The following is a 461373-nucleotide window of genomic DNA, read 5'->3' as shown; positions in this document are numbered from 1 at the left end:
AAAACCGAAGCTGGTACTGGTAGAAAGCCCAAGCAACCCGCTACTACGCGTGGTGGATATTGCGAAAATCTGTCAATTGGCGCGTGAAGCTGGTGCAGTCAGCGTGGTAGACAACACTTTTTTAAGCCCGGCACTGCAAAATCCACTGGCATTGGGCGCCGATCTGGTGTTGCATTCATGCACGAAATATTTAAACGGTCACTCAGACGTGGTGGCTGGTGTGGTGATAGCGAAAGATCCGGAAACGGTCACTGAACTGGCGTGGTGGGCGAATAATATTGGCGTGACCGGCGGCGCGTTTGATAGTTATCTGCTGTTGCGCGGCCTGCGTACTCTGTCACCGCGTATGGAGGTGGCGCAACGTAATGCTCAGGCGATTGTTGATTATCTGCAAACGCAGCCGCTGGTGAAAAAATTGTATCACCCATCATTGCCGAATAATCAAGGGCATGAGATTGCCGCGCGTCAGCAAAAAGGCTTTGGCGCGATGCTGAGTTTTGAACTGGATGGCGATGAGCAGACGCTGCGTCGCTTCCTTGGCGGGCTGTCATTGTTTACGCTGGCAGAATCGTTAGGAGGCGTTGAAAGTCTGATCTCCCACGCCGCAACCATGACACACGCGGGAATGGCGCCAGAAGCGCGCGCGGCGGCAGGGATTTCGGAAACGCTGCTGCGTATCTCCACCGGTATTGAAGATGGCGAAGATTTAATTGCCGACCTGGAAAATGGCTTCCGGGCTGCAAACAAGGGGTAAACATGAGTGTGATTGCGCAGGCAGGGGCGAAGGGTCGTCAACTGCACAAATTTGGTGGTAGTAGTCTGGCTGATGTGAAATGTTATCTGCGTGTCGCAGGCATTATGGCGGAATACTCGCAGCCTGATGACATGATGGTTGTTTCAGCCGCAGGCAGTACCACTAACCAGTTGATTAGCTGGCTGAAGTTAAGCCAGACCGATCGTCTTTCTGCGCATCAGGTTCAGCAGGCGTTACGTCGCTATCAGAGCGAGCTGATTAGCGGTTTGTTACCACCAGAAGTGGCCGACGGTCTGATCGGTGCGTTTATTCACGACCTGGAGCGTCTGGCCGGATTACTCGACAGCGGCGTGAACGATGCCGTTTATGCTGAAGTCGTCGGACACGGTGAGGTATGGTCGGCGCGTTTGATGTCCGCTGTCCTTAACCAACAAGGTCTGGAATCGACCTGGCTGGATGCGCGCGATTTTTTACGTGCGGAGCGTAGCGCTCAGCCGCAAGTGGATGAAGGTCTCTCTTACCCATTGTTGCAGCAACTTCTGGCGCAACATCCGGGTAAACGCCTGGTCGTTACCGGCTTTATTAGCCGTAACAACGCCGGTGAAACGGTACTGCTGGGGCGTAATGGTTCTGACTACTCGGCGACGCAGGTTGGCGCGCTGGCCGGGGTTTCCCGCGTAACCATCTGGAGTGATGTCGCCGGGGTTTACAGCGCGGATCCGCGTAAAGTAAAAGATGCCTGCCTGCTACCGCTGCTGCGTCTGGATGAAGCCAGCGAACTGGCGCGTCTGGCGGCTCCGGTTCTCCATGCCCGTACCTTACAGCCGGTTTCCGGCAGTGATATTGATCTCCAGCTGCGTTGTAGCTATACGCCTGAGCAAGGTTCAACGCGTATTGAACGCGTGCTGGCTTCCGGGACCGGGGCGCGTATCGTGACCAGTCATGACGATGTCTGCCTGATTGAGTTTCAGGTTCCCACCGGTCAGGACTTTAAGCTGGCCCATAAAGAGGTCGATCAGATTTTAAAACGCACCCAGGTGCGTCCGCTGGCGGTCGGTGTGCATCCCGATCGCCAACTGCTGCAATTTTGCTATACCTCCGAAGTCGCTGACGGCGCGTTGAGAATTCTTGATGAGGCCGGATTGCCGGGCGAGCTGCGTCTGCGCCAGGGGTTGGCGCTGGTGGCGATGGTCGGGGCGGGCGTCACCCGTAACCCGCTGCACTGCCACCGCTTCTGGCAGCAACTGAAAGGTCAGCCGGTCGAATTTACCTGGCAGTCGGAGGAGGGCATCAGCCTGGTTGCCGTACTGCGTACCGGACCGACGGAGAGCCTGATTCAGGGTCTGCATCAGTCAATTTTCCGCGCGGAAAAACGAATCGGCCTGGTGTTGTTCGGGAAGGGAAATATTGGATCACGTTGGCTGGAGCTATTCGCCCGTGAGCAAAGTACGCTCTCGGCGCGTACCGGATTAGAGTTCGTGCTGGCGGGCGTGGTCGATAGCCGCCGTAGTCTGCTGAATTATGAAGGGCTGGATGCCAGCCGCGCGTTGGCCTTCTTTGATGATGAGGCAGTGGAGCAGGATGAAGAGTCATTGTTCCTGTGGATGCGCGCCCACCCGTATGATGATTTAGTGGTGCTGGACGTAACCGCCAGCGAGCAGTTGGCGGATCAATATCTGGATTTCGCCAGTCACGGTTTCCATGTTATCAGCGCTAACAAACTGGCGGGTGCGAGCAGCAGTAATAAGTATCGCCAAATTCATGATGCGTTTGAAAAAACTGGTCGTCACTGGCTGTATAACGCCACCGTGGGCGCTGGTTTGCCGATCAACCATACCGTGCGCGATCTGATTGATAGCGGAGATACCATTCTGTCGATCAGCGGGATCTTCTCTGGCACGTTGTCGTGGTTGTTCCTGCAATTTGATGGCACGGTGCCGTTCACCGACCTGGTGGATCAGGCGTGGCAGCAGGGGCTGACCGAACCAGACCCGCGGGTGGATCTTTCCGGCAAGGATGTGATGCGCAAGCTGGTGATTCTGGCGCGTGAAGCGGGTTACGACATCGAGCCGGATCAGGTTCGCGTGGAGTCGCTGGTGCCTGCGCATTGTGAAGAAGGCTCTATTGACCATTTCTTTGAAAATGGCGATGAACTGAACGAGCAGATGGTGCAGCGTCTGGAAGCGGCGCGTGAAATGGGGCTGGTGCTGCGCTATGTGGCGCGTTTTGACGCTAACGGTAAAGCACGTGTGGGTGTTGAAGCGGTACGTTCTGAGCACCCGCTGGCGGCATTGTTGCCGTGCGATAATGTGTTCGCCATTGAAAGCCGCTGGTATCGCGATAACCCGCTGGTGATCCGCGGACCTGGCGCAGGCCGCGATGTGACCGCCGGAGCCATTCAGTCGGATATCAACCGCCTGGCGCAGTTGCTGTAGTTTGCGTTGCCGGATGGCGCTTACGCTTATCCGGCCTGGCTATGACACGAACCATAGGCCCGGGAAGCGGCAGCGCCACCGGGCAAATCGCTCTGGGTGATCAGGATGTTGTATTTCTCCGTCAGCGTCCTTATCGTCTGAAACACCGCATGGGCTGAGTAACGGGCGCTATACCGAAATTCCGGCTGTTGCTGTAGCCAGGCGATAAAATGATGACTTGCCCTCAGGGTTATCGAGGCCCCTTTTTCAACCTGACCCTCCGTTAACAGACACACCATTTTACGCCTGTTGCCCTGTTGCCAAATCTGCCACTGGTTTTGCCACCATCCCTGATAACTTTTACCCAGTAATTGCCAGGGCCTGGTGTGTTGATCGTCGCCCATTTCTTCATCCACAAACCAAAGCGAGGCGTGATTTTCGCGAAACTGTTCCGCCCATGCGGTAATCACAGCGCCGCGCAGAAAGCATTCGTGGGCGATGATGTGCATTTTAATCGTAGGCCAGAGATGGCTCAGGACGCGGAAATGCCCATGCGCGGTAATGACCGGGCGTAAAATCTCACCGCTGGCGTTACGTTTGAGCATCGCGCTGCCGTACTGAATTTCGTCAAACTGGCTGCGGCGTAAAAACTGCGTTTCTCGCTGATTTACACGCTGGATCTCATCGTCATGATTCACTGTGGCCTCGACCATCCCGCGCCAGCGGTAAACTAATGACTCGCCAACAGAATGAGGAGTGAAGTTGCTGGAAATATGCAAAATATTGCCGCGAATAGCATCAAAACTGAGTAATACATACAGTTTCTGATCTGCACTTGCGCCCTGAAAAGGGACGATCAGTGGCACCGTCACTATTTGTTCTGGCGGATCAATAGTCGTCAATGGCGGTTGTCTGGGGGTCCAGACTTTTCTACAGCTCCGGCACTGTAGGCGCTGGGTTCCCTGTGGGTTATGTCCATAACGGATCGGTTCCCGCTGATAGCAATTTGGGCAAAAAAGACCGCTGTTAATTGCAAAATGTGTAAAACAGGCGGCCAACCACTCGCGGAAATGTTCAGCGTTAAACAGCGGGGGATAACTTCCGCATGCCCGGCAGTGCAGGGCGGCGTAGCCCAGTCGGTAATCGGGCCAGCTGTAATCAACGGAGTTTGCCAGCCCCAGATTTTTGCAGCCAAAAGACTTGCAGCAGTTGATGGTGAACAGAGAAGTCATCGCATTACCAACGATTTTTAATGGTCGTTGATTTTGCCCTGCAACTATTACCGATGGGTGTGAGTCTTCTCACATAAAAAAACCTTTCAGAACGTAACGTAGCGATTCTTTATATGACTGAAAGGGATTGATTATGAAGTTAAAAATGCTTGCTGTCGGTGTTCTGGTATCGCTGCCGTTATGGGCGTCAGCGAAAGACGTCACGATTATCTATACCAACGATCTCCATGCCCACGTCGAACCTTATAAAGTCCCGTGGATTGCTAATGGCACACGCGATATTGGCGGTTGGGCCAATATCACGACGATGGTGAAGCAGGAAAAAGCGAAAAATAGCGCGACCTGGTTCTTTGACGCGGGTGATTACTTCACCGGGCCGTACATCAGCAGCCTGACAAAGGGCAAGGCGATTATCGATATCATGAATACGATGAATTTCGACGCCGTCACTATGGGTAATCATGAGTTCGATCACGGCTGGGATAATACGTTGTTGCAACTGAGCCAGGCGAAATTCCCCATTGTGCAGGGCAATATCTTTTACCAGAACAGCAGCAAAATGTTCTGGGATAAGCCCTGGACCATTATTGAAAAAGATGGCGTAAAGATTGGCGTCATAGGTCTGCACGGTGTGTTTGCTTTTGATGATACGGTTTCGGCTGCGACGCGCGTTGGCATTGAGGCGCGGGATGAGGTGAAGTGGCTGCAACGTTATATCGATGAATTAAAAGGTAAGGTCGATCTGACGGTGGCGTTGATCCACGAAGGTACGCCGGCGCGTCAGTCCAGCCAGGGAAGTACAGATGTGCGTCGTGCGCTGGATAAAGATATCCAGACTGCAGGTCAGGTGCATGGCCAGGATATCCTGATCACCGGCCATGCGCATGTGGGCACGCCAGAGCCGATTAAAGTCGGTAATACCTTAATTCTCTCCACCGACAGCGGCGGTATTGATGTCGGTAAACTGGTGTTGGATTACCAGCAAAAACCGCATCAATTTACCGTGAAGAATTTCGAGCTGAAGACGATCTACGCCGATGAGTGGAAACCCGATCCGCAGACGAAACAGGTGATTGATGGCTGGAATAAGAAGCTTGATGAAGTGGTACAACAGACGGTTTCCAACTCTCCGGTTGAGCTGACGCGTGCTTACGGGGAATCCTCCTCGTTGGGGAATCTGGCGGCGGATGCATTACTGGCTGCGGCGGGTAAAGATACCCAGTTAGCGCTTACCAACTCAGGCGGCATTCGTAATGAAATCCCGGCAGGTGCGATTACGATAGGCGCAGTTATTAGTACCTTCCCGTTCCCGAACGAGCTGTCTACGATGGATCTTACCGGTAAGCAACTGCGTAGTTTGATGGAGCATGGCGCGGGTTTAAGTAACGGCGTACTACAGGTATCCAAAGGGTTTGAGATGAAGTACGACAGCAGCAAACCGGTTGGCCAGCGGGTCACCGTATTGACGCTAAACGGCAAGCCAATTGAGGACGCTGTGATTTATCACATTGCCACCAATAGTTTTCTGGCAGACGGCGGTGATGGTTTTACGGCATTCACCGAAGGCACAGCGCGTAATACATCCGGCGGTAACTATGTCTCTAATGCCGTCGTTGATTATTTCAAAGCGGGAAATACGCTGACGGATGAGCAACTGAAAGGCATGCGTGTGGAAGATGTGAAAAAGTAACGCGTTCAGGCCAGCAGACAAGCCGCTGGCCTGTTGTTTTAGCCTCTGTGGGAGGCAAACACCTCTTTCGCGGCGAACAGACCATTCAACGCGGCCGGAAAGCCAGCGTATACGGCCATCTGCATAATCACTTCGACGATCTCATTCTGTGTTAAGCCAACGTGTAATGCCGCGCCAATATGCACCTTCAATTGCGGGGCGGCATTACCCAGCGCCGTTAACGCCGCGACGGTAGCAATCTCTCTACTGCGTAAATCCAATCCCGGTCTTGAATAGATGTCGCCAAAAGGAAATTCAAGCAGGTAGCGGGCGAAGTCTGGCGCAATATCTTGCAGACTTTCGACGACCGCATCGCCCCCTTTACCATCCACTTTTTGCAGCATCTTCTGACCGGTAATAAAGCGTTCTGAATGCATAATCTCTTCCTCATTTGTCTGGTATATAGCCTGAGGATAGAGCGTGCAGAATGATTGGGATAATACCGTTTCCGTGATACCTTTTTGGTATGACAACATCGCCTTTGCACTCTCTGGATATTCGCCTGCTGCGTTACTTTTCCGTAGTAGCGGAAGAGAACAATATGAGCCGGGCGGCGCAACGTTTATTTATGTCGCAGCCGCCGCTGAGTCGCCACATTCGCCAGCTTGAAGAACGTCTGGGGATGACGCTTTTTGTCCGTCATACCCGTGGGCTGACGCTGACGGAAGACGGTCTGCGCGTACTTGAAATAGTGCGCCCAGTGCTGACGATGTACGAAGAAACCTGCGCGACGTTGAGCCAGTTAGCGCAAGCTGGGGAGCACTCTCTGCGCCTGGGGCTAAGTACGGCGTTTGAACAAGGTGTTTTTGCTCCGCTTGAATCGCAGCTACACGAGCGTACGGAGAGGCTACATATTGTTCGTCATGGTTCGCCTGAGCTGGTGCGTCAGGTTCGTCGGGGAAAACTGGATGCAGCGCTGGTGGCGTTACCGCTTGAGACTCCCGGGCTTACCGTCATGCCACTCGGCTGGCAAGAACCGATGATTGCCGCATTACCCGCGATCTGGCCAGAGGCGAGCCTGCCGTCACTCTCATTAACGACGCTGAACCACCGACCACTGTTCTGGTTTAAACGCGAACGGAATCCTGCCTTTTTTGATTACACCCGACATATTTTTCGCCGCGCCGGTTACTCTCCAGCCTGTATTGAAGAGCCGCTGGAACATGACGTGCTGCTGGCGCGGATCGCGCATGGCGACGGTCTGAGTTTACTCCCGGCCTCCTTTTCCGCTATCCAGCGTCAGGGCGTGATATTTCTGCCGCTTACCGATTCCGAATTGCGTATCCACGTGGGACTGGTAATGCTGCCTGAGAGCGAAGCAACGTTGCAGTGGTTGCAGACGGTTGTGAACCAATCCCTCGGTCTTTCAGGTTGATGTGAATTATTTTCACGTTGACTGAGTATTCCTCACCTTTAACGATGATTTTTGTGTTGACGCCAGCGTGCTTTTCCGTCATTTTTACATCTAGACGTCTAAACGTATAGCAGTTCACAACACAACATATAACGACAAAAGATTGATGAGGTAAGGTATGAGCTTTTTTCACGCCAACCAGCGGGAAGCGCTGAATCAGAGTCTGGCCGAAGTACAGGGGCAGATTAACGTTTCTTTCGAATTTTTCCCGCCGCGCACCAGTGAAATGGAGCAAACCCTGTGGAACTCTATCGATCGCCTGAGCAGCCTGAAGCCGAAGTTTGTTTCAGTCACTTACGGTGCAAACTCTGGTGAGCGCGACCGCACGCATAGCATTATTAAAGGGATCAAGGATCGCACCGGGCTTGAAGCGGCGCCGCACCTGACCTGTATTGATGCGACCCGCGATGAGCTGCGCACTATTGCTCAGGACTACTGGAATAACGGTATTCGTCATATTGTTGCCCTGCGCGGTGACCTGCCGCCGGGAAGCGGTAAACCGGATATGTATGCCTCTGACCTGGTGACTCTGCTGAAAGACGTTGCGGACTTTGATATCTCCGTTGCGGCTTACCCGGAAGTGCACCCGGAAGCGAAGAGCGCTCAAGCCGATCTGCTGAACCTGAAGCGTAAGGTTGATGCCGGTGCGAACCGCGCGATCACCCAATTTTTCTTCGATGTAGAAAGCTACCTGCGTTTTCGCGATCGCTGCGTGTCTGCGGGTATCGATGTGGAAATTATTCCGGGCATCCTGCCGGTATCTAACTTTAAACAGGCGAAAAAATTTGCCGACATGACCAACGTTCGCATTCCGGCGTGGATGTCGACCATGTTTGCTGGCCTGGATGATGATGCGGAAACCCGCAAGCTGGTGGGCGCAAACATCGCCATGGATATGGTGAAAATTCTCAGTCGCGAAGGGGTGAAAGATTTCCATTTCTATACTCTCAATCGCGCCGAAATGAGCTACGCAATTTGTCACACGCTGGGAGTAAGACCGGCATAATCAGTACGTCAGCCCTCTGCGGAGGGTTTTTTATTGATCATTTTGATCTACATCTCTGTAACTAAAAATATAAAAGGATCTGGCTATCGAATCTGTGGGTTATTTCGACTATATCTAATCTCTGGTGGTGTATATCGTAGTCATAACACTGTAAAGGGAGCATATAGATGAGCATGTCCGACGATAGCCAGAACGCATCAACTGCCGGTAAGTGTCCTTTCCATCAGGGCGGGCCGGATCACAGCGCGGGAGCAGGAAGAAATAACCGCGACTGGTGGCCTAATCAACTCCGCGTTGATCTTTTGAACCAACATTCCAATCGTTCGAACCCGCTGGGTGAGGACTTCGACTACCGCAAAGAATTTAGCAAACTTGACTACTCTGCCCTGAAAGGGGATCTCAGAGCCCTTCTGTCCGAATCTCAACCGTGGTGGCCTGCTGACTGGGGCTCTTATGCCGGTTTGTTTATCCGTATGGCATGGCACGGCGCAGGGACCTATCGTTCCATCGATGGACGCGGTGGCGCGGGTCGCGGGCAGCAGCGTTTTGCACCACTGAATTCCTGGCCGGACAACGTCAGCCTGGATAAAGCGCGTCGTCTGCTGTGGCCAATCAAGCAGAAATATGGTCAGAAAATCTCCTGGGCCGACCTGTTTATTCTCGCCGGTAACGTGGCGCTGGAAAACTCAGGCTTCCGTACCTTCGGTTTTGGCGCGGGTCGTGAAGACGTCTGGGAACCGGATCTCGACGTAAACTGGGGTGATGAGAAAGCCTGGCTGACTCACCGTCACCCGGAAGCGCTGGCGAAAACCCCGCTGGGCGCAACCGAGATGGGTCTTATCTATGTTAACCCGGAAGGGCCGGATCACAGCGGCGAACCGCTTTCTGCGGCCGCGGCGATTCGCGCGACCTTCGGTAACATGGGAATGAACGACGAAGAAACCGTGGCGCTGATTGGCGGCGGTCATACGTTAGGTAAAACTCACGGTGCAGCAGCCGCTTCCCACGTTGGGGCCGATCCTGAATCTGCGCCGATCGAAGCGCAAGGCTTAGGCTGGGCCAGCAGCTACGGTAGCGGCGCGGGTGCAGACGCGATTACTTCCGGCCTGGAAGTGGTCTGGACGCAAACGCCGACCCAGTGGAGCAACTATTTCTTCGAGAACCTGTTCAAATATGAGTGGGTGCAGACTCGCAGCCCGGCGGGCGCTATCCAGTTCGAAGCGGTGGATGCGCCAGAGATTATCCCCGATCCGTTTGATCCTGAGAAAAAACGCAAGCCGACGATGCTGGTCACTGACCTGACGCTGCGTTTCGATCCTGAGTTCGAAAAGATCTCTCGTCGTTTCCTTAACGATCCGCAGGCGTTCAACGAAGCCTTTGCCCGTGCGTGGTTTAAACTGACGCACCGCGATATGGGGCCGAAAGCGCGTTACATCGGACCGGAAGTGCCAAAAGAAGATCTGATTTGGCAAGATCCGCTGCCGCATGCGTTCTTCAACCCAAGCGAAGAAGATATCCTTAACCTGAAGGCGACCATTGCGGCTTCCGGCCTGTCCGTAGGCGAGCTGGTTTCGGTGGCATGGGCTTCTGCATCAACCTTCCGCGGTGGGGATAAACGTGGCGGCGCGAATGGCGCTCGTCTGGCGCTCGACCCGCAGCGTGGTTGGGATGTGAATGCTACCGCAGCACGCGTACTGCCCGTGTTAGAGGGTATCTATAAATCAGCCCATACCGCGTCGTTGGCCGATATTATCGTGCTGGCTGGCGTCGTAGGCGTGGAGCAGGCCGCAAGCGCTGCGGGTGTCAGCATCAATGTTCCTTTTGCGCCGGGCCGCGTGGATGCGCGTCAGGATCAAACGGATATTGAGATGTTTGAACTGCTCAAGCCAATTGCGGACGGCTTCCGTAACTATCGTTCTCGCCCTGACGTATCAACCACTGAGTCTTTGTTGATTGATAAAGCGCAGCAGCTGACGCTGACCGCACCGGAAATGACTGTGCTGGTGGGCGGTATGCGCGTACTGGGCACCAACTTCGATGGTAGTCAGCACGGCGTCTTTACCGATCGTCCTGGCGTACTCAGCACTGACTTCTTCGTCAATTTGCTGGATATGCGTTACGAATGGAAAGCGGTTGATGAGTCACAAGAGCTGTTTGAAGGCCGTGACCGTCTGAGTGGCGAAGTAAAATACACCGCAACTCGCGCCGATCTGGTGTTTGGTTCTAACTCTGTACTGCGTGCAGTGGCTGAAGTTTATGCCTGCAGCGATGCGCACGAGAAATTCGTGAAGGACTTTGTGGCGGCATGGGTGAAAGTGATGAACCTGGATCGTTTCGATCTGCTGTAAACAAAAACGCCGGATGGCGCTTGCGCGTATCCGGCATGGTATGAATAAAAAATCCCCGCGATTGCGGGGTTTTTTATTGGCAGGTTATTCCCACTCTTGCAGATAACGCTGCCCATACTGGTCAGCGACCAGCAGCGCGGCATACACCTGGTCCGGGGTTGCGCCGCCAGGCATGTTGTGGATGGTTTCGCCTTCAGCACAGGCAGCTTCTGCCACAATGCGCATTTTCGCCGGAATATCCTGTTTGATGTCCAGTTGCGCCAGAGTAATCGGTAGTCCAACGGAATGACACAGCGCCGCCACGGTTTCGATCTCATCGACCGGCGCGTTTTCCAGCACCAATTGCGTCAGCGTACCAAACGCCACTTTCTCGCCGTGGTAGTAATGATGCGCATCCGGGATCGCCGTCAGGCCGTTATGAATGGCGTGAGCCGCTGCCAGACCACCGCTTTCAAAACCGACGCCGCTCAGATAGGTATTGGCCTCAATAACGCGTTCCAGCGCAGGCGTAACCACGTGCTGCTCGGCTGCCAGCATCGCTTTTTCACCTTCTTCTATCAACGTATTAAAGCACAGCTCAGCCAGAGCCAGCGCCGCCTGGGTGCACTGACCGCCCGCCATGGTGGTTGCGCCGCTGCGTGAACAGGCGCGTGCTTCGAACCAGGTCGCCAGCGCATCGCCAATGCCTGCGGCTAACAGACGCGCTGGTGCGCCCGCGACTATTTTAGTATCCACAATGACCCTGTCCGGGTTGTTCGGCAGTAGCAGATAGCGATCGAATTCACCCGCATCGGTGTAAATGACGGACAGCGCGCTGCACGGTGCATCGGTAGAGGCGATGGTTGGCGCAATGGCGACAGGTACGCCCATAAAGTGCGCCAGCGCTTTGGCGGTATCCAGCGTTTTCCCGCCGCCAATACCGAGTACTGCGCCACACTGCGCTTTTTCCGCCACGCCGCGCAAACGGTCGATTTCGTTTTGCGAACATTCGCCGCCAAAAGGCGCGATCTCCAGTGCCAGTCCGGCATCCTGGAAGCTTTTTTCCAGTGCGGACTGTGCGAAGCCTAAGACAAACTTGTCCCCAACAACCAGCCAGCGTGCTGCCAGTGGTTTGAGGTAGCTGCCAAGACGGGTAATAACATCGGCACCCTGGATGTACTTACCAGGTGATTGAATAATGCGATCCATACTTTATTTCCCTCACAGGTTGATGTGACCAAATGCGTTGTTCCAGTCCTGCTCAAACTTCTCTATTGCTGACTCTACCGCAGGGGTATTGAGCATTTGTTGCGCTACATCTAAGGGCAGGGTGATTGCTTCACATCCTGCCAGTAAGCAATCGAGCGCCTGACGCGGGGTTTTAAAGCTGGCCGCCAGTACCATGCTGTTTGGCGCATGTAGCTCCAGTAGCGTTTGCAGTTCCTGTACCGTGCGGATCCCGTCGCCGCCCTGAGCGTCAATGCGGTTAACGTATGGCGCGATATATTTTGCGCCAGCCAGCGCGGCCAGTAGACCTTGCGAAGCACTGTACACGGCGGTTCCCAGGGTGGTGATACCCTCTTTTTTCAGTAACCTGATGGCGGCCAGACCTTCAGCAGTGACGGGGATTTTCACTACGATACCCGGTACGGCATTGCTCAGACGTTTGGCTTCTTCCACCATCCCCTGCGCGTCGCGGCTCATGGTTTGGGCAAAAAGAATGCCCTCTTCGCCAATGGCGTTTTGCAGGCGCGGCAGCACATCCCAGATGGATTCTTTGCTTGCCGCCACAATGCTTGGGTTAGTGGTGACCCCCGCGATAGGGAAGATACGGGCCAGACGTTCGACTTCCGCGACGTTGGCGGTATCAAGGTAAAGTTCCATACAAAACATCCTCTTAATTTTGCGTGAGCAGCCCGTTGCCGGAATGCGTTGTTGTGCACAGGATAAGAGTGTTTCGCCGCATCGCGCTATCTGACAAATCTGTCAAAAGCTGGATAAATGTAATGTATCGACAAAAGTGAGACTTACTTCACATGTCAGTTGCAGGCGGGTTTTATTAAGGTGATGTGGGTTATGAGTTCATTTCTTATATTACAAAAATCCAGTTAATGTTATTTTTGTCTTCTTTATTGCTGATGGATCGCTTTCTCCGTCAACTGGCTGTGATATTGCCGACGATATTCTGAGGGGGAACGTTCGGTATTCTTGCGAAACAGGCGGCAGAAGTAGTTGCTGTCAACAAACCCACAGGTGTGCGCCACGTCTTTGATCTTCAGCTCGTAACCCTTCAGTAGCGTCTTCGCGTGTTCAAGTCGCGTGTGGTTCAGGTATTCGTTAAAACCGATTGCGCCCGTTTTTTGAAACAGGTGGGAGAGGTAATTGGGCGAGATGTAGAACGCTTGCGCCACCGATTCCCGGGTCAGGGGTGAAGCGTAGCGTTCGTCAATATAGTCGCGAATGGCTTCGAACAGCGCCTGACTGCGCGACGCGGTCTGTATTTGGCTGCCGAGCAGATCGCGACAGTGGCTCAGCAAGCTCGCGACGATTAGCCTGGCCGTTTGCTGCTCCTGCGGCTGCATCTGTATTTCATTAAGCGTTTGCAGCAGGAAAGAGCCAATACGCGGTCCACGCCGTGCGACATGCTGCCTGGCGAGGTTTTGATATTGCTTGCCGTCCCACTGAACGACGTTGAAACCCAACTGCTGCTTGCTGAACAGAATGCTGAGCGTGGTGACCGGTGTGAGCCATTGCGGAAAGTTCCAGCCGCCAGCCGGAACGAACAGGACATCGCCAGGTAGTAACGTCGCGGCTGCGCCGGCAATACCCTGATCGGTGAGATCCCCTTCCAGCACAATCTCCAGCCGGGGAAAATCAACCTGATATGCCAGTTCCGGCATTGAGCTACAGGTGCTGGCAAAGTAAATCTGGCGCAGCGGTGTGGGGCCGTTAATCAGGCGGGCGAGAAGGTGGCTGATGTCGTGATACATGTTAATCCCTTGCAGGCAGCAGACAGGGAGAACAGTAACCGTCATCATAAAAAAAGGCCACTCTTAAAGAGTGGCCTGTGTAGGATTATTGATTACCGATTTGATCGCCGTAAGGCAAGGTATCGTAATCAATCAGGGCATTCTTCTTGTATGGATTGCCAATCCAGCGAGTCGTCTCTTTAAACTGTGGGCTGGTAATGGAACGCGTTGGATCGAAGCCATCGTAAGTGAAGCCCGCTAAATCAGACCAGGTATGGATTAGCTCTGAGCTGCTGTATTTACGATTCACATCCTGTGAGAAGTCCCGAGGGTGCGCGGCCTGCCATTTTTCCGAGGTCCACAATAAGAACGGCACCGTATACATATGGCGTGTCGGATTGTCTTCATTACGGCCCTGCGTTTTATGCGGCGGCGTGTCGTACACCTCTTCACCGTGATCGGAGAAGTACAACAGGAAACCGTTCGGATCGGTCGCTTTGTAGTCTTTGATCAGGCTGGCAATGATGTGGTCATTGTAGACATTCGCGCTGTCGTAATCGTTGTAGGCTTCCAGCTCATCATTACCCAGGCCAGGAGGAACATTGTCGATATTGTTGTCGAACTTGCCCTGACCATCCGGATAACGGAATTTATACTTAATATGGGTACCCAGCAGGTGAACGATGATGAATTTTTTCGGCGCCGGGTCGGCCAGGACTTCTTTAAATGGCGCCAGCACATTGCTGTCATACTCGCGTGCGCTTTGCGTACGCTGCTGGTTCATATAGAACTGCTTATCTGTCTGCTTAGAGAATACCGTCAGCATGGTGTTGCGGGCAGTCATTGTCTGCTGATTGGTGATCCAGAAGGTTTTATAACCCGCCTGTTTCATCATGTTCATCAGGGATGGCTGGGTCAGATACAGATCCGGGTTCTTCTCGTTGGCAAAGGTCAGCGCCTGCTGCAGGATTTCAATGGTATACGGACGTGAGGTCACGACATTATTGAAAACGGTGAAGTTAGGATCGGTTTTATGCAGCGCATCCAGTTCCGGTGTGGTTTCACGCGGGTAACCATACAGGCTCATACGACCACGCTGCGTTGACTCACCAATCACCAGCACTAATGTGCGTGGCGCGTCACCGGAATGGTCTTTAAAGTTGGCCAGCGGAGGCAGGGCATTGTTTTCATTCAGCAGGCTATTGAGCGAGGTCAACTGCTGGCGATACTGATAATACCCGGAGATAAATTGCCACGGCGCGGCGGGCTCCATACGCGAAGCGAGACCATCCAACGTTTTTTCAAACGGTTTATGTTTGATGAACGTGTTAACCGCCATTGGGTGCAGAATCAAGCCATATAACAGCGCAAACGACACCAGATAGCGCCAGGGCGATGGAATATGAACAGGGCGCAGACGCGTCCACAGCAGAATCGCCATTGCCGTATACGCCAGCGCGATTAACACAATCTTCAGACTGAAATATTGGCTCAGATATTCGCTGGCTTCGTTCGCATTGGTTTCGAACATTACGTACAGAACGCTTTGCGAGAACTCTTGCCCGTAGATGACGTAATAGCTCAGAGCGGCCAACGAGGCAGCCCATAGCATGACACCAATAACGGCAGCAATAATACGGATACGGTTTGGAAATAAAAATACCGGAATCAACCACAGCGAACTGAATAGCAAGGAGTCGCGTAAACCGGTAGATCCGCTGTAGCCGCTAAAGTAGATGACGGCCTGCAGTAATGAGGAAAAAAACCAAAAATAGAGGAGCGCCCAACCCAGGGCTTTCCAGCTAAATGCAGGTTTAGACTGGGGTTGTAAGGATTGCATAGTGTGAGCCTGTCTTTAATCGTGTCGCCAAGAGTAGCGGGTAAATATTAAGAGGAACTGAAGCGTCGCGATGTTAAAAAACGCGTTTTGTTGATGATCCATTCATTAAATGAATAAATTCAGGCGGGAATATATTGAAAATGAAGCCGTTATAACAGCGATTTTTGATGTCGCCTTCGCGCAATAGCACGAAGGCGACGGGAGGGGACGTTAGCCTGTATTGCGCATACCGGCAGCAACACCTGCGATGGTTACCATCAGCGCTTGTTCAACGCGTGGATCTGGCGCATTGCCTTGCTCTTCCGCCAGGCGCGAGCGGTGTAACAGCTCTGCCTGTAAAACGTTCAGCGGATCGGTATAAACATTCCTTAACTGGATGGACTCGGCAATCCACGGCAGGTCGGCCATCAAATGTGAGTCATTGGCAATCGCCAGCACGACGTCGATATCTGCTGCCAGGCGCTGACGCAGTTCTTCGCCGAGCGGCCACAACTCTTTTTTGACCAGACGTTGATCGTAGTATTCAGCCAGCCACAGGTCTGCTTTAGCGAAAACCATTTCCAGCATGCCAAGGCGTGTGGAGAAGAATGGCCAGTCGCGGCACATTGCTTCGAGTTCGCTTTGCTTACCGTCTTCCACCACTTTTTGCAGCGCGGTGCCTGCCCCCAGCCATGCCGGGAGCATCAGGCGGTTCTGCGTCCAGGCAAAGATCCATGGAATGGCGCGCAGAGACTCTACCCCACCAGTCGGGCGGCGTTTTGCCGGACGTGAGCCGAGCGGCAATTTACCCAGTTCCTGCTCTGGGGTTGCGGAGCGGAAGTAAGGGACGAAGTCTTTGTTTTCACGTACATATCCACGGTAGAGCTCACACGAGATATCAGAAAGCTCATCCATGATATGGCGCCAGTTATCCTTCGGCTCTGGCGGCGGTAACAGGTTGGCCTCGAGGATGGCTGCGGTATATAGCGACAGGCTGCTGATGGTCACTTCCGGCAGGCCATACTTAAAGCGGATCATCTCACCTTGTTCCGTCACGCGCAGGCCACCTTTCAGGCTGCCAGGCGGTTGAGAAAGCAGTGCGGCATGCGCAGGCGCGCCGCCGCGACCAATGGAACCACCGCGGCCATGGAACAGCGTCAGCTCGATTCCGGCTTTTTCACACGTTTTGATCAACGCGTCCTGAGCCTGATATTGCGCCCAGGAGGCCGCCATTACCCCCGCGTCTTTTGCAGAGTCAGAGTAGCCAATCATGACCATCTGTTTGCCCTGAATAAAGCCGCGGTACCAGTCAATATTCAAGAGCTGGGACATGACGTCATCAGCATTGTTGAGGTCGTCCAGTGTTTCAAACAGCGGCGCCACCGGCATAGCAAAACCGATCCCGGCTTCTTTCAGCAGCAGATGTACGGCCAATACATCGGACGGCGTTTTCGCCATCGAGATAACATAGGCGGCAATGGAGCCATACGGAGCTTCGGCAATGACGCGGCAGGTGTCGAGCACTTCGCGGGTGTCATTGCTTGGTTCCCAGTTACGTGGCAGAAGCGGACGCTTGGAGTTCAGTTCGCGGATCAAGAAAGCCTGTTTATCCGCTTCTGACCAATTTTCGTAGTCGCCAATGCCCAGATACCGGGTCAGTTCGCCCAGCGCTTCAGTGTGGCGGGTGCTTTCCTGACGAATATCAATACGTACCAGCGGCACGCCGAAACATTTCACGCGGCGCAAGGTGTCGAGCAGTTCGCCATTGGCGATGATGCCCATGCCACAGGCTTGCAGAGACTGGTAACACGCGTACAGCGGATCCCAGAGCTGTTCGTTTTGGGTGAGAAGGCCGGCAGGTTTCGGTAATTTCTCGCCTTTCAGGCGGGCTTCCAGCCAGGCTTGAGTTGCCATCAGACGTGAACGCAGGGTTTTCATCAGATAACGGTATGGTTCTGCTGCGCCTTCTTCGCCGACCAGCGCCAGCAGTTCCGGCGTGGCATCCACCATCGACAGTTCAGAGATCAGAAACTGAATGTCTTTCAGGAACAGGTCGGTGGCTTTCCAACGGCTGAGTAATAGCACGTGACGGGTGATATCCGCCGTCACGTTCGGGTTGCCGTCACGGTCGCCGCCCATCCAGGAGGTAAAGCGAACCGGAACAAAATCAACGGGCAGCTTATAACCCAGATTCTCTTCTAACTGTTCGTTCAGCTCGCGCAGATAGTTCGGCACGCCTTCCCACAGGCTGTTTTCGACCACGGCGAAGCCCCATTTGGCTTCATCAACCGGGCTTGGGCGTATCTTGCGGATCTCATCCGTATGCCAGGACTGGGCAATCAACTGGCGCAGACGGCGCATCAGTTGATGGCGTTCATAATCGACGAGATCTTTGTTATCAAGCTGTTTGAGACAGGTGTTTACTTCACCCATTTTATGGATCAACGTACGACGGGTGATTTCTGTCGGGTGTGCGGTCAGAACCAGCTCCAGGGAGAGTGACTCCACGGCTTTTTTGATGGTGGCTTCATCGAGATTGGGCTGGTCTTTCAATTTACGCAGAGTGCGAGCAATCACTTCCGGGTTGCTGGCTGCTTCGCCTTTGGGCGAAATGCTGTGGTATTGCTCGGCGGTGTTGGCCAGGTTCAGGAACTGGCTAAACGCACGGGCAACCGGCAGCAGTTCGTCGTTAGACAGGTTTTGCAGCGTCGTAAGTAGCTCCTGGCGATTGACTTCATTGCCAGCGCGGGATGATTTGGACAGCTTACGGATTGTTTCTACGCGATCAAGAATGTGCTCTCCCAGCGCATCCTTAATGGTCTCTCCCAGCACTTTGCCGAGCATACTGACATTACTACGCAACGCGGAATATTGTTCGTTCATATTTACCCAGACACCCCATCTCTTTTGTAAATGTCCTGTATCTTTCGCGCCGCCGTCAACACTGCTGCAACGTGAAATTTTTCGGACTTAATTTTTTTGCCGTCTTTTATAAAGCCACGTAAAACTCGTGACGTCAATTGCTGCGAAATCGGTTCAGCAAACGAAAAAATGGCGGGAATTTACGTTATTTAATTCACATCGAATCAAATAAGCTGTGCTTATGAAAATGTTAATAAATGACCTTGCTCACCGCTGAAGGATGAGCAAGGTTATAAACGATTAATGCCAGCAGAAATGATGCACAACCTGGGTGATCAATTCGCGAGTTGGCTTAATGAAGCGTGTTTCCAGGTATTCATCTGGCTGATGTGCCTGATTAATGGAGCCTGGGCCCAACACCAGCGTCGGGCAAAGCGTCTGGATAAACGGCGCTTCAGTGCAGTAGTTCACCACTTCCGTTTGCGCTCCCAGCAGTTTTTCAACGACTTCGACCAACTGATGGTCTGGCGGACACTCATAGCCAGGAATAGGCGGATGCAGTTCCGACACCGTCAGGCGACCCGGCCAACGCTCGCTGACAGGGGCCAGCGCATCGTTAAGTAAGCCATTAAGATCGTTGAGCGTCATGCCGGGCAGCGGGCGAATATCCATATGCAGCTCGCAGCAGGCGCAGATTCGGTTGGCGGCGTCACCACCGTGGATATGACCCAAATTTAACGTCGGGTACGGAACGGTAAAAGCGTCATGGTGATAGCGTTCTTTCAGGTCATCGCGCAGAGTCATGATATGGCCGATAGCATCATGCATGAGTTCAATCGCATTGACGCCACGCGCTGGATCGCTTGAGTGACCCGACTGCCCCAAAATACGAATTGCATTAGAGATATGCCCTTTGTGCGCACGCACCGGCTGCAGGGAGGTGGGTTCGCCAATGATCGCGCAGTCCGGGCGCAGAGCGGTGGTTTCAGAAAAGTAGCGCGCCCCCGCCATGCTGGTCTCTTCGTCGGCAGTGGCCAAAATGTAGAGGGGCTTTTTCAGCTTCGCTACGTCGACGTCGCGCAGCGCGTCGAGGATAAACGCGAAGAAGCCTTTCATATCTGCCGTACCCAGGCCGTAGAGCTTATTGTCATGCTCTGTCAGGGTGAACGGATCGCGCGTCCAGCGTCCGTCGTCAAACGGCACGGTATCGGTATGACCCGCTAACAATAGACCGCCAGCCCCTTGTCCAATGCTCGCCAGCATATTGAATTTATTACGCGTATCGGGGACCGGCTGAACCTCTACATTGAAGCCTAAATCTTTGAACCAGCCCGCCAGCAGAGTGATTAAACCTGCATTGCTTTGATCCAGTGCTTCTTCGGTGGCGCTAATCGATGGCGTGGCAATCAGAGCGCGGTAAATCTCGATAAATGGCGGTAAATTGTTTTTCATTGTTGACACACCTCGGGTCATGATAGTATCAATATTCATGCAGTATTTATGAATAAAAATACATTAACGTTGAGCGTAATAAAACCCACCAAGTGTAAGGTGAGGTGATAAAGGCTTATACCTGGCAACAGAATCTAAGAAGGTGAGCTGCCCCGATGTTGAATACGCTGATTGTGGGCGCCAGCGGCTATGCCGGCGCAGAGCTTGTGACCTATGTAAATCGCCATCCTGATATGAACATAACCGCTTTGACCGTCTCAGCGCAAAGCAATGATGCAGGAAAACTCATCTCCGATTTGCATCCGCAGTTGAAAGGCATTGTCGATTTACCGTTGCAGCCAATGTCGGATATCAGCGAGTTTAGCGCAGGGGTGGACATTGTGTTCCTCGCCACAGCGCATGAGGTCAGTCATGACCTGGCCCCGCAGTTTCTGCAGGCCGGATGTGTGGTGTTTGATCTTTCAGGCGCGTTTCGTGTTAACGATAGCGCGTTCTATGAAAAATATTATGGCTTTACCCATCAGCACCCCGAACTGCTGAAGCAGGCGGTGTACGGTCTGGCGGAGTGGAGCGCAGAGCAACTGAAAGAAGCGAATCTGGTTGCCGTACCGGGTTGTTATCCGACGGCGGCGCAGTTGTCGCTGAAACCACTGATTGACGGCGGATTGCTGGATCTCAGCCAGTGGCCGGTGATTAATGCGACCAGCGGCGTCAGCGGGGCAGGCCGTAAAGCGGCTATCTCGAACAGCTTTTGCGAAGTGAGCCTGCAGCCCTATGGCGTGTTTACCCATCGTCATCAGCCGGAAATCGCAACTCACCTCGGCGCGGAAGTGATCTTTACTCCACATCTGGGGAACTTCCCGCGCGGAATTCTGGAAACGATCACCTGCCGTCTGAAAGCGGGCGTAACCCATGCGCAGGTGGCCCAGACACTGCAACAAGCCTATGGCGATAAACCACTGGTACGTCTGTACGACAAAGGCGTTCCGGCTCTGAAGAATGTGGTGGGCTTACCGTTTTGTGACATCGGGTTTGCCGTGCAGGGAGAGCATCTGATCGTGGTGGCGACCGAAGATAACTTATTAAAAGGCGCGGCGGCACAGGCGATGCAGTGCGCAAATATCCGTTTCGGCTTTGCTGAAACGCAGTCTCTTATTTAAGGGTGCAACAATGAATCCATTAATTATCAAGCTGGGCGGCGTTTTACTGGATAGCGAAGAGGCGCTGGAGCGACTGTTTACCGCACTGGTGAATTATCGTGAGTCGCATCAGCGTCCGCTGATTATTGTGCACGGCGGCGGCTGCGTGGTTGATGAGCTAATGAAGCAGTTGAATCTGCCGGTCAAAAAGAAAAACGGCCTGCGCGTCACTCCTGCCGATCAGATAGACATTATCACTGGCGCCCTGGCGGGTACGGCGAATAAAACCTTACTGGCCTGGGCGAAAAAACATCAAATCGCCTCTGTGGGCCTGTATCTTGGCGATGGCGACAGCGTAAAAGTGACGCCGCTCGATAAAGAGCTGGGTCATGTTGGACTCGCGCAACCGGGTTCGCCTAAGCTAATTAACACGCTGCTGGCAAGCGGTTTTCTGCCGGTAGTCAGCTCCATTGGCGTCACTGAAGATGGACTGCTGATGAACGTTAACGCCGATCAGGCGGCAACAGCGCTGGCGGCAACGTTGGGTGCGGATCTGATCCTGCTCTCAGACGTGAGCGGTATTCTGGATGGTAAAGGTCAGCGTATTGCCGAAATGACCGCCGCGAAAGCGGAGCAGTTGATCGACCAGGGAATTATTACCGATGGCATGATCGTGAAGGTCAATGCGGCGCTGGATGCCGCGCGCACGCTGGGCCGCCCGGTGGATATCGCCTCCTGGCGTCATGCAGAGCAACTCCCGGCGTTGTTTAACGGCACGCCGATCGGTACCCGTATTCTGGCTTAAGTATTTGTATGCCCGATGGCGGCTACGCCTTATCGGGCCTACGTGAACAGAACCTGCAGGCCGGATAAGCGTAGCGCCATCCGGCATTGAAATTAAAAGAATTTAAGGAAGCATGTTATGGCACTTTGGGGTGGGCGTTTTACACAGGCAGCAGATCAGCGGTTCAAACAGTTCAACGACTCGTTGCGTTTTGACTACCGCCTGGCAGAACAGGATATTGTCGGCTCTGTGGCCTGGTCCAAAGCGTTGGTAACGGTCGGCGTACTGACTGCCGATGAACAGCTACAACTGGAAGAGGCGCTGAACACGCTGCTGGAAGAGGTTCGTGCCAACCCGCAACAGATCCTGCAAAGCGATGCCGAAGATATTCACAGTTGGGTGGAAGGTAAGCTGATTGATAAAGTCGGCCAGCTTGGTAAAAAACTGCATACCGGGCGTAGCCGTAATGATCAGGTCGCGACCGACCTTAAACTGTGGTGTAAAGACACGGTTATTGAATTACTCTCTGCCAACCGTCAGTTGCAAAGTGCGCTGGTGGTGACGGCGGAGAATAACCAGGACGCCGTTATGCCGGGTTACACCCACCTGCAACGTGCGCAGCCGGTGACGTTTGCTCACTGGTGCCTGGCCTATGTCGAAATGCTGGCGCGTGATGAGAGCCGTTTGCAGGATGCGCTTAAGCGTCTGGACGTCAGTCCTCTGGGCTGCGGCGCGCTGGCGGGTACGGCATATGAAATCGATCGCGAACAACTGGCCGGCTGGCTGGGCTTTGCTTCGGCAACGCGCAACAGTCTGGACAGCGTTTCCGATCGTGACCACGTGCTGGAGTTACTCTCCGACGCTTCTATCGGCATGGTGCACCTGTCGCGTTTTGCTGAAGACCTGATTTTCTTTAATACCGGTGAAGCAGGCTTTGTCGAGCTGTCCGATCGAGTGACCTCTGGTTCATCCCTGATGCCGCAGAAGAAAAACCCGGATGCGCTGGAATTAATCCGTGGTAAATGCGGTCGCGTGCAGGGTGCGTTGACCGGGATGATGATGACCTTAAAAGGTCTACCGCTGGCGTATAACAAAGATATGCAGGAAGACAAAGAAGGGCTGTTCGATGCGCTCGACACCTGGCTGGATTGTCTGCATATGGCCGCGCTGGTGCTGGATGGCATTCAGGTGAAACGTCCGCGTTGTCAGGAAGCGGCGCAGCAGGGTTATGCCAACGCTACTGAGCTGGCGGATTATCTGGTAGCGAAAGGCGTGCCGTTCCGCGAAGCGCACCACATTGTGGGTGAAACGGTGGTTGAGGCGATTCGCCAGGGCAAACCGCTGGAAGCGTTGTCGCTGACCGACTTACAGAAGTTCAGTCCGGTTATTGGCGATGACGTTTATCCGATCCTTTCTCTACAATCGTGTCTGGACAAACGTGCGGCGAAAGGCGGCGTGTCGCCACAGCAGGTCGCACAGGCGATTGATTACGCGAAGGCGCGTCTGGCGTAACTTTTGTCTTTGTAGGCCTGATAAGCATAGCGCCATCAGGCAAACAGTGATCAGAGCCTGGCATCTTGCCGGGCTTTTTTATGCAAAAAAAATGCGGACGCAAGGTCCGCAAAAGTTCACGTTGGCTTTAGTTATTTCGAGTATGAGAGAAACTCTCTAAACGGACAGTAGCTTCAAGGGTTAAAGGGGTACCGTTCCGTTTCTGTGGTGCATTATTAAACAGAAAGCTTGATAGGGATAATCGTTCGTTGCTATGCTACCTATCGCTACGAACTATCGTGGCGATGGAGGATGAATAATGAATATTCGTGATCTTGAATACCTGGTGGCGCTTGCCGAACATCGTCACTTCCGACGGGCGGCAGACTCCTGCCACGTGAGCCAGCCAACGCTGAGCGGGCAGATCCGTAAGCTGGAAGATGAGCTGGGCGTCATGTTGCTGGAGCGTACGAGTCGCAAGGTGCTGTTCACTCAGGCAGGTCTGCTGCTGGTGGATCAGGCGCGCACCGTGCTGCGCGAGGTCAAAGTGCTCAAGGAGATGGCAAGCCAACAAGGCGAGACGATGTCTGGCCCGCTGCATATTGGTTTGATCCCAACGGTGGGGCCATACCTGCTGCCGCATATTATTCCTATGTTGCACCAGACCTTCCCAAAACTGGAAATGTATCTGCATGAGGCGCAGACGCATCAGCTGTTGGCGCAACTGGATAGCGGTAAGCTCGACTGCGTGATTCTGGCGTTGGTGAAAGAGAGTGAGGCATTCATCGAAGTACCGTTATTTGATGAGCCTATGATGCTGGCGATCTATGAAGATCATCCATGGGCAAACCGTGACTGTGTACCGATGTCCGATCTGGCGGGTGAAAAACTGCTGATGCTGGAAGACGGCCACTGCCTGCGCGATCAGGCCATGGGCTTCTGCTTTGAAGCAGGTGCTGATGAAGATACCCATTTCCGGGCAACCAGTCTGGAAACGCTGCGCAATATGGTGGCGGCAGGTAGCGGTATTACGTTACTGCCTGCGCTGGCTGTTCCGTCGGAGCGCAAGCGTGATGGTGTTGTCTATCTGCCATGCATTAAGCCAGAACCGCGCCGCACGATTGGCCTGGTGTATCGTCCAGGTTCGCCGCTGCGCAGCCGTTATGAACAGCTGGCAGAGGCCATCCGTGGATCAATGGATGGCCATTTCGACAGTGCGTTAAAACAGGCGGTTTAAGCCATTTAGCGCCGCTACCCGATAGGCTTCCGCCATGGTTGGGTAGTTAAAGGTGGTGTTAACGAAGTACTCGATGGTGTTACCACCACCTTTTTGCTCCATTATCGCCTGACCGATGTGAATAATTTCGGCCGCGCGTTCCCCAAAGCAGTGGATCCCCAGAATCTCTTTGGTTTCGCGATGGAACAGAATCTTCAACGTGCCGACACTCATGCCCACGATTTGCGCACGTGCCAGATGTTTAAACTGGGCGCGGCCAACTTCGTATGGGACTTTCATCGCCGTAAGCTGCTGCTCGGTTTTACCAACGGAGCTGATTTCAGGAATGGTATAAATCCCGGTTGGGATATCTTCGATCAGATGCGCGGTGGCTTCGCCTTTCACCAGTGCCTGGGCGGCAATACGTCCCTGATCGTAGGCCGCCGATGCCAGACTCGGATAGCCGATCACATCCCCTACGGCATACACGTGCGGCAGTGCCGTCTGGTACATGCTATTTACTTTGAGCTGCCCACGGCTGTCGGTTTTCAGACCAATATTTTCCAGCGCCAGCGAATCGGTATTACCGGTGCGGCCATTGGCGTACAGCAGACAGTCAGCCTTCAGTTTTTTACCGGATTTCAGGTGCATGATGACGCCGTCATCGCAACCTTCAATCTTCTCGTACTCTTCGTTGTGGCGAATAACCACACCGCTGTTCCAGAAGTGGTAAGAGAGCGAGTCGGACATCTCTTGATCAAGGAACGCCAGCAGACGATCGCGGGTGTTGATTAAATCAACTTTGACGTCCATTCCACGAAAGATCGACGCATATTCACAGCCAATAACCCCTGCGCCATAAATCAGAACGTGGCGAGGTTCGTGGTGCAGACTCAGGATGGAGTCGCTGTCATAAATCCGGGGATGCGAAAAGTCGACGTCAACAGGGCGATAAGGGCGTGAACCGCAGGCGATCACGAACTTATCCGCGGTCAGCGTTTCCACCGTGCCGTCGTGGCATTCCAGGGCAATAGTGTGTTCGTCAACAAAACGGGCATTTCCCTGCAAAATCTCGCAGTGATTACGCTCGTAAAAACCTTGCCGCATGCGTGTTTGCTGATTAATCACGTTATCAGCATGGTTGAGAATATCGGCGAAGGAAGAACGGAGAAGTCGGGAATGGTCGCTGTAAAGTGGGTTCTGATTGAATTCAATAATACGGCTGACGGCGTGGCGGAGTGCTTTCGACGGGATGGTGCCCCAGTGGGTACAGCCTCCGCCGACGTTATGATAGCGCTCAATCACCGCGACGCGCGCTCCCTGTTTAACCAGACCCATTGCAGCGCCTTCGCCGCCGGGACCGGAACCTATTACTATTGCATCGTAATCGTAGGAATGTGACATGGTCAGGCTTACCTGTTCTTATACATAAAAGCAACAGAATAGTAACATCGTTGTCGGGATAACCCAATTATCGTTGTGCTTTTTTGCGAAGTCGAAGCACAAACTGCGCGTAAACAATCATTAACAAAGCCATGCCAACCGCCTAATCTCTGGTATAGTGCCAGCAAGGTATGTGGAAGGATTCAGACATCGTGATGGGCGTTAGAGCGCAACAAAAAGAGAAAACCCGGCGTTCGCTGGTAGAGGCTGCATTTAGTCAACTCAGTGCTGAGCGTAGTTTTGCCAGTCTCAGTTTACGAGAAGTTGCTCGTGAAGCGGGCATTGCGCCAACCTCGTTTTATCGCCATTTCCGCGATGTGGATGAGCTCGGGCTGACGATGGTGGACGAAAGTGGTCTGATGCTGCGTCAGTTGATGCGTCAGGCGCGTCAGCGTATCGCCAAAGGCGGGAGTGTGATCCGTACCTCGGTCTCAACATTTATGGAATTCATCGGCAACAATCCCAACGCCTTCCGTTTATTATTGCGCGAGCGTTCGGGAACCTCCGCAGCGTTTCGTGCAGCGGTCGCACGTGAAATTCAGCACTTCATTGCGGAACTTGCGGACTATCTGGAACTCGAAAACCATATGCCCCGTGCGTTTACTGAAGCGCAGGCCGAAGCCATGGTAACGATTGTGTTCAGCGCCGGGGCAGAAGCACTGGATGTTGGCGCTGAACAGCGTCGACAGCTGGAAGAGCGGCTGGTATTGCAACTACGCATGATTGCGAAAGGCGCATTTTATTGGTACCGCCGTGAACAAGAGAAGATGACGCACCACTCCGAGTAACGAGAAGGACGAGCAATGAAACAGTCAGGTCAAGATAAAGGTACGCTGCTGCTGGCGCTGGTTGCTGGCTTATCGATCAATGGCACATTTGCGGCGCTGTTTAGCTCCATTGTGCCATTCTCAGTATTCCCGATTATTTCGCTGGTGCTGACGGTTTATTGTCTGCATCAACGCTATCAGAACCGCACCATGCCTGTGGGGCTACCAGGCCTGGCCGCCGCCTGTTTTATTCTCGGTGTTCTGTTGTACAGCACCGTGGTACGCGCTGAATATCCGGATATTGGTTCTAACTTCTTCCCGGCGGTACTGTCGGTGATTCTGGTGTTCTGGATCGGCGTTAAAGTGCGTAACCGTAAGCAGGAAATTGCGGAATAATATTTGTAGGCCGGGCAAGCCCGGCCAGGACATCACTTACTTCGCGGTCAGTAACACGCCACACTCCATATGGTGCGTATACGGGAACTGATCGAACAGAGCCAGACGTGAAACATTGTGCGTCTGGCTTAACGTTTCCAGATTCTTACACAGCGTTTCCGGGTTGCAGGAGATGTACAGAATCCGCGGATACGCCTGTACCATTTTCTCCGTTTCGCTGTCCAGACCGCTACGCGGCGGGTCAACGAAAATGGTTTCACACTGGTAGCTCTTCAGATCGATCCCCTGCAAACGGTTGAACTCGCGAACCCCATTCATCGCCTGAGTAAACTCTTCTGCGGCCATGCGGATAATTTGTACGTTATCAATATGGTTAGCCGCAATGTTGTACTGGGCAGCCGCCACGGATGGTTTGGCGATTTCAGTCGCCAGCACGCGGTTGAAATTTTGCGCCAGCGCTAATGAGAAGTTGCCATTACCGCAGTACAGCTCAAGCAGGTCGCCCTGGGAATCTTTGGTGACATCAATCGCCCATTCCAGCATCTGAATATTCATCGCGGCATTGGGCTGGGTGAAGCTGTTCTCAACCTGGCGATAGATGATCTCTTTCCCTGCGACCGGCAAGCGTTCGTCAATATAGTCCTGATCCAGCTCGATTTTGGTTTTGGTGGCCCGGCCAATCAGATGCACGTTCAGGTTTTGCGCACGCAGCGCGTCCCGTAGCGCTTCGGCTTCCTGACGCCATTCGTCATCCAGCTTTTTATGGTACAGCATCGAGACGACCGCTTGATCGCTCAGGGTGGTGAGGTAATCAATCTGGAACAGTTTGTGGCGCAGGACACGGTTGTTGCGTACCCCTTCAATCATTGCCTTCATCAGCGTGTTGATAAGCTCGCTGGCCGCCGGGAAGCTGTCGACGCGAATACGGCTTTTCGTCTGTTGATCGAACATGATGTGGTACAGGTCATCACCGTCATGCCACAGCCGGAATTCGGCACGCATACGGTAGTGACTGACCGGTGAGCGAAACACTTCCGGAGCCTGTGCATAAAACGGTGTCATTAAGCTCTGCAGACGCACCACTTTTTCAGCTAACTGCGCGTCGTACTGTTCTGTCGGAAGATGTTCGGGGGTCATGATGCGTCCTGAAAAATAAAAGTACGCGGGGATTGTAGGGATTGCTCAACAGATGTCCAGTCATTGATGATTTCCGATATTGTGATACACAGTCTGGACAGTGGGTTGTAACAAACTGTAGCATCCGTTTTCCGGTCCTGTGAGTTAAAAGGGAATCCAGTGTGAATCTGGAGCTGACGCGCAGCGGTAAGGAAGGTAGGAGATGAGCGCACCTGGTGCAGACACTGCGGCTTGCCGTGGGAAGTCATCGTCTCTTTAAGTCGCCTCCAAGCCCGAAGACCTGCCGGCTAACGTCGCATCTGGTTTTCATCATCGCGTACTATCGGTGGGACCTGCGGCATCCTTCTTATATTGTGGATGCTTTACAATGATTAAAAAATCGTTGCTGTGGACGGCGCTTTCCGTCACGGCATTTTCTGGTTGGGCACAGGATGCTAGCCCAGATACTCTCGTCGTCACTGCCAACCGTTTTCAGCAGCCTCGTAGTGCAGTACTTGCTCCTATCACCGTTGTTACGCGTCAGGATATCGATCGCTGGCAATCCACCTCCGTGAATGATGTGCTTCGTCGCTTGCCAGGCGTGGATATCGCCCAATACGGTGGTATGGGACAAAATTCGTCTATTTCTATTCGCGGCACCAACGCCAGCCATGTTCTGGTGCTGATTGACGGTGTGCGTCTGAACCTGGCAGGGGTTAGCGGCGCAGCCGATCTTAGCCAGTTCCCGGTATCGTTGGTACAACGTATTGAGTACATTCGTGGGCCGCGTTCGGCTATTTATGGTTCTGATGCGATCGGCGGCGTGGTGAATATCATTACGACGCGCGAAAAGCCGGGGACGGAACTGACCGCTGGCGTGGGAAGCAATGGCTACCAGAATTACGATGTCTCAACCCAACAACAGTTAGGTGAAAATACGCGTGTCACGTTGATGGGCGATTATGCCTATACCAAAGGCTTTGATGTCGTGGCTTACGGTAGTACTGGCTCTCAGGCTCAACCCGACAAAGACGGCTTCTTAAGTAAGACGCTATATGGCGCGCTGGAACACAACTTCTCTGACACCTGGAGCGGGTTTGTTCGCGGCTACGGTTATGATAACCGCACGAATTACGATTCGTACTATTCTCCGAACTCACCACTGGTCGATACCCGAAAACTCTATAGCCAAAGCTGGGATGCCGGACTGCGCTTCAATGGTGAAATTATCCAGTCACAGCTGGTTTCCAGCTATAGCCACAGTAAAGACTACAACTATGATCCGGATTATGGCCGCTATGACTCCTCGGCCACGCTGGATGAGATGAAGCAATATAATGTTCAGTGGTCGAACAGTATGGTGGTTGGCCACGGTAATGTGGGCGCGGGCGTCGACTGGCAAAAGCAAACTACGGAGCCTGGCACCGCGTATGTCACGGACGGTTACGACCAGCGTAACACTGGCCTCTATCTCACCGGGTTGCAGCAACTGGGTGACTTTACCTTTGAAGGTGCGGCGCGCAGTGATGATAACTCCGAGTTTGGTCGCCATGGTACATGGCAAACCAGTGCCGGGTGGGAGTTTATTGAAGGTTATCGCTTTATTGCCTCCTACGGTACTTCCTACAAAGCACCAAATCTCGGGCAGTTGCATGGCTATTACGGCAATTCGAATCTGGATCCTGAAGAGAGTAAGCAGTGGGAAGGGGCGTTTGAAGGGCTGACGGCGGATGTGAACTGGCGTTTGTCAGGATATCGCAACGATATCGATAACATGATCGATTACGACCCACATACCGAGAAATACTTTAACGAAGGCAAAGTACGTATTAAAGGTGTCGAAGCGACAGCAAACTTTGATACCGGGCCGCTGGCGCACACCCTGAGCTACGATTACGTTGATGCACGAAATGCGATTACCGATAAACCACTGGCGCGTCGTTCTAAACAGCAGGTGAAGTACCAGCTTGACTGGCAGGTTTACGATTTTGACTGGGGCCTGACCTATCATTATCTGGGAACGCGTTATGACACGGACTTCGTCACCAATCAGCCGGTAAAAATGGGGGGAGTGAGCCTGTGGGATCTGACAGTGGCATATCCAATCACCTCACAGCTGACTGTTCGTGGTAAAATCGCCAACCTGTTCGATAAAGATTACGAGACAGTTTATGGCTACGCAACTGCAGGGCGGGAATACACCTTGTCTGGCAGCTACACCTTCTGATCCACGTCCCACCGTGCTGGTGTTTGATTCCGGCGTCGGTGGGTTGTCGGTCTACAATGAGATCCGCAGTCTCCTGCCGGATCTCCACTATATATACGCTTTTGATAATGTCGCCTTCCCTTATGGTGAGAAGAGCGAGGAATTTATCGTCGAGCGTGTTGTTGAGATTGTGACTGCGGTCCAGCAGCGCTATCCACTCTCTCTTGCGGTCATCGCGTGTAATACCGCAAGCACTGTGTCGCTTCCTGCATTACGTGCGAAATTTGCCTTCCCGGTTGTAGGCGTCGTTCCTGCTATTAAACCGGCGGCGCGACTCACGGCGAATGGCGTTGTGGGACTGTTGGCTACACGTGCAACGGTGAAGCGGTCGTATACCCATGAGTTGATTGCGCGGTTTGCTAACGAATGTCAGATTGCGATGTTGGGGTCTGCCGAGCTGGTAGAACTGGCGGAAGCGAAGCTGCACGGCGAAACGGTCTCTCTGGAAGAGTTGCGCCGCATTCTACGTCCGTGGCTGCGGATGTCGGAACCACCCGACACGGTGGTGCTGGGCTGCACCCATTTCCCTCTATTACAGGAAGAACTTTTACAGGTCCTGCCCGAGGGGACGCGACTGGTGGATTCAGGGGCCGCGATTGCGCGTCGCACGGCCTGGTTATTAGAACATGAAGCGCCCGACGCGAAATCAACCGATGAGAATGTCGCATTCTGTATGGCGATGACGACAGAAGCCGAACAATTATTGCCCGTGCTGCAACGTTATGGCTTCAAAACGCTCGAAAAACTGGCGGTTTAATCGGTTTTGATGAAAAAATGCGCACTCGGAAGATTATTTTGAATTTCCCCTTGTCAGCCTGAAATAAGTCCCTATAATGCGCCTCCACTGACACGGAACAACGGATTACACGCCGCCGGGTCAGCGGGGTTCCAGTGAGAATCCCGGAGAGAAAAGCAAAAATAAATGCTTGACTCTGAATGAGGAAAACGTAATATACGGGACCTCGCGACAGAGCGCTAAGGCGCGTCGCAACTGCTCTTTAACAATTTATCAGACAATCTGTGTGGGCACTCGAGGATACGGATTCTTAACGTCGCAAGACGAAAAATGAATACCAAGTCTCTGAGTGAACACGTAATTCATTACGAAGTTTAATTCACGAGCATCAAACTTAAATTGAAGAGTTTGATCATGGCTCAGATTGAACGCTGGCGGCAGGCCTAACACATGCAAGTCGAACGGTAGCACAGAGAGCTTGCTCTCGGGTGACGAGTGGCGGACGGGTGAGTAATGTCTGGGAAACTGCCCGATGGAGGGGGATAACTACTGGAAACGGTAGCTAATACCGCATAATGTCGCAAGACCAAAGAGGGGGACCTTCGGGCCTCTTGCCATCGGATGTGCCCAGATGGGATTAGCTAGTAGGTGGGGTAACGGCTCACCTAGGCGACGATCCCTAGCTGGTCTGAGAGGATGACCAGCCACACTGGAACTGAGACACGGTCCAGACTCCTACGGGAGGCAGCAGTGGGGAATATTGCACAATGGGCGCAAGCCTGATGCAGCCATGCCGCGTGTATGAAGAAGGCCTTCGGGTTGTAAAGTACTTTCAGCGAGGAGGAAGGCGTTGTGGTTAATAACCACAGCGATTGACGTTACTCGCAGAAGAAGCACCGGCTAACTCCGTGCCAGCAGCCGCGGTAATACGGAGGGTGCAAGCGTTAATCGGAATTACTGGGCGTAAAGCGCACGCAGGCGGTCTGTCAAGTCGGATGTGAAATCCCCGGGCTCAACCTGGGAACTGCATCCGAAACTGGCAGGCTAGAGTCTTGTAGAGGGGGGTAGAATTCCAGGTGTAGCGGTGAAATGCGTAGAGATCTGGAGGAATACCGGTGGCGAAGGCGGCCCCCTGGACAAAGACTGACGCTCAGGTGCGAAAGCGTGGGGAGCAAACAGGATTAGATACCCTGGTAGTCCACGCCGTAAACGATGTCGACTTGGAGGTTGTGCCCTTGAGGCGTGGCTTCCGGAGCTAACGCGTTAAGTCGACCGCCTGGGGAGTACGGCCGCAAGGTTAAAACTCAAATGAATTGACGGGGGCCCGCACAAGCGGTGGAGCATGTGGTTTAATTCGATGCAACGCGAAGAACCTTACCTACTCTTGACATCCAGAGAACTTAGCAGAGATGCTTTGGTGCCTTCGGGAACTCTGAGACAGGTGCTGCATGGCTGTCGTCAGCTCGTGTTGTGAAATGTTGGGTTAAGTCCCGCAACGAGCGCAACCCTTATCCTTTGTTGCCAGCGGTCCGGCCGGGAACTCAAAGGAGACTGCCAGTGATAAACTGGAGGAAGGTGGGGATGACGTCAAGTCATCATGGCCCTTACGAGTAGGGCTACACACGTGCTACAATGGCATATACAAAGAGAAGCGACCTCGCGAGAGCAAGCGGACCTCATAAAGTATGTCGTAGTCCGGATTGGAGTCTGCAACTCGACTCCATGAAGTCGGAATCGCTAGTAATCGTGGATCAGAATGCCACGGTGAATACGTTCCCGGGCCTTGTACACACCGCCCGTCACACCATGGGAGTGGGTTGCAAAAGAAGTAGGTAGCTTAACCTTCGGGAGGGCGCTTACCACTTTGTGATTCATGACTGGGGTGAAGTCGTAACAAGGTAACCGTAGGGGAACCTGCGGTTGGATCACCTCCTTACCTTAAAGAACCGACCTTTGCAGTGCTCACACAGATTGTCTGATGAAAATTAGCAGTAAGAAAATCTCTGCAGGCTTGTAGCTCAGGTGGTTAGAGCGCACCCCTGATAAGGGTGAGGTCGGTGGTTCAAGTCCACTCAGGCCTACCAAATTCTTTCTGATACCGCGTTGTGAAACGACTCACATACTGAAGTATGCTTCGCCGTTCCACGCCTTGTCTCAGCAAGAATTAAGGTGAATGAGATAACTACGATGGGGCTATAGCTCAGCTGGGAGAGCGCCTGCTTTGCACGCAGGAGGTCTGCGGTTCGATCCCGCATAGCTCCACCATCTTTACTGCAACAACCCAAGAAAACTTCAGAGTGTACCTGAAAAGGTTCACTGCGAAGTTTTGCTCTTTAAAAATCTGGATCAAGCTGAAAATTGAAACGACACACTGTGTCTGTTCGCCGTAATAAGAACAGATAAATGGTGTGTTCGAGTCTCTCAAATTTTCGCAATCAGAAGTGAAACATCTTCGGGTTGTGAGGTTAAGCGACTAAGCGTACACGGTGGATGCCCTGGCAGTCAGAGGCGATGAAGGACGTGCTAATCTGCGATAAGCGCCGGTAAGGTGATATGAACCGTTATAACCGGCGATTTCCGAATGGGGAAACCCAGTGTGATTCGTCACACTATCGTTAACTGAATACATAGGTTAACGAAGCGAACCGGGGGAACTGAAACATCTAAGTACCCCGAGGAAAAGAAATCAACCGAGATTCCCCCAGTAGCGGCGAGCGAACGGGGAGCAGCCCAGAGTCTGAATCAGCATGTGTGTTAGTGGAACGGTCTGGAAAGTCCGACGGTACAGGGTGATAGTCCCGTACACAAAAATGCACAGGTTGTGAACTCGAAGAGTAGGGCGGGACACGTGGTATCCTGTCTGAATATGGGGGGACCATCCTCCAAGGCTAAATACTCCTGACTGACCGATAGTGAACCAGTACCGTGAGGGAAAGGCGAAAAGAACCCCGGCGAGGGGAGTGAAAAAGAACCTGAAACCGTGTACGTACAAGCAGTGGGAGCACCTTCGGGTGTGACTGCGTACCTTTTGTATAATGGGTCAGCGACTTATATTCTGTAGCAAGGTTAACCGTATAGGGGAGCCGAAGGGAAACCGAGTCTTAACTGGGCGTTAAGTTGCAGGGTATAGACCCGAAACCCGGTGATCTAGCCATGGGCAGGTTGAAGGTTGGGTAACACTAACTGGAGGACCGAACCGACTAATGTTGAAAAATTAGCGGATGACTTGTGGCTGGGGGTGAAAGGCCAATCAAACCGGGAGATAGCTGGTTCTCCCCGAAAGCTATTTAGGTAGCGCCTCGTGAATTCATCTTCGGGGGTAGAGCACTGTTTCGGCTAGGGGGTCATCCCGACTTACCAACCCGATGCAAACTGCGAATACCGAAGAATGTTATCACGGGAGACACACGGCGGGTGCTAACGTCCGTCGTGAAGAGGGAAACAACCCAGACCGCCAGCTAAGGTCCCAAAGTCATGGTTAAGTGGGAAACGATGTGGGAAGGCACAGACAGCCAGGATGTTGGCTTAGAAGCAGCCATCATTTAAAGAAAGCGTAATAGCTCACTGGTCGAGTCGGCCTGCGCGGAAGATGTAACGGGGCTAAACCATGCACCGAAGCTGCGGCAGCGACACTATGTGTTGTTGGGTAGGGGAGCGTTCTGTAAGCCGTTGAAGGTGGCCTGTGAGGGTTGCTGGAGGTATCAGAAGTGCGAATGCTGACATAAGTAACGATAATGCGGGTGAAAAACCCGCACGCCGGAAGACCAAGGGTTCCTGTCCAACGTTAATCGGGGCAGGGTGAGTCGACCCCTAAGGCGAGGCCGAAAGGCGTAGTCGATGGGAAACAGGTTAATATTCCTGTACTTGGTGTTACTGCGAAGGGGGGACGGAGAAGGCTATGTCGGCCGGGCGACGGTTGTCCCGGTTTAAGCATGTAGGCGGAGGTTCCAGGTAAATCCGGTACCTTTTAACGCTGAGGTGTGATGACGAGGCACTACGGTGCTGAAGTGACAAATGCCCTGCTTCCAGGAAAAGCCTCTAAGCATCAGGTAACATCAAATCGTACCCCAAACCGACACAGGTGGTCAGGTAGAGAATACCAAGGCGCTTGAGAGAACTCGGGTGAAGGAACTAGGCAAAATGGTGCCGTAACTTCGGGAGAAGGCACGCTGATAGGTAGGTGAAGTGATTTACTCATGGAGCTGAAATCAGTCGAAGATACCAGCTGGCTGCAACTGTTTATTAAAAACACAGCACTGTGCAAACACGAAAGTGGACGTATACGGTGTGACGCCTGCCCGGTGCCGGAAGGTTAATTGATGGGGTTATCCGTAAGGAGAAGCTCTTGATCGAAGCCCCGGTAAACGGCGGCCGTAACTATAACGGTCCTAAGGTAGCGAAATTCCTTGTCGGGTAAGTTCCGACCTGCACGAATGGCGTAATGATGGCCAGGCTGTCTCCACCCGAGACTCAGTGAAATTGAACTCGCTGTGAAGATGCAGTGTACCCGCGGCAAGACGGAAAGACCCCGTGAACCTTTACTATAGCTTGACACTGAACACTGGTCCTTGATGTGTAGGATAGGTGGGAGGCTTTGAAGTGTGGACGCCAGTCTGCATGGAGCCGTCCTTGAAATACCACCCTTTAATGGCTGGTGTTCTAACGTGGGCCCGTAATCCGGGTTGCGGACAGTGTCTGGTGGGTAGTTTGACTGGGGCGGTCTCCTCCCAAAGAGTAACGGAGGAGCACGAAGGTTAGCTAATCCTGGTCGGACATCAGGAGGTTAGTGCAAAGGCATAAGCTAGCTTGACTGCGAGAGTGACGGCTCGAGCAGGTGCGAAAGCAGGTCTTAGTGATCCGGTGGTTCTGAATGGAAGGGCCATCGCTCAACGGATAAAAGGTACTCCGGGGATAACAGGCTGATACCGCCCAAGAGTTCATATCGACGGCGGTGTTTGGCACCTCGATGTCGGCTCATCACATCCTGGGGCTGAAGTAGGTCCCAAGGGTATGGCTGTTCGCCATTTAAAGTGGTACGCGAGCTGGGTTTAGAACGTCGTGAGACAGTTCGGTCCCTATCTGCCGTGGGCGCTGGAGAATTGAGGGGGGCTGCTCCTAGTACGAGAGGACCGGAGTGGACGCATCACTGGTGTTCGGGTTGTCATGCCAATGGCACTGCCCGGTAGCTAAATGCGGAAGAGATAAGTGCTGAAAGCATCTAAGCACGAAACTTGCCCCGAGATGAGTTCTCCCTGAGACTTAGAGTCTCCTGAAGGAACGTTGAAGACGACGACGTTGATAGGTCGGGTGTGTAAGCGTAGCGATACGTTGAGCTAACCGATACTAATGAACCGTGAGGCTTAACCTTACAACGCCGAAGATGTTTTGGCGAAGAGACAGATTTTCAGCCTGATACAGATAAGATTAACCGGCGACAAGCGGGTTAATAAACAGAATTTGCCTGGCGGCTGTAGCGCGGTGGTCCCACCTGACCCCATGCCGAACTCAGAAGTGAAACGCCGTAGCGCCGATGGTAGTGTGGGGTCTCCCCATGCGAGAGTAGGGAACTGCCAGGCATCAAACAAGTGAAGAAGCCCATCCTGCCGGATGGGCTTTTTTGCGTCTGTGCAGAGTGAAACCTGCCGGATGCGGCATCCCGCCTTATCCGGCCTGCCAAGGCGCATCAGGCAACCCCCTTGCCTCCATAAGACAAGCCATCCTGCGGCATATGCGGTAAACTAAGCGCGATTTTGCATCAGGAAAGCGTCTATGAATCACTCCCTTAAAGCCTGGAACACCTTCGGTATCGATCAACAAGCTAATGAGCTTGTCTGCGCCGAAAATGAGCAACAACTGCTGAATGCCTGGCAATCAGCGAATGCATCACATCATCCAGTACTGATCCTGGGCGAGGGGAGTAACGTCCTGTTTCTCGATACCTTCCATGGAACGGTGATCGTCAATCGAATCAAGGGCATTGAGATCACAGAACAACCTGAGGCGTGGCACCTGCACGTCGGTGCCGGTGAGAACTGGCATCATCTGGTACAGCACACGCTGCAAGAAGGTATGCCTGGACTGGAAAATCTGGCACTCATTCCCGGATGTGTCGGTTCATCGCCCATTCAGAATATTGGTGCTTATGGTGTGGAGCTGCAGCGTGTCTGCGAATATGTAGACTGCGTTGAACTGTCAACCGGCAAACATCTGCGCGTCAGCGCCGCGGAATGCCGTTTTGGTTACCGTGACAGCATCTTCAAGCATGAATATCAGGATCGTTTCGCAATTGTTGCCGTTGGTTTGCGCTTGCCTAAACAGTGGCAGCCCGTTCTCACTTACGGTGACCTGACGCGTCTGGATCCTACAACCGTGACGCCTCAGCAGGTTTTTGATTCTGTCTGTCATATGCGCACAACAAAGCTGCCTGACCCGAAAGTTAACGGTAATGCGGGTAGCTTCTTTAAAAACCCGGTTGTTACAGCGCACGTTGCGCAGGAACTGTTGGCCAAATTCCCGACTGCGCCTCATTACCCGCAGGTAGATGGTGCAGTAAAACTGGCTGCCGGCTGGCTTATCGATCAATGCCAGCTAAAAGGCATGCGTATTGGTGGGGCAGCGGTACATCAGCAGCAAGCACTGGTACTGATTAATGCAGACCGTGCGACCAGTCAGGATGTGGTACAACTAGCGCATCATGTACGCCAAAAAGTCGGTGAGAAATTCAATGTCTGGCTCGAACCCGAGGTCAGATTTATTGGCCCACAGGGTGAAGTGAATGCTGTGGAGATCATCGCATGAAAGATAATACCGTCCCCCTGACGCTTATTTCCTTGTTAGCCGATGGCGAATTTCATTCCGGTGAGCAGCTTGGTGAACAGCTGGGAATGAGCCGTGCGGCAATCAATAAGCATGTTCAGACGCTACGCGACTGGGGCGTTGATGTCTTTACTGTTCCCGGTAAAGGATACAGCTTACCTGAGCCTATCCAGTTATTAGACTCATCACTGATTCATTCTCAGTTGGATGGAGGGAATATCACGGTTCTGCCGGTTATCGACTCAACCAACCAGTACCTGATGGACCGTATTGGTCAACTGGAGTCAGGGGATGCCTGCGTCGCTGAGTATCAGCAGGCCGGCCGTGGTCGTCGCGGACGTAAGTGGTTCTCACCGTTTGGCGCCAATCTGTATCTCTCAATGTTCTGGCGACTGGAGCAAGGACCGGCAGCCGCAATTGGTCTGAGTCTGGTGATTGGTATTGTCATGGCGGAGGTTTTACGCGATCTGGGGGCGGATAAAGTTCGCGTGAAATGGCCGAACGATCTCTATCTGCTCGATCGTAAACTGGCCGGAATTCTGGTTGAACTCACCGGTAAGACGGGCGATGCCGCGCAAATTGTTATCGGTGCGGGTATTAATATGTCCATGCGCCGGGTAGAAGAGAATGTCGTTAATCAGGGCTGGATTAATCTCCAGGAAGCGGGAATTAACATTGACCGCAATACCCTTGCTGCCCGACTAATCCGCGAGCTGCGCGCTGCGTTGGTATTGTTTGAGCATGAGGGCTTAGCGCCGTATTTGTCCCGCTGGAAGACGCTGGACAACTTTATCGACCGCCCGGTAAAACTCATTATTGGCGATAAAGAAATATTTGGGATATCTCGTGGAATAGATGCACAAGGTGCATTATTGCTCGAACAAAATGGCGTGATAAAACCCTGGATGGGCGGAGAAATATCGCTCAGAAGCGCTGAATAATAACAAGGGGAGCTGCGGCTCCCCTTATTAATTTATTTGCGTAGTCTGACCTCTTCAACAGCATGATTAGCGCTTTTGGTCATGATTAAGCTGGCACGCTCACGCGTTGGTAAAATATTTTGTTTTAAATTCAGCCAGTTAATCTCTTTCCATAACGAAGTGGCCGTGTTGATTGCCTCGTCTTCCGACAATTTCGCATAATTATGGAAATAAGAGTCTGGGTTGGTAAATGCCCCTTCGCGGAATTTCAGGAAGCGGTTGATATACCACGTCTGGAGTAATTCCTCTGGCGCATCAACATAAATAGAAAAGTCGACAAAATCAGAAACAAATACATGATGCGGATCGTGAGGATAATCCATCCCGCTCTGTAATACATTAAGCCCTTCAAGTATTAATATGTCGGGTTGGGCAACAGTTTTGTCGCCATCAGGGATCACATCATAGATAAGATGGGAGTATACCGGTGCCGTGACGTTGGGTACGCCTGACTTCAAATCGGAAACGAATTTAACCAGGCGGTGCATATCATAGGACTGAGGGAAGCCTTTCTTCTTCATGAGTCCACGATCTTTCAACACCTGATTGGGATGAAGAAAACCGTCGGTCGTAATCAATTCAACCTTACGATGCTCAGGCCAGCGACTCAACAGTGCCTGCAAAACACGTGCTGTGGTGCTTTTGCCAACGGCGACGCTGCCAGCAATGCTGATAATATAAGGAATACGCTCGCCGTTAGTGCCTAAAAATTGCTCCAGCACCGCCTGACGTCGCAGGTTCGAACTGATGTAAAAATTTAGCAAACGCGATAGAGGCAAATAAATTTCGGCAACTTCTTCCAGCGACAAGTCTTCGTTAATGCCTTTCAGACGAGCAATCTCTTCCTCGGTCAGGGTCATTGGCACGGAATCACGAAGCGCAGCCCACTGGTTGCGATCAAACTGTAGGTAAGGCGACGTTAACGCTTGCTCTTTTATACTCATACGCATGGTCTGGCTGTCATTGCTATATCAGGTCTGCGGTAAAAAAACGAAATCATCCCCGGCACGCAATGGCACGCACATTTCAGTTAATTTGGACAATGGGCAGGAGGGTAACACCAGATGAGGGGGAATAATAAGAAAAAATCATCCCCTGAAAAGCAATGTGACGGCTATTCCAGATGTATAAAGAGGTACTTTCTCTCTATGGATAAGTGCATGGCGGCGAAAAACTTGCCTTTGGAAGGGCGCGCGCCGTTGGAAATTTGTCCAATCATACGAAGAAATAGATTATTTATCGGACGTATAGTGCAAAATGTGAGCGATAGAACATTTTATGCAATTTTTTAGTTGCATGAGTGCGCAGGTCTCCATAAAATGCGCGCTACTTGATGCCGACTTAGCTCAGTAGGTAGAGCAACTGACTTGTAATCAGTAGGTCACCAGTTCGATTCCGGTAGTCGGCACCATCAAGTCCGGTGGGGTTCCCGAGCGGCCAAAGGGAGCAGACTGTAAATCTGCCGTCACAGACTTCGAAGGTTCGAATCCTTCCCCCACCACCACTTTCTGGCAGCGTTATCGCCGCCTGAGTTGGTTAAAAAATTAATCAGCTCGAACATAAAAGAGAGAAATCTCTTTTTTGTTACAGAAAGAACTGGGTAGCCGAGTTTCAGGATGCGGGCATCGTATAATGGCTATTACCTCAGCCTTCCAAGCTGATGATGCGGGTTCGATTCCCGCTGCCCGCTCCAGACGTGCTGATATGGCTCAGTTGGTAGAGCGCACCCTTGGTAAGGGTGAGGTCCCCAGTTCGACTCTGGGTATCAGCACCACTTCACTTCTCCTTCCCGTTTCTCTCTGTTTACTTTTAAAAGCATTCAACAGCTCAGGTATATTGCCTGGTTGATGTGGTGATATCACCGATTTATCCGTGTCTTAGAGGGACAATCGATGTCTAAAGAAAAATTTGAACGTACTAAACCGCACGTTAACGTCGGTACTATCGGCCACGTTGACCATGGTAAAACAACGCTGACCGCTGCAATCACTACCGTACTGGCTAAAACCTACGGCGGTGCTGCTCGTGCATTCGACCAGATCGATAACGCGCCGGAAGAAAAAGCTCGTGGTATCACCATCAACACTTCTCACGTTGAATATGACACCCCGACTCGCCACTACGCACACGTAGACTGCCCGGGCCACGCCGACTATGTTAAAAACATGATCACCGGTGCTGCGCAGATGGACGGCGCGATCCTGGTTGTTGCTGCGACTGACGGCCCGATGCCGCAGACTCGTGAGCACATCCTGCTGGGTCGTCAGGTAGGCGTTCCGTACATCATCGTGTTCCTGAACAAATGCGACATGGTTGATGACGAAGAGCTGCTGGAACTGGTAGAAATGGAAGTTCGTGAACTTCTGTCTCAGTACGATTTCCCGGGCGACGACACGCCGATCGTTCGTGGTTCTGCTCTGAAAGCGCTGGAAGGCGAAGCAGAGTGGGAAGCGAAAATCATCGAACTGGCTGGCTTCCTGGACTCTTACATCCCGGAACCAGAGCGTGCGATTGACAAGCCGTTCCTGCTGCCTATCGAAGACGTATTCTCCATCTCCGGTCGTGGTACCGTTGTTACCGGTCGTGTAGAGCGCGGTATCATCAAAGTTGGCGAAGAAGTTGAAATCGTTGGTATCAAAGACACCGCTAAGTCTACCTGTACTGGCGTTGAAATGTTCCGCAAACTGCTGGACGAAGGCCGTGCTGGTGAGAACGTTGGTGTTCTGCTGCGTGGTATCAAACGTGAAGAAATCGAACGTGGTCAGGTACTGGCTAAGCCGGGCTCTATCAAGCCACACACCAAGTTCGAATCTGAAGTGTACATCCTGTCCAAAGACGAAGGCGGCCGTCATACTCCGTTCTTCAAAGGCTACCGTCCGCAGTTCTACTTCCGTACTACTGACGTGACTGGCACCATCGAACTGCCGGAAGGCGTAGAGATGGTAATGCCGGGCGACAACATCAAAATGGTTGTTACCCTGATCCACCCGATCGCGATGGACGACGGTCTGCGTTTCGCAATCCGTGAAGGCGGCCGTACTGTTGGTGCGGGCGTTGTTGCCAAAGTAATGAGCTAATTGCCGAATAACATTTGACGCAATGCGCAATAAAAGGGCATCATTTGATGCCCTTTTTGCACGCTTTCACACCAGAACCTGGCTCATCAGTGATTTTTTTTGTCATAATCATTGCTGAGACAGGCTCTGAAGAGGGCGTTTAGTCCGAAACGCACCAGAGCATTTCGGTTTGGATCGCCTCGCTTACGCGGGGTGAAAATGTTTGTAGAATACTTCTGACAGGTTGGTTTATGAGTGCGAATACCGAAGCTCAAGGAAGCGGGCGCGGCCTGGAAGCGATGAAGTGGGTTGTTGTCGCTGTATTGCTGCTTGTAGCTATCGTTGGCAATTACCTTTATCGTGACATGATGCTGCCGCTGCGTGCGCTGGCCGTAGTGATTCTGATTGCCGCAGCGGGTGGTGTCGCGCTGTTGACAACAAAAGGTAAAGCGACCGTTGCTTTTGCCCGTGAAGCGAGAACCGAAGTCCGTAAGGTCATTTGGCCAACTCGCCAGGAAACATTGCACACCACATTAATTGTGGCTGCGGTTACCGCAGTAATGTCACTGATCCTGTGGGGACTGGATGGTATTCTGGTTCGCCTGGTATCCTTTATCACTGGCCTGAGGTTCTAAGATGTCTGAAGCCCCTAAAAAGCGCTGGTACGTCGTTCAGGCGTTTTCCGGTTTTGAAGGCCGCGTTGCCACGTCGCTGCGCGAATATATCAAGTTACAAAATATGGAAGAGCTGTTTGGCGAAGTCATGGTGCCGACAGAAGAAGTGGTCGAGATCCGTGGTGGCCAGCGTCGCAAGAGCGAACGTAAATTCTTCCCGGGCTATGTACTGGTCCAGATGGTCATGAATGATGCGAGCTGGCACCTGGTGCGCAGCGTTCCGCGTGTGATGGGCTTTATCGGCGGTACTTCTGACCGTCCGGCGCCAATCAGCGACAAAGAAGTTGATGCGATCATGAACCGTCTGCAGCAGGTTGGTGATAAGCCGCGTCCGAAAACGATGTTTGAGCCGGGCGAAATGGTTCGCGTTAGCGATGGTCCGTTTGCTGACTTTAACGGCGTAGTTGAAGAAGTGGACTACGAGAAGTCTCGTCTGAAAGTTTCTGTATCTATCTTCGGTCGTGCGACTCCGGTTGAACTGGACTTCGCCCAGGTTGAGAAAGCCTAACACGTCGATCAAAAAAGCGGCGATTTAATCGTTGCACAAGGCGCGAGATTGGAATACAATTTCGCGCCTTTTGTTTTTATGGACTCTGTCCGTAAAACGAATTTAAAAACACGGGGAGCCTCTTTGAGGCGCTATAACCCAACTAGAGGAATTTAGAATGGCTAAGAAAGTCCAAGCCTATGTCAAGCTGCAGGTTGCAGCTGGTATGGCTAACCCGAGTCCGCCGGTAGGTCCAGCACTGGGTCAACAAGGCGTGAACATCATGGAATTCTGCAAAGCGTTCAACGCAAAAACTGATTCCATTGAAAAAGGTCTGCCGATCCCGGTTGTTATCACCGTTTACGCTGACCGTTCTTTCACTTTCGTTACCAAAACGCCTCCGGCAGCAGTACTGCTGAAGAAAGCGGCTGGTATCAAGTCTGGTTCCGGCAAGCCGAACAAAGACAAAGTGGGTAAAATTTCCCGCGCTCAGCTGCAGGAAATCGCGCAGACCAAAGCTGCCGACATGACTGGTTCCGACATTGAAGCGATGACTCGCTCCATTGAAGGTACTGCACGTTCCATGGGCCTGGTAGTGGAGGACTAAGAAATGGCTAAACTGACCAAGCGTATGCGCGTGATCCGTGACAAAGTTGATGCAACTAAACAGTACGACATCAACGAAGCTATTGCTCTGCTGAAAGAGCTGGCCACTGCTAAATTCGTAGAAAGCGTGGACGTTGCCGTTAACCTCGGCATCGACGCTCGTAAATCTGACCAGAACGTACGTGGTGCAACTGTACTGCCGCACGGTACTGGCCGTTCTGTTCGCGTAGCCGTATTTACCCAGGGTGCAAACGCTGAAGCTGCTAAAGCTGCAGGCGCTGAACTGGTAGGTATGGAAGATCTGGCTGACCAGATCAAGAAAGGCGAAATGAACTTTGACGTTGTTATTGCTTCTCCGGATGCAATGCGCGTTGTTGGCCAGTTGGGTCAGGTTCTGGGTCCGCGCGGCCTGATGCCAAACCCGAAAGTTGGTACCGTAACTCCGAACGTTGCTGAAGCGGTTAAGAACGCTAAAGCTGGCCAGGTTCGTTACCGTAACGACAAAAACGGCATCATCCACACCACCATCGGTAAAGTGGATTTTGACGCTGACAAACTGAAAGAAAACCTGGAAGCTCTGCTGGTTGCGCTGAAAAAAGCAAAACCGACTCAGGCAAAAGGCGTGTACATCAAGAAAGTTAGCATCTCCACCACCATGGGTGCTGGTGTTGCCGTTGATCAGGCTGGTCTGAGCGCGTCTGCGAACGTCTAAGATTAGCTTTACGTGGGCGGCGAATTTGTCTACAATCTTCGCCCACGATTCTATTAGCTTCGGCCGATAGACAACAGATTTGTTCGTTGGAGCCTGGCCTATCCAGGCCTCCGTCGAAGACCGCAGGTGTTTCGCAAGAAACTTAATGCCCTGCGTAGACGGTGACAGAACGCTAAGATTATTTCTGATACTCTGGCTTGTTTCTGCTCACCGTATTTAGACGCTCTCTCCGTTGGGGGGAGTGAAGTGAGTTCCGGAACATGAGTTCCGGCAAACATCCAGGAGCAAAGCTAATGGCTTTAAATCTTCAAGACAAACAAGCGATTGTTGCTGAAGTCAGCGAAGTAGCCAAAGGCGCGCTGTCTGCAGTAGTTGCGGATTCCCGTGGCGTAACTGTAGATAAAATGACTGAACTGCGTAAAGCAGGTCGTGAAGCTGGCGTATACATGCGTGTTGTTCGTAACACCCTGCTGCGCCGCGTCGTTGAAGGTACTCAGTTCGAGTGCCTGAAAGACACGTTTGTTGGTCCGACCCTGATTGCATACTCTATGGAACACCCGGGCGCCGCTGCTCGTCTGTTCAAAGAGTTCGCGAAAGCGAATGCAAAATTTGAGGTCAAAGCCGCAGCCTTTGAAGGTGAGTTGATTACCGCATCGAATATCGATCGCCTGGCAACTCTGCCGACCTACGAAGAAGCAATTGCACGCCTGATGGCAACCATGAAAGAAGCTTCGGCTGGCAAACTGGTTCGTACTCTGGCTGCTGTACGCGATGCGAAAGAAGCTGCTTAATTGCAGTTACCTTTCTCAAGCATCTGCTTACGTATAAACTTATTCTGATTTTCAGGAACAATTTAAATGTCTATCACTAAAGATCAAATCATTGAAGCAGTATCCGCTATGTCCGTAATGGACGTTGTAGAGCTGATTTCTGCAATGGAAGAAAAATTCGGTGTTTCCGCTGCTGCTGCTGTAGCTGTAGCTGCTGGCCCGGCTGAAGCTGCTGAAGAAAAAACTGAATTCGACGTAATTCTGAAAGCTGCTGGCGCTAACAAAGTTGCTGTTATCAAAGCAGTACGTGGCGCAACTGGCCTGGGTCTGAAAGAAGCTAAAGACCTGGTAGAATCTGCACCGGCTGCGCTGAAAGAAGGCGTGAGCAAAGACGACGCAGAAGCACTGAAAAAATCTCTGGAAGAAGCTGGCGCTGAAGTTGAAGTTAAATAAGCCAACTTTTCTGGTTGCAGCCTAAGAAATTAGGCTGATGGCTGGTGACTTTTTAGTCACCAGCCTTTTTGCGCTGTAAGGCGCCAGTAGCGTTTCACACTGTTTGACTACTGCTGTGCCTTTCAATGCTTGTTTCTATCGACGTCTTAATATACTGCGACAGAGCGTCAGTTCTGTGTAAATCGCAATGAAATGGTTTAAGCGTGATAGCAACAGGCATTGCGGAAAGTATTCGATTTTCCGGTCAACAAAATAGTGTTGCACAAACTGTCCGCTCAATGGACAGATGGGTCGACTTGTCAGCGAGCTGAGGAACCCTAATGGTTTACTCCTATACCGAGAAAAAACGTATTCGTAAGGATTTTGGTAAACGTCCGCAAGTGTTGGACATACCTTATCTCCTTTCTATCCAGCTTGACTCGTTTCAGAAGTTCATCGAGCAAGATCCTGAAGGGCAGTATGGTCTGGAAGCAGCTTTCCGTTCCGTTTTCCCGATTCAGAGCTACAGCGGTAATTCCGAGCTGCAATACGTCAGCTACCGTCTTGGCGAACCGGTGTTTGACGTTCAGGAATGTCAGATCCGTGGCGTGACCTATTCCGCACCGCTGCGCGTAAAACTGCGTCTGGTGATCTACGAGCGCGAAGCGCCGGAAGGCACCGTAAAAGACATTAAAGAACAAGAAGTCTACATGGGCGAAATTCCGCTCATGACCGACAACGGTACCTTTGTTATCAACGGTACTGAGCGTGTTATCGTTTCTCAGCTGCACCGTAGTCCTGGCGTCTTCTTTGACTCCGACAAAGGTAAAACCCACTCTTCGGGTAAAGTGCTGTATAACGCGCGTATCATTCCTTACCGTGGTTCCTGGCTGGACTTCGAATTCGATCCGAAGGACAACCTGTTCGTACGTATTGACCGTCGCCGTAAACTGCCTGCGACCATCATTCTGCGTGCGCTGAACTACACCACTGAGCAGATCCTTGACCTGTTCTTTGAAAAAGTAGTTTTCGAAATTCGCGACAACAAGCTGCAGATGGAACTGGTGCCGGAACGCCTGCGTGGTGAAACCGCCTCCTTTGACATCGAAGCTAACGGCAAAGTCTACGTCGAAAAAGGCCGTCGCATCACTGCGCGCCATATTCGCCAGCTGGAAAAAGACGATATCAAGCATATCGAAGTTCCGGTTGAATACATTGCTGGTAAGGTTGCGGCTAAAGACTACGTTGACGAATCTACTGGCGAGCTGATCTGCGCAGCTAACATGGAGCTGAGCCTGGATCTGCTGGCTAAGCTGAGCCAGTCTGGTCACAAGCGTATCGAAACGCTGTTCACTAACGATCTGGACCACGGTCCGTACATTTCTGAAACTGTACGCGTCGACCCAACCAACGATCGTCTGAGCGCGCTGGTAGAAATCTACCGCATGATGCGCCCTGGTGAGCCGCCGACTCGTGAAGCTGCGGAAAGCCTGTTCGAGAACCTGTTCTTCTCCGAAGACCGCTATGATCTGTCTGCGGTTGGTCGTATGAAGTTCAACCGTTCTCTGCTGCGCGACGAAATCGAAGGTTCCGGTATCCTGAGCAAAGACGACATCATTGAAGTGATGAAGAAGCTCATCGATATCCGTAACGGTAAAGGCGAAGTCGATGATATCGACCACCTTGGCAACCGTCGTATCCGTTCCGTAGGCGAAATGGCGGAAAACCAATTCCGCGTTGGCTTGGTGCGTGTTGAGCGTGCGGTCAAAGAGCGTCTGTCTCTGGGCGATCTGGATACCCTGATGCCTCAGGATATGATCAACGCCAAGCCGATTTCTGCAGCAGTGAAAGAGTTCTTTGGTTCCAGCCAGCTGTCTCAGTTTATGGACCAGAACAACCCGCTGTCTGAGATTACGCACAAACGTCGTATCTCCGCACTCGGCCCAGGCGGTTTGACCCGTGAACGCGCAGGCTTCGAAGTTCGAGACGTACACCCGACTCACTACGGTCGCGTATGTCCAATCGAAACGCCTGAAGGTCCGAACATCGGTCTGATCAACTCCCTGTCCGTGTATGCACAGACTAACGAATACGGCTTCCTTGAGACGCCGTACCGTAAAGTGACCGACGGTGTTGTAACCGATGAAATTCACTACCTGTCTGCTATCGAAGAAGGTAACTACGTTATCGCTCAGGCGAACTCCAACCTGGATGACGAAGGCCACTTTGTAGAAGATCTGGTTACCTGCCGTAGCAAAGGCGAATCCAGCTTGTTCAGCCGTGACCAGGTTGACTACATGGACGTATCCACCCAGCAGGTGGTATCCGTCGGTGCGTCCCTGATCCCGTTCCTGGAACACGATGACGCCAACCGTGCATTGATGGGTGCGAACATGCAACGTCAGGCGGTTCCGACTCTGCGTGCTGATAAGCCGCTGGTTGGTACCGGTATGGAACGTGCTGTTGCCGTTGACTCCGGTGTTACTGCAGTTGCTAAACGTGGCGGTACTGTTCAGTACGTGGATGCTTCCCGTATCGTTATCAAAGTTAACGAAGACGAGATGTACCCGGGCGAAGCAGGTATCGACATTTATAACCTGACTAAATACACCCGTTCTAACCAGAACACCTGTATCAACCAGATGCCTTGCGTATCTCTGGGAGAGCCGGTTGAACGTGGTGATGTGCTGGCAGACGGTCCGTCCACCGACCTTGGTGAACTGGCGCTGGGTCAGAACATGCGCGTGGCATTCATGCCATGGAATGGTTACAACTTCGAAGACTCCATTCTCGTATCCGAGCGTGTTGTCCAGGAAGACCGTTTCACCACCATCCACATTCAGGAACTGGCATGTGTGTCCCGTGACACCAAGCTGGGGCCGGAAGAGATCACCGCTGACATCCCGAACGTGGGTGAAGCTGCGCTCTCTAAACTGGATGAATCCGGTATCGTTTATATCGGTGCGGAAGTGACCGGTGGCGATATTCTGGTTGGTAAGGTAACGCCGAAAGGTGAAACCCAACTGACGCCGGAAGAGAAACTGCTGCGTGCGATCTTCGGTGAGAAAGCGTCTGACGTTAAAGACTCTTCTCTGCGCGTGCCAAACGGTGTTTCCGGTACGATTATCGACGTTCAGGTCTTTACTCGCGATGGCGTAGAAAAAGACAAACGTGCGCTGGAAATCGAAGAGATGCAGTTGAAGCAGGCTAAGAAAGACCTGTCTGAAGAACTGCAGATCCTCGAAGCTGGTCTGTTCAGCCGTATCTACGCTGTGCTGGTTTCCGGTGGTGTTGAAGCTGAGAAGCTCGACAAACTGCCGCGTGACCGCTGGTTAGAACTCGGTCTGACCGACGAAGAGAAACAGAATCAGCTGGAACAACTGGCTGAGCAGTACGACGAACTGAAACACGAATTCGAGAAAAAACTCGAAGCGAAACGCCGTAAAATCACTCAGGGCGATGATCTGGCACCGGGCGTGCTGAAGATTGTTAAGGTTTATCTGGCGGTTAAACGTCGGATCCAGCCTGGTGATAAGATGGCAGGTCGTCACGGTAACAAGGGTGTAATCTCTAAGATCAACCCGATCGAAGATATGCCACACGATGCTAACGGTACGCCGGTAGATATCGTACTGAACCCGCTGGGCGTACCATCGCGTATGAACATCGGTCAGATCCTTGAAACCCACCTGGGTATGGCTGCGAAAGGTATCGGCGATAAGATCAATGCCATGCTGAAACAGCAACAGGAAGTCGCCAAACTGCGCGAGTTCATCCAGCGTGCTTACGATCTGGGCTCAGATGTTCGTCAGAAAGTTGACCTGAATACCTTCAGCGATGAAGAAGTTCTGCGTCTGGCTGAAAACCTGAAAAAAGGTATGCCGATCGCAACGCCGGTCTTCGACGGTGCGAAAGAGTCTGAAATCAAGGAACTGTTACAGCTGGGTGGCCTGCCGACTTCCGGTCAGATTACCCTGTTCGACGGTCGTACCGGTGAGCAGTTCGAGCGCCAGGTTACCGTTGGCTACATGTACATGCTGAAACTGAACCACCTGGTTGATGACAAGATGCACGCGCGTTCTACCGGTTCTTACAGCCTGGTTACTCAGCAGCCGCTGGGTGGTAAGGCTCAGTTCGGTGGTCAGCGCTTCGGGGAGATGGAAGTGTGGGCGCTGGAAGCATATGGCGCGGCATACACCCTGCAGGAAATGCTCACCGTTAAGTCTGATGACGTGAACGGTCGTACTAAGATGTATAAAAACATCGTGGACGGCAACCATCAGATGGAACCAGGCATGCCGGAATCCTTCAACGTACTGTTGAAAGAGATTCGTTCGCTGGGTATCAACATCGAGCTGGAAGACGAGTAACTCTCGATCAAACAGGTCACTGGTGCTGGCGTAACAGCCAGCGCCAGATTGTGCTAACTCCGACGGGAGCAAATCCGTGAAAGATTTATTAAAGTTTCTGAAAGCGCAGACTAAAACCGAAGAGTTTGATGCGATCAAAATTGCTCTGGCCTCGCCAGACATGATCCGTTCATGGTCTTTCGGTGAAGTTAAGAAGCCGGAAACCATCAACTACTGTACGTTCAAACCTGAGCGTGACGGCCTTTTCTGCGCCCGTATCTTTGGGCCGGTAAAAGACTACGAGTGCCTGTGCGGTAAGTACAAGCGCCTGAAACATCGTGGTGTGATCTGTGAGAAGTGCGGCGTAGAAGTGACCCAGACCAAAGTACGCCGTGAGCGTATGGGCCACATCGAGCTGGCGTCTCCGACCGCGCATATCTGGTTCCTGAAATCGCTGCCGTCCCGTATCGGTCTGCTGCTCGATATGCCGCTGCGCGATATCGAACGCGTACTGTACTTCGAATCTTATGTCGTTATCGAAGGCGGTATGACCAACCTGGAACGTCAACAGATCCTGACTGAAGAGCAGTATCTGGACGCGCTGGAAGAGTTCGGTGACGAATTCGACGCGAAGATGGGTGCGGAAGCTATCCAGGCCCTGCTGAAGAGCATGGATCTGGAGCAAGAGTGTGAAACTCTGCGCGAAGAGCTGAACGAAACCAACTCCGAAACCAAGCGTAAAAAGCTGACCAAGCGTATCAAACTGCTGGAAGCCTTCGTACAGTCTGGCAACAAGCCAGAGTGGATGATCCTGACCGTTCTGCCGGTTCTGCCGCCAGATCTGCGTCCGCTGGTTCCGCTTGATGGCGGTCGTTTCGCAACGTCAGATCTGAACGATCTGTATCGTCGCGTGATCAACCGTAACAACCGTCTGAAGCGTCTGTTGGATCTGGCTGCGCCGGACATTATCGTACGCAACGAAAAACGTATGCTGCAGGAAGCGGTTGACGCCCTGCTGGATAACGGTCGTCGCGGTCGTGCGATCACCGGTTCTAACAAGCGTCCTCTGAAATCTTTGGCCGATATGATCAAAGGTAAACAGGGTCGTTTCCGTCAGAACCTGCTCGGTAAGCGTGTTGACTACTCCGGTCGTTCTGTAATCACCGTAGGTCCATACCTGCGTCTGCATCAGTGCGGTCTGCCGAAGAAAATGGCACTGGAACTGTTCAAACCGTTCATCTACGGCAAGCTGGAACTGCGTGGCCTCGCCACCACCATCAAAGCCGCTAAGAAAATGGTTGAGCGTGAAGAAGCTGTCGTTTGGGATATCCTGGACGAAGTTATCCGCGAACACCCGGTACTGTTGAACCGTGCACCAACCCTGCACCGTCTGGGTATCCAGGCATTTGAGCCGGTACTGATCGAAGGTAAAGCTATCCAGCTGCACCCGCTGGTTTGTGCGGCATATAACGCCGACTTCGATGGTGACCAGATGGCTGTTCACGTACCGCTGACGCTGGAAGCCCAGCTCGAAGCGCGTGCGCTGATGATGTCTACCAACAACATCCTGTCTCCGGCGAACGGCGAACCTATCATCGTTCCGTCTCAGGACGTTGTATTGGGTCTGTACTACATGACCCGTGACTGTGTTAACGCCAAAGGCGAAGGCATGGTGCTGACTGGCCCGAAAGAAGCTGAGCGTATCTATCGCGCTGGCCTGGCCTCTCTGCATGCGCGCGTTAAAGTGCGTATCACTGAATATGAAAAAGATGAAAACGGCGAATTCGTTGCGCACACCAGCCTGAAAGACACGACCATTGGTCGCGCCATTCTGTGGATGATCGTACCGAAAGGTCTGCCTTTCTCCATCGTCAACCAGGCGCTGGGTAAGAAAGCCATCTCCAAAATGCTGAACACCTGTTACCGCATTCTGGGCCTGAAGCCGACCGTTATCTTCGCTGACCAGACAATGTACACCGGCTTTGCTTATGCAGCGCGTTCAGGTGCATCTGTTGGTATTGATGACATGGTCATCCCGGAGAAGAAACACGAGATCATCTCTGAAGCGGAAGCTGAAGTTGCTGAGATCCAGGAGCAGTTCCAGTCTGGTCTGGTAACCGCAGGCGAACGCTATAACAAAGTTATCGATATCTGGGCTGCGGCGAACGATCGTGTATCCAAAGCGATGATGGATAACCTGCAGACTGAAACCGTTATTAACCGTGACGGCGTAGAAGAGCAGCAGGTTTCCTTCAACAGCATTTACATGATGGCCGACTCCGGTGCGCGTGGTTCAGCAGCACAGATTCGTCAGCTGGCTGGTATGCGTGGTCTGATGGCGAAGCCAGATGGCTCCATCATCGAAACGCCAATCACCGCGAACTTCCGTGAAGGCCTGAACGTACTCCAGTACTTCATCTCTACTCACGGTGCGCGTAAAGGTCTGGCGGATACCGCACTGAAAACAGCGAACTCAGGTTATCTGACGCGTCGTCTGGTTGACGTTGCGCAGGACCTGGTTGTTACTGAGGACGATTGCGGCACGCTGGAAGGCATCACCATGACCCCGGTTATCGAGGGTGGTGACGTTAAAGAGCCGCTGCGCGATCGCGTTCTGGGTCGTGTGACTGCTGAAGACGTTCTGAAGCCGGGTACGGCGGATATTCTGGTTCCACGTAACACGCTGCTGCACGAACAGTGGTGTGACCTGCTGGAAGAGAACTCCGTTGACTCCGTGAAAGTCCGTTCCGTTGTATCCTGTGACACCGACTTTGGTGTATGTGCGCACTGCTATGGTCGTGACCTGGCGCGTGGCCACATCATCAACAAAGGTGAAGCAATCGGCGTTATCGCGGCACAGTCCATCGGTGAACCGGGTACACAGCTGACGATGCGTACGTTCCACATCGGTGGTGCGGCATCTCGTGCGGCTGCTGAATCCAGCATCCAGGTGAAAAACAAAGGTAGCATCCGTCTGAGCAATGCGAAGTCGGTTGTTAACTCCAGCGGTAAACTGGTTATCACCTCACGTAACACCGAACTGAAACTGATCGACGAATTCGGTCGTACCAAAGAAAGCTATAAAGTGCCTTACGGCTCCGTTATGGCGAAAGGTGATGGCGAACAGGTTGCTGGCGGCGAAACCGTAGCGAACTGGGATCCGCACACCATGCCGGTTATCACCGAAGTGAGTGGTTTCGTCCGCTTCACTGACATGATCGACGGCCAGACCATTACTCGTCAGACCGACGAGCTGACCGGTCTGTCTTCTCTGGTCGTTCTGGATTCTGCAGAGCGTACGTCGGGTGGTAAAGACCTGCGTCCGGCACTGAAAATTGTTGATGCTCAGGGCAACGACGTTCTGATCCCAGGCACCGATATGCCTGCTCAGTACTTCCTGCCAGGTAAAGCGATTGTTCAGCTGGAAGATGGCGTACAGATCAGCTCTGGTGACACCCTGGCCCGTGTTCCGCAGGAATCCGGCGGTACCAAGGACATCACCGGTGGTCTGCCGCGCGTTGCGGACCTGTTCGAAGCACGTCGTCCGAAAGAGCCGGCAATCCTGGCTGAAATCAGCGGTATCATTTCCTTCGGTAAAGAAACCAAAGGGAAACGTCGCCTGGTTATCACCCCGGTAGACGGTAGCGAACCTTACGAAGAGATGATTCCGAAATGGCGTCAGCTCAACGTGTTCGAAGGTGAACGTGTAGAACGTGGTGATGTGGTTTCCGACGGTCCGGAAGCGCCGCACGACATCCTGCGTCTGCGTGGCGTGCATGCTGTAACTCGTTACATCGTTAACGAAGTTCAGGACGTATACCGCCTGCAGGGTGTTAAGATTAACGATAAACACATCGAAGTTATCGTTCGTCAGATGCTGCGTAAAGCCACCATCGAAAGCGCTGGTAGCTCCGACTTCCTGGAAGGCGAGCAGGTTGAATACTCCCGCGTCAAGATCGCTAACCGCGAGCTGGAAGCGAACGGCAAAGTGGGCGCAACCTTCTCCCGCGATCTGCTGGGTATCACCAAAGCGTCTCTGGCAACTGAGTCGTTCATCTCCGCGGCATCGTTCCAGGAGACCACTCGCGTGCTGACCGAAGCAGCCGTTGCGGGCAAACGCGACGAACTGCGCGGTCTGAAAGAGAACGTCATCGTGGGTCGTCTGATCCCGGCCGGTACCGGTTACGCGTACCACCAGGATCGTATGCGCCGTCGCGCAGCGGGTGAACTGCCAGCTGCTCCGCAGGTGACTGCTGAAGATGCGTCTGCCAGCCTGGCAGAACTGCTGAACGCAGGCCTGGGCGGTTCTGACAACGATTAATCGTTGCTGACCATAATAAAAAACCCGCTTCGGCGGGTTTTTTTATGTCTATGTTAGGCCTGATGGCGCTGCTCTTATACGGCCTGTGAGGTTACGAAGCCGCCATCCGGCAGTGTTATTAATTTACCGGCGGCAACCGCCGATAAAGCTCAATCATGTCGCCCGCTAAATCCTGAATCACCATCGCGTTCATCAGGTGATCCTGCGAATGGACTGTGATGAGATTAACCGGTAGCTTGCCGGTACCTTCGTCAATGCCGATTAGCTGGGTCTGGATTTTATGTGCCTGTTTGACGTACTCGCGTGATTCCACCATTGCTTGTTCCGCACCAGTAAAGTCACCTTTACGCGCCAGTTGTAGCGCTGTCAGGGCCTGACTGCGGGCGGCTCCGGCGTTGACCAATAATTCCATGATGATCGTTTCTAACTCTTCCATGTCATCACTCCAGTAGTTTCAGCGCTTTTTCCAGTACGGCATCACCTTTCATCATGCCGTAATCCATCATATCGATAACGGCGACTTTTTTGCCTAGCGGGTCGGCGAGCGCCTGCAGCTTGGCCTGCTCATATTTAACCTGTGGACCAAGCAACACGATATCTGCAGTGGCGATATTCTCTTCAAACTCAGCCACCGGGACAGCTTTGATCGTGACGTCGACACCTTTTTTCTGGGCGGCATCTTTCATCCTTTGTACCAGCATGCTGGTGGACATTCCGGCGGCACAGCATAAAACGATGTTTTTCATAAGCAGTCTCGCTCAACATGTGTGGGTTGATAATTATCGCGAGCCAGCTGTAGCAACAACTGCTTTGCAACGATTGTGTGCAAGGCATCACAAAGAAAACCACTTTTTCTGAAACCGGTTACAAAAAGAAGCAAAACTCAACGATCTGCACCGAGGTTGGCGGCACTTTGGCTCGCTTATCACATGCGGGAATATATAATTACTGGCAATAAAAACATGTTATAAAAAACAGTATTGACAGCGTTTTTTAAACCCGTATGTTAATGCTTAACAGCAGGGGAAATAGTCGTTTGCTGTTAACGTAGTAAGTGTTAGTAAAGCTTTATTGGGGGTTGCGATAAAGGCCACGAAGTATTTTTTGTTTGGGGTAGTCGATGCTGAAAACGCTATTTTTTCACTTCGACAATGCTTTCAGGCCACGTAGTTGATTTATTTAATCGCAAAAAGTTAGTAAAACGCGACGATGTAACGCCATGATTTAATAGTAAGTGTTTGTGATTTCTGTTTTTATGGTTATCGCAAGGGAAATAAGGCAACGCATCAAAGAGTATATGTCGCGAGGGGAAGTGTACTTGTTTAGGTCACCAGCCTTGAGTTTTATTATCAAGCCGGTGGAATGTGTTTAACGGTAAATAGAGGAAAGTTTTAGTTAGTATCAAAATCCAATATTATCTGTGGTAAACCTGTACATTTTAAAGTAGTACCATCAGCAGTACTAAATCGTTAAGTTTATTAATGTTAACTCTGAAATTTGTAGTAACTTAAAGCCCTGACTGCACTAGTCGGGGCTTTTGTTTAATGCGATCGCTCCGGGCTTACTGCATCTGCGTAGTGCGCCCCAGATAGCTGTCCCAGTCTTTCCACACGGGCTGTAATCCCCGCGCCATGAGTGCTTCAGCAACGGCTTCCGGGCGACGATTGTCGTGCGGGGCGAACTGTTCCAGCTCTGGATGGTTATCGGCATAACCGCCAGGCTGGGTTTTTGAGAAGGCGCTGACATTGTTGATCGCCAGCGGGATCACATGGTCACGAAACCAGGGTGATTCGCGGGTGGAGAGCGACAGCTCAATTTCTGGCGTCAGTAAACGAAACGCGCAAATGGTCTGGAGCAACTGTCGCTCGTCCATGATCGATGCGGGTTCAACGCCCCCGGTGCATGGGCGCAGACGAGGAAAGGAGATGGAGTAGCGGCTCTGCCAGTAATGCTGCTGCATCCACAGCAGATGTTCGGCGACCATATAACAATCCACCCGCCAGCTGTCAGACAAACCAATCAGCGCGCCAAGACCGATTTTATCGATTCCAGCGCGGCCAAGCCTGTCCGGTGTTTCCAGCCGCCAGAAGAAATCCTGCTTTTTCCCCTTTAAATGATGATGGGCATAAGTCGCTTCATGATAGCTCTCCTGATACACCATCACCCCGTCCAGCCCCAGCCTCTTCAGCTCGGCATACTCCTCGGTTGCCAGCGGCTGCACTTCCATCTGTAACGAGGCGAACTGACGGCGAATGTCAGGTAAATGGCGGCGAAAGTAGTCCATGCCCACTTTGCTCTGGTGTTCACCGGTGACCAGCAGCAGGTGTTCAAAACCCAACTCGCGGATGGCGGCGCACTCGCGGGTGATTTCTGCCTCGTCCAGCGTCTTACGTTTGATGCGGTTGCTCATAGAAAAACCGCAGTAGGTGCAGTCATTGGCGCAGAGGTTTGAGAGATAAAGCGGCACGTAAAAACTGACGGTGTTGCCGAAGCGCTGGCGAGTCAGCCTTTGCGCCCGTTGCGCCAGCGGTTCAAGGTAATCGGCGGCGGCGGGGGAGAGCAGTGCCATCAGGTCGTCACGACTTAGCTGTGGAGCGTTAAGCGCGCGTTCCACGTCAGCGGCGGTTTTACCGTTGATGCGCAGGCGAATGTCGTCCCACTCCAGTTGCCGCCAGCGGTCGGTGAAGGTTTTCATGCTAACGCCTCCAGAAAGCCGGTGAGCGGGCTGGTGGCGCTGGCCTGCGAACTTTTGCTTCCTGGCACAGCCTGCCGCGCCAGTAATCCGGCTTCCACCGCCAGACGAAAGGCGGTTGCCATCATCACTGGATCGTCCGCCACGGCAATCGCCGTGTTGACCAGCACCGCATCAGCGCCCATTTCCAGCGCCTGCGCCGCGTGGCTGGGCACGCCGATCCCGGCGTCGACCACCACCGGCACGGTGGCCTGCTGGATAATGATCTCCAGCATGGCTTTGGTTTCCAGCCCCTGGTTAGAGCCGATAGGCGCGCCGAGCGGCATCACCGCTGCGCAGCCGACCTCTTCCAGCCGCTTGCACAAAACCGGATCCGCGCCGCAGTAGGGCAGCACGACAAAACCCTGCTTTACCAGCGCCTCGGCGGCTTTTAGCGTTTCGATTGGATCCGGCAGCAGCCAACGGGCGTCCGGGTGGATTTCTAATTTCAGCCAGTGGGTGCCCAGCGCTTCACGCGCCAGTTGGGCGGCGAAGATCGCCTCTTCGGCGGTTTTCGCCCCGGAGGTATTAGGCAGCAGCGTGACGCCCGCTTCAATTAGCGGCGCCAGAATCGCATCGTTGTGCTGGCGCAGGTCCACGCGCTTCATCGCCAGCGTCACCAACTGGCTGCCGGAAGCGCGAATTGCCTCGACCATCAGTTGCGATGAGGCAAACTTCCCGGTACCGGTGAACAGATGTGAATTAAACGTTTTGTCGGCAATACGTAACATCTCAACCCCCTGCAATAACCTGAAAAAGCAGGATCTGGTCGCCTTCCTGCACGATTTGCTGTTCCCACTGCTCGCGCGGCAGGATCTGCTGATTGAGCGCCAACGCTGCGCCCGGTTTGAGCTGGTTGAGCTGGATAAGCAGCCCGCTGACGGTTTGCCCTGCGGCGCACTGCATCGGCTCATCATTGAATTGAATTTGCATGCTGCCCTCCGCATACCGGACAGCCGCTGGCGCGACGCAGCGCGAGGCTGCGCCACTGGCTGGTTTTGCCGTCAAACAGACGTAGCTCCCCGCCCGGCGTCTCAATACCGCTAAGTAATTTAATCGCCTCCAGCGCCTGCAAGGTACCCATCACGCCAACCACCGGGCCGAGCACGCCAGCGGTGCGGCAGTTGCGTTCCGGTTCCACATCATCCGGCCACAGGCAGCGGTAACACCCTTGTTCCCACGGCGGCGTGAGCACCATCAACTGACCGCCAAAGCCGACAGCGCTGGCGGTGATGAGTGGGATATTGAGCGCTACGCAGGCGGCGTTGATTTCCTGGCGCGTGGCCATGTTATCGGTACAGTCGAGCACTACATCGGCTCGCGCGACCGTATGCCGGAGCGCATCGCCTTTAAGTCGCTGCTGGAGTGATACCAGTTCGATATCCGGGTTGATCCGCGTCAGGCGCTGCCGGGCAACCTGAGATTTTGAACGCGCGATATCATCGGTGGTAAACAGGATCTGGCGCTGCAAATTGCTCAGATGAATGTCGTCATCGTCTACCAGCGTCAGTTTGCCAATGCCTGCTCCCGCCAGATACAGCGCGGCAGGCGAACCTAACCCGCCTAAACCCACGATCAGTACATGACTTGCGAGCAGCTTTTGCTGGCCATCAATGGCGATATCGCCGAGCAGGATTTGTCGGCTGTAGCGCATAAAATCGCGGTCATTCATCGCCAACTCCCGCAATTTCCAGTAACTGCGCGGTAGCGGCGCGCCAGTCGGAGGCCTGAGTAATGGCGCTAACCACAGCCACGCTGCCGACGCCGGTCGCCAGCACCGACGGGGCGCGTTCAAGGCTGATGCCGCCGATCGCGACGGTCGGGTAATCCGCCAGGCGCGCAATATGACTGGCCAACTGCGCCAGCCCCTGCGGGGCGGAAGGCATCTGCTTGGTTTGCGTCGGGAAGACGTGGCCGAGTGCGATATAAGAAGGCTTAGCGGCGAGTGCGACGTTAATCTCCATATCATCGTGAGTGGATACACCCAGGCGTAAGCCCGCCGCCTGAATGGCATTCAGGTCGGTGGTTTCGAGGTCTTCCTGGCCCAGATGCACGCCGTAGGCGTTGTGCTTAATCGCCAGCCGCCAGTAGTCGTTAATAAACAGGCGGGCGTCATAACGACGCCCCAGTGCGATGGCGGCGATAACGTCGGCTTCCACCTCTTCATCGCGTTTATCTTTGATACGCAACTGAATGGTGCGCACGCCCGCCTCCAGCAGACGTTCAATCCATTCAACGCTGTCTACCACCGGGTAAAGCCCGAGGCGGAACGGTACGGTTGGGAAATCAGGCTGATACATCAGGCTTCCTCCCGTTTGAGATAAATTTCGCCGCCTTTGGCGCGGAAGTTTTCCGACATATCCGCCATCCCCACTTCAATGGTTTGCGCGGCGGCGTAATCACGCACTTCCTGGCTGATTTTCATCGAGCAGAATTTCGGCCCGCACATGGAACAGAAGTGGGCGACCTTGCCGGATTCTTGTGGCAGGGTTTCATCGTGATAAGCGCGGGCGGTGAACGGGTCGAGCGCGAGGTTAAACTGATCTTCCCAGCGGAATTCAAAGCGCGCTTTCGACATGGCGTTATCGCGGATCTGCGCGCCCGGATGTCCTTTGGCTAAATCCGCGGCGTGGGCGGCGATTTTGTAGGTGATCAGCCCCTGCTTCACATCTTCTTTGTTCGGCAGGCCGAGGTGCTCTTTCGGCGTCACGTAACACAGCATCGCACAGCCGAACCAGCCGATCATTGCGGCGCCTATGCCGGAGGTGAAGTGGTCATAGCCCGGCGCGATATCGGTCGTCAACGGCCCTAAGGTGTAGAACGGTGCTTCGTGGCAGCTCTCCAGCTCTTCGGTCATGTTGCGCTGAATCATATGCATCGGCACGTGGCCCGGGCCTTCAATCATCACCTGCACGTCGTATTCCCAGGCGATTTTGGTCAGCTCACCCAGCGTATGCAGCTCGGAGAACTGCGCTTCGTCGTTGGCGTCCTGGATGGAGCCGGGACGCAGGCCGTCGCCCAGCGACAGGGAAACGTCGTAGGCGGCGCAGATTTCGCAAATCTCGCGGAAATGTTCGAACAGGAAGTTCTCTTTGTGATGGGAGAGACACCATTTCGCCATGATTGAACCGCCGCGCGAGACAATACCGGTCAGGCGTTTGGCGGTCATTGGCACGTAGCGCAGCAGTACGCCCGCATGGATGGTGAAGTAGTCGACGCCTTGTTCGGCCTGCTCCAGCAGCGTGTCGCGGAACGCTTCCCAGGTGAGATCTTCGGCGATCCCGTTGACCTTCTCCAGCGCCTGATAGATCGGCACGGTGCCGATCGGTACCGGGCTGTTACGCAGGATCCACTCGCGGGTTTCATGAATATAGCGGCCGGTGGAGAGGTCCATTACCGTGTCCGCGCCCCAGCGGGTCGACCAGACCAGTTTTTCCACCTCTTCTTCGATGGAGGAGGTGACCGCCGAGTTACCGATGTTGGCATTCACTTTGACCAGGAAGTTGCGGCCAATGATCATCGGCTCCGATTCCGGGTGGTTGATGTTGGCGGGGATAATCGCACGGCCGGCAGCCACTTCATCACGCACGAATTCCGGGGTGATGTTTTCCGGCAGGCGTGCGCCGAAGCTCATCCCCGGATGCTGGTGGCGCAGCACTTCACTGCGAATGCGCTCGCGGCCCATATTTTCACGGATGGCGATAAACTCCATTTCGGGAGTGACGATCCCCTGGCGGGCGTAATGCAACTGGGTGACGCGCTTGCCTGCTTTGGCGCGTTTCGGCGTCAGCAGGCCGGTAAAACGCAGATCGTCCAGACCATCGTCGGCCAGACGTTCTTTGGTGTAAGCCGAGCTACGGTCGTCTAATTCTTCGCTATCATTGCGTGCGTCAATCCACGGCTGGCGCAGTTTCGCCAGACCCTGCTGGACGTTAATCGCCACCTCAGGATCGCCATACGGGCCGGAGGTGTCGTACACCGGTACGGCTTCGTTCGCCTCAAACTGCGGGTTATCTTTACTGCCGCCAATCAGCGTTGGGCTGAGCTGAATTTCGCGCATCGGGATGCGGATATCCGGCTGCGAACCGGTGATATAGATGCGTCTGGACTCAGGAAAGGCGGTACCTTCCAGAGTATCGATAAAGTGTTGGGCCTGGGCGCGCTGTTCGCGGCGTGATGGTTTAGTAGTGGCAGACATAGCTCATTCCAAAAAAGTAAGGACGTGGCTTGTCAGACGACGGATGAAGCAAGAGAGACGATCGCCCAAGGCGATACGGCTGTAGATTGACTCTTGTTCCCTTCGCAGGTTTTAACCTGATCAGGTTCCGCGGATCCCGAATTAACGGTCTCAGCCTTTTCCACGTCATCCTTCGCGCTGCCTCTTTGTTGGCTTCGTCCGCTCACTCCAGTCACTTACTTAGGTAAGCTCCTGGAGATTCACTGACTTGCCGCCTTGACGCATCACGAATGCTTTTGTGGAAAATAAGCACTCCGACAAGAAGTAACCTCTATCTTAGAGGTAATGAATGTAAACTACGCGTTAATGCGGAAAATCTCAAGCCGGGCGTTTGAATTCGCTAAGCGTTTTAAAGGCCAGCATGATGAGCTGATCTTCCAGCCGGAAACGAGCCTCCAGCGCTTCGCCAATATCGGAAAGCGCCTGCTGGAGCTGGTGAACGTTATCCTCATCGATGGCGTTTTCCAGCGTTGAGTCATAGTAATCCATTATCAGTTGGGTATTGGCATCCAGCTGCGGCCAGATTTTGCTGGCGTTTAAAAGCGGACTCTCACCTTCCATTTTATGGATAATGCGTTCATAAATACTGAAGTGACCGGCAGACAGATAGTCGACCAGACGCTGGCAAAAATTATCGAGCGCTTTCTCATTGAGGCGCATAAACGACTCTTTGCCCGGTTTCAGGCCAACCAGATCGTAGTAAGCCACGAGCAGGTGCTTACGAATATTCAGCCAACGGTCGACCAGTTTATGATGCCCATGGACACGCTCTTTCAGGTGTTCTAACTGGTTTAACATACGTTGACCCTCGTATCGATAAGTTTAAAATCTGCTCATGTCAATCTTGTAAAAATAATGTTAATAACATGCCTGTGAAGCAAAGGTAGCGCAAGAGATATGGATCGAATAATTGAAAAATGGGATCGCGGCTGGTGGATTGTGAGCCACGAACAAAAATTATGGTTGCCTGCTGGGGAATTACCCTATGGCGAGGCGATAAATTTCGATCTTGCGGGCCAGCGCGCACTTCAGATAGGTGAGTGGGAAGGCGATCCGGTCTGGCTGGTGCAGCAGCCGCGTCGCCACGACATGGGTTCGGTGCGCCAGGTTATCGACCAGGATGTAGGCCTGTTTCAGTTGGCGGGGCGCGGCGTACAGCTGGCCGAGTTCTACCGCTCGCATAAATTCTGCGGCTACTGCGGGCACACGATGCACCCGAGCAAAACCGAATGGGCGATGCTGTGTAGCCATTGCCGCGAACGCTATTATCCGCAAATCGCTCCCTGCATTATCGTCGCCATTCGCCGCGATGATTCGATCCTCCTTGCCCAGCATGTTCGCCATCGTAACGGTGTGCATACCGTGCTGGCCGGTTTTGTCGAAGTAGGCGAAACCCTGGAGCAGGCCGTGGCGCGCGAAGTCATGGAGGAAAGCGGGATCAAGGTGAAAAATCTGCGCTACGTGACCTCGCAGCCGTGGCCGTTCCCGCAATCGCTGATGACGGCGTTTATGGCAGAGTACGACAGCGGCGACATCGTCATTGACCCGAAAGAGCTACTCAATGCCAACTGGTATCGCTACGACGATTTACCACTCTTACCCCCGCCTGGCACCGTCGCGCGTCGTTTGATCGAAGATACGGTGGCAATGTGTCGGGCCGAGTACGAGTAAAGAACGAGTGGTGATACACTGTGGGACTGACGCAATAAGGAACTGCAAAAAATGACCGAACTGAAGAACGATCGTTATCTGCGTGCGCTGCTGCGCCAGCCCGTTGATGTCACCCCGGTATGGATGATGCGCCAGGCGGGCCGCTATCTACCGGAATATAAAGCCACGCGCGCCGAGGCGGGCGATTTTATGGCGCTGTGCAAAAACGCCGAGCTGGCCTGTGAGGTGACGCTGCAGCCGCTGCGTCGCTACAAGCTCGATGCGGCGATCCTCTTCTCGGATATTTTGACTATTCCGGATGCAATGGGGCTTGGGCTGTACTTTGAGGCCGGGGAAGGCCCGCGCTTCACCTCACCGATTACCAGCAAGGCCGACGTTGAAAAACTGCCGATTCCGGACCCGGAAGGCGAGCTGGGCTACGTGATGAACGCGGTGCGCACCATCCGCCGTGAGCTGAAGGGCGAGGTGCCGCTGATAGGTTTCTCCGGCAGCCCGTGGACGCTGGCGACCTACATGGTGGAAGGCGGCAGCAGTAAAGCCTTCACCGTGATTAAAAAGATGATGTATGCCGACCCTAAAGCGCTGCATCTGCTGCTCGATAAGCTGGCGCAGAGCGTCACGCTGTACCTGAACGCGCAGATTAAAGCGGGCGCGCAATCGGTAATGATTTTTGACACCTGGGGTGGCGTGCTGACCGGGCGCGACTATCAGCAGTTCTCGTTGTACTACATGCATAAAATCGTTGATGGTCTGCTGCGCGAAAACGAAGGCCGTCGCGTACCGGTGACGCTGTTTACCAAAGGCGGCGGTCAGTGGCTGGAAGCGATGGCGGAAACCGGCTGTGATGCGTTAGGTCTCGACTGGACGACAGATATCGCCGATGCGCGTCGTCGCGTTGGCCATAAAGTGGCGCTGCAGGGCAATATGGATCCATCCATGCTGTATGCGCCGCCGGCACGGATCGAAGACGAGGTAGCGACTATACTTGCAGGTTTCGGCCACGGTGAAGGCCACGTCTTCAACCTCGGTCACGGCATCCATCAGGATGTACCGCCGGAACATGCAGGGGTGTTTGTGGAGGCGGTGCATCGGCTGTCCGAACAATATCACCGCTAAGGAGTCATTATGGATCTCGCGTCGCTACGCGCTCAGCAGCTTGAACTGGCCTCTTCAGTGATCCGCGAGGATCGCCTCGACAAGGATCCGCCGGATCTGATCGGGGGAGCGGACGTCGGGTTTGAGCAGGGTGGCGAAGTGACGCGGGCCGCGATGGTTCTGCTGAAGTATCCCTCTCTGGAACTGGTTGAATACACGGTGGCGCGGGTCGCCACCACCATGCCGTATATTCCCGGCTTTCTCTCCTTTCGTGAAACCCCCGCGCTGATGGCCGCCTGGCAACAGCTGTCGCAAAAACCGGATCTGCTGTTCGTCGACGGGCATGGTATTTCCCACCCACGTCGCCTGGGGGTCGCCAGCCATTTTGGTCTGCTGGTAGATGTCCCGACCATTGGCGTGGCGAAAAAACGTCTGTGTGGCAAGTTTGAGCCGCTCTCTGCCGAACCCGGTGCGCTCGCGCCGCTGCTGGATAAAGGCGAACAGCTGGCATGGGTCTGGCGCAGCAAAGCGCGCTGTAATCCGTTGTTTATCTCTACGGGTCACCGCGTGGGCATGGACAACGCGCTGGCGTGGGTGCAGCGCTGTATGAACGGTTATCGTTTGCCGGAACCGACCCGCTGGGCGGATGCGGTGGCATCAGAACGTCCGTCTTTTACGCGGCTTGCAGCAAAAACGCCCCATATCGGGTAAACTGCGGCTAATTTCCGTATTTGAGAACTCATCATGTTACAAAACCCGATTCACCTGCGTCTGGAGAAGCTGGAAAGCTGGCAGCACGTCACGTTTATGGCCTGCCTCTGTGAGCGCATGTACCCAAACTACGCCATGTTCTGCAAGCAAACTGAATTTGGCGATGGGCAGATTTACCGCCGAATTTTAGATTTAATTTGGGAAGCGCTGACGGTAAAAGACGCGAAAATCAATTTCGACAGCCAGCTGGAAAAGTTTGAAGAGGCCATTCCTTCTGCGGATGATTACGATCTGTACGGCGTTTACCCGGCGATTGATGCCTGCGTGGCATTAAGCGAACTGATGCATTCTCGTCTTAGCGGTGAAACGCTGGAGCATGCGATTGAGGTCAGCAAGGCATCGATTACGACGGTTGCGATGCTGGAAATGACCCAGGCTGGTCGCGAAATGACCGATGAAGAGCTGAAAGATAACCCTGCCGTTGAGCAAGAATGGGATATTCAGTGGGAAATTTTCCGACTTTTAGCCGACTGTGAAGAACGCGATATTGAGCTGATAAAAGGGCTTCGTGCAGACCTGCGCGAGGCTGGTGAGAGCAATATTGGTATAAATTTTCAGCAATGACACCATAAAACGTGATTTAACGCCTGATTTGTCGTGCCTGAAGGCTTCCCATCCGCCCCCGGTCTGGTCTACATTTGGGGGGCGAAAAAAAGTGGCTATCGGTGCGTGTATGCAGGAGAGTGCTTTTCTGGCATTTCCGTCGCACTCGATGCTTAGCAAGCGATAAACACATTGTAAGGATAACTTATGAACAAGACTCAACTGATTGATGTAATTGCAGACAAAGCAGAACTGTCTAAAACACAGGCTAAAGCTGCTCTGGAATCCACTCTGGCTGCTATTACTGAGTCTCTGAAAGAAGGCGATGCTGTACAACTGGTTGGTTTCGGTACCTTCAAAGTGAACCACCGTGCTGAGCGCACTGGCCGCAACCCGCAGACCGGTAAAGAAATCAAAATCGCCGCAGCTAACGTACCGGCATTTGTTTCTGGTAAAGCACTGAAAGACGCGGTTAAGTAATTCGCGTGGCAGTGAACAGTTTTATCGAAGGGGCGGTTTCGCCCCTTTTGTCCATCTGGCGTCATTCGCTTTGGCTTTCAGGTGTTCTGTTACTGTCAGCCTGTGGTAGCCATTCTGAGCTTCCTCCCTTCACGGCCAGCGGCTATGTTGGCGATCAGGGGGCGGTACGCATCTGGCGTAAAGATTCCAGCGACGATGTTCACTTGCTCTCGGTATTTAGTCCGTGGCGTAAAGGCGATACCACCACCAGTGAATACCGCTGGCAGGGTGATTCGCTCTCTCTGATAGAACTCAACGTATACAGTAAACCGTCGGAACATGTTCGGATACGCTTCGATGACCGGGGCGAACTGAGTTTCATGCAGCGTGAAGTCGACGGGCAAAAACAACAGCTTTCCAGCGATCAAATCGCGCTTTACCGCTATCGCGCCGATCAAATCCGCCAGACCAGCGATGCGCTGCGTCAGGGACGGGTGATATTGCGTCAGGGACGCTGGCATGCGAATAACACGGTGACGACCTGTGAAGGTGAAACGCTAAAGCCCGATCTGGAATCGTGGGCGATAAACCATATTGAGCGCCGCCAGCGCCATTCATCCGTAGAGGTGAGCGTGGCATGGCTGGAAGCGCCCGAAGGATCGCAACTACTGCTGGTCGCCAATGAAGATTTTTGTCACTGGCAGCCGAAAGAGAAAACATTTTAACGCCGGATGGCGACGCAAATGCGTCTTATCCATCCGTAGTCCGATTAGCGTAGCGCGATCAGGCATTAAGTCCTTTACCAGTGTCCCATTCCCATATGACCGCCACCGCGATAGTTACCGCCGCATCCGCCGTAGCCCATTCCGGCACCATGTGGCACGCCTGCTTGCGCCAGCGCGACATCACGCTTAACGCGCTGCTCATCCAGAGACTGATTCAGAGCCTCCATTTCTTTTGCCACGGCATTAATTTTTGCCGTGTCTGGCGAACTGGCTGTTAACAAGGCGTTGTACTCATAACGTTTGGAGACCAACTGTTGGCGTAACGCGCTGGTCTGGGAGTAGTAATCATCATAAATTTTCTGTGCGGTAGCCTGCTGCTCGGTGGTCATTGGTATGCCGCCCCGTTGCTGCATACCATCCCCATATCCCCAATGATGTTGCGCCAGCGCCGGGGTGGAGCCCAGAGCGATAAGAGAGAGTGCAATCAGCGCCAGTTTGTTGTTCCGTTTCATTGTTCGTTCTCCTGTTGGTTAGCTTATATTCCCTTTTGCATCTTCCGTGCCAAAGCGGCAATCCAGGCCTTGCGGAGGTTGTTCTCGCCGTCTCGGTAGGAAAGCGAGTAAAAATGACTCGCCAGAATTCGCCTGCGGGTCATTTTTACCCGCTACTTTGTGTCTGAGGGCAGGGTTCTCAGGGAGAAAAAATGGCATGATTTCTGCTGTATACCGGCAACGAAGAAAGGAAACGGTGGGTAAAGGGAGAACGTATGCGTCTTTATAAGGACACGGTGGCAAAGTGGTTGAGCAGACTCTTGCTGGCGGCAATCCTGATGTTAGTCGGCTGGTTTTCGATTATGACCATACGGGACTATGGTCGGGAAAGTGATGCCGCCCGACAAACGCTCCTGGAAAAAGGCAGTGTGTTGATTCGCGCCCTGGAGTCCGGCACGCGGGTGGGTATGGGGATGCGCATGCATCATGCCCAGCAGCAGACGCTGCTGGAGGAAATGGCCGTACAGCCAGGTGTGTTATGGTTTGCCGTCGTCGATGAGCATGGCGTCATTATTACCCACAGCAATTCGGCGATGGTGGGTAAATCACTTTATTCGCCCGATGTCCTGCAGCAGCTACACCCCGGGGAACAAGAACGCTGGCGGAAAATTGAGATACCAATGGGGGAGGGGGAAACAACGCCGGCTCTGGAAATTTATCGCCAGTTCCAGCCGATGTATGGGCCCGGACGCCATGGCATGGCGCGTTGCGCCAGCAATGACGGGCAGCTTATCACCCCAACGCAGACCATTTTTATCGCTTTCGATGCCAGCGACCTGGCCGCGACTCAGGCCAGAGAGTGGCGAAATACGCTGATTGTTTTGTCTGCGCTGGCGGCTGTGTTGCTGGCAACCGTGCTGACGTACTTCTGGTATCAGCGCTATCAGCGCTCGTATAAAGAACTACAGGATGCGATGAAGCGCAAAGAAAAACTGATGGCGCTCGGGCATCTGGCGGCTGGCGTTGCACATGAGATTCGTAACCCACTTTCATCCATCAAAGGTTTAGCAAAATATTTTGCCGAACGAACACCGGCAGGCGGTGAGTCTCACGAGCTGGCGCAGGTGATGGCGAAAGAGGCGGACCGTTTAAATCGGGTGGTGAGCGAACTGCTGGAACTGGTGAAACCTGCACATCTGACGCTACAACACGTGGATCTCAACCAGGTCATCACTCATTCACTCCACCTGGTGAGTCAGGATGCGGCAAGCCGGGACATCCAGCTACGATTTGCGGCCAATGCCACGCTGCCTGCCATTGAGGCCGATCCCGATCGGCTCACCCAGGTTCTGCTGAATCTTTATCTGAACGCCATTCATGCAATAGGCCGTCAGGGCACGATTACGGTTGAAGCGAGTGAAAGCAGCGGCGATCGCGTTAAAATCTTGGTGACCGATAGCGGGAAGGGGATTGCGCCGGAACAGCTGGAGGCCATTTTTACGCCTTACTACACGACCAAAGCTGATGGTACTGGTCTGGGACTGGCGGTAGTGCAGAACATTATCGAACAGCACGGCGGCACTATCCAGGTGGCAAGTATTGAGGGCAAAGGTACGGTCTTTACTCTCTGGCTCCCGACGAAAGCGAAACGACAGGATTAACAAGGATGACGCGCGGAAAAATCGATATTCTGGTAGTGGATGACGATATCAGCCACTGCACTATTTTACAGGCGCTGCTGCGTGGCTGGGGTTATGACGTCGCACTGGCTTATAGCGGGCGAGCGGCGCTGGAACAGGTGCGTGAACGCGTATTTGATCTGGTGCTGTGTGATGTTCGCATGGCGGAGATGGACGGTATCGCAACGTTAAAAGAGATTAAAGCCCTGAATCCAGCCATTCCGGTACTGATTATGACGGCTTTCTCCAGCGTGGAGACCGCCGTAGAGGCGCTGAAAACCGGGGCGCTGGACTACTTAATCAAACCGCTGGATTTTGACCGTTTGCAGGAAACACTGGAAAAAGCGCTGGCGCATACGCGGGATACGAGCGCTGAAGTGTTGTCAGCGTCGGCTGCGCAGTTTGGCATGATTGGCAGCAGTCCGGCGATGCAGCAGTTGCTCAATGAAATTGCGATGGTAGCGCCCTCGGACGCCACGGTGCTTATCCACGGAGATTCCGGGACAGGGAAAGAGCTGGTTGCCCGCGCGCTACACGCCAGCAGCGCGCGCAGTGATAAGCCGCTGGTGACGCTGAACTGCGCGGCGCTGAATGAGTCGCTGCTGGAGTCCGAACTTTTTGGCCACGAGAAAGGGGCGTTTACCGGGGCGGATAAACGGCGGGAAGGGCGCTTTGTGGAAGCGGACGGCGGCACGTTATTTCTTGATGAAATTGGCGATATCTCACCGCTGATGCAGGTGCGTCTGCTGCGGGCTATCCAGGAGCGAGAGGTACAACGGGTTGGCAGTAACCAGACAATTGATGTTGATGTCCGGCTGATCGCCGCCACGCACCGTAATCTGGCCGAGGAGGTCAGTGCCGGACGTTTTCGCCAGGATCTCTACTACCGTCTGAACGTGGTCACCATAGAAATGCCCGCATTATGTCAACGTCGGGAAGATATTCCGCTGCTGGCCGAACATTTTCTCCAGCGTTTTGCCGCGCGTAACCGTAAAGCGGTGAAAGGCTTTACTCCGCAGGCGATGGATCTGCTTATCCATTACGACTGGCCGGGCAATATCCGTGAACTGGAAAACGCGGTGGAGCGGGCGGTGGTGCTGCTGACGGGCGAGTATATTTCCGAGCGCGAGCTGCCGCTGGCTATTGCCGCGACGCCAATAAAAACGGAATACAGTGGCGAGATCCAGCCGCTGGTGGAAGTGGAGAAAGAGGTCATTCTGGCGGCGCTGGAAAAAACGGGCGGCAACAAAACGGAAGCCGCCCGTCAGTTAGGCATTACGCGTAAAACGCTGCTGGCGAAAATTTCGCGTTAGCGCTGTTCGCGTTCGATGGCGCGCCAGCCGATGTCGTTACGGCTGAAGCTACCGTTCCAGCGGATGTCGGCCATCAGGGCGTAAGCGCGTTTCTGCGCTTCGGCGACGGTGTGGCCCAGCGCGGTGGCGCACAGTACACGGCCGCCGCTGGTCAACACGCGGTCGTCATCGGCGAGTTTGGTGCCCGCGTGGAAAACCTTACCGTCAGCCACTTCTTCCAGCGGCAGACCGTGGATCTCGTCGCCGGTGCTGTAGCTGCCCGGATAACCGCCCGCGGCGATCACCACGCCTAATGAAGCGCGTTCGTCCCACTCGGAGGTTTTCTCATCCAGCTTGCCGTCGCAGGCGGCCAGGCACAGATCCACCAGATCCGACTTCATGCGCAGCATGATCGGCTGGGTTTCCGGATCGCCAAAGCGACAGTTGAACTCGATTACCTTCGGGTTGCCCTGCTTGTCGATCATCAGGCCCGCATACAGGAAGCCGGTGTAGGTATTCCCTTCCGCCGCCATGCCTTTCACGGTTGGCCAGATGATGCGTTCCATGGTGCGCTGGTGCACTTCATCAGTGACTACCGGCGCCGGGGAGTAAGCCCCCATCCCGCCGGTGTTCGGGCCGGTATCGCCGTTGCCCACGCGTTTGTGGTCCTGGCTGGTGGCCATCGGCAGCACGTGTTCGCCGTCGACCATCACGATAAAGCTCGCTTCTTCACCGTCGAGGAACTCTTCAATCACGATGCGGTGGCCTGCATCGCCAAAGGCGTTACCCGCCAGCATGTCCTGCACGGCGGCTTCCGCTTCTTCGAGCGTCATCGCGACGATAACGCCTTTACCGGCGGCCAGACCGTCGGCTTTGATGACGATCGGAGCGCCTTTCTCGCGCAGGTAAGCCAGCGCAGGCTCAACCTCGGTAAAGTTCTGGTACTCCGCCGTCGGGATGTGATGACGGGCGAGGAAATCTTTGGTGAAGGCTTTGGAGCCTTCCAACTGTGCGGCGCCTTCGGTTGGGCCGAAGATCTTCAGACCTGCGGCGCGAAACGCATCGACCACGCCAATCACCAGCGGCGCTTCCGGGCCAACGATGGTCAGGTCAATCTTCTCGTTCTGGGCAAAGCTCAGCAGCGCCGGGATATCGGTTACGCCGATAGCCACGTTTTGCAGCGCGGGTTCCAGCGCGGTGCCCGCGTTGCCCGGTGCGACAAAAACGGTATCAACCAGCGGCGACTGCGCCGCTTTCCACGCCAGCGCGTGCTCGCGCCCGCCGTTGCCAATCACTAATACTTTCATCGTCTGCTCCGTGGATTAATGGCGGAAGTGGCGCATGTCGGTAAAGATCATCGCGATACCGTGTTCATCGGCAGCGGCAATGACTTCATCATCACGGATAGAACCGCCAGGCTGGATCACACAGCTCACGCCCACGGCGGCAGCGGCATCAATACCGTCACGGAACGGGAAGAAGGCGTCGGAGGCCATCGCGGAGCCTTTCACTTCCAGACCTTCGTCAGCCGCTTTAATCCCGGCGATTTTCGCGGAGTAGACACGGCTCATCTGGCCTGCGCCTATGCCGATGGTCATGTTCTCTTTGGCATACACAATAGCGTTGGACTTCACAAACTTGGCTACCTTCCAGCAGAACAGCGCGTCACGCAGCTCTTGCTCGGTCGGCTGGCGTTTAGACACCACGCGCAGTTCGCCTTCGCCTACCATACCCAGGTCGCGGTCCTGAACCAGCAGGCCGCCGTTAACGCGTTTGAAGTCCAGACCCGGCACACGCTGTGCCCACTGGCCGCAGATCAGGACGCGAACGTTCTGTTTAGCGGCAGTGATCTTCAGCGCTTCTTCGGTCGCGGACGGGGCGATGATCACTTCCACGAACTGGCGGGAGATAATCGCCTGCGCGGTTTCGGCATCCAGCTCGCGGTTGAAGGCGATGATGCCGCCGAACGCGGAGGTTGGGTCGGTTTTGTACGCACGGTCGTAAGCGTCGAGAATAGTGGAGCTCACCGCCACGCCGCACGGGTTGGCATGCTTGACGATCACGCAGGCTGGCTCGTTGAACTCTTTCACGCATTCCAGTGCCGCATCGGTATCGGCGATGTTGTTGTAGGAGAGCGCTTTGCCCTGCACCTGCTGTGCGGTGGCAACGGACGCTTCTTTCACATTCTCTTCTATATAGAAGGCTGCCTGCTGGTGGCTGTTCTCGCCGTAGCGCATATCCTGCTTCTTAATGAAGTTCAGGTTCAGCGTACGCGGGAAGCGACCGGCGGCTTCTTTGCTTTCACCGTGGTAGGCCGGAACCATGCTGCCGAAGTAGTTGGCAATCATGCTGTCGTAGGCGGCGGTGTGTTCGAAAGCTTTAATCGCGAGATCGAAACGGGTGTCGAGAGTCAGAGAGCCTTCATTAGCATCCATCTCTTTAATAATGGCGTCGTAGTCACTGCTCTTCACCACGATGGCGACGTCTTTATGGTTCTTGGCAGCAGAGCGCACCATGGTCGGGCCGCCGATATCAATGTTCTCTACCGCATCTTCCAGCGAGCAGCCTTCACGGGCTACGGTTTCGGCGAAGGGGTACAGGTTAACGACCACCATATCGATAGGGGCGATGTGATGCTGTTCCATGATCGCATCGTCCTGGCCGCGACGGCCGAGGATGCCGCCGTGGACTTTTGGATGCAGGGTCTTCACGCGTCCATCCATCATTTCCGGGAAACCGGTGTAATCGGAAACTTCGGTCACTGCCAGGCCTTTTTCTGCTAACAGGCGGGCGGTCCCCCCCGTAGACAGCAGCTCCACACCGCGTGCGGAAAGTGCCTGAGCGAATTCGATGATACCGGCCTTGTCAGAAACACTGAGCAGAGCGCGGCGGACTGGACGACGTTGTTGCATGGTAAATCCCCTGGATTTGACTATTACAGAGAGCGTTAGGTGAATTCTTGGCTAAAAACTCAGCTAACGCCCCTCACGGGGCATCCTTGTTGTGCGGTGGCATTGTAACGAAAACGTTTGCGCAACGCTCGCGAATTTTTCTCTTTCCTTTAATTCGATTATTTCAGCTTTATAGATGAGGGGTAAATCGAAGTGATGATCGCAAGAGAACCTTATTTTTGTGGATAACTCTGTGTGTAAATGGGTATAAGACGGGGTTCTGCTGTGGAATGCAGCAGTCAGTCATTTTTCTGTCATTTAAGGGTTGCGGGCTGAAGGAAACTCCCTATAATGCGCCTCCATCGACACGGCGGATGTGAATCACTTCACACAAACAGCCCGGTCGGTTGAAGAGAAAAACCTGAAAATGAGGGTTGACTCTGAAAGAGGAAAGCGTAATATACGCCACCTCGCGACAGAGCGCTAAGGCGCGTCGCAACTGCTCTTTAACAATTTATCAGACAATCTGTGTGGGCACTCGAGGATACGGATTCTTAACGTCGCAAGACGAAAAATGAATACCAAGTCTCTGAGTGAACACGTAATTCATTACGAAGTTTAATTCACGAGCATCAAACTTAAATTGAAGAGTTTGATCATGGCTCAGATTGAACGCTGGCGGCAGGCCTAACACATGCAAGTCGAACGGTAGCACAGAGAGCTTGCTCTCGGGTGACGAGTGGCGGACGGGTGAGTAATGTCTGGGAAACTGCCCGATGGAGGGGGATAACTACTGGAAACGGTAGCTAATACCGCATAATGTCGCAAGACCAAAGAGGGGGACCTTCGGGCCTCTTGCCATCGGATGTGCCCAGATGGGATTAGCTAGTAGGTGGGGTAACGGCTCACCTAGGCGACGATCCCTAGCTGGTCTGAGAGGATGACCAGCCACACTGGAACTGAGACACGGTCCAGACTCCTACGGGAGGCAGCAGTGGGGAATATTGCACAATGGGCGCAAGCCTGATGCAGCCATGCCGCGTGTATGAAGAAGGCCTTCGGGTTGTAAAGTACTTTCAGCGAGGAGGAAGGCGTTGTGGTTAATAACCACAGCGATTGACGTTACTCGCAGAAGAAGCACCGGCTAACTCCGTGCCAGCAGCCGCGGTAATACGGAGGGTGCAAGCGTTAATCGGAATTACTGGGCGTAAAGCGCACGCAGGCGGTCTGTCAAGTCGGATGTGAAATCCCCGGGCTCAACCTGGGAACTGCATCCGAAACTGGCAGGCTAGAGTCTTGTAGAGGGGGGTAGAATTCCAGGTGTAGCGGTGAAATGCGTAGAGATCTGGAGGAATACCGGTGGCGAAGGCGGCCCCCTGGACAAAGACTGACGCTCAGGTGCGAAAGCGTGGGGAGCAAACAGGATTAGATACCCTGGTAGTCCACGCCGTAAACGATGTCGACTTGGAGGTTGTGCCCTTGAGGCGTGGCTTCCGGAGCTAACGCGTTAAGTCGACCGCCTGGGGAGTACGGCCGCAAGGTTAAAACTCAAATGAATTGACGGGGGCCCGCACAAGCGGTGGAGCATGTGGTTTAATTCGATGCAACGCGAAGAACCTTACCTACTCTTGACATCCAGAGAACTTAGCAGAGATGCTTTGGTGCCTTCGGGAACTCTGAGACAGGTGCTGCATGGCTGTCGTCAGCTCGTGTTGTGAAATGTTGGGTTAAGTCCCGCAACGAGCGCAACCCTTATCCTTTGTTGCCAGCGGTCCGGCCGGGAACTCAAAGGAGACTGCCAGTGATAAACTGGAGGAAGGTGGGGATGACGTCAAGTCATCATGGCCCTTACGAGTAGGGCTACACACGTGCTACAATGGCATATACAAAGAGAAGCGACCTCGCGAGAGCAAGCGGACCTCATAAAGTATGTCGTAGTCCGGATTGGAGTCTGCAACTCGACTCCATGAAGTCGGAATCGCTAGTAATCGTGGATCAGAATGCCACGGTGAATACGTTCCCGGGCCTTGTACACACCGCCCGTCACACCATGGGAGTGGGTTGCAAAAGAAGTAGGTAGCTTAACCTTCGGGAGGGCGCTTACCACTTTGTGATTCATGACTGGGGTGAAGTCGTAACAAGGTAACCGTAGGGGAACCTGCGGTTGGATCACCTCCTTACCTTAAAGAAACGTTCTTTGCAGTGCTCACACAGATTGTCTGATGAATGATGAACTTCTGAATGTACTTTCGAGTGCATTAAGAAGTTTTGCTCTTTAAAAATCTGGATCAAGCTGAAAATTGAAACGACACACTGTGTCTGTTCGCCGTAATAAGAACAGATAAAAGGTGTGTTCGAGTCTCTCAAATTTTTGCAATCAGAAGTGAAACATCTTCGGGTTGTGAGGTTAAGCGACTAAGCGTACACGGTGGATGCCCTGGCAGTCAGAGGCGATGAAGGACGTGCTAATCTGCGATAAGCGCCGGTAAGGTGATATGAACCGTTATAACCGGCGATTTCCGAATGGGGAAACCCAGTGTGATTCGTCACACTATCGTTAACTGAATACATAGGTTAACGAAGCGAACCGGGGGAACTGAAACATCTAAGTACCCCGAGGAAAAGAAATCAACCGAGATTCCCCCAGTAGCGGCGAGCGAACGGGGAGCAGCCCAGAGTCTGAATCAGCATGTGTGTTAGTGGAACGGTCTGGAAAGTCCGACGGTACAGGGTGATAGTCCCGTACACAAAAATGCACAGGTTGTGAACTCGAAGAGTAGGGCGGGACACGTGGTATCCTGTCTGAATATGGGGGGACCATCCTCCAAGGCTAAATACTCCTGACTGACCGATAGTGAACCAGTACCGTGAGGGAAAGGCGAAAAGAACCCCGGCGAGGGGAGTGAAAAAGAACCTGAAACCGTGTACGTACAAGCAGTGGGAGCACCTTCGGGTGTGACTGCGTACCTTTTGTATAATGGGTCAGCGACTTATATTCTGTAGCAAGGTTAACCGTATAGGGGAGCCGAAGGGAAACCGAGTCTTAACTGGGCGTTAAGTTGCAGGGTATAGACCCGAAACCCGGTGATCTAGCCATGGGCAGGTTGAAGGTTGGGTAACACTAACTGGAGGACCGAACCGACTAATGTTGAAAAATTAGCGGATGACTTGTGGCTGGGGGTGAAAGGCCAATCAAACCGGGAGATAGCTGGTTCTCCCCGAAAGCTATTTAGGTAGCGCCTCGTGAATTCATCTTCGGGGGTAGAGCACTGTTTCGGCTAGGGGGTCATCCCGACTTACCAACCCGATGCAAACTGCGAATACCGAAGAATGTTATCACGGGAGACACACGGCGGGTGCTAACGTCCGTCGTGAAGAGGGAAACAACCCAGACCGCCAGCTAAGGTCCCAAAGTCATGGTTAAGTGGGAAACGATGTGGGAAGGCACAGACAGCCAGGATGTTGGCTTAGAAGCAGCCATCATTTAAAGAAAGCGTAATAGCTCACTGGTCGAGTCGGCCTGCGCGGAAGATGTAACGGGGCTAAACCATGCACCGAAGCTGCGGCAGCGACACTATGTGTTGTTGGGTAGGGGAGCGTTCTGTAAGCCGTTGAAGGTGGCCTGTGAGGGTTGCTGGAGGTATCAGAAGTGCGAATGCTGACATAAGTAACGATAATGCGGGTGAAAAACCCGCACGCCGGAAGACCAAGGGTTCCTGTCCAACGTTAATCGGGGCAGGGTGAGTCGACCCCTAAGGCGAGGCCGAAAGGCGTAGTCGATGGGAAACAGGTTAATATTCCTGTACTTGGTGTTACTGCGAAGGGGGGACGGAGAAGGCTATGTCGGCCGGGCGACGGTTGTCCCGGTTTAAGCATGTAGGCGGAGGTTCCAGGTAAATCCGGTACCTTTTAACGCTGAGGTGTGATGACGAGGCACTACGGTGCTGAAGTGACAAATGCCCTGCTTCCAGGAAAAGCCTCTAAGCATCAGGTAACATCAAATCGTACCCCAAACCGACACAGGTGGTCAGGTAGAGAATACCAAGGCGCTTGAGAGAACTCGGGTGAAGGAACTAGGCAAAATGGTGCCGTAACTTCGGGAGAAGGCACGCTGATAGGTAGGTGAAGTGATTTACTCATGGAGCTGAAATCAGTCGAAGATACCAGCTGGCTGCAACTGTTTATTAAAAACACAGCACTGTGCAAACACGAAAGTGGACGTATACGGTGTGACGCCTGCCCGGTGCCGGAAGGTTAATTGATGGGGTTATCCGTAAGGAGAAGCTCTTGATCGAAGCCCCGGTAAACGGCGGCCGTAACTATAACGGTCCTAAGGTAGCGAAATTCCTTGTCGGGTAAGTTCCGACCTGCACGAATGGCGTAATGATGGCCAGGCTGTCTCCACCCGAGACTCAGTGAAATTGAACTCGCTGTGAAGATGCAGTGTACCCGCGGCAAGACGGAAAGACCCCGTGAACCTTTACTATAGCTTGACACTGAACACTGGTCCTTGATGTGTAGGATAGGTGGGAGGCTTTGAAGTGTGGACGCCAGTCTGCATGGAGCCGTCCTTGAAATACCACCCTTTAATGGCTGGTGTTCTAACGTGGGCCCGTAATCCGGGTTGCGGACAGTGTCTGGTGGGTAGTTTGACTGGGGCGGTCTCCTCCCAAAGAGTAACGGAGGAGCACGAAGGTTAGCTAATCCTGGTCGGACATCAGGAGGTTAGTGCAAAGGCATAAGCTAGCTTGACTGCGAGAGTGACGGCTCGAGCAGGTGCGAAAGCAGGTCTTAGTGATCCGGTGGTTCTGAATGGAAGGGCCATCGCTCAACGGATAAAAGGTACTCCGGGGATAACAGGCTGATACCGCCCAAGAGTTCATATCGACGGCGGTGTTTGGCACCTCGATGTCGGCTCATCACATCCTGGGGCTGAAGTAGGTCCCAAGGGTATGGCTGTTCGCCATTTAAAGTGGTACGCGAGCTGGGTTTAGAACGTCGTGAGACAGTTCGGTCCCTATCTGCCGTGGGCGCTGGAGAATTGAGGGGGGCTGCTCCTAGTACGAGAGGACCGGAGTGGACGCATCACTGGTGTTCGGGTTGTCATGCCAATGGCACTGCCCGGTAGCTAAATGCGGAAGAGATAAGTGCTGAAAGCATCTAAGCACGAAACTTGCCCCGAGATGAGTTCTCCCTGAGACTTTGAGTCTCCTGAAGGAACGTTGAAGACGACGACGTTGATAGGTCGGGTGTGTAAGCGTAGCGATACGTTGAGCTAACCGATACTAATGAACCGTGAGGCTTAACCTTACAACGCCGAAGATGTTTTGGCGAAGAGACAGATTTTCAGCCTGATACAGATAACATCAGAACGCACAAAGCGGTCTGATAACAGAATTTGCCTGGCGGCTGTAGCGCGGTGGTCCCACCTGACCCCATGCCGAACTCAGAAGTGAAACGCCGTAGCGCCGATGGTAGTGTGGGGTCTCCCCATGCGAGAGTAGGGAACTGCCAGGCATTAATTAAAGTGAAGAAGCCCATCCTGCCGGATGGGCTTTTTTGCGTCTGTGGTGAACACAGCCGTTGTGACCTGGATGTAGGCCTGATAAGCGCAGCGCATCAGGCAATCCCGCACCACGTAAAAACTTGCCCTGCTACCCGCGTACGAGATTGAGCAACGGGTAGGGGCGCCCAAGATCGTCCACCTCTGTACGTCCCGTCACGCTAAATCCCATCTTCTTATAGAATCCAACCGCTTGTTCATTCTGTTCGTTAACGTTAGTTGTTAGCGTGGAACTCATTGATAAAGCATGTTCAATCAGCAGCTTACCAACGCCACTACCACGCACATCCGGATCGACAAACAGGGCATCTATATGCTGATCGGTCAGGAGCATAAAGGCGACTGGCTCATCCTGATTTGTCACTGCAACCCATAGAGGGGCTTCTGGTAAAAAAGAACGTACCAACTGTTCCAGTTCAACCCGATAATCCGCAGAGAGGAAATGGTGCGTGGCATCCACTGAGCGACACCAAATAGAAACTAACTTGTCTCCTTCGTCCTGACGCGAACGACGGATGGTAAAGGTCATAGCATTCTCCTTTTTTCTTTACTGCACTATTCTACAGCAAGGAACCGTGAAACTTTCTCAACTTGAGGATGCAGACTCGACATTCTGCTGATTCCTGGGTATCTTCAGCTATCTGGATGTCTAAACGTTTAAACGTATGTAGTGAGGTTATCAGGTTATGCCAATTCGCGTGCAGGACGAACTACCCGCCGTCAATTTCTTGCGTGAGGAAAACGTCTTTGTCATGACGACATCCCGCGCTTCCGGTCAGGAAATCCGTCCACTGAAGGTACTTATCCTCAACCTGATGCCGAAGAAGATTGAAACGGAAAACCAGTTCCTGCGTTTATTGTCTAACTCACCGCTACAGGTAGATATTCAGCTATTGCGCATCGATGCCCGCGAGTCACGCAACACCCCAACGGAGCATCTGAATAACTTTTACTGTAATTTCGAGGATATCTGCGATCAGAACTTTGATGGACTGATCGTTACAGGGGCGCCGCTGGGTCTGGTTGAGTTTAATGACGTGGCTTACTGGCCGCAGATAAAACAGGTTCTTGAGTGGGCTAAAGATCACGTTACCTCGACGCTGTTTGTCTGCTGGGCGGTACAGGCCGCATTGAATATCCTTTATGGCATTCCCAAGCAAACCCGCACGGATAAACTCTCCGGCGTCTATGAGCATCATATTCTGCATCCTCATGCGTTGCTGACGCGCGGATTTGATGATGCATTTTTGGCCCCTCATTCGCGCTATGCCGACTTCCCTGCCGCACTTATCCGCGACTATACCGATCTCGAGATTTTTGCCGAAACGGAAGAGGGCGATGCCTATCTGTTCGCCAGTAAAGATAAACGCATTGCCTTTGTGACGGGTCATCCCGAGTATGACGCGCACACGCTCGGTAGCGAATATTTTCGTGACGTTGAAGCGGGCTTATCCCCGGAAGTACCCTATAACTACTTCCCGAAAGATGACCCGCAAAACAAACCGCGGGCAACCTGGCGTAGCCATGGCAATCTGTTGTTTACCAACTGGCTCAACTATTACGTCTACCAGATCACGCCATATGATCTGCGTCACATGAATCCAACGCTGGATTAATCTTCTGTAGCAGACGATCCTTAAGCGTTTCAGCATGTTGAATCAGGCACCTTCGGGTGCCTTTTTTATTTCCGAAACGCACCTCACTGTGTAATTAAATTTTATTTATATTGTTATCAATAGGTTAATGGATAATTAATTTAAAAATGGAAATTGTTTTTGATTTTGAAATTTAAATGAGTAGTCTTAGTTGTGCTGAACGAAAACCGCACAACGATCCTTCGTTCGCATTGGGGATGTGTTTGGATCACTGACGAGGAACTACGCAATGAATCAACAGGCAACGACAACCGATGAACTGGTCTTCACCAGGCCGCGTGGCGAACAGGAGCAGCAAATCCTGACCGGAGAAGCGGTGGAGTTTCTGACTGAACTGGTGACAAGATTTACGCCTAAGCGGAATAAGCTTCTGGCTGCGCGGATCCAGCAGCAGCAGGATATTGATAACGGTAAGTTGCCTGATTTTATTTCGGAAACAGCTTCCATTCGTGAGGGCGACTGGAAAATTCGCGGTATTCCTGATGATTTACTGGATCGCCGCGTAGAGATTACCGGACCGGTTGAGCGCAAGATGGTCATCAACGCGCTGAACGCGAACGTCAAAGTCTTTATGGCTGACTTTGAAGATTCGCTGGCCCCTGAGTGGAGCAAAGTTATCGACGGGCAGATCAACCTGCGCGATGCGGTCAATGGCACCATTAGTTACACCAACGAAGCGGGTAAAATTTATCAACTTAAACCCAATCCAGCTTTATTGGTGTGTCGTGTGCGTGGTCTGCATCTGCCGGAAAAACACGTCACCTGGCGTGGCGAATCCATCCCTGGCAGCCTGTTCGATTTTGCACTCTACTTCTTCCACAACTACAAAGCGTTGCTGGCAAAAGGCAGTGGCCCGTATTTCTATCTGCCAAAAACGCAGGCCTGGCAAGAAGCTGCCTGGTGGAGTGAAGTGTTCAGCTATGCAGAGGACCGCTTTAATCTGCCGCGCGGCACCATCAAAGCGACCTTGCTGATTGAAACGTTGCCCGCTGTTTTCCAGATGGACGAAATTCTGCACGCGTTGCGTGATCACATTGTGGGCCTGAACTGTGGCCGCTGGGATTACATTTTCAGCTATATCAAAACCCTGAAGAATCATCCGGACCGCGTGCTACCAGACCGTCAGGTGGTGACGATGGATAAGCCATTCCTTAGCGCCTACTCGCGTCTGTTGATTAAAACCTGTCATAAACGCGGCGCGTTCGCGATGGGCGGCATGGCTGCGTTCATTCCCAGTAAAGATGCCGAGCGTAACAACCAGGTTCTGACCAAGGTAAAAGCGGATAAAGCGCTGGAAGCGAATAACGGTCATGACGGTACATGGATTGCCCATCCGGGCCTGGCAGATACTGCAATGACGGTATTCAACGACGTGCTCGGAGAAAACAAAAATCAGCTGTTTGTAACGCGTGAAGAAGATGCGCCAATTACCGCCGAACAGCTGCTGGCGCCTTGTGAAGGTGAGCGTACCGAAGAGGGTATGCGCGCCAATATCCGTGTCGCGGTGCAGTATATCGAGGCGTGGATCTCCGGTAACGGCTGCGTGCCGATTTACGGTCTGATGGAAGATGCGGCCACCGCTGAAATCTCCCGCACCTCTATCTGGCAGTGGATCCACCACCAGAAAACGCTCAGCAATGGCAAGCCGGTGACCAAACCGCTGTTCCGCCAGATGCTGGCCGAAGAGATGCTGGTGATTCAGGACGAACTGGGCGAGCACCGCTACAGCAGCGGGCGTTTTGACGACGCCGCGCGCCTGATGGAGCAAATCACTACCTCTGATGAACTGATCGATTTCTTGACCCTGCCAGGTTACCGCCTGCTGGCTTAACTCACCACATAACAATATGGAGCATCTGCACATGAAAACCCGTAATCAACAAATCGAAGAATTACAGAAAGAGTGGACTCAACCGCGCTGGGAAGGCATCACCCGTCCATATAGCGCGGAGGATGTGGTGAAATTACGTGGCTCGGTCAACCCGGAATGCACGCTGGCGCAGCTTGGTGCGGCGAAAATGTGGCGTCTGCTGCACGGTGAGTCGAAGAAAGGGTATATCAACAGCCTCGGCGCGCTGACCGGCGGCCAGGCGCTGCAACAGGCGAAAGCCGGTATTGAAGCGGTTTACCTTTCTGGCTGGCAGGTGGCGGCAGATGCCAACCTGGCCTCCAGCATGTATCCGGATCAATCGCTGTATCCGGCAAACTCCGTCCCGGCAGTGGTGGATCGGATCAACAACACTTTCCGTCGTGCGGATCAGATCCAATGGTCAAGCGGTATTGAGCCGAACGATCCGCGCTACGTGGATTACTTCCTGCCGATCGTTGCCGATGCGGAAGCGGGCTTTGGCGGGGTTCTGAACGCGTTTGAACTGATGAAATCGATGATTGAGGCTGGTGCAGCAGCCGTTCACTTCGAAGATCAGCTCGCATCAGTGAAAAAATGCGGTCACATGGGCGGTAAGGTGCTGGTGCCGACTCAGGAAGCTATTCAGAAACTGGTGGCGGCCCGTCTGGCTGCCGACGTGATGGGCGTGCCGACGCTGGTGATTGCGCGTACCGATGCTGACGCAGCTGATTTGATTACCTCTGACTGCGACGCCTACGACAGCGAGTTCATTACTGGCGAACGTACCTGCGAAGGCTTCTTCCGTACACATGCTGGTATTGAGCAGGCGATCAGCCGCGGTCTGGCCTACGCGCCGTATGCGGATCTGGTGTGGTGTGAAACTTCCACACCAGACCTCGAACTGGCGAAGCGCTTTGCCGATGCCATTCATGCGAAATTCCCAGGTAAACTGCTGGCCTACAACTGTTCGCCGTCGTTTAACTGGCAGAAAAACCTGGATGATAAAACCATTGCCAGCTTCCAGCAGCAGTTGTCGGACATGGGCTATAAATACCAGTTCATTACCCTGGCAGGTATTCACAGCATGTGGTTCAACATGTTCGACCTCGCGCACTCCTATGCGCAGGGTGAAGGCATGCGCCACTATGTTGAGAAGGTGCAGCAGCCAGAATTTGCGGCGGCAAAAGACGGTTACACCTTCGTGTCCCACCAGCAGGAAGTGGGTACCGGCTACTTCGATAAAGTTACCACCATCATTCAGGGCGGCGCCTCTTCCGTTACCGCGTTAACGGGTTCCACCGAAGAATCGCAGTTCTGATCAATGCCCGGTGGCGCTGCGCTTGCCGGGCCTACGAAGGGATGTAGGCCGGAAAAGCGTATGCGCCATCCGGCATGACGTTGTGCCGGATGGGAGAAATCGATGACGCGTGGCCTGGAATTACTGATTGCTCAGACAATTTTACAAGGTTTCGACGCCCAGTACGGGCGTTTTCTGGAAGTCACCTCCGGCGCGCAGCAGCGTTTTGAACATGCCGACTGGCATGCGGTTCAGCAGGCGATGAAAAGCCGTATTCACCTTTACGATCATCATGTAGGTCTGGTGGTGGAACAGCTGCGCTGCATTACTGACGGCAAAAGTACCGACGCGGATTTTTTGCTCCGCGTGAAAGATCATTACACCCGGCTCTTGCCGGATTATCCGCGCTTCGAGATTGCGGAGAGCTTCTTTAACTCCGTTTACTGCCGGTTATTTGACCACCGCTCGCTGACTCCCGAGCGGCTGTTTATTTTTAGCTCTCAGCCAGAGCGCCGTTTTCGCACGATCCCCCGCCCGCTGGCGAAAGACTTTTTTCCCGATACCGGCTGGGAGTGGCTACTCACCCGCGTTCTCAGCGATCTGCCTCTGCGTCTACCGTGGCAGAACAAACATCGTGATATCCACTACATCATCGAACACCTGACCGAAACTCTGGGTGCGGATGTGTTGCCGCGCTGTCATTTACAGGTGGCGAACGAACTGTTTTATCGCAATAAGGCCGCCTGGCTGGTCGGTAAGCTGATTACCCCTTCCGGGACGCTGCCGTTTTTATTGCCAATCCACCGGACTGACGAAGGCGAACTGTTTGTCGATACCTGTCTGACCACGACGGCGGAAGCGAGCATTGTGTTTGGCTTTGCCCGCTCCTACTTTATGGTTTACGCTCCGCTGCCCGCGGCGTTAGTGGAGTGGCTGCGCGAGATCCTGCCCGGTAAAACCACCGCTGAATTGTATATGGCGATTGGTTGTCAGAAACACGCGAAGACCGAAAGCTACCGCGAGTATCTGCTTTATCTCGCTGATTGCGATGAGCAATTTATCGAAGCGCCGGGGATCCGCGGCATGGTGATGCTGGTGTTTACCCTACCGGGCTTCGACCGGGTGTTTAAAATCATCAAAGACAAATTTGCGCCGCAAAAGGAGATGTCCGCCGCGCACGTCCGCGCCTGCTACCAGTTGGTGAAAGAGCACGATCGCGTCGGGCGCATGGCCGATACCCAGGAGTTTGAAAACTTTGTGCTGGATAAACGGAAAATCGACCCGGCGCTGATGGCGCTGCTACTGCAGGAAGCGCCGGAAAAAATTACCGATCTCGGCGATCAGATTGTTATTCGCCATCTGTATATCGAACGGCGCATGGTACCGCTGAATATCTGGCTGGAGCAGGTAGAAGGCCAGCAACTGCGCGACGCGATAGAAGAGTACGGCAACGCCATTCGTCAGTTGGCCGCCGCCAATATTTTCCCGGGAGATATGCTGTTTAAGAACTTCGGCGTGACCCGCCACGGGCGCGTGGTGTTCTACGACTACGATGAAATTTGCTATATGACGGAGGTGAATTTCCGCCATATCCCACCGCCGCGCTACCCAGAAGATGAGATGAGCGCTGAACCGTGGTACAGCGTGTCGCCGGGGGATGTCTTCCCGGAAGAGTTTCGTCACTGGCTATGTGCCGACCCGCGCATCGGGCCGTTGTTTGAGGAGATGCACGCCGACCTGTTCAGCGCCGACTACTGGCGAGGGCTGCAAACGCGGATCCGGGAAGGTCACGTGGAAGATGTTTACGCTTACCGTCGTCGGCAGCGGTTTAGCGTTCGTTATGAAACCGACCGTAGGCCGGATAAGGCCCTTGCGCCGCCATCCGGCAATGTACGCCGCGCCTGATGGCGCTGCGCTTATCAGGCCAACAAATCAGTCCCAACCCTTGCTTATCTAAACCCGCCGTACGCCAGCGTGACTTCTTTCGCTGCTTTGATCGCCATTGCGCCAAACTCGGTCACGCGGTCATCGGTAATGCGTGAAATTGGCCCGGAAATGGAGATGGCGGCGAACGGCTCACGGTGTTCATCATAAATGCACGACGCCACGCAGCGCAGGCCCAGCGCGTGTTCTTCATCATCAAAGGAATAGCCGCGCTTACGCGTCTGCGCCAAATCCTCTTTCAGATGGACCGGCGACACCAGCGTGGCATGGGTATACGCATGCAGCCCTTTGCGGTGTAGCAGGCCGGTAACCTGTTCTTCACTCAATTGAGATAAAAATGCCTTGCCCGCGCCGGAGGCGTGCATCGGCAGCTTGCCGCCGATAGGCGCAGACATGCGCATCAACTGGGTGCACTGCACCTGGTCGATAATAATGGCCTGATGGTCGCTTTGATCCAGTACGGCGAGATTTACCGTCTCACCCGAGTCTTCCATTAGTTTGCGCAGAATCGGATGCACAATCGCCAGCAGATTGCGGCTTTGCAAAAAGCTGCTGCCGACGATAAACGCATGCGCGCCCACGGCCCAGTGGCCTAATTCGCCCACCTGGCGGACAAAACCTTGCTGCTGCATGGTAGTCAACAGACGGTGGGTTGTTGAGTTCGGCAGACCGGCTTGCTGCGCCAGCTCGGTTAGCGCCACGCTGCCGTTGGATTCCGCAATCCACTCCAGTAGCTTCAGACCCCGGGTCAAAGACTGAACCTGCCCGGTTGCAGGCGTAGTGGCAGCGGCGGGTTTTCTACCGCGTTTCGCGGGGACAGGGGCAACCATGGCGGACTCCTTTTCTGTATCGTGGAAATCATTTTCGTTTTATTCGATTATAATGCAAGAATTCCTGTACTGATCGGATGAGTGAAGCTGAACATGTCTCATGTTGGCCGTTGTTCTCTTTTCCGCCTCTCAGGTTTGTGCCAGTATGGCCTGTTGAGTTTTTTTCGGTCTGGTTGAGCGTTGTCGGGAGCGAGTGTGAGCAGCAAAGTAGAACAATTACGTCAGCAGTTAAATGAACGTATTCTGGTGCTGGACGGCGGGATGGGCACCATGATCCAGGGATATCGTCTGAGCGAAGAGGATTTCCGCGGCGAGCGCTTCGCCGACTGGCCTTGCGACCTGAAGGGCAACAACGACCTGCTGGTTCTCAGCAAGCCGGAAGTGATTGCCGCGATCCATAACGCCTACTTTGAGGCGGGCGCGGATATCATCGAAACCAACACCTTTAACTCCACGACTATCGCCATGGCGGATTACCAGATGGAATCCCTGTCGGCGGAAATCAACTTTGCGGCGGCGAAGCTGGCGCGCGCGGCGGCAGACGAATGGACGGCGCGCACGCCGAACAAACCGCGCTATGTCGCGGGCGTGCTCGGTCCAACCAACCGTACGGCCTCTATCTCGCCCGACGTCAACGACCCGGCATACCGCAACATTACCTTTGACCAGCTGGTGGCCGCCTATCGCGAATCCACCAAAGCGCTGGTGGAAGGCGGCAGCGACCTGATTCTGATTGAAACCGTCTTCGATACCCTCAATGCTAAAGCCGCTATTTTCGCGGTAAAAACCGAGTTCGAAGCGCTGGGCGTCGAGCTGCCGATTATGCTTTCCGGCACCATTACCGATGCATCCGGACGTACGCTTTCCGGCCAGACCACCGAAGCGTTCTATAACTCATTGCGTCACGCCGATGCGCTGACCTTCGGTCTGAACTGCGCCTTAGGCCCGGACGAGCTGCGCCAGTACGTGCAGGAGCTGTCACGCATTGCCGAATGCTACGTCACCGCGCACCCGAACGCCGGGCTGCCGAACGCCTTCGGCGAGTACGACCTCGACGCCGACACCATGGCGACACAGATTCGCGAATGGGCCGAGGCCGGTTTCCTCAATGTGGTTGGCGGTTGTTGCGGCACCACGCCGGAACATATCGCCGCGATGAGCCGGGCGGTAGAAGGTTTACCGCCGCGCAAGTTGCCAGAAATCCCGGTGGCCTGCCGGCTGTCCGGCCTTGAACCGCTGAACATTGGCGACGATAGCCTGTTTGTTAACGTCGGCGAACGTACCAACGTCACCGGTTCAGCGAAATTTAAGCGTCTGATCAAAGAAGAAAAATACAGCGAAGCGCTGGACGTCGCCCGCCAGCAAGTGGAAAGCGGCGCGCAGATTATCGACATCAACATGGATGAGGGGATGCTCGACGCCGAAGCGGCGATGGTGCGCTTCCTCAACCTGATTGCCGGCGAGCCGGACATCGCCCGCGTGCCGATTATGATCGACTCCTCGAAATGGGAAGTCATCGAAAAAGGACTGAAGTGCATTCAGGGTAAAGGCATCGTTAACTCCATCTCGATGAAAGAGGGGGTGGAGACCTTTATCCATCACGCGAAGCTGCTGCGTCGCTACGGTGCTGCGGTGGTGGTGATGGCCTTTGACGAACAGGGCCAGGCGGATACCCGCGAACGTAAAATTGAGATTTGCCGCCGGGCGTACAAAATTCTCACCGAAGAAGTGGGCTTCCCGCCGGAAGACATCATCTTCGACCCAAACATTTTCGCCGTCGCAACCGGGATTGAAGAGCACAACAACTACGCGCAGGACTTTATCGGTGCCTGTGAAGATATTAAACGCGAGCTGCCGCACGCGCTGATTTCCGGCGGCGTCTCTAACGTTTCCTTCTCGTTCCGCGGCAACGACCCGGTACGTGAGGCTATTCACGCGGTATTCCTCTACTATGCGATTCGCAATGGGATGGACATGGGCATCGTCAACGCCGGACAGCTGGCTATCTATGACGACCTCCCGACCGAACTGCGCGACGCGGTTGAAGATGTGATCCTCAACCGTCGTGAAGATGGTACCGAGCGTTTGCTGGAACTGGCCGAGAAGTATCGCGGCAGTAAAACCGACGACACCGCGAATGCCCAGATGGCGGAGTGGCGTAGTTGGGACGTGAAAAAGCGCCTTGAATACTCGCTGGTGAAAGGCATTACCGAATTTATCGAGCTCGACACAGAAGAAGCGCGCCAGCAGGCCGAACGCCCGATTGAGGTGATCGAAGGGCCGCTGATGGACGGCATGAACGTGGTCGGCGACCTGTTCGGCGAGGGCAAAATGTTCCTGCCGCAGGTGGTGAAATCAGCCCGCGTGATGAAGCAGGCGGTGGCTTACCTCGAACCGTATATTGAAGCCAGTAAAGAGAAAGGCTCCAGCAACGGCAAGATGGTCATCGCCACCGTGAAGGGGGATGTGCACGACATTGGCAAGAACATCGTTGGCGTGGTGCTGCAATGTAACAACTACGAAATCGTCGATCTTGGCGTGATGGTGCCCGCGGAGAAAATCCTCAGAACGGCGCGTGAAGTGAATGCCGATCTGATTGGCCTTTCCGGGCTTATCACCCCGTCGCTGGACGAAATGGTCAACGTGGCGAAAGAGATGGAGCGTCAGGGCTTCACCATCCCACTGCTGATTGGCGGCGCGACCACCTCAAAAGCGCACACCGCGGTGAAAATTGAGCAGAACTACAGCGGCCCGACGGTTTACGTGCAGAACGCCTCGCGTACCGTGGGGGTTGTTGCCGCGCTGCTCTCCGACACCCAGCGCGATGACTTTGTTGCCCGTACGCGTAAAGAGTATGAAACCGTGCGCATCCAGCATGCGCGTAAGAAACCTCGCACGCCGCCGGTAACGTTACAGGCTGCACGTGATAACGATCTGGCCTTCGACTGGGAAAGTTACACGCCGCCGGTCGCGCATCGGTTAGGCGTGCAGGAAGTCGAGGCCAGCATCGAAACGCTGCGCAATTACATCGACTGGACGCCGTTCTTTATGACCTGGTCGCTGGCCGGGAAGTATCCGCGCATCCTCGAAGATGAAGTGGTGGGCGAAGAGGCGAAGCGCCTGTTCAAAGACGCCAACGACATGCTGGATAAACTCAGCGCTGAGAAGACCCTGAACCCGCGCGGCGTGGTGGGGTTGTTCCCGGCTAACCGCGTGGGTGACGACATCGAGATTTACCGTGACGAGACGCGTACGCACGTTATCAGCGTGAGTCATCACCTGCGCCAGCAGACGGAAAAAGTCGGCTTCGCCAACTACTGCCTGTCTGACTTTGTCGCGCCGAAACTGAGCGGCAAAGCGGATTACATCGGTGCTTTCGCGGTGACCGGTGGTCTGGAGGAGGATGCGCTGGCGGACGCCTTCGAAGCGCAGCATGACGACTACAACAAGATTATGGTGAAAGCCATCGCTGACCGTCTGGCGGAAGCATTCGCGGAATATCTGCATGAGCGCGTGCGTAAAGTCTACTGGGGCTATGCGGCGAATGAGAACCTCAGTAACGAAGAGCTAATCCGCGAAAACTACCAGGGCATTCGCCCGGCGCCGGGCTACCCGGCGTGCCCGGAACATACCGAAAAGGCCACCATCTGGGAGCTGCTGGACGTCGAAGCACATACCGGGATGAAGCTCACCGAATCCTTCGCCATGTGGCCAGGGGCCTCGGTTTCCGGCTGGTATTTCAGTCATCCTGACAGTAAGTATTACGCCGTGGCGCAAATTCAGCGCGATCAGGTTGAAGATTATGCCTTCCGTAAAGGCATGAGCGTGGCAGAAGTTGAACGTTGGTTAGCGCCTAATCTGGGCTACGACGCCGATTGATTCACAAAACTGTCATCTTTCTTTACAACAAACAGGGCACTCAATGAGTGCCCTGTCTCTTTCTTACGTTTAAACCCTTATACTGAAAGAACGTTCATCGGCACTGCTTGCCGGATGGCTCATTTTTGTAGGCCTGATAAGCGTAGCGCCGTCAGGCGGTATGTCATTGCGATGAACCTCAGGAACATATAACGATAAGGAGAACCTGATTCCGTGCTAACTCTGTTACACCTGCTTTCTGCTGTCTCTATGCTGGTTTGGGGCACACATATTGTGCGTACCGGCGTGATGCGCGTCTTTGGCGCCCGTTTGCGTACCGTACTCAGCCGTAGCGTTGAAAAGAAGCCGCTCGCCTTTTGTGCAGGTATCGGCGTGACCGCGCTGGTGCAAAGCAGCAACGCCACCACCATGCTGGTGACCTCATTTGTCGCACAGGATCTCGTGGCGCTTACCCCGGCGCTGGTCATTGTACTCGGCGCCGACGTGGGGACCGCGCTGATGGCGCGTATCCTGACCTTCGATCTCTCATGGCTATCCCCACTGCTGATTTTCATCGGCGTGATCTTTTTTCTCGGACGTAAGCAGTCCCGCGTGGGGCAACTGGGGCGGGTTGGCATCGGGCTGGGGTTGATTTTACTGGCGCTGGAGCTGATTGTGCAGGCGGTCACGCCGATAACCCAGGCTAACGGCGTACAGGTTATTTTCGCCTCGCTGACCGGCGATATTATGCTGGATGCGCTGATTGGCGCCATGTTCGCGGTTATCAGTTACTCCAGCCTGGCGGCGGTTTTGCTGACGGCAACCCTGACCGCTGCCAGCATTATCTCGTTTCCTGTCGCGTTGTGCCTGGTGATTGGCGCCAACCTTGGCTCTGGCCTGCTGGCGATGCTCAACAATAGCGCGGCTAACGCTGCTGCCCGTCGCGTGGCGCTTGGCAGCTTGTTGTTTAAGCTGGTGGGGAGTCTGATTATCCTGCCGTTTGTTCATCCGTTGGCGAATCTGATGGATGAGCTGCCGCTGCCGAAATCTGAGCTGGTCATTTATTTCCATGTTTTCTACAACCTGGTACGTTGCATAGCGATGGTGCCGTTCGCCGAACCGATGGCGCGTTTTTGCAAACGTATTATCCGTGATGAGCCGGAACTGGACGCCCACCTGAAGCCTAAGCATCTGGACATCAGCGCACTGGATACCCCAACCCTGGCCCTGGCCAATGCCGCCCGTGAAGCCCTGCGTATTGGCGATGCGATGGAGCAGATGATGGACGGGCTAAAGAAGGTGATGCACGGTGAACCGCGTGAAGAGAAAGAGTTGCGCAGGATGGCAGACGATATCAACGTGCTGTACACGGCGATTAAGCTCTATCTGGCGAGGATGCCAAAGGATGAACTGGCAGAAGAAGAGTCGCGCCGTTGGGCTGAGATTATCGAAATGTCGCTCAACCTTGAACAGGCGTCGGATATTGTTGAGCGTATGGGCAGCGAGATTGCCGACAAGTCGCTGGCAGCGCGTCGGGCATTCTCTGTAGAAGGGCTGAAAGAACTTGATGCACTGTACGATCAACTGCTCAGTAATCTGCAACTGGCAATGTCGGTATTCTTCTCTGGCGACGTGACCAGCGCCCGTCGTCTGCGCCGCAGCAAGCACCGTTTCCGCATCCTTAACCGTCGTTATTCGCATGCGCACGTGGATCGTCTGCATCAGCAGAACGTGCAGAGCATTGAGACCAGTTCCCTGCACCTGGCGTTGCTGGGCGATATGCAGCGTCTGAACTCACTGTTTTGCTCTGTGGCTTACAGTGTGCTGGAACAGCCGGATGAAGACGACGAGCGTGAGTACTAACGAGGACAGATGAAAGGTTGTCCGGTGGCGCTGATGCTTACCGGGCCTACGGATAACCGTCAATGTTGTCGTCTACCTTGATGCCGGATAAGGCGAAGCTACCATCCGGCATCAGACAACAAACCAACTAAAAGCAGTGACCCGCCTCAACGGCAACCGCTTCTTCACCCGCTTTAAAGATATAGGTGGTGTTCGGACCGCCAAGCACGGATTGACCGTTGCTCACCTTGATCCAGTTCCCTTCTGGCAGACCAATCACCGTCAGTTCCGGCGCCACAACCAACAGCTCGCGAATACGCTGTTCACGCGTTTCGCCTTTATGGCCTTCCGGTAGCGCGTTGGTGAAGTGCGGGTTAATCTGCAGCGGGAAAAGACCCAGCGCATCAAAGCCTTTTGGATCGACAATCGGCATGTCGTTGGTGGTGCGGATGGTCTGGCAGGCAAGGTTGGAACCTGCGCTCCAGCCGATGTACAGCGCGCCGCGTTTGACGACATCGACAATCGGCGCCAGCAGTCCACGCTCGCGGCTCTCTTTCAGCAACTGGAAGGTGTTACCCCCGCCGACAATCACCAGTTCGGCGTTTTCAATGGCTGCAATCGGATCGGCAACGGTATGAATGCCAGTAACGTTAACGCCCATTGGCGCAAAGATGGCTGCCGTTTTCGCCGTGTACTCATCCCAGGTTTGCGTCACGCCGGCAAATGGAATAAACACCGCCGTGCGGCGACCATTCAGTTGCTCTGCGATCAGCGGCAGCGCATGTTCCATCCAGCCTTTGCCCGGCAGCGTCGAGTTACTCAATAAAAGCAGTTCCATCATTTCTCCATGTAATCAGAAAATTACAAACCGCGGTCATGCTACCACTATCGATCTAACGCCTTCCTGATATGGCTCACGATGTTGGAAGAGGAGACAGATGCTGAGACTATTTTTTAAGCGTCAATTCAATACCGAGCGCCTTCATCACTGCAAGCGTAGTTTTCAGCGTTGGGTTACCTTTCTCACTAAAAGAGCGATAAAGTTGTTCGCGGGATAATCCCGTTTCTGCCGCGATGTTCGCCATTCCCTTAGCGCGAGCCACCACGCCCAATGCTTTTGCAATGTACGCTGCATCGCCTGTTTCGAGGGCATCGGCCATAAAAATGGCAATTTCTTCATCATCGACCAGCGCAGTTGCGGGATCGTACTGCGTAAGTTTATTCATGGTGGAAGATCTCTTGATAATCCAGTGAACGGGCGAGCATTCTCCAACAGGTTTGACATCACCAGCTAAACCATGAGCCAAACGAAAAAGGCGTGTAGCAATGAGCGTTTTAGCTCTCCTGTCCCGTAAGTTTTTCTCCCAACGCTGGAAAACCATTGTCTGAAGAATTTCCATGAGTACGTTCCATGTATTTTATAAACTACATTCTGAATTGACAAGTTGAGACTAGAGAATAAAAAATGGGGAGTAAGGGGAAATGTTGGATGGAGGAAACAGGAAAGCGCCTCGCAATAATACGTAGTTTTTCAGGACGCTGCGGTTGATACGAGAAACGATAACAGGGGATAGGGGCGGCTTTGTGCCAGGAGCGGAAGTTGAAGATCAGGACCAAGAAAGAAGTTAGGCGGAATTTTTTTGGAGAAAATCCGCTCAGTATGAGTTCTGAAGAAAAAAACAGTGCATACTTTGAGCAATACATTCTTAGGATACCGATCTTCATCTGCATGGATTTTTTGACGTGATTGATTTCATAAGTTTTAACGACCGCTATAAACAACTCAGAACTTTATTACCACTTGCTAAAAATGTAGCTGAATATTTGATAGCAGGACTAAACATTCGCATCTTTGAACCCGCAAGCGCAGTTGAGGATGTTCTTATCGTTTACCACGGTGGTGGAGTCAACTCAGATGCTGGTTACGATATCCTTGCTCATCAGATAAGTCATCGTGGAGCTATTTGTACATGCCTCATAGATATCCGTGGACACGGGCGCTCATTGGGTAACAAAGGTAGCGTTTCTAATCCTGAGCAGGTCTGGCAGGATATCGACACTGTTCTTGAACATGTTCGCGTAAAGTTCCCCTGGGCCAGAGTTCACTTGCTTGGCCATTCAAGCGGAGGGGGGATGTTGATCAATTATTTTACTCGATTCACCCCCTCTCAACAAAGTGACAGCCTGATTTTACTTGCGCCTGAGTTTGGGCCTTTTGCGCCAGCTAAAATTTGCAGAAGAACAATGGTTCCATTCGCGTCTGTGAGCAAGTGGCCTTTCGTACTAAATGCGCTCAGTGTGGGATTACTATGCGGTAACCGTTATGCAGTTACTCTTAATTTTCCCAATGAGGTTATGCTATTAAGACCTGAATTTGTTCAGCGATACAGCGTGAATATGGCGAATGCTTTGACGCCGCGTCAACCTGCAAGGCAAATTGCAGCATTGCCATTACCTGTAACTGTTCTGATAGCTGAAAAGGATGAGCTATTTGATGCAAGACAAATGTCAGAGTTTGTAGAAGGATGTGGTAATCCGAATTTACATAGTAGAATTATTGAGCACAGTAAGCATTTAGACTGCATCTTTGATATTAGTGAAGAAATTCTTCAACATTTGAATAGATGTACATCAAATTAAAGCATATCTTAAGAATTTAGTTCTGCTCAATACGTACTGATTATTATTGAAAACTATTCCCGTGTCCGCTTCTCGCTCTCAGCAGACCTTCAGCGTCAGGAACGTGACTGCAGTGTGCCAGAAGCGGACGTTGTTTTTGATAGCTATTAAGCTATGAATCACTGTTAACCTGTAAATGATAAAATGTTTTGGATTGCATCTTACTATTTCCTATATCTGATTGGTAATCATATAAATTAAAGAATAATTTTTGCCAGGGCAAAACCGATTGGGACTGCAACTAATATAGAGATACAGCCCGGTAAAAAGAATGGATGATTAATTATCTTAGAACCATTCCACCGTTTACTTAAAAATGAGCCAGTATCATCAGTTGCAATTGCAAATGCCGTTGTTGGGTAAATGTTAGTGAGATAAAGTGCACTAACAGCGACGAAACTGGCCAAAATGGCATCAACGCTAATACCAATAGAGGCGGCAATAGGCATCAATAAAGCACATGTTGCGCCCTGACTGAATAACATTGCGCTGGTACAGAAAAAAACTACCGCCAGTAGTCCCGGATACATACGTAACATATCACTGGCTTGTATTTTTATCTCATCGATATGTGCGCCAATAAGCGTACTGCTTAACCACACAATACCTAACACCACAACCAGTGATTCAGCACCAGATTTAAATATAGGTGTGTTCTTCAGTTCTTTCATATCAAGTTTACAGATAAAAACAATTAACGTAGAAACAACAAACATGGTGATGATTATTAGATCACGAGAATTAATTGCATGCCCAACAACCGATTTAAACAGCAACATACAAACTACAAATATAACACCCACCAAAAAAATGACTACCGAGGATTTAGCCCTTGCGGGAACTTCGTTGTTGACATGTTTATTTATAACAATTTTATTTTCTTGCATAACTTTTTTGCAAATGGGGTCATCAGCCAAATTTTCACCTTGTCTGCTGGCGATAAAAGCTGCAACCAGCATAGCAAAAAAAGCTGTGGGAAAAACAATCAACATAGCATCACCAAAACTGACTCCCATTACCTCTACAGTACCATACATAATTGCTGTAGCTGCAGAGATTGGTGAGGCTGTAATTCCTAACTGCGAAGCAACAACAGCAGAACTTAATGGTTGGCTGGGTCTAATACCGTTATCTTTTGCAACTTCCTGAATCACATTCATGACTGACATAGCGGTATATCCCGTACCGGAAAGTACCGTCAGGAAAAAGGTCACTGTTGGCGCAAGAATATTAAGGTAACCTGGATTGTTACGTAATAATTTCTCTGTCAGAGTTACTAAATAATCCATTCCGCCAGCCTGTTGCATTGCAGAGAGCGCTACAATGGTGGACAGAATAATGAGCATGACGTCGACAGGCGGAGTCCCCACAGGAACATCAAAAATAAAAACTGAAATTGCTAATCCAACCCCACCAGCAAACCCTACTCCAATTCCCCCCCAACGGGCGGCAACCATGATAGTCCCCAGCAATAAAACGATATGAAACATTACCATATAATTATCCTGTTTTTATTTTTATTTCACGCAAAGTGGATGCCAAGGTAATGAATTTTTACATTCATTACCTCAAGTCAAAAATAATTATTTATTAAATCGGGTTCCTACAAAATATTCATTTCTTTTTGATACCGCTTAATCACTGCTGTACTTTTTTGTGGGTCAGTCATATTCATTGGATCAAGCAAGTAATCTGCCTGTTCTGGTGTTAACAGATTTTCTGCTAACACGACCTGCTTTACACTGGTCTGCTGCTGAAATGCAGCTTTGGCGATTCTAGATCCTACCTGATAGCCAAATAATGTGGAGATGATAGTCGCAAGCGCTGTACTTTCCTCTGCATAACGGGCGCTTACTTTTTCGTTGATCGCAATATCCTTCAGGCATTTATCAATAAATAACGGTATCCCTTTACTTAATAATGAGCAGGATTCAAAGAGAACTTTCAACAACACAGGTTCCCACACGTTCAGATCAAGCTCACCGCCCTCCACAGCCATCGTCACAGTTACGTCATTACCAATCACCTGATACGCAATTTGATTTATCAATTCAGGTATTACAGGATTAATTTTTCCCGGCATAATTGAAGAGCCCGGTTGGACAGCAGGGACAATAATTTCATTAAACCCCGCTCTTGGTCCTGAACCTTGTATACGAAAATCGGTAGCCATTTTGGAGAGAAACGCAGCTATTTTTTTTAGCTGTGCGGAAAATTCAATATAAAAATCACCGTGCTGAAGACCGTCAAAGAAATCCGATTCTGGCGTGTATTTATCCCCAGTAATGATTTCCAGCCACTGATAAACTGCCGGGATATATCCTTCGTGAGTGGACAGGCCTGTACCTATAGCTGTCGCGCCCAATGGTAAAAACAATGCTTCTTCGCTTACTTCAGCCATTTTTGCTCTAAGTTTGCTGACCTGCGTGCGATAAGCGCCAAACTGCTGGCCAAACGTCATCGGCACTGCATCTTGTAAGCAGGTTCTCCCCAACTTCACCTTGTCAGAAAACAGAAAACTTTTTTCTGACAACACCGCTTCAAGTTCTTCTAATTGAATTAACAATTGATTTATATTCATACGGCTGGTCATTTTCATCGCCGCAGGGATGACGTCATTCGTTGACTGCCCCATGTTAACATGGGTATTTGGGTGAATCTCATCGTATCCGCGTTTGCCAGTGATTAGCTCACTGGCCCGGTTTGCGACTACTTCATTCATATTCATATTGGTTGAAGTGCCGCCTCCCCCCTGAAAAATATCAATAGGAAAATGGGCATCAAAATCGCCGGCCATTACCTCTTTCAACGCAGTAACGATGGCTGACGCTTTCTGTTCATCCAGCGCACCAATTTGTCTGTTAGCCTCTGCTGCCGCTTGCTTGATTGCGGCGATAGACCATAAAAAGTGTGGAATTTCTCCTGCTGTTTTTCCTGACACGGAGAAATTCAGCACCGCACGTTGTGTTTGAATACCATAGTAGGCCTCATCTGGCACCATTAGAGTTCCTAATAGATCTTTTTCTTCACGCATATCTGTTTCTCTTGTGTATTAAGGTTGCCTATACATTAATTTAGCGATGTAACAGATAGTTTGAAGTAGCTCAAAGAAAAAATACCATTTAAAAGTTAAATAGATACTATTAAAAAATTTAATACTAAAGGGTGAAAATGAAGGATATTAACTTTGATTTTAAGCAATTGCAGGCATTTTTAGCCGTGATAGACACTGGCTCATTTACAGCCGCAGCGAGGAAACTGAATGTGACTCAGTCATCAATTTCGCAGCAGGTTGCAAACCTGGAGCTCGGATTAAATACTGCTCTAGTCAACCGTTCACAGCGACCAATCCAGATGACGATAGCCGGACAAGCACTCTACCCGTTAGGAAAAAAAATTATTGATAACGGTGTCCACCTGCAAGAACGTATCAATGCAATAAGCGACGGACATATTTCAAATCTGAAAATTGGGTTTGTGGATTCAATTAGTAAAACCGTTGGCCTGGATATCCTGAAATTCCTGCAACCACAGGTGAAGCATATTTTTCAGGTGACTGGCACAGCATCCGGATTACTCCAGGCACTTAATAATGGGAATATTAATATTGCTGTAACCATGCTGTATACTGAAATGCCACCCAATATTAGAATGTATCCTTTGATTGAGGAAGAGTTTCTATGTATTTGCCCCAAATCATGGCCGGAAACAGAGCTGGAAGAATTATGTAAACAGCGGAACTACATTGCTTATACCCAAAATACGCCAACGGGAATCCAGACACTTAACTGGCTGAAATGGCAAAACTTTTCTCCTACCATTCAGTTTGAAATGGACAATGCTGATGAAATATTGAAACTAATATCCTGTGGTTACGGGTGGACGTTAACGACGCCGTTGTTCATTACTACTATTCCTGCTTTTTCTAACTTGCTGAAGATTATCCGGATCAAAAAGCGTAAAGAGCGTCGTAAAATTGTTCTGCTGTGCAAGAATGATGAGTTCTCAGTTTTTTATAAAAATCTGGCGTTTGAGATTCGTTCGATATTGGAAACGAAACTGGAGCAGGAGTTTTACAACCAACTGGATTTGGATGATAATTTGCCATCATAGATATGCACACGAACATAACTGTTCTCAAATCCAATATCTGCTCCTCGCTTACAGCGGACCTTCATCTCAGTTAGCTCGTCCGCTTCGTGCCAGGAGCGGACGTTTGAGCTCAATAAGCAAGGACGTTATATTTTGTCCTGATTGACGCGGGATGAAAGCTCCTGATGGCTCTCTTTTCGCTCGCTGTAACGATCTGCAAGATAACCGGTTTGTCCCTTAAGCAGCAGCGTGATTTTAAACAGCTCCTCGGCTACATCGACGATACGGTCATACCAGGACGAAGGTTTCATTCGTCCGTTTTCGTCGAACTCTTGCCATGCCTTGGCTACAGAGGACTGGTTGGGGATAGTGAACATCCGCATCCAGCGACCCAGAATACGCATCTGGTTCACGGCATTGAAGGACTGTGAACCGCCGCAGACCTGCATTACCGCAAGTGTTTTGCCTTGCGAAGGACGAACCGCGCCTTCACTTAAGGGTATCCAGTCAATCTGCGCTTTCATCACCGCGCTCATAGCACCGTGCCGTTCCGGAGAACTCCACACCATCCCGTCACACCATCTGACCAGACCGCGCAGCTCGGTGACTTTGGGATGCGTGTCCGGCGCATCATCCGGCAGGGGTAAACCGGAGGGGTTAAAGAGTTTCACCTCCGCGCCCATCGCCGTCAGCAGGCGACCCACTTCCTCCGCGGCAAAGCGGCTGTAGGAGCGCTCTCTTACTGAACCATACAGGATCAGAATTCTTGGTGGCTCCTGCATGTGCAAGCGTTCAGCGATGGCTTGATCAAAGCATTCAGTATTCAGGGCAGGAAATTGTTCCATTTTTCTCCTCCAGAGAGAGCAGATGATTTCAAAGTTAATATATATGATTTATCATATATGTATTCTAAAGTGAACGGAGAGGAAAATGCTACAACCTGTTCAGCTTTTCAAAATCCTGTCGGATGAAACACGGCTCGCCATTGTCATGCTTCTGCGGGAGTCCGGAGAACTGTGCGTGTGCGATATCTGTGCAGCTACCGCCGAATCACAGCCTAAAATATCACGCCATATGGCTATCCTTCGCGAGTCTGGGCTAGTTCTGGATCGTCGGGAAGGCAAATGGATTCACTATCGTCTGTCACCTCATATTCCTGCGTGGGCCGCTGAGACAATCACGACGTCCTGGCAGTGCCTTCGGGAAGATGTGCGGGAATGGTTGGCAAAGTCGGCCTGCACCTCTTGCTGAGGAAGGAAAACATATTCACATAATCATATATAACGGGGTTTGAAATGTTTTTGGCAGGGAGTATATTTTTACTGACGCTGGTACTGGTGATCTGGCAACCCAGAGGTCTGAGTATTGGCTGGAGCGCGAGTATCGGAGCTGCGCTGGCGCTGGGTACCGGAGTCATCCATATCGCTGATATTCCCGTTGTCTGGAATATCGTCTGGAACGCGACAGCGGCATTTATTGCGGTCATCATCATCAGCCTGCTGCTCGATGAGTCCGGCTTCTTTGAATGGGCCGCACTGCACGTCTCCCGCTGGGGTAACGGACGTGGCCGCCTTTTGTTTACCTGGATAGTCTTGCTTGGGGCCGCTGTTGCTGCGTTGTTTGCCAATGACGGCGCCGCACTGATCCTGACGCCGATTGTAATTGCGATGCTGCTCGCACTGGGATTCAGCCAGGGCACGACATTGGCCTTTGTCATGGCAGCAGGATTTATTGCAGATACGGCCAGCCTGCCGCTGATAGTTTCCAATCTGGTGAACATCGTCTCGGCGGACTTTTTCGGTCTGGGCTTTACGCAGTATGCCTCCGTTATGATCCCCGTAGATGTGGCCGCGATTGCGGCCACGCTGGTCATGCTGCATCTCTTCTTCCGCAAGGACATTCCGGAGACGTATGACGTTTCGCTGCTGAAGACGCCTGCCAGTGTGATAAAGGATCCGGCAACGTTCAGGGCGGGCTGGATTGTCCTGTTATTGCTGCTTGTCGGTTTCTTTGTGCTGGAGCCTCTGGGGATCCCGGTCAGTGCGATAGCGGCTACTGGCGCAGCAGTACTGTTTATAGTGGCGAAAAGAGGTCATGCCATCAACACCGGAAAAGTCCTGCGCGGTGCGCCATGGCAGATTGTTATTTTTTCGCTGGGCATGTACCTGGTGGTCTATGGCCTGCGCAATGCAGGACTCACGGAGTATCTGTCTGACGTGCTGAACCTGCTGGCAGAAAAGGGGTTATGGGCAGCAACGTTCGGCACCGGTTTCCTGACCGCGTTCCTGTCATCGGTGATGAACAATATGCCGACGGTGCTGATTGGCGCACTGTCGATTGACGGGAGTACGGCGACTGGCGTCGTCAAAGAGGCTATGATTTATGCCAATGTGATTGGCTGCGATTTAGGCCCGAAAATCACCCCGATTGGCAGTCTGGCAACCTTGCTTTGGCTGCATGTGCTTGCCCAGAAAAATATAACGATTACATGGGGATATTACTTCCGCACTGGCATTATCATGACTCTGCCCGTGCTGTTTGTCACTCTGGCCGCGCTGGCGTTGCGGTTCTCCATCACTTTGTAATGAGATACAGATATGAGCAACATTACCATCTATCACAACCCTGCCTGCGGCACTTCTCGTAACACGCTGGAGATGATCCGTAACAGCGGCAACGAACCGACGATAATTTATTATCTCGATACGCCACCGACCCGTGATGAGCTGATTAAACTTATTTCAGATATGGGAATTACGGTGCGTGCATTACTGCGTAAGAATGTTGAGCCTTATGAACACCTGGGTCTTGATGAAGAGAAATTTAGTGATGAGCAGTTGATTGATTTCATGCTTCAACATCCGATCCTGATTAATCGGCCGGTAGTCGTTACGCCGCTTGGCACTCGTCTTTGCCGCCCTTCAGAAATAGTGTTGGATATTCTACCGGAAGGCCAGAAACGAGCGTTTATCAAAGAGGATGGCGAGAAGGTCATTGACGAAACGGGGAAGCGGGTTAAGTAATCTGCCCACTTCAAAATATTGGACGCCTGTTAACGTTATGCGGGCGTCCGACTCACCCAGTATGTCCGCTCTGTGCCATAAGCGGACGTCAGACAAAAGTCACATCTTCCGCCCGCAAAAGCTCGAGTTATTTCTCATTGCTGTAACTGGAGAGGCGGCGCTCAAGGTTAGTCCGAACCTGCGGCCACTCATCATCAATTATGCTATACCGTATGGAAGTACGTTTTCGGCCATCAGGCATAATTCGTTCATTTCTGATGATGCTTTCCTGGACTGCGCCAATACGGAGAATGGCAGCCTGGGAGCGCTCATTCAATACATCAGTCGTAAACTGAACGCGAACACACTTCAGTTGCTCAAAGGCGTATCGCAGTAGTAACAGTTTACTCTCGGTATTTGCAGCTGTTTTTTGCCAGCTTTGTGAATACCAGGTATGACCAATTTCGAGCTTTCGGTTTTCTCTATCAATCTTCCAGAAACGTGTTGACCCAATGACGCGTTGGTCTGATGAGAGCGTTACAGCAAACGGCATGACTGTGCCTTCAGTTTGCCCCTTCAGGGCTTTCTGAATGTACGAATCAGCTGTGTCAGCAGACGGAACTACCGTAAATGGCAGGGACCAGAGTTCCCCATCCGCAGCCGCATCAATCAATAGCTGAGCATCTGTCTTAAGCAGAGGACGGAGCGTGACAAGAGATCCTTGCAATGTAGGCGTCATATTTGTGACCTTACAGTTATTTTGTGTCGATGGATAGGACTGCATAATCCTGTACCGAATGACTTACTATGCTCCGTTTACATTTAATAATCGACTAATCAAGAGGTGATTATCTGCTTACTGCTCATGATGGCAGCTTGTCCGCTCCGTGCCTGGAGTGGACTTTCCTCTTTTGTAAAACAAAGATATTGAAACGAAACCGTTTCATGATAAATCTATAAATATAATAAGACGAAAAGGAAGAACAAATGAAAATCAGACTTGCAGTACCTGAAGAGGCAGAGGAATGCTGGAATATAAGGAATCTTTCTATTCGGGAAGGATGTAAGCCAAGTTATTGTGCCAGGGTGCTTGAGGCCTGGACGCCTGAAGCTATGCCTGAACATTACAGAGTGGTTATTACGGAAAATCCTTTCTTTGTTGTCGAGCTGCCTGATGCAGGATTGGTAGCAACGGGATATCTGGATCTTACCCAAGGTAGCGTAGAAGCTATTTTTACGTTGCCGGATTATTTTGGTAAAGGTTTTGCTAGCCTGATTATTGAAACGATTAAAGCTGAAGCGATTAAAAGAGGGTTGAAACAGTTAACCTTGACCTCAACGCCAAACGCGCAAACTTTCTACGAAAAGCATGGTTTTATGTTTATCAAGGAAACTACATCCCCATCAAGACTTGCCCAAACAGATCTGCGTTGCATGGATATGTCCATCGCTTTATCAGCCTGAGTTTTCTTTTGCTCTGGCAGGAAAGCTCACCAACGGAAATCTAATCGCTACGAGGTCAGTACAGCAGCTTCGAAGCCTTGGGCTGACTATAACTCATATGTTCAATGTCCGTTCCCCGCTCTAAACAGACTTTCAGAAAACGATACATAATGCCGACCACTAGACTTCAATCCCTTTCTGCTTCAGCTCTTTTCTGATAATACGCTTAATCCATGCTGCCAACGATTCATCGCCATCCTGCCGCTGTGCTTCTTCCATCGCTTTGCGAAGTTCCGGATCCAGACGGAATTGAAACGGAGGATTGCCTCTTCTTTCGTTCATGTGTGTTGACACATTAATTACACAAGAGTGGTGTGAGTATGTGTGATGACACATTACTCTCACACACCCAAAATGACAACGCCCCGAAAGTGCGGGAACACGATCAGGGCGTCTAACCACAACATTATACGAGGTAATGCTATGGCTGATGCTAATAGTACCACTAACGCCTGTTTTGCGTCTTCTTCTCCCATTCCGCAAGCCGATCTGCTTTATTTTCCACTCGCCGAGGCGTTCCGCCATCTTGATTGTAGCCGTCTTACTAGCGAAGAAAATCTGGCGCTATCGTTTGGCTGCGAAGAGGCGCTGGCAGGGCTGTACCAGACGCTGAATTTTATGGGCGAAAGCCTGCTGACCATGGCGGGTGAAGGCCAGGAACATTTTGCGTATGAGAGCGTATGCCAGTTAGGACACAGTCTGGTCAACATCAGCCAGTTGATTCCCGCACTGGCGCAGCTGGAAGCAAAAGCTGACCAGCAACTGTTTGTCAGCGACTCCCTAAACTAATCTGGAAAGCGCCTCGCAGACTTCTTCTTCGGGGCGTGACAGACCTGAAAAAGCGGCATAGTTTCAATCGCACATTTACACACTGTTCTTTTTTATCGCCCGCAAGGTAGGGTATATTTCGCTTTTAATACACAAAATCATTCAAGTTGTATCAAGGCGGCAAGGGAACGAATCCCTGGGAACATAGATTGCTATGTGACCTGGGGGTGTGAGGGCAGCCAACGCAGAGACAGCTTGAAGGATGAAGTGTATACAGGAGAAATTATGCTGCCCGACTCATCCATCCGACTAAATAAATACATCAGTGAAAGCGGAATCTGCTCGCGTCGCGAGGCGGATCGCTTTATCGAACAAGGGAATGTCTTCCTGAATGGCAAACGCGCCACCATTGGCGATCAGGTAAAGCCTGGCGACGTCGTAAAAGTGAATGGTCGGTTGATTGAGCCGCGTGAAGCGGAAGATCTGGTCTTTATCGCGCTGAATAAGCCGGTTGGGATTGTCAGTACCACCGAAGACAGCGAACGCGACAACATTGTTGATTTCGTGAATCACAGCAAGCGTGTATTCCCAATCGGTCGTCTGGACAAAGATTCCCAGGGACTTATCTTTCTGACCAACCACGGCGATCTGGTGAATAAAATCCTGCGTGCCGGTAACGATCACGAAAAAGAGTATCTGGTGACAGTAGATAAGCCGGTCACTGATGACTTTATCCGTGGAATGGGGGCCGGTGTGCCAATCCTCGGCACCGTCACCAAAAAATGTAAGGTGAAGAAAGAAGCGCCGTTTGTGTTTCGCATCACGCTGATTCAGGGGCTGAACCGCCAGATCCGCCGCATGTGCGAGCACTTTGGCTATGAAGTTACCAAACTTGAGCGTACGCGTATCATGAACGTTGGTTTATCCGGCCTGCCGCTTGGCGAATGGCGCGACCTGACGGATGACGAACTGATCGAACTCTTTAAGCTGATCGAGAACTCGTCCTCGGAAGCCAAACCGAAGGCGAAAGCGAAGCCAAAAACCGCAGGCATTAAGCGCCCGGTAGTGAAAATCGAAAAATCTGCGGAGAAAGAGAAAGCGCGCCCGGCAGCAAACGGCAAACGCTTTACCTCGCCGGGGCGTAAGAAGAAAGGGCGTTAACGTCTGCCGCGCGTTGGCGTATTCGCTGACCAGGAAAACGATGCTTCCGCATCCGGTTTATAAGCCTGCTTTTTCTTTAACTGGCGGGCTTTTTTTGCTTCCGCTTCGCGCAAGGCCATCAGTTTATCGATGTACTCTTTCTTGATGCTGTTGGTCTCTGCGTTGGTCAGCAGCCGACCATGCGCTATGCGCGCGCGGTCGAGCAGCGTTTTCAGTTCACGCTGCTCGCGCTCGGTCATCTCTTTTTGGGTAATGCGGGGGAGTGCCATAGGGGTGCCCTCTGTTAGCCGATGTCCTCAGTGTACGGCAAAGTGCAGAGGCTGGGTAGGCCGGATAAGGCGTTAGCCGCCATCCGGCGACGTGTACGCACTATGCTTGATAGCGCTACACTTATCAGGCCTACAGCCGACAATTAGCGGTGTGCTTTCTCTTTAATCGGCTTACCGGACCAGTAGCCTGCCAGCAGCGAACCGGAAAGGTTGTGCCAAACGGAGAACAGCGCGCCGGGCAGGGCGGCAAGCGGGCCGAAATAGATTTTGCCCAGCGCAGCGGCCAGCCCTGAATTCTGCATGCCGACTTCGATAGCTAAAGTACGGCAGGTCGACTCGTCGAAACCAAACAGTTTTCCGCCCCAGTAGCCGCCGAGCAGGCCAATGGTGTTATGCAGGATAACGGCGATAATCACCACAAAGCCAACGGACGCAATGTGCGAAGCGGAGCCTGCCACGACGGCGCTGATGATCGCCAGGATGCACACCATAGAAAACGCGGGCAGAAACGGCTCGACGGCTTTTACGACACGTGGGAACAGATGGTGAATGACCAGTCCCAGGGCAATCGGAATGACCACGATCTGCAGAATACTCAGCAGCATACCCATCACATCCACCTGAATATGCGCATCGACATACAGCCGTGTCAGCAGCGGTGTGGCGACGACGCCGACCAACGTTGAAACGGATGAAATAGTCACGGAGAGCGCTACATCACCTTTTGCCAGATAGATCATGACGTTAGACGCTGTTCCACTGGCGACGCTACCGACCAGCACCATGCCTGCGGACAGTTCCGGCGGCATATTAAAAGCCAGCGCCAAAATCCAGGCGGCGAGCGGCATCACCAGATAATGCAGGAAAATACCCGCGGCGACCGGCGCAGGACGTGAGAGTACACGTTTAAAGTCATCCACCTTCAAATGGACGCCCATGCCGAACATAATCAGCATCAGTAACGACGGCACAAATGGCCCGACAGGTGTAAAGGTGGAGGGCGTGTAATACGCAATAACAGAGAGCAGCAGCGCCCATAATGGGAACAGCCGCGTCAGAGTAGCGAGCATGTTATATTCCTTGCGATTGAAATGTGTTGTGTTGTTATAAAAAAGCCGGGTTCGAGCCCGGCTATAGTTATTGTTTATCGCGTGATGAAATATTATTCAAACAAATTATGGTGCAGCTTCTGTACCACCTGTTCGGCTTCGGTACCTGGCACCAGGAAGCACAGGTTATGGCTGGACGCGCCGTAGCAAATCATGCGGATGTTGAACGGCTCCAGTACGCCGAACACCTCTTTACCCACGCCGCAGGCTTTGGACAGGTCGTTGCCAATCAGCGCTACCAGCGCCAGGTCTTCTTCCACTTCAACCCGACACAGGGCAGACAGTTCCATCAGCAGAGACTGTGTTAACAGCGTATCGCCGGTAGACGTTGAACCGGTGGTATCCAGCGTCAGCGCCACGCTGACTTCCGATGTGGTAATTAAATCTACCGAGATGTTGTGGCGCGCCAGGATGCCGAACACTTCCGCTAAAAAGCCGCGAGAGTGCAGCATATTCAGGCTATGCAGCGTTAGCAGCGTTTGCTTGCGGCGTAGGGCCAGGGCGCGGAACAACGGTGGATTTTGGGTTTTATTGCATACCAGCGTACCGCCTGCTTTTGGATCCTTACTGGAGCCAACAAACACCGGGATATCGCTACGTACGGCAGGTAACAGGGTTGCCGGGTGCAGCACTTTCGCGCCGAAGGTCGCCATTTCCGCGGCTTCTTCGAAGGCGATTTCATCAATACGTTTAGCGGCTGGAACGACGCGCGGATCGGTGGTGTAAATGCCGGGAACATCGGTCCAGATATCGACGCGCGTTGCGTGCAGCGCTTCAGCCAGCAGGGCGGCCGTATAATCACTGCCGCCGCGTCCCAGCGTGGTAGTGCGGCCTTTGCTTTCGCTGCCGATAAAGCCTTGAGTAATCACCAGACCTTCACTCAGACGTGGTGCTAACTGGAGCGTTGCCAGTTCGGCCAGCGCCGCGACGTCGGGTTCTGCACGACCGAAACGATCGTTAGTGCGCATCACTTTACGTACGTCAAACCACTGCGCTTGCACGTTGCGCTCACGCAGGATCTCAACAAACAGGAGGGTAGACATCAGCTCACCGTGGCTGACCAGTTCGTCGGTCAGCGCGGTTGAGGTCGCCAGTGACGCCGCCTCTGCCAGCGTGGTGATGTTTTCCAGCAGGCGTTCGATCTCTTCACGTATCACGTTTGGATAACGCAGGCGTTCCAGAATATTGAACTGAATTTGGCGAATGGCGTCGAGTTTTTCGAAGCGCTCGGTTGGCTCCAGCCCTTCCGCCAGAGCAACCAGCAGGTTCGTAATACCTGCCGATGCGGAGAGCACCACTAACCGGACGTTCGCATCAGAAAGCACCACATCAGCGCTGCGATTCATGGCATCAAAGTCCGCCACGCTGGTACCGCCAAACTTGGAGACAACTACATCAGTCATAACTACCTCGTGTCAGGGAGTGAATAGAGCGACCATGGCACATAAGGCAGAACGGAAACCGGTGCAGGCGCAAATGCAAATACCGTATTTATAAATAAAATGTGTAGCTTGCACTGTCAACGCTGGGATTATGCGGATTTTTCATGCTGCAACTGCGTTGAGTAACGGTACTAATAACAACGCTGATAACGGCTATACTTTGTAGCCTCGTTTGGCGGATGCCCTGGCAATGGCATTAAAACAATCACACTTTTCTGTGACTGGCGTTACAATCGATCTCAGTCACAATTCTCAAAATCAGAAGAGTATTGCTAATGAAAAACATCAATCCAACGCAGACCTCAGCCTGGCAGGCACTACAAAAACACTTTGAAGAGATGAAAGACGTTACTATCGCCGATCTGTTCGCGAAAGATAGCGATCGTTTCACCAAATTTTCCGCGACGTTTGACGATCTGATGCTGGTGGATTTCTCCAAAAACCGCATCACTGAAGAGACGCTGGCCAAACTGCAGGATCTGGCGAAAGAGACCGATTTGGCAGGCGCCATCAAGTCCATGTTCTCCGGTGAGAAAATCAACCGTACCGAAGACCGTGCCGTGCTGCACGTGGCGCTGCGTAACCGTAGCAATACCCCAATCATCGTTGACGGCAAAGATGTGATGCCGGAAGTGAACGCGGTGCTGGAGAAGATGAAATCCTTCTCTGAAGCGATCATCTCCGGAAGCTGGAAAGGCTATACCGGCAAAGCCATTACTGATGTAGTGAACATCGGTATCGGCGGTTCCGACCTTGGTCCGTTCATGGTGACCGAAGCGCTGCGTCCGTACAAAAACCATCTGAACATGCACTTTGTGTCTAACGTCGATGGGACGCACATCGCTGAAGTACTGAAGAAAGTGAACCCGGAAACCACGCTGTTCCTGGTCGCATCTAAAACCTTCACCACCCAGGAAACCATGACTAACGCCCACAGCGCGCGTGACTGGTTCCTGGCGACCGCGGGCGACAACAAGCACGTTGCCAAACACTTCGCGGCGCTCTCCACCAACGGTAAAGCGGTTGGCGAATTCGGTATTGATACCGCTAATATGTTCGAATTCTGGGATTGGGTTGGCGGTCGTTACTCCCTGTGGTCAGCGATTGGTCTGTCGATCATCCTGTCCGTCGGTTTCGACAACTTCGTAGAGCTGCTGTCCGGCGCGCACGCGATGGACAAACATTTCTCCACTACCCCGGCGGAGAAAAACCTGCCGGTGCTGCTGGCGCTGATCGGTATCTGGTACAACAATTTCTTCGGTGCTGAAACCGAAGCGATCCTGCCGTATGACCAGTATATGCACCGTTTCGCGGCCTACTTCCAGCAGGGCAATATGGAATCCAACGGTAAATACGTGGACCGTAACGGCAATGCGGTGGATTACCAGACCGGCCCAATCATTTGGGGTGAGCCGGGGACTAACGGCCAGCATGCGTTCTACCAGCTGATCCACCAGGGTACAAAAATGGTGCCGTGCGATTTCATCGCCCCGGCTATCACCCACAACCCGCTGTCGGATCACCATCCGAAACTGTTGTCTAACTTCTTTGCTCAGACTGAAGCGCTGGCGTTCGGTAAATCTCGTGAAGTGGTTGAGCAGGAATACCGCGACCAGGGTAAAGATCCGGCAACGCTGGAACACGTGGTGCCGTTCAAAGTGTTCGAAGGCAACCGCCCGACCAACTCCATTCTGCTGCGTGAAATCACGCCGTTCAGCCTGGGGGCGCTAATTGCGCTGTATGAGCACAAAATCTTTACTCAGGGCGCAATCCTGAACATCTTCACTTTCGACCAGTGGGGCGTGGAGCTGGGCAAACAGCTGGCAAATCGCATCCTGCCGGAGCTGAATGATGATAAAGAGATTACCAGCCATGATTGCTCGACTAACGGTTTGATTAACCGTTATAAGTCCTGGCGCGCCTGATGACGCTGCGCTTATCCGGCCTACAGGCACACATTTGTAGGCCGGATAAGGCGTTTAGCCGCCATCCGGCATTAATGAAATAAAAAAGCCGATATTAATATCGGCTTTTTTTATAAGATTGCTCCAGGATATCTACGCTTTTGCTTCACTCCCTAATTGAGCATAATCCTAAAATAATTAACTTAATGGAATTTCATTTCTGTTATTTTCAGAATTTACGGATATTGTATTTCTGGTGTGTATATTTTAACTGATTGATTTTGCTGTTTAATGTTGTTAACTAATAATAGCATTCTACTTTCATTTCTCATTATCCTAAATTCCCGCTAGTCGTAATTTGCACACTTTGGCTTGTGTATACTCGATCTCGCCCGAAATTCTTTTGGGTAAATCTCCATTCATTAAATGAAGGGAATTTGTGATGAAAAAAGTTCTGTATGGCCTTTGGGCTATATCTGCGCTTGCGGCGACCTCTGTCTATGCTGCCCCCGTTCAGGTGGGTGAAGCTGCAGGGTCGGCTGCCGCGTCGGTTTCGGCAGGAAGTTCCTCTGCCACCAGCGTGAGCACCGTAAGTTCTGCGGTGGGGGTGGCCCTTGCGGCGACCGGTGGTGGTGATGGTTCTAATACCGGAACGACAACCACGACAACCACCAGTACCCAGTAATACCGGTACGTTTAATTCTAACCACACTTCGGTGTGGTTATTTTGAATTGCCAAAAGCCTGCGGGATTTGTAGGCCGGGTAAGCGTTGCGCACCCGGCAATAATGCGGAGAAGTGTCGTGAAGCGACCAGCGCTCATATTGGTTTGCCTGTTACTACAGGCGTGCTCGGCCACCACCGAAGGGCTGGGCCATTCGCTGTGGGATAGTGTGTTTGGTACTCCCGGCGTTCAGATGACGGATGATGAAATCCAAAACATGCCCTACGCCAGCCAGTATATGCAGCTCAATGGTGGTCCACAGCTGTTTGTCGTACTCGCGTTTGCAGAAAACGGACAACAGAAATGGGTGACTCAGGATCAGGCCATTCTCGTCACGCAGCATGGGCGCATTGTGAAAACGCAACTCGGCGGTGACAACCTGATTGAGGTGAATAATCTGGCAGCGGACCCGCTCATCAAACCCAATCAGATAGCCGATGGCGCAACATGGACCCGCACGATGGGCTGGACTGAACATCAGCAGGTGCGCTATGCCACCGCCCGCTCTGTTTTCACATGGGATGGCACTGACAGTATTCAGGTCGGCAGCGATGAAACGCCAGTGCGCATCCTTGATGAAGAGATAACGACCGATCAAACGCGCTGGCATAACCGCTACTGGATCGATAGCGAAGGGCAAATCCGTCAGTCGGAACAGTATCTGGGAGCTAACTTCTTCCCGGTGAAAACCACGCTGATTAAGGCGGCAAAATCATGATGAAACGAGCCGTAATGGCGCTGGTTTTTAGCCTGAGCGCACCCTCTGTTTTTGCTGCGGGCAATGTCAAAGTCATGATTGCAGGCAGCGCTGAACCCAAAATATTGACCGGTGCAGAGCATCTGATCGATCTGGTTGGACAGCCGCGGCTGAGTAATAGCTGGTGGCCCGGAGCGGTCATCAGCGAAGAGCGGGCAACGGCGGCGGCAGAACGCCAGCAGCAGACACTACTGGCTCGTCTGGCAGCGCTGAGTGCTGAAGAAAGCGGTGACGATGCGGCGGCTATCAACGCATTACGCCAGCAAATTCAGGCGCTGAAGGTGACCGGCAGACAGAACATTAACCTTGACCCGGATGTGGTGCGCGTCAGCGAGCGAGGCAACCCGCCGTTGCAGGGCAACTACACGCTATGGGTTGGATCGCAGCCAACGGATATCACATTGTTTGGTTTGCTAAGCCGTCCGGGTAAACAACCGTTTGTGCCCGGGCGTGATGTCGCCAGCTATCTCGATGGGCAAAGTCGGCTCAGCGGTGCGGATCGCAGCTACGCGTGGGTCACCTATCCCGATGGACGCTCGCAAAAAGTCCCTGTCGCTTACTGGAACAAACGTCACGTTGAGCCGATGCCCGGCAGCATCATTTTTGTCGGACTCTCTGATGCCTTCTGGAGCAGTACCCCGGATGAAATCAATGCCGATATTCTTCACACCCTGACCCAGCGGATACCTGAATAATGAGAAAAACTTATCTGCTCAGCTTACTGGCGCTGGGCGTAAGCGTTGCCTGTCACGGTGAAACATGGCCTGCGCCCATTGGTCCATCCCAGTCCGATTTTGGCGGCGTGGGCCTGCTGCAAACCCCGACTGCACGTATGGCGCGTGAAGGGGAAATGAGCCTCAACTACCGGGACAACGATCAGTACCGCTACTACTCTGCGTCGGTGCAACTGTTCCCCTGGCTGGAAACCACGCTGCGCTATACCGATGTGCGTACCAAAAAATACAGCAGCGTGGAGTCATTTTCTGGCGATCAGACATACAAGGATAAAGCGTTTGATCTCAAACTGCGGCTGTGGGAAGAGAGCTACTGGATGCCGCAGGTGGCCGTTGGCGCGCGGGATATCGGCGGGACGGGTCTGTTTGATGCGGAGTATATTGTAGCGAACAAAGCCTGGGGCCCGTTTGATTTCTCGCTCGGTCTGGGCTGGGGGTATCTTGGCACCAGCGGCAACGTCAGCAATCCGTTTTGCTCATACAGCGATAAATTCTGTCATCGCGATAACAGCTACAAGCAGGCTGGTTCTATTGACGGCAGTCAGATGTTTCATGGTCCGGCATCGTTATTTGGCGGCGTGGAATATCAGACACCCTGGCAGCCGCTGCGCCTGAAACTGGAGTATGAAGGCAATAATTACCAGCAGGATTTTGCGGGCAAGCTGGATCAAAAGAGCAAGTTTAACGTCGGCGCTATCTATCGCGTCACCGATTGGGCCGACGTTAACCTCAGCTATGAGCGCGGGAACACCTTTATGTTTGGGTTTACGCTGCGGACTAACTTCAACGACTTGCGACCAAACTATAACGATAACGCCCGTCCGAAGTATCAACCACAGCCGCAGGATGCGATTCTGCAACATTCGGTAGTGGCGAATCAGTTAACGCTGCTGAAATATAACGCCGGGCTGGCGGATCCCAAAATCCAGGTGCAGGGCGATACGCTGTATGTGACCGGCGAACAGGTGAAATACCGTGATTCGCGAGAAGGGATCGAACGCGCCAATCGGATCGTGATGAACGATCTTCCCGACGGGATCCGCACGATCCGGATTACCGAAAATCGCCTTAACTTGCCGCAGGTGACGACCGAAACGGATGTTTCCAGCCTTAAGCGACACCTGGAAGGTGAGCCGCTGGGTCATGAAACACAACTGGCGCAAAAACGCGTTGAGCCCGTGGTGCCGAAAACGACCGAGCAGGGTTGGTATATTGATAAGTCTCGCTTTGATTTTCATATCGATCCGGTGCTCAATCAGTCGGTGGGCGGCCCGGAAAACTTCTATATGTACCAGTTGGGCGTAATGGGAACTGCGGATTGGTGGGTGACCGATCATCTGCTGACCACCGGGAGTTTGTTCGCCAACCTCGCCAATAACTATGACAAATTTAACTACACCAACCCGCCGCAGGATTCGCATTTACCACGCGTGCGTACTCATGTGCGCGAGTATGTGCAAAACGATGTCTACGTGAATAACCTGCAGGCCAACTACTTCCAGTCACTCGGAAACGGGTTCTACGGACAGGTTTACGCTGGTTACCTGGAGACCATGTACGGCGGGGCGGGAGCCGAGGTGTTGTATCGTCCGTTAGACAGCAACTGGGCGTTTGGCATTGACGCCAACTATGTGAAACAGCGTGACTGGCGTAGCGCGCAGGATATGATGAAATTCACCGACTACAGCGTGAAGACCGGGCATTTGACGGCTTACTGGAATCCTTCATTCGCCCAGGATGTACTGGTGAAAGCCAGCGTAGGCCAGTATCTGGCGGGAGATAAGGGTGGCACGCTGGAAATTGCCAAACGCTTCGACAGCGGTGTGGTGGTGGGCGGCTATGCGACCATCACCGACGCCTCGCCGGATGAATATGGCGAGGGTGATTTTACCAAAGGGGTGTACGTTTCTGTGCCGCTGGATCTCTTCTCTTCAGGCCCAACCCGCAGTCGTGCGGCGATTGGCTGGACACCGTTGACGCGTGACGGTGGGCAGCAGCTTGGACGTAAGTTTGGTCTGTATGATATGACCAGCGACAGAAGCGAGAACTTCCGTTAATGTTTGATCAACCGCTGCGCTTATCCGGCCTACATTGCCGGTCGGATAAGGCATTTATGCCGCCATCCGGCAACTTACAAACGGCGCAATAATTTTGCCGGGTTGCCCGCGTACACGCCTTTCTCGGTAATCGATTTTGTCACCACGCTTCCCGCGCCGATGACTGCGCCATCGCAGATTGTGACTGCCAGAATGGTCGCCCCACTGCCGATAGAGACATCATTACCAATCGTAATTCTTCCCCAACTGGTGCGGTCGGCATTGGGTTTTCCTTGCCGAAACATATCGTTAGCGAACATCACGCCATGACCGATAAAACAGCGGGAACCGATGGTGACATATTCGCAGATGAAGGTGTGCGACTGAATTTTGCTATCTGCGCCAATCTGCGTGTTGCCCTGGATTTCAACAAATGGTCCGACAAAAACGTTGTCTTCCAGTATGCAGTCGTACAGGTTCGCCGGTTCATAAACCACCACATTCTCACCGCACGTGACGTTGCGGACAGCGGATTGACGAATATTCATCATTTATATCCTCTTAAATCTGCTTTTCCATAACGTACAAAATACTGGTCTGGGAGGCGGTAGTGAAAGCAGTTTCCTTCACAAGCGTCATCCCTTGCCGTTCATAGAACTGCCGTGCCTTAGGATTATCAGCCAGTACCTCAAGCCAGAGCCATTTTTCATCCTGCTCTTTGGCCTGGCGAATAACTTCGGCAAAAAGCTGCTCACCGTACTGTTTGCCCGTTGCATCTGGCATCAGGTAGATCTTATGTAGCAATGCCCCTGAACGCCCTTCTGGATCAATAGAGTGGCGGAGACTGTATTTGGCAAAGCCAACCGGCGCGTCGGCAAAGGCGATAAGCCAGAAGGTTCCGGGTTCGGCCAAACTGCTGGATATCGCTGGTAAGGAATATTCCTGCTCAAGATAAGCGTCGAGCTCGCTTGGGTTTTTCCACAAAGGCGCAAAGTGATGTCGATAGCTGATATAGCCCATTGCGCTTAGCAAGCTGGCATCGTCGACGGTTGCCATTTCAATCTTAAGCATTTCTATTCCGTTCAAGATGTTAGTGTCAGAAGCATTGTTGCACTATTATTGAGCTGCACAAAACATAAACAAAAAATGTAGATCTCTGTCACATTTCTGCGTTATACAGGAACCTTGTTACTGAACAGGAGGGGCCGTTATGACGTCGTTATCTCGTCCGCGCGTGGAGTTTATCTCCACCATCTTGCAGACCGTGTTGAATCTGGGGCTGTTGAGTCTGGGCCTGATCCTGGTTGTATTCCTTGGGAAAGAAACGCTACACCTGGCGGATGTACTGTTCGCGCCTGAACAGACCAGCAAGTATGAGCTGGTGGAAGGGCTGGTGGTTTACTTTCTCTATTTTGAATTTATCGCGCTGATTGTGAAGTACTTTCAGTCAGGGTTTCACTTTCCGCTGCGCTACTTTGTTTATATCGGGATCACCGCAATTGTGCGGTTGATCATTGTCGATCATAAAGCGCCGATGGATGTATTGATCTATTCTGCGGCGATCCTGCTGTTGGTGATTACGCTGTGGCTGTGTAACTCTAAACGGCTGAAGCGAGAGTAAAAGACAACACGCCGCAATCCGGCTGCGGCGTGTTGTATGTCAGGGTTACTGCGCAGAGGCTGGCTGGGTTTTCTCTGCTGCGGGTTCCCACAGTTCTTCAAGTTCTTCCAGCGTTTTGCCTTTGGTTTCCGGCACGAACTTCCACATAAACAGCGCCGCCAGAATCCCCATACAACCGTAAATCCAGTAGGAGAAACCGTTGTGGAAATGGGAAACCAGCCACGAATTTTTGTCCATCATCGGGAAGGTCCAGGAGACGAAGTAGTTAGCCAGCCACTGAGCGGCGACGGCAATGGCGAGCGCTTTGCCACGAATCGCATTCGGGAAGATTTCTGCCAACAGCACCCAACAAACCGGTCCCCAGGACATGGCGAATGCGGCGACGTAAAACAGCATCGACAGCAGCGCTATCAGCCCGGAAGCCTGGGTGTAAAACGCGGTGCCAAGGCTGAACATCCCAAGAGCCATACCCAATGCGCCAATTATTTGCAGCGGTTTGCGACCAAATTTGTCCACCGTCATGATTGCCAGTACGGTGAAGCTCAGGTTGATTACGCCGACAATAATAGTCTGCAAGAGCGCCACGTCGGTGCTGGCCCCTAACGTTTTAAACACTTCCGGCGCGTAGTACAGCACGACGTTAATACCGACAAACTGCTGGAAGATGGAGAGCATCACGCCGATGACGATAACGCCCACACCAAACATCAACAGGCGTCCGCCGGTCTTACGGCCATGCTCCAGTGACTGATTGATCTCCTGCATGGCCTGGGTGGCGAGGCTGTTGCCCATAATTTTGCGCAGAATGCCCTCCGCCTGCTCGTGTCTGCCACGCGCCATCAGCCAGCGCGGGCTTTCCGGTACGGTGTACAGCAGCAGTAAAAACAGCAGGGCGGGAATACTTTCGGAAGCAAACATATATCGCCAGCCATCGGTATTCAGCCAGTTAGCGTCACCGGAACGGGCAATGAAATAGTTAACGCAATACACCAGCAGTTGACCAAAAATAATGGCGAACTGGTTAAAGGAAACCAGTTTCCCACGAATATGTGCTGGAGCCAGTTCTGCAATATACATCGGTGAGAGCATTGAGGCTAAACCAACGCCAATACCACCAATGATGCGATAAATAACAAATTCGGGGACGTATCCGGCCAAATAAACAGGCACGGCATTATCTGGGTTAATCGTGGTAAATCCTAATTCTGGCCACGCAGAACCAATACCGGAAATAAAGAACAGCAGGGCGGCGATTTTCAGCGAGTCCCGGCGACCGAAGCGGTTACTGCAATAACCGCCCAGCGCACCGCCGATGATGCAGCCAATCAACGCGCTGGCAACGCAAAAGCCTAACAGCGAGTTGGCGGCGGATTCACTTAAATGTTGCGGGGCGACAAACACGGTATTTAAGGATTCTACCGTTCCGGATATGACGGCGGTGTCATAGCCGAATAATAGCCCTCCTAATGTTGCTACTAATGTAATCGAAAAAATATAACTGGAATTATATTGGGTGTTCATTCAGACCTGCCTTAGAGGATACAGCTCTTTTGATCAGTGTCGTGATGGTGGATTTAACAGGCAGGGAAGACAATTATCATTTTTTACATCGCAATTATGTTTTGTCTTTTCTGTGATCTTAATTCTGTTTAATTTGTCTGTTTTCAAGTGGTAAATATAATTGCAGTGATGGGGGCCACGAAAGGAAATAATCGTAACAGGAATGCAAAATAACATAAAAAAGGGCGCTCCGTAGAGCGCCGAATAACAGTCACAGGTTGGGATAACATAAGTTGAGGGTTGCAGTGGCATTGCCCGTTGCCGGGCAGGTACTTCGATAAAACTTAACCTTTCACACCACCCGCCGTCAGGCCGTTGACCAGCCAGCGCTGTGCCAGCAGGAACACCAGAGTGATCGGAATAGCGGAAAGTACAGCTGCGGCGGCAAAGTCGCCCCACAAGTAGTTCTGTGGATTGAGGTACTGCTGCATACCAACCGCAAGGGTGTAGCTGTTCACATCACGCAGCAGCAGTGACGCGACCGGTACTTCAGTAATAGCGGCAATGAATGACAGAATAAACACGACCGCCAGAATTGGTACGGAAAGCGGCAGCAGTACCAGGCGGAATGCCTGCCACGGCGTGGCGCCATCCAGCGCGGCCGCTTCTTCCAGCGAACCGTCGATGGTTTCAAAATAGCCCTTAATTGTCCACACATGCAGCGCGATACCGCCGAGATAGGCGAAGATCACGCCGCCGTGAGTGTTCAGGCCGATAAATGGAATGTACTGGCCCAGGCGGTCAAACAAAGCATACAACGCGACCAGAGACAGCACCGCCGGGAACATCTGGAAGATTAGCATCCCTTTCAGCAGGGTCGCTTTACCCGGGAAGCGCATACGGGCAAAGGCGTAAGCACAAGTGGTGGAAAGCGTCACAATACCAATCGCGGTAATGGTGGCGACTTTCACCGAGTTCCACAACCACAGCAGTACCGGGAACGGCGGCGGAGTGACGCGGCCATCCGCATGTTCTACGCTAAAGCCCAGCGCCAGTTTCCAGTGTTCCCAGGAAATATTATCCGGGATCAGGCTGCCGGTAGCGAAGTTACCTTCACGCAGCGAAATGGCGATGACCATCAGCAGCGGGAACATGATCGCCGCGATAAAAATCAGCAGCCCTAAGTGCGTTGCGAATAAACGTAACTTTTGTGATTTCGGTTGGACCATAGCCATTGTCGTTATCTCCCTTAATCAAACTTCATACGTGTGGCTTTCAGGTTCACAATCGCCAGCGCGCCAACCAGCAGGAAGATCAGGGTGGCAATCGCCGCCGCCAGACCGAAGTCCTGACCACCGCCGCCTTCAAAGGCGATACGGTAGGTGTAGCTAACGAGCAGGTCGGTGTAACCGGCAGGCGTAGTGGTGCCAAGACGGTCCGGACCGCCGTTGGTCAACAGTTGAATCAGCACGAAGTTATTAAAGTTAAAGGCGAAGCTGGCGATCATCAGCGGCGTCAGCGGCTTAATCAGCAGCGGTAATGTAATTTTAAAGAAGTTCTGGAACGGACCCGCGCCGTCCATTGCCGAGGCTTCATACAGATCGTCAGGAATCGCTTTCAGCAGCCCCATGCACAGGATCATCATGTACGGATAACCCAGCCAGGTGTTAACGATGATAATCATCGAACGTGCGGTGGTTGGATCGCTAAACCAGGCCGGCTTGATACCAAACAGCGCGCTGAGCATCATGTTTATTTCACCAAAACTCTGGTTGAACAGCCCTTTGAAAATCAGAATCGAGATAAACGACGGTACGGCGTAGGGCAGAATCAGCAGGACGCGGTAAATCGCTTTGCCCTTCAGAGATTCCCACTGCACCAGACAGGCCAGCACCATACCTACAGCCACGGTCAGAATCACCGTCAGGACTGAGAACACTACCGTCCAGACAAAGATGGCGAAGAACGGTTTCTGGATGCCCTCGTCGGTAAATACGCGGGTGAAATTGTCCCAGCCGATGGTGACGGTATAGCCCGGGCTGAGTTTTTCAGTACCCCAGCTACCGTCTGCGTTAATGGCCTGATAATAACCAATATCGTTATTAGCGCGGTACTTCACGCCGCTTTGGTTGTTGGTGAGCGTCCCATCATCGGCCAGGGAGTAGAGCGGCTGCGTACCGGAGAACTGACGCAGTGAACTCATGATGACTTTGCTTTCGTCCGGCAGAATGGCTGTTAGCTGAGTCAGCGCCTGACGATTCTGGGTGATGATGCGCAGCGTCGCACGTTCGCCCGCTGGTAGCGCCTCGGTTTCTTTTAACTGCAGCTTCTGTTCGCCGCCAAATTTAAAGGCGTCGGAAACATAATTTTTTCCCGTTTCACCGTCGGTGAGGGCCAGTTGCCACTCATCACCCGCCGGATACAGGCCAAAGTTGTAAGTTTTACCTGCCTGATAAGAACGATCCATCAGGACTTGTTGAGCACGTTCAAAGGTCAGTTGGTTGGTGCTGCTGTAGTTGGTAAAAGCAATGGCGATGGTACAAATGAGCGGAAACAGGACAAACAGCCCCATACCGGCCACGCCAGGATAAACATAGCGCCAGGCATAGGCTTTACGGTTAGCGAAAATATACAGGCCAACAGAGCTTAAAATTAGCGTCATGATGGCAAACAGATACTCCCCCTGAGCGTACATCAAAACAACAAGGTAACCGACCAGCAGACCAAGCAGACCCATTACTGACCATTTCAGCATGTCGCTTTGCCACCAGTGTTTCTTTTTAATGACATCCATGGGGTTCAATCCTCAACAACAATGAAAACCTGTTGGTCAGCGTGCCTGATGGCGCTGCGCTTATCAGGCCTACATACGTTGTAGGCCGGATAAGGCATGTATGCCGCCATCCGGCACGTTCACAACTGTATTACTTGGTGATACGACCCTGCGCGTCTTTCAGCGCGGCATCGACGGTCTGACGACCGCTGGCGGCGTTGATCACTGCGGTACGCACGGCATACCAGAATGCGGACATCTGCGGGATGTTCGGCATGATTTCGCCTTTCTGGGCGTTATCCATGGTGGCCGCGATACGCGGATCTTTCGCTAACTGTTCCTGGAAGGATTTCAGCGCAACCGCGCCCAGTGGTTTGTCCTTGTTCACTTCATCCAGACCCTGGTCGGTCAACAGGTAGTTTTCGAGGAACTCTTTCGCCAGTTCTTTGTTCGGGCTGGCGGCGTTGATACCCGCGCTCAGTACGCCAACGAACGGTTTAGACGGCTTGCCTTTGAAGGTTGGCAGCAGCGTAACGCCGTAGTTCACCTTGCTCTTATCGATGTTGGACCACGCCCACGGACCGTTGATGGTCATCGCGGTATCGCCTTTGTTAAAGGCCGCTTCGGCGATGGAGTAGTCGGTATCCGCATTCATGTGTTTGTTTTTGATCAGGTCGACCAGGAAGGTCAGGCCCGCTTTCGCGCCAGCGCTATCCACGCCCACGTCTTTCACGTCGTACTTGCCGTTTTCAAACTTGAACGCGTAACCGCCGTCGGCGGCAATCAGCGGCCAGGTGAAGTACGGTTCTTGCAGGTTGAACATCAGCGCGGATTTACCTTTCGCTTTCAGCTCCTTATCCAGCGCCGGAATTTCTTCCCAGGTTTTCGGTGGGTTCGGAACGAGGTCTTTGTTGTAAATCAGCGACAGCGCTTCCACGGCGATCGGGTACGCAATCAGTTTGCCGTTATAGCGTACGGCATCCCAGGTGAACGGATAGAGCTTGTCCTGGAACGCTTTGTCTGGCGTGATTTCAGCCAGCAGGCCAGATTGTGCGTAGCCGCCAAAACGGTCATGCGCCCAGAAGATGATGTCCGGGCCGTCGCCCGTCGCGGCAACCTGCGGGAACTTCTCTTCCAGCTTGTCCGGGTGCTCAATGGTAACTTTGATACCCGTGTCTTTCTCGAATTTTTTACCCACTTCAGCGAGGCCGTTATAGCCTTTGTCGCCGTTAATCCAGATGACCAACTTACCTTCTTCAATCTTGGCGAGAGCCGAGGCGGAAAACATCATCGTCGTTAATGCAGACAATGCGAGGATGCGTGCGCCAGTTTTGATATTCATAGTTCCCATCCTGTTTGGTGATTTTGCAGAGGTGGCTTAACGGGTACTAGTTTCTTTATACGGCAACCTCTTTCCATCCTCCTTACTCCTACGCCCCACCCGTTCTTTATGTGATCTGTGTTACATAAATGTGAGTATTGCGCACTGGCGCACATAAAACCCCACCCATTTTTGCAAGCTGCATCACGAAATTCCTCTGAGGCTGGTGGTCCGGGTCTCAGACGCTGCGCTCTCATCCTCCCGCCTCCTCCCCCATAAAAAAGCTGGGGGGTGGAGGATTCACGCCCGTGAGGGATAACGCATAGTCAGTCCATCATGAATGTTGCTGTCGATGACAGGTTGTAACGAAGGGAGAAGGGCATGGCGAGCGTACAGCTGCGAAATGTAACGAAAGCCTGGGGTGACGTGGTGGTATCGAAGGATATCAATCTCGACATTCACGAAGGGGAATTCGTGGTGTTTGTCGGACCGTCAGGCTGTGGTAAGTCGACCTTGCTGCGTATGATCGCCGGACTTGAAACCATCACCAGCGGCGACCTGTTTATCGGGGAGACCCGGATGAACGATATTCCGCCCGCCGAACGCGGTGTGGGCATGGTCTTCCAGTCCTATGCGTTATACCCCCATTTATCCGTCGCGGAAAACATGTCGTTCGGCCTCAAACTGGCCGGTGCGAAAAAAGAGGTAATGAACCAGCGCGTTAATCAGGTAGCTGAAGTTCTGCAACTGGCGCACCTGCTGGACCGTAAACCGAAAGCGCTTTCCGGTGGCCAACGTCAGCGTGTGGCGATTGGCCGTACGTTGGTTGCCGAGCCGCGAGTATTCCTGCTGGACGAACCGTTGTCGAACCTTGACGCCGCGCTGCGCGTCCAGATGCGTATTGAAATCTCCCGCCTGCATAAACGTCTTGGCCGCACGATGATTTACGTCACCCACGATCAGGTCGAAGCGATGACCCTGGCAGACAAAATTGTGGTGTTGGATGCCGGTCGTGTGGCGCAGGTCGGTAAACCCCTGGAGCTGTACCACTATCCTGCCGACCGCTTTGTCGCGGGCTTTATCGGTTCGCCAAAGATGAACTTCCTGCCGGTGAAAGTTACCGCAACGGCAATTGATCAGGTGCAGGTTGAATTACCAAACCGCCAGCAAGTCTGGTTACCCGTCGACAGTGCCCGCGTTCAGGTGGGCGCCAATATGTCTTTAGGTATCCGCCCGGAACATCTGCTGCCCAGCGAAATCGCCGATGTCACCCTCGAAGGTGAAGTCCAGGTGGTCGAACAACTTGGTCACGAAACACAAATTCATATCCAGATCCCCGCCATCCGTCAAAACCTGGTTTACCGCCAGAACGACGTGGTGTTGGTAGAAGAGGGTGCCACATTCGCTATCGGCCTGCCGCCAGAGCGTTGCCATTTGTTCCGTGAGGATGGCACTGCATGTCGTCGGTTGCACCAGGAGCCGGGCGTTTAAGGTCCCCATAAAAAAACGAAACGCAAAACCATTCGCAGTTTCAGAAGGTGGCAGCGTTTAAAGAAAAGCAATGATCTCAGGAGATAGAACGATGATTACTCTGCGCAAACTTCCTCTGGCGGTTGCTGTGGCAGCAGGCATTATGTCTGTTCAGGCAATGGCTGTGGATTTCCATGGTTATGCTCGTTCCGGTATCGGCTGGACGGGTAGCGGCGGCGAACAACAATGTTTCCAGGCAACAGGTGCACAAAGTAAATACCGTCTCGGTAACGAATGTGAAACCTATGCGGAAATCAAATTAGGCCAGGAAGTGTGGAAAGAAGGCGATAAGAGCTTCTACTTCGACACCAACGTCGCCTACTCCGTAGCACAGCAGAATGACTGGGAAGGGACTGACCCGGCCTTCCGTGAAGCCAACGTGCAGGGTAAAAACCTGATTGAATGGCTGCCAGGCTCTACTATCTGGGCCGGTAAGCGCTTCTACCAACGTCATGACGTGCACATGATCGACTTCTACTACTGGGATATTTCAGGTCCTGGCGCCGGTATTGAAAACATTGATCTGGGCTTCGGTAAACTGTCTCTGGCCGCGAGCCGTTCTCAGGAAGCGGGTGGTTCATACGCGTTCAGCAGCCAGAATATCTATGATCGTACCAAAGACACCGCCAACGACGTATTTGACGTTCGTTTAGCGCAGTTGGCAACGAACACTGACGGTATGTTGGAACTGGGTGTTGACTACGGTCGTGCGAATACGACAGATGATTACAGCCTGGCAGACGGCGCATCAAAAGATGGCTGGATGTTCACCGCTGAACATACTCAGAGCATGCTGAAGGGCTACAACAAGTTTGTTGTTCAGTACGCGACAGACTCCATGACCACGCAGGGTAAAGGTTTGAACCAGGGTTCTTACGGTTCTTCTTCCTTCACCATTACTAATCCAGATGGTAGTAAAACCAATTACGCCAATAACGTGATTAATAACAACGGTAGCCTGGTGCGTATTCTCGACCACGGCGCCATCTCCCTGGGCGACAAATGGGATCTGATGTACGTCGGTATGTACCAGAACCTTGATATGGATAACGATCTGGGTACCGAATGGTACACCGTCGGTATCCGCCCGATGTACAAATGGACGCCAATCATGAGCACCCTGATGGAAGTCGGCTACGACAACGTCAAATCTCAGCAGACTGGCGATCGCAACAGCCAGTACAAAATCACCCTCGCGCAACAGTGGCAGGCTGGCGACAGCATCTGGTCCCGCCCGGCAATTCGTGTCTTCGCAACCTATGCCAAGTGGGATGAGGAGTGGGGCTACGTCAAAAATGGTAACGACGTAACCAAATATGCAGCTGCAACGAACTCTGGTATCAGCACCACCAGCCGTGGCGACAGCGATGAGTGGTCCTTCGGTGCTCAGATGGAAATCTGGTGGTAATTCAGCACTAACCTGACGTAAAGACCGAAAGAGGGGCGTAAGCCCCTCTTGATTACGGTTTAGCGCGCTATTGCCTGGCCACCGCTGAACCCATGCTATCTGAGGTGATAACAATGAAAATGAAGAAAAGTCTCGTTGCCCTTTGTTTATCTGCAGGGTTATTTGCCAGCGCGCCTGGCATCAGCCTGGCCGATGTGAATATTGTTCCGCAGAACACCACCGCGGCGCCTGCTATTCCCACTGCTGCGTTGCAACAGCTAACCTGGACGCCTGTTGATCAATCCAAAACTCAGTCCACGCAGCTTGCGAGCGCGGGCCAGCGTTTGGATGTTGCTGGTATTACCGGTCCGGTCGCGGCCTGGAGCGTACCGGCCAATATTGGCGAGTTAACTCTGACGCTAACCAGTGAAGTAAACAAACAAACCAGCGTATTTGCGCCAAACGTCTTAATTCTTGATCAGAACATGACGCCATCTGCGTTCTTCCCCAGCAGCTATTTCACCTACCAGGAGCCCGGCGTGATGAGTGCCGATCGCCTGGAAGGCGTAATGCGTCTGACGCCAGCGCTGGGCCAGCAAAAGCTCTATGTTCTGGTCTTTACGACGGATAAAGACCTCCAACAGACCACGACCCTGCTTGATCCGGCAAAAGCCTATGCCAAGGGCGTCGGTAACGCCGTTCCCGATATTCCGGACCCGATCGCGCGTCATACCACCGATGGTCTGTTGAAATTGAAAGTCAAAACCAGCTCGTCCTCCAGTGTGTTGGTGGGGCCGCTGTTCGGTTCTTCCGGTCCTGGCCCTGTCACTGTCGGCAATACCGCAGCGCCTGCAGTGACTTATGCGGCTCCGGCAGCAGCGGTTGCCGCTCCTGCGCCGCAGCCGGTGAAGAAAAGTGAGCCGATGCTGAACGACACCGAAACCTATTTTAATCAGGCGATTAAGGATGCCGTGGCGAAAGGCGATGTCGATAAAGCGCTGAAGCTGCTTGATGAAGCTGAACGTCTGGGATCCAAATCAGCCCGATCCACCTTTATCAGCAGTGTAAAAGGCAAGGGGTAAACATCTCCCCACATTGTTGATTTTGCAACAACTGGTGCGTCTCCTGGCGCACCTTTTTTTATCCTTCAGTGCGAATTGTTACGCTTATGTTGCTCTGCCGATCACTTAATTGTGTTTGCTCACCCCGTAATGCCTTTTCTGCGATACAATGCCTTTAGGTTATAAATCGGAGAGTAAGGCATGCCACACCCTGCGTTAACGCAACTGCGTGCGCTGCGTTATTTTGATGCGATCCCGGCGCTGGACCCGCAACTGCTCGACTGGTTGTTACTGGAAGATTCCATGACCAAACGTTTTGAGCAGCAGGGCAAAGAAGTCACCGTCACGTTGATTCGCGAAGCGTTCGTTGGGCAAAATGAGGTGGCTGAAGAACTGACGCTGCTGCCTAAAGAGTCCCGCTATTGGTTACGCGAAATCCTGTTATGCGCGGATGGTGAACCCTGGCTTGCCGGGCGTACCGTGGTGCCTGAATCCACCCTGTGTGGCCCTGAACTGGCCTTACAAAACCTGGGGAAAACACCGCTCGGACGCTACCTGTTTACGTCATCGACATTGACCCGAGATTTTATTGAGATTGGCCGCGATGCAGCGCTGTGGGGGCGTCGTTCCCGCCTGCGGCTGAGCGGTAAGCCGTTGATGCTTACCGAGCTTTTTCTGCCTGCATCGCCGTTGTACTGAGAGGAAGATAAAGATGGAGTGGAGTCTGACGCAGAATAAGCTGCTGGCGTTTCACCGCTTGATGCGTACGGATAAGCCAATCGGCGCCTTACTGCTGCTCTGGCCTACGCTGTGGGCATTATGGGTAGCAACCCCTGGTATGCCGCAACTGTGGATCCTGGCGGTTTTTGTCGCCGGCGTATGGTTAATGCGCGCTGCCGGATGCGTGGTGAATGACTATGCCGATAGGAAGTTTGACGGCCACGTTAAGCGTACCGCGAATCGACCACTGCCGAGCGGGGCTGTCACCGAGAAAGAAGCCCGAACGCTGTTTGTCGTACTGGTATTGCTGGCCTTCCTGCTGGTATTGACGCTCAATACGATGACCATTTTGTTGTCCGTTGCGGCACTAGCGCTGGCGTGGGTTTACCCGTTTATGAAGCGCTATACGCATTTGCCGCAGGTGGTGCTGGGGGCGGCGTTTGGCTGGTCGATCCCGATGGCGTTCGCCGCCGTGAGCGAGTCCGTACCGCTGAGCTGCTGGCTGATGTTCCTCGCCAATATCCTCTGGGCGGTGGCCTATGATACGCAGTATGCAATGGTTGACCGCGATGATGACCTGAAGATCGGTATTAAATCGACCGCGATTCTGTTCGGCCAGAACGACAAGCTGATTATTGGTATTCTGCAGGTGGGCGTGCTGGTGCTGATGGCGCTGGTGGGCTGGTTAAACGGGTTGGGACTGGGCTATTACTGGTCTCTGTTAGTGGCTGGGGCGCTGTTTGTGTATCAGCAGAAACTGATCGTCAACCGTGAACGTGACGCCTGCTTTAAAGCGTTTATGAACAATAACTATGTTGGTCTGGTGCTGTTCTTAGGCCTGGCAATGAGCTACTGGCATTTTTGAGTTTGGCTTAGCCTGCAAAATAAAAACCGGTCATTTCGACCGGTTTTTTTATGCTTACTCGCCTTGTGTGGCGCTCTCGATGGTCAGACGCACATCCGACGTGACCAGTTCGGCCAGCATCTGATAGATCTTCATCGTCTCTTCCGGTTCGGCATCTCCGGTATCGCTGATATATCCTTCGTCACGCAGCGTCAGCACCAGAGAGCTGAACACGGCCTTGTCGAAGAATTCCGGTGCGTTAATGCCATGCAGGACGGAAAGACGCTGTGCCACGGTGCGGCTCTCTTTCTCCAGCGTACCACGGTTGATAGATGGGTTAGCGCTCAGCAGCCAGAAGGTAATAGCGTAGCGCTGCAACGTCTCACGAGCACCCGCCGCCAGCAGTTGTAGCGTACGGGAGCGGGCCGGATTGATATGCAGTTCGTCATCGTCCAGGGTGATGAGTCCCTGGCGCTGCATTTCGCTGGCCAGTTCGTCGATCACGCCAGCGAGTTCGTCACGCTCCCAGCGCAGGAACAGCTCCGCTTTCAGCATTGGGTATAGCGCTTCAATATGCTGCAGCAGCGCGGCGCGTGAAATATGACGATGCTGGGTTACAATGGCCGCCATTAACGAAGGCAGAACCAGCATATGCGCAATGTTGTTGCGGTAGTACGTCATCAATACCGCCTGCTCGCGCGGCAGAATGATGATGTCGCCAATGGTGTCTTTCTCGACCTCAAACTTGTTCATCTGCAAGGCATGGTCAATCAGTTCACTGGCGCTCTGCGCAGGAACCGTCGCATCCGGGGCATACGGTACGTTGCGCAGCAGACTCAGATAGCAATCGAGTTGTTCAGTCAACTGCTCACGGGTCAGAGAGCGCTGGCGGGAAGCCAGTAACGCGGTACAGCACAGGTTCATGGCGTTGGCCGCGCCTGCGTTGTTAATGCGTACCATCAGATCGGCGGCAATGTTATTTACCGTCGGCGTCAGCCAGGCTGGACGGATAGACTCGATAGGATCGATAGATTCACGCCACTCCGGCACATGCTGGTTGAGGTAAGTCATCAACGGCATCGGCTCGCCAAAGTTAACGTAACCCTGACCCAGATTACGCAGCTTGCTTAAGCCACGCAGCATTTGCGGCAGGCTCTCTTTCTCTTTCGTCGCGCCCCGCAGTTCTTTCGCATACGTGCCCACTTCCATGACGTGCTCGTAGCCGATGTAGATCGGTACGAGGGTAATCGGACGCGTACCGCCGCGCAGCATCGCCTGAATGGTCATCGACAGCGTGCCGGTTTTCGGGTCAAGCAAACGACCAGTACGTGAACGACCGCCTTCGACAAAGTACTCAACCGAGTAGCCGCGGCTGAACAACTCGCCCAGGTATTCGCGGAAAACGGTGGAATAAAGCTTGTTGCCCTTGAAGGTACGACGAATAAAGAACGCGCCCAGGCGGCGGAAGATGGGACCTGCTGGCCAGAAATTCAGGTTGATGCCTGCCGCGATGTGCGGCGGAACCAGACCCTGATGATACAGCACGTACGACAGCAGCATATAGTCCATATGGCTGCGGTGGCACGGAACATAGACGATTTCGTGGCCATCGTGCGCCAACTGGCGTACACGCTCTGCATTATGAACGTTAATCCCCTGATACAGACGGTTCCAGGTAAAGCCCAGAATACGGTCTGTCAGACGGATCATCTCGTAGGAGAAGTTGGCGGCAATCTCTTCCATCAGCGCTATCGCATTTTGCTGCGCTTTTTCGTGGGAGATTTTTTTACTGCGCGCTTCATCTTCTACCGCGCGCGCGATAGCTTTTGAGGCCAACAGCTTGTTGAACAGATCCTGTCGGGCAGGGAGGCGCGGACCGACTGCGGCCAGGCGCTGGCGTGCAAAGTGCATACGCGCTACGCGCGCCAGCTTCTGGGCGATAATTTTATCTGTACCGTGTTCATCCGCCATGCGACGCAGAGAAACCGACGGGGAGAAGCGGACAAAGCTGTCGCGACCCAGCCAGGACACAGCAAAGAATTTTTGTACGCCGTTCAGCATACGTAGCGGCGGGTTGACCTCGCCTTTTTCGCGTCCAGGCGCACGGCCAAACATCACCGAAACCGGCACCATCTGCACATCCAGGTCTGGATTGCTGCGATGCAAGTCGAGATAGTTATGGAATAGCTTAATAGACTCTTCTTTTGGCGTGTAATAGGTGAAGACACGTGGGCCGCCGTGAATAAACACGTAGCGCGGCAGTAGAGTTCCGTCTATCTCCAGCGGTTCCAGGGGATCCGGGAGATCGTGCGCCAGACATTGGGCGCGCAGCGTCAGCAAGTCTGCTTTGGAGTTGTACGGTAGGACGTACATAATGGGGCGAGAAGTATCGAGCCCCAATTCCGGTGCGGGTTCCGCCGGAATAGACTTGCTTTTTACCAGTACGCTTAATGGTAAATTCAGTAATTTGTAGTAAATTCGTGGCCAGCCGGACATAAACGATGTAAAGCCTCTGGTTAATAATGCAAATGCGCTGCAAGGATATCAGAAAGTTTAGTGAATTTCTGGTGTATCCGGTCATACTTCGCGCTGCTTTGCCACACCCTGAAACAAACGGGGTAACGTTACAATGACATTGACGCTAATAATGTAAAAAGGTTCTTTTTGATGGCCAATAATACCACTGGATTCACCCGAATTATCAAAGCTGCAGGCTATTCCTGGAAAGGTTTTCGCGCCGCATGGATTAATGAGGCGGCATTTCGTCAGGAAAGCGTTGCCGTTCTGCTAGGCGTTGCCATCGCCTGCTGGCTGGACGTCGACGCCATTACGCGCGTGTTGCTGATTGGTTCCGTGATGCTGGTGATGATCGTTGAAATCCTCAATAGTGCGATTGAGGCGGTGGTTGATCGTATCGGTTCCGAGTACCACGAACTGTCTGGTCGTGCGAAAGACATGGGGTCGGCGGCGGTATTGCTGTCGATTTTTGTCGCCTTGATCACCTGGGGCATCCTGTTGTGGTCGCATTTGCGATAAAGATTCCGCAACTTCATCATTCTCCTGTTTTTTGTGCAGTTTGCGGTTCCAAAATCACCTTTAGCTGTATATACTCACAGCATAACTGTATATACACCCAGGGGGCGGAATGAAAGCGTTAACGGCCAGGCAGCAAGAGGTGTTTGATCTTATTAGAGATCACATCAGCCAGACAGGTATGCCACCGACGCGTGCGGAGATCGCGCAGCGTTTGGGGTTCCGTTCCCCAAACGCTGCTGAAGAACATCTGAAAGCGCTGGCGCGTAAAGGCGTGCTGGAAATTGTATCCGGCGCATCGCGTGGTATTCGTCTGTTGCAGGAAGAAGAAGAAGGTTTACCGCTTGTCGGTCGCGTTGCGGCAGGTGAGCCACTTCTGGCGCAGCAACACATCGAAGGCCATTATCAGGTCGATCCTTCACTGTTCAAACCGAACGCCGATTTTCTGCTGCGCGTCAGCGGTATGTCGATGAAAGACATCGGGATTATGGACGGTGATTTGCTGGCCGTGCATAAAACACAGGATGTGCGTAACGGTCAGGTTGTTGTTGCGCGCATTGACGATGAAGTGACGGTGAAGCGCCTGAAAAAACAGGGCAACAAGGTTGAACTCCTGCCAGAAAACAGCGAATTCAAACCCATTGTGGTCGACCTGCGCGAGCAAAGCTTCACTATTGAAGGGCTGGCGGTAGGCGTCATTCGTAACGGGGAATGGCTGTAATACTCTGTTGAGTCCCTGTAGGCCGGATAAGACGTTTGCGTCGCCATCCGGCAACTCGCCCGGTGGCACTGCGCTTACCGGGCCAGGGCAACATCTTCCAGTACCTCTAACTTCTTTTCAGGCTCCATTTCATGCCTTTCTTTACCTCCTCCGACAAAGCACTCTGGCGTCTTGCCTTACCGATGATCTTCTCCAATATCACCGTTCCCTTGCTGGGATTGGTCGATACCGCGGTCATTGGTCATCTGGATAGTCCAGTCTATCTTGGCGGCGTTGCCGTTGGCGCCACCGCGACCAGTTTTCTCTTTATGCTGCTGCTTTTTTTACGTATGAGCACCACAGGTCTTACCGCTCAGGCATTTGGCGCGAAAAATCCGCAGGCACTGGCGCGTGCGCTGGTGCAGCCGCTAATGCTGGCGCTGGGGGCGGGGCTGCTTATCGCAATGTTTCGTACGCCGATTATCGATCTGGCTCTGCATATTGTCGGCGGCAGTGAAGCCGTACTGGAGCAGGCCCGACGTTTCCTGGAAATCCGTTGGTTAAGCGCCCCTGCCTCGCTGGCGAATCTGGTGCTGCTCGGCTGGCTGCTTGGCGTTCAGTATGCGCGGGCGCCGGTTATCCTGCTGATTGTCGGTAATGTTCTCAATATTGTGCTCGATTTATGGCTGGTGATGGGCCTGCATATGAACGTGCAGGGCGCGGCGCTGGCGACGGTCACCGCCGAATATGCCACCTTGCTGATCGGTCTGTTAATGGTACGCAAAGTCCTGCATATGCGCGGTATTTCGCTGGCAATGTTGAAACAGGCCTGGCGTGGCAATTTCCGCCGCTTACTGGCGCTTAACCGCGACATCATGCTGCGCTCGCTGTTGCTACAGCTCTGTTTCGGTGCCATTACGGTGCTGGGCGCGCGCCTGGGGAGCGATATCATTGCGGTAAATGCCGTTCTGATGACCCTGCTGACCTTTACCGCCTACGCGCTGGACGGGTTTGCCTACGCCGTTGAAGCGCATTCTGGTCAGGCCTATGGCGCACGGGATGGCAGCCAGTTACTGGATGTCTGGCGCGCAGCCTGCCGACAGTCCGGTCTTGTGGCGATTCTGTTTTCGCTGGTTTATGCCCTGTTTGGCGAGCACATTATAGCGTTGCTGACCTCGCTCCCGCAGATTCAACTGCTGGCCGATCGTTATCTTATCTGGCAGGTGATTTTGCCGCTGGTTGGCGTCTGGTGTTATTTGCTGGACGGTATGTTTATCGGCGCAACACGGGCTGCAGAAATGCGCAACAGCATGGCCGTTGCCGCCGCGGGATTCGCATTAACGTTACTGGCTTTACCGCTGCTGGGTAACCACGGTTTGTGGCTGGCACTCACTGTGTTTCTCGCCCTGCGCGGGCTTTCACTGGCCTTTATCTGGCGACGTCACTGGCGCAACGGGACGTGGTTCGTTGAAGCCTGACGGTTAAAAATTCTGAATAGTGAATCGAATGCCGAATCAGTGACTACACTTATTCTCACGTCCAGCAGAAAAGATAGCGGAGTTGGACGAGATACTCTGGCTATTCACAACCTAACGATGAGGATTTGATGATGAATAAAGACGAAGTCGGCGGCAACTGGAAACAGTTCAAAGGTAAAGTGAAAGAGCAATGGGGCAAACTGACCGACGATGATATGACGGTCATTGAAGGCAAACGTGACCAACTGGTCGGTAAAGTCCAGGAGCGTTACGGTTATGCAAAAGATCAGGCGGAGAAAGAAGTCACTGACTGGGAAACCCGCAACGATTACCGCTGGTAATTAGTCCCCTCCTGAGAGTACAAGGATGTACGCTCTCTGGCTTAGCGACCGACTTTCTTTTTCACCAGAATTGAGTGGTCATGCTGACATTCGCCTGGATGGCGACAGGCTTCAACCTCCACGCATGCCGGGCACAGCCCGTGAGCTTCAATCACGTTATGCCGCAGAGCAAAACCCATTTTTGCCGCCAGCATATGCATGATGTCTTCCACACCTTCCGCACACTCTTCTTTTACCACGCCACAGCGATCGCAAATAAACATCGCAGAACTGTGGGTCGGTTGATCGAACAGGTGACACAGCACGTAGCTGTTGGTCGATTCCACTTTATGTACAAAACCTTGTTCCAGCAGAAAATCGAGCGCACGATAAACGGTCGGTGGCTTGGCCTGCGGCTCGGTTTCCCGTAGCAGGTCGAGCAGGTCATAAGCGCTAATAGCGCCTTCCTGCAGGCTCATCAGGCGCAGCACTTCGAGGCGCTGTGGCGTTAGCCGCACGTTGCGTTGCGCACAGAGTTTTTCAGCTTGAGCCAATAACTCCTGCGTGGTGGTTTTGTCCATTTGGCGCCTCGATTTGTGTGAAAGGTTAATCCCTTACTTTATCATGTTCTGCTTAAAACGCCGAGATCCGCCGCTGTGTGCTATACCTGACGCATCGTATTCTGGAGAATCCACATGAAAAGACCCGACTGTATTCGCCACTGGCGAGAGGTGGAGGGGGCTGATGACTCCACCTACCCCGACAGCAATGAACTTTTTGCTATTGGCGCGCCGCTTGCCCGTAAACTGGGGTTAGGAAGACTAGGTATTCATCATGAACGCCTGCCGCCGGGGCGTCGCACATCTTATCCTCATGCCGAAAGCGATGAAGAAGAGTTTATCTATGTGCTGGAAGGTTATCCGGAAGCCTGGATTAACGGCTATTTATGGAAGCTCGAACCTGGCGACAGCGTCGGTTTTCCGGCAGGAACCGGGGTGTGCCACACCTTTATCAATAACACCAGTGAAGAGGTGCGCTTGCTGGTCGTGGGTGAGGCAAACAAAAAATATAATCGCATTTATTACCCGCTTAACCCGGTCTATGCCGCCACGCGCGAGGATCGCTGGGTTGACCATCCGCCGCAGTTTTTTGGCCCACATGACGGCAAGCCGGGGCGCAAATAACGCTCTGTGAGAATATGCTGTGCGAGCCACGATGATGGGGCGCACTATCGCATCGGTCTATGCTATAGTAGCGCCCCTTTTTTAACCGGATGCTTGAATATTCGCCATGCTGCCTGAATCTCAGTCTACCGCTTTTCCCGCTCATCGTTTTTCTATCGCGCCGATGCTCGACTGGACGGACAGACATTGCCGCTACTTTTTGCGCTTACTGTCCCGCCAGACGCTGCTGTATACGGAGATGGTGACTACCGGAGCGATCATTCATGGTAAAGGCGATTATCTGGCGTATAGCGAAGAAGAACATCCGGTCGCGTTGCAACTGGGCGGGAGCGATCCGGCTGCGCTGGCGCAGTGTGCGAAGCTCGCTGAACAGCGGGGCTATGACGAAATTAACCTCAACGTGGGTTGTCCTTCCGACCGCGTACAGAATGGCATGTTTGGCGCCTGTCTGATGGGGAATGCGCAACTGGTCGCCGATTGCGTCAAGGCGATGCGCGATGTGGTGTCGATTCCGGTGACGGTGAAGACCCGAATCGGCATTGATGATCAGGACAGCTACGAATTCCTGTGCGATTTCATCAACACGGTATCTGGCAACGGCGAATGCGAGATGTTCATCATTCACGCCCGCAAGGCCTGGCTGTCCGGGTTAAGCCCGAAAGAAAACCGCGAGATCCCACCGCTGGATTATGACCGTGTTTATCAGTTAAAGCGTGATTTCCCGCATCTGACGATGTCGATCAACGGCGGTATTAAATCGCTGGAAGAAGCGAAAAAGCATCTGCAACATATGGATGGCGTGATGGTGGGGCGTGAAGCCTATCAAAATCCCGGAATTCTGGCGTCGGTCGACCGCGAAATTTTTGCTGCCGCTACTCATGATGCCGATCCGGTCGCCGTGGTGCGTGCCATGTACCCATATATTGAGCGTGAACTGAGTCAGGGCACTTATCTGGGGCATGTGACGCGCCATATGCTGGGACTGTTTCAGGGAATCCCCGGCGCACGTCAGTGGCGTCGTTACCTGAGTGAGAACGCGCATAAAGCCGGAGCCGATATTAACGTCCTGGAACATGCTTTGAAGCTGGTGGCCGATAAGCGTTAGTTTCTCACTAAAAGTTAGTTAATTTCACCACACCCTGCGCGTTGTCACAGGGTATTTTGTTTTATAAATCAGTAGATTAACTTTGGCATGTTTCTTGTAAAGGAATGAAGAGTATTTTATTTCGGGAGAGAGTCATGCTGGAACTACTTTTTGTGATTGGATTTTTTATCATGCTGATGGTCACCGGCGTCTCGTTGCTGGGGGTGCTGGCCGCGCTGGTGGTAGCCACCGTCGTCATGTTTTTGGGCGGGCTATTTGCCTTGATGATTAAACTGTTGCCCTGGCTGTTACTGGCCGTTGCCGTGGTGTGGGTGATCAAGGCGATAAAAGCGCCAAAAGTCCCACAGTATCAGCGCAATAACCGCCGATTTTACTAAGGTATTGAGTGGTCCGTCACAACCTGAAACATTGCCTTTAGAACCAAATAGGAATTGATTATCAAATCTGTCACTATTGCCTGGTTAACGAATTCATCGAGCTGTACCCTACATACAGCCGAACTAAAAAAAAGAAAGGGCTTCCTGCGGGAAGCCCTAATTCTTTACGGGATTAGCAGACTCGATCCCTGCGTGGCGCGACTTTCCAGCACTTCATGAGCACGCTGCGCGTCGTGCAGCGCAAATGTCTGACCAGGTGCGACATCCACTTTGATCACCCCGCTGGCAATCAGCGAGAACAGCTCATTGCTGGCTTCGGTTAATTCATGGTGGTTGGTGATGTAACCCTGGAGCGAAGGGCGGGTAACGTACAGCGAACCTTTCTGATTCAGAATCCCTAAATTTACACCTGTCACGGGTCCGGACGCGTTGCCAAAACTGACCATCAGTCCGCGGCGCTGCAGACAATCGAGAGACGCCTCCCAGGTATCTTTCCCCACCGAGTCGTACACCACCCGCACTTTTTTACCGCCGGTGATCTCTTTTACCCGCTCAACAATGCTTTCTTCACGATAGTTAATTACCTGCCACGCGCCGGCCTGCTGCGCAATTTGCGCTTTTTGCGCATTGCCGACGGTGCCAATCAGTTTCGCTCCCAACGCTTTCGCCCACTGACAAGCGATCAGGCCGACGCCACCTGCGGCTGCGTGGAATAAAAATGGTTCGTCAGGCTGGATTTCATAGGTTTTGCGCAACAGGTAAAAAACGGTCAGCCCCTTCAGAAACGAGGCGGCTGCCTGTTCAAACGAGATAGCGTTAGGCAGAATAGCGGCTTTATCAGCCGGCACGTTATGCACTGAGCTGTAAGCGCCAAGCGCAGACTGAGCATACACCACGCGATCGCCAGCTTTGATGTGCGTCACTTTGCTGCCAACTTTGCTGACCACGCCTGCGGCTTCGGTACCCAGACCGCTGGGCAGAGAAGGCGGCGGATAAAGACCACTGCGGATGTAGGTGTCGATGTAGTTGATCCCTATCGCTTTATTCTCGACCTGGATTTCGTTTTCCGCCGGGTCAACCGGCGTAAACTCCACAGCCTTGAGTACATCAGGCCCACCATGCTTGTGAAATTCAATACGTGTTGCCATGCTTCCTCCAAAAGAAATGTGGTAATCTTTCGACCCAATCATTATCTCGGTAACTCCATTCACTATGGCAGGAAATAAACCCTTCAACAAACAACAGACTGATGCTCGTGAGCGCGATCCCCAGGTCGCCGGGCTGAAAGTACCGCCGCACTCGATTGAAGCGGAACAGTCGGTGTTGGGCGGTTTAATGCTGGATAACGAACGCTGGGATGACGTGGCCGAACGCGTGGTCGCGGAGGATTTTTATACCCGCCCGCACCGGCATATCTTTACGGAAATGCATCGCCTGCAGGAGATGGGAAAACCCATCGATCTGATTACCCTGGCAGAGTCGCTGGAGGTTCAGGGCCAACTGGACAGCGTCGGCGGTTTTGCGTACCTGGCTGAGTTATCGAAAAATACGCCAAGTGCGGCCAACATCAGCGCTTATGCGGATATCGTCCGCGAACGTGCCGTTGTCCGTGACATGATTTCGGTCGCGAACGAAATTGCGGAAGCCGGATTCGATCCGCAAGGACGTTCCAGTGAAGACCTGCTGGATCTTGCGGAGTCTCGCGTCTTTAAAATCGCTGAAAGCCGCGCCAACAAAGACGAAGGCCCGAAAAACATTACCGATGTGCTCGACGCTACCGTCGCGCGTATCGAGCAGCTATTCCAGCAGCCGCACGACGGCGTCACCGGGGTGAACACCGGTTATGACGACCTCAACAAAAAAACCGCTGGTTTGCAGCCGTCAGACCTCATCATCGTCGCCGCGCGTCCGTCGATGGGTAAAACGACATTTGCAATGAACCTCGTCGAAAATGCGGCGATGTTGCAGGATAAGCCGGTTCTTATCTTTAGTCTTGAAATGCCCTCAGAGCAGATCATGATGCGTTCCCTGGCCTCGCTTTCACGCGTAGACCAAACAAAAATTCGTACTGGTCAACTGGATGACGAAGACTGGGCGCGAATTTCCGGAACAATGGGTATTTTGCTGGAGAAACGAAACATCTATATTGATGACTCCTCCGGCCTGACGCCAACGGAAGTGCGTTCGCGTGCCCGTCGTATCGCCCGTGAACACGGCGGTATCGGACTTATCATGATCGACTACCTGCAGCTGATGCGCGTGCCGTCGCTTTCCGACAACCGTACGCTGGAAATTGCTGAAATTTCCCGCTCGCTGAAAGCGTTAGCGAAAGAACTGCATGTGCCGGTGGTGGCGCTGTCGCAGCTTAACCGCTCTCTGGAACAACGCGCCGACAAGCGTCCGGTCAACTCAGATCTGCGTGAATCCGGCTCCATCGAGCAGGATGCCGACTTAATCATGTTTATCTATCGTGATGAGGTTTATCACGAAAACAGCGACTTAAAAGGCATCGCCGAAATTATTATTGGTAAGCAGCGTAACGGTCCGATCGGAACGGTTCGCCTGACTTTTAACGGACAGTGGTCGCGATTCGACAACTATGCGGGCCCACAATACGACGACGAATAAATCTCCGTCATCCTTCATGCTGCAGATGCGTTGACTTCGCCCGTTCACCCCGGTCACTTAGTTTACTAAGCTTCCGGGGATTCTCAGGCTTGTCGCCTTTCTGCAACACGAATGATTTAGGAGATTCTTTTATTAAGGAATACACATGCAAGCGGCAACTGTAGTTATTAACCGCCGCGCTCTGCGACACAACCTGCAACGTCTGCGTGAACTGGCTCCTGCCAGTAAACTGGTTGCGGTCGTGAAAGCGAACGCTTACGGCCATGGTCTGTTAGAGACCGCGCGAACGCTCCCCGATGCGGACGCTTTTGGTGTCGCTCGTCTTGAAGAAGCCCTGCGGCTGCGCGCGGGTGGCATCACGCAGCCTATCCTGCTACTGGAGGGATTTTTCGATGCCACCGATCTGCCGACTATCTCCGCGCAGCGTCTGCATACCGCCGTACACAACCTGGAGCAACTCGAGGCCCTGGAGGCCGCAAAACTGGCTGAATCGGTCACCGTCTGGATGAAGCTCGACACGGGCATGCACCGCCTGGGCGTGCGTCCTGAGCAGGCCGAGGCGTTTTATCAGCGCCTGACGCAATGTGAAAATGTGCGCCAGCCGGTCAATATCGTCAGCCACTTTGCGCGCGCGGACGAGCCTGAGTGTGGCGCGACTGAAAAGCAGCTCGATATCTTTAATAGCTTCTGTGAAGGCAAACCGGGGCAGCGTTCGATTGCCGCATCCGGTGGTATTCTGCTATGGCCGCAATCTCACTTCGACTGGGCGCGTCCGGGGCTGATTCTGTACGGTGTCTCACCGCTGGAAAACCACTCTATCGGTGCCGATTTTGGCTGCCAGCCGGTGATGTCGCTAACCTCCAGCCTGATTGCGGTGCGTGATCACAAAGCGGGCGAACCGGTCGGCTATGGCGGTACCTGGCAGAGCGAGCGCGACACGCGTTTAGGCGTGGTGGCGATGGGTTATGGTGATGGTTACCCGCGTGCGGCGCCGTCTGGAACACCGGTGCTGGTCAATGGCCGTGAAGTGCCGATCGTTGGTCGCGTCGCGATGGATATGATCTGCGTCGATTTAGGCCCTGAGGCACAGGATAAGGCCGGTGATTCAGTGATTCTTTGGGGTGAAGGTTTGCCCGTGGAACGCATTGCTGAAATGACGAAAGTAAGTGCTTACGAACTTATCACGCGCCTGACCTCAAGGGTGGCGATGAAGTATATCGACTAAGTTCATGATATGCCGGACAGGCGGAACGCCGCCATCCGGCAATATGCTCGCCAACTGCAACATCCTCTCGATCTTCTTCCGCTTCCGGTTTATTGTGTTCTTATCCTCTGCCTGTAAACCTGGAGAACCACCTCGTGTTTCAAAAAGTTGACGCCTACGCTGGCGACCCGATTTTATCGCTCATGGAGCGATTCAAAGAAGATTCACGTAGCGACAAAGTGAACCTCAGCATTGGTCTGTACTACAACGAAGACGGCATTATTCCTCAGCTTAAAGCGGTGGCGGAGGCGGAAGCCCGACTTAATGCCCAACCGCATGGCGCTTCGCTGTATCTACCGATGGAAGGTCTGAACACGTATCGTAATACCATTGCGCCGCTGCTGTTTGGCGCGGATCATCCGGTTCTCCTGCAACAGCGTGTCGCAACCATTCAGACGCTGGGTGGTTCCGGGGCGCTAAAAATTGGCGCAGACTTCCTGAAACGCTATTTCCCTGACTCTGGCGTATGGGTCAGCGATCCAACATGGGAAAACCATATCGCGATTTTTGAAGGGGCTGGATTCGAAGTGAGTACTTACCCCTGGTATGACAATGAAACCAACGGGGTACGTTTCAATGACCTGCTGGCCACGCTGAATACCTTACCAGCGCGCAGCATCGTGCTGCTGCATCCGTGCTGCCATAACCCGACCGGTGCAGATTTAACCCCTGCGCAATGGGATGCCGTTATTGAGATTCTGAAATCGCGCGATCTGATCCCGTTCCTCGACATTGCCTATCAGGGCTTTGGCGGCGGAATGCAAGACGATGCTTACGCGATCCGCTCTATAGCCAGCGCCGGATTACCCGCTCTGGTCAGTAACTCATTTTCTAAAATTTTCTCTTTATACGGCGAGCGCGTCGGTGGGCTGTCTGTGGTATGTGAAGACGCCGATGCGGCAAGCCGCGTTCTGGGGCAATTAAAAGCGACCGTACGTCGTAACTACTCCAGCCCGCCGAACTTTGGTGCGCAGGTGGTCGCTACGGTACTGGGTGATGACGCGCTGAAAGCCAGCTGGCTGGCGGAAGTCGAAGAGATGCGTACCCGCATTCTGGCAATGCGCCAGGAGCTGGTTAACGTGCTGAGCGCTGAAATTCCTGGCCGTAACTTTGACTATCTGCTGCAACAGCGCGGCATGTTCAGCTATACCGGGCTTAGCGCCGCTCAGGTCGATCGCCTGCGTGATGAGTTTGGTGTGTACCTGATTGCCAGTGGTCGTATGTGCGTGGCCGGATTGAATCACGCTAACGTGCAGCGCGTGGCGAAGGCCTTTGCTGCCGTTATGTAACAATCTGGTTTGCCGGATGGCGGCGTCAACGCTTTATCCGGCCTACAAGAGCATTGGTTTTTTTCGTTTGTAGGCCGGATAAGCGTAGCGCCATCAGGCACGCTTTTCTGTGTGATCGTGCTCTTTTTCTGTAACAAAACCAGAGAAAATCCTTCCTTTCCCTCCCCTCAGGGGGTAAGGTCAGATAGTTTTTTGACCAGTTGTTAATAAAAAAATGATAACTAACTGACTGCTTAGGGAAAAATATGCGCAAGTTTACGTTGGCACTGAGTGCCGTTTGTTTATTGTTCACGTTAAATCAGCCTGCTCAGGCATTAGTTTCTTCTCCCTCGCAGCTCAATCCAGGCACCAACGTTGCAAAACTCGCCGAGCAGGCCCCCATTCACTGGGTTTCCGTGGCGCAAATTGAAAACAGTCTGACTGGACGCCCGCCGATGGCCGTCGGGTTTGATATTGATGACACCGTCCTTTTTTCCAGTCCGGGCTTCTGGCGCGGTAAGAAAACGTACTCTCCGGACAGTGAAGATTACCTGAAGAATCCGGCTTTCTGGGAGAAAATGAACAACGGCTGGGACGAGTTCAGTATTCCAAAAGAAGTGGCGCGCCAGTTAATTGATATGCATGTGCGTCGTGGCGATAGCATTTTCTTCGTTACCGGACGTAGCCCGACGAAGACTGAAACGGTATCGAAAACGCTGGCTGATAACTTTCACATCCCGGCCGCCAATATGAATCCGGTCATTTTTGCCGGCGACAAGCCGGGCCAGAACACCAAAACGCAGTGGTTACAGGATAAAAACGTGCGCATGTTCTACGGCGATTCTGACAATGACATCACCGCTGCTCGCGACGTGGGTATTCGCGGTATTCGTATTTTACGTGCTTCCAACTCCACCTATAAACCGCTACCCCAGGCTGGCGCGTTTGGTGAAGAGGTGATCGTAAATTCTGAGTATTAAAGGCGCAGGCTGCTGTTTGGTGGTTTTTTAAACAAATTTGCGTTACCGGCTTTTACCTTTTGCGGACTTGCTGCACACTGAATAAAAGATGTTCTCATTAGGCGAGTGCTGGTAAGGGGAATAAAGATGACGAATTCGGAGTTGCTGCAATACTGCATGGCTAAAACGGGCGCGGAGCAGAGCGTGCACAGTGACTGGAAAGCCACACAAATCAAAGTCGAAGATGTACTCTTTGCCATGGTAAAAGAGGTAGAAGAACGCCCGGCGGTCTCTCTGAAAACCAGCCCTGAACTGGCGGAATTACTGCGTCAGCAGCATAGCGATGTACGACCAAGCAGGCATCTGAATAAAGCGCACTGGAGCACGGTGTATCTGGACGGCTCGCTGCCGGATTCGCAGATTTATTATCTGGTTGATGCCTCTTATCAGCTGGCGGTAAACACGCTGCCGGAAGATAAACGTCGGATATTGGCGCAGCCCTGATCTGTTTCGCCGGATGCGGCGCAAGCGCCTTATCCGGCCTACAAGAAATTATGCATATTCTGTAGGCCAGATAAGTGTTGCGCAATTACAACAGCGGTTTGAGGAAGCGGGCCGTGTGTGAAGCTTCACACTCAGCGACCGTTTCTGGTGTGCCGGAGACCAGAATTTCCCCGCCGCCGCTACCGCCTTCCGGACCGAGATCGACAATCCAGTCAGCGGTTTTGATTACGTCCAGATTGTGCTCAATCACCACGATGGTGTTGCCCTGATCGCGCAACTGATGCAGCACGTCCAGTAACTGCTGAATATCCGCAAAATGCAGACCGGTGGTCGGTTCATCAAGGATATACAACGTCTGCCCGGTGCCGCGTTTTGACAGTTCGCGCGCCAGCTTCACGCGCTGCGCTTCGCCGCCGGAGAGCGTAGTGGCCGACTGGCCGAGACGGATATACGTCAGGCCCACGTCCATCAGCGTTTGTAGCTTACGCGCCAGCGCCGGGACGGCATCGAAGAACTCGCGTGCTTCTTCAATGGTCATATCCAGCACTTCGTGGATGGTCTTGCCCTTGTACTTAATCTCCAGCGTTTCGCGGTTATAGCGCTTGCCTTTACACTGGTCGCACGGCACGTAGATATCCGGCAGGAAGTGCATTTCAACTTTGATCACGCCGTCGCCCTGACAGGCTTCACAGCGTCCGCCGCGAACGTTAAAGCTGAAACGACCCGGCGTGTAACCGCGCGCGCGGGACTCTGGTACGCCAGCAAACAGTTCGCGCACCGGCGTAAACACACCGGTGTAGGTTGCCGGGTTGGATCGCGGAGTACGACCAATCGGGCTTTGGTCAATGTCGATCACTTTGTCGAAATGTTCCAGGCCCTGAACATCGCGGTACGGCGCAGGTTCAGCCAGCGTGGCGCCGTTCAGCGCTGTCTGCGCAATCGGGAACAGCGTGTCGTTGATCAGCGTCGATTTACCCGAACCAGAAACCCCTGTAATGCAGGTGAACAGGCCAACCGGCAGCGTCAGGGTGACATCTTTCAGGTTGTTGCCGCGCGCGCCGGTAAGCTTCAGCACTTTTTCCGGATCGGCCGCCACGCGCTGTTTCGGTACTTCAATTTTACGCTTACCGCTCATGTACTGGCCGGTCAGCGACTCAGGCACCGCCATGATGTCGTCGAGCGTCCCTTCGGCAACCACCTGGCCGCCGTGAACGCCAGCGCCCGGGCCGATATCGATAACGTGGTCAGCGGCGCGAATCGCATCTTCATCGTGCTCGACCACAATCACGGTATTACCCAGATTACGCAGATGGATGAGCGTGCCCAACAGACGTTCGTTATCGCGCTGATGCAGACCAATAGACGGTTCATCCAGGACGTACATCACGCCGACCAGACCCGCGCCGATCTGGCTTGCCAGACGAATACGCTGGGCTTCGCCGCCGGAGAGCGTTTCCGCTGAACGCGACAGCGTCAGGTAGTTGAGGCCGACGTTGACCAGGAATTTCAGACGATCGCCAATCTCTTTAAGAATTTTCTCTGCAATCTTCGCTCGCTGACCGGCAAGCTTCAGGTTGTTGAAGAAATCCATCGCATGACCGATGCTCATGTCGGAAATTGCGGGCAGCGGCGTATTTTCAACAAATACGTGGCGGGCTTCCCGGCGCAAACGCGTCCCTTCACAGCTGGCGCACGGGCGGTTGCTGATGAATTTGGCTAATTCCTCGCGTACCGCGCTGGATTCCGTCTCTTTATAACGGCGCTCCATATTGTGCAATACGCCTTCGAACGGATGGCGACGTACGGACGTATCGCCGCGATCGTTCATGTATTTAAATTCGATATTCTCTTTACCGGAACCGTACAGCACCACTTTATGCACGGCGGGGTTCAGGCTGGCCCATGGGGCTTCGACGTCGAATTTATAGTGTTCCGCCAGTGACTTAAGCATCTGGAAGTAGTAGAAGTTGCGGCGATCCCAGCCGCGGATAGCGCCACCGGCCAGCGACAGTTCCGGGTTTTGAATCACCCGGTCAGGATCGAAATACTGTTGTACGCCGAGGCCGTCACAGGTCGGGCATGCGCCCGCCGGGTTGTTGAATGAAAACAGACGCGGTTCCAGTTCGCGCATGCTGTAGCCGCAGATCGGGCAGGCGAAGTTGGCAGAGAACAGCAGCTCTTCCGCTTTCGGGTCGTCCATATCGGCAACCACTGCCGTACCGCCGGACAGTTCCAGCGCGGTTTCAAACGATTCCGCCAGGCGCTGGGTGAGATCGTCACGTACTTTAAAGCGGTCAATTACCACTTCAATGGTGTGTTTCTTTTGCAGCTCAAGCTTGGGCGGATCGGACAGGTCGCACACTTCCCCGTCGATACGGGCGCGGATATAGCCCTGGCCTGCCAGGTTTTCCAGCGTTTTGGTGTGTTCGCCTTTACGCTCTTTAATTATCGGCGCCAGCAGCATCAGACGCTTGCCTTCCGGCTGCGACAGGACGTTGTCCACCATCTGACTCACGGTCTGCGCCGCCAGGGGAACGTCGTGATCCGGGCAGCGCGGTTCGCCAACGCGGGCAAACAGCAGGCGCAGATAGTCGTGAATTTCGGTAATCGTACCTACCGTGGATCGCGGGTTATGGGATGTCGATTTTTGCTCGATTGAGATGGCGGGAGACAGCCCCTCAATGTGGTCGACATCCGGCTTTTCCATCAGTGACAGAAACTGACGCGCGTACGCGGAAAGGGATTCAACGTAACGACGCTGTCCTTCGGCATACAAGGTGTCGAAAGCGAGCGAAGATTTGCCTGAGCCCGAAAGCCCGGTGACGACAATCAGCTTGTCGCGCGGGATGACGAGGTTGATGTTTTTGAGATTATGGGTGCGGGCGCCCCGAACTTCGATCTTATCCATTCATCTTTCCCGGATTAAACGCTTTTTTGCCTGGCTGCATGGTGCTACCGGCGATCACAAACGGTTAATTATGACACAACCTGACCTGAATGGATATACAGTATTGGAATGCAAAACGCAGGTGTCTGTGCAACAATGTCTATCCGGGGTTGTTTACTGGAATCGATCTCGCAACGTAGTAAAAGCGCTATTGGAAATGCTACAATCCCGCGCTTACACTTATTCAGTAACGTTTTTCAGGAGACACGATCATGGCCAGCAGAGGCGTAAACAAGGTGATTCTCGTCGGTAATCTGGGCCAGGACCCGGAAGTACGCTATATGCCGAATGGTGGCGCAGTTGCCAACATTACGCTGGCTACTTCCGAATCCTGGCGTGATAAAGCGACCGGCGAAATGAAAGAGCAGACTGAATGGCACCGTGTCGTGCTGTTCGGCAAACTGGCAGAAGTAGCCAGCGAATATCTGCGTAAAGGTTCTCAGGTCTATATCGAAGGCCAGCTACGTACCCGCAAATGGACCGATCAGTCCGGCGTAGAAAAGTACACCACTGAAGTTGTGGTTAACGTTGGCGGCACCATGCAAATGCTGGGTGGCCGTCAGGGTGGTGGTGCTCCGGCAGGCGGCGGTCAGCAGCAGGGCGGTTGGGGTCAGCCTCAGCAGCCGCAGGGCGGCAATCAGTTCAGCGGCGGCGCGCAGTCTCGCCCGCAGCAGTCAGCTCCGGCAGCGCCGTCTAACGAGCCGCCGATGGATTTCGACGACGATATTCCGTTCTAATTTTTCTGCTTTATACGAAAAATAATGGCTACCTCAAAACAGGGGTAGCCATATGTAATTTTTTATCAGTTCAACACCATCGGCCAGTCTGGCGGTGTGTGGCTCATCACTTCAACCATCACGTTTTCAATGTTCTTCCAGATTGCGGACATATCCACCAGGGTTATGCCGAGCAGCCCGGTTGCAAACCAGCAGGCGAAAACCAGTCCCAAACCACTACTAATGACGGCCAGGCCAATATAATCTGATTTACGAAAACGGATATTGAGCGTGCTGGCTAAAAACATCAGCACCGCGCTGAGTAGCTGCCATCGCAGAAGAACCACGCCAGTTGTTATCGTTGCCATGAAAAAACGTCCTCAGAAAGTCTTGATGCCCATGACAGCGCGGGGGTGTTCACCGAGGGTGTAGTACTCTGGCTCTCGACGGGCAATAACACGAATGAAACATTGTTTCTGTTACATGAATTGTGTGAACTATATCACATTTGCTCGTTTGTTCACCAGTGTTAGAGGTTATTTTTGCAGGATAATAACCATGTTATTTGCATGGTTATTTTTAATAAAAAACGATAACAAATAATCTAATAAAAAGATGTATATGGATTACCTGTTATGTTTATCCTAAATTATTCGTTAAGAAATTTAATGAATTTCTTAAACACGACCAGGATAATGCTCATAAAAAATTACTACTTATTGATAATAATGTTATGAAATAAGCATAACTTTGAGTTTGCCTTACGGAAAAATAATATCAGCATCATCTATTATCAGACTTTTACATAGAGAAGTCTGTTGCTAATAATGATAGATTCATGCAACTTAATCAGTCAGTGTTTATAGCATCCCGCCTAATGGGTTCTGGCATATACGAAACAGGGAAATAGGGCTGACATGAATCACAGTGCGCGACGCAAGATGCTGAAGTTCTTCGGAACATTCATGGTGGTATTGCTCCCCGTGGTGCTGGCGTTATGGTTTGCTCACATCCGGGCGATGTCCGAAACCCGTAATCAACTCAGCTCTTTTGCTCAACTGGTGTTAAATAAAACGGAATTGGTGATCCTCCAGGCTGATTTAGCGCGTGATATGGCCCAGTTGTATCAGGGTAAGATGTGTACCCCTGCCCATCAGAAAAGTATGCTGAATATTATTCGTGGTCGTTTATATATCAGTGAGCTAATTTATGCGCAGGGCGATCATTTTTTGTGCTCTACGTCAATGATGCCGCGAGTCCCATATATTATGGCGACAGCCGACTATAAACGCGCGCCAGACGTCTTCATCTATTACTACCGCGATACCCCCTTTTTCGCCGGCTATAAAATGACGTACATGCAACGAGGAAACTACGTTGTCGTCATCAATCCATTATCTTACAGCGAAGTCATGTCTGATGATCCGGATCTGTCCTGGGGAGTGTATGACACGGTAACGGACACCTTTTTCTCTGCCAGCGAAGGGGCGAATATTGCGCAGTTCTCGCCGCTGATAAGCGGTGAATCCTCAACATTCCAGCAGGGCGAGCGATTCTATACCATCGTACATTCAGAAAAACGCCCCATCGCGATTATTGTTTCGACCTCCGACGCTCGTGTTAATCAGATTTTCTATCATGAGGCGGCGTTAACGATCCCCTTTGGGATTATCTGCAGCATCCTGATACTGCTCATGTGGTGGCGTACGCGTCAGGAATACCTCTCTCCACGCCGCTTATTAAAACGTGCGATCAAGAAACGTCAGCTTTGTCTGTACTATCAGCCGATCATTGACATCAAAAATGGACAATGTGTCGGGGCCGAGGCTTTGCTACGCTGGCCAGGCTGTAACGGCGAGGTGATGAGCCCGACGGAGTTTATTCCGCTGGCGGAAAAAGAGGGGATGATTGAGCAGATCACGGATTATGTTGTTGAGGAGGTCTTCAAAGATTTAGGGGCTTTTCTTTCGGCGAATCCTCAGTTGTATATCTCGATTAACCTCTCGGCCTCTGACTTTCATTCATCCCGACTGATTGCTCTGATTGCCGAAAAAAACCATGAGTACTCCGTGGCGGCCCAGCAAATTAAAGTTGAGGTGACGGAGCGCGGCTTTATCGATGTACATAAAATGACACCCATCATCCAGGCGTTTCGGCAGGCCGGTTTTGAAGTGGCGTTTGACGATTTTGGCACGGGATATTCCAACCTCCATAATTTGTCAGCGTTGAATATCGATATCCTGAAGATCGACAAATCGTTTATTAGCACGCTGGCCACTAACAGCACCAGTCACTTGATTGCCGAACATATCATCGAGATGGCGCAAAGCCTAAACCTGAAGACGATTGCGGAAGGGGTGGAAACGGCGGAGCAAATCGGGTGGTTGCTTGAACACGGCGTACAGTATTGCCAGGGCTGGTATTTTGCGAAGGCGCTGCCGCCGCAGGAGTTCATGCGTTGGATAAAACGCTCGCCCGCCATACTGACGCAGAGCGGGCAATAATTTTACAGGCGGTGGCGGTAATCGCTGGGAGTACGATCAAACTCTCGGCGAAATACGCGCGAGAAGGTTTGCTGCGATACATAGCCAAGATCCATCGCAATATCGAATATAGGCCGTTCGGTCGTCCGTAGTTCAACGGCGGCCAGCAGAAGCCGACGTTGGCGGATGTAGTCACCCAGCGTCTGACGCATCACCGTGCGGAACATTCTCTGCAAATACCACTTTGAGTAACCTGATTTTTTCGCAACCGCCTCAATGTTCAGCGGTTGATCGATATGTTCATCAATCCATTCAATAAGGGTCTGAATAATCTGCTGATGGGACATAGAGTTGCCTCTTTCTCAGTGTTCGATTCGTCGTTTTGTCTGTGGGCGAGTATAATTCCTCAAGTTAACTTGAGGTAAAGCGATTTATGGAAAAGAAATTACCCCGGATAAAAGCGTTACTCACGCCAGGTGAAGTTGCAAAGCGTAGCGGTGTGGCGGTATCGACCCTGCATTTCTATGAAAGCAAAGGATTAATCAGCAGTATGCGCAACAGCGGTAATCAGCGTCGATACAAACGCGATGTGTTGCGTTATGTCGCGATTATCAAGATTGCCCAACGTATCGGCATTCCACTGGCCACGATCGGCGACGCGTTAGGTGTATTACCTGAAGGGCATTCGCTCAGTGCCAAAGAGTGGAAGCAGCTCTCTTCGCAATGGCGCGAGGAGTTAGACCGACGCATTCATACTCTGGTGGCGTTACGCGATGAGCTGGATGGGTGTATTGGCTGCGGCTGTTTATCCCGCAGTGATTGCCCGTTGCGTAACCCTGGCGATCAGCTTGGCGAGCAGGGGACCGGGGCGCGCCTGCTGGAAGATGATTGATTGGTTTAAAGTATGTGGCGGATATAACGGTGTAAAACTAAAGCGCCACAGAGGGCGCTTTAGTTTGGTTCCGGTCTTTGTCTTTCACTCTATCCCGTTGGTTCACGGGAGGGTTTCCCCCGACATCAACACCCCTCAGTCGAGCACGTTTGGGGAGGTTCCGGTCTGTGTTGATAATGTAAGTGTAAGCCACCCCTCTCTATTTGCCAGTGAATTGATTGCTTTTTAGCCAAAAATTTTTCCGCATCTTCATGCATTTTTTTGTGCGAGCAGGCGTGAAAAATAAATGCAAATCTTGTAATAACTCAGCGAAATTTGTTGCCAGATTGCGCATTGACGATAACGTTTGCGCATCGTCTGGCTATTTCTTGCGCATTATAAGAAGAAATGAGTAAAAAGCGGCAAAGTTCAGTTGAAAACCAACGTATGATCGCTGGATAATCGTTTGCTTTTTTTTATCACCCGTTTTTTATGCGCGGAGCTAAACGTTTGCTTTTTTGCGACACCCCTATTGACGCAAAGCTGGCACATGGAGAAATCGTTTAGCAGGCAGTGGATTGTCCACCACGCATAATGACGAAAAAATAAACTCTCAGGGGATGTTTTCTATGTCTACGCCTTCAGCGCGTACCGGCGGTTCACTCGACGCCTGGTTTAAAATTTCGCATCGCGGCAGTACCGTTCGTCAAGAAGTTGTTGCCGGATTAACGACGTTCCTGGCCATGGTCTACTCCGTTATCGTGGTTCCGGGGATGCTGGGTAAAGCCGGATTCCCGCCTGCCGCTGTGTTTGTGGCAACCTGTCTGGTTGCGGGCGTCGGTTCTATTGTGATGGGCCTGTGGGCGAACCTGCCGTTGGCGATTGGCTGCGCCATTTCGCTGACCGCGTTTACCGCATTCAGCCTGGTGCTGGGACAACATATTAGCGTGCCCGTGGCGCTGGGCGCGGTGTTCCTGATGGGGGTTCTGTTTACCATCATTTCTGCGACCGGTATCCGTAGCTGGATCCTGCGCAATCTGCCGCAGGGCGTTGCGCACGGTACGGGGATTGGTATCGGCCTGTTCCTGTTATTGATTGCGGCCAATGGCGTTGGTCTGGTGATTAAGAACCCGCTGGACGGCCTGCCGGTTGCGCTGGGTGACTTCGATACCTTCCCGGTGATTATGTCGCTGGTTGGTCTGGCGGTGATTATTGGTCTCGAAAAACTGAAAGTACCGGGCGGCATCCTGCTGACCATTATCGGTATCTCCATCGTCGGCCTGATTTTCGATCCTGCTGTGCATTTCTCCGGTATTTTTGCCATGCCGTCTCTGAGCGATGAAAACGGCAACTCGCTGATCGGCAGCCTGGATATTATGGGCGCACTGAACCCGATCGTACTGCCGAGCGTGCTGGCGCTGGTTATGACCGCGGTCTTCGATGCGACCGGAACCATCCGCGCGGTAGCCGGACAGGCGAATCTGCTGGATAAAGACGGACAGATTATCGATGGCGGCAAAGCGCTGACCACCGACTCCCTGAGCAGCGTGTTTTCTGGTCTGGTAGGGGCTGCACCGGCGGCGGTTTACATTGAATCCGCAGCGGGTACGGCGGCAGGCGGCAAGACCGGCCTGACGGCGATCACCGTTGGCGTATTGTTCCTGCTGATCCTGTTCCTTTCTCCGCTCTCTTATCTTGTTCCTGTTTACGCAACGGCGCCTGCGTTAATGTATGTGGGGCTGCTGATGCTGAGCAACGTGGCGAAAATCGACTTTGCTGACTTTGTCGACGCGATGGCGGGTCTGGTCACTGCTGTATTTATCGTCCTGACCTGTAATATCGTTACCGGCATTATGATTGGTTTTGCTACCCTGGTCATTGGTCGCATTGTCTCTGGCGAATGGCGCAAACTGAACATCGGTACGGTGGTGATTGCTATCGCGCTGGTGGCCTTTTACGCGGGCGGTTGGGCTATTTGATTTTACGTCGATGACGCTCCTGAAAACGGGTGGCCCAGGCCGCCCGTTTTTATTTTCAGAACACACTCGTTGTCTTTTGCGATACTCTCAAGTAGATAGAATTAAGGCACGACGCCTTTATCACCAATCATAAGAAACATCGCAAACAGGGAACGCATGGAAATCTTTTTCACCATACTCATCATGACCCTTGTGGTCTCGCTGTCGGGGGTATTTACTCGCGTATTGCCCTTCCAACTCCCATTACCCCTTATGCAGATCGCCATCGGCGCCTTGCTGGCGTGGCCGACGTTTGGTTTGCATGTGGAATTCGATCCTGAGCTGTTTCTGGTGCTATTTATCCCGCCGCTGCTGTTTGCCGATGGCTGGAAGACGCCGACGCGTGAGTTTCTGGAGCACGGGCGAGAGATTTTCGGCCTTGCGCTGGCGCTGGTTCTGGTCACGGTGGTCGGGATTGGCTTTATGATTTACTGGCTGGTGCCGGGGATCCCTCTCATCCCCGCTTTTGCGCTGGCTGCCGTGCTGTCGCCAACCGATGCCGTCGCCCTTTCCGGTATTGTGGGTGAGGGGCGCATCCCGAAGAAAATCATGGGTATCCTGCAGGGCGAAGCGTTGATGAACGACGCGTCCGGCCTGGTCTCGCTGAAATTTGCCGTTGCCGTGGCGATGGGCACGATGGTGTTTACCGTCGGCGGCGCGACGCTTGAGTTCTTCAAAGTGGCGGTTGGCGGCATCCTGGCCGGTTTTGTCGTCAGTTGGTTATACGGACGCTCCCTGCGTTTTCTTAGCCGTTGGGGCGGTGATGAGCCGGCAACGCAAATCGTCCTGCTGTTCCTGCTGCCGTTTGCGTCTTATCTGATTGCGGAACACATCGGTGTTTCAGGCATCCTCGCGGCGGTTGCTGCCGGGATGACGATTACCCGCTCTGGCGTGATGCGCCGCGCGCCGTTGGCGATGCGTTTACGTGCTAACAGCACCTGGGCGATGCTGGAGTTTGTGTTTAACGGCATGGTCTTCTTGTTGTTAGGGCTGCAGTTGCCGGGCATTCTGGAGTCATCTTTGGCGGCGGCGGAAGTCGATCCGAACGTTGAAATCTGGATGCTGTTTACCGATATCGTGCTGATTTATGCCGCGCTGATGCTGGTACGTTTTGGCTGGCTGTGGACCATGAAGAAGTTCAGCCTGCGCTTCCTGAAGAAAAAGCCGATGGAGTTTGGCTCCTGGACGACGCGTGAAATCCTGATTGCCTCCTTTGCGGGAGTTCGCGGGGCCATTACCCTCGCCGGTGTGCTCTCCATTCCTCTGTTGTTACCGGACGGGAGCGGCTTCCCGGCGCGTTATGAGCTGATCTTCCTCGCCGCGGGCGTGATTCTGTTCTCGCTGTTTGTCGGCGTGGTGATGCTGCCGATTCTGCTACAGCATCTGGAAGTTGCAGACCACTCGCAACAGCAAAAAGAGGAGCGCATTGCTCGTGCTGCCACGGCGGAAGTCGCGATTGTCGCGATCCAGAAAATGGAGGAGCGTCTGGCTGCGGATAGCGAAGAGAACATTGATAATCAGCTACTGACCGAGGTGAGCTCCCGTGTCATTGGTAACCTGCGTCGTCGCGCCGATGGGCGAAACGATGTAGAAAGCTCAATGCAGGAAGAGAACCTGGAGCGACGTTTCCGCCTGGCGGCGCTGCGTTCAGAACGCGCCGAGCTTTATCATCTGCGCGCCACGCGTGAAATCAGCAATGAAACGCTGCAAAAGCTATTGCACGATCTGGATTTGCTGGAAGCGCTGTTGATTGAGAACCAATAAAAGGTAGCACGTTGTAGGCCGGATAAGGCGTTAAGCCGCATCCGGCATTTTACGACTCCTGCGTTAACCAAAACCCTTCGCAGCATTTCAGCCACGCCTGGGCGCTGTGCGACAGATACACACCTTCGCGCCAAATCATGCCCAACTGCCAGCGTAAGTCGCTTTCCAGAGGGATCCAGCGCAGCGTTTGCTTATCCAACCGCTGGCAAATCGGCTCCGGTAAAATGGCGATCCCGACGCCGGCTTGCACCATTGCCGCCAGAAAATCCCACTGCCCGCTGCGCACAGCGATACGCGGTTTTACGTTGTGCTGGTTAAACAACTCAAGCAGTTGACGGCTCAACGCGAAATCTTCGTTGTAGATAAGCAGCGGATGCTCCGCCAGCGCTTCGGGGGAAATGGAGTCGCACGTTGTCCATTGACCGGAGCGGGGGACCAGCACGCAGAGCGGATGACTGAAAAGTGGTAAGGTCGCCAGACCGCTCTCTTCTTCAACCGGCAACGCGGTCATCGCAACATCCAGATCGCCGTTCATCACCGCCTGCTGGACGGTTAAACCGCCAAATTCAGACACTTTCAGTTCCACGCCGGGATAACGCTGGCGAAAAAGGCTGATGGGGCCAGCCATCAACATACCCACCATGGGCGGGATACCGAGGCGCAGTATTCCCTTGTTGAGGTGATTAATGTCGCTGAGTTCTGCTTCGAGCTGGCGGAACTCGGCGAGGATCGCCAGGCCGCGTTCGAACACGACCTGGCCGGTATCGGTCAACAACAGCCGCCGTCCGTCGCGGATGAGCAACGTGCAATTAAGCTCGTCTTCAAGGTTCTTCAACATTTTGCTGATGGTGGGCTGGGTGACAAAGAGTTTCTCCGCTGCGCGGGTAAAGCTCTGCTGACGCACCACCTCAACAAAATATCGCAGCGTTCTGATATCCATGATTATTCCTTAAGACTATGCCTGCAATGATTTTAATTCATTTCAGTCCTGGACGGGGGCTCTCTATACTGGCGCTCTCTATTTTTTAAGGACATACCCTCATGGCTGTGGCGATAAGCCGCGTGACGCCTGCTGTTATTCATCGACTCCAGATCCCTGTTCAGGTTCTGTTGTACGCAGGTCTCTTTGTTTTTGCTCAATATCTTGTCTCCTGGCTGCATCTGCCGCTTCCTGCCAACCTGGTTGGGATGGTGCTGATGCTGGCGTTGATAGTCTGCCGGGTTATCCCGCTGAACTGGATCCGCGCAGGCGCTCGCTGGTTACTGGCTGAAATGCTGTTGTTTTTTGTCCCGGCGGTGGTCGCCGTCGTTAACTATACGCAACTGCTACTGGTTGATGGATGGCGTATTTTTGCCGTTATTGCGATAAGTACGATGATGGTGCTCGGCGCAACGGCATGGGTCGTGGATAAAGTGTATCGCTATGAAATGAGCAGGTTAAACCGTGAGTAATTTCCAGTTAAGCGTGCTGTGTCTGGTGATTACGCTGGGCATCTATTTTGCCAACAAGCGCCTGTATCGCCGCTTTCGTAAATTACCGCTGATGCCGTTAGTGCTTACTCCGGCGCTGTTGGTGCTGATGTTGGTCTTTGGACATATCTCCTGGCAAAACTATATTGGTGAATCGCACTGGCTGCTATGGCTGCTAGGTCCCGCAACCATTGCCTTCGCCGTTCCGGTTTATGACAACCTCGCCGTGATTAAACGTCACTGGATGTCGCTGACGGCGGGTGTGGTGACGGCGACACTGGTGGCGGTCACCAGTTCCGTCTGGTTGGCGCGCCTGTTTATGCTGCCTGATGAAATTCAGCGCAGTCTGGCGGTGCGGTCCGTTACTACGCCATTTGCGCTGGCGGCGGCAGAGCCATTGGGCGGTCAGCCGGATCTGGTGGCATTGTTCGTGGTCGTGACGGGCGTATTCGGGATGGCGGTCGGCGATGTGCTGTTTTTGCGGCTCTCTATTCGCGAAGGGATGGCGAAAGGCGCAGGTTTTGGCGCAGCATCGCACGGCGCAGGCACGGCTCGCTCATATGAGCTCGGCCAACAGGAGGGCGTAGTGGCTAGCCTGGTGATGATGCTTTCCGGCGTGGTGATGGTGCTGGTATCGCCGCTGGTCGCAAGGCTGATGTTCTGAGAAAGGCAGTAATCCTCCGGCCCGGAAGCCGGAGGAGAGGGAAGATTAGTGCGCGCGACCTTGTTCTACGCCGTACCCGGTCTGGGAACGGATGAACTGAGCACGGAACTGCGCGCGTTCGCGGTTACCTTCTTCTGAGTTATCGGTGGCAGAGAAGAACCAGATCCCGAGGAACGCTACGCTGATGGAGAACAGCGCCGGATACTCATACGGGAATATGGCTTTTTCGTGACCCAGGATTTGTACCCAAATTGTTGGGCCAAGCACCATCAGCACGACGGCCGTCAGCAGACCTAACCAGCCGCCCATCATTGCGCCACGCGTGGTCAGTTTTGACCAGTACATGGAGAGCAGAATGATGGGGAAGTTACAACTGGCTGCGATAGCAAATGCCAGTCCCACCATGAAGGCGATGTTCTGGTTTTCGAACAGCACGCCGAGCACGATGGCAACCACACCCAGCACCAGTACGGTAATTTTCGACACCTTCAGCTCTTCGCGCTCGGTTGCGCCTTTGCGGAATACGTTGGCGTACAGGTCGTGAGAAACTGCCGATGCCCCCGCCAGCGTCAAACCAGCAACCACTGCCAGAATGGTGGCAAACGCCACTGCCGAGATGAAGCCGAGGAACAGGTTCCCGCCCACTGCATTCGCCAGATGTACCGCCGCCATGTTGTTACCGCCGATAAGCGCGCCAGCAGCGTCTTTATACACAGGGTTCGCGCCAACGAGCATGATCGCGCCAAAGCCGATGATAAAGGTCAGGATGTAGAAATAACCCATAAAACCGGTGGCATAGAACACGCTCTTACGCGCTTCGCGGGCATCGCTGACCGTGAAGAAACGCATCAGGATGTGCGGCAAGCCCGCCGTACCAAACATCAGGCCGAGACCTAACGACAGCGCGGAGATCGGATCTTTCACCAGCCCGCCCGGGCTCATAATGGCTGAACCTTTCGGGTGTACCGCCATCGCTTCGGTGAACAGATTGTTGAAGCTAAAGCCGACGTGCTTCATCACCATAAAGGCCATAAAGCTGGCGCCGAACAGCAACAGAACGGCTTTAATGATCTGTACCCAGGTGGTTGCCAGCATGCCGCCAAACAGGACGTACATCATCATCAATACGCCAACCAGCACGACGGCAATGTGGTAGTTCAGGCCAAACAGCAGCTCAATCAGTTTACCCGCGCCGACCATCTGCGCGATCAGATACAGCGCGACCACCACCAGGGAACCACACGCCGAGAGAATACGAATCGGACCTTGCTTCAGGCGATAAGAGGCCACGTCGGCAAAGGTGTAGCGACCAAGGTTACGCAGGCGCTCAGCAATCAGGAACAGGATAATCGGCCAGCCGACCAGGAAGCCGAGCGAGTAAATCAGTCCGTCATAACCGGAGGTAAAGACCAGCGCGGAAATCCCGAGGAACGATGCAGCAGACATATAGTCGCCCGCAATCGCCAGCCCGTTCTGGAAGCCGGTGATGTTACCGCCAGCGGTGTAGTAGTCATTACGCGAACGCACGCGTTTAGACGCCCAGTAGGTAATACCAAGCGTAAAGATGACGAAAATCAGGAACATGATAATCGCCTGCCAGTTGGTTGGCTGGCGTTGGACTGCTCCGCTTATAGCATCCGCCGCGTTTGCGGCGAAGGGCAGCGTGGCGGCAAGCGCCGTCAGGACTCTCTTCATGATGCTTTAACCTCATGCAGAACCGCATTGTTCAGGCGATCGAATTCACCGTTTGCCCGCCAGATATAGATCCCGGTCAGGATGAAGGAGATAAGGATCACGCCGACCCCAATCGGAATACCCCGGGTGACGCTGGTTCCCGCGTGCAGCGGAGTACCCAGCCAACCAGGCGCAAAGGCAATCAGTAAAATAAAGCTGATGTAAACTGCCAGCATGATGATGGACAGAATGGTGGCAAACCGTTGCCGTTTTTCAACTAACTCCCTGAAACGCGCACTGTCTTCTATCCGCTGATAAATATTGTCATTCATCACAGAGCTCTCCAGAGGTCCCCCTGCGTCTTTCGCGCTACAGGTTCGTTGGCCGCACTCGCCCACCCCAGTCACATAGTGAACTATGCTCCTGAGGATGTGCTCGCTTGCCGCCTTCCTGTAACACGAAATCCTTTGGGGGAGGGTTTTTATATTTCCCTCCCGCTCAGGGGAGGGGTAGGGATAGGATTTGTAGGCCCGATAAGCAGCGCGCCATCGGGCATTTCACGGTTATGGTTATGATGGCATCGCGATGGCCTGCTTCTCTTCGAGCAGTTTCTCAACGACGCCTGGATCGGCGAGGGTTGAGGTATCGCCCAGATTGCTGGTATCGCCCGCCGCGATTTTGCGCAGAATGCGGCGCATAATTTTGCCGGAGCGGGTTTTCGGCAGTGAATCGGTCCAGTGCAGCACATCTGGCGTTGCCAGCGGGCCAATTTCTTTACGCACCCAGTTGCGAACTTCGGCATACAACTCAGGCGACGGTTCTTCGCCGTGATTCAGCGTGACGTAGGCGTAGATCGCCTGGCCTTTAATATTATGCGGAATACCGACCACCGCGGCTTCGGCAATCTTCGGATGCGACACCAGCGCCGATTCGATTTCTGCCGTGCCCAGACGGTGACCAGAGACGTTTAGCACATCGTCCACACGTCCGGTGATCCAGTAATAACCATCTTCATCACGGCGTGCGCCGTCGCCGCTGAAGTACATATTTTTGAAGGTAGAGAAGTAGGTCTGTTCAAAACGTTCATGATCGCCAAACAGCGTTCTCGCCTGGCCTGGCCACGAGTCAATAATCACCAGGTTGCCTTCGGTTGCGCCTTCCAGCGGATTACCTTCGTTATCGACAATCGCAGGCTGCACGCCAAAGAACGGACGGGTTGCGGAACCGGCTTTCAGCTCGGTGGCGCCCGGCAGCGGGGTGATCATGAATCCACCGGTTTCGGTCTGCCACCAGGTATCGACGACCGGACATTTTTCGTTGCCGATCTTCTTCCAGTACCACTCCCACGCTTCCGGGTTGATTGGCTCGCCAACGGAACCCAGGATGCGCAGCGACGAACGGTCAGTACCTTCAATCGCTTTATCGCCTTCTGCCATCAGAGCGCGGATGGCGGTCGGCGCGGTATACAGAATATTGACCTGGTGCTTATCCACGACCTGCGCCATACGCGCCGGGGTAGGCCAGTTGGGCACGCCTTCGAACATCAGCGTGGTTGCGCCGCAGGCCAGCGGACCGTACAGCAGGTAGCTGTGCCCGGTTACCCAACCTACGTCAGCGGTACACCAATAGATATCGCCCTGATGATAGTCAAACACGTACTTAAAGGTGGTTGCGGCGTAGACCAGATATCCGCCGGTGGTGTGCAGCACGCCCTTCGGCTTGCCGGTTGACCCGGAGGTGTACAGGATAAACAGCGGATCTTCAGCATTCATCTCTTCCGGCTGATGTTCCGGGCTGGCTTTCTCGATAAGATCGGACCACCACAGGTCACGACCTTCCTGCCATTCTGTTTTTCCACCGGTACGTTTGAGAACGATAACGTGTTCGACGCTTTTCACGTTCGGGTTTTTCAACGCATCATCGACGTTCTTTTTCAATGGGATAGCGCGTCCGGCGCGCACGCCTTCATCGGCGGTGATCACCAGGCGAGAATTAGAGTCGATGATACGTCCGGCGACGGCTTCCGGGGAGAAACCACCGAAGATGACCGAATGCACCGCGCCAATACGGGCGCAGGCCAGCATGGCGACCGCCGCTTCCGGCACCATCGGCATATATATGGCCACCACATCACCTTTTTTAATGCCTAAATCCAGTAACGTATTGGCAAAACGACAGACATCGCGATGCAGCTCGCGGTAGGTAATATGTTTGCTTTGGCTGGCGTCGTCGCCTTCCCAGATGATGGCGGTACGATCGCCATTTGCCTGCAGGTGACGGTCAAGGCAGTTCGCCGCCAGGTTTAGCGTGCCATCCTCATACCATTTAATAGAGACGTTGCCTGGCGCAAACGAGGTGTTCTTCACCTGGCTGTACGGCTTGATCCAATCAAGAATCTTTCCCTGCTCGCCCCAAAATGTGTCGGGTTCGTTAACAGATTGCTGGTACTTCGCTTCGTACTGCTCCGGATTTATCAGGCAACGATCCGCAATGTTTGCGGGAATAGCGTGTTTATGTATTTGGCTCATGGCTTTTGTTCTCCTTGTAGGATGTTAATAATATGTCGCATAAACGTTAAATGTAGGGGCTTTGCGAGTTTTGTTTAGTATTTGGGCGGCAGATCACGCAATAAACGAATTGTGCAAATTAGCGACAAACTGAATTTTGAAGAGAACTAGCAAAAATTGATTAATTCTCGCGATAACATGGGGTTATCTGAGAATTGTTGAAAAGGTGATCTGTCTCAGAATTAAACAAAAGAGTGAGTGGTTTGAGGGGGTAACTAACTCTAAAGTGGTATTTTACATACACTTACAATTGATTAAAGACAACATTTTCAGTGTGGTTTCTTGTTACAAATTGGGGGGAGCAATGTCATGACAGTATTCGTGTGGTTGCTGTTATGGAAAACAATAAAAGAACCGCCATTGCAGATAATGGCGTCATCTGGATGAGACCCCTATGGCAAGGACAAAATCACGCGTACGCCGTTTCTTCAGCCTGTTATTACCTTTATTATTTATCTCTGCTGTTCACGCTGAACAAACTCCTGTACCCGCAAAGACCGTCACCGTTGAAGCGAAGAATGAAACCTTCGCCCCTCAGCATCCCGATCAATACCTCTCCTGGAAAGCCACGTCTGAGCAATCAGCCCGTGAAGATGCGCTGGCAGAAGATCCGCGTCTGGTGATCCTGTGGGCGGGATATCCATTCTCGCGCGATTACAACAAACCGCGCGGGCACGCGTATGCGGTGACCGATGTACGTGAAACCTTACGTACCGGCGCACCTAAAACAGCAGAAGACGGCCCGCTGCCGATGGCTTGCTGGAGCTGTAAAAGCCCGGATGTGGCGCGTCTGATCCAGAAAGACGGTGAAGATGGTTACTTCCACGGTAAATGGGCGCGCGGCGGTCCGGAAATTGTTAACAACCTCGGTTGTGCAGATTGCCATAACACCGCGTCGCCGGACTTCGCCAAAGGCAAGCCTGAGCTGACGCTGTCGCGTCCTTACGCTGAGCGCGCGATGGAAGCCATCGGCAAACCGTTTGAGAAAGCTGGTCGCTTTGATCAGCAATCCATGGTCTGCGGCCAGTGCCACGTGGAGTACTACTTCGACGGTAAGAACAAAGCCGTTAAGTTCCCGTGGGATGAGGGCATGAAAGTCGAGAACATGGAGAAATACTACGACACCATCGCCTTCTCTGACTGGACTAACTCTCTGTCCAAAACCCCGATGCTGAAAGCGCAGCACCCGGAATATGAAACCTGGAGCGCGGGCATTCACGGTAAGAACAACGTGACCTGTATCGACTGCCACATGCCGAAAGTGCAAAACGCGGAAGGTAAGATCTATACCGATCACAAGATTGGTAATCCGTTCGATAACTTCGCCCAGACCTGTGCCAACTGCCATACCCAGGACAAAGCGTCCCTGCAAAAAGTGGTCGCCGAGCGTAAACAGGCCATTCATGACCTGAAAATCAAGGTTGAAGATCAACTGGTACATGCGCACTTCGAAGCGAAAGCCGCATGGGATGCGGGTGCGACCGAAGCGGAAATGAAGCCGATTCTGGAAGATATCCGTCACGCACAATGGCGCTGGGACCTGTCTATCGCCTCACACGGTATTCACATGCATGCGCCGGAAGAAGGTCTGCGGATGCTGGGTAGCGCAATGGATAAAGCCGCCGACGCACGTACCAAACTGGTTCGTCTGCTGGCGACCAAAGGCATCACGCATGAAATCCCGTTACCGGATATCTCTACCAAAGAGAAAGCCCAGGCGGCGATTGGTCTGAACATGCAGCAAATCAATGCTGAGAAGCAGGACTTCATCAAAACGGTGATTCCGCAGTGGGAAGAGCAGGCGCGTAAAAACGGTCTGTTAAGCCAATAACCCCATTTCGCCCCGTAAGGGGCGGATAACTCAACGGAGTGAATATGAGCGTATTACGTTCGTTATTAACTGCTGGGGTGCTGGCGTCAGGCCTGTTCTGGAGCCTGAGTGGAATCACTGCCACGCCAACGCCGCAGGAGTCGGATCAACGCTGGACGGTTACTCAGCAGCGTAATCCGGATGCTGCCTGTCTGGATTGTCACAAGCCGGATACCGAAGGCATGCATGGTAAACATGCGCAAGTCATTAACCCGAACAACAAACTGCCGGTCACCTGCACCAACTGTCACGGCCAGCCGTCACCGAACCACCGCGAAGGGGTGAAGGATGTGATGCGCTTTAATGAGCCAATGTACAACGTGGAGCAGCAGAACAGCGTCTGTATGTCCTGTCACCTGCCTGAGCAGCTGCAAAAAGCGTTCTGGCCGCACGATGTCCACGTCACAAAAGTGGCGTGCGCCAGCTGTCACTCACTGCATCCGAAGCAAGACACGATGCAGACGCTAAGCGATAAAGGACGGATCAAGATTTGCGTCGATTGCCACAGCGATCAGCGTAACAATCCGAACTTTAATCCGGCGTCGGTTCCGTTGCTTAAGGAGCATCCATGAGTTGCTCTCGTCGCCAGTTTATCACCGGCGTCGGCGCGCTGGTGGCAGTGAGCGGGACGGCGGGACGCGTTGTGGCGAAGACGCTGAATATCAACGGCGTGCGTTACGGAATGGTACACGATGAGTCATTATGCATCGGCTGCACGGCCTGCATGGATGCTTGTCGGGAAGTCAACAACGTACCGGAAGGCGTATCGCGTCTGACGATTATTCGCAGCGAGCCGCAGGGGACGTTTCCTGATGTGAAATATCGCTTTTTCCGCCACTCGTGCCAGCATTGCGACCATGCCCCCTGCGTTGACGTCTGCCCGACGGGGGCATCGTATCGCGATGCCGCCAACGGCATTGTGGATGTGAACCCTGATCTTTGCGTTGGCTGTCAGTACTGTATCGCCGCGTGTCCTTATCGCGTGCGCTTTATCCATCCGGTGAGCAAAACGGCGGATAAATGCGATTTTTGCCGGAAAACCAACCTGAAAGCGGGCAAACAGCCCGCCTGCGTTGAGTCATGCCCGACGAAGGCGCTGACGTTTGGTAATCTGGACGATCCCAACAGCGATATCTCCCGTTTGTTGCAGCAGAAAACCACCTATCGTTACAAGCTGGCGCTGGGCACAAAACCGAAGGTCTACCGCGTTCCCTTTAAATATGGGGAGGTGAGCCAATGACACCCGCTTCTGCATTTCATTTTGAATCACTGGTGTGGGACTGGCCCATCGCCATCTATCTGTTTCTGATTGGCATCTCCGCCGGACTGGTTACGTTGGCGATTCTGCTGCGTCGCTTCCATCCTGAGGCGGGCGGTTCGGACAGCACGCTGCTGCGCACCACGCTGGTGTTAGGGCCGGGGGCGATTATCTTCGGTCTGCTGATTCTGGTATTCCACCTGACGCGGCCATGGACCTTCTGGAAACTGATGTTCCACTACAGCTTCACCTCGGTGATGTCGATGGGGGTCATGCTGTTCCAGTTGTACATGGTGGTACTGGTGCTGTGGCTGGCAAAAATCTTTGAAAAAGAGGTGATTGCCCTGCAACAACGCTGGCTGCCGCGGTTAGGGATCGTGCAGAAAGCGTTGACGCTGATAACGCCGTTCCACCGTGCACTGGAGACGTTAATGCTGGTGCTGGCGGTTCTGCTTGGGGCGTACACCGGGTTTTTGCTCTCGGCGCTGAAGTCCTACCCGTTCCTGAATAACCCGATCCTGCCGGTCCTGTTCCTGTTCTCCGGGATCTCCTCCGGCGCGGCGGTGGCGCTGATCGCCATGGCGTTACGCCATCGTAGCAACCCGCACAGCACTGAAGCGCACTTTGTGCATCGCATGGAGGTCCCGGTGGTATGGCTGGAGATCTTCCTGCTGGCGGCGTTCTTCGTCGGCCTGGCGCTGGGCGATGACGGCAAAATGCGCGCGCTGGCGGCGGCGCTGGGCGGCGGATTCTGGACCTGGTGGTTCTGGCTTGGCGTGGCTGGGCTTGGGCTGATACTGCCGATGCTGCTAAAACCCTGGGCCAACCGCAGTTCGACGTTTCATGGCGTATTGGCAGTCTGCGGCGCCAGCCTGACCGGCGTACTGCTGCTGCGCTTTTTCATTCTCTATGCGGGTCAGCTAACCGTTGCGTAAGGTGATATCTGGACGTTCTCCTTCCTGAAGCCGGTTTTCTGGCACTGTTATTAAGCCTCGGGGTCAATGTGTTGACCCCGCTTGCCGTGCTGATGGGGATTCGCCAGCGCTGGCAGGGCGTGATGCGCCTGGCAAGCGTGGGCGTGTGGGCGCAGTTTGCGCTACTGCTGCTGGCTTTTGCCATTCTGGTATTCTGCTTTCTGACCAGCGACTTTTCGGTGGTCTATGTTGCCCAGCACAGCTACAGCCTGCTGCCGTGGGGATTAAAACTGGCGGCGGTGTGGGGCGGCCATGAAGGCTCGCTGCTGCTGTGGGTGCTGTTTCTTTCCGGCTGGAGCGCGCTGTTCGCTTTGTGCTATCGGCGTGATTCTGATCCACTGTTTCCGCTGACGCTTAGCGTCCTGTCGCTGGTGACGGCCCTGTTACTGCTGTTTGTGGTGGTCTGGTCCGATCCCTTCGTACGTATTTTCCCGCCTGCTATAGAAGGACGGGACCTTAACCCGATGCTGCAACATCTTGGGTTAATCCTCCACCCGCCGCTGCTGTACCTGGGTTACGGTGGTTTGATGGTAGCCGCGGGCGTGGCGCTGGCCTCACTGCTGCGCGGTGACTTTAACGCGCAGAGCGCCTGGGTGTGCTGGCGCTGGGCGTTGCCCGGCTGGTGCGCGCTGACGCTGGGGATAATCCTCGGTTCCTGGTGGGCCTACTGCGAGCTGGGCTGGGGGGGGTGGTGGTTCTGGGACCCGGTCGAAAATGCCTCCTTATTACCTTGGCTCTCTGCCAGCGCGTTGCTGCATAGCCTGTTTGTCACGCGTCAGCGTGGGATCTTCCGCCACTGGTCGCTGCTGCTGGCGATCGTCACGCTGATCTTATCGCTGCTGGGGACGCTGATTGTGCGTTCCGGCATTCTTGTTTCGGTACATGCCTTTGCGTTGGATAACGTGCGCGCCGCGCCGCTGTTTGCGCTGTTTAGCGTATTGAGTCTGGCGTCGCTGGGGTTGTACGCCTGGCGAGGCCAGCAAGTTCGCCAAAGTGCGCGTTTTGGCGGCTGGTCGCGCGAGATGCTGATTCTGGTCGCGCTATTACTTTTTTGCGCGGTGCTACTGATTGTGCTGATTGGCACGCTCTATCCGATGATTTACGGGTTGTTCGGCTGGGGAAGGCTCTCCGTTGGCGCGCCGTACTTTAACCGTGCCACGCTGCCGTTTGGGCTGCTGATGCTGCTGGTTATCGTGCTGGCAACGATCAGAAGCCGCAAAGTCTCTTTGCGTTGTCAGCTTCCCGCACTGCTGGCGCATACCGGGGTATTGGTGCTTGCGGCTGGGATCGTCTTTTCCAGCGGTAGTCGTCAGGAGATAAGCCTGAATCTGAGCCCTGGGCAGCAGGTCGCGCTTGCGGGCTACATTTTCCGTTTTGAGCGTCTCGACCTGGAAGCCAAAGGCAACTACACCAGTGAAAAAGCGCTGATCACGTTGTGGCAAAATGAGCAGCGTATCGGTAGCCTGCAGCCCGAAAGGCGCTTCTATGCCGCGCGTCGTCAACAGATGATGGAGCCGGGTATCCGCTGGAATCTGATGCATGACTGGTACGCGGTGATGGGCGAAAAAACCGGACCGGACCGTTACGCCATGCGCTTATACGTGCAGTCTGGCGTGCGCTGGATCTGGGGAGGGGGATTGTTGATGGTGTTTGGCGCGCTGCTGAGCGCATGGCGAGGGAGGAAGCATGATGCGTAAATTAATCACAGCGTTGCCGGATGGCGGCGTAAACGCCTTATCCGGCCTACAGGGGGCGCAAACCGTAGGCCGGATAAGCGTAGCGCCATCCGGCAGAACGTTTTTACTCTTAACGATCCTCCAGTTTTTCATTACTTTCACTACCCATGCCCAGGTGGTGGACACATGGACGTTTGCCAACCCGCAGCAGCAGGAGAAAGCGCTGTCTATTGCCAGTCAGTTGCGCTGTCCGCAGTGTCAGAACCAGAACTTGCTGGAATCCAATGCGCCCGTGGCGGTCAGTATGCGCCATCAGGTTTACAGCATGGTTGCCGAAGGTAAAAGCGAAGCGGAAATCACCGCCTGGATGACCGAGCGTTACGGTGATTTCGTGCGCTACAACCCGCCGTTGAATAAGCAAACGCTGCTGTTGTGGGCGCTGCCGTGCCTGCTGTTATTGCTGGTGGGCGTGGTGGTCTGGCAGGTGAGGAAGCGTCAGCGTGCGCAGGAGGATGAACAATGAGCCAGGCCGAACATTCCACTGCGCCGTTACGTCCCATGCCCGTGAAGCGGCTGGCTGCTGCGGCGGTGCTGATGGTGGTGGCCTGCATCGGCGGTTACCTGTTAACGCCAAAATGGCAGGCGGCACGTCAGGAGCAGGCGCGTCTGGCAGACCCCTTACATGCTTTTTCTGATGAAAATATTCAGGAAAAACAGCTATTTTCTCTGCAATCGCAAATTCGTGCGAATCCGCAGGACGCAGTGAAATGGGCGCAACTGGGTGAGTACTATCTGTGGCAAAACGCGTATCATAATGCGCTGCTGGCCTACGAGCAGGCGCTGCGTATACGCGGTGAAAACGCCGAAATCTATTCCGCGCTGGCGACGGTGCTGTACTATCAGGCCGGGCAACATATGACGCCGCCCACCCGCGAGATGATTGATAAGGCTCTGGCGCTGGACCCGACAGAGGTCACTGCGCTGATGCTGTTAGCTTCCGATGCGTTTATGCAGGCAGACTACGCTCAGGCTATCTCAGTGTGGCAAAAGGTTATGGATTTAAACTCGCCGAGGGTGAATCGGGTACAGCTCATTGACTCTATTAATATGGCGAAGTTGTTGCAGAATCGGCAAAAATAAATTTGTTTTATTTGCGATTTGTATCATTTTGCCTGTTTAAAAAACAGGCAAACGAACAAGCGAGCAAAAAAAACTCATGCCCTGACTTCTTCATTTTTGAACATATTAAAATTCTTTTATAACAAAAAGTTATTCATCATTATCCCGATAAAATTGCATTTTTATGCAAATAATCAGCAAAAGGCCCTGTTCTCAGAGGGTTGCGCTGAATGCCATGCAGATGATAATGATAATAAGCGTTAAAAAACTCCATAAACGAACGCAACACAAATCATACCCTTTCAGTATGTACTATTCCCACACGCTGCATGTGGAATAGCGCTCCATCGAGGAAGTCCGTTGTTATGAAAAATTTGAAAGTCAGCCTGGCATGGCAGATTCTAATCGCTATGGTGCTGGGCATTCTGCTAGGGAGTTACCTGCATTACCATAGTGACAGTCGTGAATGGCTGATTGTAAACCTGCTGTCTCCGGCGGGCGATATCTTTATCCACCTGATCAAAATGATCGTCGTGCCGATTGTCATCTCTACGTTGATTGTCGGCATAGCCGGGGTGGGCGATGCCAAACAGCTGGGCCGTATTGGCGCCAAAACGATTATCTATTTCGAAGTGATCACCACCGTGGCGATTATCCTTGGTATCACGCTGGCGAATGTGTTCCAGCCCGGTACCGGGGTTGATATGTCGCAGCTGGCAACCGTCGATATTTCGAAATATCAGAGCACCACCGCAGAAGTACAGAGCCACGCGCATGGCCTGATGGGCACGATTTTGTCACTGGTGCCGACCAACATCGTCGCGTCGATGGCAAAAGGCGACATGCTGCCGATTATCTTCTTCTCGGTACTGTTCGGTTTAGGTCTGTCTTCTCTGCCGGCAACTCACCGCGAGCCGCTGGTTACCGTGTTCCGCTCGATCTCCGAAACCATGTTTAAAGTGACGCACATGGTGATGCGTTACGCGCCAGTCGGGGTTTTTGCGTTGATCGCCGTTACCGTTGCGAACTTCGGTTTTGCCTCCCTGTGGCCGCTGGCGAAGCTGGTGCTGTTGGTGCATTTCGCCATCCTGTTCTTCGCGCTGGTGGTGCTGGGGATCGTCGCGCGCATCTGCGGTTTGAGCATCTGGATCCTGATCCGCATTCTGAAAGACGAGCTGATTCTGGCCTACTCGACCGCCAGTTCTGAGAGCGTGCTGCCGCGTATTATTGAGAAGATGGAAGCCTACGGCGCGCCGGCGTCAATCACCAGCTTTGTGGTGCCGACCGGTTACTCATTCAACCTTGATGGCTCAACGCTGTACCAGAGTATCGCCGCTATCTTTATTGCGCAGCTGTACGGTATCGATCTGTCGCTGTGGCAGGAAATCGTGCTGGTGCTGACGCTGATGGTGACCTCAAAAGGGATTGCGGGCGTGCCGGGCGTATCGTTTGTGGTGTTGCTGGCAACGCTTGGCAGCGTGGGGATCCCGCTGGAAGGTCTGGCGTTTATTGCCGGTGTTGACCGTATCCTCGATATGGCGCGTACTGCGCTGAACGTGGTGGGTAATGCGCTGGCCGTGCTGGTTATCGCCAAGTGGGAACACAAATTTGACCGCAAGAAAGCGCTGGCCTATGAGCGCGACGTGCTGGGCAAATTTGATAAGACTGCTAATCAGTAATTAATGACAGATTGCCGGATGGCGCTTGCGCCGCCATCCGGCAATGCAAACCATTAGCCGTTGGCTAACTTATCAAACTCTTCGCAGCCGGTATCGAATCCTTCCATACAGCTCAGATTCAACCAGTGCAGCGCTTTCTGTTTATTCTTCTCGATAAAACCCTGCTCGCCGTTTAAGAACATCATCCCGGCCCAGTATTCGGAATACCCGGTGCGGGAAATAGCTGAACTACGCTTGAAATACCACGTCGCTTTCTCATCGTCAGCAGGAATACCGACGCCGTTGGCGTAAATCAGTCCGAGCAGCATTTGCGCGTCGACGGCGGAGTCATTTTCCAGATCCTCGGAGGCGTTTTGCAGCAAGGTAATGGCTTTGGGGTAATCGGTGCGGCCTGCCTGGGTGTTCACCAGAATACGCGCCAGCGTAATTTCCCCGGCCTTACTGCCCGCCTGCGTCGCTTTTTCCGCCAGCGTTTTGGCCTGAGGGTAATCCAGACTGACCGGGTTGGTTATCTTAATTTGCGCCAGCAAAGCATATGCATCCGCATCACCGTTGTCGGCGGCTTTTTGCGCCCAGTATTCGGCTTTGCTTAAATCGCCTGAACTGAACCAGGTATCGGCGAGGAAATACTGCGCGCGTCGGTCACCTGCCTCTGCTGCCTGTAGATACTGGCTTCCGGGTTCAGTATCACTGGCATGGGCAAAGAATGTCACGAAGAACATCAATGCAAGAAGTTGTTTCATTTTGAGTTTTATTTAGGGTACGGAGTAGACAGTATAAAGAGATCGCGTGCATAAAAAAACGGCCTCCGAATGGAGGCCGTAGGCTCAGGCTTAACCCATCGCGCTTTCGCGCAGGCTGGCTTTCAGCTTGGTGTACTCATCAATAACATACTGCTCGGCAGCGCGCTGATCGGCAATGCGTTCAACGTTAACGGCACAGTATTTGTACTCTGGCGTTTTGGTAATCGGGCTTAAGTTCTCGGTTACCAGTTCATTACATGCCCCAATCCACCACTGGTAGGTCATGTAAATCGCGCCTTTGTTTGGACGATCGCTGACTGCCGCGCGGGTAATAACCCGGCCTTTACGTGAGTTAACCCACACCAGATCTTCATCCTGAATACCCAGACGCTCTGCGTCAGCGGTGTTGATCTGGGCATAGCCCGGCTCATCCGCCAGCGCGGCCAGCGCCGCACAGTTACCGGTCATCGAACGGCAAGAGTAGTGGCCGACTTCACGCACCGTCGACAGTACCATCGGGTACTCCGGGGTGAGTTTGTCGATTGGCGCTACCCAGTCGCAGGTGAAGAACTGCGCCAGGCCGTTCGGGGTGTCAAACTTCTCTTTGAAGAGGTAAGACGTACCCTGGTCGGCATCTGAGGTGTCGCGGCAAGGCCACTGGATATAACCCAGTTCGCCCATTTTCTCGTAAGTGGCGCCGTAGAAATCCGGGCACAGATGACGCAACTCATCCCAGATTTCCTGGGTGTTGTTGTAGTGCATCGGGTAGCCCATACGGGTGGCGATTTCACTGATAATCTGCCAGTCCGTTTTCAGATCCCACTTCGGCTCAACGGCTTTAAAGAAGCGCTGGAAGCCACGGTCCGCCGCAGAAAAGACGCCTTCATGCTCGCCCCATGACGTAGACGGTAAAATAACGTCTGCGGCAGCGGCGGTTTTGGTCATGAAGATATCCTGCACGATGACCAGTTCCAGATCCTCAAAGCCTTTGCGCACTGCGGAGAGCTCAGCATCGGTCTGTAATGGATCTTCACCCATAATGTACGCCGCGCGCACTTCGCCATGCGCTGCACGGTGCGGCAGTTCGCTGATGCGATAGCCGGTATGCGCAGGCAGGCTTTCCACACCCCAGGCTTTAGCGAATTTCTCGCGGTTTTCCGGGAATTTCACGTACTGATAGCCCGGATAGGTATCCGGCAGCGCGCCCATGTCGCATGCGCCCTGAACGTTGTTCTGGCCACGAACCGGGTTAACGCCCACGCTTGGCTTACCGAGGTTACCGGTCAGCATCGCGAGGCTGGTCAGTGAACGCACGGTTTCAACACCCTGATAGAACTGGGTTACACCCATGCCCCACAGAATTGCCGCGCTTTTCGCCGTGGCGTACATACGTGCAGCCTGACGAATATCGTGCGCGCTAACGCCCGTGATATCTTCGACAGACTCCGGCGTATAGCCTTCGACAATCTTGCTGTACTCTTCGAATCCTTCCGTACGGGAGGCGACGAACGCCTGGTCGTACAGTTTTTCTTCGATGATGACATGCCCCATGGCGTTGAGCAGCGCGATGTTCGAGCCGTTTTTCAACGCGATGTGCATGTCGGCAATACGCGCGGTTTCAATTTTGCGCGGATCGCAGACGATAATTTTCGCCCCGTTACGTTTAGCGTTAATCACGTGATTCGCCACGATCGGGTGGGAATCCGCCGGGTTATACCCGAAGATGAACACTAATTCCGTGTTATCAATTTCATTGATAGCATTACTCATTGCGCCGTTACCGACCGATTGGTGCAGACCTGCAACCGAAGGGCCGTGTCAGACGCGAGCGCAGCAGTCGACGTTATTGGTACCAATAACGGCGCGCGCGAATTTTTGCATTACATAGTTGGTTTCGTTACCTGTACCACGAGATGAACCGGTCGTCTGAATAGCGTCCGGGCCGTACTTCGCTTTGATGGCGCTCAGGCGATCGGCGACGTAATTCAGCGCTTCATCCCAGGAAACAGATTCCAGTTTGCCGCCACGCTGGCGACGGATCATTGGGGTTTTCAGACGAGGGGTCAGGATCTGGGTATCATTAATAAAATCCCAGCCATAGTAGCCCTTCAGACACAGGGTACCCTGGTTGGTTTTCCCCTGCGCCGCCTCAGCCCGGACGATTTTGCCGTTATCGACCATCAGGTTGATTTTGCAACCTGATGCGCAATATGGGCAAACCGTGACGACTTTTTTCATCGGTCTCGCTCCAGTTAATCAAATCGCGCATACGCGCTTGTCGCTTTGCTTATGCATCTTTTATGCCATGTTTTTTTCAGGGGCATTAGTCGATATTACGGGCGATTTTTGGTCAAAACTCTGACGAAAAACAGGCTGTCGTCATATTTGACGTGACGAATCTCCAATACGTGACGGTCCGGCAGTGTGACCGAGGTTATGTTTCCCGCACAACCTTGTGCCTTATCGCTGTCACTCTGTGCAGAATCAATCACACTCATTTAAGTTGGCCAGAAATGGGGAAAAACAATGAAGCCAGCCATACTGGTTGTGGATGATGACGAGGCTGTCTGCACGCTATTACAGGATGTGCTGAGCGAGCACGTCTTTGCAGTGAGCGCGTGCCATAGCGGACAGGAGGCGCTGCGCTGCATTGAGACTCAGCCGGATATCGCTCTGGTATTGCTGGACATGATGTTGCCCGATATCAACGGTCTGATGGTGCTGCAGCAGGTGCAAAAGATGAGGCCCGGATTACCGGTAGTCATGCTGACGGGCTTAGGTAGCGAATCGGATGTGGTGGTCGGGCTGGAAATGGGCGCTGACGACTATATTGGGAAACCGTTCAATGCGCGGGTGCTGGTGGCACGGGTAAAGGCGGTGCTCAGACGTGTGGGCGTGTTAACGGCAGAAAGCGGCGGTTCACAGACTACGGGGCTTTCCTTTAATGGCTGGCATCTGGATACCGCCGGTTGCCAGTTACATAACCCTCAACAACTGAAGGTGGAGCTGACGCAGGGTGAGTACAATCTGCTGCTGGCGCTGGCGCAAAACGCTCGTCGGGTGCTCAGCCGCGAGCAATTGCTGGAACTGACGCGCAGCGACAGCGTTGAGGTGTTTGACCGCACCATTGATGTGTTAATCATGCGGCTGCGGCGCAAAATAGAGAACAACCCGCACCAGCCAATGCTGATCAAAACCCTGCGCGGGCTGGGCTATGTGTTTGCCGCCGATGTGCAGCATCACGATAAGGCGGCGTGAGCGTCAGCCATCAGCCATAGTCGCTTTTAACTCTGTCAGCGTTTTCGCACCATCTATCGCGTTGGCGCACAGCAGGCTTGCGCGCGCGCAGGCGTGCGCCAGTCTGATACTGTCTGACAGCGACCAGCGCTCATGACAGCCATACAAAAATCCGGCGCAAAACGCATCTCCTGCGCCGACGCTGCCGACAATCTCTTCTTGCGCCAGTAACTGTGACGGTATCCAGACGCCCGGCAGATCCGGTTCTTCACCCCAGGCGCCTTCCGGACAGTGAATCACCACCCGCTGGCGCACGCCTGCATCCAGCAGTTCGCGCGCGGCGGTAGCGATATGGGGAATATGCAGCTCGCCGTTGGGCTGGCGAATCTCCAGCCCGCTGAACTCTCCGGCCTCCAGCTCGTTAATCACCAGATAGTCGAGATGGCGCAGGGCCGGCATCACCAGAGGCTGGTAGCGCGGGTCGCCCTTACGCGATACCAGATCCAGGGACGTTTCAAAGCCGTTGTCGCGCATTTGCGCCAGCAGCCGTGCGCTACGCGTCCCGTACTCCTCATCCGGCTTGTCCAGACTGTCGAGCAGCAGCAGATAGCCAAGATGGAAGATTTTCATCGAGGTATCCAGTTGCTCAAAGGCGGGTAAGTCCAGTAGTCGATTGGCGCCGGGCGAGTGAAAAAAGGTTCGCTGCCCGCTGGGGTCGGTCATCACCTGCGACATCGACGTGGGGGCGAATGTGGTGCGCTGCACATGCTGGCGATTAACGTGATACTGCTCCAGCATCGCCATGATGTAGTCGCCGTCGCTGTCCTGACCGATTAACCCCACCGCCTGCAGCGGCAATCCGGTGTGCATTTTCGCCAGCGTCAGCAGCACGTTCAGCGGCGCACCACCCGTGGCGCGTTCGCTTCGAGTGATTTCCGCCAGCCAGCCGCGTTCCGGCCATTGCACAATTTGATGGACATGATCGACCAGCATGTTGCCTGCGGCGATAACGCCTTTGCGTTCCATCAGACCTGCCCCGCGCTGCCAAAAATGCGCATTTGTTCTGAAACGGTATCGGTAATGGCCTCTTCAATAGCCAGCAGCAGTTCGGCAAACTCGTCGTACAGCGGCTGGCGATTGGCCATCCGTGACTCTACCGCTGTCAGCGCCGCCTGCGACATGCCGGTGTAGAAGTTGATTTTGTGAATACCGAGTTCAATTGCGCGCTTGAAATCGTTATTGCTGATGCCGGAGCCGCCGTGCAGTACCAGCGGGATCGCCGCCTGCTGGCGAATAGCGTCCAGACGCGGAAAGTCGAGCACCGGTTCGCCTTTATATTTGCCGTGCGCATTGCCAATGGCGACCGCCAGCGCGTCAATTCCGGTTCTGTCGACGAAATCACGCGCCATCATCGGGTCGGTAAACAACGATTCGTCAGCATGACCGTACAGCGCGCCGCCTTCATCGCCACCCACTGCGCCCAGTTCGGCTTCCACCGAGACGCCGATGGCGTGGCACATCTTCACCACTTCGCGGGTCTGGCGGATATTTTCTTCATACTCCAGCGTGGAGCCATCGAACATCACTGAACTGAAACCTAAGCGTAGCGCCCGCACCACTGACTCAAAGTGCAGGCCGTGGTCAAGGTTCAGCACCACCGGAATGTCGTGCCTGGCGGCTTCAAATTTGACCGCTTCGACCAGAGAATCCAGCGAGATATATTTAAAATGTACTTCGGCGATGTTGATAATGAACGGCGAACGTTCCTGTTTAGCCGCGGCAAACAGGGCGCGCAGGAAATGCGAGTCCAGAACGTTAAATGCGCCTAAAGCATAGCGGTGCTCACGGGCATGGGCGAGGCCATCGGCGAGAGATATCAACGGCATAATGCGCTCCTTGGTTAGCGGAACAGGCGATACTCGTTACACAGCACCAGCTGCGCCGGTTCATCTTCTTCAATGTCGTTATAACGGGTGATAGGGTGCAGAAAATGGTTATCGTGGTCGTCGTCATTAACAGATGAGACCTCGCCAACCAGCACGTCGCCAAAACCTTTTTCCGCCCAGAAGCTGTGATACAGGCCCGGCGGCAGGCAGATGCTCTCCCCCGGCGTCAGGCGTAGTTGGCTGCCCGCGGCATGGGTTTGCCGACAGCCGTCAATCACCACGTTCACGTCGCTGTCCTCTGTTTGCTCCCGGAGCCCCGCATTCCACAGTTCCACAATTAAATTACCGCCGCCACGATTGATAATGTCTTCGCGTTTGCGCCAGTGAAAATGCATCGGCGTGACCTGCGCCTCGCGAACATGCATGATTTTCTCGGCGTAGCATTTCTCGTAAGGCATACCTTTCGGCGAGCCATTACGCAGGGTGAACAGCGTTAACCCTTGCGCGGCGAAATTGTTGCCGCCAAATGCGGTGACATCCCAACCGAGCTTAAGGTCGAAAACTTCGCTCCAGGCAGAGGCATCAAGCTTGCGCCATTGGGTCGGCGGGAAACTGGCGAAAGGGGGGAGGTGCACGTCGTGCAGAGAAAAAAACTGGCGCGTGTGGCCAAGGATTTCGTTTATTGCGGAGCGTTTCATCGCAGAATTCTCCTTAGAATAATGCCGGATGGCGCTGCGCTTCTCCGGCCTACAAATTGATACCGACCTTGTAGGCCGGAGAAGGCATTTTGCCGCTATCCGGCGTTGCTGTGGCGGGTTATTTCACCGTCCAACCTTTATAATTGGCAACGTTGTTTTTATCGATCATTGTTACCGGGATCAGCACGGGCTCTTTTGGGGCGGGTTTCCCCTGCAGTATGTCATAGCCGATCTCGACCGCTTTGGCAGCCATCACCTGCGGATCTTGTGCTGGCGTCGCCACAAATAATGAGTTTTCGCGCTTCAGCGCCTCTTCACCGTCTGGCGATCCGTCGACGCCGACAATAAAGAATTCGTTACGCTGCGCCTGTTTTGCCGCCAGATCGGCACCGATCGCCGTGGGATCGTTAATGGCGAATACACCGTCGATCTTCGGATTTGCCGCCAGCAGCGCGGTCATGATCTCCAGCCCGCCCTCGCGGCTGCCTTTGGCGTTTTGGTTATACGACAGCACTTTGATGTCCGGATGGCGTTTGAACTCGGTCTGGCAACCTTCCACACGGTTCTGGACGGCGGAAACCGGCGGTCCGTTGATGATGATGACGTTGCCTTTCCCTTTCAGACGGTCGGTAATGTATTTGCAGGCCATTTCACCCGCCTGAGTGTTATCGGAGGTGATGGTCGCGTCTGCGCCTTCCGCCGCCACGTCAACGGCCACCACCACAATCCCGGCGTCTTTCGCGCGTTTTACCGCCGGACCGATGCCTTTGGAGTCCGCGGCGTTAAGGATGATCATGTCGACTTTGGCGGCAATAAAGTTGTCGATCTGCGACACCTGTTGCCCGAGATCGTAGCCGCTGGAGACCAGCGTCACTTTGACGCTATCACCCGCCAGCTTTCGTGCTTCCAGCTCCGCGCCTTTGGTTATTTGCACGAAGAACGGGTTCGCCAGGTCGCCCACCGTAACGCCGATCGATTTCAGTTCTTTTGCCTGCACAAACGGAGCTGCAGCAAGCAGTGCGCCAGCACAGAGCGCGGTCACTAATGGCTTCAAACGCATACTCGTTTCCTCACGTAGGGTATTGTTGTTATACGCCTGATGGCGCTGCGCTTATCAGGCCTGCGAAGGGGTAGGCCAGTAAGCTTGTCTATGCACTTTGATGATGTCGGGTACGGTATTTGTCGATCAGCACCGCTATGATGATCACCGCCCCTTTGATCACCAGTTGCCAGAAATAGGAGACGCCCATCAGCGTCATGCCGTTGTTGAGCGTAGCGATGATCAGCGCCCCCACCAGCGTGCCGGTGATGGTGCCGATCCCGCCGACAAAGCTGGTGCCGCCGAGGATCACCGCCGCGATGGCGTCCAGCTCGTAACCCATACCTAAGTTGCCGTTGGCGCTGTACAGCCGCGAGGCGCTCATCACCCCGCCCAGACCTGAAAGCAAACCGCTGATGCCGTAGACGAACAGCAGCACCAGCCATACTTTGATCCCGGTTAAGCGTGCGGCCTGCATGTTGCCGCCGACCGCGTAGATATGAACGCCGAGCGTGGTGCGGCGCAGAATAAACCAGCACACCACCACCACCGCCAGCGCAATGACTACCAGCCACGGAACCGGGCCGAGATAGTTGTTGCCGATCCATTCAAAACTGATGTTGGAGTTAATCACCGTGGTGCCATCGGCCAACAGATAGGCCGCGCCGCGCAGCGCAGTATAGGTTCCAAGCGTGACGATAAACGGCGGAAGCCCGGCAAAAGCCACCAGCGCACCGTTAAACAGCCCCAGCACCAGGCCGAGCATCAGCGCCGCCGGAATCGACAGCATGGCAAACTCAGGAATAAGAGAAACGACCATCGCCGCAACGGCGGTGGTGCCGAGAATCGAGCCAACTGAGAGATCGATCCCGCCGGTCAAAATGATGAAGGTCATGCCAGCCGCCAGCACGATGTTGATCGAGGCCTGGCGGGTAATATTCAGCAGGTTGCTTTCGGTGAAAAAGTTGGGCGCGATAAAGCCAAATACCGCCACAATCAGGATCAAAATCGGCAAGATACCGACTGTTTGCATCAGATCGCTCATCAGCATCTTTTTTGCGGTGGTGGATTTCGCCACCTGCTGGGGAGTGGTTGGATTATTCATGGGACACCGCCTGATGATGGGAGTCGTTCACGCCGGTCGCCAGCGTCATAATATTTTCCTGGGTAATACTCTGTCCGTTCAGCTCGCCGGCAATGCTGCCTTCGCGCATGACGTACACGCGATCGCTCATGCCAACGACTTCCGGCAATTCGCTGGAGATCATCAGGATCGCCACGCCTTTGCGCGCCATGTCGTTCATGATCCGGTAGATCTCGCTTTTCGCGCCAACGTCTACCCCGCGCGTGGGTTCATCGAGGATCAAAATGCGTGGGCCGATCGCCACCCAGCGCGAGATCAACAATTTTTGCTGATTACCGCCGGACAGCCCACCTGCGCGTACCTGCGCGTGCGGAACGCGAATGTTGAGCAGTTTGATAGCGTCATCGGAAATGGCCTGCGCCTTTTTACGATCGAGCATGCCCCAGTTGGCATCGCGCTCCAGCGTCGCCATCGTGATGTTCTCTGCTGCCGCCAGTTCTAAAAACAGCCCCTGTTCTTTGCGGTTCTCGGTCAGAAAGCCGATGCCGTGATCAATCGCCTCGCGCGGGGAGTGGATCACCACCGGTTCACCGTCTACTTCAATCATGCCGCCGACGGCTTTACGCACGCCAAAAATCAGTTGCGCCAGTTCGGAGCGCCCGGCGCCAACTAACCCGGCGAGGCCGACGATCTCCCCGGAGCGCACCAACAAGCTGCACGGCTGGACTTTATGACCGTCGGTCAGGTGGTGGACGTTGAGGCGCGCTTTACCTAAGGGAATATCGCGCTCTTTGTTGAACAGATCGCTTAGCGGACGGCCCACCATCATGCGCACCAGTTCAGGGGCGTTGAGCTTGTCGCGGGTCAGGCTACCGACGTATTGCCCGTCGCGCAGGACGCTGACGCGATCGGAAAGTTCGTACACTTCGGCCATGCGGTGGCTGATGTAAATAATCGCCATCCCTTCATCGCGCAGGCGCATGATCAGTTCGAACAGGCGGTGGGTTTCACGTGAGGAGAGGGCGGCGGTGGGTTCATCCATCACCAGAATGCGGCTGTTACGGTGCAGAGCGCGGGCGATTTCCACCTGCTGCTGTTCGGCGATGGTCAACGTCATCACGCGATCGCTGGCCTTAAACTGGGCGCCGAGTCGGTCGATGACTTTCTGCGACTGCAGCACCATCTCTTTACGCTGGACCAGACCGCCGCGCGACAGCTCGCTGCCAAGAAAGATATTTTCCGCCACCGTCAGGTTGGGCGCCAGCTGCATCTCCTGGTAAATCAGCGTGATGCCCGCGCTGAGCGCATCTTTTGGCCCACGAATGTGGAACGGCTGACCATCAATCAGGATCTCGCCGCTGGTGGCGGTGTAGGCGCCCGCGAGGATTTTCATCAGCGTGCTTTTCCCCGCGCCATTCTCGCCCATCAGGGCATGAATCTCCCCCGGCCAGACGGTTAAATCGACCCCTTTCAGCGCGTAAAATTTGCCAAACGCTTTGGCAATGTTGCGCATCTCCAGAACCGGTGTCCTGCTCATAGCGGATCTCCTGTGGGGTGGCCGATATCAGCAGTCCATCACAGGAATGTAAATGCAAAATGTCAGAAGCCGTTCATATTTGTCATATTGCGATTTTTCTTCACGGAGCGTGATATGCCGCAACCGGGACGTCACTTTTTCGCCAGTGCGCGCGGACGATTACTGTTCTTCAATCTGCTGGTGGTGGCGGTCACGCTGATGGTGAGCGGCGTGGCGGTGCTGGGGTTTCAGCATGCCAGTCAAATTCAGGAGCAGGTACAGCAGCAAACCGTTGATGACATGACCGGCAGCATGAACCTGGCGCGTGATACGGCGAACGTAGCAACGGCGGCGGTGCGACTGTCGCAGGTGGTCGGCGCGCTGGAATACAAAGGTGAAGCGGAGCGGTTGCAGGAGACCCAGCGGGCGCTGAAGCATTCGCTGCAACAACTGGCTGGCGCCCCGCTGGCGCAGCAGGAGCCGGTGCTGGTCGAGCGCATTATCCAGCGCAGCAATGAGTTACAAAGCAGTGTGGAAGGTATGTTGCAGCGCGGACAGCGGCGGCATCTGGAACGTAACGCGCTGCTCAGTTCGCTGTATCAGAATCAAAGCTATTTGCGCCATCTGCAAACGCTTACCGGCGCGCAGGATGACATGCTGCTGGGGCAAATAGACCGCTTGATCGTTGCCGCCATTGAGACTCCCACGCCGCGATCGGTAGTGAAACAACTCGACAGCGTGGTGAGCGCGCTGCCTTTACATCATTCCAGCCCGTTGATAAGCAGAATCCTCAACGATTTCAATCAGGAACTGCATAAGCTGGAGCCGCTTTCTTCCGCGCTGGAGCAGAGCGATCTGGCGATCAACTGGTATATGTTTCATATCAAAGCGCTGGTGGCAATCCTTAATAGTGATATCAATCAATATGCCTCGCAGGTGGCGCTGATTTCTGAGCAGCGGGTGGCGCAAAGCCATCAGGAACTGCAATCCGGCGCGTTGTTTATTATGGTGTTTGCGTTGCTGGCCGTAGTGATTACCGGTTTTGCCGGTTGGTATATCTATCGCAACCTCGGCTCTAACCTGACGGCAATTTCGCAGGCGATGACCCGGCTGGCGCACGGTGAATCGGACGTCAGCGTTCCGGCCCTGCAACGGCGCGATGAGCTGGGCGAACTGGCCCGCGCTTTTAGTGTCTTTGCCCGTAACACCGCTTCGCTGGAGCACACCACCCGATTACTTAAAGAAAAAACCAGCCAAATGGAAATCGACCGCACCGAGCGCCAGGAACTGGAAGAGGCGCTGCTGCACAGCCAAAAGCTGAAGGCGGTGGGGCAACTGACGGGCGGATTAGCGCATGATTTCAATAACCTGCTGGCGGTGATTATTGGCAGTCTGGATCTGGTGAACCCAGACTCACCTGATGCGCTGCGGGTCAATCGGGCCCTTAAAGCCGCCGAGCGCGGGGCGCTACTTACCCAGCGGCTACTGGCCTTTTCGCGCAAGCAATCTTTGCATCCCCACGCGGTGGAGCTGAAAACGCTGCTGGAAAACCTGGGCGAACTGATGCGTCATTCGCTCCCGGCCACGCTGACGCTGGAGATTGAAGCCCAGTCTCCCGCCTGGCCCGCGTGGATTGACGTCAGCCAACTGGAAAATGCCATTATCAATCTGGTGATGAACGCCCGTGACGCCATGGACGGGCAGGCGGGCACGATTAAAATCCGTACCTGGAACCAGCGGGTCACGCGCAGCGATGGGCGTAAGCAGGATATGGTGATGCTGGAGGTCGCCGACCAGGGCTGCGGGATGTCGCAGGAGGTGAAAGCTCAGGTCTTTGAACCGTTTTTCACCACCAAACAGACCGGCAGCGGCAGCGGGCTGGGGTTATCAATGGTCTACGGCTTTGTACGTCAGTCCGGCGGGCGTGTGGAGATTGAAAGCGCTCCCGGGCAGGGAACGACGGTCAGGTTGCAGCTTCCTCGCGCCGTAGTACCGGTACAGGCTGAGGCAGAACCGATAGCGGAACACGCGGCTAATAGTGGCGAAAAACTGGTGCTGGTGCTTGAGGACGAGGCTGATGTGCGCCAGACGTTGTGTGAGCAATTACACCTGCTGGGCTACCTGACATTAGAAGCCGCCAACGGGGAACAGGCGATGCATATGCTGGCAGCTTCATCCGAGATTGATATTTTTATCAGCGACGTCATGCTGCCCGGTGGTTTAAGCGGCGTGGATGTGGTTAATCATGCCCAGGCACATTATCCGCAACTGAACATCCTGCTGATGAGCGGTCAGGATTTGCGTCCGGCCCATAACCCGGCGCTGCCGGATGTGGCGTTATTGCGTAAACCCTTTACCCGCACAGAACTGGCGCAAGCGCTGCGGCATTCGCGTAATTGAGATTCCTCCGCTACCCGCGCAAATTCGCTTTGATTACCGTGGGGCGAGTTTCTCGATGAGGCTGGTTTTATGCAACGCTCCGCGACATTCTTACTTTTCTATCTGCTGATGATGACCACCGTTTCGGCGCAGGCGGATATTATCGATGATGCCATCGGCAATATTCAGCAGGCGATTAACGACGCATACAAACCGGACAACGGGCGGGATTATGATGACGCTCGTGATGAAAGCTGGCAGCGTCAGATGAGTGACGATCGGCGCAGGCAGTATGATAATCGCCGTCGCCAGTTTGAAGACCGACGTCGCCAACTGGATGACCGTCAGCGTCAGCTTGATCAGGAACGGCGTCAGTTAGAAGACGAAGAACGCAGAATGGAAGAGGATTATGATCGTTAGCATCTAACTCCCCAATATGCGTGATAATTTTACTTCCGGTATGAAAGTTACCATTGAGCCCAACACACCAACTTAATGTTAATCAATGCACTTGAGCACAGTGCATCTATGCACTACAATCTCTTTATGCTTATGCAAAAGGTGTTGGCAATGGAATGTCTAAATCATTAAATATCAGAAATTTTCGGGATACATGGCTTGAAGATTTTTTTGAGCGGGCAACACCGCACAGAAAAATACCCGCGGATATTCACACCGCATTAGCCAGAAAGCTGGATATCATCAATGCGGCGGTTTCGCATCGGGATTTGCGCTCGCCGCCAGGGAATAGATATGAAGAGTTAACCGGAAAGTTACAGGAATATTCTTCAATAAGAGTAAATAAGCAGTACCGATTAATATTTAAATGGGTTAACGGTAAGGCCGAAGATGTGTACTTAGACCCACACATCTACTAGAAAAATGTAAGGTAACGATATGAAACAGGCAACCAGAAAACCAACTACTGTGGGTGATGTCCTGCAATATGAATACCTGGAGCCGCTCGATCTGAAAATTAACGATCTAGCTGAAATACTGCATGTTCACCGTAATACGGTGAGCGCACTGGTCAATAATAATCGCAAATTAACAACGGATATGGCATTTCGCCTGGCGAAAGCGTTTGATACCTCCGTTGATTTCTGGCGTAACCTACAGTCGGCGGTTGACCTGTGGGAAGTTGAAAATGACATGCGGGCGCAAGAAGAACTGAACCGTATTATGTCTGTTAAAGACTTTGTCGCGCAGCGAAATGTCGCCACTAAGAAAGTCGCCTGATAGGCTGCTTATAGGCCGGAGCAGGTGTTTCACAGCGTCCGGCAAATCTCGCTAATCCAGCACAATCTCCATCCCGTCATATCCTGCTTCGATGCCTGTCGGCAGCGGATTTTCCATCAGCCACAGATCAAACTGATGGCTGATATGCGTCAGGATAACCCTTGGACAGCGGATAACCTCGTTCAGCGCGATGACGGTATTGAGATCGCAATGATTGCGCGGCGGTTCGGCGCGCGGGGCATGGCTGCAGTCGATGATAATCACCTGTGGTGGGTTATTGTGGAGAAACTTCAGCGTCTTATCGGGAAGCCCGGCGGTGTCGGAGAGCCACGCCACCCGGCAGTGCGCGGTCTCGAACAAATAGCCAAACGTCAGCTTTGAATGGTTGAGCGGCAGCGGCGTCACCTGCAACCCTTGCAGGTCAAATACCACGAACGGCGCAACGGTATGGCTAAAATCGAGAATACCGGGATGCTTAAACAGATCGTCGCAACCCTGCTCATCCGGTGGGCCGTACACCGGGATGCTCGCCCCCACGCCCCAGCGCAACGGAAACAGTCCTTGCACATGATCCATATGATAGTGGGTCAGCAGAAATTGCTGAAAGCTGCCCGCTGGCCAGTCGTCCATCAGATGCGGGATCCCCGCGTCCAGCAGGGTTACCGCATGATTGAATTTGACCACCCCGCTACAGGGGCGTCGACGGTATTGCGCCTGTACGCGCGCCCGCTGACAGGCCGCGCAGTCGCAGCCAAATGCCGGCACCAGCTGCGCGCCGCCGGTTCCCGTCAGCGTAATGGTCAGACTCATGACTCCCCCTACAACGGTTTGGTGAAGCGGAAATGGCTCTGGGTATAGCCTTCGCGCTGGTAGAAACGGTGCGCGTTAAGGCGTTGGGTGCTGGTGGAAAGCTCGGTCATTTCTGCGCCTGCTTCGCGCGCGGTGGCTTCGGCCCAGGCCAGTAGCTGACTGCCTACCGTTAATCCTCGCGCCTGTGGCATCACCACCAGTTCCTGAATCTCGCCAATCCAGTTGGCGTGGTGCAGATGAAACTGCAGGTGCAGACCGATCAAGCCGACGACTTCTCCGTCGAGCAGCGCCAACTGGTAGTGCATATTAGGATCTTGCAGATTCGCGGCGTATCCGGCGCTAAAGGTCTGGCGATCGAATTGTCCCTGCTTGAGTTCACAGATAAGCGCGTAAACCGCATCGGTATCGTAGAGCGTGGCGCGGCGTAATTCACAGACAGACATGTTTCTTCTCCTTGCGTCCCATCAGTGCGAGCAGTGTATCGACAGACTGTAGCAAACTGCCATCATTGTTGAGGACGTGGCAGTCATACGGCGCGTAGCGTGCCGCGCGTTCAAGGCGGGCGGCGATTTCCGTTTCACTCTCCCGCCCACGCGCCTGCAGACGCTGCCGTAGAATCGCTGGGGAAACCTGTAAGCAAATAGGAAGTAACGACGCGCCATAACGAGCCTGCGCCTGGGGCAGATGGGCGCGCGATCCGTTGACCACCACATCAAAACCGGCGTGCAGCCAGAGGTCAATCTCCACGCCCACGCCGTAGTAGAAGCCGTTTGCATGCCAGCTCAGCGCCAGCAGATTCTGCCCGGCGCGGGTAAAAAACTCTTGTTCGCTCAGCGCAATATGGTTTTCATTCCCGGCGTTGGCGGCGCGGGTGATGTATCGATGCGCCACCAGCAGTTGCGCGGGTTCCTGCAGGCGGAGTTCCGCCAGCAGACTGTCCTTACCAGAGCCGGATGGCCCCATCAGCCAGATCAGTTTCCCCATAGTCAGAATACCCTTTTGCCCTGACGCCAGACGTGGTCGATATGGATGTTGCCGCCTTTGCGATGTGCCAGCACCAGATCCGCCCGTTTACCTTCGGCAACAACGCCGCGATCATCGAGATTCAATGCCCGCGCCGGATTGCGGGTCACCAGACGAATCGCCTGCGGCAGTGTAAAGCGGTTGGCGTCGTCATCCGCTACGCGAAATGCCGCGTCGAGCAGGCTGGCGGGGTAGTAATCGGAGGAGAGAATATCCAGTAACCCCAGCTCAGCCAGCTTATGCGCCGCCACATTGCCGGAATGAGACCCTCCGCGCACGATGTTTGGCGCGCCCATCAGCACGTTCATTCCGTGCTGGCGCGAGGCTTCAGCCGCCGCGAAAGTGGTAGGAAATTCGGCGATTACGCTGCCAAGTTGGTGCGATTCCAGCACATGTTCGCTGGTGGCATCGTCATGGCTCGCCAGCGCGATATTACGTTCGCGGCAAAGCTGGGCGATGGCGTTACGATTGGGCTGCGACCAGCGTGCGGCGAGGGCCAACTGTTCTTCTTCATAGCGGGCCATCTGCTCGTCGGTGAGCGAATATTTGCCCTGATAATACTCGCGGTACTTTTCTCGATTGGCGAACTGGCGCTGGCCCGGCGAATGATCCATCAGTGAAACCAGCGTCACCGGCTCGCGCCCGACCAGTTTTTCAAACAGCGGCAGGGTGGTGTGGTGCGGCAGTTCGCAGCGCAGATGCAGGCGGTGTTCGGCGCGATTGACCCCGCGTTTTTGCGTCTCTTCCACGGCGTTGATCATCTTCTCCAGATTTTCCAGCCGATCGCCGCCGTCGCGCACGTCGCCAATCGCCACCGCGTCCAGCACGGTAGTAATGCCGCTGGCGACCATTAGCGCGTCATGGCTGCTCATCGCCGAGTGGGCAGGCCAGTCGACCTTCGGGCGCGGGGTGAAGAATTTATCCAGATTATCGGTATGCAGCTCAATCAACCCTGGCAGCAGCCAGCCGCCTTCGCCGTCTAAAGCCTCCGGCAGACGGCTCTGGGTTTCGGCAAAGGCGCGAATAACCCCGCCCGCAATTTCCAGCGATCCTTGCACCACGTCATCTTCCAGAACCAGCTTTACATTGTTGATAATCATGCTGTTTTTCCCATCAGGTGCAGACGGTCCGCTACGCGGTCGCGCACGGTTTGATCGTGAAAAATACCGACAATGGCTGCGCCGCGGGCTTTCGCCTCTTCAATCAACGCCACCACGGCAGCGCTGTTTTTGGCGTCCAATGAGGCGGTCGGCTCATCGAGCAGCAGAATAGGGTAATCGACGATAAACCCACGGGCGATGTTGACGCGCTGCTGTTCGCCACCGGAAAAGGTCGATGGCGCCAGGTGCCACAGGCGTTCCGGTACGTTGAGACGCGTTAACAGGCTGGCGGCTTTCGCGGCGCATTCTTCACGGGATACGCCGAGATCCAGCAGCGGCTGCATCACCACATCCAGGGCGCAGACACGGGGGATCACGCGCAGAAACTGGCTTACCCAGCCGATGGTTGAACGGCGAACTTCCAGCACTTTGCGCGCCGGGGCCTGCACCAGATCGACCCATTCATCGCTGTGGCGAATGTGGATGTGCCCTTCATCCGGCAGGTAGTTGGCGTACAGCGAACGCAGCAACGTGGATTTACCGCTGCCCGAGTGACCGTGCAGCACCACGCATTCGCCGCTTTTCACTGCCAGAGTGGCGTTTTGCAGCACTGGCAGACGTACGCCGTTTTGCTGGTGGAGCACGAAGGTTTTACTGACATTTTCAACGCGAATCATTTTTGCCTCGAGATTTTTTGCCGGATGGCGGCTGCGCCTTATCCGGCCTACAAAAGTGCGATCCAGGTAGGCCCGATCAGCGCAGCGCCATCGGGCACAACAAAAAATCAGTTCTGCAATACGGACGACACCAATAACTGGGTATACGGATGATGCGGATCGTCGAGCACGCGGTCGGTTAACCCACTTTCCACCACCTGACCCTGTTTCATCACCAGCAAACGGTCCGCCAGCAGACGCGCCACGCCCAGATCGTGGGTGACAATCACAACCGCCAGATCCAGTTCCACCACCAGGCCGCGCAGCAGATCCAGCAGTTTGGCCTGTACCGACACGTCCAGCCCGCCGGTCGGTTCATCCATAAACACCAGCTTCGGGTGGGTGACGAGGTTACGGGCGATCTGCAGGCGTTGCTGCATGCCGCCGGAGAAGGTGGTCGGCAGGTCGTCGATACGTGAGGCGGGGATCTCCACCTCCTCCAGCCAACGCTGCGCCGTGGCGCGAATGTCGCCATAGTGGCGCGCGCCGGTGGCCATCAGGCGTTCGCCGATATTGCCGCCTGCGGAAACCTGACGGCGCAGGCCATCCAGCGGATGCTGATGCACCACGCCCCACTCGGTGCGCAGCAGACGGCGGCGGTCGGCCTCGTTCATGTCGTACAACGAACGGTTCTGATACAAAATTTCACCGTTCTGTGGCGTCAGACGTGAAGAGATTGATTTCAGCAGAGTGGTTTTGCCGGAACCGGACTCGCCGACGATACCCAGCACTTCGCCAGGCCACAGGTCAAACGAGACGTCGCTGAAGCCTTTGCCCGGCGCGTAGAGATGAGTCAGGTTGTTGACTGAAAGCAGCGGTTGCGTCATTTGCTGAGAGCCTCGCTCTGTTGGCGGCAGTAGTCGGTGTCGGAACAGACAAACATGCGTTTGCCGGTGTCATCGAGCACCACTTCATCGAGATAGCTGTGGGTAGAGCCGCAGATGGCGCAAGGCTCATCCCAGCTCTGCACGGTAAACGGGTGATCGTCGAAATCGAGGCTTTCCACGCGGGTATAAGGTGGAACGGCATAGATGCGCTTTTCACGACCAGCGCCAAACAGTTGCAGGGCCGGCATCATGTCCATCTTCGGATTGTCGAATTTCGGGATGGGCGACGGGTCCATGACGTAGCGGTTATTGACCTTCACCGGATAGGCGTAGGTCGTGGCGATATGGCCGAAGCGGGCGATATCTTCATACAGTTTCACCTGCATGATGCCGTACTCTTCCAGCGCGTGCATGGTGCGGGTTTCCGTTTCGCGCGGTTCAATAAAGCGCAGTGGCTCAGGGATTGGCACCTGGAAAATGATTATCTGATCTTCCACCAAGGGTGTTTCCGGGATGCGGTGGCGGGTCTGGATCAGCGTGGCGTCTTCGGTACGTTCCGTCGTCGCCACGCCCGTCACGCGTTTGAAGAAGTTGCGGATCGACACCGCGTTGGTGGTGTCGTCCGCGCCCTGGTCAATCACCTTCAGCACGTCCGGTTCGCCAATCACGCTGGCGGTAAGCTGAATGCCGCCCGTGCCCCAGCCGTAGGGCATCGGCATTTCACGTCCGCCAAATGGGACCTGATAGCCGGGGATGGCTACCGCTTTCAGAATGGCGCGGCGGATCATGCGTTTGGTCTGTTCATCAAGATACGCAAAGTTGTAGCCGGAGAGGTTAGCGGTCACGGGCGGCCTCCTGTTGCAGGCGTTTGAGCAGTTCCAGTTCGGCCTGGAAATCGACGTAATGGGGGAGCTTGAGGTGCGATACAAAACCCGCCGCCTCGACGTTATCCGCATGCGCCAGCACGAACTCTTCGTCCTGCGCCGGTCCCGTGACCGTTTCATCGTATTCGGCTGCCTGTAAGGCGCGGTCCACCAGCGCCATCGCCATCGCTTTACGTTCGCTCATGCCGAACACCAGACCGTAGCCGCGGGTAAAATGGGGAGATTCGTTCTCTGGCGCGACAAAGCCGTTGACCATTTCACACTCCGTCATCAGCAGTTCGCCGACGTTCACCGCAAATCCCAGCTCTTCCGGTACGGTTTCCAGCGCGACGTAGCCGCTGCGGATCTCGGCGGCAAACGGGTGGTTGCGTCCGTAACCGCGTTGGGTGGAGTAGGCCAGAGCCAACAGATAGCCCTCGTCGCCGCGCATCAGCTGTTGCAGGCGTGAGGCACGCGAGCACGGATAAACCGGCGGTGTGCGAGTGATATCGTCGGGTGCGTCGCCGTTGTCTTCTTCGCGTTTTGCCAGCCCCTGGTTTGCCAGCAGGGAAAAGACGTGCGGGGAGTCATCCTGCGTGTTATCCGCGCAGCGCAGCGGCGGCGTTTCACCATTGGCCAGCAGGGTAAAATCCAGCAGGCGATGGGTGTAATCGTAAGTTGGACCTAACAGTTGCCCGCCGGGAATGTCCTTGTAGACCGCGGAGATTCGGCGTTCAAGACGCATTTCCGCACTGTTTATCGGTTCGCTGACTGCCACCTTTGCCAGCGTCGTGCGATAGGCGCGCAGCAAAAAGATAGCTTCGACGTTATCGCCGCTGGCCTGCTTTAGCGCCAGCGCCGCCAGTTCGCGGTCGGCGATGCCGCCTTCGGTCATCACCCGGTCGACCGCCAGGTTCATCTGCTGTTCGATTTGCGCCACGCTCAGTTCGGCAATGGTCTCCTCGCCCCGGCGTCGGTTTTCCTGCAAGGCGTGGGCGCTGGCTATCGCCTTTTCGCCCCCTTTGACAGCGACGTACATCAGCACACCTCCACATGAGTCGTTCGCGGAATAGCCAGCAGGCGTTCGCCGCAGGTGAGGATCAGATCGACCCCCAGCGGGAACGGATGCGGGCGTTCGGTGAGTTCGTGAATCAGGCATTCCGGCAGCTGCGGCGCGATCATGCGTTCCTCGGCGATACCGGCTCCGGTCAGACGCAGCATGCGTCCGCCGCTTAAGCCTGAGATTTGCACAATCAGCGTGGCGCTGGTCTCTGGCGCGACGGCGGAACCGGCGGAGAGGGCGTTTAGTTGTTCGCTGCTGATGTGTTCGTCAGCGACAGCAAATGCCGCCAGCTGCGGCTGATCCACCAGCGGCGCGTTGGTATGAAAACGCAGATTCTGCCGGGCAATATCGTTATCCATCGACGGCGCCAGCCAGACCGGCGTGTCGCCATCAACCAGCGTCAGCAGCACGCTGGTGGTTGCCAGGCCCAGCGGCTGCCAGCCATGTTTCAGTTGATGCAGGGCGACGATCACGCCCGGTTCACTCATGGCTTTCAGCAGGCGACGAAAGCTCTGCTGCGCATCCTGAACGGGTAAATTAAAAGCGGTTTGTAAGGTCATGCGTTATCTCCGCGTACTAGCGTGAAGAAGTCGACCCGGCTGGCGTTGATTTCGGCACGGCGTGCGCTAATCAGCGCATCGCGTTCCGCTTCCAGCGGGACAATCAAGGTTTCCATTAGGTTCTGGAAATGCGTTTGTTCCTGCAGCAGCGCGTCAATTACCGCGCACTGCTCGGCATGGTGTTTGTTACGTCCCAGCAGGTAGCTGTAACCCAGCGTGCCGCTCGTCAGGCGCACCACCGCGCGGGTGAGCGTGGTGTCGCCAGCAAAGAAGCGATTGCCGGTACCGCCCATGCGGGCCTGGATTTGCATCAGTCCGCATTCCGGTGCGCGGATAAGTTCATAGTCCGGCGTCAGTTTGAGCGCGTTGATGCGGGCGTTCAGCGCATCGGCATTGCTGTAAGCCAGCGCGCGCATCCAGCGCTGGCGGGTGGCGGTATCGAAATGCATTCAGTGCTCCATAGTGAATTCGATCATGTCGGCGCGGGTCAGGCTGACGGAGTATTCCGCCGCCTGCTCTTCGCCTTCACGGTGGTTCAGGGTGCGCACGCACAGCAGCGGCGCCATGTTGGGGATTTCCAGCACTTTGCTCTCTTTGGCCTGGGCCCGGCGGGCGCTGATGCGTGTTTGCGTGCGCAGGAGCGTCAGACCGGACTGTTCGCGTAAGTAGTCATGCAACGAACCGCTGTTAAAGCCCTGCATAAGCGGCCACAGCGTGAGGTCGGAAAAATAGTGGTCGATTTGACACAGGGCGATGCCGTTAACCCGGCGCAGAGTACGCAGGTGAATCACGTTGTCGCCTTCGTTAATGCTGAGCGCGTCGGCAATATGGCTGGAGGCCGGGCGCAGCACCGCCAGCAGCTTTTCGCTGGTGGGGTGGCTACCCTGGTCCAGCAGGTTCTGACTGAAACGCGCCTGGGCATTGAGCGGGTAATCAAACGGGCGCATCAGCACCAGCACGCCGACGCCCTGGCGACGTTGAACCCAACCGCGTTCAACCAACTGGTCAATGGCGCGGCGCAGGGTATGGCGATTCACCTCGTAGCGTGCGGCAAGCTGCTGCTCGGCGGGCAGATAGTCCCCACAGCGATAATGTTGACGAAGCTCCTGCTCAAGTCTCGCGGCAATTTCCTGATAACGCGTTGGATAACTGGTCGGATGTGTAGACAAGTGCATAGCAATCAATGCCTCGTTAATCAGATAAAGTGCTTACGCAAACGCTGGGAAAGGAAATCCAGCAGGCTGACGGTGACGATGATTAACACCATCAGGGCGCAGGTTTGCTGGAACTGGAAGCCGCGAATCGCCTCCCATAAGGTCACGCCGATACCGCCAGCGCCCACCATGCCGACCACCGTGGCCGAGCGAACGTTGGACTCAAAACGGTACAGCGAGTAGGAGATCAACAGCGGCATCACCTGCGGCAAAACGCCGTAGAGGATCTCTTCAATTTTGTTGGCCCCGGTGGCGCGAATGCCTTCTACCGGGCCTGGTTCAATGGCTTCTACCGCTTCGGAAAGCAGTTTGGAGAGCACCCCGGTGGTGTGGATAAACAGCGCCATCACTCCGGCGAACGGACCTAAGCCGACGGCGACCACGAACAGCATGGCGAAGACCATTTCGTTGATGGCGCGGCAGGCGTCCATCGCTCTGCGCATCGGCTGGTAAATCCACCACGGCACGAGGTTATCGGCGCACATCAGGCCGAAAGGAATCGACAGCACCACGGCGAGGGCAGTACCCCAGACGGCGATTTGCAGGGTGACGGCCATTTCACCGAGATAGTCCTGCCACTGGCTGAAGTCCGGCGGGAAGAAGTCGGCGGCGAAGGTCGCCATATTGCCGGAATCCTGGATCAGCGTGAGCGGAGCCATTTCGGCACCTTTCCACGAGACCACCAGCACGGCGAGAAGAATGGCCCAGCTCAGTAGCGAGAACCAGCTACGTTTGGGCGGGGCGACGGTGATGGTTTGCATGTTTAGCTCCGTTGGTACGTGTCTTTGCGTGGTAGGCCGGATGGCGCTGCGCTTATCCGGCCTACAATCCGCTCTACAAATCACTGCACCGCTTTGGTGACGCTGGTCATGGCGCCCAGTGCGGCGGTCAGACGGTCCAGATCGTCGAGCTGCGCTTTCAGCGCCGAGGTTTTGCTGGCTTTCTGTTCCTCGTTCAGCCCTTTGTTGTCCTTCACGCCCTGCATCTCTTTAAACAGCGCCAGTTGACGAATTGGCACCAGTTGCAGGTCGCTGGAGGCACGGAACGGCGCCCAGCCCAGGCGTTCAAGTACGGTTTTCTGTTCCGGCGTTTTGCCGTAGTTCATAAAGAAGTCGTACACCTTGTCCTTGGTGGTTTCGGAGAGGTTTTTACGCCAGACGATCGGATCGCCCGGGATCAGCGGTGACTTCCAGATCACCTTCAGTTCTTTCAGTTTTTCCGGTGCGGAAGTTTTCAGTTTGTCGAGGTTTTCGGTGTTGTTGGTGGCGACATCGACCTGCTTGTTGGCAACGGCCAGCGCGTTGGTTTCGTGTCCGGCGTTAACGGTGCGTTTGAAATCACTGGCGGAGATGTTGTTTTTGGCGAAGACGTAGTAACCGGGGACGAGGAAGCCTGACGTGGAGTTGGGATCGCCGTTGCCGAAGGTCAGATCTTTACGTTTGGCGATCAGATCGTTCAGGTTGTTGATCGGACTGTCTTTGTTAACGATCAACACGCTCCAGTACCCCGGGGATCCGTCGGCGGCGACGGTCTGGGCAAACACTTGTCCGTTAGCGCGATCCACCGCTTCCATTGCCGAGAGGTTGCCGTACCAGGCGATATCGACTTTGTTAAAGCGCATTCCCTGGATGATCCCGGCGTAGTCCGGGGCGAAGAAGGCGTTCACTTTTACACCCAGTGACTTTTCCATGTCCTTCAGGAACGGTTCCCACTGCGGCTTCAGGTTTTGCTGTGATTCGGTCGAAATAATGCCAAAGTTCAGCGCTTTTTCCTGCTCTTCGGCATGGACCGGGCTGAGCAGGGTGCTGAGACTAAACATGCTGGTAAAGGCCAGCGCGGCAACTGTCTTATAGCTCATTTCCATTCCTCATTGTGGGGATGTCAGGCAGCCTGCGCGTTCTGTTCGACGCGGTTCATGCTGCGGTAGAGATGGTCAAAACGATCGTTATCAAAATGCTGGCTGCTGCCGTCAAAGAAGACATTGCCCTGGCGCAGCGCGACGATGCGTTCGCAATAGCGCAGGGCGTAATCCACCTGGTGCAGCGTGACGACCACGGTGATGCCGTCGGTCTGATTAATGTCGCGCAGGGTATCCATTACGATGCGTGCGGATTCCGGGTCCAGCGAGGCAATCGGCTCGTCGGCCAGGATCACTTTGGCCTGCTGCATCAGCGCCCGGGCGATAGCGACGCGCTGCTGTTGCCCGCCCGAAAGCGTGGAAACGCGCTGATACGCAAAGTGCGCCATGCCAACGCGGGTCAGCGCCTGGAGCGCGCGCTGTTTCTGCTCCTGACTGAACCAGCTAAAACAGGTGCGCCAGAATGGCGTGCTGCCGAGCGCGCCAATCAGGACGTTCTCCAGTACCGTCAGACGGTTAACCAGATTGAACTGCTGGAAGATATAGCCGGTGTGGGCGCGGCTTTGGCGGATATCGCGTGCCAGCCGACCTTCGTGTTGGACGGTGCGACCCAACAGCTCAACATGGCTACCGGGCGATTTATCCCCGGTGATCAAACCGCTTAAATGACGTAAAAGGGTGGATTTGCCGGAGCCAGACGGCCCAAGCAGAGCCACCATCTCACCGGAACAGATGCTCAGATCAACCGCATTGAGCGCCTGATGCTGGTTGAAGGATTTGGAGAGTTTCTCGACGCGGATAATCGTTTGCATGATGCGGCCTCCCTAAAAAAGTGGCCCCATCGTGGCGGATCAATGTGACGTTTTCGTTAAGGGATGGTTACTCAACGATGAAGAGTTGAGCGATTTTTGATGACAGTACGGGAGGACAAGCCTCCCGTTGGATTACTCGGTAGGTTGCTGCTGTTTGACGACGTTGATCATCCACGGTACGCCATACTGGTCGCTCACTTTACCAAAACCGTGGGCCCAGAAGGTTTCCTGCCAGTCCATTTCGATTTTTCCGTTTGCCGCGAGGTTATCAAACCAGCGCTTGCCTTCGTCGACATTTTGCGTGTCGAGCACCAGCGTAAAGCCAGAGTAGTGGGCATTTCCATCGGGGGCGCTATCGCTCATCATAATGTCGCTGCCCGCAACGCGCAGGTTGGCGTGGGCGATAGCGGTATCGGGGAATTTCATTCCTGAAGGGCAACCTTCTTCACTGTCCTGCGCCGATTTGGGCATTTCACCGAAGTTGATTTTGTAGAGCAGCTCGGCGCCTAATGTTTTTTGGTAGTAGGCGATGGCGTCTGCGCAGTTGCCTGCAAAGGAGATATAGGGACTTAACGGCATGATCTTTACCTCAGGTAAAAGAAACCCGTTAAGTGTAGTTAGCGTCTGCAAAAATAAACCAGGCGGGAAGTATGAGCTTCCCGCCTGGCAGATGAGCTGACACAGGCCTGATTAGCGCAGCGCCATCAGGCAATTTGCATCAGTTCTTTTTCACAAACTCTGATTTCAATTTCATTGGGCCAAAGCCATCGATTTTGCAATCGATGTTGTGGTCGCCTTCCACCAGACGAATGTTTTTTACTTTGGTACCAATCTTCAGCATTGAAGAGCTACCTTTTACCTTCAGGTCTTTCACTACGGTAACGCTGTCGCCGTCGGCCAGCAGGTTGCCGTTAGCATCTTTAACGATAAGTTCGTCGCTGTCCTGAGCCGGTTCAGCATCGTTCCATTCGTGAGCGCATTCCGGGCAGATGAACATGCCGTTATCTTCGTAAGTGTATTCGGAGTTGCATTGTGGGCAGTGTGGTAATGACATGTGGATTTCCTCAAAAGTCAGCAGGGGCAAATGCGCCCAAAAAATGGCAGATTGCCGAAAAAGGCCGCAATTATACATAAAATCCCTGCTTTTGTCGGGACTACTGCGCGATAAAGCAAAATGATCTGCTGTAAAGATCCTTTGCTTTCACAGCAATGAAGTATGGCGCAATATTTTTTAAGGGAAATTGCTACGCCAGGCTATTTAAGATAAGGTGAGGCGAAATAACTGATATTTATAGGTAACACCGCTTACGGGTGTCTACGTCCTGATGGTTGAATATCTCCTGCCCCCTTAATTTTAGTAGGGGAATTCAGCGGGTATTCTTTAAAACTGAACTACGCTGTTTATCTTTCTTACTTATTACATAAGTGAGAGGCATCAGGCCAGCGGTTATATGCCAAATTTATTTTAATAATATCAATTGGTTGTTTCGATTTTAATTATTTCCACACGTAATTATAAAAGCCGAAAATCTATAAATAAAACGATTAGGCTAAATAAAAGTAATGCCATTTGCGTTAAGGAAAAATTTTCCATGCACACACAGACAATATATGAATTAAGTCAGGAAGCTGAACGCTTGCTGATGCTCTCTCTTGAACATCTCCGGCAATTACAAAAATTGCCCATCACGTCGTTGGATGATGTCGCGCTGCAACATGGAGAGCATAGCAGACAGGTTGTTCAGCCCCTGCATTTCAGCGCGCGTGGTATGGATGCCCAGCAGGCGACGCTCAATAATGAGCTGCGCAAGATTACGCGTCTGGAAATGGTGCTGGCCATCGTTGGCACCATGAAAGCGGGAAAATCGACGACGATTAACGCGATTGTCGGCACAGAAGTTTTACCTAATCGTAATCGTCCGATGACGGCGTTACCGACGCTTATTCGCCATACGCCGGGGCAGAAAGAGCCGGTGCTGCATTTTTCGCATGTCGCGCCGATCGAAGCCTTAATGAAGGTTTTACAGCAGCGCATGCGGGCATGCGATCGCCAGCGTCTTACGCAGACGCTGGAAATTGATAAGGATATGAACGTCCTGCTGCAGCATATTGAAAACGGCGTGGCATTTGAACGGTATTATCTTGGCGCACAGCCTATTTTCCATTGTCTTAAAAGCCTGAATGACCTGGTGCGTTTGTCAAAAGCGCTGGAGGCTGATTTTCCTTTTGCCGCCTATGCCGCGATTGAGCATATTCCGGTTATCGAGGTCGAATTTGTCCATTTGGCCGGACAGGCAAGCTATCCGGGGCAATTAACGCTGCTGGATACGCCGGGGCCGAACGAGGCCGGACAACCGCACTTACAAAAAATGCTGAATGAACAGCTGGTGCGGGCTTCTGCGGTCCTGGCGGTAATGGATTACACCCAACTGAAGTCGATTTCTGATGAGGAAGTCCGTCGGGCGATTATGGCGGTCGGGAAAACAGTGCCGCTGTTCGCGCTGGTCAACAAATTCGATCAGAAAGACCGCAACAGTGATGATGAAGAGCAGGTGCGGGCTTTGATTTCCGGCACGCTGATGCAAGGCGGAATCACCCCTGAACGAATCTATCCGGTTTCCTCGATGTGGGGCTATCTGGCGAACAGAGCGCGTCATGAGCTAACCACCCGCGGGCGGTTGCCGGATCATCAGGTGCAACGCTGGGTACAGGATTTTGCCGAAGCGGCGCTGGGCAGGCGCTGGCGTACCACCGATCTTGAGGATACGGAGCACATCCGTCATGCCGCCGATTTACTGTGGGAAGATTCGTTGTTTGAGCAGCCGATCCAGAACGTGATTCATGCCGCTCACGCCAATGCTTCGCTGTATGCGTTACGTTCCGCGTCGCATAAGTTATTGAACTATGCGCAAAGCGCGCACGAATATCTGGAGTTTCGCGCCCACGGATTAACGGTGGCCTATGAAAAACTGCGGCTGAACATTACGCATATTGAAGAGGATATGCAGCAGTTACAGGTGTGCCAGGGGCGAGTGAGCGATGAAGTTAACCATGAAGTAGAACTGGCGCTGGCATCTGCCGCGACCTATCTCAATGAGCAACAGACTGAGATTCTGTGCGGCATCAATACGTTTTTTGTCAAAGAAAACGTCCTGATGATGTCACCGCACGGCCAGGGATCAGGCGCTATAACGGCTGAAATGGCGGGTGAAATGCTGGTGCTGCATGACGAAGGGCAGGCGAAAATCGTCTTAGATAAAATGCGCTCGTCCTGTGAAGGGGTATTGCTGGCAGCCCAGGAGAGTATTAGCCGGGATTTAGCGCTACGTTTTGAACAGCTTGAGTCGACCCTGTCCCGGGCACTCAATGACGCTATGCGGCCTATTGAATTGCGGGTGAAAGAGGAGCTGAATCACGCCGGATTTCGTGCGCGGATCCGTTTTCCGGCCTTTCATGCGGCGATGTTTAATTTTAATACCCGCCAGCTATTTAATGAGGCTATTGAACAGGATATTCCGGCGGAAAATACGTCGTCTACTGGCGGTGTGGTGCGTGACACTTTCTCCCGTTGGCTGAACCAACCCAACTGGGGATGGAATGATTACGTCGAAACAAAAACGCGTTATCTCATTGATATGGGCGCGCTGCACAAGAGCCTTGTGCATTACGTTACCCAGTTTTGCCAACAAATTCGTAAAGCTTTAGTTGCTCAGGTCGATATTTCCGTTACGGCAGGCATGGCCACGTTTTTTGCTGATTTTTCGCAGTGTCTGGCGCAATTACAGGCGAGCCTGCGTGAGAGCCTGACCCTGCGCCAGCAAAATGAGTCTGCGGTGAATGCGTTGAATGAACAATTACAGCATCGCATTACGACGGCGGCATGGCTTTATGAAGATTCCCGCTTGCTGCGCGACGATATCAACACCCTTTTTGCAACTGAGCACACATGACTAACATGTTACTGGAAGGCCCCGGGCGGACGCTGGAGTGTGTCTACCCGAAGTTTATGGTCGATCTGGTTCAAGGAGATGAAACCAAACGTTCCGGCGGTTTTCTGCAACAGCAGCAGCGGCTGCGTGCGCGCCTGACGCAGGAGGTGCTATCCCAGACGCAACTTCGGGCGTGGGTGATGGCGGGAGTGTCCAGCGAGCATCTGGTGATGCGTCTGAAGCTGGTGGAGAAGTTGGCGGGCATGATCGACCCGGGCCATCTGGCGCTGGTGCGCATCGCCGAACGGCTAATGTTTTTGCAACAGACCGAACATCCGCGGGGGCTGTCCACCCCCGGTCTCATACAGCAGATAAATTCGCTTACGGACTGGTTCACTCAACGCGGCGCGTATAAAGAGAAGGCATTGACGCAACGCGGCCTGACGGTTCAGGCGGGCGTACACAGCGAGCAAATTTTTACCCGGTGGCGGGCTGGGGCGTATGACGGCTGGTCGTTACCCGGACGCTGTTTTGTCGCGCTGGAAGAGCTGCGCTGGGGAGCTTTCGGTGACGCCTGCCGATTAGCGAATGCCGATGTGGTCTCAATGCTTAAAGACAATCTGCGCATCATGGCTGCTCAGACGCTGGCAGACAGCGTGAATGCGGCGCCCGCTACGCGTCATTATTATCATCATTGGCTCAGCGCGCCGACGGTTGGCGGCTCGGGCGAGCACAACGATATGTTGAGTTGGTTAGGCGACTGGTGTGATGCGCAGCGCCATCCGGTGAGCTGGTCGGTGACGCAGCGATGGCAGAATGTGGCGTTGGGAATGCCGCGATTGTGTTCGGCGAAACGGCTGGCTGATGCGATGGTTGAGGAGATTTTTGCACCGTCCCCACTCATCAATTGAGCAGGGACGGTCAGTGGGGCTAAGGCAGAGTTAGTGGTGCAGAGAGTCTGCCGGGGTAGCCGCCGTCTCGTTGGCGACCAGGTTTTTATTAAAGCGTTTGGCATACAGCGCGGTGATAATTGGCACCAAAATGGCGGTGACAATCACGCTGGCGGCGACCAGCGCTGTGGCGGAGGCGGCAACCGGTTCAAACGCCGGGTTAATCTGGGCGATAATCACCGGGTTTGCCACCGCAGCGCCTGCCGCAGAAGAGGCAGCCACACCTGCCGTACCGTTCCCGCCACCGATAACGCGGTCAGCAATAATCAGCGGGATACCGGTGATAACGATAACCGCGACGCCCAGCAGAATACCCAACAGACCGGTATCAACGATGACGCTCAGGTTAATGGTGTTGCCCAGCGCAAAGCCGAAGAACGGGATCAGCACCGGCGTGGCTTTGCTGAAGAAAGAACGCAGATCGTGATCCAGATTACCCAGCGTAAAGCCAATCAGGAACGGTAATACCGCGCCGATAAAATGGTGTGGCTCGAAGGAGGCCAGGCCCGCTGAACCAAGGATCACCATCGTCATCAACGGACCGGATTCCAGAGACATCAACACAAATGCGCCGGACTCTTCTTTCGTTCCGTACTGGTTCATCAGGCTGGCGTACAGACCACCGTTGGTCATATCCATCGCGGAAACAATTGCCAGTACCGAAAGTCCCGCAAAGAACCCGGTTTGAATACCGGTATCAGGAATAAATGACGCGGCTATCATTGCCACTACCCACGCCACGGCTATTTTGGTGATAACCAGCGTACCGGACTTCCGTAATACTGTACCGGTTGCCCGTAAATCAATAGATGCGCCAATACAAAAAAACCACACCGCCAGAATAGGCACCGTTCCGCTGATCATACCTTTGGTAAACGAACCGAAATACGCGCCGGTATCGGGAGCCAAGGTATTTAACACTGCGCCTAATAACAGGGGAATCAACATCATTCCGCCGGGGATGCGTTCAATCGTGGCTTTAATTTTCATAAACGTCCTCATATCTTGTCGCAGGCACTATATGCGCAAGGAGTTAAAAATTAATAAATTCAAATACTTACTAAAATTTCTTAACAAAGGTAATCGCTATCTCTTTGTTTTATAGAATCTAACGCGGCATACGTTGAGCGTGTCGCTGCTCCCAGGGATATTGCGTCTGGAATTAGTTTGCATTCATGGGAACATTGATTCAATCAAAATAAAACGATGTTTTAGTTATCTTCATCACATATTCCGCGCAAAAGTTCTCAAGCGCTGTGATTATTAAAAAAGCTGTGATCTTTTTGTGAAGGGATTAGGTGATTTTTTTGCTAGCAGAATAATAATGACCGCTGTGATTGTTGGCGCAATAAAGCGATTTATTCTTGTATTTAATTGTCAGTAAATCGCAAGCATGACATGTAAAAAAGCTGACTCAGAATGACCTTATTTACGCAGGTTGACGAAATGAAATACCATGTGTGAAGTTGATCACAAATTTAAACACTGTTAGGGTAAAGAGGTCATTAACCGCCCAATCAGGCGTCAACAGGTTCGGTTGTACTGCTCGTTTCCAGCCAGTGTAAGTAAACCTGCTACGCTTGTTACAGGGATTGCGTCTGTGCATTCCCCGCTCGGCGATGACCTTAGCGCATGTTGCGTTAGGAGCGTCGAACTGTGCGCGACAGGGCTAAGTCTAAGAGGACTGGTATGCTAAAAAGGAAAAAAATAAAACCCATTACGCTGCGCGACGTCACCATCATTGATGACGGAAAATTGCGAAAAGCCATTACCGCGGCGTCGTTAGGTAATGCGATGGAGTGGTTTGATTTTGGTGTTTATGGGTTTGTTGCTTACGCATTAGGTAAAGTGTTCTTCCCGGGGGCTGACCCCAGCGTGCAGATGGTTGCCGCGCTCGCCACCTTCTCTGTTCCCTTTCTGATTCGACCGCTTGGCGGATTGTTCTTCGGTATGCTCGGCGATAAATACGGTCGTCAGAAGATCCTCGCTATCACCATTGTGATTATGTCGATCAGTACCTTCTGTATCGGTCTTATTCCCTCGTATGCCTCGATTGGTATCTGGGCGCCGATTCTGCTGTTGCTGTGTAAGATGGCACAGGGATTCTCGGTCGGCGGAGAGTACACCGGGGCGTCGATTTTTGTCGCGGAATATTCGCCTGACCGTAAGCGTGGATTTATGGGTAGCTGGCTGGACTTCGGTTCGATCGCCGGGTTTGTGCTGGGCGCGGGCGTGGTGGTTCTGATTTCAACCATTGTCGGCGAGGCAAATTTCCTTGAGTGGGGCTGGCGTATTCCGTTCTTCCTGGCGCTGCCGTTAGGGCTGATTGGTCTGTATCTGCGTCATGCGCTGGAAGAGACGCCGGCGTTCCAGCAGCACGTTGATAAACTGGAACAGGGCGACCGCGAGGGCCTGCAGGAAGGTCCGAAGGTTTCGTTTAAAGAGATTGCGACCAAACACTGGCGTAGCCTGCTGGCGTGTATCGGTCTGGTGATTGCCACCAACGTTACCTATTACATGCTGCTCACCTATATGCCGAGCTATCTGTCGCATAACCTGCATTACTCTGAAGACCACGGCGTGTTGATTATTATCGCCATCATGATTGGTATGCTGTTTGTGCAGCCGGTGATGGGTCTGCTCAGTGACCGCTTTGGTCGTCGCCCGTTTGTGATTATGGGCAGTATTGCACTGTTTGTGCTGGCCATTCCGGCATTTATCCTGATTAACAGTAATGTCATCGGCCTGATTTTTGCCGGGCTGCTGATGCTGGCGGTGATCCTCAACTGCTTTACCGGGGTGATGGCGTCAACGTTACCGGCGATGTTCCCGACGCATATTCGTTATAGCGCGTTGGCGGCGGCATTTAATATCTCGGTCCTGGTTGCGGGTCTGACGCCGACCCTGGCTGCCTGGCTGGTGGAAAGTTCGCAGAATCTGATGATGCCTGCTTACTACCTGATGGTGATTGCTGTGGTTGGTTTAATTACCGGTATCACCATGAAAGAGACCGCAAATAAGCCACTGAAAGGGGCGACGCCTGCCGCTTCGGATATTCAGGAAGCGAAAGAGATCCTTGGTGAGCACTACGATAACATCGAGCATAAAATCGAAGATATCGATCAGGAAATTGCGGAATTGCAGCTTAAGCGTTCGCGTCTGGTGCAGCAGCATCCGCGTATTGATGAGTAATCAGCTTTCAGGCCTGCGGGTAGCGTGGTACTCAGTAGGCCGGATAAGGCGCCAACTGCCATCCGGCACATTATGTTGATCTATCACAGCGACTTAAGGTTGGCTTAATATCCTTCAGGCAAACTCTCCTCCATAGTTTCGGAGGAGAGTGTCATGAAAACCCGCATTTATGAAAGTTTAACTGCCCTGTGTAGCGTGCTGATCGTCAGCAGCTTTTTGTACGTATGGGTGAGTTCTTACTGAGCTTTCGCTAATTCCACCCAGGCGCGAGTGCCGCTCGTTCCCTGACGATTCTGCAAATAGAAATGCCCGTGATGTAGCTGGGTGATCCGACTGACAATGCTCAGCCCCAGCCCAATGCCGCCAAAACGGCTGTCCATCCGCACAAACGCTTTGCTTAACTCCCCGCATTTACTTTCATCAATGCCTGGACCTTCATCTTCGACGGCCATGACGGCATCATGTTCGGTATTCAGGCCGATCGTAATAGTAGTGCCTTCCGGGCTGTAACGGTGGGCGTTCTCTACCAGATTGCGCAGCAGCATGCGTAACAGCGTTGCGTCGCCACGTACGACAACGTCCGCCGCGCTTTGCGGGAGGAGCAGCGTCTGCTGGCGCTGGTCCAGCATGGTGCTGAGTTCGTCATAGGAGGGCAGAATCACGTCCTCCAGCAGTTTGACATGTTGGTAGCTTCCGGCCGAAAACGACTGCCCGACGCGGGCGAGTTGCAGCAGTTGCGACACGCTGTCCATCATTTGGTCAAGGCGGGCAATTAACGGCGAAACGTCGACTTTATGGGTTTTGGATAATAATTCCAGATGCAGGCGAACGCCTGACAGCGGCGTGCGCAGTTCGTGGGCGACATCGGCGGTAAATAAGCGTTCGTTTTCGATAGTGGTGGTCAGCCGCGTCACCAGCTCGTTGAGCGCTGAGACGACCGCCTGTATCTCAACGGTTGAACTGTGAATTTCAATGGGGGCCAGGTTATCGGCTGCCCGCGCTTCTAACTCTTTTTGCAGATCCGCCAGCGGGCGAGTAATACGTCGCACTGCCTGGTAGCAAATCAGCAGCGTCAGGCTGACCATAAAGATGCCGGGGACGATCAGGCTGGCGATGGCCTCGCGGATCTCATGCATGATGTGGCGATCGTTGTTACGGTTATCGCGCAGCGCCTGCTCGAATAACTGTATTTGCTCAGTACTTTCGTGCCACAACCAGAAGGTGCTAATCAGCTGAAAGACCAACAGAATTAGACCTATCGTCAGTATTAACCGTTGGCGAAGAGGGAGCGGTCGTTTTAGATATTGCAGCAGCTTCACTTAGCTTTCCTCAGTGGCGACCAGCATATAGCCAAATCCCCTGACCGTGCGGATACGTGATTTCCCTACTTTATCGCGCAGATTATGGATGTGGACTTCCAGCGTATTGGTCGACGGTTCGTTATCCCAACTGTAGATGTCGTTATACAGAATTTCCCGGTGAACCGGACTGCCAGCCTTGAGCATCAGGCGCGACAGGAGCGCGTATTCTTTCGGCGTTAAGATAATCTCTTGCCCGTCCATCCACACCTGGCGACGACCGATATTCAGCGTCAGGTTACTGACAATTAACTCACTTTCACCCTGATTGTTATGACGACGCAGCAGCGCCCGGATGCGGGCGTGCAGTTCTTCCAGCGCGAACGGTTTGACCAGATAGTCATCTGCGCCCACGTCCAGCCCGCTGACCCGGTCTTTCACCGTATCGCGGGCGGTGAGGATAAGCACAGGTACGGTGTATTTTTTCTGCCTGATCCGGTTCAGGAAGTGCAGACCGTCTTCATCCGGTAAGCCGAGATCCAGAACCACCAGACTGTAATGTCCGGTCTCCAGGCATTGTTCCGCTGCCCGGGCGGTTGATACGCCGTCGCAGGCATAGCCTTCTGTTTGCGCGGCGAGTATCAGTCCCTGTAATAACAACGTATCGTCTTCAACAATCAGAATTTTCATTCGCTTAGCCTCCCCGGCAGGGTTGCAGAATATCATCTGCCGCCTGATATTTCTGTGTTTGCACGCCCGTTAATCCCAGCAGAGTCGAGAACAGATTATCCTGTGAGAAATCTTCTGAGCTTGCCCGTTTTTGCAAACATGTCTGAGAGACCTGATAGCGTTGCTGATAATCTTCTGAGAGCCACAGCAGCATCGGCACATGTTTTTGCGTATCTGGCGCAATCGAATACGGCAGGCCATGCAAATAGACGCCATTTTCCCCTAAGGATTCACCGTGATCGGAAAGATAGACCAGGCTGGTGGTGAAATTATCCTGATGCTCTTTCAGTATATTGATTGCTTTATCAACAATATAGTCAACATAAAGAATCGTGTTGTCGTATGTATTGACCAACTGTTGCTGGGAACAGGTCTGGATCTCGTTGGTGTCGCAGGTTGGCGTAAATTTCTTGAACTGCGCAGGATAGCGGTTGTAATAGGTCGGACCGTGGCTGCCGATGGTGTGCAGCACAATCACGCCGTCGCCTTGCAGATTATTAATGTACTCTTCCAGCCCGTGGAACAGGACGTCATCATAGCATTCACCATCAATACACTGTCCCGGCAGGTTCAGCTTAGTCATATTCTGGTGCGGCACCCGATCGCAGGCTCCTTTACATCCACCGTCGTTATCATTCCACAGCACGTTAATTCCCGCCCGCTGGATGATGTCGAGTACGCCTTCCTGATGCTGCGCCAGTTCTTCATCATAGTGCGCGCGCGGCATATCGGAGAACATGCAGGGTACAGATACCGCCGTGGCCGTACCGCAGGACGTCGTGCGCGGGAAATAGACCACATTATCTTTTTCCAGTAGCGGGTTGGTCTGGCGCGCATACCCGGATAGGGAGAAGTTGTCGCCGCGGGAGGTCTCGCCGAGAACCACAATCGTCAGGTTTTTACGCTTTTCTTTTACCATCAATGGATTGCGATGCGCATCTTCGCCAATGCGTACCAACGGCAGGTGGGCCAGCCTCTGGTGCGAATACCATGATGACGTCGCCACAATGCTGTTGGATGGGCTGAGGGATTTCACCAGTTCTTTGTTGTTGCGAAACAGTGAGGCGTAATCTTTATAGAAGAACGCGGCGACCAGCACGATCAGCAACGCGGAGATCAGAATGTTCGCGCCACGGAACAACACGCTGCGCAGCACTGGAGTAATAGGCTTGATTCTTATCCAGCAGGCAATGAGCGCGGCCAGAATACCGCTCACCCCGAGCGTAATTACCATTCGCGGCGTCATCAGGGCGAAGGTTTCGGCGGGCGTGGTGTCCATCATACTGGCGATCATCGAGCGGTCGATGATGATGCCGTAGGTCATGATGAAATATTGAGCCGATGCGCCAACCAGAATGAAAACGCACGCCACCAGGCGGTTAAGCCACAGGAATGAGGCCAGCGTCAGCACGATGTTCATAACGCTGAAAGCGACAACCGGCATTGATAAAAACACCAACACGTTGCGCACAGAATCCAGGGGCAGGTCTTGCAGCACTTGTTTATAGAACGCAATGTTCAGAAAAGTCGCAAGATAAAATGAGAGCAGCAGAAGCCAGCTGATTAACCCGAGAGTGGGCCTTTTAAACAGGTGCTTTAACATTAAGGGGGATTCCATCGACTAAGTGGTGCAGATCCTCTCAAAGTAAAATTAAGCCAACCTTAAGTTCTTAAGATTGGCTTTTTGCAGGATGGCGGCTATTCACCAGTGCCGCTTGCGTTAACTATTTTTTACCGGGGCATCTAATGGATAGGGGTTTTTATGGATCCGGTTGTAGTTAAGTGCGTACAGCGCGGTAATAATCATCAGCGTGACGAACGACCACATCACCTCTTTGGCGCCAGAACCGATCACTGCCCAGATGCAGTAGACAAAGGCGATAAAGGTCACCGCCAGATACAGCGGGCGTGCTTTGCCGAAGTGACCATGACCGAGCAGCAGCAGCGCAGCGCAGGTGTACAGATATGGCACCAGCGTGAAGATGACCGAAACCGAAGAGACCAGACCAAACTCTTTTGCGGCGTTCGGCGACATGCTGCTGAACTGGAAAATGGTCATCAGGATACCGACGATAATTAACCCGGCCACCGGGGTACCGGCTTTGTTAACGCGGGCAAAAATCGGCGGGAACAGCCCGTCATCGGCCGCCGCTTTGGCGGTTTGTCCGGCCAGCAGCGTCCATCCGCCCAGTGAACCAAGACATCCGGCAGCGGCGCAGAAGGAGACGATCGCGCCAGCGGTGTCGCCCAGCGCCATTCTTGCGGCATCACCGAACGGCGAGGCCGAAACACGCAGCGCAGCGTTAGGGATCATCCCCATAATCGCCGTTGTGGAGAGCACGTAACAAACGGCGGCAATCAGCACCCCGCCAATGGTGGCGATAGGCACGTTACGTTTGGGGTTTTTAACCACGCCTGCCGCGACGGAGGCACTTTCCACCCCGATAAATGACCATAAGGTCACGTTCAGGGTGCTTTGAATTGCGCCGAAGGTATTCATACCGCTGACGTTCCAGGCCGCCATATAGGTTTCACCGCGGAACCAGAACCAGCCGAAGACGGCAATCCCAACAATCGGCACCAGCGCCAGCACCGTTGCGACGGCCTGTACACGGGTGATCATTTTCGGGCCGACAATGTTCAGCAATACGAAGATCCACAGCACCACGACACAGGTCAGCGTCAGGACCAGCGGATCTTTTAAGATGGGGAAAAAGTAGCTCAGGTAACCGACGCCAATGACCACCATGGCGATGTTACCAATCCAGCAGGCCAGCCAGTACAGGACGTTAGTCTGGTAGCCTAAAAAAGGACCGAAACAGCGGCGGGCATAAGCATAAGAACCACCGGGACTGGAGTCTAAGGACGACATTTTTGCGTACACCATCGACAGTGCCAGAGCACCGATAATCGTGACCAACCATCCGTAGATTGCAATCCCGCCAGTTGACGCAAGGTTTGCGGGTAGCAGGAATACACCGGAACCCATAATATTCCCCGACACCATAAGGGTGACGGGGATTAAGCCCACTTTGTGAGCATCAGCATCCGTCGACATATTTTTAAACTCCTGATAAGGATAAATGACGGACTTATCATACCTCTTCAAAAGACTATTTTATGATGACGGAGCTGGGGTATCGCTAATGCTGATATTATTATGGCTTATCGCTAACTGATTAAAACTCAGGCAGCGGATGGCTCCCGATGTTGACTAACATAATGCAGCGGCGTCATCCCATAGAACTCTTTGAATACGGAAATAAAGTACGAGGTACTGTTATATCCGCACAGTTGAGAGATCTGGGAAATGTTTTTCTCGTCCATCAGGAGTTGATTGACGGCATAACGCATGCGACATGTGGTAATTATTTGGCTGTAACTTGTATTTTCGCTTTTGAGTTTCTTCTTTAACAAGCTGGGACTCAGGCATAAGCAACTGGCGACCATGCTTAAATTCCAGTCTTTGTGTATGTCGCTTTCAATAATGTGATAAACGCTGTCGCTGATACGACTACGCAGCATATGCATGAGTAAAGAGATAAATTTTTTGCTGTCAAGGAAGCGTGACAACACCGTGAACAGTAGCGAGCGTGTGCGCTCTCTTTCACCTTCGTCTACTGTTTCCATTACGCTATGTTGGGCGGCCACCCGGAAGACATCCGGCGTCAGACAGGTAGCGGTGATCACTGGGTTAGCACTCCGCTGCCAGAATGGGATCTGTGAAAGGTCCTTATTTAAAAAACGCAGATAGTCTTTAATGATATCGCGGCTGATATGTACGACCAGTGCGTTATTAAGTGATGAGAAGTCGATAATATTATTATCACATGCCACCAATGCCATATGATTAGCTTTTAAACTGATGGCTTCTTTACCGTTAATCCTTAACCAAACATCCTTCTCCGTTAATACGACAACACACGCTTCTTTGCTGCAAAGTCTCATACCCAAACTCCAGGAATATGACATAAACTACCGTAACTTACCATTGGGCAAGAAATAACCGGCAAATGAAATTGTGTGATGAATCAAGACAGGCGATAAAATAGCGATATTTAGATTAATTACAATATCTGTAGGGATTATTGCCGTGTACATAAAATTTTACGCAAGTGGCAACGTGCAATTTTCGTATAAAAAAAGCGCGGGGTGGTCCCGCGCAAAAAGGTATGACAATGTTATTGTTTTGCAGCAATACTCAGGAATTACTCAAGCATGACATGTCATCCTTCAAATCGGACTATCTCAAAAAGACATTATGCTTTCACGCACATGACGTGATACACACCGTCAATAATTTCCGTTCCTTCGGTTTCATGTTCAAATCCAGGGAAATGGTGGTCCCAGGACTGCAACGAACGTAGATAACTAATCTGCGGGCTATTAGCGTCGCCAAAGTTTTCACCGGACAACAGCATCGGAATTCCTGGTGGGTAAGGAATCACGGAGTTTGCTGCTATACGGCCCTGCAGATTTTCAATGGCCACCATCTCAACGTTATCGCTGACTATCGCGTTATAGGCTTCACGCGGTGTAATTTCAGCAACAGGCAGGCCGGAGTAGGCTGCATTGAGACGGCTGCCAGGGTTGTTCTCTTTCAGCCAGGCAAACATGGTGTCGCCAAGATCGTGAATGCCCATGTTTGCGTAAGTGTCTGGATATTCCTCAACCAGTTCAGGCATTACCTGTGCCAGCGGAGTATTCGCATCGTAGTGATGTTTGAAAGAGCACAACGTGTTGATCAGTGTTCCCCATTTCCCACGGGTAATCCCCATTGAGAACAGGAACATAATCTGGAAGTCGGTGGTACGCGTCGGCACGATACCGTGACGGCCAAGCCAGGCGGTGACCAGAGCAGCAGGAACACCTGTCTCTTCCAGTTCGCCATCATCGCCCATACCCGGCGCCAGAATGCTGACTTTAATCGGGTCCAGCATGCTCCAGTTATCCGGCAGATCTTTAAACCCGTGCCAGGATTCGCCCGGACGCATTACCCAGTAGTTCTGGTCAGTGGTCAGGAGTTGGGTTGGCGCATCGGCAAAGTCATAGGTTTTGCCGGTCTGCGGATCGGTTACCACTTCTTTGTTCCACGGTTTGAAGAACCAGTCGCCTTCGGCGGTGAATTCTTTGTACAGCCGCGCCATGGCCTGACGGAAATCGACTGCTTCGTCAATCACTTCCTGGGTGAGCGACAGGCCGCTGTTACCGTCCATCATGGAAACCGCCACATCGTTTGATGCGCAGATGGCATACAGCGGAGAGGTGGTGGCGTGCATCATGTACGCCTGGTTAAAGCGGGAGAAGTTCACGGCCCCACGACCTTCACGGACGTGAATATAAGATGCCTGAGAGAGCGCATTCAGCAGTTTGTGAGTCGAGTGGGTGGCAAAAACGGTAGGGCCGTTATGATCGCCCGGCGCGCCACGCATGGCGTAGTGGTCGGCATAAATTGGGTTAAAGCGGGCATAGCCGTACCAGGCTTCATCGAAGTGGATACGATCGCTGGTTTGCGCGAGCAGGTCCTGCGCCTCTTTTGCGTTGTAGCAAACGCCGTCATAGGTACAGTTAGTCACGACGCTGTATGACGGTTTTTGTCCGGCTTTGCCTTTTGTCAGTGGGCTTTCACTGATTTTTTTCTGCAATGTTTCAGGCTGCATTTCCTGCGGGTAGATAGGCCCGATAATGCCGTAGCGGTTGCGGCTAGGCACCATGTATACCGGTTTTGCCCCGGTAAGGATCAGCCCCTGTTCAATCGATTTATGGCAGTTGCGATCCAGCACCACGACGTCGTTGTCGGTCATACAGGCTTGCATGATGGTGCGGTTAGAGCCGGAAGTCCCGACCACCACGGACCAGGAGCGGTCAGCGCCAAACACCCGGGCGGCATATTTTTCGCTCTCGCCAAATGCGCCAGTATGATCCAGCAGTGAACCCAGGGAGGTGCGTTCGATACCCATGTCGGTACGGAATAAGTTTTCGCCGTAGTAGTCATGATAGAAACGACCGGCTGGGGTTTTGGTAAAACCGACGCCGCCCTGGTGGCCAGGCGCCGCCCAGGAATATTCATGGATGTCGCTGTATTTCATCAGCGCGCTGAACAGCGGCGGCAGAAGCTGCTGGCGGTAACGAGTCATCGCCGCCACGGCGCGCCCGGCGATAAAGTCTGCGGTATCTTCCAGAATCCAGGCGAATTCATCGACAAGCTCCAGCAGGTCGCGATCCAACGATGCGGTGGCTTTTTCGCGATCGCCCAACAGGAAAACGGGAACGTTTTGCTGGCGCTCGTGGAGCTTGCCGATCAATTGCCTGACATTCAGGTGCTCATCTTGTTGTTCCATTTGATAGCTGAACATCAGGCAATCAATGGCTTCATTTGCGGCGAGGATGGCGTAACCATCGTCGAATGAGGTGGACTTAATGACGGTAACATTCTGGCGGCTTAATGCGTCAGCCAGACGTTCGACAGCGCTACCGACCCAGGTGTCCTGATGCAGAAACTCACTTTCAACAATTAATACTTTCATCATCTTTTACCCGGTTGTGGAAAGGTTGCAATTTATGGATTGCAGACACACCGTATGAATGTGACGCAGGCAAGTATTATCCTGAGAAAATGGGCTGTAAAGCGGGTAAAAAATAGTCTATTTTGTATTTTATATGTTTTTAAACAATAACTTATTCTGTATTGAAGGCGGATTTTAACCGCCGTTTATCGACAGGGGGACTATTTTTTTGGCTGATACTGATATTGCTGAATGGCAAGCATGCAGGCCGGATGCGCATCGGCAACATCCGGTAATGATTTCATTCAGTTGGCGGTGATTAACCCATAATGGCGCAGTTGCTTGCAATGCGTTCTCGCCAGTAAAATCACGGTGGTTAAGGCCCCAAGCAGGGCGCAAAACATATCGGATTGGGTATCCCATGGGTCGCCCTGCGTGCCGAGAAAATCATCAGCACCTTGACCCATTGCCAGCGCCGCCCACCATTCGATCAGCTCATAGGTCGCGCTAATCGCCAACGCCACGCAGCAGACTAAAAATGCCAGCATTTTTCGGCCACGGACAATATTACCGCGCACTAAAATCTCTCGTGCCGTCAGCGCTGGCACCAGCCCCTGAAAGAAGTGACCCAACTTGTCATAGGGATTGCGACTAAGATCCAGCCATTCCTGAACCTGAAAACCGACGGGGACTTTGGCATAGGTATACATACCGCCGACCATCAGAATGATGGCGTGAAAGAAAATTAGCGTGTAGAGCAGCGGCGTCAACGGGTAGCGCTTTATGGTAGTCAGCAACAACGGTATGACGATAATGGCCGGCGTGACTTCCATCAGCCAGGTGATTTTCTCAGTGGCACAGATGCCGGTGTAGATAAGGATCAGCGCCAGAATCAGCGCGCCAGACTGCAAAATCATGGGGTTCAGTGTGCGGAGCATTATGAATTCACACGTAATGGAAAAGATTACTATTCCCTGTGAACAGCAAAAATTCAACGCCAGTAAATGGGGGGATTAAGGTGGCCCGGGGGGATCGCTGGACTGACGCCAAAAGTTTAGTGTCAGTCCAGTGCCGGGCCGAATAGGTTACTTCGCGCAGTTAGCGCATTGTTTGCTGACGATTTGCTGGAAGAAATCGTTGCCTTTATCATCGACCAGGATGAACGCCGGGAAATCTTCTACTTCGATTTTCCAGATAGCTTCCATACCCAGCTCCGGGTATTCCACGCATTCCAGATGCTTAATGCTCTGCTGCGCCAGTACCGCTGCCGGTCCGCCGATGCTGCCTAAGTAGAAACCGCCGTGTTTGTGGCAAGCGTCTGTCACCTGCTGGCTACGGTTGCCTTTTGCCAGCATGATCATGCTGCCGCCGTGTGACTGCAACAGGTCAACATAGGAGTCCATACGACCTGCGGTAGTCGGGCCTAAAGAGCCGGACGGATAACCCGCTGGCGTTTTTGCCGGGCCCGCGTAGTAGATCGGATGATCTTTCACGTACTGCGGCAGACCTTCGCCGGACTCAATACGCTCTTTTAGCTTCGCGTGGGCGATGTCACGACCAACAATAATCGTGCCGCTCAGTGACAGGCGGGTAGAAACCGGGTACTGCGAAAGCTGGGCGAGGATCTCTTTCATCGGACGGTTAAGGTCTACCTTAACCACTTCGCCTTCGCCAGCCTGGCGCAGAGATTCGGGAATGTACTGACCTGGATTATGTTCCAGTTTTTCAATCCAGATCCCTTCGCGGTTAATCTTGGCTTTAATGTTACGGTCCGCGGAGCAGGAAACGCCCATACCTACCGGGCAGGACGCGCCGTGGCGAGGTAGACGGATCACGCGGATGTCATGTGCGAAGTATTTTCCGCCAAACTGAGCGCCGAGGCCGAGTTTCTGTGCTTCGATCAGCAGTTCCTGTTCCAGTTGCAGATCGCGGAACGCCTGGCCGTGGGCATTGCCTTCAGTCGGCAGCGCATCATAGTAGTGCGTGCTGGCCAGCTTCACCGTTTTAAGGGTGCTTTCCGCTGACGTGCCGCCAATGACGAATGCAATATGGTACGGCGGGCAAGCTGCGGTACCCAGCGTGCGCATTTTTTCCACCAGGAAGTTTTTCAGTTTTCCGGGAGTCAGCAGCGCTTTGGTTTCCTGATACAGATAGGTCTTGTTGGCTGAGCCACCGCCTTTGGCCACGCACAGGAATTTGTATTCGTCACCGTCCACGCTGTACAGATCGATTTGCGCAGGCAGGTTGGTGCCGGTATTCACTTCTTTGTACATATCCAGCGCCGCGTTTTGCGAGTAGCGCAGGTTATCTTCAATATAGGTATTAAATACGCCTCTGGAGAGCGCGGCTTCATCGCCGCCGCCGGTCCACACGCGCTGGCCTTTTTTACCCATGATAATGGCCGTACCGGTGTCCTGGCAGGTTGGCAATACGCCTTTGGCGGCGATTTCGGAGTTTCTCAGGAACTGCAGCGCCACGTACTTATCGTTTTCGCTGGCTTCGGGATCATGGAGAATTGAGGCGACTTGCTGTTGGTGTTCAGGGCGGAGCATAAAGGAGGCATCGTGGAAGGCTTGCTGAGCCAGTAGCGTAAGTGCTTCAGGGGCTACTTTCAGGATAGTCTCGCCTTCAAACTCGCCGACGCTGACGTGATCGGATGTCAGCAGGTAGTACTCAGTTTTGTCTTCCCCCAGTGGGAAAGCCGCCTGGTAAGTGAATTCAACTTTTGACATTTGCTTCCAGCCTTTTCATTTTTATCAGGAATTTAGAAATTCACTGTGTCTTAAGAGTGGCGTGCCGTACCAACGCGGACGGCACGCGAACTGTGATTACAGGAAACCGTACATTGCGGCGAATATCCAACCAAAGACACAGGATACGCTTACGCCGATCAAGCCAGGCAGAATGAAGCTGTGGTTGATAACGAAGCGGCCGATGTGGGTGGTACCGGAACGGTCAAACTGAATAGCAGCCAGATCGCTCGGGTAGGTCGGCAGAATGTAGTAACCGTAACATGCCGGCGCCGAAGCAACGATGTACGCTGGATCAACTCCGATTGCCAGCGCGACCGGAACAATCGCCGCCAGCGCCGCTGCCTGGGAGTTTACAAACTTGGATACCAGCAGCAGAACAATTGCATAGGCCCACGGATACTCTTTCACCATATTACCCAGCACACCTTCGATTTCTGTCATGTGCGCACCGAACATTGTTTCGGCCATCCAGGCAATACCGTACACCGCCACAATCGCGATCATACCGGAACGGAAGACTTCGTTTTTAGATATTGAAGCGGGATTGGTCTTCGTCAGGATAATAATCAGCGCACCGGTCAGCAGCATGAACATCTGGATAACCAGCACCATGGACAGCGGTTTGCCGCTGAAGGTAGGGCGCAGCTCAGAGAATGCGCCGAGCACAGCAACCACGGCGATAGCGGCGAGGAAGATCCACATGGCCAGCCAGTTGCTTTTCGGCAGTTTTTTATCTAACAGCGTGGCGGTGTCGCCATAAACATAGTTGTGGTTTTCAGGTACGGAAATAAACTTCTGGAATTCTTCATCTTTATCCAGATCTTTACCACGGAACCAGCTGAAAATACCGATAGCCAGTATACCCAGCAGGGTAGACGGGATGGTGATGCTGAGCAGATCGAGGAATTCGAGATGTTTGCCTTCAAACGTCACATTACCCAGCATGGCGACCAGTGACACCACGGCTACGGAAACCGGGCTGGCGATAATACCCATTTGCGCACCGATAGAACTCGCCGCCATTGGACGTTCCGGGCGAATATTATTCTTAATGGCAACGTCATAAATGATTGGCAGGATGGTGTATACCACGTGGCCTGTACCACAGAGAATCGTCAGGGTGCAGGTAACAAACGGCGCGACGATAGAAACGTATTTTGGGTTACGGCGCAGCAGCTTTTCAGCGATTTGCAGCATAACGTCAAGGCCGCCGGAGGCTTGCAGGGTTGCCGATGCGGCCACCACGGCAATAATAACCAGCATAACGTCTACAGGTGGTTTACCCGGCTGGAGATGGAAAACGAAAACCAGAATGACCAGGCCGATACCGCCTAATAAGCCCAGTGCGATACCGCCCTTTCTGGCACCATAAAACAAACATATTAATATTATGAGAAGTTGTATACTAAATAACATTTTATTTACCCTCGCGAAAAACCCAGTCAATTTTTTGAAAAATGGATCTGTGGCACATTCTTTTTTGCCAGAATAAGCATCAAAAAATGGTCAGTATTCGATATGTCCGTATTTGCGATTAATGTTCAAATGTCTTGCTAGAATGTTTTTTTAAAGTTATGGCGATATTTAGTTTTTTTCTGTGGCGTTGAACAGAGGAGAAAATCCTCAGGCGATGGGAAGCAGAACTGGGCATAGAGAGCTGCGGTTGACGCTGTAATTTATCTGTTTTGCGTTTTCCGCTATGACATGAACCACGGACAGAATGAGTGAGTGGGTTATTTGTGTGATCACGGTCACGCCATTTCATTATGTAATGAGATCGGCGTACGGATACTTTTATTTGCTCACAAAAATGTACGGTGTCCATGGTACGTAGCATGGTCTCCATTGCTACCAGTCCAGATTTTGTATGTCTGGTTAATTTCAGACTAATCCTTTATGGGTAAAAATACACACTCTGCGAGTCAGATAATACTTAATTAACTTTTGTTAGCGATTTTGAAATTAAAAACAGTGTGATGTTTATCAATATTGAAATATAGCTTTTGACATGCTGCGTACAAATATATTTGATCTAACGCAAATTGATAATGCTTCTGCTTAAGCCAGTAAAATAGGGATTTTTCATTATTTTAATAATTGTTACTTTCAAATAACAAATAATCCCAAAATGTATTTATTGGCAATATTGTTTAAGCAATGAGTATTGCTCTGCCTGAACGCGGTAACGATAAACAGGTCTACCGGTCACGCCATAGTGGATGCTGGTAAATAAGATGTGACAATTAACCAGCCAGATAAGGTATTTACGGCAAGAGACGCGGGAGATATTGACCTCATTGGCCAGCTCATCCGTAGAGAACTCCTGATCCTGATGCTCATCAATCCACTGGCACAGCGTACGTAATGTTTGTGGCGTTAGCCCTTTGGGTAAGCGGCGTACTTCCTGCTCATTGGAGGAGCTGCCGTGAATAAGTTGGTCAAGCTCAGACTGTTCATAGTACTGATGCTTTTCCATCTCTGTTTTCTTATGTAGCCAGCCGGTTAGCGCCTCTTCAAAACGGGAAGCCTGGAAAGGTTTGATCAGGTAGTCAACGACACCATAGTGCAGAGAGTCTTTGATGGTGGTCGCGTCAGCGGCGGAAGAGATGACAATAACATCACACTTGCAGCCTTTGCTGTGCAGAACGGGCAGCAGATCCAGACCGTTTTCTTTTTGCATGTAAATATCCAGCAAAATCAAATCGATATGATGACCGCTATGAAAGATGATCTCTTTGGCTTTCTCCAGCGTAGAGGCTGTTCCGCAGCAATGAAAACCGGAGAGTTGCGCGACATAACGACGATTTAATTCCGCTACCATTGCATCGTCATCGACAATTAAGACATTGATCATCTGCTGGCCCTCTCACCATTCCACGGTAACTGTACAAAAAATTGGGTGAAGACCCCAGGTTCAGACTCGACGGAAATATTGCCGCCAACACTTTCAACCTGCTGTTTCACAAGTGCTAAACCGACGCCTCGTTCGGTTCCTTTTGACGAGACGCCCTTCTCAAAGATGTGCTCAATGTGTTCAGGGGCGATCCCTGGACCATCGTCATTCACTTCGCAATGCAACCAGCCGTGTCGATAGTGCAAGGATACGCTGATCTCGCCACCGGGTTCTTGACCTAGCGCCTCCAGGGCGTTTTCAATCAAATTCCCCAAAACGGTAATCAGCACCGCTACCTGATCTTCATTGCTGTTTTCCGGCAATTGGCTTTCATTGCTAATGACCAGACTATGACCTAAATCAGATGTGCGATTAATCTTACTGAGTAAAAATCCAGCGATCACCGGAGATTTTATTTTTCCTAACAGTGAGCCAATCTCTTCCTGATAATTGTTCGCGGTCTTCAGGATGTAATTTTCAAGCTGCTTATAACTTTTCAGGTGCAATAATCCCAGAATCACGTGCAATTTGTTCATGAATTCGTGGGATCGTTCACGAAGTGCGTCGGCATAGTTAACCATACCGTCCAGGCGTTGCATCAGTTTCCGAACTTCTGTTTTATCGCGGAACGTTGAAATGGCCCCGATGATTTTTCCGTTGCTGAGTACCGGAACAGTGTTAATTAAGAGTAGCCGATCTTTCACCGTGATCTCTTCATCGCGGCGTGGCGTTCCATCGCGTAGTACTTGCGAAAAATCGACCACCTGTGACCATGCGTGGCTGAGCGTCGAGAGCTGGGCATCGTCTTGGGATTTGTGGTAATCAAGCAGTTCCTGCGCCGCCTGGTTTATCAGCGTGACTTCACCACACTCATCAACGGCAATGACACCTTCCTTTATAGAGTGCAGCATCGCCTGGCGTTGTTCGAACAGATTGGAGATTTCATACGGCTCCAGGCCAAACAGAATGCGTTTAAGGACTTTGACGAATACCCATGTGCCGAGTAACCCAACCAGAACGCCAAACAAGATGGACCAGAAGATGCTGCCGCGACTGTTATTGATCTGCTCAGTCACTCTGCTTAGCTCAAGGCCGATCGCCACCACGCCAATCTGTCGGTGATGCTCATCATAGATAGGGGTAAACACGCGCAGAGCTTTAGCCAGAAACCCGCGATTAATGGCAACATTCTCTTTGCCCTGCAGAGCCAGCAAAATGTCATCACCTTTAAACGGCTGGCCGATCCGCTGCGCTTCGGGATGGGAATAACGAATGCTTTGCATATCGGTGACGACGATGAACAAAAAATCGTTGCTCTTATTCACCGCCTGGGCAATCGCCTGAATGCCGCTTTCCTCAGGTTTTTTCATTAACCCTTGGCGGATCTCCGGCGAGTTTGCCAGCGTCCGCGCGACCGCAAGCGCTTTATCCGCTAATGCATCGCGTGTCATGTTGCTGATTTGCGAAAAGTAAATCAGATGAACAACAAGCAGCACTGAGAAGAGTACTGCACTGACCATGAGGATCACGGTAGTGCCGAGCTTCATTGGGCGTTTGCGTATAGCAGTACGTTGCAGAGAGTGTCTCATCACGGTCCTGGAATCACGGTTTGTGCGGGTATTATCGCCCGACGGCATGCGTAATTCAAAGGTGGTAAGGAATGTGGGCTTAGGCTGCCAATACTTCTTCTATATATAGAGCGTTCTGTGCCGGTTCTCTCCTCTTTTAAGTAATGCGTACCGGTAGTTTTTTGACGATTGTGGATAACTCTGTGCGTAAATGGGTATAAGGCGGGGTTTTGCTGTGGAATGCAGCAGTCAGTCATTTTTCTGTCATTTAAGGGTTGCGGGCTGAAGGAAACTCCCTATAATGCGCCTCCATCGACACGGCGGATGTGAATCACTTCACACAAACAGCCCGGTCGGTTGAAGAGAAAAACCTGAAAATGAGGGTTGACTCTGAAAGAGGAAAGCGTAATATACGCCACCTCGCGACAGAGCGCTAAGGCGCGTCGCAACTGCTCTTTAACAATTTATCAGACAATCTGTGTGGGCACTCGAGGATACGGATTCTTAACGTCGCAAGACGAAAAATGAATACCAAGTCTCTGAGTGAACACGTAATTCATTACGAAGTTTAATTCACGAGCATCAAACTTAAATTGAAGAGTTTGATCATGGCTCAGATTGAACGCTGGCGGCAGGCCTAACACATGCAAGTCGAACGGTAGCACAGAGAGCTTGCTCTCGGGTGACGAGTGGCGGACGGGTGAGTAATGTCTGGGAAACTGCCCGATGGAGGGGGATAACTACTGGAAACGGTAGCTAATACCGCATAATGTCGCAAGACCAAAGAGGGGGACCTTCGGGCCTCTTGCCATCGGATGTGCCCAGATGGGATTAGCTAGTAGGTGGGGTAACGGCTCACCTAGGCGACGATCCCTAGCTGGTCTGAGAGGATGACCAGCCACACTGGAACTGAGACACGGTCCAGACTCCTACGGGAGGCAGCAGTGGGGAATATTGCACAATGGGCGCAAGCCTGATGCAGCCATGCCGCGTGTATGAAGAAGGCCTTCGGGTTGTAAAGTACTTTCAGCGAGGAGGAAGGCGTTGTGGTTAATAACCACAGCGATTGACGTTACTCGCAGAAGAAGCACCGGCTAACTCCGTGCCAGCAGCCGCGGTAATACGGAGGGTGCAAGCGTTAATCGGAATTACTGGGCGTAAAGCGCACGCAGGCGGTCTGTCAAGTCGGATGTGAAATCCCCGGGCTCAACCTGGGAACTGCATCCGAAACTGGCAGGCTAGAGTCTTGTAGAGGGGGGTAGAATTCCAGGTGTAGCGGTGAAATGCGTAGAGATCTGGAGGAATACCGGTGGCGAAGGCGGCCCCCTGGACAAAGACTGACGCTCAGGTGCGAAAGCGTGGGGAGCAAACAGGATTAGATACCCTGGTAGTCCACGCCGTAAACGATGTCGACTTGGAGGTTGTGCCCTTGAGGCGTGGCTTCCGGAGCTAACGCGTTAAGTCGACCGCCTGGGGAGTACGGCCGCAAGGTTAAAACTCAAATGAATTGACGGGGGCCCGCACAAGCGGTGGAGCATGTGGTTTAATTCGATGCAACGCGAAGAACCTTACCTACTCTTGACATCCAGAGAACTTAGCAGAGATGCTTTGGTGCCTTCGGGAACTCTGAGACAGGTGCTGCATGGCTGTCGTCAGCTCGTGTTGTGAAATGTTGGGTTAAGTCCCGCAACGAGCGCAACCCTTATCCTTTGTTGCCAGCGGTCCGGCCGGGAACTCAAAGGAGACTGCCAGTGATAAACTGGAGGAAGGTGGGGATGACGTCAAGTCATCATGGCCCTTACGAGTAGGGCTACACACGTGCTACAATGGCATATACAAAGAGAAGCGACCTCGCGAGAGCAAGCGGACCTCATAAAGTATGTCGTAGTCCGGATTGGAGTCTGCAACTCGACTCCATGAAGTCGGAATCGCTAGTAATCGTGGATCAGAATGCCACGGTGAATACGTTCCCGGGCCTTGTACACACCGCCCGTCACACCATGGGAGTGGGTTGCAAAAGAAGTAGGTAGCTTAACCTTCGGGAGGGCGCTTACCACTTTGTGATTCATGACTGGGGTGAAGTCGTAACAAGGTAACCGTAGGGGAACCTGCGGTTGGATCACCTCCTTACCTTAAAGAACCGACCTTTGTAGTGCTCACACAGATTGTCTGATGAAAAGTGAATAGCAAGGCGTCTTGCGATTGAGACTTCAGTGTCCCCTTCGTCTAGAGGCCCAGGACACCGCCCTTTCACGGCGGTAACAGGGGTTCGAATCCCCTAGGGGACGCCACTTGCTGGTTCGTGAGTGAAAGACGCGCACCCTGATATCTCAAAACTGACTTGCGAGTCATGTTTGAGATATTTGCTCTTTAAAAATCTGGATCAAGCTGAAAATTGAAACGACACACTGTGTCTGTTCTCCGTAATAAGAACAGATAAAGGGTGTGTTCGAGTCTCTCAAATTTTCGCAAGTCGATGATGAATCGAAAGAAACATCTTCGGGTTGTGAGGTTAAGCGACTAAGCGTACACGGTGGATGCCCTGGCAGTCAGAGGCGATGAAGGACGTGCTAATCTGCGATAAGCGCCGGTAAGGTGATATGAACCGTTATAACCGGCGATTTCCGAATGGGGAAACCCAGTGTGATTCGTCACACTATCGTTAACTGAATACATAGGTTAACGAAGCGAACCGGGGGAACTGAAACATCTAAGTACCCCGAGGAAAAGAAATCAACCGAGATTCCCCCAGTAGCGGCGAGCGAACGGGGAGCAGCCCAGAGTCTGAATCAGCATGTGTGTTAGTGGAACGGTCTGGAAAGTCCGACGGTACAGGGTGATAGTCCCGTACACAAAAATGCACAGGTTGTGAACTCGAAGAGTAGGGCGGGACACGTGGTATCCTGTCTGAATATGGGGGGACCATCCTCCAAGGCTAAATACTCCTGACTGACCGATAGTGAACCAGTACCGTGAGGGAAAGGCGAAAAGAACCCCGGCGAGGGGAGTGAAAAAGAACCTGAAACCGTGTACGTACAAGCAGTGGGAGCACCTTCGGGTGTGACTGCGTACCTTTTGTATAATGGGTCAGCGACTTATATTCTGTAGCAAGGTTAACCGTATAGGGGAGCCGAAGGGAAACCGAGTCTTAACTGGGCGTTAAGTTGCAGGGTATAGACCCGAAACCCGGTGATCTAGCCATGGGCAGGTTGAAGGTTGGGTAACACTAACTGGAGGACCGAACCGACTAATGTTGAAAAATTAGCGGATGACTTGTGGCTGGGGGTGAAAGGCCAATCAAACCGGGAGATAGCTGGTTCTCCCCGAAAGCTATTTAGGTAGCGCCTCGTGAATTCATCTTCGGGGGTAGAGCACTGTTTCGGCTAGGGGGTCATCCCGACTTACCAACCCGATGCAAACTGCGAATACCGAAGAATGTTATCACGGGAGACACACGGCGGGTGCTAACGTCCGTCGTGAAGAGGGAAACAACCCAGACCGCCAGCTAAGGTCCCAAAGTCATGGTTAAGTGGGAAACGATGTGGGAAGGCACAGACAGCCAGGATGTTGGCTTAGAAGCAGCCATCATTTAAAGAAAGCGTAATAGCTCACTGGTCGAGTCGGCCTGCGCGGAAGATGTAACGGGGCTAAACCATGCACCGAAGCTGCGGCAGCGACACTATGTGTTGTTGGGTAGGGGAGCGTTCTGTAAGCCGTTGAAGGTGGCCTGTGAGGGTTGCTGGAGGTATCAGAAGTGCGAATGCTGACATAAGTAACGATAATGCGGGTGAAAAACCCGCACGCCGGAAGACCAAGGGTTCCTGTCCAACGTTAATCGGGGCAGGGTGAGTCGACCCCTAAGGCGAGGCCGAAAGGCGTAGTCGATGGGAAACAGGTTAATATTCCTGTACTTGGTGTTACTGCGAAGGGGGGACGGAGAAGGCTATGTCGGCCGGGCGACGGTTGTCCCGGTTTAAGCATGTAGGCGGAGGTTCCAGGTAAATCCGGTACCTTTTAACGCTGAGGTGTGATGACGAGGCACTACGGTGCTGAAGTGACAAATGCCCTGCTTCCAGGAAAAGCCTCTAAGCATCAGGTAACATCAAATCGTACCCCAAACCGACACAGGTGGTCAGGTAGAGAATACCAAGGCGCTTGAGAGAACTCGGGTGAAGGAACTAGGCAAAATGGTGCCGTAACTTCGGGAGAAGGCACGCTGATAGGTAGGTGAAGTGATTTACTCATGGAGCTGAAATCAGTCGAAGATACCAGCTGGCTGCAACTGTTTATTAAAAACACAGCACTGTGCAAACACGAAAGTGGACGTATACGGTGTGACGCCTGCCCGGTGCCGGAAGGTTAATTGATGGGGTTATCCGTAAGGAGAAGCTCTTGATCGAAGCCCCGGTAAACGGCGGCCGTAACTATAACGGTCCTAAGGTAGCGAAATTCCTTGTCGGGTAAGTTCCGACCTGCACGAATGGCGTAATGATGGCCAGGCTGTCTCCACCCGAGACTCAGTGAAATTGAACTCGCTGTGAAGATGCAGTGTACCCGCGGCAAGACGGAAAGACCCCGTGAACCTTTACTATAGCTTGACACTGAACACTGGTCCTTGATGTGTAGGATAGGTGGGAGGCTTTGAAGTGTGGACGCCAGTCTGCATGGAGCCGTCCTTGAAATACCACCCTTTAATGGCTGGTGTTCTAACGTGGGCCCGTAATCCGGGTTGCGGACAGTGTCTGGTGGGTAGTTTGACTGGGGCGGTCTCCTCCCAAAGAGTAACGGAGGAGCACGAAGGTTAGCTAATCCTGGTCGGACATCAGGAGGTTAGTGCAAAGGCATAAGCTAGCTTGACTGCGAGAGTGACGGCTCGAGCAGGTGCGAAAGCAGGTCTTAGTGATCCGGTGGTTCTGAATGGAAGGGCCATCGCTCAACGGATAAAAGGTACTCCGGGGATAACAGGCTGATACCGCCCAAGAGTTCATATCGACGGCGGTGTTTGGCACCTCGATGTCGGCTCATCACATCCTGGGGCTGAAGTAGGTCCCAAGGGTATGGCTGTTCGCCATTTAAAGTGGTACGCGAGCTGGGTTTAGAACGTCGTGAGACAGTTCGGTCCCTATCTGCCGTGGGCGCTGGAGAATTGAGGGGGGCTGCTCCTAGTACGAGAGGACCGGAGTGGACGCATCACTGGTGTTCGGGTTGTCATGCCAATGGCACTGCCCGGTAGCTAAATGCGGAAGAGATAAGTGCTGAAAGCATCTAAGCACGAAACTTGCCCCGAGATGAGTTCTCCCTGAGACTTTGAGTCTCCTGAAGGAACGTTGAAGACGACGACGTTGATAGGTCGGGTGTGTAAGCGTAGCGATACGTTGAGCTAACCGATACTAATGAACCGTGAGGCTTAACCTTACAACGCCGAAGATGTTTTGGCGAAGAGACAGATTTTCAGCCTGATACAGATAAGATTAACCGGCGACAAGCGGGTTAATAAACAGAATTTGCCTGGCGGCTGTAGCGCGGTGGTCCCACCTGACCCCATGCCGAACTCAGAAGTGAAACGCCGTAGCGCCGATGGTAGTGTGGGGTCTCCCCATGCGAGAGTAGGGAACTGCCAGGCATCAAATAAAAGCGGAAGGCCCGGTCGAAAGACCGGGCCTTTTGTTTTATCTGTTGTCTGTCGGTGAGGGCTCTCCTGAGGAGGACAAATCCGCCGGGAGCGGATTTGAACGTTGCGCAGCAACGGCCCGGAGGGTGGCGGGCAGGACGCCCGCCATAAACTGCCAGGCATCAAATAAGTGAAGAAGCCCATCCTGCCGGATGGGCTTTTTTGCGTCTGTGTGAAATGAAACCTGCCGGATGCGGCACACCGCCTTATCCGGCCTACGTTGTACTGAACGTATTTTGTAGGCCTGATAAGCGCAGCGCATCAGGCAATCCCGCACTACGGAAAAACTTGTCCTGCTACCCGCCCCAAGATCGTCCACCTCTGTACGTCCCGTTACGATGAATCCCATTTTTATATAGATCCCTGGCGTCTGCTTACTGAAATTGGCTGTTAACGGCGAGATTGAGTTTACGTGGGGTGTTTGTGAGAGGTGGCGGGTCAGAAATAGGGTAAAACGATCGGCTGGAAGCTATCAGAAACTACAAAAGCAAAAAACCGCCTCAAGGGCGGGTTCTTTAAATAGTGGTGCCCGGACTCGGAATCGAACCAAGGACACGGGGATTTTCAATCCCCTGCTCTACCGACTGAGCTATCCGGGCAACGGGGCGCATTAAACCGTATTCGCGCCTGCCAGTCAATCAAATTTCAGGAAAAGCGGTTCAACCGCTTAATATTACGGCAATCTGTGCGTTTGTGCCTGAAGTTTGCACAAATCTTCCAGATCGCCACGATGCCGACAGGTCATGCTAAGCGCAAGAAGGGCAGTATGGCAAAAGAGCGATTCGCTGAATTTTAATCACACACTGACCAGGGCGGTTAACCGATTAATTCGCACCACCGTAGCGATGGCACGTTTTCAACGACTGATGGCGTTATGCTTACTCACACCGGCCAGGACGGGCCTGTTCGCTTAGGTTAGCGCGCCGCCCATACGGCACTGGGCAAAGCGCAGAATATCTTCCGCCAGACGGTGTGCCGTTTCGACATCAGCATGGCTACGATTCACCAGCATGCGGCTCAGACATCCCTCCAGCACCAGCTCCATCTGTTTGGCGACCATAGCCGGGTCGTCAACTTCCAGCGTAGTCAGTAGCTCATGAGTGAAGTCATGCGCTGCTTTTTTTTGTTGGTCGGCTAACTGGTGGATTGGATGTCCAGGATCGGGATAAAACGTGCAGGCGGCAATGAACAGGCAGCCGGGATAGCGATTATTGCTCACGCATTCGGACAGTGCGCTGTAGCGTGCCAGTAATTTCTGTTCCGCGCTCAGGGTCTCATCCAGCAAAAGCTGACGCCGCCAGATATCCACCCGCTGGCTGAGGTAACGTAACGCATCATACAGGATGGCCTCTTTATCTGGCCAAAAGCGCTGTAGTTCATCAAGCGGATAATCGATACGTTCGGCCACCATTTCCAGCGTGGTATTGGCTATCCCTTGAACCTCAAGTAATTTCAGGGCTTCTCCCAGGACATCTTCACGTTGCACGGTATTCTCCTCCGTATTTCCTTTTGCAAGTGTCGCTCACGGTTGACGATCGCGCAAATGTGCGCTGAAGGTCGCTGCATCCATAAATCCCGTTACCCGAGCCTCCGGATGCTCTTTACCCTCGGCATCAAAAAACAGGATAGTTGGCAAACCTAAAACCTGTAGATGTTTCAGGAGAGCGACATCCTTGGCATTGTTTGCAGTTACATCCGCCTGTAAAAGCACCGTGTCGCCTAGTGCTTGCTGAACCTGCGGATCGCTGAAGGTGTACTTCTCAAACTCCTTACAAGCCACGCACCAGTCGGCATACAAATCCAACATGACGGGCCTGCCTTTGGCTTGCGCCAGCGCCTGATTTAACGCCTCTACCGAGGCCACCGGCGTAAAGTTAAGGTGTGTCTGGGTTTGAGCATGCGGCATGCCAAACGCCCAGTCCTGCAATGGACGTACACTGACAAGCGCTGCGGCTAACAGGACAATCTGCACGATACGCATCCAGGCGTGCTTTGCCTGCAGGCTGGTAATGAATGCCCAGCTAAAGAACGCGACGCCCAACAGTGACCACAGGCGCACGCCCCATTCGTCGCCAATGATGCGTTCAAGCAAGAAGACGGGAAGCGCCAGGATGACGAAGCCGAAAGCGGTTTTAACATGTTCCATCCATGGACCGCTTTTAGGCAGCAGGCGGTTGCCAAAGACGGTAATCAACATCAGCGGCAAGCCCATCCCCAGCGCGTACAGATACAGCGTACCGCCTCCCAGCCACATATTTCCGCTCTGAGCGATATACAGCAAAATCGCGCTTAGCGGCGCGGTTGTGCAAGGAGAACAGATGAGACCCGCAATCGCCCCCATCGCAAAGACGCTACCGGGAGAGCCGCCTTGCTGGCGGTTACTCAGCAACGTGAGGCGCGTTTGCAATGAGGAAGGGAGTTGCAGCGTGAACAGGCCGAACATAGACAGAGCCAGCAGCGTAAAGATGATGGCAAGACCGATCAGAACATAAGGATGCTGTAATGCCGCCTGAAACTGTAATCCGGCGGCGGCAACAACCAGACCCAGCGCAGTATAGGTGAGCGCCATTCCCTGGACGTAGATAAACGTCAGCAGCAGCGCCCTACCGGTTGATAACCGTTGCTTGCCGCCCAGCACGATGCCGGAAATCAGCGGATACATCGGCAGTACGCAGGGCGTGAAAGCGATGCCAATGCCGATTAGCAATGCCCACAGCGCGGAAAAGGGAAGTTGGGCTGCGGGCTGTGGTTTCTCTTCCGGGGCCTCAGTGACAGGTGCGGTAGCCGGAGCCCCCCCGACAGCGGCTGACACTTCACTTAAGGGAACTGTTTTAGTTTCCGGCGGATAGCAAAAACCGGCGTCGGCACAGCCCTGGTACGTGACCGTTAATGTTGCGCCAGTTGCGGCCTGATTAACCGTGACCGGAATATTCAACTGTTTACGGTAAATCTCACTTTTGCCGTAAAACTCATCTTCATGCCAGACGCCAGGCGGCAGTTTTACCTCGGCAATATCGGCCTGAGATGGCGTAATGCTTATCTGTTTGCGATAGAGATAGTAGCCATCTTTGACCTGCCATGAGAGGTTCAGATCGTGTTGATTTTGCTGAAAATCAAAAACAAACGCCCGATCGGCAGGAACAAACTGCGAGCGGCCGGGCGCGTCAAATAATCCGGCAAAGGTAGATGTGCTGCACAGCAGCAGGATCAGCGTAAGGATGCGTTGAGCCATGAGCGGTAATCAAAGTCTCCGTGAGTGACGGGTAAAACCAGAAGTTCAGGTGTTTGATACGGGTGATGTGACTTCAGGCAATCGAGAAGGGCTTGCTGGTGCGTGGCGGTGGTTTTTAAAATCATCTGGACTTCATATTCCTGCTCCAGTTTACCTTCCCAATAATAGAGGGAGGTTGCACCGGGCAGAAGTGTCACGCAGGCTGCCAGCTTTTCCGCCAGCACTTTTGCAGCCAGATCCTGGGCGGTTGCTTCATCCGGAGCAGTACAGAGCACCACAACGGTATCGGGGATGGAAATATCCTGACTCTTTACATCAAGCATAAACACCTCGAAAGAACAGAGTAACCAGCTAAAGAGTGGTCACTATACAACGGACGAGGGAAGGATGTTAGCTAAAGCGGGGTGAGGAGGAGGAACTGCAGGGCGCACGGGCACCCTGCAGAAAAAACTTACAGCATGAAGCTACCCAGCAAGAAGCCGAAGCAGACAGCCAGAACTACACCCAGAGTACCCGGGATGAAGAACGGATGGTTAAAGACGAATTTACCGATGCGGGTTGTACCAGTGTCATCCATCTGAACTGCCGCAACCAGCGTTGGGTAGGTTGGCAGAATGAACAGGCCGGAAACAGCTGCGAAAGAGGCAACAGCGGTCAGCGGGGAAACGTTCAGCGCCAGAGCCATCGGCATCAGTGCTTTAGCGGTTGCTGCCTGAGAGTACAGCAATGCAGAAGCAAAGAAGAAGATGACGGCCAGCAGCCACGGATGACCCTGAATTACGCTACCTGCAGTATCTTTGATCCAGTCAATGTTGTGAGATACGAAGGTATCACCCAACCACGCAACGCCCAGGATACAAATACAGGCGCTCATACCGGCTTTGAAGGTGCTGGAGTTCAGAATGGAGTCAGTTTCAACGCGGCAGATGATGGTAGTCAGCGTCGCGATGCTCAGCATGATGATCAGGATAGCGTTGGTGGTATTCATCAGCGGTTTAGCGACCAGACCAAGGCTTGGGCTGTTAACGATCGCATAGACAACAACGCAAATTACGCCCAGCAGGAACAGCCAAACGGAAGTTTTTGCGCCTGCTTTGATTTCAACTTGTCTTTCACCGCGCAGTTCAACCAAACCTTCTTCCAGACGTTTACGATAAATCGGATCGTCAGACAGTTTAGAGTTGAACAGCATAGTCACCAGGAAGGACATTACCAGAACGGCCAGCAGGGTGGACGGAATAACCACGGACAGCAGATGAATATAGCTGATGCCATGACCTTCCATTACGGAAGACATGTAAACCACGGCTGCAGAGATTGGTGATGCTGTGATCGCAATCTGAGCAGAAACCACCGCAGTTGAGAGCGGACGGCAAGGTTTGATCCCTTGTTCCTTCGCAACTTCAGCGATAACCGGCAGAGTGGCCAGAGAGATGTTACCCGTACCCGCAAAGATGGTCAGGAAATAGGTCACGATGGGTGCCAGGATCGTGATGTATTTCGGGTTCTTACGCAGCAGTTTTTCAGTTTGATGAACCAGATAGTCCAGACCACCTGCAATCTGCATAGCTGAGATGGCAGCGATAACCGCCATGATAATGGAAATGACATCGAACGGGATATTACCGGGTTTTACGCCGATAGCGGCGAGAACCAGGACACCCAGCCCACCTGCAAATCCAATACCGATACCCCCAAGTCTGGCACCTAAAAAGATTGCCAGCAAAACGATGATAAGTTCTAAAACTATCATATTAGCCTTCCTTGTTGTTTAACAAGTTGATATTAAATTGTTGTTTTTAAGTAACTTCGTGCAAGAAAAAAGGCACGTCATCTGACGTGCCTTCTCTGGTACTACCCTACACGATTACTGCTCGCTTTCATCAGTATAACGTTTTGCTTTATAAGCCGGGTGCATCAGGTTCTGTACTGAGAAGATATCGTCCAGTTCGGCTTCGGTCAACAGGCCGCGCTCGAGGACAACTTCACGTACGCTCTTACCGGTTTCGGCACAAATTTTACCAACGATGTCGCCGTTGTGGTGGCCGATGAACGGGTTGAGGTAAGTAACGATACCGATAGAGTTGTATACGAATGCTTCGCACACTTCTTTGTTAGCAGTAATGCCGCTAACGCATTTTTCCAACAGGTTGTAGCAAGCGTTGCTCAGAATGTGAATGGATTCGAACATTGCCTGGCCGATTACTGGCTCCATAACGTTCAGCTGCAGCTGACCTGCTTCAGACGCCATGGTGACAGTGATGTCGTTACCGATGACTTTAAAGCACACCTGGTTTACGACTTCCGGAACAACCGGGTTCACTTTAGCTGGCATGATGGAAGAGCCAGCCTGCAGTTCCGGCAGGTTGATCTCGTTCAGGCCGGCACGTGGACCAGAGGAGAGCAAACGCAGGTCGTTACAGATTTTGGACATCTTCACAGCCAGACGTTTCAGTGCGCCGTGCACCATAACGTATGCGCCGCAGTCAGAAGTTGCTTCAATCAGGTCTTCTGCAGGAACACAGGCAAAACCGGTAACTTCAGCCAGTTTTTTCACTGCCAGCGGAGAGTATTCTTTCGGTGTGTTCAGACCCGTACCGATTGCCGTTGCGCCGAGGTTAACTTCCAGCAGCAGCTCTGCAGTACGCCCAATGTTTTTCACTTCTTCTTTCAGCAGGATGCTGAAAGCACGGAATTCCTGACCGAGGGTCATCGGCACAGCATCCTGCAGCTGGGTACGACCCATTTTCAGGATGTCCTGGAATTCATCGGCTTTTTTCTCGAAGCCTTCACGCAGCTGGTTCAGGGCATCAATCAGTTTGATGATGGATGCGTATACCGCGATACGGAAACCGGTTGGGTATGCGTCGTTGGTAGACTGACATTTGTTAACGTGGTCGTTCGGGTTCAGGTACTGATATTCACCTTTCTGGTGACCCATCAGTTCCAGACCGATATTGGCCAGCACTTCGTTGGTGTTCATGTTGACGGAGGTACCCGCACCACCCTGGTAAACGTCTACCGGGAACTGATCCATGCATTTTCCGTTATTCAGGACTTCATCACACGCCGCGATGATGGCATTTGCCACACTTTTAGGAATGGTTTGCAGCTCTTTGTTGGCCATCGCCGCTGCCTTTTTCACCATTACCATGCCGCGAACAAATTCAGGAATGTCGCTGATTTTGTTGTTGCTAATGTAGAAGTTTTCAATCGCTCTCAGAGTGTGAACACCATAGTAAGCGTCCGCTGGAACTTCCCTGGTACCCAACAAGTCTTCTTCGATACGAATGTTGTTTAACATGTGAACCTTCTTTTTCAAGCTGCCAATGATTTGACTAAACACACAGGATATATGTGATTTCGATTGTTTCTCGACCGACGATTATCCCCTGCATCGGTCTGATACCCGAGATCATATGCTGGTTCAGGATTTCTACCGTAATCTGGATCACTTAAAGCGTGGAATTTACCCCTTATTTATTATTCTGTGAAATAGATCACCCCTTTAGGATTAACACTAAATATTAGTGTACAAGCGACTTGAAATTTTGCTAACCACCTCAATATCTGACTGATGCGAGTCACATAATTTTTGAACAGACGTTGTACAAAACGCCTGTTATTAACAGGAGCCCCCTTTGCGCTGGATACCATTACTTGCCATTTTTCTCTATGTTTACATAGAGATATCTATTTTTATTCAGGTTGCCCATGTGTTGGGTGTTCTGATGACCCTGATTTTGGTTATTTTTACGTCGGTTATCGGGATGTCTCTGGTTCGTAATCAGGGATTTAAGAACTTTTTACTGATGCAACAAAAAATGGCGGCAGGTGAAAGCCCGGCTGCAGAAATGATCAAGAGCGTTTCGCTGATTATTGCCGGTCTGCTATTAGTGCTGCCGGGTTTTTTCACCGATTTCCTTGGTCTTCTTCTTTTATTACCCCCGGTGCAGAAGCATCTGACGATGAAACTGCTGCCACATTTGCGTTTTTCTCGTATGCCCGGCGGTGGTTTTAGCGCCGGAACGGGTGGGGGCGAGACCTTTGACGGTGAGTTCCAGCGCAAAGACGAGCATCATGACAGTATCGAACATAAAGACGATCGTCGGGATTAAGCATCAGTATGTAGGCCGGATAAGCGTTAGCGCCATCCGGCACGTGTTCATATGCCGGATGATGGCGTCAGCGTCGACTTATCCGGCCTGCCGGGTAAAAATAACCACAGCGCAGCCAGCATAATCAGTGCATACAGGCTCTTCCAACCCACCATCGCCAGCAATAGCAGACATAGCAAACCGCCAACGATCGCCAATGCGCGATAGTGTCCTTTCAGTAATCGACAACCTGCCAGCATGCACAGCAGATAAATCATAATAAAGATGCCGTTAGCGTAGACGATTAACGCATCGAGATTGATTTGCAGCATATAGATGCACAAGGTACTGACCACGCAGCAACCTAGCACGGCGTTCAGCGCATTGCGCGGAAGGTGACGAGGGGAAAGGCGCGCCAGATAACTCCCCGGCTTGTATTGTGCTTGCGACCAGACCAGCCGGGCGAAACTTTGAATATAAATGTTGAGACTGGCAAAGCAGGCCAGATAACCAATAATGCAGGCGACCCACAGTGCCTGTACGCCAAACAGCTGTACAACAATTTCTGGCAGTGATGCCGCCGCCGCCATTTTCTCGCCATAAGCGCCAAAATGGAGGACGACGACGGTGCATGCCCAGTAGACAGAACCTGCCAGCAGTAGACCGATCATTAGCGCGCGCGGGAAGTCTCGCTCCGGATTTTTAAATTCAGAGGCCAGGTGGGCAAATGCTTCAAGACCGACAAAGCACCAGAACATCACTGACAGTGCAGCGAACAGTCCGGGAAGCTCAATTTCGCTAATTGCAGGGAAGGGGATTTCACTGGGTTTTAGATCGCCCGCCCACCAGATGGCGACAATCAGGGCCACGATCAGCCCGGCAATGACCGTTTGTAGGTTAGCGCTGGAGCTGGCGCCGCGGGAGCCTATGTACCAGACCAACGCCAGTGTACCGAGTTCTGCCAGCAGAAGCTGCTCGTCATGCCAGCCAAACATCGCCTGGCCGAATCCTGCGGCAATATGTAATGCCGCAGGCAAGCCAACCGGGATTACCGACAAAAACAGCCATCCGGTGACGCGCTCCAGGCGCGAGCCAAAGGCCATACCGACAAAATGCGCCACGCCGCCCGCGCTGGGGAAATGGCGGCCGAGCACGGCAAAGACAATCGCCACGGGAAAGACTAAAACAATCAGCACCGGCCAGGCCCAAAGGCTGTTGTTGCCAGCGACCAGCGCAGCCAACGCGGGGACGGCAAAAACGCCTGTACCTAATAATGATGTCGACAACAGGCCAACGCCCTGAGCCAGTCCCAGCTCTTGTTTCAGTCCGCTCATAAGTTGTTATCCGGTTATGCCCCTTGACTGGGCTACAGCGCAGATTTTGATGGTATCACAATCGGATTTACTTATGACGACGTGACTGAAATCGTTATGAAATGTGAGGCGTGTCGGTGTTTTGACGGGATTTTCTGCTGATAAAAAATTTTTTTCGCTTGCCCCCTTGAAGGCACAAAAGCCCATCCCCATCTCTCTGGTCACTAGCCGGGAAACCGTTTACGGGCCGGCGTCACCCATAACTGATAAAGACTTTCTCAAAGGAGAGCTATCAATGAGTATTCGTCCGTTACATGATCGTGTGATCGTCAAACGTAAAGAAGTTGAATCCAAATCTGCTGGCGGCATCGTACTGACCGGTTCTGCAGCAGGTAAATCAACTCGTGGCGAAATCATCGCTGTCGGTAAGGGTCGCATCCTGGACAACGGTACCGTACAGCCGCTGGACGTGAAAGTCGGCGATATCGTTATTTTCAACGATGGCTACGGTGTTAAATCTGAGAAGATCGACAATGAAGAAGTGTTGATCATGTCTGAAAGTGACATCCTGGCAATTGTTGAAGCCTAATCCGCGAACGACACTGAACATACGAATTTAAGGGAAAGAGAAAATGGCAGCTAAAGACGTAAAATTCGGTAACGACGCTCGTGTGAAAATGCTGCGCGGCGTAAACGTACTGGCAGATGCAGTGAAAGTTACCCTCGGTCCAAAAGGCCGTAACGTAGTTCTGGATAAATCTTTCGGTGCACCGACCATCACTAAAGATGGTGTTTCCGTAGCACGTGAAATCGAACTGGAAGACAAGTTCGAAAACATGGGTGCGCAGATGGTGAAAGAAGTTGCCTCTAAAGCGAATGACGCTGCAGGCGACGGTACCACCACCGCAACCGTACTGGCTCAGTCCATCATTACTGAAGGTCTGAAAGCTGTTGCTGCGGGTATGAACCCAATGGATCTGAAACGTGGTATCGACAAAGCTGTCGCTGCTGCCGTTGAAGAACTGAAAGCGCTGTCCGTACCGTGCTCTGACTCTAAAGCAATCGCTCAGGTTGGTACCATCTCCGCTAACTCCGACGAAACCGTAGGTAAACTGATCGCAGAAGCGATGGACAAAGTCGGTAAAGAAGGCGTGATCACCGTTGAAGACGGTACCGGTCTGCAGGACGAACTGGACGTGGTTGAAGGTATGCAGTTCGACCGTGGCTACCTGTCTCCTTACTTCATCAACAAGCCGGAAACTGGCGCTGTTGAACTGGAAAGCCCGTTCATCCTGCTGGCTGATAAGAAAATCTCCAACATCCGCGAAATGCTGCCGGTTCTGGAAGCTGTCGCGAAAGCAGGCAAACCGCTGCTGATCATCGCAGAAGATGTTGAAGGCGAAGCGCTGGCAACTCTGGTTGTTAACACCATGCGCGGTATCGTGAAAGTGGCTGCTGTTAAAGCACCTGGCTTCGGCGATCGTCGTAAAGCGATGCTGCAGGATATCGCTACCCTGACCGGTGGTACCGTTATCTCTGAAGAGATCGGTATGGAACTGGAAAAAGCCACTCTGGAAGATCTGGGTCAGGCAAAACGCGTTGTTATCAACAAAGACACCACCACCATCATTGATGGCGTGGGTGATGAAGCGGCAATCCAGGGTCGCGTGACTCAGATTCGTCAGCAGATCGAAGAAGCTACTTCAGACTACGACCGTGAAAAACTGCAGGAGCGCGTAGCGAAACTGGCAGGCGGCGTTGCGGTAATCAAAGTTGGTGCTGCGACTGAAGTTGAAATGAAAGAGAAGAAAGCCCGCGTTGAAGATGCCCTGCACGCAACCCGTGCTGCGGTAGAAGAAGGCGTGGTTGCTGGTGGCGGTGTTGCGCTGATTCGCGTAGCGTCCAAAATTGCCGGCCTGAAAGGTCAGAACGAAGACCAGAACGTCGGTATCAAAGTTGCGCTGCGCGCAATGGAAGCTCCGCTGCGTCAAATCGTTCTGAACTGCGGCGAAGAGCCGTCTGTAGTGGCTAACACCGTGAAAGCGGGTGACGGTAACTACGGTTACAACGCTGCAACTGAAGAATACGGCAACATGATCGACATGGGTATTCTGGATCCAACCAAAGTAACGCGTTCTGCTCTGCAGTACGCAGCTTCTGTTGCGGGTCTGATGATCACCACCGAGTGCATGGTTACCGATCTGCCGAAAGGCGATGCGCCTGACTTAGGTGCTGCTGGTGGTATGGGCGGCATGGGTGGAATGGGCGGCATGATGTAATCATGTTGTTCTGAACCTCTCAGAATTGAAAACCCCCGGGCAGAAATGTCTGGGGGTTTTTCTTTTGGTCATCTTTTTAGTATATGATTCAGCTACGGACATAACGTCCAACTAATTGATTATGGGGAATGACATGCACGTGAAATATTTAGCAGGGATCGTTGGTGCCGCGCTACTGATGGCGGGTTGTAGCTCCAGCAACGAACTGAGTTCAGCCGGACAAAACGTACGCTTTGTCGAAGACAAGCCAGGCGCAGAGTGCCAGCTGATTGGCACTGCAACCGGTACGCAGAGCAACTGGCTTTCTGGTCAGCATGGCGAAGAGGGTGGGTCTATGCGTGGCGCAGCGAACGATCTGCGTAACCAGGCCGCAGCAATGGGGGGTAACGTAATTTATGGCGTCAGCAGCCCATCACAGGGAATGCTGTCCAGTTTTGTTCCTACCGCCAGTGAGATGAATGGTCAGGTTTATAAGTGCCCAAATTGATAAAAGCTGTTGATGCCGGATGGCGACGCTAAAGCGTCTTATCCGGCCTACGGTATAAATGATCGTAGGCCTGATAAGCGCAGCGCCATCAGGCATTCTGAGCTTTATGCGCAGACTGAACGCGTAAATGATGTAGCGCGCGCAAACACTGATCCTGATTGAGCTTTTGGGTTTTATCTGCCGTCAACGTTTTGACAAACACCTGGCACGGGACACCGGCAAGTTTTTTCAGTCGTGGGCTGAAGTCCAGAAGGCGTCGGGTAATGGCCTCAGCTTCTTTACTGCCGGAAAGGGCGCGAGTTTTCACTACTGAGCCACAGAATTGAGCTTTACCCTTTTCATCCTTATAGCGGTAGATAATCGCCAGGTAATGGTTAAACAGGTTATGTTTCCATTCTGGTTGTGTATATGAATCATATTCAAGATTATCGTTTTGCTGGCAGTCAACATCGTACAGCGGCAGGAAATCCAGCAGCGATGTCATTCTTAGCGCTAATTCCTGCATGCCAGCATTTTTTATTGCATGAATGATTGCATAGGCTAATACCTGGATCTGCAGTTCATTAATCAGTAATTCGTGGGTTTGTCCGTTATGCAGTGTCAGAGAAAATGCTAAGCTTTCTCCTTTATCATCCACTAACACCAGAGAATTGATGCGACGGTTTATATCCGCATTTTTTAACTCATCTTCCTGAATTAAAGGGATATTCTCGTGCATCTTTTTACTGGCTTTGTCGCGTTCTTTTTCATATCGCAAACGCGCTTCTTCGCTAAGCTGGTGCTTCGCATGGAGTCTGCTCTCCAGAGCGATAAGCAGATCTCTTAGCCCCAACGGTGAGAGAAAAAACAGCGACTCTTTATTTCTTGGTTCTTTGATTTTGAGTGCCAGAGCAATAAATTCATTCTTCTGACGAATAACACCGGTATTAATACCCTTAATACTAATAGCCATTCAGGGTTCTCCCTAACCATATATTTATTGGGAATTTATATTTGTATTAATTTATAAATTTTGCAAATGAGTTGTTGCACAGTACCAGTTAAAATAGCACATATTAAAAGTGCGACTCCACCTGCAAGGATATTAAATACTCGGGATTGGTAGTGAGTGTCCATAATCGGACACTCAATAAGCATTATTGCTGGCGTAATTGCAGATCCAACGGCGTTTTACTGGGTTCTCCGCCAATTTCTCGCGCCAGTTTAGGGACCATATAACCGGAAACCAGCGTCAGCAGTTCACGCACAATCTGACGTGCTTCGTCGTCGCTGACCATAAAGTGGGCGGCACCCTGCACTTTATCCAGTACGTGCAGGTAATAGGGCATAACACCCGCATCAAACAGTGCGTTACTAAGGTCGGCCAGGGTTTGGGCGTTATCGTTAACACCCCGTAGCAATACGCTTTGATTGAGTAGCGTGACGCCTGCTTTGCGCAGTCTGAGCATCGCCTGACGAAACGTCTCATCAACTTCATTGGCATGGTTAATATGATTGACCAGCAGAATTTGCAATGAAGAGTGAGCAAAACGCTCGGTCAGCCCTTCGGTAATGCGCGCAGGGATCACAATCGGTAAACGGCTGTGAATGCGCAGACGCTTAATGTGTGGAATGGTTTCCAGTTGCGTGAGCAGCCAGTCCAGTTCGTGATCCTTGGCCATCAACGGATCGCCGCCGGAGAAGATTACCTCATCTAACTCAGGATGGGCAGTAATGTAGTCCAGAGCGACCTGCCAGTTGCGCTTGTTGCCCTGATTTTCGGCGTACGGGAAGTGTCGGCGGAAGCAATAACGACAATTTACCGCGCAGCCGCCTTTGACCAGCAGCAGCGCCCGGTTGCGATATTTATGCAGCAGGCCAGGAACCACACTGTGTTGTTCCTCCAGCGGATCGGTCGAGTAGCCTGGCGCCGCAACAAACTCTTCCTCGGCGGTAAGTACCTGACGCAGAAGCGGATCGTTCGGATTGCCTTTCTCCATACGCGCAATAAACGCGCGTGGTACGCGCAGGGCGAAAAGTCGTCTCGCGTCGCGTCCGGCCAACAGTTTTTCATCTGCGTCTATATTCAAAAGATGCAGAAGTTCATCGGGATCGGTCACAACATCGGCAAGTTGCGATAACCAATCTTCTCTGGATGGGGTATTTAGGGTTACAATATGCGCCATTTTGTGGCTTAGCTACCAGTTAACAATTTTCAGAGGGCCTTATGGCAACGTACTATAGCAACGATTTTCGTGCTGGTCTTAAAATCATGTTGGACGGCGAACCGTATGCGGTTGAAGCCAGCGAATTCGTTAAACCAGGTAAAGGCCAGGCGTTTGCGCGCGTTAAGCTGCGTCGCCTGCTGACCGGTACTCGCGTAGAGAAAACCTTCAAGTCTACCGACTCTGCCGAAGGCGCAGATGTAGCCGACATGAACCTGACCTTCTTGTATAGCGACGGTGAATTCTGGCACTTCATGAACAACACCACTTTCGAACAGCTGGCTGCAGACGAGAAAGCGGTAGGCGATAACGCTAAATGGCTGCTGGACCAGGCTGAATGCATCGTGACCCTGTGGAACGGTCAGCCGATCTCCGTGACTCCGCCGAACTTCGTTGAGCTGGAAGTTATTGAAACCGACCCAGGTCTGAAAGGCGATACCGCTGGTACTGGCGGCAAACCGGCTACTCTGTCTACCGGCGCAGTCGTTAAAGTTCCGCTGTTCGTACAGATCGGCGAAGTGATCAAAGTGGATACTCGCTCAGGCGAATACGTTTCCCGCGTAAAATAAAACACTTATTTGATCTTGTGGCGCAGGTTGCTGCGCCATACTTTTTCCAGGGCAGGAATGATGAAACGTCTTCTCAGTCTTGTAATGCTAATCCTTTTCACCAGCACCCTACTGGCGGGCTGTAATACCGCGCGCGGCTTCGGTGAAGACATCAAACACCTCGGCAATTCAATCTCTCACGCCGCCAGTTAAACTTCTCACATAATCTGAAAAACGATTGTTTATCCATCACACTTCCGGATCTTGTCTATTATTAAGTAGCTATACACAAACAATATTGGCTAGAAAAGGAAGACGTTATGATTAAGAAGACAATTGCTGCGATCTTTTCTGTGTTGGTACTTTCTTCCGTATTAACCGCGTGTAATACCACGCGAGGCGTAGGGGAGGATATTTCTGACGGTGGTAACGCTATTTCTGGTGCAGCGACAAAAGCTCAGCAATAACGCTCAACGGTACGACGCCGGGTCGTACCGTTAACTCTCCTTATGCGGGAGCGAGAGAAACGGTGAGAAGCGGTTCCCCAGATGAAGCTTCATACGAATATTTCGTTTATAGGTATACACCGTTTTGCCATGAATGCTGAGCGTGGCGGCTATCGCATTGTTGCTCACGCCATCCATCCACATTGACAATACTTTCTCCTCCTGCGGCGTCAGCAGTGGCGTCGGGTTTTCGGCTAATGCTAATGTGGGGCGATCTTGTAGCGCTTCCTGAATCGTGTGTATGAGTGCGTTTAGCGAGGTGTGTTTGGTTAATACCGAATGGGCGATGGCTTGAGAAGTCGGGACGGATGTGTGCTGTCTGTCCGCTGATTGCAGTAAAATCAAAGGGATGACGCCACAGCTCATGAAAAAGGGCTTAACTGGCGGAGTGGAATGCGCCTCGCTAATAAAACTGTATAAATCCGCAATGACCAGATGCGGTTTCCACTGCAAAATATGCTCTTTTGCCAACAGAAGATTATTAATTCCTGATACCAGAAATGAGGAGCTGAACCTGCCAGAATGATTAAGCAAGGCCTCAATCCCTGTGCGGGTAAAGTGGCATCGGTCAATCACTAAAATTTTAAGCATAAACTTTTCGCATTCAGAAGAGGGGCAATCGACTTTCTGATTTCAGAAAGCCCTTCATCATAGAGAACTCCGATGAGTGCCAAATGCGGGAACTACGCCGCTAATTATGCTTAATTCTTGCTTTTAACAGACGGTGAATAAAAAGGTTGAAATTCATTTTCTGTCGGGCAAAAATGCCATTTCACACACCAGCTTTGCAGGACGACCTGCAAACGCTTCTTTCACCGGGGACGGCCCCATTGTTCTGGAGCCTGATATGTCCTGGATCATTTTATTAATTGCCGGTTTGCTCGAAGTTGTTTGGGCGATTGGCCTGAAATACACCCACGGCTTCACTCGTCTGACGCCAAGCATTATCACCATTGTCGCGATGATCGTCAGTATCGCCATGCTCTCCTGGGCGATGCGCACCTTGCCAGTTGGGACCGCCTATGCCGTCTGGACCGGTATTGGCGCCGTCGGGGCGGCCATTACCGGGATTCTGCTGTTGGGTGAATCTGCCAGCCCGGCGCGTTTGCTGAGTCTGGGGCTGATTGTGGCTGGCATTATTGGTCTGAAGCTGAGCACTCACTAAGCACCAGGCTGTTTCACCCAAATCAGTTTATTGACGTCAAACCCTTCCCGGGTCGCGATAGCCAACATTTGCTGCTTCATTTCATCTGAAATGGTGGGGGTCCGTGAAAGGATCCACAGGTAATCGCGATCCGGACCACACACCAGCGCGTGGCGATATTCCCGGTCGAGCGCAATCACGTTATACCCACCATAGAAGGGGCCGAAGAATGACACCTTGAGCGCCGCCCGATTTGGGTCGCCGGTAAAATAGGCTTTACCCTCCGTTTTTTGCCACATCCCTCTGTCCGGGTTATAGCCCTTATTGATCACGTTGATACCGCCGTCGTCGCGCAAGCTATACGTTGCGGTCACTTTTTCCAGTCCACGTTCGAAGCGATGGTCTAAACGTGCAATTTCATACCAGGTACCAAGATAGCGTTTGGCGTCAAAGTTATTCACAACGGTAACGCCCTTTGGCGGTGTAGGGGAACTGCAGGCGACAACCAGAAATGCAGCGGTAACTGCAGCAACGACGGGCAGAATGCGCATAAGATTTTCCTTACTGTTTTTTGTTAAGTGTAGATGACAGCAGGAAAAGAAGAGGAAGAAACGAGGTCCGCTATAGCGGACCTCATCGTCAGTTACTGCAATTTTTCAAGAATGCGCCAGGCGGCCTCGACGCGAGCAGGGTTTGGGTAGCTTTTGTTTGCCAGCATCACGATGCCGAGATTTTTTTCCGGAACGAACGCAACGTAGCTGCCAAATCCGCCAGTGGAGCCGGTTTTGTGCACCCATGAGGCTTTCACTGCAGGGGCGGGCGGATTGACCTCAACGGCGGGAAGCGCCGCTAACGCGACTTTACTGTCGCTACCGTTGATTATCGAGTCGGCATTCACCGGCCAGTTCAGCATCTCCCAACCTAATCCCTGGTACATATCGCCAATATGCCAGTAACGAGCCTGCGCAATTTCAATTCCCTGTCGGAGCGTTTTCTCCTGCACCTGGCTGGCGTCCATGTTGGCCTGAATCCAGCGAGTCATATCGACAAGGCTGGATTTCACCCCGTAGGCTTCGGCATCAAGCTGACCCGGAGATACGTGCACGGGCTTCCCTTCGCGATAACCCCAGGCATAATCCTTTTGTTCGCTCTGTGGAACCGTAATCCAGGTATGCGCCAGTTTTAATGGTTGCAGGACGCGTTTGGTCATCGCCTCTTCATAGCCCATTCCTGAAGGTTTCACCGCCAGTGCGCCAAACAGACCAATACTGGAGTTAGCATACAGGCGTTTAGCGCCCGGGGCCCATTGCGGCTGCCAGTTTTGATAAAAGCGCAGTAATGCCGCTTTATCTGTAACGTCGTCAGGTACCTGAAGCGGCAGACCACCCGCCGTATAGGTGGCCAGGTTCAGCAGGCTGATACCCTGCCATTGTTTGCCAGTTAATTCGGGCCAGTATTGGGTGACCGGATCGCTGAGCTTAATTTCACCACGGGCGATAGCATCGCCGCCCAGCACACCGTTAAACGTCTTACTTACCGATCCAAGCTCAAACAGCGTTTGCCGGGTGACGGGGCGGTCATTGGCGATATCGGCTTTCCCCCAGGTAAAGTAATAGGGTTTTCCCTGGTAGATAATTGCCACGGCCATACCCGGAATAGCCTGTTCTTGCATCAGCGGTGTGATGGTACGGTTTACGATATCTGCAATCTGTTGTTCTGTTTTTGCGGCGGCAAACGTGGAGAAAGAGGCTGTCAGCAGCAACGCGCAGCATAACGATTTTTTCATCATGAAATCAGTTCCGTAATAAAAAGCGAAAGGGTGTCCGGGCCCGTCAGACGCAATCAGTTTGTTTGATTTGCAGTGTGTTGACAAACGGTTAAATTTAGCAGCAGATATAAGTTTTTCTAACAGGCCGGATGATGACGCGTAGCTATATTCCTCTTAACTCACTGCGAGCTTTTGAAGCCGCGGCCAGACACCTTAGCTTTACCCGCGCTGCGATTGAGCTCAACGTGACGCATTCTGCCATCAGCCAGCATGTCAAAGCGCTGGAACAGCAGCTAAATTGTCAGCTGTTTGTGCGCGGCTCCCGTGGGTTAATGCTGACGACAGAAGGGGAAAGTCTGTTACCTGTACTTAATGATTCTTTCGATCGTATGGCGGAGATGCTGGATCGTTTTGCTACTAAAAAAACCCAGGAAAAACTTAAAATCGGAGTGGTGGGGACCTTTGCGGTCGGTTGTCTTTTTCCCCTGCTCAGCGACTTTAAGCGTAGTTATCCGCATATTGATTTGCATATTTCCACCCACAATAACCGCGTGGATCCCGCCGCCGAGGGACTGGACTATACCATTCGCTACGGAGGAGGTGCCTGGCACGATACCGATGCACAATATTTGTGTAGCGCGCTGATGTCCCCGCTTTGCTCGCCAGAATTAGCCGCACAGATCAAGGTACCTGCAGACCTCCTGAAATTCCCGTTATTACGCTCTTATCGGCGAGATGAGTGGACGCTTTGGATGCAGGCCGCCGGAGAAGCGCCTCCGTCACCGACGCACAACGTGGTGGTGTTTGATTCGTCCGTCACAATGCTGGAGGCCGCGCAGGCGGGGATCGGGGTGGCGATTGCCCCGGTAAGAATGTTCACTCATCTGCTTGGTAGTGAACGTATCGTTCAACCGTTTCTAACGCAGATTGATCTGGGGAGCTATTGGATAACGCGTTTGCAATCCCGACCGGAGACATCTGCAATGCGTGAGTTTTCCCGTTGGTTGGCTGGGGCTCTGCACAAATAAAAAGGCCCGCCAATGGCGGGCCTGATAGTTAACGCATGCAATTAGATGGTCAGGATACCAATGGCCGTTACAACGGTCAGGATAGCTGCCAGTCCGTAGAATACCCATTTGCCAGCAGGCACGTGGATTTTCAGGTCATGCATCGCGTGATGCATACGGTGTAAACCGCACCACAGCGGCAGGACGATCATCAGGAACAGGAATGCGCGACCGATAAAGCTCTGAGCGAATGCCAGGACGCGTTCATAGCTGAAGGCATCAGGAACAAAGCCCAGCGGCAGCATAATGCCTACCAGCAGAATCATCACCGGCGCAATGATTGCGCTCCACATACCGCCTGCACCAAACAGGCCCCAGAATACGGGTTCGTCAGAGCGTTTTGGATTTGGATTAATCATTCCGGACTCCTTACCAGAACAGGGCAACAAACAGTATTACTACTGTCGCAACCACAGTAACCGCCCAAAGCCCTTTGATGATTGGCTCTGGCCCCATTTTTTCGTCTTTTACGATGATGTTGGCCGCTTTCGGCGCCAGTTCAAACCAGGTCTTGGTATGCAGCAGCGCGGCTGCCAGGGCGATGATGTTAAGGATCACCACCACCGGGTTCTGCAGGAACCCGACAAAGCCAGCCCAGGATTCCACACCGTGCTTAAGCGCAAACAGGCCGAAGATCAGTTCAATACTGAACCAGACAGCCGGAACGGCTGTGCCTTCACGCAGCATGTAAAAGCGATAAAACGGCAGTTTCTTCCACCAGGTGGACGTCATTGGCCGCACATAGGCGTTGCGTTTAGTCGTCATGTTGCACTCCTTAGCGTGGTTTCAGGGTTGCGATAAGAAAGTCTTTTGAACTTTCAACTTTACCCTGCTGAATGGCCGCAGCCGGATCGACGTGTTTCGGGCAGACTTCGGAGCAGTAGCCCACGAAAGTACAACTCCAGACGCCGTTCGGGCTATTCAATTGAGCCATACGCTCTTTCTTACCGTGGTCGCGGCTATCTTCGTTGTAACGATGCGCCAGCGTAATCGCAGCCGGTCCAATGAACTCAGGGTTCAGGCCGAACTGCGGGCACGCGGCGTAGCACAGACCACAGTTGATGCAACCGGAGAACTGATGATACTTCGCCATCTGCGCCGGAGTCTGGGTGTTTGGACCCTGATCCGGTGTACGCGGGTTACCGATGATGTACGGTTTGATCGCTTCCAGGCTTTCGATAAAGTGCGTCATATCGACGACCAGATCGCGCTCAATCGGGAAGTTGCCCAGCGCTTCAACCTTCATACCGTTGGTGTAATCACGCAGGAAGGTTTTGCACGCCAGCTTCGGCACGTTGTTGACCATCATGCCGCAGGAGCCGCAGATTGCCATACGGCAGGACCAGCGATAGCTCAGGTCTGGCGCCAGGTTATCCTTGATGTAGCCCAACGCATCGAGCAGAGACGTGGTTTCATCGTAAGGAACTTCGTAGAAAGCACTGTGCGGCGCGGTATCGGTTTCCGGGTTATAGCGCACCACCTCAACTTTCAGGTTTTTCATCTCAGCCATTCGCCTTCTCCTTCTTATCGGCTGCTTCCGCTTCGCCACCGTAAACACGTTTAGCCGGTGGCAGAGTGGTGATTTTCACGTCGCTGTATTCCAGGCGAGTCGTGCCGTCAGCATCGCGGAAGGCGAGGGTGTGTTTGAGGAAGTTCACGTCGTCACGCTCGGTGCAGCCTTCATCCAGACGCTGATGCGCGCCGCGGGATTCTTTACGCGCCAGAGCGGAGTGCGCCATACATTCAGCAACGTTCAGACCGTGACCCAGTTCGATGGTGTACAGCAGGTCGGTGTTGAAGACGCTGGAGGTATCAGTGATACGCACGCGCTTGAAGCGCTCCTGCAGCTCAGCCAGCTTATCAACGGTTTTCTGCATGAGTTCCGGCGTACGGTAGATACCGCAACCTTCTTCCATGGAGATCCCCATTTCGTCACGGATCTTAGACCAGTTTTCGTTACCTTCCTGGTTAACCAGATCTTTCAGACGTTTTTCAATACCGGCAACCTGTGCATCAAGCGCGGCACTGTTTGCAGCGCCAGCCGTTGCAGCACGTTCCGCAGCCTGTTCGCCGGCCATACGACCGAAGACCACCAGTTCCGCCAGGGAGTTAGAGCCCAGACGGTTAGCGCCATGCAGACCAACAGAGGAACATTCGCCGACAGCGAACAGACCTTTAATGCGGGTTTCACAGTGCTGATCGGTTTCGATACCGCCCATGGTGTAGTGCGCGGTCGGACGTACCGGGATCGGTTCTTTAACCGGATCGACACCCACGTAGGCTTTCGCCAGTTCGCAGATGAACGGTAAACGTTCGAGCAGTTTTTTCTCGCCGAGGTGACGCAGGTCGAGGTGAACCACATCGCCACGCGGAGTGGAAATGGTGTTGCCTTTGCGCCATTCGTGCCAGAAAGCCTGAGAAACTTTGTCGCGCGGACCGAGTTCCATATATTTGTTTTTCGGCTCGCCCAGTGGGGTTTCCGGACCCATGCCGTAGTCTTGCAGATAACGGTAGCCATTTTTGTTGACCAGAATACCGCCTTCACCACGGCAGCCTTCAGTCATCAGGATACCGGAGCCTGGCAGACCCGTCGGGTGATACTGAACGAATTCCATATCACGCAGCGGAACGCCGTGGCTCAGCGCCATGCCCATACCGTCGCCGGTTACGATGCCGCCGTTGGTGTTGTAACGGTAAACGCGACCTGCGCCGCCCGTTGCCATTACCACTGCGTTAGCACGGATCTGCACCAGCGTGCCTTCCATCATGTTCATCGCGACGACGCCGCGAGCATGACCATCGTCAACCAGGATATCGAGAACGAAGTGTTCGTCAAAGCGCTGAATCTGTGGGAACTGCAAAGACGTTTGGAACAGCGTATGCAGCATGTGGAAGCCGGTTTTATCCGCGGCAAACCAGGTACGCTCGATTTTCATGCCGCCGAAGCGACGTACGTTGACGCTACCGTCTTCACGACGGCTCCATGGGCAGCCCCATTGTTCGAGTTGCGTCATTTCAGTTGGGCAGTGGTGGACAAAGTAATCCACGACATCCTGCTCACATAGCCAGTCTCCGCCTGCTACCGTATCGTGAAAATGGTAGTCAAAGCTGTCATGATCCTGCGCGACAGCAGCAGAGCCGCCTTCGGCAGCAACGGTATGGCTGCGCATTGGGTACACTTTTGAGATCAGTGCGATTTTAGCGTTGGGATTTGCTTGTGCGGCAGCAATTGCAGCACGTAATCCCGCGCCACCGGCGCCTATAATGGCAAGATCGGCTTGAAAGGTTTGCACGACATTCCTCCAGATTGTTGTTATTTCATCCCCGCCTGAACTCAGATGCTTCATCGGCTTCAAACAGGTTATGAACGCGTTTCCACTGCTCCTTTATAGGTACAATAGTATAGTCTTAGGGATGTGCGGGAAATTTGACGTGTTCGATTTTTTTAGCGTGTCAAAGGGGGGAATTATCATTGAATTTGATTAATTTAATTACTAAACCACCCAATGTCGCTTTTTTTACCTGATTGCCAGTGCTGATTACTACCGCGGGAAATTTGTCTCGTTAGCGCGATACGAGTAGACTTCGTGCCCTTGTCTTAAATCGGAGAAACAACCATGAGCGAAACGGCAACCTGGCAGCCGAGCGCGTCCATCCCCAATCTGTTAAAACGTGCAGCAATTATAGCGGAGATTCGCCGCTTTTTTGCCGATCGTGGCGTGCTTGAGGTTGAGACCCCTTGTATGAGTCAGGCAACGGTAACGGACATCCATCTGTTCCCGTTCGAAACACGTTTCGTCGGCCCTGGACATTCCCAGGGAATGAATCTCTATTTAATGACCAGTCCGGAATATCACATGAAGCGCCTGCTGGTGGCAGGATGTGGCCCGGTATATCAACTGTGCCGCAGCTTTCGCAATGAAGAGATGGGACGTCATCATAACCCTGAGTTCACCATGCTCGAATGGTATCGTCCCCACTACGATATGTATCGCCTGATGAATGAAGTGGATGATTTGCTCCAGCAAGTGCTGGACTGCTCTCCAGCGGAAAGCCTTTCTTATCAGCAGGCCTTCCAGCGCCATCTGGAGATAGATCCACTGTCTGCAGACAAAACCCAACTGCGGGAAGTGGCGGCTAAGCTGGATCTCAGCAATATCGCCGATACTGAAGAAGATCGGGATACGTTGCTGCAACTGCTGTTCACGATGGGCGTTGAGCCGCATATCGGCAAAGACAAACCGACGTTTGTGTATCATTTCCCCGCCAGCCAGGCATCATTGGCGCAAATCAGTACCGAAGATCACCGCGTGGCTGAGCGTTTCGAGGTGTATTACAAAGGTATTGAGCTGGCGAATGGTTTCCATGAGTTGACCGACGCGCGCGAGCAGCAGCAACGGTTTGAACAGGATAACCGCAAACGTGCCGCGCGTGGCCTGCCACAGCAACCTATCGATACCAACCTGCTTGAAGCGTTAAAAGTGGGCATGCCGGATTGCTCTGGCGTGGCGCTCGGCGTTGACCGTCTGGTGATGCTGGCGCTGGGCGCAGAAAGCCTGGCTGAGGTTATCGCATTTACCGTCGATCGCGCGTAATTTACGCTCTCTCCATACAAAGTGGCGGATAAACAGCCACTTTGTAGCATATTTTTTCATTTACCCTCTAATAGCCACAATTTACATCTGGATGTTTGATATCTTTCAGGTATCAATTCTGTGTTAATTTTTTATCGCTGAACTCCGCAATGAGAGCAGCGCCAATCGGTGAGCGGCGTTTGTGAAACGCTTGCCAGAGTAAGGGATGGTTTAATGACCCAAACAATAAAAAAGATGAGTCTGATTGGTCTCATCCTTATGATATTTACGTCTGTTTTTGGTTTTGCTAACAGCCCCTCCGCGTTCTATTTAATGGGGTACAGCGCGATTCCATGGTATATATTTTCCGCATTATTATTTTTTATTCCATTTGCTTTAATGATGGCGGAAATGGGTTCCGCCTATCGGAAAGAAGAGGGGGGAATCTATTCGTGGATGAATAATAGCGTTGGGCCACGTTATGCGTTTATCGGCACGTTTATGTGGTTTTCTTCCTATGTGATATGGATGGTCAGCACGGCGGCAAAGGTCTGGGTACCTTTTTCGACCTTCTTATTTGGCGCAGACATGACGCAGCACTGGCGTTTTGCCGGGCTTGAGCCTACGCAGGTTGTCGGGCTGCTCGCCGTCGGCTGGATGATTCTGGTGACCTGCGTGGCCTCACGGGGGATTAATAAGATTGCCCGTATTACGGCTGTAGGTGGAATTGCCGTAATGTGTCTTAATTTAGTTTTGTTGTTAGTGAGTGTCGCTATTTTGTTATTAACGGGTGGCCACTTTGCGCAGGATATTAATTTTATCTCCTCGCCTAATCCGGGATATCAGTCCGGTCTGGCAATGTTGTCATTTGTTGTGTTTGCTATTTTTGCTTACGGCGGAATTGAGGCCGTGGGCGGACTGGTAGATAAAACAGAAAAGCCAGAAAAGAACTTCGCGAAAGGGATTGTCTTTGCCGCTATTGTCATTTCTGTCGGTTATTCACTGGCGATATTTTTATGGGGCGTTAGCACCAACTGGCAACAGGTATTAAGTGATGGCTCGGTCAACCTCGGCAACATTACTTATATCCTGATGAAAAGCCTCGGGATGACGTTGGGTAATGCGCTGCACCTTTCCCCGGAAAGCGCGATGGCGTTGGGCGTATGGTTCGCGCGTATCACCGGCCTTTCTATGTTCCTCGCCTATACGGGCGCCTTTTTCACGCTCAGCTACTCGCCGCTGAAAGCGATTATTCAGGGAACGCCGAAGGCATTGTGGCCCGCGCCGATGACCAGGCTGAATGCGGTGGGGATGCCGACGACGGCAATGTGGTTGCAGTGTTTACTGGTGAGCCTGTTTATCCTGCTGGTTTCGTTTGGCGGCGACACGGCTTCAGCGTTTTATAACAAACTGACCCTGATGGCGAACGTCTCAATGACGCTGCCGTATCTGTTCCTTGCGCTGGCTTTCCCATTCTTTAAAGCGCGTACGGATCTGGAAAGGCCGTTTGTGATTTTTAAAACGCGGGCGGCGACGTTACTGACAACCGGCGTGGTGGTATTGGTGGTGACGTTTGCCAACGTGTTCACCATCATCCAGCCGGTGATTGAAGCCGGGGACTGGAACAGCGCATTGTGGATGACCGGCGGCCCGATCTTCTTCTCGCTGCTGGCGATGGCGATTTATCAGAACTATAGCCGTCGCATGGCCAACGAACCTGAGTGGGCGGTGGAGTAACCGTCCTGGCGTATCCGGCCTACAAAGAAGCATTTTCGTAGGCCGGATAAGACCCAACGGGTCGCCATCCGGCATGTCTTGCCTGAATCATGCGCTACAAACTTCCTGCCGGGCGGCTGGCTCTGCCCGCAGAACTTAACGTTCTTCCCGTTTGTTTACCGCCAAGGCTCTCCAGACGCATCTGGAACGGCGGGAATGGCATATCAATACCGTGTTCGCGGAAGCCTGCCAGAATCAGCTGGTGGATCTCATGACGCAGCGGCATACGGTGTCCCATCTCTGCGGCATAAATACGCAGTTCGAAGATTTGAATCCCCTGCTGCAGATCTACCAGAAAGACTTCTGGTGCCGGGTTATCGATAACCAGCGAACAGCGCTGCGCGGCAGTCAGCAAAATCTGCGTGACCTCCTCGCTGTTAGCCTCTGACGGCGCCGGGATAGTTAACACCACACGGGTGACCGAATCTGATAACGACCAGTTGATAAACTGCTCGGTGATAAAGGCCTTATTGGGCACGATGATCTCTTTGCGGTCCCAGTCGCTGATGGTGGTGGCGCGAGTGTTAATCTTCGTCACGCTACCGGTAAGATCGCGAATGGTCACCGTGTCGCCAATGCGAATCGGTTTCTCAAACAGGATAATCAGGCCGGAAATAAAGTTGGCGAAGATTTCCTGCAAACCAAAGCCCAGACCAACACCGAGAGCAGCCACCAGCCATTGCAGTTTGGACCACTCAATGCCGATCATCGAGAAGCCAACCAGACCGCCAATCAGCATCAGCAAATACTTGGTAATGGTGGTAATGGCGTAACCGGTGCCGGGGGTTAAATCCAGATGTTGCAGCAGCGCCAGCTCCAGCAACGCGGGGAGGTTGCGCACTAACTGGGTGGTGATGATAAATACCAGTATCGCGATGAGCACCGCGCCCAGCGTGATCGGCTCTAAGCTTTCCACGCCTTGCACCGTAGAGGTGACATCCCACAACGAGATGTTTTCCAGGAAGCCAAATGCGGAATGAATTTCCGACCACAGCACAATGACTGAAAGCAGGGCGATAAGCATCAAAATAGAGCGCACCAGACGCAGCGATTGCGCGCTGATCGCGTCCAGATCCACTTCGCTTTCATCAACGTCAATCGCGCCTTCAAGACTGGTGGAGTGCGGCGGTTCTTCTTCACCCCGCGCGCGCTGCGCCAGCATTTCGGCGCGTCGATGCTTGGCGCGGTCGAACGCCAGACGGCGGCGTTGGATCAGCATCCAGCGGCGGATGACGTGATACACCACCAGTAACAAGAACCAGATAGCCACGGACGTTTCCAGACGCGCCAGCAAAGCTTGCGATGTGGCGAGATAGCCCACTGCGGCCGCGAGGATGGCAATCAGCGGCGCGCCCATCAGCATATTCCATAGCATGCTGTTGACCATGTTATCGCTGTTGCCCTCTTTATCGAGATACAGCGGTATTCCGGCGCGCTTCAGGCTCAGAGTCACGACCGCCAGTGCGCCGCAAATCAAGATAAAGCACAAGCGTCCCAATGAGGCGGAGAATTCCCGGTCATTGAGGTTATCAAACATAATTACCGCCATGATCAGCGGGACAATCAGTCCGATGCTCATCAGGTAATAGTGCATAGCCTTCGCGACGCGATTACGCGGCCAGCCAAAGTGGGCAATGAACAGACCGTTAGGGCGTGCAAAGGTGGCGCAAATCATCACCGCCCATAGCATGGGCACCGTGGCAGTTACGCCATCGCCGATAGCGACGGCCAACGGATAAGGCCAGGCTTCCTGCAAACCGTAACCCAGGGTGGCCCACAGTACCGGTAGCGGCGAGGCGACGAGTATTGACCAGAATACCGTACGTATCGTCAGCCAGAAGTGGTCCTGGGTCACCTTACCCACCCGCGCGGACGAGCGTTCAAGAAAACGGGTAAAGTGTTTGCGAGAATAGAGGCTAAATCCAACCAGTACCAACGCACCGAACAGCGGTAGTAGCGTTTCTTTGCTGGTCAGCATCATGATGCTGGCTTTACCTAACTGATTAAAGGTATCTAATGAGATCAGACGCCGCAGATCCTGAACAATGTCGACAGGCCAGGAGAGGGAGATAGGGCTGACGTCAGACGTCCAGAACAGATAGCGGTGCGTCGCTTCGTTGACCTCTTTTAGCGCATCTTCCAGTTGGCTATTGGAGACTTTTAGTTTGGTCAGCTCAAGGATCAGCGTATCGCCACCCTGTAACAGAGAGTTCAGCAATTCACGCTGAGTGCGCAACTGGGCGTTGAGGATGCTGCTCTGTTCCGCGGTCAGCGGTTGCCCATCGGCCTGATGGATCTGGCGTAGTTGCGGCTGTTTATTGAGGAGATCTTCATAGCGCATACGATGCACACGTAGCTGCGCCATTTCGGTATCTAACTGCTGAGGTTTGGGCATTTCGGGCAGACGAGATACCTGCGCGCGTAGCGCTTCCCCCAGCATATTCGAGACCCCAAGCCACTGGGACTGTTCGCGCAGCGTATTCAACGCCTGCCGCACCTGCAGCGTTTGGCTGGTGGCCTGACGCTGTTGCGACGCGACCAGATCCATACGCTGCGCCTGCTGGTTTAAGGCCTGGGACAGTTCGCGGTTTACCTTGAACTGGTCAACAATGCCTTCGGGCAGCCCCGCGCTGTTTTCCGCCAGCAGTTCGGTACTCTCCAGCGCTCGCTCAGCTTCACGCTGCCGCTGACTGTTGAGTTGATTACGTAATGCCTGCAGATAGGCGTCGAGCTGTTGGCTCTGTTTTTCCGCCAGTTCTGAGCGCATACGTGCCAGTTCCTGACGGTTGTTGGCGGAAAGCTGCGCCAGCTCCAGTTCATCGACCAGGGCTTTGAGTTTGGCGGACTCAGCCTGCATCGCCTGATTCTGCGCGGGATTGGCGTTGGCGGTACCAATACGCCGCTCAAGCTCATTTAGTTGGCGGCGGGCATCGGTTTGCTGTTGAGGAAGCTGACTTAACGAGTCGGCGATTTCCCGGGCGCGATCCTGCTCCTGCTGGGCCTGACGACTCTTTTCCAGCAACTGACTGCTGACCTGGAGGATCTCCTGGTTTAACGCATCAGTTGTCAGTCCGGTTGGTACGTTGCGCGGTTCGTCACGCAGATTGCTAAGCTGTGCGCGTAGCGTTGCGGAGAGCTTGGGGAAGTTATCAATAACCTGCTGGTATTGCGCGGCGCGCTCGAGAGAGCCTTTCCGCTCCTCAAGGGCATTCAGCGCGGACTGGAGAGCCTCGACGGTTTCTGGCTGAGCGGGTTTCGCCGCCTTGGCCTGCTCCAGTTCCTGGGTGAGTTGTTTGGCGTCGGGGGCCGTCGCAGCGTACGCCCCCAGGCTGAGGCACCAGGCCATCAGAAAAGTGATAATCAGGCGCACAGCAGCGATTCCTATGTTTAAGTTTCGTCTTTTTTGTCGTCAACCAGCGGGCTGGCGTCGTGTTCTGCTTCGATCTCTTCTTTCGGCAGCGGGGCAGGTTCTGCCTCTGGCGTCACGAAAGTCTCGGTTGAGATGGCCATTGGCTGACCGATTTTCGTGACTGAAAGGTCCTGCAATTGCTCAACCAGGTTAACTTTGCCCGGTGCGAACAGGTTGATGACGGTGGAACCGAGCTTAAAGCGGCCCATTTCCTGACCTTTCAGCAGTGCCACTGACCCTTCGCTTTCGCCTTCAGGCCAGGTCCAGCGTTTAATTACGCCTTCGCGCGGTGGGGTAATGGTGCCAGCCCATACGGTTTCAATGCTGCCAACGATAGTCGCCCCGACCAGAATTTGCACCATTGGGCCAAACTCGGTATCAAACAGGCAAATAACGCGTTCGTTACGGGCAAACAGATTAGGTACGTTTTGCGCTGTCAGGATGTTTACAGAGAAGAGGTCGCCTGGCACGTACATCATTTCGCGCAGGATACCGTTACATGGCATATGTACCCGGTGGTAATCGCGTGGTGATAAGTAAGTGGTCACAAACGTACCGTTGCGGAATTTGTCCGCCATCTGGTAGTTGCCGGCCAGCAGCGCTTCAAGCGTATAGCTGTGCCCTTTGGCCTGTAACAGCTTGTCTTCTTCGATGTTACCTAACTGGTTGATCACGCCGTCGGCAGGCATGACCAGTACATTCGGATCGGTATTGACTGGACGAGCCTCGTCGCGCAGGGGACGAACAAAGAAGTCGTTAAAGGTGCGATAGCTGGCGGTATCCGGCTTTTGCGCCTCTTTCATATCGACCTTGTAATATTTCACGAACAGATCGATCACCAGTTTGGTCAGCCATCCCGCTCGTTTGCTCGCACCCCAGCCCGCCAGGCGAGTGAGCCATAGTTTCGGCAGAATGTATTGTAGCGAAAGCTTAAATGAGTTTAACAAGGTAGCCTCCAGGCCATAATTTGTTCCCGATCCGGCATATGGGCCGGATCCTGAAAAAGGGGACGATTCTAGCGATGCTTAGCTTAGTTGTCAGTTGTCAGTTGTCAGTATCAGAAAAGTTTTTACGCGTTTTTACCTGCGCCATGCTTTCCAGGATGCGGTGATAATTTTCAAACCGAGTTTCGGCTATTTCCCCTTTTTCTACAGCCTCACGGATAGCGCAGCCTGGATCGGCATCATGCTTGCAGTCGCGATATTTGCAATGACCCAGGTAGTCATGGAATTCGACAAAGCCATGGGTGATTTGTTCCGGTTCCAGATGCCACAGTCCGAACTCGCGTACGCCAGGGGAGTCGATAACGTCGCCGCCGTGCGGGAAGTGATACAGGCGAGAAGCGGTGGTGGTGTGCTGCCCAAGACCGGAGTTGTCGGAGACATCGTTGGTCAGGATCGCTTCCTGCAGGCCGAGAAGGTTATTGAGCAGGCTGGATTTACCTACACCCGACTGGCCGGCAAAAATGCTGATACGACCGGTTAACGCTTCTTCAAGCGGTTTCAGACCGTCTTTCGTGCGGCTTGATACCATCAATACGCGATAGCCAATGTTGCGATAGATATCCATCTGTTCGTTAACGAAGGCCATACCTTCGGCATCCAGCAGATCGATCTTATTCAGTACGATAATCGGTTCAACGTGTAGCGTTTCGCAGGCGACCAGATAGCGGTCGATAATATTAAGCGACAGCTCGGGTAAGATGGCTGAGACAATAACGATCTGATCGATATTGGCGGCAATGGGTTTTACCCCATCGTAAAAGTCAGGACGTGTGAGCACCGAGGTACGTTCGTGAACCGCCTCAACGATGCCTTTGACATTTACCCCTTCTGCTGCCGCTTTACCTGGACGCCAGACTACGCGATCGCCGGTAACCAGCGAACGAATTGTGCGGCGGATGTTGCAGCGGTGAATATCACCGTCAGCAGACTCCACGTCGGCATGCATGCCAAAACGGCTGATAACGATGCCCTCAGCAGTTTCGCCAAACAGGTTGTCGTCATAGTCGGGCTTCTCCGCGGACGTTTTAAGACGACGCTGGTGATTGGCGTTCACACGGCGCTGTTGGCCTTTGGAGAGTTTATTCTTACTCAATCGGACTGGCTCCTGGTCGCCCATGATGGGCAAAACATTTATGATACACGCAATTTTAGATGAATATAGTCACACTGAATGTGACGCTGAAGGGTGGAAAATAGCATGAGTGCCAATGAAAACAACCTGATTTGGATCGATCTGGAGATGACTGGTCTGGATCCCGAGCGCGATCGCATTATTGAGATCGCCACACTGGTGACGGATGCCAACTTAAATATTCTGGCTGAAGGACCGACGATTGCGGTGCACCAGTCTGACGAACAACTGGCATTAATGGATGACTGGAACGTACGTACGCATACCGGTAGCGGGCTGGTGGAACGGGTAAAGGCGAGCACCATGGGCGATCGCGAAGCAGAACTGGCCACGCTGGCCTTTTTGCAAGAATGGGTTCCGGCAGGAAAATCACCTATCTGCGGCAACAGCATCGGTCAGGATCGTCGTTTCCTGTTTAAATACATGCCGGAGCTGGAAGCGTATTTCCATTATCGCTATCTCGACGTCAGCACGCTGAAGGAACTGGCGCGTCGTTGGAAGCCGGAAATCCTTGCTGGCTTCACCAAGCAGGGAACGCATCAGGCGATGGATGATATTCGTGAGTCGGTTGCTGAGCTGGCTTACTACCGCGAACATTTTATTAAGCTTTGATTTTGTGGATTGCCGGGTGGCGGCTGCGCCTTACCCGGCCTACGAAAATCGTTCCTGCGAGCTTGCACTAAGTCAGGATTGTCGCTAAATTAAACGACTTGCCGATAAATTCAGCACTTAAACGAAAAAACAAGAAAATCGCTTTTAGGGGGGTTGCAGCTAAACGGATTTCTCGTATAATGCGCCTCCCGTAACGACAGAGAATTACGCGTTACGGCAGCAACAAAAGCAGTACAGATTTGCGGGAATAGCTCAGTTGGTAGAGCACGACCTTGCCAAGGTCGGGGTCGCGAGTTCGAGTCTCGTTTCCCGCTCCAAAATTTGAAAGTGCTTATTAAGCACAGACGCACCCAAGCGGGAATAGCTCAGTTGGTAGAGCACGACCTTGCCAAGGTCGGGGTCGCGAGTTCGAGTCTCGTTTCCCGCTCCAAAATTTGAAAGTGCTTATTAAGCACAGACCACCAATCGCAGGATTTCGAATTGCGACAAGGCGGCAACTGAATGAGTCCTCAGGAGCTTACTGAAGTAAGTGGCTAAGGCGAGTGAAGGCAGCCAACGCAGTAGCGGTTCGAAAGACGAAGATTATGCGGGAATAGCTCAGTTGGTAGAGCACGACCTTGCCAAGGTCGGGGTCGCGAGTTCGAGTCTCGTTTCCCGCTCCAAATTCTTACCTCAAAAAAAATATCCACAACGAAGAATCGCGTTGGGGACGTTTTGTTTCGTCGTTGACATACTCTTGTAAACAGACTTATCCACAGGTCCAGGTATTATTCCTGGAATGCAAAAAACTTCGCCTGGTTAATAGTATCATTTTAACACATTGAAATTACTGGATTAATTATCATTTCAAATTGTTAATGCGATCACTTGACGATTTTTTCCCTCTTGAATATCAATGTGTTTTTATTTTTATACACAAGCTGTGGATGACTTAAGCGTCGCGCGGTAGACCCTTTTCGATGACCCTGACTAAACGTTGTTTCTTCGGCAACTGCACCTCAACTACGCAGGCGTTTCGCTTCTCAATTTGCTGAGCAACCGCCCACGCTATGTGTTCGTCGAGAAGTGGGTGCTCACCTCTACGGTTTTCCAGGGCGTTAATTACGGCTTCATCCCAGGGTGCATTGCCCAACGCAACAGCGATATTTCGCAGCCAGCGCAGATGACCAATACGACGAATGGCAGACCCCTCAGTGACTTTTAAAAACCACGCTTCGCTCCAGCTAAACAGCTCTATTAACTCCGGAGCATGAAGCTGCTTGCGTGGGCTAAAGTCATCCTCGACCGTCAACTGCGAATAGCGGTTCCAGGGACAAATGAGCTGACAATCATCGCAGCCGTAAATGCGATTCCCCAACAAGGGACGAAACGCTTCAGGGATAGCGCCTTCCAGTTCGATAGTGAGATAAGAGATACAACGGCGCGCATCTACGGTGTAGGGTTCAACGATGGCCCCGGTGGGACAGATAGTCATACAGGCGACACATTTCCCGCATCCTTCTTCTACTGGCTTATCGATCGGCAAGGGCAAGTCGATCAGTAATTCACCAAGGAAGAAAAATGAACCGGCTTCGCGATTAAGGATAAGTGAGTGCTTACCTGTCCAGCCAAGCCCGGCTTTTTCCGCCAGCGGACGCTCAAGAATGGGCGCGGAATCGACAAAAGGTCTAAAATTCAGCGAAACGCAGTGTTGTTGAATCATCTCGCCCAGCTTTTTTAAGCGGTTACGCAGCAGCTTATGGTAGTCGCGCCCAAGCGCGTAGCGACTGACGTAACCCAGAGAGGGGTTTTTCAACGTGCTGGCAAAGGCCGCCTTGGCAGGGAGATAGTTCATACGTACGCTGATGACACGTAGCGTACCGGGCAATAATTCGTGAGGTCGGGCGCGCATCATGCCGTGACGGGCCATCCAGTCCATCTCGCCGTGATAGTGTTGATCCAGCCAGGCCTGCAGTTTGGGCTCCGCTTCGCTGAGGTCGGTATCGGCAATACCGACCTGCTGAAAGCCAAGCTCCAGCCCCCACTGCTTAATATTTTGCGCTAACTGATTGAGATCGAGGGGCTCTGACATGACGGACCATACAATGAAGAAAAACCCCGCAAGTATACCACACTCCATCTGGTACGCCGATGACATCAGGCGGATGGAGCGAGAGGCGGCAGACAGCTTAGGGCTGACGTTGTACGAACTGATGCAACGGGCGGGAGAGGCCGCGTTTCAGGTCGCCCGCGAAGCCTATCCGCACGCTCAACACTGGCTGGTGCTGTGCGGTCATGGCAACAACGGCGGCGATGGCTACGTAGTGGCAAGGCTTGCCAAAGCGCAGGGGCTTGAGGTCACGCTGCTGGCGCAAGAGAGTGACAAACCACTTCCGGAGGAAGCACAGCAGGCGCGCGATGCCTGGCTTAATGCCGGTGGCGTCATTCATGCTGCGGATATCACCTGGCCTGGTAGCGTGGACGTCATCATCGACGCGCTGTCAGGGACTGGCTTAAAACACGCGCCGCGTGAGGCTCTCTCGGTATTGATTGAACGTGCCAATACTTACCCAGCCCCCATCGTGGCGATAGATATTCCTTCCGGCCTGCTGGCGCAAACAGGGGCGACACCGGGTGCGGTCATCAATGCGGCGCATACCGTCACCTTTATTGCGCTCAAACCAGGCCTGTTAACCGGTAAAGCGCGCGATGTCACCGGACGCCTGCATGTTAACGCGCTTGGGCTGGACGACTGGCTGGCTGGGCAGAATGCGCCAATTCAACGTTTTGATGCTCTACAGCTTGCGCACTGGCTGACGCCACGCCGACCTACCTCGCACAAAGGTTCCCACGGTCGGCTGGTGATTATCGGCGGGGACCACGGGACGGCAGGCGCAATACGTATGGCCGGTGAAGCGGCGCTGCGTGCAGGAGCCGGGCTGGTCAAAGTGCTGACCCGCAGTGAAAACATCGCTCCGATTCTGACCGCCAGGCCGGAACTGATGGTTGATACGCTAACGCCGCAGACTCTGGATGAAAGCCTGGCGTGGGCGGATGTTGTCGTCATTGGTCCTGGGCTTGGTCAGCAGGAGTGGGGCAAAAAAGCGCTGCAAAAGGTCGAGAATTTTCGCAAACCGATGCTCTGGGATGCCGATGCGCTCAACCTGCTGGCATTCAACCCCGATAAACGTCACAATCGCGTGATCACGCCGCATCCGGGAGAAGCCGCGCGACTGCTGGGCTGTTCCATTGCAGAAATTGAAGACGATCGCTTACTTTGTGCACAACGTCTGGTAAAACGGTACGGAGGCGTGGTAGTGCTGAAAGGCGCGGGTACGGTTGTTGCTGCTGAACCGGCTGAGTTGGGTATTATTGCTACCGGCAATGCAGGCATGGCCAGCGGCGGAATGGGTGATGTGCTTTCCGGTATTATTGGCGCATTGCTCGGACAGAAGCTTACCCCGTATGATGCAGCATGTGCGGGATGTGTTGCGCACGGTGCGGCGGCGGATGTGCTGGCGGCGCGTTTTGGTACGCGCGGCATGCTGGCGACCGATCTCTTTACTACGCTACAGCGTATTGTTAACCCTGATGTGATTGACGTTTATCATGATGAATCGAGTAATTCCACTACCTGATGAACAGGCGACTTTAGACCTGGGACTGCGGGTAGCCAAAGCCTGTGACGGCGCGACGGTAATTTATTTGTACGGCGACCTGGGAGCGGGCAAAACCACTTTTAGCCGTGGATTCCTGCAGGCGTTAGGTCATAAAGGTAATGTCAAAAGCCCGACTTACACGCTGGTTGAACCCTATTCGCTCGATAATTTGATGGTTTATCACTTCGATCTGTATCGACTTGCGGACCCGGAGGAGCTGGAATTTATGGGGATCCGCGATTATTTTGCCAATGATGCCATCTGCCTGGTGGAATGGCCGCAACAAGGTAAAGGTGTTCTGCCAGACCCGGACGTCGAAATACACATCGAATACCAGGCACAAGGTCGAGAGGCGCGCGTAAGCGCAGTCTCCTCATCGGGTGATTTATTGCTGGCGCGTTTAGCCGATTAACCTTAAGGGTGGCGGGATGATTTATCGCATCAGAAACTGGCTGATGGCAACCCTGGTCCTGCTGTGCGCGCAGGCAGGGGCCGCCAGCCTCTCCGATCTTCAGGTTTCCAACGGCGATCAACAGGCGCGGATTACGCTGAGTTTTATCGGCGATCCTGAATACGCCGTTTCGCAGGATGGGAAACGAACCGTCGCGCTGGATATTAAACAAACCGGTGTGATTCAGGGATTACCGTTGCTGTTTAGCGGTAATAATCTGGTCAAATCTATCCGTTCCGGTACGCCAAAAGACGCGCAGTCTCTGCGCCTGCTGGTGGATTTAACCGAGAACGGCAAAGCCGATGCCGTAAAACGCCAGAACGGCGGTAATTATACCGTCGTGTTTACCATCAAGGCCGATGCGCCACCGCCGCCTCCACCGCCTCCGGTGGTTGCGAAACGTGTCGAAGCGCCGGTTGTCGCCCCGCGCCCTGCCGAGCCTGCACGTAATCCGTTTAAAGCGGAAAACGATCGCACTACGGCGGTTACCAGCAGTAATACTTCCACGCGACCTGCGGCGCGCGCCAGCACCAATAGCGGCGACAAAGTGGTTATCGCCATTGATGCCGGGCATGGCGGACAGGATCCCGGCGCAATTGGTCCCGGCGGTACGCGTGAGAAAAATGTCACGATTGCCGTGGCGCGTAAACTACGCAGTTTGCTGAATGATGACCCGATGTTTAAAGGCGTCCTCACCCGCGATGGCGATTACTTCATCTCGGTCATGGGACGTTCCGACGTTGCGCGTAAACAAAACGCCAACTTCCTGGTTTCGATTCATGCTGACGCCGCGCCAAACCGGGATGCCACTGGCGCTTCCGTCTGGGTACTGTCAAACCGCCGGGCGAACAGTGAAATGGCTGGCTGGCTGGAACAGCATGAGAAGCAATCAGAATTGTTAGGTGGTGCGGGCGATGTGCTGGCCAACAGCCAGGCCGATCCTTACCTCAGCCAGGCCGTGCTGGATCTGCAGTTCGGTCATTCGCAACGCGTCGGGTATGATGTGGCGACCAGCATGATCGGGCAGTTAGAACGTATTGGCTCAATGCATAAACGTCGGCCGGAACACGCCAGTCTTGGGGTACTCCGTTCGCCGGATATCCCGTCAGTGCTGGTTGAAACTGGCTTTATCAGTAACAACAGCGAAGAGCGTCTGTTGGCGAGCGATGATTACCAGCAGCAACTGGCCGAGGCGATTTACAAAGGATTACGTAACTATTTCCAGGCGCACCCGATGCAAACCGGGCCGCAGGGCGCACCGGCGCAAACCGCCAGCGCCGTGTCGCCTGGCAACACGTTAACAAATTAAGGATTAGCCATGCCGATTCAGGTTCTACCGCCACAGTTGGCGAACCAGATTGCCGCGGGCGAGGTGGTAGAACGGCCTGCGTCAGTGGTGAAAGAACTGGTGGAAAACAGTATCGATGCTGGCGCGACGCGTATTGATATTGATATCGAACGCGGCGGCGTGAAGCTTATTCGTATTCGTGACAACGGCTGCGGGATTAAAAAAGACGAGCTGGCGCTGGCGCTGGCGCGTCATGCCACCAGTAAAATTGCCTCGCTTGACGATCTCGAAGCCATCGTGAGCCTTGGGTTTCGCGGCGAAGCGTTAGCCAGTATTAGCTCGGTCTCTCGTTTAACCCTGACGTCGCGCACGCAAGAGCAGCCTGAAGCCTGGCAAGCCTATGCTGAAGGACGCGACATGGATGTCACGGTTAAACCCGCCGCGCATCCGGTGGGTACCACGCTGGAGGTGTTGGATCTGTTCTACAACACCCCGGCGCGGCGCAAGTTTATGCGCACCGAGAAAACCGAATTTAATCATATCGATGAGATTATCCGCCGCATTGCGCTGGCGCGTTTTGATGTGACGATTAATTTGTCGCACAACGGCAAAGTGGTGCGTCAGTACCGTGCAGTGGCTGCGGATGGACAAAAAGAGCGCCGTCTGGGCGCGATTTGCGGTATGCCGTTTCTGGAACATGCGCTGGCGATTGAATGGCAGCATGGCGATTTGACGCTACGGGGCTGGGTAGCCGATCCTCACCACACAACGACGGCGCTGGCGGAAATCCAGTACTGTTACGTGAATGGCAGGATGATGCGTGACCGCCTGATCAACCACGCTATCCGCCAGGCCTGTGAAGATAAGCTGGGCGCCGATCAGCAGCCGGCATTTGTTTTATATCTGGAAATCGATCCGCATCAGGTGGATGTTAATGTGCATCCCGCCAAACATGAAGTCCGTTTCCATCAGTCGCGTCTGGTGCATGATTTTATCTACCAGGGCGTATTGAGCGTTCTGCAACAGCAGCTTGAAACGCCGCTGCCGTTGGCTGATGACGACGAACCTGCCCCACGGCACATCCCGGAAAACCGCGTTGCAGCCGGACGTAACCATTTTGCCGAGCCCGCTCCGGCGCGTGAAGCTGCTGCACCTCGCTACTCTGCCCCCGCTGGCGGTGGCGGTCGTCAGGCGGGCGCCAGCTGGCCTCATGCCCAGCCTGGATATCAAAAGCAGCAGGGTGAGATTTATCAGCAACTGCTGCAGACGCCAATTCCAACGCGTAAAGCGCCGGTATCTGAAGCGCCATCGGCTCCTCTGACCGGTAACAGTCAGGGGTTTGGTCGGGTGCTAACGATTGTCGGTGCGGACTGCGCGTTACTCGAATGCGATGGTCATATTCGGTTACTGGCATTACCTGTGGCGGAACGTTGGCTGCGTCAGGCGCAATTAACGCCAGGACAGGGGGCTGTTTGCGCCCAACCATTACTGATTCCTTTACGTCTAAAAGTGACCGCCGATGAAAAAGCGGCGCTGCAGAAAGGGCAGAGCCAACTGGCCGATCTGGGCATTGAATTTCAACTGGATGCGCAGCATGTGACCATCCGGGCAGTGCCTTTACCCTTACGCCAACAAAATTTACAAATCTTGATTCCTGAACTGATAGGCTACCTGGCGCAGCAGTCCGTATTCGAGCCGGGCAATATTGCACAGTGGATTGCACGTAACCTGATTAGCGAGCATCCGCAGTGGAGCATGGCCCAGGCGATTACGCTGTTAGCGGATGTTGAGCGGCTTTGCCCACAACTCGTGAAGGCGCCGCCGGGTGGTCTGTTACAACCTGTTGATTTACATTCGGTAATGAATGCCCTGAAACATGAGTGATACCCGTAAGGCGAGCCTGCCAAAGGCGATTTTTTTAATGGGGCCAACGGCCTCCGGTAAAACAGCGCTCGCAATTGAATTGCGTAAAGTTTTGCCTGTAGAGTTGATAAGCGTTGATTCCGCCCTTATTTACAAAGGGATGGATATCGGTACAGCCAAGCCTGATGCAGATGAATTACAGGCCGCGCCGCACCGATTACTGGATATTCGCGATCCGTCGCAAGCGTACTCTGCTGCGGATTTTCGCCGCGATGCGTTAGCCGAGATGGCCGATATCACCGCCGCGGGGCGTATTCCGCTGCTGGTGGGCGGCACAATGTTATATTTCAAAGCCTTGCTTGAAGGGCTGTCGCCGTTACCGTCGGCGGACCCGGACGTCAGGGCCAGAATTGAGCAGCAGGCGGCAGAGCATGGGTGGGATGCGTTACACCGACAGCTTCAGGAGATCGATCCCGTAGCTGCCGCGCGTATTCATCCAAATGATCCGCAAAGACTTTCCCGGGCACTGGAAGTTTTTTTCATTTCGGGTAAAACTTTAACGGAGCTGACGCAAACGTCAGGAGATGCTTTGCCGTATGAGGTGCATCAGTTTGCAATCGCCCCGGCGAGCCGTGAACTGCTCCATCAGCGAATTGAGCAGCGTTTTCATCAGATGTTAGCTTCAGGTTTTGAAGCAGAAGTCCGGGCGCTTTTTGCCCGTGGAGATTTGCATACGGATTTGCCTTCCATTCGTTGTGTCGGGTATCGCCAGATGTGGTCATACATTGAAGGCGAAATTTCATACGATGAAATGGTTTATAGAGGTGTTTGCGCCACGAGGCAGTTGGCGAAGCGGCAGGTGACCTGGTTGCGTGGTTGGGAAGGGGTGCACTGGCTTGACAGTGAAAAGCCTGACCAGGCGCGAAACGAAGTATTACAGGTTGTTGGTGCTATCGCGAACTGAATGTGTACAATTGAAACGTATCGTGCGCAATTTTTCAGAATCGAAAGGTTCAAAGTACAAATAAGCATATAAGGAAAAGAGAGAATGGCTAAGGGGCAATCTTTACAAGATCCGTTCCTGAACGCACTGCGTCGGGAACGTGTTCCAGTTTCTATTTATTTGGTGAATGGTATTAAGCTGCAAGGTCAAATCGAGTCTTTTGATCAGTTCGTGATCCTGTTGAAAAACACGGTCAGCCAGATGGTTTATAAGCACGCGATTTCTACTGTTGTCCCGTCTCGCCCGGTTTCCCATCACAGCAATAATGCCACCGGCGGCACTGGCAGCAACTACCATCACGGTAGCAACGCGCAAGGTTCATCTGCGCAACAGGACAGCGAAGAAACCGAATAAGGTTGATTGCTGTTTTACATACGGGGAGCCAGCGAACCTGCGTTCCCCGTTGATACATATTAAGGGGTTGACGCTTGTTTGACCGTTATGATGCCGGTGAGCAGGCGGTACTGGTACACATCTATTTTTCGCAAGACAAAGATATGGAAGACCTCCAGGAGTTTGAATCCCTGGTCTCTTCCGCCGGTGTCGAAGCAATGCAGGTGATTACCGGGAGCCGTAAAGCACCGCACCCGAAGTATTTTGTTGGTGAAGGCAAGGCAATCGAAATTGCCGAAGCCGTAAAAGCGACTGGCGCTGCGGTGGTGATTTTTGATCATGCTCTAAGCCCTGCCCAGGAACGTAACCTGGAACAATTGTGCCAGTGTCTGGTTATCGACAGGACTGGTCTTATTCTGGATATTTTTGCCCAGCGTGCGCGAACCCATGAGGGTAAGTTGCAGGTTGAGCTGGCGCAACTGCGCCATATGGCTACGCGTTTGGTCCGTGGCTGGACCCACCTTGAAAGGCAAAAGGGCGGGATTGGTTTGCGCGGTCCGGGTGAAACCCAGCTCGAAACCGACCGTCGTTTGCTGCGTAATCGCATTTTGCAGATACAGTCGCGCCTGGAAAAAGTTGAAAAGCAACGTGAGCAGGGGCGACAGTCGCGTAAGAAAGCGGATGTCCCGACCGTATCACTGGTGGGATATACCAACGCCGGAAAATCCACCCTGTTCAACCAGATAACTGAAGCCCGGGTCTACGCAGCGGATCAACTGTTTGCGACCCTGGACCCGACCCTGCGGCGGATCGACGTCGCGGATGTCGGTGAAACCGTGCTGGCGGATACCGTAGGGTTTATCCGTCACTTACCGCACGACCTGGTGGCGGCATTTAAAGCCACCTTGCAGGAAACACGTCAGGCGACATTGCTGCTGCACGTTATTGATGCAGCAGATTTTCGTGTGCAAGAAAACATCGAGGCCGTCGATACGGTGCTTGAGGAGATCGATGCGCATGAGATCCCGACCCTGCTGGTGATGAATAAAATCGATATGCTGGATGACTTTGAACCGCGTATCGACAGAGATGAAGAGAATAAACCCATTCGCGTTTGGGTTTCAGCGCAAACGGGAATAGGTATACCACAGCTTTTTCAGGCTTTGACTGAGCGGCTTTCCGGTGAGGTGGCGCAGCATACGTTGCGTTTGCCGCCGCAGGAAGGGCGTCTGAGAAGCCGGTTTTATCAACTTCAGGCAATAGAAAAAGAGTGGATGGAGGAGGACGGCAGCGTAGGTCTGCAGGTTCGTATGCCGATCGTAGACTGGCGTCGCCTCTGTAAACAAGAACCGGCACTGGAAGACTATGTTGTCTGATCTGACGGATATGGCCTGAAGATTTTTTCGCCTCTATACCTTGTGGATTTTGCGTAGCCAACGCATCGGCAGCACAAAAGACGCAGGTATAGCATCGCATAACAAATATGGAGCACAAAAATGGCGTGGAATCAGCCCGGTAATAACGGACAAGACCGCGACCCGTGGGGAAGCAGCAAACCTGGCGGCAACCCTGAGGGAAATGGAAACAAAGGTGGGCGCGATCAGGGACCTCCCGATCTGGATGATATCTTCCGCAAACTGAGCAAAAAGCTCGGTGGTCTGGGCGGCGGTAAAGGTACTGGTTCTGGCGGCGGTAGTTCATCGCAAGGTCCGCGTCCGCAACTGGGCGGTCGGGTCTTTACTATCGCTGCGGCCGCTATCGTCATAATCTGGGCGGCCAGCGGTTTCTACACCATTAAAGAAGCGGAACGCGGCGTGGTGACACGCTTCGGTAAATTCAGCCATTTGGTTGAGCCGGGTCTGAACTGGAAGCCGACCTTTATCGACGAAGTGACCCCGGTCAACGTTGAAGCCGTGCGTGAACTTGCCGCATCTGGCGTCATGCTGACATCTGACGAAAACGTTGTGCGCGTTGAAATGAACGTGCAGTACCGCGTGACCGATCCGCAGCGTTACCTGTTTAGCGTAACCAGCGCGGATGACAGCCTGCGTCAGGCAACCGACAGCGCACTGCGTGGCGTTATTGGGAAGTACACTATGGACCGTATCCTGACCGAAGGGCGTACCGTTATTCGTAGCGATACCCAGCGTGAACTGGAAGAAACGATCCGTCCGTACAACATGGGTATCACCCTGCTGGACGTCAACTTCCAGGCCGCACGTCCGCCGGAAGAGGTAAAAGCCGCGTTTGACGATGCGATTGCCGCGCGCGAAAACGAACAGCAGTACATCCGTGAAGCGGAAGCGTACACCAACGAAGTTCAGCCGCGTGCGAACGGTCAGGCGCAGCGTATTCTGGAAGAAGCGCGTGCTTACAAAACGCAAACCATCCTGGAAGCCCAGGGTGAAGTGGCGCGCTTCGCGAAAATTCTGCCGGAATATAAAGCCGCGCCGCAAATTACTCGCGAGCGTCTGTATATCGAGACCATGGAAAAAGTGCTGAGCAATACCCGCAAAGTCCTTGTTAACGATAAAGGCAGCAATCTGATGGTTCTGCCGCTGGATCAAATGCTGAAAGGCGGTAGTGTGCCAGCAGCAAAGAGTGACAGCAGTTCAAACCTGCTGCGTCTGCCGCCAGCGACGACCTCCAGCACTGGAGCAAGCAACACCTCGTCCACCAGTCAGGGCGATATTATGGACCAACGCCGCGCGAACGCGCAGCGTAACGACTACCAGCGTCAGGGGGAATAACGATGCGTAAGTCAGTTATTGCGATTATCATCATCGTTCTGGTAGTTCTGTTCATGTCTGTCTTTGTGGTCAAAGAAGGCGAGCGCGGTATTACGCTGCGCTTTGGTAAAGTTCTGCGTGATGATGAAAACAAGCCGCTGGTCGTTGCACCTGGCCTGCACTTCAAGATTCCGTTTATTGAATCAGTGAAGATGCTGGATGCGCGTATTCAGACCATGGACAACCAGGCCGATCGCTTTGTCACCAAAGAGAAGAAAGACCTGATCGTTGACTCCTACATCAAGTGGCGCATCAGTGACTTTAGCCGTTACTACCTGGCAACGGGCGGTGGCGATGTTTCTCAGGCAGAAGTCCTGCTGAAACGTAAGTTCTCTGACCGTCTGCGTTCTGAAATCGGTCGTCTCGACGTGAAAGACATCGTTACCGATTCCCGTGGTCGTCTGACTCTGGAAGTCCGTGACGCGCTGAACTCCGGTTCTGCTGGTACGGAAGATGAAGTCGCGACGCCGGCGGCGGATAGTGCGATTGCCGAAGCGGCTGAGCGTGTTCAGGCTGAAACGAACGGTAAAGTACCGGTCATCAACCCGAACAGTATGGCGGCGTTGGGGATCGAAGTGGTTGACGTGCGTATTAAGCAAATTAACCTGCCTGCGGAAGTATCTGAGGCTATCTACAACCGTATGCGCGCTGAGCGTGAAGCGGTAGCGCGTCGCCATCGTTCACAAGGTCAGGAAGAAGCGGAAAAACTGCGTGCAACGGCGGATTACGAAGTAACGAAAACGCTGGCAGAATCTGAGCGTCAGGGCCGCATTATGCGCGGTGAAGGCGATGCAGAAGCCGCTAAACTGTTTGCCGACGCGTTCAGCCAGGATCCTGACTTCTACGCCTTCATTCGTAGCCTGCGTGCATATGAGAAGAGCTTCGAAGGTAACCAGGACGTGATGGTCATGAGCCCGGACAGCGATTTCTTCCGCTACATGAAGACACCGAATACCGCGACACGCTAAAATAGTTTCAGCGGTTTTAAACCAGCAAAACCACCGGCGTCCCCAGGGATGCGGTGGTTTTCTTTTTATATAAGGACGATGGATGAATTCAACAATTTTGCTGGCACTCGCGCTGGTTTTGGTGCTGGAAGGTCTGGGTCCGATGCTTTATCCCGGCGCATGGAAGAAAATGATCTCCGCGATGGCGCAACTCCCCGAAAATACTTTGCGTCGTTTTGGTGGAGGTCTTGTGGTTGCGGGCGTTGTGGTCTACTACATGTTGAGGAAAACGATTGGCTGATCAATAAGTAGCCTAATTTGCGGATTTTAGCATGCAAAAAGTGCTGTATATCTGAAAAAGCGGTGGTAGAATCCATTTTTAAGCAAACGGTGATTTTGAAAAATGGGTAACAACGTCGTCGTACTGGGCACCCAATGGGGTGACGAAGGTAAAGGGAAGATCGTCGATCTTCTGACTGAACGGGCTAAATATGTTGTGCGCTACCAGGGTGGACACAACGCAGGCCATACTCTCGTAATCAACGGTGAAAAAACCGTCCTCCATCTTATTCCATCAGGTATTCTTCGCGAGAATGTCATCAGCATCATCGGTAACGGTGTTGTACTGTCTCCGTCCGCGCTGATGAAAGAAATGAAAGGGCTGGAAGATCGTGGTATCCCGGTTCGCGAGCGCCTGCTGCTGTCTGAAGCTTGTCCGCTGATCCTTGATTATCACGTTGCGTTGGATAACGCTCGTGAGAAAGCGCGTGGCGAGAAAGCGATCGGTACTACCGGTCGCGGTATCGGCCCGGCTTATGAAGATAAAGTGGCTCGTCGCGGTCTGCGCGTTGGCGATCTGTTTGATAAAGCAACCTTCGCTGAAAAACTGAAAGAAGTGATGGAATATCACAACTTCCAGTTGGTGAATTTCTATAAAGTCGAAGCGGTTGACTACCAGAAAGTGCTGGATGATGTGATGGCGATTGCCGACATCCTGACTTCTATGGTTGTTGATGTTTCCGATCTGCTGGACCAGGCGCGTAAGCGTGGCGATTTCGTCATGTTCGAAGGCGCGCAGGGTACGCTGCTGGATATCGACCACGGTACTTATCCGTACGTAACCTCCTCCAACACCACCGCGGGTGGCGTGGCGACTGGCTCCGGCCTGGGCCCACGTTATGTGGATTACGTGCTGGGTATCATCAAAGCTTACTCTACTCGTGTTGGCGCGGGTCCGTTCCCGACAGAGCTGTTTGATGACGTTGGCGAGTTCCTGTGCAAACAAGGTAACGAGTATGGCGCAACCACTGGTCGTCGTCGTCGTACCGGTTGGCTGGACTCCGTTGCCGTGCGTCGTGCAGTACAGATTAACTCCCTGTCTGGCTTCTGCCTGACCAAACTGGACGTACTGGACGGTTTGAAAGAGGTGAAAATCTGTGTCGCTTACCGTATGCCGGATGGCCGTGAAGTTACGACTACCCCGCTGGCGGCTGACGACTGGAAAGGTATCGAGCCGATTTACGAAACCATGCCAGGCTGGTCTGAATCCACCTTTGGCGTGAAGGAACGTAGTGGTCTGCCGCAGGCGGCGCTGAACTACATCAAGCGTATTGAAGAACTGACCGGTGTGCCGATTGATATTATCTCAACTGGCCCAGACCGTACTGAAACCATGATCCTGCGCGACCCGTTCGACGCATAATTCTGGTTATGGCGTAGCGTCGAATGGCGCTGCGCTTGCACTATCTTAGGCCGGATGAGGCGTTTTGCATTAGAATCCGGCTTAAAATCACGTAAGTTCCTCGCTTTTTTCCTTCCCGAACTGAAATAAATTAGCGACCTGGCTGGTGGCTGGTTTATCATCAATATAATTAATACCACCAGGTTTATCCGTTTTATCCCTTTTCCTGAGGTTGATGTGCAGTTAACAAGTTTCACCGATTACGGATTACGTGCGCTAATCTACATGGCGTCACTTCCCGAAGGACGTATGACCAGTATTTCTGAGGTGACAGAAGTCTACGGCGTGTCCCGTAATCATATGGTCAAAATAATCAATCAACTTAGCCGGGCGGGCTTTGTTACTGCTATTCGAGGAAAAAATGGCGGTATCCGCCTGGGTAAACCCGCTAAGGATATTTGTATTGGTGATGTGGTTCGCGAGTTGGAACCCTTATCGCTGGTCAACTGTAGCAGCGAGTTTTGCCACATAACCCCTGCCTGCCGACTCAAACAGGCGCTTTCTAAAGCAGTGCAAAGTTTTCTCACGGAACTGGACAACTACACACTTGCTGATTTGGTTGAAGAAAATCAACCGCTTTATAAATTATTGCTGGTGGAGTGACGAAAATCTTCATCAGAGATGACAACGGAGGAACCGAGATGTCACAAGATCCTTTCCAGGAACGCGAAGCTGAAAAATACGCGAACCCTATCCCGAGCCGGGAATTTATCCTCGAACATTTAACTAAACGTGAAAAACCGGCCAACCGCGATGAGTTGGCCGCTGAACTCAACATTGAAGGTGAAGAACAGCAAGAAGCGCTGCGTCGTCGCCTGCGCGCGATGGAGCGTGACGGGCAACTGGTCTTCACTCGTCGTCAGTGCTACGCGCTGCCGGAACGTCTTGACCTGCTGAAAGGTACCGTTATTGGCCACCGTGATGGCTACGGCTTTCTGCGCGTCGAAGGCCGCAAAGATGATCTGTACCTGTCCAGCGAGCAGATGAAAACCTGCATTCATGGCGATCAGGTGCTGGCGCAGCCGCTGGGCGCGGACCGTAAAGGTCGTCGCGAAGCGCGTATTGTGCGTGTACTGGTGCCGAAAACCAGCCAGATTGTCGGCCGCTACTTTACCGATGCTGGGGTTGGGTTTGTCGTCCCGGACGATAGCCGCCTGAGTTTCGATATCCTTATTCCGCCGGAAGAGGTTATGGGGGCGCGTATGGGCTTTGTGGTCGTGGTTGAGCTGACCCAGCGTCCAACCCGTCGCACCAAAGCTGTGGGTAAAATCGTTGAAGTTTTGGGCGACAACATGGGCACCAGCATGGCTGTTGATATGGCCCTGCGTACCCATGAAATCCCGTATATCTGGCCGCAGGCAGTCGAAAAACAGGTTGCCGGGCTGAAAGAAGAAGTGCCGGAAGAGGCGAAAGTTGGACGTGTTGATCTACGCGATCTCCCGCTGGTCACTATTGATGGCGAAGATGCGCGTGACTTCGATGATGCGGTTTACTGCGAGAAGAAACGCGGCGGCGGCTGGCGTTTATGGGTGGCGATTGCTGACGTAAGCTATTACGTCCGCCCGCCGACTCCGTTGGATCAGGAAGCGCGCAGCCGTGGCACGTCTGTCTACTTCCCGTCGCAGGTTGTCCCGATGCTGCCGGAAGTGCTGTCTAACGGATTGTGTTCGCTGAACCCGCAGGTAGACCGTCTGTGTATGGTGTGCGAAATGACCATTTCGTCGAAAGGTCGGTTAACCGGCTTTAAATTCTACGAAGCGGTAATGAGTTCCCATGCGCGTCTGACCTACACCAAAGTCTGGCACATGCTGCAGGGCGATCAGGAACTGCGCGAGCAGTATGCGCCGTTAGTGAAACATATTGAAGAGCTGCATAATCTCTACAAAGTGCTGGATAAAGCCCGGGAAGAACGCGGCGGCATCTCGTTTGAAAGTGAAGAAGCGAAGTTTATTTTCAACGCTGAACGTCGTATTGAACGTATCGAACAGACGCAACGTAACGACGCGCACAAGCTGATTGAAGAGTGCATGATCATGGCAAACATCTCAGCGGCGCGATTCGTTGAGAAAGCCAAAGAGCCAGCATTGTTCCGTATTCACGATAAGCCGACGACCGAAGCGATTACCTCCTTCCGTTCCGTACTGGCCGAACTGGGCCTGGAACTGCCTGGCGGCAATAAACCCGAGCCGCGCGATTACGCTGAATTGCTGGAGTCGATTGCCGACCGTCCTGACGCGGAAATGCTGCAAACTATGCTGCTGCGCTCGATGAAGCAGGCGATTTACGATCCAGAAAACCGGGGTCACTTTGGTCTGGCGCTGCAATCTTATGCGCACTTTACCTCGCCGATTCGTCGTTACCCGGATCTCTCTTTGCACCGTGCAATTAAATATTTGCTGGCGCAGGAGCAGGGCCATAAAGGCAACACCACGGAAACCGGTGGCTATCATTATTCAATGGAAGAGATGCTGCAACTTGGCCAGCACTGTTCGATGGCCGAACGCCGTGCTGACGAAGCTACGCGCGACGTCTCTGACTGGCTGAAGTGTGACTTCATGCTGGATCAGGTGGGTAACGTCTTTAAAGGCGTAATTGCCAGCGTGACCGGGTTTGGCTTCTTTGTCCGTCTTGACGAACTGTTTATCGACGGTTTGGTGCATGTCTCCTCCCTGGATAACGACTACTATCGCTTTGACCAGGTTGGGCAGCGTCTGACGGGTGAGTCAAGCGGTCAGATGTATCGCCTGGGCGATCGTGTGGAAGTTCGCGTGGAAGCGGTCAACATGGACGAGCGTAAAATCGATTTCAGTTTGATCTCCAGCGAACGTGCGCCGCGCAATGAGGGCAAAACCGCACGCGAAAAAGCTAAAAAAGGCGATGCAGGTAAAACTACCGGTAAACGTCGTCAAATGGGCAAAAAGGTGAATTTCGAGCCGGACAGCGCATTCCGCGGCGAGAAGAAAGGCAGAGCCAAACCTCAGGCGGATAAAAAAACGGCTGAGAAGAAAGGCGATAAAAAAGCGAAAAAGCCATCGGCAAAAACGCGTAAAATCGCTGCCGCCACCAAAGCTAAACGTGCGGCGAAAAAGAACGTCGCACAATAACAGCCATAAACGGTAAGTCGGGCAACTATTATGTTGCCCGGCGTTACGCACAAACTATTAACGAGTACATTCATGAGTGAAATGATTTACGGCATCCACGCGGTGCAGGCTCTGCTGGAACGTGCGCCTGAGCGCTTCCAGGACGTCTTTATTCTCAAAGGCCGTGAAGATAAACGCCTGCTGCCGTTGATCCATGCACTGGAAGCGCAGGGCGTTGTCATTCAGTTGGCTAACCGTCAGTTCCTGGATGAGAAAAGCGAGGGTGCGGTACATCAGGGGATTATTGCGCGCGTGAAGCCGGGTCGTCAGTATCAGGAGAACGATCTGCCGGATCTGATTGCTGCGCTCGATCAGCCGTTCTTTTTGATCCTCGATGGCGTCACCGATCCGCATAACCTGGGCGCATGCCTGCGTAGCGCGGATGCTGCTGGTGTACATGCGGTTATCGTACCGAAGGATCGTTCCGCACAGTTGAATGCGACGGCGAAAAAAGTGGCCTGTGGCGCGGCTGAAAGCGTACCGCTGATCCGCGTAACTAACCTGGCGCGCACGATGCGTATGCTGCAGGAAGAGAATATCTGGATTGTGGGCACCGCTGGCGAAGCCGACCATACTCTCTATCAGAGCAAAATGACCGGACGTATGGCGCTGGTCATGGGGGCTGAAGGCGAAGGAATGCGTCGTCTGACCCGCGAACATTGTGACGAACTGATCAGTATCCCGATGGCAGGGAGCGTTTCGTCGCTAAACGTTTCAGTCGCGACCGGCATCTGCCTGTTTGAGGCCGTTCGTCAGCGCGGCTAATTCATTCTCAATTTCTCTCAAGCCATCCCCTGGGATGGCTTTTTTGTGACCTTCATCCCAGGCACTCTCTTGTCTGGCTGGCCATACTTAAGGCCACGGCCATTGACGGAGGGAAACACAATGCACTGGCAAACGCATACCGTTTTTAACCAACCTGTACCGCTCAATAACAGCAACTTATACCTGTCCGATGGCGCCCTGTGCGAAGCGGTTATCCGCGAAGGGGCGGGCTGGGACAGCGATGTGTTGGCGAGTATTGGCCAGCAGCTAGGTACCGCGGAGTCGCTCGAACTGGGTCGCCTGGCTAATGCTTTTCCACCCGAGCTTTTGCGCTACGATCCGCAGGGGCAGCGACTGGACGATGTGCGTTTTCATCCTGCCTGGCATTTGCTGATGCAGGGGCTGTGCGCCAACCGCGTGCATAACCTTGCCTGGGAAGACGAAGCGCGGCAGGGAACATTTGTTGCCCGCGCGGCGCGTTTCATGCTGCATGCGCAGGTGGAAGCAGGCACGTTGTGTCCGGTAACCATGACTTTTGCCGCCACGCCGCTGTTACTGCAGATGCTACCTTCACAATTTCACGACTGGTTTACGCCGCTGCTAAGTGACCGTTATGACTCGCATTTATTGCCGGGTGGGCAAAAGCGTGGGCTGCTGATCGGTATGGGAATGACCGAGAAACAGGGGGGCTCAGATGTGTTGAGCAATACCACCCAGGCGGAACGCCTCGCAGACGGCTCGTATCGGTTGGTGGGACATAAGTGGTTTTTCTCTGTGCCACAAAGCGATGCCCATTTGGTGCTGGCGCAGGCAAAGGGGGGATTATCCTGCTTTTTTGTACCGCGATTTTTACCCGATGGTCAACGTAATGCTATCCGTCTCGAGAGGCTGAAAGATAAGTTAGGCAACCGCTCCAATGCCAGCTGCGAAGTCGAATTCCACGATGCTATTGGCTGGCTGTTGGGCGAAGAAGGAGAAGGTATACGCCATATCCTGAAAATGGGTGGTATGACGCGTTTTGACTGTGCGCTCGGTAGCCATAGCATGATGCGACGTGCCTTTTCCGTGGCGATTTATCATGCGCACCAACGACAGGTATTTGGCAAGCCATTGATTGAACAGCCGATGATGCGTCAGGTCTTAAGCCGAATGGCGCTCCAGTTGGAAGGCCAGACCGCGTTACTGTTTAGGCTGGCACGGGCCTGGGACCGCCGCGCTGATGCCAAAGAAGCGCTGTGGGCTCGGTTGTTTACGCCAGCGGCGAAATATTCTGTCTGCAAAAGCGGGATGCCGTTTGTCGCTGAGGCGATGGAAGTATTGGGTGGGGTTGGCTACTGCGAGGAGAGTGAGCTGCCACGTCTGTACCGTGAGATGCCGGTAAACAGTATCTGGGAAGGCTCCGGCAATATTATGTGTCTTGATGTATTGCGGGTGCTGGCAAAACAACCCGGTATCTACGATATGCTCAGCGAAGCCTTTGCCGAGGTCAAAGGGCAGGATCGTCATTACGATCGGATGGTTCGTCAGTTGCAGCAACACCTGCGTAAACCCATTGAAGAATTGGGACGGGAGATTACGCAGCAGCTTTTCCTGCTCGGTTGCGGGGCGCAAATGTTGCGCTATGCCTCTCCGCCAGTGGCGCAGGCCTGGTGTCAGATGATGTTGGATACGCGTGGTGGACGACGGTTGTCTGAACAGGTACAGAATGATCTGCTGCTACGGGCAACGGGAGGATTACGGTAATAATATGCCTGATGGCGACGCTGGCGCGTCTTATCATAATGCCTACGTTAAAGCAGGCCGGATAAGTTTACCCCATCCGGCAATCTGTTACGCATAGAGTATGGCCTGGACGCGCCAGTTATCGGGGTGCTGATCTTCATACATTTGAATGATCCGATACCATGAAGCACCTTGTTCATCCGCTTTTAACGCAACGACACGTTCTACATCCTGCGGATTTCCTGCAATGTTACTGACGGATATCAGCCCTATTTCGTTCAGGCCGGTAACACAGTCAGCACTGGCGAACTCGGCAGACTGCGCCGTAGTACCTACCAGTCCGGTAGAAAGCAGCAGTGAGGATAAGGCAAGTGATTGTTTCATCGTCAGCTCCATTATTCGTACCCCTACACACGGCAGGGCATTCCATCGCGATAATAAACCTCAAGCTTCCTGCTGTTGGTTTATTGTGCACAGGTAAACGCATAGGGGCGCAAAGCAATGTAAAGCTGACTAAATTTCAAACCAATGTTATTTACGATACAAAATCGCTTGTGAATACCATTGGCCTGTCACAATGGTCTCATCGACTAATAAGACCACATAATAATCAGCTTTTGCCGCGACGGCTTTGTCGCGGATTTCAGCCAGCGCATCATCCGGTGAGCCTCTTACCAGCGCGCTAACCGTCCCTATTCGCTGTAACCCATTACTCTGGTTACGGCGGATCTCCTGCGGGTGGTCGGCAACGGGCGGTGCGGGTTGCGGCGTTCCCTGTAGCACGCTACAGGCGCTTAAAAATAAAACCAGCAACAAAGAGGCAAACCGACGCATAACTCTATCTCGTTTCCTGATAGCCATAGTGTAGTGCCTTATTAATTTCCCTTTAGGGGAATGTTCCCGAATTGTTATCTCTCACGCGATTTTCGAATGAAAATGTTGCGAAAGCGTAACCCAGTTCTCAACATTATGAATCATTGTCGAACACATTCGCTTGCGTTAAGTATTGCTGCATGGCATACCAGAAAGAAAGAGGCGACAAATGATCGAAATTGAAACACGACAGTTGGCGGGTATCCCTGTCCTGCAAGCCGTTCCGGCTGGCAAACGCGCATGTTCACTCCCCTGTATTATTTTCTATCACGGATTTACATCTTCCAGTCTGGTCTACAGCTATTTTGCCGTTGCTCTGGCTCAGGCTGGATTCCGGGTAGTGATGCCAGATGCGCCAGACCATGGTGCCCGCTTCAAGGGTGACGCACAGGGGCGGATATACCGCTTTTGGCACATATTGCAGCAAAACATGCAGGAATTTTCGACGTTACGTGCGGCGCTGGTGGCAGAAAATTGGCTGTCAGATGAACGGCTTGCCGTAGGCGGAGCGTCAATGGGGGGAATGACGGCCCTGGGCATTATGGCTCGTCACCCCGAGGTGAAATGTGTAGCCAGCCTGATGGGTTCGGGCTACTTTACCCGGCTTGCGCAGACGCTTTTTCCGCCTTTATTGGTCCAGACGCCAGAACAGCAGGCTGCGTTTGATGCCCTCATCGCGCCGCTGGCCGAATGGGAAGTGACGCACCAGTTGCCACGCCTGGCCGACAGACCGTTGCTACTATGGCATGGGCAGGAAGATGATGTGGTACCGGCTATTGAAACTTTTCGCTTACAGCAGGCGCTGATTCAGGCAGGTCTGGACAATAACCTGACCTGTCTGTGGGAAGCAGGCGTACGCCACCGCATTACGCCAGAAGCGCTGACTGCGACGGTGACGTTTTTCCGCCAGCACCTTTAAACGCGCATAATGCTTACACCCTGAGCTTCGAGCTGTTGCAGGATCTCAGGGTCCGCATTTTTGCCGGTAATCAGCATATCGATTTGATCGGCGCGGCTGAACAGCATCCCCGCGCGTTCACCGACCTTACTGCTATCGACCAACACCACCAGTTTGCCCACCACGTTAAGCATCTTCTGCTCCGCCATCGCGGTCAGCATATCGGTTTTATACAGTCCATCTGCGGTCAACCCTTTGCCGCTGGTGAACATCCAGTGCCCGGCATACAGGCTATTTTCACTACCTTGTGGGCTAAGCGTGATAGATTGGCTTTTGTTGTATTGTCCTCCCATGATGATCACGCTCTCGTGCTCCTGGTCGATCAAATAGTTCGCCAGCGGCAGATAATTAGTGATGATCTGCACTGGCTTGCCGCACATTTCACGTCCGAGCAGGAAGGCGGTCGATCCGCAGTTGATCACCACGCTTTCACCGGCATTCACCAGTTGAGAGGCCGCTTTGGCAATGCGAACCTTTTCATCGTGGTTCTGCGCCTGATGCAGATTCATTGGCGTCCAGCGCGGGCGCTGCTGCGTGATGGCTTCTGCGCCGTTACGAACTTTCTTGAGTTTGCCGCTTTCGTCGAGTTTGTTGATATCCCGGCGGGCTGTGGCGGGTGAAATCCCCAGGCGCTCAATTACGTTCTCAACGGTAACAAAGCCCAACTGCGCCAGCATATCCAGCAATATTTGATGTCTTTGTGCTTCAGTCATGAGCTATTCCGATACAAATTGATTTGAAAAGATGATATTTGAAATAGCCTGGAAATACTAAAGTAAATGGGGAAAAAATGCCGGGTTATGCCCGGCATTTGGTGTGAATCACAAGAAGGATTTAAACGGTAGATCCGGTTCAATCGTGAAACAGTCATCAAAGCCGCGTGGATAGTGATATTCAAAGTTATCTTTATCCAGCGGCCAGGTGAATTTGCCACCTACCTGCCAGATGAATGGCTTAAAGCCATACTTCAGCCGATCTTTTTTCATCTCCCACAGCACGCGAATTTCCTGAGGATCGGCCTGGAAATTTGACCAGATGTCATGATGGAAGGGGATGACGACTTTTGTATTCAACGCTTCGGCCATACGCAGCATGTCGGAGCTGGTCATCTTGTCGGTAATGCCACGCGGGTTTTCGCCATAGGATCCGAGCGCGACGTCGATCTGATGCTCATTGCCGTGTTTTGCATAATAGTTGGAGTAGTGTGAGTCGCCGCTGTGATACAGCGTGCCGCCCGGTGTTTTGAACAGATAGTTAACGGCGCGCGCGTCCATACCGTCCGGCAGCACGCCCGCCGCTTTCTGATCGGCGGGAAGAGTAATCAACGCGGTACGATCAAAAGCATCAAGCGCATGAATTTCAATATCTTTCACTTTAACCACATCGCCGGGTTTTACCACGATGCAGCGATCTTTCGGCACGCCCCAGCCGACCCACAGATCCACACAGGTTTGTGGCCCAATAAACGGCACGTCGTCCGCGCAGTTCTGCATGACCGCAGCCGCGACATTAACGTCGATGTGATCGTTATGATCGTGCGTAGCCAGCACCGCATCGATCTGGCGAATCGCAAACGGATCAAGTACAAACGGCGTAGTACGCAGGTTTGGCTGCAGTTTCTTCACGCCCGCCATGCGTTGCATCTGGTGACCGGTTTTCATCAGCGGATTACCGTGACTTTGCTTACCTGTTCCGCACCAGAAATCGACGCAGACGTTAGTCCCGCCTTCCGACTTTAGCCAAATTCCGGTACAGCCAAGCCACCACATAGCAAAGGTGCCAGGTGCGACCTGTTCCTGTTCGATCTCTTCATTCAGCCAGCTTCCCCACTCCGGGAATGTGCTCAGAATCCATGATTCGCGCGTGATGCTTTTTACTTTACTCATCGCATTTACCTTCATGTTGGTTCAAGTTGAATCAAATTATGATTTATTTTGATTGATACTGACATCAATTTATCAAGAAGGCAATGCGTGGATTTTTCTGATTCCGTCGTAAAGCGTCTATTACTCACAACGTAACGGGATGCTTTGTAGCAATCTATTTTTGTATTTTATTGTTTTTATGAGTTTTATTTTTTGCTCTATGAATGTTCCATAAAACCCTGGCTCGGGTAAGAGATTTATTTGCGTACTCCATCACATTTAATCAAATTCAATCTTGTTGTGATTACTTTTGAAAATTAGAGTGGGGGCACAACATCCTGAACATCTGTAATGAATGTTCAGCAACTTTGTCTACTGGAGATCGTTATGGAGATCCTCTACAACATCTTTACCGTCTTTTTTAATCAGGTCATGACCAACGCGCCGTTGCTGTTGGGTATTGTGACCTGCCTCGGCTACATCCTGTTGCGCAAAAGCGTCAGCGTCATTATCAAAGGCACGATCAAAACGATTATCGGTTTTATGCTGCTGCAGGCGGGATCGGGCATTCTGACCAGCACGTTTAAACCGGTGGTGGCGAAGATGTCCGAGGTTTACGGTATCAATGGTGCGATTTCCGATACGTATGCCTCCATGATGGCAACCATTGAACGTATGGGAGACGCTTATAGCTGGGTAGGTTATGCCGTGCTGTTGGCGCTGGCGCTGAACATTTGTTACGTCTTGCTGCGGCGTATTACCGGCATTCGCACCATCATGCTCACCGGGCACATCATGTTCCAGCAGGCGGGCTTAATTGCGGTCTCTTTCTATATCTTCGGCTATTCCATGTGGACCACCATTATCTGCACGGCGGTGCTGGTGTCGCTCTACTGGGGGATTACCTCCAATATGATGTACAAGCCGACGCAGGAAGTGACCGACGGCTGCGGTTTTTCCATCGGCCACCAGCAGCAGTTCGCTTCATGGATTGCCTACAAGGTCGCGCCTTATCTGGGTAAAAAAGAGGAGAGCGTAGAAGATCTCAAACTGCCTGGCTGGCTGAATATCTTCCATGACAACATCGTTTCGACCGCGATTGTCATGACCATTTTCTTCGGGGCGATCCTGCTTTCTTTCGGCATTGATGTGGTTCAGGCGATGGCGGGGAAAACGCACTGGACGGTGTACATCCTGCAGACTGGTTTTTCGTTTGCCGTGGCGATCTTCATCATCACCCAGGGCGTACGTATGTTCGTCGCCGAACTTTCAGAAGCGTTCAACGGTATCTCCCAGCGTCTGATTCCCGGTGCGGTATTGGCGATTGACTGTGCCGCCATCTATAGCTTTGCGCCGAATGCCGTCGTGTGGGGCTTTATGTGGGGCACCATCGGCCAACTGATTGCGGTCGGCATCCTCGTGGGCTGCGGTTCTTCCATCCTGATTATTCCTGGTTTTATCCCAATGTTTTTCTCCAACGCCACCATTGGCGTGTTCGCGAACCACTTTGGCGGCTGGCGCGCGGCGCTCAAGATTTGTCTGGTGATGGGGATGATTGAAATCTTTGGCTGCGTTTGGGCGGTGAAACTCACCGGTATGAGCGCGTGGATGGGGATGGCGGACTGGTCAATTCTGGCACCGCCGATGATGCAGGGCTTTGCCTCCATCGGCATCGCGTTTATGGCCGTCATTATTCTGATTGCACTGGCTTATATGTTTTTCGCAGGACGCACGTTGCGCGCTGAGGAAGACGCAGAAAAACAACTGGCAGAACACTCTGCTTAATAAGGAGTTCCGATTATGACCGTACGTATTCTGGCTGTGTGTGGCAATGGGCAGGGCAGTTCCATGATCATGAAGATGAAAGTGGACCAGTTTTTAACCCAGTCAAATATTGACCACACAGTGAACAGCTGCGCAGTGGGTGAGTACAAAAGTGAACTGAACGGCGCGGATATCATCATCGCCTCTACCCATATTGCCGGTGAAATTACCGTAACTGGCAATAAATATGTTGTTGGCGTACGCAACATGCTGTCGCCCGCCGATTTTGGACCAAAACTGCTGGAAGTGATCAAAGCGCATTTCCCACAGGACGTGAAGTAAGGATACGGCATATGAAATTACGTGATTCGCTGGCAGACAATAACGCCATCCTTCTACAGGCTGAGGCCAACACCTGGCAGGAAGCGGTAAAGCTGGGCGTCGATCTGCTGGTTAAGGCCGACGTGGTTGAACCGCGCTACTACCAGGCCATTCTTGATGGGGTTGAACAGTTTGGTCCGTACTTTGTGATTGCGCCAGGACTGGCGATGCCGCACGGGCGCCCGGAAGAAGGCGTTAAGAAGACCGGCTTTGCGCTGGTGACGCTGAAAACACCGTTGGTGTTTAACCACGAAGATAACGACCCGGTGGATATTCTGATCACGATGGCGGCGGTCGACGCCAACACGCATCAGGAAGTGGGCATTATGCAGATCGTGAATCTGTTTGACGATGAAGCCAATTTCGACCGTCTACGTGCCTGCCGCACCGCGCAGGAAGTGCTGGATTTAATTGATAACGCCACTGCGGCGGCTGTTTAAAAGGATACCGAAATGTCATTACCTATGTTGCAGGTTGCGCTGGATAACCAATCAATGTCTTCTGCGTATGAAACGACGCGTCTGATCGCCGAAGAGGTCGATATCATTGAGGTGGGCACCATTCTTTGTGTTGCTGAGGGCGTACGTGCCGTACGTGACCTGAAGGCGCTCTACCCACATAAAATTGTGCTGGCGGACGCCAAAATCGCCGATGCGGGTAAAATTCTCTCTCGCATGTGTTTCGAGGCCAACGCTGATTGGGTCACTGTTATCTGCTGTGCGGATATCAATACCACCAAAGGTGCGCTCGAGGTGGCGAAAGAATTTAACGGCGACGTACAGATTGAACTGACCGGTTACTGGACCTGGGAACAGGCTCAGGAGTGGCGTGACGCGGGTATCGGGCAGGTTGTCTATCATCGCAGTCGTGATGCGCAGGCCGCAGGTGTGGCGTGGGGAGAGGCGGATATCAGTGCCATCAAACGCCTGTCTGATATGGGCTTTAAAGTCACCGTCACCGGCGGTCTGGCGCTGGAGGATCTGCCGCTGTTCCAGGGGATTCCTATTCACGTCTTTATCGCTGGCCGCAGCATTCGTGATGCCGCGTCTCCGGTTGAGGCGGCGCGTCAGTTTAAACGTTCCATCGCCCAGTTGTGGGGCTAAGGAGCGACTATGTTGTCGAAACAGGTCCCGCTCGGTATTTATGAAAAAGCGCTCCCCGGAGGGGAGTGCTGGCTGGAGCGCTTGCGGCTGGCGAAAGAGTTAGGTTTTGACTTTGTCGAAATGTCGGTTGATGAAACCGATGCCCGCCTCGCGCGCCTTGACTGGAGCCGCGAGCAGCGTCTGGCGCTGGTGGCCGCCATCGCCGAAACGGGAGTACGTGTACCTTCTATGTGCCTGAGCGCTCACCGCCGTTTCCCGCTGGGGAGCGAAGATGATGCGGTGCGCGATCAGGGACTGGCGATCATGCGGAAAGCCATTCAGTTTGCGCAGGATATTGGTATTCGCGTGATTCAACTGGCGGGTTACGACGTCTATTACCAGCAGGCTAATAACGAAACGCGTCGTCGATTTCGCGAGGGGCTAAAAGAGAGCGTTGAGATGGCAAGTCGCGCGCAGGTGACGCTGGCGATGGAGATCATGGATTATCCGCTGATGAATTCGATCAGTAAGGCGCTGGGTTATGCCCACTATCTCAATAATCCGTGGTTCCAGCTGTATCCCGATATCGGCAATTTGTCGGCGTGGGATAACGATGTACAGATGGAGTTGCAGGCAGGAATAGGCCATATCGTGGCCGTTCACGTGAAGGACACCAGACCCGGCGTGTTCAAAAATGTGCCGTTTGGTGAAGGTGTTGTCGATTTCGAACGCTGTTTTGCGACGCTCAAACAGAGTGGGTATTGCGGGCCATACCTGATTGAGATGTGGAGCGAAACAACGGACGATCCGGCGCGTGAAGTGGCGAAGGCGCGCGATTGGGTGAAAGCGCGGATGGCCAGCGCAGGTCTGGTGGAGACGGTGTAATGCAAAAACTTAAACAGCAGGTTTTTGAGGCCAACATGGATCTGCCGCGTTACGGGCTGGTGACGTTTACCTGGGGTAACGTCAGCGCCATCGACCGCGAACGCGGGCTGGTGGTGATTAAGCCCAGCGGCGTCGACTACCAAACAATGACAGTGGATGACATGGTGGCTGTGGATCTGCACGGCAACGTGGTGGAAGGACGCTATCGTCCTTCTTCCGATACCGCCACCCATCTGGCGCTGTATCGCCGCTATTTATCTCTTGGCGGTGTGGTGCACACCCACTCAACCCACGCGACGGCATGGGCACAGGCGGGTCTGGCAATACCTGCACTCGGCACGACGCATGCGGATTACTTCTTTGGTGATATCCCCTGCACGCGGGCGTTAACTGAAGCAGAGGTTGAGGGCGAATATGAGCTGAATACCGGCAAGGTGATTATCGAAACGCTGGGGAACGTGGAGCCTCTGCATACGCCCGGCGTAGTCGTGTATCAGCATGGTCCGTTTGCCTGGGGTAAAGATGCGCACGACGCGGTACACAACGCTGTAGTGATGGAAGAGGTCGCGAAGATGGCATGGATTGCGCGTGACATTAATCCGGCCCTCAGCCCCATCGACAGTTATCTGATGAATAAACACTTCATGCGTAAGCACGGCCCAAACGCCTACTACGGGCAGAAGTAACGTCTCTGCCCCGGACAACGTGCATCTGCGGATGTGCGTCACCGATCTGTTCGGGGCAATCTTCAGCGTTGCTGGTAAGCCGCTGGCGTAAATCGCATTCCTGCTAAAACTATCGCACAAATGACAGCACCAGCGTAAAACGTCGAGGCTGCGCCCATCGTTTCCCACAGAATGCCCGCGCCGGTACTGGCTAACAGCAGGGCGATGCCACTGATCAGATTAAACATACCGAAGGCCGTACCGCGTAGTTCTGCTGGCGCGGTATGCGCAATCATGGCAGCCAGCAACCCTTGCGTCATGCCCATATGAATCCCCCACAGTCCCACGCCTATCAGTAACGTGCTCCAGTGGTGACTCAGCGCCAGAGTGATATCCGCCGCGATCAGGACCAGCAGGCCCGCCTGTAACATGCGGGAGTGGTTCATACTGTCAGACATTTTTCCAAAAGGATAAGCCGACAGACTGTAGACCAGATTCATGGCGACCATCACCAGCGGAATGGCAAACAGCGGGATATCCATTTGATATGCGCGCAACACGAGAAACGCTTCGCTAAAGCGGGCGAGCGTGAAGAGCGCGCCCAGTCCCACGACCCACCAGTAGGCTGGACTCAACTTTTTCAGGTTTTCCCGTCGTAACGGATTGGTGCGTTTATCAGTGACGGGGGTTTTCGGTTCACTCAGGCCAAACCATAGCAGGGCGATAGAGAGCACCCCAGGGATGACGGCAATCCAGAAGATAGTGTGAAAATCGTTGTTCCATAGCAGCATTAGCCCGACGGCGAGCAGGGTGCCCAGAAATGCGCCAATGGTATCCAAAGACTGGCGCAGACCATAAGCGGCGCCGCGGATTTCGGACGGGGTGACATCCGCGACTAACGCATCCCTGGGGGCGCCGCGAATACCTTTACCCACACGATCAATCATGCGAGCGCTGAGTACCATGCCTGATGAGCCCGCCATCGCGAACAGGGGCTTACTCAGTGCCCCCAAACCATAACCGAGCATCGCCAGCCCTTTGCGTTTTCCCAGATAATCACTGAGAACGCCGGAAAAAACCTTAATGATCAGCGCGGTGGCTTCAGCTAATCCTTCAATCAGACCAATGATAATGACGCTGGCTCCCAGCGTGGTTGCCATAAACAACGGCAACAGGCTATGGATCATTTCGGAGGAGACATCCATAAGCAGACTCACGCCACCCAGCACCCAAACGCCTTTTGGTATGCGATTCAGCGTCGCATAGCGTGCAAACATGGTTTCGCCCCAGAGTATCAGTTCGGTAATGCTTTATTTAATCAGTAAATGATGACCAGGATAAGATACAAAGAAAAATAATTCTCATTTACCTGATGTGCAAAAAAAAGCCCCCGGTGAGGGGGGCAAGTCAAACGGTGGCAATGTTCTCGTTGGTTGTTTCTGGTGCTAGCGATAAATATCCGCACTGGCGTGCATATTTCCGTTACTGCCGGGTTCCCTGGTGAGGATCACGTGGTAGTAGTTTGCGCCTTGCGCATCGGTCTCTTCATTCAGGGCCTGAGTGGCTTCACTTTCAGTGGCGAAGTTATGATTTATGTAAATGACGCCTAAGCTCTGCACATCATCCATATTCCTGGCCTGATGATTGTCAATTTGGATGGCTGCCGTTGCATTTGCACTGAGCAAAAGCACAGCCAGAAGGGTCAAAACACGGGCTCGCATATGTACCTCCTCGACTGCGGTCTCTGATTGCTTCTCTCCTGTGAGTGATTAGCTTCTGATGTAATTTTAACCGCTACCGGCGCAGGCGTTAGCGACCATTTCTGATGCAGTTGTTCAAAAAATTACCGCATGCCCGCCTTTTCTTTTATTTACAGGTAACTGATAGATACCGCTGCGTTAAAAAATACCTGTCTTTCGCGCACAAGCTCTTACCAAATAGTCAATTTAAACGGATGGATACCCTGTTTATAGTGAGCCGTATAATTAATATAACTTTATGATAATAAGGCAAAAACTTATGGATACTTCATTCATGGATTTCAGCTACTTCGTGATTATGTTTATGGTCGCGCTGGTGGCTGGCTTTATTAACGTGGTGTCGGGCGGCGGTGGGTTTCTCTCTATTGGCGCACTGTTAATTTCTGGTTTACCCCCGGCGAATGCGCTGGCAACCAATAAAATTCAGGCGCTGGGCAGTTCGCTAACCTCCGGGATTTACTTTTTACGCCGGGGACATATCAACGTGCAGGAGCACAAGTATGTATTCCTGTCTGCTTTTATCGGCTCAGCGTTAGGCACGACGCTCATTCAGTTCATTGAACCGGAGGTGTTGAAAAAACTGCTTCCGGTACTGATTATCGCCGTCGCCATCTACTTTATTTCCGCTCCCAACCTCAGCGAACCGAAAAGAAAGCCGCAGGTATCCCTGTTTTTCTTTTCTCTGATCTGCGGCGGCTGCATTGGCTTTTATGATGGATTTCTTGGCGCTGGTGCGGGTTCCTTTTATACGCTCTGCTATATCCTGTTGTGGGGATACAGCATCGATAAGGCACAAATTCACTCGAATTTTATTAACCTTGCATCGAATATCGCCTCGATTTTGTTCTTCATTTTCGGCGGCAAAATGATCTGGTCGCTGGGGCTGGTGATGTTTGCCGGACAATCGCTCGGCGCGCGCTTGGGCGCAACGGTGGTACTGACGCGCGGAAAGAAAGTTATCCGGCCGATGATTGTCATTGTCTCCATTTGCATTAGCGTCAAAATGCTGCTGGATATGTATTAATGGCGACATGGTAAATAATCGTACAAGCACCTTGAGTTTACCGGCTGACCCCAGTATTATGACGCGTCATTTTTCAGCCGACCTTTAACACGTTCCTTGCCTCCATGGGCCTCGGCTGACCCAGACAGGAGGCTGAATAATCCGTAAGGAGCAATTCGATGCGTCATTACGAAATCGTTTTTATGGTCCATCCTGACCAGAGCGAACAGGTTCCGGGTATGATCGAACGCTACACTGCTGCCATAACTGGCGCAGAAGGCACGATCCACCGTCTGGAAGACTGGGGCCGCCGTCAGCTGGCTTACCCGATCAACAAACTGCACAAAGCTCACTACGTTCTGATGAACGTTGAAGCGCCGCAGGAAGTGATCGATGAGCTGGAAACTACCTTCCGCTTCAACGATGCCGTTATCCGCAGCATGGTTATGCGTACTAAACACGCTGTTACCGAAGCATCTCCGATGGTTAAAGCGAAAGACGAGCGCCGTGAGCGTCGCGATGATTTCGCAAACGAAACCGCAGATGATGCTGAAGCTGGGGATTCTGAAGAGTAATTTCTGATGACCAACCGTCTGGCGTTGTCCGGCACCGTGTGCAGGGCCCCCCTTCGAAAGGTCAGTCCATCAGGAATTCCTCATTGCCAGTTCGTGCTTGAGCATCGTTCTGTGCAGGAGGAAGCCGGGTTTCACCGGCAGGCGTGGTGCCAAATGCCCGTTATTGTTAGCGGACACGAAAACCAGGCCATTACTCACAGTATAACGGTCGGTAGCGCAGTAACCGTTCAGGGGTTCATCTCTTGCCATAAGGCAAAGAACGGCCTGAGCAAAATGGTTCTGCATGCCGAGCAGATTGAATTGATAGATTCTGGAGACTAGCCATATGGCACGTTATTTCCGTCGTCGCAAGTTCTGCCGTTTCACCGCGGAAGGCGTTCAAGAGATCGACTATAAAGATATCGCTACGCTGAAAAACTACATCACCGAAAGCGGTAAGATTGTCCCAAGCCGTATCACCGGTACCCGTGCAAAATACCAGCGTCAGCTGGCTCGCGCTATCAAACGCGCTCGCTACCTGTCCCTGCTGCCGTACACTGATCGTCATCAGTAATCGGTCACGGTCCATTAATACGACTTTGAGAGGATAAGGTAATGCAAGTTATTCTGCTTGATAAAGTAGCAAACCTGGGTAGCCTGGGTGATCAGGTTAACGTTAAAGCGGGCTATGCTCGTAACTTCCTGGTACCACAGGGTAAAGCTGTTCCTGCTACCAAGAAAAACGTTGAATTTTTCGAAGCGCGTCGCGCTGAGCTGGAAGCTAAACTGGCTGACGTTCTGTCCGCTGCTGAAGCTCGTGCTGAGAAAATCAACGCACTGGAAACCGTAACCATCGCGTCTAAAGCAGGCGACGAAGGTAAACTGTTCGGTTCCATCGGTACTCGCGACATCGCTGACGCTGTAACTGCAGCTGGCGTTGAAGTAGCTAAGAGCGAAGTTCGTCTGCCGAACGGCGTTCTGCGTACCACTGGCGAGCACGAAGTGAGCTTCCAGGTTCACAGCGAAGTGTTTGCTAAGCTGACTGTAAACGTAGTTGCGGAATAAGTTTTTATTCTGCTAACCGCGTAAAAGCGCCGGCCTAGTGCCGGCGTTTTGCTTTTCTGTTCCCCGTCTTTCTCTCTGGCTATTCTTTGTCCTTTTCGGGATAATCATAAAAATAAAACATTATTTCAAAGTGGTGATGGAATGGAACCAACGCACCAACCTCTGTTTGCGCGTAAAAACGTTGTCTATCTGAGCGCGGCATTCTGCTGCTTGCTGTGGGGGAGCGCCTACCCGGCGATCAAAAGTGGATACGAGATCTTCCAGATTGCCATGGATGACATTCCCTCGAAAATTGTCTTTGCCGGCTATCGTTTCCTGTTTGCGGGATTATTGCTGCTCCTGCTGGCGGTGGCGCAGCGTAAACCGATTGGCCGGTTAAGTCCGCGTCAATATGGTCAGCTCACGTTGTTGGGGCTGACGCAGACTTCGCTGCAATATATTTTCTTTTATATTGGTCTGGCGTTCACCACGGGGGTGAAAGGGTCCATCATGAACGCGACAGGCACGTTCTTCAGCGTGCTGCTGGCGCATTTTATCTATCAGAACGATAAACTCAGCTACAACAAGGCGCTGGGTTGTATCCTGGGCTTTCTCGGCGTGATGGTGGTGAACTTTAACAGCGGACTGGATTTTAGCTTCAGCCTGTTAGGGGACGGCTCGGTAGTGATGGCTGCCTTTATTCTCTCCGCCGCTACGTTATACGGCAAACGCATTTCTCAGACGGTCGACCCGACGGTAATGACGGGGTATCAACTGGGCGGTGGCGGTCTGGCGCTGGTGATCGGCGGTTACGCTTTTGGTGGCACGCTGACCGTACACGGCGCGTCTTCGTTGGCGATTCTGGGCTACCTGACGTTGCTCTCTTCGGTGGCATTTGCCTTGTGGAGTATTTTGCTTAAACACAACCGCGTGGGGATGATTGCGCCGTTTAACTTCCTGATCCCGGTTTCAGGCGCGGTACTGTCGGCCATTTTCCTCGGCGAAAATATTCTCGAATGGAAATATGCAGTAGCGTTGGTGCTGGTCTGTTCGGGGATCTGGTGGGTGAACAAGGTGAAACGCTAACGCTTCACCTTGCTGCCTGATGGCACTGCGCTTATCAGGTGTGCTGGCTATCGGGCGCGAATAAAACTGCCGTTAGGCTGGCGGGTAAACAGGACCTGCTGGCCATTACCCGTATCGATGGTTAACCCTGTCACTACGCCACTGGCATTCTGCCTGATCTGCACCATCTGTCCGTCTTTCAAATTGCTCAGCGGTTTTCCGGCCCCTTCTACCTGCGCCATGGCGTACACATCGGTTGGCGGGAGATTGTGGTCACGGAATACCTGGGCCAGCGTTTTACCCGAATCTACGCGGTAGGAACGCCACTGCTGGTCAATTCCACTATCCGGCTGGAAAGGTTGCGTCTGTGGCTGAGATTGCTGGGCCTGCGGTTGTGCGTCTGGTTCCCCTTCCTGGATGGGTTCCGGCGCAACCGGCGCAACCTGGCCAGGGTCGTTTTGCGGGGCGACCAGTTGTGCCTGAAGCTGGGCCTCCGTCGGCGGCTGTGACTGCGACTGCAAATCCAACTGGGCAGTACGCGCGACCACTGGTGCATCGGTGTTGTCGCTGGAAGGGAGCAGGAAACCGATCACCAGCACGATAGCAGCAGCAATAATGCCGCGGCGGTGCATCGGCGGCAGCGGGTCCATAATGCGAAAATTGTCCGGTGCATGCCAGATTTTCGCCAGGGTTGGTTTTAATTCAAAGCGCCCGGGCATGGCTTTCCTCCTGCTCCGCGTCTCGTTCCTCAGTCATAGAGTATAGATCGCTAACTCTATGATACTTGTTCGGGTACCCGCTTTCGTGACATTCATGCGGACAATAGTCATTGTTTCTTTTTCCTCGCGATTTGTCATCAGTTCCCGAGACAAAGTTTTACCGGATGCGGCATGGCTGATATGCTGCCCGCTACTTTACATCCGATGAAAGGAAATATGATGGCTACCCCGACTTTTGACACTATCGAAGCGCAAGCAAGCTACGGCATTGGTTTGCAGGTAGGACAGCAGCTGAGCGAATCCGGTCTGGAAGGGCTGTTGCCTGAAGCGCTGGTAGCGGGTATCGCTGACGCGCTGGAAGGCAAGCATCCGGCAGTGCCGGTTGATGTTGTGCATCGCGCACTGCGTGAAATCCACGAGCGTGCTGATGCAGTTCGTCGCGAGCGTTTCCAGGCTATGGCCGCTGATGGCGTTAAATATCTGGAAGAAAACCGTGAGAAAGAGGGTGTGAACAGCACTGAATCCGGTTTGCAGTTCCGTGTTCTGACCCAGGGCGAAGGTGCTATCCCGGCACGCACCGACCGCGTTCGCGTGCATTACACTGGTAAACTGATCGACGGTACCGTGTTCGACAGTTCTGTCGCACGTGGCGAACCGGCTGAATTCCCGGTTAACGGCGTCATCCCTGGCTGGATTGAAGCGCTGACTCTGATGCCGGTGGGTTCCAAATGGGAACTGACTATTCCTCAGGAACTGGCTTACGGCGAGCGTGGCGCTGGCGCGTCCATTCCTCCGTTCAGCACGCTGGTATTCGACGTTGAACTGCTTGAGATTCTGTAAGCAGTGACTTCTGTTCCCCCCGAGGCCGGGGGGAGCAAAGAAATAGCGTGAAAAGCTATAGTTACGCCGTTGTCGATATTTTATCTTGCAAATGCCTCACCAGCGTGTATTTTTGTGAGCTGATTCGCGCTATCAGAGTGATATGACACTCACTTTAAACATTAAATTAACATTATATCTAAATCTTAGTATTCATCCCGCCAATTCTTACCTAATATCGATGAGTCCTGCTAACAGGATCGTCGTATCATAGACACACTAAAGGCCGTAGAGCCTGAACAACACAGACAGGTACAGGAAGAAAAAACATGGTAGATCAGGTAAAAGTCGAAGCCGCAGAAGAGGCTTCGTCTGAACAGTCGCTACGGCGCAATCTCACAAACCGTCATATTCAACTTATTGCCATTGGCGGCGCAATCGGTACCGGCCTGTTTATGGGCTCCGGTAAAACTATCAGTCTTGCCGGACCGTCGATCATCTTTGTGTATATGATCATCGGTTTCATGCTGTTTTTCGTGATGCGGGCAATGGGAGAGTTGCTGCTCTCGAATCTGGAGTACAAATCATTTAGTGATTTTGCCTCCGACCTGCTTGGGCCATGGGCCGGGTATTTTACCGGTTGGACTTACTGGTTCTGCTGGGTTGTTACCGGGATGGCCGACGTTGTCGCCATTACGGCGTATGCGCAATTCTGGTTCCCTGAACTCTCAGACTGGGTCGCCTCGCTGGCGGTGATCGTGCTGCTGCTGAGCCTTAACCTCGCCACGGTAAAAATGTTCGGTGAGATGGAGTTCTGGTTTGCGATGATCAAAATCGTTGCCATTATCGGTCTGATTGTCGTCGGCCTGGTGATGGTGCTGACGCACTTCCAGTCGCCAACTGGCGTTCAGGCATCGTTCACGCATCTGTGGAATGACGGTGGCTGGTTCCCGAAAGGGCTGAGCGGCTTCTTTGCCGGCTTCCAGATTGCGGTGTTCGCGTTTGTGGGCATTGAGCTGGTGGGGACAACCGCTGCGGAAACCAAAGATCCGGAGAAATCTCTGCCGCGCGCCATTAACTCGATCCCGATCCGTATCATCATGTTCTACGTTTTCGCGCTGATTGTGATTATGTCCGTCACGCCGTGGAGCTCGGTAGTACCATCCAAGAGCCCATTCGTTGAACTGTTTGTCCTGGTTGGTCTGCCCGCGGCGGCGAGCCTGATCAACTTTGTGGTGCTAACTTCTGCGGCCTCTTCCGCAAACAGCGGCGTGTTCTCTACCAGCCGTATGCTGTTTGGTCTGGCGCAGGAAGGCGTGGCGCCTAAAGCGTTTGCCAAGCTGTCTAAACGCGCGGTTCCGGCGAAAGGTTTAACCTTCTCCTGTATCTGCCTGTTGGGCGGCGTGGTGATGCTGTATGTGAATCCGAGCGTGATTGGCGCGTTCACCATGATCACCACCGTGTCGGCGATTCTGTTCATGTTCGTATGGACCATCATTCTTTGCTCGTACCTGGTGTACCGCAAGCAGCGTCCGCACCTGCATGAAAAATCAATCTACAAGATGCCGCTCGGTAAGCTGATGTGCTGGGTGTGTATGGCGTTCTTTGTTTTCGTACTGGTACTGCTGACGCTGGAAGAGGATACCCGCCAGGCGCTGATCGTGACGCCGCTGTGGTTCATCGCGCTGGGTCTGGGCTGGTTGTTTATCGGTAAGAAACGTATGGCAGGCGTGCGTTAAGCGTAGCCATATCGGACACAAAAAAGGCCACATAAGCAGTGGCCGAATTCGGACTTCAGGAAGGCGCTCTCGGGCGCCTTTTTTTATTCACCTGCGAGGGCACGCGGGAACAACACATTATTTTCCAGACTGATGTGTTCCATCAGGTCGTCGATCATCTCGTTAATGCCGTTATACATGGCTTTCCAGGTGGTGCAGGCTTCTGGCGGCGGCGTCACATTATGGGTGATGTGTTTGATCACTTCGACCAGTTCACCGGCATCGTCATGCTCGCTTTCCATCACGCTGATTGGTCCCATTGCCTGGCTACCCATACCCTGTTTAATCATCGGGAACAGGATCTGCTCTTCCTTCATCATGTGGCTGGACAGCTCTTCATGCAGCATGCTCAGGTTCTTCGCCAGACCGCGCGGTACGTTCGGTTTGTCTGCGTGGACGCGTTCAACTTTCGTGGCCTGCAGGATCAGTTCCGGCAACTGTTCGCGATGTCTGTCGTGATAACGCACAATGATATGGTCGATGATTTCAGCCAGCGCCACGGTACGCCAGTCTTTCTTCAACGGCTGTTCAGCCAGTTGCGCGAGCTGCGCCTCGATAGCGTCTAAATCCAGCTCTTTACGTGCGGCAGCGCGTGCCAGCGTTTGCTTACCGCCGCAGCAGTAATCCATATCGTATTTACGAAACAGGGCCGAAGCGCGAGGAATAGAGAGCGCCAGTTCACCTAAAGGTTGATCGCGATAAGACATTGCCGTTACCTCATTCTCAATAATATAAATTGTATTTTAAATGCAACTTATAAAGAAGGCTATAACCCTTTCGGGGTGGGGTGTTTTGTGATGAGCGTCACGAAAATTTCTTATTTCGTTAAGGTACTGAATCTTATTGAAAAGGGGAGAAATGGCGAAAAAAGCTGCGCCAGAGAATTAAATAAGCGCACGCCGCTGCCGATAGTTAGACCTCAGACAATACCTGCATAATAAAAGGCAACAGATGTTCAAACGAATCAAAGTGATAACCTTACTTATCACCGTGTTACTCGCGCTGGGCGCGATGCAGCTCATCTCCGCAGGCGTCTTTATTGGCGCACTCAATAACGATAAACAGAACTTTAATGTCTCTCAGCTTTCCAGTCAGAACGTGGCTGAATTTACCGATGCGTGGATTAGCCTGAACCAGGCTCGCGTCACGCTCAACCGGGGGATGCTGCGTTTACAGGGAACGATGGCCAGCGAGATCAACGGTGGTCAGTTGAAAGAGCTGGTGAACACGGCAAATCGTCTGCTGGCCGAGTCGAAAGAGCATTACGATAAATACTACGCCCTGCCTGAAACGCCGGGGCTGGATGAGCGTCTGGCCGATCGACTGGAAGAACAGTACGGCATCTATTCTGCGACGCTGGCTAAAATGAACGCGTTGCTGGCTGAAGGTAAGCTGGAAGAGATGTTCAAGCAGAATGCTGAGCAGAAGCAGACGGCCATGCAGGAAGTGTATCGGGAATGGCGTGCCGCGCAGACGGCGCTGGCCACTGCCGGCGTGCAGGACAATGAGAGTGATTACCGCAAGATAATCTGGCTGTTGTCTGCCGTGATGCTGGCTGTCGTCACTGTGATTGTCGCCAGTTGGCTGGCGATGCAGCGCGTGTTGCTCAAGCCGCTCCACGAGGTGATAGGACATATTCGCCACATCGCTGCGGGTGACCTGACGCATAGTATCAACGCCGATGGCAGCAATGAAATGGCGCTGCTGGCAAGTAATGTGCGTGACATGCAGCAGGCGCTGGCGAATACGGTCAGCGTGGTGCGTGACGGGGCTGACACTATCTACACCGGCGCGGGTGAAATTGCCGCAGGCAGTAACGATCTCTCTTCACGTACCGAGCAGCAGGCTGCCTCTCTGGAAGAGACCGCTGCCAGCATGGAACAACTCACCGCCACCGTGAAGCAGAACGCGGATAACGCGCGTCAGGCGACCAGTCTGGCAAAAAACGCCTCACAGACGGCGCTGAAAGGTGGAACCGTGGTTGATGGCGTGGTGCGTACAATGAACGAAATCGCCACCAGTTCCAGCAAAATCGCGCAAATTACCTCTGTTATCGACGGTATTGCCTTCCAGACCAATATTCTGGCGCTGAACGCGGCGGTAGAAGCGGCGCGTGCGGGCGAACAGGGCCGTGGTTTTGCTGTGGTCGCTGGCGAAGTTCGTACTCTGGCGCAGCGTAGCGCTCAGGCGGCAAAAGAGATTAAGGCGCTGATTGATGACTCGGGCAATCGGGTCAATGCCGGTACGGCGCTGGTGCATGAAGCAGGCGAAACGATGGCGGAGATTGTCAGCGCCGTGACCCGCGTGACCGACATTATGGGCGAAATTGCCTCGGCTTCTGATGAACAGAGCCGGGGTATCGATCAGGTAGGCCAGGCCGTTGCCGAGATGGATCGCGTGACGCAGCAAAATGCTTCGCTGGTGGAGGAGTCCGCTTCCGCTGCCGCCGCGCTTGAAGAGCAGGCAGCACGACTGAACCAGACCGTGGCGGTATTTAAAGTGTCGCGCCGGATGGCGGCGTAAACGCCTTATCCGGCCTACATGAGATCGTACAGTCCTTGTAGGCCTGATAAGCGCAGCGCCATCAGGCATCCCCTGAAACCGGCACTACCGCCGGTTTCTGCGGTTTTGACCGCACCGCAATTACCACGCCTATTACCAGCAGCGCAATACCGCTTAGCGTCAGCAGCGGCGGAAAAGCCTGGCGCAGCATAAAGGTATACAGCAGGCCAGCCAGCGTTTCGAAGACAATCAGCGGGCCGAGGATCACCGTCGGCAGCTTCTGGCTGGCGACGTTCCAGCACAGCGCGCCAACCCACGAACACAATACCGCAATGGCTATCATCAGGCCGATAAACACATCCGGACGCGGGCCGAAGGGCAGGGCGAAACCTGGCGTTTGCCCATGCAGCCACAGACATGCTGCAATGTACCCCAGCAGAGAAACGGGCAGCGTCACCAGCGCCTGAGCCGTCGCCCACATCATCGGATGCTTATCTGGATTCTCGCGCAGCCAGCGGGCATTACGCAGTGCATACCACGCCCAGCACACCACTGAGACAAGCGCCAGCACGATACCAGAGCCATAACGCCAGCCGCTAAAATCGGGTAATCCCTGTTTCAGCTCCGAGATATTCACGCACAGCAGGCCAATAGCAATCAATATCAGCGCAGGTGACAGACGCCACCAGGATAATTTACCGTCACGCTGGCTATAGAGCAGGTTGGCGAAGACCGGGATCACCACCGGTAATGTACCAATAATCATCGTTGATACCGGCGCGCCGGTACGCTGGATGGCGCTGGCCAGGCAAACGTAATAAATCAGGTTACCCATCATCGTTAGCGCCAGCGCCGTTATCCAGTCTTTACCCGTCAGTTGGCGCAGACGCGCGCGTCCCAGCCAGGCGATCGGCACGGCGATCAGCCCCAGCGCCAGATAGCGTCCCATCGACTGTAATACTGCCGGGTATTCCGGCACGATCAGCGGCCCGACAAAAATTAATCCCCACATCAGCCCTGCCAGCAGGGCGTACAGCACGCCGCTAATCATTGTTAACATCCACATCATTAAACATTGCGTTGAGTGTAGGCAGGGAGAGTGCAGCCGTATTGTATGAGATTGCGCATTAGCGCGAATAAACCTGCTTCTGATAACGTACCGGCGTAATGCCGTAACGATGAGTAAATGCGCGGGTAAGATGCGACTGGTCGGTCAAACCGGTTGCGGCGGCGACCTCTGCGGCGGGCATTCCGTGAGTGAGAAAACCTTTGGCTCGCCACAGGCGAATGGCCATCAGCATTTGATGCGGCGTAACGTGGAAATGAGATTTAAACTGGCGTTGAAAATGCCAGGGACTCAGTGAGGCAACCCGCGCCAGTTCGTCGAGCGTTATCGGGTGCATGTAATTATCATGCAGATACTCGCGTACCCGCTCAAAGCGATGCGCCCCTTCTGCAGATGTTGGCGCATGGCGGGCCAGCGGCTGGAAGGTGTCGATCAGATCGAGCAATAACCCTTTTTGCGCCAGCGCATCTTCCGTGTTCCACAGGCCGTGGATCAGCGAGCAGATCTGGCGCGAGCGCAGCGGATCGTGACGCGTTACGTCATGAAACCACCAGTGGCGGATCCCGGTGACCTCTTCCAAAAGATCGGGCTCAAGATAGATCATCCGATAGCGCCAGCCGTCGGCGGTTTCGGCTTCGCCGGTATGCAGCTCATCGGGATTCATGGTGACGACAGAATGGGCGGGCGCGACGTACTGCGTACCGCGATAGCGAAAACGTTCGGCTCCGGCTTCTATCGCGCCAATGCCAAACGCTTCATGGGTATGTGGTTCAAAGGCGTAACGTGAGATGTGCGCATGATACAGCTCAACGCCCGGCACCTGCGCCAGATGGCGAAAGCGGGCGCTGTCTTTCTCATCAATAAACTGCTCAGGTACACCTTGCACGTTTTCTCTCCCCACGCATCATCCTGTCATTATCAGAGAGGATGCGCGGGGATGCCACCATAATTAACTAATTTTTAACACTTATACGATGCTTTTGACGGTGTCAGCCAATGATGTGGTTGGGCGACCAATCAGTTTGCTCAACGTATGGCTGTCATCGAACAGACCGCCTTTAGAGGCGCCAACGTCAGAATCAGCCAGCATCTCCGCCAGCCCGGCAGGCAGACCAAAGCCTTTCAGCGCTGCGGCAAAATCAGCTTCGCTCAGGTTCTGATACACCACTTTTTTACCGCTCTGCTTTGCCAGCTCGGCAGCCAACTGGCTCAGGGTCCAGCCTGCATCGCCCGCCAGTTCGTAGGTTTTACCGGCGTGCCCCTCTTCACTGATGATGCGCGCGGCGGCAGCGGCATAGTCGGCGCGGGTTGCCGAGGCGATTTTGCCTTCTCCCGCCGCCCCGATAAAGACGCCGTGTTCCAGTGCAGCTGGCGCGCTGGCGAGATAGTTTTCGGTGTACCAGCCGTTGCGCAGTAGCGCATAAGCGATACCGGATTCAGCCAGCATCTTCTCGGTGGCGACGTGTTCATCGGCCAGCCCCAGCGGGGAGGTGTCGGCGTGCAGCAGGCTGGTGTAGGCGATAAATTTCACGTGGGCAGCCTTTGCTGCATTAATCACGTTGCGATGCTGCGGGGCACGTTGTCCCACTTCGCTGGAGGAGATCAGCAGTAGCTTGTCGATACCCTGTAAGGCAGTCGTAAAGGCGGCTTCGTCGCTGTAATCCGCCTGGCGAACGGTAATGCCCTGCTGGCTAAGCGCCGTCGCTTTAGCGGGGTTACGCACGATAGCCACAATCTGGCTGGCAGGAACGGTTTTCAGTAGCGATTCAATAACGTGTTGGCCCAGTTGGCCGGTGGCGCCGGTAATTGCGATCATGGGGTAACTCCTTGGTATTGGTCTTGTGTTTAATCACGCTAACACTTAAACTTACTTTTAGTAAGTACGCACAAAAAGGTTAGTATGAAAATGACAGCGTCGACCCTCTCCCAGCAATTACGCGATGGCAATTTGTTTGCCGAGCAATGCCCTTCACGCGAGGTGTTAAAACACGTCACCAGCCGCTGGGGCGTGTTAATTCTGGTGGCGCTGCGCGATGGTACGCACCGCTTTAGCGATTTGCGCCGGAAGATGGGCGGCGTCAGTGAAAAAATGCTGGCGCAATCCCTGCAGGCACTGGAGCAGGACGGATTTATCAATCGGGTGTCCTATCCGGTGGTGCCGCCGCACGTGGAATATAGCCTGACGCCGTTGGGTGAGCAGGTGAGCGATAAAGTCGCCGCGCTGGCGGACTGGATAGAACTGAATTTGCCACAGGTTTTGGCGCAACGGGAAGAGCGGGTTGCGTGATAGGTTGGCAGTGTGTTTTGTAGGCCGGATAAGACGTTAGTGCGTCGCATCCGGCACGAGAGTTACTTACTCAAATCCAACTGATAAATCGCAAAGCCGATATCATCGGTAGCGACTTTTTTCAGCGGGTATTGTCCTTTCTCTTTGATAAACGCTGCGGCTTTCTCAGACGGTGACGTTTCAAAACGAATATCCAGTGGCGTATCACTGTGAATCGGCGCCAGACGCCAGTTGTTATCTGCCGCCGGATGAATTTCACCGGCACGCTTCGTCTCAGCACCAATCCATGCGGCCAGCACCGAGCGGTTTTCATCTGGTGACGCAAACGCGATGTGGTTGTCTCCGGTTCCGGCAAACTTACCGCCATAGGCGCGATAGTTGTTGGTCGCGACGAGGAAGGTGGCGTTAGGGTCGACAGGCTTACCGTTAAAGGTCAGATTCTTAATCCGCTCTGCTTTTGGGTTGATGGTCTGGCACTCGCCGTCGTAGCGGGCGGGCTGTGACACATCAATCTGATAATTCACGCCGTCGATCACGTCAAAGTTATAAGTACGGAACCCATCCCAGTTGATCAGCGACTGCGGCTTGCTGCTGTGAATATCAATTTGATTAAACTGCCCGGCGGAACATTCCAGCCACTCTTTCACCTCTTTGCCGCTGGCTTTCACGACCACCAGGGTGTTGGGATAAAGATACAAATCAGCGGCATTACGGAAGGTTAACTGGCCTTTTTCGACTTCGACAAAGCTGGCCGGATCGTTCTTGCGTCCACCGACCTTAAACGGCGCGGCCGCGGAAAGTACCGGCAATTTTGCCAGGTCCGGATCGCCCTGAATAAAATGTTCCACATACGCTTTCTGGGCGTTATTCACTACCTGCACGGTCGGATCATCCTGAACCAGCGCCAGGTAGCTGTACATATTGTCGGCGGATTTACCGATCGGTTTGCTGACGAATTCACGAGTGGCGTCGTGATCGGCTTTCAGGATCTCTACGATTTTTTTGTCTTCACCGGCCAGTGATTTTTTCGCCGCGGCGTCATAAATGGGGCGTGCCTCTGCTTTCGCCTGGCTGACCTGCCATTTACCGCTGTCGTTATTCAGTACCAAATCCACGACGCCCAGATGATCGCCCCACATGCCCGGCATCACCGCCGGTACGCCATTGAGCGTGCCTTTCGCGGTATCCGCGCCTTTAATATTGGCAAAATCTTTACCCGGGAAAACGGCGTGAGCATGACCAAACATAATGGCATCCACACCCGGTACTTCACTGAGATAATAAACGGAGTTTTCCGCCATCGTCTGATACGGGTCGGCAGAAAGGCCGGAGTGAGCAATCACCACCACGACATCAGCGCCTTTTTTCCGCATTTCCGGCACATACTTACGCGCGGTTTCGGTGATGTCATTTACCGTCACTTTGCCGCTAAGGTTAGCTTTATCCCAGGTCATGATTTGTGGTGGCACAAAGCCGATATAGCCAATCTTCAGCGTCTGCTTGTTACCTTGCTGGTCGACCACTTCAGTTTCTTTGATCAAATAAGGCGTAAATAGCGGCTTTTTGGTCTTAACATCGATGATATTGGCGTTAACGTAGGGGAACTTCGCTCCGGCCAGCGCGTTATGCAAATACGCCAGACCGTAGTTGAATTCATGGTTGCCGAGGTTACCCACCGCGTAATCCAGCGTATTGAGCGCCTTATATACCGGGTGAGTTTCGCCCGCTTTCAGCCCTTTGGCCGCCATGTAATCCCCGAGCGGGCTGCCCTGAATCAGATCGCCGTTATCAACCAGCACGCTGTTTTTGACTTCACCACGCGCGGCGTTGATCAGACTTGCCGTGCGCACCAGGCCAAATTTTTCAGTCGGCGTGTCTTTGTAATAATCGAAATCCATCATATTGCTATGTAAATCAGTGGTTTCCATTATTCGCAGATCAACGGTCGCGGCATTCACGCTGGCTGCAATCAGCGTTGCCAGAAGCGTTGCACTAAACTTAATCATCAGGGGCATCCTTTTAAGATCTAAGCCACAAAAGAAAATGTATATAAATCTTCTTGCTTACAGAACTGTGAATCATGACATGAATATAGAGTTTAAAACCGCAGACGCTATCACAGTTGGCGGATCCCCTGACGATCGGGTATAAGTAAAACAACGAGTTAACACCACTGACAAACGAGGTGGAGAATGTTAGAACATGTATGCCAGCTTGCACGGAACGCGGGCGATGCCATTATGCAGGTCTACGATGGAATCAAACCGATGGAGATTACCAGCAAGCAGGATGATTCTCCGGTCACGGCGGCGGATATCGCTGCGCACACGGTGATCCTCGAAGGATTACAGGCGTTGACGCCGGATATTCCGGTTCTGTCTGAAGAAGCTCCTCCTGGCTGGGATGTTCGCCAGCACTGGCAGCGCTACTGGCTGGTGGACCCGCTGGACGGTACCAAAGAGTTTATTAAACGTAACGGTGAATTTACCGTCAATATTGCGCTGATTGAACAGGGAAAGCCGGTGCTTGGCGTGGTTTACGCGCCAGTAATGAAGGTCATGTACAGCGCGGCAGAAGGTAAAGCGTGGAAAGAAGAGTGCGGTGTGCGCAAACAGATCCTGGTACGTGACGCGCGTCCACCGCTGGTGGTAATTAGCCGCTCGCATGCCGACAATGAGTTAAAAGAGTATCTGCAACAACTGGGCGAACACCAGACCACGTCGATTGGCTCGTCGCTGAAATTCTGCCTGGTGGCGGAAGGGCACGCGCAGCTGTATCCGCGTTTTGGACCAACTAACGTCTGGGACACCGCTGCTGGCCACGCCGTTGCCGCCGCAGCCGGAGCGCACGTTCACGACTGGCAGGGGAAACCGCTGGACTACACCCCACGTGAATCGTTCCTCAACCCCGGCTTCCGGGTCTCTATTTACTGAGCAATTTATGCAGCAGGGCAATCACCTGCTGCACCTCTTCCTGCGTTAATGCACCATCTTTTGCCCACTGTACGCGTCCGTCCTTATCGAGTACCGCAATAGCGGAGCTTTCTTCATCCAGTTGCCAGGCTTTACGCGCAATGCCGTTGCTGTCGACAATAAATTGTGACCATGGATAGAGCTTCTTGTTGCTCTCCAGACTGCTGCGCACAAACATACCGGAGCCGGGAATGGCGTCATCCGTGTTGACGATAGTGGTGGTCTGGTATTTGTCGTGCGGCAGGTTCGCTGCTTTGATGGCTTCAATCAGGTTCGCGTTCTTCTCTTTAGCGGAGGTGCGCCCGGCAATGTGTTGCACAATCCGTACTTTGCCGGGCAGTTGCGCGCTATTCCAGCTTTTGTAGCTAAACTTATCGTTATCAAGAATCAGTTCGCCGCGATCGGCAATCCCCACCGGTGGTACGCGCTGGTTAGTCTCAAACTTATGGGCGGAGGCAATCATCGGCAGCAGCAGGCACGACAGCGCCAGCAGTTTTCGTAAGGTCATAGGTTTTCCTTCTTTCTTTATTTTGCAGGTGATCCGACCACTTGGGTCTGGAATTTAATCATATGTGCGATTGATGCTTTTTCCCGCAAGCGCGATGCCAGTTTGCGGACGGGCGCACAAATCCTGCGAAAATCGAAGGCTTATACTGAAGACAGCGAAGCGTTGAAAAGATAATTCTGAATAATTGTAACTTGAAGGTAAATAAACTTATACACGCTGGAAACATCAACGAGATAGTCTATAGTCATAGGGCATTAAAATTTGCGCCTGAGGATTGTCGGACCGATTGTGGTACCGCAAAGGCGTAATGCTCAGCAGGAGACAACAATGAAAATTTTCCAACGATACAACCCGCTGCAGGTGGCGAAGTACGTGAAGATCCTGTTTCGTGGACGGTTATATATCAAGGACGTAGGCGCTTTTGAATTTGATAAGGGTAAGATTCTTATCCCAAAAGTGAAGGACAAGCTGCATTTTTCGGTGATGTCCGAAGTTAACCGTCAGGTCTTGCGTCTGCAAACTGAGATGGCTTGATCAAAGTGCTATGCGGTAGTTAAAAAAACGGCTCCAGGACTGGAGCCGTTGATGTTTCTGCAAGGCGCTATGACGCCTTCGCCTCTTCCTTCGCATCCGGCAGTTTCGGTACCAGAACGGTAGGTTTACTGTCCAGACGCGTCACCAGCAGCTGATCGATCTTGTAGTTATCGATATCCACCACTTCAAATTTGTAGCCTGAATATTTCACCGAGTCGGTGCGTTTCGGGATTTTACGCAACATGAACATCATAAAGCCGCCGATGGTCTCATAGTTGCCGGACTGCGGGAATTCGTCGATATCCAGGACGCGCATGACGTCATCAATCGGCGTACCGCCGTCGACTAACCATGAGTTTTCATCACGCGCCACGATCTGCTCTTCCAGGCCCTGACCAACTAAATCGCCCATCAGCGTCGTCATCACATCGTTGAGCGTGATAATCCCCACCACCAATGCATACTCGTTCATGATGACGGCAAAATCTTCGCCTGCGGTTTTGAAGCTTTCCAGCGCTTCAGAGAGCGTCAGCGTATCCGGGACAATCAGCGTATTGCGGATCTGCACGCCGCTGTTCAGCGCCATGCTCTGGTTGGCCAGCACGCGGTTGAGGAGATCCTTTGAATCGACATAGCCAATGATGTGGTCGATATCTTCGTTACACACCAGGAATTTGGAGTGCGGGTGTTCCGCCACTTTGTTCTTCAGGCTCTGCTCGTCTTCGTGAAGATCGAACCAGATAATGTTCTCGCGCGAGGTCATTGAAGACGGTACGGTACGGGATTCCAGTTCGAACACATTTTCAATCAGCTCATGTTCCTGCTTGCGCAGAACACCCGCCAGCGCACCGGCTTCGACCACGGCGTAAATGTCGTCTGACGTGATGTCATCTTTACGCACCATCGGGATTTTAAACAGGCGGAAAATGTTATTTGCCAGACCGTTAAAGAACCACACCAGCGGGCGGAAGACCAGCAGACAGAAGCGCATCGGGTTGATGATACGCAAAGCCACAGCTTCTGGCGCAATCATACCGATGCGTTTCGGGGTTAAATCCGCGAACAGGATGAACAGGCCAGTAACCAGTGAGAAGGACAGAATAAAACTTAACTGTTCGGACAGCTCTGGAGCGAAGTACTTTGAGAACAGACTGTAAAACGCCGGGGAAAAGGCCGCATCACCCACGATACCGCCGAGAATGGCGACCGCGTTAAGGCCAATCTGCACCACGGTAAAAAACATACCGGGGTTTTCCTGCATCTTCAAAACACGCTGTGCGTTTACATTGCCTTCATCGGCAAGCAGTTTAAGTTTGATTTTGCGTGATGCGGCAAGCGAGATCTCGGATATCGAGAAAAACGCACTCACGGCGATCAGGCAGAGAATGACTAAAATACTGTTTAACATATCTTATCCGACCGTTCGGGTCAGATCCTCGGAAGGGAGAAGTTGATAAATCCGTGTGAAATACACATTGAAAACCGGCTCGTGGAAGTGAGCCGGTAAATTCAGAAGCTAGTATAGCGTAAGGTACTGTAACGTCGCCAGAGGGGGAAATTTATCCTTGTGGTGGCAAACACACGCCAATCCCGCCAATTCCACAGTATCCGTAAGGGTTTTTGTGCAGATATTGTTGGTGATCGTCTTCGGCATAATAGAACGGGGTTGCCGTACTGATTTCCGTTGTAATGGTCCGCTCGTCGCCAGCGGCGGTCATCGCCGCCTGAAAACGCTCAAGGCTGGCCTGTGCTGCGGCGGTTTGCTCTGGCGTTAAGGGATAAATAGCGGAACGATACTGCGTACCCTGGTCGTTCCCCTGGCGCATACCTTGCGCCGGGTCGTGATTTTCCCAGAACACCTGCAGCAGTTGCTCGTAGCTGATAACATGCGGGTCATAGACGACGCGTACCGCCTCGGCATGCCCGGTATCGCCAGAGCAAACTTCCCGATAGGTCGGGTTAGGGGTATAGCCGCCGGTGTATCCGGCTGCGGTGCTGTACACGCCGGGTAATGACCAGAATAAACGCTCCACGCCCCAGAAACATCCCATGGCGAAAAGGGCGATTTCCATACCGTCGGGCACGTTGGTCATCGAATGTTGGTTAACCGCATGCAGCGTTGCCACTGGCATCGGGGTGTTGCGTCCAGGTAGCGCATCTGCTTGAGTAACGAGATGCTTTCTATCAAATAAACTCATGGCCGTTCTCCCGAAATCAGTCATTTGGGTTAAGGTTGTAACGAGACGCGTCTTTGCCCACAATAAACGGCATGAATACGTCTAGAGTTAAACATAAGAAATATTTGGGTTGCCGTCTGTTTTTCAACTCTTATTGTTGATTTTTTGTTAAGCCGAGGAACGGCATAGTATTTTTTTCCAGGGGTGGGAAAAAAGGATATTCAGGAGAAAATGTGCCACATATCCGTCAGTTATGTTGGGTGGGATTACTGTGCTTAAGTGGCTCCGCCGCCGCCGCGAATGTTCGCTTACAGGTCGAAGGATTATCAGGACCGCTGGAGAAAAACGTCCGTGCGCAGCTGTCCACGATTCAAAGTGATGAAGTCACGCCAGACCGACGCTTTCGTGCGCGCGTTGATGATGCCATCCGCGAAGGGCTAAAAGCGCTGGGCTACTTTGAGCCGACCATCGATTTTGAGCTGCGCCCGCCACCGGCGAAAGGACGCCAGGTGTTGATTGCCAAAGTAACCCCCGGCGAGCCGGTGCTGATTGGCGGCACCGAAGTGATTCTGCGCGGTGGCGCGCGTACGGATAAAGATTACCTGGATCTGCTGAAAACGCGCCCGGCAATCGGCACCGTGTTGAATCAGGGAGACTATGACAACTTCAAAAAATCCCTCACCAGCGTGGCGCTGCGCAAAGGTTATTTCGACAGTGAATTTAATAAAAGCCAGCTTGGAATAGCGCTTGAGCGCCGTCAGGCGTTCTGGGATATCGATTACAACAGCGGCGAACGCTATCGCTTTGGGCATGTCACCTTTGAAGGCTCGCAAATTCGTGATGAGTACCTGCAAAACCTGGTGCCATTTAAAGAAGGTGAAGAGTACGAGTCGAAAGATCTGGGGGAACTGAACCGTCGTCTGTCGGCGACCGGATGGTTTAATTCTGTGGTTGTCGCGCCGGAATTTGATAAAGCCCGCAAAACCAAAGTGCTGCCGCTAAAAGGCGTGGTCTCGCCGCGTACCGAAAACACCATCGAAACCGGGGTTGGTTATTCAACTGACGTCGGGCCACGGGTGAAGACCTCGTGGAAAAAGCCGTGGATGAACTCCTATGGCCACAGCCTGACCACCAGCGCCAGCATCTCTGCGCCAGAGCAGGTCCTTGATTTTAGTTATAAAATGCCGCTGTTAAAGAACCCGCTGGAGCAGTATTACCTGGTGCAGGGCGGCTTTAAGCGTACCGATTTAAACGACACCGAGCAGGACTCCACGACGCTTGCGGTTTCCCGCTACTGGGATCTCTCCAGTGGCTGGCAGCGCGCGATTAACCTGCGCTGGAGCCTCGACCACTTTACGCAGGGTAACGTCACCAATACCACCATGCTGCTCTATCCGGGCGTGATGATTAGCCGGACGCGTTCGCGCGGCGGTCTGATGCCCGTCTGGGGCGATTCACAGCGTTATTCCATTGATTACTCCAATACGGCCTGGGGCTCAGACGTTGATTTCTCCGTCTTCCAGGCGCAAAACGTCTGGATCCGCACGCTGTACGACAAGCATCGCTTTGTGATGCGCGGTAACCTCGGCTGGATTGAAACCGGGGACTTCGACAAAGTGCCGCCGGATCTGCGTTTCTTCGCCGGGGGCGATCGCAGTATTCGCGGCTATAAATACAAATCTATTTCGCCTGAAGGCAGCGACGGTAAGCTGAAAGGGGCCTCGAAGCTGGCAACCGGCTCGCTGGAATACCAGTACAACGTGACCGGGAAATGGTGGGGCGCGATGTTTGTCGATAGCGGCGAAGCGGTCAGCGATATCCGCAAAAGCGATTTCAAAACCGGCGCCGGGGTCGGCGTACGCTGGCAATCACCGGTCGGTCCCATCAAGCTCGACTTTGCCGTTCCTGTCGGCGACAAAGATGAACATGGTTTACAGTTTTACATCGGTCTGGGGCCTGAATTATGAGTTTATGGAAGAAGATAAGCCTCGGCGTGCTGATTTTTATCCTGCTGTTGTTAGGCACGGTGGCGTTTCTTGTCGGCACCACCTCGGGCCTGCACCTGATCTTCAAAGCAGCTAATCGCTGGGTTCCGGGGCTGGAAATTGGTCAGGTCACCGGCGGCTGGCGGGATTTATCGCTCAAAAATATTCGTTATGACCAGCCTGGCGTGGCGGTGAATGCCGGCGAAGTGCATCTGGCCGTCGGGCTGGAGTGTCTTTGGGATAGCAGCCTGTGCGTCAACGATCTGTCGCTGAAAAATATCAACGTGGCGATCGACAGTAAGAAGATGCCGCCTTCAGCACCGGTTGAGGAAGAGGATAGCGGCCCGCTTAACCTTTCCACACCTTATCCGATTACGCTTTCACGCGTGGCGCTCAACAACATCAATATCAAAATCGATGACACCACGGTTTCAGTGCTCGATTTTACCTCCGGCCTGAACTGGCAGGAAAAAACGCTGACCCTGAAGCCAACGTCATTACAGGGCCTGCTGATTGCCCTGCCTAAAGTGGCGGAAGTGGCGCAGGAAGAGGTCGTTGAACCGAAGATTCAAAACCCGCAGCCGGATGAAAAACCGCTCGGCGAAACGCTAAAAGATCTGTTCTCAAAGCCGGTGCTACCGGAAATGACCGATGTCCATCTGCCGCTCAACCTCAATATTGAAGAGTTTCGCGGCGAGCAACTGCGCGTGACCGGGGATACGGATTTAACGGTGCATAACATGCTGCTCAAAGTGAGCAGTATTGACGGCAACATGAAGCTCGACGCGCTGGATATCGACTCTAATCAGGGCACGGTAAACGCCAGCGGTACGGCGCAGCTCACCAACACATGGCCGGTAGATATTACCCTCAACAGCACGCTGAACGTTGATCCATTAAAAGGCGAAAAGGTGAAGCTGAAGGTCGGCGGCGCGCTGCGTGACCAGCTGGAAGTCGGCGTCAATCTGTCTGGCCCGGTTGATATGGACCTGCGTGCGCAAACGCGTCTGGCAGAAGCCGGATTACCGCTCAATCTGGAAGTGGTGAGTAAGCAGGTTTACTGGCCGTTTACCGGCGACAAGCAATTCCAGGCCGATGACATTAAGCTCAAGCTGACCGGCAAAATGACCGACTATACGTTGTCGATGCGTACCGCGGTGAAAGGGCAGGATATTCCTCCGGCTACCATTACGCTGGACGCCAAAGGCAACGAACAGCAGATTAATCTCGACAAACTGAGCATTGCGGCGCTGGAAGGGAAAACCGAACTGAAAGCGCTGGTGGACTGGCAGCAGGCGATCAGTTGGCGCGGGGAGTTAACGCTGGATGGTATCAACACCGCGAAAACAATCCCGGACTGGCCGTCAAAGCTGAATGGTCTGGTGAAAACGCGCGGCAGTCTGTACGGCGGAAGCTGGCAGATGGAGATTCCTGAGCTGAAGCTGACCGGTAACGTGAAGCAGAACAAGGTTAATGTAAACGGCTCGCTGAAGGGGAACAGCTACCTGCAGTGGACGATCCCGGGCCTGCATCTGGAACTGGGGCGCAACAGTGCGGACGTGAAAGGGGAACTGGGGGTTAAGGACCTCAATCTCGACGCGACGATTGATGCCCCGAGCCTGGATAACGCACTGCCGGGATTAGGCGGCACGGCGAAAGGGCTGGTAAAAGTTCGTGGTACGGTAGAAGCGCCACAGCTGTTGGCGGACATCACCGCCCGCGGCCTGCGCTGGCAGGAGCTTTCCGTTGCTCAGGTTCGCGTCGAAGGCGACGTGAAATCGGCGGAGCAAATCGCCGGTAATCTCAACGTTCGCGTAGAACGGATTGTACAACCGGACGTGAATATCGGCCTGGTGACGCTCGATGCCAAAGGCAGTGAGAAGCAGCATGAGCTACAGCTGCGCATCCAGGGCGAGCCGGTCTCAGGGCAGCTCTCCCTGGCAGGCAGCTTTGATCGCAAAGAGCAGCGCTGGAAAGGGGAATTAAGCAATACCCGTTTCCAGACGCCGGTTGGTCCGTGGGCGCTCAATCGTGCGATCGCGTTGGATTATCGCAATCAGGAGCAAAAAATCAGCATTGGGCCGCACTGCTGGAACAACCCGAATGCGGAGCTGTGCGTACCACAAACCATTGATGCTGGTGCAGAAGGACGCGCGGTGGTGAATCTCAACCGTTTCGACCTGGCGATGCTGAAACCGTTTATGCCGGATACGACTCAGGCCAGCGGGGTGTTCACCGGCAAAGCCGATGTCAGTTGGGACACGACCAAAGAGGGGCTGCCGCAGGGGCAGGTCACGCTTTCCGGGCGTAACGTGAAGGTCACGCAAAGCGTGAACGATGCGCCGCTGCCTGTGGCATTTGAAACGTTGAATCTGACCGCCGACCTGCACGACAACCGTGCCGAGCTGGGCTGGCTGATTCGCCTGACTAATAACGGGCAGTTTGACGGAAAGGTGCAGGTGACGGATCCACAAGGGCGCCGTAACCTGGGCGGCAACGTCAATATCCGCAACTTCAATCTGGCGATGGTGAACCCTATCTTCTCACGTGGTGAAAAGGCCGCGGGGACGATCAACGCCAACCTGCGTCTGGGCGGCGATGTGCAAAGCCCGCAACTGCTTGGACAGCTGCAACTGAGCGGACTGGATATCGACGGTAACTTCATGCCGTTTGACATGCAGCCAAGCCAGTTAGCTGTTAACTTCACCGGAACACGCTCAACGTTGGCGGGTGTGGTGCGTACGCAGCAGGGGGAAATCAACCTGAGCGGCGACGCAGACTGGAGTCAAATAGACAATTGGCGGGCGCGCGTTGCGGCGAAAGGCAGCCGGGTGCGGATCACCGTGCCGCCGATGGTGCGTCTGGATGTCTCGCCGGATGTGGAATTTGAAGCGACACCGAGCCTGTTTACCCTGAACGGCAATGTCGATGTGCCGTGGGCGCGTATCGTGGTCCACGATCTGCCGGAAAGCGCGGTAGGGGTGTCCAGCGATATGGTGATGCTTAATAACGATCTGCAGCCCGAGAAACCACAGACCGCCGGGATCCCGATCAACAGCAACCTGAACATCCACGTCGGTAATAACGTGCGTCTTGATGCCTTTGGTCTGAAAGCGCGTCTGACGGGCGATCTGAAGGTGGTGCAGGATAAACAGGGGCTGGGGCTTAACGGGCAGATTAATATCCCGAGCGGTCGCTTCCATGCCTATGGTCAGGATCTGATTGTGCGTAAGGGCGAGCTGTTATTCTCCGGTCCGCCGGATCAGCCGTTGCTCAATATTGAAGCGATTCGTAACCCGGATGCTACAGAAGATGACGTGATCGCTGGCGTTCGCGTCACGGGCACGGCTGATGAACCGAAGGCGGAGATTTTCTCCGACCCGGCGATGTCGCAGCAAATGGCGCTGTCCTACCTGCTTCGTGGGCAAGGACTGGATAGTGAACAGAGCGACAGCGCGGCGATGACTTCAATGCTTATTGGCCTGGGGGTTGCACAAAGTGGTCAGGTTGTGGGTAAAATCGGGGAGACATTTGGCGTAAGCAATCTGGCACTGGACACGCAAGGGGTGGGTGACTCATCTCAGGTCGTTGTCAGCGGATACGTACTGCCAGGTCTGCAGGTGAAATATGGTGTGGGTATATTTGACTCCTTAGCGACACTCACGCTACGTTATCGTCTGATGCCTAAGCTATATCTGGAAGCAGTGTCTGGCGTAGATCAGGCACTTGATTTGCTCTATCAGTTCGAGTTTTAGCAATGCGAATATTTGTCTATGGCAGTTTACGAACCAAACAAGGCAACAGCCACTGGATGACCAATGCCCTGTTGCTGGGAAATTTCAGTATCGACAACTACCAGTTGTACAGCCTGGGCCACTATCCAGGCGCCGTTCCGGGAAATGGAACAGTACACGGGGAAGTTTATCGTATTGATAACGCCACGCTGGCAGAGCTTGACGCTCTGCGTACCCGTGGTGGTGAATACGCACGTCAGCTAATTCAAACGCCGTACGGAAGTGCATGGATGTACGTGTACCAACGTCCGGTTGATGGCTTAACGCTGATTGAAAGCGGTAACTGGTTAGACAGAGACCAGTACTGATATATACCCGATAGGTAAAACGCGCCACCTTCGGGTGGCGTTGTTTTATGTGCCTGCCGCACTCGCATCAGGACACAAAAAAGCCCCGACATGCGGGGCTTAGCATCAAAAGTAAGAATTACTTCTTCGCGCGCTCGAAGGAAGCAACGATTTCAGCTTTAGCAGCTTCTGCGTTGTCCCAACCGTCAACTTTCACCCATTTGCCAGCTTCGAGGTCTTTATAATGCTCGAAGAAGTGGGTGATCTGCGCTTTCAGCAGTTCCGGCAGGTCGGACACATCTTTGATGTGATCGTATTCTTTGCTCAGCTTGGTGTGCGGTACCGCAACCAGTTTGGCATCTTCACCGGATTCGTCAGTCATTTTCAGAACGCCAACCGGACGGCAGCGGATCACTGAACCAGGCTCCAGCGGGTACGGAGTCGGGACCAGAACGTCAACCGGATCGCCATCCAGAGACAGAGTGTGGTTGATGTAACCGTAGTTGCACGGATAGAACATCGCGGTGGACATGAAGCGGTCAACGAACAGGGCGCCGCTCTCTTTGTCAACTTCGTATTTGATCGGATCTGCGTTGGCAGGGATCTCGATAACAACGTAGATATCTTCCGGCAGGTCTTTACCGGCAGGGACGTTGAGTAAGCTCATGTCTGTTTCCTTTAAATAAGCTATGGCAAACAAGTGGCGGGTATTATAGCCAACTCGCGCGGAATGTCTCCGCTTGTTTTCGCTTTCTCTGCGTCCATTTTCTTCTTTTTCTCTCTCTCCGGTGACAGAAAAATCCATATCTTTAGCCGCATTTTTCATAGTGATATGAAAGCGATTACAAACTTGTGATTAACGTTTTATTTACTTTTTTGAAGTGTGATGTAACGCAATCCGTTACATGCTCAATTGTCTATAGTTTTTTCGCGACGGTTTATTAACCAACAATAATCACCCTACGAGGACGCACTTATGTGGAAGCGCTTACTTATCGTCACAGCAGTTTCGGCAGCCATGTCGTCTATGGCAATGGCAGCCCCATTAACCGTAGGATTTTCGCAGGTTGGCTCTGAATCCGGCTGGCGCGCCGCAGAAACCAACGTGGCGAAAAGCGAGGCCGAAAAGCGCGGAATTACGCTGAAAATCGCTGACGGCCAGCAAAAGCAGGAAAACCAGATTAAAGCAGTCCGCTCATTTGTTGCCCAGGGCGTCGATGCCATCTTTATTGCGCCGGTCGTGGCAACAGGTTGGGAGCCGGTGTTAAAAGAGGCCAAAGATGCCGACATTCCGGTCTTTTTGCTCGATCGTTCCATCGATGTAAAAGACAAATCTCTCTATATGACTACCGTCACCGCCGATAACGTGCTGGAAGGCAAATTAATCGGCGACTGGCTGATTAAAGAAGTGAACGGCAAGCCATGTAACGTCGTTGAGCTACAAGGAACCGTTGGCGCCAGCGTGGCGATCGATCGTAAGAAAGGGTTCGCTGAAGCCATCGCTAACGCGCCAAACATCAAAATTATCCGCTCTCAGTCCGGCGACTTCACCCGCAGTAAAGGGAAAGAAGTGATGGAGAGCTTTATTAAAGCGGAAAACAACGGCAAGAACATCTGCATGGTTTACGCCCACAACGATGACATGGCGATCGGCGCTATTCAGGCGATCAAAGAGGCGGGCCTGAAACCAGGCAAAGACATTCTGACGGGGTCAATCGACGGCGTACCGGATATCTACAAAGCGATGATTGATGGTGAAGCCAACGCCAGCGTCGAGCTGACGCCGAATATGGCTGGCCCGGCATTTGACGCGCTGGAGAAATTCAAAAAAGACGGCACGATGCCTGAGAAGCTGACCATTACCAAATCGATCCTCTATCTGCCGGATACCGCGAAAGAAGAGTTAGAGAAGAAGAAAAACATGGGCTACTAGTTTTCCCGGAGTATACCCGTAGGCCTGATAAGCGCAGCACCATCAGGCGTTGAGATGCCGGATGTCGACGCAAATGCGTCTTATCCGGCCTATATCCAGGCCGGTTAAAACGATGCCGGAGGAATGCCATGACCACCGACCAACACCAGGAAATCCTCCGTACAGAGGGCTTAAGTAAATTCTTTCCCGGCGTCAAAGCGCTGGATAACGTGGATTTCAGCCTGCGACGCGGCGAGATCATGGCATTGCTCGGCGAAAACGGGGCGGGAAAATCGACGCTGATCAAAGCACTGACCGGTGTATACCATGCCGATCGCGGCACGATCTGGCTCGAAGGCCAGCCTGTCTCCCCCAAAAATACCGCCCATGCCCAACAGCTGGGAATCGGCACCGTGTACCAGGAAGTGAACCTGCTGCCCAATATGTCGGTAGCGGATAACTTGTTTATTGGCCGCGAACCGCGGCGCTTTGGCCTGTTGCAGCGCAAACAGATGGAAAAGCGCGCGACGGAACTGATGGCGTCGTACGGTTTTTCCCTTGATGTGCGCGAGCCGCTGAACCGCTTTTCCGTGGCAATGCAGCAGATCGTCGCCATTTGTCGGGCGATCGATCTCTCTGCGAAGGTACTGATCCTCGATGAACCTACCGCCAGCCTCGATACCCAGGAAGTTGAAATGCTGTTCGGCCTGATGCGGCATCTGCGCGATCGCGGCGTCAGTCTGATCTTCGTCACCCACTTCCTCGATCAGGTTTATCAGGTCAGCGATCGCATCACCGTCCTGCGTAACGGCGGCTTTGTGGGCTGCCGTGAAACCCATGCGCTGCCGCAGATCGAACTGGTCAAAATGATGCTGGGCCGCGAACTGGATACCCACGCGTTACAGCGTGCGGGCCGCACGTTGCTGAGCGATAAACCGGTGGCGGCGTTTAGTGATTTTGGTAAGAAAGGCACTATCGCCCCGTTCGATCTGCAGGTGCGTCCCGGTGAGATCGTCGGTCTCGCCGGACTGCTGGGATCCGGGCGAACGGAAACGGCGGAGGTGATCTTCGGCATCAAACCCGCCGACAGCGGCAGCGCACTGATCAAAGGTAAACCGCAGACCTTGCGATCGCCGCATCAGGCTTCGTGCCTGGGGATCGGTTTTTGCCCGGAGGATCGGAAAACGGATGGCATTATTGCCGCCGCCTCGGTGCGGGAAAATATCATTCTGGCGTTGCAGGCGCAGCGCGGTTGGTTGCGCCCCATTCCCCGCAAAGAACAAAACGAGATTGCCGAGCGCTTTATTCGCCAGCTTGGTATTCGCACCCCTAACGCTGAACAACCGATCGAATTTCTCTCCGGCGGCAATCAGCAAAAAGTCTTGCTGTCACGCTGGTTACTGACCAAACCGCAATTTCTGATCCTCGATGAACCCACGCGCGGGATCGACGTTGGCGCGCATGCCGAGATCATCCGCCTGATCGAAACGCTGTGCGCCGATGGTTTGGCCCTGCTGGTTATCTCATCGGAACTGGAAGAACTGGTGGGTTATGCCGATCGGGTCATTATTATGCGCGATCGCAAACAGGTGGCCGAGATCCCACTGGCTGAATTGTCCGTCCCGGCGATCATGAACGCCATTGCGGCCTAAGGAGACTATGGTGATGCCTCAATCTCTCCCTCAATCCAATCCGCCTGAACGACGGTTTCATTGGCCCAAGGGAATGCCACAGCTGGTGGCGCTACTGCTGGTGCTGCTGGTGGACAGTCTGGTCGCGCCGCACTTCTATCAGGTGATTTTGCAGGATGGTCGGCTGTTCGGTAGCCCGATTGATATTCTCAACCGCGCCGCACCCGTGGCGCTGTTGGCGATTGGTATGACGCTGGTGATTGCCACTGGCGGCATTGATCTTTCCGTTGGCGCTGTAATGGCCATTGCCGGGGCGACGACCGCGGCGATGACGGTGGCCGGGCACAGCCTGCCGGTAGTGCTGCTTGCCGCCTTAGGCTCCGGCATTCTGGCGGGATTGTGGAACGGAGTTCTGGTGGCCATCCTCAAGATCCAACCGTTCGTCGCCACGCTGATCCTGATGGTTGCCGGGCGCGGCGTCGCGCAGTTGATCACCTCCGGGCAGATCGTCACCTTCAACTCGCCTGAGCTTTCCTGGCTTGGCAGCGGCTCACTGTTACTGTTCCCCACGCCGGTGATTATTGCGCTACTGACGCTGGTGGTGTTCTGGCTGCTGACGCGTAAAACGGCGCTGGGCATGTTTATTGAAGCGGTGGGTATCAACATTCGCGCGGCGAAAAACGCCGGGGTCAACACCCGCATTATTGTGATGCTTACCTATGTCTTGAGCGGCCTGTGTGCCGCTATCGCCGGGATCATTGTTACCGCGGATATTCGCGGCGCGGATGCGAATAACGCCGGATTATGGCTGGAGCTGGACGCTATTCTGGCGGTGGTCATTGGCGGCGGTTCGCTGATGGGCGGGCGCTTTAACCTGCTGCTGTCGGTGATAGGCGCGTTAATTATTCAGGGGATGAACACCGGGATTTTACTGTCGGGCTTCCAGCCGGAACTGAATCAGGTGGTCAAAGCCGTCGTGGTGTTGTGTGTGCTGGTTGTGCAGTCACAACGCTTTATCAGCCTGATAAAAGGAGTGCGTGGTCATGATAAAACGTAATTTACCGCTGATGATCACCCTCGGCGTGTTTGTGCTGGGCTACCTCTACTGCTTGACGCAATTTCCGGCTTTTGCTTCCACCCGGGTGATTTGCAATATCCTGACCGATAACGCTTTTTTAGGGATTATCGCCGTCGGCATGACCTTCGTGATTCTCTCTGGTGGGATCGACCTTTCCGTTGGCTCGGTGATTGCCTTTACCGGCGTATTTCTGGCAAAGGCGATTGGCTACTGGGGGATTTCTCCGTTACTGGCGTTCCCGCTGATTCTGCTGATGGGCTGTGCGTTTGGCGCGTTTATGGGATTACTGATTGATGCGCTGAAGATCCCGGCGTTTATCATTACCCTGGCGGGAATGTTCTTTTTGCGCGGCGTTAGCTATCTGGTTTCTGAAGAGTCGATCCCGATTAACCATCCGGTTTATGACACGCTCTCCAGTCTGGCATGGAAAATTCCCGGCGGCGGTCGTCTGAGTGCGATGGGTTTGCTGATGCTGGCGGTGGTGGCGATTGGCATCTTCCTGGCGCACCGTACACGGTTTGGCAATCAAGTATATGCGATTGGCGGCAACGCCACCTCTGCTAACCTGATGGGGATCTCCACCCGCAGCACCACCATCCGTATTTATATGTTGTCTACCGGCCTGGCCACGCTTGCCGGCATTGTTTTTTCAATTTACACCCAGGCCGGTTATGCGCTGGCGGGCGTCGGTGTCGAGCTGGACGCGATTGCCTCAGTCGTGATTGGCGGTACGCTGTTGAGCGGCGGAGTGGGTACGGTTTTAGGCACCTTGTTTGGCGTGGCTATTCAGGGCCTGATCCAGACCTACATTAATTTTGACGGCACATTAAGTTCCTGGTGGACCAAGATCGCGATTGGTATTTTATTGTTTATTTTTATTGCCTTACAACGCGGTCTCACGGTGCTTTGGGAAAATCGTCAAAGCTCGCCGGTCAGCCGCGTAAGCACGGTGGCGACACCAAAGTAACGTCCTGATTTTTCAAGAGACATTTAAATACCTAAACTTTTTCCGGTTGTAGTCGATAGGTTCTGTACAGGTTTGTTTTCACCCTACAACCGGAAATATAACAATGCCAAAATCCCTTTCAATTCGATCAAGTTTGTTGGTGTTATTGTCTCTGCTGGCGTTTCTGCTGTTGCTGACCGGCGGGATGGGGCTATACGCCTCTACCCGCATTATTACTTCATTGATTTATCACGGTATTATGAGTGCAGCAATGCTGGCGGCCATCGCCTTGCTGGCGGTTATTTGGTTTATGCTGCGAAATAAGTTTCTCAAACCGCTGGATAACATTGTTGAACAGCTGGAACGTCTGGCGACAGGCGATTTGTCGCCAGTTAGCGCGCCGTCGGCCAGCGCTGAATTCAACCGTCTCAATGCGGCAATGGATGAAATGCGCCATGCGCTGGGCGACTCGGTGCAACGCGTGCGTGACGCCAGCTCGCAAATTGATATCGGTAGCCGTGAACTGACGGCCGGAAACCAGCATCTGGCGCAGCGTACTGAATCGACAGCCACGTCGCTGGAACAGACCGCTGCCAGCATGGAAGAGTTAACGGCGACCGTGAAACAGAATGCGGACAACGCCGAACAGGCGCACCAGTTGGCAAAATCGGTATCGGATACCGCCGATCGCGGCAGCGAGATGGTGTGCTATGTGATCGAGAAAATGCGCGATATTGCCGGCAGTTCCAGTCGTATTGCCGACATCCTTAGTGTGATAGACGGCATCGCATTCCAGACCAATATTCTGGCGCTCAATGCATCCGTTGAAGCGGCGCGGGCCGGTGAGCAAGGACGGGGTTTTGCGGTTGTCGCAGGTGAAGTACGTAATCTGGCCAGCCGCAGCGCCGAAGCGGCAAAAGAGATCCGCGCGTTAATCAGCGATTCGCACACTCACGTCGGTGAAGGGAGCGAGCTGGCGCAACAGGCGGGCGAAACCATGGATGAGATTGCCACTGAGGTGATGCGCATGACTAAGCTGATGCGTGAAATCGCCAGCGCGTCCCAGGAGCAGAGTCGCGGCATAGAGCAGGTGAATATCGCGGTGATTCAGATGGATGAAACGGCGCAGCAAAATGCGGCACTGGTACAGCAGTCTTCAGCGGCTACCCGCTCGTTGGAAGAGCAGTCACATGCGCTGCTGGAGGCGATGGCGGCGTTTAAGCTACAGACAACGTAACCGAACGTAGGCCTGATAATGCGCAGTCGCCATCAGGCAATGTCACTGCATCATGCCGGATGGCCCTTCGCGTATCCGGCCTACTGTACGTTGTAGGCCGGGATAGGGCGTTTACGCGTCCGGGAACTCGCGGATAAAGCGTTCTACATCTTCAACCATATGGTCATTGCCCACGAAGAAGGAACGGCGCTGGTGCAGGCTTTCCGGAATGATATCCAGAATACGTTCTTTACCATCGCTGGCTTTGCCGCCCGCCTGCTCGGCCAGGAAGGCCATCGGGTTGCATTCGTACAGCAGACGCAGTTTCCCTTGCGGGTGGCTGGCGGTGCTTGGGTACAGGTAGATCCCGCCCTTCAGCAGATTGCGATGGAAATCCGCAACCAGAGAGCCAATGTAGCGCGAGGTGTACGGGCGCTGGGTTGACTTATCTTCTTCCTGACAGAATTTAATGTACTTCTTCACGCCATTCGGGAATTTGATGTAGTTGCCTTCGTTAATGGAGTACGTGCTGCCTTTTACCGGGAAGCGCATACGTTCCTGGCTGAGGCAGAATACGCCCAGAGAAGGATCGTAGGTAAAGGCGTGTACGCCACAGCCGGTGGTATATACCAGCATGGTGGAAGAACCATAAACCACGTAGCCCGCAGCAACCTGCTTGTTGCCCGGCTGCAGGAAATCCTCTTCCGTAACCGGTGTGCCGACTGGGGTTACGCGGCGGTAAATAGAGAAAATCGTACCGACAGAGACGTTAACATCGATGTTGGATGAGCCATCCAGCGGATCCATTAGCACAACATATTTTGCGTGTTCGCAGCCTTCGAAGACGACGATTTCATCTTCTTCTTCCGAGGCAATGCCCGCCACAATGTCGCGCGCCTTCAGTGCAGCTTTCAGTTTTTCGTTCGCGAACAGATCGAGTTTCTGCTGAACCTCTCCCTGCACGTTCTCAGCACCGCTGGCACCCAGGATATCGACCAGACCGGCCTTGTTGATATCGCGGTGGATGATCTTGGCGCCCAGCTTTATTGCCGACAACAAAGCAGTGAGTTCACCGGTAGCATGAGAAAACTCGTGCTGCTTTTCGACAATAAATTCACCTAACGTTTTCATAACACTTTCCCTGCAATTTATGTGGAGTAAAGCGACCGCAACAATATTAACAAATATTTCCATTGTTGCGCTTAGGTGAATCGCGCCAGCAAACTACGGAATATCCTGAAATGCGTTTCTCACTTGCCGGACATGTGCGTAAAATGGCCCCCAGATTAAAAAAGGATAGTGACGTATGCGCATTCATATTTTGGGAATTTGTGGCACTTTCATGGGCGGTCTGGCGATGCTGGCGCGCTCGCTTGGTCATGAAGTAACCGGTTCGGACGCCAATGTGTATCCGCCGATGAGTACCTTACTTGAGAAGCAAGGCATTGATTTAATTCAGGGTTACGATGCCAGCCAGCTCGACCCGCAGCCGGACCTGGTGATCATCGGCAACGCCATGACCCGTGGTAATCCCTGCGTGGAAGCGGTGCTTGAGAAGAACATTCCATACATGTCCGGCCCGCAATGGCTACATGACTTTGTGCTGCGCGATCGCTGGGTACTGGCGGTTGCGGGGACGCACGGTAAAACCACCACTGCCGGAATGGCGACCTGGATCCTTGAAGCCTGCGGCTATAAGCCTGGCTTTGTGATCGGCGGCGTACCGGGCAACTTTGAGGTTTCTGCGCGTCTGGGCGAAAGCGACTTCTTCGTGATTGAGGCGGATGAGTACGACTGCGCCTTCTTCGATAAGCGTTCTAAATTTGTGCATTACTGCCCGCGTACGCTGATCCTCAATAACCTTGAGTTCGATCACGCGGACATCTTTGACGATCTGAAAGCTATTCAGAAACAGTTCCATCACCTGGTACGTATCGTGCCGGGCCAGGGACGCATCATCTACCCGGAAAACGACATCAATCTGAAACAGACGATGGCGATGGGCTGCTGGAGCGAACAAGAGCTGGTGGGTGAACAGGGTCACTGGCAGGCGAAAAAGCTGACCACCGATGCATCCGTTTGGGAAGTGTGGCTGGACGGTGAAAAAGTGGGCGAGGTGAAGTGGGGCCTGGTCGGCGAACATAATATGCACAACGGTCTGATGGCGATTGCGGCTGCCCGTCATGTTGGCGTAGCGCCTGCCGACGCGGCGAATGCGCTGGGCTCGTTCATCAACGCCCGTCGTCGTCTTGAACTGCGCGGCGAAGCGAACGGCGTGACGGTGTATGACGATTTTGCTCACCACCCGACGGCGATTCTGGCAACGCTTGCCGCACTGCGCGGTAAAGTGGGCGGCACCGCGCGCATTATCGCGGTACTGGAACCTCGCTCGAACACCATGAAAATGGGCCTGAGCAAAGACGATCTGGCGCCGTCGTTAGGACGCGCGGATGAAGTGTTCCTGCTGCAACCGCCGCATATTCCGTGGCAAGTGGCAGAAGTCGCTGAAGCCTGCGTACAGCCTGCGCACTGGAGCGGCGATGTGGATGCGCTGGCAGATATGGTGGTGAAAACCGCACAGCCTGGCGATCACATCCTGGTGATGAGCAACGGCGGGTTTGGCGGCATCCATCAAAAACTGCTGGATGGCCTGGCGAAGAAAGCTCAGGCAGAAGAAGAGTAAAAAATGCCCGGTGGCGCTACGCTTACCGGGCCTACGATGCGTTGTAGGCCGGATAAGGTATTTGCACCGCCATCCGGCACTTTCGGCAGACGAAGAGGTTACGCCTCGTTTTCCGCCAGTTCACGCAGGTACTGGAAAATCTGACGCGCTGATTTCGGCGGCTTGTTGCCCGCTTTTTCTTTCCTGGCGTTACGCACCAGAGAACGCAGTTGCTGACGGTCGGCGTCAGGCCACAGGTTCATCACTTCTTCGATGGCTTCATCGCTGCCGTCAACCATACGGTCACGCAGTTGCTCCAGCTTATGGAAGACAACAACCTGCTGGTTGTGACGGTTTTTCAGCTTGTCCAGCGCCTGACGGATAGGATCAACATCGCGCTGGCGCAACATTTTGCCAATCAGCTGCAACTGGCGGCGGCGACCTTCCATCTTAATGCGCTGGGCCAGCTCAATGGCGGCACGTAAATCCGCGTCGAGCGGGATTTTATCCAGCGCGTTTTTCCCCAGTTCTACCAGTTCCACACCCAGGCGTTTTAACTCCTCGGCGTCACGTTTTATTTCACTTTTACTGACCCAGATAATTTCATCGTCTTCGTCTTCGATGTCATCACCGGGAACGTCGTCGAGCCAGTCTTCGGGCTGCTTAGTCATGTCAGGCTCCTTAAAAAAAGAGGCTAATGTTACCAGTTAAGATGCGCACTGAAAAACGGTTCTCTGTTAGACTTCAGAGAAACTCTCTCTACATTATGGCATTTGCGATGAAAGTAATCTCACAAGTTGAAGCGCAGCGTAAGATTCTGGAAGAAGCGGTCTCGACAGCTCTGGAATTAGCGTCAGGTAAGTCGGATGGCGCGGAAGTCGCTGTTAGCAAGACCACGGGTATTAGCGTCAGCACCCGTTATGGTGAAGTGGAGAACGTAGAATTCAATAGCGATGGTGCGCTGGGGATTACGGTTTATCACCAGAACCGTAAGGGCAGCGCATCCTCCACCGATTTAAGCCCGCAGGCGATTGCCCGTACCGTGCAGGCCGCGCTGGACATCGCTCGTTACACCTCGCCGGATCCGTGCGCGGGCGTGGCAGATAAAGAACTGCTGGCCTTTGATGCGCCCGATTTGGACCTGTTCCACCCCGCGGACGTTTCCCCTGACGAAGCTATCGAACTGGCTGCTCGTGCTGAACAGGCGGCGCTGCAGGCTGATAAGCGTATCACCAATACCGAAGGCGGCAGCTTTAACAGCCACTATGGCATCAAAGTGTTTGGTAACAGCCACGGCATGCTGCAGGGCTACTGCTCCACGCGTCATTCCCTTTCCAGCTGCGTGATCGCGGAAGAAAATGGCGATATGGAGCGTGATTACGCTTACACCATTGGCCGGGCGATGGGCGATTTACAAACGCCGGAATGGGTAGGGGCAGACTGTGCGCGCCGTACCTTATCGCGCCTGTCTCCGCGTAAGCTTTCCACCATGAAAGCGCCGGTTATTTTCGCCAATGAAGTGGCGACCGGACTGTTCGGACACCTGGTCGGCGCGATTGCTGGTGGCTCTGTATATCGCAAATCCACCTTCCTGCTGGACTCGCTGGGCAAACAAATTCTGCCGGAATGGTTGACCATTGAAGAGCATCCCCATCTGCTGAAAGGGCTGGCCTCCTCGCCATTTGACAGCGAAGGCGTACGCACAGAGCGCCGTGACATTATTAAAGACGGCATTTTGACCCAGTGGCTGCTGACCAACTACTCTGCCCGTAAGCTGGGGCTGAAGAGCACCGGTCATGCGGGCGGTATTCACAACTGGCGTATTCCCGGACAAGGTCTAAGCTTCGAGCAGATGCTCAAAGAGATGGGCACGGGCCTGGTGGTGACTGAGCTGATGGGGCAGGGCGTAAGCGGCATTACCGGCGATTACTCGCGCGGTGCGGCGGGCTTCTGGGTCGAAAACGGCGAAATTCAGTATCCGGTGAGTGAAATTACCATCGCCGGTAACTTAAAAGAGATGTGGCGTAATATCGTCACCGTTGGCAACGATATTGAAACGCGCAGTAATATTCAGTGTGGTTCAGTCCTGTTGCCGGAGATGAAGATCGCCGGGCAATAATACCCGTCATACTTCAAGCTGTGGCGTGAATTATTGAGGGTATCTGGCGTTTGTTTATTTTTGAATAATAAAAAAGGAAGTGAGCAATGCGTAAACACCTGTTAGCGATCGTCGCAGCTTCAACGCTGATTCTTGGTTCTTCTGCGTTTGCAGCCGATCTTGAAGACGATATGGGGATCCTCAACGACAACCTGAAAATCGTCGAAAAAACGGATAATGCGACTGAGCTGAAAGACGCGTTAACCAAAATGCGTGCAGCCGCGCTGGACGCGCAAAAGGGAACGCCGCCGAAGCTGGAAAACAAATCCCCGGACAGCCCGGAGATGAAGGATTTCCGCCACGGCTTTGACACGCTGATCGGTCAGATCGACGGTGCGTTGAAGCTGGCGAACGAAGGTAAAGTCAAAGAGGCGAAAGCCGTTGCGGAAGACCTGAAAAAAACACGCAACGAAAACCACAAGAAGTTCCGTTAATTTGCTCTATCCGGCCTGCAAATCGTAGGCCGGATAAGACGCCAAAGGCTATCCCCGTCACATTTTTTCAACTTTAGAGTTAGAGAAGTCATTCGCCGAACTGGCTGTTTTCTGCTCATCTCTTGCGATACCCGTCACAGTTTCCCGCCACTAAAGCGCAAATATCGCCTTTTCTGCGGCATTGATCACTATCGCTGCGCCTCTTTCCACTTCGAAGTGGAAAACAACTCGCTACAAACTTTTAACCCCCGCCGCTAATTTACCCTCAGAGCCATTAGTGGGGTAAGACGAGTGAATAACGGAGCTGTAATGAATGACATGGGGGAATCGGTTGAACTGGCCGACCGCATGCTGGCGCAGGTGTATGCCTTGCTGCGTGAACGCCACATTATTCCCAACGCCGTACAGGAACAGATGCTGACGTCGCATGTTCGCGCCATGGCGCACCGCTCGGTAACGGGTGAACCCTTACCAGAAGTCGATGCCAGCTTGTTTGATGAAATATCTGCCGAATCAATGGCGCTTGCCCGCGACGTGGTCGCTGAGTTTGGCAATCTTCCTGAGGAAGAGGCCTGGCTGCTGTCGGTGCACTTCGAAGTCGCGAAAGACAACCTTTAAGGAGCAAAAGATGGATCAAATTACCGTAGTGATTGGCGATCGCCTGGGTAAAGGCCAGAAAGTGGCGGCAGGCGTTGAGAAAGCGGGTGGCCGCGCGGTCGTGGTGCCGGGTGTCGCGGCAGATATGAAGCTGGGCGATGTGATGAAAGCGGAAAACGCCACCTTTGGGATCTCGTTTTGCGGCAGCGGCGGGGCGGGCGCGATTACCGCGCAAACCAAATATGGCTACAAGGCGAAATATGGCATGCGCTCGGTCGATGAAGGGGTAACCGCTATCAACGAAGGCTGCAACGTACTGGGGTTCGGTTTTATGGACAAAGAAGAACTCGGCGAGCGCCTGGTACAGGCGTGGCAAAAGAAATACGGCGCTTAAGCATGAAAGAGCAATTCACCACCACGGTGAGAGTCACGGGCAAGGGGGAGGCCAAAGCGCGCGCCTTTGCCGACGCCCTGAACCACGTTCAGGCTGCGGTGATGAAAGCGTCCCCGCATATCTTACTGCGTATTGAGCCACAGGATGTGCAGGTTGTTCAAGCGCGTGAAACGGTGCGCAAAGAGGCGTTTTTGTTCCTCTTCCTGCGCCGGGAAAGACGCACCTTCAGCGTGGAGCTGGACGTGACCGTCAACGTGACTGCCATCAATCTCGACAAGGTGGATTTCGTTACGCAACGCTGATCTTTTATTAAAAGGCATAATTATGTTCCTGATAATATTAATAAAATCGCTCATCATCGGCGGCCTGGTTGGCGTCGGTGTCGGCGCTGGGGCTGCACGCATGTTTCATGCGCCGACCACTCAAGGGATGGGCGCGTTTCGTACTCTGGGAGAACTGAATTCCTGTGAAGGGGATCCGGCTTCTCACTTCTCATTCGGTCTGGGCTTTTTCTTTAACGCCTGGGCTTCTTCCGTTGCCGCAGGGGCGTTCACGCAGGACGTCGACCATCGCATCATCCCCAACTGGGGGGCCGCCGCGCTGATGATCAAAAATCGCAACGTTGGTGAAACGCTGCACGATCCTAAGCGCATGGCGATCGCCTGCGGTGTTATCGGCATGATTGTCGTGACCTTCCTGAACCTCACCGCGTCATCCGTACCGGAAGCGCTACAGGTTACTGCTGTTAAGGTGCTGGTGCCCGCGGCAAACCTGCTGGTCAACACCGTGATGCCAGTGATCTTCTGGCTGGCGGCGATTGATGCCGGCAAGAAATCCGGCTTCTGGGCTACCGTTTTTGGCGGCGCGGCGCAGTTAATTATGGGTAACGCCGTCCCGGGTCTGGTTCTGGGCATTTTGATCGGCAAAGGTGTTGAAGAGAGCGGCTGGAACCACGTGACGAAAGTGATGATGGTGGCTATCGTCGCGCTGTTCGTCCTGAGCGGCTTCTTCCGCGGCTTCGACATGAAGATGATCGAATCCTTCCATCTGACCGTGCCTGACTGGTTGGAACTTATCCATAACTCGCTCAGCGGTAAATGACGGAGGCCATCATGGAACAGAATAAAGGTTTTTGGTTCGCCGACTGGTCGTTCCCGATCTTCGTTGGCCTGCTCTCATCCGGCGTGTTTGCCGGAACGCACATGTACTACCTGTACGGTATCGGCGCATTCAACGAAGTGGCGTTCGTGGCGATGTTGAAAGCGGGAATGGACACCGGCTCCTACGGGGCGGTAGCGGCATTTGGCGCCAGCTTCCTGTTTGCCCGCATCATTGAAGGTTCGCTGGTGGGGATTCTGGATATCGGCGGGGCGATCCAAACCGGGGTCGGGTTAGGCGTTCCGGCGCTGCTGCTGGGCGCGGGCATTATCTTCCCGGTCGCCAACTTCGCTGCCTCGCTGGTCACCGGCCTGGTGATTGGTCTGGCGATTGGCTACATCATCATTCTGGCGCGTAAGTTCACCATCAATCAGAGTGACTCAACCTACGGAGCGGACGTGATGATGGGGGCCGGTAACGCTTCTGGCCGCTTCCTCGGTCCCTTGATTATCCTCAGCGCGATGACGGCCTCTATTCCGATTGGCGTGGGTTCGCTGCTGGGTGCGCTGCTGTTTTATATCTGGCAAAAACCGATCACCGGCGGGGCGATTCTCGGCGCGATGATCCTCGGTTCCATCTTCCCGATTGCGATTAGCTAACTGTTGATTTGTAGGCCGGATAAGGCGGTTACACCGCCATCCGGCAAAGGAGAGAACGATGTTTGATTTACTCCTGCGCCATGCGCGTCTGGTCGATGACACGCTGACTAATATTGCCCTTCAGGATGGCAAAATCGCGGCGTTGGGTGACGTTGATGGTCCGGCGCTGAAAACCATTGACCTGCGCGGCGAATGTTACGTTAGCGCGGGTTGGATTGATTCTCACGTTCACTGCTACCCGAAATCGCCGATTTACCACGACGAACCGGACAGCGTGGGTATTGCCACTGGCGTAACCACCGTAGTGGATGCCGGGAGTACTGGCGCTGATGATATTGACGATTTTTACACGCTGACCCGTGGCGCGGCCACCGAAGTATATGCGCTGCTGAATGTTTCACGCGTTGGGCTTATTGCCCAAAACGAGCTGGCTGACATGGCCAACATTGACGCCGATGCGGTGCGGCTGGCGGTGAAACGTCACCCGGACTTTATCGTCGGCCTGAAGGCGCGCATGAGCAGCAGCGTGGTAGGGGTTAACGGCATCACGCCGCTGGATCGCGCCAAAGCGATGCAGGCGCAAAACGGCGACCTGCCGCTGATGGTACACATCGGCAACAACCCGCCAGATCTGGATGAGATCGCCGAACGCCTCACCGCGGGCGACATTATTACCCACTGCTACAACGGTAAGCCGAACCGCATTCTGACGCCGCAAGGTGAGTTGCGGGCGTCAGTGACGCGGGCGATTTCACGCGGTGTGCGTCTGGATGTTGGGCATGGCACCGCCAGCCTGAGCTTTGCGGTGGCAAAACGCGCTATCGGCCTGGGTATTTTGCCGCACACCATCAGCTCCGATATTTACTGTCGCAACCGTATCAGCGGCCCGGTGCATTCCCTGGCGAATGTAATGTCGAAATTCCTCGCCATTGGCATGTCGCTTCCGCAGGTCATTGAATGCGTTACCGCCCATGCTGCCGATGGTCTGCGCCTGAAACAGAAGGGGCGACTGCAGGTCGGTCTGGATGCCGATTTAACCCTCTTTACGCTTAAGCGCCAGCCAACCGTGCTGGTAGATGCAGAAAACGACAGCCTGCAGGCTGAACAACTGCTGGTGCCGCTTGCCGCAATACGTGCGGGTAAGGGCTATATGACCGAACAAGGGAGCGCGGAACATGCCTTCGATTTTTGAGAAATACAAATTAAAACAGGTGATTAACACATCAGGCCGCATGACGGCGCTGGGTGTCTCTACGCCACGACCCGAAGTGGTTGAGGCCGCGATGGCGGGGATGAACCAATACTTTGAGATGAAAGACCTGGTGAATAAAACCGGTGACTACATCGCGAAATTGCTGGAAGTGGAAGGGGCAACCGTTGTCTCCTGCGCTTCGGCCGGGATCGCCCAGTCGGTCGCGGCTGTGCTGGTTAAAGACAGCGACTGGTTGCTGGAGAACCTGCACGTCACGCCCATCGACAACAACGAAATCGTGTTGCCCAGAGGCCACAACGTCAACTTTGGCGCGCCGGTGGGCACCATGGTAGCGCTTGGCGGCGGCAAGGTCGTAGAAGCCGGTTATGCCAATGAATGTTCCGCGGCGCAACTGGCAGCGGCCATCACACCGCGCACCGCGGCCATTCTGTATATCAAATCTCACCACTGCGTACAGAAAAGTATGCTCAGCGTGGAGCAGGCTGCGGTGGTGGCGCGCACGCATAATCTACCGCTGATTGTGGACGCGGCGGCGGAAGAAGATTTGCAGTGCTACTACCGCGTGGGCGCAGATCTCGTTATCTACAGCGGCGCGAAGGCGATTGAGGGGCCAACCAGCGGTCTGGTGATCGGTAAAACTCAATACGTTGAGTGGGTAAAACGTCAAACGGTGGGTATTGGCCGGGCAATGAAGGTGGGTAAAGAGGGAATACTTGGCCTGACCTGCGCTATTGAACTGTACCTCAACGCGCAGAAAGAGAGCGGTGCGGAAATGGTCGAGAAAATGACGCCGTTTATTAATAACTTGAATCAGCTTCACGGCGTGAGCGCCCGCGTGGTGTGGGACAGCGCAGGGCGCGACATCGCACGCACGGAAATTAAGTTTGACGAAGCGGTAACCGGGATCGCCACGGGCGAACTGGTCGACGCGCTGAAGCAAGGGGAGTACGCGATTTACTTCCGCGGTTACAAAGCCAACGAAGGCATTATCGAAGCCGATGTACGCAGCGTTGATCGCGCGCAACTGGAGATTGTGGCCCGTCGAATTGGTGAAGTGATTTCGCAGGAGAAAAAAGCATGAAACTGATCCCTAATTTTTATCGCGACCGCGTCTGCCTGAACGTACTGGCAGGCTCCAAAGAAAACGCCCGGGAGATTTACGCGGCGGCGGAAGGGCACGTGCTGGTTGGCGTACTGTCAAAAAATTACCCGGATGTCGCAAGCGCGGTAACGGATATGCGTGAATACGCGGCGCTTATCGACAATGCGCTCTCCGTGGGGCTGGGGGCGGGCGATCCTAACCAGTCGGCGATGGTCAGTGAAATTTCCCGTCAGGTGCAGCCACAGCATGTTAATCAGGTCTTTACCGGCGTGGCGACCAGTCGCGCGCTGCTGGGCCAGCAGGACACGGTGGTCAACGGTCTGGTTTCACCAACCGGTACGCCGGGACTGGTAAAGATATCCACCGGTCCGCTAAGCAGCAAAGCGCCGGACGGCATTGTGCCGGTAGAAACCGCCATTGCGCTGCTCAAAGATATGGGCGGTAGCTCAATTAAATACTTTCCAATGGGCGGCCTGCAATGCCGTGACGAGTACATCGCGGTCGCCCGGGCCTGCGCGCGCCATGACTTCTGGCTGGAGCCAACGGGCGGGATCGATCTGGATAATTTCAGTGAAATCCTGCAGATCGCCCTCGATGCCGGCGTGAGCAAAATCATTCCTCACATCTATAGTTCGATTATTGATAAGGTGAGTGGTAACACCCGTCCGGACGACGTACGCCAACTGATGGCGATGACCCGGGCCTGCGTAAGCTAATTGACAGATGAGGAAACTGACGTGCGATTCCCCAACCAACGTTTAGCGCAGCTATTTGGCATGTTGCAAAACGAAGCGCTTCCACAGGACGAGCTGGCGCAGCGGTTGTCGGTTTCCACACGCACCGTACGGGCGGACATCACCGCGCTAAACGCGCTGCTCTCCCAGTATGGCGCGCAGTTTGTCCTCAGCCGGGGTAACGGTTATCAGCTCAAAATTGACGATCCGGCAAGTTTTCATACCCTGCAGACGCAGCAGCCCGACTCGTTGCTGCGTATCCCACGGACCAGCCAGGAACGGGTTCACTGGCTGGTGGTTCGCTTTCTGACTTCGGCCTTTTCACTGAAGCTGGAAGATTTGGCTGATGAATGGTTTATCAGTCGCGCGACGCTGCAAAACGATATGGCAGAGGTGCGCGAGCATCTGCAACGTTATCATCTGACGCTGGAAACGCGCCCGCGACACGGCATGAAGCTGTTCGGCAGCGAGATGGCGATCCGCGCCTGTTTGACCGATCTGTTGTGGATGCTGGCACAGCAGGATCCGCAGCACCCATTGGTGACGGAAGAAGCATTGAATGCCGGGCTTCCTGAGCGGCTGCAACCCGTTTTGCAGGACATTTTCGCCCGTTTTCATATCCGCCTGACCGATGAGGGCGAGCTGTTTTTGCGCTTGTACTGCGCGGTGGCGGTACGGCGGATTAGCGAAGGGTATCCGCTACCGGAATTTGCCGCAGAAGAAGCCGAGCAATCTGTATGCCTGGCCACACGGGAAATCGCGGCGGTATTGCATCGGTTGGCGGATAAACCGCTCTCCATTTCTGAAGAGAACTGGCTGCAGGTGCATATTGCTGCTCGCCAGGTTCAGGAGATCGCTCCCAGTGCTATTAATGCGGATGATGATGAAGCGCTGGTCAATTACATCCTGCGTTTTATCAATAGCCAGTACAACTACAACCTGTTGAATGACAAGCAGTTACATGCCGACCTGCTGACGCATATTAAAACGATGATCACCCGGGTGCGTTACCAGATAATGATCCCCAATCCGCTACTGGAAAATATTAAACAACACTATCCGATGGCATGGGATATGACCCTGGCCGCCGTCTCGGGATGGGGCAAATATACGCCGTACACCATCAGTGAAAATGAGATTGGTTTCCTTGTCCTGCATATCGGCGTTGGACTGGAACGTAGTTACAACATTGGTTATCAAAGGCAACCGAAAGTTCTGCTGGTATGCGATGCCGGAAATGCGATGGCACGGATGATTGAAGCGGTGTTGGCACGTAAGTATCCGCAGATAGAAATCGTCGATACCGTGACGCTACGCGACTACGAACAGCGGGAAAGCATCAGCGAAGACTTCGTGATTTCAACCGCGCGGCTCGGAGAAAAAGATAAGCCTGTGGTGATGATTGCGCCGTTTCCTACCGATTATCAACTGGAGCAGATTGGCAAACTGGTGCTGGTCGACAGAACCCGTCCGTGGATGCTGAACAAATTTTTCGATGCCGCCCATTTCCGCGTTATCGATGGCCCAATGGATCAACAAACGTTGTTCAATACACTATGCCGTCAGCTGCAGGATGAAGGCTTTGTTGATGCGGAGTTTCTTGATTCGGTGGTCGAGCGTGAGGCCATCGTCAGCACTATGCTGGGTGACGGCATCGCCCTGCCGCACTCCCTCGGTCTGTTGGCAAAGAAAACGGTGGTCTACACCATTCTCGCCCCGCAGGGTATTGCCTGGGGCGATGAGACGGCGCACGTGATCTTCCTGCTCGCCATCAGTAAAAGCGAGTATGAAGAAGCAATGGCTATCTACGATATTTTCGTCACTTTCCTGCGCGAGCGGGCCATGACGCGACTCTGCGGCTGCCGGAATTTCACCGAGTTCAAAACGGTCGCCATGGAGTGCGTGAGTCGCTTTTAAAGACGCTGCGATTATCCTGCAGCGTCGTCTCCTGCAATCGTTCCCCCCTTAATTTCAAGGGCATCACATCACGGCACCACGGTCATTACCTGGCCGGGGAAGCTAATCTGGATCACGCCGCCCCACATGCAAATCAGCTTTGACTGGGCGGTGAGTGCGGGCATATTTCCCACTAATACCGTGGGTGAGCCCGGCGCCCAAGGGGCCGGTATGGCGGGGATACACGGCATTGGCGTCAGCACGCCGAGCGCCGCCGCGGTTGCGGCTGCAACGGTCGGGTTAGCGATGCTGTTGCACATCCCGAACGGCAGAATGTTTACAAACGGTTTGTTATCCATAATATTCGCCATCGGCAGGTTGTTGACGATGGTTCGGCTGGTGGGCAACACGTTCAGCGTAGCTGGCGCTATACCAAACGAGCATTGCAGCATCGCGCCAGTACATACGGCAGGACAACTCATGGCAGTACCCCCAATTGTTTCCACAGTCGGCGAGCGGACTCATCGCCGCTAATCAGTTCATTGAGCAATTCAGGTAGCGGCGTATTCCCCCAGGCAAAGGCGCGATAGAGCAGATAAGGCACCGGGCTGTGTGGTTCAGTACGTGCCAGGTAATCCGCGACCTCTTTAATCATCCGATACGCTTCCCCGCGGTGGGCAAATGCAACGGGATTACCAGGCGCTGGTGCCGCTTCTTGTACGACAGGCTGTGAGGGGGCTGGCAAGTTAGCCCCCAATGCTTGCAGGCAGGTTTTAATTTTTTGTTCCAGCGGATTGAAAGACGGTGCGGATGCTGCGGGCCAGCCCTGACATACGGTATTAAGCCGCGTAAGCCATTCAAGACTTGCTGTTAGCGCCGTAACGGTCGACTCTTCCGCCCCAGGTAGGGGAACGTCTGATAATTTTCCCTGCTGCCACTGTGATAAGGAGATATGCTCTCCATTCGCTATAAATAGCGGAGCTTCGGCGACCAGAACGGCGTAATGCTGCGCCATCCAGCAAAGTGGGGCGGCGCGATAATCATAGTCGCCCTCTTTGATTTTTGGGTGCAATTCCTCTGGATAACGCTCCAGCGCCAGCGTGGCCAATGCCAGCGCATCGGGCAAAGACGTTAAGCCTTGTGACCGAATCCATGCCTCACCCAGCCAGCTCATAATCACCAGATCCTTGCTGAGCGTTTTTGTCAGCGACGTGGCGATCTGTGCGACGGCGTCCCAGTCAGCGCGTCGCGGCGTGCTTTGCCAGACGCCAGTGGGCAGCGTTTCGTCATCCTGCTGGCGAGCGGCGACCAGTCGGTCGAACTCTGGTGAATAGCGGATCGCGTCTCCGCACGGTTTATCCGCCTGAATAGGCGCCAGTAATGCCTGAATATGTTCCATCATTTTCCTTGTGATAATCCTTGTTCGGTAAGCGGTACCCACGGTAGCGGCGCTTTGCCCTGTGCATCCAACAGCGCGATCTGCCAAAAGACGGTGGTTTGTAACTGTTGCTGACCATCTCCCACAGGAAGCGAAAAGCGTAATGGCAGCGGTTGCGCCAGCGCGCCGCCGACGCGCTGTTGTTTGATCATCCTCAGCAGTGACCATGCCCCCTGCCAGCGCCAGCGACCAGTATCACCGCTTACCGTTACACCTGTCTGTGACAGACCTGGCATTGGTCGCCAGGCGGAGTTAGTTGCCCAGCGTAGACTAAAGTTAAGGCTGTCTCCGCTACGCCAGTGCAGATCCGTCGTGCCGCCGGGGTAGCTTATTGCCTGTTGATTGCCGGTAAGCCGCCAGTCGGCAATTTGGTCAGCGCCGACCTCGCGGTTACGAGAAGTGCGCCAGATAACGCGTAACGTAACCCCTTCCGGACTGACCAGCGCGGAAAGTAATGGCTGCGCCGCCGCCAGTTGTTGAATCAATGGCGGCTGCGCAGAGAGCGTTTCTGGAGGGAGCTGCGCGAGTAAAGTCGTGAGTTCGCGAACCCGATCGACATCGGCATCCGGTGCCTGTGGCGCGGCGGTAAAGGGGAAATGCCCCGCCAGCCAGACGTTGTACAGTGTGAAGATTTGCCCCACCGCGCCAATGCTCGCCTGCTGGCGTAGCTGCTGGCATGTTTGCTGCGATGCGTTTACCAGCGCGTTCAGCGATTGGCTGTAAAAATCGTTACCGCCGGAAGTGGTGAATTGCGCCAGCTCGCTCTGACAATTCTGAGCGGAAAGCGTGGGCAGCGCGGCGGCAAGCGTGGTCATTTGCATCGGCGGGCTGCCAGGATCCTGTTGTTGCAGCCGCTGCATTGTGGCCAGTGAACTGCTCCAGCGGACGATAAGCTGGTTTTCCGTCGTGGTAAGCCATGGACGCTGTTTGTCGAGCCAGTCGATATCCTGCTGATAGCGGGTCAATGCGCCGGAGATTTGCGCGGCTTGCGCGTTGGCCCAACCGGCAATCTTCTGCCCGCTGACCTGCGCCTGCTCTGCCGTGGCGTAATTCACGGCGGGAGGGGCGATCGCCGGCAGTAACGCGCCGCCGTCCTGGCGCACGCGGGCAATCACCTGGGCTGCGGCCTGCTGACGTAATGCGATGGCAAACTGAGGACGATTAAGCTGGTTGAACGCGTCAATGAGTTGATCCGCGCTAGCCGTACTGAGATTGCTATGGTCAGGTGACTCGGCAGCCCCCGTGTACAGTGCCTGAAGCATGGCGTTTTCAACTGCTTGCCGGGCCAGCATAGTGAGTTTGGGACGCCAGATACTGTCCGGAAGTTGTTGTATAAAACGCTCATATCCGCCAAACAGCGCCAGTGCCTGCTGGAGTTGTAGATTCCCGGGATAACCTGCTGTTGTGTCGGTCGGCAGGCTCGCCCCACGCTGCCAAAACGGTTGATTGAGCAGATCGCGCAGGCTTTTTTGCAGCGCGACAACATCCGGTGACACGCTGAACTCGCCTTCCGGCGACTGCTCGGTTAGTGAGGAGAAATGCAGACGGGAACCATCGACCTGTGCCAGAAAGCGTTGGCGCAATAAGGCTTCATGACGTAAAACTTCTTGAATCACATCATTGTCGATCAGTCTGAGCGTGCGTGCCTGGGTGAGGAGCTCATCCAACGGCAGCCGAATAGGTGAGTGAGTCGCATCGCGGCTAAGATTATTAATCGTAGTTAGCGTGGCCTGTAAACGGCTGACCTGACGGATTAAGGAACGCACAAATAGCGGAGTAACCCGTGAGTCATTGCTGAATAACGTCAGTAACTGTTCGAGCTGCTCTTCGTTGTTATCCAGACTGGTGTTGCCATAATTCTGCTCCAGCCAGCGCATCGTTTCGCGAGAAAAATACTCGCTGTTTCGCTGCGTTAATTCACTGGCGTCAGGCAACTTGAGGCGTGAAAGGTTGAGGGTGGCAATCATCCCATTCAGACGATCCTGCGACGGTAGCGATTCTGTATCTACGGTCACGCCCCAGATACTGGCGCTGACGTTTGCCAGCGTCTGTATAGTGGGTTGCTTCACCTGCATTAATTGCAGTAATGGTAAATAACGCGACTCCATTTGCTTTGCCTGGCTAAGCAGGTGCTGAATCTGGCGGTAACGCTCCTCGGGCAGTAGCTCCTCCTGCTCTGACATCTTCTCACTTTGACTTTGCAGACAGATGCTGTTGGTCGCAGGTAATAACAGGCTGGCTAACGTGGCGTTATTAAAGGTGTCCCGTAATTTTGTGTCGGTATGGCTGAACAAGGAACCGGGCCAGACAACAGATCGAAACTGCCACTGTGGAATACCGTTAAGCACTCGCCAGTACAGTGCGGTGGATCGTTCGCCTGCGTTATTGGCGCGCAGGGTTTGTGTGGCCAGCACTTGCAGACGATCGTGTAGTAAAACGGCGTTGGTATGTTGGTATTGCCAGCTCCAGATCATTGCCGCCAGCCAGATAACACAAAGACAGCTATAACAGGCGAGGGTAATGAAATGGCGGCGCAGATTCAGGCGCAGCAGGCGGCGGACCGGGAGCGCCAGACCACGCTCGGCGGCAATTTTGCCGCTCAGTAGCGTCTGGCAAAACTGCATCCGTGGTTTATCATGGGTTAGCGTACGGGCGACAAACCAGATCCCACGCAATAGTGGAGGTTCATCGCGGGCGTTGCTGTTAAACAGAGAATCGAAATAATCATGCAGCGGGGCGGCTAGCGGCAGGAGGTTTTCCGGCAGACGAAACAGATCTTCCGGCGTAGTTCCCCGCAGCGCGCCGAGTTCCGTGATGAGCATGCGCAGTGAGCTTCGGGTATTGTCCAGCGCGCTGTCTATCCACTGTGGCTTCCAGATGGCCTCTCTGGCGACCGGGATGGCGCTGCCGATGGGGCTGTGACGAGCCTCCTCCGGCAACATGGCTAACAAAGACGAAGCCCCTTCCAGTGCTTCTACACCGCTTATCAGCAGGTAGACTGGTAAACTCAACCCACATACTTGCTGTAGCTGTTGGCAGTTGTTCAGTAGGCTGGCGCGAGCGGCCTCATCGCCCTGCAGCGCATCCAGCGACAGGGTGATAATCAGCGCGTCCAGTGGACGCTGCGGACGACTTTTCACCAATGCCGCGAGCATTTTTTGCCAGTCATTCTGGCGAATAAGCCGTTTTTTCCCGGCAGTTTGCAACGGTTGCGGCAGGCACAAAACACTACACTGAGGGTTAAACCACCATTGCCCGAACCAATACTCCTGGCCGTCGGTGAGTGACCAACTGCGACAAAGCAGACGGTTATCTTCTTCGTCGCCCAGCATCAGTATGCGCATACTGTCGTAAGGATCCTGACCGCCGCAGGCGCGCTGGATCTCTTTTTGCGCACGGATGAACGTATCGTTGCGGTATTCCCACTGCCACCAGACGCACCAGAGGGTCATCGCCAGCAGCACCAGCACAATAATCAGCAGAGTCAGCCAGTGTTGCATCACCTGGAATCTCCCTGGCAGGACTGGGTCACCGGGAAATCAGGCAACGTATTCACGCCGATAGCATCTTCAATACTTAGCCACAATCGTTGGCTTAACAGCAGCAGAGCGAGCAGTATGATGAGGGCAATCAGGTGCAGACGTGAGTTGTCAGGCAGGCGACGGTGCGCCGGAAGCTGTAATGGCGTTCCCAGTGCTGCGGATTCCATTCGCTGGGCAATATCGCTGAACCTGGCGTCATGCTGGAAAGCAAAATGCCATAGCAGTTGACAGGTTTCCTGGTGGGCCTGTGGATCAAAATCGTCACGCCGGGAACCGAACCCCAGCGTCAGGCAACGTAAATAAAGCGCGGCTAAATCGCGCTGTCCGGGGCTGCGCTCATTGAGTAACGCGGTGATCTTATGAGGGATCAGATCGCCGGCGCTATGGGTCTGCCACAAATGATACTCCAGCGGGCAACTCTGCCAGAGTGAGAGGGCTGGCCAGTCGCCATAGAGTACAGATTCATCAATCAGCGCGACCAGGGCGTAAACCGCGTCATCAATCTGCTGCTGAAAGGGGGTACCCAATTCACGGATTAGACGTCGGTTATACTCTGCCACCGCCTGACTGGCGTACTCAAAAGCCTCCGTGTGCAATTCATCAGGCGGCAGCGTGGTGCTTTTCCAGCGTTCAAACTGCGCCAGCCAGCGAGAGAAGACGTCATCAAACAGACGGCAGGCAGGCATATCAGGATTCGTAGGCGTCATGGCGATCCTCCTGACGGTAAAGCATGATCCGCTGCGGCATGTCATCGGTTTCATGCAGCGGAGCAATGACCAGCGGCGTCTCTTTTTCAAACCACTGGGTGGTAAGCGTTAACGTGAACAGGGCGATACTGCTGTCGACTTCCCAGTCGCCGTGCTGTTCGGCGGACAGTGGAGTGAGTGTCATCCCATGCATTCGCTGACGACGCAAAACGGCCAAAAACGGTTGGCTGGCGATAAGGCTCTTTTGTAACCAGCTTTCTGCTCTGGAGGTGCTGCCAGCAGGCATCAGCAGACCAATCACCACCTGTTCTCCGGCATGGATATTCGCGGGGAGCTGAAGCGAAAACATGTTATCCAGTTTGCTGAAGTTGATCCGTTGATAGCGGCGATGAATATGCGCCAATTGATTTTTCAACATGGTGAAAAGGGAGGCGAATGCCGGCTGCATGTTTTGATAATCGAAGGTCGGCAGCAAGGGCAGGGTTTTATCCTGGGTCAGAATTGCCGTCTGCCCGAGAAATAAACACAGCGCGCGGTAAAGATCCTCAGGGTGTGGACGCCCACCGTTAATCAGGCTTTCCAGCAGCGGTAAAGCCCCTTGAATACTTTGTAACGACAGCGTTAGCCACAGCCAGTCATTGGTGCGTTGGCTCTGTTGCGCCAACTGCATTTCCCGGCTTAAAAACAGAATTTTTTCTCTTGCCTGTAAGCAGAGTTGTCGCGTGTTGCGGGAAAGATAGCTCTCTTCACTGACGCTGGGCGAGGGCGGAAACCAGTCGCTCTGACGAAATCCTGCTTCGGTATACACTATCTGAAGTAGCGGCAGACAGATTAAATCGGCGCGTTCATGCTGACAAACCAGGCGTGGTGCGGGCTGCCACAGCGAAATACTTTCAGGAAATTCTCCGCTGCTCAGATCCGGCATTGGGGCGCTGTTCGTTGAGCGATAGCGGTCATTCATCAACTGCCACTGTCCGGCGCGGTTTAGCGGCGGCAGCGCCAGCCAGAGAATATGTTCACTGTCCGGCGCGGCGGGGAGCAGATGTTGGCAGTCGAACTCCAGCGGCGAGTCGCGGCTGATATCGTACTCAACCGGCGTGCCATCGGGCATGATTGCCTCAAGACGCAGGATACGCAGCATACCGGCACACAGTGCGGCTTCGTCGATATGTAGGTGGTTAACGCCCCAGAATCCGGGATTGGCGCACCGCGCCAGCATGGCGGGAAGCATTTCATTGCGCAGCGCCTGTAACTGGAAATGTTGCGGCAACATCGCCATCCCTTCGTACCAGCAGACCATTGCCGGAATCGTGCTCATAGTATCTTCCTTGTTCAGGGCGCCAGAATTGCCTCATCCGTCATCAGTAGCAGATGCAGTGAACTGACTTTATCCAGCCGGAGCCGGTGATCGCCTTCACTGCGATAACGTGCAAACAGTAGCGTTGCTTCTGTCGTAACGCCCTGCAGGGGATTTTCTTGCGCAACAAAACGTGAACCTGGCACCAGTTCCAGAGACCAGACGCGAAATCCGTCAGGGTTATCACGCAATAATTGTGATTTGGCATTAAACCACTGTGTCGCGGAGAGTGACTGGACGGTGGGTAACAGTGCGCTATCGGTAATAGCGACAATATCTACTGCTACCGGTGCGTTATCATTGGCATCCGGAACTGTTTCAATAATTACATCATTAAATGCCACACGGTTTTGCCACAATGAACAGCCGCTATTCAGTAACGTTAAGGTACTGAATAATATTAATATGGCCGAATGGCATATGCCGCTTTTCATATAAAGTCCTTTTATATTGTCATAAGAACGGTAATTAATGGTTGAAGTTTGTTTTTTGATTTAAATCATTATTCAGCGCGGATTATAAAATAAAAAACGTTTTGCTTGATTTATTCACGTGGTGAATTAGTTTTGTTGAAAATATCATTTTAGTGATTATTGTTTTGTATCTTATTGATTTTAGTTGGTTATTTAATTGCTTTTGATTTTTATCAAAGCGGCGATCCTGGTATAAAAACTGAAAAATTATGTTGATATTTATTTTTTGTTGTGTTTTTTATATTGCATGTAGTTATTCAGGAAAATCTATTTTCGAATAATGGTGCGGCAAAAATAGCACCAGGGATACTATTGCAATAAAAAGGATTAAATATGGCAGAGAGCATTCAGCATAAACTCAACCGTATTAGGCCGCCGCGCGTGCAAATAACCTATGACGTGGAAACTGGTGGCGCGATTGAGAAAAAAGAACTTCCTTTGGTTGTTGGTATTTTAGCGGATCTATCCGGGCATCCAGCATCTCCACCGGCTAAATTACGTGAGCGCCGTTTTGTTGAAATCGATCGTGATAATTTCGACGATGTACTCTCTTCTGCCTCGCCTCGTCTGGCGATACAGGTTGAAAATCGTCTGGCTAATGATGGCAGTAAGCTGAACGTAGAACTCCACTTCAACGAATTCGACGACTTTTCTCCTCTCAATATCATTAATCAGGTTAAACCCCTCCAACGTCTTTTTCTTGCCCGTCAACGCTTACGCGACCTGCTGACCAAACTGGATGGTAACGACGATCTGGATACGTTGTTGCAGCAGGTAGTCAATGACAACGCTGAGCTTCAGGCGTTAAGACCCATTGCTGAAGAAAAACCGACTGACAACGCGTAACTAAAAAGGGGAAGAACAATGGACAATGTTCAGGAACAAGCTGAAACCGGTGGGCAAACCGTTACGTTGAGCGTGCTGGACCGCATTATTCAGGAAGGGCGAATGGCGCGCGATGAGCTACAGCAGACCTACGCGCGTGACATGCTGGAAGAACTGGCTACGCAGATTCTTGATGAAGGGATGGTGATTGAAAGCGATACCGTAGCGATGATCAACCACCGCATCGCGCAGATTGACGCGCTCATCAGCGACCAGTTGAATGAAGTATTACATCACCCGGAGATGCAGAAACTGGAAGCCTCCTGGCGTGGCCTGCATCAATTTGTGATGAATACCGAAACCAGCACCCGGCTGAAATTGCGTCTGCTGAATGTGTCACGTAAGGAGTTGCAGGACGATCTGGAAAAAGCGGTCGAGTTTGACCAGAGCACGTTGTTCAAAAAACTGTATGAAGATGAATACGGGACTTTCGGCGGCAACCCTTACAGCGTGTTGGTGGGCGATTTTGAGTTTGGTCGACATCCGCAGGACGTGGCGCTGCTGGAGAAAATCTCCCAGGTGGCGGCAGCGGCCCATGCGCCATTTATTGCTGCCGCCAGTCCGCGCTTATTTGATATGGGATCGTTCGCTGAGCTGGGCGTCCCGCGCGATCTGGCGAAGATCTTCGAAAGCACCGAATTGATTAAATGGCGAGCCTTTCGCGATAGCGATGACTCCCGCTATGTCTCGCTGGTGTTACCGCATGTGTTGCAGCGTCTGCCGTACGGACCGGATACGGTGCCGGTAGAAGGGGTGAACTTCGTTGAAGATGTTAACGGCATGGACGCGAGTAAATACCTGTGGGGCAACGCCGCATGGGTGCTGGCTAACCGCATTACCGAGGCATTTGCCTTGTATGGCTGGTGCGCGGCGATTCGTGGCGCTGAAGGCGGTGGACTGGTGGAAGATCTTCCAGCGCATACTTTCTCTACGCCATCCGGCGATATCAGTCTGCGCTGTCCAACGGAGATAGCCATCACCGATCGCCGTGAGAAAGAGTTGAACGATCTCGGGTTTATCGCGCTGTGCCATAAAAAGAATACTAACACCGCCGCGTTCTTTGGTGGACAAACGACTAATCAGGCAAAAATCTACAACACGCCGGAAGCCAACGCCAACGCGCGCACTTCAGCGATGCTACCGTACATCCTGGCCGCCTCGCGCTTTGCGCACTACCTGAAGGTTATTATGCGCGACAAGATTGGCAGCTTTATGAGCCGTGACGAGATCGAAAGCTACCTCAACAACTGGATTGCCGATTATGTCCTGCTCACCGACAGCGCCCCACAGGAGATCAAAGCGCGTTATCCACTGCGCGAAGCGCGGGTGGACGTAAGTGCTGTGCCTGGCAAGCCGGGAGTCTATCGCGCGGTTGTATTCCTGCGTCCGCACTTCCAGTTAGAAGAGTTAACCACTTCTATTCGTCTGGTCGCCGAACTGCCGCCACCGGCAGCCGCTTGATCATTAAGGAGATAAACCATGGATGCGATTTTTTTAAAGCTCGACGATATCAAAGGCGAAAGTCAGGTTGATGGATTTAAAGATCAGATAGAGATCATGTCCTACAGCCATAACGTCGCAATGCAGGTCACCAACGACGTCAGTAACACCGAACGCACCTCCGGACGGGCGCACGTGGGGGAAATGTCGCTGACCAAGTTTGTCGACCTTTCCACGCCGAAGCTTAACGAGTACTGCTGCAGCGGGAAGATGATTAAAGAAGCCGTGTTGACGTTATGTCGGAATGATGACGGCAAAATGCTGCCACTTATCGTGTATACCCTGGATAACGTGATTATCTCGCATCTGAGCGTGAGCGGCGGTTCCGGCGGTAAGCCGGTGGAAACGATGTCGCTAAATTTCACCAAAATTAAATGGGAAATTACCGCTCAGAAACTGGGAGGTCAGAAAGAGGGTAACGTCTCTTCCGTTTGGGATATGGCGATGAATAAGAAACCGTAACTTGAGGTAATGCCCATGTCACTACCCGTCGCGCTGCTCGACAGACTGATGGATGAGGACATTACGCCGCGTGAGTCGGTTTGCCGGGAGTTGAGAAGACTGTTCAACTCCCGTGCGGCAGAAGATGCTGACACATTGCCGGTGCTGCTTGCCTGGGGCGTCCCGGAATGGCACGGGCTGAACGCGGGCGATGAACGGGTGCTGCGTTGGTATTGCCGTCAGTTACGCGCTGCTATTTTGCGCCATGAGCCCCGGATTCAGGCGCTGATCGTGAGCGTAAAAGATGCCCATCATCAGACGCTGGCGCTGCAACTTGACGCGATGCTGTGGAACGACGACGAACCGCTAACGCTGGAACTGGCGTACCAAAATGGCGGTTGGCGATAACCCGTATCAGGGGAGATCAATGGACGATCGATTGCTTGATGATTATCTGCAAGAGCTACGATGGCTGCGAACCGCCAGCGGTGAATTCGCTCGTCGGCATCCGCATGTTGCTTCCCGACTGCGGCTGAGTGAATTCGATTGCCCGGATCCCCATGTTGAACGACTTCTGGAAGGCTTTGCGTTGCAAAGTGCCAGGCTGCATCAGCGTCTTGATGACGGCTTTGGTGAGCTATGCGACTCGCTACTGGAACAGCTCTCTCCCCATTTGTTACGCCCTTTTCCTTCTTGCGCAACCGCTTGTTTTACCGCCGATCCGCTGGCGGGCGATCTGAGTCAGGGCTACATGCTTCCTGCCGGAACGCCGTTATACGCGCAAACGGAAAGTGGAGAAACGGTCTGGTGGCGCACGGCATTGGCGCAAACGCTATGGCCTATCGAGATTGAAAATGTTGTCTGGTGTGATGCCGCACAGGCCCGGCAGTTGAGCGGAATGGCGCAGGCGCGTGGCGCATTGCGTATTCAGCTACGTTGCCTGCCGCCGCATCAGTTCTCAACGTTGGCGGTAACACAGTTGCGCATTCATCTCAGCGGTTCGCCGCAAATCAATGCCACGCTGTTTGATTTGTTATACGCCCATGTCATTGGGCCGCTGCGCCCACATCCCATTGGCCTGCTGAATGCCGAAAAGATTTTGCCCAGCGAACCGGGCGTAGAGTCCAGCGTGCTGGCGCTCAGTGCCTGGATGAACTGTCCGCAGACGCTGATGTATTTTGATTTACCGCTGCCGTCGACGGGCGAGGGCGACAGTATCACGGTGTGTATCCCTTTCGACAATGCTCCACAGGCAGCACAGCATATTAAACCTGGCGATATTCGTCTGGGCTGCGTGCCGGTAATAAACCTTTTCACTCGCACCTCAGAGCCGCTGTTTGTCGAACATACCCAGAGCGAGCATCGGCTGGTCGCCGATCATCATGACAAAAATGTGCACATCTACCGCGTACAGGCGCTGTGGATGAGTCGCCGTGAGAAAGCCTGGCGCGTTCCTGCGTACTACTCAGCCCAGGGACATAGCGAGGCCCGCTGGTTCTGGTATGCACGGCGTCACCGCCACCAGGGGAATACGCTGTGGCTAACGCTGGTGGACAGCCGTTTTGACCCGTATGTGGCGGATGAAGAAACCAGTCTGACGGCAACGCTCTGGTGCAGCAACGGTGAGCAGGCTGCACAACTTACAGCGGGAACGCCATTGACCTTCGAAGTGCCGGGCCCGGTTGCGCAAGTACATTTATTGGGTACGCCGACCACGCCTTCTGAGCCAGCATTACAGCGGGACACGCGCTGGAAGTTGTTTTCCTCGCTGGCGCTCAATCACCTGTCGCTGGTGGAAGGCGAGATGGCGCTGGCGTCGCTGAAAGAGCTGCTGGTGCTGTACGCCCCTTCCGCCGCGTCACCCGCCGTCTGGCAACAGATTAATGGTATTCGCGAGATGCGTTGCCAACGGGTCAGTGAGCATCGGGGAGGTGATGCCTGGCGCGGTTGGCATAACGGCATCCGGGTGACGTTAACGCTTGAACCACAATCATTTACTGGCAATAGCCGACTGCTATTTGCCGGCATCATCGCCCGTTTTCTGGCTCGCAATGCCACCGCGAACTGCTTTGTTCGTACGGTATTGCAGGAAGATGGAGAGGAACTGTCGCTATGGACAGAAGCCGAACAGACCGCGCTGATAGCGTAATCGCCCAATTGCGGCGCGAGCCGTGGCGCTTTTCGCTCGAGCAGTGTATCCGCATCTTACGGGCGAGCGGTGAAACGCCCGCGTTGCGGGGGGAACTGGGGCTGGCGTTCGCGCCTGCGGAGGTGTCGCTGCGCGACGGTACCCTTCAGGTCCACAGCCTGGGGCCGGGCGGGGCCGATGGGGTGCTGCCCTACGGCTGGCTGGAATGGCTGCAACAGGCGGCGCAGGATAAAAACAGCGCGTCGCAGGACTTTATTCATCTGTTTCAACAGCGATTGATTCAACATCACTGCCGTAGCCTGAGCCTGTATCGGCTGGCAACGCCTTACGCCAGGCGAGAAGATGCGCCGGGGTTTACGTTGATGCGGGTGCTGTGTGGTTTTGATCTGGATGCCGTAAAAAAGCCTCAGTCTGGGCAGCTACAGCGTCTGCTATCGCAAAGCAGCGGGCTGGCGAATCGTCGGCGTTCAACGGCGGGATTTGTGGCGCTGGTGGCGGCAACGCTCGGTATCACCGTTCATATTGAGGAGTTTATCGGGCGCTGGCAATCCTTGCCGCTGGCGTCTCAAAGCCGGACCGGGTGTCGGCTGGGGCGCAATAGCGTCGCTGGTCGGCGAATATGGAATCAGCATGCGGCGCTACGGGTGCATCTGTGTGCGGAAAATGTCGCGCAGTGGCGAACATTTTTACCTGGCGGGCGGGGATTTATTCAACTGAGCAAATTAGCGGAAATCTGGTTTGGCGCGGGAATAACGCTGGAATTGATGATGCGCGGGACGCTGACGCTGGATCATCGCTTAACCTGCGCTGCGCCGCCGCGTCTGGGTTATACCGCGCAACTGGCAGGGCGTAAGCCCGCCATGTTCCATTGCCAACAGCATCTTGAGGAGAACAGTAAATGGATTTGAAAGCGCTGGTAAAACGACTGAACCCAATTTGTTTTCGTGCGCTGGAACAGGCCGCCGAACGCAGCCGGGCGCAGGGACACTGGTTCGTTGAGCCGGAGCATATGCTGCTGGCTTTACTGGATGATGAACACTGTGATTTAGCGTATTGCCTGAGCAACGCGGCTATCTCCACCGATACGTTACGTGAAGAGATCCAGCGTGCTCAGGCGCAGTTCAAAACGGGCTGTACGCGGATGCCGGTGTTTTCCGTACACCTGATAGAGCTACTGGAAGGGGCGATTTTGCAGGCGACGTTCCAGCGTATTCCTCTGGTTCGTTCGGCCTTATTGCTCCTGACCTTACTCACCCGAGAACGGCTGCGAAGCCAGTTGGCGCAGGGAATGCCACTGTTGTTACAGCTTCCGGCTGCGGAGCTGGAAAGCCAGTGGCAGAACTGGTGTCGCAACTCCGTTGAGGAGGCTGCAGACCCTGACAAGGGCGAATCCCCGAAGCGTGAAGGCGGGGTTCTGGATCAATATACGCACGATCTGACTCGTGACGCGCGGGAAGGGCGGATCGATCCGATCATCGGGCGCGACGCGGAGATCCGCCAGTGCATCGACATCCTGCTGCGTCGCAGGCAAAACAACCCGATTCTGGTGGGTGCGCCAGGTGTGGGCAAAACCGCCGTCGCCGAAGGGCTGGCGCTGCGCATCGCCGAAGCCAGCGTGCCGCCGCCGTTGCGTGATGTCGCTCTGCTGGCGCTCGATCTTGGCTTGTTGCAAGCGGGAGCGGGCGTGAAAGGTGAATTTGAGCAGCGACTAAAAGGCGTCATTGACGCCGTTAAAAAATCCCCGCAGCCGATTATTTTATTTATCGACGAAGCCCACACGCTGATTGGCGCGGGCGGCGCCGAGGGGGGTAATGATGCCGCCAACCTGCTGAAACCGGCGCTGGCGCGTGGTGAACTGCGTACCATCGCCGCCACCACCTGGCAGGAGTACAAAAAATATTTTGAGAAAGATCCGGCGCTGGACCGGCGTTTTCAGCGTATCCAGATCGAGGAACCGGACGAGAACAGCGCGGTAATCATGCTGCGGGCGGTGGCCGATAAACTGGAGGCGCATCACGGGGTACAAATTCTGGATACGGCGATCCGAGAGGCGGTGCGCCTCTCGCAGCGCTATATCTCTGGTCGCCAGTTGCCGGACAAAGCGATCAGCGTGCTCGACACCGCCTGCGCGCGGGTGGCGCTGGCGCAGCATGACGTGCCGCCCCAGCTTGAGGAGATCCGTCAGCAGCAGGCGGCCATTGAAGAAGAGAGTGAACGCCTGAACCGCGAACTGCTGGTGGGCGTCGATCATCACGACCGACTGTGTGAACTGGAGGCGCAGGCGGAAAAACTCCACCAGCAGGCGCGGGAAGTGGAAGGACGCTGGCAGGATGAGCGTCAGCGGGTCGGCGAGCTACAGGCCGCCCGTCAGCGGATGCTGGATCTCAGCGCGCGGCTGGACGATGACGAGGAACTGGAGCAAGAGCTGGTGGAGTGCGCGGCGCTGATCGGCAAACTGGAAACTGCCGCCGCCCAGCTACGTGACGAAGTGCCGCTGGTGCCGGACTGCGTCGATCCCGCCACGGTGGCTTCGGTGATCAGCGGCTGGACCGGGATCCCAATCGGCCAGATGCAGACCGATGAAGCCCACGCCCTGCGCACGCTGGTTGCACGGATGAGCGAACGGGTAATGGGACAACAGGCCGCGCTGGAGACCATCGCCCAGCGGCTGCGCGCCTATCGCAGCGGCCTGACCGATCCGCAAAAGCCGGTCGGCGTGTTCCTGCTGGTGGGGCCAACCGGCGTGGGTAAAACCGAGACCGCCTATGCGCTGGCCGATGCTTTGTACGGCGGCGAACGCAATCTGATCACCATCAACCTGTCTGAATACCAGGAAGCGCACACCGTCAGCCAACTGAAGGGCGCGCCGCCGGGCTACGTTGGCTACGGCAGCGGCGGGGCGTTAACCGAAGCCGTGCGCCGTCGCCCCTATTCGGTGGTGCTGCTCGATGAAATCGAAAAGGCACACCCGGATGTGCTGGAGGCGTTTTATAACGTTTTCGACAAAGGGGTAATGGAAGACGGCACCGGATTAATTGTCGATTTCAAAAACACGGTGATGCTGGCGACCAGCAACGTCGGCGCGGAATTAATTCTGGAAACGCTGGCTTCTGAATTAAATAGCGAACGCTTTAACGAGGCGCTGCGCGAGGAATTATTAACCCATTTCCGCCCGGCGTTTTTGGCAAGGATGACCACGGTGGCGTATCGGGCGTTGGATGAAGAAATATTAAAAGGAATTGTGTTGGCTAAATTGGATAAGTTATCGCAGAGATATTTTGTGGCGACGGGAGAGAGGTTGAATATGGAGGATGGATTAGTCGAGAGGGTGATGGAGAAGTGTAAGGGAGTCGGGGCAAGGGATGTTGAGAATTTGGTGGTTGGGGAAGTGATGGAGAGAAAATTACAAGTTATTAATTGAGTCGTATCTATAAAAGGAGAATAATATGTGGCCATTTAAATGGGATGTTGATGATGGTGATACGAAACTTGCCTTGTTACGAACGAACCCTGAGTCGACACTCTTACAGTATGTTTTTCTTGTCGATATTGCTAAAGGTGTAATTTTAAATTCAGGGAATTGTAGTGTGAAGTGTGTTAAAGTAAAAGATAAAATATATAAGTTGATATTAACAAATAACTCAGGTAGTGATTGGTATTTCCCCTTTGTTACCAATGGATTGGGAGGGGGTGGAAGTTGTGAGGTTCCAATTCCTCAAAATAATGGAGCGTTGGCCATATCAACAGGAATGAATGGTTGTGCATTACAGGTAAATAAAAATGATAGAAAATTTATCTTTTTTCATGATTCAGATGGGACATCATTAGGTAAAATTACTGTGCAGGGAGAATGCGTCTGTAGAGTGGAATATAGGGATTATGCTGGCCCTTTTTATTCTGGTGAAAAATTTTTAAAAGAAAAGAAATTTGGTGATGGCTATTTTTCATATTATCCTATATGTGTACACCATGAAAATAAATGGAAGGTTTTTTATTCTGGGGTATATCACTCCCCAGTTAGTAATAAATATGAAAAATTATATGATGTTTTTCCATGTAAAACATCTTTTTATGACGAGTGAATGAATTTAATTATAACCACCTCCGCGCCGTTAACCGGGCAACAGACCATAATGCCATGGTTTTGGTGTAGTAAAAGCATTTTTAATGATGCTTTTAAAAGTACCTTTTGTGGCCTATACTAAAACCTCATTAACGAGGAAACAACCATGCCATTTCACATACTGACCAAAACTGCAGCCAGCATCACCGACCTGAAACGTAACCCGATGGGGACGGTTAACGCAGGGGAAGGTGAAGCGGTGGCGATTCTGAACCGCAATGAGCCAGCGTTTTACTGCGTGCCGCCTGCGGTCTATGCGTATTTGCTGGAGCTGGCAGAAGATGCGGAGCTGAACCGTATCGCCGACGAACGTGAAGGTGGAAAGCGAATACAGGTGTCTTTAAATGACCTATAGTCTGGAGTTTTTAGATATTGCGCTCAAGGAGTGGCGCAAACTTTCACCCACATTACGCGAGCAGTTCAAAAAGAAGCTAGCGGAACGGCTAGAGAACCCTCATGTCCCTGCCGCCCGCCTGTCTGGCAAATTACACCGTTATAAAATCAAGCTACGCAGTGCCGGGTATCGTCTGGTCTATCAGGTCGAGGACGAGCAGGTTGTCGTTCTTGTGATCGCCGTGGGCAGACGTGATGGCGATGAGGTTTATCATCAGGCTAACCGGCGCTAGCGCTATCGTTGAAAAAGGACTTCCCCATGCCCGATACCACCATCATAAAACTCGCCGCTCCAACCCTAACCGGTCTTACCGCCACCGCAGCGCACACCGAATCGGCGCTTAACGGCCTGATCACCGCCACCGTCGCCGCAACCACCTCCGCGCCGTTAACGCTCGATGCCGCGCTGGCGACCCATTTGACCGCCACCATCAACAACGCCGACTACGACGGGCTGATTGCCGAAGCGCACCAGCTTCCGGCGACCAGCAATGCCGATCGCTACCAGTTTGTCCTGCGTCCCTGGCTGTGGTGGCTGACGCTTGCCAGTAACAACCGCGTGTTTCAGAACCTCAGCGCGCAGGAAATTGTCGAGCAGGTGTTTAAAGACGGCGGTTTTAGCGACTATAAATTCCAGCTCAAAACCAAACCGGCAAAACGCGAATACTGCCTGCAATATAACGAAAGTGATTTTAATTTTATTTCGCGATTGCTGGAGCAGGAGGGAATTTTCTGGTTCTTCACTCATGCGCAGGGTAAGCACACGCTGATGTTGGTGGATGATAACAGCGCCTTCCCACCCATTCCCGGCGAGAAAAAGGTCAAGTATCAGGCCGCAGCAAGCGGCGAGCGGGAAACCGGCATGATTCGTTCGGCACAGTTGCACTTGCAGGCCACCGCCCAAGGGTTCCAGAGCAGCGACTATAACTACGAGCAGCCAAAAGCGGCGCTGTTTGCCCAGGCCGGTGAGAAGAAGGGCGGTATGCAGTACCAGCATCCGGGGCGTTTTAGCGTTAAAGCCGAAGGCGACGCGCTGACGGCGTGGAAGGTTAACGCCCTGAAAGCGCAGGCGAAACAGCTGGTCGGTGAAAGCGACTGCGCGGCGTTGATGGCCGGGCACTGGTTTACGCTAACCGATCATGACGACAAATCTCTGAACATCGACTGGCTAATCACCGCCGTTAGCCACGAGTACGACGGTGAACGCTATCGCAACCGCTTCACTGCTATTCCAAAGGCCACGCCGTATCGCCCCCTCGCCGTGACGCCACAGCCCTTTATGCATACGCAAACGGCGACGGTGGTGGGTAAAAGCGGCGAGGAGATCTGGACCGACAAACTTGGTCGGGTGAAGGTGCAGTTCCCATGGGACAGAGAGGGCAAAAGCGACGAAACCAGCTCCTGCTGGCTGCGGGTGGCGACGGCGTGGAGCGGCAACGGCTTCGGCGCGCAGTTTATCCCGCGCATCGGTCAGGAAGTGGTGGTGAGCTTTATCGACGGCGACCCGGATAAACCGCTGATTACCGGCTGCGTCTACAACGGCGCGAATGCGCTGCCGTACGCACTTCCGGCGAACCAGACCCAGTCGGGCATTAAAACCAAAAGTGAAAAAGGCTTCAACGAACTACGCTTCGACGACAAAAAAGATGCCGAGCTGCTGGCGATGCAGGCGCAAAAAGACTTCCAGCTTACCGTTCTTAACGACAGCAAAACGACTATCAGCCATGACGACATTCAGAACGTCAAAAACGACCGCACGCGTACCGTTGAAGAGGGCAACGAAACCGTCACCCTAAAAAAAGGCAATCGTGCGGTGAAAATCGAAAAAGGCAGCGACACACTGGAGGTAAAAGAGAAGCGCAGCGTGACGGTGAAAGGCGATCAGGAGCACGTCATCGACGGCAACGAGACGCATAAGGTAAAGGGCAACTACACGCTGAACGTCGATGGCAACCTGACGATTAAGGTTAGCGGTACGCTAACTCTCGAGAGCGGTAAAACGTTGGACATCAAGAGCGGGTCGGGTCTTAACGCCAGCGCGTCGGGCAGCATGAAGCTGGATGCCACCAGCATAGCCAGTGAAGCGAAAGCCTCGCTGACCCAGAAAGCCGCAACCATCAGCCACGAAGCAAAAGCCACGCTCACCAGCAAAGCCAGCGCGACCCAAACGGTGGATGGTGGCGGGATGCTGATGATTAAAGGTGGCCTGGTGAAGATTAACTGATGAGCGATACGCAGGAATATCACCTGGATAACACCCTGCTACGGGCAAATCTTGCGAACGACCAGCTAAACGGTGAGACGAGAATTGAAGAGAACGGACGCCTGCTGGCAGTTTTGCGATATCAACAGGGGGCGCTGCATGGGGTAATGGAGCGCTGGCATCCTAACGGTCAGCTAGCTATGCAGCTGGCGTATCGTGAGGGCAGGCCGGACGGTATTGCTCGTTACTTCTCGGAAAACGGCGAGCTACTGCGAGAAGAGCAGTGGCTTGACGGCCTGCTGCACGGCGAATGCCGCAGCTTTTATCCTTCCGGGCAGCTACAGCAGCGTGAGCAGTGGAGTCAGGGGTTGCGTCACCAGCTCAGCGAACAGTTCTATCCGGACGGCTCGCTTGCCCAGCGTCTCTGTTACGAAAAGGGGATACTGAAAGGGGAAGCGGAGCGCTGGCTGCCGGATGGGCGTGCCATTGATGCCCGTGGTAAAGCGCAATCGCGAATGAGTAAATGGACGGAGAGGCTGTGAACACGCCTCTCCTGAGTGATTTTATCGCAAATGATGCACGACCTGGTTGCTGCTACCGCGCCAGATCAGCGCCGGGTCTTTGAGGTCCTGCACAAATTTGCCATCAACCAGCACGTTGATGAGATCCACCACCTGCATCTGTGCGGCGTTGAGTTCATCGAGCGTGTAGCCGGTCCATACCCAGATATCTTTCCCCGGACACTCAGCGCGAATACGTTGTACCAGTTGCAGAATATCCGGCACGTTTTGCGGATGCAGCGGATCGCCGCCCGACAGCGAAATTCCCTGACGGTGAATACGCGTGTCGTTCAGATCGGCAATGATCTTATCTTCCATCTCTTTGGTAAACGGCTCGCCGGAATTGAGCCGCCAGGTGCTTTTGTTATAGCAACCGGGGCATTCGTGCACGCACCCTGACACAAACAGGGTGCATCGGGTTCCTGGGCCGTTGACGATATCGACAGGATAGTATTGATGGTAGCGCATAGAGGATGTCCAGAAAGCATGTAGGCCGGATAAGGTGCTTGCACCGCATCCGGCAACATTGTGATGCCTGATGGCGACGCGATTGCGTCTTATCAGGCCTACGGCCTTTGCAAACGGATATTAACCGATCTGCCCATTGCCTAAATGCTTAACGCGGCGCTTCACTTCTTCCTGCTTACCGGCGTTAAACGGACGTGCGTCCGGGCTGCCTAAATAACCGCACACGCGGCGCGTGACCGACACGCGCGCGGCGTCGTGGTTACCACATTTCGGGCAGGTGAAGCCTTTACTGGTGCACTCGAACTCACCGGTAAAGCCGCACTCGTAGCATTCATCGATTGGCGTGTTGGTGCCGTAATACGGCACGTGCTGATAGCTGTAATCCCAAACGTCTTCCAGCGCTTTCAGGTTGTGCTGAATATTCGGGTACTCGCCGTAGCAAATGAAGCCCCCGCTCGCCAGCGGCGGGTACGGCGCTTCGAAATCGATCTTGTCGTACGGGTTCACCTTTTTCTCCACGTCGAGGTGGAAGCTGTTGGTGTAGTAACCTTTGTCGGTTACGCCCGGCACCACGCCAAACTCGGCGGTATCCAGACGGCAGAAGCGGTCACACAGGTTTTCACTCGGCGTGCTGTACAGGCTAAAGCCATAGCCAGTCTCGTCTTTCCACTGATCGACCGCCTGACGCAGACGTTCCACAATGGCGATACCTTTGGCGCGCAGCTGCTCGCTGTCATAGACATGTTTGTCGCCAAACAGCGCGTTGATGGTCTCATGAATGCCGATGTAGCCCAGAGAGATAGAGGCGCGACCATTTTTAAAGATCTCAGACACGTCATCGTCCGCTTTCAGACGCACGCCGCAGGCACCTTCCATGTACAGAATGGGCGCAACGCGGGCTTTTACGCCTTCCAGACGCGCGATACGGGTCATCAGCGCTTTACGCGCCAGCACCAGACGGTCGTCGAGCAGTTTCCAGAAGGTGGCTTCATCGCCATGGGCTTCCAGCGCGATACGCGGCAGGTTGAGGCTGATAACGCCGAGGTTGTTGCGACCATCGTGAACCTGTTCGCCGTTCTCGTTTTCCCAGACGCCGAGGAAGCTGCGGCAGCCCATTGGCGTTTTGAACGAACCGGTGACTTTGACCACCTGATCGTAGTTCAGGATGTCCGGGTACATACGCTTGCTCGCGCACTCCAGCGCCAGCTGCTTGATATCGTAGTTCGGATCGCCAAACTTGTGGTTCAGACCATCGCGAATCGCGAACACCAGTTTCGGGAACACCGCGGTTTTACGGTTTTTACCGAGGCCAGCAATGCGGTTACGCAGAATAGACTGCTGGATCAAACGTGATTCCCAACTGGTGCCCAGGCCAAAACCAAAGGTGACGAACGGCGTCTGACCGTTGGCGGTATGCAGGGTGTTCACTTCATACTCTAGGGACTGGAATGCGTCGTAGCACTCTTTCTCGGTACGGGAATGGGCATAACCGTCGGCGTCCGGGATCTGCCATTCTTCAGCGGTTTTGCGATGTTTATTAAAGCTCTCGGTCACGAACGGCGCGAGAACTTCATCAATACGGTTAATGGTAGTACCGCCATAAATATGGCTGGCAACCTGCGCGATAATCTGCGCGGTCACGGCGGTCGCGGTAGAGATGGATTTTGGCGGCTCAATCTCCGCGTTACCCATCTTAAAGCCCTGCGTCAGCATGCCTTTCAGGTCGATCAGCATGCAGTTAAACATCGGGAAGAACGGCGAGTAGTCGAGATCGTGATAGTGAATATCACCACGCTCGTGCGCCTGGACAACATCACGCGGCAGCAGGTGTTGGCGCGCATAGTGTTTGGCGACGATACCGGCCAGCAGGTCGCGCTGGGTCGGAATCACTTTGCTGTCTTTGTTGGCGTTTTCGTTCAGCAGAGCAGAGTTGGTTTGCTCAACCAGACCACGAATTTCCTGGTTCAGACGGCCACGTTTTTCACGCTGGATATCACGGTCGTGGCGATATTCGATGTACGCACGGGCGAGTTGTTTGTACGGGCCAGACATCAGCTGGTTTTCTACCGCTGTCTGGATCTCGTTGATATCGACCTGGCTGCGCTCATTCATCAGGCTACTAACGACTTCTGCGACGGTGGCACAGTAATCTGCGTCATCGACTCCCGCTGCTTTAGCTGCACGCAGAATGGCTTCTTTGATGCGCTCTGATTTAAACGGCACTTTACAGCCATCTCGTTTCATCACATGCGGTGTCATGATCACTCCATATTTATAAGAACAGGTTATCCACAGAGGTTGGGGAAGCGGCCATGGCTTTATTCATCTCTATTGCCAATGACTTCCCGCAATCCTGACCCACGTTATCCACAATTCCACCGTGAAGCGGTGCATTGTAGTTGTAGCAATTATAGGCGATTAATACAACATATTGGGTCGGCGTGCATTTTAAGTTCTATATGTAGTGATTTGCATCAAGGATGTTTACGATTTTTTTGATGTAGCGCAAAGTAAAAATCGGAGCGTACAGATGACGGGCGCTACAGCCGATTGTAAATTACCCCTGGAAAATTCTGATTAATTATTCAGCAAAAACAGGAAGGTAAGCTGAGCGTAGGCGACAACGCCCGGCCACGCTATGCGTACCGGGCCTGAACATCATTGCAAGCTATTTTTGCACCCACCAGACGGCTTCAAAAGGGCGCAGCGTCATGTCAACGGGTTGGCTGGCGACCTCGGCATAGTTGTGCATCAGCACCTGCCAGTTTCCGTCGGCATGCGTCGGTTGCCAGTTCTGGAAGGTATCGCTCAGGTTGGCTATGACCAGCAGCCGCCGTCCTTGCCATTCGCGCTGATAACACCATACGTGTGGGCTGTCTGGTAACAGATCCTGGTAATCGCCCCAGGTGATAACCGGCTCCGTTTTACGCAGGGCGATCAGCTTCTGATAGGTGTAAAACACAGAATCAGCATCATCAAGCGCCGCTGCAACGTTGATCTCGGCTGCGTTGTCACACAGATTGATCCACGGCTCGCCCGCGGTGAAGCCCGCGTGTTGGCTGGCATCCCACTGCATTGGCGTGCGGCTATTATCGCGGGATTTACTGGCGAGAATTGCCAGCAACTCTTCGGCATCGCGTCCCTGCCCGTTCAGTTCAGCGAACATGTTATGGCTTTCTACATCGCGGTAATCGGTAATCTGGCGGAAGTGCGGGTTGGTCATGCCAATCTCTTCCCCCTGGTAGATATAGGGCGTGCCCTGCATACCGTGCAGCACCATCGCCAGCATTTTGGCGGCGGGCACACGGTATTTCCCTTCATCGCCAAAACGCGACACGATGCGCGGCTGGTCGTGGTTACACCAGAACAGCGCATTCCATGCGACGTTGTGCATGCCCTGCTGCCAGTGGCGGAACAGAGTTTTGAGCGCCACGTAGTCCGGTTTGGCTAACGTCCATTTTTCACCGTTGGGGTAATCCACCTTCAGGTGGTGGAAGTTAAAAGTCATCGACAGTTCGCTACCGTCCAGCGCGGCGTATTGCTGACAGTTTTCCAACGTGGTGGAAGACATTTCGCCGACCGTCATCAGGCTACGTGGGGTGAAAACGTCGCGGTTCATCTCGCGTAAAAACGCATGTGCGCGCGGACCGTCGGTATAAAAACGGCGACCATCGCCGTCGGGATCGTTCGGGAAGTCCTGATCTTTGGAGATAAGATTGACGACGTCGAGGCGCAGGCCGTCCACGCCGCGATCGGCCCAGAACTCGCACACTTTTTTCAGCTCGGCGCGTACCGCCGGGTTTTGCCAGTTCAGGTCAGCCTGCTCCGGGGCAAAGAGATGCAGATAATACTGCTCGCTTTCGGCGTGCCAGCCCCAGGCGCTGCCGCCAAATTTTGACTGCCAGTTGTTCGGCGGGGTGGTCGGTTCGCCGTCGCGCCAGAGATAAAACTGACGATACGGGCTGTCTTTATCCAGCGCCTCACGAAACCAGGCGTGCTGGGTTGAGGTGTGGTTAAACACCATATCCAGAATAATGCGTATGCTGCGCGCTTTCGCCGCTGCTACCAGTTCGTCAAAGTCTGCAAGCGTGCCGTAAGCCGGGTCAACTGACATGTAGTCGGCGACATCGTAGCCGTTATCAACCTGCGGCGAAATGTAGAACGGCGTCAGCCAGATAGCGTCCACGCCCAGCTTTTGCAGATAGCCGAGGCGCTGCGTTACGCCGCGCAAATCACCCGTGCCGCTGCCGGTGGTGTCCTGAAAACTCTTGGGATACACCTGATAGATAACGCCGTTTTGCCACCAGTGTGGAATATTCATTGCTGTTTCCTGGAGATACGATGGGGCGCAACTGCGCCCCGAAGAAAAGTTACACAATCTGTAATGTGCCCTGACGGTATTTACGCTGGTAGACGAATGAGGTCAGTACCATCGGGATAACGATCGCAATGACCATCGCCATGCCAAACACCTGCCAGTAAGTCGGCTGAATGGAGAGGATTCCCGGCAGGCCGCCGACGCCAATGCCGTTCGCCATCACGCCGTTCAGGCCGCACAGCAGACCGGCGAGACCGGAGCCGATCATCGCGCACAGCATCGGGAAGCGGTATTTCAGGTTGATCCCGTACATCGCCGGTTCCGTTACCCCGAGATAAGCCGAGATCGCCGCAGGTACTGATATTTCGCGTTCATTGTGTTTGCGGCTGGAGATAATGATGCCGACCACCGCAGAAGCCTGAGCGATGTTTGACAGCGCAATCAGCGGCCATACCGGCGTACCGCCCATGCTCTGGATCATCTGCATGTCGATAGCCAGCGTGGTCTGGTGTACGCCGGTGATCACCAGCGGCGCATACAGGAAGCCGAACAGCGCCGCGCCAATCGGCGCAAAGCTGCCGGTCATCAGATGACGAACCGCGAACGCCACGCCGTCGCCGATCATGCGGCCAAACGGACCGATAAACGCGTGCGCAAGGAACACAGCGAGGATCAGCGAGCACACTGGGACGATCACCAGATACAGATAATCCGGGACGATGCGTTTCATGCGCGTTTCAATAAATCCAAGCGCCAGGCCAGCCAGCAGGGCCGGAATAACCTGCGCCTGGTAGCCCACTTTCTCTATGCTGAACAGGCCGAAGTTCCACACTTCCGGCACCTGTTGACCGAGCAGATAGGCGTTCATCAGCTGCGGCGAAACCAGGGTCACACCCAGCACAATACCGAGGATCGGCGTACCGCCCATTTTCTTCACCGCTGACCAGCAGATCCCGACAGGCAGATAGAAGAAGATCGCTTCGCCAATCAGCCACAGGAAGTCGTAGAGGGTTTTCAGCGACGGATGCATCTGCGCCAGTGTCTGGCCGTTACTCATTGGCAGATCGCCGATCACATTGCGAAAACCTAAGATCAAGCCGCCGCTAATCAGCGCTGGCAGCAGAGGGAAGAAGATCTCTGCAAAATGAGAAATGAGCTGTTCATGCCACTTCATGTTCTGCCGCGCGGCTTTTTTCGCCTGCTCTTTGTCGGCACTGGCCTGGCCGGTGGTCGCCAGCAGCGCTTTGTAGTAATCGCCCACCTCGGTGCCAATCACCACCTGAAACTGCCCGGCGTTGGTGAAGCAGCCTTTGACCATCGGCAACTGCTCGATCTCTTTCGGCCTGGCATTTGCAGGCTGATTCAGTACAAAACGCAGGCGAGTGATGCAGTGGCTCACCGTAGCGATATTGTCGCGCCCGCCTACCAGCTCAATCAGCCGGTCGATGTCTGCTTGTTTTATTTTGCTCATGATGACGTGTATTCCCCGTAGGCCGGATAAGACGCGTTAGGTCGCCATCCGGCAACTCCCGCGTTGTTGGCGCAAGAGTATATCTTCGATGAATATTTAAAAAAGGGAACGTTCCCGAAACGCAGCGAAGATCACAAATTAGCGCTCAGAAAGCGATCAGGCGAGGGTGGAGGGAATAACGATTTGTCGCGGTTCGCTACGGCCGTTGATCTGCTCGATCAGCTGCGAGGCCGCTTGTCGTCCGGCTTCGGCGTAACCGGGATCGACGGTGATAATTTCCGGATGGAGGAATTTCATTAGCGGTGTGTTGCCCACACTCGCCAACTGCAGATTATCAATCCGCTGCTCCTGCAGATATTTGCTGACCCCAAGGGCAAGGGTATCCGTCGCACAGACTAAGGCGGTGGTTTCCGGGGTGATGACATTGGCGGCCTGCTCATAGCCCTGCTTCATGGCCAGGCCCGGTAGCGCGGCAACCGGATGCAGTTTGTGTTTCTTACAGAATGCCAGGTAGGCTTCATGACGGCGCTTACCGGTGGTCACGTCGCTATGGGGGACGCCAAGAAAGCTAATATGGCGGTGGTCGCGATCGTATAAACGTTGCATCAGGGTATGAATAGCGCCCTCATCGTCATAGCAGACGGAGGCAAAGCCTTTGGCATCTCTGGCCAGCAGTACCAGAGAATCCTGCCAGGAGGTGAGCATCGTTTCGGTAATGCCGGTAAAACCAAACAGCACCACACCGTCAATATTACGGCGTCTGAGCATGCCCAGATGTTCTTCGACCAGTTCAGGCGAGAACTGGCTTTCCATCATGATCGGATCGTAACCCTGTTCATAAAAAGCGGGCAGCATGGTCTGCACGGCGAGATTTTCTGAAAGAGAATCCAGGCGAGTGACGATAATCGCCACCACCTTGTCGCTTTGCCCACGCATGGCGCGTGCGGAGCGGGAAGGGGAAAAACCGTGCTGATTCATCACCGCTTCGACGCGTTCGCGGGTACGTTCGCTGACGCCGCTTTCGTTGTTGAGAACGCGGGAAACCGTGGATTTCCCCACGCCGCTTAAGCGGGCGATGTCTTTAATGGTCAGCCGATTTTGCATCCTGTTTTCCCGTGTCGCGTGTGAAGTTATGCCAAAAGAGAATAACTTTACTCAAGCACAGTGCAATGGGCAAAGTCTGGTATACGTTTGGTTTAGTTTCTATGCTTTATCATACCGCCATAATTGCCACAAACCTTATGGTTTTCTGCGTATAATCCGCAGCGCTTATCATTCACTTACCGGAGGCTATATGGATCCCGATCCCACCCCTCTCCCGAGACGGAGAAACACAACTTTCCGGTAAGCCTGTCTTTCACTGTCTTACCGGATGCGTAAGACAGTGACGTTCTGACGTCCCTGTTGTGATTTTAAAATTGCCATCAGGCAAGGCTTTGCCACGCCTGAAAGATTTACTGCGCCTGTTAAGACTGGCGCAGGGGGACTGCCTATGTTCAAAAATATTACTCGCCAGCTGTTTGCCCGGCTTAACCGCCATTTACCACATCGTCTGGTGCATCGCGACCCGTTGCCCAATGCGCAGACCGTTGCCAGCACACCGATCCCGCCCTCGCTGAGCGAACATTGCCTGAAAATGGCGCTGATGGACGAAGCCGCGCTGTGGAAAACGTTTGGCGCACACCCGGAAGGATTAAACGCCGCAGAGGTCGAGAGCGCCCGCGAAATCCATGGCGAAAACCAGTTGCCGGCGCAGAAGCCGTCGCCGTGGTGGGTGCATCTGTGGGTCTGCTACCGCAATCCGTTTAATATTCTGCTGACCATTCTTGGCGCCATTTCCTATGCCACTGAGGATCTATTTGCTGCTGGCGTAATCGCGCTGATGGTCGCCATCTCGACGCTGCTGAATTTTGTGCAGGAGGCGCGTTCCACCAAAGCGGCAGATGCGCTGAAAGCGATGGTCAGCAACACCGCCACGGTGCTGCGCGTTATCAACGAAAAAGGCGAGAACGGTTGGGTTGAACTGCCGATTGACCAGTTGGTACCCGGTGATGTCATCAAGCTGGCGGCAGGGGATATGATCCCGGCGGATTTACGTATCGTCCAGGCGCGCGATCTGTTTGTGGCGCAGGCTTCGCTGACCGGTGAATCGCTGCCCGTGGAGAAAGTCGCAACCAGCCGCGACCCGCAGCAAAGCAACCCGCTGGAGTGCGATACTCTGTGCTTTATGGGGACCAACGTGGTGAGCGGCACGGCGCAGGCTATCGTGATTTCGACCGGAGCCAATACCTGGTTCGGGCAACTGGCGGGGCGCGTCAGCGAGCAGGAAAGCGAGCAGAATGCCTTCCAGAAAGGGATCAGCCGCGTCAGCATGTTGCTGATCCGCTTTATGCTGGTGATGGCGCCCATTGTGCTCATCATTAACGGCTATACCAAAGGCGACTGGTGGGAGGCGGCGCTGTTTGCGCTGTCTGTTGCGGTGGGGCTGACCCCGGAAATGCTGCCGATGATCGTCACCTCGACGCTGGCGCGCGGGGCGGTGAAGCTGTCTAAACAGAAAGTCATCGTCAAGCACCTTGATGCCATCCAGAACTTTGGCGCGATGGATATCCTGTGCACCGATAAAACCGGGACCCTGACGCAGGATAAAATTGTGCTGGAGAATCACACTGATATCTCTGGAAAACCCAGCGAGCACGTTCTGCATTCCGCGTGGCTGAACAGCCATTACCAGACCGGGCTGAAGAATCTGCTGGATACGGCGGTACTGGAAGGCGTGGATGAGGAGTCTGCCCGCCAGCTTTCTACCCGTTGGCAGAAAATCGATGAGATCCCGTTTGATTTTGAACGTCGCCGCATGTCGGTGGTGGTGGCGGAAGAAACGGATGTACATCAGCTGGTGTGCAAAGGCGCGCTGCAGGAGATCCTCAGCGTCTGCACCCAGGTGCGCCACAACGGCGAGATTGTCCCCCTGGATGAGGGCATGCTGCGTCGGGTGAAACGCGTCACGGATACGCTGAACCGTCAGGGGCTGCGCGTAGTGGCGGTGGCCACCAAGTACCTGCCCGCGCGTGAAGGTGATTACCAGCGTATTGATGAGTCGGATCTGATCCTCGAAGGCTATATCGCGTTCCTCGATCCGCCGAAAGAGACCACCGCGCCGGCGCTGAAGGCGCTGAAAGCCAGCGGTATTACGGTGAAAATTCTCACCGGTGATAGCGAGCTGGTGGCGGCAAAAGTGTGCCATGAAGTGGGGCTGGATGCGGGAGATGTGGTGATTGGCAGCAGCATTGAAGGATTAAGCGATGACGAACTGGCAACGCTTGCTCAGCGCACTACGTTGTTTGCCCGCCTGACGCCGATGCACAAAGAGCGCATTGTCACGCTGCTCAAGCGTGAAGGTCACGTAGTTGGCTTTATGGGCGATGGCATCAACGACGCCCCGGCGCTGCGCGCGGCGGACATCGGTATCTCTGTTGATGGCGCGGTCGATATTGCACGTGAAGCGGCGGATATTATCCTGCTGGAAAAGAGCCTGATGGTGCTGGAAGAAGGGGTGATCGAAGGACGCCGTACTTTTTCTAACATGTTGAAGTACATCAAAATGACGGCCAGTTCTAACTTCGGTAATGTGTTTAGCGTGCTGGTGGCGAGCGCCTTTTTACCGTTCCTGCCGATGTTGCCGCTGCACTTACTGATTCAGAACCTGCTGTATGATGTATCCCAGGTGGCGATTCCGTTTGATAACGTCGACGAAGAGCAGATCAAAAAGCCCCAGCGTTGGAATCCCGCCGAACTGGGCCGCTTTATGATCTTCTTTGGGCCGATCAGCTCGATCTTTGACATTCTGACCTTTTGCCTGATGTGGTTTGTCTTCCATGCCAATACGCCAGAGCATCAGACGTTGTTCCAGTCGGGCTGGTTCGTGGTGGGCCTGCTGTCGCAAACGCTGATTGTGCATATGATCCGTACCCGTCGAGTGCCGTTTATCCAAAGTCGCGCCGCATGGCCGCTGATGCTAATGACGCTGGTCGTGATGGTGGTGGGCATTGCATTGCCGTTCTCGCCGCTGGCCAGCTATCTGCAATTGCAGGCGCTGCCGCTGAGCTACTTCCCGTGGCTGATTGCGATTCTGGCGGGCTACATGACATTGACCCAATTAGTGAAAGGTTTTTATAGCCGTCGCTACGGTTGGCAGTAAACATCAAACTTCTCAGCAGGATGGTGTAAATACCATCCTGCATTTCTCTTTTTCATTCGAAAGATATTCTCGCGAAATAGTAGTGTTTTATTTTTATTGAAATGCTAACTGAGGGAATTAGTATCAAATCGCCTTCTTTGCGTTGTTTTTTTATCAATAAAACGATCTGCGTTGCAAAAATGAAACACTGTGCTAAAAATTATTAGCATCTGCGATTTTTTGTGAACGCAGTCATCGAAATAAATTGTTACACCAGCTAGTCTGCGCAGGTAACGTCGTTAAGAAAGTTTCTCGCTGCCCGTTTTAATTCCGGCAGTCATTTGCTCTGCAAGCTATTCCTGTTAATGGATATTATGAACTTCTGGAGAAGGACAAATGAAACTGACAAAAAACCTGTTAAGTCTGTGTATTGGCGCGTCCGTATTACTGGCGAGTCATGCAACGCTGGCACAAACTTTTCGCGCCGCGGATGTGCATCCGGCTGATTACCCGAACGTCGTCGCAGTGAAACATATGGGGGAGAAACTCAGCGCCGCGACCGATGGCCGTCTGGAGATTAAAACATTTCCAGGTGGCGTGTTAGGTGATGAAAAACAGATGATTGAGCAGGCGCAATTAGGCGCTATCGATATTATTCGCGTCTCAATGACGCCTGTTGCCGCTATTCTTCCTGAAATTAACGTATTTACCCTGCCGTATATCTTTCGCGATGAAGACCATATGCATAAGGTCCTTGACGGCATGATCGGTCAGGAGATTGGCGACCGCCTGACGGCCAATACGAAATCGCGGCTGGTATTCCTGGGTTGGATGGACGCCGGGACGCGCAACCTGATTACCAAAAATCCGGTGGTGAAACCGGAAGATTTACACGGTATGAAAATCCGTGTTCAAGGGAGTCCGATAGCGCTGGATACCTTAAAGGCGATGGGCGCTAACGCCATCGTGATGGGTGTCAGCGAAGTGTTTAGCGGTATGCAGACCGGCGTTATTGATGGTACGGAAAATAACCCGCCAACATTTGTTGCGCACAACTATTTACCGGTCGTTAAAAACTACACCTGGAGCAAACACTTTATTATTCCTGAGCTTTTTCTGTTTTCCAAAGCCAAATGGGATAAATTGAAAAAAGAAGACCAGGAACTCATTATTAAGCTCGCCAAAGAAGCGCAGGTTGAACAACGCAAACTTTGGCAAGAATATAATGCGAAATCTCTGGAAACTATGAAAGCCAGTGGCGTTCAGTTCCACGATATTGATACGGACTATTTCTATAAAGCCACGCAGTCAGTGCGGGATAATTACGGTAAAGACCACCAGGATTTGATCAAACGTATTCAGGATGTGAAGTAATTCATCAGGCGGAGGGGAGCAATCCTCTGCCTGAGTCTTTTGATTAATTCGAGGTGATAATTATGGGTGAATGCTATTCATCGGTAATGGATTTTCTTTATCGGGTCTCTATGTGGATTGCTGGTGTCGCATTATTGGTTATGGTCGCCATTATCCCTATTGGCATATTTGCACGCTATGTCCTGAACAATGCCCTGTCATGGCCTGAACCGGTCGCCATTCTTTGTATGGTGACGTTCACCTTTATTGGCGCGGCGGTGAGCTATCGCGCAGGTTCGCATATCGCGGTGAGCATGGTGATTGACCGTCTGGGGGAGTCCGCCCGTCGTTACTGCTCGATTGTCGCAGATATCATGTTGGTGGCGATCAGCCTGTTTATTCTCTGGTATGGAATCAATCTGTGTCTTGAGCTGTGGGACCAGCCTGTCGCGGAATTCCCGCTTTTAAGCGCCGGGCAAAACTATCTGCCGTTGCCGATTGGCTCCGCCATCACGCTGCTGTTTATCGCAGAAAAGATTTTCCGCGGCCCGCAATATCAACGTCCCGTTGTCATGCTGGGTTCAACCAGCTAGTTACCGCCCCCATTTCATTAAGGAAAGCAGATGGATGCATTTATTCTCGTCTTTACGCTTGGCATTATGCTGGCGATTGGGGTACCGGTAGCGTACGCGGTTGGCATTAGCGCCATCATTGGAGCCTGGTATATTGATATTCCGCTGGAAGCCGTGATGATCCAACTGACCAGCGGAGTAAACAAGTTTTCGCTGCTGGCGATCCCATTCTTTATTCTGGCCGGGGCAATCATGGCGGAAGGCGGGATCGCGCGCCGCCTGGTGAATTTTGCCTATATTTTCGTTGGCTTTATCCGCGGCGGGCTGTCGCTGGTAAATATCGTCGCCTCGACCTTTTTTGGCGCAATTTCAGGATCGTCGGTGGCCGATACCGCTTCTATCGGTTCAGTGATGATCCCGGAGATGGACAAAAAAGGCTATCCGCGCGACTTTGCCGCGGCAGTAACCGCCAGCGGCTCGGTGCAGGCGATCCTCACGCCGCCCAGCCATAACTCGGTTATCTACTCGCTGGCAACGGGCGGGACGGTGTCGATTGCCGCGCTGTTCATCGCCGGGATCCTGCCGGGCCTGTTGCTGAGCTTTAGCCTGATGGTGATGTGCGTGGCTTTTGCCCATAAACGCGGTTATCCAAAAGGGGAGCGCGTACCGTTTCGCCAGGCGCTGAAGATTTTCGTCGATACGCTGTGGGGATTAATGACGGTGGTGATCATCATGGGCGGGATCCTGTCAGGTATCTTTACCGCAACGGAATCCGCGGCGATTGCCTGTCTGTGGGCCTTCTTTGTCACCATGTTTATCTATCGTGACTATAAATGGTCTGAGCTGCCGAAGCTGATGTTCCGCACGGTGAAGACGGTCACTATCGTGATGATCCTGATAGGCTTTGCCGCCGCGTTTGGGGCCGTCATGACCTATATGCAGTTGCCGATGCGGATTACCGAAGCCTTCACCAGCATCTCGGATAACAAATATGTCATCCTGATGTGCATTAACATCATGCTGCTGCTGATCGGTACGCTGATGGACATGGCGCCGCTGATCCTGATCCTGACGCCAGTGCTACTACCGGTGACCAACGCGCTCGGCATTGATCCGGTTCATTTTGGTATGATCATGCTGGTGAACTTAGGGATTGGCCTGATTACGCCGCCGGTGGGTTCGGTGCTGTTTGTGGCCAGTGCGGTAAGTAAGCAGAAAATCGAGCAGGTGGTGAAGGCGATGCTGCCATTCTACCTCGTGCTGTTCCTGGTGCTGATGCTGGTGACATACATTCCGGCGATTTCGCTGTTTCTGCCGAAACTGTTTGGCGTGATGTGATAAATACCCGGTGGCGCTCGCGCTTACCGGGCCTACAAACTACGCTTGCATAGGCCGGATTACGCGAAGCCGCCATCCGGCACAAGGTGGTTTAGCGACGAACGGCGATCGCTTCAATCTCGATTTTCACGTCTTTCGGCAGACGAGCAACTTCCACGCAAGAACGCGCCGGGAAGGTCGCGTTGTGCTCGGTGAAGAACGCTTCGTAGGTGGCGTTGACGGTAGCGAAATCGTTCAGGTCTTTCACGAAGACGGTCGTTTTAACGATGTCGCCCACTTTCAGACCTGCTGCTTCAACGATAGCTTTTACGTTTTCCAGCGACTGACGCGCCTGAGCGGACACGTCTTCCGCTACGGCGCCGGTTTTCGGATCGACCGGGATCTGACCGGAAGTGATTACCATGCTACCCAGGTCAACACCCTGTACGTATGGGCCGATTGCTGCTGGTGCATTTTCCGTCGCGATAGTCTTGCTCATGATTTCTCCTGAATTACAGCGGTAAGTAAAATTCCTTAGGCATTATAGGGAGCCGGGAATTCATAACCAACCACAATTAGTTGGCCAGCACCACATAATGCGAAAACTCTTTTTCACAGTATTTGCATTTGAGTGCGATGTCATCAGCACGCTTTTTCACTGAAAAACTGGAAGAAACCGGCTCAGCATGACTGATGCAGTTGCTGTTCGGACACACCAGCACGTTGTCGATGCGCTCTGGCAGACTCGGACGTGATTTACCCACCACGTCGTAATTATCAATGCGGTTCACCGTTGCCTGCGGCGCATACAGAGAGAGCTGGTTAACCTGCTCGTCGGTCAGGAAGGTATTTTCAATTTTAATCAGGTCTTTACGACCCATCTCACCGGACGGCAGATTCAGACCGATGGTGATTCGCTGGTCGGTTTCTGTCAGCTTGAACAGCGTCAGTAATTTAAAACCAACCTGTGCGGGAATATGGTCAATCACGGTGCCACGTTTGATGGCTTCAACCTGCAGTTTGTTATCGTGTGTCATCTCTTTTTCTCCCTTACAGTGCCAGTTCGCTATTCAGTACCAGTGCCAGTAACGCCTGGCGGGCGAAGATGCCGTTGCCAGCCTGCTGGAAATACCAGGCGTGCGGCGTCTTATCGACGTCGGTGGTGATTTCATCAATACGCGGCAGCGGATGTAGTACCTTCATATTGGCTCTGGCGCCGTTCAGGTCGCTGGCGCGCAGGACAAACTGTGCTTTCACGTTGGCGTATTCGGATGGGTCCAGACGCTCTTTTTGTACGCGGGTCATGTAGAGGATATCGACTTCCGCCATCACCTCTTCGATAGTGCCATGCAGGCTCCAGGCGATGCCCTTTTCAGTCAGCATATCCAGAATGTACTGCGGCATGGCCAGCGCATCCGGGGCGATGAAGTAGAAGCGGTTGCCTTCAAACTTCGCCAGCGCCTGGGTTAAGGAGTGGACGGTGCGGCCATATTTCAGATCACCCACCATGGCGATTTGCAGATTGTCCAGGCGGCCCTGTGTCTCCTGAATGGTAAACAGATCCAGCAGCGTTTGGGTTGGATGCTGGTTAGAGCCGTCGCCCGCGTTAAGAACCGGGACGTTACCAGAGAATTCTGTTGCCAGACGCGCGGCGCCTTCCTGCGGATGACGCATGACGATGGCGTCGACATAGGTGCTGATGACGGAAATGGTGTCAGCCAGCGTTTCGCCTTTTTTGCCCAGAGACGTGTTGCTGCTGTCAGAGAAACCTACCACGCTGGCGCCCAGACGGTGCATAGAAGTTTCAAAGGATAGACGGGTGCGGGTGGACGCCTCAAAGAAGCAACTGGCGATGACCTTATGCTTTAACAGCTCCGGTTGTGGGTTCGCTTTTAATTTCGCCGCCGTTGCGAGGACCAGATTGAGGTCATCGCGGCTGAGGTCGTTTATGGAAATGATGTGTTTTTGATAGAGCGGGTTAGCCATGTTTATCTCCTGACGCCTGGGCAAAAAAAAAGCCCCTCAATTGAGGGGCTCGGAATGGGTGATCAACGGAAAGAAAAACGGCAGGCCAGCGTCCTTTTTCAGACGCGGTAAGACAAAATGTCGTACACACTGAACCATACATCCTCCCGGCAAATTGTCCGCGATTATACTCAGCTACGTTATGGGATCAAGCGAAAAATGCACGATTTATTCATCGCAAACGGTTCTTCTGAATTTTAATTCATTTTAAAGAGATAATTAATCTGCTTGTGAACCAGGCCCGTTCGCTGCACGACGCGCGGCGCGACCCAGACGATACTGCTGCCGGCAATGACGCCCAGAATTTCCGGCAAGGCGTGATAATCGAGGATTCTGGCAACCGCGCGACCATATCCTGCAGCGGTGTGAATGAGGATAAACTCGCTATTGTGTTCTATGCTGACCACCATTTCAGCGATCGATCGCGCCGCATCAGGAGCGGGTCGTGACTGAGGATTGACAGAATAAATTTTTTGCCCTTTTGTATTTCTTATTTTTATGGCCCCAAGCAACTTCAGCAAACGAGACACCGTCGACTGACTAATACTGGTAAAGCCGTGGCTTTGCAGATCGCGGCGCAGCGCTTCCTGGGACAGGTAGCTTTTTTCGCTAATCAGGCGCTGACACATCGCCAGCTGTTTTTGCTCTTTGGCAGAGTAATCATCGAATTCCTTCATAAAATCACCTTATATTTCTTATCTGTATCAATGCGATGGCGAAATTCACCACATTTGCAGTATCAATAACGGCTCAAACGGGCGGTTGTGCAGAAAAACGAGAGAACGATCAAAAAAGCCGTCGGATACCGACGGCTAAAAGAGCTACAGCATCGCGCCGATACTCAGGACGACCATGTTCAGTAACGTCAAAATAAGCAGTAACGGAGCGACCCATTTCAGGTAACGCACATAGGGAACGCGCGCGATGGCCAGTCCCCCCATCACAACCGCAGAGGTGGGCGTAATCAGATTCACAATGCCGGAAGCGGATTGATACGCGGTGACGACCAGATCCCTCTGTACATGCGCGAAGTCGGCCAGTGGGGCCATAATGGGCATGGTGAGGACCGCCAGCCCAGAGGACGATGGGACCAGGAAGGAGAGCAACACTTCCAGCCAATAGGTCACATTGATGAAAATGGTGGTGGAAAGGCCGGAGACTATATTTTCGGCGCTGTGCAAAATGGTGTGAGTGATCATGCCGTTATCCATCACCACGACGATGCCGCGCGCAATACCGATAATCAGCGCCACGCCAAGCAGATCCCGCGCACCGTCAATGAACGTACTGGTAAATGCCTCTTCACTCATGCGGGCGATTACGCCGACGATAATCGCAGCAGCCAGAAAGACAGCGGATATTTCTGCCATCCACCATCCGAGTACCGCCACCCCATAGATCATTACCGCAAAGGCGGCGGCGAAAATCAGCAGGATCCATTTCCGCGTTGCCGTAAATTCCAGATTGGTATTGGCGCGACTACCGAGAAAATGGGCGCGGTTTTCCTCCATTTTATCCGCCACGATAGACAGCTCAGGATGGCTGCGAACTTTCCGGGCATAGCGCATGACCCACACCACGCAGATCACATAGCCGACGACCAGCAGCAGAATGCGCATCAGCATTCCCTGGGTGAAGGGGATCCCGGCCGCGTTGGCAGCGATAACCGTTGCGAACGGGTTAATTGTCGAACCGAGTGTGCCGATACCTGCGCCGAGCAAAACGGTCGCAGCAGCGACCAGTGGATCAAAGCGGGCCGCCATCATTACCGGGACGAGCAGCGTGTAAAAAGGTAGCGACTCTTCCGCCATCCCGTAAATCGTACCTCCGGCGGCGAAAAGTCCCATCAGGATGGGGATCATCCACTCTTCTTTGCCGTTAAGCCTGACCGTTACGCGTTCGATACCGGCGTCAATGGCGCCCGTTTTATTTACCACGCCGAGAAAACCGCCGATGATCAGGACAAACAGCGCCACATCAATGGCGCCGGCGGTGTAGGTCTCGTGATTATAAAGACCGTCAATTGGCGCCAGCAGTACAGCGGTAATACCTTGTGGGTGCGCCTCTGTGGGGGCATAAGTCCCGGCAACCGGCACTTCTTTACCCAGGGTCGCATTCATCGCCATCTGGTATTTCCCTGCCGGGACAATCCAGGTCATAACAGCGACGAGTGCAATAAGAATAAACAGGATGGTATACGCGCTGGGAAATTTGAATTTGCCCATGATGTTCTCCGGATAGCTCGGGCATATGCCGTCAGGCGACATATGCCCGCAGGGGTTAGTCGCCGAGTGTCGCTACCATGACCGCTTTGATGGTATGCATCCGGTTTTCTGCTTCGTCGAAGACGATGGAGTGTGCTGACTCGAACACCTCTTCCGTGACCTCAAGCCCTTTCAGGCCGTAAGCCGCTTCGATTTCACGCCCAACTTTGGTGTGTTCGTTATGGAAGGCGGGCAGACAGTGCATAAATTTCACATTGGGGTTGCCGGTTGCGTTGATGACTCGCTGGTTAATCTGGTAAGGCGTCATCAGGCTTACGCGTTCTGCCCATGCCTCTTTGGGTTCGCCCATGGAGACCCAGACATCGGTATAGAGGAAATCCACGTCGTAAACGCCTTCCTCAACATCCTCTGTGAGCGTAATGCGCGCGCCTGTCACGCTGGCGATTTCACGGCATTCGGCAACCAGCATCTCATCCGGCCAGAAGGATTTAGGGGCGACGAGGCGGATGTCCATCCCCATTTTCGCCGCGCCAACCATCAGCGAATTACCCATGTTATTGCGGGCATCACCGAGGTAGGCGAAGCTCAGTTCAGGTAAGGTTTTGCCCGGCGCGTGTTCCAGCATGGTCATCAGATCCGCAAGGATCTGCGTAGGGTGAAATTCGTTGGTCAGTCCGTTCCATACCGGAACACCGGCGAACTGCCCCAGTTCTTCGACGATCTCCTGGCCATATCCGCGATATTCGATACCGTCGTACATACGGCCTAACACGCGGGCGGTATCTTTCATCGATTCTTTGTGACCAATCTGTGAGCCGCTTGGGCCGAGATAGGTCACCTGCGCGCCCTGATCAAAAGCGCCAACTTCAAAGGCGCAACGGGTGCGGGTTGAGGTTTTTTCGAAGATGAGCGCGATATTTTTACCGACCAGCGTCTGTCTTTCGCGTCCGGCCTTTTTCGCCGATTTTAATTCGATAGCCAGATCGATCAGGTACTGGATCTCTGCCGGGGTATAGTCGAGCAATTTAAGAAAATTGCGATTTTTTAAGTTAACAGTCATCAGAATGTCCTTATGTAGGCCGGATAAGGCGCAGTCGCCCATCCGGCAAAATGGGTCATGCGTCGTAAGCAATGGTTTCGGGCCGAATCAATGTGCCTTTCTCTCCCGAGAGAATGGCCGGACCGTCGGCCAAGGAGCCGATGCCTGCTATCCCCTGGCATTGAGAGACAAAATTCGCGCAGGCGGTAACTTTCGGCCCCATAGAACCGGCGTCGAACTGCATCTCGCCGAGTATTTCGGGGGTGACCTGAGCCAGAGGGCGCTGGGTGGGTTTGCCCCAGTCGAGGTACACCGCGTCGGCATCGGTCAGGATGAGCAACGCATCAGCATGAAGCTGGCTGGCGAGTAGGGCGGCGGAGAGATCTTTGTCGATCACGGCTTCAATGCCGTGGTAGCCATCGGCTTTTTCCACGACCGGCACACCGCCGCCGCCATTGCAGATGACCAGATGATCGCGGGCGATCAACGCCTGGATCGCGTCACTTTCAACAATACGTTTGGGCTGCGGAGAGGGCACAACGCGACGGAACGCTTTACCATCGGCTTTGAAAACCCAGCCTTTTTCCACCTGTAATGCACTGGCCTGGGTTTGGTCGTAAATGGGGCCGATATATTTGGTGGGATTGCTGAAGGCTGGATCGTGGGCATCGACTTCAACCTGCGTCAGCAGGACGCTAATTTCTCGCTGTGGAAGCTGGTTTTTCAGCGCCTGTTGCAACATATAGCCAATCATTCCCTGACTTTCCGCGCCGAGAATGTCGAGCGGATAGGGGGTGACGCTGGCGTAAGCGCTGTTTTGTAACGCCAGCAGTCCAACCTGTGGGCCATTGCCGTGTACCAGAATCACACGCCACTGTTGCGTAAGCCGGGCGATGGTTTTTGCCGCCAGCTCAATATTCTTACGTTGGATGTCTGCTTCCAGCGGCTCGCCGCGTTTGAGCAGCGCGTTGCCGCCCAGAGCCACAACCAGGGTCGGTTTATTTTCCATGACGTCTCCTTAAATACCGTCGCGTTCCAGTGGGCAGCTCATGCAGCGCGCGCCGCCGCGTCCGCGTCCAAGTTCGTCGCCAGGAATGGGTAAAACGGTGATGCCGGCTTTGTCGTATTTCTCGTTGGTCCAGATATTGCGCTCGTAACCCACAACCACGCCGGGACGTAGCGTCAGGACGTTGTTGGCGTCATTCCACTGTTCACGTTCGGCTTCGAAGGCGTCACCGCCGGTGGTAATCAGGCGAATTTGATCGAGCCCCAGCGCTTTTTCCAGCGCATGAACCAGCGTACTTTCCTGCGTCCGTTTCAGGCCGCCGCGCCCGTCTGGCGTCAGAGTCCAGCACTGCACGTCCGGGCGCACCACTTCCGGGTAGACAGAGAAGGTATCGATATCGATGTGGGTCATCACCGTGTCGAGATGCATACAGGAACGATGCTTAGGCAGTTCGACCGCGATGACGCGCTCTGCCTGGCGATGCTTGAAGAGTGATTGGGCAAGGAACTCGATTCCTTGTGGCGTGGTGCGCTCAGACATGCCAATAAGTACCGCACCGCGACCAATGACCAGCACATCTCCACCTTCTAATGTGGCGTGGTCGTAATTAATATTTTCATCACCGAAATATTTAATAAATTCACCATCGGCAAATTGCGGGTGCCAACGGTAAATCGCCCGCAGATTATTAGTTTCTCGTTGCCGGGCGGTTTTAGCCATCGGATTAATCGAAACACCGTTATATATCCAGCAGGAGGTGTCGCGGGTAAATAAATGGTTGGGCAGTGGCTTCATAATAAAATCATTAATATCATGAGTATCCACCACCATATTTTTTATAGAGGCAGGGATTTCGCCATAGGTCAGCCCGCCGCTTAAATGCCGTGCCAGTTCCCGGTGCTGCATGTCCGCAAGCCAGGCGCGGACATCGGCGGCGAAAGTGGGTCCAAGGCGATAATCAGAAATTTGCGTATCCAGCAGCCAGCTTTTAGCGTCGGGAATATCCAGGGTTTGTGTTAATAAATCAGTGAGTAACAGAACCTCAATTCCCTCCTGGCGCAGCGTGTTGGCGAAAATGTCGTGCTCTTCCCCTGCACGTTCTACCGAAAGCACATCATCAAAAAGCAGCTCCTGACAGTTGGATGGCGTCAGCCTTTTTAAGCTGAGATTAGGGCGATGCAGCATCACGCTACGTAATTGACCGATTTCAGAACCGACATAATGCTTTTCCATCATTATTCCTTTAATACGATTTTAAAAAATAAAGAGGAGATGGCTGCAAATGCAATTTATTGCAGTCATGATTTTTCAGCTGATTTCAGAATCTATATTTAGATCTTATTTGATACGGAAACGTGATTTGTTTCACAGTCGGTTCGATATTTGAATTTGCTTTCCTAATATATGAGATGGCTCTGAGATTTTAAAAAATAATAAATACAATAACTGAATTGCTACGCATGAATATGTCTTGTTATTTATCTATGTTAATTTTATGTACATTTTTTAAAATATATACACTTAATAATCAATTGATTTTTATGTGTTTTTTATTATGAGATGAATGTTTATGCGGTTCTGTGATTCTATTATTTGTACGGGACAGTTTATTGCCAAATAAATATGGGGGTGAGCAAAGCGAGTGGGGGAGGTGTGAATTGTGATCGACGGCTGGGTTTTATCATAACACGTTCAAAACCAGTAAGTTATAAGCAAAGAGAAAAATGAGGGGGTAAGAGTTATGCAGTGTTTATGCATAACCTGATGCGTTAGGTTAACAACTATCTAACATTATCAGCGATAAACATGCGTTGCCGCAAAATATCGGTAATTAGGAGTGGTATGGCAGGCCGTTTTTTCGTATAACAACAAAAATGAAACGATGTTTTAATTAAGGGGTTTGAGATGATTGTCGGCAATATTCACAACCTGGGTGCCTGGCTGCCGGAAGAGCTGCGTCAGGCGATTGAGCACATTAAAACGCATGTTACGGATGCGACGGAAAAGGGTAAGCATGATATCGATGGCGATCGCCTGTTTTATCTGATTGCCGAAGATATGACGGAGCCGTTTGCACAGCGCCGTGCCGAGTATCATGCCCGCTATCTGGATATTCAGATCCTGCTCAAAGGGCAGGAAGGCATGACCTTCAGTACGCAGCCTGCGGGCGCGCCGGAAACTGACTGGCTGGCGGATAAAGACATTGCCTTCCTGCCGGAAGGGGCACAGGAGAAAACGGTGGTGCTGAACGAAGGTGACTTTGTGGTGTTCTATCCGGGGGAAGTGCATAAACCGCTGTGCGCAGTCGGCGCTCCGGCGCTGGTACGCAAAGCGGTGGTGAAATTGCGGGTGGAATAAGCGTATTTGCCGGGGGGCGGCTTCGCCTTGCCCGGCCTACGGTAGCGCGGTTGTAGGCCGGATAAGATGCTGAGCATCGCCATCCGGCAAATCAATCACGCAACGCTATTATTTGGAAAGCGTCGCCACCATTACTGCTTTAATGGTGTGCATCCGGTTTTCCGCCTGATCAAATACGATGCTGGCGGGTGACTCAAAGACGTCGTCGGTCACTTCCATCCCGCCGTGCAAACCGTACTGTTGCGCCATTTGTTTGCCAAGCGTGGTTTGATCGTCATGGAACGCGGGCAGGCAGTGCAGAAATTTCACCTGCGGATTGCCGGTGAGCGCCATCATCGCGCTGTTTACCTGATATTTGCGCAGCAGCGCAATACGCTCGGCCCACTTCTCTTTCGCTTCGCCCATTGACACCCATACGTCGGTGTAGATGAAGTCCGCACCTTTTACGCCCGTGGCGACATCTTCCGTCAGCGTAATATTGCCACCGTTTTTCTGTGCCAGCGCTTTGCATTCTGCCACCAGACTCTCATCCGGCCAGCAGGCCTGCGGCGCAACCAGACGCAGATCTAACCCGGTTAACGCGGCGGCTTCCAGCATTGAATTGCCCATATTGTTACGGGCATCGCCGGTGTAGACTAACGTCATCTCATTAAATGCTTTACCCGGCAGGTGTTCCTGCATAGTTAACAAATCCGCCAGTAACTGGGTGGGATGAAACTCGTTAGTTAATCCATTCCACACCGGCACCCCGGCATATTCCGCCAGCGTTTCCACCACTTCCTGACCGTGACCCCGATACTGAATACCGTCGTACATGCGGCCGAGTACGCGGGCGGTATCTTTAATCGACTCTTTATGCCCAATCTGGCTGCCGCTTGGTCCGAGATACGTTACGCGAGCGCCCTGATCGTATGCGGCAACTTCGAAAGAGCAACGAGTACGAGTCGAGTCTTTTTCGAAGATGAGCGCGATATTTTTACCGGTGAGTTGAGCGACCTCGGTGCCGTTTTTCTTATCTGCCTTGAGCTGCGCGGCGAGCTTGAGCAGTGACGTGAGTTCAGCAGAGGTGAAATCAAGCAGTTTCAAAAAGTGCTTCTGATAAAACGTAGACATGGTTTCCTCACATGGCTTAAGCCATTTGTTGAATTAAAATTCAATTTATATGGATGTTTATTCATTTGCAACCTTGTTTAACAAATCTTTCCTGGAAAGGTGGAGGCAATGACAGCGGTATGTGACAATAAGAGTATCGGCAGGACATTATGAGGAACGAGCCATGGCAAACCCGGAACTACTGGAAGAGCAGCGTGAAGAAACACGCTTGATTATTGAAGAGTTACTCGAAGATGGCAGCGATCCAGACGCGCTGTACACTATCGAGCATCACCTTTCCGCGGACGACTTTGAAACCCTGGAAAAAGCGGCAGTAGAAGCCTTCAAGCTGGGTTATGAAGTGACCGAGCCGGAAGAGCTTGAAGTCGAAGAAGGCGACACGGTTATTTGCTGTGACATCCTCAGCGAATGCGCCCTGAATGCCGAGCTGATTGACGCTCAGGTTGAGCAACTGATGAACCTGGCTGAAAAATTTGAAGTGGAATACGACGGTTGGGGCACCTATTTTGAGGACCCGAACGGCGAAGAAGGTGAAGATGGCGACGATGAAGACTTCGTCGACGAAGATGATGACGGCGTGCGTCACTAAGTCATCTGCTGACCTGCGGTAGCCCAGGCTGCCGCAGGCCAAGGACAACGTATGGATTACCCGCAAATACTCTCCCCGATCCACAACTTCCTGCAATGTAAAACGCCTCAGGCCTGGCTTGATAAAGCGCGAGACCCGGCGAATCTGCCGCTGTTACTGACCGATCACCTCGTCTGCGAACTGAAAGCGGCGCAAACGGCAATGCTGCTGGTGCGTAAGTATGCCGCGGATAAACAGGGATCGCAGGCGCTGCTGGACTGGCTAAAACCCTATGAAGCCTTTGCTTTCAGGGAAGGGGATGAGCCGGATTTTATCGCGCTGAATAAACAGATAAGCAAAAGCGTTATGCCGCAAACCGACGACCCGTGGGGACGAAAGCTTATCGACAGCATGGTGTTGCTGATCAAAGAAGAGCTGCATCACTTCTCGCAGGTACGCGAGGCGATGACGATCCGCAATATCCCTTACATCAAAATTACCGCCAGTCGTTACGCCAAAGGTATGCTCAAAGAGGTTCGCACCCACGAGCCGCTGACGCTGATCGACAAGCTGATTTGCGGGGCGTATATCGAAGCCCGTTCCTGTGAACGGTTTGCCGCGCTGGCGCCGTATCTGGAGGCGGATTTGCAGGCGTTTTACCTGTCGCTGCTGCGATCCGAGGCTCGGCACTATCAGGATTATCTGGCGCTGGCGCAGCAGGTTTCTGCTGACGATATCAGCGACCGGGTGCAGTTTTTTGGCGAAGTCGAAGCCGCGCTGATTACCTCTCCTGACGACGAGTTCCGCTTTCACAGCGGCATACCGGCTTGATTCCTTCTGTGACGCGCGCTGTTCAATCATCGCGCGTTTTACCTCTTCTCCCTTTCCGCTAGCAAAATCTGGTGGCTGGAAATCGCCCGCCGCTGCCGTAATAATCAAAATACACGAAGGGGGAAATATATCTCCTTACTTGAGATTGTTTTGCATAAGGATGGTTAATGAACTGGGCTCACGTATTGTTAGCAGGCTATATCGGGGTGGTGATTGCCATCGTCGTTGGCATGTTCCGTAAAAAAGGGTGGCTGGGCAAGATCTCTGGCGCGGTGGTCTTTGTGGTGGCGATTATTGCGTGGAATCTGTTTGATGTGCACTACCTGATCCCACGTGAAAACCCGGATTATGGTCTGACCGAAGAGCAGCAGTTTGAAAAGGCGATGCTCTCTAATCCGGCGTTTCAGGTGATTAAGGAACAGGAGCCTGCGCTGACGCAAAAAATAATCAGCCAGGCAGCGCAGATGAAAAAAGCAGGGAGCAGTGAACAGCAGGTTATCGACGCGATACAGCCGCAGATTCTTCAGTTGCAAATGGCACGATTGCAGCAAGCTCCTGATGCCAATGTCATTGAATATATGAAAATTAATCTTGAGCAGATCGCCGCCGTGGCCAAAATAGGTGATGACGAATGCTTCCGCTTCCTGTTTCCGGCGGTAAAAGGAGGGATTAACCCGGCACGTCTTGTTCCGCGTGAGATCATGGATCGTCGTATGGCGAGTGACATGAGCATGATGTACGCCTCTCACGGACCGAAAAAACATACGGTTACGGCAGAGGAAAAGCAACTGGCGCTTCAGGACCTGCAAAGCATCAGCCCTGGCCTGGTACAGCGCTATGGACCGGATATTCAAATCATGGCCGATCCGACTAAAGCTGTCGGCAAAGAGAAGATTGCCTGTGAGATAGTGCAGGATCTCTGGTCACAGGTGTTGAAGCTGCCGACCGCGCGTTCGGCCGGCGTGATTCGTCTGATGCTTTCGGCTGAGATGCAGTAAGGTCAATATGGCCCCTCGGCGTAAGGTCAGAGGGGCTTTAACATCCGCACTTCACAATCCACGTGCCCGGTACAGCCCAGCGCTTCGCTGATGTGCTCAAAGCCTAAATGTTCATACAGGCGAATAGCTTCAGTCAGAAACGCGGTCGTTTCCAGATAGCACTGCTTAAAACCCTGCTCACGGGCGTGATCCAGCGCCATCAGCGCCAGCTTTTTCGCCAGCCCCTGGCCGCGTACGCTCGACAGGAAATACATCTTCTGCAGCTCGCAAATGTCCGGCTCGCTACAGCCTAACGGCGCGACGCCGCCGCCGCCCACCACCTGACCATTCTGCTCCACGACCCAATAGGCTGCGCCCGGCTGGCTGTAAACCTGGAACAGTTCATCCAGATTTGGGTCGGCCACGGTATAGCCTTTATCAGCGGTAAGCCCGTATTCGGCGGAAACCTGGCGGATAACGCGGGCGATGGCGGCGTTATCGTCGGCGGTAAGACGACGCAGCGTCGCAAAGACAGGGGTAGTAACACTCATAGCGAACTCATGACAGAAACGTGGAACATATGCAGTTAATAACACTGCGGGGAGGGGAAGTGCAAGCGATGATAATTCAATAAAAAGCCTCTGATGCACACGCTCAGAGGCTTTTTATTCGTCAGTGGTGTCGGATGCGCTACGCTTATCCGACCTACGTTGACGCTGCCCGTTGGCCGGATAAGCGCAGCGCCATCCGGCAAATATACGGGCACGATGATTACAGCGCGGCGATAACCGCCTGCTGCTCAATCAGCTTCGCTTTGGCTTCCGCGTAACCGTCCAGCTTCTCACGCTCTTTGGCGATCACCGCTTCCGGCGCACGAGCGACGAAACCTTCGTTGGAAAGTTTGCCTTCGATACGGGCAATCTCACCTTCGATTTTCGCCACTTCTTTCGCCAGACGCGCCAGCTCATCTTCTTTGTTGATGAGGCCAGCCATCGGGATCAGCAGTTCGGCGCCGTCGATGATTTTGGTCACGGAAACCGGACCTTTGTCATCGGCAGGCAGCACGGTGATGCTTTCCAGACGCGCCAGGTTCAGCAGGAAGCTACGGTTGTCGTTCACACGACGCATCGCGTCAGCGCTGCAACCACGCAGCAGCAGCTCCAGCGGTTTGCCCGGCGCGATGTTCATTTCCGCACGGATATTACGTACGGCGACGATCGCCTGCTTCAGCCATTCGGTATCGGCCAACGCGGCTTCATCAACCTGCGCGGCGTTATATTCCGGGAACGGCTGCAGCATGATGGTGTCAGCGGTAATACCGCAAATGACCTTCACGCGCTGCCAGATGGTTTCGGTGATGAACGGGATGATCGGATGCGCCAGGCGCAGCAGACCTTCCAGCACGGTGACCAGCGTATTGCGGGTGCCGCGCAGTTCAGACTCGGAACCTCCGGTCATCACCGGTTTGGTCAGCTCCAGATACCAGTCGCAGAACTGGTTCCAGGTGAACTCGTACAGAATGCCCGCGGCGATGTCGAAGCGGAAGTTATCCAGCGCTTCGCGGTACGCTTTAACGGTCTGGTTGAATTCAGCCAGGATCCAGCGGTCTGCCAGCGACAGGGTCATTTCGCCGCCGTTGAAGCCGCAATCCTGACCTTCAGTGTTCATCAGCACAAAGCGGCTGGCGTTCCACAGCTTGTTACAGAAGTTACGGTAACCTTCCAGGCGCTTCATATCCCAGTTGATGTCGCGGCCGGTCGAGGCCAGCGCCGCCAGGGTAAAGCGCAGGGCGTCGGTGCCGTGCGGCTCAATGCCGTTCGGGAACTGCTTCTCGGTGCGTTTGGCAATCTTCTCAGCCAGTTGCGGCTGCATCATGTTGCCGGTACGTTTTTCCAGCAGTTCCGGCAGGGAGATGCCGTCGACCATATCCAGCGGGTCAATGACGTTACCCTTGGATTTGGACATCTTCTGGCCTTCGTCGTCACGGATCAGACCGGTCATGTAGACGGTATGGAACGGCACCTGCGGCTTGCCGTTTTCATCTTTGATGAAGTGCATGGTCATCATGATCATGCGGGCAATCCAGAAGAAGATGATGTCGAAGCCGGAAACCATCACGCTGGTTGGGTGGAACTGACGCAGCGCGTCGGTGTTTTCCGGCCAGCCGAGGGTGGAGAAAGTCCACAGCGCGGAGGAGAACCAGGTATCGAGAACGTCTTCGTCCTGACGAAGCGCAACGTCGGCGCCGAGGTTGTTTTCCTGGCGGACTTCGTCTTCGGTACGGCCTACATAAACGTTGCCGTCGTTGTCGTACCATGCCGGGATACGGTGACCCCACCACAGTTGACGAGAGATACACCAGTCCTGAATATCACGCATCCAGGAGAAGTACATGTTTTCGTACTGCTTCGGCACGAACTGAATGCTGCCGTTTTCAACGGCTTCAACCGCTGGTTTCGCCAGCACGTCGGCACGGACGTACCACTGGTCGGTCAGCATCGGTTCGATAACCACGCCGCCACGGTCGCCGTAAGGAACGGTCAGGTCGTGCGGTTTAATTTCTTCCAGCAGGCCCAGCGCGTCAACGGCTGCGACGATCGCCTTACGGGCAGCAAAGCGTTCCAGCTTCTGGAATTCAGCCGGAATCGCGTTGGAGTAAACGTCGGACTCTTCGCCTTTGGTGTCGTACACTTCCGCGGTTTCACGGATGTCGCCGTCAAAGGTCAGAATGTTGATCATCGGCAGGCCGTGACGTTTCCCGACTTCGTAGTCATTAAAGTCGTGCGCCGGGGTGATCTTCACGCAGCCGGTGCCTTTTTCCATGTCGGCGTGTTCGTCGCCCACGATCGGAATACGGCGGTCAACCAGCGGCAGGACAACGAATTTACCGATCAGATCTTTGTAGCGCGGATCTTCCGGGTTAACGGCCACGCCGGTATCCCCGAGAATAGTTTCCGGACGGGTGGTAGCGACGACCAGGTAATCTTTACCGTCTGCGGTCTTCACGCCGTCGGCCAGCGGATAGCGGATGTGCCACATCGAGCCTTTGGACTCGCGGTTTTCCACTTCCAGGTCAGAAATGGCGGTGCGCAGTTTCGGGTCCCAGTTCACCAGGCGTTTGCCACGGTAAATCAGGTCTTCTTTGTACAGGCGAACAAAGACTTCTTTCACGGCATTGGAAAGACCTTCGTCCATGGTGAAGCGCTCGCGCTCCCAGTCAACGGAGTTGCCGAGACGGCGCATCTGACGGGTAATGGTGCCGCCAGATTCCGCTTTCCACTGCCAGATTTTGTCGATAAACGCTTCGCGACCGTAGTCGTGACGAGTTTTACCTTCTTCAGCGGCAATCTTACGCTCAACCACCATCTGGGTCGCGATACCCGCGTGGTCGGTACCGGCCTGCCACAGGGTGTTTTTGCCCTGCATGCGCTGGTAGCGGATCATGGTGTCCATGATGGTTTGCTGGAAAGCATGACCCATATGCAAACTGCCGGTGACGTTCGGCGGCGGGATCATGATGCAGAAGGACTCTTTGCTTTCATCGCCGTTAGGTTTGAAATAGCCCTGCTTTTCCCAGTGCTCGTAAAGCGGCTGTTCGATATCTTGTGGGTTATATGTCTTTTCCATTATTTCCAGGTTGCCGTATTCAGGTTAAAACCAGCCACGCGGTATGCTTTGTAGCGATCGCGTGCCGATTGTTTCAAAGAATCTTCGTAAGGGACGAAGTCTATCACTTCTGTGAAAGCGGTGGCAAAATCTGCAAAGCCAACGCGCAAACTGATCAGCAGGTCGCGCGGGCTGCTGTTGCGTTTTTCCGGCCAGGCAATCTCTACCGGCGAGCCGCCTCTGGGACCTTCACCCGCCAGATTATGCGGCACGAAGCTTTCTGCCGGTCTTGCCCACAGGGCTTCATCAAGGCGAAAGGCCTGCTTTTCGTTTTCGCAGGCGATCAGCACACGCTTGCCAGCACGCCAACGTTCTGCGGCAATTTCACACACCAGTTGCTCGACGGCGCTTAAGCCATCAACGGTAGTGTCATTATCCAGAAGATAGAACGTCGCATTCTTCATATATGGGGCTTCTTGTGGTGGATTTAAATACAAGGCCGGGTGACCCGGCCTTTTCGCCTGATGGCGACGCTCGCGCGTCTTATCAGACCTACAGCTTACTGCTTTGTAGGCCGGATAAGCGTAGCGCCATCCGGCATTTACACATTACTCGTCGCCGTTAAATCCGGCGCGATTGAGCAGGAACTGCGACAGCAGCGCTACCGGACGACCGGTGGCGCCTTTGGCTTTACCGGAACGCCATGCGGTACCCGCGATGTCCAGGTGCGCCCAGTTATATTTACGGGTAAAGCGCGACAGGAAGCAGCCCGCGGTGATAGCGCCGCCAGGACGGCCGCCGATGTTGGCCATATCCGCAAAGTTGGACTCCAGTTGTTCCTGGAATTCATCACCCAACGGCAGGCGCCACGCGCGGTCGCCCGCCTGCTCGGAAGCACCGATCAGCTCGTGCGCCAGCGGATTGTGGTTCGACATCAGGCCGGTGATGTGATGGCCCAATGCAATCACGCACGCGCCGGTCAGCGTTGCCACATCAATGACCGCTTCCGGTTCAAAACGCTCGACGTAGGTTAACACGTCGCACAGTACCAGACGGCCTTCAGCATCGGTGTTTAGTACTTCAACGGTTTGACCAGACATGGTCGTCAGCACATCGCCTGGGCGATACGCGCGGCCGCCCGGCATGTTTTCGCAGCCCGCCAGTACGCCGACGACGTTGATTGGCAACTGTAGCTCCGCCACCATGCGCATCACGCCGTAAACCGCTGCCGCGCCGCACATGTCGTATTTCATCTCATCCATACCTTCGGCAGGTTTGATGGAGATACCGCCGGAGTCAAAGGTTAACCCTTTACCCACCAACACGATCGGGCGTACGTCTTCGGATTCGACACCTTTATACTCAATCACCGACATCAGCGATTCATTTTGCGAACCATTGCCGACCGCAAGATAGGAGTGCATGCCCAGCTCTTTCATCTGCTGCTCACCGATGACGCGAGTGACAACATTTTTGCTATAGCTGTCAGCCAACTGACGCGCCTGAGAAGCCAGGTAGGCGGCGTTACAGATATTCGGCGGCATATTGCCGAGATCTTTTGCCGCTTTGATCCCGGCGGCAATCGCCAGGCCGTGCTGAATGGCACGTTCACCGCTGGTCAGTTCGCGGCGGGTCGGTACGTTGAAGACCATTTTACGCAGCGGACGACGTGGTTCGCTTTTGTTAGTCTTCAACTGATCAAAGCTGTACAGCGTTTCCTGGGCCGTCTCAACGGCCTGACGTACTTTCCAGTAGTTATTGCGGCCTTTGACGTGCAGCTCAGTCAGGAAACAGACGGCTTCCATTGAGCCTGTATCATTCAGGGTATTTATAGTTTTCTGAATGACCTGCTTATACTGACGTTCATCAAGCTCACGCTCTTTACCACAACCGATGAGGAGAATTCGCTCAGACAGGACATTAGGAACATGGTGCAGCAACAGGGTTTGACCCGGTTTGCCTTCCAGTTCGCCACGACGCAGCAGTGCGCTGATGTACCCGTCGCTGATCTTGTCGAGCTGCTCTGCAATCGGAGAGAGGCGGCGTGGTTCAAAGACGCCCACAACGATGCAGGCACTCCGCTGTTTCTCCGGGCTACCGCTTTTTACACTGAACTCCATGCACTACGCTCCTGAATCTTAAAGACAACGGCGGTGGCTACGGATAGAATTGCAAGCTTTCGTAACTCATTCCCGCTGTTGCGGTGACTTCGTGTTAATCTTAACGTTATTACGGCATTGGCACGTCAGAACAATTTCTGAGAGGTGGATCCGTTGAGTATAATGATCTTAGCGACGATTTCGACGACTCAAGAGAATAAATGACGTTTAAGCCATGAAACAAGCTAAATTCCGGCAAAAGACGGGTTTTTACGGGCGTATTTAAAGTGATAATCATAAGATATCTGGTTCGGGAAACGCTCAAAAGCCAACTTGCGATCCTTTTCATCCTGCTTTTGATCTTCTTTTGTCAAAAGTTAGTCAGGATCCTGGGTGCGGCGGTTGACGGTGATATCCCGGCGAACCTGGTGCTCTCGCTGCTGGGGCTGGGCGTGCCAGAAATGGCGCAACTTATCTTGCCCTTAAGCCTGTTCCTCGGGCTGCTGATGACGCTGGGCAAACTGTATACCGAAAGTGAAATTACGGTCATGCACGCCTGTGGGCTGAGCAAGGCTGTGCTCGTGAAAGCGGCGATGGTGCTGGCGTTGTTTACCAGTATTATTGCGGCGGTTAACGTGATGTGGGCCGGACCATGGTCCTCCAGGCATCAGGACGAAGTGCTGGCGGAAGCGAAAGCTAACCCCGGCATGGCTGCGCTTGCTCAGGGGCAATTCCAGCAGGCGACTAACGGCGGTTCGGTGCTGTTTATCGAAAGCGTTGACGGCAGCAACTTCAAAGATGTATTCCTCGCGCAAATCCGCCCGAAAGGTAATGCCCGTCCTTCGGTGGTGGTGGCTGATTCCGGACATCTTACCCAGATGCGCGATGGCTCCCAGGTCGTGACGCTGAACCAGGGCACGCGCTTTGAAGGGACTGCGCTGCTGCGTGATTTCCGCATCACTGACTTCCAGGATTATCAGGCGATTATTGGCCATCAGGCTGTGGCGCTGGATCCAAACGATACCGACCAGATGGATATGCGTACGCTGTGGACGACCGACAACGATCGTGCTCGCGCGGAGCTGACCTGGCGTATCACGTTAGTATTCACCGTATTTATGATGGCGCTGATGGTCGTACCGCTGAGCGTGGTGAACCCGCGTCAGGGGCGCGTACTGTCGATGCTGCCCGCCATGCTGCTCTATTTGCTGTTCTTCCTGGTCCAGACATCCCTGAAGTCGAACGGCGGCAAAGGTAAGCTGGATCCGGTGTTCTGGATGTGGACGGTTAACCTGGCGTATCTGGCGCTGGCGATTGTACTTAACCTCTGGGATACGGTGCCTATGCGCCGCTTGCGTGCCCGTTTTATGCGTAAAGGAGCGGTATAATGCAGCCCTTTGGTGTACTTGACCGCTATATCGGTAAAACCATTTTCACCACCATCATGATGACGTTGTTCATGCTGGTGTCGCTCTCCGGGATCATCAAGTTCGTCGACCAGCTGAAAAAAGCCGGGCAGGGGAGCTACGATGCGATGGGCGCCGGGCTGTATACCCTGCTCAGCGCACCAAAAGATATCCAGATTTTCTTCCCGATGGCGGCGCTGCTCGGCGCGTTGTTGGGGCTGGGCATGTTGGCTCAGCGCAGTGAACTGGTGGTGATGCAGGCTTCCGGATTTACCCGTATGCAGGTGGCGCTGTCGGTAATGAAAACCGCGATTCCGCTGGTGCTGTTGACGATGGCCATCGGTGAATGGGTGGCGCCGCAGGGCGAACAGATGGCGCGTAACTATCGTGCCCAGCAGATGTACGGTGGCTCGCTGCTCTCTACGCAGCAGGGATTGTGGGCGAAAGATGGTGACAGCTTTGTCTACATCGAGCGGGTGAAAGGCGACGCCGAGTTAGGCGGAATTAGTATTTACTCCTTTAATGATAAACGTCGTTTGCAGTCCGTTCGCTATGCCGCGAGCGCGACGTTTGACCCGGAGCAGAAGGTGTGGCGTCTGTCGCAGGTGGATGAATCTAACCTGACCGATCCAAAGCAAATCACTGGTTCGCAGATGGTGAGCGGGACCTGGAAAACCAACCTTACGCCGGACAAGCTCGGCGTCGTCGCGCTGGATCCTGATGCGCTCTCGATTAGCGGTCTGCATAACTACGTGAAGTATCTGAAGTCGAGCGGCCAGGACGCCGGACGTTACCAGCTCAATATGTGGAGCAAAGTCTTCCAGCCGTTGTCAGTGGCGGTCATGATGCTGATGGCGCTGTCGTTTATCTTTGGCCCGCTGCGTAGCGTCCCGATGGGCGTGCGCGTGGTGACAGGGATTAGCTTCGGTTTTGTGTTCTATGTGCTGGACCAAATCTTTGGCCCATTAACGCTGGTGTACGGCATTCCGCCGATTATCGGCGCGTTGCTGCCTAGCGCCAGCTTCTTCCTGATAAGCCTGTGGTTGATGCTGCGTAAGTCGTAATATCCGCCCCTCCCGTAGTGCGGGAGGGGCGTTTCACTGCTAGCGTTTTCTGCCGCCCATCAAACTTCCCAACATGCCGCGAATTATCTGATTAGTGACCTGTCGCGCCGCGCTTTTCGCCACGCTCTGTACTACGCCATCGCGCTTACCGCCGCGTGGTCCGGTGCTGCCAAACAGAATATCTTTCAACCCCCCGAGAATACCGCCATCCACGTCGATCGCTTTACCGTTGGCGGGAGGCGTATTTTGCTGCTCGGTGCTGGCCTGTACGCCTTGCTGTAAACGCTCATAGGCGGACTCACGGTCGACCTCTTCCTCATATTTTCCATACAATGAGGAGTGATTAATCAGCCCGTTGCGCTCGTCGTCGGTTACCGGTCCCATGCGCGAGCACGGCGCAATTACCATCGCCCGTTCCACCACTGAGGGGCTACCTTTGGCATCGAGGAAGGAAATTAGCGCTTCGCCGGTACCCAACTCCTGAATGGCTTTTTCGGTATCAAATGCCGGATTGGCGCGCATAGTTTGCGCCGCGGTTTTCACCGCTTTCTGATCTTTTGGCGTGAAGGCGCGCAGGGCATGTTGCACGCGGTTTCCCAACTGCCCGAGTACGTTGTCCGGAATATCGGACGGGTTTTGTGAAACGAACCACACGCCGACCCCTTTCGAGCGGATCAGGCGGATTACCTGTTCAATTTTATCCAGCAATACCTGCGGGGCGTCGTTGAACAACAAATGGGCTTCGTCGAAGAAGAACACCAGTTTTGGCTTCTCCAGATCGCCGGCTTCCGGCAGTTGTTCATACAGTTCGGAGAGCATCCACAGCAGGCTGGTGGCGTACAGTTTGGGCATCTGGTACAGCTTCTCGGCGCTGAGGATGTTGATTACCCCTTTACCGCTGGCGTCAGTGCGCATCCAGTCTTTGATATCCAGCATCGGCTCGCCAAAGAAGTGCGCCGCTCCCTGTTGTTCCAGCGACAGCAGTCCGCGCTGGATAGCGCCCACCGAGGCGCTGCTGATGTTGCCGTACTGGTTCTGGAACGATTTAGCGTTATCGCCGATGTACTGCGTAATGGCCCGCAGATCTTTGAAATCGAGCAGCAACAGACCCTGGTCATCGGCAATACGGAAGATAATATCCAGCACGCCGGACTGCACATCGTTGAGATTCAGCAGACGCGCCAGCAGCAGCGGCCCGAGGTCAGAGACCGTGGCCCGCACCGGGTGGCCTTTTTCGCCGAAGATATCCCACACCGTGACCGGATTCGCATGCGGTTGCCAGTCGGTAATGCCGATGTTTTTCAGGCGGGCGAGCAGCTTTTCAGAGGCTTGTCCTTCCTGCGCTACGCCGGTTAAGTCACCTTTTACGTCGGCCATAAATACCGGCACGCCAATCTCAGACAGCGATTCGGCCAGTTTCTGTAGCGTGACGGTTTTACCGGTCCCGGTCGCGCCGGTAATCAGCCCGTGACGGTTGGCCATGCCTGGGAGTAAAAACAGTTCGGTGTCCGGCGTGCGGGCTATTAGCAGGGGTGCGCTCATTGAGATTTCCTCCATTTATCCTGCCTGGAGTATAGGCAATATGAATGAAAGAAAGTATGAGCAAGGGAGATAAAAAATCTTAAAGCGTATGGCCGTGATAAATCTGATACCCCAAATCCACGGTGTTGTGGTTATGGTCGTTGTTCTTGATTTTGCTCAGCAACATTTGCGCCGCCATACGGCCAATGTCGAAACGCGGGGTGATCACGCTGGCGAGGCTTGGGATCATCTGCCGCCCCATTTCCAGTCCGTGAAAACCAGCAATCGAGATCTGTTCCGGAACGGCCAGCTCGCGTTCGCGGCACAGCAGCAGCGCGCCCATCGCAATATCGTCGTTGGTGCAAAAGACGCCGTCTAAATCCGGATGCGCGGCGAGCGCGTCCCGCATCATCTGGGTGCCGAGATGAATGGACGAAATAGAACGCGGATTAACACGCAGCGGCGACAGACCCCGCCGCGTCATGGCATCGCAATAACCGCGATAGCGCTGTTCATCGCGGACGTCGTCTTTCGAACCCAGATAGAGGATTTTGCGGCGCGGGCGTTTATCCAGCATGGTGCTGACCATATCAAACGCCGCCTGACGGTTATCAAAGCCCACCTCCATGTCCAGACGGTCACCCTGAATATCCATCAGCTCGACCACCGGAATATTGGCTGAACGCAGAAATTTAACCGTGCGCAGAGTGTGATATTTCTCGGACAGAATAATGCCGTCGATATTGTACGACAGCAGGTTGATCACCGACTCTTCCTCGGATTCCCGGTCATAATTGTAGTTGGCGATCAGCGTCTGATAGTTATGGTCCGAGGTGACCGACTCAATACCGGCCAGAATGTCAGCGAACAGCTGGTTTTGAAACGAGGGGATCAGCACGCCGAGCGTATAGCTTTGCGCATTCAGCAGCATCGCGGGCGCGCGGTTGGGGATGTAATTAATCTCCTCCATAATCTGCGCAATGCGTTCACCGGTTTCCTTTGCGACCTTTTTCGGCGAGCGAATGTAGCGGCTCACCGTCATTTTGGTCACGCCCGCCAGTGTGGCGATATCTTGCAAAGAAATTCTGTGGTTCCTCATTTTCTCTCCCGTGCCGGGGAGCGCTGACCTGTGCTCCCCGGTGATGACCGTCTTAATGCAGGATGGCGTTCAGCGCCAGTACGCCCAGCAGACCCATAATGGAAATCAGCGTCTCCATCACCGTCCAGGTACGCAATGTTTCCCCAACGCTGAGATTAAAATAGCCTTTAAACAGCCAGAATCCCGGATCGTTAACGTGGGAGGCAATCACGCTGCCCGCGCCGGTAGCCAGCACCATCAGCGCCGGGTCGGCGTGAGTAACGTTAATAATCGGCAGCACCACGCCTGCGGTGGTGATCGCCGCCACGGTCGCAGAACCGAGCGCGATACGCAGCAATGCGGCGACCGTCCAGCACATCAGCAGCGGAGAGAGCGACGTGCCGGTCATCAGGTGCGAGATATACTGCCCCACGCCGCTGTCGACCAGTACCTGCTTAAACGCACCGCCGCCGGCAATGATGAACACAATCATCGCGATTGCGCCGATAGAGTCGCCAATGATATCCATAATTTGCTCGATCGTCCGTCCGTTACGTCGACCAAGGGTAAAAATGGCCAGCACGATGGCGATAAACAAGGCGACCGCAGGGTTGCCGATAAACTCAAAGAATACCCGCACGCTGTTAGACTTCGGCAGCGTAATTTCACATACCGCCGCCACCGCCATCAGTATGACCGGGATAACCGCCGCAAAGATACTGTTCCAGAACGACGGCATCTCTTCTTCGGTGAACAGATGCGGGTTGAATAACCCTTCCGGCGGCGCTTTCTCAAAGCGGGTCAGCAGTTTAGAAAACAGCGGCCCGGCGACAATTACCGTCGGGATGGTAATAATAAAGCCGTACAGCAGGGTGGTGCCGAGATTGGCCTCGAAAATGGTGGCAATCGCGGTGGGGCCCGGATGCGGCGGCAGGAAACAGTGGGTTACGGACAGCGCCGCCACCATCGGCACGCCGACATACAGCAGCGGCAGACCGGAAGAGGCCACCACCGTAAATACCAGCGGCAGCAGCAGAACAAAGCCGACTTCGAAGAACATCGCCAGACCGACGACCAGACCGGTGATCACCAGCGCCCACTGCACACGTTTCTTACCGAACGTGTCAATCAGCGTGGTGGCGATGCGCTGGGCTGCGCCGGTATCGGAGATCAGCTTGCCGAGCATCGCGCCAAACCCGAGGATCATCGCCAGCCCGCCGAGCGTACCGCCGATCCCATTTTGTATAGAGTGCAGAACGGCCTGAGCATCCATCCCTTCGGCAAAACCGACGACCGCCGCCACCAGGACCAGCGCAATAAAGCCGTTAACTTTAAAGCCAATCATCAGGACCAGAAGCAGCGCGACGCCTGCCGCAATTATTATTAATGGCATAATCGTTTCTCTTATATCCCCGTCATACTTCAAGTTGCAGGACAAAATGCTTTTGGCATTTTGTCCTGCAACTCGAATGATTTCGGGTGGGTGCCAAAATGCAGCGCCTGGGCGCTGCGTTATGTTGCGTTGTGTTGTATCAGACGGCGACCAGCATGCCGCCATCGACGAACAACAGGTGCCCGTTAACAAAATCGGATGCTTTGGAAGAGAGAAATACCGCCGCGCCAATCAGCTCCTGCGGATCGCCCCAGCGCGCGGCTGGCGTACGTTTGCACAGCCAGGAGGTAAAGGCTTCATCCTCGACCAACGCTTTGGTCATTTCAGTTTTGAAGTAGCCCGGCGCGATACCGTTGACCTGGATATTGTGGCGCGCCAGCTCAACACACATTCCGCGGGTGAGCATTTTCACCGCGCCTTTCGAGGCGGCGTACGGCGTAATGGTGTCGCGGCCCAGTTCGCTCTGCATCGAGCAGATGTTGATGACCTTCCCGGCCTGGCGTTCCACCATCCGGCGAGTGACCGCCTGCGAGACCAGGAACACCGCCGTCTGGTTAACGGCAATCACATCGTTCCAGTCCTGTTCCGGGAACTCGGTAAACGGATGGCGGCGCTGGATACCGGCGTTATTCACCAGCACATCAATTTGGCCAATGTCTTTTTCGATATGCTCGATGGCGGCATCAATGTCCTGTTTCTGCGTAACATTGAATGGCGCGGCAACGGCGCGGATCCCTTCCTGCTGCAGTTTGGCGACGGCTGCCTCCGCGCGCTCTGGCGTAATATCATTGACGATAATCTGCGCGCCGTATTTACCCAGGCCGGTCGCCAGTAAATAACCAATACCCTGAGCCGAACCGGTGATCAGAATGTTTTTGCCGTCCAGTGAAAAAAGATCGTTCATCATGTTATTCCTTATTTTGTTTCTGCAAAAACGAGCTGGACCTTTGCCGCCTGGGTTTTGTCCCCGGCGAAGATCAGCGCTTGTTCAAGCTCGGTAAATGGATATTCGGCGCTGAGTAACGGCAGCGGATCGATAACGTTATTTGCCAGCCACGACACCGCGGTGTTGAACTCAGTGGTAAAGCGGAACGAACCTTTGAGCGCGATCTCTTTGCCGATCAGCATCATCATCGGGAAGTCCGGCACCGCGCCGCCCATGCCGACCTGCACCATCACGCCTTTTGCGCGGGTCACTTCCAGACAGGTGGTGATTGAGGACGGATGACCGGAGACTTCGAAGCTAACGTCGAAGTAGCCTTTCTCTTTTTTCCACTCCTCGAGCGAGTCCTGCTGCGGATTAATCAGCGTGTCGGCCCCCATCTGCTGGGCAAGCGACAGCGAACGTGGGCTGATATCAGCACAGACAATCTCTGCCGCACCGAGCGTTTTTACCGCGCTGACGATCAGGCAGCCGATAGGACCGACGCCGGAGATAAACACGCGCTTGCCCTGCAGGTCGCCCGCTTCATGCGCGGCGTGGATCGCGACCGCTAACGGTTCGGCAAAGGCCATGACTTTTTCATCGGCCTCTTGGGGGTAGGGAATACACTGCGCGGTATCGACGGTTTTAAACCGGGTAAAACCGCCGTCGACATGGGGAAAATACATGGCGCTACCAAAAAAGCGCATTTCCGTGCACTGGTTTTCTTCATGTTGCAGACAATATTTACAGTGGCCGCACGGCTTCGACGGATTAATCGCCACTGACTGACCTTCATGTAATTCTTTGGAGTCGCTGTGCACCACTTTACCAATAACTTCATGGCCTAAAATCATCGGCGCTTTAACAGTGAAATTACCGACTTTCCCTTCCTGATAATAATGTAAATCGGACCCGCAAATACCACCGCGGGTAATTTTTACTAGTGTCCCTTTATTATCCCATTCAATATTTTGGTCGGTAATGGCAACAGTTTTCTTACCCGCGACAACGCAGGATTGGGTTTTGACTTGCATAAATGCCTCACTGGTCAGGTAGTAACCTCGACAGCATTAAAACGGTTTTAATTATTATTATTTGTGAAGTAAGTCACGCTGGAAAATTGTTACACTACAATGTTACGCATAACGTGATGCGCCTTGTAAATCTGTGCGGTCGCGCCGAAAAAAGGTGAATTCTGCAATGTGCAAGGCGTAGTATCGCGTCATGGAATATAAATCTGGAGTTTTTTGATGGCCGGGGAAAGTTATATTTTGATGGGCGTTTCGGGGAGCGGTAAATCTTTAATTGGTAGCAAAATTGCCGCTGTATTATCGGCTAAATTCATTGATGGCGACGATCTTCATCCAGCCAAAAATATTGATAAAATGTCTGAGGGTATTCCATTAACCGATGAGGACAGACTTCCCTGGTTAGCGCGATTAAATGATGCCTCATACAGTTTATATAAAAAGAATGAGACCGGATTTATTGTCTGCTCGTCATTAAAAAAACAGTACCGCGATATATTGCGGCAGGGCAGCCCGAATGTGCATTTTCTATGGCTGGATGGTGATTACGAGACCATTCTGGCACGCATGCAGCGTCGGGCAGGGCATTTTATGCCGGTGGGCTTGTTAAAAAGCCAGTTCGACGCGCTGGAGTGTCCGCAGGAAGATGAACGCGATATTGCCCGCATCGATGTGAACCATGACATCGAGCATGTGACGGAACAGTGCCGCCAGGCGGTGCTTGCGTTTCGTCGCGGGCAATAGGCCCAGCCCCTTGCGGGACTGAGCCCTGCATCAGAAGTCGGCTTTCAGCACCACGCGGTAGCGGGCTTTGCCGTCGCGCACGTGCTGGATAGCTTCGTTAATTTGCGACATCGGGTACAGTTCGGTGGTCGGCGACACCTTGCTGCGCCCGGCAAACTTCATCAGTTTACGCAGCTCGAAGGGCGTACCGGTCGCCGAACCGGAGATGCTACGATCGCCGGCAATTAAGGTAAATGCCGGCACCGGCAGCGGTTTCAGCACCGCGCCGACGGTATGGAAGTTACCGCCGTAGGCCAGCGCTTCAAAATAGGGCTGCCAGTCGAGGTCGACGTTAACCGTGTTAATGATGAGATCGAACTGGCCCGCCAGCGCTTTTAGCGCATCCGGATCGCGGCTGTTGACCACCTTATCCGCTCCCATCGCCAGTACCTCCTGCTCTTTCGCCGGATTGGAGCTGAACGCGGTCACCTCGCAGCCCATCGCGTGTAACAGCTTAATGGCGATATGCCCCAGGCCGCCGATGCCGATCACCCCGACGCGGCTGGTGGCAGTGATGTGGTGCATCAGTAGCGGTTTGAACACCGTGATACCGCCGCACAGCAATGGGCCAGCCGCCGCCAGGTCGATGCTATCCGGCAGCGGGATCACCCACTGCCAGTCGGCCCGCAGCTTCTCGGCAAAGCCACCGCGATTGAGAATCGTGGGAACGGAACCTTGCAGGCAGTTAATCTGATTACCGCTGATACAGGCGTCGCAATGCCCGCAGCTGCGCGCCGTCCAGCCAACGCCGACGCGTTGACCAACTTTCAGACCTTTATCCTGCGCCGCGCTGCCCAGCGCGGCCACGCGACCAATCACCTCATGCCCGGCAACCAGCGGATACTGAGAGAATCCCCATTCGTTGTCGATCATCGACAAATCGGAATGGCAGATACCGCAGTAATCGACCTGTACCTCGACATCTTCCGGCTTAAGCTCGCCCGCATCATATTCATAGAGTTCGAGTTCGCTGCCCGCCGATTTTGCGGCGTAGCTTTTTATCATCGACATCGTGTTTCCCTCAGTGTGGTGTTGAATTGGAAGTGTAGAGCAAAGGGAAACGGGACGCTTCGCAGAACGGGGGCTTAAGGAGGTTATTGCGGGGACTAAACCGTGATGTTGATTGCAGCTCCGAAAGGTAATGCTGAAATTTTCAACACTTAGCGGGCCATACGCACGCTGACGCTTGCATGGTGGCGCATGACAGGTATAATCCACAACGTTTTCCGCATCCCTTCCGTGCCGGAGTGGCGAAATCGGTAGACGCAGTTGATTCAAAATCAACCGTAGAAATACGTGCCGGTTCGAGTCCGGCCTTCGGCACCATCGGAACATCAATAGACGTCAACGGACGTCTTTTTTTGTGCCTGAAATCCAGTATCCGCAAGGCTTTCCTCGCTTTTTCACTCAACCTAAGTCAACCTGATTCAATCTACATCAACTTACAGATGCGGGTACAACAGCGGGTATATCCCGGTTCGATTATGCTTGTACCCACATAGAACCCTTGAAAGGATACTCATCATGGCTCTGAGTGATGTGAAGGTTCGATCGGCTAAGCCTGAAGCAAAAGCCTATAAACTTACTGACGGCGACGGTATGGTTTTGCTGGTTCACCCTAACGGTTCCAAATATTGGCGGCTTCGTTATCGCTTTGGCGGCAAAGAGAAGATGCTGGCGCTGGGAAAATACCCTGAAGTGTCGTTGGCGGATGCCCGTGCACGCCGGGATGAAGCCCGTAAGCTGTTAGCTAATGGTGTCGACCCCAGTGAGAACAAGAAAGCCGTTAAGGTAGAGCAGGAGCAAGAGGCGATAACGTTTGAAGTGGTTGCCAGAGACTGGCATGCCAGCAATCAGAAATGGTCTACATCGCATAGTGCTCGTGTATTGAAAAGCCTCGAGGATAATCTCTTTGCTACCATTGGTAAGCGGAACATTGCGGAACTGAAGACGCGGGATCTTCTTGTACCCATCAAAGCGGTGGAATCATCCGGACGACTCGAAGTTGCGGCTCGTTTGCAACAGCGGACTACCGCGATTATGCGGTTTGCTGTGCAGAGTGGTTTAATCGACTACAACCCAGCGCAAGAGATTGCCGGTGCGGTTGCTACGGCGAAAAGACAGCATCGTGCTGCTCTGGAACTTAATCGCATTCCTGAATTGCTTCACCGCATCGATCATTACTCCGGCAGACACTTAACTCGATTAGCTGTCGAGCTCACTTTATTAGTGTTTATCCGCTCAAGTGAACTACGTTTTGCACGCTGGTCAGAAGTAGATTTTGAAACGGCCATGTGGACGATTCCAGGTGAGCGTGAACCGCTGGAGGGTGTAAAGCATTCTCAGCGTGGTTCGAAGATGCGAACTCCCCATCTTGTTCCCTTGTCGCGGCAGGCTATAGCCATTTTGGAAAAGATTAAAAGCATGAGCTGGAATCGTGAGCTGATTTTCGTAGGCGATCACGATCCGCGTAGGCCGATGAGTGAGAACACGGTTAACAAGGCTTTACGAGTAATGGGGTATGACACAAAAGCGGAAGTATGTGGGCATGGATTCAGGACAATGGCCTGTAGCTCATTGATTGAATCGGGATTGTGGTCGAGGGACGCGGTAGAGCGGCAGATGAGCCATCAGGAGCGTAGCTCTGTTCGGGCAGCTTACATTCATAAGGCCGAACATCTGGGGGAGCGGAGGTTGATGTTGCAGTGGTGGGCTGATTTTCTGGATGCGAATCGGGAGAAGGCGGTTAGTCCGTTTGATTTTGCTAAAATTAACAACCCTTTGAAATGATTTATAACATTATTAAGTTGAGTAGCCACTGTCTGCATTTGGATTGAAGATGAGCAGTGCTGCTGATGACTTTTAGTTAGTCATCATTTAGTAAACTCCCCAGCTTATGGCAGAACTCTTTGGTTTGGCGATAGGCTGGCAGGTAATCTACTGAAATATAAATATATTATATTTATAGGAATAGTTTGTTCTGTCAATTTGAGCCTATTGAGTGTAGTAGCGTTGCAATGCAAAATGCATTACATTTATAGGCCTTAGCATTGAGGGTTCCGCCTATGACTCGCCTTAAAGACGAAACACTTTCTATACGCACGTCTGCCGATATTAAACAGCTTCTTCGCCTAGCAGCTGATCGTGAGCGTCGCTCTGTCGCTTCAATGATTGAGATTTTGATTGTGGATTATGCGAAGACGCACGGACTAACGTCGGACCAATCTAAAAATCAAACTGCCGAATAGCTCACGTTGTAATGCCTCATTCAACGAAAGCAGCAGCTTAGTCAAGCACAAGAGCAAATTGATATTGAGGTGAGGAATTCACTTATGAGTACGACTGAAAACCAAATTGAGTTGGACCTTCTTGCCAAGCTGGCTGAGTTAAAATATACACTTCGACCCGACATTCGTGATCGTGCATCCCTCGAAAAAAATTTCCGGGCGAAGTTTGAGGCTCTCAATAGAGTTCATCTGACCGATAGTGAGTTCCAGCGTTTACTCGATTCTATCATTACACCTGACGTGTACAATGCTGCTCAGACATTACGCAATATCAACAGCTTCGAGCGAGATGATGGAACACCGCTAAACTACAGCTTGGTTAACATTAATGACTGGTGTAAGAACGACTTCGAGGTCGTTAATCAGTTGCGCATTAACACCGAGAATAGCCATCATCGCTATGATGTAATGCTACTCATAAACGGTGTACCAGTGGTGCAGATCGAGCTTAAAACACTGTCCGTTAGCCCACGCCGAGCTATGCAGCAAATCGTGGATTACAAAACCGATCCTGGCAATGGTTACGGAAAGACACTGCTGTGTTTCATTCAGCTCTTCATCGTCAGCAACCGTTCTGATACTTGGTACTTCGCAAACAATAATGCACGACATTTTAGCTTTAATGCAGATGAACGCTTTTTGCCTGTCTACCAGTTCGCTAGTGAAGATAACAAAAAAATTACCCTGCTAGACAGATTCGCTGATAAGTTCTTGGCCAAGTGTACATTGGGGCAGATGATTAGCCGTTTTATGGTTTTAGTTGCCAGTGAACAGAAGCTATTGATGATGCGCCCGTACCAAATCTATGCGGTCAAGGCTATCGTCGAGTGTATTCATCAGAACTGTGGAAACGGCTACATCTGGCATACCACTGGTTCAGGTAAGACGCTGACATCTTTCAAAGCATCTACTTTGCTCAAGGACAATCCAGACATCGAAAAATGCCTTTTCGTAGTGGATCGTAAAGACTTGGACCGACAGACCCGGGAAGAATTTAACCGTTTTCAGGAAGGCTGCGTAGAAGAGAACACTAACACAGAAACACTGGTGCGCCGACTTTTGTCCGACGACTATGCTGATAAGGTTATTGTTACTACTATCCAGAAGTTGGGTCTGGCGCTGGACGGCACAAATAAACGTAGCTACAAAGAGCGCTTGGAGCCGTTGCGAGACGCCCGTATCGTGTTTATCTTTGATGAATGCCATCGCTCGCAATTTGGCGAAAATCACAAGGCTATAAAAGAATTTTTCCCCAACGCTCAGCTTTTTGGCTTCACAGGGACGCCCATCTTTGAGGCGAATGCTAGCTATCAGCAAATTGAAGGCCAGCAAGCCAGCCTACGTACCACTAAAGACTTATTTGATCGGTGTCTGCACCAGTACACTATCACTCATGCTATCGAAGATCGCAACGTCTTACGCTTTCATATAGATTATTTCAAACCCGAAGGAAAGAATCCACCGAAGCCCGGTGAAGGGATAGCTAAATCTAAGGTTATCGAAACCATTCTTTCCAAGCATGATTCTGCTACCAACGGACGCAAATTTAACGCTGTTCTGGCGACAGCCAGCATCAACGACGCTATCGAGTATTTTGAGTTATTTTCTAGCATTCAGATACAAAATGCAGAAAAAGATGCTGAATTTAGAGCACTGAACATAGCATGCGTGTTTTCACCACCTTCTGAAGGTAACAAAGACGTTCAGCAGATACAGGAAGATCTGCCGCAGGAGAAAGAAGATAACCAGCAAGATCCTGAAGGTAAGAAAGCTGCACTTACTCGTATCATTGCCGAATATAATGCCCGTTTCGGGACCAATCATCGTATAAGCGAATTTGATTCTTACTATCAGGACGTACAAAAGCGCATCAAGGATCAGCAGTATCCCAACACAGATTTATCTGCTGCGCAAAAAATTGACATCACCATCGTAGTAGACATGCTACTTACAGGTTTTGACTCCAAATACCTTAATACATTGTACGTGGACAAAAATCTCAAACACCATGGTTTAATTCAGGCATTTTCACGAACTAACCGTGTTCTCAACGATACCAAGCCATACGGTAATATTCTTGATTTTCGTCAGCAACAGAAATCGGTAGAAGGAGCCATTGCTCTCTTTTCTGGTGAGCAAATAGATAACCCGCGTGAGATATGGCTGGTAGATGCCGCACCTAAAGTGATTGATAACCTACAAAATGCCACGCGAAAGCTGGCCGATTTTATGCAATCACAGGGATTGACTAATGCACCGGAAGAAGTAGCCAACCTTAAAGGTGATGTCGCCAGAGCGCAATTCGTAAACCTGTTCAAGGATGTTCAGAGACTCAAAACTCAACTTGACCAATATACCGATCTTTCTGAAGAGCAGAAGCAGCAGATTGAGAGCATAGTACCGTCAGATCAATTGCAAGGATTCAAGGGTGTCTATCTAGAAACAGCTAAGCGCCTGAAGGAAAAACAAGATAAAGATCAGTCAATTCCAGAAGTACAACAACTTGATTTTGAGTTTGTGCTCTTTGCTTCTGCGGTTATTGATTACGATTTTATCATGGGTCTTATTGCTAACCTGACTCAACAGAAACCAGGAAAACTCACTCTGAACCGCGAAGAACTCATTGGCCTAATTCAGTCTGATGCCAAGTTTATTGATGAGCGTGAAGATATTGCCGAGTACATCCGTGGTCTGCCGGTAAATGAAGCATTAAACGAAAAACAGATTCGAACGGGTTTTGCACACTTCAAAGCAGAAAAGAAGGCGAAAGAAGTCACTGACATCGCAACCCGACATGAACTCGCACCTGATGCCTTACAGGTTTTTGTTGATGAAATTCTGCGTCGCCGTATCTTTGATGGCGAACGCCTTTCTGAATTAATGTCTCCGCTGAATCTAGGCTGGAAAGCGCGCACGCAGAAAGAACTGGCGCTTATGGAGGAGCTAGCACCGTTTCTGCACAAACTAGCACAAGGGCGTGAGATCACGGGACTATCAGCCTATGAAGAAGACCGATAATGAAAGCAGGTTGGACATGGGTTATCTGCACATTAAGCGATATGTAAATTTTAATAAGTGATTGATTTTATGAATAAAAAAATGAATGGCGATGTTAAGCAATTTGTTCCTAGCTTGCGCTTTCAATCATTTAAAGCCTCAGGTCCATGGGAATTTAAGCCATTGAGTCAACTGGCTCAGCGCTCAACACGTAAAAATGTGGATGGTAAAATAACCCGGGTCTTAACAAACTCAGCAGAGTTTGGGGTGATTGATCAGCGTGATTTTTTCGAAAAAGACATTGCTAACCAAGGCAATCTACAAGGGTATTATGTTGTAGAAGAAGGAAGCTATGTTTATAACCCACGTATCTCAACGATGGCTCCTGTTGGACCGATTTCAAAAAATAAAATCGGATTAGGGGTGATGTCGCCGTTGTATACGATTTTCAAGTTTAATAATAGAGAAAATGATTTTTACGCTCATTACTTCAAGTCAACACATTGGCATCAATATATGCGCCAAGTTTCAAGTACAGGGGCGCGCCATGACCGAATGAGCATCAGTAATAATGCTTTTATGGAACTACCACTTCCTGTCTCTACGCCGAAAGAGCAAGAAAAAATCGCTGACTGTCTGTCTTCTTTGGATGACCTACTCACAGCAGAAGCCCAGAAACTGGATGCGTTGAAGAAATATAAAAAAGGCGTGTTGCAACAGATTTTTCCTCGTGAAGGTGAAGCTGTGCCACGGTTGCGGTTTCCTAAGTTTCGTGAAAGTGAAAAGTGGAATACGGTGGTTGTGGCTGAAATATGCGAAGTCAATCCTTCTAAAGCTAGCCGGCAAGATAATGAGTTGGTTAGCTTTATCCCAATGGCTTCCGTTTCTGAAGATGGCCGGATAACAAATCCAGAGATTCGAGCGTACGCAGATGTCAAAAAAGGTTATACCGCTTTTGCTGAAAATGATGTAATTATTGCAAAAATAACGCCTTGCTTTGAAAATGGAAAGGCTGCGATTGCGAGAGGTTTGAAAAATGGACTGGGTTTCGGCAGTACGGAATTTCATGTATTTCGGGCTTCCAAATCTTGCTTGCCAGAGTTCTTATTTTTGCAATTGTATCGAGATGAAGTTCGGACTGTTGGAGCTAGAAGCATGATAGGGAATGCCGGGCAGCGACGTGTTCCTGTGTCATTTTTCGAATCATTACCGTTTTATTTGCCATCTATTGATGAGCAACAAATGATCGTCGGTTTCCTCTCTACGCTTGATGAACAACTGAGCGCAATAAAAAAGCAAATAGACATTCTGAAAACCCACAAAAAAGGCTTGATGCAGCAGCTTTTCCCCGTGTTTGATAGGATATCAGCATGAAACCAAAGCAAACCTTTGCCGATCTTTCAGTGTTGGCCGACCAGTTGCGCACCAAACTAGAGACGATGAAAGTCATTCTACTCTACGCATATAACGGCACAGGGAAGACAAGACTGTCTATGGCGTTCAAAGATGCAGGTAAAAAAACAATTCACCGTCCTTTTTCGGCTGGTGATCATGTAGGCCAGCCACTCACAATAACCGAAACGATTGGTGATACCCTATATTTCAATGCGTTCACCGAAGATATGTTTCACTGGAACAATGATCTGGAAGGTGATGCGGATCGACGCTTGATGCTCAATAGGGATTCGCGATTTTTTCAGGGTCTTTTTGAGTTGGAAATGGATAACCGTATAAGGCCATTGTTACAGCGTTACACTGATTTTGACTTTCGCATTGATACCGAAGAATGGGCAATACGCTTCTCACGCACTGTTGATGGGCAACTCATTGATAATATAAAAGTTTCTCGAGGCGAAGAAAATATTTTCATTTGGTGTTTCTTCATAGCTATTGTACAATTAGCGCTTGATGGGGCTGATGCTTACCAGTGGGTAAAGTATGTGTACATCGACGATCCTATATCTTCACTAGATGAGCATAACGCCATCACAGTTGGTAGCCATCTGGCGCAATTACTGAACAAATCTGATAATCCATTGAAAGTTGTGATCTCGTCACATCATCCATTATTTTTCAATGTCATGCATAATGAACTTGATGCTCGCAAATCCAAAAAGGTCGCAGCCTATTTTTTATCAAGATCTAGGGCTGATGGTAGTTATTCCCTGACTTATACAGGTGCAACGCCGTTCTTTCATCATGTCGCGATACTCACCGAGTTGTATAAGGCAGAGCAATCAGGTGAGCTTTATACCTATCATTTCAATATGTTGCGTTCAGTTCTGGAAAAATCAGCCAGTTTCCATGGCTTCTCAAACTTCTCATCCTGCATTGCGCAGGATGCTGATGATCCAGAAAGAATTTTACATTCGAGGCTCATCAATATTCTGAGCCATGGGAACTATTCGCTGTTTGAGCCTCAGCCTATGCTAGACGAGAATAAAGCATATTTCAGAAAAATTTTGAATGATTTTCTGCAGCGCTATCCATTTAATCCTGATTTATTTCCTCAGCCGATTGAGGAAGGTGAAGAAAAATTATGACTGAGTTTGACAAACAAAAACTGGGCAAAACACTCTGGAATATAGCCGATCAATTACGTGGTGCTATGAATGCGGATGATTTCCGCGACTATATGCTGGCATTTTTATTCCTGCGGTATCTTTCGGATAATTACGAAGCTGCTGCTCAAAAAGAACTAGGAGTAGATTACCCTAAACTGAAAGAAGAGGAATATCATTCGCCGCTGACCTTGTGGTATGAGCAAAATGAGCAGGATATTCCTGAGTTTGAAAAACTGATGCGCCGTAAAGTGCATTACGTAATCGAGCCTCAGTATCTTTGGGCGGGTATAGCTGAGATGGCACGAACCCAACATGTGAAACTGCTTAATACATTACAGGCGGGCTTTAAGTACATTGAGGAAGAATCTTTCGCCAGTGTTTTCCGGGGATTGTTCTCAGAAATCAATCTTGCCTCAGAAAAACTAGGCAAAACATACAGTGAAAGAAATGACCGTCTTTGCAAGATAATTAAAGAGATTGCTGAAGGGCTGAAACAGTTCTCTACAGACAGCGACGCATTAGGTGATGCTTACGAGTATCTGATTGGTCAATTTGCAGCTGGGTCAGGTAAGAAAGCCGGCGAGTTCTACACTCCGCAGCGTATTTCAGATATTCTGTCAGCCATCGTCACTCTGGACAGCCAGGAGCCAGCTACAGGCAAGCGCTCGCATCTGGATAGCGTTTTCGACTTTGCCTGCGGCTCTGGCTCACTGTTGCTCAACGTGCGTCGCCTGATGGGCCCACACGGCATAGGCAAGATTTACGGACAAGAGAAAAACATCACCACCTACAACCTGGCACGCATGAACATGCTGCTGCACGGGGTGAAAGATTCAGAGTTTGATATTTTTCACGGTGATACCTTGCTAAATGATTGGGACATGCTACGCGAGACCAATCCGGCTAAAATACCCCGGTTTGATGCCGTGGTGGCTAACCCTCCATTCAGCTATCGTTGGGAACCGGCAGAAACATTAGCCGATGACGCACGCTTTAAAAATTATGGCTTGGCACCTAAATCTGCTGCTGATTTTGCCTTCCTTCTACATGGCTTCCATTTTTTAAAAGAAGATGGGGTAATGGCAATTATCCTTCCTCATGGCGTACTTTTCCGTGGTGGCGCTGAAGCACGCATCCGTACGAAGCTGCTTAAGGATGGTCATATCGATACAATAATTGGCCTACCTGCGAATCTGTTCTTTTCTACAGGAATCCCTGTATGTATTCTGGTGCTGAAAAAATGCAAAAAGCCAGATGATATATTATTCATCAATGCCGCTGATCACTACGAACCAGGTAAACGACAGAACCAGCTTTCGTCTGATCATATTAATAAAATTATCGATACTTATAAGTTCCGTAAAGAGGAACCTCGCTATGCGCGTCGCGTTAGCATGAAAGAGATTGAGAAGAATGAATTTAATCTGAATATTTCACGTTATGTAAGTACGACAAAGGCTGAAGCAGAAGTCAACCTTGCTTTAGTCTATGATGAGCTTATTTCGCTGGAGAATCAGATAAAATCAGCAACTCAGAAACATAACGAATTTCTAAAGGAACTAGGGTTGCCTCTTTTACCTTAGGTTATTTGATTTTGTTTTCTATCATAGAACAATGCTCTTATCTTCTAAGATAAGAGCATATCTCTTTAACAGATCAGCTCTCCAGCAAGTGAATAAATCTGATCGTATGGTGGAGTATTACGTTTTGACCAGTCATGGATCCGGTAAGATAATTCTTCAGCAGAACTGACTCTGGATTTAATGGCTATCCTGCACTCGTTTTCAATTATAAAGGCATAAAGTGCCGGTGCGAGAGCTTCGGATAATGTAACTTTACTGGTAAACGTTTCGCCGTTCTCTACTTTCTCTGTCAGTATTCTGATAAGCTCATTTCGAATAAGTGCGGCTCCACTTTTCTGAACGGTGTTCTTACCTCCCTGACTTGATTGTTCCTTTCTCATCAACCGGTGACTTTCACTCTGCGCTATTTCAGCCCAGCCCCTGAATTGACCATAAAGCTCGTTTGCTTTGATTAGAGCATTGTAATACGCGTACGAATTTTTTGGCGTAAAGCAATGGCGGGCAAGAAGAAAAAAATAACAGGCAGACTCGAAGGCATTAAGATACAACGGTTCGCCAAATATGGCGTGTATCCGATTGAGCCCCTCGACGATCTTCTGCTCAGTGGCAAAATGCGTGTCTAATCTTTCCAGAAACAGGCTGAAATCGGGTTTCTCCTGCACAACCCATAACTGTAGTTCCGTTATTTCATCCGGAGAAATGAGGCCATCCTGAAACCAGGACAGACTCGCAGCACGCCAGACGGTATATGCCCGCTCCAGATGATGTATAAAACGTTTCTCAACGCGGGTCAGTCCATCCCAGATTTCCCATAGCGATTCCCCCTCCAGGTTAACCGGGGGAGACAGATAAATGTTGCGGAAATGGTCAATGAAAAAATCAGCAGGTTCGATTCCTTTTTTATTTCTGAACAGTATCTTTTTTTGCATATCCCTTCAGCCTGTGGTCGGGTTCGATGGGTTTGATTAAAGATCACGTTACAGCCATGCCAGGATCTTCGTCAAGAGTCGGTACCAGAGTGGGATGGTGGGGAAAAAAAGCGAAAAACGAATGAAAAATTAAATTGACTGCTACCGTTTACCCACCCGTTTTCGCTTTTGTACTCTTGGTTCCGGAGCACAGTGCTCCCGCTATCAACCATGAGGAACCCACAATGACCAACCCGCCACAAGCTGAATATCCGGTTTACGAAAACCGGCATGAGAACATACAAACTGAAACCCCACTTCCACAAGATGTTGAAAAACGGACCCGCTTTGCAATGGGCGATGACATTCTGCTCAGCATGAAAGACATTACTGCTCATAGCGGTCTTAGTGACAAGCATTACTATTCCCTTATTTCCAGAGGTATGTTTCCCCGACCGCTGAAAATTGGTCGCTCAAGTCGCTGGAGAAAAAGTGACTATGAAGCATGGTTAAATGAGCGGGACACAAATCGCTAGTAATCTGGACTGCAATATCGCTTACTGAAACGATTTGTATTAATGGGATTATCTAAAGTACGAGAAAATACGCACGCCTGTAATTGAAAAATAAGTTATCTGTACCAGCATATTTATCACATTAACCCCGTGAGGGGAACAGCTATACCTGCTGTTCATCAGCTGGTATATGTCTTATGCTCTTTAACAATAAGGAACCATTATCATGAATCTGCCCTTGCAGAATTATCAGGGGGGGACTCCTGATCAACAAAATCTGTCTGTAATCGCCTCTGAAACACGATCATTTCCAATAAAGTCTCTTCCCACAAAAATCAGCAATGCAATCATCGCTACGAGCGTAAATAAAAAAGTCTCTGTAGAGATTGCTGCCAGTTCATTTTTGGCTGCTGCTTCTCTTGCCTGCCTCCCGCTGATTGAAGTGATACCTGTACATACAAAGATCCCTGAGCCCGCCGTGCTCAATTTTCTGGTTGTTGCAGGGTCCGGTAGTGGAAAGTCTACGGTGTTGAGAGCAGTCATGCAGGTCTTTCATGATTTTTCATCAGTGGTGAATGATGAATATAAAAATCTATTGAATCAATTTCAGGCCGATACAAGCCTGTGGGAGGAAAATAAAAAGGCCTTGGCCCGAAACCTACGGCAGGCGACGTCCAGCAACTACGGTCGTGAAGATGCAGAAGCGGCTATGGAGGAACATCTTAAGAATAAACCGAAGAAACCTGTCCGGTTTAAGTTTTTATATCAGGATATATCTAACGGTGAGCTTATCAAAAGCCTCGGAGATAATCCTGATGCTGGTATTTTCTCTGAAGAAGCGGTGACATTTTTCAAATCTAGGGCTAAAAACGATCCGGGTATATTTAACCTCGGATGGGATGGTGCTCCATATTCATATCAACGTGACGGAGTGGATTGTGAAATCAATCTTCGCCTGATGTTTTGCCTGATGGTTCAGCCCGATATTTTTGATGAATATATCACCAGGAACCAGGCGACAGGAAGAGGGAGCGGTTTCCTTGCCCGTTTTCTGGCAGTCAAAGTAGATGGAGAATGTAAATATCAGGATGGCGATTTTAGTCATATGAATCGCGCCCTTGAAGAATTTGATAACAGAGTTCAGGAGCTATTAAAACAGGCAAAGCAACGATTTTATAATGGCAGCACTGATAAGCAACAACTTATTCTGTCGCCTCAAGCTATTGCATTCATGGGCGAGAAACGCGCCGAAATGAAGCAAAAAATAATTGAAGGAGGCCCATGGGAGCATATTAAGGATATTGCACTTAAATCTGGTGCTAACGTATTACGGCTGGCAGCAATTCTTCACTACTTTGATGAGCGACCAGGAAATGAGATATCGCTTTCAGCAATTGAATGTGCTCAGCGGATCATTGATTGGTATATGCAACAGGCTTGTAATGTATTTTATAAAAACTCGCATTTTTTCCTTTTTGAAAAAGATGTACTGGAAGTGTACCACTGGATCCACAACAAAATGATGATAGAAGGAGTTGCTATAATCTCCAAGTCAGAAATTATGCGTCTGGGGCCAAAGCATAAGGATAATAATCTCCGACTTGCCAGTAAACTGGAACCCATACTGGATCAACTGGCATGGCAAAAGAGAATTTATTTGATTCAGAATTACACAGGAGGCCCTGTTTATATCATTCTGGCTAATTCACTCGGCGTTTTTCAGGATCCACGTGTACGGCTAGACTTATTCCCTCATGGAATCAGATGTCTTGAGCCCGATTATGCACCTGAAAGGGTGTCTCTGAACTTACCAAATTTGACGTTCACTTGGTGAAATCGGTGATCGTTATTGGATGTTCGATATGATTATTTATTCATTCCGTATGTTGGTGCTTCCCAAGGTGATTGAGTGTTTTTCCATCAATATGTAATCTGCCATGAACCTATATGCCCTGATTCTTGCGAATTTTCGCAGAATCGCGGCTGTGGTTATGCTTGGGATTTTTGTTTGCGGTTAAAAGTTGAGCGATGAAGCCATTTGGGAGGTGATATGGCATAAGAGGCAAAGACCTCGCGATTGAATGATTAGTCACGAAATCAGCATTCAGGAATGCCCTTCATAGTCACCATGGGATCACTATGTGTGATCGAAGGGCTTCATCAAAATACCTGTCAGAGGAGGAGATATACGATTCATAATAAGTGAGTATTGAGGGTGGGTTAGTGAGATAGTCTCTAGGTGTCTTCTGTCTCATTTAACCCATTATACATTATCTTATTACTATTCATCATTCATCATCACTATCTATTCTATTTATAGATCATAACCATCAACAATATTATCATGACACAATGTGATCGGAGTAATTGTAAAAAGGAAATACTCAGACGAACAGAAGCTGGTAATGCAGGCCTTTGTGAGAAGCATTATCAGACATTTTTATTTAATCAACAAAATCAGGAGGTGAAGTTATTAAGTATGTGCCAGTGTTGCGGTGATTCTCTGGCAGAGACAAGAAATGAAAAGTATTGTAGTGCAGCATGCCGTCAGAAAGGTTCACGTAAAATTAATACCAACAATACCGTAAGTATTCTGAATTCATCATACTGGAAGCACATTAATAGTACCTATACACGTAATCCACTGGTATTAGGATCTATTACTGGACCAGGGGATGTGGTGGATTTTCACCAGCTATATCAGATAAAAGCCCGTCATCAGCGAAGCTATACCATTCTTACTTACGAGTGGGGACAGGAAAAAATGAAGCTTGTGGCGTTGCTGTGTATTGAAATATGTCATATGTATCCAAATGGGAAAGGAGGTGCAAACATAGCAGGTAATTTGATTATAGCTCCTGAATTAATAAACCGCAGAAACAGAGATGTAATACCTTATCAGGGCCATGGTTTCGACGGTATCAAATCAGCAGGTGAATGTATTCCATTTAACGGAAGTTTGTATGATGGACTGGTAGAGCGGTATGGCGTCTTAACGGTTAACGAAGAATTGAGCCGAGTCACACCTGTCAGACGCTTTCATGGTAATGTTCCCAGAAAGATTGAGTTTGGTGGTATTGAGCAACAACTTCCCTTGTTCACGCTGCTTCATGGGGAATTGTGGCGTCTTGGACATCACAGAATTTCAGAATGCCTGGGGGAGATCCGGCAGCTGTTCCCTGAATATCCTTTGTATCTGGAGCTACTGGCGATTGTGGGGTTCCATGCGGTGCTATCTGGCGATCCCGATCGCGTCATGGCGCTTTTATGCCGTGTTTTTAATAAATGCTTTGATGTCACCTCGTCATTACGCGAGCCACACAAGCAGTGTATCGGTCTGATGTACCGCTTATTGCGTAAGTATCTTCGTCGCTACTTCAGTGTTGAGATAGACAGCAGAGAGGCTGTGGTGGCGTTCTACAATGGCTTCTACTCACAGGAGATAATCGCGCCTGGCGATGCCGACGATGAAGTTGTGTGTTATCGCTATTCCACTGGCATCAAACATTCTTCCACCACCTTTTTTTATGTACTACCACAGAAGAAGGAACCCGTCGATTTATGGCGTCTTATGGGGGAAGATCTTACTTTTGAGTGAAGGATATTCCAGATATTTTTGCGGCTATATTACTTATTTGAACAGATCAGGAATCTATTCTGCAACGGTGAATAAACCACTTCCTGCATGACTTACCCGGTTCGTTACTGATGTAGCGTTCCGGGTTTTTTAGTTTTATGCGGCAATTCTCTGTTGCATCTATCTCGCGAGATTCGCCGCTGCGTAACCTCACTGGCTACAGGTAAATCTTTCTCACAAGTTTCAGCACAAAAAAGAGGTCGCTCAGACTGCTGACCCCTGCAATCAACTGACGCAACGCGATTCTCTGCCTGAACAGCTGTCGGGCTGCCTGCCGGTTGGCAATCTTACGCCGGAACAACCCGAGAAAATGGCGACACTCAACCAGCGCATGCCTTCTCAGAGGCTTCCTTATCTCATTGTGTTGCGGCAGGGATGAAAGAGCGAGAATGTCGCTGATAACGTCAATGTAGCTATGTGCACGGATATCGTAGTAGTCCTGTCGGTGGGTAATCGATGCCGGGTTCGTGATGTAGAAATAGTCTTTTCTGTCAGCGAAATAAAACAGGCCGTTTGCAGCGGCCAGGTTAATCGTCCAGAGGATGTCCTTGTGGCTTTTACCCTCCTGAAAACGCAGATTATTCTTCCTGATGTAGGACGAGCGTACCATCTGCAGCCACAGGTAATGCGGCCATTCTTTCTGCGCCACGCAATGCTGTATCCACGCATGCCCGTTGAGTGCCTGAGCATAGGGCTGCTTACGATGAACCGGTTGCCGTTGCAGGCAACTGCTGTCGGTGTACCAGCCATTGAAAAGGGCAACATCAGCCTGGGCCGCTCGTGCGCTTTTCAGTCTCTCCCGGAGAAAACCGTCTTCAATCCGGTCATCCGCATCCAGAAAAACCACCCATTCACCCCGGTGTACTGCCAGAGCGGCATTTCTTGCAGCATATACACCCTGATTTTCCTGATGAACAAGAATCAGCCGCTCGTCGGTGATGGCGCTCAGTATGGTCGACGTTTCGTCGGTAGAGCCATCATCCACAACAATCACCTCAATGCTGAGTGTTTGCTCGCTGAGGAGCCCATGTACCTGATGGCCGATAGTGGCCTGCGCATTGAATACCGGGATAATGACGCTGACATCAATTTTAGGCTGCATATCAGGTTACGCTTTCCCTTTGCTGTCATCTTTCTGACGCCTGACGGGGAGGATGTGTTTCTCCCTGATTTCCTGCTCAGTATCAAATAAGCACTCGTCGCAGAATTCCTTATCAAGCCCAAACAGACGGCTGATGATGCCCCTTCTCTTGTTACATCTTGCACATCGTTTCATTACATCACCTGTATTCCTTTGACCCAGCCACCTTCAACTACGGCTTAGAAAAAACATATAAAAACATAGTTTTAACAACCTTTCGCCACCGTGATTGGGTTGTCTTTACAAAAATACTAATTGATTATACAGATCAATTTTATTAAATCGATCGATAAAAACGATCATGATATTACCGATTGCACGCACCCTGGCATAGGTTTTGGTCGGGTCATTTCCACGGCCGGAAGGGTTATCAACAGCGAAGAGGGCAGGATGAAGGTTTCCCGCTGATTAGCGGGTGATGAGTACGTTCAGGAAGTAAAACCATTCAGGGAAACAAGCCCGTTTCCCGTTCAGTAATAAAAAAGGAAAATTGAATGAAAAAATACCGTCCACATCAGAAAACCTTGCTGGCGGTTGTGCTCAGCATGGCGGCGTTTAATGCCTCTGCCGCCTGGACCGTCAATGGTACTTTCTGCCAGTCGTACAGCGATGACGGCCAGGTTCTGCTACGGGTTAAGCCATCAACGATCGGTATTATTGAGAATAAGCCGCAGTGCGGCGGTCGTGGCACCACCGAACTTGCAGGGAGTAATTTCAGGATTAATAACACGTCTTATCCATCCAGCGTGATGTGTAACAGCCAGTCCCAATACCAAGCTGTGCAGACAGCCGTGGCAACCAGTGATATTCAGTCAGTTATTAATTCATTGAAAGAAAACAAAAAAGTCAGCATGAGCACGTTTGGTTCTTCTTTTACCTTCAGTACTGCTGATTTTGCCAGCGCGTGCAGCTCGGTAATTAATCAGAAGGTGGCTGATTTCGATCCTCAGTCAGAATACAAGCAGGACATGGCAAAGATGGGTTACAAACAGGATGAAAACGGCCAATGGCATAAACAATCAAAACAGGCATATTCACGCGAAGCTGATCCGGAAATAACTGCCAACTACAATCCAAAAGCGGGCGTTGCTGAAGGTTCAGGAAAAGGTGGGTTCTATGGAGACGGAACCAGTAAAAATCTTTATGGCCTGGGTAGCCAGGCGCAAAAAGATGCAGAAGCGGCAAATGAAGCCCGCCGCCTCGCGGCACAACATCGTATGTCGAAAACTACCCCAAAAATAACAGAACCAGAGAAGCAGACAGCTCAGCAGTCTGTCGATCTCCCGGTGAATGCGTTCTGTACCCTGGATAACGGGAAAAATGTGGATGTCTTTGCCGCCGCAGGACAGGATTATCGCTACACCTACTCGGATAAAAACGATAAACCCGAGCTGGAGTTAACGGAAGGGCTGTTCGGCGTGAAAGCCTTCCACTACCACGCACCGCTGGGAATGGGCTCTGCCAGTTATATCCGCTTTAACAAAGGGGTATACGACTACATTCTGCTGAGTAAAGACACCGGTCATGAAGAGTTTCAGGGTATTCGGGTGTACAAAAACGGCGACCTGGTTTCGGCTCACGAATGCAAAACCCATCTGATGCTCGATACCCGCCAGCTTCCCCAGGATAGTCACGTTGACAACGACAAAATGGGTGAACACTTCATCCTGAACTGACTGTAAAAGTCATTAACCGCAGGAATACCCCTGCCACGACTCTACCCCACACAGCAGGCCACATCCCTACAGGGGACGTGGCTTGTTCTTTTTATACCTTCTGACAGCAAACCCACAAGCCAAGCTCATCACAGCGATGTCCCTGGCCTTTCTTTTATCCACTGTTTAAGCAGGAGAACGAATGGAAAATAACGATGAGATTGACGTTGAGTATGACGATGAGATGCCTGCAGAGAAACACAACTCCCGCAGTATTCAGGCCATGATGGGCTGGCTCTATGACAAAGCCGTCAGTGGGATTGCCGGGATCGAGTCGGCTGAAACCCTGGCAGAACGCTATCTCACTGATGCTGAGGGTGATGTGACAAAGGCCGCCCACGCGATGATCCGCTGGGAAAGCGTCAAGGCGGGTAGTACCGGCTTTTTATCCGGTGTGGGTGGGGTGGTGGCGATGCCCGTCACGCTGCCGCTGAACATCACCAGCGTACTGTTTCTCCAGACCCGACTGGTGGCAGCCATCGCCTGCCTCGGCAAACGCAGTCTGGCTGACGAACGTATCCGGGCACTCGCCGGGCTGTGCCTATGCGGTAACGCTGCCAAAGCGCTGTTGCAGGAAGTGGCGTTACAGGCGATGGACAACTGGACCCGCCCCTTCACACGGAGGATTGTGGAGAAAACCCTGGTGCTGATGGCCGCCCGTGCCGGTGTACGCACCAGTGGCCAGTTTATTCGTCTGGTGCCTCTGGCCGGCGGTGTGGTCAGCGGGGCGGTGGATGTCACCACCACCCGCACGATTGGCCGTATTGCCTGCACCACGTTTCTTCCACCTTATCCGGGGCAAAGGAAATAATGAGAAATCATGAGGTTACCACTTTTCCGCACAAGAGGCTCACCCGCGCTGAGGCCGAAGCTATTGCTGCAACGTACACCAATGTCACCTTTGAGGATGACCAGGGTATCCATTTTCGTCTGGTTATCCACGATACCGACGGCATGCTTATCTGGTGGGACTGGGATTTTGTCCCGGAGGCTGGCGTGATGCCCAACCGCTATATTGCCAGCTACGGTATCCCGATGGCCCCTGCTACTGACGACAATTAACGATCGTCCCACGACGGCAACAACCACCGCTATCACTATTACCCCCTCACAGCCACGCAAACAACCAGGCCATACTTCCTTCCGGGGGTATGGCCTGTCTGCGTTTATGCCATTATCAAGGAGTTTACATAATGCGATTAGCCAGCCGCTTTGGCCACACGAACCAGATACGTCGTGACCGTCCGCTGACCCACGAAGAATTACACCAGCATGTTCCCAGCGTCTTTGGTGAAGACAAGCACAATTCCAGGAGCGAGAAGTACACCTATATCCCCACGATTACCCTGCTCGAAAACCTGCAGCGCGAAGGTTTTCAGCCCTTCTTCGCCTGCCAGTCGCGTGTACGTGACCCCGGACGCCGGGAGCATACAAAGCATATGCTGCGCCTGCGTCGCGCCGGGCAGATAAACGGCCAGCAGGTACCGGAAATCATCATCCTCAACAGCCATGATGGTGCATCGAGTTTTCAGTTGCTGCCGGGCATATTCCGCAGCGTCTGCACCAATTCCCTGGTTTGCGGGCAGTCGTTTGGCGAAATTCGCGTACCACACCGGGGCAACGTGGTGGAGAGAGTTATTGAAGGCGCTTACGAAGTCCTCGGGGTGTTTGACCTGGTGGAGGAAAAGCGCGAGGCCATGCAGTCGCTGCTGCTCCCGCCACTGGCGCAGCAGGCGCTGGCGAAGGCTGCGCTGACGTATCGCTTTGGCGAAGAGCATCAGCCGGTAACCGAAGCACAGGCGCTCTCTCCCCGTCGCTGGCAGGATGAGAAAAATGACCTCTGGACAGTCTTTAACCGCCTGCAGGAGAACCTGAGCAAGGGTGGATTGGCCGGACGCTCGGCACAGGGTAAGCGCAGCCACACCCGCGCCGTCAACGGTATCGACGGTGACCTTAAACTGAACCGGGCCTTGTGGGTGATGGCGGAAGAACTGCAGCAGGCGCTGAGCTGATGCGGCACGCTCCAGCGAAAGAAATGTCGATGGCTATGCACAGTTCTGCCCACGCTCACATCTGAACGTACCGCTTGCTGATATCACCCGCCGGTAACACGGCACATCTGCTCCCCCAATTACACGACTCACATGCTCCCGCTCATCGGGAGTGCGCTGATGACCCTGACAAAAGGAAAACAACCATGACGGACATGATTCATCTTAACGATAACAACCTGTTGTATCCCTCTACCGGTGATGACTTCATACCGGTATTAGCCGCCACACTCGTTCCGGATGAACAACGAGTGGAATTCTGGCCGCAGTACTTTGGTAACATCCCACAATGGATAATCCTTGAGCCACATATCTTCGCCTGGATGGACCGCTTCTGCGCGGACTACTGCGGGGGTATCTGGCAGTTTTACATGCTAAGCAACGGCGGTGCTTTTATGGCCCCGGAGGCGAATGAGGATACCGATGAAAAATGGTCGCTGTTCAACACCATGAACGGTAACGGTGGTGAACTCAGCGCCGAAGCCGCCGGTATTGCCGTCTGTCTGATGACTTACAGCCACCACGCCATGCGTACCGGATGCGATGCCATGACGGAACACTATTACCGTCTGCGGGATTACGCGCTCAACCACGCGGAATGCAGCGCCATCATGCACATCATCGACTGAGGTCAGACACTATGGAACAACAGCTACCGCTGTTTGCTGCCGGATTACCGGCATCCGCACAGCACATCATCCGGGAGGCACTAACCCTGCTGGAGCGTCAGTTACGTGAACCCGGAGCGTCATTTACCTCCAGCCACGCCGTCCGGGACTGGCTGCGCCTGCAGCTTGCCACACTGGAGCGTGAAGAGTTTACCGCGCTCTTCCTCGATAACCAGCACCGGCTGATTGCGCATGAAACCCTCTTTACCGGCACCATCAACCATACGCAGGTCCATCCACGGGAGGTGATGAAGGCGGCACTTAAATATAACGCTGCAGCCATGCTCGTCGCGCACTGCCACCCGTCAGGGCACGCAGAGCCCAGCGAGGCGGACAGACGGATCACAGAACGTCTTAAACAGGCACTGGACTTGGTGGACATCCGCCTGCTGGACCACCTGGTTGTTGGCGGGATGGAAATCGTCTCGCTCGCTGAACGTGGCTGGCTGTAAGGAGACCTGTGATGAAAATAATCCCCAAACGTCAGGCAATGACGATATACCGCCAGCATCCTGAAGCCCGGTTGTTTCGTTTCTGTACCGGAAAGTACAAGTGGAGCGGCAGCATCTGCCATTACGCGGGTCGGGAGGTTCAGGATATCAGCGGCGTACTGGCGGTTTTTGCTGAACGCCGTCAGGACCGTCATGGCCCGTATGTCGTATTGCGCAGCGTTACCCTGAATTAATGCACAGTTAAGGATTACTTAAATGCAGAACACAACAAATGTAGCAACCCATGATAGTGCCGAACCCTGGTGGGGACTTAAACCTACCGTCAGGACGTGCTTTGGCGCACGGCTGGTGCAGGAAGGCAACCAGTTGCACTATCTCGCCGACCGCGCCAGCATCACCGGCACGTTCAGCGAAGCGGATTTACGCCATCTTGATCAGGCGTTTCCGCTGCTTTTGAAACAGCTTGAATTGATGCTGGTTTCCGGTGAACTCAATCCCCGCCATCAGCACTGCGTCACGCTGTATCACAATGGTCTCATCTGCGAAGCGGACACACTGGGCAGTTGTGGTTATATCTACCTCGCGATTTATCCGGGGGAACCGCCAGCAGCATAATCACCAGACCTGCAACAGCATCCGGCACCACCTTCCTCGTTTCACCTCAGAAAGAGAACATCATGCAAACCCAATCTATACACCCTGCACGGGCGGCAGAGTCCTGCCCGCCGCCTGTCGCCGTCTGGCAGATATTACTGACGCACTTGCTGGACCGCCACTACGGTCTGACGCTCAGAGATACACCATTTGGCAACGATGGCGTGATCCAGGAGCATATTGAGGCTGGTATCTCGCTGTGCGATGCCATCAATTTTATCGTCGAAAAGTATGAACTAATCCGTATCGATCGTCACGGTTTCAACGCAGATACACAGTCTCCACTTATTAGTTGTATTGACATTCTCCATGCCCGTAAGGCTTGTGGATTAATGACCCGCAACGGCCACAAAGTGGTTACCGATATCACTCGCGGCAAATGTAGCGAGGTGCAGCAATGAAACTATCCCTGACAGTAGAAGCTGATGCCATCAACGTACTGGCTCTCAATATGGGTCGGATCGCCGTCGATATCGACGGGATTGAGCTGACCGACCTGATCAATGTGGTCTGTGACAACGGTTATTCGCTTCGTATTGCTGATACCCCCGGGAAGCTGATTGTTGAAGATCCGCTACTACCTGTCACCCGTCTGAACGGGATCCAGTGCAATACCGGGCACATTACCAGTGAGGATAACGCTATTCTCGACCAGATAAGTCTTCAACGCCACGACGGCGGCAACAACGACTGGATACTGTACACCGGCTACGGATTTATTCTCAGACTGAATGCCCGTTTACATCCCGTACTGGAACTAAAGCGAATCGGGCTTTCAAAAGACAGCCGTCGGTTAGTGACTACGCTCATACAACGTTACGGGATCGATATTCTGCATTTGGATGCAGCGGGCGACCTGTTGCCCGGTTTTGCAACTTTCGACTGGTAGGCCCTCGATCCGACATATTCAGTCTCTGCAATACTCCAGTCAGAATAATCGCAGTCCGATATTCACCTTACGCATAAGCGCCAGCCCTCACCGGCTGGCGTTTTGCTTTATAGAAAGGATATAAACTATGTCAGAACTCACCATCACCAAATCCGAAGTTTTAACCGATCACACCGACGTGATTTGCTCCACCAGCATTGAGCGCATCATCACCGGGCGTAATAGTGCACTTAAACAAATTGAGACACTGATACAACAAGTTGCTGATATATCGACGCTGACCAGAAGTATCGGCGGTAAAACCGCTCTTGACTGGGCCATGAAGCAGGATTTTCGCTGTGGCTGCTGGTTGATGGAAAAAAGAGAAGCGGCAATGAAAGCCATTACCCGCAATCTCGATCGCGATATATGGCGTGACTTAATGAAGCGTTCAGGGATGCTTTCCATTATGGATGCTCAGGCTCGTGAGCAGTGGTACAACAGCCTGGAGAAAGACGATATTCCCGCTATCAATGAAGAAAATATTCTGAGCACATTTAAACAATTGCATCTGAATAAAAGTGAAGTATTTGAACGTGGTGTGATTAACGTGTTTAAGGGGCTGAGCTGGGATTACAAAAGCAACAGCCCGTGTAAGTTTGGGAAAAAAATCATCGTGACAGGGCTGGTGAAATATGACCGTTGGGGATTTGGTCTTAACTGGGGCTGGCAGCGTGATCGCCTGGCTGACCTTGAGCGCATGCTGATGCTTCTCGATGGAAAACCTGTCCCCGACAACCGGGCTGATGTCACCCGTCGTCTCAGCGATCATATTCATGAGAACAGGCACAGTACCAGTTATGAGGATGAGATGTTTACTATTAAGTACTATCAGAAGGGAACGGCCCACATCACGTTCAAACGATCAGAGCTGGTTGATAAGTTGAATGACATCATCGCCCGGCACTACCCAAGCTTGTTAAGCAGCCGTTCTTGAGGGTTTTGACGGCTGAAGCTAACAAGCTTATGATCCGTCGTAATTTCTTTTCCTCATGAAGGAACGGGTATGAGCAGCAGAATGTGGATGATCCGTGGTGACGGCGGCAAGCTCTATGACGATTTTCGCGATAAGCAAATTGTAGGCATCGGTTGGTCTCAGCTGGCTCCATTAGTCAAACCCGGCCTGTCCCGAGCCCAGTTACTCGCCTTATACCAAGAGGCAGACCCATTAACAAAGCTGGGAACTGCGCGTTCTGGTGCATCGCAGGTCTGGCGTTTTGTGAACGAAATCCAAAAGGGGGATTGGGTTATGACCTATTCGCCAGCCAACCGTACTTATTTGCTAGGCAAAGTTACTTCAGACTTCCAATATCATCCTGAATGGGTGGACGAGGGGATGGGTATCGCTCGGCAGGTTAAATGGAATACTCAAGAAATCGATCGCGATCGACTGTCTGTATCTACCAAGAACACATTGGGTTCTACGCTGACGGTTTTCCAGCTTCCAGAATATGCGCTAGAAGAGCTTTTACAGGATAAGAAACCCACTATTGATGTGATTACTCAGAATCCAGTTGCGATGGATGAAGATGAGGTCGTTTCTGATCCGCTCCGCGATATGGAAATGCTGGCGTTTGAGGGTATCAAAGATCGTATCAACTCTCTTGACTGGGACGAGATGCAAAATCTGGTTGCCGGAGTTTTACGCAGTATGGGCTATAAAACGCAGGTCTCACCTGCAGGAGCCGATCGGGGTAAAGATATCATTGCTTCACCTGATGGGTTCGGTTTTGAAAATCCACGTATTATCGTTGAGGTAAAACATCGCAGGGAGCAAATGGGAAGTCAGCAGATTCGCAGCTTTATTGGCGGTCGCCATAAAGACGATCGCGGTCTTTATGTCAGTACAGGGGGTTTTACGAAAGATGCTCGATATGAAGCCGACCGTTCGACGATACCACTGACGCTTTGGACGCTTGATGATCTCGTCCGGGCGCTTATTGAGAACTATGAGCAAGTGGATATTGAGACCAAACTTTTGGTGCCTCTGAAGAAAACTTTCCTGCCTGCCTGAATCTTGCTTTGATAGCCATATCGGTGTTCTACTGGTGTGGCTTTATACCCACTTGCAATGTCTATTTTTTGTACGGATTTTAACTTGTGGGTACAAGTGCGGGTATAACTATTTATCCCTGTTTATAAACTACATTGATATCAGTCTATTGGGTGTAAAATTCGAGTCCGGCCTTCGCAATCGGTTCTTAAGTATAACTATTTTTTATGGTCATGGGCTGTGATGTAAAAGAAAGATCGATATTTCAGTTTATACCGGCACTGTTTTCAGGTGAAAAGTTCAATTTGGCCCTCCCCCCTTCTTTTAAACCTTCACCTCAGCGAGAGTTTTGCGTCTCGGTGGCACGATTATTAAACTTCGCTATTATTATATAATATATCGCACAAAATACGACTCGATTCCAGTATCGGAAGATCCTTGTTTAATAACGACGAACGCATCGGTAACCTGTTCAATAGGTTCTCGGTTTGTGAGGCGAGATAGGCAACTAGAGGGTGCGCATTTTTGTCGGCTGAAATCAGCCGAACGCTGTATTGTGTGATTGTATCTTTGCGACAGATTCCCGAGCAGTAGTTGGTTGTACCCGTATACCTGAAATCTTTAATTGAAAAGCTAAACATGCGCATTATTTTGTGAGCGTCACTCTGTTCAGCGTAATTATCCGCTATCCGAAATTTCACTGTATTTTCTTCAATATCATATTGATAAAGTAGTCGATGCTGCTTAAACAGTAAGATAAGCAGTAAGCGATTTATCCTGCTGAACTGTTCCGTCACCTCGATAAGGTCGTTTATCATTAAATTGGACTGCTTTTTCATTTTCCTATGAGAATGCTCCGTACATCTACTGGCACGAAGTGGCGGCCTCTCTATGCCTTTCTGCAATTGAGCGTTAATTACTTCATGATCAATAACATAATGAATATGCTTAATCGCAGGTTCCAGTGCCTCAATGGTAAACAGTTCTGTATAACCATCGCCTGCATCAATGCCTGTCTGATAATTGGTTAACAGAAAATGCAGCATTTTTTCTAGTTTAAAAACCTCTGACTGCGGCACGATAATTTGGTAAGAGCGCTCAAAATCCACTTCGCCCCAGGTTCGTGTTAGTGATTGAATGCGGTTATAGATGTTATTAGCTTTACCAATTTTCATCATCTTTTTGGCCGGGAAAATCAATAAATAAAGAAAGGAAAGGTTGTCCATAAAGCACCTCTGGTTGCGGTATTAAAGAAGGCAATGATAAAAGATTTCTCTTGTTAGGCGTAGCGCGCTGCGATAATGCGGTACGGCTGCCACTGGTAAAGGCTAGTAGAAGTAAGTTTGTTTAATGCCTTGAACACCGTTTTTAACACGCTCAAGGCGCGAGCGGGGAACCGGGCATTTAGAAAGCGTACAACTGCGCTATGAAAAAATTACTTGGTGTATCGTAGATGGCAATATTCAATATACTGACGCCTGGAACGAACGTACTACGGCATAAAGCAAAGATGGCGCAATGCCCCATAATAAAGGCGCCCGCAGGCACCTCAAGGACTATCACACTCTCACCCCTTCGACCCTTTACCCGCAATCACTCCGATAAACTCCAGCACCTGCTTTTGCTTGCGCGCGGAGAGCTTTTCCACGGCGCGCAGGGATTTCATCAGTTCTGACTCTTCGGGTTCGGCGGTGCGTGCGGCATGCACTTCTGGATCAAATGAAACTGCAATACAATGCGTATCAGTCATGGTGACTATTCCCTTTAATAGTTACTGCGTATCGTGCTAATAAAATCCCTGTAAATTCCCCCAGTATCTTGGGTGAAGTCCAGATGTAAATAAGATGAAATAAGCGCGAATAGCACGCTTTTGGAATAAATAGAAAACGCCTTCATCCCAATAAATCCGGTATTATTCAGCGTATAAATTCATTACCTTCCACACGCCTGAATATCCCCGCGCTCCAGAAAACAACGCCTGTTTCCATCTGGTCAAAAATGCGATCTAACTCACTGAAGCAAATAGCAAACTCTGAAACAACACCAATTTGTACACTTTACTTTACACTTTTAGTGATATGTATCACAAATAGTAACTCGCGAAGTGATCCGACTCTCACAAAATGGGGTGTACTCATTCACCAATACAAAATGAGAACAGCCTGGAAAGTTAAGTTTTCAGTATTTCCGGTCGCAGGTAACGCTCAACAGCGAACGACAAAACAACACGCAAAAAAAAACTTGTTGAATATGAATAGGTAAAAAAATGACGTGTGATTTGCATCACTCACATTTACAGATTTTTGAATTATTGCCAGTGATTAATGTTGCTCGAGCTATTTCCATAATCAATTAAATCTTGCATAGTGCCTCCACATTATTTCTCCCCCTGGCTCAGGAGGCGAATAGTTATATTTCATCAGACTTTATTGATGAACCAGGTATGCTTTACTTCACATTAATACGTACATGACCACTGTTACTGGAGAAACAAAATGAATTATCCGGCAGAACCCTTCCGTATTAAAAGCGTTGAAACTGTATCTATGATCCCGCGTGATGAACGCCTTAAGAAAATGCAGGAAGCGGGTTACAATACTTTCCTGTTAAATTCGAAAGATATTTATATTGACCTGCTGACCGACAGTGGCACCAACGCAATGAGCGACAAGCAGTGGGCCGGAATGATGATGGGTGATGAAGCGTACGCGGGCAGCGAAAACTTCTACCATCTGGAAAGAACGGTTCAGGAACTGTTTGGCTTTAAACATATTGTTCCGACTCACCAGGGCCGCGGCGCTGAAAACCTGTTATCGCAGCTGGCTATTAAACCTGGGCAATATGTTGCCGGGAATATGTATTTCACCACTACCCGTTATCACCAGGAAAAAAATGGCGCGGTGTTTGTCGATATCGTTCGTGACGAAGCGCACGATGCCGGTCTGAATATTGCATTTAAAGGTGATATCGATCTTAAAAAATTACAAAAGCTGATTGATGAAAAAGGCGCCGAGAATATTGCCTATATCTGCCTGGCGGTGACGGTTAACCTCGCGGGCGGGCAGCCGGTATCGATGGCAAACATGCGTGCGGTACGTGAACTGACAAAAGCACACGGCATTAAAGTGTTCTACGACGCCACCCGCTGCGTAGAAAACGCCTACTTTATCAAAGAGCAAGAGCAGGGCTTTGAGAACAAGAGCATCGCAGAGATCGTGCATGAGATGTTCAGCTACGCCGACGGTTGTACCATGAGTGGTAAAAAAGACTGTCTGGTAAACATCGGCGGTTTCCTGTGCATGAATGATGACGAAATGTTCTCTGCTGCCAAAGAGTTAGTCGTGGTCTACGAAGGGATGCCATCCTACGGCGGCCTGGCCGGACGCGACATGGAAGCCATGGCGATTGGTCTGCGCGAAGCCATGCAGTATGAGTACATTGAGCACCGCGTGAAGCAGGTGCGCTACCTGGGCGACAAGCTGAAAGCTGCTGGCGTACCGATTGTTGAACCGGTGGGTGGCCATGCGGTATTCCTCGATGCGCGCCGCTTCTGCGAGCATCTGACGCAGGACGAGTTCCCGGCGCAAAGCCTGGCTGCCAGCATCTATGTAGAAACTGGTGTACGTAGTATGGAGCGCGGAATTATCTCTGCGGGTCGTAATAACGTGACCGGCGAACACCACAGACCGAAACTGGAAACCGTGCGTCTGACGATTCCACGTCGCGTTTATACCTACGCGCATATGGATGTGGTGGCCGACGGTATTATTAAACTTTACCAGCACAAAGAAGATATTCGCGGGCTGAAGTTTATTTATGAGCCGAAGCAGTTGCGTTTCTTTACCGCGCGCTTTGATTATATCTAAATAAGCATTATGGCCCCATCTGGCGATGGGGCTTTTTTGTCTTCTTTTTCCATGAACAGGAAGCCTTTGCGGTGTCCGTTACCGTGACAGAACTATAAAAAGTAAACCCTGACTCCGACATTTTTATTATCCGCATGATGTACAAATGACAGCTGTAATTATAACGAATAGTCTACAGGAACATTTATCATGGATATTAATGCCATTGAGCGACAGAGTAGTACCCCCGGACTGATTAGCGGAACCATGTTGGTTATCGCGACCGTAGTGGGTGGCGGAATGTTTTCCCTGCCGATTGCGATGGCCGGCGTATGGTTCCCCGGTGCGTCGGTTATTCTTCTCTTTATTGCCATCATGATGTTATTAACCGGCCTGATGCTGGTTGAAGTTAACCTACATTATGGCGCTGGTGCCAGTTTTAATACCTTTACCCAGGATTTATTAGGCCGTAAGTGGAATATCGTGGTGGGTATCGCTTTCGGCTTTGTGCTGTATATTCTGACCTATGCCTATATCTCCGGTTCATCGGCGGTGATGGCGCAAACCGTATTTAAATACAGCGGAGTGCGTTTTCCGGCAAATATCTCGGTGATTATCGTCAGTATGCTGGTTGGGGCAATTGCCTGGTACAGTTCCTTGCTGGTTGGACGCATCACTACCGTGCTGATTATCGGTAAATTTGTGGCGTTCTTTGCCACCTTCTCCGGGCTAGTGGGCCATATCGAAGTGGCAAAACTCGTCGACAGCGTGGCGGTGGCGCTGCCCAATTCGCAGTATCTGCCGTATATCCTGATGACGCTGCCGTTCTGCATTATCTCGTTTGGTTTTCACGGTAACGTGCCGAGCCTGGTCAAGCTGTATGGCACGAGCGGGATTTCGAATATTACGCGCTCTATTATCATCGGCACGCTGTTTGCCCTGCTGCTGTATATCTTCTGGTTAGCCGTTACGATGGGCAACATTAGCCGTTCCTCGTTCCCGCCAATTATCGCCAAAGGCGGCAATATCGACGTGTTTGTCGAGGCCATCAGCGGGCTGTTCACCAGCCGTTATATGGATCTGATCCTGACCTTCTTCGGCAACTTCGCGGTCGCCAGTTCCCTGCTGGCGGCGACGCTTGGCCTGTTTGATTACATCGCCGATCTGTTTCATTTCCCGGATGACGGCATGGGCCGCCTGAAAACCGCGCTGGTGACTTACTTCCCGCCAGCCGCCGTGTGCTTCTTCTTCCCGAACGGTTTTGTGCACGCGATTGGTTACGCCGGTCTGGCCTTTACCATCTGGAGCGTGATCCTGCCGCCGTTCCTGGTGAAAGCGGCGCGGAAACGTTTTCCGACCGCCAGCTATACCGCGCCGTGTAATAACACCGTGCTCAATCTGGTGATTGTCTGTGGGGCGATTGTTTATCTGACGGTTGTTCTGGACGTATTTGGTCTGCTGCCAACGTTTCGTTAGACGGAGTCAAAATGAAAAACGTGTTGTCTGTTCAGTCGTCAGTCGTTTATGGCTATGCCGGAAATAAAGCCGCCGTGTTGCCGATGCAGCTTTCGGGGATCGATGTCTGGCCGTTTTACACCGTGCAGTTTTCCAACCACACCCAGTACGGGATGTGGCAGGGCATGGCGATGCCGCACGGCGAGTTGAGCGCCATCATCAGCGGGCTGGATGACCTGCAAAAGCTGGCGCAATGTGATGCCGTATTGTCAGGGTATCTTGGAGATAAACGCCATTGCGAAGAGGTCAAGCACGCGGTCACCACCATTCGCCAGCGTAATCCGCAGGCGCTCTATTTTTGCGATCCAGTAATGGGCGACCCGCAAAAAGGCTGCATTGTCGCGCAGGGCGTGGAGTCCTATTTTGTCGATGACGCCATTCAACTGGCCGACATAATGGGGCCGAATCTCTATGAGCTGGGCGTGCTGACGGGCAGGCAACTGCGTAGTTTTGACGAGGTGGTGGAAGCGGCGCAGCAGCTGGTGGCATGGGGCGTGAAGAAGGTACTGGTGAAGCATCTCGGCGACTGCTCGCGTGACAAACAGGCGTTTGAAATGCTGCTGGTGACGGCGGAACAGACGTTACACATCGCCCGGCCGCTGTATAGCTTTGCCAAAATGCCGGTGGGCGTTGGGGATCTGATTTGCAGCGTGATGCTGGCCTCACTGCTCAATGGTTATGATGACAAGCTGGCGCTGGAGCGGACCACCAGTGTTGTTGACGCGGTGATGCGACTAACGAAAGAGCGCGACTCGTATGAACTGCGGCTGATAGACGCGCGTCACCAGATAATGGAGCCGCAGATTCGCTATCAGGCAACGGTACTGTAGCGCCGCAAGGAGGCTCTATGTTTCTGACATTGCTACGATTTCAGCATCCGCTGGTCTACCGTTTTGCGTGGCTTCGTCTGTGGGTCAGGGTGTTAAGAGCGTGCGGGCTGCGCAAGTGAAAGGGGGCCAGTTGCCGGATGCGGCGCTTGCGCCTTATCCGGCCGACAAATGAGCGTGAAACGCAGACATTACACGCGGAAGTAGCGTGGTGGGATCAACGCAGAAAAGGCGTCGAACTTCTTCACCATCTTTTTCCAGAACAACATAACAACAATCCTCGATTTGAAACATCGGCGCTATTTTAGTCAGCGCCGACAAATCGTAAAGCCTGTCACCTCGTTCCGATCCCGGGGCGGTGTAAACCTTTATGGTCACCGCGTCGTCAAATTCGATTGCCGCGAATTTGGCGGGGTTGACAACGGGTTACGCCATAAACCAGTAATAAAAGAGACCGACTTTCAGGCCGAGGATCACAATGTAGGCGCAGCAGTATTTCATGGTGCCAGACATTATCTGGTTGGCCTGGCCGTCCATTTTGGTGGCTGAAACTGCGATGGCGATGCTCTGCGGAGAAATCATTTTTCCGCCCGTTGCGCCGGAGGTATTGGCCGCCGCCAGCCAGTTGGGATCGATATGCAGCTTACTGGCGGCAATAGTTTGCAGCTTACCGAACAGAATGTTCGAGTTGGTATCGCTGCCGGTCACAAACGTGCCCAGCGCGCCAATCACCGGGGCGAGGAAGACGTATGAGCTGCCGGTCAGATCGACAATCGACTGGGCCAGCGTGGAAATAATTCCGCTGAGATCCATCACCGTGGCCAGCGCGACGATCGCCATAATCGCCACAATGGAATTTTTAAGCTGGAAAATGGTTTTGATAAACACTTCCAGCATCCCACGTGCCGAAGCCCCCTGAATAAAACCGCCGATAATGGTCGCAAAGATGATCAGCATCCCCGGCGTGGTCACCCATTCCACTTTCAGCGCCAGGGTTTTGCCGTCGGCGAGCGTGAAATGCAGTACCGAGGCCAGTTGGGACGCCGCGGTTTTTATCGTCGGGAACAGCGGTGAACACAGCAGGATAAAGACAAAAATAAACAGATAGATAGAGCCCACGCGGAACCACACTTTTGCCGAGCGCGGCGTGGTTTCGCGGGTATGGCTGACCTCAATGCGCCATTCGGGATCGGTTTTTCCTTTGCGCAGGCGGCTGACTATCGCGACGGCAAACAGGCTGACCAGGCTCCCGGCAAAGGCAGGCAATTCCGCGCCAAGATGGATAGCGACAAAATATTGCGGAACCAGCGTGGTGATGCCGCACATCAGCGTGATCAGAAATACGCCGCGAATGGCTTTCAGGCCGCCGCCAATTATGCAGACAATGACAAACGGCAGCAGGATATTAAACAGCGCCAGTTGCAGAATAATAGTTCCGCCTAAGGTATAAACCGGCAGATTAACCTGTTCCGCCAGAATAGAAACCGGGATCCCGACCGCGCCGAATGCGGTGGGAACGGTATTTGCAACCAGAGAGGCGATCGCCGCCTTCAGCGGGTTGAATCCGAGCGCAATAAGAATGCCGATTGGAATGGCGACCGCCGTACCATAACCCGCTGCAGCTTCAAGGAATCCGCCAAAGCACCATGAAATCAGCAGCACCTGAATACGCTTATCTTCGCTAATGCTGGCGAGAATATCGCGCAGAATATCCAGCGCTTTGGTCGCCTGCATGACGTTATAACTGAAGATAGCGCCGAGGATCACTATCACGATCGGCCATAATCCCTTCAGTGCGCCATAGCCTATTGCGGCTTTCAGATTCTGTACGGGCATTTCCCAGAATAGTGCTGATAACGCGGCGGTGAAAATTAAAGAGATTAGCACGGAATAATGGATGGCCATTTTTAGTTTTAATATTAAAAATACCATCAGTAGTAACGGAGAGAGTGCCAGGGCAAACATAAAATATTCGTTCATTGCTATTCCCGATTGGTTTATTAAACCTGATTTATATTTATGGCGGGGAGGCTACATTGCTGGATTAATAAAAGCTGTAAACTGAATCGCTTCAGTGGATAAAGTAATTATGATTTGTGGTTTTGTAACTATTGTAATCTTTTAATTAAAATTTAATGCCGAATAAATATACTTAAGAGTAAGCGGAATACCTATAAGTAGTTATTTAACAACATGTTTGATAATGGTAGTGACGAGAATAGTTATCTCCTGAAACTATTCTTAAGGTGTTAATAATGCTGTGGTTTTAAATATAAAAATGTGAGCGATGCCGAAATAAATAAACCTGGGTATTGCATGTCCGAGTCGATTAGGGGATTATTTTGTTTTGTCATACAAATGAAAATACAGACATTTGCGATTGTCCTGATATAAGAGACGGAGAGTCGCCATCAAAGGAAAACGATCTGAGCAACATTATGAACCCAGGCATTAGTAAAACGAGCAAACCGAAAAACTGGGTGTGAAACACGATTGAACCTTTGCTTGATATAGCAATATCAAGCGCAATAAACAGAAATGAAGCAATGGAGTGGTTATTGTGAATGTAAATTTCTTTGTTACCTGCATTGGTGACGCACTGAAATCACGGATGGCACGAGACTCCGTATTGCTGCTGGAAAAACTGGGTTGTCGCGTGAATTTCCCCGAGAAGCAAGGGTGTTGCGGTCAGCCAGCCATCAACAGCGGTTACATCAAAGAAGCGGTCCCCGGGATGAAAAACCTGATCGCCGCGCTGGAAGACAACGACGATCCGATTATCTCTCCGGCAGGCTCCTGCACCTATGCGGTAAAAAGCTACCCGACCTATTTGGCCGATGAACCTGAGTGGGCGATCCGTGCTGAGAACGTTGCTGCGCGTATGCAGGATCTCACTTCCTTTATCGTCAACAAACTGGGCGTGGTGGATGTCGGCGCCAGTCTGCATGGCCGCGCCGTATATCACCCCTCCTGTAGCCTGACCCGCAAGCTGGGTGTGAAGGAAGAGCCGCTCACACTGCTGAAAAACGTGCGCGGGCTGGAGCTGCTGACGTTTGCCGATCAGGACACCTGCTGCGGCTTTGGCGGAACATTCTCGGTCAAAATGGCTGAAATATCCGGCGAGATGGTGAAAGAGAAAGTTTTCCATCTGATGGATGCGAAGCCGGAATACTTGATTGGCGCAGATGTCAGCTGCCTGCTGAACATTGGCGGTCGACTGCAACGGGAAGGTCAGCCGGTCAAAGTGATGCATATTGCTGAAGTGCTGATGAGCCGCTGAGGGGAAAGAAATGTCGATAAAAACCAGCGATGTAGAATTTAAACTGCGCATTCGTCAGCAGATTGAAGACCCGATCATGCGCAAAGCCGTGGCTAATGCGCAGGAGCGTATCGGCGCGAATCGACAGAAAATGGTCGAGGAGTTAGGCCACTGGGAAGACTGGCGCGATCGTGCCAGCCAGATCCGCGATCACGTTCTGAGCAATCTCGACGCTTACCTGTATCAACTCTCCGAGAAAGTGACGCAAAACGGCGGGCACGTCTATTTCGCCAAAACCAAAGAAGAGGCTACCCGCTACATTCTGCAGGTCGCACAGAATAAAAATGCGAAGAAGGTGGTGAAGTCCAAGTCGATGGTGACCGAAGAGATCGGCGTCAATCATGTGCTGCAGGATGCCGGAATTCAGGTGATCGAAACCGATCTCGGCGAATACATCCTGCAACTGGATCAGGATCCGCCTTCGCACGTCGTGGTCCCGGCCATTCATAAAGATCGCTATCAGATCCGCCGTGTGCTGAACGAACGTCTGGGCTACGACGGCCCGGAAACGCCGGAAGCCATGACCTTATTCATTCGCCAGAAGATACGCGAAGATTTCCTGAGTGCCGAAATCGGCATTACCGGTTGCAACTTTGCCGTGGCGGAAACCGGCTCGGTGTGTCTGGTGACCAACGAAGGCAACGCGCGCATGTGCACCACGCTGCCGAAAACGCACATTGCGGTGATGGGTATGGAGCGTATCGCCCCGACGTTTGCCGATGTGGATGTGCTGATCACTATGCTGGCGCGCAGCGCCGTGGGCGCACGTCTGACGGGCTACAACACCTGGCTGACCGGCCCGCGTGAGGCGGATAACGTTGACGGACCGGAAGAATTTCATCTGGTGATTGTCGATAACGGGCGCTCGCAGGTGCTGGGCTCAGCGTTTCGTGATGTGCTGCGCTGCATCCGCTGCGGAGCCTGTATGAACACCTGTCCGGCGTATCGTCATATCGGCGGGCATGGCTATGGTTCCATCTATCCAGGTCCCATCGGCGCAGTGATCTCTCCGCTGCTCGGCGGCTATAAAGATTTTAAAGACCTGCCGTATGCCTGTTCACTGTGCACGGCCTGTGACAGCGTCTGTCCGGTGCGGATCCCTCTGTCAAAACTGATCCTGCGGCATCGCCGGGTGATGGCCGAGGAGGGCATTACCCCGAAAGCCGAGCGACGGGCGATCAAAATGTTCGCTTATGCCAACAGCCATCCAGGGCTGTGGAAGGTCGGCATGATGGCCGGGGCCCACGCGGCGAGCTGGTTTATCAATGGCGGTAAAACGCCGCTTAAGGTTGGCGCGATTGGTGACTGGATGGAGGCGCGCGATCTGCCTGATGCTGACGGCGAGAGTTTCCGCAGCTGGTTTAAGAAACATCAGGCGCAGGAGAAAAAAAATGGATAACCGTACCGCATTTTTAAACACCGTCGCCCAGGCGTTGGGTCGCCCGCTGCGTTTCGAACCGCACGCGGATGCCGCGCCGGTTAACAACTATGCCAACGAGCGCCTGACCGAACTGAGCCCCGAGCAGCGCTGCGAGGCGTTTATCCAGTTTGCCAGCGAGGTGATGCTGGCCCGCTGCGAACTGACCCGCGAGGATCAGGCCGCAGACGCGGCGCTCCGCCTGTGTGAGGAGCTGGGGCCGCAACCGGTGGTACTGAGCGGCGACAGTCGGCTGGTGGAACTGGGCATTACCGAACGCTTACAGCAGGCATGCAACGCTGTGGTCTGGGACCCGGCGCGCGGTAGCGAAAATATTACCCAGGCCGAGCAGGCGAAAGTCGGCGTGGTCTATGCCGAGTATGGCCTGACCGAGTCCGGCGGCGTGGTGCTGTTTTCCGCGCCGGAGCGCGGGCGTTCCCTGAGCCTGTTGCCGGAGTCGTCGATTTTCGTGCTGCGTAAAAGCACCATCCTGCCGCGCGTAGCACAACTGGCGGAAAAACTGCATCAGAAAGCGCAGGCCGGTGAGCGGATGCCGTCGTGCATTAATATTATCAGTGGACCCAGTTCGACGGCGGATATTGAGCTTATCAAGGTGGTTGGGGTGCATGGCCCGGTGAAGGCGGTGTATCTGATTATTGAGGATTGCTAAGACAGGTTGGAAAACCGCTCTGGCGCTACTGCCAGAGCGGGACAGACTTTATGCAATCATGCTGATGATCAACACGATTATCAAACCCACCACGGAGTTTACCAGTTCCAGCAGACCCCAGGTTTTCAGCGTATCCTTCACCGACAGGTCAAAGTAGCCTTTGAACAGCCAGAACGAGGCATCGTTGATGTGGGTCAGGGTGTTGGAGCCTGCCGCCGTCGCCAGCACCAGTAACGCCGGATCGACGCCCACCAGTTGACCGGTTGCCGGGTCGAGGATGGCTGCGCTGATAATTCCCGCCGCCGTCATGGCTGAGACCACGCCCTGACCGGTTGCCAGACGAATTAATACGGTTATCAACCACGCCATGATGTACGGAGAAATATTGCCGTGCGACATCAACATACCGATGGTATCGCCAATGCCGGTGTCGATGATGGTCTGCTTCAGTACGCCGCCCGCGCCGATGATCAGGATCACCATCGCGATACTTTTCACCGCGTTTTCAAAGGCGTTCATGACCCATTGCATATCATGACCACGCGCGGTACCAAACAGCACGAAGGCAACAATCATGGCGATGAACATTGCAATCGGTGAAGAGCCGAGGAAGTTGACCACTTCCCATGCTTGTGTCCCTTTTACCAGCCAGATGTTGGCAATGGTGGTGGAGATCATGATGATCGCCGGGATCAGCGGCACCAGAATAGACACGCCGAATGACGGCAGATTGTTCTGATCAACCGGGACGTCGGCTTTCATGAATGACGGCGTCGGACGATCGAGGTTGCCAAGGAACTTCGGCAGGATAAGTCCGGCGCAGATTACGCTCGGAATGGTTACCAGAATACCGTAGATGTAGACCATGCCCATGTCAGCGCCGTAGGCGTTAACCAGTGCCACCGGGCCTGGCTGCGGTGGAAACAGGGAGTGCGCGGTGGTGGCGGCGGCAACGGCGGGGATCGCCAGCTTGAGGAACGGGATCTTCGCTTCCGCAGCAATAACGATCACCAGCGGCGCCAGCATAATAAACGCTACTTCATAGAACATCGCCAGGCCGAAGATCAGACCAATAATGATCACCGACAACTGCACATAGCGCAGGCCGAGGCGCGCCAGGAGCGTATGGGCAATCTGATGCGCCGCCCCGGAATCAACCATCAGCTTACCGATGACCGCCCCGAATACCACGATAATCGCCAGCTCTCCCAGCGTACTGCCGAAACCGGATTTCATGGTGTGCAGCAGCTCCATTAAATCCATACCCGCCAGCATGCCGACCGAGAGCGCCGCCAGCAGCAGGGCGACCATCGAGTTTATTTTGAATCTTAGATTAAGTACCAGCATCAGACCGATGCCGAATACGACCCACAGAATATTGAGAACGTGCATAAAACGTCTACCTTCTTTTGGTTGAACCATTATGATTTTGGTTGAGATGTTACATATATTGGTTAACCATTGATGCGATAGATGTCACATTGCGTTACATGTTTACATATTCACCGTGTATTTTTGCGCCGTTCATAGGATCAAAACGGCTTTCATTGTGATTTGGTTAACCAATTTTGCCATTGAGGTTGACATGTAATACCAAAAGGAGGAATTTATGCGCCATATCGTCGAGTCCATAATGTAAACGAGGAACAAAACATGGAACAGACATGGCGCTGGTATGGCCCTAACGATCCGGTCACCTTAGCGGATGTGCGTCAGGCGGGTGCCACGGGCGTTGTCACCGCTTTGCACCATATCCCGAACGGGGAAGTGTGGACGGTTGATGAGATCCTAAAGCGCAAAGCGATTATTGAGCAGGCGGGCCTGGTCTGGTCGGTCGTCGAAAGCGTGCCGATCCACGAAGACATTAAAACTCGTTCTGGCAACTATCAGCAGTGGATCGCCAATTACCAGCAGAGCCTGCGTAACCTGGCCCAGTGCGGCATTCGTACCGTGTGCTATAACTTTATGCCGGTTCTCGACTGGACCCGTACCGATCTGGAATACGTCCTGCCGGACGGCTCCAAAGCGTTGCGTTTTGACCAGATTGAATTTGCCGCCTTTGAGCTGCATATCCTCAAACGTCCGGGCGCGGAAGCAGACTACACCGCCGAAGAGATTGCTCAGGCCAATGAACGCTTCGCAACCATGAGCGATGAAGACAAAGCGCGTTTGACCCGCAATATCATCGCCGGTCTGCCGGGCGCGGAAGAAGGCTATACCCTCGATCAGTTCCGTCAGCATCTTGAGCGTTACAAAGATATCGATAAAGCCGCGCTGCGCGAGAATTTTGCCGTCTTCCTGAAAGCGATCATTCCGGTGGCAGAAGAAGCTGGTGTGCGTATGGCGGTACACCCGGACGATCCGCCGCGCCCGATTCTCGGCCTGCCGCGTATTGTTTCCACCGTGGAAGATATGCAGTGGATGGTGGATACGGTCAGCAGCATGGCGAACGGTTTTACCATGTGCACCGGCTCCTACGGCGTTCGTGCGGACAACGACCTGGTTGACATGATCAAACAGTTTGGTCCGCGCATTTACTTCACCCATCTGCGCTCCACGCTGCGTGAAGATAACCCGAAAACCTTCCATGAAGCGGCACATCTTAACGGCGACGTTGACATGTACGAAGTGGTGAAAGCGATCGTCGAAGAAGAGCAACGTCGTAAAGCTGAGGGCAAAGCGGATCTGATCCCCATGCGACCGGATCACGGTCATCAGATGCTTGACGATCTGAAAAAGAAAACCAACCCCGGTTACTCCGCGATTGGTCGCCTGAAAGGGCTGGCGGAAGTGCGTGGTGTTGAAATGGCTATCCAGCGCGCTTTCTTCAGCCGTTAAAGCAGATTTGCCGGTCACCTGTCTGGCCGGCTTTTTCCTTTTCTCTTCCGTTGGTATTCCAACGGCTTCTGGAGTTCACGATGACAACGACAATTGCCAGTAGCAACCTGCCGGTTGCGCGTCCGGCGTGGGACAGTTCTCGCCTGCAATCCCGTATTGTTCACCTGGGATGCGGTGCTTTTCACCGCGCGCATCAGGCGCTGTACACCCACCATCTCTTAGAAACCACCGACAGCGACTGGGGTATCTGTGAAGTTAACCTGATGCCGGGTAACGACTGCGTACTGATTGAAAACCTGCGCAAGCAGCAACTGCTGTATACCGTGGCGGAAAAGGGCGCGGACAACACTGTGCTGAAAGTGATTGGCTCGATGAAAGAAGCGCTGCATCCGGATCTTGACGGCTGCGACGGTATTTTACAGGCCATGGCGCGCCCGCAGACGGCGATTGTCTCGCTGACGGTCACGGAAAAAGGGTACTGCACTGACGCTGCCAGCGGCCAGTTAGATCTCAATAACCCACTGATTAAGCACGATCTGGCGAACCCGACCGCGCCGAAATCGGCGATTGGGTACATCGTACAGGCGTTGCATCTGCGTCGCGAGCAGGGGCTGGCGGCCTTTACCGTGATGTCCTGCGATAACGTGCGTGAAAATGGTCATGTGGCGAAAGTCGCGGTGCTGGGCCTGGCGCAGGCGCGTGACCCGCAGTTAGCGGAGTGGATTGCAGCTAACGCCACCTTCCCATGCACCATGGTAGACCGCATTGTGCCGGCAGCGACACCAGAAACGTTGCAGGAAATTGCCGACCAGTTGGGCGTTTACGATCCATGTGCTATCGCCTGTGAGCCGTTCCGTCAGTGGGTGATTGAAGACAACTTCGTCAACGGTCGCCCGGACTGGGATAAAGTCGGCGCGCAGTTCGTTGCCGATGTGGTGCCGTTTGAAATGATGAAATTGCGCATGCTTAACGGCAGCCACTCTTTCCTCGCGTATCTGGGCTATCTTGGCGGGTATGAAACTATCGCCGATACCATGACCAATCCCGCGTATCGCAAAGCGGCGTTTGAGCTGATGATGCAGGAACAGGCGCCGACGCTGGCGATGCCGGAAGGCACCGATCTCAACGCCTATGCGACGCTGCTGATCGAACGTTTTAGCAACCCGTCTCTGCGCCACCGCACCTGGCAGATTGCGATGGATGGCAGCCAGAAACTGCCGCAGCGCCTGCTGGATCCGGTGCGTCTGCACCTGCAAAACGGCAGCGACTGGCGTCACCTGGCGCTTGGCGTCGCGGGCTGGATGCGTTATACCCACGGCGTGGATGAGCAGGGGCATGCCATTGATGTTGTTGACCCAATGCTGGCTGAATTCCAGCGTATTAACCAACAGTACCAGGGGGCTGAACGTGTGACGGCGCTGCTGGGGCTGAGCGGGATTTTTGGCCATGATTTAGCGGAAAACGCCGACTTTGTTGAGACGGTTATCGCCATGTATCAACAACTGTGCGAGCTGGGCGCGCGTGAGTGTGTTGCCGCGCTAAGCGCTGACGCTTAATTCCCCGAACTATGACGGGTCAATCAAAATACTGATTTGGTTGACCCGTTTTCTGTTTTTGACTTGCCGCAAATGCTATAGTTCGATACCTATTCACCGTATCTGATTACACGCTTCTGACGGACATAACACGATGAAATCGAACACTTCTCAACAAAGACCCTACCAGGAAGTGGGTGCCATGATCCGCGATCTGATTGTCCAGACGCCGTACCAGCCCGGTGAGCGTTTGCCGCCGGAGCGTGAAATTGCTGAGATGCTTAATGTCACTCGCACGGTGGTGCGCGAAGCATTAATCATGCTGGAAATTAAAGGACTGGTTGACGTGCGTCGTGGCGCCGGAATCTACGTGCTCGACAATGCGGATGCGCAGAGTATCGACAGTACGGATGTAAATCACTGCAACGATGCCGGTCCGTTTGAACTGCTGCAGGCGCGCCAGTTGCTGGAAAGCAACATCGCTGAATTTGCCGCGCTGCAGGCCACTCGCGAAGACATCGTCAAAATGCGTCAGGCGTTGCAACTGGAAGAGCGTGAGCTGGCCTCCAGCGAACCGAATGGATCAGAAAGCGGTGACATGCAGTTTCATCTGGCGATTGCGGAAGCCACGCATAACAGCATGCTGGTGGAGTTATTTCGCCAGTCATGGCAGTGGCGTGAGAACAACCCGATGTGGATCCAGCTTCATAGCCACCTCGATGATACTCATTACCGTAAGGAGTGGATGGTCGACCACAAGCAGATCCTGGCGGCGTTAATTAAAAAGGACGCCCGCGCGGCCAAGCTGGCAATGTGGCAGCATCTGGAAAACGTCAAACAACGGCTGTTGGAATTTTCAAATGTCGATGATATTGACTTTGATGGCTATCTGTTCGAGTCCTGGCCGCTGGATAAAGTTAACGCCTGATTTTGCTTCTTCAGCCACACGGACAGCTTCGGTCCGTGTGGTACTTTCCCTCGTGATTATTCCCCTTTTATCGTGCTGCATTGGACATAAAAAATTTTGTCTGGCGCCTCAGCCGGGATTTTTTCGCCGTCTTTACACGACGTAAATTAATTTATATCAATTAAAAACAACTTAATTTTGCATGCGAAAAAATGGGTTATTTACCTTATTTTTACCTTTTCGTGCTTATTTTTAGACAAAACAGGTCAGCATTAAGTGAGAATCAAAGTGATTCCGGCAGTGGTTTGGGTAGAACCGCTTTGCATAACAGTACATAAAAACAAGCAGTTCGCATAAAAGTAGACATTAATAACGGTATGTAACTTATTGGCTGCAATGATGTTTCGATTGAGTGTAATAATTCGTGTCAATGCTTCATGCGTTTTTAATCAAATGAATAAAAATGAATATATGTAAAGTTAAAATTACACATTATTCTATAAACAAGTTATCTTTCGCTTGAAATATCGTTCCATTTTACCTCGCTTTATTAACAGTTTTATTACGATTGTGAATGTTTTTTACCGTTGACATGTTTTTACACTGACTGCATATTTCATCGCCATAAGCATCTTATTGCGTTCAGGAGATGATGACGATGCCTTCTCGAGATTATCCCGATATCCGAAAAGCCAGGGGTACCCGATCTAAAGATATGGTTCTTTTAAGTGCCCGTGTTGATAATTCTCTGCGGGAATATGTCCGAACGCTGGCATTTGAAACGCGAAAAAGTAAACAAGATATTATCGCTGAGGCGTTAATGCTACATCGCTCTATTAACCAGGGCGAGAATCAAGAGTAAACCTGGCTGACCTTATTCCGGATTTTGAATGAAATCTGAGTAGTGAATTATTTATTGCCACTTCATTATTGCCTTTATTGGTGTGTTTTTGATTTCTCCCCTTGGTATTCAGGGGGCTTTTTTATGAGGACTTTCTGCCTTCATAACAAAGTTGATAGCAAAATTCACAATTAAAAGTGAGTAAAAATATGAAAAAGTCAGCAGTGGTATTAGCAGTGATGGCATTAGGCATCACTTCCGCTCAAGCAGCGGAAATTTATAATAAAGATGGCAACAAACTTGATTTGTACGGCAAAGTAAAAGCGGTCCACTCCTGGACTGACGGCACCGATGCTGACGGCACCTACGCACGTCTGGGTTTTCGCGGTGAGACTCAAATCAACGATCAACTGACTGGCTATGGTCAGTTTGAAAGTCAGTTTGATGCCGCTAAAGCAGAAGGTTCTCAGAATGGTGTTAATACACGTCTGGCGTTTGCTGGTCTGGATTATGGCCATGACGTTAGCTTTGACTACGGTCGTAACTACGGTATCGCTTACGACGTGGGAGCTTACACTGACATTCTTTCAGAGTTCGGCGGTGACTCCTATGAAAATACTGACCGCTTCCTTACTACACGCACTTCTGGCGTTGCAACACTCCGCACCAAAAATCTGTTTGGTGCCGTTGATGGCCTGAGCCTTGGCGCGCAATATCAGGGTCAGGATGATACCGATAAGGATCCAACGAAACAGCATGGCAATGGCTACGGTTTCTCCCTGGGCTACGATAATATCGCCGATTCCGGCGTGTCTGCGATTGCGGCCTACACCACCAGTTCTGTGACTGCTCAGCAGAAACAGAATGGTTGGGATGGCGAAAACGCAGAGTTCTGGGGTGCTGGCCTGAAGTATGATGCTAACGCCATCTACGTAGCGACGATGTACGGTGAGTCCCACAACCTGATTCAGGATGCGGACAAAGCTGAGCACTTTGAAGCGATGGCTGCGTATGTGTTTGATTTTGGTCTGCGTCCGAACGTGGCTTATGTCCATACGCGTGACAACAATAATAATGACCTGACCGAATATGTGGCGCTGGGTACGGACTACTACTTCAACAAAAATATGGTTGCTGATGTAGGTTATAAAATTAACCTGCTTGATGGCGCTGACGGCGACAACCAGGTTGTTGCGGGTCTGACCTATCAGTTCTAATTTGTTGTGATCATATGTAAAAGGCGTCTTTTGTAAGACGCCTTTTTTACATCTGCCTGTTTTTAAAGGAGCAAATTAAGTCGATCAGGATTATTAAAGCGGGCGATTTTTTTAAACCAGAATATATGCGTTTTTGAAGATGGTGTTGATGTTGAATTAATATGTCCATTTTTACGCATTTTAAAGTGAGTTTATAAATTTCCTGATGAGTATATTGTTGGTTATTTATTCATTTATTAAATGTTGACATTAAATAACGGACTAGTTTGAATAGACCTAGTAATGAATTTATACCCTTTTAGGGTTAGCGAATCGCTGTTTATATCATTGCGTGAGACTGATAATCGCAGCAAAAAACAACGCAACGGCACCACACAGCGTGGCGCTAATGATGGCCTGAGCGCCGCTTCCCAGCAGATTAATATTGCGCGGCACGCTAAGTTGACGGGCGAGCGGCATCACCAGCAAGGTGGTCCCCTTAAAGATTCGCCAGCGTCAGCAGGGAAGGTATTTGCGACAGCAGATATAACAGCAGCCCAATAGAACCGCCGACCAGCGTGCCGTTGACGCGGATAAACTGCAAATCTTTGCCAATGTTTAGCTCAATTTGCTGTGACATATCGCGCGCATCCCAGCTTTTCACCGTGTCGCTAATGTGGCGCGTCAGGAAGGTGGCGAACTCCGGCGCAACCTTATGCGCGGCCTGCTCCAGATGCCCATTCAATGAAGCGCGCAGGGCGCTGTCGGCAACCAGCGTTTCACCGAACCACTGCCCGGCATTGGCAATGCGCTGCTTCACGCGAGAATCATCGGCGTTGATATCGGTTTTCAGCCACTGACGCAGGTCTGCCCACAGCTCGCCGAGATAACGGTTGAAGGCTTCGTCTTCTTTCAGATAGCTTTTGAGGCTTTCCGCTCGCACGGCCATTTCCGGATCGTGTTTGAGCTTATCGATGAGCTTAAACGTCGCGCGATCGAAGGCGTGGCGGATCTGATGGGCGCGATCGTGGCTGATGTCATCCAGCAAAGAGTTTACGGCGTCAGAAACCAGTTCGGCGCTGTGCTCGCCCAGCCATTCTGTCGGCAGGATCTTCGCTTTCAGCGGATGTTCGGTCTCCAGCCAGTGCACGATCTGCCGGGCGATAAATGCCCGCGAGCTATCGCGTTGCAGCAGAGCGATCAGTTGGGCGATCAGCGTGTCGAGCAGCACCTGATGGCGATTGTTTTTGGTCATGCTTTCCAGCATCAATGCGCTGGTTTCAGAGAGATCAACTTTATCGATGGCCTTGTGCACTGCCCGCTTGATCAGCCGCTGAATGCGGGCGTCGTCGGTCAGTTCGAGAAAACCGCTCATAATTTGCAGCAGGTGCTGGCCGATACGCCGGGCGTTTTCCGGCTGGCTGAACCAGTTCCCGATCAACAGCGCCGGTTCATGGCGGCGGATCAGCGCGACCAGGGATTGAGTGTCGAGAAATTTTTCCTGCACAAACTGACCGAGATTTTCCCCGATCCGATCCTTATTGCGTGGGATAATCGCCGTATGTTGCGAGATAAAAGGGATCGGCACCCGGCGAAAAAGCGCCACCACGGCAAACCAGTCCGCCAGTGCGCCGACCATCGCCGCTTCGGCGATCGCTTTGATTCCGAGCACCCAGAAGTTAGGCGGCAGAAACAGCGTGATAACGAAAGTGGCGGCGGCAATCAGCAGCAATGAGAGCGCCAGTCGTTTGGCGCGTTTGAGTTCAGCAATTTTATTCATAGGCTTAAGAATAGAGCCAGACGACAGGATCGTGCAAAAAATGTGGTGCGGCCCTCGTTTTTAGGCGACCAGATCTTATTCCGGGATCCAGTTGTCCCAGGCAGGTAAGGGACCGAGTTCCGCTACCAGAAAATCGATAAACGATCGTACCTTGGGGTTGCTGTACTTACTGGGAAAATAGAGCGCATACAGAGCATGAGTTTCACAGGTAATCGTGCCGTCGAGCATCAACGGTGTTATTTCTTCTTTTTGAATATGATCGCCAATCAGGTAAGTCGGCAAGTACGCCACGCCCTGATCTTCCAGTACCGACTTCAGTAATACCAGGCTGCTATTGGCCTGGATCGGCATATGCAGTTTGAGCTGATGCAGACGATCATGTTCATCAGCCACTTTCAGCACTGGCGTGAGACCCGGATACACCAGGCAACCATGGTTGACCAGATCGCTGCGGCGCTGGGGCATGCCTTTTTTGGCAAGGTAGCCGGGTGAGGCGCAGTACGCCCAGCGGACAGGCACCAGCTTGCGCATGGCATAGTTCTGCGGCGGCGCGGTAGAAATGCGCAGAGCGATGTCGAAATCCGTTTCGTTCAGATTCACGAAGTTATCGTTGAGATCGATATATAAATTCACATCCGGGAACTGAGCGCGATATTTATCCACCAGGTTCACCAGTCGGGAATAACCAAACGCAATTGAGCAGGTTATACGTAATTCACCCTGTGGACTGTGGTAATAACCGGAAGTGGTATTCAGCGTTTCATCGAATTCTTTCAAAAGCTTATTAGCGCGGTTGAAGAGATATTGCCCGGCGTCGGTCAGGGTAATACTGCGGGTGGTGCGTTTAATTAACGTCGTCCCCAGCGTGTCTTCCATCGCGGCCAGGCTTTTACTGACCGCAGACGGCGAGACATTGAGCTGCGCCGCGGCTTCTGACAGCCCCCCGCAATCGACGATTTTCGTAAAAAATTCCAGATGCTTGAGTGAAATCGGCGTACTCATAGTTTCCTTTAATTCACAAGTGATTTGCAAAAACGGTACAAATAGGCCGTTACATTCGGCTTTTAAACATGCAACTATTGAATCACAGGAAACAACTTGCTGGCAAAATGAAAAAATAACAACTTAGGTGAGTTACGTCACAAAATAACAGGAGGCGCAACGGCAACTCATCACATTGTGAATTTAATCTCATTAATTATTATTCTAAAGGTACCGATTATGTGGTCACGACTCGAACCCTACAGATCGTCGATTATTTTATTAGTTGCTCTGGTGATTGGCGGCTTATTAGGTATTTATGCCCCATCGTTGGCAGGTAAACTCCAGCCAATAGGTCAGATATTCTTAAACCTGTTATTTATGATTATTGTGCCACTGGTGGGGATCAGCGTTATGTCTTCGATCGCCAGTATGACCGACCTGAAAAGGCTGGGACGCATTATGGCGATTATCTTTATTGTTTCGATCGCGATGGCCTTTATTCCGGCGGCCGGGATCGTCGCGCTGGCGCTCTGGTATAACCCGGCGCAGGGCGTCACTATCGATCTCTCGCAGTCCGTGCAGGCGGGCAGCGGCAAGATGGATTTTGTGAGCATGATTACCACCAGCGACTTTATTGGACTGTTTTCTAAGTCCAATATCCTGGCGCTGATCGTGATGGCGATCATTGCGGGTGTGGCGATTGGCCAATCGGATCAGGCTGGGAAACGCATTGCCTCACTGCTGGAAGATGCCAACACGGTGATCATGAAGATCGTCTCAATCATCATGAAGGTTGCGCCGATTGGTCTGGGCTGCTACTTCGCCGCCACCATGGCCAGCCAGGACTCTGCTCTGCTGCTAACCTTTGCCCGCGCAATTGGCCTGTTTATGGTTGCTACGCTGGTCTACTTTGTTTTTGGCTCTATTCTCTATTCGTACATTGGCGGCGGTATTCCGGCGGTGAAAGCCTTTTGGCGTAACGCGATTGAACCCTCTGCAACCGCGCTGGGGACCTGTTCTTCGCTGGGTACGCTCCCGGTGACGCTGCGCGCCGGTAAAGCGATGGGGATCAACCCGGAAATCGTTGATGTCTCCATTCCGCTGCTGGTGAACCTGAATAAAGGCGGCGTGGCGATGATAGCCGCACTGAAAATTGTCTTTATCTATTCCGTGCTGGGTATGGAGTTCACCACCGAAACCTTCTTCCTGACGATGCTGATTGCGGTGCTCTCCGCCATTATCGTCGGCGGCGTACCCGGTGGGGCGTTCCTTGGCGAGATCTTTATCGTCACCACGTTGGGTCTGCCGATGGAAGCGATCCCGATGCTGGTGGTACTGGGCACCATTACCGATGCGCCAGCTACATTGATTAACGTCATCCATGATTTGAACGCGGCACAGATTGTCGAACGGTTCGCTGGAAAAAAGCAGACCAACACTGAAATAAACTCTACTGCTGCGGTGGTATAGGTTTTCACACGGATTAAGAACAGGAGAAGTTATGAAAGACGCTATGAAGCTTGAAACGCATCTGGTCGTTGCTGGTCGCGACAAACGCTATACCCAGGGAGCGGTGAATCCGGTGATCCAACGCGCCTCTTCGCTGGTGTTCGATACCGTGAAGGATAAGAAATTTGCCACCGCCAACCGTGCTAACGGCGAACTGTTTTACGGTCGTCGCGGAACCTATACGCATTTTGCCTTCCAGAAAGCCATGAGTGAGCTGGAAGGCGGTGTCGGCTGCGCGCTGTATCCGTGTGGAGCAGCAGCGGTGACCAATGCGATTCTGGCATTCGTCCAAAGCGGCGATCATATTTTGATGACGGGCGCAGCCTACGAGCCAACTCAGGATTTTTGCAATAAGATCCTGAGTAAATTTAACGTGGAAACAACGTATTACGATCCGTTGATTGGGGCTGGGATCGTTGATCTTCTGCGTCCGGAAACGAAGGTGGTGTTCCTCGAATCACCAAGTTCTATCACGATGGAAGTCCAGGATGTACCGGGAATGGTGAAGGCTATCCGCGCGGTGAATCCGGAGATTGTCATTATGATCGACAATACCTGGGCGGCGGGTGTTCTCTTCAAGGCACTGGATTTCGGGGTGGATATTTCCATTCAGGCAGGCACCAAGTACACCATAGGCCATTCGGATGGCATGCTGGGAACGGCGGTGTCTAACGCCCGCTGCTGGGACCGTTTGCGAGAGAACTCCTATCTGATGGGGCAAACGCTGGATGCCGACACAGCCTACAACGGTAGCCGCGGATTACGTACGCTGGCGGTACGTCTGAAGCAGCATCAGGAGAGCAGTATTCACATTGCTCGCTGGCTGTCGGCAAGGCCGGAAGTGGCGCGGGTGAATCATCCTGCATTAGCGGAATGTCCGGGACACGAGTATTTTCAACGTGACTTTGCCGGAAGCTCAGGCCTGTTCTCGTTTGTGCTGAAAAAGAGACTGACCGACGAGCAGATGGCGAATTTCCTCGATAATTTCTCGCTGTTCCATATGGCCTATTCTTGGGGCGGTTTTGAGTCACTCATTCTGGCGAATCAACCGGAAGAGCTGAACAGCATTCGCCCGGCCGGAGAGGTTGATTTCAGCGGCACGCTGGTCAGGGTGCATATTGGTCTGGAAGATGTTGACGATCTGATTGCCGATCTGGAAGCGGGGTTTGCGCGCATCGCGTGAGGTGACAGACTCGCTGCCGGATGGCGTTGATCCTTATCCGGCCTACGTAAGCCAGTAGGCCGGATAAAACGCCTGCATGACATACGCGGTGACGTTATATTTACAATCAAATTAACTCATAATTAGTCATTTTAGATCATTTTTTATCAAAGATAATCTTAATCACAATTTTTATCATCCCTCCTGGATAGCATAGTTACTGATTTTTAGGGTTACTGGCACAGAGGGGATGATGAGTTATGAAGCTGAAAGATTTATTCACGAGGACACCAACTGAACGCCGCCATTATGGCGTTGCCGTGTTAGTCGGCATCGTGTCTGGCGTACTTTCTGCATTTGTTAAGTGGGGGGCCGAAGTTCCTCTTCCACCCAGGACATTTTCTCTGGGAAGAAATGAGTTTAATCCTCCGTACCTTTTTCTCAGAGACTATTTGGGGATTGATCCCACGCAAACGGTCTATACCTTTTCTGAACATGTGATTAATCCGGTTATGGTTACGCACATCATATTTTCATTAGTGTTTGCAGTCGGGTATTGCGTTGCAGCTGAAATTTTTCCAAAAGTTAAACTTTGGCAGGGGGTACTGGCAGGTTTAATCGTGACGGTGGCAGTTCATGGCATCTTCATTCCCGCACTACATCTTTCGCCGCCCTTGTCTCAGCTGCCATTTGATGAATATGTGTCGGAAATTATTGGGCATATTTTCTGGTTTTGGGTCATTGAAATGATTCGCCGCGACCTGCGTAATCGGATCACGCATGAACCCGATGCGGAAGTTCCGTTATCTCTCGTCAGATGATTAAAAGTAGATGCACAATGATGGATTGCCCCCAACCGCTAAACACAATATCAGTGTTCACGAATGGGGGCAGTTCGTAGAAGGTTAACTCTCTGCGGCTAATGCGGTTGCCTCATGCTGACGTACGCGCTTCAGTAAGCCTGCCAGCGTGAACACGACGGCAATACCTGCCACCACCGCCAGCAGATGAAACGAAATCCTGCCGCCGTTGAACCATAACCAACGCCCAATTTCGACAGAAACCGCCATCACCGTCAGGATCACCATATTCAACGACGCCGAAACCGTACCCTTCGGTAAGTTGTTGGAAAATAGTGTAAAGCGGAATAACGTTGGGAAGATCATTCCAATGCCAAACGCATACAGGCTGGTCCCCAGTACTGACCACAACCACACGTGCGGCCACAGTAAATTGCCAGCAATCAATACCGCCAGCCCGCTCAACTGAATGGGAACCGCTCGCCAGATAAAGCGTGGCCGGGTCGGATCCTTCACGAAGCGGACGACCACCATATTGGCGACGATCACCGCGCCAAACACCGGCGCCTGCGCCCAGGCAAACTGGGATGTGGTCATGCCGCCAGCATCAATGAGGATCACCGGTGAGACTGCCACCCAACTCATCATCGGGATATAGCTCAACGACAGCGTGGCTGCGCCAAACAGGAACACCCGGTTGCGGAAAACGTCGCGAAAATCACGTAAGACGCTGCGCGCACTGAACGGCACCGCGCCACGCTGGACGGTTTCTGGCATTGCTAACGTGAGTCCAATGAGTGCGATAAGCCCCATGACGGCGATAATGGCAAACAAGATCTTCCAGTGTACAAAATGCATCAGCGCTGCTCCGGAAAGCGGGCCGATAACCGGCGCCACCAGCACAATGGAGGTGATTACCGCCATCAGCTTAATAGCCTTTGTTTGCCCAAATGCCTCCTGCACCGTGACATAGCCGACGGTGGCGATAAAACAGATGCTGGTGCCCTGCACAAAACGGGCGACCAGAAATTGCGTCATCGAGGTGGTGAACAATGTGGCAGCGCAGGCGAGCGTAAAAATTAGCGCTCCCGCAATCAGTACCGGACGGCGGCCAATCCGATCGGAAAGCGGTCCTAACAACCATTGCAGCGCCATACCACCAGCCAGATAGAGACTGACCGCCGCGGGCGCCAGACTGACATCGGCGTTGAAATCGCGTACGACATTAATGATGCCGGGCTGGATCAAGTCCGTCGACAGATAGGCGGCGAAATCATACAAAATCAATGCAATAGGAAAAAATAGCGTCGTAGCGCGTTGGGAGAAAAACGCGAGAATCCGTTGCATAAAACAGCTCCTTGTCGGGAGAAAACCCTCAACGGGAATAACGAAACTCAATACCGTCTTTAAGACGTCAGACCGATGACAGAATAAAAGCAGACTGCAAATGTACTGAATTTCATGTAATCAAAAACGCTGTCGGCGTGAAGCGCAAACAGGAGAAACGCTCACTAACGCAGGGTCAGAAAGCGTAACGATTACAGGTAACAATCAGCACATCGCACCTCAGGAAGAGTAAGTTGAACGGGTAGCAACCATTTGCAGTGTAATGTGGATTGGATATTAATTAAACGAGTTTATCCGGTTTATTTGCAGAAAATCGCCACGTTTATCAGAGTAAGATGTTTTGCAAAAAACGCAGCGCGATGGCACAACCGAAGATGATCAGTACGCCGCCGGCGATACGCTCTACCCACAATATCCCTCTGGTTAAGCGTCGCTGGATCTGCGGTAAACCGATGAACATGACGATCAGCAGATCCCAGAACAGCACCACGCTGGTCATCCATATCCCGCTCATGCTTTGTTGCAGCAACGTCACCGACGGGCCGAGCAGGGCGGTCATTAGCGCCAGATAAAACAACACATTTTTAGGGTTGAGTAGTGACGAAGCTAACCCCAGCAGCAGCTGTTTGCCAAACCCTGGACAGGTCGACTGGGCGTTTGCTCCGGTCAGAGTTTGTGGGCGGCTGCGTATCAGCAGACTGCCAATCCACAATAAATAGAGTGCGCCCAATAGCTCAATAACTGTAAACAGCAGAGGAAGCTGACGCAGGATCCCCCAACCGATAATCGCCAGCAGGATATACAGCCCGTTGCCGATGGCGATCCCCACGCACAGCCCGGCGCTGCCGCGCATCCGGTAACGTACGGCATAGCCGACCAGTAAAAAGAAGTCCGGACCCGGGCTAAGGAGTGCGACAAAATGCGCCAGCGCCAGCGCGGGAAACGCAGACGGAAAAAGTTCAGCAAGCAGTGACATAGTGACCTCAGAGAAGGAATCCGAGTTCACCCTACGCCTGATGCCGCGCTAATTATTGTCTGATATTGATCGTCCTAATGCATACTGACGCGGTGTAGCCGCGGTGTAGCGCACAAAGGTGCGATGGAAATGGCTCTGGTCGGCAAACCCGCTCTGGTAGCCGACATCCGCAATTTCGTCCCCGGCACGCAGCCGCTGGCGGGCATAGTTAACTCTCAGGATATTCAGATAACTCCCCGGCGTCAGGCCGGTGTCCTGCTTAAAGTTACGGATCAGCGTCTCTTTACGCATGTGGCATTCATAAGCCAGATCGTCCAGCGAGGGGGGCGCAAACAAACAGGACTGCAACCGTTCACGCAGATACGCGCTGGCAGCGCTAAGGTTTTCCGCTTTTACCGATTGCAAGGGCAGCGAGCGCAGCAGTGCCTGCGCGGCATCGGTTATCTGTGTCGTTTGTTGCCGCTGCATGAGCGCCACGAGGCGCAAATAGCGCTGGAATAATTGCGGATCGCGGATAACGGGAGTGCGTGGGTAAAGCTGCTGATTGCTGCTCAGCGCAGGCAGATGGGCCAGGCACCATCGGGCATCAAGATAGAGCATATGGTAACTGCGAAACCGCCCATTCACGGGGTTACAGCTGTGAGGTGCCAGCGATGGGATCACAATGAGGTCGCCTGAGCTCAGGAGGTATTCTTTGCCATCACACTGGCAGCACGTCTCACCTTCAAGAATCGCTCCAACCGAGAGCTGAGAATGATGATGACGTTTATAGGCTTGATGACTACGCCAGGTGCTGCGCAGTTCCAGCCACGGCAACTGCGCGTCACGCCAGAACGATTGTGGAATATCCCGGGTATGCGTCACATCGCGCCCTCCATGAAAGTGATGATTTGTTATAGCACAGGGTGTGCGATGAAAAAGCGGGAATGTGCATTGAGGTCGTGATTCTGCGTGATACGTTCCAGATAAATGCGGACGTTACAAAGGGACGTTTTTATCTCTGAAATCGCCTCGCAAAGAGAGAAAGTTGCAGGTGAGGGGGTGGCGTCCTTATGGGGCTTGTTGAACAAATTGTTTCCCTGCTACTTACTGGACTGACTAATGACAGCCAGATAAAGACGCTGTTTAATTATATTTTGCAAACTGGCGATGCACCTCGATTCAGTGAGTTTATTCGTGGGGTTGCCGAACGTTCACCGCAACATAAGGAGCATTTGATGACGATCGCGGACAGATTGCATGAGGCAGGTTTTCAAAAAGGATGGCTAAAAGGTCTGCAGGAAGGGAAACAAGAAGGTAAACAGGAAGGTAAACAAGAAGGGCTGATAGAGGGGCAGCGAACTGAGGCGCTCCGTATTGCTTGCACCATGCTGGCAGATGGCATCGATATCAGCACGGTACAAAAAATTACCCGACTTTCCGCTGAGGATATCCAGGGGTTAAGCCACTAGACAGAGGCGAAGCCGGGTATACCGACTTACTCTATCGCCACCTTTACCGCCTCGCCGAGTTTTTGCATGACTTCCCGATGCTTCTCGTCTGGCGGCAACGCACAATTGATGCGTACGCAGTTGCGGTATTTACCGGATGCGGAGAATAGCGAGCCAGGCGCGACCTGGATTTTCAGGCGACAGAGCTGTTTGGCGACGCAGACCATATCGACCTGCTGTGGTAATTCAACCCACAGCATAAAGCCACCTTTCGGCCGGGTGACGCAGATCCCGCAGGGGAAATATTCCCGTACCCAGCAGGTATAGATCTCCATATTCCGCTGGTAGATCTGACGCATACGGCGAACATGACGATGATAATGCCCCTCGCGTACGAAGGTGGCGGCCGCCAGCTGTGTAGCAGGAACGTTAGTGCCGATGACGGCATATTTCATATGCAGAAATTTATCGTGATAACGACCGGGAATAACCCAACCGACGCGCAATCCCGGCGCCACGGATTTGGTAAATGAGCTGCACAGTAGCACCCGACCGTCGCTGTCCCAGGAATGGATTGTGCGCGGACGCGGATATTCCGTGGCCAGTTCTCCGTACACATCATCTTCAAAAATAACAATATCGTGCTGCTGGGCGAGGGCGAGCGCAGCGCGTTTACGCGCATCCGGCATAATAAAGCCGAGCGGGTTGTTGCAGTTAGGAACCAGGATCACCCCTTTAATCGGCCACTGATCCAGCGCCAGTTCCAGCGCTTCAATGCTGATCCCAGCATCCGGATCGGTCGGGATCTCAATAACTTTGATCCCTAATCCGCGCAGCAGCTGCATTGTGCCGTAGTAGGCGGGAGATTCAACGGCGACAATATCGCCTGGCTGGCAGACCGTTAGCAGCGCCAGCGACATTCCGCTCTGGCTGCCATTAGTGATCACAATATCATCCGCATTGACGATCGAACCGCCGTCCAGCATGAGCCGGGCAATCTGTTGACGCAATTCCCGACAGCCAGGTAATTCATCGTAGCCCAGAACTGCCTTGAGATTATGCTGCGCCACGCGGCTGAGTTCGCGCCACAGTGGCTTCAGGCTGGGTTGATTGATATCGGGCACGCCACTGCTAAAAGGGATTATCGATTTGTCCGCATGACCTGCCAGCATGTCCAGCACCTGATCCCACTGGGTTATCTCGACCGGACGCTGCACCGGACGCGACATCGGCGGCACCGGCGGTTGTGCTTTTTGTGGCGCGACAAAATAACCGGAACGCGGCTGCGGCGTGATCAGCTGTAGTTGTTCCAGCGTCTGATATGCCTGCTGGACGGTACTGATACTGACCCCATGCTCCTGACTCAGGCTGCGCACCGAAGGCAATTTTTCGCCATGGCGATACAGCCCCTGCTCAATGCGTTCGGCCAGCAGATTGGCCAGATGTTGGTAACGCGTCATGCTGTATCCCTCATGGGTACCATACAGATAAAAAAACCAGTACAGATTGGCGTGAAAAAAGCGATGCAGAACTCTTTTTAACCAATCTGTATGTTAAATAAAAGTACTTTGTGAGTCTGTATTGTTCAGGCCCAAATCCGTGAAGATAAAGCCTCTGGCAAGACGGGAGGCAAGGTATGGAATTTCATGAGAATAAAGCAAAGCAGCCGTTCATTGGGTTTGTTCTGATCTGGCGGGCATATAAAGCATGGCGGCTACGGGCGCAAACGCGGCGCCTGTTGCAACAGATGAGCGATGAGCGGCTGCGTGACGTCGGGCTGCGACGCGATCAGGTGGAGTAATTATTTTCTATCGACAGAGGCCGGGTGTTAGCGCATTCGGCCTCTTTTATATTCACGGTGTTTATCAATTTATGCTTGTTGATAGTCTGTTTCTTGATACTTATCCTGATAAGTATTATTTTCTTCTCAGCGATGAGGAAAAAGAAACATGACTGAAGATGAACTGTTTGCCCGGCGTCCGATGGGGATGCGCATGGCGATGGTGGTACGCCAGTGGCGGGCCATTATTGATGCTGCCATCACCGATACAGGCCTGACGCAATCAAGCTGGACGGTATTGATGCAGCTGTATCAACTGGGAGACAACGTCTCGGTCAGTGAACTGGCCCAGGTGCAGGGCATTGAACTGCCGCCGCTGATGCGCACCCTCACACTACTGGAAAAGCAGGGCTACCTGCTGCGTTCCACATCGCCTTATGACAAACGCATCCGACTGCTGACGCTGACCGCGCAGGGCCGTACAAGGCTTGAAGAACTTAACCGGGTGATTGAGATGTATCAACATCGCGTCACCTGCACCATTCCTGAAGCGGAGCTTGCCGCCTTCAGCGCGACGTTAAATCAAATCGCCTGCAATTTGCGGACAATCCGCGAAGAAGACAATCAACACTAAAAAACTATGATGACCCCAGAACAAAAATTTGCCCGTTGGGTAAGGGTGAGTATTGCCGCTTTCCTGGTAATATTCGCCTGGTTTATCGTTGCTGATATCTGGATCCCGCTGACGCCAGACTCCACGGTGATGCGCGTGGTAACGCCTGTTTCCTCACGCGTTTCCGGCTATGTCTCGCAGGTGCATGTACATAACAATAGCCGGGTGAAAAAGGGCGATTTGCTGTACGAACTGGATCCGACGCCGTTTATCAATAAGGTCGAGGCGGCGCAGATTGCTCTTGAGCAGGCGAAGCTGAGCAACCAACAGCTGGATGCGCAGATCGCCTCTGCGCGTGCCAACCTGCGCACCGCGCAATTTAACGCCCGCAACGATAAGACCACCTTTGACCGCTATCAACGCCTGAGCGCCATGCAGAATGTATCGCAATCCGATCTCGACAAGGTGCGTACTGCCTGGCAGACCAGCGAGCAGTCGGTGGCGGCGCTCAACGCCAGTATTCAGAACCTGCTTATCCAGCGTGGCGAGCGCGATGACAAGCGCAACGTGACGCTGCAAAAATACCGTAACGCGCTGGAAGAGGCGCAACTGAACCTTGGATGGAGCAAAGTGTATGCCCAGACCGACGGTATAGTGAGTAACCTGCAGCTTAGCCCCGGACTGTACGCCACCGCCGCCACGCCGCTGCTGGCGCTGGTCAGCCACCAGACCGATATCGTGGCCGACTTTCGCGAGAAAAGCCTGCGCCACACTCGCGTGGATACCGAGGCCGCCGTGGTGTTCGACGCCATGCCGGGCAAGGTTTTTTCTGCCCGCGTTACCAGCAGCGATGCCGGTATTCTGGCGGGCCAGGAGCAGGTTAACGGCCAACTGTCGCAACCGGAACAGTCCACCCGTTGGGTGCGTGATGCCCAGCGTATGCGTATTCATGTGGCGCTGAACGAACCGCTCGACACGCCGTTACCGACCGGGGCGCGCGCCACGGTACAGCTGTATAACAGCGAGGGGGAGTTCGCCCGCACCTTTGCCGGGGCGCAGATCCACCTCGTTAGCTGGCTGCATTATGTCTATTAACACGCTGGCCCATGTCTTTACGCCGCACGGGAATATTGTCTACACCGCCAATGATTTTCGCCAGACCCTGCGTATCTCCGTTGCCGGGACAATCGCGCTGAGCATCTCAACCTTCTACAACGTGCAGTACGGCGTGTTCTTTGTGGTTTATCCGCTGATGCTGCTGTCGCTGGTGCCGGTGTTCAACCGCCATGTGGCAACACAGTTTGTGTTCAGCGCGGCAGTAAACTGCGTTGAAATGGTGCTGATTGTCGGCTATCTCTCACAGTGGCCGCTGATCATGACGCTGGTGGTGTTCGGCCTGTACGTGATGCGTTTTCGTTTTATGAGCAAAGGGCCACTGTTTCTGCTCGGTTCGATGGGCGTGGTATGCCAGAGCACGATGCTCAATTTTATGAGCTATCCCACCACCAACTGGCATACGCTGATGTTCTCCAATATGGAGGCCTGCGTCATGGCGGTGGCGCTGAGCGCGCTGCTGCATTATCTGATCCCGGACGTGGAACCCCGCCAGCCGCCGCCGCGCATTGAAAAAGATGCCGCCCGGGTGCGCCACGAGTCGCTGCTTTCCGGCACGGTGGCGACGATGATTTTTGTGGTCTTCCAGATCTGCGATTTGAGTGATTCGCTGTCGGCGCTGATGGCGGGCATTTTGATCCTGTTCCCGATGCACTATCGCGGGGCGGTGATCAGCTCGATCTGGCGTGTGGTCGGCGTGGTGCTGGCCTGTCTGTATATTCTGCTGGTGCAGCTGCTTATCTACGATTTCAGCAACCATATGGTGCTGATGATGCCGCTGATCGGCCTCGGGCTGGCATTCAGCGCCCGCCTGCACGTAATGGAAAAAGTCGGCGCGGGCGTGGGGTTTGCCAGCATCACCACCATCGGCATTATGTTTGGCCAGAACCTGCACCCGGATCAGGACCTGGTATTCAGCGATCTGTATCGTATCACCTCCGTCACCGTCGCGCTGGTGGCAACGCTAACCATGGTATTTCTGGTGCACCGGGTGTTGAACTGCTTTGCCGCGACGCGGTTTGTGATCACCGAGTGAGTGGGGGGGAAGTGCCGGATGGCGGCTGCGCCTTATCCGGCCTACAAGGAGCGGGATTTTCAGGCCCGGTCACATCGCATCACCGGGCAATTCAGTAGGGGATTACTTCTTCAATCCCGCAAATGCGGCTCTGATCTCATCTTCGGGCAACTGAATGCCAATAAATACCAGCAGGCTGTGCGGCGTTTCGTCACCCCACGGGCGATCCCAGTCGGCGCTGTACAGGCGCTGGACGCCCTGGAATAGCAGGCGGTTGGGCTCGCCTTCAATCCACAGCATGCCTTTATAGCGCAGCAGCTTCTCGGCGGATTCCAGCAGCAGGTTTTCCATTACGCGCGATACGTCGCTGATGTTCACCGGGTAATCCAGTTCGACGACGATCGAGGAAATATCGTTTTGCTTGTCAGCGATAAAGTGGAAGCGCGGTTTGGCGCTGACCACGTTCTCTTCCAGCATAAAACCGTTGGTGTCGAACAGCAGCGAAAGGTCGATATCGCCATGCGTCACGGTGTAAATCGGCGCACGGGCGTTGATGCGCGCCAGGCGCTCACGCAGTTTCTCGCTTTCACCTGCGACGTCGGTTTTGGTCAGCAGGATGCGGTCAGCATAGCCGACCTGCGACTGGGCGATGGTGAACTGGTTCATCTGATCGTCAGCATGCACCGCGTCAACCAGCGCAATCACGCCGTCCAGCAGGTAGCGTTCGCAAATCACGTCATGGGAGAAAAAGGTCTGGATAATCGGGCCGGGGTCGGCCATGCCGGTGCACTCGATCACCAGACGGTCAAAATTGATAGTGCCTTTGTCGAGGTTGTCGAGCAGGTCTAACAAGGCATCTTCCAGCTCACTGGAGCGGGTACAGCAAATGCAGCCATTGGTCAGGGTCTTAATCTGCGTGGCGCGGTCGCCGATCAGCTGATCGTCCACTGAGACTTCGCCGAATTCATTTTCGATAACGGCAATCTTGTAACCGTGCTGCTCGTTGAGAATATGGCGCAGCAGGGTGGTTTTACCCGCGCCAAGAAAACCGGTGAGTAGGGTAACTGCAATCGGGGTCATTCACTTCTCCTTCTAACAGCAACTGCTTCCGCCGCTACCGTAGCGGGCTTCCTGGCGCTCGCGGAAGAATTCTTCGTAGGTCATGTACGGCTTATCGGGATGGTTGGTCTTCATGTGCTCGACGTAGTTGTCGTAGTCCGGAATGCCAATCAGCATCTTCGCCGCCTGACCGAGATATTTTTTAGCTTGCCCTAAAGTACCAAACATAAACAATCCTGATAAGCGAAAAGCCCCGCCGAAGCGGGGCTGAATACATCTTAGTGGTGTGAAGAGGTCTTCACGCCGCCTTCCGGCACCGGTACATACGGCGTCTCTTTATCGGAGCGACCGTTGATGGCGCGGGCTTTCTGCCAGGTACGGAACCCGTAGAAAATGATGCTGTACACCACCACCAGGAACAGAATACTCAGACCTGCGTTGGTGTAGTTGTTGACGACGATATGGTTCATATTGGCAATCTGCTGAGCGGTCAGTTCGCCGCCGTTAGCAATCTTCTCTTTGTACTGATTCGCCATAAAGAAGAAGCCTTCCATCTGCGGGTTGGTGCTGAACAGTTTCAGACCCAGCGCCCAGGTGGTGCAGATCAGCAGCCATACTGCCGGAACCACGGTAACCCAGATGTATTTGGTGCGCTGCATTTTAACCAGCACCACGGTGCCGAGAACCAGCGCCACGGCAGCCAGCATCTGGTTAGAGATACCGAACAGCGGCCACAGGCTCTTAACGCCGCCCAGCGGGTCAACCACGCCTTGATACAGCAGGTAACCCCACAGGCCTACGCAGCCTGCAGTACCGATGACACCCGCCACCAGAGAGTCGGTTTTCTTCAGGAACGGGACGAAGTTACCCAGTAAATCCTGCAGCATAAAGCGGCCAGAACGGGTACCGGCATCCAGTGCGGTCAGGATGAACAGTGCTTCAAACAGAATACCAAAGTGGTACCAGAAGCCCATATCAGCCATCGGGAGCACTTTGTGGAACACGTGAGCGATACCCACAGCCAGCGTCGGCGCGCCACCTGCGCGGTTCAGAACGGACGGTTCACCGATGTCTTTCGCGGTCTGCAGGATCTGCTCAGGCGAAATCACGAAGCCCCAGGAGCTGACGGTCGCCGCCGCATGTGCGGTGACATCTTTCAACTGCGCCATAATCAGCGGCGCGTTCTCACCGCTCATTTCATGCAGGTTCGGCATGGTGATGCCAAGGCCCGCAGGCGGGGTGTTCATTGCGAAGTACAGACCCGGTTCGATGATGGAGGCGGCAACCAGCGCCATAATCGCCACGAAGGATTCCATCAGCATTGCGCCATAGCCAATGAAACGCGCGTCGGTTTCACAAGCCAGCAGCTTCGGCGTGGTACCGGAAGCAATCAGCGCGTGGAAGCCAGATACCGCACCACAGGCGATGGTGATGAACAGGAACGGGAACAGTGCGCCTTTCCACAGCGGGCCAGTACCATCAACGTACTGCGTCATCGCCGGCATTTTCAGTTCCGGGTTGAGGATAACAATCCCCACCGCCAGGCCGACGATAACGCCGATTTTCAGGAAGGTCGCCAGATAGTCGCGCGGGGCGAGGATCAGCCATACCGGCAGCAGCGCAGAGATAAACGCGTAACCGATCAGGGTAAAGGTGATGGTGGTGTCTTTAAAGGTCAGCGCCGGGCCCCAGAACGGATCGTGCGCAATCACGCCGCCGAAGTAGATTGAAGCTACCAGCAGCACAATACCAATTACCGACACTTCGCCCACACGGCCTGGGCGCAGGAATCGCATGTAGATCCCCATAAACAGCGCAATCGGTACGGTTGAGCAGACGGTGAAGACACCCCACGGGCTTTCCGCCAGCGCTTTCACCACGATCAGCGCCAGTACCGCCAGGATGATGATCATGATTAAGAAGCAGCCGAACAGAGCAATGGTTCCCGGGATCGGGCCCATCTCTTCTTTGATCATCTCGCCCAGAGATGCGCCGTTACGGCGGGAAGAGATAAACAGCACCATGAAGTCCTGTACCGCACCGGCCAGCACCACGCCTGCCAGCAGCCATAACGTACCGGGCAGGTAGCCCATCTGCGCAGCCAGTACCGGTCCGACCAGCGGACCTGCACCGGCGATAGCGGCAAAGTGGTGCCCAAACAATACGTTACGGTTAGTAGGAACGTAGTTCAGACCATCATTGTTGATGACCGCCGGCGTAGCGCGCGTCGGGTCAAGTTTCATCACTTTCTGGGCGATGTACAGACTGTAGTAACGATAGGCCACCAGATAAACAGAAACTGAGGCCACCACGATCCACAGGGCACTAATGTGCTCACCCCGACGTAATGCCACTACCGAGAGGCAGAATGCACCGATGATTCCAAGAATCACCCAGGGTATGTGCTTGAATATCTTTTTCGTATCCATAGTAAAACCTGGTATCTAATTAATAATTGGCCGAAGCCGCGTGGGTTTGATCTTGTGTTTGAGGAGGTAAATTGACTGCTATGTTGGAGGGATCTTGCCAGAGAATTACGCGCGTAAAGTAAGGTAAATAAGTGAGCGGTTGTATGTCAGCTTAAGCGGTCTCAAGTGTCAGTGAGCGGTTTTTATTCGGCATAATAGCTTGAAAATATGTGATTTTAGTCACACATTTTCAGGCTTGTTGTTCACACGCAGGGAGTGGATACCTGTGTTTGAGTGGCAATGATGTAGATGTAGTAGGCGGTAATGCCAATAACCACGAAATAAAACATACGCCTCTCTATTTTGTCGACCGCGTTTTTACCCATGTGACTAAGGAAGTCAAACGTGCCCCATATCACAATCAACATTAGAGAAAATTTTACGCCGACACCCGCCAAGCAAAACTCACCGTAGAACAAAGTTGCCAGTGTGAGGCCGAACAGAGCGCCAAAAGTGGCCGCGGTAATAGATTTTCCAAGTTTATTGAGTGTAAAAGAAAAAATTTTGTAGAAGCATGCAGCCACTTTCTTTTGCGGATCGAATGTTCCACATAACTTGAGTAAAACGACGGTGAATAACGCATCAGTGATTAACAGTAACATGATACTTTTGGGCGCGATACTTTCCATTAAAATGCCCGTAATCTCCGGGATAAATAGCTTCGGCACGACAGGGGTAAATAACCCTAAAATGAATCCCAGCGTCATGAAGGCAAACGAATGGGAGAGTAAGTCGAGAAATTTCTTTTTCACAGAAGGACTTCCTTGTTTTAGCGATGGGAGACAAGACTATCATTGGTAGTCGAAGTGCGTATGAATGAAAAGCCCTCTGAAAAGGTAGGGGAGGCATTGATGCTATTGTTCGTTACTTGAACTATTAGGTGTTGCTGCTTTTTTCTGCGGGATATGTCGCCGGAACATCTGCTTTTCGAACGAATTCCATAAAGTTTTCCCTTTCCAGGCCGAAAATTCTGACATCTGTCTAGCGGAAAGAGAAAACATGTTAAAACGAATGAAGATTGTTACCAGCTTACTGCTGGTATTGGCGCTATTTGGCCTTTTACAGCTCGCCTCAGGCGGCTTGTTTTTTAACTCACTGAAGAATGACAAAGAGAACTTTACCGTTCTGCAAACCATTCGCCAGCAGCAGTCTGCGCTGAACGCTACCTGGGTTGAGCTACTGCAAACGCGTAATACCCTGAACCGGGCGGGGATTCGCTACATGATGGATCAGAGCAACATCGGCAGCGGCGCGACCGTTGCAGAACTGATGCAGGTGGCGAGCAATGCCCTGAAGCTGACCGAAAAAAACTGGGCGATTTACGAGTCGCTTCCGCGCGATCCGCGTCAAAGCGAAGCCGCGTTCCAGGAGATCAACCGCACCTATGACATCTATCACGGCGCGCTGGCGGAGCTGATCCAGTTACTGGGTGAAGGCAAGATCAACGCGTTTTTTGATCAACCGACTCAGAGCTATCAGGACGGTTTTGAGAAGCAGTACATGAGTTACATGCAGCAGAACGATCGCCTGTATGACATCGCGGTTGAGGACAATAACGCTTCCTATAGCCAGGCGATGTGGGTGCTGGTGTGTGTACTGATTACCGTGCTGGCCGCTATCGTTGCGGTGTGGTTTGGTATCAAACTGACGCTGATCTCTCCGATGAACCGCCTGATTGAAAGCATTCGTCATATCGCCAGCGGCGATTTGGTGAAGCGTATTGAGGTGGAAGGTTCCAACGAGATTGGACAACTGGCGGAAAGCCTGCGCCACATGCAGGGTGAACTGATGAACACCGTGGGTGACGTGCGTAACGGCGCTAACGCGATTTACAGCGGCGCCAGCGAGATTGCGATGGGCAACAACGATCTCTCCTCACGTACCGAGCAGCAGGCAGCTTCTCTGGAAGAAACGGCGGCCAGCATGGAACAGCTGACGGCGACCGTGAAGCAGAACGCCGAAAACGCGCGTCAGGCCAGCCATCTGGCGCTGAGCGCTTCGGAAACCGCGCAGAAAGGCGGTAAAGTGGTCGATAACGTGGTGCAAACCATGCGCGATATCGCTTCCAGTTCGCAGAAAATCGCCGATATTATTAGCGTTATCGACGGTATTGCCTTCCAGACCAATATTCTGGCGCTCAACGCCGCGGTAGAAGCCGCACGTGCGGGCGAGCAGGGGCGTGGTTTTGCAGTGGTTGCGGGTGAAGTGCGTAACCTGGCCCAGCGTAGTGCGCAGGCCGCGCGCGAGATCAAGAGCCTGATTGAAGACTCGGTCAGCCGTGTGGATGTGGGGTCAACGCTGGTGGAAAGCGCCGGTGAAACCATGGATGAGATCGTCAATGCGGTAACCCGCGTGACCGATATCATGGGTGAAATTGCCTCCGCCTCTGATGAGCAGAGCCGCGGCATCGACCAGGTGGGTCTGGCCGTTGCAGAGATGGATCGCGTGACGCAGCAGAACGCCTCGCTGGTGGAAGAATCCGCCGCTGCCGCCGCGGCACTGGAAGAGCAGGCCAGCCGTCTGACCCAGGCCGTAGCCGTGTTCCGTATTCAGCATGACCAGCAGCGCGCGCGCGACGTTGCCGCCGCTAAACCAGTTTCAACGGTCCAGCCGCGTAAAGCAGCGGTAACTGATGCCGGGGATAACTGGGAAACGTTCTAAGCCTGTGATGCCCGATAAGGCGTAGCCGCCATCGGGCAATCAACGCAGCATCAGGCGCATGGCGCAGCGTCGTTCGTACGTCTGCCCGTGCGCCACCTCTTCAGCTCTTTTTTCGCGCAATTCCGGCGAAAGCGTCTCGTCAGCCAGCATTTCAAAACCCAGTCGCGCATACAATGGCGCATTCCACGGCACATCGCGGAAAGTGGTCAGCGTCAATGACGTATAACCTTTCTCGCGAGCCTGCTCGGCAACATAGCCAATCAATCTGCGGCCAATTCCTTTTCCCTGCCACTCCAGATGCAGCGACAGTTCAGCAATAAACAGCGATGACCCCAGCGTTTCGGCTACCAAAAAACCGAGCGGACGCTCATCGACCTGCGCCAGCCAGCTCATGCCTGCGGCGGCAAATGCCCGATGCTGAGCAGCCGATAAAATCTGGTCGTCAGCAATCCACGCCAGGTCGGGGATGAGTAAAAAACGTTGCCCCGCAGATCGTTCGATGGCGGGAAGAGCGGCAGTTTCTGCCAGAGTCGTGGCGCGCAAGATAATGTTCATACGTGGAGCATAACATGCCCGATAAGCGCGGTGTTATCGGGCATCTGGAGGATTAATCTTTACGCGGATCGCTAATGGGCTGGCGCACCAGGATGATGTAGGCGAGGGCGCCCACCATGGTGACGCAACCGCAGATAATCAGCGCCAGGCGGAAAGAGTTAGTGGTATCCACAATAAAGCCGGTAACGATCGGCGCGAAGGACGCGCAGATAAAACTGGCAAAGTTCTGGATACTGCCTACGGAGGCGGTCATACGTGAGGCGACGGCGACGTGGATTAAGCCCCAGCAGGAGGTTCCGGCGAAGTGGATACAGAACAGCGCCATACCGATCAGTAACACCGCGGTCATTGACGTTGTCGCCTGCGGTACCACGAAGGTGAAGGCTGCAGAGCAGAACATCCCGGCGATAATACAAATCTTCCGGCTCTTAATCGGTGCCATACCGCCTTTCACCAGCCAGTCGGTGACAAAACCGTTAATCAGCATGCCAGCTGCGCCAAACAGGAACGGAATGGCCGCCATTAAGCCGGTGCTTTTTAAATCCAGATTGTAGGAGGTCTGCAGGTAGCCCGGCAGCCAGGCCAGGTATAACCATGCGGTGTAGTTGATGCCGCTAAAGCCCAGCATCATGCCCCACATGGTACGGTTGCGGAACAGGCTGCGCCATTCGGCAAAGCTCAGCGGATCGCGGCGGGCATTGACGCTGCCGGCGTTCAGGTAAGCCTGTTCTGTGGCGCTCAGATCAATCTGCTCGCGGTTGCGATACAACATGTACCAGCCGATGGCGAGGAAAATGCCCAGCACGCCGATGGTAATAAACATCCAGCGCCAGCCCATAACCAGCATCATTGCAGCCAGAATCGGTGGACTAATGGCGACGCCGATGGTGGAGGCGGCGTTAAATAAACCCATGGGGCGGCCGCGCTCTTTGATGTTAAACCAGTCGTTGATGACTTTTACGCCGCACGGGTTCATGGGCGCTTCGCCGATCCCCATGCCAATACGCACCAGCACAAACTGAGTGAAGCTGTGTACCATCCCGGACAGCGCCTGAAACAGCGACCAGAAGAACATCCCGAGTCCTAACATAATGCGCGGACCCTTGCGATCCAGCAGCGGGCCGCAGGGCAGTTGTGCAATACCGTAAGCGAGAGAGAAGACCGACAGCAGGACGCCGATTTGCGTGGCGCTCAGCCCCAGTTCTTCCCGAATTGTTAAGTTGGCGACTGATAATGAACTACGGTCGAGGTAATTAATCACCGCAGCAAAAAATAATAAAATCATAGCTGTGGTCTGAATACGTTTAATTCGGCTACTGCGTTGTACCATGCCCTCAGGCGGAACATTAATATCCGCTGATGACGACGTGTCAAACGAAGAACTCGGGTCGAGGGTAATATTATTTTTTTCCACGCCGGACTCCTGAACCTCAATAATTTATTTTCACACAGCAGTGGGCTGTGCAGTATTGAAAAAATACCAGTGATGAATCAATTTACTCATCACCGCTCACAAAAGTTTTTAATGCAGTCGACTTAGCGTGAGCATAGGCAAGAGGTATTTTTCAGGGGTTTATATTTTTATAAAATCGTGCTCCCGGTAATGGTTTGCTGTTTTTTATCGGTACTTAATGCGCGGCAGCGCTACTTTGATTGATGGAGCGGATCATCGATTGTTTGGCTGTATTCAAATGGTTACATAGCGCCAGGGTGGCATCCAGGTCGCTGCGGCAGATCAGCGCGCTGAGGATAGTCATATGCTCATCGATGGCAATGATATTGCGCTGTTTAAGATCGCTTTCATCCCACTGATAGTGGAAGTGGAAAATCACGGAGATGATTTCAAGTGATTGATTAAAAAATATATTGTCGGCAGCAGAGAGCAGTAAAGCATGAAACTCACGGTCTAACTGCGAGAACATACGAAAGCTGCTGCCGATGCTGTCGCGCAGGATGCGATGGCGCTCCAACAGCGTTTTGGCCTGCAGCCAGCGCGGGTCATCATCGGGCAGATTGAGGAAATGCTGTAAAGAATGGGTCTCAAGCATTTCTCTGAGTTCAAACAGCTGTTCCGCATAGGCCTGATCGAACTGCTTCATGCTCCACTGACCGCGTTTTTCGTTTTTAATCAGGTTGTAACGTTCGAATTTTAAAAGATATTCCCGCACAACTACCGGACTGACGCCTGCGGCTCTGGCAAGCTGCAGTTCGGAGAAACTTTCGCCTGCGCGCAGTTGGCGCTGGTTGATCATGGTGAAAAAAGCCTGCTCGAAGATCCGGTTTTGCTCGGTCATGGAGGCGGTGGTGCAGGCAAAACCGTCGTCATGGTCAGGTTTACGCACGATGACATAGTGGCTGCCGACCTGCGTCAGTACGCCGCATTCGCTTAAATGGCTCAGCATATGGCGCACGGTGGTGCGACTGATGTTGTACATCTCGGCCAGCGCGCTTTGCGACGGAAGTGGGGAAGGGATATGACCACGCGCCATATCATCGATTATTTGGTTAATCACATTGTGGCGTAAGTTCTGTGAACGGCTCATGGCGTCTCCTTTTTCGCTATTAAAACCCGATTTAAAACATTTTTATGCGCTGAGATTCACAGATTACGTTTCCGCTTTCTCCGGTTTTTTTATTTTCGTCGATATCTGAGGCAACAAAAAAACAGGAGAGCAGAATCATGTCTACGATGAATACGTTGATTTGCCAGGAACCTAAAAAATTAGTCTGGAAAGAGCGTGAAATACCTGTTCCGGGTGAAGGTGAGGCATTAATAAAAATTAAGTCGGTGGGGATTTGTGGCACCGATATTCATGCCTGGGGCGGCAATCAACCTTTTTTCAGCTATCCACGTGTATTAGGCCATGAAATATGTGGGGAAATTGTCGGGCTGGGTAAAAATATACAAAATCTGAAAAATGGCCAGCAGGTGGCGGTTATTCCTTACGTGGCCTGTCAGCAGTGTCCGGCATGCCAGAGCGGGCGCACCAACTGCTGCGAGAATATTTCAGTGATTGGCGTGCACCAGGATGGCGGCTTCAGCGAATACTTGTCCGTGCCGGTGACCAACCTGCTGGATGCGCAGGGCATTGACCCGCAGGCGGCGGCGTTGATTGAGCCTTATGCCATCAGCGCACATGCGGTACGTCGGGCGGCGGTAGCGCCGGGTGAGCAGGTGCTGGTGGTCGGTGCCGGTCCGATTGGTCTGGGCGCGGCGGCGATTGCCAAAGCCGATGGCGCGCAAGTGGTGGTGGCGGATACCAGCCCCGCGCGCCGGGAGCATGTGGTTTCCCGACTGGATCTTCCGGTTATCGATCCGTCTGCTGAAGATTTTGATGCGCAATTGCGCGCTCAGTTTGGCGGCTCGCTGGCGCAAAAGGTCATTGATGCCACGGGGAATCAGCATGCGATGAACAACACGGTGAATTTGATTCGCCATGGCGGCAGCATCGTTTTCGTTGGGCTGTTTAAAGGCGATTTACAGTTCTCCGATCCTGAGTTCCATAAGAAAGAGACCACCATGATGGGCAGTCGCAACGCGACCCCGGAAGATTTTGCCAAGGTGGGCCGCCTGATGTCGGCAGGCAAACTGACCGCCGACATGATGCTCACGCACCGTTACGCGTTTGCCCAACTTGCAGAGATCTACGAGCGGGAAGTGATTAACAACCGGGAACTGATTAAAGGCGTGATCACGTTCTGAGAGGATAAGTGTGATGAAGACATTGAATCGACGTGATTTTCCGGGTGTCAGCTACCCTACGCGCGTGATCCAGTTTGGTGAAGGTAATTTTCTGCGGGCGTTTGTCGACTGGCAACTGGATATCCTTAATGAGAAAACGGATCTCAATGCTGGCGTGACCATCGTTCGCCCGATTAATACCGATTTTCCGCCGTCGCTGAATGCTCAGGATGGGTTATATACCACGCTTATTCGTGGGTTGAACGAGCAGGGCGAGGCGGTAAGCGAGGCGCGGCTGATTCGTTCGGTAAATAACGAAATCAACCCGTACAAGGATTTCGCGGCGTATCTGACGCTGGCGCACAATGCGGACATCCGCTTTGTGTTTTCGAACACCACTGAAGCCGGGATTAGCTATCACGCGGCGGACCGTGTGGATGATGCCCCGCCGGTGAGTTTTCCGGCCAAACTGACGCGACTGCTGCTGGAGCGCTTTAACCATTTTGCGGGGGCGGTGGATAAGGGCTGGGTGATTATTCCTTGCGAACTGATCGACTATAACGGCGATGCGCTTAAAACGCTGGTGCTGCAGTATGCGCAGGACTGGCAGCTTCCTGCGGCGTTTGCCGATTGGGTGGAAACGGCGAATACTTTCTGTTCCACGCTGGTTGACCGCATTGTTACCGGCTACCCGCGCGAAGAAGCCGCCGCGCTGGAAGCTACGCTTGGCTATCACGATGCATTTCTCGATACCGCGGAACACTTTTATCTGTTCGTGATTCAGGGACCTGTATGGCTGGCTGAAGAGTTAAAGCTGGCGCAATGCCCTCTGAATATCCGAGTAGTAAACGATATTAAGCCGTACAAGGAACGTAAGGTCGCGATTCTGAACGGCGCGCATACGGCGCTGGTGCCGGTTGCCTGGCTGTGCGGGCTGGATACCGTTGGCGAAGCGATGCAGGATGCCGATGTCCGCCGTTTTGTCGAGCGGGCGATTAGCGAGGAAATTATACCGGTATTGGATCTCGACGCCGATGAACTGCGCGAATTTGCCGGTGCGGTGAGCGGGCGTTTTCAGAACCCCTACATTCGCCATCAGTTACTTTCCATCGCGCTTAACGGCATGACCAAATTCCGCACCCGTATATTGCCGCAGCTGCTGGCGGGCCAGCAAAATGGATGTTGGCCTGTGCGCTTAACCTTCGCTCTGGCCGCGCTGTTGGCGTTTTATCGCGGTGAACGGGCCGGGGAAGGCTATCCATTGCAGGATGACGAGCAGTGGATAAATCTGTATGCCAGCCTGTGGCCGCAAGTTGGCAATGATTTAACGCTGCGGGAACTGGTGAATGCCGTGCTCGGCGAGGCCGCGCACTGGGGTGAAGATTTAACGTTATTGCCAGGTCTTGCTGAGCAGGTGACAGCCAATCTGGAAATGATTCTGGTGCAGGGTATGCGTCAGGCGGTGAACTGTCTGGAATAAGGTTGCCATGCAGCGCCCGGAGTGGTGTTGGGCGCTGTTTTTTTATCAGGCAAGATCACAAAACAGGAATAAAGCGGCATCTGGCGCGTCAATGAGGGATTGTTTAGCGGCATTATTATTGCCACGGTAACAATCATGAGAGAGTACGATGCGCAAAGATGCCCTGCTGGCTTTTCTGACTAATCAGACCGATTTTTTCGATCCTGAGCATATCAGCGAAGTCTTTACCGCGCGCTATCTGGCGCAGCGTTTCAACATGCAGCGCAATACCGCCAGCCATTATCTGAACCAGCTGGTTGCACAGGGGATTCTGGTTAAAATCAACACCCGTCCCGTTTATTTCTTGCATAAACAAGCATTTGCTCAGCAATTTTTTGCCCTGTCGTGTAATGAATATGCCAGCGTGGCAGAGCTGTTGGCGCAAGGGGAGGAGGAGGACCAGTCGGGGGATCACTTTTCTCTGCTGATTGGCCACAACGAAAGCCTGAAAAAAACAATAGAGCAACTGAAGACCGCGTTGTTCTACCCTGAGGGCGGGCTGCCGCTGTTGATTACCGGGGAGAGCGGCACGGGGAAGAGCTATCTCGCGCAGTTGATGCATGAGTACGCCATCGCGCAGGAACTGATCGCCCCGGATGCCCCTTTTATCACTTTTAACTGTGCGCAATATGCCAGCAATCCGGAACTGCTCGCCGCGAACCTGTTCGGCTATGTGAAGGGTGCCTTCACCGGAGCGCTGACCGACAAAGCCGGCGCATTTGAGGCGGCGCACGGCGGGATGCTATTTCTCGATGAGGTGCACCGGCTGAACACCGACGGTCAGGAAAAACTGTTCACCTGGCTCGATCGCGGCGAGATCTACCGGGTGGGCGAGACGGCGCAAGGGCATCCGGTGTCCGTCCGGCTGGTGTTTGCCACCACCGAAGAGCTGCATAGTACGTTTCTGACCACTTTCTTACGCAGGATCCCGATCCAGGTCAGTCTGCCGGATCTTCAGCAGCGCAGCCGTCAGGAAAAAGAAGCGTTGATCCTGCTGTTCTTCTGGTCAGAGGCGAAGACTTTATCAGCCACGTTGACGCTTAAGCCTCGCCTGTTGCAAATCCTCAATCAGTATGTCTATCGCGGTAACGTCGGCGAACTGAAAAATGCGGTGAAGTATGCGGTGGCGACCGCATGGGCGAAAAATCCGGGGCGGGAGTCGGTCACCGTGTCGTTGCACGATCTGCCCGATGCCATGCTGACTGCGCTGCCGTCGCTGAATGAGCCGATTACAGAGGAAGAACCGGTCACCGTTACACCGCAGAGCAACCTGCTCTGGCTGCTGCGCGCACGTGATGAAACACAGGGCATGATCCACGACACTCAGTGTCTGGTGCTGGCGCTGTACGAGTCCGTTCGCTGTGCAAAGGAGAGCTGGGCGACGGTACAAAAGCGCATGGGGGATGAGATCGAAACGCTGTTTGATCGGCTAATCTTCAGCGGCGACGATCGTTCCCACTCCCAGCGGTTGTTGCTGATCACCAGTCAGGTAAGAGAGGAGTTCTGGCGGCTGGAAAAACGCTTCAATATGCAGCTCAATGGCAACTGCATTTACGCGCTCAGCCACTATTTGATCCACCGCGCCACGCTGGCTCCCTCGCGTCTGAACAGCGAACAGGTTCGCCAGTTGGATGGCTTTCTCGCCCAAAAATTTCCGCTACTGTATAGCTTCTGCCAGCAGATTCTGGACACGCTCACTCAGAAGCTGGATCTGGAGCCGCGGCGGATCGATGTTTTGCTACTGGTGCTCTGGCTGCATAAGCAAGGGGTAACCAGCCAAAAACAGGTCACTCATGCCGTGATCCTCGCACATGGTTACGCCACTGCCAGCAGTATTGCCAACGTGGCGAACCGGCTGTTAAAAAATAATATTTTTGAGTCGTTCGATATGCCGCTGGATGTCACGCCAGAAGCGATTGCTCAGCAGGTGATGCGTTATCTGGAAAGTCACCCGCTGGCATCAGGATTAATGATCCTCGTGGATATGGGCTCGCTGAAGGCCATACATCAACACTTCGACAAAGCAATCTCAACGCCGGTGACCATCGTCAATAACGTCTCAACCAGCATGGCGCTGTATGTGGGCGAGCGCATTTTACAGGGACATTTTATTGAGGACATTGCCCGCGATATTGCTCAGGATTTACCGGTGGAGCATCAGCTTTATTGGCCGAAAAGCAGCAAACCTAAAGCTATTCTGACTACCTGCGCCACCGGAATTGGCGTGGCGACCAACCTTTGTTCACTGCTGCAGGCCAGTATACCGGAGGCTCTGGGAATTGAAGTGGTGGCCTGCGACTATGCCATGCTGGCGCACAATAAACAGCTGGAACCGGTGTTTAGCCGTTATGACGTGTTGGCGATAGTCGGCACGTTAGATCCGCAAATCCGCAGCCTTCCCTGGATCTCGCTGGATTCCCTGATTTCAGGGGAGGGGAATCAGCAGTTGAGGACGCTGTTTGGCGCGTTAACCACGCCTGAGCAGGTGACGGAAATTAATAATCTCATCCTGAAAAACTTCTCGCTCAGAAGGGTGATCGAGTCAGTCACCATTCTGGATACCGGAAAAGTGATTAATCACGTTGAACAGTTTCTGCTGCGCTATGAGCAACTGGCGGGGCAGATTGTTTCTAACGAGCGCAAGGTTGCGCTGTACGTGCACATCAGTTGTCTGATTGAGCGTTTGATCCGCAATGCGGGGATTACCGCCCACAGCGGGCACCAGTGTCCGGAACACGAGCTGAATATGCTGCGCGAGGCGTTTAGTGTCATTGAGAGTAACTACAGTGTCAAAATCCCCGGCGCAGAGCTTTGCTATATCCATAATATTCTGACCTTCGACACAGAATATATCGAGCAAGATCAACAGTTTTAATCTCTTTATCCCACTCTCATTCTTTTCCCGGCGGC

399 protein-coding genes, 12 tRNA genes, 9 rRNA genes, 7 pseudogenes and 2 riboswitches (1 of these 429 only partly in view) are annotated in these 461373 nt (G+C 52.9%); of the genes and pseudogenes, 249 read left to right on the top strand and 178 right to left on the bottom strand.

Translation table 11 applies throughout. The features are described from left to right. Both metB and metL read left to right on the top strand, forming a co-directional pair. Positions 1-754, top strand: the 3' portion of a protein-coding gene (gene metB, locus ICA20_RS23445; protein WP_038636034.1) for a cystathionine gamma-synthase. Its footprint begins 407 nt before the window's first position; only the last 754 of its 1161 coding nucleotides appear in the window; its start codon lies beyond the left edge, outside the window; it ends in the stop codon at positions 752-754. Positions 755-756: 2 nt separating this feature from the next. Beyond that, entirely contained in the window at positions 757-3189 is a 2433-nt protein-coding gene (gene metL / locus ICA20_RS23440; RefSeq protein ID WP_038636036.1) for a bifunctional aspartate kinase/homoserine dehydrogenase II, read from the top strand. Between the two features lie 26 nt (positions 3190-3215). On the opposite strand, the gene ICA20_RS23435 is transcribed toward metL, so the two are convergent. Next, positions 3216-4400, bottom strand: coding sequence for a hypothetical protein (locus ICA20_RS23435; RefSeq protein ID WP_038636039.1), 1185 nt, complete (start codon positions 4398-4400; stop codon positions 3216-3218). A gap of 133 nt (positions 4401-4533) precedes the next feature. Between ICA20_RS23435 and ICA20_RS23430 the strand changes: the two genes are divergently transcribed. Then, positions 4534-6090, top strand: a complete 1557-nt coding sequence (locus ICA20_RS23430) for a bifunctional UDP-sugar hydrolase/5'-nucleotidase (protein ID WP_038636042.1) — start codon at positions 4534-4536, stop codon at positions 6088-6090. 38 nt (positions 6091-6128) lie between these two features. Here the strand turns inward: ICA20_RS23430 and ICA20_RS23425 are convergent, their stop codons facing one another. After that, positions 6129-6506, bottom strand: coding sequence for a carboxymuconolactone decarboxylase family protein (locus ICA20_RS23425; RefSeq protein ID WP_038636044.1), 378 nt, complete (start codon positions 6504-6506; stop codon positions 6129-6131). Positions 6507-6595: 89 nt separating this feature from the next. On the opposite strand from ICA20_RS23425, the gene ICA20_RS23420 reads away from it, so the two are divergent. From ICA20_RS23420 to katG, 3 genes are all read left to right on the top strand, one after another. Continuing rightward, on the top strand, positions 6596-7504 hold the full coding sequence (locus ICA20_RS23420) for a LysR family transcriptional regulator (RefSeq protein ID WP_038636047.1): 909 nt from the start codon (positions 6596-6598) through the stop codon (positions 7502-7504). A 157-nt stretch (positions 7505-7661) separates the two neighbouring features. Further along, a complete protein-coding gene (metF, locus tag ICA20_RS23415) occupies positions 7662-8549 on the top strand; it encodes a methylenetetrahydrofolate reductase (protein WP_038636049.1) in 888 nt (295 codons plus the stop codon). A gap of 167 nt (positions 8550-8716) precedes the next feature. Beyond that, positions 8717-10897 carry a catalase/peroxidase HPI gene (gene katG, locus ICA20_RS23410; protein ID WP_038636052.1) on the top strand — a complete coding sequence of 727 codons (2181 nt, stop codon included), beginning with the start codon at positions 8717-8719 and terminating at the stop codon, positions 10895-10897. Between the two features lie 84 nt (positions 10898-10981). On the opposite strand, the gene ICA20_RS23405 is transcribed toward katG, so the two are convergent. The 6 genes from ICA20_RS23405 to argE all read right to left on the bottom strand — a co-directional run bounded on the left by ICA20_RS23405 (position 10982) and on the right by argE (position 19978). Further along, positions 10982-12085, bottom strand: a complete 1104-nt coding sequence (locus ICA20_RS23405) for a glycerol dehydrogenase (RefSeq protein ID WP_038636055.1) — start codon at positions 12083-12085, stop codon at positions 10982-10984. Between the two features lie 12 nt (positions 12086-12097). Next, positions 12098-12760, bottom strand: coding sequence for a fructose-6-phosphate aldolase (gene fsa / locus ICA20_RS23400; protein ID WP_038636057.1), 663 nt, complete (start codon positions 12758-12760; stop codon positions 12098-12100). A gap of 245 nt (positions 12761-13005) precedes the next feature. Further along, positions 13006-13866: an AraC family transcriptional regulator gene (locus tag ICA20_RS23395; protein ID WP_038636059.1), complete on the bottom strand. Its 861-nt coding sequence runs from the start codon at positions 13864-13866 to the stop codon at positions 13006-13008. Positions 13867-13951: 85 nt separating this feature from the next. Continuing rightward, positions 13952-15685, bottom strand: coding sequence for a phosphoethanolamine transferase CptA (locus tag ICA20_RS23390; protein ID WP_038636061.1), 1734 nt, complete (start codon positions 15683-15685; stop codon positions 13952-13954). Positions 15686-15895: 210 nt separating this feature from the next. Next, on the bottom strand, positions 15896-18547 hold the full coding sequence (ppc, locus tag ICA20_RS23385; RefSeq protein ID WP_038636064.1) for a phosphoenolpyruvate carboxylase: 2652 nt from the start codon (positions 18545-18547) through the stop codon (positions 15896-15898). Positions 18548-18826: 279 nt separating this feature from the next. Further along, positions 18827-19978 (bottom strand): acetylornithine deacetylase, encoded by a 1152-nt coding sequence (argE, locus tag ICA20_RS23380; RefSeq protein WP_038636066.1) that lies wholly within the window; start codon positions 19976-19978, stop codon positions 18827-18829. Positions 19979-20133: 155 nt separating this feature from the next. Here argE and argC point away from each other — a divergent pair, with 155 nt between their 5' ends. From argC to oxyR, 4 genes are all read left to right on the top strand, one after another. Then, complete coding sequence (gene argC / locus ICA20_RS23375) at positions 20134-21138, top strand: N-acetyl-gamma-glutamyl-phosphate reductase (RefSeq protein ID WP_038636069.1); 1005 nt, start codon at positions 20134-20136, stop codon at positions 21136-21138. A 10-nt stretch (positions 21139-21148) separates the two neighbouring features. Further along, the gene (argB, locus tag ICA20_RS23370) at positions 21149-21922 is read left to right on the top strand and encodes an acetylglutamate kinase (RefSeq protein ID WP_038636072.1); all 774 of its coding nucleotides are present in this window, start codon (positions 21149-21151) and stop codon (positions 21920-21922) included. Between the two features lie 117 nt (positions 21923-22039). Beyond that, positions 22040-23413 (top strand): argininosuccinate lyase, encoded by a 1374-nt coding sequence (gene argH, locus ICA20_RS23365; protein WP_038636075.1) that lies wholly within the window; start codon positions 22040-22042, stop codon positions 23411-23413. A gap of 298 nt (positions 23414-23711) precedes the next feature. Further along, the gene (gene oxyR / locus ICA20_RS23360) at positions 23712-24629 is read left to right on the top strand and encodes a DNA-binding transcriptional regulator OxyR (RefSeq protein WP_038636079.1); all 918 of its coding nucleotides are present in this window, start codon (positions 23712-23714) and stop codon (positions 24627-24629) included. Here the strand turns inward: oxyR and sthA are convergent. Then, positions 24612-26012: a Si-specific NAD(P)(+) transhydrogenase gene (sthA, locus tag ICA20_RS23355; RefSeq protein WP_032940238.1), complete on the bottom strand. Its 1401-nt coding sequence runs from the start codon at positions 26010-26012 to the stop codon at positions 24612-24614. The genes oxyR and sthA overlap by 18 nt on opposite strands. A gap of 191 nt (positions 26013-26203) precedes the next feature. Between sthA and fabR the strand changes: the two genes are divergently transcribed. Together fabR and ICA20_RS23345 are read left to right on the top strand one after the other, a co-directional pair. Further along, entirely contained in the window at positions 26204-26839 is a 636-nt protein-coding gene (gene fabR / locus ICA20_RS23350; protein WP_003028862.1) for an HTH-type transcriptional repressor FabR, read from the top strand. 15 nt (positions 26840-26854) lie between these two features. Continuing rightward, a complete protein-coding gene (locus ICA20_RS23345; protein ID WP_038636082.1) occupies positions 26855-27214 on the top strand; it encodes a YijD family membrane protein in 360 nt (119 codons plus the stop codon). 36 nt (positions 27215-27250) lie between these two features. On the opposite strand, the gene trmA is transcribed toward ICA20_RS23345, so the two are convergent. Beyond that, the gene (gene trmA, locus ICA20_RS23340) at positions 27251-28351 is read right to left on the bottom strand and encodes a tRNA (uridine(54)-C5)-methyltransferase TrmA (protein ID WP_038636085.1); all 1101 of its coding nucleotides are present in this window, start codon (positions 28349-28351) and stop codon (positions 27251-27253) included. 115 nt (positions 28352-28466) lie between these two features. Further along, positions 28467-28654: riboswitch (cobalamin riboswitch) on the top strand. 64 nt (positions 28655-28718) lie between these two features. Here trmA and btuB point away from each other — a divergent pair. The 9 genes from btuB to birA all read left to right on the top strand — a co-directional run bounded on the left by btuB (position 28719) and on the right by birA (position 39089). Beyond that, positions 28719-30557: a TonB-dependent vitamin B12 receptor BtuB gene (gene btuB, locus ICA20_RS23335; protein WP_038636088.1), complete on the top strand. Its 1839-nt coding sequence runs from the start codon at positions 28719-28721 to the stop codon at positions 30555-30557. After that, positions 30502-31353, top strand: a complete 852-nt coding sequence (gene murI, locus ICA20_RS23330; RefSeq protein WP_038636091.1) for a glutamate racemase — start codon at positions 30502-30504, stop codon at positions 31351-31353. Before btuB ends, murI begins: the two co-directional genes overlap by 56 nt. A gap of 375 nt (positions 31354-31728) precedes the next feature. Then, positions 31729-33268: ribosomal RNA gene (locus ICA20_RS23325) — 16S ribosomal RNA — on the top strand. A 71-nt stretch (positions 33269-33339) separates the two neighbouring features. Next, a tRNA-Ile gene (locus tag ICA20_RS23320) sits at positions 33340-33416 on the top strand. A gap of 105 nt (positions 33417-33521) precedes the next feature. Continuing rightward, positions 33522-33597, top strand: a tRNA-Ala gene (locus ICA20_RS23315). A gap of 198 nt (positions 33598-33795) precedes the next feature. After that, a 23S ribosomal RNA gene (locus tag ICA20_RS23310) occupies positions 33796-36700 on the top strand. Positions 36701-36792: 92 nt separating this feature from the next. Continuing rightward, positions 36793-36908 (top strand): 5S ribosomal RNA (rrf, locus tag ICA20_RS23305). Together the 16S, 23S and 5S rRNA genes with 2 tRNA genes alongside form the textbook arrangement of a ribosomal RNA operon. Before the next feature lie 193 nt (positions 36909-37101). Beyond that, positions 37102-38130: a UDP-N-acetylmuramate dehydrogenase gene (gene murB, locus ICA20_RS23300; protein WP_038636094.1), complete on the top strand. Its 1029-nt coding sequence runs from the start codon at positions 37102-37104 to the stop codon at positions 38128-38130. Then, positions 38127-39089: a bifunctional biotin--[acetyl-CoA-carboxylase] ligase/biotin operon repressor BirA gene (gene birA / locus ICA20_RS23295; RefSeq protein WP_038636096.1), complete on the top strand. Its 963-nt coding sequence runs from the start codon at positions 38127-38129 to the stop codon at positions 39087-39089. The genes murB and birA overlap by 4 nt, the downstream gene beginning before the upstream one ends. Positions 39090-39121: 32 nt before the next feature. Here the strand turns inward: birA and coaA are convergent, their stop codons facing one another. Then, positions 39122-40072: a type I pantothenate kinase gene (gene coaA / locus ICA20_RS23290; protein ID WP_032940924.1), complete on the bottom strand. Its 951-nt coding sequence runs from the start codon at positions 40070-40072 to the stop codon at positions 39122-39124. 303 nt (positions 40073-40375) lie between these two features. After that, positions 40376-40444 (bottom strand): annotated as a pseudogene (locus ICA20_RS23285) (hypothetical protein); the annotation flags it as partial. A gap of 19 nt (positions 40445-40463) precedes the next feature. Between ICA20_RS23285 and ICA20_RS23280 the strand changes: the two are divergent. From ICA20_RS23280 to rpoC, 13 genes are all read left to right on the top strand, one after another. Further along, positions 40464-40539, top strand: a tRNA-Thr gene (locus tag ICA20_RS23280). A gap of 8 nt (positions 40540-40547) precedes the next feature. Beyond that, positions 40548-40632: transfer RNA gene (locus ICA20_RS23275), tRNA-Tyr, on the top strand. A 114-nt stretch (positions 40633-40746) separates the two neighbouring features. Next, positions 40747-40821: transfer RNA gene (locus tag ICA20_RS23270), tRNA-Gly, on the top strand. Between the two features lie 5 nt (positions 40822-40826). Beyond that, positions 40827-40902 (top strand) — tRNA-Thr (locus ICA20_RS23265). A gap of 118 nt (positions 40903-41020) precedes the next feature. Further along, on the top strand, positions 41021-42205 hold the full coding sequence (gene tuf / locus ICA20_RS23260) for an elongation factor Tu (protein WP_016157942.1): 1185 nt from the start codon (positions 41021-41023) through the stop codon (positions 42203-42205). A 230-nt stretch (positions 42206-42435) separates the two neighbouring features. Beyond that, complete coding sequence (secE, locus tag ICA20_RS23255; protein WP_003033128.1) at positions 42436-42819, top strand: preprotein translocase subunit SecE; 384 nt, start codon at positions 42436-42438, stop codon at positions 42817-42819. Position 42820: 1 nt separating this feature from the next. Beyond that, positions 42821-43366, top strand: a complete 546-nt coding sequence (gene nusG, locus ICA20_RS23250; protein ID WP_003033125.1) for a transcription termination/antitermination protein NusG — start codon at positions 42821-42823, stop codon at positions 43364-43366. Between the two features lie 157 nt (positions 43367-43523). Continuing rightward, positions 43524-43952, top strand: a complete 429-nt coding sequence (gene rplK / locus ICA20_RS23245; RefSeq protein WP_038636105.1) for a 50S ribosomal protein L11 — start codon at positions 43524-43526, stop codon at positions 43950-43952. 3 nt (positions 43953-43955) lie between these two features. Continuing rightward, positions 43956-44663: a 50S ribosomal protein L1 gene (gene rplA, locus ICA20_RS23240; RefSeq protein WP_006688358.1), complete on the top strand. Its 708-nt coding sequence runs from the start codon at positions 43956-43958 to the stop codon at positions 44661-44663. A gap of 293 nt (positions 44664-44956) precedes the next feature. Then, positions 44957-45454, top strand: coding sequence for a 50S ribosomal protein L10 (gene rplJ / locus ICA20_RS23235; protein ID WP_005132895.1), 498 nt, complete (start codon positions 44957-44959; stop codon positions 45452-45454). Between the two features lie 66 nt (positions 45455-45520). Further along, entirely contained in the window at positions 45521-45886 is a 366-nt protein-coding gene (rplL, locus tag ICA20_RS23230) for a 50S ribosomal protein L7/L12 (protein ID WP_000028882.1), read from the top strand. 320 nt (positions 45887-46206) lie between these two features. After that, positions 46207-50235, top strand: coding sequence for a DNA-directed RNA polymerase subunit beta (rpoB, locus tag ICA20_RS23225; protein ID WP_003033111.1), 4029 nt, complete (start codon positions 46207-46209; stop codon positions 50233-50235). Between the two features lie 76 nt (positions 50236-50311). Beyond that, positions 50312-54535: a DNA-directed RNA polymerase subunit beta' gene (gene rpoC / locus ICA20_RS23220; protein WP_188245569.1), complete on the top strand. Its 4224-nt coding sequence runs from the start codon at positions 50312-50314 to the stop codon at positions 54533-54535. A 118-nt stretch (positions 54536-54653) separates the two neighbouring features. On the opposite strand, the gene ICA20_RS23215 is transcribed toward rpoC, so the two are convergent. The 9 genes from ICA20_RS23215 to ICA20_RS23175 form a co-directional block, all read right to left on the bottom strand. Beyond that, the gene (locus ICA20_RS23215) at positions 54654-54971 is read right to left on the bottom strand and encodes a PTS lactose/cellobiose transporter subunit IIA (protein ID WP_038636121.1); all 318 of its coding nucleotides are present in this window, start codon (positions 54969-54971) and stop codon (positions 54654-54656) included. Between the two features lie 4 nt (positions 54972-54975). Beyond that, positions 54976-55281, bottom strand: coding sequence for a PTS sugar transporter subunit IIB (locus ICA20_RS23210; RefSeq protein WP_038636123.1), 306 nt, complete (start codon positions 55279-55281; stop codon positions 54976-54978). An 815-nt stretch (positions 55282-56096) separates the two neighbouring features. Then, on the bottom strand, positions 56097-57230 hold the full coding sequence (gene thiH, locus ICA20_RS23205) for a 2-iminoacetate synthase ThiH (protein ID WP_038636125.1): 1134 nt from the start codon (positions 57228-57230) through the stop codon (positions 56097-56099). Further along, positions 57227-57997: a thiazole synthase gene (gene thiG, locus ICA20_RS23200; protein WP_038636127.1), complete on the bottom strand. Its 771-nt coding sequence runs from the start codon at positions 57995-57997 to the stop codon at positions 57227-57229. Before thiG ends, thiH begins: the two co-directional genes overlap by 4 nt. A gap of 1 nt (position 57998) precedes the next feature. After that, positions 57999-58199 carry a sulfur carrier protein ThiS gene (thiS, locus tag ICA20_RS23195; RefSeq protein WP_001166833.1) on the bottom strand — a complete coding sequence of 67 codons (201 nt, stop codon included), beginning with the start codon at positions 58197-58199 and terminating at the stop codon, positions 57999-58001. Beyond that, positions 58180-58938, bottom strand: a complete 759-nt coding sequence (locus tag ICA20_RS23190; RefSeq protein WP_038636131.1) for a HesA/MoeB/ThiF family protein — start codon at positions 58936-58938, stop codon at positions 58180-58182. Before ICA20_RS23190 ends, thiS begins: the two co-directional genes overlap by 20 nt. Next, entirely contained in the window at positions 58931-59566 is a 636-nt protein-coding gene (gene thiE, locus ICA20_RS23185; RefSeq protein WP_038636134.1) for a thiamine phosphate synthase, read from the bottom strand. Before thiE ends, ICA20_RS23190 begins: the two co-directional genes overlap by 8 nt. Next, positions 59566-61464, bottom strand: coding sequence for a phosphomethylpyrimidine synthase ThiC (thiC, locus tag ICA20_RS23180; protein WP_038636137.1), 1899 nt, complete (start codon positions 61462-61464; stop codon positions 59566-59568). The genes thiE and thiC overlap by 1 nt, the downstream gene beginning before the upstream one ends. An 80-nt stretch (positions 61465-61544) precedes the next feature. Then, positions 61545-61770: riboswitch (TPP riboswitch) on the bottom strand. A gap of 51 nt (positions 61771-61821) precedes the next feature. After that, on the bottom strand, positions 61822-62301 hold the full coding sequence (locus tag ICA20_RS23175) for an Rsd/AlgQ family anti-sigma factor (protein ID WP_032940921.1): 480 nt from the start codon (positions 62299-62301) through the stop codon (positions 61822-61824). Between the two features lie 99 nt (positions 62302-62400). Between ICA20_RS23175 and nudC the strand changes: the two genes are divergently transcribed. The 6 genes from nudC (at position 62401) to ICA20_RS23145 (ending at position 66767) form a co-directional block, all read left to right on the top strand. After that, the gene (nudC, locus tag ICA20_RS23170) at positions 62401-63174 is read left to right on the top strand and encodes an NAD(+) diphosphatase (protein WP_038636141.1); all 774 of its coding nucleotides are present in this window, start codon (positions 62401-62403) and stop codon (positions 63172-63174) included. 51 nt (positions 63175-63225) lie between these two features. Beyond that, a complete protein-coding gene (gene hemE / locus ICA20_RS23165; protein ID WP_038636145.1) occupies positions 63226-64290 on the top strand; it encodes a uroporphyrinogen decarboxylase in 1065 nt (354 codons plus the stop codon). A 9-nt stretch (positions 64291-64299) separates the two neighbouring features. Next, positions 64300-64980, top strand: coding sequence for a deoxyribonuclease V (gene nfi, locus ICA20_RS23160; RefSeq protein WP_038636148.1), 681 nt, complete (start codon positions 64300-64302; stop codon positions 64978-64980). A 33-nt stretch (positions 64981-65013) separates the two neighbouring features. After that, positions 65014-65604, top strand: coding sequence for a YjaG family protein (locus ICA20_RS23155; RefSeq protein WP_008787112.1), 591 nt, complete (start codon positions 65014-65016; stop codon positions 65602-65604). Positions 65605-65790: 186 nt separating this feature from the next. Then, positions 65791-66063, top strand: coding sequence for a nucleoid-associated protein HU-alpha (gene hupA / locus ICA20_RS23150; protein ID WP_001044509.1), 273 nt, complete (start codon positions 65791-65793; stop codon positions 66061-66063). A gap of 11 nt (positions 66064-66074) precedes the next feature. Then, on the top strand, positions 66075-66767 hold the full coding sequence (locus ICA20_RS23145; protein WP_038642958.1) for a DUF1481 domain-containing protein: 693 nt from the start codon (positions 66075-66077) through the stop codon (positions 66765-66767). Between the two features lie 74 nt (positions 66768-66841). Here ICA20_RS23145 and zraP read toward each other — a convergent pair whose 3' ends face one another. After that, complete coding sequence (gene zraP / locus ICA20_RS23140) at positions 66842-67279, bottom strand: zinc resistance sensor/chaperone ZraP (RefSeq protein WP_038636154.1); 438 nt, start codon at positions 67277-67279, stop codon at positions 66842-66844. A gap of 254 nt (positions 67280-67533) precedes the next feature. Here zraP and zraS point away from each other — a divergent pair, with 254 nt between their 5' ends. Next, on the top strand, positions 67534-68919 hold the full coding sequence (zraS, locus tag ICA20_RS23135) for a two-component system sensor histidine kinase ZraS (protein ID WP_038636157.1): 1386 nt from the start codon (positions 67534-67536) through the stop codon (positions 68917-68919). Between the two features lie 5 nt (positions 68920-68924). Next, a complete protein-coding gene (gene zraR, locus ICA20_RS23130; protein ID WP_038636160.1) occupies positions 68925-70250 on the top strand; it encodes a sigma-54-dependent response regulator transcription factor ZraR in 1326 nt (441 codons plus the stop codon). Here zraR and purD read toward each other — a convergent pair. Together purD and purH are read right to left on the bottom strand one after the other, a co-directional pair. After that, positions 70247-71536 carry a phosphoribosylamine--glycine ligase gene (gene purD, locus ICA20_RS23125; RefSeq protein WP_038636163.1) on the bottom strand — a complete coding sequence of 430 codons (1290 nt, stop codon included), beginning with the start codon at positions 71534-71536 and terminating at the stop codon, positions 70247-70249. The genes zraR and purD overlap by 4 nt on opposite strands. A gap of 15 nt (positions 71537-71551) precedes the next feature. Beyond that, positions 71552-73141 (bottom strand): bifunctional phosphoribosylaminoimidazolecarboxamide formyltransferase/IMP cyclohydrolase, encoded by a 1590-nt coding sequence (purH, locus tag ICA20_RS23120; protein ID WP_038636165.1) that lies wholly within the window; start codon positions 73139-73141, stop codon positions 71552-71554. Positions 73142-73760: 619 nt separating this feature from the next. Here purH and ICA20_RS23115 point away from each other — a divergent pair. From ICA20_RS23115 to rrf (ICA20_RS23105), 3 genes are all read left to right on the top strand, one after another. Beyond that, positions 73761-75300 (top strand): 16S ribosomal RNA (locus ICA20_RS23115). A 225-nt stretch (positions 75301-75525) separates the two neighbouring features. Then, positions 75526-78430: ribosomal RNA gene (locus ICA20_RS23110) — 23S ribosomal RNA — on the top strand. Positions 78431-78521: 91 nt separating this feature from the next. After that, positions 78522-78637 (top strand): 5S ribosomal RNA (gene rrf, locus ICA20_RS23105). 137 nt (positions 78638-78774) lie between these two features. Here rrf (ICA20_RS23105) and ICA20_RS23100 read toward each other — a convergent pair. Continuing rightward, positions 78775-79212, bottom strand: coding sequence for an acetyltransferase (locus ICA20_RS23100; RefSeq protein ID WP_038636168.1), 438 nt, complete (start codon positions 79210-79212; stop codon positions 78775-78777). Between the two features lie 157 nt (positions 79213-79369). Between ICA20_RS23100 and metA the strand changes: the two genes are divergently transcribed. The 4 genes from metA to aceK all read left to right on the top strand — a co-directional run bounded on the left by metA (position 79370) and on the right by aceK (position 85389). Further along, on the top strand, positions 79370-80299 hold the full coding sequence (metA, locus tag ICA20_RS23095) for a homoserine O-succinyltransferase (RefSeq protein WP_038636171.1): 930 nt from the start codon (positions 79370-79372) through the stop codon (positions 80297-80299). A gap of 268 nt (positions 80300-80567) precedes the next feature. Beyond that, positions 80568-82169: a malate synthase A gene (gene aceB / locus ICA20_RS23090; RefSeq protein ID WP_038636175.1), complete on the top strand. Its 1602-nt coding sequence runs from the start codon at positions 80568-80570 to the stop codon at positions 82167-82169. 31 nt (positions 82170-82200) lie between these two features. Beyond that, positions 82201-83505 (top strand): isocitrate lyase, encoded by a 1305-nt coding sequence (gene aceA / locus ICA20_RS23085; protein ID WP_038636179.1) that lies wholly within the window; start codon positions 82201-82203, stop codon positions 83503-83505. 102 nt (positions 83506-83607) lie between these two features. Next, the gene (aceK, locus tag ICA20_RS23080; RefSeq protein ID WP_038636181.1) at positions 83608-85389 is read left to right on the top strand and encodes a bifunctional isocitrate dehydrogenase kinase/phosphatase; all 1782 of its coding nucleotides are present in this window, start codon (positions 83608-83610) and stop codon (positions 85387-85389) included. A gap of 44 nt (positions 85390-85433) precedes the next feature. Here aceK and iclR read toward each other — a convergent pair whose 3' ends face one another. Then, positions 85434-86258, bottom strand: a complete 825-nt coding sequence (iclR, locus tag ICA20_RS23075) for a glyoxylate bypass operon transcriptional repressor IclR (RefSeq protein WP_038636184.1) — start codon at positions 86256-86258, stop codon at positions 85434-85436. 195 nt (positions 86259-86453) lie between these two features. Between iclR and metH the strand changes: the two genes are divergently transcribed. After that, positions 86454-90137 (top strand): methionine synthase, encoded by a 3684-nt coding sequence (gene metH, locus ICA20_RS23070; protein ID WP_038636187.1) that lies wholly within the window; start codon positions 86454-86456, stop codon positions 90135-90137. A 213-nt stretch (positions 90138-90350) separates the two neighbouring features. Next, positions 90351-91979: a Na/Pi cotransporter family protein gene (locus ICA20_RS23065; RefSeq protein ID WP_038636190.1), complete on the top strand. Its 1629-nt coding sequence runs from the start codon at positions 90351-90353 to the stop codon at positions 91977-91979. 127 nt (positions 91980-92106) lie between these two features. Here ICA20_RS23065 and pepE read toward each other — a convergent pair whose 3' ends face one another. Together pepE and ICA20_RS23055 are read right to left on the bottom strand one after the other, a co-directional pair. Then, a complete protein-coding gene (gene pepE / locus ICA20_RS23060; RefSeq protein ID WP_032942056.1) occupies positions 92107-92796 on the bottom strand; it encodes a dipeptidase PepE in 690 nt (229 codons plus the stop codon). A gap of 109 nt (positions 92797-92905) precedes the next feature. Beyond that, on the bottom strand, positions 92906-93184 hold the full coding sequence (locus tag ICA20_RS23055; protein ID WP_038636193.1) for an addiction module antidote protein: 279 nt from the start codon (positions 93182-93184) through the stop codon (positions 92906-92908). Positions 93185-93701: 517 nt separating this feature from the next. Here ICA20_RS23055 and ICA20_RS23050 point away from each other — a divergent pair. Continuing rightward, complete coding sequence (locus ICA20_RS23050; RefSeq protein WP_038636196.1) at positions 93702-94598, top strand: alpha/beta hydrolase; 897 nt, start codon at positions 93702-93704, stop codon at positions 94596-94598. Between the two features lie 236 nt (positions 94599-94834). Here the strand turns inward: ICA20_RS23050 and ICA20_RS23045 are convergent, their stop codons facing one another. Both ICA20_RS23045 and ICA20_RS23040 read right to left on the bottom strand, forming a co-directional pair. Next, positions 94835-96133 (bottom strand): anaerobic C4-dicarboxylate transporter, encoded by a 1299-nt coding sequence (locus tag ICA20_RS23045; RefSeq protein WP_038636199.1) that lies wholly within the window; start codon positions 96131-96133, stop codon positions 94835-94837. Positions 96134-96240: 107 nt separating this feature from the next. Continuing rightward, on the bottom strand, positions 96241-97671 hold the full coding sequence (locus ICA20_RS23040) for an aspartate ammonia-lyase (protein ID WP_038636202.1): 1431 nt from the start codon (positions 97669-97671) through the stop codon (positions 96241-96243). Positions 97672-97808: 137 nt separating this feature from the next. Between ICA20_RS23040 and ICA20_RS23035 the strand changes: the two genes are divergently transcribed. Then, on the top strand, positions 97809-98750 hold the full coding sequence (locus ICA20_RS23035) for a LysR family transcriptional regulator (protein WP_038636205.1): 942 nt from the start codon (positions 97809-97811) through the stop codon (positions 98748-98750). 125 nt (positions 98751-98875) lie between these two features. Here the strand turns inward: ICA20_RS23035 and arsH are convergent, their stop codons facing one another. Then, entirely contained in the window at positions 98876-99574 is a 699-nt protein-coding gene (arsH, locus tag ICA20_RS23030) for an arsenical resistance protein ArsH (protein ID WP_038636207.1), read from the bottom strand. An 85-nt stretch (positions 99575-99659) separates the two neighbouring features. On the opposite strand from arsH, the gene ICA20_RS23025 reads away from it, so the two are divergent. The 3 genes from ICA20_RS23025 to arsC are packed head-to-tail and all read left to right on the top strand — an operon-like array spanning position 99660 to position 101752. Then, positions 99660-99980 carry a transcriptional regulator gene (locus ICA20_RS23025; RefSeq protein ID WP_038636209.1) on the top strand — a complete coding sequence of 107 codons (321 nt, stop codon included), beginning with the start codon at positions 99660-99662 and terminating at the stop codon, positions 99978-99980. Positions 99981-100024: 44 nt separating this feature from the next. Beyond that, positions 100025-101314 (top strand): arsenic transporter, encoded by a 1290-nt coding sequence (locus ICA20_RS23020; RefSeq protein ID WP_038636211.1) that lies wholly within the window; start codon positions 100025-100027, stop codon positions 101312-101314. A gap of 12 nt (positions 101315-101326) precedes the next feature. After that, complete coding sequence (arsC, locus tag ICA20_RS23015; protein ID WP_038636213.1) at positions 101327-101752, top strand: glutaredoxin-dependent arsenate reductase; 426 nt, start codon at positions 101327-101329, stop codon at positions 101750-101752. Positions 101753-101879: 127 nt separating this feature from the next. Here arsC and ICA20_RS23010 read toward each other — a convergent pair whose 3' ends face one another. Then, entirely contained in the window at positions 101880-102470 is a 591-nt protein-coding gene (locus ICA20_RS23010; RefSeq protein ID WP_038636215.1) for a GNAT family protein, read from the bottom strand. Between the two features lie 248 nt (positions 102471-102718). Here ICA20_RS23010 and ICA20_RS23005 point away from each other — a divergent pair, with 248 nt between their 5' ends. Further along, positions 102719-103195, top strand: a complete 477-nt coding sequence (locus ICA20_RS23005; RefSeq protein WP_038636216.1) for a GNAT family N-acetyltransferase — start codon at positions 102719-102721, stop codon at positions 103193-103195. Between the two features lie 159 nt (positions 103196-103354). On the opposite strand, the gene ICA20_RS23000 is transcribed toward ICA20_RS23005, so the two are convergent. Continuing rightward, the gene (locus ICA20_RS23000; protein WP_006688333.1) at positions 103355-103516 is read right to left on the bottom strand and encodes a hypothetical protein; all 162 of its coding nucleotides are present in this window, start codon (positions 103514-103516) and stop codon (positions 103355-103357) included. A 141-nt stretch (positions 103517-103657) separates the two neighbouring features. Between ICA20_RS23000 and ICA20_RS22995 the strand changes: the two genes are divergently transcribed. Both ICA20_RS22995 and rluF read left to right on the top strand, forming a co-directional pair. After that, positions 103658-104023 carry a hypothetical protein gene (locus ICA20_RS22995; protein WP_038636218.1) on the top strand — a complete coding sequence of 122 codons (366 nt, stop codon included), beginning with the start codon at positions 103658-103660 and terminating at the stop codon, positions 104021-104023. Positions 104024-104287: 264 nt separating this feature from the next. Further along, positions 104288-105163 (top strand): 23S rRNA pseudouridine(2604) synthase RluF, encoded by an 876-nt coding sequence (rluF, locus tag ICA20_RS22990; protein WP_038636220.1) that lies wholly within the window; start codon positions 104288-104290, stop codon positions 105161-105163. Here rluF and ICA20_RS22985 read toward each other — a convergent pair. The 3 genes from ICA20_RS22985 to lysC form a co-directional block, all read right to left on the bottom strand. Next, positions 105160-105432, bottom strand: coding sequence for a DUF3811 domain-containing protein (locus ICA20_RS22985; RefSeq protein WP_003826541.1), 273 nt, complete (start codon positions 105430-105432; stop codon positions 105160-105162). The two genes, rluF and ICA20_RS22985, sit on opposite strands and share 4 nt — an antisense overlap. 143 nt (positions 105433-105575) lie before the next feature. Beyond that, on the bottom strand, positions 105576-106502 hold the full coding sequence (panS, locus tag ICA20_RS22980; protein WP_038636223.1) for a ketopantoate/pantoate/pantothenate transporter PanS: 927 nt from the start codon (positions 106500-106502) through the stop codon (positions 105576-105578). Between the two features lie 92 nt (positions 106503-106594). Continuing rightward, positions 106595-107944: a lysine-sensitive aspartokinase 3 gene (lysC, locus tag ICA20_RS22975; RefSeq protein WP_038636225.1), complete on the bottom strand. Its 1350-nt coding sequence runs from the start codon at positions 107942-107944 to the stop codon at positions 106595-106597. A gap of 314 nt (positions 107945-108258) precedes the next feature. On the opposite strand from lysC, the gene pgi reads away from it, so the two are divergent. The 5 genes from pgi (at position 108259) to ICA20_RS22950 (ending at position 114158) form a co-directional block, all read left to right on the top strand. Further along, positions 108259-109908, top strand: coding sequence for a glucose-6-phosphate isomerase (gene pgi / locus ICA20_RS22970; RefSeq protein ID WP_038636227.1), 1650 nt, complete (start codon positions 108259-108261; stop codon positions 109906-109908). Positions 109909-110329: 421 nt separating this feature from the next. After that, entirely contained in the window at positions 110330-110572 is a 243-nt protein-coding gene (yjbE, locus tag ICA20_RS22965; RefSeq protein WP_003826562.1) for an exopolysaccharide production protein YjbE, read from the top strand. Between the two features lie 117 nt (positions 110573-110689). After that, complete coding sequence (locus ICA20_RS22960; RefSeq protein ID WP_038636229.1) at positions 110690-111328, top strand: YjbF family lipoprotein; 639 nt, start codon at positions 110690-110692, stop codon at positions 111326-111328. Then, positions 111325-112062 carry a capsule biosynthesis GfcC D2 domain-containing protein gene (locus ICA20_RS22955; protein ID WP_038636231.1) on the top strand — a complete coding sequence of 246 codons (738 nt, stop codon included), beginning with the start codon at positions 111325-111327 and terminating at the stop codon, positions 112060-112062. Before ICA20_RS22960 ends, ICA20_RS22955 begins: the two co-directional genes overlap by 4 nt. After that, entirely contained in the window at positions 112062-114158 is a 2097-nt protein-coding gene (locus tag ICA20_RS22950) for a YjbH domain-containing protein (protein WP_038636233.1), read from the top strand. The genes ICA20_RS22955 and ICA20_RS22950 overlap by 1 nt, the downstream gene beginning before the upstream one ends. A 74-nt stretch (positions 114159-114232) precedes the next feature. Here the strand turns inward: ICA20_RS22950 and ICA20_RS22945 are convergent, their stop codons facing one another. Beyond that, complete coding sequence (locus ICA20_RS22945) at positions 114233-114688, bottom strand: acyltransferase (RefSeq protein ID WP_038636235.1); 456 nt, start codon at positions 114686-114688, stop codon at positions 114233-114235. Positions 114689-114698: 10 nt separating this feature from the next. Beyond that, on the bottom strand, positions 114699-115208 hold the full coding sequence (locus ICA20_RS22940; RefSeq protein ID WP_038636237.1) for a GNAT family N-acetyltransferase: 510 nt from the start codon (positions 115206-115208) through the stop codon (positions 114699-114701). Between the two features lie 139 nt (positions 115209-115347). Between ICA20_RS22940 and psiE the strand changes: the two genes are divergently transcribed. Beyond that, positions 115348-115758 carry a phosphate-starvation-inducible protein PsiE gene (gene psiE / locus ICA20_RS22935; RefSeq protein ID WP_003031674.1) on the top strand — a complete coding sequence of 137 codons (411 nt, stop codon included), beginning with the start codon at positions 115348-115350 and terminating at the stop codon, positions 115756-115758. Positions 115759-115803: 45 nt separating this feature from the next. On the opposite strand, the gene xylE is transcribed toward psiE, so the two are convergent. The 4 genes from xylE to malE all read right to left on the bottom strand — a co-directional run bounded on the left by xylE (position 115804) and on the right by malE (position 121373). Continuing rightward, the gene (gene xylE / locus ICA20_RS22930; protein WP_038636240.1) at positions 115804-117279 is read right to left on the bottom strand and encodes a D-xylose transporter XylE; all 1476 of its coding nucleotides are present in this window, start codon (positions 117277-117279) and stop codon (positions 115804-115806) included. Positions 117280-117602: 323 nt separating this feature from the next. Then, complete coding sequence (gene malG, locus ICA20_RS22925; RefSeq protein WP_038636242.1) at positions 117603-118493, bottom strand: maltose ABC transporter permease MalG; 891 nt, start codon at positions 118491-118493, stop codon at positions 117603-117605. Between the two features lie 14 nt (positions 118494-118507). After that, positions 118508-120052 carry a maltose ABC transporter permease MalF gene (malF, locus tag ICA20_RS22920; RefSeq protein ID WP_038636244.1) on the bottom strand — a complete coding sequence of 515 codons (1545 nt, stop codon included), beginning with the start codon at positions 120050-120052 and terminating at the stop codon, positions 118508-118510. A 130-nt stretch (positions 120053-120182) separates the two neighbouring features. Beyond that, positions 120183-121373 carry a maltose/maltodextrin ABC transporter substrate-binding protein MalE gene (gene malE, locus ICA20_RS22915; protein ID WP_032940895.1) on the bottom strand — a complete coding sequence of 397 codons (1191 nt, stop codon included), beginning with the start codon at positions 121371-121373 and terminating at the stop codon, positions 120183-120185. Between the two features lie 360 nt (positions 121374-121733). Here malE and malK point away from each other — a divergent pair, with 360 nt between their 5' ends. The 5 genes from malK to ubiA all read left to right on the top strand — a co-directional run bounded on the left by malK (position 121734) and on the right by ubiA (position 126915). Beyond that, positions 121734-122843, top strand: coding sequence for a maltose/maltodextrin ABC transporter ATP-binding protein MalK (gene malK / locus ICA20_RS22910; RefSeq protein ID WP_038636246.1), 1110 nt, complete (start codon positions 121734-121736; stop codon positions 122841-122843). Positions 122844-122934: 91 nt separating this feature from the next. After that, the gene (locus ICA20_RS22905; RefSeq protein WP_038636248.1) at positions 122935-124290 is read left to right on the top strand and encodes a maltoporin; all 1356 of its coding nucleotides are present in this window, start codon (positions 122935-122937) and stop codon (positions 124288-124290) included. A gap of 113 nt (positions 124291-124403) precedes the next feature. Continuing rightward, positions 124404-125351 (top strand): maltose operon protein MalM, encoded by a 948-nt coding sequence (gene malM, locus ICA20_RS22900; protein WP_038636250.1) that lies wholly within the window; start codon positions 124404-124406, stop codon positions 125349-125351. Positions 125352-125531: 180 nt separating this feature from the next. Next, complete coding sequence (ubiC, locus tag ICA20_RS22895; protein ID WP_038636252.1) at positions 125532-126029, top strand: chorismate lyase; 498 nt, start codon at positions 125532-125534, stop codon at positions 126027-126029. A 13-nt stretch (positions 126030-126042) separates the two neighbouring features. Continuing rightward, positions 126043-126915, top strand: a complete 873-nt coding sequence (ubiA, locus tag ICA20_RS22890) for a 4-hydroxybenzoate octaprenyltransferase (protein ID WP_003826589.1) — start codon at positions 126043-126045, stop codon at positions 126913-126915. A gap of 54 nt (positions 126916-126969) precedes the next feature. On the opposite strand, the gene plsB is transcribed toward ubiA, so the two are convergent. Beyond that, positions 126970-129390: a glycerol-3-phosphate 1-O-acyltransferase PlsB gene (gene plsB / locus ICA20_RS22885; RefSeq protein ID WP_038636254.1), complete on the bottom strand. Its 2421-nt coding sequence runs from the start codon at positions 129388-129390 to the stop codon at positions 126970-126972. 171 nt (positions 129391-129561) lie between these two features. Here plsB and ICA20_RS22880 point away from each other — a divergent pair, with 171 nt between their 5' ends. From ICA20_RS22880 to ICA20_RS22865, 4 genes are all read left to right on the top strand, one after another. After that, a complete protein-coding gene (locus ICA20_RS22880; RefSeq protein WP_003826594.1) occupies positions 129562-129930 on the top strand; it encodes a diacylglycerol kinase in 369 nt (122 codons plus the stop codon). 109 nt (positions 129931-130039) lie between these two features. Continuing rightward, on the top strand, positions 130040-130648 hold the full coding sequence (gene lexA, locus ICA20_RS22875; protein WP_003031703.1) for a transcriptional repressor LexA: 609 nt from the start codon (positions 130040-130042) through the stop codon (positions 130646-130648). Positions 130649-130779: 131 nt separating this feature from the next. Continuing rightward, positions 130780-132105, top strand: a complete 1326-nt coding sequence (gene dinF / locus ICA20_RS22870) for an MATE family efflux transporter DinF (RefSeq protein WP_038636256.1) — start codon at positions 130780-130782, stop codon at positions 132103-132105. A 131-nt stretch (positions 132106-132236) separates the two neighbouring features. Beyond that, positions 132237-132446, top strand: coding sequence for a CsbD family protein (locus ICA20_RS22865; protein ID WP_006688302.1), 210 nt, complete (start codon positions 132237-132239; stop codon positions 132444-132446). A gap of 41 nt (positions 132447-132487) precedes the next feature. Here the strand turns inward: ICA20_RS22865 and zur are convergent, their stop codons facing one another. Next, positions 132488-133006 carry a zinc uptake transcriptional repressor Zur gene (gene zur / locus ICA20_RS22860; protein ID WP_038636258.1) on the bottom strand — a complete coding sequence of 173 codons (519 nt, stop codon included), beginning with the start codon at positions 133004-133006 and terminating at the stop codon, positions 132488-132490. Positions 133007-133120: 114 nt separating this feature from the next. Here zur and ICA20_RS22855 point away from each other — a divergent pair, with 114 nt between their 5' ends. From ICA20_RS22855 to pspG, 3 genes are all read left to right on the top strand, one after another. Continuing rightward, positions 133121-133609, top strand: coding sequence for a cupin domain-containing protein (locus ICA20_RS22855; RefSeq protein ID WP_038636260.1), 489 nt, complete (start codon positions 133121-133123; stop codon positions 133607-133609). A gap of 106 nt (positions 133610-133715) precedes the next feature. Further along, positions 133716-134714 (top strand): tRNA dihydrouridine(20/20a) synthase DusA, encoded by a 999-nt coding sequence (gene dusA, locus ICA20_RS22850; RefSeq protein ID WP_038636262.1) that lies wholly within the window; start codon positions 133716-133718, stop codon positions 134712-134714. Positions 134715-134848: 134 nt separating this feature from the next. Further along, positions 134849-135091 carry an envelope stress response protein PspG gene (pspG, locus tag ICA20_RS22845; protein WP_016155352.1) on the top strand — a complete coding sequence of 81 codons (243 nt, stop codon included), beginning with the start codon at positions 134849-134851 and terminating at the stop codon, positions 135089-135091. A gap of 164 nt (positions 135092-135255) precedes the next feature. On the opposite strand, the gene ICA20_RS22840 is transcribed toward pspG, so the two are convergent. After that, complete coding sequence (locus tag ICA20_RS22840; protein WP_038642960.1) at positions 135256-136239, bottom strand: quinone oxidoreductase; 984 nt, start codon at positions 136237-136239, stop codon at positions 135256-135258. 64 nt (positions 136240-136303) lie between these two features. On the opposite strand from ICA20_RS22840, the gene dnaB reads away from it, so the two are divergent. From dnaB to ICA20_RS22815, 5 genes are all read left to right on the top strand, one after another. Then, positions 136304-137719 carry a replicative DNA helicase gene (gene dnaB, locus ICA20_RS22835; protein WP_003826610.1) on the top strand — a complete coding sequence of 472 codons (1416 nt, stop codon included), beginning with the start codon at positions 136304-136306 and terminating at the stop codon, positions 137717-137719. 145 nt (positions 137720-137864) lie between these two features. Next, positions 137865-138944 (top strand): alanine racemase, encoded by a 1080-nt coding sequence (alr, locus tag ICA20_RS22830; protein WP_038636265.1) that lies wholly within the window; start codon positions 137865-137867, stop codon positions 138942-138944. Positions 138945-139078: 134 nt separating this feature from the next. Then, positions 139079-140272: an aromatic amino acid transaminase gene (gene tyrB / locus ICA20_RS22825; RefSeq protein ID WP_038636267.1), complete on the top strand. Its 1194-nt coding sequence runs from the start codon at positions 139079-139081 to the stop codon at positions 140270-140272. A gap of 245 nt (positions 140273-140517) precedes the next feature. After that, positions 140518-141231: an acid phosphatase AphA gene (gene aphA / locus ICA20_RS22820; RefSeq protein WP_038636269.1), complete on the top strand. Its 714-nt coding sequence runs from the start codon at positions 140518-140520 to the stop codon at positions 141229-141231. 126 nt (positions 141232-141357) lie between these two features. Further along, positions 141358-141714 carry an MmcQ/YjbR family DNA-binding protein gene (locus ICA20_RS22815; RefSeq protein WP_038636271.1) on the top strand — a complete coding sequence of 119 codons (357 nt, stop codon included), beginning with the start codon at positions 141358-141360 and terminating at the stop codon, positions 141712-141714. 85 nt (positions 141715-141799) lie between these two features. Here the strand turns inward: ICA20_RS22815 and uvrA are convergent, their stop codons facing one another. Beyond that, complete coding sequence (gene uvrA, locus ICA20_RS22810; RefSeq protein ID WP_038636273.1) at positions 141800-144622, bottom strand: excinuclease ABC subunit UvrA; 2823 nt, start codon at positions 144620-144622, stop codon at positions 141800-141802. 251 nt (positions 144623-144873) lie between these two features. Between uvrA and ssb1 the strand changes: the two genes are divergently transcribed. After that, complete coding sequence (gene ssb1 / locus ICA20_RS22805; RefSeq protein ID WP_003826621.1) at positions 144874-145398, top strand: single-stranded DNA-binding protein SSB1; 525 nt, start codon at positions 144874-144876, stop codon at positions 145396-145398. A gap of 65 nt (positions 145399-145463) precedes the next feature. On the opposite strand, the gene ICA20_RS22800 is transcribed toward ssb1, so the two are convergent. Then, positions 145464-145745 (bottom strand): YjcB family protein, encoded by a 282-nt coding sequence (locus tag ICA20_RS22800; protein WP_038636276.1) that lies wholly within the window; start codon positions 145743-145745, stop codon positions 145464-145466. A gap of 549 nt (positions 145746-146294) precedes the next feature. Here ICA20_RS22800 and ICA20_RS22795 point away from each other — a divergent pair. Beyond that, a complete protein-coding gene (locus ICA20_RS22795; RefSeq protein WP_038636279.1) occupies positions 146295-147881 on the top strand; it encodes an EAL domain-containing protein in 1587 nt (528 codons plus the stop codon). A 2-nt stretch (positions 147882-147883) separates the two neighbouring features. On the opposite strand, the gene soxS is transcribed toward ICA20_RS22795, so the two are convergent. Then, positions 147884-148207, bottom strand: coding sequence for a superoxide response transcriptional regulator SoxS (gene soxS / locus ICA20_RS22790; protein WP_005132611.1), 324 nt, complete (start codon positions 148205-148207; stop codon positions 147884-147886). An 86-nt stretch (positions 148208-148293) separates the two neighbouring features. Between soxS and soxR the strand changes: the two genes are divergently transcribed. From soxR to ICA20_RS22775, 3 genes are all read left to right on the top strand, one after another. Beyond that, positions 148294-148752, top strand: coding sequence for a redox-sensitive transcriptional activator SoxR (soxR, locus tag ICA20_RS22785; protein ID WP_003826630.1), 459 nt, complete (start codon positions 148294-148296; stop codon positions 148750-148752). A gap of 608 nt (positions 148753-149360) precedes the next feature. Further along, positions 149361-150710 carry a guanine/hypoxanthine transporter GhxP gene (gene ghxP / locus ICA20_RS22780; RefSeq protein WP_038636284.1) on the top strand — a complete coding sequence of 450 codons (1350 nt, stop codon included), beginning with the start codon at positions 149361-149363 and terminating at the stop codon, positions 150708-150710. Between the two features lie 156 nt (positions 150711-150866). Then, on the top strand, positions 150867-152513 hold the full coding sequence (locus ICA20_RS22775) for a Na+/H+ antiporter (protein ID WP_038636287.1): 1647 nt from the start codon (positions 150867-150869) through the stop codon (positions 152511-152513). 49 nt (positions 152514-152562) lie between these two features. Here the strand turns inward: ICA20_RS22775 and ICA20_RS22770 are convergent, their stop codons facing one another. Continuing rightward, positions 152563-153453 (bottom strand): LysR family transcriptional regulator, encoded by an 891-nt coding sequence (locus tag ICA20_RS22770; protein WP_038636290.1) that lies wholly within the window; start codon positions 153451-153453, stop codon positions 152563-152565. 101 nt (positions 153454-153554) lie between these two features. Here ICA20_RS22770 and ICA20_RS22765 point away from each other — a divergent pair, with 101 nt between their 5' ends. After that, positions 153555-153965: a CidA/LrgA family protein gene (locus ICA20_RS22765; protein ID WP_038636293.1), complete on the top strand. Its 411-nt coding sequence runs from the start codon at positions 153555-153557 to the stop codon at positions 153963-153965. Then, the gene (locus ICA20_RS22760) at positions 153958-154647 is read left to right on the top strand and encodes an LrgB family protein (RefSeq protein ID WP_038636296.1); all 690 of its coding nucleotides are present in this window, start codon (positions 153958-153960) and stop codon (positions 154645-154647) included. The genes ICA20_RS22765 and ICA20_RS22760 overlap by 8 nt, the downstream gene beginning before the upstream one ends. Before the next feature lie 45 nt (positions 154648-154692). Here the strand turns inward: ICA20_RS22760 and actP are convergent, their stop codons facing one another. The 3 genes from actP to acs all read right to left on the bottom strand — a co-directional run bounded on the left by actP (position 154693) and on the right by acs (position 158849). Then, positions 154693-156342 carry a cation/acetate symporter ActP gene (actP, locus tag ICA20_RS22755; RefSeq protein ID WP_038636298.1) on the bottom strand — a complete coding sequence of 550 codons (1650 nt, stop codon included), beginning with the start codon at positions 156340-156342 and terminating at the stop codon, positions 154693-154695. Next, positions 156339-156653 (bottom strand): DUF485 domain-containing protein, encoded by a 315-nt coding sequence (locus tag ICA20_RS22750; protein WP_006688274.1) that lies wholly within the window; start codon positions 156651-156653, stop codon positions 156339-156341. Before ICA20_RS22750 ends, actP begins: the two co-directional genes overlap by 4 nt. A 237-nt stretch (positions 156654-156890) precedes the next feature. Further along, positions 156891-158849 carry an acetate--CoA ligase gene (gene acs / locus ICA20_RS22745; protein WP_038636301.1) on the bottom strand — a complete coding sequence of 653 codons (1959 nt, stop codon included), beginning with the start codon at positions 158847-158849 and terminating at the stop codon, positions 156891-156893. Between the two features lie 433 nt (positions 158850-159282). Between acs and nrfA the strand changes: the two genes are divergently transcribed. The 7 genes and pseudogenes from nrfA to gltP all read left to right on the top strand — a co-directional run bounded on the left by nrfA (position 159283) and on the right by gltP (position 167464). Then, on the top strand, positions 159283-160719 hold the full coding sequence (nrfA, locus tag ICA20_RS22740; protein WP_038636304.1) for an ammonia-forming nitrite reductase cytochrome c552 subunit: 1437 nt from the start codon (positions 159283-159285) through the stop codon (positions 160717-160719). Between the two features lie 44 nt (positions 160720-160763). Further along, positions 160764-161330 (top strand): cytochrome c nitrite reductase pentaheme subunit, encoded by a 567-nt coding sequence (gene nrfB, locus ICA20_RS22735; RefSeq protein WP_038636307.1) that lies wholly within the window; start codon positions 160764-160766, stop codon positions 161328-161330. After that, a complete protein-coding gene (gene nrfC / locus ICA20_RS22730; protein ID WP_038636309.1) occupies positions 161327-161998 on the top strand; it encodes a cytochrome c nitrite reductase Fe-S protein in 672 nt (223 codons plus the stop codon). The genes nrfB and nrfC overlap by 4 nt, the downstream gene beginning before the upstream one ends. Next, the gene (gene nrfD / locus ICA20_RS22725; RefSeq protein WP_006688269.1) at positions 161995-162951 is read left to right on the top strand and encodes a cytochrome c nitrite reductase subunit NrfD; all 957 of its coding nucleotides are present in this window, start codon (positions 161995-161997) and stop codon (positions 162949-162951) included. The genes nrfC and nrfD overlap by 4 nt, the downstream gene beginning before the upstream one ends. Before the next feature lie 8 nt (positions 162952-162959). After that, positions 162960-165189 (top strand): annotated as a pseudogene (gene nrfF, locus ICA20_RS22720) (heme lyase NrfEFG subunit NrfF). Next, complete coding sequence (gene nrfG, locus ICA20_RS22715) at positions 165186-165806, top strand: heme lyase NrfEFG subunit NrfG (protein WP_038636317.1); 621 nt, start codon at positions 165186-165188, stop codon at positions 165804-165806. Before nrfF ends, nrfG begins: the two are co-directional and overlap by 4 nt. A gap of 344 nt (positions 165807-166150) precedes the next feature. Next, a complete protein-coding gene (gene gltP / locus ICA20_RS22710) occupies positions 166151-167464 on the top strand; it encodes a glutamate/aspartate:proton symporter GltP (protein WP_038636320.1) in 1314 nt (437 codons plus the stop codon). A 53-nt stretch (positions 167465-167517) separates the two neighbouring features. Here gltP and yjcO read toward each other — a convergent pair whose 3' ends face one another. Continuing rightward, positions 167518-168207 (bottom strand): Sel1 family TPR-like repeat protein YjcO, encoded by a 690-nt coding sequence (yjcO, locus tag ICA20_RS22705; RefSeq protein ID WP_038636323.1) that lies wholly within the window; start codon positions 168205-168207, stop codon positions 167518-167520. A 90-nt stretch (positions 168208-168297) separates the two neighbouring features. Beyond that, on the bottom strand, positions 168298-170445 hold the full coding sequence (fdhF, locus tag ICA20_RS22700; protein WP_080700394.1) for a formate dehydrogenase subunit alpha: 2148 nt from the start codon (positions 170443-170445) through the stop codon (positions 168298-168300). A 288-nt stretch (positions 170446-170733) separates the two neighbouring features. On the opposite strand from fdhF, the gene ICA20_RS22695 reads away from it, so the two are divergent. Beyond that, complete coding sequence (locus ICA20_RS22695) at positions 170734-171465, top strand: response regulator transcription factor (protein WP_038636331.1); 732 nt, start codon at positions 170734-170736, stop codon at positions 171463-171465. A gap of 3 nt (positions 171466-171468) precedes the next feature. Here ICA20_RS22695 and ICA20_RS22690 read toward each other — a convergent pair whose 3' ends face one another. The 6 genes from ICA20_RS22690 to ICA20_RS22665 form a co-directional block, all read right to left on the bottom strand. Continuing rightward, positions 171469-172473 carry a carbohydrate kinase family protein gene (locus ICA20_RS22690; protein WP_129694884.1) on the bottom strand — a complete coding sequence of 335 codons (1005 nt, stop codon included), beginning with the start codon at positions 172471-172473 and terminating at the stop codon, positions 171469-171471. Then, positions 172470-173330 (bottom strand): ketose 1,6-bisphosphate aldolase, encoded by an 861-nt coding sequence (locus ICA20_RS22685; protein WP_038636338.1) that lies wholly within the window; start codon positions 173328-173330, stop codon positions 172470-172472. Before ICA20_RS22685 ends, ICA20_RS22690 begins: the two co-directional genes overlap by 4 nt. Positions 173331-173344: 14 nt before the next feature. Further along, on the bottom strand, positions 173345-174028 hold the full coding sequence (locus ICA20_RS22680; protein ID WP_038636341.1) for a D-lyxose/D-mannose family sugar isomerase: 684 nt from the start codon (positions 174026-174028) through the stop codon (positions 173345-173347). Positions 174029-174146: 118 nt separating this feature from the next. Beyond that, entirely contained in the window at positions 174147-175088 is a 942-nt protein-coding gene (locus ICA20_RS22675; RefSeq protein ID WP_038636344.1) for an ABC transporter substrate-binding protein, read from the bottom strand. A gap of 88 nt (positions 175089-175176) precedes the next feature. Beyond that, positions 175177-176172: a ribose ABC transporter permease gene (locus ICA20_RS22670; protein ID WP_038636347.1), complete on the bottom strand. Its 996-nt coding sequence runs from the start codon at positions 176170-176172 to the stop codon at positions 175177-175179. Then, positions 176165-177688 (bottom strand): sugar ABC transporter ATP-binding protein, encoded by a 1524-nt coding sequence (locus ICA20_RS22665; protein ID WP_038636350.1) that lies wholly within the window; start codon positions 177686-177688, stop codon positions 176165-176167. The genes ICA20_RS22670 and ICA20_RS22665 overlap by 8 nt, the downstream gene beginning before the upstream one ends. Before the next feature lie 114 nt (positions 177689-177802). On the opposite strand from ICA20_RS22665, the gene ICA20_RS22660 reads away from it, so the two are divergent. From ICA20_RS22660 to ICA20_RS22645, 4 genes are all read left to right on the top strand, one after another. Beyond that, on the top strand, positions 177803-180067 hold the full coding sequence (locus tag ICA20_RS22660) for a hybrid sensor histidine kinase/response regulator (protein WP_038636353.1): 2265 nt from the start codon (positions 177803-177805) through the stop codon (positions 180065-180067). 69 nt (positions 180068-180136) lie between these two features. Next, complete coding sequence (gene yjdP, locus ICA20_RS22655; protein ID WP_038636356.1) at positions 180137-180466, top strand: DDRRRQL repeat protein YjdP; 330 nt, start codon at positions 180137-180139, stop codon at positions 180464-180466. 155 nt (positions 180467-180621) lie between these two features. After that, positions 180622-180924: a type II toxin-antitoxin system RelE/ParE family toxin gene (locus tag ICA20_RS22650; RefSeq protein WP_038636359.1), complete on the top strand. Its 303-nt coding sequence runs from the start codon at positions 180622-180624 to the stop codon at positions 180922-180924. A gap of 19 nt (positions 180925-180943) precedes the next feature. Beyond that, positions 180944-181285, top strand: coding sequence for a HigA family addiction module antitoxin (locus ICA20_RS22645; protein ID WP_038636361.1), 342 nt, complete (start codon positions 180944-180946; stop codon positions 181283-181285). Between the two features lie 51 nt (positions 181286-181336). Here ICA20_RS22645 and phnP read toward each other — a convergent pair whose 3' ends face one another. From phnP to ICA20_RS22565, 16 genes are all read right to left on the bottom strand, one after another. Then, complete coding sequence (gene phnP / locus ICA20_RS22640) at positions 181337-182095, bottom strand: phosphonate metabolism protein PhnP (RefSeq protein WP_038636364.1); 759 nt, start codon at positions 182093-182095, stop codon at positions 181337-181339. Between the two features lie 8 nt (positions 182096-182103). Next, the gene (gene phnO, locus ICA20_RS22635; protein ID WP_038636367.1) at positions 182104-182538 is read right to left on the bottom strand and encodes an aminoalkylphosphonate N-acetyltransferase; all 435 of its coding nucleotides are present in this window, start codon (positions 182536-182538) and stop codon (positions 182104-182106) included. Continuing rightward, entirely contained in the window at positions 182525-183079 is a 555-nt protein-coding gene (gene phnN, locus ICA20_RS22630; RefSeq protein ID WP_038636371.1) for a ribose 1,5-bisphosphokinase, read from the bottom strand. Before phnN ends, phnO begins: the two co-directional genes overlap by 14 nt. 2 nt (positions 183080-183081) lie before the next feature. Further along, on the bottom strand, positions 183082-184218 hold the full coding sequence (gene phnM / locus ICA20_RS22625; protein ID WP_038636374.1) for an alpha-D-ribose 1-methylphosphonate 5-triphosphate diphosphatase: 1137 nt from the start codon (positions 184216-184218) through the stop codon (positions 183082-183084). After that, the gene (phnL, locus tag ICA20_RS22620) at positions 184215-184895 is read right to left on the bottom strand and encodes a phosphonate C-P lyase system protein PhnL (RefSeq protein ID WP_038636377.1); all 681 of its coding nucleotides are present in this window, start codon (positions 184893-184895) and stop codon (positions 184215-184217) included. Before phnL ends, phnM begins: the two co-directional genes overlap by 4 nt. A 107-nt stretch (positions 184896-185002) precedes the next feature. After that, complete coding sequence (gene phnK / locus ICA20_RS22615; protein WP_038636380.1) at positions 185003-185761, bottom strand: phosphonate C-P lyase system protein PhnK; 759 nt, start codon at positions 185759-185761, stop codon at positions 185003-185005. Next, positions 185758-186549: an alpha-D-ribose 1-methylphosphonate 5-phosphate C-P-lyase PhnJ gene (gene phnJ / locus ICA20_RS22610; RefSeq protein ID WP_230592289.1), complete on the bottom strand. Its 792-nt coding sequence runs from the start codon at positions 186547-186549 to the stop codon at positions 185758-185760. The genes phnK and phnJ overlap by 4 nt, the downstream gene beginning before the upstream one ends. 46 nt (positions 186550-186595) lie before the next feature. After that, positions 186596-187663, bottom strand: coding sequence for a carbon-phosphorus lyase complex subunit PhnI (locus tag ICA20_RS22605; RefSeq protein WP_038636385.1), 1068 nt, complete (start codon positions 187661-187663; stop codon positions 186596-186598). Beyond that, positions 187663-188247 (bottom strand): phosphonate C-P lyase system protein PhnH, encoded by a 585-nt coding sequence (gene phnH / locus ICA20_RS22600; protein ID WP_038636387.1) that lies wholly within the window; start codon positions 188245-188247, stop codon positions 187663-187665. Before phnH ends, ICA20_RS22605 begins: the two co-directional genes overlap by 1 nt. Then, entirely contained in the window at positions 188244-188696 is a 453-nt protein-coding gene (gene phnG, locus ICA20_RS22595; protein ID WP_038636390.1) for a phosphonate C-P lyase system protein PhnG, read from the bottom strand. Before phnG ends, phnH begins: the two co-directional genes overlap by 4 nt. Further along, complete coding sequence (phnF, locus tag ICA20_RS22590; protein WP_038636399.1) at positions 188697-189422, bottom strand: phosphonate metabolism transcriptional regulator PhnF; 726 nt, start codon at positions 189420-189422, stop codon at positions 188697-188699. Between the two features lie 20 nt (positions 189423-189442). Then, positions 189443-190222: a phosphonate ABC transporter, permease protein PhnE gene (gene phnE / locus ICA20_RS22585; protein WP_038636402.1), complete on the bottom strand. Its 780-nt coding sequence runs from the start codon at positions 190220-190222 to the stop codon at positions 189443-189445. A gap of 80 nt (positions 190223-190302) precedes the next feature. Continuing rightward, entirely contained in the window at positions 190303-191319 is a 1017-nt protein-coding gene (gene phnD / locus ICA20_RS22580; RefSeq protein ID WP_038636405.1) for a phosphonate ABC transporter substrate-binding protein, read from the bottom strand. 23 nt (positions 191320-191342) lie between these two features. Beyond that, a complete protein-coding gene (phnC, locus tag ICA20_RS22575) occupies positions 191343-192131 on the bottom strand; it encodes a phosphonate ABC transporter ATP-binding protein (protein ID WP_038636408.1) in 789 nt (262 codons plus the stop codon). 132 nt (positions 192132-192263) lie between these two features. Then, positions 192264-192710: a VOC family metalloprotein YjdN gene (yjdN, locus tag ICA20_RS22570; RefSeq protein WP_038636411.1), complete on the bottom strand. Its 447-nt coding sequence runs from the start codon at positions 192708-192710 to the stop codon at positions 192264-192266. A 139-nt stretch (positions 192711-192849) separates the two neighbouring features. Then, complete coding sequence (locus tag ICA20_RS22565) at positions 192850-193185, bottom strand: zinc ribbon domain-containing protein YjdM (RefSeq protein WP_003031835.1); 336 nt, start codon at positions 193183-193185, stop codon at positions 192850-192852. Between the two features lie 538 nt (positions 193186-193723). Between ICA20_RS22565 and crfC the strand changes: the two genes are divergently transcribed. Then, complete coding sequence (gene crfC, locus ICA20_RS22560; RefSeq protein WP_038636414.1) at positions 193724-196081, top strand: clamp-binding protein CrfC; 2358 nt, start codon at positions 193724-193726, stop codon at positions 196079-196081. Further along, on the top strand, positions 196078-196971 hold the full coding sequence (locus tag ICA20_RS22555; protein ID WP_038636417.1) for a diguanylate cyclase regulator RdcB family protein: 894 nt from the start codon (positions 196078-196080) through the stop codon (positions 196969-196971). Before crfC ends, ICA20_RS22555 begins: the two co-directional genes overlap by 4 nt. A 30-nt stretch (positions 196972-197001) precedes the next feature. On the opposite strand, the gene kdgT is transcribed toward ICA20_RS22555, so the two are convergent. Continuing rightward, a complete protein-coding gene (gene kdgT, locus ICA20_RS22550; RefSeq protein WP_051594499.1) occupies positions 197002-198000 on the bottom strand; it encodes a 2-keto-3-deoxygluconate transporter in 999 nt (332 codons plus the stop codon). Between the two features lie 699 nt (positions 198001-198699). On the opposite strand from kdgT, the gene proP reads away from it, so the two are divergent. Together proP and pmrR are read left to right on the top strand one after the other, a co-directional pair. Then, the gene (gene proP / locus ICA20_RS22545) at positions 198700-200202 is read left to right on the top strand and encodes a glycine betaine/L-proline transporter ProP (RefSeq protein WP_038636419.1); all 1503 of its coding nucleotides are present in this window, start codon (positions 198700-198702) and stop codon (positions 200200-200202) included. 153 nt (positions 200203-200355) lie between these two features. After that, positions 200356-200445: an LpxT activity modulator PmrR gene (gene pmrR, locus ICA20_RS22540; protein WP_038636421.1), complete on the top strand. Its 90-nt coding sequence runs from the start codon at positions 200356-200358 to the stop codon at positions 200443-200445. Here pmrR and pmrB read toward each other — a convergent pair. The 11 genes from pmrB to ICA20_RS22485 form a co-directional block, all read right to left on the bottom strand. Then, positions 200439-201521 (bottom strand): two-component system sensor histidine kinase PmrB, encoded by a 1083-nt coding sequence (gene pmrB, locus ICA20_RS22535; RefSeq protein ID WP_038636424.1) that lies wholly within the window; start codon positions 201519-201521, stop codon positions 200439-200441. The genes pmrR and pmrB overlap by 7 nt on opposite strands. Then, positions 201522-202190 (bottom strand): two-component system response regulator PmrA, encoded by a 669-nt coding sequence (pmrA, locus tag ICA20_RS22530; RefSeq protein WP_038636427.1) that lies wholly within the window; start codon positions 202188-202190, stop codon positions 201522-201524. 4 nt (positions 202191-202194) lie between these two features. Further along, positions 202195-203832: a phosphoethanolamine transferase EptA gene (eptA, locus tag ICA20_RS22525; RefSeq protein ID WP_038636430.1), complete on the bottom strand. Its 1638-nt coding sequence runs from the start codon at positions 203830-203832 to the stop codon at positions 202195-202197. A gap of 117 nt (positions 203833-203949) precedes the next feature. Further along, positions 203950-205287: an arginine/agmatine antiporter gene (adiC, locus tag ICA20_RS22520; protein WP_038636433.1), complete on the bottom strand. Its 1338-nt coding sequence runs from the start codon at positions 205285-205287 to the stop codon at positions 203950-203952. Between the two features lie 128 nt (positions 205288-205415). Further along, positions 205416-206177: an AraC family transcriptional regulator gene (locus ICA20_RS22515; RefSeq protein WP_038636436.1), complete on the bottom strand. Its 762-nt coding sequence runs from the start codon at positions 206175-206177 to the stop codon at positions 205416-205418. A gap of 311 nt (positions 206178-206488) precedes the next feature. Further along, on the bottom strand, positions 206489-208756 hold the full coding sequence (adiA, locus tag ICA20_RS22510; RefSeq protein WP_129694885.1) for an arginine decarboxylase: 2268 nt from the start codon (positions 208754-208756) through the stop codon (positions 206489-206491). Between the two features lie 284 nt (positions 208757-209040). After that, on the bottom strand, positions 209041-209673 hold the full coding sequence (locus tag ICA20_RS22505) for a DUF2238 domain-containing protein (protein WP_038636441.1): 633 nt from the start codon (positions 209671-209673) through the stop codon (positions 209041-209043). A 147-nt stretch (positions 209674-209820) separates the two neighbouring features. Next, a complete protein-coding gene (fumA, locus tag ICA20_RS22500) occupies positions 209821-211467 on the bottom strand; it encodes a class I fumarate hydratase FumA (protein WP_038636444.1) in 1647 nt (548 codons plus the stop codon). A 96-nt stretch (positions 211468-211563) separates the two neighbouring features. Beyond that, positions 211564-212904 (bottom strand): anaerobic C4-dicarboxylate transporter DcuB, encoded by a 1341-nt coding sequence (gene dcuB / locus ICA20_RS22495; protein ID WP_003031873.1) that lies wholly within the window; start codon positions 212902-212904, stop codon positions 211564-211566. Positions 212905-213622: 718 nt separating this feature from the next. Continuing rightward, complete coding sequence (gene dcuR / locus ICA20_RS22490) at positions 213623-214342, bottom strand: two-component system response regulator DcuR (RefSeq protein ID WP_038636447.1); 720 nt, start codon at positions 214340-214342, stop codon at positions 213623-213625. Next, complete coding sequence (locus ICA20_RS22485; protein WP_038636450.1) at positions 214339-215970, bottom strand: sensor histidine kinase; 1632 nt, start codon at positions 215968-215970, stop codon at positions 214339-214341. Before ICA20_RS22485 ends, dcuR begins: the two co-directional genes overlap by 4 nt. 569 nt (positions 215971-216539) lie before the next feature. Between ICA20_RS22485 and ICA20_RS22480 the strand changes: the two genes are divergently transcribed. The 4 genes from ICA20_RS22480 to rrf (ICA20_RS22465) all read left to right on the top strand — a co-directional run bounded on the left by ICA20_RS22480 (position 216540) and on the right by rrf (ICA20_RS22465) (position 221572). Beyond that, a 16S ribosomal RNA gene (locus ICA20_RS22480) occupies positions 216540-218079 on the top strand. Between the two features lie 85 nt (positions 218080-218164). Further along, a tRNA-Glu gene (locus ICA20_RS22475) sits at positions 218165-218240 on the top strand. 219 nt (positions 218241-218459) lie between these two features. Further along, positions 218460-221364, top strand: a 23S ribosomal RNA gene (locus ICA20_RS22470). A 92-nt stretch (positions 221365-221456) separates the two neighbouring features. Continuing rightward, positions 221457-221572: ribosomal RNA gene (rrf, locus tag ICA20_RS22465) — 5S ribosomal RNA — on the top strand. A 352-nt stretch (positions 221573-221924) separates the two neighbouring features. On the opposite strand, the pseudogene ICA20_RS22460 reads toward rrf (ICA20_RS22465), so the two are convergent. Together ICA20_RS22460 and ICA20_RS22455 are read right to left on the bottom strand one after the other, a co-directional pair. After that, positions 221925-222026, bottom strand: a pseudogene (locus ICA20_RS22460) (GNAT family N-acetyltransferase); the annotation flags it as partial. A gap of 117 nt (positions 222027-222143) precedes the next feature. After that, positions 222144-222219: transfer RNA gene (locus ICA20_RS22455), tRNA-Phe, on the bottom strand. Between the two features lie 204 nt (positions 222220-222423). Between ICA20_RS22455 and ICA20_RS22450 the strand changes: the two are divergent. Further along, positions 222424-222534: pseudogene (locus tag ICA20_RS22450) on the top strand (LysE family translocator); the annotation flags it as partial. On the opposite strand, the gene ICA20_RS22445 reads toward ICA20_RS22450, so the two are convergent. From ICA20_RS22445 to aspA, 5 genes are all read right to left on the bottom strand, one after another. Next, on the bottom strand, positions 222531-223106 hold the full coding sequence (locus tag ICA20_RS22445) for a transcriptional regulator (protein WP_006686267.1): 576 nt from the start codon (positions 223104-223106) through the stop codon (positions 222531-222533). The pseudogene ICA20_RS22450 and the gene ICA20_RS22445 sit on opposite strands and share 4 nt — an antisense overlap. 36 nt (positions 223107-223142) lie before the next feature. Further along, complete coding sequence (locus tag ICA20_RS22440; RefSeq protein ID WP_129694864.1) at positions 223143-224852, bottom strand: protein-disulfide reductase DsbD; 1710 nt, start codon at positions 224850-224852, stop codon at positions 223143-223145. Further along, the gene (gene cutA, locus ICA20_RS22435; protein ID WP_038636459.1) at positions 224828-225175 is read right to left on the bottom strand and encodes a divalent cation tolerance protein CutA; all 348 of its coding nucleotides are present in this window, start codon (positions 225173-225175) and stop codon (positions 224828-224830) included. Before cutA ends, ICA20_RS22440 begins: the two co-directional genes overlap by 25 nt. Positions 225176-225303: 128 nt before the next feature. Next, positions 225304-226605, bottom strand: coding sequence for an anaerobic C4-dicarboxylate transporter DcuA (gene dcuA / locus ICA20_RS22430; protein WP_038636462.1), 1302 nt, complete (start codon positions 226603-226605; stop codon positions 225304-225306). A 114-nt stretch (positions 226606-226719) separates the two neighbouring features. Then, on the bottom strand, positions 226720-228156 hold the full coding sequence (gene aspA, locus ICA20_RS22425) for an aspartate ammonia-lyase (RefSeq protein WP_032940252.1): 1437 nt from the start codon (positions 228154-228156) through the stop codon (positions 226720-226722). 337 nt (positions 228157-228493) lie between these two features. Here aspA and ICA20_RS22420 point away from each other — a divergent pair, with 337 nt between their 5' ends. Continuing rightward, complete coding sequence (locus tag ICA20_RS22420) at positions 228494-228970, top strand: FxsA family protein (protein ID WP_038636465.1); 477 nt, start codon at positions 228494-228496, stop codon at positions 228968-228970. 47 nt (positions 228971-229017) lie between these two features. Here the strand turns inward: ICA20_RS22420 and yjeH are convergent, their stop codons facing one another. After that, positions 229018-230283 (bottom strand): L-methionine/branched-chain amino acid transporter, encoded by a 1266-nt coding sequence (gene yjeH / locus ICA20_RS22415; RefSeq protein WP_038636468.1) that lies wholly within the window; start codon positions 230281-230283, stop codon positions 229018-229020. A 274-nt stretch (positions 230284-230557) separates the two neighbouring features. Here yjeH and ICA20_RS22410 point away from each other — a divergent pair, with 274 nt between their 5' ends. The 3 genes from ICA20_RS22410 to ICA20_RS22400 all read left to right on the top strand — a co-directional run bounded on the left by ICA20_RS22410 (position 230558) and on the right by ICA20_RS22400 (position 233028). After that, on the top strand, positions 230558-230851 hold the full coding sequence (locus ICA20_RS22410) for a co-chaperone GroES (protein ID WP_000027827.1): 294 nt from the start codon (positions 230558-230560) through the stop codon (positions 230849-230851). A gap of 43 nt (positions 230852-230894) precedes the next feature. Next, a complete protein-coding gene (groL, locus tag ICA20_RS22405; RefSeq protein WP_006686275.1) occupies positions 230895-232541 on the top strand; it encodes a chaperonin GroEL in 1647 nt (548 codons plus the stop codon). A gap of 133 nt (positions 232542-232674) precedes the next feature. Beyond that, positions 232675-233028, top strand: coding sequence for a DUF4156 domain-containing protein (locus tag ICA20_RS22400; protein ID WP_038636474.1), 354 nt, complete (start codon positions 232675-232677; stop codon positions 233026-233028). A gap of 88 nt (positions 233029-233116) precedes the next feature. Here the strand turns inward: ICA20_RS22400 and yjeJ are convergent, their stop codons facing one another. Together yjeJ and epmB are read right to left on the bottom strand one after the other, a co-directional pair. Next, positions 233117-233980 (bottom strand): YjeJ family protein, encoded by an 864-nt coding sequence (yjeJ, locus tag ICA20_RS22395; RefSeq protein ID WP_038636476.1) that lies wholly within the window; start codon positions 233978-233980, stop codon positions 233117-233119. Positions 233981-234164: 184 nt separating this feature from the next. Continuing rightward, positions 234165-235193: an EF-P beta-lysylation protein EpmB gene (gene epmB, locus ICA20_RS22390; protein WP_038636478.1), complete on the bottom strand. Its 1029-nt coding sequence runs from the start codon at positions 235191-235193 to the stop codon at positions 234165-234167. A 41-nt stretch (positions 235194-235234) separates the two neighbouring features. Between epmB and efp the strand changes: the two genes are divergently transcribed. The 3 genes from efp (at position 235235) to ecnB (ending at position 236247) form a co-directional block, all read left to right on the top strand. Next, positions 235235-235801, top strand: a complete 567-nt coding sequence (gene efp / locus ICA20_RS22385; RefSeq protein ID WP_006686282.1) for an elongation factor P — start codon at positions 235235-235237, stop codon at positions 235799-235801. Between the two features lie 57 nt (positions 235802-235858). Then, positions 235859-235993, top strand: a complete 135-nt coding sequence (ecnA, locus tag ICA20_RS22380) for a lipoprotein antitoxin entericidin A (protein WP_016151394.1) — start codon at positions 235859-235861, stop codon at positions 235991-235993. A gap of 107 nt (positions 235994-236100) precedes the next feature. Then, positions 236101-236247 carry a lipoprotein toxin entericidin B gene (gene ecnB / locus ICA20_RS22375; RefSeq protein ID WP_032940256.1) on the top strand — a complete coding sequence of 49 codons (147 nt, stop codon included), beginning with the start codon at positions 236101-236103 and terminating at the stop codon, positions 236245-236247. 30 nt (positions 236248-236277) lie between these two features. On the opposite strand, the gene ICA20_RS22370 is transcribed toward ecnB, so the two are convergent. Further along, the gene (locus ICA20_RS22370; RefSeq protein ID WP_038636483.1) at positions 236278-236877 is read right to left on the bottom strand and encodes a LuxR C-terminal-related transcriptional regulator; all 600 of its coding nucleotides are present in this window, start codon (positions 236875-236877) and stop codon (positions 236278-236280) included. A 256-nt stretch (positions 236878-237133) separates the two neighbouring features. On the opposite strand from ICA20_RS22370, the gene sugE reads away from it, so the two are divergent. Further along, positions 237134-237451 (top strand): quaternary ammonium compound efflux SMR transporter SugE, encoded by a 318-nt coding sequence (gene sugE, locus ICA20_RS22365; protein ID WP_038642963.1) that lies wholly within the window; start codon positions 237134-237136, stop codon positions 237449-237451. On the opposite strand, the gene ICA20_RS22360 is transcribed toward sugE, so the two are convergent. Together ICA20_RS22360 and blaCMY are read right to left on the bottom strand one after the other, a co-directional pair. Next, on the bottom strand, positions 237448-237981 hold the full coding sequence (locus ICA20_RS22360; protein WP_038636486.1) for a lipocalin family protein: 534 nt from the start codon (positions 237979-237981) through the stop codon (positions 237448-237450). The genes sugE and ICA20_RS22360 overlap by 4 nt on opposite strands. Before the next feature lie 92 nt (positions 237982-238073). Continuing rightward, positions 238074-239219 (bottom strand): CMY-2 family class C beta-lactamase, encoded by a 1146-nt coding sequence (gene blaCMY / locus ICA20_RS22355; protein ID WP_038636490.1) that lies wholly within the window; start codon positions 239217-239219, stop codon positions 238074-238076. Positions 239220-239350: 131 nt separating this feature from the next. Between blaCMY and ampR the strand changes: the two genes are divergently transcribed. Next, positions 239351-240226: a LysR family transcriptional regulator AmpR gene (gene ampR, locus ICA20_RS22350; protein ID WP_038636493.1), complete on the top strand. Its 876-nt coding sequence runs from the start codon at positions 239351-239353 to the stop codon at positions 240224-240226. Positions 240227-240267: 41 nt separating this feature from the next. Here the strand turns inward: ampR and frdD are convergent, their stop codons facing one another. Genes frdD through frdA form a run of 4 tightly spaced genes read right to left on the bottom strand, consistent with a single transcriptional unit; the run spans position 240268 to position 243558 of the window. Then, on the bottom strand, positions 240268-240624 hold the full coding sequence (gene frdD, locus ICA20_RS22345) for a fumarate reductase subunit FrdD (protein ID WP_003025535.1): 357 nt from the start codon (positions 240622-240624) through the stop codon (positions 240268-240270). Between the two features lie 10 nt (positions 240625-240634). Next, positions 240635-241030, bottom strand: a complete 396-nt coding sequence (gene frdC, locus ICA20_RS22340; RefSeq protein ID WP_006686290.1) for a fumarate reductase subunit FrdC — start codon at positions 241028-241030, stop codon at positions 240635-240637. 10 nt (positions 241031-241040) lie between these two features. Continuing rightward, entirely contained in the window at positions 241041-241775 is a 735-nt protein-coding gene (gene frdB / locus ICA20_RS22335; RefSeq protein ID WP_006686291.1) for a fumarate reductase iron-sulfur protein, read from the bottom strand. Then, on the bottom strand, positions 241768-243558 hold the full coding sequence (gene frdA, locus ICA20_RS22330) for a fumarate reductase (quinol) flavoprotein subunit (protein WP_038636496.1): 1791 nt from the start codon (positions 243556-243558) through the stop codon (positions 241768-241770). The genes frdB and frdA overlap by 8 nt, the downstream gene beginning before the upstream one ends. A 324-nt stretch (positions 243559-243882) precedes the next feature. Here frdA and epmA point away from each other — a divergent pair, with 324 nt between their 5' ends. After that, positions 243883-244860 (top strand): elongation factor P--(R)-beta-lysine ligase, encoded by a 978-nt coding sequence (epmA, locus tag ICA20_RS22325; protein ID WP_003830517.1) that lies wholly within the window; start codon positions 243883-243885, stop codon positions 244858-244860. A 213-nt stretch (positions 244861-245073) separates the two neighbouring features. Continuing rightward, the gene (gene yjeM / locus ICA20_RS22320) at positions 245074-246576 is read left to right on the top strand and encodes a glutamate/gamma-aminobutyrate family transporter YjeM (RefSeq protein ID WP_038636500.1); all 1503 of its coding nucleotides are present in this window, start codon (positions 245074-245076) and stop codon (positions 246574-246576) included. Between the two features lie 94 nt (positions 246577-246670). On the opposite strand, the gene mscM is transcribed toward yjeM, so the two are convergent. From mscM to rsgA, 3 genes are all read right to left on the bottom strand, one after another. Continuing rightward, positions 246671-249985 (bottom strand): miniconductance mechanosensitive channel MscM, encoded by a 3315-nt coding sequence (mscM, locus tag ICA20_RS22315; RefSeq protein ID WP_038636503.1) that lies wholly within the window; start codon positions 249983-249985, stop codon positions 246671-246673. Positions 249986-250002: 17 nt separating this feature from the next. Continuing rightward, entirely contained in the window at positions 250003-250971 is a 969-nt protein-coding gene (gene asd / locus ICA20_RS22310; protein WP_038636505.1) for an archaetidylserine decarboxylase, read from the bottom strand. A 97-nt stretch (positions 250972-251068) separates the two neighbouring features. Next, positions 251069-252121, bottom strand: coding sequence for a small ribosomal subunit biogenesis GTPase RsgA (gene rsgA, locus ICA20_RS22305; RefSeq protein ID WP_170973222.1), 1053 nt, complete (start codon positions 252119-252121; stop codon positions 251069-251071). Between the two features lie 105 nt (positions 252122-252226). On the opposite strand from rsgA, the gene orn reads away from it, so the two are divergent. From orn to ICA20_RS22285, 4 genes are all read left to right on the top strand, one after another. Continuing rightward, positions 252227-252772, top strand: a complete 546-nt coding sequence (orn, locus tag ICA20_RS22300) for an oligoribonuclease (protein WP_006686300.1) — start codon at positions 252227-252229, stop codon at positions 252770-252772. A gap of 241 nt (positions 252773-253013) precedes the next feature. Further along, positions 253014-253089, top strand: a tRNA-Gly gene (locus ICA20_RS22295). 37 nt (positions 253090-253126) lie between these two features. Then, positions 253127-253202: transfer RNA gene (locus ICA20_RS22290), tRNA-Gly, on the top strand. A gap of 156 nt (positions 253203-253358) precedes the next feature. Then, positions 253359-253434 (top strand) — tRNA-Gly (locus ICA20_RS22285). A gap of 269 nt (positions 253435-253703) precedes the next feature. Here the strand turns inward: ICA20_RS22285 and queG are convergent. After that, positions 253704-254843 carry a tRNA epoxyqueuosine(34) reductase QueG gene (gene queG / locus ICA20_RS22280; protein WP_038636511.1) on the bottom strand — a complete coding sequence of 380 codons (1140 nt, stop codon included), beginning with the start codon at positions 254841-254843 and terminating at the stop codon, positions 253704-253706. On the opposite strand from queG, the gene nnr reads away from it, so the two are divergent. The 15 genes from nnr to ICA20_RS22205 all read left to right on the top strand — a co-directional run bounded on the left by nnr (position 254842) and on the right by ICA20_RS22205 (position 272476). After that, positions 254842-256389 (top strand): bifunctional ADP-dependent NAD(P)H-hydrate dehydratase/NAD(P)H-hydrate epimerase, encoded by a 1548-nt coding sequence (nnr, locus tag ICA20_RS22275; RefSeq protein ID WP_071888081.1) that lies wholly within the window; start codon positions 254842-254844, stop codon positions 256387-256389. The two genes, queG and nnr, sit on opposite strands and share 2 nt — an antisense overlap. Next, complete coding sequence (gene tsaE / locus ICA20_RS22270) at positions 256361-256822, top strand: tRNA (adenosine(37)-N6)-threonylcarbamoyltransferase complex ATPase subunit type 1 TsaE (protein WP_008786002.1); 462 nt, start codon at positions 256361-256363, stop codon at positions 256820-256822. The genes nnr and tsaE overlap by 29 nt, the downstream gene beginning before the upstream one ends. 16 nt (positions 256823-256838) lie before the next feature. After that, complete coding sequence (gene amiB / locus ICA20_RS22265; protein ID WP_038636515.1) at positions 256839-258170, top strand: N-acetylmuramoyl-L-alanine amidase AmiB; 1332 nt, start codon at positions 256839-256841, stop codon at positions 258168-258170. A 9-nt stretch (positions 258171-258179) separates the two neighbouring features. Continuing rightward, positions 258180-260033 (top strand): DNA mismatch repair endonuclease MutL, encoded by a 1854-nt coding sequence (gene mutL, locus ICA20_RS22260; protein WP_038636518.1) that lies wholly within the window; start codon positions 258180-258182, stop codon positions 260031-260033. After that, positions 260026-260976, top strand: a complete 951-nt coding sequence (gene miaA / locus ICA20_RS22255) for a tRNA (adenosine(37)-N6)-dimethylallyltransferase MiaA (RefSeq protein ID WP_038636521.1) — start codon at positions 260026-260028, stop codon at positions 260974-260976. The genes mutL and miaA overlap by 8 nt, the downstream gene beginning before the upstream one ends. Before the next feature lie 84 nt (positions 260977-261060). Next, positions 261061-261369 (top strand): RNA chaperone Hfq, encoded by a 309-nt coding sequence (gene hfq / locus ICA20_RS22250; protein WP_003025584.1) that lies wholly within the window; start codon positions 261061-261063, stop codon positions 261367-261369. A gap of 74 nt (positions 261370-261443) precedes the next feature. After that, positions 261444-262724, top strand: a complete 1281-nt coding sequence (gene hflX, locus ICA20_RS22245) for a ribosome rescue GTPase HflX (protein WP_003025589.1) — start codon at positions 261444-261446, stop codon at positions 262722-262724. 120 nt (positions 262725-262844) lie between these two features. Continuing rightward, positions 262845-264098 carry an FtsH protease activity modulator HflK gene (gene hflK / locus ICA20_RS22240; protein WP_038636524.1) on the top strand — a complete coding sequence of 418 codons (1254 nt, stop codon included), beginning with the start codon at positions 262845-262847 and terminating at the stop codon, positions 264096-264098. A gap of 2 nt (positions 264099-264100) precedes the next feature. Then, positions 264101-265105, top strand: coding sequence for a protease modulator HflC (hflC, locus tag ICA20_RS22235; RefSeq protein WP_003830491.1), 1005 nt, complete (start codon positions 264101-264103; stop codon positions 265103-265105). A gap of 82 nt (positions 265106-265187) precedes the next feature. Next, positions 265188-265385 carry a DUF2065 family protein gene (locus ICA20_RS22230; RefSeq protein ID WP_006686310.1) on the top strand — a complete coding sequence of 66 codons (198 nt, stop codon included), beginning with the start codon at positions 265188-265190 and terminating at the stop codon, positions 265383-265385. Positions 265386-265487: 102 nt separating this feature from the next. Beyond that, positions 265488-266786, top strand: a complete 1299-nt coding sequence (gene purA, locus ICA20_RS22225; RefSeq protein ID WP_003025606.1) for an adenylosuccinate synthase — start codon at positions 265488-265490, stop codon at positions 266784-266786. Positions 266787-267002: 216 nt separating this feature from the next. Beyond that, positions 267003-267428: a nitric oxide-sensing transcriptional repressor NsrR gene (nsrR, locus tag ICA20_RS22220; protein WP_038636528.1), complete on the top strand. Its 426-nt coding sequence runs from the start codon at positions 267003-267005 to the stop codon at positions 267426-267428. Positions 267429-267466: 38 nt separating this feature from the next. Further along, entirely contained in the window at positions 267467-269929 is a 2463-nt protein-coding gene (rnr, locus tag ICA20_RS22215) for a ribonuclease R (RefSeq protein ID WP_038636531.1), read from the top strand. 72 nt (positions 269930-270001) lie between these two features. After that, positions 270002-270733, top strand: coding sequence for a 23S rRNA (guanosine(2251)-2'-O)-methyltransferase RlmB (rlmB, locus tag ICA20_RS22210; RefSeq protein ID WP_038636534.1), 732 nt, complete (start codon positions 270002-270004; stop codon positions 270731-270733). 120 nt (positions 270734-270853) lie between these two features. Next, a complete protein-coding gene (locus ICA20_RS22205) occupies positions 270854-272476 on the top strand; it encodes an isovaleryl-CoA dehydrogenase (protein WP_038636537.1) in 1623 nt (540 codons plus the stop codon). An 87-nt stretch (positions 272477-272563) separates the two neighbouring features. On the opposite strand, the gene yjfN is transcribed toward ICA20_RS22205, so the two are convergent. Together yjfN and bsmA are read right to left on the bottom strand one after the other, a co-directional pair. After that, positions 272564-272839, bottom strand: coding sequence for a DUF1471 family protease activator YjfN (yjfN, locus tag ICA20_RS22200; RefSeq protein WP_077223936.1), 276 nt, complete (start codon positions 272837-272839; stop codon positions 272564-272566). 147 nt (positions 272840-272986) lie between these two features. Then, on the bottom strand, positions 272987-273316 hold the full coding sequence (bsmA, locus tag ICA20_RS22195) for a biofilm peroxide resistance protein BsmA (RefSeq protein WP_038636544.1): 330 nt from the start codon (positions 273314-273316) through the stop codon (positions 272987-272989). Positions 273317-273497: 181 nt separating this feature from the next. Here bsmA and yjfP point away from each other — a divergent pair, with 181 nt between their 5' ends. Continuing rightward, positions 273498-274247, top strand: a complete 750-nt coding sequence (gene yjfP, locus ICA20_RS22190; protein WP_038636547.1) for an esterase — start codon at positions 273498-273500, stop codon at positions 274245-274247. Here yjfP and ulaR read toward each other — a convergent pair. Together ulaR and ulaG are read right to left on the bottom strand one after the other, a co-directional pair. Further along, positions 274244-274999, bottom strand: coding sequence for an HTH-type transcriptional regulator UlaR (ulaR, locus tag ICA20_RS22185; RefSeq protein WP_006686325.1), 756 nt, complete (start codon positions 274997-274999; stop codon positions 274244-274246). The two genes, yjfP and ulaR, sit on opposite strands and share 4 nt — an antisense overlap. A gap of 108 nt (positions 275000-275107) precedes the next feature. After that, positions 275108-276172: an L-ascorbate 6-phosphate lactonase gene (gene ulaG / locus ICA20_RS22180; RefSeq protein WP_038636551.1), complete on the bottom strand. Its 1065-nt coding sequence runs from the start codon at positions 276170-276172 to the stop codon at positions 275108-275110. Between the two features lie 366 nt (positions 276173-276538). On the opposite strand from ulaG, the gene ulaA reads away from it, so the two are divergent. From ulaA to ICA20_RS22150, 6 genes are read left to right on the top strand one after another with little or no spacing between them, the layout of a single operon-like run. Next, positions 276539-277936, top strand: coding sequence for a PTS ascorbate transporter subunit IIC (gene ulaA, locus ICA20_RS22175; RefSeq protein WP_038636554.1), 1398 nt, complete (start codon positions 276539-276541; stop codon positions 277934-277936). A gap of 15 nt (positions 277937-277951) precedes the next feature. Beyond that, a complete protein-coding gene (ulaB, locus tag ICA20_RS22170) occupies positions 277952-278257 on the top strand; it encodes a PTS ascorbate transporter subunit IIB (protein WP_001577590.1) in 306 nt (101 codons plus the stop codon). 11 nt (positions 278258-278268) lie between these two features. Beyond that, the gene (ulaC, locus tag ICA20_RS22165) at positions 278269-278736 is read left to right on the top strand and encodes a PTS ascorbate transporter subunit IIA (RefSeq protein ID WP_038636563.1); all 468 of its coding nucleotides are present in this window, start codon (positions 278269-278271) and stop codon (positions 278734-278736) included. Positions 278737-278748: 12 nt separating this feature from the next. Next, positions 278749-279399 carry a 3-keto-L-gulonate-6-phosphate decarboxylase UlaD gene (ulaD, locus tag ICA20_RS22160; RefSeq protein WP_032940270.1) on the top strand — a complete coding sequence of 217 codons (651 nt, stop codon included), beginning with the start codon at positions 278749-278751 and terminating at the stop codon, positions 279397-279399. A 9-nt stretch (positions 279400-279408) separates the two neighbouring features. Beyond that, a complete protein-coding gene (locus ICA20_RS22155) occupies positions 279409-280263 on the top strand; it encodes an L-ribulose-5-phosphate 3-epimerase (RefSeq protein ID WP_038636566.1) in 855 nt (284 codons plus the stop codon). Further along, positions 280263-280949, top strand: coding sequence for an L-ribulose-5-phosphate 4-epimerase (locus tag ICA20_RS22150; protein ID WP_038636569.1), 687 nt, complete (start codon positions 280263-280265; stop codon positions 280947-280949). The genes ICA20_RS22155 and ICA20_RS22150 overlap by 1 nt, the downstream gene beginning before the upstream one ends. Before the next feature lie 62 nt (positions 280950-281011). On the opposite strand, the gene ICA20_RS22145 is transcribed toward ICA20_RS22150, so the two are convergent. Then, positions 281012-282205, bottom strand: a complete 1194-nt coding sequence (locus ICA20_RS22145) for an MFS transporter (protein WP_038636572.1) — start codon at positions 282203-282205, stop codon at positions 281012-281014. 168 nt (positions 282206-282373) lie between these two features. Then, positions 282374-282649: a DUF1471 family protein YjfY gene (gene yjfY, locus ICA20_RS22140; RefSeq protein ID WP_038636575.1), complete on the bottom strand. Its 276-nt coding sequence runs from the start codon at positions 282647-282649 to the stop codon at positions 282374-282376. A 298-nt stretch (positions 282650-282947) separates the two neighbouring features. Between yjfY and ICA20_RS22135 the strand changes: the two genes are divergently transcribed. The 6 genes from ICA20_RS22135 to ICA20_RS22110 all read left to right on the top strand — a co-directional run bounded on the left by ICA20_RS22135 (position 282948) and on the right by ICA20_RS22110 (position 286375). Next, positions 282948-283712: a TSUP family transporter gene (locus tag ICA20_RS22135; protein WP_038636579.1), complete on the top strand. Its 765-nt coding sequence runs from the start codon at positions 282948-282950 to the stop codon at positions 283710-283712. A gap of 158 nt (positions 283713-283870) precedes the next feature. Continuing rightward, positions 283871-284266: a 30S ribosomal protein S6 gene (gene rpsF / locus ICA20_RS22130; protein ID WP_003025672.1), complete on the top strand. Its 396-nt coding sequence runs from the start codon at positions 283871-283873 to the stop codon at positions 284264-284266. A 6-nt stretch (positions 284267-284272) separates the two neighbouring features. Further along, positions 284273-284587 (top strand): primosomal replication protein N, encoded by a 315-nt coding sequence (priB, locus tag ICA20_RS22125; protein WP_006686338.1) that lies wholly within the window; start codon positions 284273-284275, stop codon positions 284585-284587. Positions 284588-284591: 4 nt separating this feature from the next. Next, on the top strand, positions 284592-284819 hold the full coding sequence (gene rpsR, locus ICA20_RS22120; protein WP_000135199.1) for a 30S ribosomal protein S18: 228 nt from the start codon (positions 284592-284594) through the stop codon (positions 284817-284819). 41 nt (positions 284820-284860) lie between these two features. Then, entirely contained in the window at positions 284861-285310 is a 450-nt protein-coding gene (rplI, locus tag ICA20_RS22115) for a 50S ribosomal protein L9 (RefSeq protein WP_003025676.1), read from the top strand. A 141-nt stretch (positions 285311-285451) separates the two neighbouring features. Then, positions 285452-286375, top strand: coding sequence for a DMT family transporter (locus tag ICA20_RS22110; protein ID WP_038636587.1), 924 nt, complete (start codon positions 285452-285454; stop codon positions 286373-286375). Positions 286376-286422: 47 nt separating this feature from the next. Here ICA20_RS22110 and ICA20_RS22105 read toward each other — a convergent pair whose 3' ends face one another. Continuing rightward, positions 286423-287073 carry an OapA family protein gene (locus ICA20_RS22105; RefSeq protein WP_038636589.1) on the bottom strand — a complete coding sequence of 217 codons (651 nt, stop codon included), beginning with the start codon at positions 287071-287073 and terminating at the stop codon, positions 286423-286425. 219 nt (positions 287074-287292) lie between these two features. Between ICA20_RS22105 and fklB the strand changes: the two genes are divergently transcribed. Beyond that, positions 287293-287913 carry an FKBP-type peptidyl-prolyl cis-trans isomerase gene (fklB, locus tag ICA20_RS22100; RefSeq protein WP_038642968.1) on the top strand — a complete coding sequence of 207 codons (621 nt, stop codon included), beginning with the start codon at positions 287293-287295 and terminating at the stop codon, positions 287911-287913. A gap of 308 nt (positions 287914-288221) precedes the next feature. Further along, the gene (gene cycA / locus ICA20_RS22095) at positions 288222-289631 is read left to right on the top strand and encodes a D-serine/D-alanine/glycine transporter (protein WP_038636591.1); all 1410 of its coding nucleotides are present in this window, start codon (positions 288222-288224) and stop codon (positions 289629-289631) included. Between the two features lie 83 nt (positions 289632-289714). Here the strand turns inward: cycA and ytfE are convergent, their stop codons facing one another. After that, positions 289715-290377 (bottom strand): iron-sulfur cluster repair protein YtfE, encoded by a 663-nt coding sequence (gene ytfE, locus ICA20_RS22090; RefSeq protein WP_038636593.1) that lies wholly within the window; start codon positions 290375-290377, stop codon positions 289715-289717. 244 nt (positions 290378-290621) lie between these two features. Between ytfE and ICA20_RS22085 the strand changes: the two genes are divergently transcribed. Then, positions 290622-292193 carry a methyl-accepting chemotaxis protein gene (locus tag ICA20_RS22085; RefSeq protein WP_038636596.1) on the top strand — a complete coding sequence of 524 codons (1572 nt, stop codon included), beginning with the start codon at positions 290622-290624 and terminating at the stop codon, positions 292191-292193. Positions 292194-292254: 61 nt separating this feature from the next. Here ICA20_RS22085 and ICA20_RS22080 read toward each other — a convergent pair whose 3' ends face one another. The 3 genes from ICA20_RS22080 to ICA20_RS22070 all read right to left on the bottom strand — a co-directional run bounded on the left by ICA20_RS22080 (position 292255) and on the right by ICA20_RS22070 (position 295054). Continuing rightward, positions 292255-293223: a DMT family transporter gene (locus ICA20_RS22080; protein WP_038636599.1), complete on the bottom strand. Its 969-nt coding sequence runs from the start codon at positions 293221-293223 to the stop codon at positions 292255-292257. 76 nt (positions 293224-293299) lie between these two features. Then, entirely contained in the window at positions 293300-294124 is an 825-nt protein-coding gene (locus ICA20_RS22075; protein WP_038642970.1) for an AraC family transcriptional regulator, read from the bottom strand. Between the two features lie 81 nt (positions 294125-294205). Next, on the bottom strand, positions 294206-295054 hold the full coding sequence (locus tag ICA20_RS22070; RefSeq protein ID WP_038636602.1) for an SDR family oxidoreductase: 849 nt from the start codon (positions 295052-295054) through the stop codon (positions 294206-294208). 90 nt (positions 295055-295144) lie between these two features. Between ICA20_RS22070 and ICA20_RS22065 the strand changes: the two genes are divergently transcribed. Continuing rightward, positions 295145-295525: a helix-turn-helix domain-containing protein gene (locus tag ICA20_RS22065; protein ID WP_038642973.1), complete on the top strand. Its 381-nt coding sequence runs from the start codon at positions 295145-295147 to the stop codon at positions 295523-295525. A gap of 62 nt (positions 295526-295587) precedes the next feature. Here the strand turns inward: ICA20_RS22065 and ICA20_RS22060 are convergent, their stop codons facing one another. Next, positions 295588-297531 carry a bifunctional 2',3'-cyclic-nucleotide 2'-phosphodiesterase/3'-nucleotidase gene (locus tag ICA20_RS22060; RefSeq protein WP_038636604.1) on the bottom strand — a complete coding sequence of 648 codons (1944 nt, stop codon included), beginning with the start codon at positions 297529-297531 and terminating at the stop codon, positions 295588-295590. Positions 297532-297717: 186 nt separating this feature from the next. On the opposite strand from ICA20_RS22060, the gene cysQ reads away from it, so the two are divergent. Further along, positions 297718-298458, top strand: coding sequence for a 3'(2'),5'-bisphosphate nucleotidase CysQ (cysQ, locus tag ICA20_RS22055; RefSeq protein WP_038636607.1), 741 nt, complete (start codon positions 297718-297720; stop codon positions 298456-298458). Here cysQ and ICA20_RS22050 read toward each other — a convergent pair. Then, the gene (locus ICA20_RS22050) at positions 298448-299005 is read right to left on the bottom strand and encodes a YtfJ family protein (RefSeq protein ID WP_038636612.1); all 558 of its coding nucleotides are present in this window, start codon (positions 299003-299005) and stop codon (positions 298448-298450) included. The two genes, cysQ and ICA20_RS22050, sit on opposite strands and share 11 nt — an antisense overlap. A gap of 327 nt (positions 299006-299332) precedes the next feature. Here ICA20_RS22050 and ICA20_RS22045 point away from each other — a divergent pair, with 327 nt between their 5' ends. Then, positions 299333-299539, top strand: a complete 207-nt coding sequence (locus ICA20_RS22045) for a DUF1107 domain-containing protein (protein WP_003025710.1) — start codon at positions 299333-299335, stop codon at positions 299537-299539. Positions 299540-299606: 67 nt separating this feature from the next. On the opposite strand, the gene ICA20_RS22040 is transcribed toward ICA20_RS22045, so the two are convergent. Both ICA20_RS22040 and msrA read right to left on the bottom strand, forming a co-directional pair. Next, a complete protein-coding gene (locus ICA20_RS22040; protein ID WP_003025713.1) occupies positions 299607-300947 on the bottom strand; it encodes a hemolysin family protein in 1341 nt (446 codons plus the stop codon). 151 nt (positions 300948-301098) lie between these two features. Then, on the bottom strand, positions 301099-301737 hold the full coding sequence (msrA, locus tag ICA20_RS22035; RefSeq protein ID WP_032940276.1) for a peptide-methionine (S)-S-oxide reductase MsrA: 639 nt from the start codon (positions 301735-301737) through the stop codon (positions 301099-301101). A gap of 212 nt (positions 301738-301949) precedes the next feature. Between msrA and tamA the strand changes: the two genes are divergently transcribed. Genes tamA through ICA20_RS22020 form a run of 3 tightly spaced genes read left to right on the top strand, consistent with a single transcriptional unit; the run spans position 301950 to position 307803 of the window. Further along, a complete protein-coding gene (gene tamA / locus ICA20_RS22030; protein WP_038636617.1) occupies positions 301950-303683 on the top strand; it encodes an autotransporter assembly complex protein TamA in 1734 nt (577 codons plus the stop codon). Further along, entirely contained in the window at positions 303680-307456 is a 3777-nt protein-coding gene (tamB, locus tag ICA20_RS22025) for an autotransporter assembly complex protein TamB (RefSeq protein WP_038636620.1), read from the top strand. Before tamA ends, tamB begins: the two co-directional genes overlap by 4 nt. Positions 307457-307458: 2 nt before the next feature. Then, a complete protein-coding gene (locus ICA20_RS22020) occupies positions 307459-307803 on the top strand; it encodes a gamma-glutamylcyclotransferase (protein WP_003025723.1) in 345 nt (114 codons plus the stop codon). Between the two features lie 118 nt (positions 307804-307921). Here the strand turns inward: ICA20_RS22020 and ppa are convergent, their stop codons facing one another. Next, complete coding sequence (gene ppa / locus ICA20_RS22015; protein WP_038636623.1) at positions 307922-308449, bottom strand: inorganic diphosphatase; 528 nt, start codon at positions 308447-308449, stop codon at positions 307922-307924. Positions 308450-308758: 309 nt separating this feature from the next. Here ppa and ytfQ point away from each other — a divergent pair, with 309 nt between their 5' ends. From ytfQ to ICA20_RS21990, 5 genes are all read left to right on the top strand, one after another. Next, on the top strand, positions 308759-309715 hold the full coding sequence (gene ytfQ, locus ICA20_RS22010; protein WP_038636626.1) for a galactofuranose ABC transporter substrate-binding protein YtfQ: 957 nt from the start codon (positions 308759-308761) through the stop codon (positions 309713-309715). Between the two features lie 128 nt (positions 309716-309843). Continuing rightward, positions 309844-311346 carry a galactofuranose ABC transporter, ATP-binding protein YtfR gene (gene ytfR, locus ICA20_RS22005; RefSeq protein WP_038636628.1) on the top strand — a complete coding sequence of 501 codons (1503 nt, stop codon included), beginning with the start codon at positions 309844-309846 and terminating at the stop codon, positions 311344-311346. A 13-nt stretch (positions 311347-311359) separates the two neighbouring features. Next, positions 311360-312382 carry a galactofuranose ABC transporter, ATP-binding protein YtfT gene (gene ytfT, locus ICA20_RS22000; protein WP_038642975.1) on the top strand — a complete coding sequence of 341 codons (1023 nt, stop codon included), beginning with the start codon at positions 311360-311362 and terminating at the stop codon, positions 312380-312382. Next, the gene (yjfF, locus tag ICA20_RS21995; protein ID WP_038636631.1) at positions 312369-313370 is read left to right on the top strand and encodes a galactofuranose ABC transporter, permease protein YjfF; all 1002 of its coding nucleotides are present in this window, start codon (positions 312369-312371) and stop codon (positions 313368-313370) included. Before ytfT ends, yjfF begins: the two co-directional genes overlap by 14 nt. A gap of 103 nt (positions 313371-313473) precedes the next feature. Further along, a complete protein-coding gene (locus ICA20_RS21990) occupies positions 313474-314586 on the top strand; it encodes a methyl-accepting chemotaxis protein (protein WP_074458528.1) in 1113 nt (370 codons plus the stop codon). 111 nt (positions 314587-314697) lie between these two features. Here the strand turns inward: ICA20_RS21990 and fbp are convergent, their stop codons facing one another. Next, positions 314698-315696 (bottom strand): class 1 fructose-bisphosphatase, encoded by a 999-nt coding sequence (fbp, locus tag ICA20_RS21985; RefSeq protein ID WP_032940279.1) that lies wholly within the window; start codon positions 315694-315696, stop codon positions 314698-314700. 175 nt (positions 315697-315871) lie between these two features. Here fbp and mpl point away from each other — a divergent pair, with 175 nt between their 5' ends. Next, positions 315872-317248: a UDP-N-acetylmuramate:L-alanyl-gamma-D-glutamyl-meso-diaminopimelate ligase gene (gene mpl / locus ICA20_RS21980; RefSeq protein ID WP_038636634.1), complete on the top strand. Its 1377-nt coding sequence runs from the start codon at positions 315872-315874 to the stop codon at positions 317246-317248. A gap of 98 nt (positions 317249-317346) precedes the next feature. Here the strand turns inward: mpl and yjgA are convergent, their stop codons facing one another. Further along, complete coding sequence (yjgA, locus tag ICA20_RS21975; protein WP_038636638.1) at positions 317347-317898, bottom strand: ribosome biogenesis factor YjgA; 552 nt, start codon at positions 317896-317898, stop codon at positions 317347-317349. 95 nt (positions 317899-317993) lie between these two features. On the opposite strand from yjgA, the gene pmbA reads away from it, so the two are divergent. The 11 genes from pmbA to ICA20_RS21920 all read left to right on the top strand — a co-directional run bounded on the left by pmbA (position 317994) and on the right by ICA20_RS21920 (position 327533). After that, positions 317994-319346: a metalloprotease PmbA gene (gene pmbA / locus ICA20_RS21970; protein ID WP_038636641.1), complete on the top strand. Its 1353-nt coding sequence runs from the start codon at positions 317994-317996 to the stop codon at positions 319344-319346. 86 nt (positions 319347-319432) lie between these two features. Beyond that, the gene (gene cybC / locus ICA20_RS21965; RefSeq protein WP_038636643.1) at positions 319433-319819 is read left to right on the top strand and encodes a cytochrome b562; all 387 of its coding nucleotides are present in this window, start codon (positions 319433-319435) and stop codon (positions 319817-319819) included. Between the two features lie 309 nt (positions 319820-320128). Beyond that, positions 320129-320437 carry a PRD domain-containing protein gene (locus tag ICA20_RS21960; protein WP_016151467.1) on the top strand — a complete coding sequence of 103 codons (309 nt, stop codon included), beginning with the start codon at positions 320129-320131 and terminating at the stop codon, positions 320435-320437. Positions 320438-320447: 10 nt separating this feature from the next. Then, positions 320448-320810 (top strand): SFCGS family glycine-rich protein, encoded by a 363-nt coding sequence (locus tag ICA20_RS21955; RefSeq protein ID WP_038636646.1) that lies wholly within the window; start codon positions 320448-320450, stop codon positions 320808-320810. A gap of 2 nt (positions 320811-320812) precedes the next feature. Then, entirely contained in the window at positions 320813-321112 is a 300-nt protein-coding gene (locus ICA20_RS21950) for a DUF4312 family protein (RefSeq protein ID WP_038636649.1), read from the top strand. 22 nt (positions 321113-321134) lie between these two features. After that, entirely contained in the window at positions 321135-321911 is a 777-nt protein-coding gene (locus ICA20_RS21945; RefSeq protein WP_006686375.1) for a DUF4311 domain-containing protein, read from the top strand. 11 nt (positions 321912-321922) lie between these two features. Next, positions 321923-322567 (top strand): DUF4310 family protein, encoded by a 645-nt coding sequence (locus ICA20_RS21940; RefSeq protein WP_038636652.1) that lies wholly within the window; start codon positions 321923-321925, stop codon positions 322565-322567. Positions 322568-322625: 58 nt separating this feature from the next. Further along, entirely contained in the window at positions 322626-323759 is a 1134-nt protein-coding gene (locus tag ICA20_RS21935) for an amidohydrolase/deacetylase family metallohydrolase (protein ID WP_038636656.1), read from the top strand. Continuing rightward, positions 323743-324861, top strand: coding sequence for a DgaE family pyridoxal phosphate-dependent ammonia lyase (locus tag ICA20_RS21930; RefSeq protein WP_038636660.1), 1119 nt, complete (start codon positions 323743-323745; stop codon positions 324859-324861). The genes ICA20_RS21935 and ICA20_RS21930 overlap by 17 nt, the downstream gene beginning before the upstream one ends. Further along, positions 324858-325598: a KDGP aldolase family protein gene (locus tag ICA20_RS21925; RefSeq protein WP_038636665.1), complete on the top strand. Its 741-nt coding sequence runs from the start codon at positions 324858-324860 to the stop codon at positions 325596-325598. The genes ICA20_RS21930 and ICA20_RS21925 overlap by 4 nt, the downstream gene beginning before the upstream one ends. Before the next feature lie 21 nt (positions 325599-325619). Next, complete coding sequence (locus ICA20_RS21920) at positions 325620-327533, top strand: BglG family transcription antiterminator (protein WP_038636668.1); 1914 nt, start codon at positions 325620-325622, stop codon at positions 327531-327533. Positions 327534-327601: 68 nt separating this feature from the next. Here the strand turns inward: ICA20_RS21920 and ICA20_RS21915 are convergent, their stop codons facing one another. From ICA20_RS21915 to ICA20_RS21890, 6 genes are read right to left on the bottom strand one after another with little or no spacing between them, the layout of a single operon-like run. Then, positions 327602-327994 carry a DUF4280 domain-containing protein gene (locus ICA20_RS21915; RefSeq protein WP_038636670.1) on the bottom strand — a complete coding sequence of 131 codons (393 nt, stop codon included), beginning with the start codon at positions 327992-327994 and terminating at the stop codon, positions 327602-327604. Next, positions 327991-328914: a type VI secretion system ImpA family N-terminal domain-containing protein gene (locus tag ICA20_RS21910; RefSeq protein ID WP_230592270.1), complete on the bottom strand. Its 924-nt coding sequence runs from the start codon at positions 328912-328914 to the stop codon at positions 327991-327993. The genes ICA20_RS21915 and ICA20_RS21910 overlap by 4 nt, the downstream gene beginning before the upstream one ends. Further along, positions 328911-332450 carry a type VI secretion protein IcmF/TssM N-terminal domain-containing protein gene (locus ICA20_RS21905; RefSeq protein ID WP_217427831.1) on the bottom strand — a complete coding sequence of 1180 codons (3540 nt, stop codon included), beginning with the start codon at positions 332448-332450 and terminating at the stop codon, positions 328911-328913. Before ICA20_RS21905 ends, ICA20_RS21910 begins: the two co-directional genes overlap by 4 nt. Beyond that, entirely contained in the window at positions 332450-333199 is a 750-nt protein-coding gene (locus ICA20_RS21900) for a DotU family type IV/VI secretion system protein (protein WP_038636678.1), read from the bottom strand. Before ICA20_RS21900 ends, ICA20_RS21905 begins: the two co-directional genes overlap by 1 nt. Then, the gene (gene tssK / locus ICA20_RS21895; RefSeq protein WP_038636681.1) at positions 333180-334517 is read right to left on the bottom strand and encodes a type VI secretion system baseplate subunit TssK; all 1338 of its coding nucleotides are present in this window, start codon (positions 334515-334517) and stop codon (positions 333180-333182) included. Before tssK ends, ICA20_RS21900 begins: the two co-directional genes overlap by 20 nt. A gap of 14 nt (positions 334518-334531) precedes the next feature. Beyond that, positions 334532-334990, bottom strand: a complete 459-nt coding sequence (locus tag ICA20_RS21890) for a hypothetical protein (protein ID WP_038636684.1) — start codon at positions 334988-334990, stop codon at positions 334532-334534. Positions 334991-335362: 372 nt separating this feature from the next. Here ICA20_RS21890 and tssB point away from each other — a divergent pair, with 372 nt between their 5' ends. The 12 genes from tssB (at position 335363) to ICA20_RS21830 (ending at position 347265) form a co-directional block, all read left to right on the top strand. Continuing rightward, a complete protein-coding gene (tssB, locus tag ICA20_RS21885; protein WP_038636686.1) occupies positions 335363-335875 on the top strand; it encodes a type VI secretion system contractile sheath small subunit in 513 nt (170 codons plus the stop codon). A gap of 18 nt (positions 335876-335893) precedes the next feature. Beyond that, on the top strand, positions 335894-337375 hold the full coding sequence (gene tssC / locus ICA20_RS21880; protein ID WP_038636689.1) for a type VI secretion system contractile sheath large subunit: 1482 nt from the start codon (positions 335894-335896) through the stop codon (positions 337373-337375). A gap of 18 nt (positions 337376-337393) precedes the next feature. Next, entirely contained in the window at positions 337394-337876 is a 483-nt protein-coding gene (locus tag ICA20_RS21875) for an Hcp family type VI secretion system effector (protein WP_038636693.1), read from the top strand. A gap of 9 nt (positions 337877-337885) precedes the next feature. Next, positions 337886-338263: a type VI secretion system baseplate subunit TssE gene (tssE, locus tag ICA20_RS21870; RefSeq protein WP_038636696.1), complete on the top strand. Its 378-nt coding sequence runs from the start codon at positions 337886-337888 to the stop codon at positions 338261-338263. 19 nt (positions 338264-338282) lie between these two features. Next, positions 338283-340004, top strand: coding sequence for a type VI secretion system baseplate subunit TssF (gene tssF / locus ICA20_RS21865; RefSeq protein ID WP_038636699.1), 1722 nt, complete (start codon positions 338283-338285; stop codon positions 340002-340004). After that, a complete protein-coding gene (locus ICA20_RS21860) occupies positions 339968-340912 on the top strand; it encodes a type VI secretion system baseplate subunit TssG (protein ID WP_038642979.1) in 945 nt (314 codons plus the stop codon). The genes tssF and ICA20_RS21860 overlap by 37 nt, the downstream gene beginning before the upstream one ends. Further along, positions 340903-343425: a type VI secretion system ATPase TssH gene (gene tssH, locus ICA20_RS21855; protein ID WP_038636701.1), complete on the top strand. Its 2523-nt coding sequence runs from the start codon at positions 340903-340905 to the stop codon at positions 343423-343425. Before ICA20_RS21860 ends, tssH begins: the two co-directional genes overlap by 10 nt. Before the next feature lie 25 nt (positions 343426-343450). Beyond that, positions 343451-344086, top strand: a complete 636-nt coding sequence (locus tag ICA20_RS21850; RefSeq protein ID WP_129694863.1) for a hypothetical protein — start codon at positions 343451-343453, stop codon at positions 344084-344086. Between the two features lie 147 nt (positions 344087-344233). Continuing rightward, positions 344234-344482: a plasmid stabilization protein gene (locus ICA20_RS21845; RefSeq protein WP_038636704.1), complete on the top strand. Its 249-nt coding sequence runs from the start codon at positions 344234-344236 to the stop codon at positions 344480-344482. Next, positions 344472-344753: a type II toxin-antitoxin system RelE/ParE family toxin gene (locus ICA20_RS21840; RefSeq protein ID WP_038636706.1), complete on the top strand. Its 282-nt coding sequence runs from the start codon at positions 344472-344474 to the stop codon at positions 344751-344753. Before ICA20_RS21845 ends, ICA20_RS21840 begins: the two co-directional genes overlap by 11 nt. A gap of 26 nt (positions 344754-344779) precedes the next feature. Beyond that, positions 344780-346744 carry a type VI secretion system tip protein TssI/VgrG gene (tssI, locus tag ICA20_RS21835; protein ID WP_038636709.1) on the top strand — a complete coding sequence of 655 codons (1965 nt, stop codon included), beginning with the start codon at positions 344780-344782 and terminating at the stop codon, positions 346742-346744. After that, the gene (locus ICA20_RS21830) at positions 346744-347265 is read left to right on the top strand and encodes a toxin-antitoxin system YwqK family antitoxin (RefSeq protein WP_038636711.1); all 522 of its coding nucleotides are present in this window, start codon (positions 346744-346746) and stop codon (positions 347263-347265) included. Before tssI ends, ICA20_RS21830 begins: the two co-directional genes overlap by 1 nt. A 21-nt stretch (positions 347266-347286) precedes the next feature. On the opposite strand, the gene nrdG is transcribed toward ICA20_RS21830, so the two are convergent. The 5 genes from nrdG to treR form a co-directional block, all read right to left on the bottom strand. After that, on the bottom strand, positions 347287-347751 hold the full coding sequence (nrdG, locus tag ICA20_RS21825; RefSeq protein WP_038636713.1) for an anaerobic ribonucleoside-triphosphate reductase-activating protein: 465 nt from the start codon (positions 347749-347751) through the stop codon (positions 347287-347289). A gap of 120 nt (positions 347752-347871) precedes the next feature. After that, positions 347872-350010 carry an anaerobic ribonucleoside-triphosphate reductase gene (gene nrdD, locus ICA20_RS21820; protein WP_038636715.1) on the bottom strand — a complete coding sequence of 713 codons (2139 nt, stop codon included), beginning with the start codon at positions 350008-350010 and terminating at the stop codon, positions 347872-347874. A 409-nt stretch (positions 350011-350419) separates the two neighbouring features. Beyond that, positions 350420-352072 (bottom strand): alpha,alpha-phosphotrehalase, encoded by a 1653-nt coding sequence (treC, locus tag ICA20_RS21815; RefSeq protein ID WP_038636718.1) that lies wholly within the window; start codon positions 352070-352072, stop codon positions 350420-350422. Positions 352073-352121: 49 nt separating this feature from the next. Continuing rightward, positions 352122-353540: a PTS trehalose transporter subunit IIBC gene (gene treB / locus ICA20_RS21810; protein ID WP_038636721.1), complete on the bottom strand. Its 1419-nt coding sequence runs from the start codon at positions 353538-353540 to the stop codon at positions 352122-352124. Positions 353541-353696: 156 nt separating this feature from the next. After that, on the bottom strand, positions 353697-354644 hold the full coding sequence (treR, locus tag ICA20_RS21805; RefSeq protein ID WP_038636723.1) for a trehalose operon repressor TreR: 948 nt from the start codon (positions 354642-354644) through the stop codon (positions 353697-353699). A 388-nt stretch (positions 354645-355032) separates the two neighbouring features. Between treR and mgtA the strand changes: the two genes are divergently transcribed. The 4 genes from mgtA (at position 355033) to ICA20_RS21785 (ending at position 360983) form a co-directional block, all read left to right on the top strand. Continuing rightward, complete coding sequence (gene mgtA, locus ICA20_RS21800) at positions 355033-357741, top strand: magnesium-translocating P-type ATPase (protein WP_038636726.1); 2709 nt, start codon at positions 355033-355035, stop codon at positions 357739-357741. Between the two features lie 375 nt (positions 357742-358116). After that, a complete protein-coding gene (locus ICA20_RS21795) occupies positions 358117-359094 on the top strand; it encodes a TRAP transporter substrate-binding protein (protein ID WP_038636729.1) in 978 nt (325 codons plus the stop codon). 62 nt (positions 359095-359156) lie between these two features. Continuing rightward, positions 359157-359666, top strand: coding sequence for a TRAP transporter small permease (locus ICA20_RS21790; protein ID WP_038636733.1), 510 nt, complete (start codon positions 359157-359159; stop codon positions 359664-359666). A gap of 30 nt (positions 359667-359696) precedes the next feature. Beyond that, complete coding sequence (locus ICA20_RS21785; protein WP_003839607.1) at positions 359697-360983, top strand: TRAP transporter large permease; 1287 nt, start codon at positions 359697-359699, stop codon at positions 360981-360983. Between the two features lie 91 nt (positions 360984-361074). Here the strand turns inward: ICA20_RS21785 and ridA are convergent, their stop codons facing one another. From ridA to pyrL, 4 genes are all read right to left on the bottom strand, one after another. After that, on the bottom strand, positions 361075-361461 hold the full coding sequence (ridA, locus tag ICA20_RS21780) for a 2-iminobutanoate/2-iminopropanoate deaminase (protein ID WP_000047544.1): 387 nt from the start codon (positions 361459-361461) through the stop codon (positions 361075-361077). A 76-nt stretch (positions 361462-361537) separates the two neighbouring features. After that, positions 361538-361999 carry an aspartate carbamoyltransferase regulatory subunit gene (gene pyrI / locus ICA20_RS21775; protein WP_038636740.1) on the bottom strand — a complete coding sequence of 154 codons (462 nt, stop codon included), beginning with the start codon at positions 361997-361999 and terminating at the stop codon, positions 361538-361540. A 13-nt stretch (positions 362000-362012) separates the two neighbouring features. Further along, positions 362013-362948 carry an aspartate carbamoyltransferase gene (pyrB, locus tag ICA20_RS21770; RefSeq protein WP_038636743.1) on the bottom strand — a complete coding sequence of 312 codons (936 nt, stop codon included), beginning with the start codon at positions 362946-362948 and terminating at the stop codon, positions 362013-362015. Between the two features lie 36 nt (positions 362949-362984). Beyond that, positions 362985-363086 (bottom strand): pyr operon leader peptide, encoded by a 102-nt coding sequence (gene pyrL, locus ICA20_RS21765; protein ID WP_003025819.1) that lies wholly within the window; start codon positions 363084-363086, stop codon positions 362985-362987. On the opposite strand from pyrL, the gene ICA20_RS21760 reads away from it, so the two are divergent. Further along, positions 363066-363188, top strand: a complete 123-nt coding sequence (locus ICA20_RS21760; protein ID WP_087857458.1) for a hypothetical protein — start codon at positions 363066-363068, stop codon at positions 363186-363188. The two genes, pyrL and ICA20_RS21760, sit on opposite strands and share 21 nt — an antisense overlap. Here ICA20_RS21760 and ICA20_RS21755 read toward each other — a convergent pair. From ICA20_RS21755 to arcA, 5 genes are all read right to left on the bottom strand, one after another. Further along, positions 363185-363664, bottom strand: a complete 480-nt coding sequence (locus ICA20_RS21755; RefSeq protein ID WP_038636746.1) for an arginine repressor — start codon at positions 363662-363664, stop codon at positions 363185-363187. The genes ICA20_RS21760 and ICA20_RS21755 overlap by 4 nt on opposite strands. A 144-nt stretch (positions 363665-363808) precedes the next feature. Beyond that, positions 363809-365212: a YfcC family protein gene (locus ICA20_RS21750; protein WP_038636748.1), complete on the bottom strand. Its 1404-nt coding sequence runs from the start codon at positions 365210-365212 to the stop codon at positions 363809-363811. Between the two features lie 55 nt (positions 365213-365267). Beyond that, positions 365268-366272, bottom strand: a complete 1005-nt coding sequence (gene argF / locus ICA20_RS21745) for an ornithine carbamoyltransferase (RefSeq protein ID WP_038636750.1) — start codon at positions 366270-366272, stop codon at positions 365268-365270. Between the two features lie 55 nt (positions 366273-366327). Beyond that, positions 366328-367260 carry a carbamate kinase gene (gene arcC / locus ICA20_RS21740; protein WP_038636753.1) on the bottom strand — a complete coding sequence of 311 codons (933 nt, stop codon included), beginning with the start codon at positions 367258-367260 and terminating at the stop codon, positions 366328-366330. Positions 367261-367269: 9 nt separating this feature from the next. Further along, the gene (arcA, locus tag ICA20_RS21735; protein WP_038636756.1) at positions 367270-368490 is read right to left on the bottom strand and encodes an arginine deiminase; all 1221 of its coding nucleotides are present in this window, start codon (positions 368488-368490) and stop codon (positions 367270-367272) included. Between the two features lie 672 nt (positions 368491-369162). On the opposite strand from arcA, the gene ICA20_RS21730 reads away from it, so the two are divergent. After that, positions 369163-369615: a YhcH/YjgK/YiaL family protein gene (locus ICA20_RS21730; RefSeq protein ID WP_038636759.1), complete on the top strand. Its 453-nt coding sequence runs from the start codon at positions 369163-369165 to the stop codon at positions 369613-369615. A 108-nt stretch (positions 369616-369723) separates the two neighbouring features. Here the strand turns inward: ICA20_RS21730 and argF (ICA20_RS21725) are convergent, their stop codons facing one another. Continuing rightward, the gene (gene argF, locus ICA20_RS21725) at positions 369724-370728 is read right to left on the bottom strand and encodes an ornithine carbamoyltransferase (RefSeq protein ID WP_038636762.1); all 1005 of its coding nucleotides are present in this window, start codon (positions 370726-370728) and stop codon (positions 369724-369726) included. 163 nt (positions 370729-370891) lie between these two features. On the opposite strand from argF (ICA20_RS21725), the gene rraB reads away from it, so the two are divergent. From rraB to ICA20_RS21710, 3 genes are all read left to right on the top strand, one after another. Further along, a complete protein-coding gene (gene rraB / locus ICA20_RS21720; protein WP_005134179.1) occupies positions 370892-371317 on the top strand; it encodes a ribonuclease E inhibitor RraB in 426 nt (141 codons plus the stop codon). 51 nt (positions 371318-371368) lie between these two features. Then, entirely contained in the window at positions 371369-372127 is a 759-nt protein-coding gene (gene miaE / locus ICA20_RS21715) for a tRNA isopentenyl-2-thiomethyl-A-37 hydroxylase MiaE (protein ID WP_038636766.1), read from the top strand. 167 nt (positions 372128-372294) lie between these two features. Further along, the gene (locus tag ICA20_RS21710; RefSeq protein ID WP_038636769.1) at positions 372295-373125 is read left to right on the top strand and encodes a hypothetical protein; all 831 of its coding nucleotides are present in this window, start codon (positions 372295-372297) and stop codon (positions 373123-373125) included. A gap of 26 nt (positions 373126-373151) precedes the next feature. Here ICA20_RS21710 and ICA20_RS21705 read toward each other — a convergent pair whose 3' ends face one another. From ICA20_RS21705 to pepA, 4 genes are all read right to left on the bottom strand, one after another. Beyond that, on the bottom strand, positions 373152-373655 hold the full coding sequence (locus ICA20_RS21705; RefSeq protein WP_038636772.1) for a GNAT family N-acetyltransferase: 504 nt from the start codon (positions 373653-373655) through the stop codon (positions 373152-373154). A 220-nt stretch (positions 373656-373875) separates the two neighbouring features. Then, positions 373876-376731 carry a valine--tRNA ligase gene (locus ICA20_RS21700; protein ID WP_038636776.1) on the bottom strand — a complete coding sequence of 952 codons (2856 nt, stop codon included), beginning with the start codon at positions 376729-376731 and terminating at the stop codon, positions 373876-373878. After that, complete coding sequence (holC, locus tag ICA20_RS21695) at positions 376731-377174, bottom strand: DNA polymerase III subunit chi (protein WP_038636780.1); 444 nt, start codon at positions 377172-377174, stop codon at positions 376731-376733. The genes ICA20_RS21700 and holC overlap by 1 nt, the downstream gene beginning before the upstream one ends. 144 nt (positions 377175-377318) lie before the next feature. Then, the gene (gene pepA, locus ICA20_RS21690) at positions 377319-378830 is read right to left on the bottom strand and encodes a leucyl aminopeptidase (RefSeq protein ID WP_038636783.1); all 1512 of its coding nucleotides are present in this window, start codon (positions 378828-378830) and stop codon (positions 377319-377321) included. Between the two features lie 153 nt (positions 378831-378983). Between pepA and ICA20_RS21685 the strand changes: the two genes are divergently transcribed. From ICA20_RS21685 to lptG, 3 genes are all read left to right on the top strand, one after another. Beyond that, on the top strand, positions 378984-379034 hold the full coding sequence (locus ICA20_RS21685) for a hypothetical protein (RefSeq protein WP_212723231.1): 51 nt from the start codon (positions 378984-378986) through the stop codon (positions 379032-379034). A 62-nt stretch (positions 379035-379096) separates the two neighbouring features. Next, a complete protein-coding gene (gene lptF / locus ICA20_RS21680) occupies positions 379097-380197 on the top strand; it encodes an LPS export ABC transporter permease LptF (protein ID WP_038636786.1) in 1101 nt (366 codons plus the stop codon). Further along, positions 380197-381279, top strand: coding sequence for an LPS export ABC transporter permease LptG (lptG, locus tag ICA20_RS21675; protein WP_038636788.1), 1083 nt, complete (start codon positions 380197-380199; stop codon positions 381277-381279). Before lptF ends, lptG begins: the two co-directional genes overlap by 1 nt. Positions 381280-381318: 39 nt before the next feature. On the opposite strand, the gene ICA20_RS21670 is transcribed toward lptG, so the two are convergent. From ICA20_RS21670 to idnD, 5 genes are all read right to left on the bottom strand, one after another. After that, positions 381319-382821 carry a helicase HerA-like C-terminal domain-containing protein gene (locus tag ICA20_RS21670; RefSeq protein ID WP_038642982.1) on the bottom strand — a complete coding sequence of 501 codons (1503 nt, stop codon included), beginning with the start codon at positions 382819-382821 and terminating at the stop codon, positions 381319-381321. Positions 382822-382900: 79 nt separating this feature from the next. After that, positions 382901-383899 carry a LacI family DNA-binding transcriptional regulator gene (locus tag ICA20_RS21665; RefSeq protein WP_038636791.1) on the bottom strand — a complete coding sequence of 333 codons (999 nt, stop codon included), beginning with the start codon at positions 383897-383899 and terminating at the stop codon, positions 382901-382903. 52 nt (positions 383900-383951) lie between these two features. Continuing rightward, positions 383952-385271: a gnt-II system L-idonate transporter gene (gene idnT / locus ICA20_RS21660; protein WP_038636794.1), complete on the bottom strand. Its 1320-nt coding sequence runs from the start codon at positions 385269-385271 to the stop codon at positions 383952-383954. Between the two features lie 139 nt (positions 385272-385410). Further along, complete coding sequence (gene idnO, locus ICA20_RS21655; RefSeq protein WP_038636797.1) at positions 385411-386175, bottom strand: gluconate 5-dehydrogenase; 765 nt, start codon at positions 386173-386175, stop codon at positions 385411-385413. An 11-nt stretch (positions 386176-386186) separates the two neighbouring features. Next, on the bottom strand, positions 386187-387230 hold the full coding sequence (gene idnD, locus ICA20_RS21650; protein WP_038636800.1) for an L-idonate 5-dehydrogenase: 1044 nt from the start codon (positions 387228-387230) through the stop codon (positions 386187-386189). 216 nt (positions 387231-387446) lie between these two features. On the opposite strand from idnD, the gene idnK reads away from it, so the two are divergent. Further along, on the top strand, positions 387447-387968 hold the full coding sequence (gene idnK, locus ICA20_RS21645) for a gluconokinase (protein ID WP_038636803.1): 522 nt from the start codon (positions 387447-387449) through the stop codon (positions 387966-387968). 30 nt (positions 387969-387998) lie between these two features. Here the strand turns inward: idnK and ICA20_RS21640 are convergent, their stop codons facing one another. Continuing rightward, positions 387999-389018, bottom strand: coding sequence for an NAD(P)-dependent alcohol dehydrogenase (locus ICA20_RS21640; protein ID WP_038636806.1), 1020 nt, complete (start codon positions 389016-389018; stop codon positions 387999-388001). Positions 389019-389248: 230 nt separating this feature from the next. On the opposite strand from ICA20_RS21640, the gene ICA20_RS21635 reads away from it, so the two are divergent. The 6 genes from ICA20_RS21635 (at position 389249) to ICA20_RS21610 (ending at position 398438) form a co-directional block, all read left to right on the top strand. Beyond that, positions 389249-389333 (top strand) — tRNA-Leu (locus ICA20_RS21635). 198 nt (positions 389334-389531) lie between these two features. After that, positions 389532-390797: an integrase arm-type DNA-binding domain-containing protein gene (locus ICA20_RS21630; protein WP_149282221.1), complete on the top strand. Its 1266-nt coding sequence runs from the start codon at positions 389532-389534 to the stop codon at positions 390795-390797. Positions 390798-391339: 542 nt separating this feature from the next. Then, complete coding sequence (locus ICA20_RS21625) at positions 391340-394312, top strand: type I restriction endonuclease subunit R (protein WP_049097491.1); 2973 nt, start codon at positions 391340-391342, stop codon at positions 394310-394312. A gap of 69 nt (positions 394313-394381) precedes the next feature. Next, complete coding sequence (locus ICA20_RS21620; RefSeq protein ID WP_223145683.1) at positions 394382-395665, top strand: restriction endonuclease subunit S; 1284 nt, start codon at positions 394382-394384, stop codon at positions 395663-395665. After that, positions 395662-396834, top strand: a complete 1173-nt coding sequence (locus ICA20_RS21615; RefSeq protein WP_049097494.1) for an AAA family ATPase — start codon at positions 395662-395664, stop codon at positions 396832-396834. Before ICA20_RS21620 ends, ICA20_RS21615 begins: the two co-directional genes overlap by 4 nt. Continuing rightward, entirely contained in the window at positions 396831-398438 is a 1608-nt protein-coding gene (locus ICA20_RS21610; RefSeq protein ID WP_149282220.1) for a type I restriction-modification system subunit M, read from the top strand. The genes ICA20_RS21615 and ICA20_RS21610 overlap by 4 nt, the downstream gene beginning before the upstream one ends. 65 nt (positions 398439-398503) lie before the next feature. On the opposite strand, the gene ICA20_RS21605 is transcribed toward ICA20_RS21610, so the two are convergent. Continuing rightward, positions 398504-399367, bottom strand: coding sequence for a hypothetical protein (locus ICA20_RS21605; RefSeq protein WP_049097496.1), 864 nt, complete (start codon positions 399365-399367; stop codon positions 398504-398506). Between the two features lie 224 nt (positions 399368-399591). Here ICA20_RS21605 and ICA20_RS21600 point away from each other — a divergent pair, with 224 nt between their 5' ends. The 3 genes from ICA20_RS21600 (at position 399592) to ICA20_RS21590 (ending at position 403459) form a co-directional block, all read left to right on the top strand. Continuing rightward, positions 399592-399882: an AlpA family phage regulatory protein gene (locus tag ICA20_RS21600; protein WP_226324415.1), complete on the top strand. Its 291-nt coding sequence runs from the start codon at positions 399592-399594 to the stop codon at positions 399880-399882. Positions 399883-400087: 205 nt separating this feature from the next. Continuing rightward, the gene (locus ICA20_RS21595) at positions 400088-401695 is read left to right on the top strand and encodes a YfjI family protein (RefSeq protein ID WP_049097497.1); all 1608 of its coding nucleotides are present in this window, start codon (positions 400088-400090) and stop codon (positions 401693-401695) included. Positions 401696-402205: 510 nt separating this feature from the next. Beyond that, positions 402206-403459 carry a hypothetical protein gene (locus ICA20_RS21590; RefSeq protein ID WP_148677555.1) on the top strand — a complete coding sequence of 418 codons (1254 nt, stop codon included), beginning with the start codon at positions 402206-402208 and terminating at the stop codon, positions 403457-403459. Between the two features lie 196 nt (positions 403460-403655). Here ICA20_RS21590 and ICA20_RS21585 read toward each other — a convergent pair whose 3' ends face one another. After that, positions 403656-404600 (bottom strand): glycosyltransferase, encoded by a 945-nt coding sequence (locus ICA20_RS21585; protein ID WP_149282219.1) that lies wholly within the window; start codon positions 404598-404600, stop codon positions 403656-403658. Positions 404601-405133: 533 nt separating this feature from the next. Between ICA20_RS21585 and ICA20_RS21580 the strand changes: the two genes are divergently transcribed. The 12 genes from ICA20_RS21580 to ICA20_RS21525 all read left to right on the top strand — a co-directional run bounded on the left by ICA20_RS21580 (position 405134) and on the right by ICA20_RS21525 (position 413121). Beyond that, complete coding sequence (locus ICA20_RS21580) at positions 405134-406315, top strand: hypothetical protein (RefSeq protein WP_149282218.1); 1182 nt, start codon at positions 405134-405136, stop codon at positions 406313-406315. Between the two features lie 181 nt (positions 406316-406496). After that, positions 406497-407165, top strand: coding sequence for an EcsC family protein (locus ICA20_RS21575; protein ID WP_048299772.1), 669 nt, complete (start codon positions 406497-406499; stop codon positions 407163-407165). Further along, positions 407165-407416, top strand: coding sequence for a DUF905 family protein (locus tag ICA20_RS21570; RefSeq protein WP_048299773.1), 252 nt, complete (start codon positions 407165-407167; stop codon positions 407414-407416). The genes ICA20_RS21575 and ICA20_RS21570 overlap by 1 nt, the downstream gene beginning before the upstream one ends. A 131-nt stretch (positions 407417-407547) precedes the next feature. Next, positions 407548-408366, top strand: a complete 819-nt coding sequence (locus tag ICA20_RS21565; protein ID WP_149282217.1) for a DUF932 domain-containing protein — start codon at positions 407548-407550, stop codon at positions 408364-408366. A 185-nt stretch (positions 408367-408551) separates the two neighbouring features. Beyond that, on the top strand, positions 408552-409034 hold the full coding sequence (locus ICA20_RS21560; protein ID WP_149282216.1) for an antirestriction protein: 483 nt from the start codon (positions 408552-408554) through the stop codon (positions 409032-409034). Positions 409035-409045: 11 nt separating this feature from the next. Further along, entirely contained in the window at positions 409046-409525 is a 480-nt protein-coding gene (radC, locus tag ICA20_RS21555) for a DNA repair protein RadC (protein ID WP_043865897.1), read from the top strand. 11 nt (positions 409526-409536) lie between these two features. Beyond that, entirely contained in the window at positions 409537-409758 is a 222-nt protein-coding gene (locus ICA20_RS21550) for a DUF987 domain-containing protein (protein WP_043865896.1), read from the top strand. A gap of 22 nt (positions 409759-409780) precedes the next feature. Then, positions 409781-410140, top strand: coding sequence for a type IV toxin-antitoxin system YeeU family antitoxin (locus tag ICA20_RS21545; protein ID WP_048299776.1), 360 nt, complete (start codon positions 409781-409783; stop codon positions 410138-410140). A 62-nt stretch (positions 410141-410202) separates the two neighbouring features. Beyond that, complete coding sequence (locus ICA20_RS21540; RefSeq protein WP_043865894.1) at positions 410203-410580, top strand: TA system toxin CbtA family protein; 378 nt, start codon at positions 410203-410205, stop codon at positions 410578-410580. Beyond that, positions 410577-411068, top strand: a complete 492-nt coding sequence (locus ICA20_RS21535) for a DUF5983 family protein (protein ID WP_048299778.1) — start codon at positions 410577-410579, stop codon at positions 411066-411068. The genes ICA20_RS21540 and ICA20_RS21535 overlap by 4 nt, the downstream gene beginning before the upstream one ends. A gap of 127 nt (positions 411069-411195) precedes the next feature. Then, positions 411196-412044 (top strand): DUF4942 domain-containing protein, encoded by an 849-nt coding sequence (locus ICA20_RS21530; RefSeq protein WP_049097506.1) that lies wholly within the window; start codon positions 411196-411198, stop codon positions 412042-412044. A gap of 69 nt (positions 412045-412113) precedes the next feature. Then, entirely contained in the window at positions 412114-413121 is a 1008-nt protein-coding gene (locus tag ICA20_RS21525; protein WP_149282215.1) for a restriction endonuclease, read from the top strand. Between the two features lie 350 nt (positions 413122-413471). Here the strand turns inward: ICA20_RS21525 and ICA20_RS21520 are convergent, their stop codons facing one another. Continuing rightward, positions 413472-414326, bottom strand: a complete 855-nt coding sequence (locus tag ICA20_RS21520; RefSeq protein ID WP_038636864.1) for a GIY-YIG nuclease family protein — start codon at positions 414324-414326, stop codon at positions 413472-413474. 166 nt (positions 414327-414492) lie between these two features. Here ICA20_RS21520 and ICA20_RS21515 point away from each other — a divergent pair. After that, a pseudogene (locus ICA20_RS21515) lies at positions 414493-414603 on the top strand (type VI secretion system tube protein Hcp); the annotation flags it as partial. 64 nt (positions 414604-414667) lie between these two features. Here ICA20_RS21515 and ICA20_RS21510 read toward each other — a convergent pair. Further along, positions 414668-414850 (bottom strand): hypothetical protein, encoded by a 183-nt coding sequence (locus ICA20_RS21510; RefSeq protein ID WP_038636867.1) that lies wholly within the window; start codon positions 414848-414850, stop codon positions 414668-414670. Between the two features lie 745 nt (positions 414851-415595). Between ICA20_RS21510 and ICA20_RS21505 the strand changes: the two genes are divergently transcribed. The 3 genes from ICA20_RS21505 to pdxY all read left to right on the top strand — a co-directional run bounded on the left by ICA20_RS21505 (position 415596) and on the right by pdxY (position 419290). Further along, the gene (locus ICA20_RS21505) at positions 415596-416966 is read left to right on the top strand and encodes a tyrosine phenol-lyase (protein WP_038636869.1); all 1371 of its coding nucleotides are present in this window, start codon (positions 415596-415598) and stop codon (positions 416964-416966) included. A gap of 189 nt (positions 416967-417155) precedes the next feature. Continuing rightward, positions 417156-418421: an aromatic amino acid transporter gene (locus ICA20_RS21500; protein ID WP_038636871.1), complete on the top strand. Its 1266-nt coding sequence runs from the start codon at positions 417156-417158 to the stop codon at positions 418419-418421. A gap of 11 nt (positions 418422-418432) precedes the next feature. Beyond that, entirely contained in the window at positions 418433-419290 is an 858-nt protein-coding gene (pdxY, locus tag ICA20_RS21495; protein WP_038636874.1) for a pyridoxal kinase PdxY, read from the top strand. A gap of 423 nt (positions 419291-419713) precedes the next feature. Here the strand turns inward: pdxY and ICA20_RS21490 are convergent, their stop codons facing one another. Next, complete coding sequence (locus tag ICA20_RS21490) at positions 419714-421267, bottom strand: L-lactate permease (protein WP_038636877.1); 1554 nt, start codon at positions 421265-421267, stop codon at positions 419714-419716. Between the two features lie 580 nt (positions 421268-421847). Between ICA20_RS21490 and ICA20_RS21485 the strand changes: the two genes are divergently transcribed. Genes ICA20_RS21485 through ICA20_RS21475 form a run of 3 tightly spaced genes read left to right on the top strand, consistent with a single transcriptional unit; the run spans position 421848 to position 424693 of the window. Beyond that, positions 421848-422567, top strand: a complete 720-nt coding sequence (locus tag ICA20_RS21485; protein WP_038642987.1) for a (Fe-S)-binding protein — start codon at positions 421848-421850, stop codon at positions 422565-422567. 10 nt (positions 422568-422577) lie between these two features. Further along, on the top strand, positions 422578-424005 hold the full coding sequence (locus tag ICA20_RS21480) for a LutB/LldF family L-lactate oxidation iron-sulfur protein (protein ID WP_038636879.1): 1428 nt from the start codon (positions 422578-422580) through the stop codon (positions 424003-424005). Next, complete coding sequence (locus ICA20_RS21475) at positions 423998-424693, top strand: lactate utilization protein C (RefSeq protein ID WP_038636881.1); 696 nt, start codon at positions 423998-424000, stop codon at positions 424691-424693. The genes ICA20_RS21480 and ICA20_RS21475 overlap by 8 nt, the downstream gene beginning before the upstream one ends. Before the next feature lie 48 nt (positions 424694-424741). Here the strand turns inward: ICA20_RS21475 and gntP are convergent, their stop codons facing one another. Further along, positions 424742-426085, bottom strand: a complete 1344-nt coding sequence (gene gntP, locus ICA20_RS21470; RefSeq protein ID WP_038636883.1) for a gluconate permease GntP — start codon at positions 426083-426085, stop codon at positions 424742-424744. Between the two features lie 261 nt (positions 426086-426346). Here gntP and uxuA point away from each other — a divergent pair, with 261 nt between their 5' ends. The 5 genes from uxuA to ICA20_RS21445 all read left to right on the top strand — a co-directional run bounded on the left by uxuA (position 426347) and on the right by ICA20_RS21445 (position 432031). After that, entirely contained in the window at positions 426347-427531 is a 1185-nt protein-coding gene (gene uxuA, locus ICA20_RS21465; RefSeq protein ID WP_038636885.1) for a mannonate dehydratase, read from the top strand. Between the two features lie 80 nt (positions 427532-427611). Then, positions 427612-429087: a fructuronate reductase gene (locus tag ICA20_RS21460; protein WP_038636887.1), complete on the top strand. Its 1476-nt coding sequence runs from the start codon at positions 427612-427614 to the stop codon at positions 429085-429087. Between the two features lie 133 nt (positions 429088-429220). Continuing rightward, positions 429221-429994 (top strand): Uxu operon transcriptional regulator, encoded by a 774-nt coding sequence (gene uxuR / locus ICA20_RS21455; RefSeq protein WP_038636895.1) that lies wholly within the window; start codon positions 429221-429223, stop codon positions 429992-429994. A gap of 637 nt (positions 429995-430631) precedes the next feature. After that, positions 430632-430835: a hypothetical protein gene (locus ICA20_RS21450; protein WP_038636898.1), complete on the top strand. Its 204-nt coding sequence runs from the start codon at positions 430632-430634 to the stop codon at positions 430833-430835. Positions 430836-431023: 188 nt separating this feature from the next. Beyond that, positions 431024-432031 carry a porin gene (locus tag ICA20_RS21445; protein ID WP_038636901.1) on the top strand — a complete coding sequence of 336 codons (1008 nt, stop codon included), beginning with the start codon at positions 431024-431026 and terminating at the stop codon, positions 432029-432031. 324 nt (positions 432032-432355) lie between these two features. On the opposite strand, the pseudogene ICA20_RS21440 reads toward ICA20_RS21445, so the two are convergent. The 3 genes and pseudogenes from ICA20_RS21440 to ICA20_RS21430 form a co-directional block, all read right to left on the bottom strand. Beyond that, positions 432356-432514 (bottom strand): annotated as a pseudogene (locus ICA20_RS21440) (MFS transporter); the annotation flags it as partial. Further along, positions 432510-433790 carry a DUF445 domain-containing protein gene (locus ICA20_RS21435; RefSeq protein ID WP_038636904.1) on the bottom strand — a complete coding sequence of 427 codons (1281 nt, stop codon included), beginning with the start codon at positions 433788-433790 and terminating at the stop codon, positions 432510-432512. The pseudogene ICA20_RS21440 and the gene ICA20_RS21435, both read right to left, overlap by 5 nt. Before the next feature lie 75 nt (positions 433791-433865). Next, positions 433866-434792 carry a LysR family transcriptional regulator gene (locus ICA20_RS21430; RefSeq protein ID WP_038636906.1) on the bottom strand — a complete coding sequence of 309 codons (927 nt, stop codon included), beginning with the start codon at positions 434790-434792 and terminating at the stop codon, positions 433866-433868. A 219-nt stretch (positions 434793-435011) separates the two neighbouring features. On the opposite strand from ICA20_RS21430, the gene ICA20_RS21425 reads away from it, so the two are divergent. The 3 genes from ICA20_RS21425 to ICA20_RS21415 all read left to right on the top strand — a co-directional run bounded on the left by ICA20_RS21425 (position 435012) and on the right by ICA20_RS21415 (position 438266). Further along, the gene (locus ICA20_RS21425; protein ID WP_038636908.1) at positions 435012-436244 is read left to right on the top strand and encodes a dicarboxylate/amino acid:cation symporter; all 1233 of its coding nucleotides are present in this window, start codon (positions 435012-435014) and stop codon (positions 436242-436244) included. A 31-nt stretch (positions 436245-436275) separates the two neighbouring features. Continuing rightward, positions 436276-437466, top strand: a complete 1191-nt coding sequence (metC, locus tag ICA20_RS21420) for a cystathionine beta-lyase (RefSeq protein WP_038636913.1) — start codon at positions 436276-436278, stop codon at positions 437464-437466. A 239-nt stretch (positions 437467-437705) separates the two neighbouring features. Continuing rightward, positions 437706-438266 carry a DUF1440 domain-containing protein gene (locus tag ICA20_RS21415; RefSeq protein WP_038636914.1) on the top strand — a complete coding sequence of 187 codons (561 nt, stop codon included), beginning with the start codon at positions 437706-437708 and terminating at the stop codon, positions 438264-438266. 84 nt (positions 438267-438350) lie between these two features. Here the strand turns inward: ICA20_RS21415 and mdtM are convergent, their stop codons facing one another. The 3 genes from mdtM to ICA20_RS21400 form a co-directional block, all read right to left on the bottom strand. Continuing rightward, entirely contained in the window at positions 438351-439592 is a 1242-nt protein-coding gene (gene mdtM, locus ICA20_RS21410; protein ID WP_038636916.1) for a multidrug efflux MFS transporter MdtM, read from the bottom strand. A gap of 325 nt (positions 439593-439917) precedes the next feature. Continuing rightward, on the bottom strand, positions 439918-440568 hold the full coding sequence (locus ICA20_RS21405) for a LysE family translocator (RefSeq protein ID WP_038636919.1): 651 nt from the start codon (positions 440566-440568) through the stop codon (positions 439918-439920). 48 nt (positions 440569-440616) lie between these two features. After that, a complete protein-coding gene (locus ICA20_RS21400; RefSeq protein ID WP_038636922.1) occupies positions 440617-441432 on the bottom strand; it encodes an AraC family transcriptional regulator in 816 nt (271 codons plus the stop codon). A gap of 185 nt (positions 441433-441617) precedes the next feature. Here ICA20_RS21400 and ICA20_RS21395 point away from each other — a divergent pair. Next, positions 441618-442019: pseudogene (locus tag ICA20_RS21395) on the top strand (ISNCY family transposase); the annotation flags it as partial. A gap of 26 nt (positions 442020-442045) precedes the next feature. Here ICA20_RS21395 and ICA20_RS21390 read toward each other — a convergent pair. Then, positions 442046-443458 carry a PLP-dependent aminotransferase family protein gene (locus tag ICA20_RS21390; RefSeq protein ID WP_038636924.1) on the bottom strand — a complete coding sequence of 471 codons (1413 nt, stop codon included), beginning with the start codon at positions 443456-443458 and terminating at the stop codon, positions 442046-442048. Between the two features lie 176 nt (positions 443459-443634). Between ICA20_RS21390 and ICA20_RS21385 the strand changes: the two genes are divergently transcribed. The 4 genes from ICA20_RS21385 to ICA20_RS21370 all read left to right on the top strand — a co-directional run bounded on the left by ICA20_RS21385 (position 443635) and on the right by ICA20_RS21370 (position 446540). Further along, positions 443635-443799, top strand: a complete 165-nt coding sequence (locus ICA20_RS21385) for a DUF1127 domain-containing protein (protein WP_003019180.1) — start codon at positions 443635-443637, stop codon at positions 443797-443799. Positions 443800-443947: 148 nt separating this feature from the next. After that, a complete protein-coding gene (locus ICA20_RS21380) occupies positions 443948-444412 on the top strand; it encodes a MarR family transcriptional regulator (RefSeq protein WP_038636927.1) in 465 nt (154 codons plus the stop codon). A 6-nt stretch (positions 444413-444418) separates the two neighbouring features. Next, the gene (locus ICA20_RS21375; protein WP_149282214.1) at positions 444419-445486 is read left to right on the top strand and encodes an HlyD family secretion protein; all 1068 of its coding nucleotides are present in this window, start codon (positions 444419-444421) and stop codon (positions 445484-445486) included. Next, positions 445476-446540, top strand: a complete 1065-nt coding sequence (locus ICA20_RS21370; RefSeq protein ID WP_038636934.1) for a DUF2955 domain-containing protein — start codon at positions 445476-445478, stop codon at positions 446538-446540. Before ICA20_RS21375 ends, ICA20_RS21370 begins: the two co-directional genes overlap by 11 nt. A gap of 102 nt (positions 446541-446642) precedes the next feature. Here the strand turns inward: ICA20_RS21370 and yjiA are convergent, their stop codons facing one another. The 4 genes from yjiA to ICA20_RS21350 all read right to left on the bottom strand — a co-directional run bounded on the left by yjiA (position 446643) and on the right by ICA20_RS21350 (position 450798). Continuing rightward, positions 446643-447599, bottom strand: coding sequence for a GTPase (gene yjiA / locus ICA20_RS21365; RefSeq protein WP_038636937.1), 957 nt, complete (start codon positions 447597-447599; stop codon positions 446643-446645). Between the two features lie 12 nt (positions 447600-447611). Beyond that, positions 447612-447806 (bottom strand): YbdD/YjiX family protein, encoded by a 195-nt coding sequence (locus ICA20_RS21360; RefSeq protein WP_003830038.1) that lies wholly within the window; start codon positions 447804-447806, stop codon positions 447612-447614. Positions 447807-447856: 50 nt separating this feature from the next. Next, entirely contained in the window at positions 447857-450007 is a 2151-nt protein-coding gene (btsT, locus tag ICA20_RS21355; RefSeq protein ID WP_038636946.1) for a pyruvate/proton symporter BtsT, read from the bottom strand. Between the two features lie 242 nt (positions 450008-450249). After that, the gene (locus ICA20_RS21350; protein WP_038636949.1) at positions 450250-450798 is read right to left on the bottom strand and encodes a hypothetical protein; all 549 of its coding nucleotides are present in this window, start codon (positions 450796-450798) and stop codon (positions 450250-450252) included. 247 nt (positions 450799-451045) lie between these two features. Between ICA20_RS21350 and tsr the strand changes: the two genes are divergently transcribed. After that, entirely contained in the window at positions 451046-452707 is a 1662-nt protein-coding gene (gene tsr / locus ICA20_RS21345) for a methyl-accepting chemotaxis protein (RefSeq protein WP_038636951.1), read from the top strand. A gap of 39 nt (positions 452708-452746) precedes the next feature. Here tsr and ICA20_RS21340 read toward each other — a convergent pair whose 3' ends face one another. The 3 genes from ICA20_RS21340 to ICA20_RS21330 form a co-directional block, all read right to left on the bottom strand. Beyond that, positions 452747-453262, bottom strand: coding sequence for a GNAT family N-acetyltransferase (locus ICA20_RS21340; protein WP_038636954.1), 516 nt, complete (start codon positions 453260-453262; stop codon positions 452747-452749). 52 nt (positions 453263-453314) lie between these two features. After that, complete coding sequence (locus ICA20_RS21335; protein ID WP_038636957.1) at positions 453315-454676, bottom strand: MFS transporter; 1362 nt, start codon at positions 454674-454676, stop codon at positions 453315-453317. Positions 454677-454890: 214 nt separating this feature from the next. Continuing rightward, the gene (locus tag ICA20_RS21330) at positions 454891-455805 is read right to left on the bottom strand and encodes a GntR family transcriptional regulator (protein ID WP_038636960.1); all 915 of its coding nucleotides are present in this window, start codon (positions 455803-455805) and stop codon (positions 454891-454893) included. Positions 455806-455942: 137 nt separating this feature from the next. Between ICA20_RS21330 and ICA20_RS21325 the strand changes: the two genes are divergently transcribed. The 3 genes from ICA20_RS21325 to ICA20_RS21315 all read left to right on the top strand — a co-directional run bounded on the left by ICA20_RS21325 (position 455943) and on the right by ICA20_RS21315 (position 461338). Continuing rightward, on the top strand, positions 455943-456965 hold the full coding sequence (locus tag ICA20_RS21325; protein WP_038636961.1) for a zinc-binding alcohol dehydrogenase family protein: 1023 nt from the start codon (positions 455943-455945) through the stop codon (positions 456963-456965). 13 nt (positions 456966-456978) lie between these two features. Continuing rightward, positions 456979-458424, top strand: coding sequence for a tagaturonate reductase (locus tag ICA20_RS21320; protein ID WP_038636963.1), 1446 nt, complete (start codon positions 456979-456981; stop codon positions 458422-458424). Positions 458425-458572: 148 nt separating this feature from the next. Continuing rightward, positions 458573-461338 (top strand): sigma-54-dependent transcriptional regulator, encoded by a 2766-nt coding sequence (locus ICA20_RS21315; protein ID WP_038636965.1) that lies wholly within the window; start codon positions 458573-458575, stop codon positions 461336-461338. Positions 461339-461373: the final 35 nt, after the last annotated feature.

Source organism: Citrobacter sp. C5_2, assembly GCF_014596845.2.
GTDB classification, from domain to species: Bacteria; Pseudomonadota; Gammaproteobacteria; order Enterobacterales; family Enterobacteriaceae; genus Citrobacter; species Citrobacter werkmanii.
This window is presented reverse-complemented; position numbering and strand designations above follow the sequence as displayed.

What these genes read in the sequence shown, in the direction of transcription:
- ytfQ (WP_038636626.1), top strand. Translation starts at nt 308,759, where the DNA reads ATGTGGAAGCGCTTACTTATCGTCACAGCAGTTTCGGCAGCCATGTCG.
- ulaA (WP_038636554.1), top strand. Translation starts at nt 276,539, where the DNA reads ATGGAGATCCTCTACAACATCTTTACCGTCTTTTTTAATCAGGTCATG.
- ICA20_RS22675 (WP_038636344.1), bottom strand. Translation starts at nt 175,088, where the DNA reads ATGCGTTTGAAGCCATTAGTGACCGCGCTCTGTGCTGGCGCACTGCTT.
- mgtA (WP_038636726.1), top strand. Translation starts at nt 355,033, where the DNA reads ATGTTCAAAAATATTACTCGCCAGCTGTTTGCCCGGCTTAACCGCCAT.
- zraR (WP_038636160.1), top strand. Translation starts at nt 68,925, where the DNA reads ATGACGCGCGGAAAAATCGATATTCTGGTAGTGGATGACGATATCAGC.
- ICA20_RS21385 (WP_003019180.1), top strand. Translation starts at nt 443,635, where the DNA reads ATGGAATTTCATGAGAATAAAGCAAAGCAGCCGTTCATTGGGTTTGTT.
- hupA (WP_001044509.1), top strand. Translation starts at nt 65,791, where the DNA reads ATGAACAAGACTCAACTGATTGATGTAATTGCAGACAAAGCAGAACTG.
- ICA20_RS21930 (WP_038636660.1), top strand. Translation starts at nt 323,743, where the DNA reads ATGCCTTCGATTTTTGAGAAATACAAATTAAAACAGGTGATTAACACA.
- treR (WP_038636723.1), bottom strand. Translation starts at nt 354,644, where the DNA reads ATGCAAAATCGGCTGACCATTAAAGACATCGCCCGCTTAAGCGGCGTG.
- ICA20_RS22150 (WP_038636569.1), top strand. Translation starts at nt 280,263, where the DNA reads ATGCAAAAACTTAAACAGCAGGTTTTTGAGGCCAACATGGATCTGCCG.
- ulaB (WP_001577590.1), top strand. Translation starts at nt 277,952, where the DNA reads ATGACCGTACGTATTCTGGCTGTGTGTGGCAATGGGCAGGGCAGTTCC.
- ICA20_RS23210 (WP_038636123.1), bottom strand. Translation starts at nt 55,281, where the DNA reads ATGAAAAACATCGTTTTATGCTGTGCCGCCGGAATGTCCACCAGCATG.
- idnD (WP_038636800.1), bottom strand. Translation starts at nt 387,230, where the DNA reads ATGCAAGTCAAAACCCAATCCTGCGTTGTCGCGGGTAAGAAAACTGTT.
- ICA20_RS22040 (WP_003025713.1), bottom strand. Translation starts at nt 300,947, where the DNA reads ATGTTAAACAGTATTTTAGTCATTCTCTGCCTGATCGCCGTGAGTGCG.
- ICA20_RS21430 (WP_038636906.1), bottom strand. Translation starts at nt 434,792, where the DNA reads ATGAGTACGCCGATTTCACTCAAGCATCTGGAATTTTTTACGAAAATC.
- gltP (WP_038636320.1), top strand. Translation starts at nt 166,151, where the DNA reads ATGAAAAATTTGAAAGTCAGCCTGGCATGGCAGATTCTAATCGCTATG.
- ICA20_RS22775 (WP_038636287.1), top strand. Translation starts at nt 150,867, where the DNA reads ATGGAAATCTTTTTCACCATACTCATCATGACCCTTGTGGTCTCGCTG.
- ICA20_RS21830 (WP_038636711.1), top strand. Translation starts at nt 346,744, where the DNA reads ATGAGCGATACGCAGGAATATCACCTGGATAACACCCTGCTACGGGCA.
- oxyR (WP_038636079.1), top strand. Translation starts at nt 23,712, where the DNA reads ATGAATATTCGTGATCTTGAATACCTGGTGGCGCTTGCCGAACATCGT.
- aspA (WP_032940252.1), bottom strand. Translation starts at nt 228,156, where the DNA reads ATGTTAAACAACATTCGTATCGAAGAAGACTTGTTGGGTACCAGGGAA.
- phnJ (WP_230592289.1), bottom strand. Translation starts at nt 186,549, where the DNA reads ATGATCCGCCGCGCCATTCTGAAAGCGGTAGCCATCCCCGGCTATCAG.
- ICA20_RS22045 (WP_003025710.1), top strand. Translation starts at nt 299,333, where the DNA reads ATGAAAATTTTCCAACGATACAACCCGCTGCAGGTGGCGAAGTACGTG.
- dnaB (WP_003826610.1), top strand. Translation starts at nt 136,304, where the DNA reads ATGGCAGGAAATAAACCCTTCAACAAACAACAGACTGATGCTCGTGAG.
- uvrA (WP_038636273.1), bottom strand. Translation starts at nt 144,622, where the DNA reads ATGGATAAGATCGAAGTTCGGGGCGCCCGCACCCATAATCTCAAAAAC.
- ICA20_RS22840 (WP_038642960.1), bottom strand. Translation starts at nt 136,239, where the DNA reads ATGGCAACACGTATTGAATTTCACAAGCATGGTGGGCCTGATGTACTC.
- ICA20_RS22950 (WP_038636233.1), top strand. Translation starts at nt 112,062, where the DNA reads ATGAGAAAAACTTATCTGCTCAGCTTACTGGCGCTGGGCGTAAGCGTT.
- ICA20_RS23175 (WP_032940921.1), bottom strand. Translation starts at nt 62,301, where the DNA reads ATGTTAAACCAGTTAGAACACCTGAAAGAGCGTGTCCATGGGCATCAT.
- ICA20_RS22750 (WP_006688274.1), bottom strand. Translation starts at nt 156,653, where the DNA reads ATGAATGACAATATTTATCAGCGGATAGAAGACAGTGCGCGTTTCAGG.
- ICA20_RS22795 (WP_038636279.1), top strand. Translation starts at nt 146,295, where the DNA reads ATGAATCACAGTGCGCGACGCAAGATGCTGAAGTTCTTCGGAACATTC.
- idnO (WP_038636797.1), bottom strand. Translation starts at nt 386,175, where the DNA reads ATGAACGATCTTTTTTCACTGGACGGCAAAAACATTCTGATCACCGGT.
- purA (WP_003025606.1), top strand. Translation starts at nt 265,488, where the DNA reads ATGGGTAACAACGTCGTCGTACTGGGCACCCAATGGGGTGACGAAGGT.
- katG (WP_038636052.1), top strand. Translation starts at nt 8,717, where the DNA reads ATGAGCATGTCCGACGATAGCCAGAACGCATCAACTGCCGGTAAGTGT.
- cutA (WP_038636459.1), bottom strand. Translation starts at nt 225,175, where the DNA reads ATGCTTGATGTAAAGAGTCAGGATATTTCCATCCCCGATACCGTTGTG.
- pepE (WP_032942056.1), bottom strand. Translation starts at nt 92,796, where the DNA reads ATGGAACTGCTTTTATTGAGTAACTCGACGCTGCCGGGCAAAGGCTGG.
- nudC (WP_038636141.1), top strand. Translation starts at nt 62,401, where the DNA reads ATGGATCGAATAATTGAAAAATGGGATCGCGGCTGGTGGATTGTGAGC.
- hflC (WP_003830491.1), top strand. Translation starts at nt 264,101, where the DNA reads ATGCGTAAGTCAGTTATTGCGATTATCATCATCGTTCTGGTAGTTCTG.
- ICA20_RS21860 (WP_038642979.1), top strand. Translation starts at nt 339,968, where the DNA reads ATGGACAGAAGCCGAACAGACCGCGCTGATAGCGTAATCGCCCAATTG.
- aceA (WP_038636179.1), top strand. Translation starts at nt 82,201, where the DNA reads ATGAAAACCCGTAATCAACAAATCGAAGAATTACAGAAAGAGTGGACT.
- kdgT (WP_051594499.1), bottom strand. Translation starts at nt 198,000, where the DNA reads ATGAAAATTAAAGCCACGATTGAACGCATCCCCGGCGGAATGATGTTG.
- nusG (WP_003033125.1), top strand. Translation starts at nt 42,821, where the DNA reads ATGTCTGAAGCCCCTAAAAAGCGCTGGTACGTCGTTCAGGCGTTTTCC.
- yjfY (WP_038636575.1), bottom strand. Translation starts at nt 282,649, where the DNA reads ATGCGAGCCCGTGTTTTGACCCTTCTGGCTGTGCTTTTGCTCAGTGCA.
- ICA20_RS21585 (WP_149282219.1), bottom strand. Translation starts at nt 404,600, where the DNA reads ATGCAGCCTAAAATTGATGTCAGCGTCATTATCCCGGTATTCAATGCG.
- fklB (WP_038642968.1), top strand. Translation starts at nt 287,293, where the DNA reads ATGGCTACCCCGACTTTTGACACTATCGAAGCGCAAGCAAGCTACGGC.
- ICA20_RS22105 (WP_038636589.1), bottom strand. Translation starts at nt 287,073, where the DNA reads ATGCCCGGGCGCTTTGAATTAAAACCAACCCTGGCGAAAATCTGGCAT.
- ICA20_RS21505 (WP_038636869.1), top strand. Translation starts at nt 415,596, where the DNA reads ATGAATTATCCGGCAGAACCCTTCCGTATTAAAAGCGTTGAAACTGTA.
- argC (WP_038636069.1), top strand. Translation starts at nt 20,134, where the DNA reads ATGTTGAATACGCTGATTGTGGGCGCCAGCGGCTATGCCGGCGCAGAG.
- argB (WP_038636072.1), top strand. Translation starts at nt 21,149, where the DNA reads ATGAATCCATTAATTATCAAGCTGGGCGGCGTTTTACTGGATAGCGAA.
- ICA20_RS21705 (WP_038636772.1), bottom strand. Translation starts at nt 373,655, where the DNA reads ATGAGTGTTACTACCCCTGTCTTTGCGACGCTGCGTCGTCTTACCGCC.
- ICA20_RS23215 (WP_038636121.1), bottom strand. Translation starts at nt 54,971, where the DNA reads ATGGAAGAGTTAGAAACGATCATCATGGAATTATTGGTCAACGCCGGA.
- ICA20_RS21890 (WP_038636684.1), bottom strand. Translation starts at nt 334,990, where the DNA reads ATGAAAAGCGGCATATGCCATTCGGCCATATTAATATTATTCAGTACC.
- yjeH (WP_038636468.1), bottom strand. Translation starts at nt 230,283, where the DNA reads ATGAGCGGACTGAAACAAGAGCTGGGACTGGCTCAGGGCGTTGGCCTG.
- ICA20_RS21425 (WP_038636908.1), top strand. Translation starts at nt 435,012, where the DNA reads ATGTGGTCACGACTCGAACCCTACAGATCGTCGATTATTTTATTAGTT.
- ICA20_RS22020 (WP_003025723.1), top strand. Translation starts at nt 307,459, where the DNA reads ATGCGAATATTTGTCTATGGCAGTTTACGAACCAAACAAGGCAACAGC.
- purD (WP_038636163.1), bottom strand. Translation starts at nt 71,536, where the DNA reads ATGAAAGTATTAGTGATTGGCAACGGCGGGCGCGAGCACGCGCTGGCG.
- actP (WP_038636298.1), bottom strand. Translation starts at nt 156,342, where the DNA reads ATGAAGAGAGTCCTGACGGCGCTTGCCGCCACGCTGCCCTTCGCCGCA.
- ridA (WP_000047544.1), bottom strand. Translation starts at nt 361,461, where the DNA reads ATGAGCAAGACTATCGCGACGGAAAATGCACCAGCAGCAATCGGCCCA.
- phnF (WP_038636399.1), bottom strand. Translation starts at nt 189,422, where the DNA reads ATGCACTTGTCTACACATCCGACCAGTTATCCAACGCGTTATCAGGAA.
- ICA20_RS22060 (WP_038636604.1), bottom strand. Translation starts at nt 297,531, where the DNA reads ATGATTAAGTTTAGTGCAACGCTTCTGGCAACGCTGATTGCAGCCAGC.
- phnL (WP_038636377.1), bottom strand. Translation starts at nt 184,895, where the DNA reads ATGATTCGCGTTGAAAATGTCAGTAAAACCTTCGTGCTCCACCAGCAA.
- ICA20_RS23000 (WP_006688333.1), bottom strand. Translation starts at nt 103,516, where the DNA reads ATGAACGAAAGAAGAGGCAATCCTCCGTTTCAATTCCGTCTGGATCCG.
- tamB (WP_038636620.1), top strand. Translation starts at nt 303,680, where the DNA reads ATGAGTTTATGGAAGAAGATAAGCCTCGGCGTGCTGATTTTTATCCTG.
- ICA20_RS23020 (WP_038636211.1), top strand. Translation starts at nt 100,025, where the DNA reads ATGTTTTTGGCAGGGAGTATATTTTTACTGACGCTGGTACTGGTGATC.
- dcuR (WP_038636447.1), bottom strand. Translation starts at nt 214,342, where the DNA reads ATGATCAATGTCTTAATTGTCGATGACGATGCAATGGTAGCGGAATTA.
- ICA20_RS21415 (WP_038636914.1), top strand. Translation starts at nt 437,706, where the DNA reads ATGAAGCTGAAAGATTTATTCACGAGGACACCAACTGAACGCCGCCAT.
- ICA20_RS21845 (WP_038636704.1), top strand. Translation starts at nt 344,234, where the DNA reads ATGCCATTTCACATACTGACCAAAACTGCAGCCAGCATCACCGACCTG.
- gntP (WP_038636883.1), bottom strand. Translation starts at nt 426,085, where the DNA reads ATGCACGTTCTCAATATTCTGTGGGTCGTATTCGGCATCGGTCTGATG.
- ICA20_RS22855 (WP_038636260.1), top strand. Translation starts at nt 133,121, where the DNA reads ATGAAAAGACCCGACTGTATTCGCCACTGGCGAGAGGTGGAGGGGGCT.
- bsmA (WP_038636544.1), bottom strand. Translation starts at nt 273,316, where the DNA reads ATGGCTATCAGGAAACGAGATAGAGTTATGCGTCGGTTTGCCTCTTTG.
- pgi (WP_038636227.1), top strand. Translation starts at nt 108,259, where the DNA reads ATGAAAAACATCAATCCAACGCAGACCTCAGCCTGGCAGGCACTACAA.
- pmbA (WP_038636641.1), top strand. Translation starts at nt 317,994, where the DNA reads ATGGCATTTGCGATGAAAGTAATCTCACAAGTTGAAGCGCAGCGTAAG.
- pspG (WP_016155352.1), top strand. Translation starts at nt 134,849, where the DNA reads ATGCTGGAACTACTTTTTGTGATTGGATTTTTTATCATGCTGATGGTC.
- ICA20_RS21500 (WP_038636871.1), top strand. Translation starts at nt 417,156, where the DNA reads ATGGATATTAATGCCATTGAGCGACAGAGTAGTACCCCCGGACTGATT.
- ICA20_RS21590 (WP_148677555.1), top strand. Translation starts at nt 402,206, where the DNA reads ATGACACAATGTGATCGGAGTAATTGTAAAAAGGAAATACTCAGACGA.
- yjeJ (WP_038636476.1), bottom strand. Translation starts at nt 233,980, where the DNA reads ATGGCTATTAGTATTAAGGGTATTAATACCGGTGTTATTCGTCAGAAG.
- ICA20_RS21945 (WP_006686375.1), top strand. Translation starts at nt 321,135, where the DNA reads ATGTTCCTGATAATATTAATAAAATCGCTCATCATCGGCGGCCTGGTT.
- pmrR (WP_038636421.1), top strand. Translation starts at nt 200,356, where the DNA reads ATGAAAACCCGCATTTATGAAAGTTTAACTGCCCTGTGTAGCGTGCTG.
- ICA20_RS21460 (WP_038636887.1), top strand. Translation starts at nt 427,612, where the DNA reads ATGACAACGACAATTGCCAGTAGCAACCTGCCGGTTGCGCGTCCGGCG.
- ICA20_RS23045 (WP_038636199.1), bottom strand. Translation starts at nt 96,133, where the DNA reads ATGGTAATGTTTCATATCGTTTTATTGCTGGGGACTATCATGGTTGCC.
- ICA20_RS21605 (WP_049097496.1), bottom strand. Translation starts at nt 399,367, where the DNA reads ATGCAAAAAAAGATACTGTTCAGAAATAAAAAAGGAATCGAACCTGCT.
- ytfT (WP_038642975.1), top strand. Translation starts at nt 311,360, where the DNA reads ATGCCTCAATCTCTCCCTCAATCCAATCCGCCTGAACGACGGTTTCAT.
- malE (WP_032940895.1), bottom strand. Translation starts at nt 121,373, where the DNA reads ATGAATATCAAAACTGGCGCACGCATCCTCGCATTGTCTGCATTAACG.
- tssF (WP_038636699.1), top strand. Translation starts at nt 338,283, where the DNA reads ATGGACGATCGATTGCTTGATGATTATCTGCAAGAGCTACGATGGCTG.
- argF (WP_038636750.1), bottom strand. Translation starts at nt 366,272, where the DNA reads ATGACTGTTAACTTAAAAAATCGCAATTTTCTTAAATTGCTCGACTAT.
- ICA20_RS21535 (WP_048299778.1), top strand. Translation starts at nt 410,577, where the DNA reads ATGAAACTATCCCTGACAGTAGAAGCTGATGCCATCAACGTACTGGCT.
- rnr (WP_038636531.1), top strand. Translation starts at nt 267,467, where the DNA reads ATGTCACAAGATCCTTTCCAGGAACGCGAAGCTGAAAAATACGCGAAC.
- ICA20_RS21325 (WP_038636961.1), top strand. Translation starts at nt 455,943, where the DNA reads ATGTCTACGATGAATACGTTGATTTGCCAGGAACCTAAAAAATTAGTC.
- rpoB (WP_003033111.1), top strand. Translation starts at nt 46,207, where the DNA reads ATGGTTTACTCCTATACCGAGAAAAAACGTATTCGTAAGGATTTTGGT.
- ICA20_RS21475 (WP_038636881.1), top strand. Translation starts at nt 423,998, where the DNA reads ATGGATAACCGTACCGCATTTTTAAACACCGTCGCCCAGGCGTTGGGT.
- pdxY (WP_038636874.1), top strand. Translation starts at nt 418,433, where the DNA reads ATGAAAAACGTGTTGTCTGTTCAGTCGTCAGTCGTTTATGGCTATGCC.
- ecnB (WP_032940256.1), top strand. Translation starts at nt 236,101, where the DNA reads ATGATTAAGAAGACAATTGCTGCGATCTTTTCTGTGTTGGTACTTTCT.
- ICA20_RS21665 (WP_038636791.1), bottom strand. Translation starts at nt 383,899, where the DNA reads ATGAGGAACCACAGAATTTCTTTGCAAGATATCGCCACACTGGCGGGC.
- epmB (WP_038636478.1), bottom strand. Translation starts at nt 235,193, where the DNA reads ATGGCGCATATTGTAACCCTAAATACCCCATCCAGAGAAGATTGGTTA.
- yjfP (WP_038636547.1), top strand. Translation starts at nt 273,498, where the DNA reads ATGATCGAAATTGAAACACGACAGTTGGCGGGTATCCCTGTCCTGCAA.
- ICA20_RS21545 (WP_048299776.1), top strand. Translation starts at nt 409,781, where the DNA reads ATGCAGAACACAACAAATGTAGCAACCCATGATAGTGCCGAACCCTGG.
- cybC (WP_038636643.1), top strand. Translation starts at nt 319,433, where the DNA reads ATGCGTAAACACCTGTTAGCGATCGTCGCAGCTTCAACGCTGATTCTT.
- frdD (WP_003025535.1), bottom strand. Translation starts at nt 240,624, where the DNA reads ATGATTAATCCAAATCCAAAACGCTCTGACGAACCCGTATTCTGGGGC.
- ICA20_RS23435 (WP_038636039.1), bottom strand. Translation starts at nt 4,400, where the DNA reads ATGACTTCTCTGTTCACCATCAACTGCTGCAAGTCTTTTGGCTGCAAA.
- fbp (WP_032940279.1), bottom strand. Translation starts at nt 315,696, where the DNA reads ATGAAAACGTTAGGTGAATTTATTGTCGAAAAGCAGCACGAGTTTTCT.
- phnH (WP_038636387.1), bottom strand. Translation starts at nt 188,247, where the DNA reads ATGACCTTACAAACCGCTTTTAATTTACCCGTTCAGGATGCGCAGCAG.
- rplA (WP_006688358.1), top strand. Translation starts at nt 43,956, where the DNA reads ATGGCTAAACTGACCAAGCGTATGCGCGTGATCCGTGACAAAGTTGAT.
- pyrL (WP_003025819.1), bottom strand. Translation starts at nt 363,086, where the DNA reads ATGGTTCAGTGTGTACGACATTTTGTCTTACCGCGTCTGAAAAAGGAC.
- ICA20_RS22605 (WP_038636385.1), bottom strand. Translation starts at nt 187,663, where the DNA reads ATGTACGTCGCTGTCAAAGGGGGCGAAAAGGCGATAGCCAGCGCCCAC.
- aphA (WP_038636269.1), top strand. Translation starts at nt 140,518, where the DNA reads ATGCGCAAGTTTACGTTGGCACTGAGTGCCGTTTGTTTATTGTTCACG.
- tssH (WP_038636701.1), top strand. Translation starts at nt 340,903, where the DNA reads ATGGATTTGAAAGCGCTGGTAAAACGACTGAACCCAATTTGTTTTCGT.
- ICA20_RS22695 (WP_038636331.1), top strand. Translation starts at nt 170,734, where the DNA reads ATGAAGCCAGCCATACTGGTTGTGGATGATGACGAGGCTGTCTGCACG.
- plsB (WP_038636254.1), bottom strand. Translation starts at nt 129,390, where the DNA reads ATGTCCGGCTGGCCACGAATTTACTACAAATTACTGAATTTACCATTA.
- hemE (WP_038636145.1), top strand. Translation starts at nt 63,226, where the DNA reads ATGACCGAACTGAAGAACGATCGTTATCTGCGTGCGCTGCTGCGCCAG.
- sugE (WP_038642963.1), top strand. Translation starts at nt 237,134, where the DNA reads ATGTCCTGGATCATTTTATTAATTGCCGGTTTGCTCGAAGTTGTTTGG.
- ICA20_RS22940 (WP_038636237.1), bottom strand. Translation starts at nt 115,208, where the DNA reads ATGCTTAAGATTGAAATGGCAACCGTCGACGATGCCAGCTTGCTAAGC.
- coaA (WP_032940924.1), bottom strand. Translation starts at nt 40,072, where the DNA reads ATGAGTATAAAAGAGCAAGCGTTAACGTCGCCTTACCTACAGTTTGAT.
- acs (WP_038636301.1), bottom strand. Translation starts at nt 158,849, where the DNA reads ATGAGCCAAATACATAAACACGCTATTCCCGCAAACATTGCGGATCGT.
- aceB (WP_038636175.1), top strand. Translation starts at nt 80,568, where the DNA reads ATGAATCAACAGGCAACGACAACCGATGAACTGGTCTTCACCAGGCCG.
- ghxP (WP_038636284.1), top strand. Translation starts at nt 149,361, where the DNA reads ATGTCTACGCCTTCAGCGCGTACCGGCGGTTCACTCGACGCCTGGTTT.
- ICA20_RS21760 (WP_087857458.1), top strand. Translation starts at nt 363,066, where the DNA reads ATGTCGTACACACTGAACCATACATCCTCCCGGCAAATTGTCCGCGAT.
- tsr (WP_038636951.1), top strand. Translation starts at nt 451,046, where the DNA reads ATGTTAAAACGAATGAAGATTGTTACCAGCTTACTGCTGGTATTGGCG.
- nrfB (WP_038636307.1), top strand. Translation starts at nt 160,764, where the DNA reads ATGAGCGTATTACGTTCGTTATTAACTGCTGGGGTGCTGGCGTCAGGC.
- yjcO (WP_038636323.1), bottom strand. Translation starts at nt 168,207, where the DNA reads ATGAAACAACTTCTTGCATTGATGTTCTTCGTGACATTCTTTGCCCAT.
- ICA20_RS23405 (WP_038636055.1), bottom strand. Translation starts at nt 12,085, where the DNA reads ATGGATCGCATTATTCAATCACCTGGTAAGTACATCCAGGGTGCCGAT.
- mutL (WP_038636518.1), top strand. Translation starts at nt 258,180, where the DNA reads ATGCCGATTCAGGTTCTACCGCCACAGTTGGCGAACCAGATTGCCGCG.
- ICA20_RS21615 (WP_049097494.1), top strand. Translation starts at nt 395,662, where the DNA reads ATGAAACCAAAGCAAACCTTTGCCGATCTTTCAGTGTTGGCCGACCAG.
- ulaC (WP_038636563.1), top strand. Translation starts at nt 278,269, where the DNA reads ATGAAATTACGTGATTCGCTGGCAGACAATAACGCCATCCTTCTACAG.
- soxS (WP_005132611.1), bottom strand. Translation starts at nt 148,207, where the DNA reads ATGTCCCATCAGCAGATTATTCAGACCCTTATTGAATGGATTGATGAA.
- ICA20_RS22800 (WP_038636276.1), bottom strand. Translation starts at nt 145,745, where the DNA reads ATGGCAACGATAACAACTGGCGTGGTTCTTCTGCGATGGCAGCTACTC.
- ICA20_RS21915 (WP_038636670.1), bottom strand. Translation starts at nt 327,994, where the DNA reads ATGAGTTGTCCTGCCGTATGTACTGGCGCGATGCTGCAATGCTCGTTT.
- yjgA (WP_038636638.1), bottom strand. Translation starts at nt 317,898, where the DNA reads ATGACTAAGCAGCCCGAAGACTGGCTCGACGACGTTCCCGGTGATGAC.
- metA (WP_038636171.1), top strand. Translation starts at nt 79,370, where the DNA reads ATGCCAATTCGCGTGCAGGACGAACTACCCGCCGTCAATTTCTTGCGT.
- cysQ (WP_038636607.1), top strand. Translation starts at nt 297,718, where the DNA reads ATGTTAGAACATGTATGCCAGCTTGCACGGAACGCGGGCGATGCCATT.
- ICA20_RS21785 (WP_003839607.1), top strand. Translation starts at nt 359,697, where the DNA reads ATGGATGCATTTATTCTCGTCTTTACGCTTGGCATTATGCTGGCGATT.
- ytfR (WP_038636628.1), top strand. Translation starts at nt 309,844, where the DNA reads ATGACCACCGACCAACACCAGGAAATCCTCCGTACAGAGGGCTTAAGT.
- arsH (WP_038636207.1), bottom strand. Translation starts at nt 99,574, where the DNA reads ATGGAACAATTTCCTGCCCTGAATACTGAATGCTTTGATCAAGCCATC.
- phnK (WP_038636380.1), bottom strand. Translation starts at nt 185,761, where the DNA reads ATGACGCAACCGCTGCTTTCAGTCAACAACCTGACTCATCTCTACGCG.
- ICA20_RS22230 (WP_006686310.1), top strand. Translation starts at nt 265,188, where the DNA reads ATGAATTCAACAATTTTGCTGGCACTCGCGCTGGTTTTGGTGCTGGAA.
- ulaD (WP_032940270.1), top strand. Translation starts at nt 278,749, where the DNA reads ATGTCATTACCTATGTTGCAGGTTGCGCTGGATAACCAATCAATGTCT.
- ICA20_RS22945 (WP_038636235.1), bottom strand. Translation starts at nt 114,688, where the DNA reads ATGATGAATATTCGTCAATCCGCTGTCCGCAACGTCACGTGCGGTGAG.
- ICA20_RS23005 (WP_038636216.1), top strand. Translation starts at nt 102,719, where the DNA reads ATGAAAATCAGACTTGCAGTACCTGAAGAGGCAGAGGAATGCTGGAAT.
- proP (WP_038636419.1), top strand. Translation starts at nt 198,700, where the DNA reads ATGCTAAAAAGGAAAAAAATAAAACCCATTACGCTGCGCGACGTCACC.
- metC (WP_038636913.1), top strand. Translation starts at nt 436,276, where the DNA reads ATGAAAGACGCTATGAAGCTTGAAACGCATCTGGTCGTTGCTGGTCGC.
- ICA20_RS22985 (WP_003826541.1), bottom strand. Translation starts at nt 105,432, where the DNA reads ATGGCACTCCCCCGCATTACCCAAAAAGAGATGACCGAGCGCGAGCAG.
- dusA (WP_038636262.1), top strand. Translation starts at nt 133,716, where the DNA reads ATGCTGCCTGAATCTCAGTCTACCGCTTTTCCCGCTCATCGTTTTTCT.
- queG (WP_038636511.1), bottom strand. Translation starts at nt 254,843, where the DNA reads ATGTCAGAGCCCCTCGATCTCAATCAGTTAGCGCAAAATATTAAGCAG.
- ICA20_RS21900 (WP_038636678.1), bottom strand. Translation starts at nt 333,199, where the DNA reads ATGACGCCTACGAATCCTGATATGCCTGCCTGCCGTCTGTTTGATGAC.
- nrfA (WP_038636304.1), top strand. Translation starts at nt 159,283, where the DNA reads ATGGCAAGGACAAAATCACGCGTACGCCGTTTCTTCAGCCTGTTATTA.
- ICA20_RS21595 (WP_049097497.1), top strand. Translation starts at nt 400,088, where the DNA reads ATGAATCTGCCCTTGCAGAATTATCAGGGGGGGACTCCTGATCAACAA.
- nfi (WP_038636148.1), top strand. Translation starts at nt 64,300, where the DNA reads ATGGATCTCGCGTCGCTACGCGCTCAGCAGCTTGAACTGGCCTCTTCA.
- yjdN (WP_038636411.1), bottom strand. Translation starts at nt 192,710, where the DNA reads ATGCCGTTAAGTCCCTATATCTCCTTTGCAGGCAACTGCGCAGACGCC.
- ICA20_RS21340 (WP_038636954.1), bottom strand. Translation starts at nt 453,262, where the DNA reads ATGAACATTATCTTGCGCGCCACGACTCTGGCAGAAACTGCCGCTCTT.
- ICA20_RS22565 (WP_003031835.1), bottom strand. Translation starts at nt 193,185, where the DNA reads ATGTCATTACCACACTGCCCACAATGCAACTCCGAATACACTTACGAA.
- ICA20_RS23155 (WP_008787112.1), top strand. Translation starts at nt 65,014, where the DNA reads ATGTTACAAAACCCGATTCACCTGCGTCTGGAGAAGCTGGAAAGCTGG.
- nrfG (WP_038636317.1), top strand. Translation starts at nt 165,186, where the DNA reads ATGAGCCAGGCCGAACATTCCACTGCGCCGTTACGTCCCATGCCCGTG.
- tuf (WP_016157942.1), top strand. Translation starts at nt 41,021, where the DNA reads ATGTCTAAAGAAAAATTTGAACGTACTAAACCGCACGTTAACGTCGGT.
- panS (WP_038636223.1), bottom strand. Translation starts at nt 106,502, where the DNA reads ATGCTCGCTACTCTGACGCGGCTGTTCCCATTATGGGCGCTGCTGCTC.
- ubiC (WP_038636252.1), top strand. Translation starts at nt 125,532, where the DNA reads ATGCCACACCCTGCGTTAACGCAACTGCGTGCGCTGCGTTATTTTGAT.
- thiE (WP_038636134.1), bottom strand. Translation starts at nt 59,566, where the DNA reads ATGTATCAGCCTGATTTCCCAACCGTACCGTTCCGCCTCGGGCTTTAC.
- argE (WP_038636066.1), bottom strand. Translation starts at nt 19,978, where the DNA reads ATGAAAAACAATTTACCGCCATTTATCGAGATTTACCGCGCTCTGATT.
- aceK (WP_038636181.1), top strand. Translation starts at nt 83,608, where the DNA reads ATGACGCGTGGCCTGGAATTACTGATTGCTCAGACAATTTTACAAGGT.
- ICA20_RS22680 (WP_038636341.1), bottom strand. Translation starts at nt 174,028, where the DNA reads ATGAAACGCTCCGCAATAAACGAAATCCTTGGCCACACGCGCCAGTTT.
- pyrI (WP_038636740.1), bottom strand. Translation starts at nt 361,999, where the DNA reads ATGACACACGATAACAAACTGCAGGTTGAAGCCATCAAACGTGGCACC.
- pepA (WP_038636783.1), bottom strand. Translation starts at nt 378,830, where the DNA reads ATGGAGTTCAGTGTAAAAAGCGGTAGCCCGGAGAAACAGCGGAGTGCC.
- ssb1 (WP_003826621.1), top strand. Translation starts at nt 144,874, where the DNA reads ATGGCCAGCAGAGGCGTAAACAAGGTGATTCTCGTCGGTAATCTGGGC.
- purH (WP_038636165.1), bottom strand. Translation starts at nt 73,141, where the DNA reads ATGCAACAACGTCGTCCAGTCCGCCGCGCTCTGCTCAGTGTTTCTGAC.
- arsC (WP_038636213.1), top strand. Translation starts at nt 101,327, where the DNA reads ATGAGCAACATTACCATCTATCACAACCCTGCCTGCGGCACTTCTCGT.
- ICA20_RS22050 (WP_038636612.1), bottom strand. Translation starts at nt 299,005, where the DNA reads ATGACCTTACGAAAACTGCTGGCGCTGTCGTGCCTGCTGCTGCCGATG.
- ICA20_RS21565 (WP_149282217.1), top strand. Translation starts at nt 407,548, where the DNA reads ATGCGATTAGCCAGCCGCTTTGGCCACACGAACCAGATACGTCGTGAC.
- rplL (WP_000028882.1), top strand. Translation starts at nt 45,521, where the DNA reads ATGTCTATCACTAAAGATCAAATCATTGAAGCAGTATCCGCTATGTCC.
- nnr (WP_071888081.1), top strand. Translation starts at nt 254,842, where the DNA reads ATGACGGACCATACAATGAAGAAAAACCCCGCAAGTATACCACACTCC.
- tssI (WP_038636709.1), top strand. Translation starts at nt 344,780, where the DNA reads ATGCCCGATACCACCATCATAAAACTCGCCGCTCCAACCCTAACCGGT.
- treC (WP_038636718.1), bottom strand. Translation starts at nt 352,072, where the DNA reads ATGAATATTCCACACTGGTGGCAAAACGGCGTTATCTATCAGGTGTAT.
- ppa (WP_038636623.1), bottom strand. Translation starts at nt 308,449, where the DNA reads ATGAGCTTACTCAACGTCCCTGCCGGTAAAGACCTGCCGGAAGATATC.
- ICA20_RS22400 (WP_038636474.1), top strand. Translation starts at nt 232,675, where the DNA reads ATGCACGTGAAATATTTAGCAGGGATCGTTGGTGCCGCGCTACTGATG.
- pmrA (WP_038636427.1), bottom strand. Translation starts at nt 202,190, where the DNA reads ATGAAAATTCTGATTGTTGAAGACGATACGTTGTTATTACAGGGACTG.
- phnG (WP_038636390.1), bottom strand. Translation starts at nt 188,696, where the DNA reads ATGCATTTCGATACCGCCACCCGCCAGCGCTGGATGCGCGCGCTGGCT.
- treB (WP_038636721.1), bottom strand. Translation starts at nt 353,540, where the DNA reads ATGAGCAAAATAAAACAAGCAGACATCGACCGGCTGATTGAGCTGGTA.
- ICA20_RS23010 (WP_038636215.1), bottom strand. Translation starts at nt 102,470, where the DNA reads ATGACGCCTACATTGCAAGGATCTCTTGTCACGCTCCGTCCTCTGCTT.
- ICA20_RS22070 (WP_038636602.1), bottom strand. Translation starts at nt 295,054, where the DNA reads ATGATCGCAATTACCGGCGCCACCGGCCAACTGGGCCAACACGTTATT.
- ICA20_RS22765 (WP_038636293.1), top strand. Translation starts at nt 153,555, where the DNA reads ATGGCTGTGGCGATAAGCCGCGTGACGCCTGCTGTTATTCATCGACTC.
- ICA20_RS21380 (WP_038636927.1), top strand. Translation starts at nt 443,948, where the DNA reads ATGACTGAAGATGAACTGTTTGCCCGGCGTCCGATGGGGATGCGCATG.
- birA (WP_038636096.1), top strand. Translation starts at nt 38,127, where the DNA reads ATGAAAGATAATACCGTCCCCCTGACGCTTATTTCCTTGTTAGCCGAT.
- idnT (WP_038636794.1), bottom strand. Translation starts at nt 385,271, where the DNA reads ATGCCATTAATAATAATTGCGGCAGGCGTCGCGCTGCTTCTGGTCCTG.
- tsaE (WP_008786002.1), top strand. Translation starts at nt 256,361, where the DNA reads ATGATGAATCGAGTAATTCCACTACCTGATGAACAGGCGACTTTAGAC.
- malG (WP_038636242.1), bottom strand. Translation starts at nt 118,493, where the DNA reads ATGGCTATGGTCCAACCGAAATCACAAAAGTTACGTTTATTCGCAACG.
- ICA20_RS22650 (WP_038636359.1), top strand. Translation starts at nt 180,622, where the DNA reads ATGTCTAAATCATTAAATATCAGAAATTTTCGGGATACATGGCTTGAA.
- ICA20_RS22815 (WP_038636271.1), top strand. Translation starts at nt 141,358, where the DNA reads ATGACGAATTCGGAGTTGCTGCAATACTGCATGGCTAAAACGGGCGCG.
- xylE (WP_038636240.1), bottom strand. Translation starts at nt 117,279, where the DNA reads ATGAACACCCAATATAATTCCAGTTATATTTTTTCGATTACATTAGTA.
- hfq (WP_003025584.1), top strand. Translation starts at nt 261,061, where the DNA reads ATGGCTAAGGGGCAATCTTTACAAGATCCGTTCCTGAACGCACTGCGT.
- thiC (WP_038636137.1), bottom strand. Translation starts at nt 61,464, where the DNA reads ATGTCTGCCACTACTAAACCATCACGCCGCGAACAGCGCGCCCAGGCC.
- ICA20_RS22905 (WP_038636248.1), top strand. Translation starts at nt 122,935, where the DNA reads ATGATTACTCTGCGCAAACTTCCTCTGGCGGTTGCTGTGGCAGCAGGC.
- ICA20_RS21580 (WP_149282218.1), top strand. Translation starts at nt 405,134, where the DNA reads ATGAAAAAATACCGTCCACATCAGAAAACCTTGCTGGCGGTTGTGCTC.
- ICA20_RS21990 (WP_074458528.1), top strand. Translation starts at nt 313,474, where the DNA reads ATGCCAAAATCCCTTTCAATTCGATCAAGTTTGTTGGTGTTATTGTCT.
- yjiA (WP_038636937.1), bottom strand. Translation starts at nt 447,599, where the DNA reads ATGACCCCGATTGCAGTTACCCTACTCACCGGTTTTCTTGGCGCGGGT.
- ubiA (WP_003826589.1), top strand. Translation starts at nt 126,043, where the DNA reads ATGGAGTGGAGTCTGACGCAGAATAAGCTGCTGGCGTTTCACCGCTTG.
- lexA (WP_003031703.1), top strand. Translation starts at nt 130,040, where the DNA reads ATGAAAGCGTTAACGGCCAGGCAGCAAGAGGTGTTTGATCTTATTAGA.
- ICA20_RS21375 (WP_149282214.1), top strand. Translation starts at nt 444,419, where the DNA reads ATGATGACCCCAGAACAAAAATTTGCCCGTTGGGTAAGGGTGAGTATT.
- ICA20_RS21730 (WP_038636759.1), top strand. Translation starts at nt 369,163, where the DNA reads ATGATTGTCGGCAATATTCACAACCTGGGTGCCTGGCTGCCGGAAGAG.
- secE (WP_003033128.1), top strand. Translation starts at nt 42,436, where the DNA reads ATGAGTGCGAATACCGAAGCTCAAGGAAGCGGGCGCGGCCTGGAAGCG.
- ICA20_RS22080 (WP_038636599.1), bottom strand. Translation starts at nt 293,223, where the DNA reads ATGATTAGCGGCGTGCTGTACGCCCTGCTGGCAGGGCTGATGTGGGGA.
- metL (WP_038636036.1), top strand. Translation starts at nt 757, where the DNA reads ATGAGTGTGATTGCGCAGGCAGGGGCGAAGGGTCGTCAACTGCACAAA.
- ICA20_RS21630 (WP_149282221.1), top strand. Translation starts at nt 389,532, where the DNA reads ATGGCTCTGAGTGATGTGAAGGTTCGATCGGCTAAGCCTGAAGCAAAA.
- ICA20_RS22505 (WP_038636441.1), bottom strand. Translation starts at nt 209,673, where the DNA reads ATGCTCCGCACACTGAACCCCATGATTTTGCAGTCTGGCGCGCTGATT.
- crfC (WP_038636414.1), top strand. Translation starts at nt 193,724, where the DNA reads ATGCACACACAGACAATATATGAATTAAGTCAGGAAGCTGAACGCTTG.
- ICA20_RS21390 (WP_038636924.1), bottom strand. Translation starts at nt 443,458, where the DNA reads ATGACGCGTTACCAACATCTGGCCAATCTGCTGGCCGAACGCATTGAG.
- epmA (WP_003830517.1), top strand. Translation starts at nt 243,883, where the DNA reads ATGAGCGAAACGGCAACCTGGCAGCCGAGCGCGTCCATCCCCAATCTG.
- ICA20_RS21570 (WP_048299773.1), top strand. Translation starts at nt 407,165, where the DNA reads ATGAGAAATCATGAGGTTACCACTTTTCCGCACAAGAGGCTCACCCGC.
- ICA20_RS22485 (WP_038636450.1), bottom strand. Translation starts at nt 215,970, where the DNA reads ATGAGACACTCTCTGCAACGTACTGCTATACGCAAACGCCCAATGAAG.
- ICA20_RS23395 (WP_038636059.1), bottom strand. Translation starts at nt 13,866, where the DNA reads ATGTATCACGACATCAGCCACCTTCTCGCCCGCCTGATTAACGGCCCC.
- ICA20_RS22360 (WP_038636486.1), bottom strand. Translation starts at nt 237,981, where the DNA reads ATGCGCATTCTGCCCGTCGTTGCTGCAGTTACCGCTGCATTTCTGGTT.
- pyrB (WP_038636743.1), bottom strand. Translation starts at nt 362,948, where the DNA reads ATGGCTAACCCGCTCTATCAAAAACACATCATTTCCATAAACGACCTC.
- ICA20_RS21960 (WP_016151467.1), top strand. Translation starts at nt 320,129, where the DNA reads ATGAATGACATGGGGGAATCGGTTGAACTGGCCGACCGCATGCTGGCG.
- ICA20_RS23040 (WP_038636202.1), bottom strand. Translation starts at nt 97,671, where the DNA reads ATGCGTGAAGAAAAAGATCTATTAGGAACTCTAATGGTGCCAGATGAG.
- zraS (WP_038636157.1), top strand. Translation starts at nt 67,534, where the DNA reads ATGCGTCTTTATAAGGACACGGTGGCAAAGTGGTTGAGCAGACTCTTG.
- ICA20_RS21640 (WP_038636806.1), bottom strand. Translation starts at nt 389,018, where the DNA reads ATGTCGATGATAAAAAGCTACGCCGCAAAATCGGCGGGCAGCGAACTC.
- ICA20_RS22085 (WP_038636596.1), top strand. Translation starts at nt 290,622, where the DNA reads ATGTTCAAACGAATCAAAGTGATAACCTTACTTATCACCGTGTTACTC.
- ICA20_RS21480 (WP_038636879.1), top strand. Translation starts at nt 422,578, where the DNA reads ATGTCGATAAAAACCAGCGATGTAGAATTTAAACTGCGCATTCGTCAG.
- murB (WP_038636094.1), top strand. Translation starts at nt 37,102, where the DNA reads ATGAATCACTCCCTTAAAGCCTGGAACACCTTCGGTATCGATCAACAA.
- ICA20_RS22135 (WP_038636579.1), top strand. Translation starts at nt 282,948, where the DNA reads ATGGATACTTCATTCATGGATTTCAGCTACTTCGTGATTATGTTTATG.
- tssK (WP_038636681.1), bottom strand. Translation starts at nt 334,517, where the DNA reads ATGAGCACGATTCCGGCAATGGTCTGCTGGTACGAAGGGATGGCGATG.
- ICA20_RS21360 (WP_003830038.1), bottom strand. Translation starts at nt 447,806, where the DNA reads ATGTTTGGTACTTTAGGGCAAGCTAAAAAATATCTCGGTCAGGCGGCG.
- ulaG (WP_038636551.1), bottom strand. Translation starts at nt 276,172, where the DNA reads ATGAGTAAAGTAAAAAGCATCACGCGCGAATCATGGATTCTGAGCACA.
- rplK (WP_038636105.1), top strand. Translation starts at nt 43,524, where the DNA reads ATGGCTAAGAAAGTCCAAGCCTATGTCAAGCTGCAGGTTGCAGCTGGT.
- yjdP (WP_038636356.1), top strand. Translation starts at nt 180,137, where the DNA reads ATGCAACGCTCCGCGACATTCTTACTTTTCTATCTGCTGATGATGACC.
- dinF (WP_038636256.1), top strand. Translation starts at nt 130,780, where the DNA reads ATGCCTTTCTTTACCTCCTCCGACAAAGCACTCTGGCGTCTTGCCTTA.
- alr (WP_038636265.1), top strand. Translation starts at nt 137,865, where the DNA reads ATGCAAGCGGCAACTGTAGTTATTAACCGCCGCGCTCTGCGACACAAC.
- radC (WP_043865897.1), top strand. Translation starts at nt 409,046, where the DNA reads ATGGAACAACAGCTACCGCTGTTTGCTGCCGGATTACCGGCATCCGCA.
- sthA (WP_032940238.1), bottom strand. Translation starts at nt 26,012, where the DNA reads ATGTCACATTCCTACGATTACGATGCAATAGTAATAGGTTCCGGTCCC.
- rlmB (WP_038636534.1), top strand. Translation starts at nt 270,002, where the DNA reads ATGAGTGAAATGATTTACGGCATCCACGCGGTGCAGGCTCTGCTGGAA.
- idnK (WP_038636803.1), top strand. Translation starts at nt 387,447, where the DNA reads ATGGCCGGGGAAAGTTATATTTTGATGGGCGTTTCGGGGAGCGGTAAA.
- arcA (WP_038636756.1), bottom strand. Translation starts at nt 368,490, where the DNA reads ATGGAAAAGCATTATGTCGGTTCTGAAATCGGTCAATTACGTAGCGTG.
- phnP (WP_038636364.1), bottom strand. Translation starts at nt 182,095, where the DNA reads ATGAGTCTGACCATTACGCTGACGGGAACCGGCGGCGCGCAGCTGGTG.
- ICA20_RS21905 (WP_217427831.1), bottom strand. Translation starts at nt 332,450, where the DNA reads ATGCAACACTGGCTGACTCTGCTGATTATTGTGCTGGTGCTGCTGGCG.
- ICA20_RS22880 (WP_003826594.1), top strand. Translation starts at nt 129,562, where the DNA reads ATGGCCAATAATACCACTGGATTCACCCGAATTATCAAAGCTGCAGGC.
- ICA20_RS21330 (WP_038636960.1), bottom strand. Translation starts at nt 455,805, where the DNA reads ATGAGCCGTTCACAGAACTTACGCCACAATGTGATTAACCAAATAATC.
- ICA20_RS22370 (WP_038636483.1), bottom strand. Translation starts at nt 236,877, where the DNA reads ATGCTTAAAATTTTAGTGATTGACCGATGCCACTTTACCCGCACAGGG.
- ICA20_RS22865 (WP_006688302.1), top strand. Translation starts at nt 132,237, where the DNA reads ATGAATAAAGACGAAGTCGGCGGCAACTGGAAACAGTTCAAAGGTAAA.
- msrA (WP_032940276.1), bottom strand. Translation starts at nt 301,737, where the DNA reads ATGAGTTTATTTGATAGAAAGCATCTCGTTACTCAAGCAGATGCGCTA.
- ICA20_RS21520 (WP_038636864.1), bottom strand. Translation starts at nt 414,326, where the DNA reads ATGGACAACCTTTCCTTTCTTTATTTATTGATTTTCCCGGCCAAAAAG.
- ICA20_RS22440 (WP_129694864.1), bottom strand. Translation starts at nt 224,852, where the DNA reads ATGGCTCAACGCATCCTTACGCTGATCCTGCTGCTGTGCAGCACATCT.
- ICA20_RS22770 (WP_038636290.1), bottom strand. Translation starts at nt 153,453, where the DNA reads ATGGATATCAGAACGCTGCGATATTTTGTTGAGGTGGTGCGTCAGCAG.
- ICA20_RS22515 (WP_038636436.1), bottom strand. Translation starts at nt 206,177, where the DNA reads ATGAGACTTTGCAGCAAAGAAGCGTGTGTTGTCGTATTAACGGAGAAG.
- phnO (WP_038636367.1), bottom strand. Translation starts at nt 182,538, where the DNA reads ATGTCTGTCTGTGAATTACGCCGCGCCACGCTCTACGATACCGATGCG.
- ICA20_RS23190 (WP_038636131.1), bottom strand. Translation starts at nt 58,938, where the DNA reads ATGAATGACCGCGATTTTATGCGCTACAGCCGACAAATCCTGCTCGGC.
- ICA20_RS21795 (WP_038636729.1), top strand. Translation starts at nt 358,117, where the DNA reads ATGAAACTGACAAAAAACCTGTTAAGTCTGTGTATTGGCGCGTCCGTA.
- ICA20_RS21575 (WP_048299772.1), top strand. Translation starts at nt 406,497, where the DNA reads ATGGAAAATAACGATGAGATTGACGTTGAGTATGACGATGAGATGCCT.
- tssE (WP_038636696.1), top strand. Translation starts at nt 337,886, where the DNA reads ATGCCCATGTCACTACCCGTCGCGCTGCTCGACAGACTGATGGATGAG.
- lysC (WP_038636225.1), bottom strand. Translation starts at nt 107,944, where the DNA reads ATGACTGATGTAGTTGTCTCCAAGTTTGGCGGTACCAGCGTGGCGGAC.
- ICA20_RS21925 (WP_038636665.1), top strand. Translation starts at nt 324,858, where the DNA reads ATGAAACTGATCCCTAATTTTTATCGCGACCGCGTCTGCCTGAACGTA.
- phnM (WP_038636374.1), bottom strand. Translation starts at nt 184,218, where the DNA reads ATGATTATCAACAATGTAAAGCTGGTTCTGGAAGATGACGTGGTGCAA.
- ICA20_RS22155 (WP_038636566.1), top strand. Translation starts at nt 279,409, where the DNA reads ATGTTGTCGAAACAGGTCCCGCTCGGTATTTATGAAAAAGCGCTCCCC.
- mdtM (WP_038636916.1), bottom strand. Translation starts at nt 439,592, where the DNA reads ATGCAACGGATTCTCGCGTTTTTCTCCCAACGCGCTACGACGCTATTT.
- phnD (WP_038636405.1), bottom strand. Translation starts at nt 191,319, where the DNA reads ATGAGCTATAAGACAGTTGCCGCGCTGGCCTTTACCAGCATGTTTAGT.
- ppc (WP_038636064.1), bottom strand. Translation starts at nt 18,547, where the DNA reads ATGAACGAACAATATTCCGCGTTGCGTAGTAATGTCAGTATGCTCGGC.
- trmA (WP_038636085.1), bottom strand. Translation starts at nt 28,351, where the DNA reads ATGACCCCCGAACATCTTCCGACAGAACAGTACGACGCGCAGTTAGCT.
- ICA20_RS21510 (WP_038636867.1), bottom strand. Translation starts at nt 414,850, where the DNA reads ATGACTGATACGCATTGTATTGCAGTTTCATTTGATCCAGAAGTGCAT.
- lptG (WP_038636788.1), top strand. Translation starts at nt 380,197, where the DNA reads ATGCAGCCCTTTGGTGTACTTGACCGCTATATCGGTAAAACCATTTTC.
- groL (WP_006686275.1), top strand. Translation starts at nt 230,895, where the DNA reads ATGGCAGCTAAAGACGTAAAATTCGGTAACGACGCTCGTGTGAAAATG.
- efp (WP_006686282.1), top strand. Translation starts at nt 235,235, where the DNA reads ATGGCAACGTACTATAGCAACGATTTTCGTGCTGGTCTTAAAATCATG.
- metF (WP_038636049.1), top strand. Translation starts at nt 7,662, where the DNA reads ATGAGCTTTTTTCACGCCAACCAGCGGGAAGCGCTGAATCAGAGTCTG.
- nrdD (WP_038636715.1), bottom strand. Translation starts at nt 350,010, where the DNA reads ATGACACCGCATGTGATGAAACGAGATGGCTGTAAAGTGCCGTTTAAA.
- ampR (WP_038636493.1), top strand. Translation starts at nt 239,351, where the DNA reads ATGACGCGTAGCTATATTCCTCTTAACTCACTGCGAGCTTTTGAAGCC.
- yjfN (WP_077223936.1), bottom strand. Translation starts at nt 272,839, where the DNA reads ATGAAACAATCACTTGCCTTATCCTCACTGCTGCTTTCTACCGGACTG.
- ICA20_RS21850 (WP_129694863.1), top strand. Translation starts at nt 343,451, where the DNA reads ATGTGGCCATTTAAATGGGATGTTGATGATGGTGATACGAAACTTGCC.
- tssC (WP_038636689.1), top strand. Translation starts at nt 335,894, where the DNA reads ATGGACAATGTTCAGGAACAAGCTGAAACCGGTGGGCAAACCGTTACG.
- phnE (WP_038636402.1), bottom strand. Translation starts at nt 190,222, where the DNA reads ATGCAAACCATCACCGTCGCCCCGCCCAAACGTAGCTGGTTCTCGCTA.
- murI (WP_038636091.1), top strand. Translation starts at nt 30,502, where the DNA reads ATGGCTACGCAACTGCAGGGCGGGAATACACCTTGTCTGGCAGCTACA.
- ytfE (WP_038636593.1), bottom strand. Translation starts at nt 290,377, where the DNA reads ATGTCTTATCGCGATCAACCTTTAGGTGAACTGGCGCTCTCTATTCCT.
- holC (WP_038636780.1), bottom strand. Translation starts at nt 377,174, where the DNA reads ATGAAGAATGCGACGTTCTATCTTCTGGATAATGACACTACCGTTGAT.
- rpsR (WP_000135199.1), top strand. Translation starts at nt 284,592, where the DNA reads ATGGCACGTTATTTCCGTCGTCGCAAGTTCTGCCGTTTCACCGCGGAA.
- uxuR (WP_038636895.1), top strand. Translation starts at nt 429,221, where the DNA reads ATGAAATCGAACACTTCTCAACAAAGACCCTACCAGGAAGTGGGTGCC.
- adiC (WP_038636433.1), bottom strand. Translation starts at nt 205,287, where the DNA reads ATGTCGACGGATGCTGATGCTCACAAAGTGGGCTTAATCCCCGTCACC.
- ICA20_RS21670 (WP_038642982.1), bottom strand. Translation starts at nt 382,821, where the DNA reads ATGAGCGCACCCCTGCTAATAGCCCGCACGCCGGACACCGAACTGTTT.
- soxR (WP_003826630.1), top strand. Translation starts at nt 148,294, where the DNA reads ATGGAAAAGAAATTACCCCGGATAAAAGCGTTACTCACGCCAGGTGAA.
- ICA20_RS22645 (WP_038636361.1), top strand. Translation starts at nt 180,944, where the DNA reads ATGAAACAGGCAACCAGAAAACCAACTACTGTGGGTGATGTCCTGCAA.
- ICA20_RS21755 (WP_038636746.1), bottom strand. Translation starts at nt 363,664, where the DNA reads ATGAAGGAATTCGATGATTACTCTGCCAAAGAGCAAAAACAGCTGGCG.
- ICA20_RS23420 (WP_038636047.1), top strand. Translation starts at nt 6,596, where the DNA reads ATGACAACATCGCCTTTGCACTCTCTGGATATTCGCCTGCTGCGTTAC.
- ICA20_RS21560 (WP_149282216.1), top strand. Translation starts at nt 408,552, where the DNA reads ATGACGGACATGATTCATCTTAACGATAACAACCTGTTGTATCCCTCT.
- malK (WP_038636246.1), top strand. Translation starts at nt 121,734, where the DNA reads ATGGCGAGCGTACAGCTGCGAAATGTAACGAAAGCCTGGGGTGACGTG.
- ICA20_RS21600 (WP_226324415.1), top strand. Translation starts at nt 399,592, where the DNA reads ATGACCAACCCGCCACAAGCTGAATATCCGGTTTACGAAAACCGGCAT.
- fumA (WP_038636444.1), bottom strand. Translation starts at nt 211,467, where the DNA reads ATGTCAAAAGTTGAATTCACTTACCAGGCGGCTTTCCCACTGGGGGAA.
- ICA20_RS21700 (WP_038636776.1), bottom strand. Translation starts at nt 376,731, where the DNA reads ATGGAAAAGACATATAACCCACAAGATATCGAACAGCCGCTTTACGAG.
- malF (WP_038636244.1), bottom strand. Translation starts at nt 120,052, where the DNA reads ATGGATGTCATTAAAAAGAAACACTGGTGGCAAAGCGACATGCTGAAA.
- frdB (WP_006686291.1), bottom strand. Translation starts at nt 241,775, where the DNA reads ATGGCTGAGATGAAAAACCTGAAAGTTGAGGTGGTGCGCTATAACCCG.
- ICA20_RS21710 (WP_038636769.1), top strand. Translation starts at nt 372,295, where the DNA reads ATGAACTGGGCTCACGTATTGTTAGCAGGCTATATCGGGGTGGTGATT.
- iclR (WP_038636184.1), bottom strand. Translation starts at nt 86,258, where the DNA reads ATGGTTGCCCCTGTCCCCGCGAAACGCGGTAGAAAACCCGCCGCTGCC.
- cycA (WP_038636591.1), top strand. Translation starts at nt 288,222, where the DNA reads ATGGTAGATCAGGTAAAAGTCGAAGCCGCAGAAGAGGCTTCGTCTGAA.
- ICA20_RS21750 (WP_038636748.1), bottom strand. Translation starts at nt 365,212, where the DNA reads ATGGGCAAATTCAAATTTCCCAGCGCGTATACCATCCTGTTTATTCTT.
- dcuB (WP_003031873.1), bottom strand. Translation starts at nt 212,904, where the DNA reads ATGTTATTTAGTATACAACTTCTCATAATATTAATATGTTTGTTTTAT.
- zraP (WP_038636154.1), bottom strand. Translation starts at nt 67,279, where the DNA reads ATGAAACGGAACAACAAACTGGCGCTGATTGCACTCTCTCTTATCGCT.
- eptA (WP_038636430.1), bottom strand. Translation starts at nt 203,832, where the DNA reads ATGTTAAAGCACCTGTTTAAAAGGCCCACTCTCGGGTTAATCAGCTGG.
- ICA20_RS21935 (WP_038636656.1), top strand. Translation starts at nt 322,626, where the DNA reads ATGTTTGATTTACTCCTGCGCCATGCGCGTCTGGTCGATGACACGCTG.
- hflK (WP_038636524.1), top strand. Translation starts at nt 262,845, where the DNA reads ATGGCGTGGAATCAGCCCGGTAATAACGGACAAGACCGCGACCCGTGG.
- malM (WP_038636250.1), top strand. Translation starts at nt 124,404, where the DNA reads ATGAAAATGAAGAAAAGTCTCGTTGCCCTTTGTTTATCTGCAGGGTTA.
- phnN (WP_038636371.1), bottom strand. Translation starts at nt 183,079, where the DNA reads ATGGGGAAACTGATCTGGCTGATGGGGCCATCCGGCTCTGGTAAGGAC.
- priB (WP_006686338.1), top strand. Translation starts at nt 284,273, where the DNA reads ATGACCAACCGTCTGGCGTTGTCCGGCACCGTGTGCAGGGCCCCCCTT.
- ICA20_RS21840 (WP_038636706.1), top strand. Translation starts at nt 344,472, where the DNA reads ATGACCTATAGTCTGGAGTTTTTAGATATTGCGCTCAAGGAGTGGCGC.
- ICA20_RS21620 (WP_223145683.1), top strand. Translation starts at nt 394,382, where the DNA reads ATGAATAAAAAAATGAATGGCGATGTTAAGCAATTTGTTCCTAGCTTG.
- ICA20_RS21370 (WP_038636934.1), top strand. Translation starts at nt 445,476, where the DNA reads ATGTCTATTAACACGCTGGCCCATGTCTTTACGCCGCACGGGAATATT.
- ICA20_RS22665 (WP_038636350.1), bottom strand. Translation starts at nt 177,688, where the DNA reads ATGAGCAGGACACCGGTTCTGGAGATGCGCAACATTGCCAAAGCGTTT.
- argF (WP_038636762.1), bottom strand. Translation starts at nt 370,728, where the DNA reads ATGTCTACGTTTTATCAGAAGCACTTTTTGAAACTGCTTGATTTCACC.
- rluF (WP_038636220.1), top strand. Translation starts at nt 104,288, where the DNA reads ATGCTGCCCGACTCATCCATCCGACTAAATAAATACATCAGTGAAAGC.
- ulaR (WP_006686325.1), bottom strand. Translation starts at nt 274,999, where the DNA reads ATGACTGAAGCACAAAGACATCAAATATTGCTGGATATGCTGGCGCAG.
- fsa (WP_038636057.1), bottom strand. Translation starts at nt 12,760, where the DNA reads ATGGAACTTTACCTTGATACCGCCAACGTCGCGGAAGTCGAACGTCTG.
- ICA20_RS23025 (WP_038636209.1), top strand. Translation starts at nt 99,660, where the DNA reads ATGCTACAACCTGTTCAGCTTTTCAAAATCCTGTCGGATGAAACACGG.
- rplI (WP_003025676.1), top strand. Translation starts at nt 284,861, where the DNA reads ATGCAAGTTATTCTGCTTGATAAAGTAGCAAACCTGGGTAGCCTGGGT.
- ICA20_RS22955 (WP_038636231.1), top strand. Translation starts at nt 111,325, where the DNA reads ATGATGAAACGAGCCGTAATGGCGCTGGTTTTTAGCCTGAGCGCACCC.
- mpl (WP_038636634.1), top strand. Translation starts at nt 315,872, where the DNA reads ATGCGCATTCATATTTTGGGAATTTGTGGCACTTTCATGGGCGGTCTG.
- zur (WP_038636258.1), bottom strand. Translation starts at nt 133,006, where the DNA reads ATGGACAAAACCACCACGCAGGAGTTATTGGCTCAAGCTGAAAAACTC.
- yjfF (WP_038636631.1), top strand. Translation starts at nt 312,369, where the DNA reads ATGATAAAACGTAATTTACCGCTGATGATCACCCTCGGCGTGTTTGTG.
- ICA20_RS21320 (WP_038636963.1), top strand. Translation starts at nt 456,979, where the DNA reads ATGAAGACATTGAATCGACGTGATTTTCCGGGTGTCAGCTACCCTACG.
- arcC (WP_038636753.1), bottom strand. Translation starts at nt 367,260, where the DNA reads ATGGAAAATAAACCGACCCTGGTTGTGGCTCTGGGCGGCAACGCGCTG.
- ICA20_RS22065 (WP_038642973.1), top strand. Translation starts at nt 295,145, where the DNA reads ATGACAGCGTCGACCCTCTCCCAGCAATTACGCGATGGCAATTTGTTT.
- miaE (WP_038636766.1), top strand. Translation starts at nt 371,369, where the DNA reads ATGGATTACCCGCAAATACTCTCCCCGATCCACAACTTCCTGCAATGT.
- ICA20_RS23390 (WP_038636061.1), bottom strand. Translation starts at nt 15,685, where the DNA reads ATGCAATCCTTACAACCCCAGTCTAAACCTGCATTTAGCTGGAAAGCC.
- ICA20_RS21315 (WP_038636965.1), top strand. Translation starts at nt 458,573, where the DNA reads ATGCGCAAAGATGCCCTGCTGGCTTTTCTGACTAATCAGACCGATTTT.
- rplJ (WP_005132895.1), top strand. Translation starts at nt 44,957, where the DNA reads ATGGCTTTAAATCTTCAAGACAAACAAGCGATTGTTGCTGAAGTCAGC.
- nrdG (WP_038636713.1), bottom strand. Translation starts at nt 347,751, where the DNA reads ATGCGCTACCATCAATACTATCCTGTCGATATCGTCAACGGCCCAGGA.
- tssB (WP_038636686.1), top strand. Translation starts at nt 335,363, where the DNA reads ATGGCAGAGAGCATTCAGCATAAACTCAACCGTATTAGGCCGCCGCGC.
- miaA (WP_038636521.1), top strand. Translation starts at nt 260,026, where the DNA reads ATGAGTGATACCCGTAAGGCGAGCCTGCCAAAGGCGATTTTTTTAATG.
- psiE (WP_003031674.1), top strand. Translation starts at nt 115,348, where the DNA reads ATGACGTCGTTATCTCGTCCGCGCGTGGAGTTTATCTCCACCATCTTG.
- thiH (WP_038636125.1), bottom strand. Translation starts at nt 57,230, where the DNA reads ATGAAAACCTTCACCGACCGCTGGCGGCAACTGGAGTGGGACGACATT.
- nrfD (WP_006688269.1), top strand. Translation starts at nt 161,995, where the DNA reads ATGACACCCGCTTCTGCATTTCATTTTGAATCACTGGTGTGGGACTGG.
- ICA20_RS22145 (WP_038636572.1), bottom strand. Translation starts at nt 282,205, where the DNA reads ATGTTTGCACGCTATGCGACGCTGAATCGCATACCAAAAGGCGTTTGG.
- ICA20_RS23430 (WP_038636042.1), top strand. Translation starts at nt 4,534, where the DNA reads ATGAAGTTAAAAATGCTTGCTGTCGGTGTTCTGGTATCGCTGCCGTTA.
- ICA20_RS21525 (WP_149282215.1), top strand. Translation starts at nt 412,114, where the DNA reads ATGAGCAGCAGAATGTGGATGATCCGTGGTGACGGCGGCAAGCTCTAT.
- ICA20_RS23345 (WP_038636082.1), top strand. Translation starts at nt 26,855, where the DNA reads ATGAAACAGTCAGGTCAAGATAAAGGTACGCTGCTGCTGGCGCTGGTT.
- ICA20_RS22110 (WP_038636587.1), top strand. Translation starts at nt 285,452, where the DNA reads ATGGAACCAACGCACCAACCTCTGTTTGCGCGTAAAAACGTTGTCTAT.
- ICA20_RS23100 (WP_038636168.1), bottom strand. Translation starts at nt 79,212, where the DNA reads ATGACCTTTACCATCCGTCGTTCGCGTCAGGACGAAGGAGACAAGTTA.
- ICA20_RS21435 (WP_038636904.1), bottom strand. Translation starts at nt 433,790, where the DNA reads ATGAATAAAATTGCTGAACTCAAACGCGCCAAACGACTGGCGCTCTCA.
- ecnA (WP_016151394.1), top strand. Translation starts at nt 235,859, where the DNA reads ATGATGAAACGTCTTCTCAGTCTTGTAATGCTAATCCTTTTCACCAGC.
- yjeM (WP_038636500.1), top strand. Translation starts at nt 245,074, where the DNA reads ATGACCCAAACAATAAAAAAGATGAGTCTGATTGGTCTCATCCTTATG.
- orn (WP_006686300.1), top strand. Translation starts at nt 252,227, where the DNA reads ATGAGTGCCAATGAAAACAACCTGATTTGGATCGATCTGGAGATGACT.
- ICA20_RS23425 (WP_038636044.1), bottom strand. Translation starts at nt 6,506, where the DNA reads ATGCATTCAGAACGCTTTATTACCGGTCAGAAGATGCTGCAAAAAGTG.
- ICA20_RS22660 (WP_038636353.1), top strand. Translation starts at nt 177,803, where the DNA reads ATGCCGCAACCGGGACGTCACTTTTTCGCCAGTGCGCGCGGACGATTA.
- dcuA (WP_038636462.1), bottom strand. Translation starts at nt 226,605, where the DNA reads ATGATAGTTTTAGAACTTATCATCGTTTTGCTGGCAATCTTTTTAGGT.
- nrfC (WP_038636309.1), top strand. Translation starts at nt 161,327, where the DNA reads ATGAGTTGCTCTCGTCGCCAGTTTATCACCGGCGTCGGCGCGCTGGTG.
- thiS (WP_001166833.1), bottom strand. Translation starts at nt 58,199, where the DNA reads ATGCAAATTCAATTCAATGATGAGCCGATGCAGTGCGCCGCAGGGCAA.
- argH (WP_038636075.1), top strand. Translation starts at nt 22,040, where the DNA reads ATGGCACTTTGGGGTGGGCGTTTTACACAGGCAGCAGATCAGCGGTTC.
- ICA20_RS22410 (WP_000027827.1), top strand. Translation starts at nt 230,558, where the DNA reads ATGAGTATTCGTCCGTTACATGATCGTGTGATCGTCAAACGTAAAGAA.
- ICA20_RS21450 (WP_038636898.1), top strand. Translation starts at nt 430,632, where the DNA reads ATGCCTTCTCGAGATTATCCCGATATCCGAAAAGCCAGGGGTACCCGA.
- btuB (WP_038636088.1), top strand. Translation starts at nt 28,719, where the DNA reads ATGATTAAAAAATCGTTGCTGTGGACGGCGCTTTCCGTCACGGCATTT.
- ICA20_RS22205 (WP_038636537.1), top strand. Translation starts at nt 270,854, where the DNA reads ATGCACTGGCAAACGCATACCGTTTTTAACCAACCTGTACCGCTCAAT.
- ICA20_RS21405 (WP_038636919.1), bottom strand. Translation starts at nt 440,568, where the DNA reads ATGTCACTGCTTGCTGAACTTTTTCCGTCTGCGTTTCCCGCGCTGGCG.
- yjbE (WP_003826562.1), top strand. Translation starts at nt 110,330, where the DNA reads ATGAAAAAAGTTCTGTATGGCCTTTGGGCTATATCTGCGCTTGCGGCG.
- amiB (WP_038636515.1), top strand. Translation starts at nt 256,839, where the DNA reads ATGATTTATCGCATCAGAAACTGGCTGATGGCAACCCTGGTCCTGCTG.
- ICA20_RS23055 (WP_038636193.1), bottom strand. Translation starts at nt 93,184, where the DNA reads ATGAATAAACTTACGCAGTACGATCCCGCAACTGCGCTGGTCGATGAT.
- ICA20_RS21950 (WP_038636649.1), top strand. Translation starts at nt 320,813, where the DNA reads ATGAAAGAGCAATTCACCACCACGGTGAGAGTCACGGGCAAGGGGGAG.
- ICA20_RS23035 (WP_038636205.1), top strand. Translation starts at nt 97,809, where the DNA reads ATGAAGGATATTAACTTTGATTTTAAGCAATTGCAGGCATTTTTAGCC.
- adiA (WP_129694885.1), bottom strand. Translation starts at nt 208,756, where the DNA reads ATGAAAGTATTAATTGTTGAAAGTGAGTTTCTGCATCAGGACACCTGG.
- btsT (WP_038636946.1), bottom strand. Translation starts at nt 450,007, where the DNA reads ATGGATACGAAAAAGATATTCAAGCACATACCCTGGGTGATTCTTGGA.
- ICA20_RS22685 (WP_038636338.1), bottom strand. Translation starts at nt 173,330, where the DNA reads ATGCCGTTGATATCTCTCGCCGATGGCCTCGCCCATGCCCGTGAGCAC.
- rpsF (WP_003025672.1), top strand. Translation starts at nt 283,871, where the DNA reads ATGCGTCATTACGAAATCGTTTTTATGGTCCATCCTGACCAGAGCGAA.
- ICA20_RS21910 (WP_230592270.1), bottom strand. Translation starts at nt 328,914, where the DNA reads ATGATGGAACATATTCAGGCATTACTGGCGCCTATTCAGGCGGATAAA.
- ICA20_RS22995 (WP_038636218.1), top strand. Translation starts at nt 103,658, where the DNA reads ATGGCTGATGCTAATAGTACCACTAACGCCTGTTTTGCGTCTTCTTCT.
- ICA20_RS22670 (WP_038636347.1), bottom strand. Translation starts at nt 176,172, where the DNA reads ATGAATAATCCAACCACTCCCCAGCAGGTGGCGAAATCCACCACCGCA.
- thiG (WP_038636127.1), bottom strand. Translation starts at nt 57,997, where the DNA reads ATGTTACGTATTGCCGACAAAACGTTTAATTCACATCTGTTCACCGGT.
- ICA20_RS21540 (WP_043865894.1), top strand. Translation starts at nt 410,203, where the DNA reads ATGCAAACCCAATCTATACACCCTGCACGGGCGGCAGAGTCCTGCCCG.
- ICA20_RS22555 (WP_038636417.1), top strand. Translation starts at nt 196,078, where the DNA reads ATGACTAACATGTTACTGGAAGGCCCCGGGCGGACGCTGGAGTGTGTC.
- frdC (WP_006686290.1), bottom strand. Translation starts at nt 241,030, where the DNA reads ATGACGACTAAACGCAACGCCTATGTGCGGCCAATGACGTCCACCTGG.
- ICA20_RS21940 (WP_038636652.1), top strand. Translation starts at nt 321,923, where the DNA reads ATGGAACAGAATAAAGGTTTTTGGTTCGCCGACTGGTCGTTCCCGATC.
- ICA20_RS21875 (WP_038636693.1), top strand. Translation starts at nt 337,394, where the DNA reads ATGGATGCGATTTTTTTAAAGCTCGACGATATCAAAGGCGAAAGTCAG.
- ICA20_RS21955 (WP_038636646.1), top strand. Translation starts at nt 320,448, where the DNA reads ATGGATCAAATTACCGTAGTGATTGGCGATCGCCTGGGTAAAGGCCAG.
- uxuA (WP_038636885.1), top strand. Translation starts at nt 426,347, where the DNA reads ATGGAACAGACATGGCGCTGGTATGGCCCTAACGATCCGGTCACCTTA.
- rraB (WP_005134179.1), top strand. Translation starts at nt 370,892, where the DNA reads ATGGCAAACCCGGAACTACTGGAAGAGCAGCGTGAAGAAACACGCTTG.
- blaCMY (WP_038636490.1), bottom strand. Translation starts at nt 239,219, where the DNA reads ATGATGAAAAAATCGTTATGCTGCGCGTTGCTGCTGACAGCCTCTTTC.
- ICA20_RS21625 (WP_049097491.1), top strand. Translation starts at nt 391,340, where the DNA reads ATGAGTACGACTGAAAACCAAATTGAGTTGGACCTTCTTGCCAAGCTG.
- ICA20_RS21490 (WP_038636877.1), bottom strand. Translation starts at nt 421,267, where the DNA reads ATGAACGAATATTTTATGTTTGCCCTGGCACTCTCTCCGTTACTACTG.
- ICA20_RS21790 (WP_038636733.1), top strand. Translation starts at nt 359,157, where the DNA reads ATGGGTGAATGCTATTCATCGGTAATGGATTTTCTTTATCGGGTCTCT.
- ICA20_RS21550 (WP_043865896.1), top strand. Translation starts at nt 409,537, where the DNA reads ATGAAAATAATCCCCAAACGTCAGGCAATGACGATATACCGCCAGCAT.
- ICA20_RS21445 (WP_038636901.1), top strand. Translation starts at nt 431,024, where the DNA reads ATGAAAAAGTCAGCAGTGGTATTAGCAGTGATGGCATTAGGCATCACT.
- ICA20_RS21610 (WP_149282220.1), top strand. Translation starts at nt 396,831, where the DNA reads ATGACTGAGTTTGACAAACAAAAACTGGGCAAAACACTCTGGAATATA.
- ICA20_RS21530 (WP_049097506.1), top strand. Translation starts at nt 411,196, where the DNA reads ATGTCAGAACTCACCATCACCAAATCCGAAGTTTTAACCGATCACACC.
- phnC (WP_038636408.1), bottom strand. Translation starts at nt 192,131, where the DNA reads ATGCAAACGATTATCCGCGTCGAGAAACTCTCCAAATCCTTCAACCAG.